The 461,373-nt window shown below is 70.4% G+C and carries 362 protein-coding genes, 1 tRNA gene, 24 pseudogenes and 1 riboswitch (1 of these 388 cut by a window edge); of the genes and pseudogenes, 234 read left to right on the plus strand and 153 right to left on the minus strand.

Going from position 1 to position 461,373, the window contains the following annotated elements:
- Nucleotides 1–115: 115 nt before the first annotated feature.
- Complete coding sequence (locus tag FHX80_RS26180; RefSeq protein WP_326590364.1) at nt 116–415, minus strand: STAS domain-containing protein; 300 nt, start codon at nt 413–415, stop codon at nt 116–118.
- Nucleotides 416–1,645: 1,230 nt separating this feature from the next.
- Here FHX80_RS26180 and FHX80_RS26190 point away from each other — a divergent pair.
- The 5 genes and pseudogenes from FHX80_RS26190 to FHX80_RS26215 all read left to right on the plus strand — a co-directional run bounded on the left by FHX80_RS26190 (nt 1,646) and on the right by FHX80_RS26215 (nt 5,552).
- Nucleotides 1,646–1,984, plus strand: a complete 339-nt coding sequence (locus tag FHX80_RS26190) for a MerR family transcriptional regulator (protein ID WP_145766081.1) — start codon at nt 1,646–1,648, stop codon at nt 1,982–1,984.
- Nucleotides 1,985–2,258: 274 nt separating this feature from the next.
- A pseudogene (locus tag FHX80_RS26200) lies at nt 2,259–2,755 on the plus strand (transposase family protein); the annotation flags it as partial.
- Nucleotides 2,756–2,771: 16 nt separating this feature from the next.
- Nucleotides 2,772–4,049, plus strand: a complete 1,278-nt coding sequence (pcaDC, locus tag FHX80_RS26205) for a bifunctional 3-oxoadipate enol-lactonase/4-carboxymuconolactone decarboxylase PcaDC (RefSeq protein WP_145766435.1) — start codon at nt 2,772–2,774, stop codon at nt 4,047–4,049.
- Between the two features lie 21 nt (nt 4,050–4,070).
- Nucleotides 4,071–4,724, plus strand: coding sequence for an MBL fold metallo-hydrolase (locus tag FHX80_RS26210; RefSeq protein ID WP_208764818.1), 654 nt, complete (start codon nt 4,071–4,073; stop codon nt 4,722–4,724).
- A gap of 48 nt (nt 4,725–4,772) precedes the next feature.
- Nucleotides 4,773–5,552 (plus strand): exodeoxyribonuclease III, encoded by a 780-nt coding sequence (locus FHX80_RS26215; protein ID WP_145766437.1) that lies wholly within the window; start codon nt 4,773–4,775, stop codon nt 5,550–5,552.
- Here FHX80_RS26215 and FHX80_RS26220 read toward each other — a convergent pair whose 3' ends face one another.
- Nucleotides 5,553–6,761 (minus strand): Cmx/CmrA family chloramphenicol efflux MFS transporter, encoded by a 1,209-nt coding sequence (locus tag FHX80_RS26220; RefSeq protein ID WP_145766438.1) that lies wholly within the window; start codon nt 6,759–6,761, stop codon nt 5,553–5,555.
- A gap of 485 nt (nt 6,762–7,246) precedes the next feature.
- Here FHX80_RS26220 and FHX80_RS26225 point away from each other — a divergent pair, with 485 nt between their 5' ends.
- The 6 genes from FHX80_RS26225 (at nt 7,247) to murJ (ending at nt 13,296) form a co-directional block, all read left to right on the plus strand.
- Complete coding sequence (locus FHX80_RS26225; protein ID WP_145766439.1) at nt 7,247–7,687, plus strand: DUF6278 family protein; 441 nt, start codon at nt 7,247–7,249, stop codon at nt 7,685–7,687.
- A gap of 171 nt (nt 7,688–7,858) precedes the next feature.
- The gene (locus FHX80_RS26230; RefSeq protein WP_145766440.1) at nt 7,859–8,602 is read left to right on the plus strand and encodes an amino acid ABC transporter ATP-binding protein; all 744 of its coding nucleotides are present in this window, start codon (nt 7,859–7,861) and stop codon (nt 8,600–8,602) included.
- 14 nt (nt 8,603–8,616) lie between these two features.
- Nucleotides 8,617–9,528: a glutamate ABC transporter substrate-binding protein gene (locus FHX80_RS26235; protein WP_145766441.1), complete on the plus strand. Its 912-nt coding sequence runs from the start codon at nt 8,617–8,619 to the stop codon at nt 9,526–9,528.
- Between the two features lie 16 nt (nt 9,529–9,544).
- The gene (locus FHX80_RS26240; RefSeq protein ID WP_145766442.1) at nt 9,545–10,189 is read left to right on the plus strand and encodes an amino acid ABC transporter permease; all 645 of its coding nucleotides are present in this window, start codon (nt 9,545–9,547) and stop codon (nt 10,187–10,189) included.
- Entirely contained in the window at nt 10,186–11,058 is an 873-nt protein-coding gene (locus tag FHX80_RS26245; RefSeq protein ID WP_145766443.1) for an amino acid ABC transporter permease, read from the plus strand. Before FHX80_RS26240 ends, FHX80_RS26245 begins: the two co-directional genes overlap by 4 nt.
- 528 nt (nt 11,059–11,586) lie before the next feature.
- Nucleotides 11,587–13,296, plus strand: coding sequence for a murein biosynthesis integral membrane protein MurJ (murJ, locus tag FHX80_RS26255; protein ID WP_411977569.1), 1,710 nt, complete (start codon nt 11,587–11,589; stop codon nt 13,294–13,296).
- A 51-nt stretch (nt 13,297–13,347) separates the two neighbouring features.
- Here murJ and FHX80_RS26260 read toward each other — a convergent pair whose 3' ends face one another.
- Nucleotides 13,348–14,091 (minus strand): hypothetical protein, encoded by a 744-nt coding sequence (locus FHX80_RS26260; RefSeq protein WP_145766445.1) that lies wholly within the window; start codon nt 14,089–14,091, stop codon nt 13,348–13,350.
- 104 nt (nt 14,092–14,195) lie between these two features.
- Between FHX80_RS26260 and ggt the strand changes: the two genes are divergently transcribed.
- The gene (gene ggt / locus FHX80_RS26265; RefSeq protein ID WP_145766446.1) at nt 14,196–16,004 is read left to right on the plus strand and encodes a gamma-glutamyltransferase; all 1,809 of its coding nucleotides are present in this window, start codon (nt 14,196–14,198) and stop codon (nt 16,002–16,004) included.
- A gap of 145 nt (nt 16,005–16,149) precedes the next feature.
- Nucleotides 16,150–16,851 carry a glycoside hydrolase family 75 protein gene (locus FHX80_RS26270; RefSeq protein WP_145766447.1) on the plus strand — a complete coding sequence of 234 codons (702 nt, stop codon included), beginning with the start codon at nt 16,150–16,152 and terminating at the stop codon, nt 16,849–16,851.
- A gap of 6 nt (nt 16,852–16,857) precedes the next feature.
- Here FHX80_RS26270 and map read toward each other — a convergent pair whose 3' ends face one another.
- The gene (gene map, locus FHX80_RS26275; protein ID WP_145766448.1) at nt 16,858–17,625 is read right to left on the minus strand and encodes a type I methionyl aminopeptidase; all 768 of its coding nucleotides are present in this window, start codon (nt 17,623–17,625) and stop codon (nt 16,858–16,860) included.
- 41 nt (nt 17,626–17,666) lie between these two features.
- On the opposite strand from map, the gene FHX80_RS26280 reads away from it, so the two are divergent.
- From FHX80_RS26280 to FHX80_RS26300, 5 genes are all read left to right on the plus strand, one after another.
- Nucleotides 17,667–17,936, plus strand: coding sequence for a helix-turn-helix domain-containing protein (locus tag FHX80_RS26280; protein WP_145766449.1), 270 nt, complete (start codon nt 17,667–17,669; stop codon nt 17,934–17,936).
- Nucleotides 17,937–18,018: 82 nt separating this feature from the next.
- Nucleotides 18,019–18,399 (plus strand): PPOX class F420-dependent oxidoreductase, encoded by a 381-nt coding sequence (locus FHX80_RS26285; RefSeq protein WP_145766450.1) that lies wholly within the window; start codon nt 18,019–18,021, stop codon nt 18,397–18,399.
- Between the two features lie 151 nt (nt 18,400–18,550).
- On the plus strand, nt 18,551–19,993 hold the full coding sequence (locus FHX80_RS26290) for a hypothetical protein (protein WP_208764729.1): 1,443 nt from the start codon (nt 18,551–18,553) through the stop codon (nt 19,991–19,993).
- A 197-nt stretch (nt 19,994–20,190) separates the two neighbouring features.
- Nucleotides 20,191–21,033: a nitrilase-related carbon-nitrogen hydrolase gene (locus FHX80_RS26295; protein ID WP_145766451.1), complete on the plus strand. Its 843-nt coding sequence runs from the start codon at nt 20,191–20,193 to the stop codon at nt 21,031–21,033.
- The gene (locus FHX80_RS26300; protein WP_145766452.1) at nt 21,030–22,313 is read left to right on the plus strand and encodes an aspartate aminotransferase family protein; all 1,284 of its coding nucleotides are present in this window, start codon (nt 21,030–21,032) and stop codon (nt 22,311–22,313) included. The genes FHX80_RS26295 and FHX80_RS26300 overlap by 4 nt, the downstream gene beginning before the upstream one ends.
- 95 nt (nt 22,314–22,408) lie before the next feature.
- Here FHX80_RS26300 and FHX80_RS26305 read toward each other — a convergent pair whose 3' ends face one another.
- Nucleotides 22,409–23,356 (minus strand): hypothetical protein, encoded by a 948-nt coding sequence (locus tag FHX80_RS26305; RefSeq protein ID WP_145766453.1) that lies wholly within the window; start codon nt 23,354–23,356, stop codon nt 22,409–22,411.
- A gap of 349 nt (nt 23,357–23,705) precedes the next feature.
- Between FHX80_RS26305 and hydA the strand changes: the two genes are divergently transcribed.
- Both hydA and FHX80_RS26315 read left to right on the plus strand, forming a co-directional pair.
- Nucleotides 23,706–25,106, plus strand: a complete 1,401-nt coding sequence (gene hydA, locus FHX80_RS26310) for a dihydropyrimidinase (protein WP_145766454.1) — start codon at nt 23,706–23,708, stop codon at nt 25,104–25,106.
- Nucleotides 25,107–25,117: 11 nt separating this feature from the next.
- The gene (locus tag FHX80_RS26315; RefSeq protein WP_145766455.1) at nt 25,118–26,131 is read left to right on the plus strand and encodes a TIGR03842 family LLM class F420-dependent oxidoreductase; all 1,014 of its coding nucleotides are present in this window, start codon (nt 25,118–25,120) and stop codon (nt 26,129–26,131) included.
- Nucleotides 26,132–26,678: 547 nt separating this feature from the next.
- Here the strand turns inward: FHX80_RS26315 and FHX80_RS26320 are convergent.
- Nucleotides 26,679–27,452 carry a hypothetical protein gene (locus tag FHX80_RS26320; RefSeq protein WP_145766456.1) on the minus strand — a complete coding sequence of 258 codons (774 nt, stop codon included), beginning with the start codon at nt 27,450–27,452 and terminating at the stop codon, nt 26,679–26,681.
- Nucleotides 27,453–27,651: 199 nt separating this feature from the next.
- Between FHX80_RS26320 and FHX80_RS26325 the strand changes: the two genes are divergently transcribed.
- A complete protein-coding gene (locus tag FHX80_RS26325; RefSeq protein ID WP_145766457.1) occupies nt 27,652–28,014 on the plus strand; it encodes a hypothetical protein in 363 nt (120 codons plus the stop codon).
- 265 nt (nt 28,015–28,279) lie between these two features.
- Nucleotides 28,280–29,731, plus strand: a complete 1,452-nt coding sequence (locus FHX80_RS26330; RefSeq protein ID WP_145766458.1) for an amidase — start codon at nt 28,280–28,282, stop codon at nt 29,729–29,731.
- Between the two features lie 200 nt (nt 29,732–29,931).
- Here FHX80_RS26330 and lplAB read toward each other — a convergent pair whose 3' ends face one another.
- The gene (lplAB, locus tag FHX80_RS26335) at nt 29,932–30,996 is read right to left on the minus strand and encodes a lipoate-protein ligase LplAB (RefSeq protein WP_145766459.1); all 1,065 of its coding nucleotides are present in this window, start codon (nt 30,994–30,996) and stop codon (nt 29,932–29,934) included.
- A 386-nt stretch (nt 30,997–31,382) separates the two neighbouring features.
- On the minus strand, nt 31,383–32,330 hold the full coding sequence (locus FHX80_RS26340) for a methionyl-tRNA formyltransferase (protein WP_145766460.1): 948 nt from the start codon (nt 32,328–32,330) through the stop codon (nt 31,383–31,385).
- Nucleotides 32,331–32,578: 248 nt separating this feature from the next.
- Here FHX80_RS26340 and FHX80_RS26345 point away from each other — a divergent pair, with 248 nt between their 5' ends.
- The 4 genes from FHX80_RS26345 (at nt 32,579) to FHX80_RS26360 (ending at nt 49,749) form a co-directional block, all read left to right on the plus strand.
- A complete protein-coding gene (locus FHX80_RS26345; RefSeq protein WP_145766461.1) occupies nt 32,579–33,928 on the plus strand; it encodes a lysine N(6)-hydroxylase/L-ornithine N(5)-oxygenase family protein in 1,350 nt (449 codons plus the stop codon).
- A gap of 120 nt (nt 33,929–34,048) precedes the next feature.
- The gene (locus FHX80_RS26350) at nt 34,049–35,092 is read left to right on the plus strand and encodes an iron-siderophore ABC transporter substrate-binding protein (protein ID WP_208764730.1); all 1,044 of its coding nucleotides are present in this window, start codon (nt 34,049–34,051) and stop codon (nt 35,090–35,092) included.
- A gap of 123 nt (nt 35,093–35,215) precedes the next feature.
- Nucleotides 35,216–49,543 carry a non-ribosomal peptide synthetase gene (locus FHX80_RS26355; protein WP_145766462.1) on the plus strand — a complete coding sequence of 4,776 codons (14,328 nt, stop codon included), beginning with the start codon at nt 35,216–35,218 and terminating at the stop codon, nt 49,541–49,543.
- A complete protein-coding gene (locus tag FHX80_RS26360; protein ID WP_145766463.1) occupies nt 49,540–49,749 on the plus strand; it encodes an MbtH family protein in 210 nt (69 codons plus the stop codon). Before FHX80_RS26355 ends, FHX80_RS26360 begins: the two co-directional genes overlap by 4 nt.
- A gap of 76 nt (nt 49,750–49,825) precedes the next feature.
- Here FHX80_RS26360 and FHX80_RS26365 read toward each other — a convergent pair whose 3' ends face one another.
- Together FHX80_RS26365 and FHX80_RS26370 are read right to left on the minus strand one after the other, a co-directional pair.
- The gene (locus tag FHX80_RS26365) at nt 49,826–51,679 is read right to left on the minus strand and encodes an ABC transporter ATP-binding protein (protein ID WP_375886831.1); all 1,854 of its coding nucleotides are present in this window, start codon (nt 51,677–51,679) and stop codon (nt 49,826–49,828) included.
- Nucleotides 51,676–53,373 (minus strand): ABC transporter ATP-binding protein, encoded by a 1,698-nt coding sequence (locus FHX80_RS26370; RefSeq protein WP_145766465.1) that lies wholly within the window; start codon nt 53,371–53,373, stop codon nt 51,676–51,678. The genes FHX80_RS26365 and FHX80_RS26370 overlap by 4 nt, the downstream gene beginning before the upstream one ends.
- A gap of 265 nt (nt 53,374–53,638) precedes the next feature.
- On the opposite strand from FHX80_RS26370, the gene FHX80_RS26375 reads away from it, so the two are divergent.
- From FHX80_RS26375 to FHX80_RS26385, 3 genes are all read left to right on the plus strand, one after another.
- Nucleotides 53,639–54,706 carry a FecCD family ABC transporter permease gene (locus FHX80_RS26375; protein WP_145766466.1) on the plus strand — a complete coding sequence of 356 codons (1,068 nt, stop codon included), beginning with the start codon at nt 53,639–53,641 and terminating at the stop codon, nt 54,704–54,706.
- Entirely contained in the window at nt 54,703–55,824 is a 1,122-nt protein-coding gene (locus tag FHX80_RS26380) for a FecCD family ABC transporter permease (RefSeq protein ID WP_145766467.1), read from the plus strand. Before FHX80_RS26375 ends, FHX80_RS26380 begins: the two co-directional genes overlap by 4 nt.
- An 80-nt stretch (nt 55,825–55,904) precedes the next feature.
- Nucleotides 55,905–56,804 (plus strand): ABC transporter ATP-binding protein, encoded by a 900-nt coding sequence (locus FHX80_RS26385; RefSeq protein WP_145767511.1) that lies wholly within the window; start codon nt 55,905–55,907, stop codon nt 56,802–56,804.
- Between the two features lie 264 nt (nt 56,805–57,068).
- Here the strand turns inward: FHX80_RS26385 and FHX80_RS26390 are convergent, their stop codons facing one another.
- Nucleotides 57,069–57,461 (minus strand): DUF4267 domain-containing protein, encoded by a 393-nt coding sequence (locus tag FHX80_RS26390; protein WP_145766468.1) that lies wholly within the window; start codon nt 57,459–57,461, stop codon nt 57,069–57,071.
- 324 nt (nt 57,462–57,785) lie between these two features.
- The gene (locus FHX80_RS26395) at nt 57,786–58,703 is read right to left on the minus strand and encodes an alcohol dehydrogenase catalytic domain-containing protein (protein ID WP_145766469.1); all 918 of its coding nucleotides are present in this window, start codon (nt 58,701–58,703) and stop codon (nt 57,786–57,788) included.
- Nucleotides 58,704–58,824: 121 nt separating this feature from the next.
- On the opposite strand from FHX80_RS26395, the gene FHX80_RS26400 reads away from it, so the two are divergent.
- The 3 genes from FHX80_RS26400 (at nt 58,825) to FHX80_RS35995 (ending at nt 60,474) form a co-directional block, all read left to right on the plus strand.
- A complete protein-coding gene (locus tag FHX80_RS26400) occupies nt 58,825–59,274 on the plus strand; it encodes a winged helix-turn-helix transcriptional regulator (protein ID WP_145766470.1) in 450 nt (149 codons plus the stop codon).
- A gap of 163 nt (nt 59,275–59,437) precedes the next feature.
- A complete protein-coding gene (locus FHX80_RS35990; RefSeq protein WP_244318447.1) occupies nt 59,438–59,680 on the plus strand; it encodes a hypothetical protein in 243 nt (80 codons plus the stop codon).
- 263 nt (nt 59,681–59,943) lie between these two features.
- Nucleotides 59,944–60,474: a GNAT family N-acetyltransferase gene (locus tag FHX80_RS35995; RefSeq protein WP_375886812.1), complete on the plus strand. Its 531-nt coding sequence runs from the start codon at nt 59,944–59,946 to the stop codon at nt 60,472–60,474.
- 141 nt (nt 60,475–60,615) lie between these two features.
- On the opposite strand, the gene argB is transcribed toward FHX80_RS35995, so the two are convergent.
- Together argB and FHX80_RS26415 are read right to left on the minus strand one after the other, a co-directional pair.
- Nucleotides 60,616–61,446: an acetylglutamate kinase gene (gene argB / locus FHX80_RS26410; protein WP_145766472.1), complete on the minus strand. Its 831-nt coding sequence runs from the start codon at nt 61,444–61,446 to the stop codon at nt 60,616–60,618.
- A 41-nt stretch (nt 61,447–61,487) separates the two neighbouring features.
- On the minus strand, nt 61,488–62,213 hold the full coding sequence (locus FHX80_RS26415) for a DUF2470 domain-containing protein (protein WP_244318448.1): 726 nt from the start codon (nt 62,211–62,213) through the stop codon (nt 61,488–61,490).
- A 268-nt stretch (nt 62,214–62,481) separates the two neighbouring features.
- Here FHX80_RS26415 and FHX80_RS26420 point away from each other — a divergent pair, with 268 nt between their 5' ends.
- The 8 genes from FHX80_RS26420 (at nt 62,482) to FHX80_RS26455 (ending at nt 73,522) form a co-directional block, all read left to right on the plus strand.
- Complete coding sequence (locus FHX80_RS26420) at nt 62,482–63,042, plus strand: GNAT family N-acetyltransferase (RefSeq protein ID WP_145766473.1); 561 nt, start codon at nt 62,482–62,484, stop codon at nt 63,040–63,042.
- Nucleotides 63,043–63,461: 419 nt separating this feature from the next.
- On the plus strand, nt 63,462–64,736 hold the full coding sequence (locus FHX80_RS26425; protein ID WP_145766474.1) for a glycoside hydrolase family 16 protein: 1,275 nt from the start codon (nt 63,462–63,464) through the stop codon (nt 64,734–64,736).
- Nucleotides 64,736–66,136 (plus strand): chitinase, encoded by a 1,401-nt coding sequence (locus FHX80_RS26430; protein WP_145766475.1) that lies wholly within the window; start codon nt 64,736–64,738, stop codon nt 66,134–66,136. The genes FHX80_RS26425 and FHX80_RS26430 overlap by 1 nt, the downstream gene beginning before the upstream one ends.
- Before the next feature lie 164 nt (nt 66,137–66,300).
- Nucleotides 66,301–68,457, plus strand: a complete 2,157-nt coding sequence (locus FHX80_RS26435) for an RICIN domain-containing protein (RefSeq protein ID WP_244318640.1) — start codon at nt 66,301–66,303, stop codon at nt 68,455–68,457.
- Nucleotides 68,458–68,549: 92 nt separating this feature from the next.
- Nucleotides 68,550–69,866 carry a ThuA domain-containing protein gene (locus FHX80_RS26440; protein WP_145766476.1) on the plus strand — a complete coding sequence of 439 codons (1,317 nt, stop codon included), beginning with the start codon at nt 68,550–68,552 and terminating at the stop codon, nt 69,864–69,866.
- A gap of 104 nt (nt 69,867–69,970) precedes the next feature.
- A complete protein-coding gene (locus FHX80_RS26445) occupies nt 69,971–70,546 on the plus strand; it encodes an ABC transporter substrate-binding protein (RefSeq protein ID WP_244318449.1) in 576 nt (191 codons plus the stop codon).
- Between the two features lie 104 nt (nt 70,547–70,650).
- Nucleotides 70,651–72,516 (plus strand): gamma-glutamyltransferase family protein, encoded by a 1,866-nt coding sequence (locus FHX80_RS26450; protein ID WP_145767514.1) that lies wholly within the window; start codon nt 70,651–70,653, stop codon nt 72,514–72,516.
- Nucleotides 72,517–72,694: 178 nt separating this feature from the next.
- Nucleotides 72,695–73,522 carry an inositol monophosphatase family protein gene (locus FHX80_RS26455; protein ID WP_145766477.1) on the plus strand — a complete coding sequence of 276 codons (828 nt, stop codon included), beginning with the start codon at nt 72,695–72,697 and terminating at the stop codon, nt 73,520–73,522.
- 120 nt (nt 73,523–73,642) lie between these two features.
- On the opposite strand, the gene FHX80_RS26460 is transcribed toward FHX80_RS26455, so the two are convergent.
- Both FHX80_RS26460 and FHX80_RS26465 read right to left on the minus strand, forming a co-directional pair.
- The gene (locus tag FHX80_RS26460) at nt 73,643–74,038 is read right to left on the minus strand and encodes a VOC family protein (protein WP_145766478.1); all 396 of its coding nucleotides are present in this window, start codon (nt 74,036–74,038) and stop codon (nt 73,643–73,645) included.
- A gap of 9 nt (nt 74,039–74,047) precedes the next feature.
- Complete coding sequence (locus tag FHX80_RS26465; protein WP_145767515.1) at nt 74,048–74,833, minus strand: nucleotidyltransferase domain-containing protein; 786 nt, start codon at nt 74,831–74,833, stop codon at nt 74,048–74,050.
- 185 nt (nt 74,834–75,018) lie between these two features.
- On the opposite strand from FHX80_RS26465, the gene FHX80_RS26470 reads away from it, so the two are divergent.
- Nucleotides 75,019–76,452, plus strand: coding sequence for a phytoene desaturase family protein (locus tag FHX80_RS26470; protein ID WP_145766479.1), 1,434 nt, complete (start codon nt 75,019–75,021; stop codon nt 76,450–76,452).
- 132 nt (nt 76,453–76,584) lie between these two features.
- Here the strand turns inward: FHX80_RS26470 and FHX80_RS26475 are convergent, their stop codons facing one another.
- A complete protein-coding gene (locus tag FHX80_RS26475) occupies nt 76,585–76,956 on the minus strand; it encodes a methyltransferase domain-containing protein (RefSeq protein ID WP_145766480.1) in 372 nt (123 codons plus the stop codon).
- A 49-nt stretch (nt 76,957–77,005) separates the two neighbouring features.
- Here FHX80_RS26475 and FHX80_RS26480 point away from each other — a divergent pair.
- The 3 genes and pseudogenes from FHX80_RS26480 to FHX80_RS26490 form a co-directional block, all read left to right on the plus strand.
- A pseudogene (locus FHX80_RS26480) lies at nt 77,006–77,335 on the plus strand (hypothetical protein); the annotation flags it as partial.
- 88 nt (nt 77,336–77,423) lie between these two features.
- Nucleotides 77,424–78,911 carry an AlkA N-terminal domain-containing protein gene (locus FHX80_RS26485; protein WP_145766481.1) on the plus strand — a complete coding sequence of 496 codons (1,488 nt, stop codon included), beginning with the start codon at nt 77,424–77,426 and terminating at the stop codon, nt 78,909–78,911.
- Complete coding sequence (locus FHX80_RS26490; RefSeq protein ID WP_145766482.1) at nt 78,908–79,435, plus strand: methylated-DNA--[protein]-cysteine S-methyltransferase; 528 nt, start codon at nt 78,908–78,910, stop codon at nt 79,433–79,435. Before FHX80_RS26485 ends, FHX80_RS26490 begins: the two co-directional genes overlap by 4 nt.
- Nucleotides 79,436–79,552: 117 nt before the next feature.
- Here FHX80_RS26490 and FHX80_RS26495 read toward each other — a convergent pair whose 3' ends face one another.
- The 3 genes from FHX80_RS26495 to FHX80_RS26505 all read right to left on the minus strand — a co-directional run bounded on the left by FHX80_RS26495 (nt 79,553) and on the right by FHX80_RS26505 (nt 81,792).
- Entirely contained in the window at nt 79,553–80,137 is a 585-nt protein-coding gene (locus FHX80_RS26495) for a TMEM165/GDT1 family protein (protein WP_145766483.1), read from the minus strand.
- Between the two features lie 312 nt (nt 80,138–80,449).
- Nucleotides 80,450–81,211, minus strand: coding sequence for a Sir2 family NAD-dependent protein deacetylase (locus FHX80_RS26500; protein WP_145766484.1), 762 nt, complete (start codon nt 81,209–81,211; stop codon nt 80,450–80,452).
- A gap of 89 nt (nt 81,212–81,300) precedes the next feature.
- Nucleotides 81,301–81,792: an NUDIX domain-containing protein gene (locus tag FHX80_RS26505; protein WP_145766485.1), complete on the minus strand. Its 492-nt coding sequence runs from the start codon at nt 81,790–81,792 to the stop codon at nt 81,301–81,303.
- A gap of 139 nt (nt 81,793–81,931) precedes the next feature.
- Here FHX80_RS26505 and FHX80_RS26510 point away from each other — a divergent pair, with 139 nt between their 5' ends.
- Nucleotides 81,932–83,047, plus strand: coding sequence for a glycerate kinase (locus tag FHX80_RS26510; protein WP_145767516.1), 1,116 nt, complete (start codon nt 81,932–81,934; stop codon nt 83,045–83,047).
- A gap of 211 nt (nt 83,048–83,258) precedes the next feature.
- On the opposite strand, the gene FHX80_RS26515 is transcribed toward FHX80_RS26510, so the two are convergent.
- From FHX80_RS26515 to FHX80_RS26575, 13 genes and pseudogenes are all read right to left on the minus strand, one after another.
- Nucleotides 83,259–83,711: a hypothetical protein gene (locus FHX80_RS26515; RefSeq protein WP_145766486.1), complete on the minus strand. Its 453-nt coding sequence runs from the start codon at nt 83,709–83,711 to the stop codon at nt 83,259–83,261.
- Between the two features lie 62 nt (nt 83,712–83,773).
- Nucleotides 83,774–84,109 (minus strand): annotated as a pseudogene (locus FHX80_RS26520) (helix-turn-helix domain-containing protein); the annotation flags it as partial.
- A gap of 122 nt (nt 84,110–84,231) precedes the next feature.
- Nucleotides 84,232–86,583: a discoidin domain-containing protein gene (locus tag FHX80_RS26525; protein WP_145766487.1), complete on the minus strand. Its 2,352-nt coding sequence runs from the start codon at nt 86,581–86,583 to the stop codon at nt 84,232–84,234.
- Between the two features lie 400 nt (nt 86,584–86,983).
- Nucleotides 86,984–87,838, minus strand: a complete 855-nt coding sequence (gene pssA, locus FHX80_RS26530; protein ID WP_208764731.1) for a CDP-diacylglycerol--serine O-phosphatidyltransferase — start codon at nt 87,836–87,838, stop codon at nt 86,984–86,986.
- Complete coding sequence (locus tag FHX80_RS26535) at nt 87,825–88,472, minus strand: phosphatidylserine decarboxylase (protein ID WP_145766489.1); 648 nt, start codon at nt 88,470–88,472, stop codon at nt 87,825–87,827. The genes pssA and FHX80_RS26535 overlap by 14 nt, the downstream gene beginning before the upstream one ends.
- Before the next feature lie 181 nt (nt 88,473–88,653).
- The gene (locus FHX80_RS26540) at nt 88,654–89,859 is read right to left on the minus strand and encodes an acyl-CoA dehydrogenase family protein (RefSeq protein WP_145766490.1); all 1,206 of its coding nucleotides are present in this window, start codon (nt 89,857–89,859) and stop codon (nt 88,654–88,656) included.
- Nucleotides 89,860–89,861: 2 nt separating this feature from the next.
- Nucleotides 89,862–90,389: a MaoC family dehydratase gene (locus FHX80_RS26545; protein ID WP_145766491.1), complete on the minus strand. Its 528-nt coding sequence runs from the start codon at nt 90,387–90,389 to the stop codon at nt 89,862–89,864.
- A gap of 1 nt (nt 90,390) precedes the next feature.
- Nucleotides 90,391–91,353: an HpcH/HpaI aldolase/citrate lyase family protein gene (locus FHX80_RS26550; RefSeq protein WP_145766492.1), complete on the minus strand. Its 963-nt coding sequence runs from the start codon at nt 91,351–91,353 to the stop codon at nt 90,391–90,393.
- Nucleotides 91,350–93,362 (minus strand): protein meaA, encoded by a 2,013-nt coding sequence (locus FHX80_RS26555; RefSeq protein WP_145766493.1) that lies wholly within the window; start codon nt 93,360–93,362, stop codon nt 91,350–91,352. Before FHX80_RS26555 ends, FHX80_RS26550 begins: the two co-directional genes overlap by 4 nt.
- 9 nt (nt 93,363–93,371) lie before the next feature.
- Nucleotides 93,372–94,709, minus strand: a complete 1,338-nt coding sequence (ccrA, locus tag FHX80_RS26560; RefSeq protein WP_145766494.1) for a crotonyl-CoA carboxylase/reductase — start codon at nt 94,707–94,709, stop codon at nt 93,372–93,374.
- A 415-nt stretch (nt 94,710–95,124) separates the two neighbouring features.
- On the minus strand, nt 95,125–95,934 hold the full coding sequence (locus tag FHX80_RS26565; protein ID WP_145766495.1) for a GNAT family N-acetyltransferase: 810 nt from the start codon (nt 95,932–95,934) through the stop codon (nt 95,125–95,127).
- 77 nt (nt 95,935–96,011) lie between these two features.
- Complete coding sequence (locus FHX80_RS26570) at nt 96,012–96,827, minus strand: TetR family transcriptional regulator (protein ID WP_145766496.1); 816 nt, start codon at nt 96,825–96,827, stop codon at nt 96,012–96,014.
- A gap of 91 nt (nt 96,828–96,918) precedes the next feature.
- Nucleotides 96,919–98,700 carry a 3-hydroxyacyl-CoA dehydrogenase family protein gene (locus FHX80_RS26575; RefSeq protein ID WP_145766497.1) on the minus strand — a complete coding sequence of 594 codons (1,782 nt, stop codon included), beginning with the start codon at nt 98,698–98,700 and terminating at the stop codon, nt 96,919–96,921.
- Between the two features lie 369 nt (nt 98,701–99,069).
- On the opposite strand from FHX80_RS26575, the gene FHX80_RS26580 reads away from it, so the two are divergent.
- Nucleotides 99,070–99,642, plus strand: a complete 573-nt coding sequence (locus tag FHX80_RS26580; protein ID WP_145766498.1) for an adenylosuccinate lyase — start codon at nt 99,070–99,072, stop codon at nt 99,640–99,642.
- A gap of 127 nt (nt 99,643–99,769) precedes the next feature.
- Here the strand turns inward: FHX80_RS26580 and FHX80_RS26585 are convergent, their stop codons facing one another.
- From FHX80_RS26585 to FHX80_RS26600, 4 genes and pseudogenes are all read right to left on the minus strand, one after another.
- Entirely contained in the window at nt 99,770–100,282 is a 513-nt protein-coding gene (locus FHX80_RS26585) for a GNAT family N-acetyltransferase (protein ID WP_145767517.1), read from the minus strand.
- Between the two features lie 98 nt (nt 100,283–100,380).
- Nucleotides 100,381–101,973: an alpha/beta hydrolase gene (locus FHX80_RS26590; protein ID WP_145766499.1), complete on the minus strand. Its 1,593-nt coding sequence runs from the start codon at nt 101,971–101,973 to the stop codon at nt 100,381–100,383.
- A 152-nt stretch (nt 101,974–102,125) separates the two neighbouring features.
- Nucleotides 102,126–103,010, minus strand: coding sequence for an amidase domain-containing protein (locus FHX80_RS26595; RefSeq protein ID WP_167523641.1), 885 nt, complete (start codon nt 103,008–103,010; stop codon nt 102,126–102,128).
- A gap of 581 nt (nt 103,011–103,591) precedes the next feature.
- Nucleotides 103,592–103,826, minus strand: a pseudogene (locus FHX80_RS26600) (Rv2578c family radical SAM protein); the annotation flags it as partial.
- A gap of 148 nt (nt 103,827–103,974) precedes the next feature.
- On the opposite strand from FHX80_RS26600, the gene FHX80_RS26605 reads away from it, so the two are divergent.
- From FHX80_RS26605 to FHX80_RS26620, 4 genes are all read left to right on the plus strand, one after another.
- Nucleotides 103,975–104,418 (plus strand): SRPBCC family protein, encoded by a 444-nt coding sequence (locus FHX80_RS26605; protein WP_145766501.1) that lies wholly within the window; start codon nt 103,975–103,977, stop codon nt 104,416–104,418.
- Between the two features lie 187 nt (nt 104,419–104,605).
- Nucleotides 104,606–107,050, plus strand: coding sequence for an MFS transporter (locus FHX80_RS26610; protein ID WP_145766502.1), 2,445 nt, complete (start codon nt 104,606–104,608; stop codon nt 107,048–107,050).
- Nucleotides 107,051–107,245: 195 nt separating this feature from the next.
- Entirely contained in the window at nt 107,246–109,693 is a 2,448-nt protein-coding gene (locus FHX80_RS26615) for a SpoIIE family protein phosphatase (RefSeq protein WP_145766503.1), read from the plus strand.
- Nucleotides 109,694–109,804: 111 nt separating this feature from the next.
- Nucleotides 109,805–110,524 carry a class I SAM-dependent methyltransferase gene (locus FHX80_RS26620; protein ID WP_145766504.1) on the plus strand — a complete coding sequence of 240 codons (720 nt, stop codon included), beginning with the start codon at nt 109,805–109,807 and terminating at the stop codon, nt 110,522–110,524.
- Nucleotides 110,525–110,713: 189 nt separating this feature from the next.
- Here FHX80_RS26620 and FHX80_RS26625 read toward each other — a convergent pair whose 3' ends face one another.
- Entirely contained in the window at nt 110,714–111,604 is an 891-nt protein-coding gene (locus FHX80_RS26625; protein WP_145766505.1) for a LysR family transcriptional regulator, read from the minus strand.
- A gap of 153 nt (nt 111,605–111,757) precedes the next feature.
- Here FHX80_RS26625 and FHX80_RS26630 point away from each other — a divergent pair, with 153 nt between their 5' ends.
- A complete protein-coding gene (locus tag FHX80_RS26630) occupies nt 111,758–112,759 on the plus strand; it encodes an aldo/keto reductase (protein WP_145767518.1) in 1,002 nt (333 codons plus the stop codon).
- A gap of 95 nt (nt 112,760–112,854) precedes the next feature.
- Here the strand turns inward: FHX80_RS26630 and FHX80_RS26635 are convergent, their stop codons facing one another.
- Entirely contained in the window at nt 112,855–113,295 is a 441-nt protein-coding gene (locus FHX80_RS26635; RefSeq protein WP_145766506.1) for a GNAT family N-acetyltransferase, read from the minus strand.
- 83 nt (nt 113,296–113,378) lie between these two features.
- On the opposite strand from FHX80_RS26635, the gene FHX80_RS26640 reads away from it, so the two are divergent.
- From FHX80_RS26640 to FHX80_RS26675, 8 genes and pseudogenes are all read left to right on the plus strand, one after another.
- Entirely contained in the window at nt 113,379–113,930 is a 552-nt protein-coding gene (locus FHX80_RS26640) for a DinB family protein (RefSeq protein ID WP_145766507.1), read from the plus strand.
- Nucleotides 113,931–114,072: 142 nt separating this feature from the next.
- Complete coding sequence (locus FHX80_RS26645) at nt 114,073–114,906, plus strand: M55 family metallopeptidase (protein WP_145766508.1); 834 nt, start codon at nt 114,073–114,075, stop codon at nt 114,904–114,906.
- Entirely contained in the window at nt 114,899–116,242 is a 1,344-nt protein-coding gene (locus tag FHX80_RS26650) for a M20/M25/M40 family metallo-hydrolase (protein ID WP_145766509.1), read from the plus strand. The genes FHX80_RS26645 and FHX80_RS26650 overlap by 8 nt, the downstream gene beginning before the upstream one ends.
- A 20-nt stretch (nt 116,243–116,262) precedes the next feature.
- Nucleotides 116,263–118,251, plus strand: a complete 1,989-nt coding sequence (locus tag FHX80_RS26655; protein ID WP_145766510.1) for a prolyl oligopeptidase family serine peptidase — start codon at nt 116,263–116,265, stop codon at nt 118,249–118,251.
- A complete protein-coding gene (locus FHX80_RS26660) occupies nt 118,248–119,192 on the plus strand; it encodes a S66 peptidase family protein (protein ID WP_145766511.1) in 945 nt (314 codons plus the stop codon). The genes FHX80_RS26655 and FHX80_RS26660 overlap by 4 nt, the downstream gene beginning before the upstream one ends.
- A gap of 514 nt (nt 119,193–119,706) precedes the next feature.
- Nucleotides 119,707–119,922, plus strand: a pseudogene (locus FHX80_RS26665) (peptidase S15); the annotation flags it as partial.
- 130 nt (nt 119,923–120,052) lie between these two features.
- Complete coding sequence (locus FHX80_RS26670) at nt 120,053–120,292, plus strand: LapA family protein (protein WP_145766512.1); 240 nt, start codon at nt 120,053–120,055, stop codon at nt 120,290–120,292.
- A gap of 42 nt (nt 120,293–120,334) precedes the next feature.
- Nucleotides 120,335–120,889, plus strand: coding sequence for a GNAT family N-acetyltransferase (locus FHX80_RS26675; RefSeq protein WP_145766513.1), 555 nt, complete (start codon nt 120,335–120,337; stop codon nt 120,887–120,889).
- A 160-nt stretch (nt 120,890–121,049) separates the two neighbouring features.
- On the opposite strand, the gene FHX80_RS26680 is transcribed toward FHX80_RS26675, so the two are convergent.
- Both FHX80_RS26680 and FHX80_RS26685 read right to left on the minus strand, forming a co-directional pair.
- The gene (locus FHX80_RS26680; RefSeq protein WP_145766514.1) at nt 121,050–121,469 is read right to left on the minus strand and encodes a (2Fe-2S) ferredoxin domain-containing protein; all 420 of its coding nucleotides are present in this window, start codon (nt 121,467–121,469) and stop codon (nt 121,050–121,052) included.
- Nucleotides 121,466–123,433, minus strand: a complete 1,968-nt coding sequence (locus FHX80_RS26685) for a heavy metal translocating P-type ATPase (protein WP_145766515.1) — start codon at nt 123,431–123,433, stop codon at nt 121,466–121,468. Before FHX80_RS26685 ends, FHX80_RS26680 begins: the two co-directional genes overlap by 4 nt.
- Nucleotides 123,434–123,526: 93 nt before the next feature.
- On the opposite strand from FHX80_RS26685, the gene FHX80_RS26690 reads away from it, so the two are divergent.
- Complete coding sequence (locus FHX80_RS26690; RefSeq protein ID WP_145766516.1) at nt 123,527–123,916, plus strand: ArsR/SmtB family transcription factor; 390 nt, start codon at nt 123,527–123,529, stop codon at nt 123,914–123,916.
- Nucleotides 123,917–124,263: 347 nt separating this feature from the next.
- On the opposite strand, the gene FHX80_RS26695 is transcribed toward FHX80_RS26690, so the two are convergent.
- On the minus strand, nt 124,264–124,881 hold the full coding sequence (locus FHX80_RS26695; RefSeq protein ID WP_145766517.1) for a GNAT family N-acetyltransferase: 618 nt from the start codon (nt 124,879–124,881) through the stop codon (nt 124,264–124,266).
- A 395-nt stretch (nt 124,882–125,276) separates the two neighbouring features.
- Nucleotides 125,277–125,882: a GOLPH3/VPS74 family protein gene (locus tag FHX80_RS26700; RefSeq protein ID WP_145766518.1), complete on the minus strand. Its 606-nt coding sequence runs from the start codon at nt 125,880–125,882 to the stop codon at nt 125,277–125,279.
- Between the two features lie 568 nt (nt 125,883–126,450).
- Here FHX80_RS26700 and FHX80_RS26705 point away from each other — a divergent pair.
- A complete protein-coding gene (locus FHX80_RS26705; RefSeq protein WP_280118762.1) occupies nt 126,451–129,459 on the plus strand; it encodes an AfsR/SARP family transcriptional regulator in 3,009 nt (1,002 codons plus the stop codon).
- Between the two features lie 128 nt (nt 129,460–129,587).
- Here FHX80_RS26705 and FHX80_RS26710 read toward each other — a convergent pair whose 3' ends face one another.
- Nucleotides 129,588–129,890 (minus strand): hypothetical protein, encoded by a 303-nt coding sequence (locus FHX80_RS26710; protein ID WP_145766520.1) that lies wholly within the window; start codon nt 129,888–129,890, stop codon nt 129,588–129,590.
- Between the two features lie 406 nt (nt 129,891–130,296).
- Here FHX80_RS26710 and FHX80_RS26720 point away from each other — a divergent pair, with 406 nt between their 5' ends.
- Nucleotides 130,297–131,871: a tryptophan 7-halogenase gene (locus tag FHX80_RS26720; RefSeq protein ID WP_145766522.1), complete on the plus strand. Its 1,575-nt coding sequence runs from the start codon at nt 130,297–130,299 to the stop codon at nt 131,869–131,871.
- 48 nt (nt 131,872–131,919) lie between these two features.
- Here the strand turns inward: FHX80_RS26720 and FHX80_RS26725 are convergent, their stop codons facing one another.
- Nucleotides 131,920–132,363 carry an FAS1-like dehydratase domain-containing protein gene (locus FHX80_RS26725; protein ID WP_145766523.1) on the minus strand — a complete coding sequence of 148 codons (444 nt, stop codon included), beginning with the start codon at nt 132,361–132,363 and terminating at the stop codon, nt 131,920–131,922.
- Between the two features lie 169 nt (nt 132,364–132,532).
- On the opposite strand from FHX80_RS26725, the gene sbnA reads away from it, so the two are divergent.
- The 3 genes and pseudogenes from sbnA to FHX80_RS36845 form a co-directional block, all read left to right on the plus strand.
- The gene (sbnA, locus tag FHX80_RS26730) at nt 132,533–133,555 is read left to right on the plus strand and encodes a 2,3-diaminopropionate biosynthesis protein SbnA (RefSeq protein ID WP_244318452.1); all 1,023 of its coding nucleotides are present in this window, start codon (nt 132,533–132,535) and stop codon (nt 133,553–133,555) included.
- The gene (gene sbnB, locus FHX80_RS26735) at nt 133,549–134,607 is read left to right on the plus strand and encodes a 2,3-diaminopropionate biosynthesis protein SbnB (RefSeq protein WP_145766525.1); all 1,059 of its coding nucleotides are present in this window, start codon (nt 133,549–133,551) and stop codon (nt 134,605–134,607) included. Before sbnA ends, sbnB begins: the two co-directional genes overlap by 7 nt.
- 510 nt (nt 134,608–135,117) lie before the next feature.
- Nucleotides 135,118–135,246 (plus strand): annotated as a pseudogene (locus FHX80_RS36845) (IS30 family transposase); the annotation flags it as partial.
- 85 nt (nt 135,247–135,331) lie between these two features.
- Here the strand turns inward: FHX80_RS36845 and FHX80_RS26740 are convergent.
- The gene (locus FHX80_RS26740; protein ID WP_145766526.1) at nt 135,332–136,327 is read right to left on the minus strand and encodes a TauD/TfdA family dioxygenase; all 996 of its coding nucleotides are present in this window, start codon (nt 136,325–136,327) and stop codon (nt 135,332–135,334) included.
- Nucleotides 136,328–136,524: 197 nt separating this feature from the next.
- Nucleotides 136,525–137,505: an acyl-ACP desaturase gene (locus FHX80_RS26745; protein ID WP_145766527.1), complete on the minus strand. Its 981-nt coding sequence runs from the start codon at nt 137,503–137,505 to the stop codon at nt 136,525–136,527.
- A gap of 148 nt (nt 137,506–137,653) precedes the next feature.
- On the opposite strand from FHX80_RS26745, the gene FHX80_RS26750 reads away from it, so the two are divergent.
- The 9 genes from FHX80_RS26750 (at nt 137,654) to FHX80_RS26790 (ending at nt 170,807) form a co-directional block, all read left to right on the plus strand.
- A complete protein-coding gene (locus FHX80_RS26750) occupies nt 137,654–139,141 on the plus strand; it encodes a class I adenylate-forming enzyme family protein (RefSeq protein WP_244318453.1) in 1,488 nt (495 codons plus the stop codon).
- Complete coding sequence (locus FHX80_RS26755; protein WP_145766529.1) at nt 139,138–140,385, plus strand: aldehyde dehydrogenase family protein; 1,248 nt, start codon at nt 139,138–139,140, stop codon at nt 140,383–140,385. The genes FHX80_RS26750 and FHX80_RS26755 overlap by 4 nt, the downstream gene beginning before the upstream one ends.
- Nucleotides 140,382–142,205, plus strand: coding sequence for a thiamine pyrophosphate-binding protein (locus FHX80_RS26760; protein ID WP_145766530.1), 1,824 nt, complete (start codon nt 140,382–140,384; stop codon nt 142,203–142,205). The genes FHX80_RS26755 and FHX80_RS26760 overlap by 4 nt, the downstream gene beginning before the upstream one ends.
- Entirely contained in the window at nt 142,205–143,470 is a 1,266-nt protein-coding gene (fabF, locus tag FHX80_RS26765; protein WP_145766531.1) for a beta-ketoacyl-ACP synthase II, read from the plus strand. The genes FHX80_RS26760 and fabF overlap by 1 nt, the downstream gene beginning before the upstream one ends.
- A gap of 81 nt (nt 143,471–143,551) precedes the next feature.
- The gene (locus tag FHX80_RS26770) at nt 143,552–154,597 is read left to right on the plus strand and encodes a non-ribosomal peptide synthetase (protein WP_167523645.1); all 11,046 of its coding nucleotides are present in this window, start codon (nt 143,552–143,554) and stop codon (nt 154,595–154,597) included.
- Nucleotides 154,598–154,656: 59 nt separating this feature from the next.
- Nucleotides 154,657–165,615 (plus strand): non-ribosomal peptide synthetase, encoded by a 10,959-nt coding sequence (locus FHX80_RS26775; RefSeq protein WP_145766533.1) that lies wholly within the window; start codon nt 154,657–154,659, stop codon nt 165,613–165,615.
- Between the two features lie 2 nt (nt 165,616–165,617).
- Entirely contained in the window at nt 165,618–169,745 is a 4,128-nt protein-coding gene (locus tag FHX80_RS26780; RefSeq protein ID WP_145766534.1) for a non-ribosomal peptide synthetase, read from the plus strand.
- A gap of 52 nt (nt 169,746–169,797) precedes the next feature.
- The gene (locus FHX80_RS26785) at nt 169,798–170,016 is read left to right on the plus strand and encodes an MbtH family protein (protein ID WP_145766535.1); all 219 of its coding nucleotides are present in this window, start codon (nt 169,798–169,800) and stop codon (nt 170,014–170,016) included.
- Complete coding sequence (locus tag FHX80_RS26790; protein WP_145766536.1) at nt 170,016–170,807, plus strand: thioesterase II family protein; 792 nt, start codon at nt 170,016–170,018, stop codon at nt 170,805–170,807. The genes FHX80_RS26785 and FHX80_RS26790 overlap by 1 nt, the downstream gene beginning before the upstream one ends.
- 11 nt (nt 170,808–170,818) lie before the next feature.
- Here the strand turns inward: FHX80_RS26790 and FHX80_RS26795 are convergent, their stop codons facing one another.
- A complete protein-coding gene (locus FHX80_RS26795) occupies nt 170,819–171,031 on the minus strand; it encodes a hypothetical protein (protein ID WP_145766537.1) in 213 nt (70 codons plus the stop codon).
- A 151-nt stretch (nt 171,032–171,182) separates the two neighbouring features.
- On the opposite strand from FHX80_RS26795, the gene fabI reads away from it, so the two are divergent.
- From fabI to FHX80_RS26810, 3 genes are all read left to right on the plus strand, one after another.
- A complete protein-coding gene (gene fabI / locus FHX80_RS26800) occupies nt 171,183–171,992 on the plus strand; it encodes an enoyl-ACP reductase FabI (protein WP_145766538.1) in 810 nt (269 codons plus the stop codon).
- Nucleotides 171,989–172,570, plus strand: coding sequence for a hypothetical protein (locus FHX80_RS26805; protein ID WP_145766539.1), 582 nt, complete (start codon nt 171,989–171,991; stop codon nt 172,568–172,570). Before fabI ends, FHX80_RS26805 begins: the two co-directional genes overlap by 4 nt.
- A 344-nt stretch (nt 172,571–172,914) precedes the next feature.
- Nucleotides 172,915–173,796, plus strand: a complete 882-nt coding sequence (locus tag FHX80_RS26810; protein ID WP_145766540.1) for a 4'-phosphopantetheinyl transferase family protein — start codon at nt 172,915–172,917, stop codon at nt 173,794–173,796.
- A gap of 84 nt (nt 173,797–173,880) precedes the next feature.
- On the opposite strand, the gene FHX80_RS26815 is transcribed toward FHX80_RS26810, so the two are convergent.
- The 6 genes from FHX80_RS26815 to FHX80_RS26835 form a co-directional block, all read right to left on the minus strand.
- Nucleotides 173,881–175,743, minus strand: coding sequence for an AfsR/SARP family transcriptional regulator (locus tag FHX80_RS26815; protein WP_145766541.1), 1,863 nt, complete (start codon nt 175,741–175,743; stop codon nt 173,881–173,883).
- Nucleotides 175,744–175,909: 166 nt separating this feature from the next.
- Complete coding sequence (gene gntA, locus FHX80_RS26820; RefSeq protein ID WP_145766542.1) at nt 175,910–176,668, minus strand: guanitoxin biosynthesis heme-dependent pre-guanitoxin N-hydroxylase GntA; 759 nt, start codon at nt 176,666–176,668, stop codon at nt 175,910–175,912.
- A gap of 62 nt (nt 176,669–176,730) precedes the next feature.
- A complete protein-coding gene (locus FHX80_RS26825) occupies nt 176,731–177,540 on the minus strand; it encodes an ABC transporter permease (protein WP_145766543.1) in 810 nt (269 codons plus the stop codon).
- Complete coding sequence (locus FHX80_RS26830; RefSeq protein WP_145766544.1) at nt 177,537–178,544, minus strand: ATP-binding cassette domain-containing protein; 1,008 nt, start codon at nt 178,542–178,544, stop codon at nt 177,537–177,539. Before FHX80_RS26830 ends, FHX80_RS26825 begins: the two co-directional genes overlap by 4 nt.
- 126 nt (nt 178,545–178,670) lie before the next feature.
- On the minus strand, nt 178,671–178,838 hold the full coding sequence (locus FHX80_RS34845; protein WP_167523647.1) for a hypothetical protein: 168 nt from the start codon (nt 178,836–178,838) through the stop codon (nt 178,671–178,673).
- A 61-nt stretch (nt 178,839–178,899) separates the two neighbouring features.
- Entirely contained in the window at nt 178,900–179,253 is a 354-nt protein-coding gene (locus tag FHX80_RS26835; RefSeq protein WP_145766545.1) for a DUF6204 family protein, read from the minus strand.
- Between the two features lie 321 nt (nt 179,254–179,574).
- On the opposite strand from FHX80_RS26835, the gene FHX80_RS26840 reads away from it, so the two are divergent.
- Nucleotides 179,575–181,545, plus strand: a complete 1,971-nt coding sequence (locus FHX80_RS26840; RefSeq protein WP_145766546.1) for a DUF5107 domain-containing protein — start codon at nt 179,575–179,577, stop codon at nt 181,543–181,545.
- Between the two features lie 62 nt (nt 181,546–181,607).
- Here the strand turns inward: FHX80_RS26840 and FHX80_RS26845 are convergent, their stop codons facing one another.
- The 3 genes from FHX80_RS26845 to FHX80_RS26855 all read right to left on the minus strand — a co-directional run bounded on the left by FHX80_RS26845 (nt 181,608) and on the right by FHX80_RS26855 (nt 184,622).
- Nucleotides 181,608–181,961, minus strand: a complete 354-nt coding sequence (locus FHX80_RS26845; protein WP_145766547.1) for a VOC family protein — start codon at nt 181,959–181,961, stop codon at nt 181,608–181,610.
- Nucleotides 181,962–182,077: 116 nt separating this feature from the next.
- The gene (locus FHX80_RS26850; RefSeq protein ID WP_145766548.1) at nt 182,078–182,887 is read right to left on the minus strand and encodes a methyltransferase domain-containing protein; all 810 of its coding nucleotides are present in this window, start codon (nt 182,885–182,887) and stop codon (nt 182,078–182,080) included.
- 229 nt (nt 182,888–183,116) lie between these two features.
- Nucleotides 183,117–184,622: a bifunctional phosphatase PAP2/diacylglycerol kinase family protein gene (locus FHX80_RS26855; RefSeq protein ID WP_145766549.1), complete on the minus strand. Its 1,506-nt coding sequence runs from the start codon at nt 184,620–184,622 to the stop codon at nt 183,117–183,119.
- A 261-nt stretch (nt 184,623–184,883) separates the two neighbouring features.
- Between FHX80_RS26855 and FHX80_RS26860 the strand changes: the two genes are divergently transcribed.
- On the plus strand, nt 184,884–185,657 hold the full coding sequence (locus FHX80_RS26860; protein WP_145766550.1) for an IclR family transcriptional regulator: 774 nt from the start codon (nt 184,884–184,886) through the stop codon (nt 185,655–185,657).
- A 323-nt stretch (nt 185,658–185,980) separates the two neighbouring features.
- Nucleotides 185,981–187,246: an aminotransferase class I/II-fold pyridoxal phosphate-dependent enzyme gene (locus FHX80_RS26865; RefSeq protein ID WP_145766551.1), complete on the plus strand. Its 1,266-nt coding sequence runs from the start codon at nt 185,981–185,983 to the stop codon at nt 187,244–187,246.
- Between the two features lie 169 nt (nt 187,247–187,415).
- Here FHX80_RS26865 and FHX80_RS26870 read toward each other — a convergent pair whose 3' ends face one another.
- Genes FHX80_RS26870 through FHX80_RS26880 form a run of 3 tightly spaced genes read right to left on the minus strand, consistent with a single transcriptional unit; the run spans nt 187,416 to nt 190,320 of the window.
- The gene (locus FHX80_RS26870) at nt 187,416–188,021 is read right to left on the minus strand and encodes a DedA family protein (protein WP_244318455.1); all 606 of its coding nucleotides are present in this window, start codon (nt 188,019–188,021) and stop codon (nt 187,416–187,418) included.
- Between the two features lie 11 nt (nt 188,022–188,032).
- A complete protein-coding gene (locus FHX80_RS26875; RefSeq protein ID WP_208764732.1) occupies nt 188,033–188,815 on the minus strand; it encodes an MBL fold metallo-hydrolase in 783 nt (260 codons plus the stop codon).
- Nucleotides 188,816–188,868: 53 nt separating this feature from the next.
- Nucleotides 188,869–190,320: a PucR family transcriptional regulator gene (locus tag FHX80_RS26880; RefSeq protein WP_145766553.1), complete on the minus strand. Its 1,452-nt coding sequence runs from the start codon at nt 190,318–190,320 to the stop codon at nt 188,869–188,871.
- 112 nt (nt 190,321–190,432) lie between these two features.
- Between FHX80_RS26880 and FHX80_RS26885 the strand changes: the two genes are divergently transcribed.
- The 5 genes from FHX80_RS26885 to FHX80_RS26905 all read left to right on the plus strand — a co-directional run bounded on the left by FHX80_RS26885 (nt 190,433) and on the right by FHX80_RS26905 (nt 196,749).
- Nucleotides 190,433–191,968 (plus strand): purine-cytosine permease family protein, encoded by a 1,536-nt coding sequence (locus FHX80_RS26885; RefSeq protein ID WP_145766554.1) that lies wholly within the window; start codon nt 190,433–190,435, stop codon nt 191,966–191,968.
- 64 nt (nt 191,969–192,032) lie between these two features.
- Complete coding sequence (locus FHX80_RS26890; RefSeq protein ID WP_145766555.1) at nt 192,033–192,449, plus strand: YybH family protein; 417 nt, start codon at nt 192,033–192,035, stop codon at nt 192,447–192,449.
- Between the two features lie 72 nt (nt 192,450–192,521).
- Entirely contained in the window at nt 192,522–193,967 is a 1,446-nt protein-coding gene (locus FHX80_RS26895; protein WP_145766556.1) for a gamma-aminobutyraldehyde dehydrogenase, read from the plus strand.
- Nucleotides 193,968–194,112: 145 nt separating this feature from the next.
- The gene (locus tag FHX80_RS26900) at nt 194,113–194,517 is read left to right on the plus strand and encodes a serine integrase family protein (protein ID WP_145766557.1); all 405 of its coding nucleotides are present in this window, start codon (nt 194,113–194,115) and stop codon (nt 194,515–194,517) included.
- Nucleotides 194,518–194,616: 99 nt separating this feature from the next.
- Nucleotides 194,617–196,749 carry a phage holin family protein gene (locus FHX80_RS26905; RefSeq protein WP_244318457.1) on the plus strand — a complete coding sequence of 711 codons (2,133 nt, stop codon included), beginning with the start codon at nt 194,617–194,619 and terminating at the stop codon, nt 196,747–196,749.
- A 25-nt stretch (nt 196,750–196,774) separates the two neighbouring features.
- Here FHX80_RS26905 and FHX80_RS26910 read toward each other — a convergent pair whose 3' ends face one another.
- The 3 genes from FHX80_RS26910 to FHX80_RS26920 all read right to left on the minus strand — a co-directional run bounded on the left by FHX80_RS26910 (nt 196,775) and on the right by FHX80_RS26920 (nt 199,553).
- The gene (locus FHX80_RS26910) at nt 196,775–197,827 is read right to left on the minus strand and encodes a LacI family DNA-binding transcriptional regulator (protein ID WP_145766558.1); all 1,053 of its coding nucleotides are present in this window, start codon (nt 197,825–197,827) and stop codon (nt 196,775–196,777) included.
- A gap of 72 nt (nt 197,828–197,899) precedes the next feature.
- Nucleotides 197,900–198,505: a DUF305 domain-containing protein gene (locus FHX80_RS26915; RefSeq protein ID WP_145766559.1), complete on the minus strand. Its 606-nt coding sequence runs from the start codon at nt 198,503–198,505 to the stop codon at nt 197,900–197,902.
- 97 nt (nt 198,506–198,602) lie between these two features.
- Entirely contained in the window at nt 198,603–199,553 is a 951-nt protein-coding gene (locus tag FHX80_RS26920; RefSeq protein ID WP_145766560.1) for a DUF1996 domain-containing protein, read from the minus strand.
- A gap of 494 nt (nt 199,554–200,047) precedes the next feature.
- Between FHX80_RS26920 and FHX80_RS26925 the strand changes: the two genes are divergently transcribed.
- Entirely contained in the window at nt 200,048–200,287 is a 240-nt protein-coding gene (locus tag FHX80_RS26925; protein ID WP_145766561.1) for a hypothetical protein, read from the plus strand.
- On the opposite strand, the pseudogene FHX80_RS26930 reads toward FHX80_RS26925, so the two are convergent.
- Nucleotides 200,288–200,545: pseudogene (locus FHX80_RS26930) on the minus strand (IS630 family transposase); the annotation flags it as partial. It lies immediately after the preceding gene.
- Nucleotides 200,546–200,849: 304 nt separating this feature from the next.
- Here FHX80_RS26930 and FHX80_RS34850 point away from each other — a divergent pair.
- The 6 genes and pseudogenes from FHX80_RS34850 (at nt 200,850) to FHX80_RS26960 (ending at nt 206,701) form a co-directional block, all read left to right on the plus strand.
- Nucleotides 200,850–201,272, plus strand: a complete 423-nt coding sequence (locus tag FHX80_RS34850; protein ID WP_167523649.1) for an RICIN domain-containing protein — start codon at nt 200,850–200,852, stop codon at nt 201,270–201,272.
- Between the two features lie 298 nt (nt 201,273–201,570).
- Nucleotides 201,571–201,866: pseudogene (locus FHX80_RS26940) on the plus strand (BRCT domain-containing protein); the annotation flags it as partial.
- A gap of 137 nt (nt 201,867–202,003) precedes the next feature.
- Complete coding sequence (locus FHX80_RS26945; protein ID WP_145766563.1) at nt 202,004–202,822, plus strand: rod shape-determining protein; 819 nt, start codon at nt 202,004–202,006, stop codon at nt 202,820–202,822.
- A complete protein-coding gene (locus FHX80_RS26950; protein WP_145766564.1) occupies nt 202,819–203,502 on the plus strand; it encodes a hypothetical protein in 684 nt (227 codons plus the stop codon). The genes FHX80_RS26945 and FHX80_RS26950 overlap by 4 nt, the downstream gene beginning before the upstream one ends.
- Nucleotides 203,503–203,533: 31 nt before the next feature.
- Nucleotides 203,534–205,834 (plus strand): protein translocase subunit SecD, encoded by a 2,301-nt coding sequence (secD, locus tag FHX80_RS26955; RefSeq protein ID WP_145766565.1) that lies wholly within the window; start codon nt 203,534–203,536, stop codon nt 205,832–205,834.
- 123 nt (nt 205,835–205,957) lie between these two features.
- Nucleotides 205,958–206,701, plus strand: a complete 744-nt coding sequence (locus tag FHX80_RS26960) for a YoaK family protein (RefSeq protein WP_145767521.1) — start codon at nt 205,958–205,960, stop codon at nt 206,699–206,701.
- 73 nt (nt 206,702–206,774) lie between these two features.
- Here FHX80_RS26960 and FHX80_RS26965 read toward each other — a convergent pair whose 3' ends face one another.
- Nucleotides 206,775–207,581 (minus strand): helix-turn-helix domain-containing protein, encoded by an 807-nt coding sequence (locus FHX80_RS26965; RefSeq protein WP_145766566.1) that lies wholly within the window; start codon nt 207,579–207,581, stop codon nt 206,775–206,777.
- Nucleotides 207,582–207,631: 50 nt separating this feature from the next.
- On the opposite strand from FHX80_RS26965, the gene FHX80_RS26970 reads away from it, so the two are divergent.
- Nucleotides 207,632–207,937, plus strand: coding sequence for a 4a-hydroxytetrahydrobiopterin dehydratase (locus FHX80_RS26970; RefSeq protein ID WP_145766567.1), 306 nt, complete (start codon nt 207,632–207,634; stop codon nt 207,935–207,937).
- A gap of 93 nt (nt 207,938–208,030) precedes the next feature.
- Nucleotides 208,031–208,960, plus strand: a complete 930-nt coding sequence (locus tag FHX80_RS26975) for a class I SAM-dependent methyltransferase (protein WP_145766568.1) — start codon at nt 208,031–208,033, stop codon at nt 208,958–208,960.
- A gap of 11 nt (nt 208,961–208,971) precedes the next feature.
- Here FHX80_RS26975 and FHX80_RS26980 read toward each other — a convergent pair whose 3' ends face one another.
- The 5 genes and pseudogenes from FHX80_RS26980 to fdhD all read right to left on the minus strand — a co-directional run bounded on the left by FHX80_RS26980 (nt 208,972) and on the right by fdhD (nt 213,902).
- Complete coding sequence (locus tag FHX80_RS26980; RefSeq protein WP_145766569.1) at nt 208,972–209,448, minus strand: RICIN domain-containing protein; 477 nt, start codon at nt 209,446–209,448, stop codon at nt 208,972–208,974.
- Between the two features lie 85 nt (nt 209,449–209,533).
- Entirely contained in the window at nt 209,534–210,370 is an 837-nt protein-coding gene (locus FHX80_RS26985; RefSeq protein WP_145766570.1) for an aldo/keto reductase, read from the minus strand.
- A gap of 200 nt (nt 210,371–210,570) precedes the next feature.
- Complete coding sequence (locus FHX80_RS26990; RefSeq protein WP_145766571.1) at nt 210,571–212,370, minus strand: AMP-dependent synthetase/ligase; 1,800 nt, start codon at nt 212,368–212,370, stop codon at nt 210,571–210,573.
- 346 nt (nt 212,371–212,716) lie between these two features.
- A pseudogene (locus FHX80_RS26995) lies at nt 212,717–212,971 on the minus strand (LysR family transcriptional regulator); the annotation flags it as partial.
- Between the two features lie 82 nt (nt 212,972–213,053).
- Nucleotides 213,054–213,902, minus strand: a complete 849-nt coding sequence (fdhD, locus tag FHX80_RS27000; protein ID WP_145766572.1) for a formate dehydrogenase accessory sulfurtransferase FdhD — start codon at nt 213,900–213,902, stop codon at nt 213,054–213,056.
- A gap of 335 nt (nt 213,903–214,237) precedes the next feature.
- Between fdhD and FHX80_RS27005 the strand changes: the two genes are divergently transcribed.
- The 17 genes from FHX80_RS27005 (at nt 214,238) to FHX80_RS27090 (ending at nt 236,289) form a co-directional block, all read left to right on the plus strand.
- Nucleotides 214,238–215,188 (plus strand): beta-ketoacyl-ACP synthase III, encoded by a 951-nt coding sequence (locus FHX80_RS27005; protein WP_145766573.1) that lies wholly within the window; start codon nt 214,238–214,240, stop codon nt 215,186–215,188.
- Nucleotides 215,189–215,257: 69 nt separating this feature from the next.
- On the plus strand, nt 215,258–215,932 hold the full coding sequence (locus FHX80_RS27010) for a GntR family transcriptional regulator (RefSeq protein WP_145766574.1): 675 nt from the start codon (nt 215,258–215,260) through the stop codon (nt 215,930–215,932).
- A gap of 220 nt (nt 215,933–216,152) precedes the next feature.
- Nucleotides 216,153–217,334 (plus strand): ROK family transcriptional regulator, encoded by a 1,182-nt coding sequence (locus FHX80_RS27015; protein WP_145766575.1) that lies wholly within the window; start codon nt 216,153–216,155, stop codon nt 217,332–217,334.
- A gap of 256 nt (nt 217,335–217,590) precedes the next feature.
- Complete coding sequence (locus FHX80_RS27020; RefSeq protein ID WP_145766576.1) at nt 217,591–219,117, plus strand: sugar ABC transporter ATP-binding protein; 1,527 nt, start codon at nt 217,591–217,593, stop codon at nt 219,115–219,117.
- Nucleotides 219,114–220,163 (plus strand): ABC transporter permease, encoded by a 1,050-nt coding sequence (locus FHX80_RS27025; protein WP_145766577.1) that lies wholly within the window; start codon nt 219,114–219,116, stop codon nt 220,161–220,163. Before FHX80_RS27020 ends, FHX80_RS27025 begins: the two co-directional genes overlap by 4 nt.
- A gap of 71 nt (nt 220,164–220,234) precedes the next feature.
- A complete protein-coding gene (locus tag FHX80_RS27030) occupies nt 220,235–221,275 on the plus strand; it encodes a substrate-binding domain-containing protein (protein ID WP_145766578.1) in 1,041 nt (346 codons plus the stop codon).
- A gap of 68 nt (nt 221,276–221,343) precedes the next feature.
- Nucleotides 221,344–222,594: a Gfo/Idh/MocA family protein gene (locus tag FHX80_RS27035; RefSeq protein WP_145766579.1), complete on the plus strand. Its 1,251-nt coding sequence runs from the start codon at nt 221,344–221,346 to the stop codon at nt 222,592–222,594.
- 12 nt (nt 222,595–222,606) lie between these two features.
- A complete protein-coding gene (locus FHX80_RS27040; protein ID WP_145766580.1) occupies nt 222,607–223,611 on the plus strand; it encodes a sugar phosphate isomerase/epimerase family protein in 1,005 nt (334 codons plus the stop codon).
- A gap of 381 nt (nt 223,612–223,992) precedes the next feature.
- On the plus strand, nt 223,993–227,709 hold the full coding sequence (locus tag FHX80_RS27045) for a ThuA domain-containing protein (protein ID WP_145766581.1): 3,717 nt from the start codon (nt 223,993–223,995) through the stop codon (nt 227,707–227,709).
- A 120-nt stretch (nt 227,710–227,829) separates the two neighbouring features.
- Nucleotides 227,830–228,948, plus strand: coding sequence for an inositol-3-phosphate synthase (locus FHX80_RS27050; RefSeq protein ID WP_145766582.1), 1,119 nt, complete (start codon nt 227,830–227,832; stop codon nt 228,946–228,948).
- Nucleotides 228,945–230,036: an SCO3242 family prenyltransferase gene (locus FHX80_RS27055; RefSeq protein WP_375886973.1), complete on the plus strand. Its 1,092-nt coding sequence runs from the start codon at nt 228,945–228,947 to the stop codon at nt 230,034–230,036. Before FHX80_RS27050 ends, FHX80_RS27055 begins: the two co-directional genes overlap by 4 nt.
- Nucleotides 230,033–230,890 carry a sugar phosphate isomerase/epimerase family protein gene (locus FHX80_RS27060; RefSeq protein WP_145766584.1) on the plus strand — a complete coding sequence of 286 codons (858 nt, stop codon included), beginning with the start codon at nt 230,033–230,035 and terminating at the stop codon, nt 230,888–230,890. The genes FHX80_RS27055 and FHX80_RS27060 overlap by 4 nt, the downstream gene beginning before the upstream one ends.
- 21 nt (nt 230,891–230,911) lie before the next feature.
- Nucleotides 230,912–231,706 (plus strand): EboA domain-containing protein, encoded by a 795-nt coding sequence (locus FHX80_RS27065; RefSeq protein ID WP_244318460.1) that lies wholly within the window; start codon nt 230,912–230,914, stop codon nt 231,704–231,706.
- On the plus strand, nt 231,706–232,554 hold the full coding sequence (locus FHX80_RS27075) for a TatD family hydrolase (RefSeq protein ID WP_145766585.1): 849 nt from the start codon (nt 231,706–231,708) through the stop codon (nt 232,552–232,554). Before FHX80_RS27065 ends, FHX80_RS27075 begins: the two co-directional genes overlap by 1 nt.
- Before the next feature lie 4 nt (nt 232,555–232,558).
- The gene (gene eboE / locus FHX80_RS27080; protein ID WP_145766586.1) at nt 232,559–233,734 is read left to right on the plus strand and encodes a metabolite traffic protein EboE; all 1,176 of its coding nucleotides are present in this window, start codon (nt 232,559–232,561) and stop codon (nt 233,732–233,734) included.
- A complete protein-coding gene (locus tag FHX80_RS27085; RefSeq protein WP_145766587.1) occupies nt 233,731–235,128 on the plus strand; it encodes an alkaline phosphatase family protein in 1,398 nt (465 codons plus the stop codon). Before eboE ends, FHX80_RS27085 begins: the two co-directional genes overlap by 4 nt.
- A gap of 102 nt (nt 235,129–235,230) precedes the next feature.
- Nucleotides 235,231–236,289, plus strand: coding sequence for a sugar phosphate isomerase/epimerase family protein (locus tag FHX80_RS27090; protein WP_145766588.1), 1,059 nt, complete (start codon nt 235,231–235,233; stop codon nt 236,287–236,289).
- Between the two features lie 82 nt (nt 236,290–236,371).
- On the opposite strand, the gene FHX80_RS27095 is transcribed toward FHX80_RS27090, so the two are convergent.
- Nucleotides 236,372–237,676 carry a DUF2254 domain-containing protein gene (locus tag FHX80_RS27095; protein ID WP_145766589.1) on the minus strand — a complete coding sequence of 435 codons (1,305 nt, stop codon included), beginning with the start codon at nt 237,674–237,676 and terminating at the stop codon, nt 236,372–236,374.
- Nucleotides 237,677–237,923: 247 nt separating this feature from the next.
- On the opposite strand from FHX80_RS27095, the gene FHX80_RS27100 reads away from it, so the two are divergent.
- Nucleotides 237,924–238,011: transfer RNA gene (locus tag FHX80_RS27100), tRNA-Leu, on the plus strand.
- Here the strand turns inward: FHX80_RS27100 and FHX80_RS27105 are convergent.
- Nucleotides 237,990–239,273 carry a hypothetical protein gene (locus tag FHX80_RS27105; RefSeq protein ID WP_145766590.1) on the minus strand — a complete coding sequence of 428 codons (1,284 nt, stop codon included), beginning with the start codon at nt 239,271–239,273 and terminating at the stop codon, nt 237,990–237,992. The genes FHX80_RS27100 and FHX80_RS27105 overlap by 22 nt on opposite strands.
- 205 nt (nt 239,274–239,478) lie before the next feature.
- On the opposite strand from FHX80_RS27105, the gene FHX80_RS27110 reads away from it, so the two are divergent.
- The gene (locus FHX80_RS27110) at nt 239,479–240,027 is read left to right on the plus strand and encodes a hypothetical protein (protein ID WP_145766591.1); all 549 of its coding nucleotides are present in this window, start codon (nt 239,479–239,481) and stop codon (nt 240,025–240,027) included.
- Here the strand turns inward: FHX80_RS27110 and FHX80_RS27115 are convergent.
- The 3 genes and pseudogenes from FHX80_RS27115 to FHX80_RS27125 form a co-directional block, all read right to left on the minus strand.
- A complete protein-coding gene (locus FHX80_RS27115; protein WP_145766592.1) occupies nt 239,970–240,869 on the minus strand; it encodes a hypothetical protein in 900 nt (299 codons plus the stop codon). The genes FHX80_RS27110 and FHX80_RS27115 overlap by 58 nt on opposite strands.
- A 144-nt stretch (nt 240,870–241,013) precedes the next feature.
- Nucleotides 241,014–241,181, minus strand: a pseudogene (locus FHX80_RS27120) (IS5/IS1182 family transposase); the annotation flags it as partial.
- Nucleotides 241,182–241,590: 409 nt separating this feature from the next.
- Nucleotides 241,591–242,889: a UDP-glucose dehydrogenase family protein gene (locus FHX80_RS27125; protein WP_244318462.1), complete on the minus strand. Its 1,299-nt coding sequence runs from the start codon at nt 242,887–242,889 to the stop codon at nt 241,591–241,593.
- Between the two features lie 902 nt (nt 242,890–243,791).
- Here FHX80_RS27125 and FHX80_RS36850 point away from each other — a divergent pair.
- Nucleotides 243,792–244,319: a group II intron maturase-specific domain-containing protein gene (locus FHX80_RS36850; RefSeq protein WP_145766593.1), complete on the plus strand. Its 528-nt coding sequence runs from the start codon at nt 243,792–243,794 to the stop codon at nt 244,317–244,319.
- Here FHX80_RS36850 and FHX80_RS27135 read toward each other — a convergent pair.
- Entirely contained in the window at nt 244,313–244,972 is a 660-nt protein-coding gene (locus FHX80_RS27135) for a sugar transferase (protein ID WP_145766594.1), read from the minus strand. The two genes, FHX80_RS36850 and FHX80_RS27135, sit on opposite strands and share 7 nt — an antisense overlap.
- A gap of 168 nt (nt 244,973–245,140) precedes the next feature.
- On the opposite strand from FHX80_RS27135, the gene FHX80_RS27140 reads away from it, so the two are divergent.
- The 12 genes from FHX80_RS27140 (at nt 245,141) to FHX80_RS27190 (ending at nt 257,396) form a co-directional block, all read left to right on the plus strand.
- The gene (locus FHX80_RS27140; protein WP_208764733.1) at nt 245,141–246,139 is read left to right on the plus strand and encodes a UDP-glucuronic acid decarboxylase family protein; all 999 of its coding nucleotides are present in this window, start codon (nt 245,141–245,143) and stop codon (nt 246,137–246,139) included.
- Between the two features lie 289 nt (nt 246,140–246,428).
- Nucleotides 246,429–247,706, plus strand: a complete 1,278-nt coding sequence (locus FHX80_RS27145) for a DUF1972 domain-containing protein (RefSeq protein ID WP_145766595.1) — start codon at nt 246,429–246,431, stop codon at nt 247,704–247,706.
- A gap of 65 nt (nt 247,707–247,771) precedes the next feature.
- Nucleotides 247,772–248,890, plus strand: a complete 1,119-nt coding sequence (locus FHX80_RS27150; protein WP_167523651.1) for a glycosyltransferase family 4 protein — start codon at nt 247,772–247,774, stop codon at nt 248,888–248,890.
- A gap of 31 nt (nt 248,891–248,921) precedes the next feature.
- Nucleotides 248,922–249,830 (plus strand): phosphotransferase, encoded by a 909-nt coding sequence (locus FHX80_RS27155; protein ID WP_145766597.1) that lies wholly within the window; start codon nt 248,922–248,924, stop codon nt 249,828–249,830.
- A gap of 52 nt (nt 249,831–249,882) precedes the next feature.
- Nucleotides 249,883–251,085, plus strand: coding sequence for a glycosyltransferase family 4 protein (locus FHX80_RS27160; protein ID WP_244318641.1), 1,203 nt, complete (start codon nt 249,883–249,885; stop codon nt 251,083–251,085).
- 1 nt (nt 251,086) lies between these two features.
- Complete coding sequence (locus FHX80_RS34855; protein WP_167523653.1) at nt 251,087–251,695, plus strand: nucleoside/nucleotide kinase family protein; 609 nt, start codon at nt 251,087–251,089, stop codon at nt 251,693–251,695.
- Nucleotides 251,692–252,939, plus strand: a complete 1,248-nt coding sequence (locus FHX80_RS27165; protein ID WP_167523654.1) for an O-antigen ligase family protein — start codon at nt 251,692–251,694, stop codon at nt 252,937–252,939. The genes FHX80_RS34855 and FHX80_RS27165 overlap by 4 nt, the downstream gene beginning before the upstream one ends.
- 12 nt (nt 252,940–252,951) lie before the next feature.
- Nucleotides 252,952–253,686, plus strand: a complete 735-nt coding sequence (locus FHX80_RS36005; protein WP_145766600.1) for an acyltransferase — start codon at nt 252,952–252,954, stop codon at nt 253,684–253,686.
- Nucleotides 253,683–254,498: a hypothetical protein gene (locus tag FHX80_RS27175; protein ID WP_145766601.1), complete on the plus strand. Its 816-nt coding sequence runs from the start codon at nt 253,683–253,685 to the stop codon at nt 254,496–254,498. Before FHX80_RS36005 ends, FHX80_RS27175 begins: the two co-directional genes overlap by 4 nt.
- Before the next feature lie 105 nt (nt 254,499–254,603).
- Nucleotides 254,604–255,533, plus strand: coding sequence for a glycosyltransferase (locus FHX80_RS27180; RefSeq protein WP_167523656.1), 930 nt, complete (start codon nt 254,604–254,606; stop codon nt 255,531–255,533).
- 41 nt (nt 255,534–255,574) lie between these two features.
- On the plus strand, nt 255,575–256,870 hold the full coding sequence (locus FHX80_RS27185; protein WP_145766603.1) for an MATE family efflux transporter: 1,296 nt from the start codon (nt 255,575–255,577) through the stop codon (nt 256,868–256,870).
- A 31-nt stretch (nt 256,871–256,901) separates the two neighbouring features.
- Nucleotides 256,902–257,396 (plus strand): LbetaH domain-containing protein, encoded by a 495-nt coding sequence (locus tag FHX80_RS27190; protein ID WP_145766604.1) that lies wholly within the window; start codon nt 256,902–256,904, stop codon nt 257,394–257,396.
- A gap of 39 nt (nt 257,397–257,435) precedes the next feature.
- Here FHX80_RS27190 and FHX80_RS27195 read toward each other — a convergent pair whose 3' ends face one another.
- From FHX80_RS27195 to FHX80_RS27210, 4 genes and pseudogenes are all read right to left on the minus strand, one after another.
- Nucleotides 257,436–258,005: a glutaminyl-peptide cyclotransferase gene (locus tag FHX80_RS27195; protein ID WP_244318464.1), complete on the minus strand. Its 570-nt coding sequence runs from the start codon at nt 258,003–258,005 to the stop codon at nt 257,436–257,438.
- Nucleotides 258,006–258,069: 64 nt separating this feature from the next.
- Nucleotides 258,070–258,444, minus strand: a pseudogene (locus FHX80_RS27200) (IS6 family transposase); the annotation flags it as partial.
- Between the two features lie 15 nt (nt 258,445–258,459).
- Complete coding sequence (locus tag FHX80_RS36010) at nt 258,460–259,074, minus strand: arsenate reductase/protein-tyrosine-phosphatase family protein (RefSeq protein ID WP_145766605.1); 615 nt, start codon at nt 259,072–259,074, stop codon at nt 258,460–258,462.
- Nucleotides 259,071–260,531, minus strand: coding sequence for a tyrosine-protein kinase domain-containing protein (locus FHX80_RS27210; RefSeq protein ID WP_167523658.1), 1,461 nt, complete (start codon nt 260,529–260,531; stop codon nt 259,071–259,073). The genes FHX80_RS36010 and FHX80_RS27210 overlap by 4 nt, the downstream gene beginning before the upstream one ends.
- 391 nt (nt 260,532–260,922) lie before the next feature.
- Between FHX80_RS27210 and FHX80_RS27215 the strand changes: the two genes are divergently transcribed.
- The 4 genes from FHX80_RS27215 (at nt 260,923) to FHX80_RS27230 (ending at nt 265,427) form a co-directional block, all read left to right on the plus strand.
- A complete protein-coding gene (locus FHX80_RS27215; RefSeq protein ID WP_145766607.1) occupies nt 260,923–261,528 on the plus strand; it encodes a hypothetical protein in 606 nt (201 codons plus the stop codon).
- A gap of 62 nt (nt 261,529–261,590) precedes the next feature.
- The gene (locus FHX80_RS27220; protein WP_167523660.1) at nt 261,591–263,414 is read left to right on the plus strand and encodes a DUF4012 domain-containing protein; all 1,824 of its coding nucleotides are present in this window, start codon (nt 261,591–261,593) and stop codon (nt 263,412–263,414) included.
- A gap of 10 nt (nt 263,415–263,424) precedes the next feature.
- Complete coding sequence (locus tag FHX80_RS27225; RefSeq protein WP_145766609.1) at nt 263,425–264,183, plus strand: IS6 family transposase; 759 nt, start codon at nt 263,425–263,427, stop codon at nt 264,181–264,183.
- Nucleotides 264,184–264,935: 752 nt separating this feature from the next.
- On the plus strand, nt 264,936–265,427 hold the full coding sequence (locus FHX80_RS27230; RefSeq protein ID WP_145766610.1) for a MarR family winged helix-turn-helix transcriptional regulator: 492 nt from the start codon (nt 264,936–264,938) through the stop codon (nt 265,425–265,427).
- Here the strand turns inward: FHX80_RS27230 and istB are convergent.
- Both istB and FHX80_RS36450 read right to left on the minus strand, forming a co-directional pair.
- Nucleotides 265,424–266,314, minus strand: a complete 891-nt coding sequence (istB, locus tag FHX80_RS27235) for an IS21-like element helper ATPase IstB (protein WP_280118763.1) — start codon at nt 266,312–266,314, stop codon at nt 265,424–265,426. The two genes, FHX80_RS27230 and istB, sit on opposite strands and share 4 nt — an antisense overlap.
- Nucleotides 266,315–266,385: 71 nt before the next feature.
- Nucleotides 266,386–266,508 carry a hypothetical protein gene (locus tag FHX80_RS36450; protein ID WP_280118764.1) on the minus strand — a complete coding sequence of 41 codons (123 nt, stop codon included), beginning with the start codon at nt 266,506–266,508 and terminating at the stop codon, nt 266,386–266,388.
- Between the two features lie 259 nt (nt 266,509–266,767).
- Between FHX80_RS36450 and FHX80_RS36015 the strand changes: the two genes are divergently transcribed.
- Nucleotides 266,768–267,040, plus strand: coding sequence for a hypothetical protein (locus FHX80_RS36015; RefSeq protein ID WP_244318466.1), 273 nt, complete (start codon nt 266,768–266,770; stop codon nt 267,038–267,040).
- Here the strand turns inward: FHX80_RS36015 and FHX80_RS36855 are convergent.
- Nucleotides 266,927–267,319: pseudogene (locus FHX80_RS36855) on the minus strand (IS21 family transposase); the annotation flags it as partial. The gene FHX80_RS36015 and the pseudogene FHX80_RS36855 overlap by 114 nt on opposite strands.
- Between FHX80_RS36855 and FHX80_RS36020 the strand changes: the two are divergent.
- Together FHX80_RS36020 and FHX80_RS36025 are read left to right on the plus strand one after the other, a co-directional pair.
- Nucleotides 267,217–267,612: pseudogene (locus tag FHX80_RS36020) on the plus strand (HAD domain-containing protein); the annotation flags it as partial. The pseudogenes FHX80_RS36855 and FHX80_RS36020 overlap by 103 nt on opposite strands.
- 382 nt (nt 267,613–267,994) lie before the next feature.
- Nucleotides 267,995–268,186: pseudogene (locus tag FHX80_RS36025) on the plus strand (hypothetical protein); the annotation flags it as partial.
- A gap of 60 nt (nt 268,187–268,246) precedes the next feature.
- On the opposite strand, the pseudogene FHX80_RS36030 reads toward FHX80_RS36025, so the two are convergent.
- The 3 genes and pseudogenes from FHX80_RS36030 to FHX80_RS27265 all read right to left on the minus strand — a co-directional run.
- Nucleotides 268,247–268,717: pseudogene (locus FHX80_RS36030) on the minus strand (transposase); the annotation flags it as partial.
- Nucleotides 268,666–269,058, minus strand: coding sequence for a transposase domain-containing protein (locus tag FHX80_RS27255; RefSeq protein WP_341874044.1), 393 nt, complete (start codon nt 269,056–269,058; stop codon nt 268,666–268,668). The gene FHX80_RS27255 and the pseudogene FHX80_RS36030, both read right to left, overlap by 52 nt.
- Nucleotides 269,059–269,568: 510 nt before the next feature.
- A complete protein-coding gene (locus tag FHX80_RS27265; RefSeq protein WP_244318643.1) occupies nt 269,569–269,958 on the minus strand; it encodes a MerR family transcriptional regulator in 390 nt (129 codons plus the stop codon).
- 589 nt (nt 269,959–270,547) lie between these two features.
- On the opposite strand from FHX80_RS27265, the gene FHX80_RS27270 reads away from it, so the two are divergent.
- Nucleotides 270,548–271,597: a polyprenyl synthetase family protein gene (locus FHX80_RS27270; protein ID WP_145766613.1), complete on the plus strand. Its 1,050-nt coding sequence runs from the start codon at nt 270,548–270,550 to the stop codon at nt 271,595–271,597.
- Here the strand turns inward: FHX80_RS27270 and FHX80_RS27275 are convergent.
- The 4 genes from FHX80_RS27275 to FHX80_RS27290 form a co-directional block, all read right to left on the minus strand.
- On the minus strand, nt 271,578–271,829 hold the full coding sequence (locus FHX80_RS27275) for a hypothetical protein (RefSeq protein ID WP_145766614.1): 252 nt from the start codon (nt 271,827–271,829) through the stop codon (nt 271,578–271,580). The genes FHX80_RS27270 and FHX80_RS27275 overlap by 20 nt on opposite strands.
- A gap of 175 nt (nt 271,830–272,004) precedes the next feature.
- Nucleotides 272,005–274,152: a UvrD-helicase domain-containing protein gene (locus FHX80_RS27280; protein ID WP_145766615.1), complete on the minus strand. Its 2,148-nt coding sequence runs from the start codon at nt 274,150–274,152 to the stop codon at nt 272,005–272,007.
- Nucleotides 274,153–274,226: 74 nt separating this feature from the next.
- Nucleotides 274,227–275,825: a serine/threonine-protein kinase gene (locus FHX80_RS27285; protein ID WP_145766616.1), complete on the minus strand. Its 1,599-nt coding sequence runs from the start codon at nt 275,823–275,825 to the stop codon at nt 274,227–274,229.
- A 174-nt stretch (nt 275,826–275,999) separates the two neighbouring features.
- Nucleotides 276,000–276,470 (minus strand): ATP-binding protein, encoded by a 471-nt coding sequence (locus FHX80_RS27290; RefSeq protein ID WP_145766617.1) that lies wholly within the window; start codon nt 276,468–276,470, stop codon nt 276,000–276,002.
- A gap of 392 nt (nt 276,471–276,862) precedes the next feature.
- Between FHX80_RS27290 and FHX80_RS27295 the strand changes: the two genes are divergently transcribed.
- Both FHX80_RS27295 and FHX80_RS27300 read left to right on the plus strand, forming a co-directional pair.
- Nucleotides 276,863–277,975, plus strand: a complete 1,113-nt coding sequence (locus tag FHX80_RS27295) for an EcsC family protein (RefSeq protein ID WP_145766618.1) — start codon at nt 276,863–276,865, stop codon at nt 277,973–277,975.
- Nucleotides 277,938–278,222, plus strand: a complete 285-nt coding sequence (locus FHX80_RS27300; protein ID WP_244318468.1) for a hypothetical protein — start codon at nt 277,938–277,940, stop codon at nt 278,220–278,222. The genes FHX80_RS27295 and FHX80_RS27300 overlap by 38 nt, the downstream gene beginning before the upstream one ends.
- A gap of 13 nt (nt 278,223–278,235) precedes the next feature.
- Here FHX80_RS27300 and FHX80_RS27305 read toward each other — a convergent pair whose 3' ends face one another.
- On the minus strand, nt 278,236–278,535 hold the full coding sequence (locus tag FHX80_RS27305; protein WP_145766619.1) for an NIPSNAP family protein: 300 nt from the start codon (nt 278,533–278,535) through the stop codon (nt 278,236–278,238).
- A 207-nt stretch (nt 278,536–278,742) separates the two neighbouring features.
- On the opposite strand from FHX80_RS27305, the gene FHX80_RS27310 reads away from it, so the two are divergent.
- Nucleotides 278,743–280,881: an AIPR family protein gene (locus tag FHX80_RS27310; protein ID WP_145766620.1), complete on the plus strand. Its 2,139-nt coding sequence runs from the start codon at nt 278,743–278,745 to the stop codon at nt 280,879–280,881.
- 338 nt (nt 280,882–281,219) lie between these two features.
- On the opposite strand, the gene FHX80_RS36035 is transcribed toward FHX80_RS27310, so the two are convergent.
- A complete protein-coding gene (locus FHX80_RS36035) occupies nt 281,220–281,534 on the minus strand; it encodes a hypothetical protein (RefSeq protein ID WP_244318470.1) in 315 nt (104 codons plus the stop codon).
- Between the two features lie 465 nt (nt 281,535–281,999).
- Between FHX80_RS36035 and FHX80_RS27320 the strand changes: the two genes are divergently transcribed.
- Complete coding sequence (locus FHX80_RS27320; RefSeq protein WP_145766621.1) at nt 282,000–282,866, plus strand: helix-turn-helix domain-containing protein; 867 nt, start codon at nt 282,000–282,002, stop codon at nt 282,864–282,866.
- A complete protein-coding gene (locus FHX80_RS27325; protein WP_145766622.1) occupies nt 282,863–283,123 on the plus strand; it encodes a DUF397 domain-containing protein in 261 nt (86 codons plus the stop codon). Before FHX80_RS27320 ends, FHX80_RS27325 begins: the two co-directional genes overlap by 4 nt.
- 74 nt (nt 283,124–283,197) lie before the next feature.
- Here the strand turns inward: FHX80_RS27325 and FHX80_RS27330 are convergent, their stop codons facing one another.
- The 4 genes from FHX80_RS27330 to FHX80_RS27345 form a co-directional block, all read right to left on the minus strand.
- Nucleotides 283,198–286,377: a type I restriction endonuclease subunit R gene (locus FHX80_RS27330; protein ID WP_145766623.1), complete on the minus strand. Its 3,180-nt coding sequence runs from the start codon at nt 286,375–286,377 to the stop codon at nt 283,198–283,200.
- Nucleotides 286,374–287,726: a restriction endonuclease subunit S gene (locus FHX80_RS27335; RefSeq protein WP_145766624.1), complete on the minus strand. Its 1,353-nt coding sequence runs from the start codon at nt 287,724–287,726 to the stop codon at nt 286,374–286,376. The genes FHX80_RS27330 and FHX80_RS27335 overlap by 4 nt, the downstream gene beginning before the upstream one ends.
- Nucleotides 287,723–289,840, minus strand: coding sequence for a type I restriction-modification system subunit M (locus tag FHX80_RS27340; RefSeq protein WP_145766625.1), 2,118 nt, complete (start codon nt 289,838–289,840; stop codon nt 287,723–287,725). The genes FHX80_RS27335 and FHX80_RS27340 overlap by 4 nt, the downstream gene beginning before the upstream one ends.
- An 86-nt stretch (nt 289,841–289,926) precedes the next feature.
- Entirely contained in the window at nt 289,927–292,098 is a 2,172-nt protein-coding gene (locus FHX80_RS27345) for an N-6 DNA methylase (RefSeq protein ID WP_244318472.1), read from the minus strand.
- 165 nt (nt 292,099–292,263) lie between these two features.
- On the opposite strand from FHX80_RS27345, the gene FHX80_RS27350 reads away from it, so the two are divergent.
- On the plus strand, nt 292,264–293,490 hold the full coding sequence (locus tag FHX80_RS27350; RefSeq protein WP_145766626.1) for a DNA sulfur modification protein DndB: 1,227 nt from the start codon (nt 292,264–292,266) through the stop codon (nt 293,488–293,490).
- A 105-nt stretch (nt 293,491–293,595) separates the two neighbouring features.
- Nucleotides 293,596–294,168 (plus strand): Rv1352/Rv1906c domain-containing protein, encoded by a 573-nt coding sequence (locus FHX80_RS27355; protein ID WP_145766627.1) that lies wholly within the window; start codon nt 293,596–293,598, stop codon nt 294,166–294,168.
- Nucleotides 294,169–294,241: 73 nt separating this feature from the next.
- Here FHX80_RS27355 and FHX80_RS27360 read toward each other — a convergent pair whose 3' ends face one another.
- From FHX80_RS27360 to FHX80_RS27375, 4 genes are all read right to left on the minus strand, one after another.
- Nucleotides 294,242–294,928 (minus strand): class F sortase, encoded by a 687-nt coding sequence (locus tag FHX80_RS27360; protein WP_145766628.1) that lies wholly within the window; start codon nt 294,926–294,928, stop codon nt 294,242–294,244.
- 90 nt (nt 294,929–295,018) lie between these two features.
- Nucleotides 295,019–295,366 (minus strand): hypothetical protein, encoded by a 348-nt coding sequence (locus FHX80_RS27365; RefSeq protein WP_145766629.1) that lies wholly within the window; start codon nt 295,364–295,366, stop codon nt 295,019–295,021.
- 125 nt (nt 295,367–295,491) lie between these two features.
- The gene (locus tag FHX80_RS27370; RefSeq protein ID WP_208764735.1) at nt 295,492–297,612 is read right to left on the minus strand and encodes an ATP-binding protein; all 2,121 of its coding nucleotides are present in this window, start codon (nt 297,610–297,612) and stop codon (nt 295,492–295,494) included.
- Nucleotides 297,613–297,679: 67 nt separating this feature from the next.
- Nucleotides 297,680–298,408: a response regulator transcription factor gene (locus FHX80_RS27375; RefSeq protein ID WP_244318474.1), complete on the minus strand. Its 729-nt coding sequence runs from the start codon at nt 298,406–298,408 to the stop codon at nt 297,680–297,682.
- 147 nt (nt 298,409–298,555) lie between these two features.
- Between FHX80_RS27375 and FHX80_RS27380 the strand changes: the two genes are divergently transcribed.
- Together FHX80_RS27380 and FHX80_RS27385 are read left to right on the plus strand one after the other, a co-directional pair.
- Entirely contained in the window at nt 298,556–299,377 is an 822-nt protein-coding gene (locus FHX80_RS27380) for a maleylpyruvate isomerase family mycothiol-dependent enzyme (RefSeq protein ID WP_244318475.1), read from the plus strand.
- Nucleotides 299,378–299,682: 305 nt separating this feature from the next.
- Nucleotides 299,683–300,099 carry a hypothetical protein gene (locus FHX80_RS27385; RefSeq protein WP_145766630.1) on the plus strand — a complete coding sequence of 139 codons (417 nt, stop codon included), beginning with the start codon at nt 299,683–299,685 and terminating at the stop codon, nt 300,097–300,099.
- Between the two features lie 6 nt (nt 300,100–300,105).
- Here FHX80_RS27385 and FHX80_RS27390 read toward each other — a convergent pair whose 3' ends face one another.
- Together FHX80_RS27390 and FHX80_RS27395 are read right to left on the minus strand one after the other, a co-directional pair.
- The gene (locus FHX80_RS27390) at nt 300,106–300,297 is read right to left on the minus strand and encodes a hypothetical protein (RefSeq protein WP_145766631.1); all 192 of its coding nucleotides are present in this window, start codon (nt 300,295–300,297) and stop codon (nt 300,106–300,108) included.
- A 23-nt stretch (nt 300,298–300,320) separates the two neighbouring features.
- Complete coding sequence (locus FHX80_RS27395; RefSeq protein ID WP_244318477.1) at nt 300,321–300,752, minus strand: GtrA domain-containing protein; 432 nt, start codon at nt 300,750–300,752, stop codon at nt 300,321–300,323.
- Between the two features lie 571 nt (nt 300,753–301,323).
- Here FHX80_RS27395 and FHX80_RS27400 point away from each other — a divergent pair.
- The 5 genes from FHX80_RS27400 (at nt 301,324) to FHX80_RS27420 (ending at nt 308,183) form a co-directional block, all read left to right on the plus strand.
- A complete protein-coding gene (locus FHX80_RS27400; RefSeq protein WP_145766633.1) occupies nt 301,324–303,390 on the plus strand; it encodes a phosphocholine-specific phospholipase C in 2,067 nt (688 codons plus the stop codon).
- A 79-nt stretch (nt 303,391–303,469) separates the two neighbouring features.
- Nucleotides 303,470–303,579: riboswitch (SAM riboswitch) on the plus strand.
- 49 nt (nt 303,580–303,628) lie between these two features.
- Nucleotides 303,629–304,021, plus strand: coding sequence for a hypothetical protein (locus tag FHX80_RS27405; protein ID WP_145766634.1), 393 nt, complete (start codon nt 303,629–303,631; stop codon nt 304,019–304,021).
- Between the two features lie 233 nt (nt 304,022–304,254).
- A complete protein-coding gene (locus FHX80_RS27410) occupies nt 304,255–305,550 on the plus strand; it encodes a cytochrome P450 (protein ID WP_145766635.1) in 1,296 nt (431 codons plus the stop codon).
- A complete protein-coding gene (locus tag FHX80_RS27415) occupies nt 305,547–306,803 on the plus strand; it encodes a cytochrome P450 family protein (RefSeq protein WP_145766636.1) in 1,257 nt (418 codons plus the stop codon). The genes FHX80_RS27410 and FHX80_RS27415 overlap by 4 nt, the downstream gene beginning before the upstream one ends.
- A gap of 372 nt (nt 306,804–307,175) precedes the next feature.
- Complete coding sequence (locus FHX80_RS27420) at nt 307,176–308,183, plus strand: LacI family DNA-binding transcriptional regulator (RefSeq protein WP_145766637.1); 1,008 nt, start codon at nt 307,176–307,178, stop codon at nt 308,181–308,183.
- Nucleotides 308,184–308,247: 64 nt separating this feature from the next.
- Here the strand turns inward: FHX80_RS27420 and FHX80_RS27425 are convergent, their stop codons facing one another.
- The 7 genes from FHX80_RS27425 to FHX80_RS27455 form a co-directional block, all read right to left on the minus strand.
- The gene (locus tag FHX80_RS27425) at nt 308,248–308,961 is read right to left on the minus strand and encodes a GH12 family glycosyl hydrolase domain-containing protein (RefSeq protein WP_145766638.1); all 714 of its coding nucleotides are present in this window, start codon (nt 308,959–308,961) and stop codon (nt 308,248–308,250) included.
- A gap of 40 nt (nt 308,962–309,001) precedes the next feature.
- Complete coding sequence (locus tag FHX80_RS27430) at nt 309,002–311,254, minus strand: glycosyl hydrolase family 95 catalytic domain-containing protein (RefSeq protein ID WP_145766639.1); 2,253 nt, start codon at nt 311,252–311,254, stop codon at nt 309,002–309,004.
- Nucleotides 311,251–313,227, minus strand: a complete 1,977-nt coding sequence (locus FHX80_RS27435; RefSeq protein ID WP_145766640.1) for a beta-galactosidase — start codon at nt 313,225–313,227, stop codon at nt 311,251–311,253. Before FHX80_RS27435 ends, FHX80_RS27430 begins: the two co-directional genes overlap by 4 nt.
- 30 nt (nt 313,228–313,257) lie before the next feature.
- Nucleotides 313,258–315,504 (minus strand): WD40/YVTN/BNR-like repeat-containing protein, encoded by a 2,247-nt coding sequence (locus FHX80_RS27440; RefSeq protein WP_145766641.1) that lies wholly within the window; start codon nt 315,502–315,504, stop codon nt 313,258–313,260.
- Between the two features lie 59 nt (nt 315,505–315,563).
- The gene (locus tag FHX80_RS27445) at nt 315,564–316,535 is read right to left on the minus strand and encodes a carbohydrate ABC transporter permease (RefSeq protein WP_145766642.1); all 972 of its coding nucleotides are present in this window, start codon (nt 316,533–316,535) and stop codon (nt 315,564–315,566) included.
- A complete protein-coding gene (locus FHX80_RS27450) occupies nt 316,532–317,653 on the minus strand; it encodes an ABC transporter permease (protein WP_145766643.1) in 1,122 nt (373 codons plus the stop codon). Before FHX80_RS27450 ends, FHX80_RS27445 begins: the two co-directional genes overlap by 4 nt.
- A gap of 99 nt (nt 317,654–317,752) precedes the next feature.
- Nucleotides 317,753–319,360: an extracellular solute-binding protein gene (locus FHX80_RS27455; protein WP_145767530.1), complete on the minus strand. Its 1,608-nt coding sequence runs from the start codon at nt 319,358–319,360 to the stop codon at nt 317,753–317,755.
- Between the two features lie 520 nt (nt 319,361–319,880).
- Between FHX80_RS27455 and FHX80_RS27460 the strand changes: the two genes are divergently transcribed.
- From FHX80_RS27460 to FHX80_RS27480, 5 genes are all read left to right on the plus strand, one after another.
- Nucleotides 319,881–322,796, plus strand: coding sequence for a glycoside hydrolase family 3 C-terminal domain-containing protein (locus FHX80_RS27460; protein WP_145766644.1), 2,916 nt, complete (start codon nt 319,881–319,883; stop codon nt 322,794–322,796).
- Nucleotides 322,797–322,857: 61 nt separating this feature from the next.
- Nucleotides 322,858–325,167, plus strand: a complete 2,310-nt coding sequence (gene yicI / locus FHX80_RS27465) for an alpha-xylosidase (RefSeq protein WP_145766645.1) — start codon at nt 322,858–322,860, stop codon at nt 325,165–325,167.
- 263 nt (nt 325,168–325,430) lie between these two features.
- A complete protein-coding gene (locus FHX80_RS27470; protein ID WP_145766646.1) occupies nt 325,431–326,000 on the plus strand; it encodes a TetR/AcrR family transcriptional regulator in 570 nt (189 codons plus the stop codon).
- A gap of 110 nt (nt 326,001–326,110) precedes the next feature.
- A complete protein-coding gene (locus FHX80_RS27475; RefSeq protein WP_145766647.1) occupies nt 326,111–327,298 on the plus strand; it encodes an SGNH/GDSL hydrolase family protein in 1,188 nt (395 codons plus the stop codon).
- Between the two features lie 100 nt (nt 327,299–327,398).
- Nucleotides 327,399–328,103 carry a ThuA domain-containing protein gene (locus FHX80_RS27480; RefSeq protein ID WP_145766648.1) on the plus strand — a complete coding sequence of 235 codons (705 nt, stop codon included), beginning with the start codon at nt 327,399–327,401 and terminating at the stop codon, nt 328,101–328,103.
- A 49-nt stretch (nt 328,104–328,152) separates the two neighbouring features.
- Here the strand turns inward: FHX80_RS27480 and FHX80_RS27485 are convergent, their stop codons facing one another.
- The 3 genes from FHX80_RS27485 to xylB form a co-directional block, all read right to left on the minus strand.
- The gene (locus tag FHX80_RS27485) at nt 328,153–328,983 is read right to left on the minus strand and encodes a hypothetical protein (RefSeq protein ID WP_145766649.1); all 831 of its coding nucleotides are present in this window, start codon (nt 328,981–328,983) and stop codon (nt 328,153–328,155) included.
- The gene (locus FHX80_RS27490) at nt 328,980–330,251 is read right to left on the minus strand and encodes a VWA domain-containing protein (protein WP_167523667.1); all 1,272 of its coding nucleotides are present in this window, start codon (nt 330,249–330,251) and stop codon (nt 328,980–328,982) included. Before FHX80_RS27490 ends, FHX80_RS27485 begins: the two co-directional genes overlap by 4 nt.
- A 277-nt stretch (nt 330,252–330,528) precedes the next feature.
- Entirely contained in the window at nt 330,529–332,022 is a 1,494-nt protein-coding gene (gene xylB / locus FHX80_RS27495; protein WP_145766650.1) for a xylulokinase, read from the minus strand.
- A gap of 260 nt (nt 332,023–332,282) precedes the next feature.
- On the opposite strand from xylB, the gene xylA reads away from it, so the two are divergent.
- Nucleotides 332,283–333,452 carry a xylose isomerase gene (gene xylA / locus FHX80_RS27500; protein ID WP_145766651.1) on the plus strand — a complete coding sequence of 390 codons (1,170 nt, stop codon included), beginning with the start codon at nt 332,283–332,285 and terminating at the stop codon, nt 333,450–333,452.
- Between the two features lie 216 nt (nt 333,453–333,668).
- On the opposite strand, the gene FHX80_RS27505 is transcribed toward xylA, so the two are convergent.
- The 4 genes from FHX80_RS27505 to FHX80_RS27520 all read right to left on the minus strand — a co-directional run bounded on the left by FHX80_RS27505 (nt 333,669) and on the right by FHX80_RS27520 (nt 336,949).
- Nucleotides 333,669–334,916 (minus strand): ROK family protein, encoded by a 1,248-nt coding sequence (locus tag FHX80_RS27505; protein ID WP_145766652.1) that lies wholly within the window; start codon nt 334,914–334,916, stop codon nt 333,669–333,671.
- Nucleotides 334,917–335,107: 191 nt separating this feature from the next.
- Complete coding sequence (locus tag FHX80_RS27510; RefSeq protein ID WP_145766653.1) at nt 335,108–335,752, minus strand: DUF305 domain-containing protein; 645 nt, start codon at nt 335,750–335,752, stop codon at nt 335,108–335,110.
- Nucleotides 335,749–336,399: a DUF3105 domain-containing protein gene (locus FHX80_RS27515; RefSeq protein ID WP_145766654.1), complete on the minus strand. Its 651-nt coding sequence runs from the start codon at nt 336,397–336,399 to the stop codon at nt 335,749–335,751. The genes FHX80_RS27510 and FHX80_RS27515 overlap by 4 nt, the downstream gene beginning before the upstream one ends.
- Nucleotides 336,400–336,481: 82 nt before the next feature.
- Nucleotides 336,482–336,949 (minus strand): hypothetical protein, encoded by a 468-nt coding sequence (locus FHX80_RS27520; RefSeq protein WP_145766655.1) that lies wholly within the window; start codon nt 336,947–336,949, stop codon nt 336,482–336,484.
- A 115-nt stretch (nt 336,950–337,064) separates the two neighbouring features.
- Between FHX80_RS27520 and FHX80_RS27525 the strand changes: the two genes are divergently transcribed.
- Nucleotides 337,065–337,952 carry an LURP-one-related family protein gene (locus tag FHX80_RS27525; RefSeq protein WP_145766656.1) on the plus strand — a complete coding sequence of 296 codons (888 nt, stop codon included), beginning with the start codon at nt 337,065–337,067 and terminating at the stop codon, nt 337,950–337,952.
- A 275-nt stretch (nt 337,953–338,227) separates the two neighbouring features.
- On the opposite strand, the gene FHX80_RS27535 is transcribed toward FHX80_RS27525, so the two are convergent.
- Nucleotides 338,228–339,007, minus strand: a complete 780-nt coding sequence (locus FHX80_RS27535; protein ID WP_145766658.1) for a VOC family protein — start codon at nt 339,005–339,007, stop codon at nt 338,228–338,230.
- Between the two features lie 138 nt (nt 339,008–339,145).
- Here FHX80_RS27535 and FHX80_RS27540 point away from each other — a divergent pair, with 138 nt between their 5' ends.
- The gene (locus FHX80_RS27540; RefSeq protein WP_145766659.1) at nt 339,146–340,858 is read left to right on the plus strand and encodes an FUSC family protein; all 1,713 of its coding nucleotides are present in this window, start codon (nt 339,146–339,148) and stop codon (nt 340,856–340,858) included.
- Nucleotides 340,855–341,361 carry a MarR family winged helix-turn-helix transcriptional regulator gene (locus tag FHX80_RS27545; RefSeq protein WP_145766660.1) on the plus strand — a complete coding sequence of 169 codons (507 nt, stop codon included), beginning with the start codon at nt 340,855–340,857 and terminating at the stop codon, nt 341,359–341,361. The genes FHX80_RS27540 and FHX80_RS27545 overlap by 4 nt, the downstream gene beginning before the upstream one ends.
- Before the next feature lie 36 nt (nt 341,362–341,397).
- Here FHX80_RS27545 and FHX80_RS27550 read toward each other — a convergent pair whose 3' ends face one another.
- Complete coding sequence (locus FHX80_RS27550) at nt 341,398–342,180, minus strand: IclR family transcriptional regulator (RefSeq protein ID WP_145766661.1); 783 nt, start codon at nt 342,178–342,180, stop codon at nt 341,398–341,400.
- Nucleotides 342,181–342,670: 490 nt separating this feature from the next.
- Here FHX80_RS27550 and FHX80_RS27555 point away from each other — a divergent pair, with 490 nt between their 5' ends.
- The 6 genes from FHX80_RS27555 (at nt 342,671) to FHX80_RS27580 (ending at nt 348,805) form a co-directional block, all read left to right on the plus strand.
- Complete coding sequence (locus tag FHX80_RS27555; protein WP_145766662.1) at nt 342,671–344,299, plus strand: sensor histidine kinase; 1,629 nt, start codon at nt 342,671–342,673, stop codon at nt 344,297–344,299.
- Nucleotides 344,296–344,703 (plus strand): roadblock/LC7 domain-containing protein, encoded by a 408-nt coding sequence (locus FHX80_RS27560; RefSeq protein WP_145766663.1) that lies wholly within the window; start codon nt 344,296–344,298, stop codon nt 344,701–344,703. The genes FHX80_RS27555 and FHX80_RS27560 overlap by 4 nt, the downstream gene beginning before the upstream one ends.
- Complete coding sequence (locus tag FHX80_RS27565) at nt 344,700–345,071, plus strand: DUF742 domain-containing protein (RefSeq protein ID WP_145766664.1); 372 nt, start codon at nt 344,700–344,702, stop codon at nt 345,069–345,071. The genes FHX80_RS27560 and FHX80_RS27565 overlap by 4 nt, the downstream gene beginning before the upstream one ends.
- Nucleotides 345,052–345,666 carry a GTP-binding protein gene (locus tag FHX80_RS27570; protein ID WP_145766665.1) on the plus strand — a complete coding sequence of 205 codons (615 nt, stop codon included), beginning with the start codon at nt 345,052–345,054 and terminating at the stop codon, nt 345,664–345,666. The genes FHX80_RS27565 and FHX80_RS27570 overlap by 20 nt, the downstream gene beginning before the upstream one ends.
- A 93-nt stretch (nt 345,667–345,759) precedes the next feature.
- Nucleotides 345,760–347,331, plus strand: coding sequence for a cytochrome P450 (locus tag FHX80_RS27575; RefSeq protein ID WP_145766666.1), 1,572 nt, complete (start codon nt 345,760–345,762; stop codon nt 347,329–347,331).
- Between the two features lie 133 nt (nt 347,332–347,464).
- Entirely contained in the window at nt 347,465–348,805 is a 1,341-nt protein-coding gene (locus FHX80_RS27580) for a 6-phospho-beta-glucosidase (protein WP_145766667.1), read from the plus strand.
- A gap of 163 nt (nt 348,806–348,968) precedes the next feature.
- Here the strand turns inward: FHX80_RS27580 and FHX80_RS27585 are convergent, their stop codons facing one another.
- Together FHX80_RS27585 and FHX80_RS27590 are read right to left on the minus strand one after the other, a co-directional pair.
- The gene (locus FHX80_RS27585; RefSeq protein WP_145766668.1) at nt 348,969–349,409 is read right to left on the minus strand and encodes a hypothetical protein; all 441 of its coding nucleotides are present in this window, start codon (nt 349,407–349,409) and stop codon (nt 348,969–348,971) included.
- Nucleotides 349,403–349,861: an ATP-binding protein gene (locus tag FHX80_RS27590; protein WP_145766669.1), complete on the minus strand. Its 459-nt coding sequence runs from the start codon at nt 349,859–349,861 to the stop codon at nt 349,403–349,405. Before FHX80_RS27590 ends, FHX80_RS27585 begins: the two co-directional genes overlap by 7 nt.
- A gap of 205 nt (nt 349,862–350,066) precedes the next feature.
- Between FHX80_RS27590 and FHX80_RS27595 the strand changes: the two genes are divergently transcribed.
- Together FHX80_RS27595 and FHX80_RS27600 are read left to right on the plus strand one after the other, a co-directional pair.
- Nucleotides 350,067–350,927, plus strand: coding sequence for a helix-turn-helix domain-containing protein (locus FHX80_RS27595; RefSeq protein ID WP_145766670.1), 861 nt, complete (start codon nt 350,067–350,069; stop codon nt 350,925–350,927).
- Nucleotides 350,927–351,163 (plus strand): DUF397 domain-containing protein, encoded by a 237-nt coding sequence (locus FHX80_RS27600; protein WP_123464329.1) that lies wholly within the window; start codon nt 350,927–350,929, stop codon nt 351,161–351,163. The genes FHX80_RS27595 and FHX80_RS27600 overlap by 1 nt, the downstream gene beginning before the upstream one ends.
- Nucleotides 351,164–351,327: 164 nt before the next feature.
- On the opposite strand, the gene FHX80_RS27605 is transcribed toward FHX80_RS27600, so the two are convergent.
- The gene (locus FHX80_RS27605; protein ID WP_208764736.1) at nt 351,328–351,537 is read right to left on the minus strand and encodes a hypothetical protein; all 210 of its coding nucleotides are present in this window, start codon (nt 351,535–351,537) and stop codon (nt 351,328–351,330) included.
- 105 nt (nt 351,538–351,642) lie between these two features.
- Here FHX80_RS27605 and FHX80_RS27610 point away from each other — a divergent pair, with 105 nt between their 5' ends.
- Nucleotides 351,643–352,113, plus strand: coding sequence for a GNAT family N-acetyltransferase (locus FHX80_RS27610; protein WP_145766671.1), 471 nt, complete (start codon nt 351,643–351,645; stop codon nt 352,111–352,113).
- Between the two features lie 84 nt (nt 352,114–352,197).
- Here FHX80_RS27610 and FHX80_RS27615 read toward each other — a convergent pair.
- The 3 genes and pseudogenes from FHX80_RS27615 to FHX80_RS27625 form a co-directional block, all read right to left on the minus strand.
- Nucleotides 352,198–353,389: pseudogene (locus tag FHX80_RS27615) on the minus strand (IS110 family RNA-guided transposase).
- Between the two features lie 305 nt (nt 353,390–353,694).
- Nucleotides 353,695–354,624: a GNAT family N-acetyltransferase gene (locus tag FHX80_RS27620; RefSeq protein WP_145766672.1), complete on the minus strand. Its 930-nt coding sequence runs from the start codon at nt 354,622–354,624 to the stop codon at nt 353,695–353,697.
- A gap of 259 nt (nt 354,625–354,883) precedes the next feature.
- Nucleotides 354,884–355,528, minus strand: a pseudogene (locus tag FHX80_RS27625) (IS110 family transposase); the annotation flags it as partial.
- Nucleotides 355,529–356,187: 659 nt separating this feature from the next.
- On the opposite strand from FHX80_RS27625, the gene FHX80_RS27630 reads away from it, so the two are divergent.
- Nucleotides 356,188–356,646: a YchJ family protein gene (locus FHX80_RS27630; protein WP_145766673.1), complete on the plus strand. Its 459-nt coding sequence runs from the start codon at nt 356,188–356,190 to the stop codon at nt 356,644–356,646.
- A gap of 63 nt (nt 356,647–356,709) precedes the next feature.
- Here FHX80_RS27630 and FHX80_RS27635 read toward each other — a convergent pair whose 3' ends face one another.
- Both FHX80_RS27635 and FHX80_RS27640 read right to left on the minus strand, forming a co-directional pair.
- Nucleotides 356,710–358,782 carry an MDR family MFS transporter gene (locus FHX80_RS27635; protein ID WP_145766674.1) on the minus strand — a complete coding sequence of 691 codons (2,073 nt, stop codon included), beginning with the start codon at nt 358,780–358,782 and terminating at the stop codon, nt 356,710–356,712.
- Nucleotides 358,783–358,837: 55 nt separating this feature from the next.
- On the minus strand, nt 358,838–359,677 hold the full coding sequence (locus FHX80_RS27640) for a hypothetical protein (RefSeq protein WP_145766675.1): 840 nt from the start codon (nt 359,675–359,677) through the stop codon (nt 358,838–358,840).
- A gap of 80 nt (nt 359,678–359,757) precedes the next feature.
- On the opposite strand from FHX80_RS27640, the pseudogene FHX80_RS36040 reads away from it, so the two are divergent.
- Nucleotides 359,758–360,105: pseudogene (locus FHX80_RS36040) on the plus strand (cytochrome P450); the annotation flags it as partial.
- Nucleotides 360,106–360,331: 226 nt separating this feature from the next.
- On the opposite strand, the pseudogene FHX80_RS36045 reads toward FHX80_RS36040, so the two are convergent.
- From FHX80_RS36045 to FHX80_RS27655, 3 genes and pseudogenes are all read right to left on the minus strand, one after another.
- Nucleotides 360,332–360,592: pseudogene (locus FHX80_RS36045) on the minus strand (SCP2 sterol-binding domain-containing protein); the annotation flags it as partial.
- Nucleotides 360,593–360,662: 70 nt separating this feature from the next.
- The gene (locus FHX80_RS27650) at nt 360,663–360,926 is read right to left on the minus strand and encodes a hypothetical protein (RefSeq protein ID WP_145766676.1); all 264 of its coding nucleotides are present in this window, start codon (nt 360,924–360,926) and stop codon (nt 360,663–360,665) included.
- Nucleotides 360,927–361,145: 219 nt separating this feature from the next.
- On the minus strand, nt 361,146–362,360 hold the full coding sequence (locus tag FHX80_RS27655) for a PucR-like N-terminal domain-containing protein (RefSeq protein WP_145766677.1): 1,215 nt from the start codon (nt 362,358–362,360) through the stop codon (nt 361,146–361,148).
- A gap of 1,121 nt (nt 362,361–363,481) precedes the next feature.
- On the opposite strand from FHX80_RS27655, the gene FHX80_RS27660 reads away from it, so the two are divergent.
- The 17 genes from FHX80_RS27660 to FHX80_RS27740 all read left to right on the plus strand — a co-directional run bounded on the left by FHX80_RS27660 (nt 363,482) and on the right by FHX80_RS27740 (nt 380,875).
- Nucleotides 363,482–364,129: a hypothetical protein gene (locus FHX80_RS27660; RefSeq protein WP_145766678.1), complete on the plus strand. Its 648-nt coding sequence runs from the start codon at nt 363,482–363,484 to the stop codon at nt 364,127–364,129.
- Nucleotides 364,130–364,261: 132 nt separating this feature from the next.
- On the plus strand, nt 364,262–365,731 hold the full coding sequence (locus tag FHX80_RS27665; protein ID WP_145766679.1) for a DUF6801 domain-containing protein: 1,470 nt from the start codon (nt 364,262–364,264) through the stop codon (nt 365,729–365,731).
- A 53-nt stretch (nt 365,732–365,784) separates the two neighbouring features.
- Entirely contained in the window at nt 365,785–366,744 is a 960-nt protein-coding gene (locus FHX80_RS27670) for a hypothetical protein (RefSeq protein ID WP_375885564.1), read from the plus strand.
- Between the two features lie 683 nt (nt 366,745–367,427).
- Nucleotides 367,428–368,423, plus strand: a complete 996-nt coding sequence (locus FHX80_RS27675) for an ABC transporter ATP-binding protein (protein ID WP_145766680.1) — start codon at nt 367,428–367,430, stop codon at nt 368,421–368,423.
- Complete coding sequence (locus tag FHX80_RS27680) at nt 368,420–369,280, plus strand: MlaE family ABC transporter permease (protein ID WP_145766681.1); 861 nt, start codon at nt 368,420–368,422, stop codon at nt 369,278–369,280. The genes FHX80_RS27675 and FHX80_RS27680 overlap by 4 nt, the downstream gene beginning before the upstream one ends.
- 3 nt (nt 369,281–369,283) lie before the next feature.
- On the plus strand, nt 369,284–370,087 hold the full coding sequence (locus FHX80_RS27685; protein ID WP_145766682.1) for an MlaE family ABC transporter permease: 804 nt from the start codon (nt 369,284–369,286) through the stop codon (nt 370,085–370,087).
- Nucleotides 370,087–371,397: an MCE family protein gene (locus FHX80_RS27690; RefSeq protein ID WP_145766683.1), complete on the plus strand. Its 1,311-nt coding sequence runs from the start codon at nt 370,087–370,089 to the stop codon at nt 371,395–371,397. Before FHX80_RS27685 ends, FHX80_RS27690 begins: the two co-directional genes overlap by 1 nt.
- On the plus strand, nt 371,394–372,425 hold the full coding sequence (locus FHX80_RS27695; protein ID WP_145766684.1) for an MCE family protein: 1,032 nt from the start codon (nt 371,394–371,396) through the stop codon (nt 372,423–372,425). The genes FHX80_RS27690 and FHX80_RS27695 overlap by 4 nt, the downstream gene beginning before the upstream one ends.
- Nucleotides 372,422–373,441, plus strand: coding sequence for an MCE family protein (locus FHX80_RS27700; protein WP_145766685.1), 1,020 nt, complete (start codon nt 372,422–372,424; stop codon nt 373,439–373,441). Before FHX80_RS27695 ends, FHX80_RS27700 begins: the two co-directional genes overlap by 4 nt.
- Before the next feature lies 1 nt (nt 373,442).
- Nucleotides 373,443–374,558, plus strand: a complete 1,116-nt coding sequence (locus tag FHX80_RS27705; RefSeq protein WP_145766686.1) for an MCE family protein — start codon at nt 373,443–373,445, stop codon at nt 374,556–374,558.
- Nucleotides 374,555–375,715 carry an MCE family protein gene (locus tag FHX80_RS27710; RefSeq protein ID WP_145766687.1) on the plus strand — a complete coding sequence of 387 codons (1,161 nt, stop codon included), beginning with the start codon at nt 374,555–374,557 and terminating at the stop codon, nt 375,713–375,715. Before FHX80_RS27705 ends, FHX80_RS27710 begins: the two co-directional genes overlap by 4 nt.
- Nucleotides 375,715–376,980: an MCE family protein gene (locus tag FHX80_RS27715; RefSeq protein ID WP_145766688.1), complete on the plus strand. Its 1,266-nt coding sequence runs from the start codon at nt 375,715–375,717 to the stop codon at nt 376,978–376,980. The genes FHX80_RS27710 and FHX80_RS27715 overlap by 1 nt, the downstream gene beginning before the upstream one ends.
- A complete protein-coding gene (locus FHX80_RS27720) occupies nt 376,977–377,498 on the plus strand; it encodes a hypothetical protein (protein WP_145766689.1) in 522 nt (173 codons plus the stop codon). The genes FHX80_RS27715 and FHX80_RS27720 overlap by 4 nt, the downstream gene beginning before the upstream one ends.
- On the plus strand, nt 377,495–378,208 hold the full coding sequence (locus tag FHX80_RS27725; RefSeq protein WP_167523670.1) for a hypothetical protein: 714 nt from the start codon (nt 377,495–377,497) through the stop codon (nt 378,206–378,208). The genes FHX80_RS27720 and FHX80_RS27725 overlap by 4 nt, the downstream gene beginning before the upstream one ends.
- 88 nt (nt 378,209–378,296) lie before the next feature.
- Complete coding sequence (locus FHX80_RS27730) at nt 378,297–378,827, plus strand: nuclear transport factor 2 family protein (protein WP_145766690.1); 531 nt, start codon at nt 378,297–378,299, stop codon at nt 378,825–378,827.
- A 40-nt stretch (nt 378,828–378,867) separates the two neighbouring features.
- Complete coding sequence (locus FHX80_RS27735) at nt 378,868–379,623, plus strand: hypothetical protein (protein ID WP_145766691.1); 756 nt, start codon at nt 378,868–378,870, stop codon at nt 379,621–379,623.
- A gap of 22 nt (nt 379,624–379,645) precedes the next feature.
- On the plus strand, nt 379,646–380,875 hold the full coding sequence (locus FHX80_RS27740; RefSeq protein WP_145766692.1) for a lytic transglycosylase domain-containing protein: 1,230 nt from the start codon (nt 379,646–379,648) through the stop codon (nt 380,873–380,875).
- Nucleotides 380,876–380,994: 119 nt separating this feature from the next.
- Here the strand turns inward: FHX80_RS27740 and FHX80_RS27745 are convergent, their stop codons facing one another.
- The gene (locus tag FHX80_RS27745; protein ID WP_145766693.1) at nt 380,995–382,059 is read right to left on the minus strand and encodes an ATP-dependent DNA ligase; all 1,065 of its coding nucleotides are present in this window, start codon (nt 382,057–382,059) and stop codon (nt 380,995–380,997) included.
- A 97-nt stretch (nt 382,060–382,156) separates the two neighbouring features.
- Between FHX80_RS27745 and ligD the strand changes: the two genes are divergently transcribed.
- Nucleotides 382,157–383,167: a non-homologous end-joining DNA ligase gene (gene ligD / locus FHX80_RS27750; protein WP_145767534.1), complete on the plus strand. Its 1,011-nt coding sequence runs from the start codon at nt 382,157–382,159 to the stop codon at nt 383,165–383,167.
- The gene (locus FHX80_RS27755) at nt 383,164–384,264 is read left to right on the plus strand and encodes an ABC transporter permease (protein ID WP_145766694.1); all 1,101 of its coding nucleotides are present in this window, start codon (nt 383,164–383,166) and stop codon (nt 384,262–384,264) included. The genes ligD and FHX80_RS27755 overlap by 4 nt, the downstream gene beginning before the upstream one ends.
- 21 nt (nt 384,265–384,285) lie before the next feature.
- Here FHX80_RS27755 and FHX80_RS27760 read toward each other — a convergent pair whose 3' ends face one another.
- Together FHX80_RS27760 and FHX80_RS27765 are read right to left on the minus strand one after the other, a co-directional pair.
- Entirely contained in the window at nt 384,286–386,523 is a 2,238-nt protein-coding gene (locus FHX80_RS27760; protein ID WP_145766695.1) for an OmpL47-type beta-barrel domain-containing protein, read from the minus strand.
- Nucleotides 386,520–389,012 (minus strand): ThuA domain-containing protein, encoded by a 2,493-nt coding sequence (locus FHX80_RS27765; RefSeq protein ID WP_145766696.1) that lies wholly within the window; start codon nt 389,010–389,012, stop codon nt 386,520–386,522. The genes FHX80_RS27760 and FHX80_RS27765 overlap by 4 nt, the downstream gene beginning before the upstream one ends.
- A 262-nt stretch (nt 389,013–389,274) precedes the next feature.
- Between FHX80_RS27765 and FHX80_RS27770 the strand changes: the two genes are divergently transcribed.
- Nucleotides 389,275–390,375: a multicopper oxidase domain-containing protein gene (locus FHX80_RS27770; protein WP_145766697.1), complete on the plus strand. Its 1,101-nt coding sequence runs from the start codon at nt 389,275–389,277 to the stop codon at nt 390,373–390,375.
- Here FHX80_RS27770 and FHX80_RS27775 read toward each other — a convergent pair.
- Entirely contained in the window at nt 390,372–392,591 is a 2,220-nt protein-coding gene (locus FHX80_RS27775) for a DEAD/DEAH box helicase (RefSeq protein WP_145766698.1), read from the minus strand. The two genes, FHX80_RS27770 and FHX80_RS27775, sit on opposite strands and share 4 nt — an antisense overlap.
- Nucleotides 392,592–392,867: 276 nt before the next feature.
- Here FHX80_RS27775 and FHX80_RS36660 point away from each other — a divergent pair, with 276 nt between their 5' ends.
- The 9 genes from FHX80_RS36660 (at nt 392,868) to FHX80_RS27815 (ending at nt 400,112) form a co-directional block, all read left to right on the plus strand.
- Nucleotides 392,868–392,978: a putative leader peptide gene (locus FHX80_RS36660; RefSeq protein WP_311309001.1), complete on the plus strand. Its 111-nt coding sequence runs from the start codon at nt 392,868–392,870 to the stop codon at nt 392,976–392,978.
- Nucleotides 392,979–393,132: 154 nt separating this feature from the next.
- On the plus strand, nt 393,133–394,137 hold the full coding sequence (locus FHX80_RS27780) for an ABC transporter substrate-binding protein (RefSeq protein WP_145766699.1): 1,005 nt from the start codon (nt 393,133–393,135) through the stop codon (nt 394,135–394,137).
- A 19-nt stretch (nt 394,138–394,156) separates the two neighbouring features.
- Nucleotides 394,157–395,197, plus strand: coding sequence for an NrtA/SsuA/CpmA family ABC transporter substrate-binding protein (locus FHX80_RS27785; RefSeq protein ID WP_145766700.1), 1,041 nt, complete (start codon nt 394,157–394,159; stop codon nt 395,195–395,197).
- On the plus strand, nt 395,194–396,090 hold the full coding sequence (locus FHX80_RS27790) for an ABC transporter permease (protein WP_145766701.1): 897 nt from the start codon (nt 395,194–395,196) through the stop codon (nt 396,088–396,090). Before FHX80_RS27785 ends, FHX80_RS27790 begins: the two co-directional genes overlap by 4 nt.
- Nucleotides 396,087–396,845, plus strand: coding sequence for an ABC transporter ATP-binding protein (locus tag FHX80_RS27795; protein ID WP_145766702.1), 759 nt, complete (start codon nt 396,087–396,089; stop codon nt 396,843–396,845). Before FHX80_RS27790 ends, FHX80_RS27795 begins: the two co-directional genes overlap by 4 nt.
- Complete coding sequence (locus tag FHX80_RS27800; RefSeq protein ID WP_145766703.1) at nt 396,846–397,733, plus strand: ABC transporter substrate-binding protein; 888 nt, start codon at nt 396,846–396,848, stop codon at nt 397,731–397,733.
- Nucleotides 397,734–397,737: 4 nt separating this feature from the next.
- Nucleotides 397,738–398,811 (plus strand): LLM class flavin-dependent oxidoreductase, encoded by a 1,074-nt coding sequence (locus FHX80_RS27805; RefSeq protein WP_145766704.1) that lies wholly within the window; start codon nt 397,738–397,740, stop codon nt 398,809–398,811.
- Nucleotides 398,812–398,984: 173 nt separating this feature from the next.
- On the plus strand, nt 398,985–399,782 hold the full coding sequence (locus FHX80_RS27810) for a VOC family protein (protein ID WP_145766705.1): 798 nt from the start codon (nt 398,985–398,987) through the stop codon (nt 399,780–399,782).
- Nucleotides 399,783–399,857: 75 nt separating this feature from the next.
- Nucleotides 399,858–400,112: a WhiB family transcriptional regulator gene (locus FHX80_RS27815; protein ID WP_145766706.1), complete on the plus strand. Its 255-nt coding sequence runs from the start codon at nt 399,858–399,860 to the stop codon at nt 400,110–400,112.
- Between the two features lie 73 nt (nt 400,113–400,185).
- Here the strand turns inward: FHX80_RS27815 and FHX80_RS27820 are convergent, their stop codons facing one another.
- From FHX80_RS27820 to ssgD, 4 genes are all read right to left on the minus strand, one after another.
- Nucleotides 400,186–401,097, minus strand: coding sequence for a chitosanase (locus FHX80_RS27820; protein WP_145767535.1), 912 nt, complete (start codon nt 401,095–401,097; stop codon nt 400,186–400,188).
- Nucleotides 401,098–401,216: 119 nt separating this feature from the next.
- A complete protein-coding gene (locus FHX80_RS27825) occupies nt 401,217–402,191 on the minus strand; it encodes an acyl-ACP desaturase (RefSeq protein ID WP_145766707.1) in 975 nt (324 codons plus the stop codon).
- Nucleotides 402,192–402,671: 480 nt separating this feature from the next.
- The gene (locus tag FHX80_RS27830) at nt 402,672–404,303 is read right to left on the minus strand and encodes an ABC-F family ATP-binding cassette domain-containing protein (protein ID WP_208764737.1); all 1,632 of its coding nucleotides are present in this window, start codon (nt 404,301–404,303) and stop codon (nt 402,672–402,674) included.
- A 321-nt stretch (nt 404,304–404,624) separates the two neighbouring features.
- A complete protein-coding gene (gene ssgD, locus FHX80_RS27835; protein WP_145766708.1) occupies nt 404,625–405,041 on the minus strand; it encodes a spore wall synthesis regulator SsgD in 417 nt (138 codons plus the stop codon).
- Between the two features lie 191 nt (nt 405,042–405,232).
- Here ssgD and FHX80_RS27840 point away from each other — a divergent pair, with 191 nt between their 5' ends.
- The 3 genes from FHX80_RS27840 (at nt 405,233) to mmpA (ending at nt 407,308) form a co-directional block, all read left to right on the plus strand.
- Nucleotides 405,233–406,339, plus strand: coding sequence for a WD40/YVTN/BNR-like repeat-containing protein (locus tag FHX80_RS27840; RefSeq protein WP_244318478.1), 1,107 nt, complete (start codon nt 405,233–405,235; stop codon nt 406,337–406,339).
- A gap of 56 nt (nt 406,340–406,395) precedes the next feature.
- Nucleotides 406,396–407,073 carry an endonuclease V gene (locus FHX80_RS27845; protein ID WP_145766709.1) on the plus strand — a complete coding sequence of 226 codons (678 nt, stop codon included), beginning with the start codon at nt 406,396–406,398 and terminating at the stop codon, nt 407,071–407,073.
- 91 nt (nt 407,074–407,164) lie between these two features.
- The gene (mmpA, locus tag FHX80_RS34870) at nt 407,165–407,308 is read left to right on the plus strand and encodes a morphogenic membrane protein MmpA (RefSeq protein ID WP_167523672.1); all 144 of its coding nucleotides are present in this window, start codon (nt 407,165–407,167) and stop codon (nt 407,306–407,308) included.
- A 39-nt stretch (nt 407,309–407,347) separates the two neighbouring features.
- Here the strand turns inward: mmpA and FHX80_RS27850 are convergent, their stop codons facing one another.
- A complete protein-coding gene (locus FHX80_RS27850; protein WP_145766710.1) occupies nt 407,348–408,538 on the minus strand; it encodes a saccharopine dehydrogenase family protein in 1,191 nt (396 codons plus the stop codon).
- Nucleotides 408,539–408,743: 205 nt separating this feature from the next.
- On the opposite strand from FHX80_RS27850, the gene FHX80_RS27855 reads away from it, so the two are divergent.
- The 4 genes from FHX80_RS27855 to FHX80_RS27870 all read left to right on the plus strand — a co-directional run bounded on the left by FHX80_RS27855 (nt 408,744) and on the right by FHX80_RS27870 (nt 414,648).
- Nucleotides 408,744–409,901, plus strand: coding sequence for a CaiB/BaiF CoA transferase family protein (locus FHX80_RS27855; protein ID WP_145766711.1), 1,158 nt, complete (start codon nt 408,744–408,746; stop codon nt 409,899–409,901).
- Nucleotides 409,901–411,043, plus strand: coding sequence for an acyl-CoA dehydrogenase family protein (locus FHX80_RS27860; RefSeq protein WP_145766712.1), 1,143 nt, complete (start codon nt 409,901–409,903; stop codon nt 411,041–411,043). Before FHX80_RS27855 ends, FHX80_RS27860 begins: the two co-directional genes overlap by 1 nt.
- A 150-nt stretch (nt 411,044–411,193) precedes the next feature.
- A complete protein-coding gene (locus FHX80_RS27865; protein WP_145766713.1) occupies nt 411,194–412,408 on the plus strand; it encodes an acetyl-CoA C-acetyltransferase in 1,215 nt (404 codons plus the stop codon).
- Nucleotides 412,409–412,446: 38 nt separating this feature from the next.
- Complete coding sequence (locus FHX80_RS27870) at nt 412,447–414,648, plus strand: 3-hydroxyacyl-CoA dehydrogenase NAD-binding domain-containing protein (RefSeq protein WP_145766714.1); 2,202 nt, start codon at nt 412,447–412,449, stop codon at nt 414,646–414,648.
- Between the two features lie 61 nt (nt 414,649–414,709).
- Here FHX80_RS27870 and FHX80_RS27875 read toward each other — a convergent pair whose 3' ends face one another.
- Nucleotides 414,710–415,441, minus strand: coding sequence for a MerR family transcriptional regulator (locus FHX80_RS27875; protein WP_145766715.1), 732 nt, complete (start codon nt 415,439–415,441; stop codon nt 414,710–414,712).
- A gap of 257 nt (nt 415,442–415,698) precedes the next feature.
- On the opposite strand from FHX80_RS27875, the pseudogene FHX80_RS36050 reads away from it, so the two are divergent.
- Nucleotides 415,699–416,126, plus strand: a pseudogene (locus tag FHX80_RS36050) (macro domain-containing protein).
- 157 nt (nt 416,127–416,283) lie between these two features.
- Here the strand turns inward: FHX80_RS36050 and FHX80_RS27885 are convergent.
- The 4 genes from FHX80_RS27885 to FHX80_RS27900 form a co-directional block, all read right to left on the minus strand.
- A complete protein-coding gene (locus FHX80_RS27885) occupies nt 416,284–416,799 on the minus strand; it encodes a DUF2231 domain-containing protein (protein WP_145766716.1) in 516 nt (171 codons plus the stop codon).
- Nucleotides 416,800–416,937: 138 nt separating this feature from the next.
- Nucleotides 416,938–417,705, minus strand: a complete 768-nt coding sequence (locus FHX80_RS27890) for an FAD:protein FMN transferase (RefSeq protein ID WP_145766717.1) — start codon at nt 417,703–417,705, stop codon at nt 416,938–416,940.
- The gene (locus FHX80_RS27895; RefSeq protein ID WP_145766718.1) at nt 417,698–418,132 is read right to left on the minus strand and encodes an FMN-binding protein; all 435 of its coding nucleotides are present in this window, start codon (nt 418,130–418,132) and stop codon (nt 417,698–417,700) included. Before FHX80_RS27895 ends, FHX80_RS27890 begins: the two co-directional genes overlap by 8 nt.
- Before the next feature lie 11 nt (nt 418,133–418,143).
- On the minus strand, nt 418,144–419,508 hold the full coding sequence (locus FHX80_RS27900) for a ferredoxin reductase family protein (protein ID WP_145766719.1): 1,365 nt from the start codon (nt 419,506–419,508) through the stop codon (nt 418,144–418,146).
- 170 nt (nt 419,509–419,678) lie between these two features.
- On the opposite strand from FHX80_RS27900, the gene FHX80_RS27905 reads away from it, so the two are divergent.
- From FHX80_RS27905 to FHX80_RS27930, 5 genes and pseudogenes are all read left to right on the plus strand, one after another.
- The gene (locus tag FHX80_RS27905; RefSeq protein ID WP_145766720.1) at nt 419,679–420,413 is read left to right on the plus strand and encodes a response regulator transcription factor; all 735 of its coding nucleotides are present in this window, start codon (nt 419,679–419,681) and stop codon (nt 420,411–420,413) included.
- Nucleotides 420,410–421,834 (plus strand): HAMP domain-containing sensor histidine kinase, encoded by a 1,425-nt coding sequence (locus tag FHX80_RS27910; RefSeq protein ID WP_145766721.1) that lies wholly within the window; start codon nt 420,410–420,412, stop codon nt 421,832–421,834. Before FHX80_RS27905 ends, FHX80_RS27910 begins: the two co-directional genes overlap by 4 nt.
- A 242-nt stretch (nt 421,835–422,076) precedes the next feature.
- Nucleotides 422,077–422,594, plus strand: a pseudogene (locus FHX80_RS36055) (transposase); the annotation flags it as partial.
- Between the two features lie 416 nt (nt 422,595–423,010).
- Nucleotides 423,011–423,154: pseudogene (locus tag FHX80_RS27925) on the plus strand (Appr-1-p processing protein); the annotation flags it as partial.
- 109 nt (nt 423,155–423,263) lie between these two features.
- The gene (locus FHX80_RS27930) at nt 423,264–423,896 is read left to right on the plus strand and encodes a TetR/AcrR family transcriptional regulator (RefSeq protein WP_145766724.1); all 633 of its coding nucleotides are present in this window, start codon (nt 423,264–423,266) and stop codon (nt 423,894–423,896) included.
- A 22-nt stretch (nt 423,897–423,918) separates the two neighbouring features.
- Here the strand turns inward: FHX80_RS27930 and FHX80_RS27935 are convergent, their stop codons facing one another.
- Entirely contained in the window at nt 423,919–424,845 is a 927-nt protein-coding gene (locus tag FHX80_RS27935; protein WP_145766725.1) for an oxygenase MpaB family protein, read from the minus strand.
- Between the two features lie 308 nt (nt 424,846–425,153).
- Nucleotides 425,154–426,197, minus strand: a complete 1,044-nt coding sequence (locus FHX80_RS27940; protein ID WP_145767538.1) for a LacI family DNA-binding transcriptional regulator — start codon at nt 426,195–426,197, stop codon at nt 425,154–425,156.
- A gap of 239 nt (nt 426,198–426,436) precedes the next feature.
- Here FHX80_RS27940 and FHX80_RS27945 point away from each other — a divergent pair, with 239 nt between their 5' ends.
- Nucleotides 426,437–427,759 (plus strand): M14 family metallopeptidase, encoded by a 1,323-nt coding sequence (locus tag FHX80_RS27945; RefSeq protein ID WP_145766726.1) that lies wholly within the window; start codon nt 426,437–426,439, stop codon nt 427,757–427,759.
- Between the two features lie 73 nt (nt 427,760–427,832).
- On the plus strand, nt 427,833–429,578 hold the full coding sequence (locus tag FHX80_RS27950) for a BCCT family transporter (protein ID WP_208764738.1): 1,746 nt from the start codon (nt 427,833–427,835) through the stop codon (nt 429,576–429,578).
- 68 nt (nt 429,579–429,646) lie between these two features.
- Here the strand turns inward: FHX80_RS27950 and FHX80_RS27955 are convergent, their stop codons facing one another.
- Nucleotides 429,647–430,588, minus strand: a complete 942-nt coding sequence (locus tag FHX80_RS27955; protein WP_145767540.1) for an FAD-dependent oxidoreductase — start codon at nt 430,586–430,588, stop codon at nt 429,647–429,649.
- A gap of 259 nt (nt 430,589–430,847) precedes the next feature.
- On the opposite strand from FHX80_RS27955, the gene FHX80_RS27960 reads away from it, so the two are divergent.
- On the plus strand, nt 430,848–432,485 hold the full coding sequence (locus FHX80_RS27960) for an ABC-F family ATP-binding cassette domain-containing protein (protein WP_145766727.1): 1,638 nt from the start codon (nt 430,848–430,850) through the stop codon (nt 432,483–432,485).
- 191 nt (nt 432,486–432,676) lie between these two features.
- Here the strand turns inward: FHX80_RS27960 and FHX80_RS27965 are convergent, their stop codons facing one another.
- A complete protein-coding gene (locus FHX80_RS27965; RefSeq protein WP_145766728.1) occupies nt 432,677–435,145 on the minus strand; it encodes a Tex family protein in 2,469 nt (822 codons plus the stop codon).
- Nucleotides 435,146–435,301: 156 nt separating this feature from the next.
- Nucleotides 435,302–436,159 (minus strand): SCO6745 family protein, encoded by an 858-nt coding sequence (locus FHX80_RS27970; RefSeq protein WP_145766729.1) that lies wholly within the window; start codon nt 436,157–436,159, stop codon nt 435,302–435,304.
- Between the two features lie 148 nt (nt 436,160–436,307).
- Between FHX80_RS27970 and FHX80_RS27975 the strand changes: the two are divergent.
- Nucleotides 436,308–436,718 (plus strand): annotated as a pseudogene (locus tag FHX80_RS27975) (helix-turn-helix domain-containing protein); the annotation flags it as partial.
- Nucleotides 436,719–436,739: 21 nt separating this feature from the next.
- Nucleotides 436,740–437,375 carry a DJ-1/PfpI family protein gene (locus tag FHX80_RS27980; protein WP_145766730.1) on the plus strand — a complete coding sequence of 212 codons (636 nt, stop codon included), beginning with the start codon at nt 436,740–436,742 and terminating at the stop codon, nt 437,373–437,375.
- A gap of 73 nt (nt 437,376–437,448) precedes the next feature.
- Here FHX80_RS27980 and FHX80_RS27985 read toward each other — a convergent pair whose 3' ends face one another.
- The gene (locus FHX80_RS27985; RefSeq protein WP_145766731.1) at nt 437,449–438,207 is read right to left on the minus strand and encodes an enoyl-CoA hydratase/isomerase family protein; all 759 of its coding nucleotides are present in this window, start codon (nt 438,205–438,207) and stop codon (nt 437,449–437,451) included.
- Nucleotides 438,208–438,287: 80 nt separating this feature from the next.
- Between FHX80_RS27985 and FHX80_RS36860 the strand changes: the two are divergent.
- A pseudogene (locus tag FHX80_RS36860) lies at nt 438,288–438,416 on the plus strand (HdeD family acid-resistance protein); the annotation flags it as partial.
- Between the two features lie 285 nt (nt 438,417–438,701).
- A complete protein-coding gene (locus FHX80_RS27995; protein ID WP_145767541.1) occupies nt 438,702–439,157 on the plus strand; it encodes an ATP-binding protein in 456 nt (151 codons plus the stop codon).
- Between the two features lie 34 nt (nt 439,158–439,191).
- Here FHX80_RS27995 and idi read toward each other — a convergent pair whose 3' ends face one another.
- From idi to FHX80_RS28015, 4 genes are all read right to left on the minus strand, one after another.
- Complete coding sequence (gene idi, locus FHX80_RS28000) at nt 439,192–439,785, minus strand: isopentenyl-diphosphate Delta-isomerase (RefSeq protein ID WP_145766732.1); 594 nt, start codon at nt 439,783–439,785, stop codon at nt 439,192–439,194.
- 149 nt (nt 439,786–439,934) lie between these two features.
- The gene (locus tag FHX80_RS28005; RefSeq protein WP_145766733.1) at nt 439,935–440,531 is read right to left on the minus strand and encodes a GNAT family N-acetyltransferase; all 597 of its coding nucleotides are present in this window, start codon (nt 440,529–440,531) and stop codon (nt 439,935–439,937) included.
- Nucleotides 440,532–440,758: 227 nt separating this feature from the next.
- On the minus strand, nt 440,759–441,700 hold the full coding sequence (locus tag FHX80_RS28010; RefSeq protein ID WP_145766734.1) for a cation diffusion facilitator family transporter: 942 nt from the start codon (nt 441,698–441,700) through the stop codon (nt 440,759–440,761).
- 168 nt (nt 441,701–441,868) lie between these two features.
- Nucleotides 441,869–442,528 (minus strand): NAD-dependent epimerase/dehydratase family protein, encoded by a 660-nt coding sequence (locus FHX80_RS28015; RefSeq protein WP_145766735.1) that lies wholly within the window; start codon nt 442,526–442,528, stop codon nt 441,869–441,871.
- A gap of 454 nt (nt 442,529–442,982) precedes the next feature.
- Here FHX80_RS28015 and FHX80_RS28020 point away from each other — a divergent pair, with 454 nt between their 5' ends.
- The 17 genes from FHX80_RS28020 to FHX80_RS28100 form a co-directional block, all read left to right on the plus strand.
- A complete protein-coding gene (locus FHX80_RS28020) occupies nt 442,983–444,578 on the plus strand; it encodes a DUF5941 domain-containing protein (protein WP_244318480.1) in 1,596 nt (531 codons plus the stop codon).
- Nucleotides 444,575–445,312 (plus strand): phosphocholine cytidylyltransferase family protein, encoded by a 738-nt coding sequence (locus FHX80_RS28025; protein WP_145766737.1) that lies wholly within the window; start codon nt 444,575–444,577, stop codon nt 445,310–445,312. Before FHX80_RS28020 ends, FHX80_RS28025 begins: the two co-directional genes overlap by 4 nt.
- The gene (locus tag FHX80_RS28030; RefSeq protein ID WP_145766738.1) at nt 445,300–446,361 is read left to right on the plus strand and encodes an iron-containing alcohol dehydrogenase family protein; all 1,062 of its coding nucleotides are present in this window, start codon (nt 445,300–445,302) and stop codon (nt 446,359–446,361) included. The genes FHX80_RS28025 and FHX80_RS28030 overlap by 13 nt, the downstream gene beginning before the upstream one ends.
- Nucleotides 446,339–447,118, plus strand: a complete 780-nt coding sequence (locus FHX80_RS28035) for a CDP-alcohol phosphatidyltransferase family protein (protein ID WP_145766739.1) — start codon at nt 446,339–446,341, stop codon at nt 447,116–447,118. Before FHX80_RS28030 ends, FHX80_RS28035 begins: the two co-directional genes overlap by 23 nt.
- 8 nt (nt 447,119–447,126) lie before the next feature.
- Nucleotides 447,127–447,999: a glycosyltransferase family 2 protein gene (locus tag FHX80_RS28040; RefSeq protein ID WP_208764824.1), complete on the plus strand. Its 873-nt coding sequence runs from the start codon at nt 447,127–447,129 to the stop codon at nt 447,997–447,999.
- Nucleotides 448,000–448,105: 106 nt separating this feature from the next.
- Nucleotides 448,106–449,035 carry an ABC transporter permease gene (locus FHX80_RS28045; RefSeq protein ID WP_145766741.1) on the plus strand — a complete coding sequence of 310 codons (930 nt, stop codon included), beginning with the start codon at nt 448,106–448,108 and terminating at the stop codon, nt 449,033–449,035.
- Nucleotides 449,028–449,813 carry an ABC transporter ATP-binding protein gene (locus FHX80_RS28050; RefSeq protein ID WP_145766742.1) on the plus strand — a complete coding sequence of 262 codons (786 nt, stop codon included), beginning with the start codon at nt 449,028–449,030 and terminating at the stop codon, nt 449,811–449,813. Before FHX80_RS28045 ends, FHX80_RS28050 begins: the two co-directional genes overlap by 8 nt.
- Before the next feature lie 447 nt (nt 449,814–450,260).
- The gene (hpnC, locus tag FHX80_RS28055) at nt 450,261–451,181 is read left to right on the plus strand and encodes a squalene synthase HpnC (RefSeq protein ID WP_145766743.1); all 921 of its coding nucleotides are present in this window, start codon (nt 450,261–450,263) and stop codon (nt 451,179–451,181) included.
- 29 nt (nt 451,182–451,210) lie between these two features.
- Nucleotides 451,211–452,131 carry a presqualene diphosphate synthase HpnD gene (hpnD, locus tag FHX80_RS28060; RefSeq protein WP_208764739.1) on the plus strand — a complete coding sequence of 307 codons (921 nt, stop codon included), beginning with the start codon at nt 451,211–451,213 and terminating at the stop codon, nt 452,129–452,131.
- A 119-nt stretch (nt 452,132–452,250) separates the two neighbouring features.
- Nucleotides 452,251–453,639, plus strand: a complete 1,389-nt coding sequence (hpnE, locus tag FHX80_RS28065; protein ID WP_145766745.1) for a hydroxysqualene dehydroxylase HpnE — start codon at nt 452,251–452,253, stop codon at nt 453,637–453,639.
- Nucleotides 453,636–454,739: a polyprenyl synthetase family protein gene (locus tag FHX80_RS28070; protein ID WP_167523673.1), complete on the plus strand. Its 1,104-nt coding sequence runs from the start codon at nt 453,636–453,638 to the stop codon at nt 454,737–454,739. The genes hpnE and FHX80_RS28070 overlap by 4 nt, the downstream gene beginning before the upstream one ends.
- A 107-nt stretch (nt 454,740–454,846) precedes the next feature.
- A complete protein-coding gene (gene shc / locus FHX80_RS28075) occupies nt 454,847–456,850 on the plus strand; it encodes a squalene--hopene cyclase (protein WP_145766746.1) in 2,004 nt (667 codons plus the stop codon).
- Complete coding sequence (locus tag FHX80_RS28080; protein ID WP_145766747.1) at nt 456,850–457,509, plus strand: phosphorylase family protein; 660 nt, start codon at nt 456,850–456,852, stop codon at nt 457,507–457,509. Before shc ends, FHX80_RS28080 begins: the two co-directional genes overlap by 1 nt.
- Nucleotides 457,510–457,514: 5 nt before the next feature.
- Complete coding sequence (hpnH, locus tag FHX80_RS28085; RefSeq protein WP_145766748.1) at nt 457,515–458,534, plus strand: adenosyl-hopene transferase HpnH; 1,020 nt, start codon at nt 457,515–457,517, stop codon at nt 458,532–458,534.
- A gap of 138 nt (nt 458,535–458,672) precedes the next feature.
- Nucleotides 458,673–458,864 (plus strand): hypothetical protein, encoded by a 192-nt coding sequence (locus tag FHX80_RS28090; protein ID WP_145766749.1) that lies wholly within the window; start codon nt 458,673–458,675, stop codon nt 458,862–458,864.
- A gap of 26 nt (nt 458,865–458,890) precedes the next feature.
- Nucleotides 458,891–460,846, plus strand: coding sequence for a 1-deoxy-D-xylulose-5-phosphate synthase (gene dxs / locus FHX80_RS28095; RefSeq protein ID WP_145766750.1), 1,956 nt, complete (start codon nt 458,891–458,893; stop codon nt 460,844–460,846).
- A protein-coding gene (locus tag FHX80_RS28100) for an aspartate aminotransferase family protein (RefSeq protein ID WP_145766751.1) crosses the window boundary here: on the plus strand, nt 460,843–461,373 show its 5' end (the start). The gene runs 864 nt beyond the window's last position; the window shows 531 of its 1,395 coding nt (coding positions 1–531); its start codon is at nt 460,843–460,845; the stop codon falls past the right edge of the window. The genes dxs and FHX80_RS28100 overlap by 4 nt, the downstream gene beginning before the upstream one ends.

Below are 461,373 nucleotides of genomic sequence, written 5' to 3' on the forward strand. Positions count from 1 at the left end.
CTCTGCGGCCGGCCTCGTATGGGTGAGGTCCCCGATCCACGAGATCGGGGACCTCACCTTTGCTACGGCCCGCAGAAGAAGATGCGAGAACGGCTGTGGGTGACAGTTCGGAGGGTCACCTCGGCGCAGGTCCTTTAGCGGCGCAGGCGCCCAGCTCTCTCAGACCGGAGTCCAGATCGCGGGCCTTGGTGATGTCGCCGAGTTCGACGCCGAGTTGGACCAGGGTCAGGGCGACGGCAGGGCGCATTCCGACCAGGACGGGGCGGGCGCCGAGTAGGTTCGCGACGGACGCGATCACGGAGAGTCGGCGGCCCACGAAGGTGTCGACGGGGTCCAGGGCGGTGACGTCGATGACGACAGCGTGGGCGGCCGTGTCGACGATGCGGGCGGACAGGTCTTCCTGGAGGCAGAGCACCGTCGTCTCGCCAGGTTCGCCTGAACGGTCACCGGGAGGATGCCTCCGATGCTCAGGACCGCGACGTGCTCACTCGTGATTCCTCGTTCTCCCCCGAGGGCGCCGACGGCAGGCTGTCCGGCCGAACTCACCCTTCGCCAGGAGAGCCACGGCCATTTCACGGGCACCTGCCCCGCACCTGGTCCGATACTCCCACGCCCCACCGAGGCGCCCTGGGCCGCTGTCGGGGCAGCTGGGCGCTCACTGTCTCACGGCGGTGCGGGTGCGGGTGAGGCTGTTGAGGAAGAGGCGGGCGCGCTTGCGTGCGTCGGCGAGGGTGGCCGTGGACCCGCCGGCTGGGACGTCGAGGGCCATCGTGTCATCAGGTCGCCCTCGTCTCTGATCGCCGAAGCCTGCCCACCCGGTGCTTCCGCCCCGCTCCGGGGCGGTCAAGCCGGGTGGAGCCCGCCGTGCGGCCTTCCCGACGGGGGGCGATTACCTCTCTACTGGACACGTAAAAATCTGCACTGGCCGCAGTAGACATTGGCCGTTGTTCTGGTTATGGTTTCTCTCGTAGCCAGAGAGACCGAAGGGCCCGGCAGAGACGAACTGCCAGGCAGCAGTACAGGTAGTCGCAGTACGCAGGACGGTGCGGTGGCGGAGTTTCGAAGCCAGAGCGGTTGCAGGACGGCGACGGGACTGGCGACCGGACCGGGTGGCCCGCAGTCATCAGGGGCCACCGACAGCAGTTGGCGCAGTGGCAGTACCCGGCAGTGAAGTGAGCAGCACCTCGGTGAAGGCGTCGGCTGCGGGCGCGCGCACCGGGAGGTTCGGCAGTGGGGTTCCAAGCCAGAGCAGACGCAGGACGGGCGACGGGGCTGGCTGCCGAAGGGTGGCGCTCGTACAGGTCACCGGTAGGTCGCATCACCGGCAGTACAAGCAGTTCGCGGTATCAGCAGTACGCAGTGCCCCGTTTGGTAAGGCAGTTCATTCAGAGGGAAGAACGGAGGAACCAGGCGCCATCAGGATCGCCCGGACGGATTGTCGAGTCCGGGTACCGCAGGACATCGATAGTGAGGTGGTCTCCGGTCAAGCAACCGCGATCCCCGCACCCCCGACAGCATCACGGTCGGGCAGGCGGAAACAGAAGGCCGGCGCAGTACCAGGGCCGGCAGATGGTGTAGCAGTTCCTTCGGGGCCCGGGCGCACGTAAGCGCCCGGGCCCCTCCACGCGTTCCACAGAGAGGTGACATGACAGCAGACGACTCCTTCGGACGTCTCGATGACGACGACTACCCCGCCTACACCATGGGCCGGGCCGCCGAGATGCTCGGCACCACTCAGGGCTTCCTGCGCGCCATCGGCGAAGCCCGCCTCATCACCCCGCTGCGCTCGGCCGGCGGCCACCGCCGCTACTCCCGCTACCAACTGCGCATCGCCGCCCGCGCCCGCGAGCTCGTCGACCAGGGCACCCCGATCGAGGCCGCCTGCCGCATCGTCATCCTCGAAGACCAGCTCGAAGAAGCCCAGCGCATCAACGCCGAACACCGCAACGCTGCCGGATCCTCGAACCCGACGACCGCCGTCTGAAACGGACGGAGCTCAACGATCACTCGGCGCCGGGTGGCAAGTCAGTCGACGACCCGCGGATCCCAGTTGTCCAGGGCGGCGGCCAAGTGGTTGAGCAGTATCAGCGGAACGTCGCTTTCCGGGCCGAACCGCCGGTAGGCGAAATCCACACCGTGAGCCCTTTCCAACCTGGCTGCGGTGTCGGGGTGTTCGAGGGCATGGGCTGTACGGAACGACGAAGCTCCTGGTAGACGGTTTCTCGACCAGGATTACCTGTGTCTGTCAGGAGCTTCGCGTGCTTGTCCACCCGTCGTCGATCGATCTGTCCAGCCGTACGCTGCGGCACCTGACGAGGCAACTGGCCGCTCACCGGAGGGAGATCGGCACGCGATGGCGGCGTCTGCCCGACCGCCGTCAGGCCCTGCTCGCCCTGGCCCACCTGCGATGCGGCGACACGTACGCTCAGCTCGCCGCAGGTTTCGAGATCGGCATCGCGACCGTCTACCACTACATACGAGAGGCCGCCCAGGCGCAGACCCTGGCCGAGGCAATGACGACCGTCCGGACGAAGGCGTACGTGATCCTGGACGGCACCCTCCTGCCCATCGACCGGCTCGCCGCCGACACGCCGTAGTACTCCGAAAACACAAGCGCCACGGCATGCACGTCCAGGTCATCACGGATCCCTTCGGCCGACTGCTGTGGGCTTCCGCGGCCCTGCCCGGCTCCAGCCACGACCTGACCGCCGCGCGCGAACACGGCATCATCGCAGTCGTGAGAGATTGTGAGATATGAGAGCGTGAGGCGGATGAGCGAGACGACGCAGCAGACCCTCCAATACCGCTTTGACGGGCCAAAAGACGCGCCTGTCCTGATCTTGAGCCCCTCTCTCGGTACCACATGGCACATGTGGGACCGGCAGATATCCGCGCTCATCCAGAACTGGAGAGTCTTCCGCTTCGACCTCCCGGGCCACGGCGGCGCACCCGCCCACCCGGCCACCGCCGTCGGCGACCTCACCGACCGGTTGCTCGCCACCCTCGACGGCCTCGGTGTCCAGCGCTTCGGCTACGCGGGCTGCTCCATCGGCGGTGCGATCGGCGCCGACCTCGCGCTGCGCCATCCGCACCGGGTCGCCTCGCTGGCCCTGGTGGCCTCCTCGGCCCGGTTCGGCAGCGCCGACGAATTCCGGCAGCGCGGGGTGATGGTCCGCACCAACGGACTGGAGCCGATGGCCCGCACCGCGCCGGAGCGGTGGTTCACCCCGGGGTTCGCCGCCGCCCAGCCCACCATTGTCGAGTGGGCCGTCCAGATGGTCCGCACCACCGACCCGGGCTGCTACATCGCGGCCTGCGAGGCCCTCGCGGCCTTCGACATCCGTACGGAACTGGGCCGGATCGGCGTCCCCACGCTCGTCCTGGTCGGTGCCGAGGACCAGGTCACCGGCCCCGGCGACGCCCGCACCCTGGTCGCCGGCATACCCGACGCCCGGCTCGCACTCGTCCCCGGCGCCTCCCACCTGGCCCCGGTCGAGCAGCCCGGAGCCGTCACCGACCTCCTGCTCACCCACTTCTCCGCCGCCTGGCAGGACACCCAGGCGGCCATCCCGGCGCCCGTCTTCGTCCCGCAGCCCTCCGCCCCCGTGCTGCCCGTCGCGGAGATCACCGCGGCCACCACACTGCCCGTGGCACCCTCCGAGGGGCGCGCCGACCCGTATCCGCCGGGCATGAGGATCCGCCGCGAGGTGCTCGGGGACGCCCATGTGGACGGCGTCATGGCCGCCTCCGACGACTTCACCGACGACTTCCAGGAACTCGTCACCCGCTACGCCTGGGGCGAGGTGTGGGCCAGGGAGGGGCTGGACCGGCGCATGCGCAGCACCGTCACGCTCACCGCGCTGGTCGCCTCCGGGCATCTGGAGAGCCTGGCCGCACACGTCAGCGCGGCCCTGCGCAACGGCCTGACCCCGGCCGAGATCCGGGAGGTCCTGCTGCAGACGGCCGTGTACTGCGGGATTCCGGCCGCGGGCGCCGCCTTCACGATCGCGCAGACGGTGATTCAGGCCGAAACGACGCCGCCCGCGTAGCAGGATGGGCACATGAACGCTGTGAACCCCGAGCCGTTCGCGCTCACGCTGACCAAGAAGTCCCACTCCTGCATCCGTCTGGAGAAGGCCGGGCGCACGCTCGTCATCGACCCGGGCGGCTTCTCGGAGCAGGATGCCGCGGTCGGCGCCGAGGCGATCCTGGTGACGCACGAGCACCCCGACCACTTCGACGAGGGGCGGCTGCGGGCCGGTCTGGAGGCCAACCCGGCCGCCGAGATCTGGACCCTGCGCAGCGTGGCCGGGCAACTCGCGGCGGCGTTCCCGGGACGCGTCCACACCGTCGGCCACGGCGACACCTTCACGGCCGCCGGGTTCGACATCCAGGTGCACGGCGAACTCCACGCGGTGATCCACCCGGACATCCCGCGGATCACCAACATCGGCTTCCTGGTGGACGACTCGCTCTTCCACCCCGGCGACGCACTCACCGTGCCCGACCGCCCGGTCGACACCCTGATGCTTCCGGTGATGGCTCCGTGGAACAAGATCTCCGAGGTCATCGACTACGTCCGCGAGGTCGGGCCGCGCCGCGCCATCGACATCCACGACGCGCTGCTCACCGATCTCGCCCGCCCGATCTACGACAACCAGATCGGAGCCCTCGGCGGCACCGACCACGGGCGCCTGGCACCGGGGGACACAACGGGCCTGTGAGGGGCGGCGCCCCGGCGGCTGTCAGTGGGAGCCGCTAGGTTTACGTCCATGCGCATCGCCACCTGGAACGTCAACTCGATCACCGCCCGCCTGCCGAGGCTGCTCGCCTGGCTGGAGAGCACCGGCACGGACGTGCTGTGCATCCAGGAGACCAAGTGCACCGCCGAGCAGTTCCCGGCGGAGGCGCTCCGTGAGCTCGGCTACGAGTCCGCGGTCAACGCCACCGGCCGGTGGAACGGGGTGGCGATCGTCTCCCGGGCCGGCCTGTCCGACGTCGTCACGGGGCTGCCCGACGGCCCCGAGTACGACGCCGTGCAGGAGCCCCGCGCGATCAGTGCGACCTGCGGTCCCGTCCGCGTCTGGTCGGTGTACGTGCCCAACGGCCGCGAGGTCGAGCACGAGCACTACGCGTACAAGCTGCGCTGGCTGGAGGCACTGCGGAAGGCGGTGGCGGCGGACGCCGCGCGGGCGCTGCCGTTCGCGGTCCTCGGTGACTTCAACGTGGCCCCGACCGACGAGGACGTCTGGGACCCGGCCCTCTTCGAGGGCGCTACCCACGTCACCCCGGCCGAGCGGGCCGCGCTCGCGGCGCTGCGCGAGGAGGGCCTCTCCGACGTCATGCCGCGCCCCCTGAAGTACGACCGCCCCTACACCTTCTGGGACTACCGGGAGCTGCGCTTCCCCAAGAACAAGGGCATGCGGATCGACCTCACCTACGGCAACGCCCCGTTCACCGCCGCCGTCAAGGACAGCTACGTGGACCGCGAGGAGCGCAAGGGCAAGGGCGCGTCCGACCACGCCCCGGTGGTCGTCGACCTCGACCTCTGATCACGGCCCGTGCTCAGGCGCCCGCCCTGGCCCCGGACGCAGCGCCGGGCCCGGGGCCGGTGCTGGTGCTGGGCGGCAGGCCCGAGCGGCGCCGGCGGTGCCGAGTGCCAGGATCATCAGCAGGGCGCTCACCCACAACGGTGAGCGGAAGCCGAACCCCGCATCGATCGCCCGCCCTCCGATCCAGGGGCCCAGCGCGCCGCCCACATTGAACGCCGCGGTGGCGAACGAACCGGACAGCGTCGGCGCACCGTCCGCCAGGCGGAACACCTGCGAGATCAGCGCGGTACCGGTGCCGAACGCCAGCATCCCCTGGACGAGAACGAGCGCGACCACCGCCACCGGGCTCACCGCCGTCCACGCGAACAGGGCCCAGCCGGCGGCGAGCGACACCAGACCGGCCGCGGTCAGCGCGTCCGGCCGGGAGTCGATGATCCGGCCGCAGACGGTGACCCCGATGAACGAGCCGACCCCGAACAGGGCGAGCAGGGCGGGCACCCACGCGGAGCCGAACCCGGTGACATGTGTGGCGATCGGTTCGAGGTACGAGAACGCGCAGAAGGTCGCGCCCTGGACGAGCGCGCTCGTCAGCAGTGTCAGCTGCAGCCCGCGCCCTGCCAGGCTCCGCAGTTCGGCGCGGGTGCCCGGCAGGGTGGCCGGGGGCCGCCCCGCCGGAATCGTCGCCGCGATCACGGCGATCGCCGGCAGCGAGACGAGGGCGACGGCCCAGAAGGCCGCCCGCCACCCCCACTGCCCGCCCAGCCACGCCCCGGCAGGCACCCCCGCCACACAGGCGACGGTGACGCCGCCGACCACCACGGAGGTGGCGCGGGCCCGGGCCCCGGGCCCGGCGAGGGCGACCGCGGTCACCAGGGCAACCGCCCAGAAACCGGCGTTGGCCAGCGCACCGACGACCCGCGTCGCGAGCAGCAGGCCATAACTGGAGGTGACCGCGCCCAGGACATGGACGGCGGCGAAGACGCAGAGGAAGAACAACAGGGAGCGCCGGCGTGGCCAGTTGCGCCCCAGGAGCGCCATCAGCGGCGCCCCGATCACGATGCCGACGGCGAACGCCGAGGTCAGCAGAGCTGCGGCGGGGATGGAGACGTGCAGGTCGTCGGAGATGCCCGAGAGCAGGCCGGACAACATGAACTCGGAAGTGCCCTGGGTGAAGACGGCGAGCCCGAGCGCGTAGACGGCAAATGGCATGAAGGAACCCCCATGGACGGCTGATGGACAGAAACGGTGGGGGATGCGGGCCGCACCCGCTCGCTTCACGAGCGCCAACGCGGCGGAACGGTCACTGCGATCGTGGCCGTGACACGGCACATCGACGGAACCGTGATCGTCGGGGATCTTCACCCTTGCGCATACGCCGAAGCGCAGCCCGCACCCCATGGGTCCGGGGTGGTAGCCGTGTACGACCGGACCGGACGGGGTCCGGCCGGTCCTGACGCCACCGGGGACCGGTGGCTAGCTTCTGTCCGACTCGGGGCTGCACATGATCGCGAACGTATCAGTGCGCGGCGGGACGTCACCACGCCATTTCCCTGCCGGTCCCCGATGTCACCGAGATCATCAATGTTGCCGAGTGTGCGCAGGTGGACGCGAGGGGTGCGTCAGGTGTTCAGTACTCGAACGGCGGGCCGCGCGTCCTGTGGTGCGGATCCGGGCCGGGATGCGACCCTGAGCGGATGAACATCCCCTTCTTGGACCACTGGCGTAAGCGTCACGACGGAACGCGGGAGGCGGGGCTCGCCGCGGCCGTCGACGCTGATCCGGAAGGCGTGGCCCAGCTCCTCGCCGAGTGTGACCTGCTCCGTGTCCGGGCCGGGGAGCGTGGGCTCGAACTCGACGACAGCCCGGCCTCGTTGGCGGAGCTGGACCAGTTGCCGCCGCGCTGGCGCGACGACCCGGAGGAGTTGCCCTGGCTGGGCAATGACGCGGGGCTCTATCTGGGCACGGTCCTGGTGCGCAACGTCCCCGGTGCGCTCTGGCACATCTGGCCGAGCGGCCAGCCCGTGGTGCGGCTCGCCTCCGGGCGCGAGATCGATGTGGTCGAGGCCGGTCTGGGCTGGGCGATGTCGGGAAGTCCCGAGCTGTCCCAGGTGTACTCGGAGTCGGCGGAGGGCTGAGGCGGGCGTTCGGGCCGGGTGGCTCCTGCTTTGTTCCGCAGTGCGACGAGTTCGCGGTGCGGCGAGATAAAACGCCTTATGCCCCATTTATGCGTGTCGGGTGTGAAGTCCCTTGCCGGGATGGATAGTTTGCGCTGACCTCGACCAAGCGATAAGTGGGTAGGGCAGCGTATGGCCGTCGATCCGTTGATCGAGCTGCGTGACGTCAATAAGTTCTACGGAAAGTTGCACGTACTGCAGGACATCAATCTCACCGTCGGCCGCGGGGAGGTGGTGGTGGTCATCGGCCCCTCCGGCTCCGGCAAGTCAACACTCTGCCGGACCATCAACCGGCTCGAAACGATCGAGTCGGGCCACATCACACTCGACGGCAAGCCCCTTCCCGAGGAGGGCAAGGGGCTGGCGCAGCTGAGAGCCGAAGTCGGCATGGTCTTCCAGTCGTTCAACCTCTTCGCGCACAAGACCGTACTGGCGAACGTCTCGCTCGCCCAGCTCAAGGTGCGCAAGCGGAAGAAGGACGAGGCCGACCAGCGGTCCCGGGAACTGCTGGAACGCGTGGGCCTCGCCTCGCAGGCCGACAAGTTCCCGGCCCAGCTCTCCGGCGGCCAGCAGCAGCGCGTGGCCATCGCCCGCGCCCTCGCCATGGACCCCAAGGCGCTCCTCTTCGACGAGCCCACCTCGGCACTCGACCCGGAGATGATCAACGAGGTGCTGGAAGTGATGCAGCAACTCGCCCGGGAGGGCATGACCATGGTCGTCGTCACGCACGAGATGGGATTCGCCCGGTCCGCTGCCAACCGGGTCGTCTTCATGGCCGACGGCCGCATCATCGAGGACCGCTCCCCGGAGGCCTTCTTCACCGCGCCGGCGAGCGACCGCGCCAAGGACTTCCTGTCCAAGATCCTCAAGCACTGACGGGAGTCCCTGTGTTGCGTACGAGGAAAGTACTGGCCGCCTGTGCCGGCCTGCTGCTGGCCGTCCTGGCCGCCGGCTGCGGCAAGGAGGGCAGCCCGCCGGTGAAGGGGCCGAAGGCCGGAGCGCTGCCGGTCTACCAGGTCGACACCGGCTTCCGCCTGCCGGACTCCAGCACCTGGACGAAGGCGAAGAGGCGCGGATACCTGCGGGTGGGCGCCAAGGAGGACCAGCCCTATCTGGGCGAGAAGGACCCGGCCACCGGGGTCTACTCCGGCTTCGACATCGAGATCGCCCGGATGATGTCGGCCGCGCTGGGCTTCGACCCGAAGACGATCCGGTTCACGACGATCGCCTCGGCCAACCGCGAGACGGCGTTGCAGAACGGGCAGATCGACTACTACGTCGGCACCTACACGATCAACGACATGCGCAAGAAGCTCGTCGGATTCGCCGGCCCCTACTACATGGCCGGGCAGGGGCTGCTGGTCCGCAGGGACGAGAACGACATCCACGGTCCGCAGGACCTGGCGGGCAGGACGGTCTGCTCGGCGGCGGGTTCGACCCCGTACCAGCGGATCGCTGCCGACTACCCGAAGGCGCATCTGGTCGCCTACGACACGTACTCGATCTGTGTCGACAACCTGCTGACCTATCAGGTCGACGTCGTCACCACCGACGACGCGATCCTGCTGGGCTTCGCCGCGAAGGCACCCAAGGAGATGAAGGTCGTCGGAAAGCCGTTCTCCCGGGAGCCGTACGGCATCGGCGTGCCGCGCAGCGACAACGCGCTGCGGTTCGCGCTCAACGACGCGCTGGAGGCCAACGAGAAGAACGGCAACTGGAAGAAGGCCTTCGAGGCCACACTCGGCCTCTCCGGGGCGCCCGCACCGACGCCGCCGCCCATCGACCGCTACCCGGCGACCTGAGAGGACGACCAGAACCATGGACGTACTCACCGAGAACTTCTCGCTCTACGGCAAGGGCTTCCTCGGAACCCTCGAACTCACCGTCTACGCCTCGATCCTGGCCATGGTCCTAGGGTTCGTGATGGCCTCCTGCCGGGTGGCGCCCGTCGGCTCGTTCCGGGTGCTCGGCACGGTATGGGTCACAGTGCTGCGCAACACCCCACTGACCCTGCTCTTCTTCGCCGTACTGCTCGGGCTGCCGCGCTTCGGCCTGGTGCTGCCGTTCAAGGTCTTCGCGGTCCTCGCGCTCGGCTGCTACACCTCCGCGTTCATCTGCGAGGTGCTGCGCTCCGGCATCAACACCGTGCCCAAGGGCCAGGGCGAGGCGGCACGCAGCCTCGGGATGACGTTCGGACAGACGCTCGGCAACGTGGTGCTTCCACAGGCGTTCCGTTCGGTGATCCCGCCGATCGGCTCGACGCTCATCGCGCTGGCCAAGAACTCGGCGATCGCCGGGGCGTTCAGCGTCACCGAACTGCTCGGCACCTACAAGACCCTCAACGAGCTGGGATACAGCATCATCTGGACCTTCGTCTGGATCGCCGTCGGGTACCTGATCATCACTCTGTCCATCAGCGCGCTCTTCAACGTGATGGAGAAGCGCTGGGGAGTCGCCCGATGACCACCCACTCCGCACCCTCCACCACCGCGCTCTACGACATCCCCGGACCGCTGACCCGCAAACGGCATCTCGTCTACGGAGTCGTCTCGACGATCCTGATCCTCGCCCTGGTCGGCTGGGTCATCTACCTGCTCTTCGACACCGACCAGTTCACCAGTGCCAAGTGGTCGCCCTTCGCGTACAAGGGCATCCAGGAACTGCTGCTGCGCGGCCTCGGCAACACCCTCAAGGCGTTCGCGTACGCCGCGGTGCTCTCGCTGGTACTCGGTGCCGTCCTCGCCGTCGGACGGCTCTCCGACCACCGGCCGGTGCGCTGGGTCGCCACGGTCCTCGTCGAGTTCTTCCGCGCCATGCCCGTACTGGTGATGATCTTCTTCATCTTCGTCGCGCTGAAGGTGCAGCCGCTGCCCGCGCTGGTCGCCGGGCTGACCCTGTACAACGGCTCGGTGCTCGCCGAGGTGTTCCGCACCGGCATCAACTCGGTGGAACGCGGCCAGCACGAGGCGGCGTTCGCCCTCGGTATGCGCAAGACACAGGTCATGACCTTCGTCCTGGCCCCGCAGGCCGTGCGCGCGATGCTGCCCACCATCATCAGCCAGCTGGTGGTGGCGCTGAAGGACACCTCGCTCGGATACCTGATCACGTACGAGGAATTCCTCCATGCGGGGAAGCTGATCGCCTCCAACCTCGACTACGATCTTCCCTTCATCCCCGTGGTGATGGTGATCTCGCCGATCTACATCGGGATGTGCATGCTGCTCTCCTGGTTCGCCACCTGGGTGGCCAAGCGGGAGCGGCGCAATCCGAAGACGGAGGCGGTGGACGTCGCACCCGCCGAACCGGGAACGCTCCTGCCGGGAGCGCAGTAGCCGGGGTCCGCCGCGAGGCGGTACCCGGGAGCGGTGCCCGCCCGGCAGCAGTCGGTGATCACTTCTCGTGCAACGGCGCGGACCCGATGACGGTCCGCGCCGGCGAGGGGAAGGTCAGCTGTGAGCCGGGCTGTGCTCGGTGTGCAACGGGCCGACGGCAACAGGCCGTCAGGGCGCGCCGGTGACCGGCCGGGACGCCGTGGAAACCGGAGAACATCTCCGGGCCCACGGGCAACGGCCGGCCCGGTGTCCGCCCGGAGCGCACTGGCGAGTCCACGGCCCGGAGCGCACTGGCGGTTCCACGGCCCGCTCAAGCACGCCGGGGCGGAACGGTACGCGCCACGTCCGGTATTCTTCCCCCTTCGATCCCGACGACCGCCCCCTCACGCCACCGCACCGACGCCCCTGCGCGCCGCAGGCCGGCACGGGTGCGCAGGTCGTGGAGACCCTCGGAGAGTGGGAGACATCGGTGACCGGAGCAGCCGGCAACACCTTGTACCGGGCGTTTCGGCCCTGCCCGGCCCGCCGGTGACGGCCGCGGACGCGACCACCGGCACGGTCGCCGAGCAGGAGCAGGAGCAGGAGCAGGAGCGCGAGCAGCAGGGCTCCGGCTCGGTGCTGCGCAGCGGCGCCGTCATGGCCGCCGGATCCGTCGTCTCGCGGGCGACGGGATTCATACGCTCGGCGGTCGTCGTGGCCGCGCTCGGCACCGGACTGAGGGCCGACGGCTACACGGTCGCCAACACCGTGCCCAACATCATCTACATGCTGCTGATCGGCGGCGCCCTGAACGCCGTCTTCGTCCCCGAACTGGTCCGGGCCGCCAAGGAACACACCGACGGCGGGGCCGCGTACACCGACCGGCTCCTCACCCTCTGCACGGCCGGGCTGCTCGTCCTCACCGCGCTCGCCGTCGCCGGCTCCCCGCTGATCATCTCCCTGTACGCCCCCACCTACGGCGGGGACCAGGCCGAACTCACCATCGCCCTGGCCCGCTACTGCCTGCCCCAGATCCTCTTCTACGGGCTCTTCACGCTCCTCGGGCAGGTGCTCAACGCCCGCAACAGGTTCGGGGCGATGATGTGGACCCCGGTCCTCAACAACGTCGTCATCATCGCGGTGTTCGGGCTCTACCTGTGGACCGCGGCGGGCTCGGACGGCAGCCTGACCTCCGCACAGGCCCAGTTGCTCGGCTGGGGGACCACGGCAGGGATCGTCGTGCAGACCCTGGCGCTCGTCCCCGCCCTGCGGGCCGCGAAGTTCCGCTGGCGGCCGCGGTTCGACTGGCGCGGCAGCGGTCTCGGCCGGCCGCTGCGCGCGGCCGGCTGGCTCGTCATGCTGGTGCTGACCAACCAGGCCGCCTACTGGGTGGTGACCCGGCTCTCCACCGCGACCGGCCAGCACGCCGTGGACCAGCATGTGGCGGGCGGGGCGGGCTACACCGCGTACAGCTACGCCTACCAGCTGTGGGTGGTTCCGCAGGGCATCGTGACCGTCAGTCTCGTCACGGCGCTGATGCCGCGGATGAGCAGGGCGGCGGCCGAGGGCGATCTGGGCGGGGTGCGGCGGGACGTCTCGTACGCGCTGCGGACTTCCGCGGCGGTGGTGATCCCGGCCGCCGCCGCCCTGCTCGCGCTCGCACCGTGGGTGATGGGGGCGGTGTTCGGTTACGGACGCACGGGCCAGGCGGACATCACCGTGATGGCGGGCATGATGGCGGCCTTCGCGCCGGGGCTCATCGCCTTCTCCGGGCAGTACGTGCTCTCCCGCGGGTTCTACGCGATGAGTGACACCCGTACGCCGTTCCTCCTGAACCTGGTCATCGCGGCGCTCAACGCCGGCCTCTCGGTCGCCGCCTATCTGCTGCTGCCCGCGCGCTGGGCGGTCACGGGCATGGCCGGGGCGTACTCCGTGGCGCTGTTCGCCGGGTTCGCCGTCACCGCGTACGTACTGCACCGAAAGCTGTCGGGGAGCGGTGCGGACCGCCCCTCGCTGGTGCGCTCGCCCGGAGTGCGGGCACATGCGCGGCTGGTGGCCGCCTGCGTGCCCGCGGGACTGCTCGCGTACGCGGCGGCCCGCGCCGTCGACACGGAGGGGTCCGGGCTCGGGGACTTCGGCGCGGCGGGCGCGGGCGTGACGGTCCTCCTCCTGGTGGTGGCGCTGCTGGCGCGTCCGCTGCGGCTGACCGAGGTCGGCACCGCGCTGGCGGCCGTCCGGAGCCGGCTGCGGCGGACCTGAGATCCGGCCCACCGCAGCGTCCGCGCGAGGAGCCCGTGGGCCGCGCGGGGCTCAGCCCGCGGCGCGGTGCGAGGTGCGCGGCGGGGGTACGGGGGCCTGCGCCGCCCGGGTCACGTCCGCCACCAGTTCCAGCACATCGGGGCCGTACGCCTGTGAGTTGACCACCTTCAGCAGCAGGCAGAAGCTGTTGTTGCCGTGCTTGCGGGACAGCCGCTCGAAATTGCGGGCCAGATACCGGGACGCCGCCTGGTTGGTGATCGCCTGCTGTCCGCAGAACAGGAAGACCGGGCGGGCCTCCTGACCTGCCGTCAGTCGGGCCAGCAGCACGTACTCGGCGACACCCTTCTCCGCCCGGTAGCGCTCCGAGCCGATCTGGAAGGCGCCCCGGTCCGGGCCGGGCTCGGCGTCGGTGTTCACTTTCACGCCGGGCAGCAGCGAATGCAGATGCGCGGCCATCCGGCGGTTGGAGACCGGTCCGCCGACGCAGAACTCGGTCCGCTCGCCGAACCCCTGCTGGGCGATGTCGTGGGACAGGATCTGGGCATGCGCCGAACAGTCCTTGATCAGCGCGGAGAGTTCGAGCAGGGCGAAGACGTCGTGCCGGTGGACGGCGCCGTCGCCGCCCGCGTCGCGGTTGACGACGAGCAGGCACTCCGAGTTCCCCGGCAGTCCGAAGAACGCCTGCTTGCGGCGGAGCTTGCGGCGCCAGAGGTAGGTGCGCGCGAGCCAGCCGAGGGTGGCGCTGATGCCGGCGGCTATCACGCCCAGCACGATGTTGCGTACGTCGTCAGTCATGGGCGGGCATGGTAGCGGGCATTCGGCCTCAAGTCCGAGGTGGACCTGACGGGGTGGCCGGGGCGGGGCTACCCTGCGCGGACGATCCTTCACTGGAGGTATGCATGCGACGCTCCGTCGTGCGGAACGTGTCGTTCTTAGGTGTTCTCGCCGCTGTGGTGTCGGTCGGGGCGGCTGCCCCGTCCTCGTCCGCGCCACCGGTCGCGCCGCCGGCCAAGTCCCCCGTCGCGGTGGGATACGGGGGAGCGGTCTCCAGCGTCGACGCCGACGCGACCGCCGCCGGCATCGAGGTGCTCCGCAAGGGCGGTAACGCGGTGGACGCGGCCGTGGCGACCGCGGCGGCGCTCGGGGTGACCGAGCCGTACTCGTCGGGGCTGGGCGGTGGTGGCTACTTCGTCCACTACGACGCCAGAACCCGTACCGTGCAGACCATCGACGGCCGTGAGACCGCACCGCGCAGCGCGGACTCCTCGCTCTTCGTGGAGAACGGGAAGCCGCTCGCCTTCGATGACGCGGTCACCAGCGGACTCGGCGTCGGCACGCCCGGCACCCCCGCCACCTGGAAGACCGCACTCGACACCTGGGGCAGCAAGTCGCTCCGGCAGGTGCTGAAGCCGGCCGAGCGCCTCGCCCGGGACGGCTTCGTCGTCGACAGCACGTTCCGGTCGCAGACGGAGGGCAACCAGGCCAGGTTCGCCGACTTCCCGGCGACCAGGAAGCTCTTCCTGCCCGGTGGTCAACTTCCCGTGGTCGGGTCGGTGTTCAAGAATCCCGACCTGGCGCGCACCTATGACGAGGTCGGCCGCAAGGGCCTCGACGAGATCTACCGGGGCAAGCTGGCCGAGGACGTCGTGCGGACCGTACGCAATCCGCCCGTCGACCCCACGTCATCCAGGGTGGTGCGGCCGGGCGACCTCACCACGAAGGACCTGCGTGCCTACCGGGCGTTGCGGCAGGCGCCGACGAAGACCGACTACCGCGGGCTCGACGTGTACGGCATGGCGCCGTCCTCCTCCGGTGGTACGACGGTGGGCGAGGCCCTCAACATCCTTGAGTCCACAGATCTTTCGAAGTCGAGCGAGGCGCAGTATCTGCATCGCTACATCGAGGCGAGCCGGATCGCGTTCGCCGACCGCGGGCGCTGGGTCGGCGACCCGAAGTTCGAGGACGTGCCGACCCAGGGGCTGCTCAGCCAGCGGTTCGCCGATTCGCGGGAGTGCCTGATCAAGGACGACGCGGTGCTGACCAGCCCGCTCGGCCCGGGGGACCCCCGCCACCCGGCCGACTGCGCCACCGGTGGGAAGGCCGCGCCGACGACGTACGAGGGGGAGAACACCACTCACCTGACGACCGCCGACAAGTGGGGCAACGTCGTCGCGTACACCCTGACGATCGAGCAGACGGGGGGCAGTGGCATCGCGGTGCCGGGGCGCGGCTTCCTGCTCAACAACGAGTTGACGGACTTCTCGTTCGCCCCCGCCGCCCCGGCCGTTCACGACCCGAACCTGCCGGGTCCGGGCAAGCGGCCGAGGTCCTCGATCTCGCCGACCATCGTGCTGAAGCACGGACAGCCCGTGCTGGCCCTGGGCTCGCCGGGCGGTGCCACGATCATCACGACCGTGCTGCAGTCACTGATCGGCACGCTCGACCGGGGGCTCCCGCTGGTGGACGCCATCGCGGCGCCCCGTGCCAGCCAGCGCAACGCCGCGGCGACGGAACTCGAACCGGGGTTGTGGAACAGCCCGGTGCGGGCACAACTCGAAGCCCGGGGGCATGTCTTCAAGCCGAACCCGGAGATCGGGGCGGCGACGGGTGTGCAGCGGCTGCCGGACGGGCGATGGCTCGCGGCTGCCGAGACGGAGCGGCGGGGCGGCGGTTCGGCGATGGTGGTGAAGCCGAGCGGCCGGTCCTGATGAGCCGTCAATAGCCTTGTGTGAGGGGCCGGTCATCCGCGGGGAAACCGCGAGGGCCGGCCCCGGGCTATTGACGTGGACATGCCTGTGAGGCACCGTGGTTTTCACGGTAAGGAAACTTTCCTAATAGAAGGGCACCCCCACAGTGCGTATGCGAACGCTTGCCCTCGTCGCAGCCTCCGGCGCCGCTCTGCTCGCGACCGGATCGCTGGCACAGGCCGCTCCGAGCGGCTCCGCCTCCCCCTCCGCAGACATCAGGGAAGGCTCCGTCAGCGCGGCCGACCTGCTGGCCAAGGTCACGTCCTGCTCGCAGATATCCAACGGCAAGTACCGTACGGACGAAGAGACTTCGGCCACGGTACCGGTCTGCGGAAAGAACGGTGCGGTGTTCTGGAAGGCCGACATGGACATCGACTGCGACGGACAGGTGACCACGGCCTGCAACGCGGACACCGACCCGTGGTTCCAGGACGACACCGCGTTCCACACCTCCGGCGGCAAGCCGCTGAGCGCGGAGAAACTGCCGTACGTCGTCGTGCCGAGCAGCAGCAGTATCTGGAACTACAGCGGCGCCGGGATCAAGGGCGGCGGAGTGGTCGCCGTCATCTACGGCGGCAAGGTCGAGTACGCCGTCGTCGGCGACACCGGCCCCAGCAAGATCATCGGTGAGGCCTCCTACGCCACGGCGAAGGCCCTCGGCATCGACCCCGATCCGGAGACCGGCGGTGCCGAATCCGGCGTCACGTACATCCTGTTCAAGAACTCCGTGGTGTCGCCGATCGAGAATCACGCCGCCGCCGTGACAGCCGGCGATGCCCTCGCCAAGCAGTTCCTGCTGAACAACTAGCGTCCGTCACAGCGCGGTCAGGATGCGGGGTCCGTCGTCCGTGATCGCCACCGTGTGCTCGGCGTGGGCGGCCCGGCTGCCGTCGGACGTGCGCAGCGTCCAGCCGTCCCGGTCGGTGTGGAACGCGTCCAGACCGCCGCCGAGCAGCATCGGTTCGATGGCCAGCACCATTCCGTGCCGCAACGGCATCCCGCGACCCGGTCGTCCCTCGTTGGGGACGCCCGGGTCCTCGTGCATGGACCGGCCCACCCCGTGGCCGCCGAACCCCTCCAGGATGCCGTAGCCGGCCGAGCGGCAGACCCGGCCGATCGCGTGCGCGATGTCACCGATCCGGTTGCCGACGACGGCCGCCGCGATGCCCGCGTCCAGTGCCGCGAACGCGGTCTCGATCAGCCGGGTGTCCGCGGGCCGGGCGCGGCCGACGGTGAAGCTGATCGCCGAGTCCCCGACCCAACCGCCCAGTGTCGCGCCCGCGTCGATGCTCACCAGGTCGCCGTCGCGCAGCCGCAGGTCCGTCGGGATTCCGTGCACGACTGCGTCGTTGACGGACGTGCAGATCACGCCGGGGAACGGGACCGGGGCGAAGTCCGGCCGGTAGTTCAGGAACGGTGATCCGGCGCCCGCCTCGCGCAGGACGCCGCGGGCCACCTCGTCGAGTTCGCGCAGCGAGACGCCGACCGCCGCCGCGGTCCGGGTGGCCGCCAGCACCTGTGCCACGACCCGGCCGGCCTCGCGCATGGCTTCGATGGATGTGTCTGTCTTGAGTTGCACCATGCCAATTACTATACCGGTTCAGGCGGTATTAGAATGACGGCATGGTACGAACGCCCCTGACCCCCGAAGAGCGCCTGCGCGGCGAACGGCTCGGCCGGCTGCTCCGCGAGGCGCGTGGCAGCCGCAGCATGGTCGACATCGCCCGCAACGCCGGAATCTCGGCCGAGACGCTGCGTAAGATCGAGACCGGCCGCGCCCCCACCCCGGCCTTCTTCACCGTCGCGGCACTGGCCGGCGCGCTCGGCCTCTCGATGGACGAACTGCTCCTGCGCTGCGCCCCGGAGCCGGATGCCGTTCCGCTGGCCGGATAGCGGTGGAGGGGCGGCAGGGGGTGCGCTCCGAGAGTCGTGCCTGCCCTGCGGGCCGCACCCGTGCGGTGCGTAGGGTTGCGCCATGAGCCTTCAGAAGTTCGCCCGAAGCGAGTACGTCAGCCTCACCACGTACCGGAAGGACGGCACACCCGTCGCCACACCGGTCTGGGCGGCCGTCGAGGGGGAAGAGCTGCTCGTCTGGACCAAGGCCGATTCGTGGAAGGTCAAGCGGCTGCGCAACGACAGCCGCGTCCTCGTCACCGTCTGCGACGTGCGCGGCCGGATCGCGCAGGGCGCCCCGAGCTCCGAGGGGACCGGCCGGCTGCTCGACGCAGAGGGCACGGCCGCCGTGCGCCGGGCCATCGGCCGCAAGTACACCTGGAAGTACTGGCTGCTCGACTACCCGGCGATGATCTTCCGGCTCGGCAAGCGACCGCACACCGGGATCGCCATCACCTTCTGAGTCCCGGACGTGCGCGCGACGGGGCGCACGTGGCTGTGCCCGTACGACGCCCGCACCAGGACCGAAAAGAGCGCGTAGTCGTCCCGTAACACACCTGCGGTCGAATGCCTGCGGACTGGAAGGTTCCAGCCGACGGCGGCCGGGGGACAAAATGACGGTGCATCAACCTACGGTGTCCATAGGCGAGTTCGCGCGCTATCTGCGGTACCTGACGCAGCTGCTCGATCCTGCTCGGGGCTGGTACGGCGTCTTTCGCAGACGCGACCCCGAGGGGATGCGGGCCTGCCTGGAAGGCGTCGAGATCCCGCCCTGGGATGTGATGGAGTCGCTCTTCGCGGATCTCGCGACGGCACGCGGCGCCGTGTTCGCCGAACTGGAGTCGGCGCGCGCGGCCGAGCTCCACGCCGCCTCGGCCGCGGCCCACGACCGCCGCCCCGGCGGGCGTCGGCAACTCGTGGAACGGCTGGAGCTGATGCTGCGGGAGCAGGCGCACGCCGCCCAGCGGCTGCGTACGGCCCGTGCGGGCGGCGAGGCGGGCGCGGCGGACGCCGAGTCGGCTGCCTGGGCCCGCGACGACCACGAACGCGCCGCGGCCCGCTGCACGGAGCTGCGCCGACGCCTCGCCGCGGTGGCGGCGCCCACGGGCCGGCTCCGCGATGGGCCGGAACCCGAAACCGGGGTGCTGGACCCCGGTCCGGGGCAGGCACGGGACCGGCGTCCGGGGTCGGCGCCGGACCCCGCCCCCCGAGTCGTGCCCGAACCGGCTGGTCCCGCCCCTGCCCCCGCCCCGCCCGCCCCCGGGTGGGCGCCGCCCACGGCACCAGCCCCGCCCGCCCCCGGGTGGGCACCGCCCGCGGCACCCGCCGCCCTCGCCCCGCCCGTGCGCCGACGGCCGAGGGGTGCCCGGTTCGCCGGGCTGGACGTGGATGAGGAGAGCCCCGGGTCCGTCGCGCCCGTCCCACCGGTCCCGCCGGCGGCGGCCACCGTGCCGCGCGGTGCCCGGTTCGGCGGTGCTCCGGGCGCGGACGGGGTCCCGGCCGGACGTGCTGCCGCCGCGCCGGATCCCGCGGCGCTGAAGTCCGCCCGGGACACCGTCGCGGCCCTGCACCGGCTGCGGGCGCAGGGCCGCAGCGGAGAGGCGCACGGGGTGCTCTGCGAGGCGGCCGGGCAGCCCGCGGACCGGCTGCCGGTGCTCGCGGCGGAACTCCAACGGGCGGGGCTCGACGCGGACTGGTCCACCCTGTTGTGGGAGGTCTCCTCGCTGTCCCCGGCGGCGCTCGCGGCAGCGGCGGCCGCGCTGGCCGAGGCGGGGCGGCCGGCGGACTGCGACCGGCTGCTGCGCCAGGGTGTGGCGCGGCCCGCCGCCGAGATCGCCGATGCCGTGGTCGCCCTGGACCGGGCCGGTCGCGGCCCCCAGGCGCAGGCGCTGCTCGGCGCCTTCGTCCGGGTCCGGACACCGCAGGACGCGGCCAGGATCGCGGAGAGCGATCCGCGCCATCTCGTACCGCAACTGCTGGCGGCGGCCCGGGAGGTGTCCCGGGCGCGGGAACGGGACGTGGTGCACGCGCTGAGGGTCGCGGGGATCGGCCGGTAGCGACACGCCACCGGCACCGAGGTCCGCTCCCGCTCCCGGGGATGGACCGCACGGGTGTGAAACATGATCGACTCCGCTGGTTCACGGCGATGGTCTTGCCCCGCTGTGTGACGGGGCTTACGTTCTCCTCTACGCACGTGTCTACGGGCGTAGAAAATGCCAACAGGCTCTCTGACGCCGCGTCGAAGGAGCAGCTCATGTCTCAAGTCGTACGCGCCGCACTCGTCCAGGCGACCTGGACCGGCGACACCGAATCCATGATCGCCAAGCATGAGGAGCATGCCCGCGAGGCCGCCCGGCAGGGGGCGAGGATCATCGGCTTCCAGGAGGTGTTCAACGCCCCCTACTTCTGCCAGGTGCAGGACCCTGAGCACTACCGCTGGGCGGAGGCCGTGCCCGACGGCCCGACCGTGCAGCGGATGCGGGAGCTCGCCCGGGAGACCGGCATGGTGATCGTCGTCCCGGTCTTCGAGGTCGAGCAGTCCGGCTTCTACTACAACACCGCCGCCGTGATCGATGCGGACGGCTCGTATCTCGGCAAGTACCGCAAGCACCACATCCCGCAGGTCAAGGGGTTCTGGGAGAAGTACTACTTCAAACCCGGCAACGTCGGCTGGCCGGTCTTCGACACGGCGGTGGGCAAGGTCGGCGTATACATCTGCTACGACCGGCACTTCCCCGAGGGTTGGCGTCAACTCGGTCTCAACGGGGCCCAGTTGGTGTACAACCCGTCGGCGACCTCGCGCGGCCTCTCCGGCTATCTCTGGCAGCTGGAGCAGCCGGCGTCCGCCGTCGCCAACGAGTACTTCATCGCCGCGATCAACCGCGTCGGCCAGGAGGAGTACGGCGACAACGACTTCTACGGCACCAGCTACTTCGTCGACCCGCGCGGCCGGTTCGTCGGTGACGTGGCCAGCGACAAGGAAGAGGAACTCCTCGTCCGCGACCTGGACTTCGCGCTCATCGACGAGGTCCGTCAGCAGTGGGCGTTCTACCGGGACCGCCGCCCCGACGCGTACGAGGGGCTGGTGGAGCCGTGAGCGGCCTGCACCATCGCCATCTCGCCGTCAGCCCGGACTGGCTGGCGCTCTACTACCGGCACCCGCTGGAGATCACCCATGGCGAGGGCCGGCACGTCTGGGACGCGGAGGGCAACCGCTATCTCGACTTCTTCGGCGGCATCCTCACGACCATGACCGCCCATGCCCTGCCCGAGGTCACCAAGGCGGTCGCCGAACAGGCCGGGCGGATCATCCACTCCTCCACGCTCTATCTGAACCGGCCGATGGTCGAGCTCGCCGAGCGCGTCGTCAGCCTCTCCGGCATCCCGGACGCCCGGGTCTTCTTCACCACCTCCGGCACCGAGGCGAACGACACGGCGTTGCTGCTCGCCACCACGTACCGCAGGTCGAACCAGATCCTCGCGATGCGCAACAGCTACCACGGCCGGTCCTTCTCCGCGGTCTCCATCACCGGCAACCAAGCCTGGTCGCCCACCAGCCTGTCACCGCTCCAGACGCTGTACGTGCACGGCGGCGTCCGCAGCCGCGGACCGTACGCGCACCTGAGCGACGGGGAGTTCATCGCGGCCTGCGTGGCGGACCTGGAGGACCTGCTCGGCCACACCCGGGACGCCGCCGCGCTGATCGCCGAACCCATCCAGGGCGTGGGCGGGTTCACCTCACCGCCCGACGGTCTGTACGCGGCGTTCCGCGAAGTCCTGGACCGGCACGGCATCCTGTGGATCTCCGACGAGGTGCAGACCGGCTGGGGGCGCACCGGCGAGCACTTCTGGGGCTGGCAGGCACACGGACGCAGCGGCCCGCCGGACATCGTCACGTTCGCCAAGGGCATCGGCAACGGCATGTCGATCGGGGGCGTCATCGCCCGCGCCGATGTCATGAACTGCCTTGACGCCAACTCCATTTCGACGTTCGGCGGCTCCCCGGTCACCATGGCCGCCGGCCTCGCCAACCTCTCGTACCTCCTCGAACACGATCTCCAGGGCAATGCCCGCCGGGTCGGCGGACTGCTCATCGAGCGGCTGCGGGCGATCGCCGCCGGATCGGAGTGTGTCCGGGAGGTGCGCGGTCGAGGCCTGATGATCGGCATCGAACTGGTGAAGCCCGGTACGGACGAGGCGAATCCCGAAGCGGCCGCGGCCGTGCTGGAAGCGGCCCGCGAGGGCGGCCTGCTCCTCGGCAAGGGCGGCGGCCACAACACGAGCGTGCTGCGTATCGCCCCGCCCCTCTCGCTCTCCATCCCGGAGGCGGAGGAGGGTGCGGCGATCCTCGCCGACGCGTTGCAAGCGGCGGGGTGAGGCCGCGCGGACGCGGCGCCCCCGGTTCTCGCGAGGGGGCGCCGCCGATGCGGCGCCCCGGTCGTGGCCGAACGGTTCCGGTTCCGCGCGGGCGGCTACCGTCCGACGCGGTCGAACTTCACGGAGCCCCCGTCGTTCTCGTCGTCGGTGCCCCAGATGGCGTGCCGGCCGGACAGGAAGGCGATGGCCTCGATCTTCCGGTTGTCCCGCTTGGTGAAGAGGTTCAGCGGGCTCAGTTCGCGCTCCGGCTTCAGGCGCAGCACCGCGTCGTGGGCCACGTTCACGGTGAGCCGGCCGGCATCGTAGACGGCGGAGGCGAACGGCCCGTCGCCCGCATGGGGGTCCGAGGCCGACGACACCATGACCGTGCCGTCCTGGAGGACCTTCAGGTCGCTGATGTGCCGTACCTCGTCCTGGTCCGGGAACGGCACGGTGAACTCCTGCCGCGCGCTGACGCTGCCGAACTCCACGTCGTACGTGCCGATGCGCACCGAGGAGGCGTACACGACAGCCGGCCGGTCGCCGCTGCCCCGCGTCGCCCACACGGCGAAGGTCCGGCCCGACCGGTCGCGGTGCAGCGCGAAGCCCTCGTAGTCGTCGCCGTCGCGCCGTCCCGGCAGCGCGACGGGATCGGCCTCGGCCGTTGCCCGGCCGTGCGCCACGACGACGTGGTAGGCGTCGCCCCTGCCGGTCACGGCGATGTAGTGGCCGGGGCTGCCGGGGACCGCGTCGAGCGCCTCCAGATCGGCGGGGACCACGCCGAACCACGCGAGTTCCCTGACGACCGGGTCCTGGCCGGGCCGCAGACTCACGGTCGCCACCCTGGCCTCGCGGTCCCCCTTGTTGTCGCGCACGACGACCGCGTCGGCCAGGCCGTGACCCACGGGCGCCCCCTCGACCAGCGCCATGCCGCTCACCCCGCCCAGGATGCCGGAGCCGACCCGCTGCCAGCCGTCGGACGGGCCGTCGGCACCGGCCGCCAGGGGAGCGGTGACAAGGGAGGCGCAGAGGAAGGCCGAGGCGAGGATTGCGTTTCTGATCATGGAGTGAAGCTAGGAGACCGCCCCCGGGATCCGGCGCGAACTGCCGCTCGCCGTCCGGACGGTTCCCCCGCACGGGCTCGCCCCACTCGCCCGACCGGCGCCAGTCCCACCAGCCGTTTCACCCGCCTGGGACCCGCCCCACCGGCGCATACGGCACGCCCCGGCCCCGCACTCGCGCGGCCGTACCGTGCCGCGCACTGGGCCGGTGGGGTGCCGGACCGATGAAACAGAAACGTCTTCAGCGGTTGGCCGCAGCGGTATTGCCACAGTGGGTAACCCACTTCTACGTTCTTCATCACGCACCGGGTCTACGTGCGTAGACCCATTCCGCCACTGTGAGGAGGGGTACATGAGCCGCACCGTCATCCACGGCGGCCTCGTCATCACCGCATCCGACGAGATCCATGCCGATGTACTCGTCGAGGGCGGCCGCATCGCCGCACTCGCCGAGCACGGCAGCGACGCCGCAGAGAGCTGGACCGCCGACCGGAGCATCGACGCCACCGGCAAATACGTCATCCCGGGGGGCGTCGACGCGCACACCCACATGGAGATGCCGTTCGGCGGAACCTTCGCCGCGGACACCTTCGAGACCGGTACCCGGGCGGCGGCCTGGGGGGGCACCACCACGATCGTCGACTTCGCCATCCAGTCCGTCGGGCGCTCCCTGCGCGAGGGGCTCGACGCCTGGTACGCGAAGGCGGACGGCAACTGCGCCATCGACTACGCGTTCCACATGATCCTCGCCGATGTGAACGAGTCCTCGCTCAAGGAGATGGACCTGCTGGTGGCGGAGGGCGTCACCTCCTTCAAGCTGTTCATGGCCTACCCCGGCGTCTTCTACAGCGACGACGGCCAGATCCTGCGGGCCATGCAACGGGCCGGTTCCAACGGCGGCCTGATCATGATGCACGCGGAGAACGGCATCGCCATCGACGTCCTGGTCGAGCAGGCGCTCGCCGAGGGCCGCACCGATCCGCGCTACCACGGAGACGTACGCAAGGTGGCGTTGGAGGCCGAGGCGACCCACCGCGCCATCCAGCTCGCCCGCGTCGCCGGCGCCCCGCTGTACGTGGTGCACGTCTCCGCCGACGAGGCCCTCGCCGAGATCGCGGCGGCCCGCCACAAGGGGCTGCCCGTCTTCGGGGAGACCTGCCCGCAGTACCTCTTCCTCTCCACCGACAACCTCGCCGAACCGGACTTCGAGGGCGCGAAGTACGTCTGCTCCACACCGCTGCGGCCCAGGGAGCACCAGGAAGCACTGTGGCGGGGCCTGCGGAACAACGAACTCCAGGTCGTCTCCACCGACCACTGCCCCTTCTGCTTCTCCGGGCAGAAGGAGATGGGCCGCGGCGACTTCTCGAAGATCCCCAACGGCATGCCGGGCGTCGAGAACCGGATGGACCTCCTCCACCAGGCGGTCGTCGACGGCCACATCTCCCGCCGCCGGTGGATCGAGATCGCCTGCGCCTCCCCGGCCAGGATGTTCGGCCTCTACCCGAAGAAGGGCACCATCGCCCCGGGCGCCGACGCCGACATCGTCGTCTACGACCCGACCGCCGAGCAGACGGTCTCCGCCGAGACCCACCACATGAACGTCGACTACTCGGCGTACGAGGGAAAGCGGCTCACCGGCCAGGTGGAGACCGTGCTCTCGCGCGGTGAGGTCGTCATCGACCGCCGTACGTTCACCGGCCACGCCGGACACGGCATGTACACCCCGCGCGCCACCTGTCAGTACCTGGACTAGGAGCACCTGGTATGGACTTCGGACTCGTCCTGCAGACCGACCCGCCCGCATCGGCCGTCGTCGACCTGATGCGCCGCGCCGAACACAACGGCTTCCGCTACGGCTGGACCTTCGACTCGGCGGTGCTCTGGCAGGAGCCCTTCGTCATCTACAGCCGCATCCTCGAACACACCGAACACCTCGTGGTCGGCCCCATGGTCACCAACCCGTCCACCCGCACCTGGGAGGTCACCGCCTCCACGTTCGCCACCCTCAACGAGATGTACGGCAACCGGACGGTCTGCGGCATCGGTCGCGGCGACTCGGCGATGCGGGTGGCCGGCCGCAGCCCCAACACCCTGGCCACGCTCGGCGAGGCCATCGACGCCATCCGCGACCTCGCCGAGGGGCGCGAGGCCGCGGTCGGCGGGCAGCCGATCAAGATCCCCTGGGTCAAGGACGGCCGGCTGCCCGTCTGGATGGGCGCGTACGGTCCCAAGGCGCTCGCGCTGGCCGGGCAGAAGGCCGACGGCTTCATCCTCCAGCTCGCCGACCCCTTCCTCACCGAATGGATGATCAAGGCGGTCCGCCAGGCGGCGGTGGAGGCGGGCCGCGATCCCGACTCCCTCACCATCTGTGTCGCTGCCCCCGCCTATGTCACCGCGGACGAATCGGCCGAGGCGCTGGCCCACGCACGCGAGCAGTGCCGCTGGTTCGGCGGCATGGTCGGCAACCATGTTGCCGACCTGGTCGCCAAGTACGGCGAGCACTCAGGGATGGTGCCGGACGAGCTCACCGCGTACATCAAGGACCGGCACGGCTACGACTACAGCCACCACGGCCGGGCCGCCAACCCGTCCACCGACTTCGTCCCCGACGAGATCGTCGACCGCTTCTGCCTCCTGGGCCCCGCCGAAACCCACATCGAGAAGCTGAAGCACCTGCGGGACCTGGGCGTCGACCAGTTCGCCGTCTACGACATGCACGACGCGAAGGAGGCCACCATCGACGCGTACGGCTCCACGGTCATCCCGGCACTGGCCTGAGTCCCACCGGCGACGCAGGGACGGAACGGCTTCGAGTGCGGGCCGTGCGCCACCGCGTGGCCGTGCGCCGGAGCCCGTCCGGCACACGGCCACGCGGGCACGCGGCCACGACGCCGTGCAGTCCACCTTGATCGGAGCCGCGGCGGCGTGCCGGTTGCCCGAGGTCTTGCCGCGGTTGTCGAGCACGACGGAGATCTTGCCCGTGCTCACCGGGAACGGCGTTGATCCACCGACCCAGGTGTGCGGTCTGGTTGATCTCGAACGTGTCGATCGCGGTGCTCGGCCTGGCGTCGAAGTACCGGTGGACGGCGTAGTGGGCAGGGTTGCCGCCCACATAACTGATGTCCTTGACGTTCGGGATGTAGACCGAGACCTTGCACGTTCCCTTGGTCTACTGGTGTGCCCATCATGCCTGTTATTGCAGGTCGACCGCCATGGTGGCAGACCCGACCGAGCGACATGAAGGCCCCTCCAGCGCGGTGCACAGCAATCGTGTCATGGCCGGGTCGGTCGGGCTGCCCGCCACCCGGTGCTCACCGGCCGGGCGTCACGCCGTCTGCGTCGTACGGCCCAGCAGGGCGTTGATGTCGAACGTTTCGTCCGGCGGGGGAGTGGACGTGGGCACCGGCTTGTCGAAGGCGGAGAAGTCCACGGTCGCGTCCGTCCCGTCGCCCCGAAGGGTGAGCCGCAGCGGATACGGCGTTCCGGTGGCCGCCACGTACAGGGTCAGCGTCGTGTTGTCCCGCATCCTGGTCAGCGGTACGACGGACGCCTTACCGAGCGTGGTCGTCGCGGCCTTGTTGAGCGTGCCGGCCTGGTTGTCCGCGTTGTCGCTGACCAGCTTCTGGACGGTGTCGAGATCGCAGGCCCTGGTCAGCGCGAGCAGTCGGGGGTCGGTGGCCGAGGCCCGCATGTAGCGGCCGTTCAGGATCGCGGCGAAGGCCGGGCCGCCGTCGGGGACCTGGTTCTTCCAGAAGTCCGCGTCCGGTTTGACCCAGACGTCGTTGCCGTGCTTGATGATCCGCGCCGATCCCTGGCTGTGGCCGAGGTCCACCGAGCCGTCGCAGTTGCCGCTGCGGTCCAGGGTGAGTTCCACGGACATCGGCGTGCTGCCCTTGTGGAGGTTCCCGCGCGCGCTGAGGTGCATGGAGTGCGCGTCGAGCAGGGCGTCGCGGGCGCGGTCGGCGATCTGCTGGGAGGTGAGAGTGCTGATGTCGTCGGCCTGTGCGACGCCGCTGCCGATGAGGCTGCTGCCGGTGACGGAGAGCGCGATCGCCGTGGCCCATGCGGCCGGGCGTGTGCCGAGGTGTGGACCGGTCACGTCGCCTCCTCGAAAGGTTCTGACGGAACTGTTCAGGTCTGTGGCCCGATCTTCCGAGCGTACGCCGGGGCAGCGGCGCACGCCCGGCGGAGGGACGGCGCGCGAACGCGTACGCGGCGTGACGTCCTGCGGGTTTTTCGGTTATGGGGGCGGGGGACGGTTGCCGGGGCATCCGGTTCGTCACGACCGAGAGGGAATCATGAAGAAGTCCATGCGGAGTCTGTCCGGTGCCGTGCTGCGGGGCGCCGCCGTCGCTGGGCTGACCGCGGCGTTCGCGGTCGCCGCCGGCCTGGCCACGGCGGTCTCGGCCGCCACCCCGACGGCGACACCGCCGGGGCTGTCCTGCGAGACCGGCAAGCACGCCGTCGACGACTACACCGGCTACGCGCTGTGCCGGAACAACGGGGGTGCGGCGCGGACCTTCTGGGTGCACCTGGTCTGCGGCTGGTCCCCGGACGTCGACGGCGAGCACGTCACGCTCAGCCCGGGTCAGTCAGGCCAGTCGACCGCCCACTGCGCAGGGCTCGGCACCGGGATCGGCGAGATCACCGTCCGGCCGTAGCCGTAGCCGTAGCCGTAGCCGTAGCCGTAGCCGTACTGCCGTAGGGCTGGGGGAGCCGTAGGGCTGGGGGAGCCGTAGGGCCGCGAGGAGTCGCGCGTGAGCGCTCTCGCGGGCCCCGCGCGCTCATTCGGCCTACACCTCCCGCCGAACGCTTGAGCGGACCACCCCGACTCGTTACCCTCCAGTAACGACCGCGGGCGAGGTCGTAGGTTCGTTCGGGCGGACAGGTGCGCGCACCTGACGGTACGAGGGAGGCGGGCAGCACATGTCCTCAGCGGATTCCATCGAAACGGACGTCGCGGCCCCGGCCGGACTTGCCGACAGCGCACGGGCGCTGGCGGACGGCCGCACCACCGCCACGGAGCTCGTCTCCGCCGCCCTCGCCCGGATCGAGGCGAGCCAGGGCACCCTCAACGCCTTCCGCCAACTGCGGGCCGAGGCCGCACTCGCCGAGGCCGCCGAGGCCGACCGGCGGCTGGCCGCGGGGGAGCGGCTGCCGCTGCTGGGAGTGCCCGTCGCGGTCAAGGACGACACCGATGTCGCCGGGATGCCCACCTACTTCGGCTGTGCGGGGGAGCTGCCCGCCGCCACCGCGGACAGCGAGGCCGTACGCAGACTGCGTGCCGCCGGGGCCGTGATCGTCGGCAAGACCAACTCCTGCGAACTGGGCCAGTGGCCGTTCACCGAGGGGCCCGCCTTCGGCGCCACCCGCAACCCGTGGAACACCGACCACACCCCCGGCGGTTCGTCCGGCGGTTCGGCGGCAGCCGTCGCGGCCGGGCTGGTGCCCGCCGCGCTCGGCTCCGACGGCGCCGGGTCCGTCCGCATCCCGGCGGCCTGGACCCATCTCGTCGGCATCAAACCGCAGCGCGGCCGGATCTCCGTGCACCCCCACAGCGACGCCTTCCAGGGCCTCACCGTCAACGGACCGCTGGCCAGGACCGTCGCCGACGCCGCCCTGCTCCTGGACGCCGTCGCGGGGGCGCACCCCGACGACCCGCACCGCCCGCCGCCCGTCGAGGCCCGCGCCGCCGCCCTCCGCGACCCGGGCCGGCTGCGCATCGCTGTCGCCTGGCGCCCCCCGCTCACCCTCACCGGGACCGCACCCCACCCGGAGGTACGGCGCGCCGTCACCGCGCTCGCCGAGGCCCTGGCCGCGCTCGGCCACCACGTCGAGGAGGCCCGGCCCCGCTACGGGCTGATCGGCCTCGGCTTCGTGCCCCGCGCCACCGCGGGGATCGCCGAACTCGCCGCGCTGCATCCCGAGCCCGCGCTCCTGGACGCGCGCACCCGCAGCGCCCTGCGCACCGGCACCCGGCTCGGCGGCCGGGTGGTGCGGGCGGCGAGGGACCGGGAGGTGCGCCAGCACCGTCGGATCGGCGCACTGTTCCACCCCTCCCGCGGCCGGGCCGGATCGGGGTTCGATGTGCTGCTCACCCCGACCACCGCCCTCCCGCCGCCCCGGATCGGCAGCTTCGACGGGCTGAGCGCCTGGCGCACCGACGTGGCGATCACCGAGGCCTGCCCGTACGCCTGGCCCTGGAACGTACTGGGCTGGCCCGGGATCAACGTCCCCGCCGGGTTCACCTCCGACGGCCTCCCCGTCGGCGCCCAGCTGCTCGGCCCCTCCCGCAGTGAGGAACGGCTGATCTCGCTGGCCGCCCAGCTGGAGGCCGACCGGCGCTGGTACGAACACCGCCCGCCGGCCGCCCCGTAGCGCGCACCGCGGACGGCGTGCCCTCCTCACTCCGGGCAACGGGCCCCGACCACCCGCACCCCCGCGCGGGCCGCGGGCTCGCGAGGGTACCCAACTCGCCGTGCTCCCCCACGAGTCGGGGATCGTCACGCCACGCGGACCCGGAGTCGGCGTCCCGCTTCCGACGAACCAGCAGGGCGGGAGATCTGGCCGGTGCCCGACTACGGCACCCGGGCGGTCCACTCCTCAGTGCCGAACTTGGTGCGGACGAGCTCCTCCGCACGGGCCAGCTCCCGCGCTGTGACTCCGCCGTTGGTCAGCCCGTAGCGGTTACGGAAGGAGGCGATCATGTTCTCGATCACCTGCTCCCGGGCGAGGCCCGTCTGGCGTCGGAGCGGGTCGACGCGCTTCTTGGCGCTCTTGGTGCCCTTGTCGGACATCTTCTCCTTGCCGATGCGCAGGACCTCGAGCATCTTGTCGGCGTCGATGTCGTACGACATGGTCACGTGGTGCAGGACGGCTCCAGGACCACCCTCCGTGCCGGCCATCCGCTTCTGGGCGGCACCGGCGATCTTGCCGGCGTCGGTGGCGATGTCGTTGAGGGGCTGGTACCAGGCCTTGATCCCCATGTCGCCGAGCGCGCCCAGGACCCAGTCGTCGAGGTAGGCGTAGCTGTCCGGGAAGGAGAGGCCCGACACCAGCGACTCCGGCACGGACAGCGAGTAGGTGATCGTGCTCATGGGCTCCACGAACATGGCCCCGCCACCGGAAATACGGCGGACCACGGTCATCCCGTGCTTCGCCGCACCGTCGGGATCCACCTCGTTGCGCAGCGACTGGAAGCTGCCGATGACCACAGCGGGCGACGCCCATTCCCAGACCCGCAGCGTGGGTGCCCGTCGCCCGGCGGCCACCTCGGCGGTGAGGACCTCGTCCAGCGCCATGTGCAGGGCCGGGTGCTGCGGTCCTGTGTGCACCAGCTGCCAGTCGTAGTCGCTCCACTCGGTCGCGTGGGCCAGGGCGCGCCGAACGGCGATGCCGACGCCCTCCGCGGTCAGCCCGAGCATGACGGCCGACTCCGGCAGCGCCGCCGTGATCCGGGCCGCCAGGCCTGCCGCGTCCGTCGAGGAGGGGGCGCCCTCCAGGGCCCCGTTGATCGACAGGATCGCCTCGTCGGGCTCCAGGAAGAAGTCCCCGGCGACGCGGACGTTGCGCAGTACGCCGTCCTCGACGTCCAGATCTACGACGACAAGCTTGCCGCCGGGCACCTTGTACTCGCCATGCACGGCTTCGTTCCCTTCCAGCGTGCGGTGTGGATCCTGAGCCTGCCGCTCCGAGATCCGGATAGACACGCACATACTTCGCATCGCACTTTAATGCCCGCTCGTGACGAGCGGCGACGCCGCCCCGATGCTGCCGGGGCGGCATCGGGAGTGCGACCGTCCCGGTCCGGGTGAGGCTGCGCCGGCCGCCCTGCCCGGCCGCAAGACCGGGCGGGGGCGGTCGCCGCTCCGGTGTCAGCGGTCCAGCGCTGTGGTGAGGCTGAACCCGTGCGACGGGCAGCCCGCGCCCGCACGGCCCCGCACCGATGACGGTGCGGGGCCGTGCGGGCGATGCTCGTTCCGGATGGCCTCCCGCACGCCGAATGCCGCGGCCGGGGCCTTTCCGGTGCTCAGGGGCCAGTGGTGAGGTATCCGCCCATCGAGGTGAAGTACTCGGTCGCGGGGAGTTCCCGGCCGTCCTCGGTCCGTACCCGGGTGATGGCGAGGCCGTGGTTGAGGCCCGTGCGCGCGTCGGAGCCGGCGACGATCACCACTGCCTCGCCCTCGCGGTAGAAGACGCGGCCGGGCGTTCCGCCGTAGCGGCCCTCGGACACGACGGCGGCCACCACCTCCAGCCGCCGGCCGCGGTGGAAGGTGAAGGCGTTCGGGTACGGCGACGTCTGGGCACGCACCAGGCGCTCCAACGCCTCGGCGGGCCAGTCCCAGTTGATGCGGATGTCCTCCTCGGCGCGCTTGTGGAAGAACGTCGCCTGCGAGCGGTCCTGCCGGGTGAACTCGGTCTGCCCGGAGGCGATCAGGTCCAGCGCGCCGATGGTGACCGGGGCGATCAGGTCGACGGTCTTGTGGAACAGGTCCACGGAGGTGTCGGTGGGCTCCACCTTCACCGCGCGCTGGTCCACGATGTCGCCGGCGTCGAGCACCTCGTCCATCATGTGGGCCGTGACGCCGACTTCGGTCTCGCCGTTGATGAGCGCCCAGATCAGCGGCGAGAAGCCGGCGTACTTCGGCAGCAGCGAGTCATGGACGTTCAGCGTGCCGTGCGGGGGCAGGTCGTAGATGCGCGGCGGGATCCAGGTGCGCCAGTTGTTCGCGACGATGATGTCCGGCGCGGCCTCCTCGAGCAGCCGGAACAACTCCTCGTCGTCGGGCCGGTTGCGGATGATCACCGGCACGCCGTGCTCCGCGGCCAGGTCCGCGACCGAGTCGCTCCAGATCTTCTCGTACGCGTGCTCGCTCTTCGGATGCGTCACGACCGTCACCACGTCGTGCTCGGAGTCCAGGAGGGCTTGCAGGGTGCGGTGGCCCCAGGTCTGGTAACCGAACATGGCGACCCGCATGAGTTCCTCCTCAGATGAGCGACCGATCGACGCCAAGTAAAGCAAGCCTTACCTAATGACGCAACGGGCCCTGGTTTCACGCGCGTTAGGTGGGGCGCTTGGTGATTGGTCCGATTTGCCTGGTCGACAGGCTTGCCTAAGTCAGGTTAGCTTTACCTAAGTTCGTCTGGCTGCCGCTCTCGGTGCGCCCACGTCCCGTTCATTTCGTCCACGCCTGACAGGCGGCTGTCCCGCACGATGGGAGTGACATGTCACAGGTCGATCCTGGCGACGCACCTCTGATCCACGACCTCATAGGAATCGGCTTCGGGCCGTCCAATGTGGCCTTGGCGATCGCGCTCAGCGAGCACAACGCGCGAGTCGGCAGGCAGGAGGCGGTGACGGCGCACTTCTTCGAGCGCCAGCCGGCGTTCGGCTGGCACCGCGGCATGCTGATCGACGACGCGACGATGCAGGTGTCGTTCCTCAAGGACCTGGTGACGCTGCGGGACCCGTCCAGCGAGTACACCTTCCTGCGCTATCTGCAGAGCCGCGGCCGGCTGGTCGACTTCGTCAACCACAAGAACCTCTTCCCGCTCCGCGTGGAGTTCCACGACTACTTCGAGTGGGCCGCGGCGAAGGTCGACGACATGGTCTCGTACGGCCACGAGGTGATCTCCGTCGAACCCGTCCTGCGTGACGGAGTCGTCGAGTACGTCGATGTGACGGCGCGTTCGGGCGCGGAGACGGTGGTCCACCGCGCCCGCAACCTCGTTGTCGGCACCGGGCTGCGCCCGTTGATGCCGGAGGGCGTCGAGCGCACGGACCGGGTCTGGCACAACTCCGACCTGCTGGCCAAGGTCGATGCCCTGGAGGGCACCGACCCCACCCGGTTCGTCGTGGTCGGCGCCGGGCAGAGCGCCGCCGAGAACGTCGCGTACCTCCACCGCCGCTTCCCGCGGGCCGAGGTCTGCGCCGTCTTCTCCCGCTACGGATACAGCCCGGCCGACGACAGCAGCTTCGCCAACCGGATCTTCGACCCGGAGGCGGTCGACGAGTACTTCACCGCCCCGGACGACATCAAGCGCAAGCTGATAGACTATCACGGCAACACCAACTACTCCGTGGTGGACATCGATCTGATCGACGACCTCTACCGCCAGGCGTACCAGGAGAAGGTGCTCGGCACCGAACGGCTGCACTTCATCAACATCTCCCGGCTGACCGGAGTCGAGGAGACCGGGGACAAGGTGCACGCCACCGTCACGTCCCTGGTCACCGGCGAGGAGAGCACGCTGGAGGCCGATGTCGTGGTCCTCGCCACCGGGTACAGCCCCGTCGAGCCCCTCGGCCTTCTCGGCGACGTGGCGCGGCACTGCCACCGTGACGAGGAGGGCCGCGTCCGGGTCGAGCGCGACTACCGCATCGCGACGGACGACGAACTGCGCTGCGGCATCTACCTCCAGGGCGGCACCGAGCACACCCACGGCATCACCTCGTCGCTGCTCTCCAACACCGCGATCAGGGTCGGCGAGATCCTTGACTCGATCGTCGAGCGCGGCCTGAAGAACACCACGGACGAGCCCCGCCCGCTCGCCGACGGCGTCGCCACGCCCTGATCAACCCCCCTTCTCCGGACCGTCATCGGTCCCGCCCCCGCACACCGCCTTGCCCGCCGGTCCTGCCGCTGCACGCGGCTGCCTCGGCAGCACAGTGAAAACCCCTTGAAAGGAACATCCGTGTCCACTGGTACACGCCCCGCGCTGACGCGGTTCGTCGGATTCGCTCCCCGAGTGGCTGTCGCGGCCGTCGCCGCCGTCGCTCTGGCCGCCTGTGGGGGCGGCAACGAGAAGGCCGGGTCCAGTGCCTCGGCCGGGACCGGCGGGAAAGCCGGCGCGTTCCCGGTGACGGTCCAGCACAAGTACGGCAGCACGACGATCGAGGCCGAGCCCAAGCGGATCGTCACCCTGGGCCTCTCCGACCAGGACGCGGTTCTCGCACTCGGCATCAAGCCCGTCGGCTCTGTGGACTGGTTCAAGGAGAAGCCGTACGGCAAGTGGCCCTGGACCAAGGAAAAGTGGGGATCCGCCACGCCGGACATCGTCGGTGAGCGCGACGAGTACAACATGGAGAAGATCGCCGCACTCAAGCCGGACCTGGTCATCGCCCAGTACTCGGGGATGAAGAAGGAGCAGTACGACACCCTCTCCAAGTTCACCAAGGTCGTCGCCCAGCCCAAGGACCTTCCCGACTACGGGGCTTCGTGGCAGGTGATGACCCGCCAGATCGGCGCGTCGCTCGGGAGGAAGACGCAGGCCGAGAAGCTGATCACCGGCATCGACGCCGACTTCGAGAAGGTCCGTGACGAGCACCCCGAGTTCGCGACGAAGACCCTCGCCGTGGCCGACAGCTTCGAGGCGGGAAAGTACTCCGCGTTCACGAAGACCGACCCCAAGTCGATGTTCTTCTCCGAGCTTGGCTTCAAGCTGAAGCCCGAGATCGACACGCTGGCCAAGCCGGGCTGGAACGCCGCGGAACTCAGCGCCGAGAAGCTGAACGTGCTGGACGTCGACCGGCTGGTCTGGGTGACCTCCAGCACCGACGCCAACGACCGGATCAAGGCCGAGCCGCTCTACAAGAACCTGAAGGTCAGCAAGGACAAGCACGACCTGTTCGTGCCCTACCAGGACCCGGACATCGGCGCCGCGTTCTCCTTCAACACGGTTCTCTCGATCCCTTACGCGATCGACGAGATCGTGCCGCTGCTGACGGCCGTCAAGTAGCACACCGCCCCATCCCAGCAGGACCGAACAGGACTGCTCGTCCGACGGTGTGCCGGCCCGGCTCACCGTCGGACGGGGCGTCCTCTCCTTGCCTACATCACCAGGGAAAGGCCATTTCGTACGATGTTTGACGCCGAGCCGGACCGGACGGACGCTGCCGGAACCCCCCTGACCGGTGGGCAGGCCGGGATCTGGCCGGCCCAGCAGATCGAGCCCGACAGCTCCGCCTACAACATCGCCTTCGCCCTGGACCTGTACGGCGACACCGACCTCGGCCGGCTCGCCGCAGCCGTCCGGCAGGCCGTCGGGGAGGCCGGCTGCCTGCACGTCGCGTTCACCCCCGGGGACGGCGGCCCGCGCCAGAGCCCCGCGGCCGTCTCCGTCGAGGTGCCCGTCGTCGACCTGCGCGACGCCCCGGACCCCGAGGCGGCCGCCGCCGACTGGATGGCCACCGAACGCGAACGGCCCGCCGACCTGGGCCGGGCACCACTGTTCGCCCAGGCGCTGCTCCGGCTCGCGGACGACCGGGTCCGCTGGTACCAGCGCTATCACCACATCGTTCTCGACGGCATGGGCGTGACACTCGTCAGCCGCCGGGCCGGCGAGCTCTACACCCTGGGCGCGCAGGCCCCCGCCCGCCCCGACTGGTCCCTCACCCGGCTCGTGGACGCCGACCGGGACTACCGCACCTCCGCACAGCACGAGGCGGATCGCGCCTGGTGGCAGCGGCACCTGGCCGGCCGCCCCGAACCCGTACGCCTCGTCGAACGCGCCCCGTCCCTGATGGCGCGGCGGCTGCGGCGCACCGTCGAACTCTCCCCGCAGGACGCCGAGCGGCTGCACACCGCCGCCGGCAACGCGGACGTCCGGCCGTCCCGGCTGCTGGTCGCCGCCGTCGCCGCCTATCTGCACCGGATCACGGGCGAACAGGACCTGGTCCTCGGCCTGCCCGTCACCGCCCGACAGGACACCGCGTCGGCCGCCGTCCCCGGCATGGTCTCCAACATCGTCCCGCTGCTGCTGACCGTCCGCCCCGGCACCACGGGCGCGGCCCTCGTCGCCGACGTGCGCCGGGAGATCTCCGAAGCGGTCGCGCACGGACGTTACCGCGCCGAGGACCTGGCCAGGGACCTCGGCCTGGTCGACGGCGTCCCGGAACTCGTCGGCCCCACCGTCAACATCCTGCCCAGGGGCGAGGGACTGGGCTTCGCCGGACCGGAGGCCGAACTCCGCCCGGAGTGGCTCGGCCCGGTCAGCGACCTGGCCTTCGGATTCGCCGAGACCCGCGGCGGCCACGGCATCGCCGTCCACCTCGACGCGGACGCGGACCTCTGCGACGCGGAGACCCTCCGCGACCACGAACGCCGCTTCCTCACCGTGCTGCGCGCCCTCACCGAGGACCCCGACCGGCCGGTGGGCCGGATCGAGCTCACCTCCGGCACCGAACGGGACCGGCTGCTGGGCGAGTTCGCCGTGGCGCCGCGCGAAACGGCCGAACTGTCGTGGCCCGCCGCCTTCGAGGCACAGGTGCGCCGCTCGCCCGAGGCCGTCGCGCTCGTGTACGAGGACCGTGAACTCACCTACACCGCGCTCAACGCCGCAGCCAACCGGGTGGCGAGGCTCCTCACCTCCCGCGGGGTGCGCGCCGCCGACGTCGTCGCCGTGGCCCTCCCGCGCTCCCCGGAACTGGTCGTGGCGCTCCTCGCGGTGATGAAGGCCGGCGCCGCCTACCTCCCGCTGGACGCCGACCACCCCCGGGACCGGACCGCCTACATGCTGTCCGACGCCGGGGCCACCACCGTCCTCACCGTGCGGGAACTCGCGGACGACCTCCCGGCGACGGACGCCGCCCACCTCCTGCTCGACGAACCCGCCACCGCGAACGCACTCGCCGCCCAGGACGACACCGACCCGGGCACCCCGGTCGCCCTCGACCAGGCCGCCTACGTCATCTACACCTCCGGCTCCACCGGCCGCCCCAAGGGCGTGATCGTCACCCACGACGGCGTCGGCAGCCTCATCGCCACGGCCACCGACCGGATCGGTGTCAACTTCCGCAGCCGTGTGGTGCAGTTCGCCTCAGTCAGCTTCGACGTGACGGTCTGGGACCTGATCATGTCGCTGTGCGTCGGCGGCCGGATCATCGTCGTCCCCGCCGAGCGGCGGGTCGCCGGCCCCGACCTCACCGACTACATCGCACACCACCGCGCCACCCATATGATCCTGCCCCCGTCGCTCGTCTCGGCACTGCCACAGGAATGCGAACTGCCCCAGGGCGCCGTCCTCGTCGTCGGCACCGAAGCGGTACCGGGGGAGCTGATCGCCCGCTGGTCCGGACGGCTCCAGGTCGTCGTCGCGTACGGACTGACCGAGGCAAGCGTCAACTCCACTTTGTGGCTAGCCCGTTCCGGGCGACCCGGACCCACCCCCATCGGCCGGCCCGACCCCAACACCCGCACCTACGTCCTCGACGCGGCACTGCGCCCGGTCCCGGTGGGCGTCGAGGGCGAGTTGTACGTCGCCGGGCGCGGCCTGGCCCGCGGCTACCTGGGCCGCCCCGCCCTGACCTCGGAGCGCTTCGTCGCCGACCCGTACGGGGAGCCCGGCACCCGGATGTACCGCACCGGCGACCGGGTCCGCTGGGGCGCCGACGGCAATCTGGAGTTCCTGGGCCGCGCCGACGGCCAGATCAAGATCCGCGGTCACCGGATCGAACCGGGCGAGATCGAGAGCGCCTTCATGGCCGGCCCCGGGATCGCCCAGGCCGCCGTCCTGGTCCGAGACGACCACCGGGGCGTCAAACGCCTCGTCGCCTATCTGGTCGGGGACGGCGACGCCGCCGCCACCGAGGCGGCCGTCACCGCCGCACGGGCCCAGGCGGCCGACGCCCTGCCGGACCACATGGTGCCGACCGCCGTCGTCGTGCTGGACGGTCCCCTTCCGCTCACGCCCAACGGCAAGCTCGACAGCCGCGCCCTGCCCGAACCCCGGTGGACCGCCATCGGCGGCACCGACGCACCCACCGGCCCCGCCGAGACCGTGCTCGCCGGGCTCTTCGCCGAGCTGCTCCGGCTGCCGGACGTGGGCGTCCGGAGCAGCTTCTTCGAGCTGGGCGGCGACAGCATCGCCGCGATCCAGCTGGTGAACCGGGCCCGCGACGCCGGTCTCGTGATCAGCCCGCGCGAGGTGTTCCGGCTCCGCACCGTCGCCGCCCTGGCCCGCGCCGCCGCAACGAGGCAGGCCCCCGCCCCGACCGCGACCGCGGTGGACGGGCTGGACGAGGACGCGCTGCCCGTCTCACCGCTCCAGGAGGGCTTCTTCTTCCACGCCGAGTACGACGCGGGCGCTGCGGACCTCTACCTGGTCCAGGAACTCCTCGGACTCGACGGGTTCGTCGACCCGGACCGGCTGCGTCGCGCCCTGCAACAGCTGCTGGACCGGCACCCGTTGCTGCGCGCCTCGTTCCGCCAGCTTCCCGGCGGAGAGGTCGTCCAGCGCCTCGCCACCCACGTCACCCTGCCCTGGCGGGAGACCGACACCGCCGACACCACCCTCGACGACGTGCTCCGTGCCGACAGGGCCGCACGCTTCGACCTGACCCGGCCACCGCTGCTGCGCGCCACCCTCGTCCGGGACGGCCACCGGCACCGGCTGCTGCTCACCCTGCACCACATCGTCGCCGACGGCTGGTCGGTCGCCGTCCTGCTGCGCGAACTCACCGCCGCCTACCGGGGCGACGAGCTCCCCGCAGCCGCCTCGCCCCACCCGTACCTGGCGTGGCTGGCCGCCCGGGACCGGGACACCGCACGGGAGGCCTGGCGGCAGGCGCTGTCCGGGCTGGAGGGGCCGACCCGGCTCTCCGCCCCGTCCACGACGGCGGACGACGCACTGGCCCCGGCCAGGCCGCAACAGGTCGACACCCGGCTGCCCGCGGAGCTCACCGCCGCCCTCACCGCGTACACCCGCACCCACGGGCTCACCCTGAGCACCGTCGTGCACGGCGTCTGGGCGCTGCTGCTCGGCGCGCTCACCGGCAGCAGCGACGTCGTCTTCGGCACCACCGTGTCCGGCCGCACCACCGAGGTGGCGGGCCTGGACTCCGTGGTGGGCCTCTTCGTCAACACCGTCCCCGCCCGGGTGGTCCTGCGCCCGGAGGAGTCGCTCACCGAACTGCTGCGCCGAGTCCAGGACGAGCACACGGCGCTCCTGGACCACCAGCACCTCGGTCTGGCCGACATCCAGCGGATCGCGGGTGGCGGCGAACTCTTCGACACGCTCGTGGTGTTCGAGAACCACCCGGCCGCCGAGCTGTCCGCCGCCCATGGACCGGAGGCGCTGCGCATCACCGGCACCGAGGTCACCGACGCGGTGCACTACCCCCTCGCGCTCGTCGTCGAGCCGGGCAGCGCCGGACTGCTGCTGCGGTTCAAGCACGACGCCGCCCGCTTCGACCAGGTGACCGTGGCCGTCCTCGCCAACCGGTTCACCGCACTGCTGCGCACCCTGGTCTCCGAGCCCGGCCGCACCGTGGCCCGGACCGGCCTGCTGTCCGAGCGGGAGCACGCACACCTCGACGGGCTCAACGCCACCGCCCGGCCCGTCCCCGAGGTCACGCTCGCCTCGCTGTTCGCCGCGCAGGCGGCCCGCACCCCCGATGCCACGGCCGTCGTCTTCGACGACACCACCCTGAGCTACGCGGAGCTCGACCGCCGGGCCGAGGCGCTGGCCCGGCGGCTGCGGTCGCGCGGCGCCGGCCCGGAGAGCTATGTGGCGGTGGCCGTGCCCCGGTCGGCCGAACTGATGGTCGCGCTGCTGGGCGTCCTCAAGTCCGGCGCCGGCTATCTGCCCGTCGATCTCGACTACCCCGCCGAGCGGGTCGCGTTCGTGCTCGGTGACTCCGGCGCGCGTACGGTCGTGACCACCGTGGATGCGGCCGGGCGGCTGCCCGATGTACCGGACCTCGACCGGCTTCTCGTCGGCCCGGACGAGAGCGGCCCGGACGGCCCCGAGACGGACGTCCGCGACGGGGCTGTCCCGGACGTCCCCGTACGGCCCGCCGGTCCCGACCACCCGGCCTATCTGATCTACACCTCAGGTTCCACCGGCCGCCCCAAGGGCGTCGCCGTCACCCACCGCGCCGTCGTCAACCGCCTTGCCTGGATGCAGGGGGAGTACGGACTCGGCGCGGACGACCGGGTCCTGCAGAAGACCCCGGCCGCCTTCGACGTCTCGGTGTGGGAGTTCTTCTGGCCCCTGGTGGAGGGCGCCACCGTCGTCCTCGCCCGCCCCGGGGGCCACCGTGACCCCGGCTACCTGGCCGGGCTGATCCGGGAGCGGCGGATCACCACGCTGCACTTCGTGCCGTCCATGCTGGCCGCGTTCACCCAGGCCCTGGAGACCGTCACCGACCACCCGGACTGGGCGGCGAGCCTGCGGCGGGTGTTCTGCAGCGGCGAGGCCCTCACCGGCGCCCAGGCCAGGGACTGGTCACAGCTGACGTCCCGTGCCGGGCGGTCTCCCGTGCCGCTGCACAACCTCTACGGGCCCACCGAGGCGGCCGTGGACGTCACCTTCTTCGCCCACTCCCACGTCCACGACGGTGACGCCGGACCCGCCGTCGCCATCGGCCGCCCGGTGTGGAACACCCGGCTGCACGTGCTGGACCCGTTCCTGCGCCAGGTACCCGACGGGGTGCCGGGGGAGCTCTACCTCGCCGGTGTGCAGCTGGCACGGGGATACCACGACCGGCCCGGTACGACCGCCGAACGCTTCGTCGCCGATCCGTTCGGCGGACCGGGCGAGCGCATGTACCGCACCGGTGACCTGGTGCGGCGCCGCACCGACGGTGCCGTCGAGTACCTGGGCCGCACCGACCGGCAGGTCAAGATCCGGGGCAACCGCGTCGAACTCGGCGAGATCGAGGCCGCCCTGGCCGCCCTGCCGGGAGTCGCCCGTGCCGCGGTGATCGTCAGGGACGGTGCACTCGCCGGGTACGTCGTGCCCGCCCCCGGCACCGTCCCGGACCCCGAGGCCCTGCGCGCCGTGCTCGCCGACGTGCTGCCCGCGCCCATGGTGCCGGGTGCCGTCCTGGTCCTGGACGGACTGCCGTTGACGCCCAGTGGCAAGCTCGACCAGAACGCCCTGCCGTCCGCCGGGCCCGCCCCCCGCACCGGAGGACGGGCACCTCGCGACGAGCGCGAGAGCGCCCTCTGCGAGATCTTCGCCGAGGTGCTCGGCGTACCGGGGACCGGCGCCGACGACGACTTCTTCGTCCTGGGCGGCGACAGCCTCAGCTCGATCACGGTCGCGACCCGGGCCCGCGCGCGCGGCCTGACGATCGGCCCCCGCGATGTGTTCGAGTGCCGGACCCCGGCCGCACTGGCAGTGTGCGCCGCGGCGCAGACCGCCCCTTCCGCGCCTTCTGCCGCTTCCACCCCCTCAGTCTCCGAACCGGCCGCCGATGCCGCCGACGCCGTGACCGTGCCCGCCGACGAGGCCGGACGGGCGGCTGCCGCCCTCCGGGCCGTGCTGGCCCTTCAGGAGCAGTCCGGCGCGGACACCGACCCCGCCCTACGGGCCCTGCTGGACCAGCTGACCTCCGCCGCGGGCACCCCGCCGGAGCCGGAGCAGCCCGCCCCGCTGGGCGGCCTGGTGCTCTCGCAGGCGGAGACCGACCGCGTCGCCGCCGCGGCAGCCGGACTCCCGGTCGCCGACATCTGGCCGCTCTCCCCACTCCAGGAGGGCATGTACTTCCACGCCACCTACGACTCGGGCGAAGCGCTCGACGTCTACCTGTCCCAGGAGACCCTCGACTTCGACCGCTGCGTCGACCCGGACCGGCTGCGCGCAGCCTGCCGGGCGCTGCTGGCCCGAAACACCGGTCTGCGGGCCGGGTTCACCGCCGACGGGCTGCCCCGCCCGGTCCAGTTCATCGTGGACGGCGCACAGATCCCGCTCGTCGAGGAGGACCTCTCCGGGCTGTCCGCCGCGCAGCAGCACAGCCGGACCCGGGAACTCCTGGCGGTCGACCGGCGCCGGCGCTTCGACCTGTCCTCGCCCCCGCTGTGCAGGCTGCTGCTCATCCGGCTCGGCGACGGCCGCGACCGGCTCGTGATCACCCATCACCTCATCCTGTGGGACGGCTGGTCCGCCTGGCTGTTCCTGGAGGAGTTGTTCACGCTCTACGAGCGCGCCGGCGACGACACCGGACTTCCGGTCCCCGGCTCGTACCGTGACTACCTCGGCTGGCTGGACGAGCAGGACACCGGCGCCGCGCTCGCCGCCTGGCGCCGGTCGCTGTCCGGCCTGGACGAGCCGACCCTGCTCGCCCCGTCCGGGCGCGACACCGGCCCGGTCATCCCGGCAGACTTCGACACCGTGCTGACGCCGCAGGCCAGTGAACTGCTGCGCGCCACCGCCCGTCGGCACGGACTCACCCTGAACACCGTGCTGAACGCGGCCTGGGGGCTGGTGCTCTCGGCGATGACCGGCCGCACCGACGTCGTCTTCGGCACCGCCGTCGCCGGGCGGCCCGCGGACGTGCCGGACGCGGCCGGAATCATCGGGATGTTCCTCAACACCATCCCGGCGCGTGTCGCGTTCACCCCGGACGAGCCGCTGCTCGGCCTGATGCGCCGGATGCAGTCCGAACGCGCGGCCGTGATGCCGTACGAGTTCGTCGGGCTCGGCGCCCTGCAACAGGAGACGGGCCACCGCCGGCTCTTCGACACCCTGTTCGTCCTCCGCTCGGCCGACGGCGAGGAACGTGCCGCCGCACTGCGGCGGCGGCACGGCATCACCGGCATGTCCAACGTGGACGGCACCCACTTCCCGCTCACCCTGATCGTCACGCCCGGCAATCGGCTGCGGATCACCCTGGCGGCCAGGCCCGACCTGTTCGACGCCGAGGCCGCGACCACGGTCCTCGACCGGTTCACGGCCGTGCTCGCCCGGCTCGCCGAAACCCTCGCAGACGCAGACGCGGCCGGGCTCGGGGCCCGGACCGCCGGGATCGACCTGCTGCTGCCCGCCGAGCGGGCCGCCACGGCCGCCGCGCAGCGCACCGGCCGCGAGCCGGTGCCCGACGAGACCGTCGCCGATCTGCTCGCCGCCCAGGTCGCCCGTACCCCGGAAGCGGTGGCGCTCGTCTTCGGTGAACAAGCTCTCACCTACGCCGAGTTGGACGCCCGCATCAACCGGATGGCCCGGCTGCTGCTCGCCCGGGGCGCCGGTCCGGAGAAGGTGGTGGCGCTCGCGCTGCCGCGCTCCATCGAGATGGTGGCCGCCCTCTTCGCCGTACTGCGCACCGGCGCCGCCTATCTGCCGCTCGACCTGGACCACCCCGCCGACCGGCTGCGCCTGATGGCGCGGGACACCGGACCGCTGTGCCTGGTGTCCACCACCGCCGTCGCCCCGTCCCTGCGCGACGAGGAGGGCCCCGTCGCCCCCGAACTCCTGCTGGACGACGCGGCCGTGGCCGCCGAGCTGGCCGCGCTGCCGGGCGACGAGATCACCGACGCCGAGCGGCCCGCGTTCGCGCACGGGCTGCCGGGCCGCCTCGACCACCCCGCATACATCATCTACACCTCGGGCTCGACCGGCCGCCCCAAGGGCGTCGTCACTCCGTACCGCGGGCTGACGAACATGCAGTTCAACCACCAGAAGGAGATCTTCGACCCGGCGATCGCCTCGGCCGGCGGACGGCGGCTGCGCATCGCGCACACCGTCTCCTTCGCCTTCGACATGTCCTGGGAGGAACTGCTCGGGCTCGTCGAGGGCCACGAGGTCCACGTCTGCGACGAGGAGCTGCGCCGCGACGCCGAGGCGCTGGTCGCGTACTGCGACAGCCATCGCGTCGACGTGGTCAATGTGACGCCCACCTACGCCCAACTGCTCATCGAGGAAGGCCTGCTCGACCGGGACGAGGCCGCCGGAAAGCACCGGCCCGCGCTCGTCCTGCTCGGCGGCGAGGCGGTCCCCGACACGGTCTGGACCCGGCTGCGCCGCACCGAGGGAACCTACGGCTACAACCTCTACGGGCCGACCGAGTACACCATCAACACGCTCGGCGGATCCACCGCCGACAGCGCGACCTCCACCGTCGGGATGCCGATCCGAGGCACCCGCGCCCATGTGCTGGACCCGATGCTGCGCCCCGTCCCACCGGGCAGCCCAGGCGAGCTGTACATCGCCGGTACCGGGCTGGCCCGCGGCTACCACGACCGGCCCGCGCTGACGGCCGAGCGGTTCGTCGCCGATCCGTTCGGCGAACCGGGCGAGCGCATGTACCGCACCGGCGACCTGGTACGCCAACGCCCCGACGGGCTCATCGACTTCCTCGGCCGCACCGACGACCAGGTGAAGATCCGCGGCTACCGCATCGAGCTCGGCGAGATCTCCACGGCCCTGTCCGCGCATCCCGAGGTGGCACACGCGGCGGTCGTCGTGTCGGAACGGGCCGGCACCAGGCGCCTGGTCGGCTATGTCGTCCCCGAGGAGGCTGCCGGGCCCGACGACGCGCTGGTCCGGCGACTGCGCGACCATCTGAAGGCCGGACTGCCGGACTACATGGTGCCCACCGCGTTCGTCACCGTCGACACACTGCCGCTGACCGTCAACGGCAAGCTGGACGTCAAGGCCCTGCCGGCCCCCGACCTCGCCGGTACGGGCACCGGCCGCTCCCCCCGCACCGCGCGGGAGGAGACACTCCGCGCCCTGTTCGCCGAGGTGCTCGGACTGCCCGCGGGCAGCGTGGGGATCGACAGCGACTTCTTCGACCTGGGCGGGCACTCACTGCTGGCCACCCGGCTGGTCAGCAGGGCCCGCACCGCACTCGACGCGGAACTGGCGATCCGGGACCTCTTCGAGGCCCCGACCGTCGCCGAACTGGTAGCGCGCGCGACCCGTGCCGACGGCCCCGCCCGACCGGTGCCGACCGCCGGTGAGCGACCGGCGCGACTGCCCCTGTCCCACGCCCAGCAGCGGCTGTGGGTCATCCAGCAGATCGAGTGCACCTCGGCCGCGTACAACTTCTCACTGGCCGTGCGGCTGCGCGGCCCGCTGGACGTGGCGGCCTGGCGTGCCGCGCTCGCCGACGTGACGGCACATCATGAAGCTCTGCGCACCGTGTTCTTCACCGCACCCGATGGTCAGGTGTTCCAGCGGGTGCTGCCCGCCGAGCAGGCGCACCCCCTGGTGGAGTGCGTCCGGGCCACCGAGGACGAGGTGGCGGGCATCATCGACACGGTCGTCAACCGGCCGTTCGACCTCGCCAGCGAACTGCTGCTGCGCGCAACGGTCGTGGAGCTGGCGCCCGAGGACCATGTCGTCGTGCTGCTGCTGCACCACATCACGACCGACGAGTGGTCGGACCGGCCGTTCCTGCGGGACCTGGCCACCGCCTACGCGGCCCGCCTCGACGGCGCGGCCCCCGACTGGGAGCCGCTGCCCGTCCAGTACGCCGACTACGCCCTGTGGCAGGACAGGCTGCTCGGCGACCCCGCCGACGAAGGCAGCCTGGCCGCCCTGCAGCTGGACCACTGGCGTACGGTCCTGGCCGGCGCCCCGGAAGAGCTGGAGCTGCCCACCGACCGGCCCAGGCCCGCCCGCCCGGCGTTCTCCGGAGCCGAGATCGACATCGCCTTCGACGCCCCGGTCCATGAAGCGCTGAAGCGGCTCGCCCGGGAATCCGGCGTGAGCATGTTCATGGTGGTGCACGCGGCCGTGGCCGCTCTGCTCCACCGGATGGGCGCCGGGACGGACATCCCGCTCGGTTCCCCCATCGCGGGGCGCGGTGACGAGGCGCTCGACGAGCTGGTCGGGTTCTTCGTCAACACCCTGGTGCTGCGTACCGATGTCAGTGGCGACCCGAGCTTCACCGAACTCCTGAGCAGGGTCCGCGACACCGACCTGGCGGCGTTCTCCCACGCCGACATCCCCTTCGAGTCGGTCGTGGAGGCCATCAACCCGACGCGCTCGCTCTCCCGCAACCCGCTCTTCCAGGTGATGGTCGGCTACCACGCCCGCACCGGCGAGGAACTCGAACTGCGCGGTTTGCAAGTGGAGTTCGTGCCGTTCCGGATCCGTTCCGCCAAGTTCGACCTGGTGTTCAGCTTCACCGAGCACACCGCGCCGGACGGCGGCCCCGGCTCGCTCGGCTGCCGGCTGGAGTTCGCGGACGAACTCTTCGACCGGGAGACCGTCGAACGGCTCGGCGAGCGGCTGCGCACGCTGGTCGCCGCGCTCGTCGCCGATCCCGGACAGCCGCTGTCCCGGGCCGAGATCCTCTCCGCACCGGAGCGGCAGTCGGTCCTGGAGGGCTTCAACTCCACGGCCCGGGCGGTCGACGAGGAGTCCCTGCCCGCGCTGTTCGCCCGGCGGCTCGCCGAACGGCCCGACGCCGTCGCCGTGGTGGACCGCTCCCGGTCGGTGACGTACGCCCAGCTCGACGACCGGGCCGGCCTTATCGCCCGGCTGCTCGCCGCACACGGAGTGGGCGCCGAGAGCGTGGTCGGGGTGGCCGTGCCCCGGTCCGTGGACATGGTCGCCACCGTGCTCGCCGTGCTGAAGCTGGGCGCCGCGTTCCTGCCGCTCGACATGGTCCATCCCGCGGACCGGCTCAGCTACATGATCAAGGACTCGGGGGCGGCCCTGGTGGTCGGCACCGAACCGGTCGCGGGGAAGATCCCCGGGGCGGCGGGCGTCCCCGTGCTCCTGCTGGACGCGCCGGGCACCGCCGCGGCACTGGACGAGCCGCCCCGCACGGACTTGCCGGGCGGGCCCGTCGGCCTGGACCAGGCCGCGTACGTGATCTACACCTCCGGTTCGACCGGCCGCCCCAAGGGCGTGGTCGTGCCCCACGAGGGAATCGCCTCCCTCGTGGCCACCGCCGTGGACCGCATGGGCCTGGAACGCGACAGCAGGGTGCTCCAGTTCGCCTCCACCGGCTTCGACGTCTTCGTCTTCGAGCTCTCCATGGCGCTGTGCCACGGCGGCCGCCTCGTGCTCATCACCGACGAGGCAGGCGTCGCGGGACCGGAACTGACCAACTTCCTCGCGGACCAGCGGATCACCCATATGATCCTGCCGCCGTCCCTGCTGTCGGCGCTCCCGCCCGGTTGCGAACTGCCCGAGGGGTCAACCGTCCTGGTGGGCACCGAGACGGTGCCGCCGGACCTGTTCGACCGCTTCGGCGCCACGGCCGACCTGATCTGCGCCTACGGGCTCACCGAGGCGACGGTCAACTCGACGCTGTGGCCCGCCCGTGAGCACGGCGGCAGCCCGTCCGGCCGGGTGCCCATCGGCCGGCCCGACCCCAACACCCTGGCCTACGTACTGGACGAGAGGCTGCGGCCCGTCCCGCCCGGTGTGGCGGGCGAGCTGTACGTCGCCGGGCGCGGGCTCGCCCGCGGCTACCTGGGCAAGGCGGCCCTCACCTCGGAGCGCTTCGTCGCCGACCCCTTCGGAGCACCGGGCAGCCGGATGTACCGCACCGGCGACCGGGCCCGTTGGCGCCGGGACGGCAACCTCGACTTCCTCGGCCGGGCCGACACCCAGGTGAAGGTGCGGGGCTTCCGCATCGAACTGGGCGAGATCGAGGCGGCCCTCGCCGGACACCCCGCGGTCGGCCAGGCAGCGGTGGTCCCCGACCGGGACGGCGACATCGTCCGGCTGGTCGCCTACGCGGTGCCCGGACCCGGCGAACGCGAACCGGACCCGCAGGAGCTGCGCGCCCATGTGGCCGGGCTGCTCCCCGAGTACATGGTGCCGGCCCTGGTGGTGCCCCTGGACGGTCCGCTGCCGCTCACGCCCAACGGCAAACTGGACCGCGCCGCGCTGCCCGCGCCCGACTGGTCCGCGATGACGGGCGACGCCCGGCCCGCGACCCGGACCCAGACCAGGATCGCGGCACTGTTCTGCGAGATCCTGAAGCTCGACGACGTCGGGGTGCACGACAGCTTCTTCGCACTCGGCGGCCACTCCATGGCGTCGATGCGGCTGCTGGGCCGCATCCGCGCCGAGTTCGGGTTCGAACTGAGCATCAGGGACGTCTTCGACGCGCTCACCGTCGCCGGTATCGCCGGAGCGCTGGAGGGCGCCGCCACCGCCCGCCCCGCGCTGCGCCCCGGCGGGACGCGGGCCGAGCCGACGAGGGCGGCGCCCGTCCAGGACTGGCAGTGGCAGTCCTGCCGCCGCGGCCGCGGAGTCGACCACGCGCTGGCGCTGCGTTCCACCGGCGGGCTCGACGCCGGGGTCCTCGCCGCCGCGCTCGCCGATGTGGTGGCCCGTCACGAGCCGCTGCGCACCGCGTTCACCGAACGGGACGGCATCCTGTACCAGCGGCCCGCCGAGGCCCCCGCACTGACCGTGGAGCGGTGCGCCGACCTGGACGCCCGGCTGGCCGAACTCGCCGGCCTGGCGCCGGACCCGGCAGCGGAGGCACCGCTCAGGGCGCACCTGCTCACCGGCCCCGACGGCGGCCAGGCACTGCTGCTCACCATGCATTACCTCGCCGTCGACGAGTGGTCCGTGGTCCCGCTGTTCCGCGACCTCGTCACGGCCCACGCGGCACGGGCCCGGGGCCTGGCACCCGGCTGGGAGCCGCTGCCGGTCGGCTACGCCGACTACGCCCACTGGGCGCACGAGGCCCTGGGCGACCTCGCCGACCCGGACAGCCGGGGCGGGCAGCAGCTCGCCCACTGGCGCCGGACGCTCGACGGCCTGCCGGGGCGGCTGGCCCTGCCGGCCGACGACCCGCACCGGGCCGCCCCGGACACGGCCACCCGGCCCGGCGACCACATCGGGTTCGTCCTCGACGAGGAGCTCCACGCCGCCGTCGGCCGGCTCGCCCGAACCACCGGCACCAGCATGTTCATGGTGCTCCACTCGGCCCTCGCGGCGCTGCTCACCGGGCACGGCGCGGGCACCGATCTGCCGATCGGCACGATGGTCGCGGGACGCACCGACGAGCAGCTCGCCGATCTGGTCGGCTGCTTCTTCAACACGGTGGTGCTGCGCACCGACACGGCGGGCGACCCGAGTTTCGCGGAACTGCTGACCCGGGTACGGGAGACGACACTGAGCGCCCTGGACCGGCAGGACGTCCCGTTCGACGCGGTCGTGCGGGCCACCGGACTGCCGCCCCAGGGCCCGCAGGTCATGGTGATCCACCACGAACAGGCCGACGCGGAACAGCTGGAGGGTGGCATCGGCTCCCTCGTGGCCGTGCCGACCGGCGTCACCCGGGCCGAGCTGACCCTCAGCTTCTACGAGCCGCGCGGCGACGGCCCGGTGCACTGCGCGCTGATTCACGCGACCGACCTGCTGAGCACCGGAGGGGCCCGCGAACTGGTCGACGCATACCTGGAGTTGCTGCACCGCGTGGCAGCTCATCCGGAACGGCCACTCTCCGAGTTGTTCACCGCACCGTCCAAGAGGAGTGACAACGCATGACGACCAACCCGTTCGAGGACCCCCAGGGCACCTTCCTGGTCCTGGTCAACGACGAGAACCAGCACTCGCTGTGGCCCGACTTCGCCGAGGTGCCGGCCGGCTGGCGGACCATCTTCGGCGCGGACACCCGGGAGGCGTGCCTCGCCCATGTGGAGGCCCACTGGACGGACCTGCGACCGGCGAGCCTCGCCGCCCTCCAGGAGTGACACCCGTACACACACAGCCGCCCCCGGTGAGACCTTCTCACCGGGGGCGGCTGTGTCTGTACGGGTCAGTGCGTGTTCACTGCGCGTCCACCGGCTCCCGGCGGCTGTCGGACCACGCCTCCCACAGCGCTGCGTACCGGCCGCCCGCCGCGACGAGTTCGTCATGGCTGCCGGTCTCCACGACCCTGCCCTCGTCGAGGACGACGACGCGGTCGGCGGTCGCCGCCTGGGGGAGCCGGTGCGCGACCATCAGCCCCGTACGCCCCTCCAGCGCCCGCAGAGCCGCCTCCTCCAGGACCCGCGCGCCCGCACTGCCCGCGTCGGCGGTGGCCTCGTCGAGGATCGCGATCGGCGGGTCCGCGAGGACCAGCCGGGCCAGCGCCAGATGCTGCGCCTGGGTCACCGTCAGCCGGTGGCCGCCCTCGCCCACGACCGTGTCCAGACCGTCCGCCAGCGCCTGGGCCCACTCCAGGGCGCCGACCCGGGACAGGGCCGCGCGCACCTCCTCGTCGGTGGCCTCAGGGCGGGCGAGGCGCAGGTCCTCGGCCAGCGGGCCCGCGAACACGTGCACCTCCTGGCTGATCAGCGTCACCGCACGCCGCACCCCCGCCGCGCCCAGTTCGGCCACATCGACCCCGCCGAGCGAGATGGTCCCGCCGTGCGGCTCGTGGACGCCCGCGATGACCTTGGCCAGCGTGGTCTTGCCGGCGCCACTGGCGCCCACCAGCGCCACCCGCTCCCCGTCGCGCACCTCCAGATCGACCTTCCGCAGCACCGGATCCCCCGCGCCGTAGGCGTAGCTGAGCGCGCTCACCTTCACCGAACCGTCCGCGGGGGCGCGGTCGCCCGGGGCGCTCTGTTCGGCCGGCAGTTTGGACAGGCCGACGAGCCGGGCGAAGCCGGCGCCCGCCGACTGCGCGTCGTCGATGAGGAACAGCGTGGCGTTGACCGGGTTGAAGAGGCTGTGGAAGTACAGCGCGGCGGCGGTGGCCGTACCGATGCTCACCGACCCGTTGTCCACCAGCAGGAAACCCGTGCCGAGCATGGTGGCCAGCCCGATGTACTCGGCCAGGTTCAGCCGCGAGAAGAAGCCGGTGACGATGTGGATGCCGCCCAGCGCGAGGTCCCGCGCCGACGCGGAGCGCTGCTCCAGCAGGGCGGTGTGCGCACGGTTCAGCCGGAAGGCACGTACCGTACGCACCCCGCCGACACTGTCGAGCAGCTGGTGCTGGAGCGCACCGGTCGCGATGCGGTGCTCGGCGTACACCGGGGCGGCCCGGCTCAGGTACCAGCGCACGGACAGCACCTGCACCGGCACCGCGAGCAGCGCCGCCATCAGGAACCGCCAGTCCAGCACGGCGAGTCCGACGAAGGTCAGCACGATGGTGAGCGCGGAGCGGGTGAACTCGGGCAGCGCCTGGCGCACCGACTTCGCGATCAGGGAGACATCGCTGGTGACCCGGGAGACCAGATCTCCCGAACCGGCCGCCTCGACGCGCTCCAGCGGCAGCCGCAGCGCCCGTTCGATGAACTGCTCGCGCACGGCGGCGAGTACGGTCTCGCCGAGCCGGGCCACGAGCGTACTGCCGGCCGCGGTGGCCGCGCCGCGCACCAGCGCCACCACGATGAGCAGCACCAGTGGTACCACCAGCGCCCGCGTCCCCCGCCGCTCCACCACCAGGTCGACGATGTGGCCGAGCAGGGGAGCGGTCAGCAGACCGATTCCGGTCCCGGCGACCAGGACGGTGACGGCGGCCGCGGTCAGCCGCCGGTGGCCGCGCAGCATGGTGCGCAGCGCCGCCAGGCTCTCCGCACCGCTCGCCGTCGGCAGCAGCGCGCGGTCCGCACCGGGTGTGCTCATGGCCGCATTCCCCTCTTCCTCTGCGCGCGGGTCCGTCTCTTCCGTGCGGTCTTCGTACGTGGATGTCATGCGAGCACCGCCGCCCGGTACCGCTCGTCACCGGCGACGAGTTCGCTGTGGTGGCCGTCCGCGGTCACGGTGCCCCCGTCGAGGACCACCACCCGGTCGGTGACCGCGAGGAGGGCGGGGCTGGTCGTGATCAGCACGGTGGTGCGCCCGTGGCGGACCTCCCGCAGCCTGGCGGCGATACGGGACTCGGTGACGGTGTCCACGGCGGTGGTCGGGTCGTGCAGCACCAGTACGGAGCTGTCGGCGGCGAGCGCCCGGGCGAGCGCGACGCGCTGGCGTTGCCCGCCGGAGAGGGACCGGCCGCGTTCGGCGAGCACGGTGTCGCCGCCTCCGGGCAGCAGCCGGGCGACCTCGTCCGCTGCCGACGCGGCCAGGGCCCGGTCGACCGGGGCCCCGTCGGCGCGGGCACCTGCCCGTACGTTGTCCAGCAGGCTGGTCTCGAACAGGTCGGCGTCGTGGTGGGCGACCAGGACGGCGCGGCGCAGCCCGTCGGGGGCGAGTTCGGTCAGCGGTACGCCGTCGAGCTCGATCAGCCCGTCGGCCGGGTCCCGCTCCCTGGCCAGGCAGAGCAGCAGATCGGCCGCGGCGGCCGGATCCGCGGTGACCACCGCGATCAGTTCGCCCGGCCGGATGTCGAGATCGACCCCGCGGAGCGAGCCGAGCCGGACTCCGCTCAGGCGCAGATGCCCGGCGGATGCGTCGGACACCGCCGACTCCCCGCCCTCGACGGCCACGGGTGACTCCAGCACCTCGGCGATCCGGCGTGCGGAGGCACGGCCCTGGGCGAACTCGGCGTTGACATAGGTGAGCAGCTGGAACGGACCGAGGAGGAACTGCGCCAGGCCCACCGCCGCGACCAGGTCGCCGATGCTGATGCTGCCGCGCATGGCGAGACAGGCGCCCACGATGCCGATGACCGCGATGAAGACGCCCGTCAGGGAGAGAACGGCGCCCTCGTGACCGGCCCGGCTGCGGGCCGCCCGCAGTGCCGCGGCGAGCGAGTCCTGGCTGGTGGTGCGGTAGCGGGCCACGGCGGCCGACTCGGCGCCCATGCCCTTGAGCACACGCAGTCCGGCGACCAGGTCGGCGGCGACACCCGAGGCGTGCGCGGCCCGTTCCTGCTCGGTCTCGCTGCGTCGTTCGAGCGGCCGGCTGATGCGGTGGCCGAGCCACAGCAGCGGCGGGATGCCCAGCAGGACGAGCAGTCCGAGCGGGACGGAGATCCTCAGCAGCGCCACCGAGCTGATCACCAGTGCGGAGGTCGCCGCGACCCCGTACGCCAGGACGGTCGCCACCGAACCCACCCGGCGGGCGTCATTGGTGGCGATGCTGGTGAGCGCGCCGGGCAGCCGGTTGGCGTCGGCGCCGCCGCGCGGATCGAGCACCCGGGCGCCGAGCTCCATCCGGAGCCGGTGCGCGGCGTGTTCCCCCGCACCCTCGGCGAGCCGGGCGCTCGTGCGGTAGCAGTTCGACAGCACCAGGAACAGCCCCGCGAGCACCAGGAGCCAACGCAGCAGCGCCTGGGAGGAGCCGGTGGCCACCGCCGTGTCGATGGCCGCGCCGATGACGACGGGCACCAGGGCCTCACAGCCCTGGTGCACCGTGCCGAGCAGGGACGCGGTGACGACTCGCCGCCGCTGCCCTCTGATCGCCCTGCGGAGGACGTGCCCCCCGGTCGGTCCTCCAACTGGCATGCGGGCCTCCGCGAAGAGTCTGAGAAAGTTAGGTAAGGCTACTCTAATTGGATGGTCTTGATAATCGGGTCGCCGCGGCGGGGTGCCCGCCGCCAGGCGACGCCTCCGATCGCGGTGGTGTGCGCCATTTCGTGGGCGGGGGAGGCTCGTTGACCGAGCGGAACTGTTCGGTTAGCCTCACCTAAGTTGGACTCCGGGTTCTGCGTCACGTTCCGGCGCCATATCGCTCGCGGTGCACCCGGACCGCTGTCAGGGGGAGTTGTCGTTGTCGGTCGAAACCCGGACGGCTCCCGAGGACCGGGCCGTCGAACCCGTCGTTCCCCGGCCGGGCCGGACCGCGAACACCCTGCGGGGCCTGGGGCTGCTCGCGTCGCTGGGCGCCCTGGTCCTGGTCGGACTGCTCAGCGTGTGGGTGGGCACCCGCGGCATCCCGTTCACCGCCACCTGGAGCGTGCTCTGGCACCCCGACGGCTCCGAGACCTCGATCATCATCCATGACTACCGCATCCCCAGGACGCTCCTGGGACTGCTCGTGGGCATGGCCCTCGGCCTGTCCGGCGCACTGATGCAGGCCCTGACCCGCAACCCGCTCGCCGACCCGGGAATCCTCGGCATCAGCCTGGGCGCCTCCGCCGGAGTCGTCGTGGCCGTCGCCTTCCTCGGAGTGGGCTCCGTCCTCGGCTACGTGTGGTTCGCCTTCCTCGGCGCGGCCGTCGCCGCGGTCGCCGTCTACCTGCTCGGCTCATCGGGCCGCACCCTGGCCACACCCGACCGGCTGGTCGTGGCCGGAGCGGCGATGACCGCGGTGCTGTACGCCTTCAACTCGGCCGTGCTGCTGCTCAACCCGCGCGCCTTCGACGAGTACCGCTTCTGGACGGTGGGTTCCCTGTCGGGCCGGTACTACGACGTCATCCACGTCATCCTGCCGTTCATCGCCGTGGGACTCCTGATCGCCCTCGGGCTCGCCCCCTCGCTCAACGCCCTCGCGATGGGCGACCAGCTCGGCCGCGCCCTCGGCCTGAACGTCGGCCGCACCCGGGTGCTGGGCGCCGTTGCCGTCATGCTGCTGTGCGGCGCCGCCACCGCGGCGGCCGGACCGATCGGCTTCGTCGGGCTGGCGGTGCCGCACGTCGCCCGGTTCGTCGTCGGCCCCGACCAGCGGTGGGTGCTGACGTACTCGATGCTGCTCGCCCCCGTCCTGCTGATCGGCGCCGACGTCCTCGGACGGGTGCTCGGGGCACCTGGCGAGGTCCAGGTCGGGATCATCACCGCGTTCCTCGGGGCACCGCTGTTCATCGCCCTGTGCCGCCGCCGAAAGCTGGTCATGCTGTGAGTGCCGTACGCGAGAAGGGCCCCTCCGGCGCCGGGAGTTACCCGGACCGGGCCGGTACGGGCACCGGGGGGCCGCGGGTCGTCGGCGGACTGGTGCTGCGCACCGGGAAGGGCGGGCTGTCCCTACGGGTCCAGGGGCGCGTCCTCGTGGTGACGGCCGTGATGCTCGTCGCGCTCGTCGCGGTCGCGCTCGTCACCCTCACCACCGGCGACTTCGAACTCTCCGTCGGCGAAGTCCTGCGCGCCCTGTTGGGCCACGGCTCCGGCGGCGCCGACTTCATCGTCAACACCCTTCGTATGCCACGCCTGTTGACCGCGATGTGCGTGGGCGCGGCCCTCGCGGTCAGCGGGGCCGTACTGCAGAGCCTGACCGGCAACTCCCTCGGCAGCCCGGACATCATCGGCTTCACCAACGGCTCGGCCGTCGGGGCGCTCCTCGTCATCATCGTGCTGCACGGCAGCATGACCCAGATCGCGGTGGGCGCGCTGATCGGCGGCCTCGCCACCGCCGCCGCCATGTACCTCCTCATGCTGGGCAGAGGACTCCAGGGCTTCCGGCTGGTCGTCGTCGGCATCGGTGTCAGCGCACTGCTGCTCGCCGTCAACTCGTACCTGATCACCCGGGCGACCTGGCAGGAGGCACTGGAGGCGCAGGCGTGGCTGATCGGCAGCCTCACCAACCGGGGCTGGCAGCAGGCGAACACCATCGGCATCGCCGTCCTGGTCCTGCTCCCGCCCGCCTTCTTCCTCGCCCGCCGGCTCTCCATGGTCGAGATGGGTGACGTCACGGCCATGGCGCTCGGCGTCGATGTGACGCGTACCCGGGCGCTGCTGCTCGTGATCGGCGTCGCGCTCGCCGCCTTCGCCACGGCCGTCACCGGACCCATCTGGTTCATCGCACTGGCGGCACCCCAGCTCGCCCGGCGGCTGACCCGGGCATCGGGCCCCGCACTGGCCCCCGCCGCACTCATGGGCGCCCTGCTGCTGGCCGCGAGCGACCTGCTGGCTCAGCGCCTCTTCGCCCCTTCGCTGCTCCCGGTGGGTACGGCGACCGGCACCATCGGGGGGCTGTACCTCATCTGGCTGCTGATCACCGAGTCGCGAAAGAGCCGCGCATGACCCGAATGACACCCCGCACGATTCGCAGGTCCGAGACGACCGACCCGACCGCGGACGCCGCGACTGCCGAGGGGGTTCACATGCCCGGGACACAGCCGACGGGGGCCGCGCGGCTGCGGGCCGAGGACCTGACACTGTCCTACGAGCAGCGGACCGTGGTCAGTTCGCTCGACGTGGAGATCCCCGACCGCTCCTTCACCGTGATCATCGGGCCGAACGCCTGCGGGAAGTCCACACTCCTCAAGGCGCTCGCCCGGATGCTCAAACCCCGCTCCGGGCAGGTGTATCTCGACGGCGCAGGCATCGCCGCATACCGCTCGCGCGAGGTCGCCCGCCGACTGGGCCTGCTCCCGCAGTCCTCGACCGCGCCCGGCGGCATCACCGTGGGGGACCTGGTGGCGCGGGGCCGCTATCCGCACCAGGGAATGCTGAAGCAGTGGTCCGCCGACGACGAGACGGCCGTTCTGGAGGCGATGCGGCAGACCGGTGTACTGGACCTCGCCGACCGCCCGGTCGACGACCTCTCCGGCGGCCAGCGCCAGCGGGTCTGGCTCTCCATGGTGCTGGCGCAGCAGACCTCCATCCTGCTCCTGGACGAGCCCACCACCTTCCTCGACATCGCCCACCAGGTCGAAGTCCTCGACCTCTGCGCCGACTTGCACGCCCGCAAGGGGCACACCGTCGTGGCGGTGCTGCACGACCTCAACCAGGCGTGCCGTTACGCCACCCACCTCATCGTGATGCGGCCCGGCGGCACGATCGCGGCCGAGGGCGACCCGGCCACCGTCATGACCGCCGAACTGGTCGAGGACGTGTTCGGGCTGCCTTGCCGGATCATCGACGACCCGGAGACCGGCACACCCCTGATGGTCCCGGCCGCGCCACAGCGGTACGTGCCCGAGGACCTCGCGGCCCGGAGCACGGGCCCCGGCGTTTCGGCCGGCTCCGTGATGGCCGAGTCCGGCCGGGGCGTGGGCTGAGCGACCCGGTTGCCCGGAGGATCCCGGGCCCGGCAAGTCGCGGAGGCGCGGTCGTACGCGACGGTAGCCCGCGCCGCGCGCCGCGCGGACCTCGACCTGCCCAGCGACCTGGTGACCACGCTCGCGGTGCCGGAGGGCAAGCGAGATCTCGGCGTTCAAGCCCGCCCGGCGACAACGGTTCCAGCACAGCCTGTCGACCCTCGGTCAGGATTCCCTGTCCCGTGCGACGGCCACGCCGGACCAGGGTCCACCTTCGTGCGGACCTCAAGCGGCTGCCGGCCGCTCGCGCAGCAGCAGGCCCGCGGTCACGGCGACCGCGGCCGCGGTCAGCCCGTGGACGCAGTACGCGGTCGCCGCCGGGCCCCCTTCGTTCAGCACGTTCACCATGTCGCCGACCGGGACGACGGTCATGGCCGCCATCGCCAGCCCGAGCGCCTTGCGCTGCCCGGCCAGCAGCAGCGCGAGTATCACCAGTCCGAAGCCGATGTCTCGCATGCCCTTGGCCACCAGGATTCCCTCCCCCTGGTCGTGCGGCCAGGCCGGCAGTCCGTAACCAACGACCGACGTCTGCGGGGTGAGGAGGAAGACGGCCCCGATGTAGAGGAGGAACAGGCCGCCGAGGGCGGCGAGGACGGTGGCGAGGCGGTTCTTGGTCATGACTGCTCTCCTGAAGTGTCTTACGGCGGGGCGGGGCGGAACGGAACGGATCGACGGCGGGCATCGCCTCGCCTCGCGAGGCATCGCGACCGCGTCACTGACAGCAGGGAGAGGGCTGCTTCGTCCTTCTCCGGACGTCTCGGCGTTGTCCCGATCGACGTCGTGATGGCTGGGGCTGCTGTAGCTCGCCGGATTCGGCGGTACCGCCGATGTCGTGGCCGGGCCGGCGGTCGGCTGCGCCGCAGGGACCGGCCCCTGCGTTCGAGGCTCCCGGCGGGCAGGGGCCGGTGAGCCCGGTCGGCGGCGCACTCGGCGCCGGGCTGGTCAGGGGCAGATGACGTAGCGGCCGCGGAGGCCGCCCTTGGCGGTGGCCCGGTGGGCTTCGGGGGCCCGGTCCAGGGAGACGACCGCGTGCACACGGACCGGCAGTTCGCCCGCGGCGGCGCGGGCGAGGAGGCCGGCCAGTCGTGTGCGGTCGAAAGCGGTGACCACGGAGGTGACCGAGATCCCACGCTCGGCCGGGGGTTCGAGGCCGGGCCGCAGGCCGACGTAGGCGCCGCCGTCGCGGACCAGCGCGATGGCCCGGTCATTGAGTTGTGCGGGGTCGACGACTGCGTCCCACGCCGGCTCGGCGTGCGTGGTGAAGTCGGCGCCGAGGCCGCGGACGAACTCCTCGTCGTCGGCGCGGGCGAGCCCGGTCACCCGCCAGCCGCGTTCCCTGGCGAGGACGGCGACGTTCGCTCCGACCGTACCCGCGGCGCCGGTCACCAGCAGCCGGGCGGCCCCGGCGGGCGCGTCGCCGAGCAGGTCGACGATCTGCGCGGCGGCCAGCCCGTTGAGGGGGACCGTGGCCGCGGCCAGTAGGTCCAGCCCGTCGGGGACCGGGGCGACGTCGGCCGCTGCGACCACGATCTGCTCGGCGTAAGTGCCGTAGTCGCGGTCGAAGCCGACCACCAGGCCGGCCACCCGGGTGCCGAGGGCCAGGTCGACGCCCGGCCCGGCCGCGTCCACGACGCCGGTGAACTCCCAACCCAGGCCGGTGTGTTCGGGCTGCTGGACCAGCCCGATCGTGTGGAAGAAGCCCGCTGCGACGCCGAGATCGGTGGGGTTGACCGTCGCAGCGGCGATGGCGACGCGGATCTGGTCGGGGCCGGGCTCGGCGACGGGCACGTCGATGATCTCGATCGAGTCGGGCCCGTTCGGGATGCGGACGACTGCGGTGCGGAAAGTAGCAGCACTCATGGCTTTGTTCCCTTGCGGAGGGGTAATGGCTTCCGGTCTCCATGCTGGTTTCGTTAACCTCGGGGCGGAAGAAGGCACTTGAAAGTAAGTAAGCCCCCATCGGGTGGGTAAGGAGCGGTCGATGTCGACACGGACGGCGGCCCAGCACCGGGCCGAGGCGAAGACGAGCTACAACGCGTTCATGGCGGGCTGCCCCAGCCGCCAGCTCCTCGACAGGATCTCCGACAAGTGGGTCGCGTTGATCCTCGCGGCGCTCGGCAGCGACGGCCCGCACCGTCCCGGGGTCGACCACGAGGACGGGCCCCGTTCGATGCGCTTCTCCGAACTGTCCCGTCGGCTCGCGGGCGCCAGCCAGAAGATGCTCACCCAGACCCTGCGCTCCCTGGAAGCCGACGGCCTGGTCACCCGTACCGTCACGCCCACCGTGCCCGTCACCGTCACCTACGAGCTCACCGAACTCGGTCTGTCCCTGAACAGCGTCATGGCCGACCTCAAGGACTGGGCCGAAACGCACATGTCCGACGTACTCGCCCACCGCGAGGAACACCACCGTGCCGCAGCCGAACAATGAGCCTGCTGTCTGAACCCGCGGTCAGACGAACCGGGGCGTCCGGCGGCGCTCCGTCAATCGAGTCCGCGTCGGCCTCTCAGCGCTGAAGCGGTCGCGCGTCGCCGGAACCGCGAGTCGCCGATGAACAGGGCCTCGGGCCCTCGGCCGCCGGACATGGCGGTTCGTGGACACCCAGGAGCGCGGCCGCCACGATCACCGCGTTCAGCCCGACGTGAACGCGTACGCGCCCAGCAAGAGCGCCAAGGCGAACTCCACCCCCGCCAACCGGCGCAGCACCGCGCACCGCGCGCTCACCTTGCGCCCGAACGACCCCAGCGCGATGTGCGGAACGCTCTCCACCACCACGATCAGACCCACCGCCGCGCCGCCGGAACGCTGCCACGCCGGCCGGGTCGGGCCCACGTGAACAGCCGGTCGCCGAACACGCTGTACGCCTCCGCCAACCACGACACCAGCATCCGGCGCCGCCGCAGCAAAGAGAGCCGGCCCACAGGCGGCCACCCTGCGAAGACGCCCCGCTTGCTTCCCCGGCGCCGGACCAACACCGTTGATGCAGAGCCGACTTGGCCAATCGAGCAAGGTAAGGCTAGCCTAACTTTCAATGGTTCACCGGGGCATGCGGCGATCCGGCCGCCCTTCGCACACGGTGGAACCCGAGGAAGGAACGCCTTGATCACGGCCACGCCGCGCCCCGCCGCCGCGCTGACGCACACCCCTCACGCACCCCGCCCCGACGTGCTCGGGGTGCGCCAGGCGCGCCCAGAGGACGCCGCCGCCCTCGTCGCACTCTCCGAGCCGTTCGTCCGCTCAGGGGCGCTGCGCGAACGGCCCTCCCACGTCTACGCTGCCCGCGCGGCCGACTTCCTGGTTGCGGAGGAACCCGATGGTGCCCTGAGCGGCTGTCTCGCACTGCGCGTCGACCCCGAAGCGGATGACGGCACAACGGGCGCAGGGGTCCTCTACAACTTCTGTGTCGCCCGGCAGCGACAGGGCAGCGGCCTGGGCGCGCGGCTGCTGGGTACGGCACTTGCCAGGGCTCGGGCGCAGTCGCTGGGGGCCCTGTTCACCGCGACGACCGGCAGCGGGCGGCTCTTCCTCCGCCATGGCTTCGCGCCGGTCCTCCCGGGTCTGGCTCCACGCGCCTGGGTGTGCACCCTGGACCCCCGGCGGGGTGCGCGCGTTCTCGCCCGCGCGCTGTGACGAGAGTGGCGCGCCCCGGGTACCGGTGCGCGCCACCGCCGAGCGACAGCTGCCAGGCGTCAGGCGTCAGGCGTCAGGCGTCAGGCGTCAGTCAGGCATAAGCCGCGTCAGGCATCGGTCACGTCAGGCGTCACGCGGCAGTCACGCATCCGGGACGACGGTGGTTCCGGGGCTCTTCTCGTCCAGGACAGCGCGCAGTACCGCGTGCGGCACCCGGCCGTCCAGGACCTGCGCCCGACCCACCCCGGCGCGGACCGCCCGCAGGCAGCCCTCCATCTTGGGGAGCATCCCGGACGCCAGCCCCGGCAGCAGGCCCTCCAGCTCCGCTGCCGTCAGGCGCGCGATGACCTCGGTGCTGCAGGGCCAGTCCGCGTACAGCCCCTCGACATCGGTGAGCATCACCAGCCGCTCCGCCCCGAGGGCGACCGCCAGGGCCGACGCCGCGAGATCGGCGTTGACGTTGTAGACCTGACCCTCGGTTCCGCGCGCGAGGGGTGACACCACCGGTATGCGGCCCAGTTCCAGCAGCGAACGGACGGTGTCCGGTGCCACGTCCACGACGTCGCCGACCAGGCCGATGTCCACCGGCAGCCCGTTCACCAGGCCCGGACGGCGCACCGCGGTCATGGTGTGGGCGTCCTCGCCCGACAGGCCCACGGCGAAGGGCCCATGTGCGTTGATCGCACCGACCAGCTCCCGCTGGACCCGTCCGGTCAGCACCATCCGCACCACGTCGAGGGTCTCCTCGGTGGTCACCCGCAGACCGGCCTCGAAGCGGACCTCCAGGCCGAGCCGGTCGAGCATCGCGCTGATCTGCGGGCCTCCGCCGTGCACCACCACAGGGTGCAGGCCGGCGTGCCACAGCTCCACGACGTCGCGCGCGAACATCTCCTGGAGGGGGGCGTCCACCATGGCGTTGCCGCCGAACTTGACCACCAGCACCCGGCGCTGTGGCTCCCTTGGCAGGGTCATCTTCTTCCGTCTCTCCTGAGGTGGGGGATGCCGTCGTGGTGTCAGGGGCGGGAGTGCTGGTGCTGTTGCTGGTGTGCACAGCTCCGGGGCGCGGTGAGGAGCTGCCGGATCTGCTCACCGGCGTCCGTGGCGTCGCGCGCGAGTGCCGGGAAGAGCAACTGGAGGTCGCAGTGGCCGGATTCGTACTCGCAGCGCAGGGTGATGCCGTGGCGGTCCAGGGCGAGGGGGAGCGACCGGATCATGCCGCGGGGCAGCCGGGAGCCCGCGAGCCCGAGCAGTTCGGTCATCAACTCCGCGTGGGAATCGGCCAGATGGGTCAGCATGGCGGCCTCCTCGGCGGCGAGCGGGTCGGGCTCGGCGAGGGCGATCTCGTCCAGTGGGACGTCCGCCGCACCCGCCGGGGTTCGCAGGGAAACCCGTGCCGTGTCGAGCCGCAGCGCTCCGTCGCCCGCCGGTGCCAGCCGGCCGGAGGCCGTCACCCTGGCGCGTACCCGGTCGCGCAGCGGGGTGGGGGCGATGTCGGTGAACTCCAGCAGCGCGGCCAGGCTGCCCATGGGTGCGGCGGCGGCCTCTTGGGCCAAGGGGCTGTCGGGGTGGGGGTGGAGGGTGATCTGCCCCTTGGTGCCGACCGAGTGCAGTCCGATCAGGTCGCAGGCCCGCCCGGTCGTGGTGAGGGACAGCGAGGTCGCGCGGGACAGCACCGTGCGGACCTGCTCCGCGTCGGTCGGCCCGGTCGAAATGGTGTCTGTGTCGGCGTCGGTGCTCAAGGGGACTCCCTGCGAAGCGGATTCTAGTTAGGTAAGCCTAACCTAATGGTTCGTGGTTGCGGGATTGCTCTCGGATATGGGTTACTCCCTGCCGCCTCTCGTTCCGCGAACGCGCGGAAGTTGCGCGGTCGGGGGTGGTGTTGTCGTGGACGTGCTGAGCGTGTTCGCCTTGCTTCCTCGTGGCGGCGCACTGCCGGCCATGCCGACCGGGCGAACCACAGTTCATGGGATGAGGGACGATCGGGTGAGTCGTCCGGGGAGGACTTTGATGAACGTCACCTTGCGGGTGGACGGGACGCCGTCCGCTGCCGCACTCTTCCTGCGCCCCTGGGGCTGCGGGGATATCGAGCCGCTGATCGAGGCGTTCCGCGATCCCATGCTGCGCCGTGGGGCGAGCGGCCCTCTGGAGAGCGTTGAGGATGTGCGGGGGTGGCTGGAACTTCAGAGGCGCGGCTGGGTCACCGGAGAGCGGCTGGGCTTTGCCGTATGTGAAGCCGGCCCCGGTGAAGGCCGACTGGTTGGCAGCGTGGTCATGAAGAGGGCCGGTTCCGGCCAGGAATCCGCAGAGGTCGGGTACTGGACGGCGGCGCACGCCCGAGGCCGGGGTGTGGCCTCCCGTGCGCTTGAAGTCCTTACCGGATGGGCCTTCGACGTCTTCGCGGCCGATGGCCTCGAACGGCTCGACCTGCTCCACCAGGTGGACAATCCCGCCTCGTGCCGGGTCGCGGAGAAGGCCCGATACGGGTTTCGCCGGGTCCTTCCGGCCCAGCCGCCTCAGTTCCCCAGGGATGGCCACTTGCATGTACGGCGGGCGGACGATCCGTCCTGACGGTCCGGCTTGATTCGAGCGAAGGTCGCAGCCCCGGATCGGGCGTTCCGCCTTTGACTCTTGTTCGCGCGGCGCCTGTTGCCGGTTCTCCGTGAGTGGCGGCGCGGACCCCGTAGGCGTATCGGCCCAAGCCGGACGGGGTGGGGTGTGGACGTGCACTGGTACAGACCAGGGTCTTGACAGTCCATTGTTTCACTTCTTAAATCACGTAGTGAATTAAGTCTCCGTGCGCAGCACCCCCACAGCGCCCCCACAGCAATCCCGCAACACGTGCCCGCACCCCCACCCGCACTCGCCCCACTCCCCAAACGGCACCCCGCCCCGGTCGGCGCAGCTTCGGCATGCCCCAATGCGCCCTGCGTCTGTTATGTCATATGCATGACAGACCCTTTTCCCCTCATGCACCGGAAGGGAGAGTCATGGACTCCCCACGTTTGTCGCGGCGTCTGCTGCGCTCCGTACTCTCGGCCGTGACCCTTGCCCTGGTCACGACCGCTCTCGCGGGCGGCGGCGCTCCCGCGCGGTCACCCGCCCTGTCGGGCGCCGCGGCCTCGGCCGCCATGACGTTCGACGAGGAGTTCGACGGTGCTGCCGGATCGGCGGTCAACGGCGCCAGATGGCAGACCGAGACCGGTGACAACGTCAACAACCACGAGCGGCAGTACTACACGGCGGGCAACAGCAATGCCGCACTGGACGGCCAGGGTCATCTGGTCATCACCGCGCGCAAGGAGAACCCGAAGAACTACCAGTGCTGGTACGGCACCTGCCAGTACACCTCGGCCCGGCTGAACACCTCCGGCAAGTTCACCCAGGCCTACGGCCATGTCGAGGCCCGGATGAAGATCCCGCGCGGCCAGGGCATGTGGCCCGCCTTCTGGATGCTCGGAGACGACATCGGACAGGTCGGCTGGCCCAACTCCGGCGAGATCGACATCATGGAGAACGTCGGCTTCGAACCCTCCACCGTCCACGGCACCCTGCACGGACCCGGCTACTCGGGCGCCGCCGGCATCGGCGCCGGATACACCCTCCCCGGCGGCCGCGCCTTCGCGGACGACTTCCACACCTTCGCCATCGACTGGGCGCCCAACTCCATCTCCTGGTCCGTCGACGGCAACGTCTACCAGCGCCGCACCCCCGCCGACACCGCCGGCAAGACCTGGGCCTTCAACAAGCCCTTCTTCCTCATCCTCAACCTCGCCGTCGGCGGCTACTGGCCCGGCGACCCCGACAACAACACCACCTTCCCCCAGCAACTCGTCGTCGACCACGTACGCGTCACCACCAGCGACAGCCAGCCCCCGGCCGGTTCGGGGACCATCACCGGTCTGGCCGGCAAGTGCGTCGACGTGGCCGGGGCGAGCAGCGCGAACGGCACTCCCGTCCAGCTCTACGACTGCAACGGCTCCTCCGCCCAGCGGTGGAGTGTCGGCGCCGACGGAACGATCAAGGCGCTGGGCAAGTGTCTTGACGTCGCGTCAGGTGGCACCGCGGACGGCACCGTGGTGCAGCTCTACGACTGCAACGGCTCGGCGGCGCAGCGCTGGGCGATCAGTGGCGCGCGCGACATCGTGAACCCGCAGGCGAACAAGTGCCTCGATGTCACGGGAAATAGTTCGGCCAACGGCACCCGGCTCCAGATCTGGACCTGCACCGGGGCCACCAACCAGAAGTGGACGGTGAACAGTTGATGCGTCGAGACCTGTTGCGCGGGCGTGCCCCCGCCGTACGGAGCGCCCTGGGGGTCGCGGCCGCCGCGGCCCTCCTCGCCGGACTGACCGGCTCGCCCGCACAGGGCGCTGCCACGGCCACCGGACAGATCACCGGCCTGGCCGGCAAGTGTGTCGACGTGGCCGGGGCGAGCAGCGCGAACGGCACTCCCGTCCAGCTCTACGACTGCAACGGCTCCTCCGCCCAGCAGTGGAGCCTGGGCAGTGACGGGACGGTCAAGGCGCTGGGCAAATGTCTGGACGTCGCGTCAGGCGGTACGGCGAACGGTACCGTGGTCCAGCTCTACGACTGCAACGGCTCGGCGGCACAGCGCTGGAGCGTGAGCGGCGCGCGCGACATCGTGAACCCGCAGGCGGACAAGTGTCTGGACGTCACGGGGAACAGTTCGGCCAACGGGACCCGGCTCCAGATCTGGACCTGCACCGGGGCCGCCAACCAGAAGTGGACCGCACCGGCCGTCGAGGGCGGCGGCGGAACTCCGGGCTCGCCCGGAGCCATGGCGGTCGCACCGTACCTCTACAACGGGTGGGGCAGCCCGCCCAGCCCGACCACGGTCATGAACGCCACCGGCGTCAAGTGGTTCACGCTCGCCTTCGTCCTCAGCAACGGCTACTGCAACCCGCAGTGGGACGGCGGCAGGCCGCTGACCGGCGGTGTCGACCAGCAGACGGTGAACACCGTCCGGGCCGCGGGCGGCGATGTCATCCCGTCCTTCGGCGGCTGGAGCGGCAACAAGCTGGAGAGCTCCTGCTCCAGCGCCGCCGAGCTGGCGGCCGCGTACCAGAAGGTGATCAACGCCTACGGCCTCAAGGCGATCGACATCGACATCGAGGCCGACGCGTACGCCAGTGCCACGGTGCAGCAGCGCACGGTCGACGCGCTGAAGACGGTGAAGGCCGCCAACCCGGGCATCAAGCTGTACGTCACGTTCGGTACCGGCCAGAGCGGACCCGACGACAGCCTCATCCGCAAGGCCTCGGCCTCCGGGCTGACCGTGGACAGCTGGACGATCATGCCGTTCGACTTCGGCGGGTCGGGCAAGAACATGGGCAACCTCACCGTCAGCGCGGCCGAAGGGTTGAAGAACGCGGTCAAGAACGCCTACGGATACACGGACGACCAGGCATACCGGCACACCGGGATCTCCTCGATGAACGGCATCACCGACGACAACGAGACGGTGACGGTCGCGGACTTCCGCACCATCCTGGCCTACGCCCAGCAGCGCCATCTGGCCCGGCTGACCTTCTGGTCCGTCAACCGGGACCGCCCGTGCACCGGCGGCGGCGCCGACACCTGCTCGGGCGTCTCCCAGCAGCCCTGGGACTTCACGAAGGTGTTCGCCCAGTACGCCGGCTGACCGCCCCGCCCATCGCACCGTCTCACCCGCACAGTCGCGCACAGGAGTAAACCGTGCTCAGATCTGCCCGAAGGCCCACCGAGGGCCGATCCGGCCCCTCGCCGACCCGCCGACGGCGGGCGCTGACCGCGGTGTTCGCGGTCGGCGCCCTCGCCGGGTCGGTCCTGGCCGCCACCCCCGCCCCGGCCGCGGTCCCGGGCGGGAGCGCCCCGCGCGCCGCCGCCGCGGCGGCCGCCGCACTGCCGACCGGCTGGGCGACCGTCGTCAACAGCGGCAGCGGCAAGTGCCTGGACGCCCGCTCCGCCGCGACCGTCAACGGCACCGCCGTCCAGCAGTACACGTGCAACAACTCCACCGCCCAGCAGTGGAGTCTGACCGCGACCAGCGGCGGCTACGTGCGCATCAACAACCGCAACGACGCCAACCAGGTCGTGGACGTCAGCAACGTGTCCACCGCCGACAACGCCGCCGTCCACCTCTGGGCGTACGGCGGCGGCACCAACCAGCAGTGGCAGCCCGTCGACGAGGGCGGCGGCGCCTACCACTTCGTCAACCGCAACAGCGGCAAGTGCCTGGACGTGCCCGCCGCCTCCACGGCCGACAGCGTCCAGCTCGTCCAGTACACCTGCAACAACTCCGCGGCCCAGCGGTTCCAGGTCACACCGGTCGCCACCGCGCCGGGCGATGTCGACCTCGGGCCGAACGTGGTGGTCTTCGACCCGTCGATGCCGTCGTCCACCATCCAGGGCCGGCTCGACACGATCTTCCGGCAGCAAGAGACCAACCAGTTCGGCAACCAGCGCTACGCGGTGATGTTCAAGCCGGGTACGTACAGCAACGACGTCAACGTGGGCTTCTACACCCAGGTCCTCGGACTCGGTCAGTCGCCCGACTCGGTGACGATCAACGGTGCCGTCCACGCCGAGGCGGACTGGTTCCCGCCGCAGAACGCCACCCAGAACTTCTGGCGCGGCGCCGAGAACCTCTCGGTGAACCCGACCGGCGGCACCGACCGCTGGGCCGTGTCCCAGGCGGCCCCGTACCGGCGCATGCATGTGCGCGGCAACCTGGCCCTGGACGACGGCGGCTGGGCCAGCGGCGGCTTCATGGCCGACACCAAGATCGACGGTCAGGTGCGGTCCGGTACACAGCAGCAGTGGATGACCCGTAACTCCACGCTCGGCAGCTGGACCGGCTCCAACTGGAACATGGTGTTCGTCGGCAGCCAGGGCGTACCGGCCACCAGCTTCCCCAACCCGCCCTACACCACGGTGAACCAGGCCCCCGTGATCCGGGAGAAGCCCTTCCTGTACGTGGGCGGCGGCGGCGCCTACCAGGTGTTCGTCCCGGCCCTCCGTAACAACGCCTCGGGCACCACATGGGCGGGCGGCAACGCCGCGGGCGCCTCGCTCTCCCTGGACAAGTTCTTCGTCGTGAAGGCGGGAGCCACGGCCGCGCAGATCAACGCCGCGCTGGCCGAGGGGAAGAACCTGCTGGTCACCCCCGGTGTCTACCACCTCGACCAGACCCTGAAGGTGACCAGGCCCGACACCGTCGTCCTGGGTCTCGGCCTCGCCACGTTCATTCCGGACAACGGGGTCACCGCGATGACGGTGGCGGACGTCGACGGGGTCAAGGTCGCGGGCATCCTCTTCGACGCCGGGACGACGAACTCGTCGACCCTGATGGAGGTCGGCCCGGCCGGCTCCTCGGCCGCGCACGCGGCGAATCCGACCTCGCTGCACGACGTCTTCTTCCGGGTCGGCGGCGCGGCCGTGGGCCGGGCGACCACCAGCCTGGTGGTCAACAGCGACAACGTCATCGGCGACCACATGTGGATCTGGCGCGGCGACCACGGCACCGGCATCGGCTGGAACAGCAACAAGGCGGACACCGGACTCGTCGTCAACGGCGACGACGTGACGATGTACGGACTGTTCGTCGAGCACTACCAGAAGCACCAGACGATCTGGAACGGCAACGGCGGGCGCACGTACTTCTACCAGAACGAGATGCCGTACGACGTGCCCGACCAGGCGTCCTGGATGAACGGCTCCACCCAGGGCTACGCCGCCTACAAGGTCGCGCCCTCGGTCACCAGCCATCAGGCGTACGGGCTCGGCAGCTACTGCTTCTTCAGCTCGAACCCGGGCGTGGCGGCCGAGCACGCCTTCGAGGTCCCGGACAACCCGAACGTGCGGTTCCAGAGCATGGTGACCGTCTCGCTCGGTGGGACGGGAACGATCCGCCACGTCATCAACGGTCGGGGCGGTCCCTCCAACTCCTCCTCGAACGTGGCCAATCTCGTCAGTCATCCCTGAGTTCCGCGACGTCCTCAGGACACCCCGGGCCGGACGCGACTCCCGTCGCGTCCGGCCCGGCCCCCCACCCGGTTCGCAAAGGACGGTTTCGTATGAACAGACCCAGGGCCGCTGTTCAAGGCCGCGGAGGCATCGGCCGGCTGTGCCGATGGCTGCTCCTGCTGCCGGCACTCCTGCTGGGGCTCGTCACGGCCCCCGCGCACGCCGCGCCGATGGCCCCGCAGGCACCCGACTTCAAGGTGATCGCCTTCTACAACGGCACCTGGGACGCGGCCCACATCAGCTTCGTCCAGGAAGCCAACCGGTGGTTCCCCGCAACCGCCGCGGCCAACAACTTCTCCTACACCTCCACCAACGACTGGGGGCGGCTGAGTACCATCACCCCCGACCAGTACCAGGTGGTGCTGTTCCTCGACGACGCCCCGCAGACCGCTGCTCAACGCGCCGGATTCGAGCGGTACATGCGCTCCGGCGGCGGCTGGATGGGCTTCCACGTCTCCGCGTTCACCACCGCAGCCCAGGAATGGCCCTGGTACTACGACCAGTTCCTCGGCAGCGGCAACTTCAAGTCGAACACCTGGGGACCGACCACCGCGGTGCTGCGCACCGAGAACCGGACGCACCCCTCCACCACGCGCCTGCCCGCCACCTTCACCTCGTCGGTCAGCGAGTGGTACTCGTGGCAGCGCAACCTCCGCACCAACCCGGACATCAAGGTGCTGGCATCCGTCGACCCGGTGAGCTTCCCGCTGGGCACGGACCCGAACCAGTCCTGGTACAGCGGCGACTACCCGGTCCTGTGGACCAACACCGGCTACCGGATGCTGTACGCGAACTTCGGCCACAACGCCATGGACTACGGCTCCGGAACCACCCTGTCCTCGACCTTCGCCAGTGAGACGCAGAACCGGTTCGTGGTGGACGGGCTGAAATGGCTGGGCGGTGGCGGGGGCGGCCCGGTGTCCGGGGACCCGATCTCCGAGACCTCGGCGTACACCCTGGTCGCCGCGTCGAACGGGAACTGCGTGGACGCGCGCGCCGCGGCCACTGCCAACGGCACCGCGATCCAGCAGTACACCTGCAACGGCACCGTGGCCCAGCGGTACCGGTTCACGGCCACGGACAACGGCCATGTGCGGATCAACGCGGACGGTGACGTCCGGCAGGTCATCGACGTGGCGAACGTGTCCACGGCCGACCAGGCCCCGCTCCAGCTGTGGACCTACGGGGGCGGCGCGAACCAGCAGTGGAATCCGGTACGGGAGACCTCGGGCGCCTACCACTTCATCGCCCGGCACAGCGGCAAGTGCCTGAGCGCACCGGCGTCCGCGGCCGCGGGCGTCCAGCTGGTCCAGCGCTCCTGCGACGGCTCGACCGCACAGAGTTTCCGGCTCGTCAGGCAGAGCTGACACCGGCGGGTGCGGACGGGCGCCCTCGTGCCCTCCGCACCCGCCGTTATCCGATCGTCGGTAAAAACCGTCCGCTATGCGGGCACACCTCTTGCTTGCGCTGTATGCGAAATACGGTCTGCCCGTACACGGTCCGGATCAGACTCAAGCAGCCCTACGTGCCCCTCACCGGCGTCCTCGCCGACCGGGCCGGGATGGTGACGTCACCGGCCGCGCTCAAGAAGTACGGCAAGAACTCCACCAGCCACCCCTCCTGCGTCGGGCCCTTCCGGTTCGTCGAGCGGGTCGGCGGCGACCGGATCGTCCTGAAGAAGGACCCCAACTACTACGACGCGGACAAGGTCCACCTCGACGGGGTCGTCTACAAACCCATCCCGGACGGAAACGTCCGGCTCGCCAACCTGCGCTCCGGCGACCTCCAGGTCGGCGACAGATGGGCCCCATCGACGTACGGAGCGCCCTCACCGAACCCAGGCTCCAGCTCTTCAACTCGCCCTCGCTCGGCTACCAGGGCATCGGCCTCAACGTGGGCCCGGCTGCCGCTTCCACACCCGCTGCCCGCTCGCCACCGAGCGGTGCCGCACCGAGGTGCCCGTCCTTCGCGAACCGCCCGGCGGCCGGCAGGTCTCCTGCCACCTCGTCGGCGACGACGGGGGACCGCGCCGGACGCGACCGCCTGACCCCCGTACGGGAGACCGGGCCCCGCACACCGGCCCCGGCCTCCCGTACGTACGATCCGCAACGAACCACAGAATCACGCACGCCGCAGCAAGGAGCCGCATCCGTGTTCACCACCAGGCCCACCCTCCAGGGCACCTTCGGGATGGTCTCCTCCACCCACTGGCTCGCCTCGCAGTCCGCGATGGCGGTCCTGGAGGACGGCGGCAACGCCTACGACGCCGCCGTCGCCGCCGGATTCGTCCTGCACGTCGTCGAACCGCACCTCAACGGGCCGGCCGGCGAGGTGCCGATGATCCTCGCGCCCGCGGACGGCGAGGTCCAGGTGCTGTGCGGCCAGGGCCCGGCCCCCGCCGGTGCCACCGCGGCCCACTACCGCTCGCTCGGCCTCGACCTGGTCCCCGGCACCGGACCGCTCGCTGCCGCAGTACCGGGCGCCTTCGACGCCTGGATGCTGCTGCTGCGCGACCACGGGACCAGGACCGTCGCCGAGGTGCTGCGGTACGCGATCGGCTACGCCGAGGACGGGCACGCGCCCGTGGACCGCGTCGGCCAGACCGTCGAGACCGTCCGCGAGCTCTTCGAGACCGAGTGGCCGACCTCCGCCGAGGTGTACCTGCCGGGCGGAAAGTCCCCGAAGCCGGGCGAGCTCTTCCGCAACCCCGCCCTCGCCGCGACCTGGCGCCGGCTCGTCGCCGAGGCCGAGAGGACCGGCGGCGACGACCGCACCGCGCAGATCGACGCCGCCCGCACGATCTGGCGCGAGGGTTTCATCGCCGACGCCCTGGTCCGCCAGGCCGCCGTCCCCACCATGGACACCAGTGGCGAACGCCACACCGGAACCCTCACCGCCGCCGACCTGGCCGGCTGGTCCGCGTCGTACGAGGCCCCGGCCACCTACGACTGGAACGGCTGGACACTCGCCAAGGCCGGCGGCTGGAGCCAGGGCCCCGCCTTCCTCCAGCAACTCGCGCTGCTCCCCGCCGAACTGCCCCGGTACGGCTCCGCCGAGTACGTGCACCTGCTCATCGAGGGCTGCAAGCTCGCCATGGCCGACCGCGAGGCCTGGTATGGCGACGCCGCCGAGGTCCCCCTCGACACCCTGCTCTCCGAGCCGTACAACGCCGCCCGCCGCGCCCTCGTCACCGACGAGGCCTCGCACGAGCTCCGCCCGGGCAGCCCCGACGGCCGCACCCCGGTCCTGAGCGAGCACGCCCACGCCGTCGCCTCCGGCGAGTCCGGCTTCGACGCGATGGGCATCCCGGCCGCGGGTGTCGGCGAGCCCACGGTCGCCAAGGGCGGCGTCGGGGAGCCCACGGTCACCGTGGACCGCGCGGGGGAGCCGGCGGTCGCCGCGGACGGTGCCACCCGCGGCGACACCTGCCACGTGGACGTCGTCGACCGCTGGGGCAACATGGTCTCCGCCACCCCCAGCGGCGGCTGGCTCCAGTCCAACCCGGTCGTCCCCGAGCTCGGCTTCCCGCTCGGCACCCGCCTCCAGATGGCCTGGCTGGACGAGGGGCTGCCGAACTCCCTCACCCCCGGCCGACGCCCCCGCACCACCCTGACCCCGTCCCTCGCCCTGCGCGACGGCGTCCCGGTGATGGCGTTCGGCACCCCCGGCGGCGACCAGCAGGACCAGTGGCAGCTGCACTTCTTCCTCGCCGTCGCCCTGCGCGCCGAGGTCCGCGGCGGCCTCGACCTCCAGGGCGCCATCGACGCCCCTAACTGGCACAACGACAGCTTCCCCGGCTCCTTCTTCCCGCGCGGGATGCGCCCCGGCAGCGTCACCGTCGAGGAGGGCATGGACCCGGAGGTCGTGTCCGAGCTGCGCCGCCGCGGCCATGACGTCACGGTCGGCGACCCGTGGTCCGAGGGCCGGATGTGCGCGGTCGCCCGTGACCCGAGGACCGGGGTGCTGTCCGCGGCCGCGAACCCGCGGGGAATGCAGGGGTACGCGGTCGGCCGCTGACCGCCACCCCTCCCGGCCATGACCGGGCTGCCGGGCGGCCGGACGCCGTCCGGCCACGGGGTGGTGACCGGCCCGACGCTCTCCGGCCACCGGTGGGTGGCCGGACCGACGTCGTCCGGCCACCCACCCGTCATGACCAGGTCGTCGGCGACCCGGCCCCGCGTGCTTAGCTGGGGGCATGATCGATGACTTCCTTGCCGGGGACCTGACCGAGGTCGAAGCGGCGGTCCGCGCAGCGGCCGCCGCCGAGATCATGCCGCGCTACCGGCAGCTCGCCGCACACGAGATCGTCGAGAAGAACGGCCCGCACGACCTCGTGACCACCGCGGACCGCCTCGCCGAACAACACCTCACCGCCGCCCTGAGCCGGCTCCTGCCCGGCTCGGTGGTCGTCGGCGAGGAGGCGGTCCACGCCGACCCGAAGGTGTACGAGGCGCTGGGCGGCCAGGAACCCGTCTGGATCGTCGACCCGGTCGACGGCACCCGGCAGTTCGTCCGAGGCGAACCCGGCTTCTGCACCCTGGTCGCCCTCGCCCACCACGGCGAGGTCCTGGCCTCCTGGACGTACGCCGCCGCCCTGGACGAGATGGCCGTGGCCGTCCGCGGCCGGGGGGCGACGCTCAACGGCGCACCCCTGCGGTCCGGCTCACCCGCGCCCGGCGCCGTCCTGCGCGTGGCGATGTCGCACCCCGACTACACGACCGACGACCAGAAACGCGCCCTGCTGGGGCTGCGCACCGAAGGCATCGACGCCCGCCCCTGCGGATCGGCCGGCCTCGAATACCTCGGCGTCGCCCGCGGCGACCTCGACGCGCTCGCCTTCAACTGGGAGTTCGCCTGGGACCACGCGGCGGGCCTCCTCCTGGTCACCGAGGCGGGCGGCGCCCAGGCCACACTGTCCGGTGCGCCGTTCCGTATCACCGGGGGCAACGACCTGCCCTTCACGGCCGCCCGCGACCACGCGACGGTCGAACGCATCCTGGCAGCGCTGCGCGCCGGAGGCTGAGCGGGCGCGGGGAACCCGTGGTCCCGGCGGCTTCTCGGGCCAGGAGTGTGCGGGCGCGAGGACGCCCCGCGCGGTCCGCTCGCCCGCCGCGGTACGGCCATCCAGCGCGACCGCGCTCCCTCAGGTCGCGCCCGTACCGTGCCTGACCAGGCAGAACGGATGCCCTGCCGGGTCCGCGTAGATACGCCACGGGCGGTCGGTCCCGGCGCCGTCGTCGAGTACGGCCGCGCCGGCCGCCACCACCTCGGACTCGGCCGCGTCCAGATCGGGGACCCCGAAGTCCAGATGGAACTGCTGCGGGTGCGCCGGATCGGGCCACCGCGGCGGCCGGTGGTCCGCCACCCGCTGGAAGGCGAGCACCAGCCCGGCGGCGGTGTGCAGTGTTGCCCAGCCGTCGTCGAGCGCCCAACGGCGATCCACCTTGTTCACGCGTCCGCCGAGCAGCGAGCGGTAGAACCCGGCCAGACGCACGGGATCGGGGCAGTCGAGCACCACGCACTGCAGTTCGGCGATCATGGCGGAATCCTAGGCCGATGTGCGGGCCAGGACCGCCCGTACATCGCTCACGACGTCCGCGGCCGTCTCCACCGCGGCGGCGTCCAGCCCCCGCAGCGCCTCACCGGCCCGGTCCGCGAAGTCCGCGGGCGTGTCCGGCAGCGCGGCGGCGGCCGCCAGCGCGCCCTTCTCGTTGAGGCACCAGGTGCGGTGATGGGCGTGCAGGGACTGGGTGAGGATGCCGAACGCCCGGGACAGGCAGAGCGACACATGGAGCCGGTCGCCGGAAGGGGCCGACTTGCGGGCCGCCGTCACCGAGAAGTCCGCCTCCCAGGCCGCGTCGGCCAGCGCCTTGCGCAGCGGCTCCGGGTAGTCGAGGACCTCGGACTGAAGCCTAGTCAGTTCCCGCTGGGGATCGGCGAGTACGCGCCCGAGGGCGACCTCGCCCGGATAGGCGGGGGACCAGAAGCCGAGCGGGTGGCCGGGCTGGACGCCCACCTCGTAGCGTCCCTGGCGGCAGTCGGACCAGACCGCCTCGACCCGGTCCAGATCGCGCAGGATCCAGTCCACCTGTGTGCCGTCCACCCGCAGCCAGGCCCCGCCGTTGACCCACGGCCCCCAGCCGCCCGGCCCGGCCACCTCGACCGGTGAGCCCTGCACCTCGCCGGCCAGCGCGGTCAGCGCGGCCATGTCCGGGGCGCCGCGGTAGTAGAGGCCCAGATCCCAGTCGGAGTCCGGGCGGTGGGTGCCCCGGGCCCGGCTGCCGCCCAGGACGACGGCCCGGATCCCGGGCACGGCGGCGAGCTGTCCGGCCATGGCATCGATCCGCCGACGCGTCCCGGAATCCTCCGGTGCCGCCTCCGGGGCGGGGAGCGGGTCCGGCTGCGGCGACCGTGCGGGGTTCGTCGTACTCATCGAGCGGGAACCCTACCCGTGCCCGCACCGCCGTCGCCTGTGAATATCCTGGGACTCCGACCGTCGGCTGACAAAGGAGTCCGAAGGTGCCGTCGATGCTCGATGCAGTCGTCGTGGGGGCAGGCCCCAACGGGCTGACCGCCGCAGCCGAACTGGCCCGCCGCGGCTACGCGGTGGAGGTCTTCGAAGCCGGCCGGACCGTCGGCGGCGGAGCCCGTACGGAGGAGCTCACGCTCCCCGGCTTCCGCCACGACCCCTGCTCGGCGGTCCACCCGCTGGGCATCGGCTCGCCCGCCTTCGACGCGATGCCGCTCGCCCGGCACGGCCTGGAATGGATCCAGCCCCGGCTGGCCCTCGCCCACCCGTTCCCGGACGGGTCCGCCGCCGTGCTGTCCGGCTCGGTGGGGGAGAGCGCCATGTCGCTCGGAGCGCACGACGCGGGGGCGTACCGCAGGCTCGTCGCGCCGTTCCTCGGCCACTGGGACACCCTCGCCCGGGACTTCCTGCGCACCCCGTGGGACGGGCTGCCGCGCGACCCGTACCGCTGGGCGCGGTTCGGGCTCGACGCCATCCAGCCCGCCACGCTCCTGTCCCGCCGCTTCGGCGGCGAGAAGGCGCGCGGCCTGTTCGCCGGACTGGCCGCCCACGCCATAGCCCCCACCAGCGGGTTCGCGACCGGCGGAATCGCCCTGCTCTTCGCGCTGGCCGCGCACGAGAAGGGCTGGCCGGTGCCGCGTGGCGGCTCCCAGGCCATCTCCGACGCCCTCGCCTCGTACCTGCGGGAACAGGGCGGTGTCATCCGCACCGGTACGGAGGTCAAGCGCCTGGACGAGCTGCCGCCCGCCCGCGCCTACATCTTCGACACCTCACCGACCGCGCTGGCCCGGATCGCCGGACTGGGCAACACCTACCGTGGTTACCGCTACGGGGCCTCCTGCTTCAAAATCGACTACGCGCTGTCGGGCCCCGTCCCCTGGACCGCCGAGGAGGCCCGCCTGGCCGGCACGGTCCACCTCGGCCCCACGGCCGGCGAGATCGACGCGGCCCTGCGCGCCGCGGTCACCGGCCGCGACCCCGAGGTGCCGTTCCTGATCACCTCCCAGCCCAGCCTCATCGACCCGACCCGCGCCCCCGAGGGCAAGCACGTGTTCTGGGTGTACGGGCATGTCCCGGCCGGCTGGGAGGGCGACGCCACCGAGGTCATCGAACGCCAACTGGAGCGCTTCGCCCCCGGCTTCCGCGATCTGGTGCTCGCCCGCGCGGTGACGGGACCGCCCCAACTCGCCGCGCGCAACGCGAACTACGTGGACGGCGACATCGGCTGCGGCGCCTTCGCGGGGCTGCAGACGGTGATCCGTCCCAAGCTCGCCCGGGTGCCGTACGCGACGGCGCATCCGGCGGTGTTCATCTGCTCGTCGGCGACCCCGCCCGGACCCGGCGTGCACGGCATGTCCGGACACCACGCGGCCAAGGCGGTATGGCGGCGGCTGCGCGAGTCGGGGCCGTCCCGCGGCAGATGACCCCCGCTCGAGCCTTCCGCTGAGGGGCGGGACGGGCAAGCATCCCGCTCAGGCGGAGGACGGGCGAGCTTTCCGTTCAGGGGCGGGACGGGCAAGCGTTCCGTTCAGGTGGGAGGCAGGCGAGCCTTCCGTTCAGGCTCGGGACAGGTCCGCGAGGGCGAGGAAGTGGGACTCGGCGTCGTCGTGCTCGACGAGGCGCCAGCCGGCCCGCCGCAGCGCGGGCTCCAGGTTCGGCCGGGCGAGCGGATCGTCGGGGCTCAGCGGGCGGCCGTGCCGGGCGGCGCGTTCCGCGCGGCCGGAGGGGTGGAAGAGCGCCAGGACGCCGTCCCGGGCGGTGACCCGGGCCCACTCCCGGAGCGCGGCGTCCGGGTCGTGCACATGGTCCAGCAGCCCCGCCCCGAAGATCCCGTGCACCGCCCCGGAGCGCAGCGGCAGGCTGTGGCAGTCCACGAGAAGGAGACGGGCGAGGCCGGCGCGTCCGGTGCGGGCCGCAGCGCCGAGCATCGCGTGCGTGACATCGACGCCCAGAACCTCGCCGTGGTCGCCCACCGCGCACCGTGCCACGGACTTCTACTACGAGGACGAGCTGGCGGCCTTCCTCGCCGACGGCACCCTCACCCGCCTGGACACCGCGTTCTCCCGCGACCAGCGCGCCAAGGTCTATGTGCAGGACCGGATGTGCGAACACGGCGCGAAGCGCTGGTCCTGGCTCCGGGACGGCGCCCACTTCCACGTCTGCGGCGATGCGGCGCGCACGGCCAAGGACGTCGACCGGGCGCTGCGCGACATCGCCGTCACACACGGCGGACTCGATCACGAGGGAGCGGCCCTGTACGTCACGCAGCTCGCCGCCGGCAAACGGTACCTCCGCGATGTCTACTGACCGCGGACCGGGAAAGGCTGCGGGCAGCTCAAGGCTGATGTCGGATTCTCGCCAGCCGCGGCCCTGCCGGGTACCCCATGCTTGAACCATGCACACCGACACAGAGCGCTGCGTGCGGGCCGTCCGGTCCAAGGACTCCCGCTTCGACGGCTGGTTCTTCACGGCGGTCCTGACCACCGGGATCTACTGCCGGCCGAGCTGCCCCGTCGTGCCTCCCAAGGTCGAGAACATGACCTTCTACCCGAGCTCCGCCGCCTGCCAGCAGGCCGGATTCCGGGCCTGCAAGCGGTGCCGGCCCGATACCAGCCCGGGTTCGCCCGAGTGGAACGCCCGTGCCGACTCCGTCGCCCGTGCGATGCGGCTCATCCGGGACGGGGTCGTCGACCGGGAAGGGGTACCGGGGCTTGCCACCCGGCTCGGCTACTCGGCCCGGCAGATCGAACGGCAGCTGCTCGCGGAGCTGGGGGCGGGGCCGCTTGCGTTGGCCAGGGCGCAGCGGGCGCAGACCGCGCGGGTGCTCATCGAGACCACCGGGCTGCCCATGGCCGAGGTGGCGTTCGCGGCCGGGTTCTCCTCGATCCGCACCTTCAACGACACCGTCCGTGAGGTCTTCGCCCTCGCCCCGGGGGAGCTGCGCAGCCGCGCCGCCCGGTCGGCGAAGCCTCCGGCCACGCCGGGCGTGATAGAGCTGCGGCTGCCGTACCGCGCACCGCTCAATCCCAGCAACCTCTTCGGACACCTCGCCGTGACGGCCGTCCCGGGCGTGGAGGAGTGGCGCGACGGCGCCTACCGCCGCACGCTCGATCTGCCGTACGGGCACGGCATCGTCGCCCTCACCCCGCACCCGGACCACATCGCCTGCCGGCTCTCGCTCACCGACCCGCGCGATCTCACCCTGGCCATCAGCCGCTGCCGCTGGCTGCTGGACCTCGACGCCGACCCGGTCGCCGTCGACGAACAGCTCCGCGCCGATCCGCTGCTCGCCCCGCTGGTCGACAAGGCGCCGGGCCGGCGGGTGCCGAGGACCGTCGACGGTGCGGAGTTCGCCGTCCGGGCCGTGCTCGGCCAGCAGGTGTCGACCGCCGCGGCCCGCACCCACGCGGCCCGGCTGGTCACCGCCCACGGCACACCCGTCGACGATCAGGAGGGCGGTCTCACCCACCTCTTCCCGGCACCCGAGGCGCTGGCCGGACTCGACCCCGAGCAGCTGGCCCTGCCGCGCAGCCGCCGCCGCACGCTCACCACACTCGTCGAGGCCCTGGCGGACGGTTCGCTGCGGCTCGGCACCGACACCGACTGGGAGCAGGCGCGGGCCGAACTGGCCGCGCTGCCCGGCTTCGGACCGTGGACCGTCGAGGTCATCGCCATGCGGGCACTCGGCGATCCGGACGCCTTCCTGCCGACGGATCTCGGCATCCGGCGATCCGCGCAGCACCTCGGTCTCCCCGCGACACCGGCCGCACTCACCGCCCGCGCGGCGGCCTGGCGACCCTGGCGGGCGTACGCGGTCCAGTATCTGTGGACCGTCGACGACCACCCCATCAACCACCTTCCCGCACAAGGAAGTCCATCGTGACCGCAGCAAGCACCACCCCGACCCGGTCCAGGCGGCATACCGTGATCGACAGCCCCTACGGCCCGCTGACCCTCGTCGCCACCGACGGGGTCCTCGCCGGCCTCTACATGACCGATCAGCGGCACCGGCCGCCCGAGGAGACCTTCGGCGAGCCCGATCCCGGCCCCTTCGCCGAGGTGATCCGGCAACTGGACGCCTACTTCGCCGGTGAACTGAGGGAGTTCACCCTGCCGCTGCACCTCGACGGCACCCCGTTCCAGCGCACCGTCTGGGCGCAACTCCAGCGGATTCCGTACGGCGAGACCCGTTCGTACGGCGAACTGGCCGAGATCCTCGGCAAGCCCGGGGCCTCACGTGCGGTGGGACTGGCCAACGGCAAGAACCCGGTCGGCATCATCGTGCCCTGTCACCGGGTGATCGGGGCGTCCGGGAGCCTCACCGGCTACGGCGGCGGGCTCGACCGCAAGCAGCAGCTGCTGGCCTTCGAGAACGGTACGCAGGACACCGTCCAGGCACTCTTCTAGCCGGTGCGGGTACCGGAAGGACTCTCGCAGCGCACGGGTGCGGGCCCGCCCGGACAGCCATCGGGCGGGCCCGCACCAGCACCCCGTGCCGCGTTCTGTGCGCCGGGGTCCTTCCCGTCAGCCGATGAAGATCTCGGTGACCGTCCAGATCGCCAGCCCCAGCATGCACAGTCCGCCGATGCGCTGGACCGTCTTCAGCGGTACGCGATTGGCGATGAAACGCCCGGCGAGCAGCGCCAGCGCCGATACGGACATCAGGGCGGCCGCGGACCCGATCGCGGTGGACCAGGCGCCGTTGCTCGCGGCCAGGTTGGCCGTCGTGATCTGGGTGAGGTCACCCCATTCGCTGATGAACACCGCCATGAACGCGGTCGAGTACACCGGCCAGAAACCGGTCACGGTCTTCGGGGCGCTCTCGTCCTCGTCGTCGCCCCCGCCGGTACGCAGGAGCATGAACGCCGCGAACGCGAAGAGGGACGCCGAGACGACCTTGACGATCCAGCCGGGCAGCAGACCGAGAAGGCCGCCGGCGCCGACCGCGATGGCGACATGGACGATGAACGCGGACGACGTACCGAACCAGACATAGAGCGGGCGCATGCGCGTGCCCATGGCCAGCGACGCGAACATCGTCTTGTCGGGGAGCTCCGCGAGGAAGATCAGCCCGAAAGCGGTGAGGATCGCCAGGGGGTCGAGATGCATTCCGGGTGGCTTTCTGTAAGAGCCGGGCCCCGGGTCTTCCGCGAAGTGCCACTCGGGCTGTTCGGAGGACCACTCGGCCCGGCATGACGGCGGCACCCACGGGACGCGGGTGTGTCATACCTGACCGAAGGTCTCGCCCGTCCGTGATGATCCACGAACCCGGCCACCGGGAACCCGGAGGTTCCAGTGTGTCGACGACCGGTTTGCAGGGCTACTCCCCTTCGCAGCCCTCAACATTACCGCACCCGGCAGCGGGGCAGTTCACCCGATCGAGCCGGGGGCGGGCCCCAGGGCCCCTCGTCCGGCTCGTGCTCAGACGTCGGCGGAGCCCGGGGCGCCCGATGCCGTACCGGCCTCCTCCGCCAGGCGGTCGAGCAGTACGGGCAGCGCGGTGCCGATCGGTTCCCGGATGGTCTCCTGAGCCAGTGCGTCGTACGGCGTCGGCTCGGCGTTCATCACGATCAGCCGCGCCCCGTGCTCCGCCGCGATCCCGGCCAGTGAGGCCGCGGGCTGTACCTGGAGGGACGTACCGACCGCGATGAACACCTCGCAGCCCTTGGCGATCGACATCGCGTCGCCCAGCACCACCGGGTCGAGCCGTTCGCCGAACATCACTGTCGCCGACTTGAGGATGCCGCCGCACCCCGTGCACGGCGGGTCCGGCTCCCCGGCCTCGACCCGCTCCAGCGCCTCGGCCATCGGCGAACGGGCGTGGCAGCGGGTGCACACCACCTGCCGCGCGGTGCCGTGCAGTTCCAGGACCTTGCGGGCGGAGAGGCCGGCCAGCTGGTGCAGACCGTCGACGTTCTGCGTGATCACCCGCACCGGGACCCCGGACCGCTCCAGGTCGGCCACCGCACGATGGGCCGTGTTCGGTTCGGCGTTCCAGGTCGCGCTGGTGCGCCGCATCTGCCAGGAGCGGCGGCGGATCTCCGGATCGGCCATGTACAGCTCGTAGCGGACGAGCTTCTCGGCCTCCGGGTCCTTGCGCCAGACGCCGTTCGGGCCGCGGTAGTCGGGGATGCCGGAGTCCGTGGAGATGCCGGCGCCGCTGAGGATCGCCACGAGTGTCATGCACCGAGCGTACGCAGCGACCGGCGTCCCGGGCGAGGCGATATCGGCCGGCCCCGGCCCGTGTCCCCTCGACCGACGTGCGCGTCCCGTCAACCGACGGGCAGGCCGTCCTCCAGCTCCGCCGCGCCCGCGCCCGAATCCAGGACGTCCAGTGCTGCCTTCACCCGCAGCCCCAGGCCGCGGGGCAGATGGCTGCCGAGCTCCGCCCGGTCGACCAGCTTCCAGGACAGCAGCTCGTCCTCCTGGATTCGCACCGCCTTCAGCTGTCGCTCGTCGAGTACGCCGCCGTCGTAGACATAGGCGACGATCGGCGGCCGCGCGGTGCCGCGCGCCCAGTCGACCGCGAGCAGCCGGCCCGGCTCCAGGTCGAGACCGATCTCCTCGGCCGACTCGCGCCGTGCCGCCTGCCGGGGGGTCTCGCCCCCGGCCGACTCGATCGTGCCGCCGGGCAGCGTCCAGTCGTCCCGGTAGTTCGGCTCCACGAGCAGCAGCCGTCCCTCCGCGTCGAGGAAGATGCAGGCCGCGCCCGCAATCACCTTGGGAAGTCCGTCGATATACGTGGCGTAGTCATCGGTGGTCACACGGGCAGCCTAGCGAGTCGCCGTCGCAGGTCCAGGGCACGGACACCCATGGGCAGGGAGCGGGTGGTCCGGATAGGGTCGGGGCGGCGCGACTGCCTGTTCGAAAGCAAAGGGAATCAAGGTGACGGACGGAGCAGTGATGAAGGCCGCACGCGTGCTCGTCGCGGCGGACAAGTTCAAGGGCTCGCTCACAGCCGTGCAGGTCGCGGAACGGGTCGCGGCCGGGCTGCGGCGCATCGCCCCCGAGGTGCAGGTCGAGACCCTGCCCGTGGCGGACGGCGGCGACGGCACGGTCGCGGCTGCGGTGGCCGCCGGGTTCGAGCGCCGCGAGGCACGGGTGACCGGGCCGCTGGGGGAGCCGGTGACGGCGGCGTACGCCCTGCGCGACACCACGGCGGTCGTGGAGATGGCCGAGGCCTCGGGCCTCCAGCACCTGCCCGCGGGCGTGTTCGCCCCGCTCACCGCGACCACCTACGGCTCCGGTGAACTGCTGCTCGCCGCGCTCGAAGCGGGTGCGCGGACCATTGTGTTCGGGGTCGGCGGCAGTGCGACCACGGACGGCGGGGCGGGCATGCTGGCCGCGCTCGGCGCCCGGTTCCTGGACCCGGACGGCAAGCTCGTGGGCCCCGGCGGCGGCGGGCTCGCCGATCTCGCCTCGGCCGATCTGTCCGGGCTCGACCCGCGGCTCGCCGCGGTCGACCTGATCCTCGCGAGCGATGTCGACAACCCGCTGACCGGGCCGACGGGCGCGCCGGAGGTGTACGGGCGCCAGAAGGGGGCGACCGAGGAGGACATCGCGATCCTCGACGCGGCGCTCGCCCACTACGCGTCCGTGCTGGGGCCGGACCACGCGGCACTGCCCGGGGCAGGGGCGGCGGGCGGTATCGGATACGGGGCGCTGGTCGCCCTCGGCGCTCGGTTCCGCCCGGGGATCGACGTGATGCTCGACGTGCTCGGCTTCGCTCCCGCCCTGGCCCGCGCCACGCTGGTGATCACCGGTGAGGGCTCGCTGGACGAGCAGACCCTGCACGGCAAGGCCCCTGCGGGGGTCGCCGCGGCGGCCCGCGCGGCAGGCATCGAGGTCGTCGCGGTCTGCGGCCGCCTCACCCTGGCGCCGGAAGCGCTCGGACGGGCCGGGATCCGCCGTGCGTACGCGCTCACCGCGCTGGAGCCGGATCCGGCGGTGTGCATGGCCGAGGCGGGGCCGCTGCTGGAACGGGCGGCGGAGTCCATCGCCCGGGACTTCCTGCGGTGAGCGGCTTTCCTCCGGTGAGCTGACGGGGGGCGGGGCGGCGGGGCGCAACTGCGATGGCGGACCGACCCGTGATGGACCGACCCGTGATGGACCGACCCGTGATGGGCGGACCCGCCCACCCGCCGCCTCCCGAACCGGGGCACCGCCCCGGACCCCGCGCCTCGAACGGTGCTGTCGGAGTCTCGCGCACCTGCCCGATGCGGCGACCGGCTCAGGGGCAGATCCAGCAGTAGAGGCGGGCGCCCCGCGTGACCGCGCGGCCGGCGAGTTCGGAGAGCTGTGCCAGGAAGCCGGCGAGGTCGTCGGGGTCGGCCGGGTAGGCGAACGAGCCCTCGGCGCCCGACCAGTTGGTGGCGACGTCGCGCAAGGACTCGGCGCCGCAAGTCGCGAGGGAGTCGCGAATGGTGTCCGTCAGGGTCACCACCACCAGTTCGCCGTCCCCCACCATGGCGACGAGGCTGCCGTGTCGCGGGTCGGACCGAACCGCGGCGGCGGACCGGCCTGTCACGAGTGCCTCGGCGGTCATCAACTCGACCACCGGGTCGATGCCCTTGACCACCAGTTGGTCGTAGCCGGTCCCGCTGGGCATCTCGTCGTCGCGGTCGACGGCTCGAACGGCGTCGTGGTCGTCGGAAGCGGCGAAGTAGCCGTAGAGAACACCCATCGGCAGATCATCGCATCCACGAACGAGGGTGTCAGATGGTGTCCGCATCACGGGGGATCACCTCAGTACCCGTCCCACCTCCGGCCGGCGGCCGAGCCGCAGATCCCCGGAGACGTGAGTCCCGTAGTCCCGGCGGGTGTTCCGCGGCCGGGCCATGCGATGTCGTCGACGGCGAGGAACCGCTCACCGGCCACGGTCGCGGGCGTTTCCCCGGTGTACGCCATGACGTCACGATGCAGGTGGGACTGGTCGGCGTAGCCGGCGTCGGCCGCGACCCGGGCCGCTCGGTCACCCGCGACCGGGCGGTGGGCGGCATGGTCGAAGCGGACCAGCTTCATGGCGCGCTTGGGCTGCACGCCGAGCTGCGACCGGAAGCGGGACCACAGGCGCTTACGCGCAGCGAATCCCCACACACTGAAGCAGCCGAAGCAACTGGAGTAGCCGAACCGGCTGAAACAGCGGCGACCGGTCGCCGGACGGACGCGTGGGGCGCGCCGTCCGGCGACCGGCCGTGGCAGGATCAGCTGGTGTACGCCTCCAGTTCGGAGAGCTGTGCCGCGGGCCACCCGGTGTTGCCGGTGAACGTCAGCCGCAGATAGCGGGCCGATGTGCCGGGCAGGGTGACGGTCGCCTTGTTGCCGCTCGACGGATCGAAGGTGTAACCCGCCGAGCCCTTGAGTGAGTTGAACGTGCTGTTGTCGGTGCTTCCCGACACGCTCAGGGTCTGCGTGCGGGTGGACCAGGCGGCCGCGGGCGGCAGTTTCAGGACCAGTCGCTTGACGGCCTTGGCCGCTCCGAGGTCGACGGTGATCGTCTGCGGGAAGGCCCGGTTGGTGCTCTCCCAGTAGGTGTTCGCGTTCCCGTCCACCGCGTTGGACGCGCTGTACACGTCCGCGTGGCCCGATTCGGTCACCGGACGGCCCTGGGCGAGGTTGCCCGTGTCGGTCGGCGGGTCCGTCGGCGGATCGGTGGGGGGATCGGTCGGACCGTTGCCGCCCTGCGGCACACCGCCGTTGGTCCACACCGGGTCCGGCCAGTTGCCGGTGCAGGCCGGCGGGTCCGCGTACCAGCCGGAGTTGCCGGTGCCCCGGGTGATCTGGAAGCCGCTGCCGACGCAGTTGTGGATCGGGTTGGGCTGCGCGATGTGCGTGGCCACGACGTTGGTGAACGTGGCCGTGCCCGGCGACTGGACCTGGAGCGCGTAGGTACCGGCGCCGTCGATCTTGATGTTGTTAAAGTTCAGCCCGTTGGTCGCGCCCTCGATGAGGTGGATCGCGGCGTAGGAGCTGTCCAGTATCTCCGTGTCGGAGATGTTGACGGTGGCGTTGATGGGCTCGTTGAGTCCGCTGAACCAGATCGCGCCGACACCGAAGCGCCAGTTGAAGTCGTTGTTCCCGGTCCGGATCAGGGTGTTGCGGGCCGCTGTGGTGGTGCCGGAAACGGCCGTTCCCTGACCGGAGTTGACCCCGGGGTAGCGGTTGGCGATGTGGAGTCCGCCACCGTTGGTGATGGTGTCCGACATGACGTTGTCGGAGATCGTGATGTCCTTGCCGCCGTACGTCACGATGTTGTTGGCGAGGATCGGCAGGATCACGGTGTTGAACGTGAACTTGTTCTTCACGTTCGGGACGTTCTCCGCCCACATCGCCAGTCCGTCGTCACCGGAGTTGCGGACGAAGGTGTTGGTGACGGTGGAGTTGGTGACGCCGTAGTGGAAGTTCACGCCGTCGGCGGTCTGGTCCAGGATGCGGCTGTTCTTGATGGTGAGGTTGTCCATCGGACCGTCCATCCAGGCGCCGCACTTGGTGTGCTGCATCCAGATGTTGTCGACCGTGGAGTTCGACAGGGCACCGCCGATGGCGTTGACCTGGTCGTCGTCCACCCGCTCCTGGATGTCGCCGATGATGGCGAAGTCCTTGAGCGTGACGTTGCTGCTTCCGCCGTTCGCGGCGTACTTGCCGTAGACGCCGACGGCCTTGCTCCGGTTCGAGGGATCGCGCCCGGTCAGTACGGAGTACCAGGGACCGGCACCGCGCAGTGTCACCTTGTCCACGATGATGTGGTCGCGGACCTGGAAGGTGCCCTGCGGGATGTAGACCTCCCGGCCCTGCGCCTTGCCCGCGTCCACGGCCGCCTGGATCTTGGCGGTCGAATCGGCGGCCCCGGTCGGGTCGGCACCGAAGTCACCGACCACGTCGAGAGCGCCCGACGGCTTGCCGGTCGGTGCGGCCACCTGCTCGAAGTCGGCCAGGTCGATGGTGAACGACGGTGACGCGGAGGTGGAGGAGACCTGCAGCCGGACCTTCGTACCGGCGGCGAGGGTCGACCCGAACATGGTCCGCGCCTCGTCGTAGAAGTGGTGCGGATTGGTGTCGCCCGGGTTGTTGTTGAAGGGATATCCGCCGTAGTACCAGCCGTACTTCGAGGTGACCGGCACCGCCTTCGGCGATCCGCCGTTCACCAGCACGTTGATCGAGGCGTCCCGGCCCGATCCGGCGGCGTTGTCCGGCAGCGAGTACCGGAAGGACATCGCGTTCGCCGGTGCGGTGAGCGTGAACTCCACGTACTCGCCGACGGCGTCCAGGGTCACGGCCTGCCGGCCCGATGCCTCGGAGGGCAGGGTGCCGTACAGCCGGTTCGGGCCGATCAGCGTGCCGTTGGTGGCCGCGTACTCGGCTTCCTGCTCCTTGAACGGAACGGTCGCACCGCGACCGGGAACCGCCATGGGGGAGGGGGCGGGGACCCCTGCGGCCCGGGCTGGCGGAGCACTGGAGAGGACCACGGCGGCAGCGGTGCCGAACGCGGCGAGTGCCAGCGAGAGAGAGGCGGATATGGAGCGTCTGAGCAACTGGCGCCTGGGAGGTGGAGTCACGTATCAGTCGTCCTTGCGGCTCGTGGGGGCTCTTCGGACGCCCCACAGGCTAGGAGCAGTCCCGCAAGGAAGTCCATGCCAATGTGCAAGATTCTGCTTTGGTTACTCAAATTCATGACTCAGGCCGGTGAAGTGTGAGCGATGTGGGCGCTATGTCGATCGACGGGCGAGGCCTGCGAGGCTCCGGACTCACTCGACAGTGTGCGCGATCCTTGTGAACAATGGGCTTCGACGGGCGTGGCCGCAACGACCTCGGCGATTGTGCAAAAGATCGGCATTCATACGTAAAAAACTGCTGCCGTCGAGGGTGTCGGGCGCCCTTGCCGTACCGCCCCCCGGACATGCACGAGGGCCCGGATGCTGGGGAGCATCCGGGCCCTCGTGCATGACGTGCGAGCCGTTACGGCAGTTGTGCTGCCCGTGCCTCGCGCCGGTTGTCACGGAAGGTGTTCACCCGGCGGGCGGTCGCGAAGAGCGGGATGACCGCTCCCAGGACCACCTGGAGCGCACAGCCGGTCTGGAGCAGCAGCTGACCGCCGGGGGCGTCGAACGCCCATGCGGCCAGGAGCCCCATCGCGGCCACGATCCAGCCGAGCATCGCCACCGCGAGGACGCCCCGCGGTTTGGGGTACTCGACCCGGCTGACCATCAGCCACGCCACTCCGACGATCGCGAGCAGCGTCGGCACGAAGGGCAGCTCCAGGAGCACGATCGAGATGACCGTGAGCGCTCCGAAGGGGCTCGGCATGCCCTGGAACATGCCGTCCTTCAAGGTCACGCAGGAGAATCTCGCAAGCCTGAGCACCACCGCCAGCAGCACGACGATCGCCGCGAGGGCGGAGACCCGCTGGTGTGCGTCGTCCGCGACCATGCCGTAGACGAGGACGAAGTACGCCGGGGCGAGCCCGAAGCTGACGAGGTCCGAGAGGTTGTCCAGCTCGGCACCCATCGGCGAGGAGCGCAGCTTGCGTGCCACGAGTCCGTCGAACAGGTCGAAGATCGCGGCCATGAGCATGAGGATCACGGCGGTGGCCGCGGAGTGCCGGGCCATGCCGCTCTCGTCGCTGCCCGTGAGGTGCGGGATGAGGATGCCCGTGGTGGTGAAGTACACCGCCATGAAACCGCACGTGGCGTTACCGAGAGTGAGGGTGTCCGCTATCGACAGCCGCATGGAGAGGGGCATGTCCTCGGCGTCGTCCTCGTCCTCCGCCTCGGGCGCCCAGCCTGTCTGTGTATCGGGATCAATCACGGTCAATTCGAGTCACCCCCGCGGTGGTGGCCTGGCCGACCTCGACCGCGACATCGATACCTTCCGGAAGGTAGATGTCGACCCGGGAGCCGAACCGGATCAGGCCGATCCGCTCGCCCTGGTCCACCTTCGTGCCCTGCGGGATGTACGGGACGATGCGGCGGGCAACGGCACCCGCGATCTGCACCATCTCGATGTCGCCGAGCTCGGTGTCGAAGTGCCAGACAACGCGCTCGTTGTTCTCGCTCTCCTTGTTGAACGCCGGAACGAAGCCACCGGGGATGTGCTCGACCGATGTCACCGTGCCGGCCAGTGGCGCGCGGTTGACGTGGACGTTCAGCGGGCTCATGAAGATCGCGACGCGAGTACGCCCGTCCTTCCACGGCATGATGCTCTGCACCACGCCGTCGGCCGGTGAGATGACGCGACCCTGGGTGATCTCGCGCTCGGGGTCGCGGAAGAACCACAACATGCCCGCCGCGAGCGCGGTGGTGGGCACGGCCACCGCCGCCCAGCGCCCGGACCTGCGGGCCCGGGTCAGACTGAGTGCGGCGGTGGCGACGGTCGGGAGGAGCCACGGCGAAGCTCCGCGTGCAAGGCGGACCCCGCCGCGTGGTGCAGAGGAATGGCTGTCGGGCATGGATGACCTTCGTAGCGGATGATGCCGCGCTGGCAACGGGGGACGGCGGCTATTCCGGCGATGTTATCGGTTGCGGACCGCAACTGGGCAAGCCAGCAGCCGAGTCGGACGTCTGGAAGGCACCGGATGAGGATGACAGGGTGTGATCTTCTTCGCGGCTAAATCGCCATGAAAGGTGCAATCAACCCTGGATTCGGTACTCCTCGAGGAGTCGGCGCCCGATGATCATTTTCTGGATCTCGGCGGTACCTTCACCGATCAGCAGCATCGGGGCCTCTCGGTAGAGGCGCTCGATCTCGTACTCCTTGGAGAAGCCGTAACCGCCGTGGATCCGGAAGGCGTCCTCGACGACTTCCTTGCAGTATTCGGAGGCGAGGTACTTCGCCATCCCTGCCTCCAGGTCGTTTCGCTCCCCGGAGTCCTTTTTGCGAGCTGCATTTACCATCATCGCATGAGCGGCCTCGACCTTGGTGGCCATTTCGGCCAACTTGAACTGGATCGCCTGGTGCTCGGCGATCGGTTTTCCGAAGGTGTGGCGCTGTTGTGCGTAGGAAACGCCCAGCTCGAACGCACGCTGCGCGACGCCGCAGCCACGCGCAGCGACATTTACCCGGCCGACCTCCACGCCGTCCATCATTTGGTAAAATCCTCGGCCGGTGGTGCCGCCGAGTACGCGATTGGCCGGAATGTGTAGTCCGTCCATGATGAGTTCGGTCGTGTCGACGCCCTTGTAGCCCATCTTGTCGATCTTCCCGGGGATGGTGAGACCGGGCCGGACCTCGCCGAATCCGGGTTCCTTCTCCACCAGGAACGTCGTCATCGACTTGTGGGGCGGCGTGCCCTCGGGGTGGCCTTCGTCACTCCGGCACAGGACGGCGACGAGATTGGACGTGCCGCCGTTCGTCAGCCACATCTTCTGGCCGTTCAGTACGTACTGGTCGCCCTCCCTGACGCCCTTGGAGCTGATCGCCGAGACGTCGGAGCCCAGCGCCGGCTCCGACATCGAGAACGCGCCGCGGACCTCGCCCAGTGCCATCCGGGGTAGGAACGTGTCCTTCTGCTCCTGGGTACCGTGCTGCTTGAGCATGTACGCCACGATGAAGTGCGTGTTGATGATTCCCGACACGCTCATCCAGCCGCGGGCGATTTCCTCCACGCACAGCGCATATGTGAGCAGGGACTCACCCAGCCCGCCGTACTCTTCGGGAATCATCAATCCGAAAAGGCCGAGTTCCTTGAGTCCCTCGACGATTTCGGTCGGATATTCGTCGCGATGCTCCAGTCGGGTCGCGACCGGAATGATTTCCTTGTCGACGAAATCCCGGACCGTGGAGAGGATTTCCTGCTGGACATCGCTGAGGCCGGCAGTCTGGGCGAGTCGGGGCATGGCTACTTCTCCACGTTCTTCTGCGCGGGCTGCTTCGGCTCCGGGCGGCCGGGCTGTTCTCCGCCCCGCTCCTTGATGTACGTCTCCGTGGGGACCATCACCTTGCGACGGAACACGCAGATCAGCGTGCCGTCCTGCTTGTACCCCCTGGTCTCCACATGGACGATTCCGCGGTCGCTCTTGGACCTCGACGGAGTCTTGTCCAGGACCGTCGTCTCGCCGTAGACCGTGTCGCCGTGGAAGGTCGGCGCGACGTGCTTCAGCGACTCGACCTCCAGATTGGCGATCGCCTTGCCGGAGACGTCCGGCACCGACATGCCGAGCAGAAGCGAGTAGACGTAGTTCCCGACGACGACGTTCTTGCCGAAGTCGGTCGCGCTCTCCGCGTAGTTGCTGTCCATGTGCAGCGGGTGATGGTTCATGGTCAACAGACAGAAGAGGTGGTCGTCATATTCGGTGACGGTCTTTCCTGGCCAGTGCTTGTAGATCGCACCGATCTCGAATTCCTCGTACGTGCGTCCGAACTGCATCTCAGGCCTCCGGAGCTTCGAACTTGGAGGTGCGCTCCATGCCTGCCGCCCGGCCCTTGCCCGCGATGACCAGGGCCATCTTGCGGCTGGCCTCGTCGATCATCTCGTCGCCGAGCATCGCCGAGCCCTTCCGGCCGCCCGCCTCGGAGGTGCACCAGTCGTAGGCGTCGAGGATCAGCTCGGCGTGGTCGTAGTCGTCCTGCGAGGGCGAGAACACCTCGTTGGCCGCGTCGACCTGGCCGGGGTGCAGCACCCACTTGCCGTCGAAACCGAGGGCCGCCGCACGACCCGCGACCTCGCGGTACGCGTCCACGTCACGGATCTGGAGGAACGGGCCGTCGATCGCCTGGAGGTCGTGCGTGCGGGCCGCCATCAGAATGCGCATCAGGATGTAGTGGTACGCGTCCGCGCCGTACCCGGGCGGCTGCTGGCCGACGACCAGGGTCTTCATGTTGATCGACGCCATGAAGTCCGCCGGGCCGAAGATCAGGGTCTCCAGCCGGGGCGAGGCGCCCGCGATGTCGTCGATGTTCACCAGGCCCTTGGCGTTCTCGATCTGCGCCTCGATGCCGATCTTCCCGACCTCGAAGCCCATCGTCTTCTCGATCTGGGTGAGCAGCAGGTCCAGGGCGACGACCTGCTGGGCGTCCTGGACCTTCGGCAGCATGATGCAGTCGAGGTTCGGGCCCGCGCCCTCGACGACCGTGATGACGTCGCGGTACGTCCAGTGCGTCGTCCAGTCGTTGACCCGCACGACCCGGGTCTTGCCCGTCCAGTCGCCGTTGTTCAGCGCGTCGACGATGTGATGGCGGGCGCCCTCCTTGGCGAGCGGCGCGCACGCGTCCTCCAGGTCCAGGAAGACCTGGTCCGCCGGGAGGCCCTGGGCCTTCTCCAGGAAGCGCGGGTTCGAGCCGGGCACGGCCAGACACGAGCGGCGCGGACGCAGGCGGTTTACGGCAGTCATGCGGGAACCTCCAGAGGGTCGAGCTTGTTCGCTTTCCGGATCTCGTCGACGATACGGCCGATGATCTCCGTGATGCCGAAGTCCTTCGGGGTGAACACGGCGGCGACACCGGCCCCGATCAGGGCCTCGGCGTCGGCCGGCGGGATGATTCCGCCCACGATCACCGGGATGTCGCCCGCGCCGGCCCGGCGGAGCCGGGTCAGCACGTCGGGCACCAGCGCGGCGTGCGAGCCGGACAGGATCGACAGGCCGACGCAGTGCACGTCCTCGGCGACGGCGGCCGAGACGATCTGCTCGGGTGTGAGGCGGATGCCCTGGTAGACGACCTCGAACCCGGCGTCGCGGGCGCGTACCGCGATCTGCTCGGCACCGTTGGAGTGCCCGTCCAGGCCGGGCTTGCCGACCAGCAGCCGCAGCCGTCCCGCGCCCAGGTCCGCGGCGGTCCGGGCAACCTTCTCGCGTACGAGGGCCAGCGGGGTGCCCTCCTCGGCCGTCACCGCGACCGGGGCGGACGACACCCCGGTCGGGGCGCGGAACTCGCCGAAGACATCCCGCAGCGCCCAGGACCACTCGCCCGTGGTGACGCCCGCGCGGGCGCACTCGACGGTGGCCTCCATCATGTTCTCGGTGCCCGCGGCGGCCTTCTTCAGGACGGCCAGCGCCTCCGTGGCGCGGGCCTCGTCGCGGTTGTCGCGCCACTCCTGGAGCGCCGCGACGACCTTGGCCTCGTTCGCCGGGTCCACCGTCATGATCGCGGCGTCGAGGTCGGCGGTGAGCGGACTGGGCTCGGTGCTCTCGTAGATGTTGACGCCGACGATCTTCTCGTCGCCGCCCTCGATCCGGGCCCGCCGGGCGGCGTGCGAGGAGACCAGCTCGGACTTGAGATAGCCGGATTCGACGGCCGCCATGGCGCCGCCCATCTGCTGGATCCGGTCGATCTCGGCGAGCGAGTCGGTGACCAGCTCGTCCACCTTGGCCTCGATGACGTGGGACCCGGCGAAGATGTCCTCGTACTCCAGCAGGTCGCTCTCATGGGCGAGTACCTGCTGGATACGGAGCGACCACTGCTGGTCCCACGGGCGCGGCAGCCCCAGTGCCTCGTTCCAGGCGGGCAGCTGCACCGCGCGGGCGCGGGCGTCCTTGGAGAGGGTGACGGCCAGCATCTCCAGCACGATGCGCTGGACGTTGTTCTCCGGCTGCGCCTCGGTCAGGCCGAGTGAGTTGACCTGGACGCCGTAACGGAAGCGACGCTGCTTGGCGTCGGTGATTCCGTAGCGCTCCCGGGTGACCCGGTCCCAGATCCGGCCGAAGGCGCGCATCTTGCACATCTCCTCGACGAACCGGACGCCCGCGTTCACGAAGAAGGAGATCCGGGCGACCACATCGCCGAACTTCTCCTCGGGCACCTGCCCGGATTCGCGCACCGCGTCGAGGACCGCGACGGCCGTCGACATGGCGTAGGCGATCTCCTGGACCGGGGTGGCCCCCGCCTCCTGGAGGTGGTAGCTGCAGATGTTGATCGGGTTCCACTTCGGGATGCGGTTGACCGTGTACGTGATCATGTCGGTGGTCAGCCGCAGCGAGGGGCCGGGCGGGAAGACGTGCGTCCCGCGCGAGAGGTACTCCTTGACGATGTCGTTCTGCGTGGTGCCCTGGAGCTTCCCCGCGTCGGCGCCCTGCTCCTCGGCGACCACCTGGTAGAGCGCCAGCAGCCACATCGCGGTGGCGTTGATCGTCATCGAGGTGTTCATCCGTTCCAGCGGGATGTCCTGGAACAGCCGGCGCATGTCGCCGAGGTGCGAGACGGGCACGCCGACCCGGCCGACCTCGCCGCGGGCGAGGATGTGGTCGGGGTCGTAACCCGTCTGGGTCGGCAGGTCGAAGGCGACCGACAGACCCGTCTGGCCCTTGGCGAGGTTGCGCCGGTAGAGCTCGTTGGACGCCTCGGCGGTCGAGTGACCCGCGTACGTCCGCATGAGCCACGGACGGTCCTTCTGACGTTCGGTCATCGTGGGACCTCAGACGTTCCGGAAGCGGTTGATGGCGTCGATGTGCTGTTCGCGCAGCTCCTCGTCGCGCACGCCCAGTCCCTCGCGCGGTGCCAGTGCCAGGACGCCGACCTTGCCCTGGTGCAGGTTGCGGTGCACGTCGTACGCGGCCTGGCCGGTGTCCTCCAGGGAGTAGACCTTCGACAGCGTCGGGTGGATCTTCCCCTTGGCGACCAGGCGGTTGGCCTCCCACGCCTCGCGGTAGTTGGCGAAGTGCGAGCCCACGATCTTCTTCAGCGACATCCACAGGTAGCGGTTGTCGTACTCGTGGGTGTAGCCCGAGGTCGAGGCGCAGGTGACGATCGTGCCGCCCTTGCGGGTCACGTACACACTCGCGCCGAACGTCTCGCGGCCCGGGTGCTCGAAGACGATGTCGACGTCCTCGCCGCCGGTCAGCTCGCGGATGCGCTTGCCGAACCGCTTCCACTCGCGCGGGTCCTGGTTGTGCTCGTCCTTCCAGAACTTGTAGCCCTCGGCGTTGCGGTCGATGATCGCCTCGGCGCCCATCTTCCGGCAGAGCTCGGCCTTCTGGTCGCTGGAGACGACACAGATCGGGTTGGCGCCGCCGGCCAGCGCGAACTGTGTCGCGTAGGAGCCGAGCCCGCCGCTGGCGCCCCAGATCAGCACGTTGTCGCCCTGCTTCATGCCCGCGCCGTTGCGCGAGACGAGCTGGCGGTACGCGGTGGAGTTGACCAGCCCGGGGGCCGCGGCCTCCTCCCAGCTGAGGTGGTCCGGCTTCGGCATCAGCTGGTTCGACTTCACCAGGGCGACCTCGGCCAGCCCGCCGAAGTTGGTCTCGAAGCCCCAGATCCGCTGCTCGGGGTCGAGCATCGTGTCGTTGTGGCCGTCCGAGGACTCCAGCTCGACCGAAAGGCAGTGCGCGACGACCTCGTCCCCGGGCTTCCAGGCGTTGACGCCGGGGCCGGTGCGCAGGACGACGCCGGCCAGGTCGGAGCCGATGACGTGGTACGGCAGGTCGTGGCGCCTGGTGAGCTCGCTGAGCCTTCCGTAGCGCTCCAGGAAGCCGAAGGTGGACATCGGCTCGAAGATCGAGGTCCAGACGGAGTTGTAGTTCACCGAACTGGCCATGACGGCGACCAGCGCCTCGCCGGGGCCGAGCTCGGGCACCGGCACCTCGTCGAGGTGCAGCGACTTGCGGGGGTCCTTGTCACGGGTGTCGAGCCCGGCGAACATCTCCGTCTCGTCCTTGTGCACGGTCACCGCGCGGTACGACTCGGGGATGGACAGTGCCGCGAAGTCCGCGGCCGTGCTGTCCTGCGATTGGATCGCGTCCAGGATTTCCTTCACGGTGTGCCTCCGGTGGAGCGGCGTCTGAGGGAACGCTTGAGGGAACGCTTGAGTCCTGCGGGGCAGGGGGAGCGGTGCTGCGTGGAGGTGTGCCGTCGGTTCGGCTGGTGATGCTTCGGCTGCTTGCTCTGTGGAGCAGAAGAGTTTGCCTGTGACGCAGGCGTCCGGGCGCGCAAGCACCTGGCTTGCGGGGACAGCCGGCGTACGTGAGGTCTCAGCACGCCGGCCGCCCGGACGACTTCAACGTATGGCACTCCGTGACAGCTGGCAAGGCACTGGGTGCCAGCAATTTCCCTCAATTGTCGTCCCGGTGCCACGCATGAGCAACACGAGGGGCGCTTTGGTGTGTTGTGCCCCGTCGTGGGAGGTCACAGGGCCAGGAAGTCAGGGGGTCGGGCGCTCAGGGGGCCTGCGGTCAGGATGTGGGGCGGTAGAGGTACGGGGTCGTCGTGCCCAGGACCGTGAATCCGAGCCGTTGCAGGATCGGGCGGCTCTGCTCGGTCGCGTCGACCTGGAGATACCGGAAGCCGCGCTCCGCGGCGATCCGTGCCCGGAAGGCGACCAGGGCCCGGTAGACGCCCCTGCCGCGCCACTCCTGGACCGTGCCGCCGCCCCACAGCCCGGCGAAGCCGGTGCCCCCGTACAGCTCCATCCGGGCGGAGCTCACCGGCTCGTCGCCCGCCATGGCCAGCACCCCCACGAAGTGGTCCGGGTCCTCCTTCAGCCGGGCCAGCACCTGGTGCCGCAGCCGCGTCCGGTCCGCGCCGAACGCCTGCTCATGGGCCAGGGCCATCAGCTCCACATCGGCCTCGTCACGCACCGTGCGCAGCCGGATCCCGTCGGGGAGCACGACCTCGGTGGGCAGGTCCGCGACCGGCGCGACCAGCAGGGTCTCCGGGTCCTCCGCCTCGAAACCGGCCGCCAGCAGCCGGGCCCCGAGGTCGGCCGGGCGGTCGTGCGCGTACAGCTTCCACTCGAACTCGTCGTACCCGCGCTCCACGCAGTGCGCCACCTGCGCGGCGATCGCCGCGTCGGCCCGTACGGCGTCCAGGTCCGGGGACGACCAGACGACCCCGTTCCAGTCGTGGGCCGCGCCGGCCTGCCGTACGACATCGCCGGTGCGCTCGACGCGGACGCCGGGGCCGTCGGGGCGGGCGTGCTCGCGCATCTCCCGGTCGAAGACGGCCAGCAGGGATTCATGGTTCTGCGGGGGCTGCTCGTTCATCGGCACACCACAGCAGCAGGCCGCGGCGACGGCAACCGGGTTTTCCGCCCCCGGCGCGCGCGGGCGTGCCGGGCGGCTCAGCGCTCCTTGAGCGCCTGCTGGATCGTACGCATCACTTCGTCCAGCGGCGCGTCCGTGCGCGCCACGGCGACCAGCACCTCGCCCTCCGAGCTCACCGAGGCGGCCGGCGGCTTCGCCGGCTCGCTGCCGACGATCCGGCCCGCGCCGATCCCGGTGCCGAAGGTGTCGCGGACGATGGCGAACGCGTGGTCCAGCTGCGCCTCCACATCGCCCTGGCCGTCCGCCCGCAGCCAGCGGCGCAGCACATGGTTGTGCGCGGTGACCACGGCGGACGCCGCCACCTCCGCCAGCAGCGGGTCGTCATTGCCGACATGGTGGTCGCGCTCGTCGAAGTGGCCCAGCAGATAGCGGGTGAACAGCCGCTCGTAGCGGGCCACCGAGGCGATCTCGGCCTCCCGCAGGGTGGGCACCTCGCGGGTCAGCTTGTAGCGGGCCACGGAGACCGCGGGCTTCGCCGCGTACATCTTCATGACTTCCTTGATGCCCCGGCAGACCGTGTCGAGCGGGTGCTCGTGCGCCGGTGCGGCGTTCAGGACCGCCTCGGCGCGTACGAGGGTGTCGTCGTGGTCCGGGAAGATGGCCTCTTCCTTGGAGCGGAAGTGCCGGAAGAACGTCCGCCGGGCGACGCCCGCGGCGCCCGCGATCTCGTCGACCGTCGTCGCCTCGTACCCCTTGGTGGCGAAGAGTTCCATCGCCGCCGCGGCCAGTTCACGGCGCATTTTCAGCCGTTGTGCGGCGGCACGTGTGCCCGCGGCACTTTCCGGGGCGTCGGGCGCGGCGGACACACGGGGGGACCTGGCGGGCTGGGACATGGTGTGAACGTACTGCATCGGTGCAGGAGAGTGCGCCTGTGGGGGCGGGCCGCCCGCAGGACCGAGCAGCCCGCCCCAACCGGCTCCCGTCTCAGCGGCGGGCATATTCGCGGAAGCCGCGCCCCGTCTTGCGGCCGAGGCAGCCGGCGGCCACCAGGTGCTCCAGGAGCGGGGCCGGGGCGAGGCCCGGATCGCGGAACTCGCTGTGCAGCACCTTCTCGATGGCGAGGGAGACATCGAGGCCCACGACGTCCAGGAGCTCGAAGGGGCCCATCGGATAACCGCCGCCCAGCTTCATCGCGGCGTCGATGTCGTCCAGGGTCGCGTAGTGCTCCTCGACCATCTTGATCGCGTTGTTGAGGTACGGGAACAGCAGCGCGTTCACGATGAACCCGGCCCGGTCCCCGCAGTCCACCGGGTGCTTGCGCACCTTCACGCAGACCTCGCGGACCGTGGCGTGCACCTCGTCCGCGGTGAGCACCGTACGGACCACCTCGACCAGCTTCATCGCGGGCGCCGGGTTGAAGAAGTGCATCCCGACGACGTCCTCCGGCCGTGCGGTGGCCCGGGCGATCGCCACCACCGGCAGTGAGGACGTGGTGGTGGCGAGCACCGCGCCCGGCCTGCACACCTTGTCCAGGGTGGCGAACAGCTGCTGCTTGACCAGCAGGTCCTCGGCCACGGCCTCGACGGCGAGGTCGACCTCGGCGAAGGAGTCCAGCGATCCCGACGCGGTGATCCGGGCCAGGGTCTCGTCCCGCGCCCCGGCCGTCAGCCGCCCCTTGGTGACAGACCGCTCCAGCGACTTCGCGATCCGGCCCTTCGCGGTGTCCGCCTTCTCCTGGCTCCGCGCGGCGAGCACCACGTCGTAACCGGCCTTCGCGAAGACCTCGGCGATCCCCGAAGCCATCGTCCCGGATCCCGCGACCCCCACCGAACGCACGGTGCGCCCGGCCCCCGCCCCGGCGTCCTGCGCGGGCGTCAGCGCGTCCGGCACCACGTTCGGGCTGCCCGGCTCCGCGTACGTGTAGAAACCCCGGCCCGTCTTGCGGCCGGTCAGCCCGGCCGCGCTGAGCTGGCCGAGAACGGGCGCGGGGGCGTGCAGCCGGTCGTGCGACGCGCGGTACATCGCCTCCAGGACGGTACGGGCGGTGTCGATGCCGATCAGGTCCAGCAGGGCGAGCGGACCCATCGGCAGGCCGCAGCCCAGCTTCATCGCCGCGTCGATGTCCTCACGGGAGGCGTAGTTCGCCTCGTACATCGCCGCGGCCTGGTTGAGGTAGCCGAACAGCAGCCCGTCGGCCACGAACCCCGGGCGGTCACCGACCGCGACCGGCTCCTTGCCCAGCTGGCGGGCGAGCTCCGTGACCGCCGCGACGGCCGGCGGCGCGGTGAGCACGGATGAGACCACCTCGACCAGCTTCATCACGGGCGCGGGGTTGAAGAAATGCAGGCCGAGCACGCGCTCCGGGTGCCGGGACTCGGCGGCCAGCCGGGTCACCGACAGGGCGTTGGTGCCCGTCGCGAGGATCGCGGTGGGGGAGACGACCGCGTCTAGCTCCCGGAAGACCTGCTGCTTGATCTCGTACGTCTCGGGCACGACCTCGATGACCAGCTCCGCGTCGGCGGCGGCCTGGAGGTCGGAGAAGGTACGGAACCGGGCGAGGACGTTCCGCCGCTCCTCCTCGGTGATCCGCTCGCGCCGCACGGCGCGTGCGGTGGAGGCCTCCAGGGCGGCGACGGCCTGGCGGGCGGCCGCGTCGTCGATGTCGATTCCGATGACCTCGCGGCCGGAGCGGGCGAGGACCTCGGCGATGCCGGTGCCCATCGTGCCGAGGCCGACGACGGCGATGGTGCTGAGCGGGATGTCCATCACGGGACTCCAGGGATGAGTGACGGCTGAGGGACGCACGGTGCGTGGCCGATGAGAGAGGGCCGGGGGCCCTGCCGGTGCACGGCGTGCGGAGTTGGCTGTCGTGGTGCTCGCGTCCGGGCGCGAGGGGCACGCCGGGACCGGGAAGGGACGGCGGACTCTGTCCCGGAGTCACGCCTCACAAAGCTGCCGAACCGACATGCACTCCGGGTGGCTGCGTCACCAGGCCACCGGAGCCGGCGGGGGAGTGTCCCGCTCACCTGAGGTTAACCGGCGAGTAACGAGCGCGCCAGCCCTGGACAGTTGTGCGCCCCCTCACATTCGCCGCACCTTTCGGCACGCTGTGTGTCCACCGATACGCTGACAGTCATGGACGAGGAGCTGCGGTCGCTGACGCACCGGCTGGCCGACGAGGCGGGGGAGTCGGCGGCATACCGCCGGCTGCTCGCCACCGATGACGACGAGGAACTGGCGCGGGTGCTCATCGAGCGCGAACGCCCGCTGTGGGCCCGCGAGATCGCGGCGTTCCGGCTGGGGTGCGGCGGAGACCGGCGGGCCTTCGAGCCCCTGGTGCTGCTGCTCAACCACCGCGACCCGGAACGCTGCGCAGGCGCCGCCCACGCCCTGGCCCGCCTCGGCGACCCGCGCACCCCCCGCGCCGCCGCCGCGCTCGCCACCAACTCCCTGCGCACGGCCTACGCGCTGTACCCGGTCCTTCTGCTCGGTGAACTGCGCGCCCCGGAGTCCGTGCCGGCCCTGATGAGCACCCTGCGCAGGCTGCTCGGCCCGGACGAACCGCACTGGCGGGTGGCGCTCGCCTGCGTCGAGGGGCTGGGCCGGCTCGGAGACCCACAGGCCCGTCCGGTGCTGGAGGCGGCCCTGCCGCACCCACGGCTGGGCGGCGCGGCGGGGGAGGCGCTCAGTCGGCTGCCGGTGGCGTGAGGGGGCGTGCGGTCGGCCCAGAGCGGCCCCCCGAGGCGTGGTCAGCCCACCGCGGGCCCCATGTGCGGTCAGCGCGCCGAGGGCCCCAGGTGCGGTCAGCCCACCGCGGTCCCCGAGGTGTGTGTGGTCAGCGTGCCGCGGGCCCCCCGAGCGAGCGCACGTAGCGCACCTCGGGCACCGGCATACCGTCCATCTCGAAGGGTTCCTCGGCGCCGTCCGGGCGGAATCCCGCGCGTGCGTAGAAGCGGCGGGCCGACGCGTTCTCCTTGAGCACCCAGAGGGCGAGGTCCGGGTGACCCGCCGCGGCGGCGCGCGCCAGCACCTCGGCCATCAGGGCCCGGCCCACCCCTGTCCCCGTCCGCTCCGGCAGCACATAGATCGCGTACAGCTCACCGCGCGCGAGTCGCCTGCCGTTTTCGCGGTACGGCCCGTACGCCGCCCAGCCGATGACGCCGAGACCCGCCCGCTCGGCCACCACGTTGACGACCTCGTTGCCCTCGGCGAAGAAGCCGCGCCGCCGCTCCGCGTCCTCGGCGATGTCCATCGCGTCCAGGTGCGCCTGCGGCATGAGCCCGGTGTACGCGCTCTGCCAGCCACGCACCCGGACCGCCGCCACCGCCTCGCAGTCGTCGATGGTCATGTCCCGGACCAGGAGTTCGGGGGCGTGCGCCTGAGCGGGTCGTGTGGTCACCCGCTCATCTTCGCGCACGCCCCCGAAGAGAACGCGATCCCTGCCCGTCAGTTCCGGAAGCCGAGCATTCCATGCAGCGCGCTGCCCCGGCTCTCCGCGCCCGTACGGGACGCCGCCTTCCCGGCCTTGCCGGTCGCGGGCTTCGGGTCCGGCGTCTTCGCGCAGACCGCGTCCACGTCCGCACCCTTCCCGCGCGGCACGGTGCCCTTGGCGAGATAGTCCGTCAGGAACTTGTCCAGGCAGGCGTTGCCGCCCAGCGTGACGCCGTGATTGCCGCCGCCCTGTTCGACGACCAGGCTGGAACCGCGGAGTTCGCGGTGTAGCGTGACCCCTCCTTCGTACGGTGTGGCCCCGTCGTCCGTGGCCTGGAAGAGCAGCACCGGCGGCAGGCCGTGGTTGGCGACCCGGACCGGATTCAGCGGCTCCACCGGCCAGTCGGCGCACGGCGCGTTGTACCAGGTGTTGCTCCAGGCCATGAGGGGAGCCTTGTCGTGCACCCTCCAGGCGTCGCTGCGCCAGACGTTCCAGTCGCGCGGCCACTGGGCGTCCCGGCACTGCACGGCCGTGTAGACCGAGTAACCGTTGTCGCCCTCCGCGTCGACGGCGCCGAACCGCTCGTACGCCTTGACCAGCGCCTTCTCGTCCTTGTGGTTCACATAACCGGCGAACGCCTCGGCCAGGACCGGCCAGTAGCCGTTGTAGTAGCCGCCCGGCAGGAACGTGTCGTCCAGTTCGCTCGCGCCGACCTTCTTGCCCGCGGGATGCTTCCTGACCGCGTCACGCATCCGGTACCAGGCCGCCTCGACCTTCGCCGGATCGCTGCCCAGTCCGTACGTGCCGTGGTACTTCGCGACCCAGGCGGCGAACGCCTTGTGACGGGTGTCGAACGCGTAGTCCTGGCTGATGTTGTCGTCGTACCAGATGCCGGTCGGGTCGACGTTGGAGTCGAGGACGAGGCGCCGGACGCGGTCCGGGAACAGCTTGGCGTACACCGAGCCCAGATAGGTGCCGTAGGAGTACCCCAGGTAGTTGAGCTTCGGTGCGCCGGCCGCCCGGCGGATCACATCAAGGTCCTTGGCCGCGCTGACCGTGTCCATGTACGGCAGCAGATCCGGGTACTTCCTGCCGCAGGCGGCCGCGAAGGACCGGGCGCGGTTCCGGTTGACCTGCTCGTCCCGGAGGGAGCGCGGCACCGAATCGGGCCGTACCGGAGCGGAGTACTTCGGCACGCAGTCCAGTGCCGGCCGGCTCTTGCCCACGCCGCGCGGGTCGAAGCCGATCACGTCGTACTGTGCGGCCACAGTCTTCGGCAGCGAGGCGGCGACGAAACCGGCCATCGACAGCCCGCTGCCACCGGGACCGCCCGGATTGACCAGCAGCGGGCCCTGGAACGTCTTCGAGGTGTGCGGCACCCGGGTCAGGGCGAGGCTGATCTCACGGCCTGACGGGTTGTCATGGTCGAGCGGCGTACGCACCGACGAGCACTGGAGCGTCGGGGACGACTTGGTGGCGCAGTCGGTCCACTTCAGCGATACGGCGCGCTGCGCGCCGGTGTCGGCGGTCGCCGGGGACGGCGCGGCGGTCACCAGACCGGCGACCGTCGCCCCGACGGCGAACAGAATGCCTGAACGTTTCGTCATATGGCCTCCCGTGGTGGGGGGAACGCGGCTGCGCGTGGCGGCAGCCCCCGCCGCATGCTCCCCGCATTCGGAGCCGGAAGGACCTGTTCTGCCAAGAGATGACCCGTTTGCCCCTGCGGGGTGCCGGGCGCGCCGGTTCCGCGGCGGCCCGGTCAGTTGATGTCACCGACCTTGGCCGAGCTAGCCTTCGAGATGGTCCGCGAGTGGCGGTACTTGGTGACGTGGCGGCGCAGATTCTCTGCCGCGGACCAGGTGTAGGTCTTGTTCTTGATCGTGCCGAAGAGGTAGTACTCCTGCCACCAGGAGTGGTCAGCCTTGCGGCCACCATTCCGGAACTTCATGTGGCCACCGTAGTAGAGGGCCTTGGAGACGAAGTTGGTGCAGTCCTGCTTGTACTCCCACTTGGTACCACGGTTCTTGTAGGCCCAGTTCGCGGTTCCGTTCCCGTCGACGGCGTTGGCAAGAGTGGTGACCAGCGGTACGCCGTCGTTGACCGGGAACCCGTCGTCGTCCAGGTCCAGGGCGTCGCCGTCGTCAGCTGGCAGGTCGGCGTCTTCCGACCCCTCTGACTCCACCTGGGCCTCGGCGGCGGCGGTCGGGGACAGCGTCAGACCGGCGGAGGCATCATCGGCTTCCGTGAGCAGCACCACGGCACCGTTCTTGACGGTGAAGGTGAACCGCTTGTCGTTGCGGGCCTCGGTTTCGTCGTCGACGCTGTCTGTGCGTATCGTCTCCAACTCCTTCACGGTCGCGTGCACGACCACCTCGGCGGTGCTCTCGCCACGGCGCACCAGTACATCGCTCAGTTCGGCGGACGCCGAGCGGTAGCTCTGGCCACGCTTCTCCAGGGCCTCTCGTGCGCCGACGAGACCTTCCTCCTGGGCCTCGAGAAGCTCACGGAAGACTCCGCCGTGAGCGGACTCGGAAGCGGCGTCTCCGGCCGTGAGGCTTCCGCCGGTCGTAATCCGCCCGCGTGCCAGGGATGGGCTGACCCTGCCGCCGACGCCGACGTATCTGCAGGTGGGAGGGTCGGTCACCCGGCTCCACCAATATGATGACCCGTCAGGACGGCAGCTCAGGTGCAACTTCCGAGGAGCATCCTCCGCGGTCATGTGTAGCGAGGGCCCCGGGGGCGACCGACGGCCACTCGCAGTCGGCGAAGAGCGCGACGACACAGGCGGCCTACGCTGACCTGAGCGTCCACACGGAGACGCCGCGGTGAGCATCACGGGCGTCGCAGGGGCTGTCCGGGGCTCGCGGGGCGATGGTCCGCGGATTGGTTCCGCGGCGGCCTGTACTGGCCGGCGGTGGACTGCCTCGCCGGCGTCTTGGGTGCCTGTCGCGTTCCTGAAGTGTGGCTGCTGCTGGTGTGTCGGTTACAGGCGCTTCGCTGTGCGGTCGCGCAGCAGTAGCCACTGACTCGCGTCGGCGCCGCCTGGGTGCGCAGCCGGTTCATGCAGCAGCACGGCGTAAGCCGTCCTCTCCGCCTTGCCCGGGGCGGCATGCGGGCCTGGCGCCTCCGGGGTCGGGAATGACCTCGTCATGCCTTTCCAGGCCTTGTCCGCGTTCGGAGTGCTGAGCATCGGCCCTCCCGGGCTCAATAGGGTCATGCAGTGAAGTGTGCGCAGGCGTGCGAACAGCCGCGGTAGGGGTTCACCGTCCACTCGAAGGGCATCCGGGACGCGCCCGGCACCCGGTTCACGATCGAGCGGGCCCGGATCTCATGGAAGGTGATGCCCCGGAACTCGGGGGGTGTCGAAGGTGCGCGTCGTCACCGCGTCCGCGGCGAAGAGCGCGCCGTCCCCGGTTTTGGTGGTATTGGCGGGATTCTCGGTCAGATTGTCCCAGTGCATGGACGCCTCCTCGGTAGCACTGACCCGAGAATAGAACACTTGTTCCCTTGATCGTTTTCTCCCCTTCGTCCCCGACCGGATTTTGAGCGGGGTGCCGGAGGTGGTTGGCTCAGCACACCCCGAACAACCGAGTGCTGGAGGAACAGCCATGGCGCAGGTCGAGGCCACGACAGAGCGGATCATCGCGGCGGACCCGGAAGCGGTGTTCGACGCGCTGGCCGACTACAAGGACGTCCGCGGCAAGTTGCTGCCCGGCCACTTCAGCGAGTACGAGGTGCGCGAGGGCGGCGACGGCGAGGGCACCCTCGTCCACTGGAAGCTCCAGGCCACCAGCAAGCGGGTGCGCGACTGCCTGCTGGAGGTCAGCGAGCCCAGCGACGGGCGGCTCGTGGAGAAGGACCGCAACTCCTCGATGGTCACCACCTGGACCGTCACTCCGGCCGGTGAGGGGAAGTCCAAGGCGGTCGTCTCGACCGTCTGGAACGGTGCCGGCGGCATCGGGGGATTCTTCGAGAGGACCTTCGCGCCCAAGGGGCTCGGGCGCATCTACGACGAACTCCTGCAGAATCTCGCCACCGAGGTCGAGAAGTAGCTCCCGGTCCCGCTTTCCGGCCTCACCGGTTCGGGTGGTCTTTCCGCCCGGATGGTTGTGCGCCGTAGCGGCTCCCACCGGGGGCTAAGCCTTCCGAGTGCGCCGTCAGCGCCCCCCGTCGCGTTTGCCCTCCCTTGTATCGCAATGCGAGAAATGGGCGGCGCAGATGCGACGAGGGGAGCGGCACGTGGTGGGTGGGATCACTCTGGTGAAGGAAGAGCCCGACGGTACGGGCCACACCGGAACGGTGCAGACGTCCGAACCGCCCCCGCCGCCGGCCGCGACGGAACCGGCCGCTCCGTTCCTGCCCCCGGGCCCCGAGACGGACCCCCGCCGGATCCGGCTGATCTTCATCGGGCTGATGCTCACGCTGCTGCTCGCGGCGCTCGACCAGATGATCGTCGCCACCGCGCTTCCCAAGATCGTCGGTGAGCTGCACGGCCTGGAGAAGATGTCCTGGGCGGTCACCGCCTATCTGCTCGCTTCGACCATCGGGCTCCCGGTCTACGGCAAGCTCGGCGACCTCTTCGGCCGCAAGGGCGTCTTCCAGTTCGCGATCGTCGTCTTCGTCATCGGCTCCGCACTGGCCGGCTGGTCGCGCACCATGGACGAACTGATCGCCTTCCGCGCCCTCCAGGGCGTCGGCGGCGGCGGGCTGATGATCGGCGTCCAGGCGATCATCGCGGATGTCGTACCGCCCCGGGAGCGCGGCCGGTTCATGGGGCTCATCGGCGCGGCCTTCGGACTCGCCTCCGTGGCGGGTCCGCTGCTCGGCGGCTTCTTCACCGACCATGCCTCCTGGCGCTGGTGCTTCTACATCAACATCCCGTTCGGTCTGGTCACCTTCGCCGTCATCACCGTCGTGCTGAAGCTCCCGAAGCCCACCGTCCGGCCCCGGCTCGACATCCTCGGCGCCCTGCTGCTGGCTGCCGCCTCCACCTGTCTGGTGCTGCTGACCAGTTGGGGCGGTACGGAGTACGCCTGGGGCTCGCGCACCATCCTGGGACTGGCCGCCGGGGCTGCCGGAACGACTCTGCTCTTCATCGCCGTCGAGCACCGCGCACCCGAACCGATCATTCCGCTGCGGCTGTTCCGCGACTCGATCTTCAACGTCAGCGCGCTCGTCGGCGCGGTCGTGGGCGTCGCCCTGTTCGGCGCCGCCAGCTATCTGCCGACCTTCCTCCAGATGGTCGACGGGGCCACCGCCACCGAGTCCGGGCTGCTGATGCTCCCGATGATGGGCGGCATCGTCGCCGCCTCCGTCATCTCCGGCCAGCTGATCTCACGTACCGGCAAATACCGTGTCTACCCGATCGCCGGCAGCGCTCTCGCGGCGCTGGGCATGTGGCTGCTGTCCCGGCTCGAGACCGACACCCCCCGGCTGGAGTACAGCATCTCGCAGGCGGTGCTCGGTCTCGGGATCGGGCTCATCATGCCGGTGCTGGTGCTCGCCGTGCAGAACTCCGTACGGCCCGCCGACCTCGGCACCGCCACCAGTGCCAACAACTACTTCCGGCAGATCGGCGGCAGCGTCGGCGCGGCCGTGTTCGGCACGCTCTTCGCCGGGCGGCTGGCCGACGCGCTCGCGGTGCGACTGCCGTCCGGAGCCGGTCTGCCCGACCCCGAGTCGATCACCCCGCAACTGGTCCACGCCATGGAACCCGCGCTGCGCGACAGCTACATCCAGGCATACGCCGACGCGATGCCCCGGATCTTCCTCTACCTCGTGCCGGTCCTCGTGCTCGGCCTGTTCCTCGCCTTCTTCCTCAAGGAGAAACCGCTGGTGTCCCACCACAGCCCCGAAACCGCAGCCGAGCCCACGACGATTCCCTCCGCCCGCATCGATCCGGGCACCCAGCCCGCCGGACACCTCTCGGGAGTGCCCGTCTGCGGCAGCGTCCAGCACCCCGACGGCACGAAGGTCCCGCGTGCCGCCCTCACCCTCATCGACGTCCAGGGAAAGCAGGTCGGCAGGGGCGCCAGCGGTGACGAGGGGCGGTACGCGCTCAGCGTCCCCGGCGCCGGTTCGTACGTCCTCATCGCCGCCGCCGGGGGGCATCAGCCTCAGGCCGTCAGCATCACCGTGGGCGAGCGGCCCGTCGAACTCGACGTGGTGCTCGGCGGTGCCGGCCGGCTGGCGGGGACCGTCGTGACGGCGGACGGCGTTCCGGTGCGGGACGCGGCCGTCACCCTGACCGACGTACGCGGCGAGGTGGTCTCCTCCACCCGCAGCGGCCGCGAGGGCGGCTATGTGATCTCGGAACTGGTCGCGGGGGAGTACACGCTCGCCGCCAGCGCCCCCGCGTTCCGGCCCGCCGCGCTGCCGGTCAGTGTGCAGGCGGCCCGTGAGACCCGGCAGGACATCGAACTGGCCGGCGGCGCCGTGCTGCGCGGCGTCGTACGCGCCAGCGGCGGGCGGCTCGTCGAAGACGCCCGGGTCACGCTCCTGGACGCGGCCGGCAATGTGGTCGACACCCTGACCACCGGGCCCGACGGGGCCTTCCGGTTCGTCGATCTGTCCACCGGCGAGTACACCGTGATCGCCGCCGGCTACCCGCCGGTGGCCACGGTCCTCCAGGTCGCGGGCGGCGGGCGAACCGAACGGGACCTCCAGCTGGGCCACGAGGACTGAGCGTGCGCCGGCCCGTCGCACACCGACGGGCCGGCGCACGGGAACCGGCCGCGGTGAACGAAGTGCGCCCCCGAGTGCGCGGGGCGCACCACCTTCAGGGGCGATTCCGCCGATGACCGGCGGGTGCCGGTCACGGACCCGTACGGTGGAGTCACGTACCGCAGAACCTTGCGGTGGGGAAGGAGCCTTCCGCCCATGGACCTCGGTGTGCCGCAGCAGAAAACTCCACGACCGCGAGACGCCGCGGCGGGCCGCGTGCAGCTCGCCGTGGTCGTCGTCGACGCGGACGGACTCGTGTCGCACTGGTCGACCGGTGCCAGAAAGCTCTTCGGCGTCGCCAGGGAGGACGCGATCGGCTGCTCGGCCGGTGAACTGCTCCCGGTCGCCGGGGCGTTACGGGACCACGGCGAGCCGTCGCGGGACGGGATGTACGCCGAGTTCGGCCCCGAGCTCGACAGCTCCCTCAGCGGCGTCGTCGCCTACCCGACAGCGGGCCGGGCCCGGGTGGACCAGCGGGACCGCGGCCGGATCGAGGTCCTGTGGTGGGCCTATCCGCTCGTCGGCCCCGGGCCCGAGCGGCTGCTCGTGCTCGCCGCGGACTCCGCGCAACTGCGCGGCGGCGAGGGGGCGGAGGGCCGGAACGCCGAGACGATCGCACCCGGATTCGCCCTGCACACCGACTTCCCCGGCTATCTGAAGCTGTCCGGGCGGCTGTCCGAGATCCTGCCCAGCATGAGCGTCCAGGAGGCCACCAGGATCGTCTCCCAGGTACTCGAACTCGGCTATCCCGTTCTGGAGTTCAGTCACCACGACCGGATCCCGGTGACGCCCGACTGGGGAGTGCCGCAGCGTTCCGGACACCGGACCTCCGAGGACGCGCGGCGTATCGCCGACGGACAGCTCGCGCCCCGCGCGGTGCCCCGCCCGGAGCTGGACCTCGAATACGCGGCGGTCCGCGAACGGCTGGAATTCCTCAACGAGGTCAGCGGCCGCATCGGTACCTCCCTCGACCTGGAACGCACCATCCGCGAGGTCACCAGTGCCGCGGTGCCCCGCTTCACGGACTTCGCCGGTACGCATCTGCGCGCCGCGGTCCTCGCGGGCGAGGGCTTCCCGGACGGCCCGCCGGACGTCACGACGGTCTGGCACCGGGTCTGGGTCGAGCACAACGATGAACCCGGCCGCTGGGACGACACCGTGCCGGTCGGCGAGCCCATAGCCTTCCCGGAACACACCCCGTTCTTCCAGTGCATGGTCACCGGCGAACCGGTCATCATCCCTTATGTCAGCGAGGAGTTGAGCAACCAGATCTCGGGCGAGTTCGAGAAACGCGACCTGCGTCCGCTGATCACCCACCGCTCCCTGCTCATCGTGCCGCTCAAGGCCCGTGACGTGGTGCTCGGCTTCATGGTCCTGATGCGGCGCCCCGGCCGGGAGCCCTTCGACGACATGGACCGCACCACCGGCGCCGAACTCGCCGCCAGGGCCGGGCTCGTCCTCGACAACGCCCGCATGTACACCTACCAGGAGAACGTCGCCGAGACCCTTCAGGACAGCATGCTGCCCCAGGTCGAGCCGCGCATGGCGGGCTGCGACATCGCCACCCGCTATCTGCCCGGCGCCCTGCTCGGCAGAGTCGGCGGCGACTGGTTCGACTCGGTGAAGCTCCCCGGCTCCCGGACCGCGCTCGTCGTCGGCGACGTGATGGGACACGGTCTCAACTCAGCTGCGATGATGGGCCAGTTGCGTACAGCGGTACTGACGATGGCCACGATGGAGATGCCGCCCGCCCAGCTGCTGCGCAACCTGGACGACCTGGCCCAGCGCCTCGGCGAGCAGTATCTGGCCACCTGCCTCTACGCGGTGTACGACCCGATCCGATCCGAGCTCCAGATCGCCAACGCCGGGCACATCCCGCCGGTACTGGTCCGTGCCGAGGACGGCCGGGCCGAGCTGCTCGACCTGCCGACCGGCGCCCCGATCGGAGTCGGCGGCGTCGCCTTCGCGACCGCGACCGTACGGGTCCTGCCGGGCGACCGCCTGGTGCTCTGCACCGACGGCCTGGTCGAGGTGCGGGGCCAGGACATCGGGGCCGGTCTCGCCGCACTCTGCGCCTCCGCCGCGCACCCCGCCGCGTCCATGGACGACGCCTGCGACACGATCATCCGCGCCCTGAATCCCAGCGGCGGCCGCAAGGACGACGTCGCGCTGCTGATGGCCCGGCTCAACGGCATCCCCGACGACGACGTCGGCGAGTGGCAACTCGCCCTGGACCCGCGCGAGGTGGCCCGCTCCCGTCGGCTGGTCCGGGGCAAGCTGCTCGACTGGGAGCTGCCGGACGCCGTGGAGGCGGCCGAGCTGATGGTCAGCGAGCTCGTCACCAACGCCGTGAAGCACGGACGCACCCATCACATCGGGCTCCGGCTGGTCCGTACCGGCGCCCTGCTCTGCGAGGTCAGTGACGACGAGCCCGCTCCCGCCTCGCTCCTCGACGCCACCGCGGACGACGAGTTCGGCCGCGGACTCGTCCTGGTGAGCAGCCTCGCCCGGGAGTGGGGCAGCAGCACCACGGCCCGCGGCAAGACCGTCTGGTTCGAACTGGCGCTCTCCCGACTGCCCGGCCCCCGGCGCAACGACTGGTAAAAGAGGCCGCTCCCGGCCAACGGTCCTGTGCGCGCCCTTGCCCCGATCAGCGGGGGACGGTAGTCCCTTGCTGTGCAAGGTGCCTCAGTGTGACGGGACTTGGGAGTGCGCATGGATGTTTCACAGGGATACCGCGAGGCATGGGAAGGTTTCTGGGCAGCGACATCGGACGCGCCGGGCGAGGCGATCTGGGACGCCGACCCTTCGCTGAGCGCTGTACCGCACAGCGAACTGCTCCTGCCGTACGCCGATGCCTCACTGCCGGTCGTCGACCTCGGCTGCGGCAACGGCACCCAGACCCGTTACCTCGCCACCCGGTTCGCCCGCGCCATCGGCGTTGACCTCTCGCACGCCGCGATCGGCCACGCCCGCCGGGCGGACACCGAGGGCGTCGCCGAGTTCGCCCAGCTCGACCTGGCCGACGGCGACGCGGTACGCGCCCTGCATGAGCGGATCGGGGACGCCAATGTCTATATGCGAGCGGTGATCCACCAGAGCGAGGCCGAGGCCAGGCCGGCTGTGGCCGCAGCCGTGGCGACGCTGCTGGGGGCGCGCGGCCGGGCCTTCGTCGCCGAGCTGACCCCGGCCTCCAGGACCGTGCTCCAGCAGGCGTCGCAGGGGCCGGACGGGCCGCCCAAGAAGCTGCGCCGGGTCTACGACCACGGGCTCAAACCGGCGGGTGCCACCGAGGAGGAGGTGCCCGAGCTCCTGAGGGCGGCCGGCCTGACCACTCTGGACAGCGGGGACACCGCACTGCCGCAGACCGAGCAGCTGCCCGACGGGACCCGGATCGACCTGCCCGCGAGGTGGTTCGTGCTGGCCGCCGCCTGATCCGCCGCGCGCGGGCCGGCCCCGGCCCCGGACACGGAAACCGGATGCTGCCGGTTGATCCGGGGCCTGCCCGCTTCGCCCCGTCGACCGTTCGGCCGGCGGGGCGAAGCGCTGTGAAGCGGCGGGTGCGCTGCGGGCGGGGCGCTCGTGAAGGCGCTCAGCGGTTGGGCCGCCGCGCCCCGGGAAATCTCAGCGTTCGGCCTCGTCCCGCACCAGCGCCATGAACGCCCGCGCTCCCGGGCTCATGGCCCGCGCGTCCGGCAGCACCACGACGCTCTCGTAGTACGGCTGGTCCGGCCCGTCGAGCCGGACCGCCACCAGGTCCCGTGCCTCGGGCTTGCGCGAGAAGTGGTGCGGCACCACCGCGATGCCGAGTCCCTCGTGCACCAGCTCCAGCAGGCTGTGCACGTCGTTCACCTCAAGCGCCACCGTGCGGCGCACCCGCGCTGTCGCGAACGCCTCGTCGGCCGCTCGGCGCGGACCCCAGTCCGGATGGAAGTCGATGAACGGCTCGCCCGGCAGCTCGTCCCACCCGACCAGGTCCGTCGTGGCCAGCCGGTGGCTGGCGGCGCACAGCAGAACCATCGGCTCACGGGCCAGCGGGACCAGCTCACCGCGCCACTCCCCGGGGCTGACCGTGGCGGCGAAGGCGATGTCGAGCCGCCCGCCGGCCACCCCGTCCACCAGGCTCGTCGTCCCCTCCTGACGGAGCCGGATCTCCATGTGCGGATGCTCACGGTGGAAGGCGGCGAGCAGCCGTGGCAGGCTCACCCCGGCCACGCACTGCTCGACCCCCACCGACAGGGTGCCGCGCAGCAGCCCCCGTACGGCGTCCACGGCATCCTTCGCCGCCCGCGCGCCCGCCAGGGTGCGCTCGGCCTCCACCAGCAGCGCGCGTCCGGCCTCGGTCAGCCGCACGCTGCGGGTGGTCCGGCTGAACAGCGGGGTCCGCAGCTCCTGCTCCAGCGCCCGGACGGAGGCGGAGAGACCGGACTGCGACACGGCGAGCCGCTCGGCGGCCCGGGTGAAGTGGTGTTCCTCGGCGACCGCGACGAAATGTTCCAGCTGGCGCAACTCCATGATTGAGAAATATAAGCGCTGAATCCAAGCGGAATCTCCTGTTGGACTGCTGGATCGATGTGGGCGAGCCTGGACGCTGCACACCGCCGGGCCGAATCCGCACAACACCTCGTCCCCCGGCGGACCGGAACGATCTCTCCCGTGGAGCCCCGCATGTACATCCCGTCCGCCGACCGCTACCAGGACATGCCCTACCGGCGCACCGGGCGCAGTGGTCTGAAGCTGCCGGCCCTGTCGCTCGGCCTGTGGCACAACTTCGGCGGGGACCGGACGCCGGAGACCCAGGGGCAGATCCTCCGCAGGGCGTTCGACCTCGGCATCACCCACTTCGACCTGGCGAACAACTACGGCCCGCCGCCCGGTTCCGCCGAGACGGCGATGGGCCGCGCGCTGAAGACGGACTTCGCCCGGCACCGGGACGAGATCATCGTCTCCACCAAGGCCGGCTATCTGATGTGGGACGGCCCGTACGGCGAGTGGGGCTCGCGCAAGAACCTGCTGTCCTCGCTCGACCAGAGCCTCGGCCGCCTCGGGCTCGACTACGTCGACATCTTCTACTCCCACCGGCCCGACCCCGAGACCCCGCTCGAAGAGACGATGGGCGCCCTCCACTCGGCGGTGCGGCAGGGCAAGGCGCTCTACGTGGGTGTCTCCAACTACTCGGCCGAGCAGACCCGTGAGGCCGCCCGGATCCTGAAGGACCTCGGCACCCCCCTGCTCATCCACCAGCCGCGCTACTCGATGCTGGACCGCTGGGTCGAGGACGGCCTGCTCACCGCCCTCGACGAGCTGGGCACCGGTTCCATCGCGTACTCGCCGCTGGAGCAGGGCATCCTCTCCGACCGCTATCTCCGCGGCATCCCGGAGGGTTCACGGGCGGCGGGCAGCAGCCCGTTCCTGTCGGCCGACTCGGTCACCCCGGAGCTGGTCGGCCGGCTCCGCGAGCTCGACCAACTGGCTTCCGAGCGCGGCCAGTCGCTGGCCCAGCTGGCGCTGGCCTGGGTGCTGCGCGGCGGCCGGGTCACCTCCGCCGTCGTCGGGGCGAGCAGCGTCGCCCAGCTGGAGAACAGCGTCCAGGCGGTCCGCAACCTGGAGTTCAGCGACAAGGAACTGGCCCGGATTGAAAAGCTGTTGAAGGGCGCCGGGCGCCGCTGAGGCAGGAGAACGGGCGACCTCCGGGCGGGGCCTGCGCTCAGGACAGCGCAGGCTCTGCCGCCGACTCGGCAAGCACCGCCCCAGCGGCAGGAACCCTACGGGATGTAGCGGCGGAAGCCCTCTGCCAGGGCTTTGAAACCGCACGCCTCGTAGAAGGTGTGGACGTACTCGTCATCCGCCGCCAGCAGCTGGACCTTGTAACAGTCGGCCGACGCACCCAGTTGAACGGCGGCCTCCATCAGCCGGCGGCCGACACCGCGCCGCTGGAAGGAGCCGGCCACCACGACGTTCTCCACGAACAGGATGGCCCGGCCACCGCGCGTGAGGTTCGGCAGGACGATGCAATCCGCCGTTCCGGCCACGGTGCCGCCGGCATCAGCCACCAGCACCGTCCGCCCCTGCTGCCTGGACATGGCAGCCCAGATCGCATCCGCGGACGCCTGAGGCAACGGCGCATCGTCAGGATTCAACTCGCCGTAGAGAGTCAGCAACGCTGACAGGTCCGCCTCGGCCGCTGACCGCACATTGATCTTCATGCGCTGAGCCTAGAACGGGCGCGGCCGCACCCGTCCCAGCAGTAAGGCCCCCCGCCCGGACCCGGGCTGTGACGATGGCTGCCATGACATGGACGGCACCCCACATCACCCGTACGACCGCCGGCGACCTCCAGCTCGCTCTCGGCACCGCGGACGAGCGGACCATGCTGGCCGGCTGGCTCCAGTGGCACCGCGAGACGCTTCTGGTCAAATGCGCCGGGCTCGACCAGGAGCAGCTGGCCCGCACCACCGCCGAACCCTCCGGACTCACCCTGCTCGGCCTGGTGCGGCACCTGGCCGAGATCGAACGCTGGTGGTTCCGGCGCAGCTTCGCGGCCGAGCCGCTCGGTGACGTGTTCACCGGGCCCGACGACGGCGACGAAGGTCTCAGGGGCGTGGACGCGGCCCGCGCGGAACACGACCACGCCGCCTATCTGGACGAGGTCGAGGCAGCCGGGGCGGCAGTCGCGGGGCGGACCCTGGACGAGACGTTCGTGACGACGCGCGGCGGCAGGACGTGCAGCCTGCGCTGGGTCTATCTGGCCATGATCCAGGAGTACGCCCGGCACAACGGCCACGCGGATCTGCTGCGCGAGCGCACCGACGGCGCTACCGGGGACCACCCGCGAAGCTGACAGGGCCGGCGGCCGGCAGGGGAAGGACCCCGATGGCGGAAAGGCCCTCTTCCGGCGGAACGGACCTCCTTCAGTGGAGTGGACCACTGGAGGTCCGGACAGCTCTGGCCTGCCCGTTCCGCGACGCGTACCGTGTGGCCGCATGAAGATCCTCGTCAGCGCCGACATGGAAGGCGCCACCGGCGTGACCTGGCCGGCCGATGTGCTGCCCGGCACACCTCAGTGGGAGCGGTGCCGTTCCCTGTTCACCTCCGATGTCAACGCCGCGGCCCTCGGCTTCTTCGACGGGGGCGCCGACGAGGTGCTCATCAACGAGGCCCACTGGACCATGCGCAACCTGCTGCTGGAACGGCTCGACGACCGGGTCCAGATGCTCACCGGCAAACACAAGTCGCTCAGCATGGTCGAGGGCATCCAGCACGGGGACGTCGACGCGGTCGCCTTCATCGGCTACCACACGGGCGCCGGCACGGAAGGCGTCCTGGCCCATACCTATCTGGCCAACTCCATCACCGGGGTCTGGCTCAACGGGGCCAGGGCCAGTGAGGGGCTGCTCAACGCGCATGTCGCCGCCGAGTACGGGGTCCCCGTCGTCCTTGTCACCGGGGACGATCTGACCTGTGTGGACGCGCGGGGATACGCACCCGACGCCCGTACGGTCGCGGTCAAGGACTACGTCTCGCGCTACGCCGCGGTCTGCCGCACCCCCGCCCGTACCGCCGCCGACATCCGTGCGGCGGCCAAGGACGCGACGGCACTCGCCGGACGGTACCCGGCGGTCGACGGCGGACCGTTCACCGTGGAGCTGGAGTTCGACGCCGAGCACCTGGCCGCGGCGGCCACCGTCGTGCCCGGCGTGGCGGTCTCCGGCGAGAGGCGTGTCGCCTACACGAGCGAGACGATGTACGAAGGTATCCGCACGTTCAAGGCGGTGACGACCATCGTGTCGTCCGCCGTGGAGGAACAGTATGGCTGAGGTGACCCACCCCAAGAACCGCGTCGACGACCTCGCGCTCGACGAATCGGTGACGTTCACCTCCGAACTGATCCGCATCGACACCACCAACCGGGGCGGCGGCGACTGCCGCGAACGGCCGGCGGCCGAGTACGTCGCCGAGCGGCTGGCCGCCGCCGGACTCGAACCCACGCTCCTGGAACGGACCCCCGGGCGTACCAACGTGGTCGCCAGGATCGCGGGCACCGACCCGTCCGCCGACGCGCTCCTGGTCCACGGGCACCTGGACGTGGTGCCCGCGGAGGCCGACGACTGGACCGTGCATCCCTTCTCCGGCGAGATCCGCGACGGTGTCGTCTGGGGCCGCGGCGCCATCGACATGAAGAACATGGACGCGATGGTCCTCGCCGTCGTCCGGTTCTGGGCCAGGGCCGGCATCCGGCCCCGCCGCGACATCGTCATCGCGTACACCGCCGACGAGGAGGCCAGCGCCGACGACGGCTCGGGCTTCCTCGCCGACCAGCACCCCGGACTCTTCGAGGGCTGCACGGAGGGCATCAGCGAATCCGGCGCCTTCACCTTCCACGCCGGACCGAACATGCCCCTCTACCCCATCGCGGCGGGCGAACGCGGCACCGGATGGCTCAAGCTCACCGCACACGGCAAGGCCGGGCACGGCTCCAAGGTCAACAAGGCGAACGCGGTCAGCACACTGGCCGCCGCCGTCGCCCGGATCGGCGCGCACGAATGGCCGGTGCGCCTCACCCCGACGGTCCGCGCCGCGCTCACCGAGATCGCCGCACTGCACGGCATCCACCCCGACCTGGACGCCCCCGGCGTCGACGTGGACGAACTGCTGGGCAAGCTCGGACCGGCCGCCGCCCTCGTCGAGCCGACCGTCCGCAACAGCACCAACCCGACGATGCTGGACGCCGGTTACAAGGTCAACGTGATCCCGGGCCATGCCACCGCCTTCATCGACGGCCGGATGGTGCCCGGCGGCGAGGACGAGTTCCAGGCGACCATGGACCGGCTGACCGGCCCCTCCGTCGACTGGGAGTTCCACCACCGCGAGGTCCCCCTGCAGGCCCCGGTCGACTCGCCCACGTTCGCCAAACTCCGGTCCGCCGTCGAGCGGTTCGACCCGGACGGCCATGTCGTCCCGTACTGCATGTCCGGCGGCACCGACGCCAAGCAGTTCTCCCGGCTCGGCATCACCGGCTACGGCTTCTCGCCACTGAAGCTGCCTGTCGGCTTCGACTACCAGGCCCTCTTCCACGGCGTGGACGAACGCGTCCCCGTCGAGGCGCTGCACTTCGGCGTCCGGGTCCTGGACCACTATCTGCGCACCGCCTGACCCACTCGGGGGAATCGAACATGGTAACCACAGCGGCTTACGGAAGCTGGCCGTCACCGATCGACGCCGCGCTGGCCGCCTCGCGGGACGGCCGGCCGGAGTACGTCGAGGCGGTCGGCGAAGAGCTGTGGTGGACGGAGCCGCGCCCGGCCCAGGCCGGCCGGCGCGCACTCGTCCGCCGGCTGCCCGACGGGACCACCGCGGAGCTGCCCGCCCCCTGGAACGTCCGCAGCCGCGTCATCGAGTACGGCGGACGGCCCTGGACCGGTACGGAACGCGCCGAGGGCGGCCCGCTGATCGTCTTCGTCCACTTCGACGACCAGCGGCTGTACGCCTACGAACCGGACGGGCCCGGCGAACCGTGGCCGCTCACCCCCGTCTCGCCGGTCGGCGGCGGACTGCGCTGGGTCGATCCGCAACTGCACCCGGACCGGGGGGCGTCGGGCGAGGTCTGGTGCGTCCTGGAGGAGTTCACCGGCGAGGGCCCCACCGAACTGCGTCGGCTGATCGCCGCCGTTCCGCTCGACGGCTCGGCGGCCGGCGACAGGTCGGCGGTACGCGAACTCTCCGACGACCGGCACCGGTTCGTCACCGGTCCGGAGCTCTCGCCCGACGGGCGGCGGGCGGCCTGGATCGCCTGGGACCATCCACGGATGCCATGGGACGGCACCGAGGTGATCCTCGCGGACATCAGCGACGACGGTGTGTTCCACGCCCCCCGGACCCTCCTGGGCGGTCCTGAGGAGTCGGTGCCGCAGATCCAGTGGACCGCGGATGGACAACTGCTTCTCGCCAGTGACCGCAGCGGGTGGTGGAATCTCTACCGCGCCGATCCGGACGGCGGTGTCGCGGTGGAACTCTGCCCCAGGGAGGAGGAGTTCGCCGGACCCTTGTGGAAGATCGGCCTCAGCTGGTTCCGGCCGCTGGAGAACGGGCTGGTCGCCACCCTGCACGGCAAGGGGTCCACCACGCTCGGCATCCTCGACCCGGAGACCGGCACTCTCGTCGACATCGCGGGGCCCTGGACCGACTGGGCCGGGACGCTCGCCGTGCAGGGCAGCAGAGTCATCGGCATCGCCGCGAGTCCGCACAGCGCGTACGAGATCGTGGAGCTGGACACCTCGACCGGGCACACCCGGATCATCGGAGCACCGCACGAGGACGCGGTCGACCCCGCGTACTACCCCGAGCCCGCCGACCGCACCTTCACCGGTCCCGGCGGCCGGGAGATCCACGCCCACATCTACCCGCCGCACAGCCCCGACCGGACCGGTCCGGCAGACGAACTGCCGCCCTACGTCGTGTGGGCGCACGGCGGCCCCACCAGCCACGCAGCCCTCGTGCTCGACCTGGAGATCGCCTACTTCACCACGCGCGGCATCGGCGTGGCCGAGGTCAACTACGGTGGCTCGACCGGTTACGGACGGACCTACCGCAACCGGCTGCGCGAACAGTGGGGCGTCGTCGACGTGGAGGACTGCGCGGCCGTCGCCGCGGCGCTCGCCGCCGAGGGCACCGCGGACCCGCACCGGCTCGCCGTCCGCGGCGGCAGCGCCGGCGGGTGGACCACCGCCGCCTCGCTGACCGGCACCGACGTCTACGCCTGCGGCACGATCATCTACCCCATCCTCGATCTGACCGGCTGGGGTAGCGGCGAGACCCACGACTTCGAGTCGCAGTACCTGGAGTCGCTGGTGGGCCCGCTCGCCGAGGTCCCCGACCGCTACCGGGAACGGTCGCCGATCACCCGCACCGACCGGCTCACCACGCCGTTCCTGCTGCTCCAGGGCGAGGACGACCCCATCTGCCCGCCCGTGCAGTGCGAACGCTTCCTGGCCGCAGTGGAGGGGCGCGGTATCCCGCACGCCTACCTCACCTACGCGGGCGAGGGCCACGGCTTCCGCCGCGCCGACACCATGATCAGTGCGCTGGAGGCCGAACTCTCCCTCTACGCGCAGACCTTCGGCATCGAGAGGCCCGACGTGCCGCGGCTGGAGCTGCGGAAGTGACCCTCGCACCCCTGACCCGCCCCGCCCGGCTGCGCGCGGGCGCCAGGGTCGCCGTCGCCTCCCCGAGCGGACCGGTGCCCGCCGACCGGCTGGAGCCCGGCCTCGACGTCCTGCGCGGCTGGGGTCTCGATCCCGTGACGATGCCTCATGTCCTGGACGTGCACCCGGAGCTGGACTATCTCGGCGGCACGGACGAGGTACGCGCCCGGGACCTCCAGGACGCCTGGTGCGATCCGTCGGTCGACGCGGTGATCTGTGCCCGGGGCGGGTACGGGGCGCACCGCATGGTCGATCTGCTGGACTGGGCGGCGATGCGGGCCGCCGGGCCCAAGGTGTTCGTCGGCTACAGCGACATCACCGTGCTCCACGAGGCGTTCGCGCTCCGGACGGGGCTCGCCACCCTGCACGGCCCGATGGTCGGGACGGAGACCTTCCTCAAGGACCCGCGCACCCAGGAGTCCCTGCGGGCCACCCTGTTCGAGCCCGAGACGGTACGGACGCTGGGGCTCGACGGGGCGGGCGTGCTGGTGCCCGGCCGGGCCCGGGGGATCACCTACGGTGGCTGCGTGAGCCTGCTGGCCGCCGATCTGGGCACCCCGCACGCCCGGACGTCGGCCCGTGGCGGGTTGCTGGTCATCGAGGACACCACGGAGGACCCGTACAGCATCGACCGCATCCTCACCCAGCTGCTGCGGGCCGGGGCGCTCGACGGCGTCGCCGGGGTGGCCTGCGGCTCCTGGGCGGGCTGCGGGCCGTACGCCAAGGTGCGGGCGGTGCTCGCCGACCGGCTCGGCGGCCTCGGCATCCCTGTGGTCGAGGAGCTCGGCTTCGGCCACGGTCCCACCGCGCTGACGATTCCGCTCGGGGTGCCGGCCGTGCTGGACGCGCCCGCGGACGGGAGCCCGGCCACCCTCACGGTCGAGGTATCGGCGCTGGTCTGAGCGGTGCGGACGGGCTCCGTGCGCCGAACGGGACCGCGCGGCGAAGAAGTTGAACAGCCTTCAGGAAAGGCCGAGCGGGGCGTTGACACCACTATGACCTGTGTCACAGCATGGGCGCGGCCCAGTGCCTACTGGCCGGTATGACACCCTCGGTGTGGAGGTCCTGGTGTCGCGTCCTGTTCCCGGCTCCCGTTTCCGGTCCCGGTCCGTGTCCCGGTCGGTGTCACTGGCCCGTAGATCGTTCCCGTTCGTCGCCGGGGCGGCGCTCGCGGGTCCGCTCGCACTCGCCGGCGCCGCACACGTGGGAACGGCCGCGGGTTAGACGATCCTCGACGCAAGTCTGGACCCGTCCCGGTTCGGCGGCCCGACCTGCCTCCACTTCGCGCCCAAGGCCTGCGACACAAGTCCGGCTGCTCAACTCGGACCGCTACCCGGCCGAGAAGACCGCCGCCGTGCTCGACTACACGCGCAGCGTCTCCCCGGTCTCGTACCTGAGCCGGGTCAAGGCTCCGACACTCCGGTACGGGTGCCGGACGTGACCAGGCCGTTCACCGTGCGGCTGCCCGGTATCGTCCACCGGTACGCGGCGGGGCACCGGCTGGAATTCGTGATCGCGGCCAGCGACACCGCGTACTTCGGGAACAGCGGTGTCAAGCCGGTCACCGTCGTCAGCGCGCCTCAGGACACCGGGGTGCTGGAGCTGCCCGTGGTCGGCTCCACGGTGAACTGATGCGGTGAGCGCCCGCCCTCGCACCGCCGTCACCCGAATGGGTGTACAGGACCGCCCCCCGCCACCCGGACGGAGTCATTCTGATGCTCCGGGGGCGGTGGCGCACCAGGAGCAGGGAAGGGGCAGGTTCATGAGCCCGAAGGATGTGTCGAGCAGCGGAAAGGGCGGCACGGGGGCATTCAGCCCGGCCCGCATTCTGGTCCTCGTCCTCGCGGTCCTGTCGGTCGTCTTCATCGCCGAGAACACCGGCGACGTCACGGTCCGACTCCTGATCCCGGTGGTGACCATACCGCTCTACGTGGCGCTGATCGTGATGTTCCTGGCCGGGATGGCCTGCGGCGCCTACGTCTTCCGCAGGCGGCGAAAGTAGTACCGGCCGGTCCGTCCGGGGTGCAGCGCCTACGCTGTGCCGATGTCCGACACCTCCTACCTGGCCGAGGGGCCGCGCACGGCGATCCGCCCCTTCGCCCTCGCGGATGCCGACGAGTTCACCGCGCGGGCCCGTGAGAGCCGGGAACTGCACCGGCCCTGGCTGTTCCCGCCCGCCGACCCGGACACGTACGCCGCGTACGCGACCGCACTCATCGAGGACCCCACGAGGGCGGGCTTCCTCGTGTGCGAACGGAACGGCGGCGAGGACGCGGCCGGTGGTGCGATCGCGGGCTTCATCAACATCAACAACATCGTCATCGGCGGCTTCCGCTGCGGCGCGCTCGGATACGGTGCCTTCGCCCACGCGACCGGGCGCGGACTGATGGGCGAGGGGCTCGACCTGGTGCTGCGACACGCCTTCGGACCACTCGGCCTGCACCGCCTGGAAGCCAACGTTCAGCCGGCCAACGAGGCCTCGCTCGCCCTGGTGCGCAGGGCCGGCTTCCGGCTGGAGGGCTTCTCGCCGGACTTCCTCCTCATCGACGGCGCCTGGCGCGACCATGAGCGCTGGGCGATCACCGCCGACATGCGCTGATGCCGCGGGAACGGCGAGTCGTTCCGGGGCGGCTCCTGGCTCATGTGGCGGTGAGCTGTTCCTCCGGCGCGAGCAGCAGGGCGAGGCCGGGGCGTGACCCGGAGTCGATGGGGGTCGAGGACGGCGAGCCGGAATGGGGTTCGCCCGTCCCGGGGACCGGTCACTCCTCGAGTTCGTGCCGGACGCGCCGTGAGGGCTGGAAGGTGTAGAGGTCCAGGACGCCGGGGGGCTCGGCCAGGCCGGGACCGCCGCCTTCGACCCACGCGGTGATGTCGGCGGCGGCGCCCGGGTCGTTGACCGCGCCGAGCCAGACCGGCCGCCCGCCTGCCTTGCGGCCCTCGGCGGAGGGCTGGATGACGACGACGTTGGCGCGCTCGCACGCGTCGAGGCAGTCGGTCCGCCGGACCATGGCCACTCCGGCCAGTGCGGTGCGCAGGTCGGTGAGTTGGGCTTCATGGTCGAGGCGGGGGACCTTGGCCGGAGTGCCGCAGCAGCATCCCCGGCAGACGGTCACGGTACAGCGGGCACCGGCCGCCCCCGCGGGAACGGCCGTGCGGTCGCGGCGGGCGCGCTTGTTCACGCTGTGTCCTTGGCAGGGCGGGGCCAGGCGGTCTCCCGCAGGAGGCGCAGGCCGTTGAGGCCGACGATGATGGTGGATCCTTCGTGTCCGGCGACGCCGAGCGGCAGCGGGAGGGTGGCGATCAGGTCCCAGGCCACCAGCGCCGCGATGAAGACTCCGGCGATGGCGAGGTTCTGCAGGACCAGGCGGCGGGCCTTGCGGGATAGGGCCACGACAGCGGGGACGGCGGAGAGTTCGTTGCGGACCACGACGGCGTCGGCGGTTTCCAGGGCGAGGTCGGAGCCGGCCATGGCGATACCGGTGTGCGCGGCGGCCAGGGCGGGGGCGTCGTTGACACCGTCGCCGACCACCAGCACCCGACGTCCCTCGGCCTCCCACTCCCGTACGGCGGCGACCTTGTCCTGCGGCAGCAGTCCGGCACGGACGTCCGTGATACCGACCTCGGCGGCCAGATGGCGGGCGGCGCGCTCGTTGTCGCCGGTCAGCAGGCCCGGGGTCCGGCCGGTCAGTTCGGTGAGCGCGGTCACGGTGGCCCTGGCGTCGGGGCGGAGCCGGTCGGCGATGCCCAGCACCCCGGCCGGTACTCCGTCGCGCAGCACGAGGACCACGGTGCGGCCCTCGTCCTCGAGTTCCCGTACCACGCGGCTGGTTCCGGGGCCGACGGTGGAGGCCAGGCGGGCCGGGGAGCCGACCTGTACGGTACGGCCGCCGATGGCCGCGGTGACGCCCTGTCCGGGGGCGGAGGTGAAGCCGGTCGCCTCGGCGAGGTTGAGGCCGCGGTCGTGTGCGGCCCGGACGACGGCGCGGGCGAGCGGGTGCTCGCTGGGGTGCTCGGCCGCCGCTGCCAGCGCCAGCAGTTCGTCCTCGTCGAGGCCGTGACCGGGCAGGGGGCGGATGTCGGTGACGCGAGGGGTGCCCTCGGTCAGGGTGCCGGTCTTGTCCAGGGCGACCATGTCGACCTGGCCCAGGCGCTCCATCACGACGGCGGACTTGGCCAGCACGCCGTGGCGGCCCGCGTTGGCGATGGCGGAGAGCAGGGGCGGCATGGTGGAGAGCACCACCGCGCACGGCGAGGCGACGATCATGAAGGTCATCGCGCGAAGGAGGGCCGGCTGGAGGGCGGAGCCGAAGGCGAGCGGGACCGCGAAGACGGCGAGGGTCGCGATCACCATGCCGATCGAGTACCGCTGTTCGATCTTCTCGATGAACAGCTGGGTCGGGGCCTTGGTCTCGGAGGCTTCCTCGACCATCTTCACGATCCGCGCGATCACTGAGTCCGCCGGCTCGCGCTCCACCCGGACGCGGAGGGCGCCGGTGCCGTTGACGGTGCCGCCGAACACCTCGTCCCCGGGCTGCTTGGTCACCGGGAGGGGCTCGCCGGTGATGGTGGCCTGGTCGACGTCGCTCGCCCCGTCGATCACCCGGCCGTCGGCGCCGACCCGCTCGCCGGGCCGCACCAGGACGATGTCCCCGATGCTCAGGGAGTCCGCTGCCACGCTCTCCTCCCCACCGCCGGTCAGGAGCCGGGTGGCCGTGGTCGGTGCGAGGTCGAGGAGGCCGCGTACGGAATCCGCGGTGCGGGCGGTCGCCACGGCCTCCAGCGCGCCGGACGTGGCGAAGATGATGATCAGCAGTGCCCCGTCGAGTACCTGCCCGATGGCGGCGGCGCCGAGGGCGGCCACCACCATCAGCAGATCCACGTCCAGGGTCTTGTCCTTCAGGGCCTTCAGGCCCTCCCACCCCGGTTCCCAGCCGCCTGTGACGTAAGTGGCGGCGAACAGCGGCGCCCACGCCCACACCGGGGCGTCGAGCAGCTTGAGCGGGAGGGCGGTCAGGAACAGGACCAGCGCGGCCAGCGCCCACCGGGCCTCCGGCAGAGCCAGAACCCGTGTACGCCGCCGGGGCGGTGCCGGGCGCAACCCGTCGGCAGCCGGGGCAGGCCGCTGGTCGAGAACGGACGACATGACAGAACAACCCTTCACGGGCGGATGAGACAACACCTACACCATACAGGAACGTATGAACAGGTCTTCAGGTGTCGTCGGTATGATGGCCACATGGGCCACGGAACGGACAACGCCAGCAGCGCCACCACCCGCGAGCGCCTCGACGCGGTCGGCGCCGCCGATGTCGCCGCGACCCTCCAGGCCCTGGCCACGCCCTCCCGGCTGCACATCCTGGCTCGACTCCAGGAAGGGCCCTGCTCGGTCAGCGACCTCGCCGAGGCTGTGGGCATGGAAGCCTCCGCCTGTTCCCACCAGCTGCGCCTGCTGCGCAACCTCGGACTGGTCACCGGCGAACGCCACGGCCGCTCGATCATCTACGCCCTCTACGACAACCACGTCGCCGAACTCCTCGACCAGGCGCTGTACCACGTCGAACACCTGCGCATGGGAATCCGCGACACCGCCGTGGCCGTGACCGAAGGGGAGCCGGCCGGTCCTTAGCCGACAGGGCGCCGCGCCCCTCGCGAACGACCACTGCCGTGGGCCGTCGTTGGTGGCTGGCGAGAGGGCGATCTGCCCAGGCCGGTTCTCGCGGAACCCCTCGTTCTACGGCCGAGTTCTGCGGGGCCGTTCCGCGAGTGGCTGACTGAAGGGGCACCGACTGCGGAAACCGGCGCAGCGAAGCTGAGCAGATCCTGAACCCACTGCGTTGAGGCCGCCCGCTCTCACCGACGGCGCCGACCCCTGCCACAACTCAGTGCTGAGCCGCAGCCGCTCAGCGGCCCCGGCGTGACGCGCCGCCTCGGCCACCCGCGCGAGCCGGCCCTCCGCGGGACCCGGTGAGCTGATCAGCTCCCCGTGCCCGGCGCGACTGGTTGCTCATCGACCACGGCCGTAACATCCGGGCTGTTGCCGCTGGAACGGGGCAGGGTGGTCGCGGACCACACGCCGAACCACTGCTCGGCGCCGTACTCCTCGAACCGCGCCACCTCGATGAACCCCAGTCTCGCCGTGAGGCGCATCGAGCGGGCGTTCGCGGTCTGGGTACAGAGCACCACCGGCTCGCCGGGAAGCGCGTCGGTAAACCATTCGAGTGCCGCTGCGCACGCCTCGGCGGCGTACCCGCGTCCCCACGCCCCCGGCATGAACATGTAGCCGAGCTCGGCCTCCGCGCCATCCGGACGGACATGGCCCGGACGTGACGCATCGCGCTGATCGAGTGTGATCATGCCGATCATCGCTCCGTCGAGATCGATCACGAAAAGGCCAGGGCGCCGCCCGGGTACCTCGGGCACCGCGCGCTCGAGCTCGTCAAGTGGTCGAGGGCCGCCGAGGTAGGTGCCCACCTCCGGCGAGGCGAACAGCTCGATGAACGCCGCACGGTCCCGGGCCTCGGACTCGCGGAGCACGAGCCGCGCGGTCCTGATCGGGGCAGGCGGCCAGGCGACGGGGCCGAGCTCAGTCATGGCGGGCAACCTATCGCACGCCCGCCGGGCAGGAGCTTCGGGCGACCGATCGCGGCGGAGCTTCTGCCGCGTCGGCCCGATCCGGATCGGCGCCAAGGACGCATGGTGGTCCATCAGTACCGGGTGCCAACCCGGACCGGAGCGGGCGTACACAATCACGCTGCCGCTGCTGCGGAAGGACGCACACCAGCCGTGGCCATCGTCTCCAGCTCTGCGGTGCCTCATGAGACACCGTGATCGGACCGTGGGCCCGGGCGCCCACCCTGTTTCCAGGTGCAGGCCGTACGACCCCGACCGGAACCGGTCCATGGACACGCCATCGGCGCCGCCCGGCGGCGTGGCGACCGTTCACCCCCGCCGTCGGACTCGACCGCGCACCCGGACCCGCACGCGACTCACGGTCCGCGCCAGAGGTTGGCGAAGGCCGCGTTCTCGATGGACCGCCGCTGGCGTACGGCCTCCAACTCCATCACCGCGTCGTGGACAACGGCCACCACGGTCGTCACCGCCTCGTCGTCGAGGCCGGGCTCGTCGTCTGATCGTTCGCCGTCGATACCCACGGCCGAGGCGAGGGCGACCAGAACGGGCTCCTTCTCCTTCCAGCGATCGGCCGCCCGGCGGTGGGCGGGCGTATCGACCGGTTCCACGTGTTCCGAGCCGAAGGACAACCGGCCGCTTCGCTTCCGCGTCAGCTCACCGTCCTCCTCCAGAGCGGCCTGGTACGTGGCCGAGAGGTCGCGGCCCCGGCGCCACAGCCAGTCCTCGATGCGCTCGTACGGCGCTTGCCGAGTGAGCGCTGCGGCAGCCTCCGCCATGAGCCGATCGTCCGGCGCCGGCGGTTCACCCGGCACGATGCGGTCACCGTCCACGGCGACCGCCCCCGCACCGATGAGATCGATCAGCTCGGCCCCCGCGAGTGCGAGCGACAGGTCACCCTGCCCCACAGAGTCCTTCGACCTCGGGTCCATGGCGATGGTGAACAGGTCTTTCGCCGTGGTCATGAGTGGCTCCCCTCGGAGACATCGACAAAGGTGCGTCCCAGCCGACCCGGCCCGCGTCCGGGACCGGACCGGCGGCGGGGGCGACTGTCACGATCAGTATCGCTCCCACCCGGCGCCAGGAGGAGGAGCGGCGGCACCTCGATCGAGAAAAGCGGCCGGTTCCCGGCGTCGTACGGGACCAGACCGCCGACGAGATCCTGAACTCGCCGGCCGGTGGCCTCGAAAAGATCAACACACCAAGAGAAGTGAAACGAACTTCAACTCGCTATTCGAGGTGTAAGGCACCAGGCGTTACGTACGTAACTCTGAGATGAAAACCACCTATGTGTGTTCGCCATGTGGTGGGAGCCGACCCGGCTGCGACGTCACGGTCAGGGATTGCAGGGTCGCTGTACAGACTCGAACCCACCAAAAAAGCGTGCAGGAACTTGCAAACTGTTGGGAACGTTGTGACCAAAGTGGTCTGATCTTGACCAGGTGCGGTGGCGAGTCCGTCGGACACGGTGAAGAGACGGCGGCAACGGGTGCGTTGTGGCCATGGGGAAAGGTGGGGGCGACGTTGCTTCAGATGACGTTCCGAATCCTGGGGCCGTTAGAAATCGAGGTGGATGGCAGGCCGGTGCCGCTTCAGGGGGCCAGGCAGCGCACCCTCATGTCGATGCTTCTGCTCGCCCCCGACCGGGTGGTCTCGGTCGACACCCTTGCCGAGGCGGTGTGGCGCGGCAGCCCGCCCGCGACCGCCCGCAACCAACTCGCCATCTGTGTGTCCGCGCTGCGCAAGACCTTCAAGGCGGTGGCGGGTCTCGACGACGTCCTCGTCACCAGCCACCCGGGCTACATGCTGTTCTCCGGTGAACACAGCATCGACGCAGTCGAGTTCGAGCGCAGTGCCGCGCTTGGCCGGGAGGCCGCCAGAGGCGGCCGGGCCGAGGAGGCGTGTGCCCGCTTCGAGGACGCCCTCGCGATGTGGCGCGGCCCCGCTCTGGAGGGCATCACGGCCGAACGGGTCGAGGCGGAGGTGAGCAGGCTCGACGAGATGAGGCTCGATGTGTACGAGGAGTACACCGGGCTGCGCATCGGGCTGGGGCAGCATCGCGAGCTGCTCGGCGAGCTGAACGCGTTCACCCGGGCGCATCCGCTGCGCGAGCAGGCCACCGCGCACCTGATGCTCGCTCAGTACCGCTCGGGCCGACGCGCGGAGGCTCTGGAGACGTACCGTTCGGGGCGGCTGCACCTCGCCGGTGAACTGGGCATCGATCCCGGCCCCGTACTGCAGGAGCTGCACGAGTCGATCCTCGCCGACGCGCCGGCGCTGAGCGCACCGGCCCTGGCGGTCACCGTCGCCGCGCGCGCCGTCGTCCCCGCCCAACTACCCTCCGACATCGCATCCTTCACCGGGCGCAGCAACGAACTGGCCGTACTGGACGGACTGCTGGGAAGGGTCGGTCGTGGTGCGCTGCCCGTGGGGTCGGTCGCGGGCATCGGGGGCGTGGGCAAGACCGCGCTCGCCGTGCACTGGGGGCACCAGGTCGCCGCCCGTTTCCCCGACGGCCAGCTCTTCGCCGACCTGCGCGGATATGACGAGGACGAGGCGCCGCGCCGCCCCGGCACCGTTCTCGACAGCTTTCTGCGCGCGCTGGGGGTCGCCGCGCCCCAGATACCCGCCGACCAGAACGAACGCGCCGACCTCTTCCGCAGCGTCCTGGACGGCCGACGGGTCCTGATCGTCCTCGACAACGCTCGCTCCTTCGCCCAGATCCGTCCCCTGCTGCCCGGCACCGGACACTGCTGCGTGCTGGTCACCGGCCGCGACGCGATGGGCGGCGCGCTCGCCGGCGACTACGCCTTCGAGTCGCTGAACCTCGGAGCGCTCGACGAATACGAGGCGAGCGCCCTGCTGGGCCGGGTCGCCGGGGACGACCGGCTCGTCGCCGACCCTGTGGGCGCCGCCAGGCTCGGCGCGTTGTGCGACCGGCTGCCGCTCGCCCTGCGGATAGCGGCCGCCCGGCTCGCCGCCAAACCCCACTGGTCGGTACGCACCTTGGTCCTGCGGCTGGAGGACCAGCGCCGAAGACTCGACGAGCTGAGCCCGGACGAGCGTGGTGTACGTGCGGGCCTGCGACTCAGCTACCGGGACCTGGCTCCGGGCGCCGCCCTGATGTTCCGCCTCCTGGGCCTGCTCACCGTGCCCGACTTCGCCGCCTGGTTCGGGGCCGCCCTGCTGGACATCGACCTCGTGGACGCCGAGGACCTCATCGAGGAACTGGTCGATGCCCAGCTCCTGGAGCCGCTCAGCGCGGGCGCCGACGGCCAGGTCCGCTACCGCTTCCAGGAACTGCTGCGGCTGTTCGCCCGCGAGCGCGCGTACGCGGAGGAGAGCGACAGCAACCGCAGGGATGCCGTGCAGCGGGCCTACAAGGGCTGGCTGGGCCTCGCGCACGAGGCGCACCGGCGCGTCTACGGGGGCGACTTCACCCTGGTGCGCAACCCCGCCGCGCCGCATCCGCTGCCCGCGCACCTGGTCGAGGTCCTGCTCGACAGCCCGATGGGCTGGTTCGAGACCGAACGTGCCGCGATCATCAGCCTGGTCGAGCAGGCGGCTCAGGACGAAAGGGCGGCGGCGTACGCGTGGGGGCTCACGGCGGTGAGCGTGACCCTTTTCCAGAGCCGTAACTACCTCGAGGACTGGCGGCATTGCGCGGAGCTGTCCCTGGGAGCGGTGCGGCAGGCGGGGGACCCGCTGGGGGAGGCGGCGATGCTGCACTCGCTGGGCACCCTGGAAATCGTCCAGTGGGACTACGACAGTGCGCACGAGCGCCTCGGCCTCGCCCTGCGGCTCTTCGAGGAGCAGGGCGAGGAACAGGGCTGCGCGCTGGTGCTGCGCAACATGGCGCTGTGCGAACGCTACCGGGGCGAGCTGGACCGGGCGGCGGTGCGGGGCCGCGAGTCCCTGGAGATGTTCCGGGCGGCCGGCGACCGGTACGGGGAGGCGTACGTACTTGGCTTGCTCGCGCAGATCGAACTGGAGCGCGGCGAGGCGGCCACCAGTCTGGAGCTGTCTGCCGAGGCCATCGCCCGGGGCCGGTCGCTGGGCACCGGACGAGGCGAGGCGCAGAGTTCGGTGCGGCTGGCGGAGGCTCTGACCTGGCTGGGTGAGGGCACACGGGCTGAGGAGGCGTGCCGTCGGGCCCTTGAGCTGGTGCGGGGAACGGGCGATCGCCGGGGTGAGGCACACGCGCTGCGGGCGCTGGGGGAGGCCCTCTGGAGCCAGAACCGGATGGCCGAGGCGGAAACGGTGCTCAGGGAGGGGCTCTCGGCGGCCCGCGAGGTACCGGACCGCTTCCTGGAGGGGCGAGCGGCAGCCGTCCTGGGGTGCCTGCTGGCACTCCGCGGCGACCGGCCCGCGGCCGTGGACGGCATCCGCGACGCGGCAGGCCTCTTCGCGGAGATCGGGGCGGCGCCGAGATGGCGGGAGAGGGCGGAGCGGTTGCTGGTGGCGGTGAGCGGGGACGGGACGGCCGGGAGCGCGGGTGGGGAACCGAGTCCCGAGAGCCTCTTCGCCCTGATCAAGCCGTAGGGGCGATTCGCTCGGGATGCGATCCGGGCCACTTGCTCCGGCGGCCCGGACCGCCCCAATCGTCCAGTCGATCTGCCCGGATCTCATCGTGCACCCGTCCGAGCGGCATGGTTGTCCAAGACGATCGGTCAGGTGGAGAGTGACCCGAGCGGGGGGTACGCAACGTCCTGGCCCGAGGCGGTCCACGGGTCGTCCTTCGGCATGGCGGCGGCCATGGAGGACCAGGAGCCCTCGCCCCGGGCCGAGTTCGGGGAGGAGTGAGTCCAGGGGGCGCCGCTGACGGACTCGGGGTGCGGCGCGGTCCATGGGTCGTCGCCGGGGGTCGTGATGGTGACGCCGAGCGCACCGGTCGCAGCGAGGAGCAGCGCTGCGCCCGCCAACAGGCCGCTGAAAGGAGCGAGGAGCTTCGTCTGGAGAGTGGTGCCCTTCAAGTGATCCCCCTGGATGTGGTGAGTGTGCGGGCCGCCGTCGGCAATGCCTCACGGGGCTGGACACTAGGGAGAGCCGGTTTCCGGGCTCTTTCGAAATTCTTTCGCCGCGAGGAACACGGGAAGACCGAGGCCGCCGTGATACGGCCGATCCGAATACGAGAACCGGCCTGGGAGACATGAGCGCCGGACGGTCTTGGGGTGCGTGCGCGCCGGTGGGAGATCGCGGTGCGTTCGGTGGTCGGGGTGGGGCACGGCACAGCAGGCGAGGTGGGCGGCCGTGGGGTATCCGGTGCCCTCGCCGACGGTGATCCAGAGGACGGCGGTGGTCCTGGCGCCGGCTCGGGGAGTCGAGGTCAGGACCGGGGAAAGAGAGATTCCCTGTAGGCCTCGGGGTTGACATCGAGGAATGGAAAGCCGCATCAGAAACATCGTCGTCGTGGGCGGCACCACGGCCGGCTGGCTCAGTGCCGCCTACCTTGCCGGAATCTTCCGGGGGGCGGTACAGGTCACCGTCCTCGAAGCCCCCGCGGGGGAGCAACGGGCCGATACCGGGATGACCGGAGGTGTGCAGGCCTTGCCTGCCGAGATGCAGAGCGAGTTCTTCGACCCGCTCGGAATTCAGGAGTCCGATTGGATGCGGGCCTGTGACGCCTCCTTTCGGATGGCCGCCCGCTATACGAATTGGCGCACCGGAGGCTCCGCGCAGTGGGTGGCCAGGGAACTCCCGAACGGTATTCCCGACTACTTCTATGACCCTGTCGGCGGAACCGGAACCGGAACCGGAACCGGAACCGGAACCGAGAATTCGGAATTCGCGCTTCCGTATCACTGGGCCTGGCGGAGGAGCGCGGGGGAGACCCTGGAACCCCTCGACCGCAGCTGTTTCCGAGCGCCCCCACTGCTCGACGCGAAGAAGTCTCCGCGCTGGCTGGACGGCAGGGCCGCGCTGCCTTACGGCTGGCACGTCGACGAAGGGCTGTTCACCGCGTACCTGCGCCGCGTGGCGACCGGCGCGTGGGATGTCCGTACGGCGCAGGGGGTGCTGCGGGGCGTGGACCGTGACTCCCAGGGGTACGTCAGGGCAGTCGTCACGACGGGCGGGCTGCGCATCCCGGGGGGCTTCTTCCTCGACTGCAGCGGAGCCCGTGCCGCCCTGCTCGCCGGGGCCCTCGGCGAGCCCCGCATCGCTGACGCCGGCCGGCTGCTGTGCGACAGCACCGTCACGCTGACCTCGCCCGCCGACCCGGACGCGGGCATCGCCCCGTACACGAGCCTGACCGCGGCGCCCGACGGCTGGCTGTGGCGGATGCCGTTGCCGGGGCGCACGGGTGTCGGGCGGGCCTTCTCGACGGTGCTTGCCCGACCCGAGGACGCCGGCCGGGAACTCGCGGTGCTGTGCGGCCTCGACCCCGAGGCGGCGGACGTGCGCCACCATGCTCTGTCATCGGGGCGAATCCGTCGAGCCTGGGTCAAAAACTGTGTGGCGATGGGAAGTTCGGCCTCCGTCGTGGAGCCGATCGGCACTGCGGGGACGGACGGTGTACTGCACGCACTGCGCCAGTTCGTACGGCACTTCCCGTCGGCCGTCGCGCGGGAGGCCCCCGCGCCCCGCTTCAACCGCGAGGCCGAACGCCGTTACGAGGCGGACCGGGACCACGTGCAGTTGCACTACGCGTCCGCGCCCCGCCGGGACAGCCCCTTCTGGCGTGCGCAGTCCGCCCGGCCGGTGCCGGCCGCACTGCAGGATCTGAGATCGGCATATCGGGGTGGATTCCCGTTGTCCGGGGCCGACTTGAGAAGTCTCACCGTGCTGGCTTCACTGGACACCGGACCGCCTCTGGCGCCGCCCGTCCTCGCTCACCTGGACCGCGAACGCGCAGAGGCGGCGAAGCAGTTCGCGTGGATCGCACGGCAGCAGCGCATCCTGGCCGAGACGCTGCCCCCGGCCAGTGAGTACCTGGCCCGCCTGCACGGGAAGTGAGAGACGGGTGGCCGGCGCTCAGGGGGCGCGGGATGCCGGAGCAGATGCTCAAGAGGCGCGGGACACCAGCGACATGAACACCGTCGCCACCGGACCGCCCGCCGCGTCCTCCGTCTCCGCACGCAGTTCGAGCAGGTCATTGCCCGCGAGGGACTTCACCGCGTCTATGTGCATGACCATCCGCAGCACGTCTCCGGCGTACACCGGCCGGACGAAGACGAACCGCTGGTCGCGGTGGACCACCCGTGTGTAGTCCAGTCCGAGTTCGGGATCGAGCACCACCGGGTCGGACGCCCGCTGCATCAATGCGGCGAGGAAGGTCGGCGGCGCCATCACGTCCCGGTGGCCGAGCGCCCTGGCCGCCCGCGGGTCGTGGTGCACCGGGTGCTCCGCGCCGACAGCGGCCGCGAACTCCCTGATCTTCTCGCGGCCCACCTCGTACGGAGCGGTGGGTGGGTAGACGCGGCCGGCGAAGGCGGGATCCAGGGGCATGAGAGCTCCAAGTCACAGAGTGCGAAAGGTGGTTCGGCAACCCTATGTCCCGGGCGCAGAGGCTTATAGATCGCCCATAGCGGGGTTGGACACGCTCGCCACTCCCAACGCATCGCTGTTTCACGAAGGGAGAGCCGTGTCCGCAGGGCTCAAGGGTATTCTCTCGACGGTGGGCAGGACGCCGCTCATTGAACTGGAGCGGCTGGTTCCCGGCTTCTCCTCGCGTGTGTACGCCAAGGTCGAGCGGTTCAATCCGGGCGGTAGCATCAAGGACCGGTCCGCGCTCAGCATGCTTCTCGGCCGGATCAGGTCGGGGCAGCTGGTGCCCGGCCGCTCGACGGTCATCGAGTCGAGCTCCGGCAACCTCGCCATCGGACTCGCGCAGCTGTGCCGGTACTTCAGACTGCGCTTCATCTGCGTCGTGGATACCCGCACCACCGCGCAGAACATCGCGATCCTGCGGGCGTACGGTGCCGATGTACGCATCGTCTCCGAACCGGACCCTGTCACCGGTGAGTTGCTGCCGCAGCGGTTGAAGCTGATCGCCAGGCTGCTGGCCGAGATCCCCGGCGCGTACAACCCCGACCAGTACTCCAACCCGCTCAACCCGCAGGCGCATCTGGCCACCATGGCCGAGATCGACGAGGCGTTGGACGGTGAAGTCGACTATCTGGTGCTGTCCGTCGGCACCTCGGGGACGCTGGGTGGCTGCGCCGAGTACATCCGCGGCAACGGGCTGCGTACGAAGATCATCGCGGTGGACGCGGTCGGCAGCGTGCTCTTCGACTCGACCTCCACATGCAGCCGGATCATCCCCGGTCACGGGGCCTCCGTACGTCCCGCTGTCCTCAACCGGAGCGACGCACACCGGGTCGTGCACGTCGGTGACCTGGAGTGCGTGGTGGGCTGCCGCCGGTTGGTGGACCGGGAGGCCGTGCTGGCCGGTGGCTCGTCGGGGGCGGTGGTCTCCGCACTGGAGCTGATCGCGCCGGAGGTACCGGCGGGCTCCACCTGTGTGCTGGTGCTTCCCGACAGCGGCGAGCGGTACCTGGACACCATCTATGACGACGCCTGGGTGCGCCGCCAGTTCGGCGAGGTCTCCCATCTGTGGAAGCACCCCGTCGAACTGCTGACCGGGCAGAGCGACACCAACAGCGACAGACAGAAGAAGAGAGAGGTCATGCCGTGCTGATCGTCGGACACCGCGAGGTGCGCAACCTGCTGGACGGGCACGACAAGGAGGTGCTCGAACTCGTAGCGGACGCCTACCGGTTGCACGACGAGGGGCGCACCGCCCTGCCCCACTCGGTCTTCCTGCGTTTCCCCGAGGAAGACCGCAACCGCATCATCGGACTGCCGGCGTACCTGGGCGGCGACCATGCGGTGGCCGGGATGAAGTGGATCGCCAGCTTCCCCGGCAACGTGGCGTACGGCACCGAGCGGGCCAGCGCCTCCATCGTCCTGAACTCGATGGCCGACGGCCGCCCGGAGGCGTTCATCGAGGCCTCCGTGATCTCCGCCCGCAGGACCGGGGCCTCGGCCGCGCTCGCCGCTGGACTGTTCACCGAGGATCCGGTGGGGATGGGCCTGGTCGGGCTCGGGCCGATCAACCTGGAGGTGTTGCGCTTCTGCGCCGCGCGGCTGCCGTCGCTGCGGGAGGCGCTGGTGTACGACCTGGACCGCGGCCGTGCGGAGGCGTTCGCGGACCTGGCCGGGAGCGTCGTACCGGGGGTGGAGGTGCGCGTGGCGGACGATGCGGCGCAGGCACTGAGCGCGTACGGGCTCGTGTCGTTGGCGACCACGGCAGGGACTCCGCACATGGATCTGTCCGGCTGCCGGGAGGACGCCACGGTGCTGCACGTGTCACTGCGCGACCTGACGGTGGAGGCGGTGCTCGGCGCGCAGAACATCGTCGACGACACCCATCACGTCTGCCGTGAGCGGACCTCTCTGCATCTGGCGGAACAGCGCACCGGGGGACGGGAGTTCGTGGACGCGGAGATCGGGGCGCTGCTGCGCGGCGGCTCCGGGTTCCGGCGCGAACCGGGCCGCCGGGTGGTGTTCTCGCCCTTCGGGCTCGGGGTGCTCGACCTGGCACTGGCCCGCTGGGTGCGGGACCGGGCGGGCGTGGAGGGCGTCGGCGTGCGGGTGGAGGGCTTCCTGCCGGGGCCGGGGCCGGACCAGGAGCCGCAGTCGCGGACGCGGTCGGAGCCCGAGTCGGAGCAGGCCACCGCCGCGGTGTGACGGGCGGCCGTACGCACCGGGCCGTACGCACCGGGCCGTACGAACCGGGCCGTACGAACCGGGCCGTACGCACCGGGCCGTACGCACCGGGCCGTACGCACCGGGCCGTACGAACCGGGCCGTACGAACCGGGCCGTACGCACCGGGCCGTACGAACCGGGCCGTACGAACCGGGCCGTACGCACCGGGCCGTACGAACCGGGCCGTACGCACCGGGCCGTACGAACCGGGCCGTACGCACCGGGCCGTACGAACCGGGCCGTACGAACCGGGCCGTACGCACCGGGCCGTACGAACCGGGCCGTACGCACCGGGCCGTACGAACCGGGCCGTACGAACCGGGCCGTACGAAGGGGCCCCGCGCACGCGAGGACCGAGGGCCCCAGGGGCGAAGGAAGCCGACCCGTGAGCGGGCGGCATGCTTCCAGCTCACACGGCAGGGCTGCGGCAGCAGGGAAGCCTGCCGGATCGTCGGCACCGATGTGCGGACGGGCAGGCGCCGGTACCGGTCGGGGCACCAGCCTCATGGGCCACGGCCGCGAGCGCCTCGATGCCGACGCCGCCGAACTCAACGGCGGCCCGCGCGAAACGCTCGGCTGGGAATCCCCAGCCGAGCGCCCGCACCAACTGTTCGCGGCCCGAACAGCGGACCACGTGGTGCAACGACCCCTCGAATCCGCCGCCGACGCCCGGGGCCCCTTTCGTCGTAGCGGCGAGGAAGCGGTCAGCCGAGTACGGCGCCGGCCGCGTGCCGCAGCGGGCGGGTGCGGCGGTTGTCCAGCGACGCGTACACCCGGTGCAGCCAGCGGTCGGTGCCGTCGTAGCGCGGCGAGAACGAGGAACGGCCGTGCACCGCCAGGCGGTTGTCCACCACCGCGAGGTCGCCGGGGGTCAGCGCCAGCGCGGACGTGACGCGGATGAGGACGTCGCGCAGTTCCGCCATCGCCTCCCGGGCCTCGTTGTCCAGTGGGTGGGTGGCGTGGAAGTCGACCAGGACATTCGGGTCCTCCGGGGCCCCGGGCAGGATCGCGTGCGCGGGTGCGGCTCCCTCGCGGATCTCGAAGGACGGCGGTGCCTCGGTGAGGAAGCGGTCCTCGGAGAGCACCCGGCGGGCCCGCTCGGACAGCAGCGGCAGCGCGCGGCGGACCGAAGCGGTGCACAGGCGCGCTTCCCCCGACGGGTCCTCGCGTACGCACAACAGTCCGATGTAGTCGGGGCGGTTGTTGTGGAACGCGTTCTCGGTGTGCATTTCGAGGAGCTCGGAGCCGGCGTTGGACTGCTGGCTCTCCTGGCCGGGCACGGGCACCACGTTCTGCACGAGCGCGCCGGACTTCTCGTTGCGATAGGCGATCACCTCGCCGAGCTGGAGCATCGCGGCGGTGACGACCGCGGCCGCCGTGGACGCGGTGCGCTCCACGGACCCCGCGTGCGAGGGCGTCGACGGCAGCCGGGTTCCGTCGGCGGGGGCGACGGGCAGGTTGCGGATCAGGAGTACTCCGTCGGGTCCTGCGTCATGGCGGAAGGCACGCAGTTCGGCGAGCAGCCGCCGCGGCAGCCCGGCCGACGCGTTGCGCACCGCGCGTATCCAGTCCAGGTCGTCGGTCGCGGCGGGTCCGGTCTTCGCGAGGTGGTCGGCGAGCTCGCCGACCACCTCACGCTCGGGGCCGGTGAGAACCAGGGCGGCTGGGGACAGCGTGGTCTCCACAGAGGTCTGAGTCATGAACGTGCCTTAGCTGTAGGTGAGTCGGGGCCGTGTGCCAGTACGAGGCCGGCGGACTCGGCCAGTCTCTTCGGGGCCGCTATATCGCCCCTATTCGTGCCGGTGCGTCCCCGGGGGCCGGTGCGGGCGCCGGCGGCCGCGGCCTCCACCGGTGCTCGTACGGTCCGGGCTTCCGCCGTCGCGCACGGTGTGCGGCCCTACACTGCTGCCGCCGCGCGGCGGGCGAGCCGTACGCGGCGATCCTCGCGGCGGGCGGTGAACCGGGAGGCCTGCTGCTCCAGGCCTTCCAGGAAGGAGGCCAGTTCCTCGCGGGCCTGCTCGCCGACCGGGCCGAAGCCGGTGCGCTCGAAGACGCGCAGGTGGCGCAGGACGGGCATGACGACCTTCTCGTGGTGCAGCTGCAGGTCGTAGATTCCGGCCATCGCGATCATCATGGAGAAGCGGGCGAAGTCGGGCTGGTTCTCGCCCGGCATCCGGAAGTCGAGCAGCATGTCGCGGATGGCGACCATGGCGTCGTCGGGTGCCCGGTCCAGGGCCGCATCCAGCAGGTTCCGGTAGAAGAGCATGTGCAGGTTCTCGTCGGCCGCGATCCGCGCGAGCAGCCGCTCGGCGATCGGACAGCCGGTCGCGCTGCCGGTGTTGCGGTGCGAGACCCGGGTGGCCAGCTCCTGGAAGGTGACGTACGCGAGCGTCTCCAGGACGCCGCCGGGGGAGCCGCCGCTACCCGCCGCCATGTGCGCCAGGCGGCGCCGCTCCAGGTCGACGGGGTCGACGGCGCGCGTCACCACGAGGTAGTCGCGCAGAGCGATGCCGTGCCTGGCCTCCTCGGCGGTCCAGCGGTTGGTCCACTCGCCCCAGGCGGCGTCCCGGCCCAGTGTGCCGGCGAAGTCGCCGTGGTAGCCGGGGAGGTTGTCCTCGGTGAGCAGGTTGACGACGAGCGAGGCCTGGACGGCGGGGTCGAGGACGGTGTCCTCGGGCGTCCAGTCCTCGCCTCCGAGGAGGGCGTAGTCGCGGCCCCGGCTCCAGGGCACGTAGTCGTGCGGATTCCAGTCCCTCACGGCTTTCAGATGCCGGTCGATGTTCTGCGCGACGATCGGCTCCAGCTCGTGGAGCAGCGCCAACTCTTGTTTCGGATGCGGTTGCCGGGGTGCGGTGGTGCTGCTCTCCCTGGGTGTCATGGTCTCCCCCTCGACGGTTCGGATTCTCGACCGTAGACCAAGAATGACCACTTCCAGGCGACTCGTGGCAAATATAGATCACCTGTAGTCAGGTTCGTAGCATCGTGTTCGAACTAATCGAATGTCGGGCCGGGGGTGTGCTGGGCGGATGCTCATCAATGCGGAAGGCAGGCGAATATCGTCCGCCGGTGTGGACGGTGCCTGTAGGGCTGTCGCACGGGAACTGCGCGGGCGGGGGATAAACGAGCGGAGCAGGGTTCTGCTGACAGGTGAGAATACTCAGGAATTCATTCTCGTCCTGTTCGCGCTGATGGAGTGCGGGGCCTCGGTCGCGCTCGCCGACCGGCGGATTCCCGCCGACCAGCAGGCGGCACTGGCCGTCGACGCCGGGGTCGACCGGATCCTCACCGACAACGCGCTTCCGGAGCGGGCCGGGGGGATCGGCCAGGAACTTCTGGCCGATCTGGTCGGCGGCGCGATGGCCGGGTGCGAACCGTCCGGCGGCGCGGCCGAGGCGGCCGAAGAGGGACCGCTCGGCTTCGACCGCTGGTTCGCCCGCGAGGACGCGCTGATCGTCTGGAGCTCGGGAAGCACCGGGGCCCCCAAGGGGATCGTGCGCTCCGGAGCCGCGGTCCGCGCCAACATCGCCCGGACCGCGGCCCGTATGGCGTATCGCGCGGACGACGTGCTGCTGCCGCTGCTGCCCTTCACTCATCAGTACGGGTTGTCCATGCTGCTGCTGTGGATGCAGACCGGCGCGACGCTGGTGCTCCAGACCAGCAGCCAGCGGGTGGACCGGGCGCTGGAGGCGATCGCGGCGTACGGCGTGACCGTCGTCGACGCGGTCCCGGCCATGTACTCCACCCTCCTCAACCTGGTGGACGGCGCACGGGCGGGGACGAACATGATCGGCTCGGTCCGCATGTGGTGCGTCGGCGGCGAGCCGCTCGGCCGGGAACTCGGTGAACGCTTCGTCCGTACGGTCGGAAGTCCGCTGCTCGACGGCTACGGCAGCAGCGAAGCGGGCAACATCGCTCTCGCCGTGCACCCCGACCCCCGGGGCTGCGGCCGGCCGCTGGACGGTATCGAGGTCCTGGTGCTCGACGACGCGGGACGCGAGGTCCCCGTGGGGGAGACCGGCCAAGTCGTCGTCCGCACCCCGGACTACATGACCGGCGTGCTCGGCCCCGCGGGCACACTGCTCCGGGTGGAGCGGGACGCGTACCGGACGGACGACATCGGCTGTCTGGACGGAGCGGGCAACCTGACCGTCCTGGGCCGCAGGGACGCCGTGCACCGCAATGGGCACACTCTCTACCCGGACGCGATCGCCGCCCGGGCCGGCGCCTGCGGTGCCCCCGTCCGGGTGGTGCCCGTGCAGGGCGGCCGGGACGACCGGGTGCACCTGGTGTTCTTCGTCGCCGACGCGGCCGGGCAGCCTGCCGCCAAGTGGCGCCGGGAGCTCGCGCAGTGCGTGGCGGAACACGAACTGCCCAACCGAGTGGTCGTACTCCAGGAATTCCCGTTGAACAACACCGGGAAGATCGACCGCCGGGCACTGCGTGAAATGGCACTGCGGGAGATATCACCGCGTGAAATGGCACCGCGTGAATCCATGAGAGGCGTACTGCAATGATTGAGGTAGTGGCCAGGGAAGGCACCGAACTCCCTGCGGAGTACGAAATTCCTTGCGGGGATCGGCGCAAGGCCCTGCACGATGTGGCGAGCCTGCTCCGCACTCGGCGCGAGGAAGTCCTCCAGGTGCTCTTCGAGACGTGCAACTACCGCACCGCGTGCGGGGAGATAGACGTCTCCATCGAGGCGCTGGAGGGCGCATACGACGAGGTGATGCGATTCAAGCCGCCGCGCGTGAAGCAGATCGGCGTGCTCATGCCGTCGAACATCCCGCTCTACAGCTACATCCTGTACCTGCTGATCCCCAGCCTCTACAGCGAACGCGTGGCGTTCCGCCCCTCGGGTCGCATCAGCGGCCAGACCGAGAAGCTGCACAAGTTGCTCGGCACCGCGCACGACCTGCCCGTCGAGATGTGCCTGACCGGCCAGCGCGACTTCCTCGCGGTGGAGGCGGCCCGCTCCGAAGTGCTGGTGTTCACCGGCACCTTCGACAACGCGGAGAAGATCCGCGGGCAACTCCGCAAGGACCAGCTGTTCCTGTACTTCGGGCAGGGCGTCAACCCGTTCGTGGTCGGCCCGGACGCCGACCTCAGCAGCGCGGTCAACGGCGCACTGCACGCCCGCATGATGAACTCGGGACAGGACTGCTTCGGCCCCGACGTCTACTTCGTGCACACCTCGCTCAGCTCGCAGTTCTGCAACCTCCTGGCCCGCCGCGTGAGCTCGCTCAAGCACGGCCGCAACGAGGACGCGGCCGCCGACTACGGCTCCATGTACTACCTGGACGCCTTCGAGTCGGCGCTGAGTCACCTCGTCGACAACCGTGTCTTCATCGCGGCCGGCGGCCGGGCCGACCTCACCGAGGGACACCTCGCCCCGACCGTCCTGGTCCGGCCTGTCGAGTCGGCGGTGCGCCCCCCGGAGATGTTCGCGCCGATCTTCAACGTGGTGCCGTACACCAGCCGCGAGTGGCTGAGCTCGATGCTCACCCACCAGTACTTCGAGGAGCGGGCGATGGCCGCCACCGTCTACGGCACCGACCCCGACCTCGTCGAACTGCTCGGCCGCCGCCACACCGTCAGCGTCAACAGCACCCTCATCGACATCGAGAACGGCAACGCCCCCTTCGGCGGTACCGGCGTCCGCGCCAACTACGCCGCCATCAGGGGAGAGCGGCACACCGAACCGCTGCTCATCTCCAAGGCGGTCGCCGACCACGCGATACCCGCCGGAGGCCCGCGATGAGCGTCGCTCCCGCGCCGGACGACGACACGCCCACGGTGACCGGCTCCTGGAATGTCGTCGTCCAGGTCCTCGAACAGGCCGGTGTGCAGGACGCGTTCGGCCTCCCCGCCGACGACCTCGACCTCCTCGGCGCCCTCGACACCACCGGCATCCGCCTGGTGCTCTGCCGCGACCAGCGCAACGCCCTCTTCATGGCCACCGGTTACGCCCTCCAGTCCGGGCGGACCGGCATCGCCTTCACCGGAAAGGGCCCCGCCGTCACCAACGCCCTCACCGGCCTCCTGGAGGCCAAGTCGTCGGCAGCGCCCCTGGTGCTGCTCTCGGCGGGCACGTCCGCCAACAGGCGTGGGGCCGGAGCATTCCAGGAACTCGATCAACTCGCCGTCGTGGCGCCACTGGTGAAGTGGGCCGCCCGCATCGACGATCCGGCCCGCCTGGTCCCCATGCTGCGGCGCGCCCTGCTGATCGCCCGAGAAGGCGTCCCCGGGCCGGTCTACCTGGAACTCCCCGACCACCTGCTGACCGCCGAGATCCCCTACGCGGGCGTCGAGGCGGACGAGTACGAGGCGTTGCGCCCCCGCACCGTGCAGCTCGCCGAGGACTCGACGGCGGTACGCACCCTGAAGTCCGCCGAACGGCCCGTGCTGCTCGTCGGCGGCGGGATGCGCCACCACAACGCCGACCGGACGCTGGAACGGCTCGCCGACCACATGGGCGCCGCCGTGTTCTGCACCGCCAGCGGGCGCGGCGCCTTCGACGAGAGCCACCCCCGGTTCTGCGGCCTCGCGGGGCTCTACCTGCCGGAGGCGGCAGGGGAGCTGTGGCTGGACACCGACTGTGTCGTCACCCTCGGCAGCCGACTGGAGGAGACCGCCACCTTCGGCTGGCCGTGCCGCATCGGCACCGAGGTGCCGGTCGTCCAGGTCAACGTGGAGGCCGCCGAATTCCACACCGACTTCGCCGGGCCCAAGGTCCTCGCGGACGCCGCGGCCCTGATCGCGGGACAACTCGCCCGCGAGTCGGTGTGTGCGCCCTCCCCCGACTGGAGACGGCGCACCGCCGCCATCCACGAGAGCCTGCACACGGCGCACCGCGCCCACCTCGCCGAACTGGCCGAGAAGCCCGAACTGCACATCGCGGAAGTGCTGGCGGCGCTCTCCGACGTGCTCCCCGACGACCTCGTGCTGGTGCAGGAGAACGGGCTCCAGGACATGTGGTCCTACAGCTACCCGGTGCACCACGCGGCCCCGGCCGGCGGGTCGGTGGTCCCCTCCGAGCAGACCAGCCTCGGGTTCGGCGCGGCGGCCGCGGCCGGTGTGAAGGCGGCAGCGCCGGGCCGTCCCGTCGTCGCCCTCGTCGGCGACGGAGCCTTCGGGCTCTTCGAGTCCGACCTGGTGACGGTCGCCGAGCAGCAGCTCGCAGTGCTGTACGTCGTCCTGGACAACGGCGGGTACGGCTGGCTGCAGAGCCAGCTCGACCAGCGGGAGAAGCCGCTGCCCCGCTACCGGTTCACCGACCCGGCGGGACCCCGGCCCGGCGGCCGTGAAGTACCGGGAGTGCAACGCCAGTTGCTCGCCGACAAGGCGACCCTTCGGGCGGACGTCGCGCAGGCGTGGAAGTACTGCGAGTCGGGAAGGCCGGTCGTCCTGCACGTGCCCGTCGCGATGACGGACTCGCTGTTCGGGGCGGTGGCGGGCGGCGGGGACTTCCCGCTGCTGCCCGCGCCGGACCACATACAGGACACACAGGAGCACGCCGCGGACGCACAGGACACGCGCGGCGCGAACGGTACGAACAACTCGACCGAGGGGAGCCCGTGATGGCGACGGACCGCACGACGAACAGAGACCGCACCAGGGTCGTCATCACCGGCTGGGGCATGGTTACTCCGCTCGGTCTGGACGCCACGACCACCTGGGAGGGACTTCTCGCAGGACGCAGCGGCATCGGACCCATCACCCAGGTCGAGGCCGGCGACCTGCCCGTGCAGATCGCCGGCGAGGTCAAGGGGTTCGACGCCGCCCAGCACCTCCCGTACAAGGTGGTCCGCCGCACCGACCCGTACGCCCGCTACGCGCTGGTCGCCGCGCAGGAGGCCTTGAAGCACTCCAAGCTCGTCATCGACGAGTCCAACGCCGACCGGGTGGGCGTCCTGATGGGCAGCGGCTACGGCCCGATGAAGTCCATCGCCGACCACGTCCGCGACCTCGACGCCAAGGGCCCCCGCGCGGTCTCGCCCCTGGCGGCCGTCACCGGTGCCATCGACAGCGCCCCCGGCGAGATCAGCATGGCCACCGGCGCCCGGGGACCGTCCCGGGCCGTCAGCAGCGCGTGCGCGTCGGGCACCGACGCCATCGGCGAGGCCACCCGCTGGATCCGCACCGGGGCGAGCGACGTCGTCATCGCGGGCGGCGCGGACGACATCGTCACCCGCGTCGACATCGCGGGTAGCGGCAACGCCCGCGCACTGTCCGGACGGCCGGGCGACCCCACGGAGGCGTCGCGGCCCTTCGACGAGGACCGGGCCGGCTTCGTGATGGCCGCCGGGTCGGGCGTGGTGATCCTGGAGTCGGCCGAGCACGCCCTGGCGCGTGGCGCGCAGATCCTCGCCGAGGTCGTCGGATACGGCGCGAGCTCGGACGCGTACCACTGGACGGCCCCCCACCCGGAGGGCGTCTCCGCGCGTCGTGCCATGCGGGAGGCCCTGCACGACGCGGGCCTCGCCCCGGGCGACGTCGGCTACGTCAACGCGCACGGCACCGGCACCCAGCTCAACGACAAGAGTGAACTCAACTCGCTGCGGGCCGTGTTCGGCACGCATATCGAGTCCATCCCGGTCAGCTCCACCAAGTCGATGACCGGCCACATGATCGGCGCAGCGGGCGCGGTCGAGGCCATCATCGGGGCCCTCGTCATCAACGAGGGATCGGTTCCGCCCACCGTCAACTGCGAACGCCCGATCGACCCCTCGGTCAACTTCGTCGCGCACACCGCGCAGGCGCACGACGTCGACGTGGTCATGAGCAACTCGTTCGGCTTCGGCGGCCACAACGCGGTCATCGTGATCCGCCGCTGGGCCGCTTAGCCGCCCCTGGCCATCCGTGGCGTCCTCAGCACCCGCACCACCGGCAGCAGCCAACTCATGCAGTCCTCGGGGAGATTCGACATGACCACGTCCGCGTCCACGTCCATGGATCCGGCCACGACCGCGTCCGTGGACGCGCGTCGGCCACTCACTGCCGCGCAGCAGGGAGTCTGGTACGCGCAGCAGCTGAACCCGGACAACGCGTTCCTGGTCAGCGAGTACCTGGAGATCCACGGCCCGATCGATGTGGGTCTCTTCGACCGGGCGCTCACCCTCACCCTCGACGAACTGGAGACCGTACGGGTCAAGTTCGTCGAGGACGAGGAGGGTCTGTGGCAGTGCTTCGACCCCATCGTGATCCGGCTGGAGTACATCGACCTCGGCGGCCGCCCCGACGGCCGCGAGGAAGCGCTGCGGATCATGAAGGGCAGGCTCACCGAACCCCTCGACATGACGGTCGGGCCGCACTTCATCGACGTCTTGTTCAAGATCTCCGAGGACTGCTTCTTCTACTACCAGCGCAACCACCACATCATCGGCGACGGCATGGGCGGCCGGCTCTACTCCCAGCGGCTCGCCGAGGTCTACACCGCGCTCGCCGACGGTACCGACTTCAGCCCGCGCACCTTCGCCACCCTGGATGAGTTCATCGCCCAGGACACCGAGTACCGGGCGTCCGAGAAGTTCACCAAGGACCAGGAGTTCTGGCGCTCCCGGATGGCCCGCAGACCCGAGGCGGTGTCGCTGACCGCCCGCACCGCGCCCGCCACCGCGGCCTTCCGACGCAGCTCAGCCCCCCTGCCGCCGCAGCTCATGGAGGACCTCAAGCGGGTCTCCCGGGACAGCAGAGCGCCCTGGCCGATCGGCCTGCTGGCCGCAGTCGGCGGCTATCTGCACACCGTCACCGGCGCGCGTACCCTGCCGCTCGGCTTCCCCCTCCAGGCCCGCACCACCCCGGTACTGCGTACCACCCCCGGCCTCACCGCGAACATCCTGCCCCTCGTCCTGGACATCACCCCGGCGACGACCTTCGCCGAACTCGTGCGCCAGTGCGCGGTGGAGGCGCGCTCCGTCGTACGCCACCAGCGCTACCGGCAGGAGGACATCGCCCGCGACCTCCAGGCGGCAGGCGGCGGCAGCCGCACCGCCGGAGTGGTCGTCAACGTGATGCCGTTCGACTACGACCTCACCTACGCGGGCCATCCGGTCACCGCGCACAACCTCTCCAACGGCGTCGTCGACGACATCGAGATCAGCGCCTACGACCGCAACGACGGCCGGGAGGTACTGCTCAACTTCGACGGCAACGGCGACCTCTACACGGATGCCGAGATCGCCACCCACCACGAGCGGCTGGTGCGCTTCGTGACCGGGGTCCTCGCCCACCCGGACACCCCGATCGGCCGCATCGACGTCCTGGACGACGCCGAACGCGCCCTGCTCGACGACTGGAACAACACCGCTGCCGCCACCGACGGCGGGCTGCGGCACATCGTCCGCCGCGTCCAGGAGCACGCCGAGGCCCGCCCGGACGCCGTCGCCGTCATCGACACCGACCGCACCCCCGTCTCGTACACCGCGCTCGCCGCCCGCACCGCCGCCCTCACCCGCGACCTGCGTGCGGCGGGCACCGGCAGGGGTGACGTGGTCGGGCTGCTGGCCGTGCCGGGCGCCGGGTTCATCGCGTCCGTCCTCGCGGTGATGGCCGCCGGAGCCGCGTACGTCCCCCTGGACCCGGCGGCACCCGCGGCGCGGAACGCCTCGCTGCTGGAGAGGTGCGGGGCCAAGGTGCTCGTCGCCCCCTGGGAACTCAACGCTCTCGCAGCAGAACTGACCGCCGTCTCCACCGCCGACGCCGTACGGGTCGTGGTGCCGAGCGGAGCCGGCTGCGCGTGGGAGCCGCCCGTCGGAGGCGGCGACGACCTCGCCTACATCATCTTCACCTCGGGCTCGACCGGTGCCCCCAAGGGCGCCATGGTCCACCACCGGGGCATGAACAACCACCTCCTCGCCAAGGTCGACGACTGTGCCCTCACCGCCGTCGACACCGTCGTCCAGAACGCCCCGCTCACCTTCGACATCTCCGTCTGGCAGATGCTCGCCCCGCTCGTCGCCGGCGGCACCGTGCGCGTCGTCGACCGGGACACCGCGTCCGACCCGTGGAAGCTCTTCGCCCTCACCGCGGGCGAGCGCGTCCCCGTACTGGAAGTCGTCCCTTCGCTGCTGCGTGCCGCCCTCGACAGCTGGTCGTCCGCGCACACCGCACCGCCCGCGCTCCCCGACCTGCGGCTGCTGATGGTCACCGGCGAGGCCCTGCCGCGTGACGTGTGCGCACGCTGGCTCCAGGCATACCCGGCGATCCCGCTGATCAACGCGTTCGGCCCCACCGAATGCTCCGACGACGTCACGCACGCCGTACTCGACGCCGCCGCCCTCGACGGCATCGACGAGGGGGCGCCCGTCCCGATCGGCCGCCCTGTCCGCAACACCCGGCTGTACGTCCTCGACGACCGGCTCCGCCCCGTCCCGGCGGGCACCCCCGGTGAGCTGTACGCGGCGGGCTCCGGTGTGGGGCGTGGCTACCTCGCCGACCCGGCGCGCACGGCGTCCGTGTTCGTCGCCGACCCGTTCTCGGACGAGTCCGGCGCCCGCATGTACCGCACCGGCGACTACGTCCGCCACGACACCGAGGGCCGCCTGGTCTTCCTGGAACGCCGCGACCACCAGGTCAAGATCCGCGGCTACCGCATCGAACTCGGCGAGATCGAGTCGGTGCTTGCCGCCCACCCCCGGGTCGGACAGGCCGTCGTCATGGTCCGAGAGGACACCCCCGGGCGGCCGCAACTCGTCGGGTACGTCACTGGTGAGGAGGCGCGAACAGACGGCGTGGAGCCGGGGGCACCGGTCCGGGAGCCGGGCGTGGAGGCCTGGGAGCTCAAGGAACACCTCGCGGGCCGGCTGCCCGCGTACATGGTGCCGACCGCGATCGTCGCGGTGGACGTCTTCCCGCTCACCCCCAACGGCAAGCTCGACCGCAAGGCGCTCCCGGCCCCCGAGTCCACGGCAGGGGAGGGGCGCGCACCGCGCACCGCGCGGGAGGAAACCCTGTGCGCCCTCTTCGCCGACGTACTGGGCATCCCCAAGGTCGCCCTCGACGACAACTTCTTCGAACTCGGCGGGCACTCCCTGCTCGCCACCCGCCTCGCAGGCCGCGCCCGCGCCGCACTCGGCGCGGAGGTCTCGGTCCGCGACATCTTCGACGCCCCCACGGTGGCGGCACTCGGAGCACGCCTCGGGGACAGCTCCTCCCCGGCCGGGGCTCCGGCGGTGACTCCGGTGCTGGGTGTGCGGGAGCGGCCGGCGGAGTTGCCGCTGTCGTTCGCGCAGCAGCGGCTGTGGTTCCTGGACCGGCTGGACGCGGTGGGCGGTACGTACAACATTCCGCTGGCGATCCGCCTCGAAGGGGCTTTGGATGTCGTGGCGTTGAGGTCGGCGCTGGATGCGGTGGTGGCCCGGCACGAGTCACTGCGCACCGTCTTCCCGGTCACGGAGGGCGAGCCCCGGCAAGTCATCCTGCCGCACGCGACGACACCCCTGCCGGTGCGCGAGACCGCGCCGGACGAACTGAGCGGCCTGCTGGCCGCTTCGGCCGGACGCCCCTTCGACCTGTCGACCGAACTGCCCCTGCGAGCAGAGCTGTTCACAGTGTCGGACGAATCCCATGTGCTGCTGGTGGTCCTGCACCACATCGCGGGCGACGGCTGGTCACTGGCCCCGTTGATGCGGGACCTGGAGGCGGCGTATGTGGGTCGCGAGCTCGCGCCGTTGCCGGTGCAGTACGCGGATTATGCGTTGTGGCAGCGGGAGGTGCTGGGTTCGGAGGGGGACCCGGGGAGTGTCGCGTTCCGGCAGCTTGCTTACTGGAAGGAGCGGTTGGCTGGTCTGCCGGAGGTTCTTGAGCTTCCGGTGGACCGGGTGCGGCCCGCGGTGGCTTCGTATCGGGGTGGGCGGGTTGGCTGGGGTCTGGGTGCGGAGGCGCATGGTGCGTTGGTGGAGTTGGCGCGGTTGTCGGGGGCGAGCGTGTTCATGGTGCTCCAGGCGGCGGTTGCTGCGCTGTTCTCGCGGCTCGGTGCGGGTACCGACATTGTGCTGGGTACGGCGGTGGCCGGCCGGTCGGACGAGGCGCTGGACGACTTGGTCGGTTTCTTCGTCAATACGTTGGTGTTGCGGACGGATGTGTCGGGGGACCCGACGTTCCGGGAGCTGGTCGGTCGTGTGAGGGAGTCGGACCTTTCTGCCTTCGCGCATCAGGATGTGCCGTTCGAGCGGTTGGTGGAGGTGCTCAACCCGGAGCGTTCGCTCGCGCGGCACCCGTTGTTCCAGGTGATGCTGATCCTTCAGAACACGCCGGAGCCCGACCTCGCACTGCCCGGCCTCACCCCCTCTCTGGAGGGCATCGCAGGTGGCGTCGCGAAGTTCGACCTGACGCTGGATCTCCGCGAGACCTTCGACGAGGACGGCTTCCCGGCCGGCATCGAGGGCGAAGTGGAATACGCCCACGACCTCTTCGATCTGCCGACCGTGCAATCCCTGTGCCTACGGCTGGGCCGCATACTCAACCAGATCTGCGAGCGCCCCGAATTGCGGGTGGGGGATTTGGAGTTGGTGGGTGCGGTGGAGCGTGGGTTGGTGGTGGGGGAGTGGGGTCGGGGTGAGGTGGTTGGTTCGGGTGTGTCTTTGGTGGAGGGTTTTGCGCGGTGGGTGGTGGAGGCGCCGGGTGCGGTGGCTGTGGTGTGTGGGGGGGAGTCGTTGACGTATGGGGAGTTGGATGCTCGGGTGGAGCGGTTGGCGCGGGTGTTGGTGGGTCGGGGTGTGGGTCCTGATCGGTTGGTTGCGGTGGCGTTGGAGCGGTCGGTTGATTTGGTGGTGGCGTTGTGGGCGGTGGTGAGGGCGGGTGCGGCGTTTGTGCCGGTGGATCCTGCGTTGCCGTCGGAGCGGGTGGCGTTCATTTTGGAGGATGCGGGTCCGGAGTGCGTGATTACTTCGGCGGAGGTCGCGGAGCGGCTCCCGGTGCGTGAGGGGCTGTTGATCCTTGATGGCCTTGATGGGGATTGTGTTGAGGGGGATGTGCTGGGGGTGGAGTTCGCTTCGGTGTCGGCGGATTGTTTGGCGTATGTCCTTTATACGTCGGGTTCGACGGGGCGTCCGAAGGGTGTGGGGGTGACTCGGGGTGGTCTGGAGAATGTGCTGGCGGATATGGGCGCGCGGTTTGCTGTGACTTCGGATGACCGGTTCGTTGCGGTGACGACGTTTGGTTTCGATATCTCGAATGTGGAGATTTTCGTGCCGTTGCTGGCGGGTGCCCGGTTGGTTTTGGTTGAGCGTGATGTGGTGTTGGATCCGGTGCGGTTGGGGGCTTTGGTTGTTGAGTCGGGTGCGACGTTCATGCAGGCGACTCCTACGTTTTGGGAGACGTTGGTGGGTGAGGTGCCGGGTGCGTTGGGTGGGTTGCGTATTTTGATGGGTGGGGAGGCGGTTTCTGGTTCGTTGGTGGCGCGGTTGGGTGCGGTTGTGGGTGAGGTGACGAATGGGTATGGGCCGACGGAGACGGCTGTGTATTCGGTGGTGGGGCGTGTTGATGGGGTTTCTGTTCCTGGTATTGGGCGTCCGGTTGCGGGTACTGAGGTGTTTGTGCTGGATGAGCGGTTGAGGGTGGTGCCGGTTGGTGTTCCGGGTGAGTTGTATGTGGCGGGTGCTGGTGTGGCGCGTGGGTATGTGGGTCGGGTGGGGTTGACTGCTGAGCGTTTTGTGGCGAGTCCGTTTGGTGGTTCGGGGTGTCGGATGTATCGGACGGGGGATGTGGTGCGGTGGTGTGGGGATGGCACGTTGGAGTTTGTCGGGCGTGCTGATGATCAGGTGAAGATTCGTGGTTTTCGTATTGAGCCGGGTGAGGTTGAGGCGGTGTTGTCTTCCCGGCCGGGTGTTTCGAAGGCTGCTGTGGTGGTTCGTGAGGACCGTCCGGGGGAGAAGCGGTTGGTTGCGTATGTGGTCGGGGATCTGGATGGTCTTCGTGATCATGCGGTGTCGGCTCTTCCCGCGTATATGGTTCCGGCGGCGTTTGTGGTTCTGGATGAGCTTCCGTTGACGGCGAGTGGGAAGCTGGATCGTCGTGCGCTTCCTGCTCCTGATTTTGTTGATGTGGGGCGGAGTCGTGCTCCGCGGAATGTGCGGGAGGAGGTTTTGTGTGGGATCTTCGCGGATTTGCTGGGGTTGGAGGTGGTGGGTATTGATGATGGTTTCTTTGATCTGGGTGGGCATTCGCTTCTTGCGACTCGTCTGGTGAGTCGTGTTCGTTCGGTGATGGATGTGGAGTTGGCGATTCGGTCGGTGTTCGAGTTTCCGACGGTGGCGGGGCTGGCCCGGTTGGTTGCCGGCGCGGGGGCTGCCCGCTCGCGGGTGCGGGCGGTGGAGCGGCCGGAGGTGTTGCCGTTGTCGTTCGCGCAGCAGCGGCTGTGGTTCCTGGACCGGCTCGACCACGACGGCGGGATGTACAACATTCCGCTCGCCATCCGCCTCGAAGGAGCCCTGGACATAACGGCGTTGAAATCGGCCCTCAACACGGTGGTGGCCCGGCACGAGTCGCTACGCACCGTCTTCCCGGTCACGGAGGGCAAGCCCCGGCAGGTCATCCTGCCGCACGCGACGGTTCCCCTTTCGGTGCGCGAGACCACGCCGGACGAACTGAGCGGCCTGCTGGCCGCGTCGGCGGGACGTTCCTTCGACCTGTCGACCGAACTACCGCTGCGAGCAGCACTGTTCACAGTGTCGGACGAATCCCAGGTGCTGCTGATCGTTCTGCATCACATCGCGGGTGACGGTTGGTCGATGGCTCCGTTGATGCGGGACCTGGAGGCGGCGTATGTGGGTCGCGAGCTCGCGCCGCTGCCCGTCCAGTACGCCGACTACGCACTCTGGCAGCGCGACACCCTCGGCTCAGAGAGCGACCCGGAGAGCATCAGCGCCAAACAGCTGAGCTACTGGAAGGAGCAGTTGGCGGGTCTTCCCGAGGTGCTGGAGCTGCCTGCCGATCGTCCTCGTCCCGCTGTCGCCTCCCACCGTGGCGGCAGGATCGACTGGCAGCTCGACGCCGGCACGCACGCCGCGCTCGGTGAGCTGGCGCGGGAGTCGGGGGCGAGCCTGTTCATGGTGCTTCAGGCCGGTCTTGCCGCGCTGTTCGCCCGTCTGGGAGCCGGAACGGACATTCCCCTCGGTACGGCGGTCGCGGGCCGTACCGACGATGCGCTCGACGAGCTGGTCGGGTTCTTCGTCAACACCCTGGTGCTGCGCACCGATGTTTCGGGGGATCCCACGTTCCGTGCGCTGGTCGAGCGGGTCAGGGAGTCGGACCTGGCTGCCTTCGCGCATCAGGACGTGCCCTTCGACCGGCTCGTGGAGGTCCTGAACCCTGAGCGTTCGCTCGCCAGACACCCGCTCTTCCAGGTCATGCTCGCCCTCCAGAACACCCCCGAGCCCGACCTCGACCTGCCAGGCATCACGCCGTCACTGATGCCCGCCGGTACAGCCCCGGTCAAGTTCGACCTGCTCATCGACCTGCGGGAAGCCTTCGACGAGGACGGCATGCCGGCCGGGATCACAGGCGAGATCGAGTACGCCCAGGACCTCTTCGACCCGGAGACCGTACGGACACTGTGCGCCCGCCTCGGCCGCGTACTCGCCGAAGTCGCCGCGAACCCGGCCCGCCGCGTCGGCGAACTGACCCTTCTCACCCCGGGCGAGCGCACCCTTCTGCTCGACACCTGGGGCGGCACCGGAGAGCCGGCGCCGCAGCTCTCACTCGTGGAGCTCTTCGAGCAGCAGGTGATGGAGACCCCCGACGCGGTCGCCGTCGCCGCCGACGAGGAAGAGCTTACGTATGCCGAGCTGGATGCGCGGTCTCATCAGTGGGCGCGTTTTCTTCGTGGTCGGGGGGTGGTTTCGGGGACGGCGGTGGCGTTGCTGCTTGACCGGTCGGTGGATTTGCTGGTTGCGGAGCTGGCTGTGGTGAAGGCGGGCGGTCATTATGTGCCGTTGCATGATGCGTATCCGGTGGAGCGGCTGAATTGGATTGTCCGGGATGCGGGTGCCGCGTTGGTGCTGACGGACCGGGCGGAGTTGCCGGTGGGGCTGGCGGAGGCGGCCCGTTGTGTGGTCGTCGGTGAAGTTGCCGAGGAGGTCGCGGCGATGCCGGCCGCGGCTCTGCTCGACGGTGACTTCCCGGCGGGGCAGGTCGCGTATGTGATGTACACCTCGGGTACGACGGGTCTGCCCAAGGGTGTGGTTGTCAGTCATGGCAATGTGGCCGGTCTTGCTCTGGATCCGTGTTTCGACGGGGCGGCGCATGCCCGGGTGCTGATGCACTCCTCGCACGCTTTTGACGCCTCCACCTACGAGATGTGGGCGCCGCTGCTGCGCGGGGGGTGTGTCGTCGTGGCTCCGGGCGGCCGGCTCGGCCCCGACGAACTGCGCACCGCCGTCACCCGGCACGGCGTCACCGCGACCTTCATGACGGCGGCCCTGTTCAACGTCCTGGTACGGGAGGCCTCCGAGTCCCTCGCCGGAATGCGCGAGATCTGGTTCGGCGGCGAGAAGGCGGACGTCGAAGCTGTGGACCTCGCCCTCGCCCGCTGCCCCGGCCTGCGCCTCGTCAACGGATACGGGCCGACGGAGACCACCACGTTCGCGACTGCCTGGCGGGTCCCTGCCGACAAGGTGCCCGGTGCGTGTGTTCCGATCGGTGGTCCGCTTGCCGGGATGCGTGCCTACGTGCTCGATGAGGGGTTGCGTCTGGTCCCGCAGGGAGTCTCCGGCGAGCTGTACCTCGCGGGGACTGGTCTTGCCCATGGTTATCTGGGCCGCCCGGGACTGTCCGCCGGGCGTTTCCCCGCTGATCCGTTCGGTGTGCCGGGCGCTCGTATGTACCGGACGGGCGACTTGGTGCGCTGGACCGGTGACGGTGTCCTCGACTACGTGGGCCGGGCCGACGACCAGGTGAAGATCCGGGGCTTCCGTATCGAGCCCGCCGAGATCGAGGCGGTACTCGCCGGGCACCCCGGTGTGGCGCAGATCGCTGTCGTGGTCCGCGAGGACCGCCCGGGAGACAAGCAGCTCGTCGGCTATGTGGTGGGTGCTCCCGACCAGCTGCGCGAGTACGCCACGTCGCGGTTGCCCTCGTACATGGTGCCTTCCGCGTTCGTCACCCTCGATGCGCTGCCGCTGACGGTCAACGGCAAGCTCGACAGGAAGGCCCTGCCGGCGCCGCAGGCAGCCACCACCGCGCTGACTGGCGTCGTCAGCCTGCCGGGGACAGCGGCCGAGGAACTGCTGTGTGAGGTGTTCGCCGGGGTTCTGGGTCTGGAGTCGGTGGGTGTCGAGGACGGGTTCTTCGATCTCGGTGGGGACTCCATTGCCTCGATTCAGCTGGTCAGTCGGGCCCGCAGGGTGGGGCTTGTCCTGACGGCCCGGGATGTTTTCGAGCGTCGTACGGTTCGGGAGCTGGCGGCGGTTGCCAGGGTCGCGGGCCATGAGGTCGCCACGGGCCGTGAGGGCGTCGGGGCAGTTCCGGTGACGCCGATCATGGAGTGGTTCAGGGCGGGTGGCGGCCCGGTCCGGGAGTTCAATCAGTCGTATGTGGTGCCGGTTCCGGCCGGCCTGACTCTTGGTGATCTTCGTGCGGCGTTCTCGGTGGTGGTGGATCACCATGACGTGTTGCGGATGCGGCTGGCCAGGGGTGATGGTGACCGGTGGTCGCTGGAGGTGCCCGCGGCGGGCGCGGTGGAGGCTGCGGGGTGGGTGCGGCGTGTGGAGGTGGCGCACCTGGATGAGGAGGCTGCTGCAGCGGTGCTCGTGCGGGAGGCCGGTGCGGCCCGTGCCGGGCTCGACCCGGAGCGGGGTGTGATGGCACAGCTCGTCTGGCTCGACGCGGGCGATGCCCGGGACGGACAACTCCTCCTCGTCATTCATCACTTGGTGGTCGACGGGGTGTCCTGGCGGTTGTTGCTGCCGGATCTGGCCGCCGCCCACCGTGCGGTCGTCGCCGGGCAGCCGGTCGCGCTGGAGCCGGTCGGCACCTCCTTCCGGGGCTGGGCCAGCGCCCTCGCCGAAGCCGCCGCACAGGAACGATGGACCGATCAACTCGCCTACTGGGAAGAGGTGCTGGCGGCAGGCGCCGGATCCTTCGGGGCCCGCCCGCTGGACCCGGCGCGGGACACCGTCGCCACCGCCGAATCCTTCTCGCTCACCCTCCCGGTGGGCGAGACGGAGAAGCTCCTCACCGCGGTGCCGGCCGCCTTCCGGGCCGGGGTGAACGATGTTCTCCTGACGGGTCTCGCGCTGGCGATGCGGCAGTGGGCCCCGGCCTACGCGGCGGGTGGTGTGCTGCTGGACGTGGAGGGCCACGGGCGGTACGAGGACGTGCTCGGAGCGGGTCATGACCTGTCGCGTACGGTCGGCTGGTTCACCAGCATGTACCCGGTCCGCGTCGATCCCGGTGCGCTTGGCTGGGCCGAGGTCACGGCGGCGGGCCCGGAGGTCGGCGGGGCGCTCAAGCAGGTGAAGGAACAGCTGCGGTCGGTCCCCGACCAGGGGCTCGGCTTCGGACTCCTGCGTCACCTCAACCCGGACACCGCGCAGGTCCTCGCGGGTGCGGCGTCGCCGCTCGTCGGGTTCAACTACCTCGGCCGGTTCGCCACCGACACCGGCGACGGCACCGCCGAGCACTGGACCTCCGTCAGTGACAGTGACATCGGCGGCGGTGTCGGCGAGGACGAACTGCCCTTCGCGCACGCCCTGGAGATCAACGCCGCCACCCAGGACACGACGGCCGGGCCACGCTTGCGGGTCACCCTCTCCTGGCCCACCGCCCTCTTCACCCCCCACGAGATCAAGATCCTCGCCGACCTGTGGCACCAGGCCCTCCAGTGCCTCGCCGCGCACGCCGAGAACCCCGACGCCGGCGGCCTCACCCCCTCGGACCTCACCCTCGTCCCGCTCACCCAGCACCACATCGACCTCCTCGAAGAAGAGGAAGCCGAGTACGACGACGCGTACGAAGACGACGACGACTCGTGAACCACCGACAACCGCACCCGAACCCCCGCACCCCGCACCCGCACCGGAAAGGCATGGCCATGAGTAGGTCTGCGAAGTCGTCGGAGCCGAAGTCCGCGATCGAGGACGTGCTGCCCCTCTCGTCCCTCCAGGAAGGGCTGCTGTTCCACGCGCTGTACGACGACGAGGGCCCGGACCTCTACACCGTCCAGCTCGCCGTCGAGATGTCGGGCCCCCTCGACGTGGCCCGGCTGCGCACCGCCGCCGAGGCCCTGCTCGCCCGCCACCCCAACCTGCGGGCCGGCTTCCGCTCCAAAGGCCTCGACAAGCCTCTCCAGGTGGTCCGCCGCAAGGTCCGTACCCCCTTCAAGCAGGTCGACCTCAGCGACCTGGCCGACGCCGAAACCGCCGAGGCCGCGTACCGTGCGCTCGCCGACGAGGAGCGCTCCCGCCGCTTCGACATGGCCCGCCCGCCGCTGGTCCGCTTCACGCTCGCCGCACTGCCCGGCGGCCGGCACCGGCTGCTGGTCACGGTCCACCACATCCTGCTCGACGGCTGGTCGGTGCCCGTCCTGCTCGACGACCTCTTCGAACTGTACGAGCGCGAGGGCGACGAGAGCGGCATGCGCCGGGTGCCGCCGTACCGCGACTACCTCGCCTGGCTCGCCCGCCAGGACCGCCCGGCCGCCCTCGCCGCCTGGGCGCGCGAACTGGACGGGCTCACCGAGCCCACCCTGCTCGGCGCGGGCCACCGCCCCGGCGGGGCCGTCGTCCCGCACAGCACCTCCGTCGAGCTGACCCGTGACGAGACGCTGGCCCTCACCGCCCTCGGCCGCAGCCGCGGCTGGACCCTCAACACGCTCGTCCAAGGCGCCTGGGGACTCGTGCTCGGCCGTCTCCTGGGCCGCGACGACGTCGTCTTCGGCGGTACGGTCTCCGGCCGCCCGCCCGAGCTGCCGGGCGTCGAGACCATGGTGGGCCTGCTCATCAACACCCTCCCGGTGCGGGTGAGCTGGCAGAACGGCGACCGGCTCGCCGACCTCCTCACCGGCCTCCAGGACCGTCAGTCGGCGCTCACCTCACACCAGTTCGTTCAGCTCGGCGACATCCAGCTCCAGTCCGGTCACTCCGAACTGTTCGACACCACCACCGTTTTCGAGAACTACCCGCTCGGCGCGGAGCAGGCGCCCCCACTCTCCGGTGGCCTGGAGATCACCGACGTCGACGCACGCGACGCCACCCACTACGCGATCAGCCTCGTCGGCCTGCCGGGCGACGCACTGACCTTCCGCATCGACTACCGCCCCGACCTTCTCGACGCCGCCACCGCGGACCGCGTCGCCGCCTGGCTGCGCGGCCTGCTCACTGCGGCCGCCGCCGACCCGGACGTCACCCTCGCCAGCCTCGACCTGCTGGACGGCGACGAGTACGACCGCATCGTCGGCGAGTGGAACGACACCGACCGCGCCGTCCCCGACACCACCCTCACCGCGCTCCTCGAAGAGGCCGCCACCGCGCACCCCGACGCGGCAGCCGTCGGACACGGCGACACCCGGCTCACGTACCGCCAACTTCACACCCGGGCCAACCGGCTGGCCCGCCTGCTCGTCGCCCGGGGTGCGGGACCCGAGCGGATGGTGGCCGTCGCGCTGCCGCAGCGGCCCGACCTCGTCGTCGCCGTTCTCGCCGTGCTCAAGTCCGGCGCCGGATACCTCCCGCTGGACCCCGGCCACCCCGCCGACCGCATCGCCGGAATGTTCGAGGAGACCGGCCCGGTCTGCGTCCTCACCACCGCCGGCCTCGCGGACCGCATCCCCGCCACCGGTGACGACGTGGCCGTCCTCCTGCTCGACGACCCCATCCTCCAGGACCACCTGGCCGCCCTGCCCGCCACCCCCCTCACCGACGCCGACCGCAGCTCCCCGCTGCTGCCCGCCCACCCCGCGTACGTCATCTACACGTCCGGCTCCACCGGACGCCCCAAGGGCGTCCTCGTCGAGCACAGGTCCGTCGTCAACTACCTGCTGTGGGCGCTCGACCTGTACCCGTCGGCCGGCCGCAGCACCCTGCTCCACTCGCCGGTCTCCTTCGACCTCACCGTTACCGGCCTGTACGCACCGCTGATCCGGGGCGGCAGCGTCCACCTGACCCGGTTCTCCGGTGGCGGACCCGACCCCGAGGCGCCGGTACCCGCGGGTGGAGTCGCCTTCCTCAAGGGCACGCCCAGCCACCTCGCGCTCCTCGAAGAGCTGCCCGCCGACTACTCCCCGACGGCCGAACTCGTCCTCGGCGGCGAACCCCTCTCCGGCGCCCACCTCGACCACTGGCGCGCCCAGCACCCCGGCGTGCGCGTCATCAACGAGTACGGCCCGACCGAGACCACCGTCGGCTGCACCGCGCTGACCGTGGAGGCCGACGACGAGGTTCCCGCCGAGATCCTCTCTCTCGGCAGGCCCATGTGGAACACGCAGGTGTACGTCCTGGACACCGCCCTGCGCCCGGTCTCGCCCGGTGTCGTCGGAGAGCTGTACGTGGCCGGAACCTGCGTGGCGCGCGGCTACGTGGGCCGCCCGGCGCTCACCGCGGGCCGCTTCGTCGCCCATCCTTTCGGGGAGCCGGGCACTCGCATGTACCGCACCGGCGACATGGTCCGCTGGCGCTCCGACGGCACCCTGGAATTCGCGGGCCGCGTCGACGACCAGGTGAAGATCCGCGGTTACCGCGTCGAGCTCGGCGAGATCGAGTCCGTGCTCGCCGACCGCACGGGCAGTGCCCAGGTGGCTGTCGTGGTCCGCGAGGACCGCCCCGGGGACCAGCAGCTCGTCGCGTACGTCGTCGCCGACGACACCGACGGAATGCGCGAGTACGCGGCGGCCCGGCTGCCCGACTACATGGTGCCCTCCGCGTTCGTCACCCTGGACGCGCTGCCGGTCACCGGCAACGGCAAGCTCGACAAGAAGGCACTGCCCGCACCGCGGTTCGACGAGAGCGCCGCGGGGACGGGGGGCACCACCGGCCGCCGGCCGCGCACCCCGCAGGAGGAGATCCTCTGCCAGGTCTTCGCCGACGTGCTGGGCGCCCCGAAGGTCACCGTCGACGACAGCTTCTTCGAGCTGGGCGGGCACTCCCTCCTGGCCACCCGCCTGGTCAGCCGCATCCGCACCGCACTCGACGTGGAACTCGCCATCCGCACCGTCTTCGAGCACCCGACTGTCGCCGGTCTGGCCCGCGCGCTGAGGGACGCGGACACGGCCCGGGCGGTGCTGGGTGTGCGGGAGCGGCCGGCGGAGTTGCCGCTGTCGTTCGCGCAGCAGCGGCTGTGGTTCCTGGACCGGCTGGACGCGGTGGGCGGTACGTACAACATTCCGCTGGCGATCCGCCTCGAAGGGGCTTTGGATGTCGTGGCGTTGAGGTCGGCGCTGGATGCGGTGGTGGCCCGGCACGAGTCGCTGCGCACCGTCTTCCCCGAGGTGGATGGCGAGCCCCGGCAGCAGGTGCTGGACGCGGCCGGGGTTCCCTTCGCCGTTCAAGAGGTGATGGAGGGTGACGCGCTGCGGGAGGCACTGGTGGCGGAGGCCTCGAGCCGCTTCGACCTGGTTTCCGAACTCCCCGTGCGCGCACGACTGTTTGTCCTGGGTGAGGGTGTCCATGTGTTGCTGGTGGTCCTGCATCACATCGCGGGTGACGGCTGGTCGATGGCTCCGTTGATGCGGGACCTGGAGGCGGCGTATGTGGGTCGCGAGCTCGCGCCGTTGCCGGTGCAGTACGCGGATTATGCGTTGTGGCAGCGGGAGGTGCTGGGTTCGGAGGGGGACCCGGGGAGTGTCGCGTTCCGGCAGCTTGCTTACTGGAAGGAGCGGTTGGCTGGTCTGCCGGAGGTTCTTGAGCTTCCGGTGGACCGGGTGCGGCCCGCGGTGGCTTCGTATCGGGGTGGGCGGGTTGGCTGGGGTCTGGGTGCGGAGGCGCATGGTGCGTTGGTGGAGTTGGCGCGGTTGTCGGGGGCGAGCGTGTTCATGGTGCTCCAGGCGGCGGTTGCTGCGCTGTTCTCGCGGCTCGGTGCGGGTACCGACATTGTGCTGGGTACGGCGGTGGCCGGCCGGTCGGACGAGGCGCTGGACGACTTGGTCGGTTTCTTCGTCAATACGTTGGTGTTGCGGACGGATGTGTCGGGGGACCCGACGTTCCGGGAGCTGGTCGGTCGTGTGAGGGAGTCGGACCTTTCTGCCTTCGCGCATCAGGATGTGCCGTTCGAGCGGTTGGTGGAGGTGCTCAACCCGGAGCGTTCGCTCGCGCGGCACCCGTTGTTCCAGGTGATGCTGATCCTTCAGAACACGCCGGAGCCCGACCTCGCACTGCCCGGCCTCACCCCCTCTCTGGAGGGCATCGCAGGTGGCGTCGCGAAGTTCGACCTGACGCTGGATCTCCGCGAGACCTTCGACGAGGACGGCTTCCCGGCCGGCATCGAGGGCGAAGTGGAATACGCCCTCGACCTCTTCGACCAGGAGACGGTCGCCGCCCTCTGCGGCCGACTGGCCAGAACCCTCGAACTCTTCGCACAACGCCCCGAATTGCGGGTGGGGGATTTGGAGTTGGTGGGTGCGGTGGAGCGTGGGTTGGTGGTGGGGGAGTGGGGTCGGGGTGAGGTGGTTGGTTCGGGTGTGTCTTTGGTGGAGGGTTTTGCGCTGCGGGTGGTGGAGGCGCCGGGTGCGGTGGCTGTGGTGTGTGGGGGGGAGTCGTTGACGTATGGGGAGTTGGATGCTCGGGTGGAGCGGTTGGCGCGGGTGTTGGTGGGTCGGGGTGTGGGTCCTGATCGGTTGGTTGCGGTGGCGTTGGAGCGGTCGGTTGATTTGGTGGTGGCGTTGTGGGCGGTGGTGAGGGCGGGTGCGGCGTTTGTGCCGGTGGATCCTGCGTTGCCGTCGGAGCGGGTGGCGTTCATTTTGGAGGATGCGGGTCCGGAGTGCGTGATTACTTCGGCGGAGGTCGCGGAGCGGCTCCCGGTGCGTGAGGGGCTGTTGATCCTTGATGGCCTTGATGGCCTTGATGGCCTTGATGGGGATTGTGTTGAGGGGGATGTGCTGGGGGTGGAGTTCGCTTCGGTGTCGGCGGATTGTTTGGCGTATGTCCTTTATACGTCGGGTTCGACGGGGCGTCCGAAGGGTGTGGGGGTGACTCGGGGTGGTTTGGAGAATGTGCTGGCGGATATGGGTGCGCGGTTTGCTGTGACTTCGGATGACCGGTTCGTGGCGGTGACGACGTTTGGTTTCGATATCTCGAATGTGGAGATTTTCGTGCCGTTGCTGGCTGGTGCCCGGTTGGTTTTGGTTGAGCGTGATGTGGTGTTGGATCCGGTGCGGTTGGGGGCTTTGGTTGTTGAGTCGGGTGCGACGTTCATGCAGGCGACTCCTACGTTTTGGGAGACGTTGGTGGGTGAGGTGCCGGGTGCGTTGGGTGGGTTGCGTATTTTGATGGGTGGGGAGGCGGTTTCTGGTTCGTTGGTGGCGCGGTTGGGTGCGGTTGTGGGTGAGGTGACGAATGGGTATGGGCCGACGGAGACGGCTGTGTATTCGGTGGTGGGGCGTGTTGATGGGGTTTCTGTTCCTGGTATTGGGCGTCCGGTTGCGGGTACTGAGGTGTTTGTGCTGGATGAGCGGTTGAGGGTGGTGCCGGTTGGTGTTCCGGGTGAGTTGTATGTGGCGGGTGCTGGTGTGGCGCGTGGGTATGTGGGTCGGGTGGGGTTGACTGCTGAGCGTTTTGTGGCGAGTCCGTTTGGTGGTTCAGGGTGTCGGATGTATCGGACGGGGGATGTGGTGCGGTGGTGTGGGGATGGCACGTTGGAGTTTGTCGGGCGTGCTGATGATCAGGTGAAGATTCGTGGTTTTCGTATTGAGCCGGGTGAGGTTGAGGCGGTGTTGTCTTCCCGGCCGGGTGTTTCGAAGGCTGCTGTGGTGGTTCGTGAGGACCGTCCGGGGGAGAAGCGGTTGGTTGCGTATGTGGTCGGGGATTTGGATGGTCTTCGTGATCATGCGGTGTCGGCTCTTCCCGCGTATATGGTTCCGGCGGCGTTTGTGGTGCTGGATGAGCTTCCGTTGACGGCGAGTGGGAAGCTGGATCGTCGTGCGCTTCCTGCTCCTGATTTTGTTGATGTGGGGCGGAGTCGTGCTCCGCGGAATGTGCGGGAGGAGGTTTTGTGTGGGATCTTCGCGGATTTGCTGGGGTTGGAGGTGGTGGGTATTGATGATGGTTTCTTTGATCTGGGTGGGCATTCGCTTCTTGCGACTCGTCTGGTGAGTCGTGTTCGTTCGGTGATGGATGTGGAGTTGGCGATTCGGTCGGTGTTCGAGTTTCCGACGGTGGCGGGGCTGGCCCGGTTGGTTGCCGGCGCGGGGGCTGCCCGCTCGCGGGTGCGGGCGGTGGAGCGGCCGGAGGTGTTGCCGTTGTCGTTCGCGCAGCAGCGGCTGTGGTTCCTGGACCGGCTCGACCACGACGGCGGGATGTACAACATTCCGCTCGCCATCCGCCTCGAAGGAGCCCTGGACATAACGGCGTTGAAATCGGCCCTCGACACGGTGGTGGCCCGGCACGAGTCGCTACGCACCGTCTTCCCGGAGACCGATGGAGGTCCCCGTCAGCTTGTGCTCGACACTGCCGAAGTCCCACTTCCCGTGCGGGAGGTGGGTGTTTCGGAGCTGCCTGCGGTGCTGGCCGCTTCGGCGGGTCGCCGCTTCGACCTGGCATCCGAAATCCCTCTGCACGCTGAGCTGTTCACCACCGGTCCGCAGGATCATGTGCTGCTGATCGTTCTGCATCACATCGCGGGTGACGGTTGGTCGATGGCTCCGTTGATGCGGGACCTGGAGGCGGCGTATGTGGGTCGCGAGCTTGCGCCGCTGCCCGTCCAGTACTCCGACTACGCCCTCTGGCAGCGCGACACCCTCGGCTCAGAGAACGATCCGGAGAGCATCAGCGCCAAACAGCTGAGCTATTGGAAGGAGCAGTTGGCGGGGCTCCCTGAGGTGCTGGAGCTGCCTGCCGATCGTCCTCGTCCCGCTGTTGCCTCCCACCGTGGCGGCCGGGTCGACTGGCAGCTCGACGCCGGCACGCACGCCGCGCTCGGTGAGCTGGCGCGGGAGTCGGGGGCGAGCCTGTTCATGGTGCTTCAGGCCGGTCTTGCCGCGCTGTTCGCCCGTCTGGGAGCCGGAACGGACATTCCCCTCGGTACGGCGGTCGCGGGCCGTACCGACGATGCGCTCGACGAGCTGGTCGGGTTCTTCGTCAACACCCTGGTGCTGCGCACCGATGTTTCGGGGGATCCCACGTTCCGTGCGCTGGTCGAGCGGGTCAGGGAGTCGGACCTGGCTGCCTTCGCGCATCAGGACGTGCCCTTCGACCGGCTCGTGGAGGTCCTGAACCCTGAGCGTTCGCTCGCCAGACACCCGCTCTTCCAGGTCATGCTCGCCCTCCAGAACACCCCCGAGCCCGACCTTGACCTGCCAGGCATCACCCCCTCGGTCGAAGAGGTGAGCAGCGCGGTGGCCAAGTTCGACCTGGCCTTCGGGCTGACTGAGACCTTCGACGACGAGGGCCGCCCGGCCGGCCTGACCGGCGAGGTGGAGTACGCCCAGGACCTGTTCGACGCGGAGACGGTCGCCGCGCTCGGCGCCCGCTTCGGCCGGGTGCTCGCCCAGGTGGCCGCCGACCCGGCCCGCCACGTCGGGGCGCTGGAGATGATCGACGAAGCGGAGACTGCCGTCCAGTTCGAGCAGTGGGGGGCGGGCGCGCACACCGGTCCGCATCCCTCCCTGCCGGCACTCCTCGCCCGCCAGGCGGCAGCAACTCCGCATGCTGTCGCTGTGGTTGGAGAGTCTGAAGAGCTGACGTATGCCGAGCTGGATGCGCGGTCTCATCAGTGGGCGCGTTTTCTTCGTGGTCGGGGGGTGGTTTCGGGGACGGCGGTGGCGTTGCTGCTTGACCGGTCGGTGGATTTGCTGGTTGCGGAGCTGGCTGTGGTGAAGGCGGGCGGTCATTATGTGCCGTTGCATGATGCGTATCCGGTGGAGCGGCTGAATTGGATCGTCCGGGATGCGGGTGCCGCGTTGGTGCTGACGGACCGGGCGGAGTTGCCGGTGGGGCTGGCGGAGGCGGCCCGTTGTGTGGTCGTCGGTGAGGTTGCCGAGGAGGTCGCGGCGATGCCGGCCGCGGCTGTGCCCGGCGGTGACTTCCCGGCGGGGCAGGTCGCGTACGTGATGTACACCTCGGGTACGACGGGTCTGCCCAAGGGTGTGGTCGTCAGTCATGGCAATGTGGCCGGTCTTGCTCTGGATCCGTGTTTCGACGGGGCGGCGCATGCCCGGGTGCTGATGCACTCCTCGCACGCTTTTGACGCCTCCACCTACGAGATGTGGGCGCCGCTGCTGCGCGGGGGGTGTGTCGTCGTGGCTCCGGGCGGCCGGCTCGGCCCCGACGAACTGCGCACCGCCGTCACCCGGCACGGCGTCACCGGCGTCTTCCTCACCACCGCACTCTTCAACGCGATCGCCCTGGAGGAGCCCGAGGCGTTCCACGGGCTGCACGAGGTGTGGTTCGGCGGTGAGAAGGTCACCGTCGAGGCCGTCGACCGGGCGGGTGACCGGTGCCCCGAAATCCAGTTCGTGCACTGCTACGGGCCGACGGAGACCACCACGTTCGCGACTGCCTGGCGGGTCCCTGCCGACAAGGTGCCCGGTGCGTGTGTCCCGATCGGTGGTCCGCTTGCCGGGATGCGTGCCTACGTGCTCGATGAGGGGTTGCGTCTGGTCCCGCAGGGAGTCCCCGGTGAGCTGTACCTCGCGGGGACTGGTCTTGCCCATGGTTATCTGGGCCGCCCGGGACTGTCCGCCGGGCGTTTCCCCGCTGATCCGTTCGGTGTGCCGGGCGCTCGTATGTACCGGACGGGCGACTTGGTGCGCTGGACCGGTGACGGTGTCCTCGACTACGTGGGCCGGGCCGACGACCAGGTGAAGATCCGGGGCTTCCGTATCGAGCCCGCCGAGATCGAGGCGGTACTCGCCGGGCACCCCGGTGTGGCGCAGATCGCTGTCGTGGTCCGCGAGGACCGTCCGGGAGACAAGCAGCTCGTCGGCTATGTGGTGGGTGCTCCCGACCAGCTGCGCGAGTACGCCACCACCCGACTGCCCTCGTACATGGTCCCTTCCGCGTTCGTCACCCTCGATGCGCTGCCGCTGACAGTCAACGGCAAGCTCGACAGGAAGGCGCTACCCGCACCCCAACTGCCCACTGTTTTCACCGAGTCGGAAAGAATCGCTCCAGGTACAGCCCGTGAGGCGGCCCTCTGTGAGGTGTTCGCCGGGGTTCTGGGTCTGGAGTCGGTGGGTGTCGAGGACGGGTTCTTCGATCTCGGTGGGGACTCCATTGCTTCGATTCAGCTGGTCAGTCGGGCCCGCAGGGTGGGGCTTGTCCTGACGGCCCGGGATGTTTTCGAGCGTCGTACGGTTCGGGAGCTGGCGGCGGTTGCCAGGGTTGCGGGCCATGAGGTCGCCGCGGGCCGTGAGGGCGTCGGGGTGGTTCCGGTGACGCCGATCATGGAGTGGTTCAGGGCGGGTGGCGGTCCGGTCCGGGAGTTCAATCAGTCGTATGTGGTGCCGGTTCCGGCCGGCCTGACTCTTGGTGATCTTCGTGCGGCGTTCTCGGTGGTGGTGGATCACCATGACGTGCTGCGGATGCGGCTGGCCAGGGGTGATGGTGACCGGTGGTCGCTGGAGGTGCCCGCGGCGGGCGCGGTGGAGGCTGCGGGGTGGGTGCGGCGTGTGGAGGTGGCGCACCTGGATGAGGAGGCTGCTGCAGCGGTGCTCGTGCGGGAGGCCGGTGCGGCCCGTGCCGGGATCGACCCGGAGCGGGGTGTGATGGCACAGCTCGTCTGGCTCGACGCGGGCGATGCCCGGGACGGACAACTCCTCCTCGTCATTCATCACTTGGTGGTCGACGGGGTGTCCTGGCGGGTGCTGTTGCCGGATCTGGCCGCCGCCCACCGTGCGGTCGTCGCCGGGCAGCCGGTCGCGCTGGAGCCGGTCGGCACCTCCTTCCGGGGCTGGGCCACCGCCCTCGCCGAAGCCGCCGCCCAGGAACGATGGACCGATCAACTCGCCTACTGGGAAGAGGTGCTGGCGGCAGGCGCCGGATCCTTCGGGGCCCGCCCGCTGGACCCGGCGCGGGACACCGTCGCCACCGCCGAATCCTTCTCGCTCACCCTCCCGGTGGGCGAGACGGAGAAGCTCCTCACCGCGGTGCCGGCCGCCTTCCGGGCCGGGGTGAACGATGTTCTCCTGACGGGTCTCGCGCTGGCGATGCGGCAGTGGGCCCCGGCCTACGCGGCGGGTGGTGTGCTGCTGGACGTGGAGGGCCACGGGCGGTACGAGGACGTGCTCGGAGCGGGTCATGACCTGTCGCGTACGGTCGGCTGGTTCACCAGCATGTACCCGGTCCGCGTCGATCCCGGTGCGCTTGGCTGGGCCGAGGTCACGGCGGCGGGCCCGGAGGTCGGCGGGGCGCTCAAGCAGGTGAAGGAACAGCTGCGGTCGGTCCCCGACCAGGGGCTCGGCTTCGGACTCCTGCGTCACCTCAACCCGGACACCGCGCAGGTCCTCGCGGGTGCGGCGTCGCCGCTCGTCGGGTTCAACTACCTCGGCCGGTTCGCCACCGACACGGGCGATGGCACCGCCGAGCACTGGACCTCCGTCAGTGACAGTGACATCGGCGGCGGTGTCGGCGAGGACGAACTGCCCTTCGCGCACGCCCTGGAGATCAACGCCGCAACCCAGGACACGACGGCCGGGCCACGCCTGCGGGCCACCCTCTCCTGGCCCACCGCCCTCTTCACCCCCCACGAGATCAAGATCCTTGCCGACCTGTGGCACCAGGCCCTCCAGTGCCTCGCCGCGCACGCCGAGAACCCCGACGCCGGCGGCCTCACCCCCTCGGACCTCACCCTCGTCCCGCTCACCCAGCACCACATCGACCTGCTCGAAGCGAAGCTGAGGAAGTAACGATGACCCAGAGTCAGATAGAGGACGTCCTGCCTCTCGCGTCGTTGCAGGCAGGGCTGCTGTTCCACGCGCTGTACGACGACGAGGGCCCGGACCTCTACACCGTCCAGCTCGCCGTCGAGATGTCGGGTCCCCTCGACGCGGGCCGGCTGCGCACCGCCGCCGAGGCCCTGCTCGCCCGCCACCCCAACCTGCGGGCACTCTTCATCCACGAGGGCTTGGAGCAGCCGGTCCAGGTCATCCGCAGAAAAGTCGAACTCCCGTGGACCGAGGCCGATTTCAGTGAAGCCCCGGAAGCCTCCTTCGATGCGCTCCGGGATGCCGAGCGCGCCCGGCGCTTCGTACTCGACGAGGACGTCCTGCTGCGCTTCGTCCTCGCCCGGATGCCCGACGGCTCCCACCGGCTGCTGATCACCCTGCACCACATCCTGCTCGACGGCTGGTCGGTGCCCGTCCTGCTCGACGACCTCTTCGAACTGTACGAACGCGCCGGCGACGAGTCGGGCATGCGCAGGGCCACCCCCTATCGGGACTATCTCGCCTGGCTCGCCCGCCAGGACCGCCCCGCCGCCCTCGCCGCCTGGGCGCGCGAGCTGGACGGGCTCAACGAGCCCACCCTGCTCGGCACGGGCCGCGGCGTCCCCGGTGCGTCCACCGTCCCCGAAACCCTGAACATCGAGCTGACCCGCGATGAGACACAGGCCCTCACCGCCCTCGGCCGCAGCCGTGGCTGGACCCTCAACACGCTCGTCCAGGGCGCCTGGGGCCTCGTACTCGGGCAACTCGTCGGCCGCGACGACGTCGTCTTCGGCGGTACGGTCTCCGGCCGCCCGCCCGAACTGCCGGGCGTCGAGACCATGGTGGGCCTGCTCATCAACACCCTCCCGGTGCGGGTGACGTGGCGGCCCGAGGACAGGCTGGCGGATCTGCTCACCGGCCTCCAGGGCCGGCAGTCGGCACTCATTTCACACCAGTTCGTCCAACTCGCCCACATCCAGGGGCAGTCAGGACACCAGGAGCTCTTCGACACCACCACCGTCTTCGAGAACTACCCCGTCAACGCCGACGGCGCCCCCCAGCTCGCGGGCGGCGTCGAGATCACCGACATGGACGCCAGGGACGCCACCCACTACGCGGTCACCCTCCTCGGCCTCCCCGGCGAACAGCTCCGCTTCCGGCTCGACCACCGCCCCGACCTCCTCGACGCCGCAGCCGCCGGCCGCCTCGGCGACCGGCTCCGCCGCGTCCTGGCAGCCGTCGTCGCCGACCCCGACGTCGCCGTACGAGACCTCGACCTGCTCGATGAGAACGACCGGCACCAGGTGCTCACCGCCTGGAACGCCACCGCGCACCCCGCCCCCGACACCACTCTCACCGCCCTGTTGGAGGAGACCGCGCTGCGCTCGGCGGACGCCACCGCGCTCGTGCATCACGTACAGGACCGGGCAGGAGCACCGGACCTGGGGGAATCACCGGACCGGGCAGGAGCACCGGAGCGGTCGGATGGGCCGGACCGGTCGGGCGTCCGGGACGCGGATTGGGCGGAGACCACGTACGCCGATCTGCACGCCGACGCCAACCGGCTCGCCCGGTTCCTCGTCGGCCGCGGCGCGGGCCCCGACCGGCCGGTGGCCGTCGCCCTGCACCGGGGCCGGGTCCTTGTCGTCACCCTCCTCGCCGTGCTCAAGGCGGGCTCCGCCTACCTGCCGGTCGACCCCGAACTGCCGGCCGACCGTGTCGAGTCGATGCTGCGCACGGCCGACCCCGTCTGCCTGGTGACCGACCTGGCCACGGCGGCCGACCGGCCCGCGGTCGGCACCGGGGCCGCCGCCTGCGACGTCAGGACGGTCGTCCTCGACGACCCCGCGACCGCCGACGAAATCGTCGCCCGCCCGCGCCATGCCCTCACCGACGCGGACCGCACCGCACCGCTGCGCCCCGAGCACCTCGCCTACGTCATCTTCACCTCGGGTTCCACCGGTACCCCCAAAGGCGTCGGGGTCCCGCACTCCGGCATCGTCAACCGGCTGCTGTGGACCCAGGACCGGTACGGGCTCGGCGCCGACGACCGGGTCCTGCAGAAGACCCCGTTCGGGTTCGACGTCTCCGTGTGGGAGTTCTTCTGGCCGCTGCTGACCGGCTCCGGCCTGGTCGTCGCCAAGCCGGGCGGCCACCGCGACCCCGCGTACCTGGCCGAGACGATCGTCGCCCACGGGGTCAGCACCGTCCACTTCGTCCCCTCCATGCTGGACGCCTTCCTCCAGGATCCCGCCGCCGCCCGCACCGCCGGCGTACTGCGCCGCATCCTGTGCAGTGGCGAAGCCCTCCGCGGGGCGACCGCCGATCTGGCGGCGGAGATGACCGGCGCGACCGTGCACAACCTCTACGGGCCCACCGAGGCGTCCGTCGACGTCACCCACTGGGACTGCGTGCCGGGCGAGGGCCCGACACCCATCGGCCGCCCCGTCCGGAACACCCGGCTGTACGTGCTGGACGGTGCGCTGCGCCCGGTGCCGCCGGGGGTCGTGGGCGAACTCCACCTGGCGGGGGTGCAGTTGGCGCGCGGCTACCTCGGTCGTGCGGCGCTCACCGCGGAACGCTTCGTGGCCGATCCCTTCGTGGGCACATCGGACGGCTCTCCCGACAGTGCCCCGGGCGGCCCCGAGCGCAGCTCCGTGGGCGGTTCACCGGCAGGCGGCGCCGCAAGGCAGGGGGCCAGGATGTACCGCACCGGGGACCTCGTGCGGTGGCGGGAGGACGGTGCGCTGGAGTACCTCGGCCGTACCGACGACCAGGTCAAGATCCGCGGGCTGCGCATGGAACTCGGTGAGGTCGAGGCGGTGCTGGCCGCCGCCCCCGGGGCCGCCCACGCACGCGTCGTCGTCACGGGGGACGGCGAACGCCTGGTCGCCTACGTCGTCCCCGCGGACCCCGCGAACCCGCCGACGGCCCCGGCGCTCCGGGAGCGGGCCGCTGCCGCGCTGCCTGCGTACATGGTCCCTTCGGCCTTCGTGACCCTCGGCGAACTGCCGCTCACCGCCAACGGCAAGCTCGACCGGCGGGCCCTTCCCGCGCCCGAGTTCGGCGCCCCCGCCGGTGGCCGGGAAGCGAGCACCGCCACCGAGCGGGCCCTGTGCGCCGCCTTCGCGGAGGTTCTCGGCCTGGCGAGGGTCGGCGTCGACGACAGCTTCTTCGACCTCGGCGGCCACTCCCTGACCGCGACCCGCCTCGTCAACCGGGTCCGTGCCGCGCTCGGCTCCGACCTCGGCATCCGCTCGGTGTTCGCGGCCCCGACACCGGCGGCGCTCGCCACCCTGCTGGCCGGCCGCGACCTGGAACGAGGCGGCCTCGAACCCGTACTGGAGCTACGCACCACAGGCAGTCTGCCGCCCCTGTTCTGCCTGCCCCCCGGGGCCGGACTGAGCTGGTGCTACGCGGGCCTGCTCGGCGGCCTCGACCCCCAGCAGCCGGTGTACGGCCTCCAGTCGCCGAGCCTCACCGGTGCGGCCGCACCGGACGAGACCCTCGGCGCGCTCGCCGCCCGCTACGTCGAGCACATCATCGGCATCCGTCCGCACGGCCCCTACCGACTGCTCGGCTGGTCCGTCGGAGGACACCTCGCGCATGAGGTCGCCGTACGTCTCCAGGAACGTGGCGAGAAGGTCGAACGACTCGTGGTGCTGGACTCCTATCCGGCACAACTGGACGCCGAAGGCGGCGGATCGGTGAGCCGGGAGACCGTCTTCGCCGAAGCCTTCGGGGACGCGCTTCCCGATCCGCAGGCCCCGGACGCCCGGAAGCGGGCCCTGGGCCTCGTACGGGAAGAGCTCGGCGAGGGTGCTCCGGGGCGGATCGACGACGACACGGCGGCAGCCGTCCTGGAGACGTATCTCCTCAATACCCGGGCGATGCTGAATTATCGGCACCGCCTGTATGAAGGCGACCTGGTGTTCTTCCGGGCCGCCGACTGGACCGTGGACACGGACCGGCGTGACGTGACGCGCTGGGCGCCTCACGTGAGCGGCGAAATAGTTATTCATGAACTCGGCGCGAAGCATGAAGAAATAGCCTTGCCGACAATTCTCGCAGAAGTCGGGAACGCTATTGCGGGAATGAATTCGGTTGGCTAGTCTCGTGTCGTCTCAGCGGGATCGTAGAGAACACAGAGAAAAGGAAAAGACGATGGTGAACCCCTTCGAGGACAACGACGCCGCCTTCTACGTGCTGGTCAACGCAGAGGGCCAGCACTCGCTGTGGCCGGCCTTCGCCGAGGTCCCGGCCGGCTGGAACCAGGCCTTCGGGCCCGGCGCCCGGCAGGACGCACTGGAGTACGTGGAGCGCGAGTGGACCGACCTGCGGCCCGCGAGCCTGATCCGTGAGATGGACGGGGCGAACGCCTGATGGGGGCCGTCGGCAGCGCGGACACGGGATCGCTCCCGGCGGCGGCAGCGGGTGTCCGCTGGACGCGCAACTGGCGTCCGCGCCCCGGTGCCGCGGTCAACCTCCTGTGCCTGCCGCACGCCGGCGGCTCTGCCGGCTTCTATCGGAGCTGGGTCGACCTGCTGCCGGCGGAGGTCGACTTCCACGCGGTGCAGTACCCCGGCCGCGAGGACCGCATCACAGAGGCGCCGGTCTCCTGCATGACGGAACTGGCCGACGCGATCACCGAGGCGATCCGCCCACTGTTCGAGAAGGACGTGATCCTCTTCGGGCACAGCATGGGTGCCTCCGTCGCCTATGAGGTCACCCGCAGGTGCGAGGCCGAAGGGCTCTCGCCCCGGCTGCTGCTGGTGTCGGGGCGTGCCGCCCCACGGTGGCCGCACGGTGCGCCGCCCCGCCGCCCCCGTACCGACGACGAGATCGTGCACGAGATCCGGGGCTTCTCCACCGCGGGATCGACCGCCCTCGACGACCCCGACCTGCGGGAACTGCTGCTCCCGATGATCAGGGCGGACTACCGGCTGGTCGAGGGGTACCGGCCGGATCGGCCGGGCCCCGTCCGGGCCCCGATCGCCGTGCTCAGGGGGCGCGACGACGTCAAGGTCACCCCGGAAGGGGCCGCCGCCTGGCGGGAATTCAGCACGACGCACTGCACCGAGCACGTCTTCGACGGCGGCCATTTCTATCTCCGGGCAAACGAACGACCGGTACTGGGCGCCCTTGCCGAACTGATAGCACGGGCGCTCCGCTGACACCGTCCGGCTCAGCTCTTGCGGCTGCGGCGAATGCGGACGGCTGCGCCGAGCAGCAGAATTCCGCCGACGAGGAGCACCGCACTCACCAGCCCCTGGTTGTCCGGAAAAGAATTCACGATGAAGAAGCTCTCCTCCGGGTCCTTCCCGCTCATCCGCTGAATGAGCGGGGCGCCCCCTTGGAGGAGCATGAGAACACCGGCGATCTCAAGAATCAGAAGCATTGATTTCTTCCCTTCCCTGCACGAAAGTTATTGGTCTAAAGTTCTTGTAGGCATTGTAAGGGCGTCCCGGGTTCTTGGGGCGCCTTCTTCGCGAATATTGGCCGAATGCAGAACTTTGATAGATCCCCTATGGATTCGGAGAGTAAATAATATGGACCTGCTCAAGGGCAAGACGGTGTTGGTCTCCGGAGTCCTCACCCAGAACTCCATCGCCTTCCACACGGCCCGCCTCGCCCAGGAGCAGGGCGCCAAGGTCCTGCTCACCGGGTACGGCCGGATGAGCCTGGTCGAACGGGTCTCGCGCAGACTCCCGGAGCCGCCGCCCGTTCTCGAACTGGATGTTACCGACAAGGCCCAACTTGCCAGCCTCAGCGACCGGTTGGGTGAGTACACCGACCGTGTCGACGGAGTCCTCCACTCGGTGGCGGGAGCCCCGGCCGGCGCCCTCGGCGGCAACTTCATGACCACCGAGTGGGAGGACGTCGCCCGCGCGGTGCACGTCTCGACGTACTCCCTCCAGTCCCTCACCCGCGCCGTCCTGCCCCTGTTCGGCGAGCGCGCCAGCGTCGTCGGCCTCGACTTCGAAGCCACGCGCGCCTGGGCGGAGTACGACTGGATGGGTGTCGCCAAGGCCGGCCTGGAGTCCTGTGCCCGCTATCTCGCCTCCTACCTCGGGGCGAGCGGAGTCCGCGTCAACCTGGTGGCCGCGGGTCCGCTCCGTACCACCGCGGCCGTCAACATCGGCTCCGCGGACGGCTTCGACGAGGCCACCGAGTGGGGGCGCAGGGCGCCGCTGGGCTGGGACGCCGAACACTTCGACCCGGTGGCGCGGGCCTGCGTGGCGCTGCTCTCCGACTGGTTCCCGGCGACCACCGGTGAGATCATCCACGTCGATGGCGGCGCGCACGCGGTCGGCGACCGGCCTGGTGCGCACCGCCCTGCGACAGAAGTTCCCGCATGAGTGCTGCCGCACCCTTCGCTCAACTCGCCCAAGGGGACGAGGCGGTGATTGCGGCGATCGTCGCCTGTGAGATCGCTTTCTGGGCCTTCCTGGTACTGGGGCTGCTCGCCCGGTACGCCCTGCGCGCCCGCCGGCTCGGCGGGACGCTGCTGGTGTGCGTGCCCCTCGCCGACCTCGCGCTCGTCGTCTTCTCCGTCGCCGACCTGCGCTCCGGTGGAACCGCCGGCGCCACGCACGGGCTCGCCGCCGTCTACCTCGGCGTATCGATCGGCTTCGGCCCCGAGATCGTGCGCCGGGCCGACGCGTGGTTCGCCCGTCGTGTCACCGGTGCCCCGGCCTCCGCGAAGCCGCCGGTGGCCGGGCCCGAACGGGTGCGCAACGAATGGAGGTTGTGGCTGCGCTGCGCCGCGGCATGCACGGTGGCCGCCGCGCTCACCCTTCTGATGTCGGCCCTTGCTGCGCCGGGCGCCCAGGCGTCCGGACTGTGGAACCTGGTCGCCCAGTTCGCCGTGCTGACCGTCATCTGGCTGATCGCGGGTCCACTGCGGTATCGGTACTTCCCGCCCGCACCACGGTGAATCGAGGCTCTTCGGCCGGTCGCGGGCAGCATCCAGGACCGTCCGGAGACAGGCCGTCCGGAGAAAGGCCGCCCGGTGACAGGGCCGCCCGGTGCGACCGGGGTGATCGATCGTCACGTCCGGATCCATGGCTTGCTTCAACCAGCCGCCACGAACCCGCGTTCGCCGCGCGTCCAGTGTGCGGGGAAGGCGGTATATAGCACCGTTAAAGCTGTGAGGGGCAGGGTCGGCGTAGGGGGAGCGAGCCCGACCAGCACACGAATCCCCGAGGGGGCACAGTGACGACCACCCCGGCCGGAACCGCCGGCATGACCACCGGCGGAGACAGCCGTACGAGCAGGTGCGTGAGCACGAGAGCCGGAACGAGTACGTACGTGTCCGTCGACGGGGGCGGTCTCGCGCCGACCGTCCAAGCGACCGCGACCGCGACCGCGGGCGGAGGCGACCCGGCGCCGGCCGACGCCCTGGGGCGTAGCGGCGACGTCCACGTCTGGGGCTGGCGCACCGGCAGCGCCCCCGACGCCGAGGACCTCGCGCTCCTCGACGAGGCCGAGCTCCGCCGCGTGTACCGCTGCCACCATCCCCGGGACGCCGCCGCGCTCGCCTGCACCCGGGCGGGCGCCCGACGGGTCATCGGTGGACTGCTGGGCGTGCCGGCCACGGGCGTCGGTCTGGGCCACCGCCCTTGCCCGGGCTGCGGGGCCCGGCAGCATGGACCGCCGGTCCTGCTGCACCCGCCGCTGCCGAATCCCCTGGCCGTCAGTCTGTCCCGCACCGAGGGGTACGGGATGCTGGCCGTCTGTGCGGACACGGCCGTCGGCATCGACGTTGAGGCGCTCCGCCCGGTCGCCGTGGAGGGGCTCGCCGACGTCGTCTTCACCGAACGCGAGCGCGCCCACGTACTCGGCGTCCCGGAGGGGCCCGTCCGTGCGTCATGGCACTTCCGCTGCTGGACCCGCAAGGAGGCCGTCGTCAAGGCAGCCGGGACCGGGCTGCTGGGCGCCGAACTGACCCGGCTGGAGGTCTACCCGGAGAAACCGGGCCCGGTGCGGGTCGAGTTCCGCGACCGGGGCGGTGCGCCCACCTGGTGGCAGGTCCACGATGTGCCGCTCGACGGCCCGTGGAGTGCGGCGGTGGCCCGCCCGGCGAACGTCCGGGACGGACCGGGACCGGTATACGGTCCGGGCCGAGTCGTCCTGCACACGACTGTCCCGCAGTCGGGCTGACGGGCGGGGGAGCAGGAGCCCGGTGGGCCGTCGGGGCGTTCCGTGCGTTCCGCCGGCCCACGGTGGGCCGGCGGAACGCACGGGCTACACCCCCCGGGTCGGCTCCTGCACCCTTGCCCCGCGATCCTGTGCCTGTGCCTGCCCCCATCCCTGTTCCTGCTCCTGGGCGAACAGCCGGACCAGCGAGGGAAGCCGGTACACCAGCCGGTGGTCCACCCCGACCCCCGTCACATCGATCAGCCGGGCGTCCGCCAACACCTCCAGGGCCTCCTCCGCCCCCCACTCACCGGCGCCCGGCAGCTCCGTGTCCGCCGCCGAGAAGTCGCTCCGGGGCAGTACGGTCAGCCGGTGCAGTGTCTGCCGGGACGCGGTCGGCAGCGTCGCGTAACTGGAGCGCAGACCGGCCCGTACGTCCAGGCCGCCGTGCCGCAGTTCGTCGAGGCGTCGTTCGGCCGGCAGCAGCCGGGACAGCAGCTCCGCAACCCGCATACCCGGCTCCTCCGCCAGCCGCGACGCGCAGATCCGCAGCGCGAGCGGCGAACGGTCGCACAGCTCCGCCAGCGAGTCCGCCGCGGCTGGTTCGGACGCGACGCGCTCGGGTCCCGCCACCGCGGACAGCAGTGCCAACGCCTCGCCCGTGCTCAACGGATGCAGCCTGATCAGCCGGAACGCACCGTCCAGGACGGTCGGTGTGCGACTGGTCAGGATGGCCCGTGAGCGGGCACCCGTCGGCAGCAGCGGGGCGACCTGTGCCGCGTCCACCACGTCGTCGAGCACGACCAGGACCCGTCGGTCGGTGAGCAGCCCCCGGTAGAGCTGCACCCGCTCCGCGACGGAGCCCGGCACCGCGTGCGCGGGCACCCCCAGTACGTGCAGGAAGTCCTGCAGGACGGCGTGCGGGTCGCGCCGGGAGCCGTCCGCCCGGCCCAGGTCCGCGTACAGCTGACCGTCGGCGAACTGTCCGCGCAGCAGGTGCGCGGCCCGGACCGCCAGCGCGGACTTGCCGGACCCCGGCATCCCGGTGATCACCACCGGGTGCTGCTGCCCCGAGTGCCGGAGATGGGCCGCGCCCCGCAGCTCGTACACCACCTCGGACAGCGGCAGCGCATGTCCGGTGAAGTGGGAGACGTCGGGCGGGAGCATGGTGGCCGCGGCGCCGACGGTGACTCCGGACACCGGTCCAGGTTGCGTGCGCGGCCACCGCTGAAGGCCTAACTCCGAGCTACCGTCGAGAACTTGCCGATGCACCTCCCGTAGTGCCGGCCCGGGGTCGATGCCCAGTTCCTCGCGCAGCACCGAGCGGCCCTGCCGGTAGACGGACAGCGCGTCGCCCTGCCGGGACGCCCGGTACAGGGCGGTCATCAGCTGGGCGCGCAGCCTTTCGTTGAGGGGGTGTTCGGCCACGAGCCGGGTCAGTTCGGCGATCAGCTCGTGGTGCCGGCCCAGCGCCAGATCGGCCTCGATGCGGCAGCCCAGTGTCGTCGACCAGGCCTCCTCCCACTGCGGGACCACCGTCTCGCACAGGAACTCGGTCGTGCTGGCGAACGGTGTACCCCGCCACAGTTCCAGCGCCGCCGCCAGCAGCGTGCTCGCCTTCTCGAAGTGCCGCGCCTCCAGGGCCTCGCGGCCCAGCCGGTCCAGCCGGTCGTACTCGACGCTGTCGATCCAGGACGCGCCCGCGTCGAGTGCGTAGCCGGGCTGACAGCGTGCGATGTCGATACCGTCGCCGAACTGCTTGCGCAGCCGTGAGATGTACGTGTAGATCTGCGCGTTCATCGTCGTCGGCGGGGACCAGCCCCACAGGAACTCGCTGAGTCTGCTGTCCGAGACCACTCGCCCCCTGGCGAGCAGCAGTGCGGTCAGCACCGTGTGGATCTTTGCCCCGGCGAGTGGCAGTACCGTGCCGTCGTGGCGGGCCTCGACCGGCCCGAGGATGCGGAACTCCATGGCGTACCCCGTTAGCGTCTAGCGTCGATTTCAAGCCGAGCCCGGACGCTAGCGACGGGCCCTGTCGTACGGCTGTCGCCGCGATTTCGTCGTCGGATGTCTGACGAAATCGCGGCGACAGAGTGGCGTGCGTGCGGCGCATACCGCTGCTCGGGCGCCCGGCTCCTCAGGAGGAAGCCGCAGGCCCGGATGGTGTGGCGCCCGAAATCTCCGGGTCCCCGGAGGCCGCTGGGGCCTGCACGGTCTGCGCGGGCCCGTCTCCTGGCCGGAACGGACACCCCCACTCCCGCTCCGTCATCCGTCCGCCGTAGTGCCGCGCCTCCTCCTTGTACGTGAGGAAACTCGGGTTGGCCGCACCATGGAAAGCCCTCTCCCGTTTGCGTATTTTCATGCGCAGCTTGAAGAAGTTGACGCCCAGCGCGTTGAACTGTTCGTGCGAGTTGAAGACCAGCGTCGGCTGCGAGAACCTGCGGCTCGGCCGGGATGCCCCCGGGTGCAGTCCCACCACGAAGAAGGGGTGGCATCCGATCGAGTAGGCGAAGTTCCTGGACCCGGGATCGCTGTCGTAGGCCTCGGTCCAGCCGTACCGTGTCCTGTCCAGCTCGTGCATTGTCTGAAGGTGTTCCCACAACGCGCTTTCGAACGCCTCCTCCGTGAGGAGCGGACCGGGTCCCTCGAACGTGGCGACGAACGAGGTGAAGCTGCGTGCGCTCGGCTCAAAAGTAGACAAGAAGCTGTACAAGTCGTCCAGTTGGGCAGCGGCCGCCTCCGCCGACCCCAGTTCCCCGCTGTAGTGGTGGTGCTCGATCGCGTCGCGTCGCAGAGCGGCCCGCGCTCCGAGACAGACGAAGTCCTCCTCCCCGATGAAGGAGGCCAACGACGAATACACCTCCTGCGCCGCCCCCACCGGCGTCTCCTCTCCCATGATGACCCCTCCCGTGAACTCCGCCCCTGTGGCTCCCGCGTCCGTGGTGTGCACCCGCGCCCTCACCGATCGGAACGGCCGAAGAGGGAGACCGCCGTGGGCACGGCCAGCAGCATGATGCCGACGGACCAGCCGACCGTCGTCAGAACCGTCCCGGCCGGCACGGAGCCGGTGTTGATCAGCAGTCGGCAGGCGTCCGCCAGGTTCGACAGGGGATTGAGGTCGGTGAACGCGCGCAGCCAGCCGGGCATGGTGGACGTCGGCGCGAAGATCGAGCTGCCGAACTGCAACGGCAGTACGGCGATCATTCCCAGGCCCTGCACGGCCTGCGGGCTCTTCAATGCCAGCCCCAGCAGCACCGACACCCACAGCAGTGCCATTCCGAACAGCCCCGTGAGCCCCACCGCCGCCAGCAACCCCGGCACCCCGCCCGGGACCCGCATCCCGAGCAGGAACGCCACGCCCAGCAGCACCACGGTCGCGGCTGCCATCCGCCCGCACTCGACGACCACCTTGGCGGTCAGGACGGACACCCGGTGGATCGGCAGCGTACGGAACCGGTCCATCACCCCCGTCTTGAAGTCGGAGTTGATCCCGATCCCGGCGGTCATGGCGATGTTGACCGCAATCATCGACATCAGACCCGGCATCACGTACTGGACGTACTCCTCCTGGCTGCCGGCCACCGCGCCGCCGAAGACGTACACGAACAGCACGGTGTAGATCACCGGCATCAGCAGGATGTCGAACAGCGAGTCCGGATCGGCCTTGATCTGCAACAGATTCCGCCGGGTCAGTGCGCTCACGTGCCCGAGCCCGCTCCGCACGTACATGCTCGCGCCGCTCCCGGGAGCTGCCCCCGCCGCGCTCATACGAGAGCCACCTCCTTCTCGTCCCGCACCGCGTCGGGGCTCTCGCCCTTTCCGGTCAGCGTCAGGAACACCTCGTCCAGGCTGGGCAGATGAGTTTCGATTCCGGCCAGCGCGAAGCCGCGCGCGCCCAACACCCCTACCACAGCGGTGAGATGTTCGCCCCCGAGCAGGGGCACCCGCAGCGCCCCCTCCATCTCCTGCCGGCCGCTCTTCAGCAACCCCGCCTCGGTGAGGGCCTCCGCCATCGCGCCGAGATCTCCGGCCAGCTCCGGCCTGATGCGCAACTCCCGCACTCCGACGAGCGCCTTCAGGTCGTCCACGGGCCCGTTCGCGATCACCCGCCCGCGGTCGATGACGGTGAGCTCGTCCGCGAGCTGCTCGGCCTCCTCCATGTACTGGGTGGTCAGCAGCACCGTTGTGCCGTTGTCGGCGAGCCTCCTGACCTCCGCCCAGACCTCGTTACGGGTACGGGGATCGAGCCCGGTCGTCGGCTCGTCGAGGAACAGCACGCTGGGCCGCCCCATCACGCTCGCGGCCAGATCGAGCCGCCGCCGCATGCCGCCGGAGTACGTGGCCGCCTGCCGGCCGGCCGCCTCGGTCAGCGAGAACCGCTCCAGCAGCGCGTCGCTGCGGAGCCGGGCCTCCTTGCGCGGCATGTCCAACAGTCGCCCGATCAGATACAGGTTCTCCCGTCCCGAGAGCTTCCCGTCGACCGAGGCGTACTGCCCGGTGAGCCCGATGCTGCGGCGCACGTCCCGTGGACTGCGCGTCACGTCGAAGCCGTCCACCGACGCACTGCCCGCGTCCTGCCGTGCAAGGGTCGAAAGGATCCGCACGAGAGTCGTTTTGCCGGCCCCATTGGGCCCGAGCACCCCAAGGACGGTCCCGCGCCGCACAGCCAGATCCACTCCGTCGAGAGCGGTCACCTCCGACTGCCCGCCGTAGCGTTTGACCAACCCTTGAACGACGACCGCCGTGGTGTCCGTCCGTAGTAGTGGTGTCATGCCCCCATTGCATAAATCCCCCCTACGCAATCCCCATACTCGACCCCGGACAGCTGATGCACGTCCTTGTTGTCCGGCGAGCGAAGCGCGTGTTCCACGTGGCGCCGGGGACTTCGCGGGGACGATTCACCCGTGGTCCGCCTTCGAGCCACGACGGGAGGCGACGGCGCCGCCCGGCACCCCACCCGTGCCGACGAGCGCGATCAGGACGCCGATGCTGCGCGCGTCGAGGCCGGCCGTGCGGCTCAGGAAGACGATGGACAGGGATTGCGTGCCGGCGAGAGAGAGGTTCATTCCGGCGTCGCGCAGCAGGATCGTACGGAGAAGGGGGTCCCGGACAGGCGCCGGCCCGCCGTCACACCGTCCCTGACGTCCGCCGCCCCTTGTAGTTGATCTTCATGGTGTCCATGTCCGTCGCCGTGGAGCGCAGCTCACCGTGTCCGTACCCGCGCGCGCGCAGTTCCGTCTCCACCCGGTCCTCGGCGATCGCACCCGCCATCTCCTCGCCGTCCTCGGCGTCCGACACCACCACGTACCGGAAGCTGAAGTGCTTGAGCACCCGGTCGTAGGTGAGTGAGCCCTCCTCGCTGAACTGCATGGCCGCCAGACCGTGCTGCTCCACCTCGGCCAGCAGCCGCTCCCGCGCCACGTCCGTCAGCCCCTCCCAGGTGCCACGCACAATCACTCGGTAGGTGTGCTGCGTGCTCATCGTGATCCACCGTCTCTGTCGCGTCCCGCAACCGCTTGAGCAGCAAGCCTACGGTCCGGAGGACGGGGCGCACACGGAATATTGTCGCGCTCGACGCCCCCGCCGACCTGGGGCAACGGACCCGGCGGCTTCTGTGCGCGCCCGGACGCCGACGTCCTCGACCCGGACGGTACGGCGGTGCGCTGCTCACCTACCCGGTGGGCGGGGCATTTTTCCGAAGACTGACGGCTGAGCCCCTGGCCCGGGCGGCCTTCAGCGTGTTCCATGGTCATCGGGGGGCGCCCGGACCTGCGGCGGCCCGCGCGAGGGAGCGAGGTTGCCTTGGCCACCACCGTACGACGTGCCGTACTGACCCTGCCCGCAGCGGCGACGGGACCGGAGAATCCGCTGCCCGCGCTGCGGCCACTCGACGAGATGCATGTCGTCGACGACCGCGACCGGGCCGGTCTGCCGCGTGACATGGCCCGCCAGATCGGCCACGAGCCGCTGGCCACCGTCCTGCCCGTGGCCGTCCTCGACGGGTACGGACGCGAGCGCACCCCCACCGACCTCGATGTGATCGTGATCGAGAACGACCGGCTGCGGGCCACCGTGCTGCCCGGATTCGGCGGCCGCGTCCACTCGCTCTTCCACAAACCCACCGGCCGGGATCTCGTCTACACCAACCCCGTGCTCCAGCCCGCCGACTTCGCGCTCAACGGTGCCTGGTTCTCCGGCGGCATCGAGTGGAACATCGGCGCGACGGGTCACACCACCCTGTCCTGCGCCCCGGTGCACGCCGCCCGGGTCCCGGCGCCCGACGGCGGCGAGATGGTCCGGCTCTGGGAGTGGGAGAGGCTGCGCGACCTGCCGTTCCAGGTCGACCTGTGGCTGCCCGACGACTCCGACTTCCTCCACGTCGGCGTACGGATACGCAACCCGCACGAGCACCCCGCCCCGGTCTACTGGTGGTCCAACATCGCCGTGCCCGAGGGCGAGCGCACCCGGGTGCTGGCCCCCGCCGATGAGGCCTGGCACTTCGGCTACCAACGGACGCTGACCCGGGTCCCGGTCCCCGAGAGCGGCTCGGTCGACCGGACGTACCCGCTGCGCAGCGACTTCCCCGCCGACTACTTCTACGAGGTGCCCGACGGCGCCCGCCGCTGGATCGCCTCCCTCGACGAGGACGGCCACGGGCTCGTCCAGACCTCCACCGACCTGCTGCGCGGCCGAAAGCTCTTCCTCTGGGGCAGCGGACCCGGCGGCCGCCGCTGGCAGGAATGGCTCACCGAGCCCGGCACCGTCGGCTACGCCGAGATCCAGGCCGGACTCGCCCGTACCCAGCTGGAACACGTGCCGCTCGAGCCCGGCGGCGAGTTCAGCTGGCTGGAGTCCTACGGGCCCCTGTCGGCGGACCCCGCCGCCGTGCACGGCGACGACTGGTCCGCGGCCCGCGCGGAGACCGAGCAGCGGCTCGCCGCCACCCTGCCGCGCGCCGATGTGGACGCCGCGTACGAGGCCTGGCGGCGCTGCGCCGACACCGAACCGGGCGAGATCCTCGCCACCGGGTCCGGCTGGGGCGCGCTCGAAGTGCGGCGCGCCGGACACAAGCTGCCCGGCACCCCCTTCGCCGAGTCCACGCTCGGCGAACAACAGGCGTCCTGGCTGGAGTTGCTGGAGCAGGGGACCTTCCCGGAGCCGCGCAGGGTGGCACCGCCCGGACCCTCCCTGGTCTCCACGCACTGGCGCGACATGCTGGAGACGGCCTCCGCCGAACCGCTCACCGAATACCACCTGGGCATCGCCCAGTGGCACGCCGGTGACCGCGCCCAGGCGGTCCGCAGCTGGGAACGCGGACTGGCCCTGGCCCCGTCCCGCTGGCCGCTGCTGCGCTGCCTCGCCGTCGCCGCCGAGGAGGGCGGCCAGCCGGAGCGGGCGGCCGACCACTACGCGGAGGCGTTCGACAACCTGTGCGCCGAGCGCCTGGACGACGGCGACACCTGGACGGCGGCCACCGCGGCCCTCGGCCGGGAGGCGATCGAGGCGCTGCTGGCGGCGGGCCGGTCCGGCCCGGCCCGCACCGTCTGGGACGGGCTGTCCGCGGAGATCCGCCGCCGCGGCCGGTTCCGTCTGCTGGAGGCCCGGCTGCTGATCGCGGAGGGTGACCGCGCCGCCGCCCGCGCACTGTTCGACGAGGGCTTCGAGGTCGCCGATCTGCGCGAGGGCGCGGAGATCCTGGACGAGGTGTGGGCCGAGCTCACGGACGAGCCGCTGCCGGACGCGTACAACTACCGGATGCGCCCGCGTACCTGACGATCAGCTGCCGGGCGGACAACCACCACCGAACAGGTCGTGCCTGACGGCTGCTCAAGCCGTCAGGCCGAAAGGTTCCGGTCGACGTACTCGAAGACCGAGCCGTCCGGATGCAGGGCGATCAGATTGCGGCCGACGGGCGTGTGGACGGGGCCCGCGACGATCCGGGCGCCCACCCGGGTCAGCGAGGCGTTGGCCTCGTCGACGTCCTTGACCGCGATCGTCGCCGTCACCTTGCGCAGGATCTCCAGCTCGGCCTCGGGGCCGCTCATCAGCAGGAAGCAGCTGATGGCGGCCACGGAGACCCCGCCGCGCTCGAAGCGCAGGGCCGAACTGCCCGTGAGGTTCTCGTAGAAGGCCACCGCGGCCTCCAGGTCGTCGACGCAGATACGCAGCGTGGTTCCCAGGATTTCCATGCCGGACAGGGTAGTTGGCCGGTCAGCGCTGCGTGATCGATTCAGCCGACGGGGCCGCCCCGGGGCCCGTGACCGGGCCACCGGCCGCGGGCGGCGGGCCCGGGGCGGCGGCGCGCTCAGGCGCGGCAGAGGACTTCGCCGTGCGGGACCATGAACCAGCCGTCCTCGTGCTCGCCCCAGGTGCGCCAAGCCTCGGCGATCGCGGTCAGCTCCTCGGACGTCGCGTGCCCGCCGTCGACCGCCAGCTTCGCGTACACCGAGCCGACGGTCCGGTCCGCCCACAGGCCGCTCCACCAGTCCCGGCTCTCCGGGGTGCCGAAACACCAGGCGGCGGCTGTCGGCGTGATGTCGGTGAAGCCGGCCCGCCGGGCCCAGGAGAGCAGGCGCCGCCCGGCGTCCGGTTCGCCGCCGTTGGCGCGGGCCACCCGGCCGTACAGCTCCAGCCAGGCGTCCATGACCGGCACCTCGGGGAACCAGGTCATCGCCGCGTAATCGCTGTCGCGGGCCGCGACGATGCCGCCGGGGCGGCAGACCCGTCGCATCTCGCGCAGCGCCTGCACCGGGTCTCCGACATGCTGGAGCACCTGGTGGGCGTGGACCACGTCGAAGCTGTCGTCGGCGAAGTCCAGGGCGTGCACATCGGCGGTGGCGAACTCCAGGTTGTCCAGGCCGCGTTCCGCCGCCGCCTCGGCCGCCCGGTCCAGGATCTCCTGGGTGGTGTCGACGGCGGTCACCCGGCCGGGGGCGACCAGCGCGGCCAGATCGGCGGTGATGGTGCCGGGGCCGCAGCCGACGTCCAGCACGCTCATGCCGGGGCGCAGTTCACCGATGAGGTAGCCCGCGGAATTGGCGGCGGTGCGCCAGCGGTGCGAGCGCAGCACCGACTCGTGGTGGCCGTGGGTGTAGACGGCGGTCTCCTTCGGCATGACCGTGCATCCTCTCTCGAAACGCGAACGGTGAACGACGTGCTGCGTGCTGCGAACGGCGCAGCATGAGCCGCGAAGCTCTGATCGGTACGGCCACGGTACGCCCGCATGCCGAATGATGAGACAGGAATCTTGCGATGTGGACATCCTCGGTCTGGGGTGCGGGTGCGCGCCAAGGGGCGGCCGACTCGGCGTCGGCCGCCCCCTGTTCGCCCGGTCCGGGTCGGTCTCACACCTGCATCGGGCAGTACACCGTCAGCGCCTCCGGCAGCTTGTCGATCATCAACTCGTGCTGACTGTGCGCCACTTCGCCGTCGTACGCATACGGCGTCCCGGGCTTCAGGCCGGAGATCCGCACCCGGTGACGCCGGACGGCCGCATGCATCGGGGAGCGGCTCAGTGGCCCCGCGACGGCGGCTGCCAGCAGCCTCAGCGCCGGGGTCCGTCCGCCGTGCACCACCCGTACGTCCAGCAGGCCGTCCGCGAGGTTGTGCCGTCGGCCGGGTGCCGGGCCGACCCGCTGGAACAGGCCGTTGCCGATGAACAGCAGCCACAGCGGCCTCCGCCGGCCCTGGAGTTCGGCCTCCAGCGGCCGCTCGCCGCGCAGCACCTCGAAGGCGGCGAGCACCCCGGCCGGCCAGCCTCCGATCCTGGGCGCCCAGCGCTCGCGCGTCCTCACCAACTCGGGATAGACACCCAGGCTGAAGGCGTTCAGGAAGTAGCCGTGGGCACCCCCGGGCCCCTCGGGGCCCGGCCGGAAGCGGCCCAGGTCCACCCGGACCGCATCGCCCGCGGCGAGCGCGGCACAGGCGTCGGCCACGGTCTCGATGCCCAGGTCGTACGCGAAGTGGTTCAGCGTCCCGCCGGGGAACACGGCCAGCGGCAGACCGTGCACGGCGGCCACCGCCGCCGCCTGGTTGACCGTGCCGTCACCGCCGCAGACGCCCAGTGCCCGGCCCCGTTCCGCGGCCTTCTCCAGCTCGTCGGACAACTCCTCGGGGCGGCACTCCACCACCTCGGCGTTCGGCAGCGCGTCCCGGACCAGCGAGGCCGTGGCCGTGGCCGTCCCGGACGCCTGGTTCACCACGACGACCAGGTCCTGGCCATCGGGCAGCGCGGGCGCGTGGGCGGGGGGCCTTCCCGGTGCGGGCAACTGCCCGCGGGTGGGCACGACGCCGCGCAGCGCGAACGCCGCCCCTATGCCCAGCGCCGCACCGGCCAGCACATCGGTCGGATAGTGGACACCGGTGTAGATGCGGGAGGCGGCCACGGACAGCGCGACGGGCGCCACGACCGCTCCCCAGCCCTTCGACTCGAGGGCCACCCCGGTGGCGAAGGCGGCAGCCGATGCGGCGTGCCCGGACGGAAAGGACGTGGTGAACGGCTGGCGCTTGAGCCGCCGTATCACCGGCACGGCGTCCAGTATCGGTCGCTCCCTGCGGACCGCGCCTTTGCCGACGGTGTTGATCGCGGCCGAGGCCACCGCCAGCGAGGCGATCCCGCGCAGCGCGGCCCGCCGGGCCCGCGCGCTGCCGCCGAACGCGGCCATGCCCGCCGCGGCACCGAGCCACAGCAGCCCGTGGTTGGCGCTGCGGCTGAGCCGCGGCAGCACGGGTGCGGCGGCGGGCCAGTGCCGTTGGGCCAGGTTCTGGAAGACGGCGAGATCGCATCGGTGCAGCAGGCTCCGCAGCCCGGCGGAGCTCGGCAGGTGTGAGGGGTTGCTCGGTGACGGCATGGGACAGCGAATACCCTGCCCGGCCGCGCCGAATCAGCAGGCGCGCCCGGATGGCACCGTTCGGCCGGGGTGGCCGGGACGCCGGGTGGCTCCGCCCATCCGCCATTCGGTGGCATACCGGGAGAAGTCGTTCGAAATCGTGCATGACCAGGGTGTCGGACATCACCGCGTCATTGCCCGGACGAGCGCGCCGCACTTAGCCTGCGTTCGTGATGCCGGTCACCGGCCGGAATGTCGAACGCGGGAGGGTGGTGCACGGCCATGGGGCGACTTGTCCCGGCGGTGACCAGGGCGCTGGACGTACTCGAACTCTTCCTCGACGGCGACGGTACGCTCTCCGCGCCCGAGGTCACCCGCAAGCTCCAGCTCCCCCGCACCACCGTCCATGAGCTGCTCACCACGCTGGCCGCCCGCTCCTACCTGGTCACGACCCCGGACCGGCCCGGCCGCTACCGCCTCGGCGTGCGCACCTACCAGCTCGGCAGCCGGTACGCCGATCAGCTCGACCTCGCAGCCGAGGGCCGGCAGGTGGCCCAGCAGGTCGCCGAGACGTGCGGGGAGACCGTCCATGTGGCGATCCTGGAGGAGACCGACATCATCTACATCGCCAACGCGGACTCCACCCACGCGGTCCGGATGGTCTCGGCGGCGGGCCGCAGACTGCCCGCCCACTGCACGTCCGTCGGCAAGATGCTGCTCGCGGCTCTGCCCGACCGGGACCTCGACGCACGCCTCGGCGGCCTCGAACTCACCGGCATGACCCCGAACAGCATCACCGACGAAGGGGAGCTGCGGGCCGCGCTCGCCGCTGTCCGGGAGCGGGGCATCGCGGTGGAACACCGGGAGTCCGACCCCGATGTGAGCTGTGTGGCCGCGCCGGTACGGGACCGGACGGGCCGGGTCGTCGCCGCGCTCTCCATCTCCGCACCCATGATCCGCTGGAGCGAGGAGCGCGAACAGGAGCTGGCCGGTCTCGCCGCCGACGGCGCCGGGTCGCTCTCCGGCCGGCTCGGACACCACGGGGGGCGTAAGTGAGTCGCGGGCTGACGGTCACGGATCGCCGACAGCGTCTCGCCGGGCGGGGCCGGGCGACCCCGCCCGGCGCCGGCTCACTGCGTCGGGAAGGAGTTCGGGAAGGAGATATGGGGAGGCGCCGGGCCCGAGGCCGAACCGGGTCTGCCGCCGGGCCGTCACCGCAGGGTGGTTCCCGGCCCGCCGTGCGCCCCCGTCCGGACCGTGGTACGGCCCCGTGGTGGCTTCGCGGTAGCGCAGGCGCCCCGCTCCATTCCCTCGTATAAAGGGGCGGACACGGCCTGGGCGACGGGCCGGGTGACCGAGCGGCGGCGAAGGAGGCCCGGATGGGCCGGGAGCGGACCGGGCGTCAGGAGCGCGGGCAGGCTGGGTACGGCACACCCGGAGTCCGGGAGGACCGCGGGCCCGTGCGCTACGGACCGCCCGCGCCCGCCTCCGGTCTGCCGGTCCTGCCCGAACTGGCCGAGGTGCTGGCGACGGCCGCAGGCAGCGGCGTACCCGAGCCGGCCGGCGGCTCGGCGGCGCTGCGCGATGCGGCCCGCGCCTACTGGGACCGGCGCGGACTGCACGGCGGCTCCGAACACGTCGCCGCCGCGCCGGGCACCTCCTCGTTGCTGCTCGCCCTGATCGCCGCGCACGGCGGCGACGTGCTGATGCCGCGTCCCTGTCCCGCCGCCTGGATCCCGCAGGCCCGGCTGCTGGGCAGACCCGCCTACCACGTGCCGACCCCCGCCGAGTGCGGCGGCGTGCCCGATCCGTACGCGCTGCTGGAGACCGTGCGCAGGGTGCGTGCCGAGGGCGGCCGGCCCCGGCTGCTGCTGATCTCCGTCGTCGACGACCCCACCGCGACCGTCGCCCCGCCGGAACTCGTGCGCGAGGCCTGCGAGGCCGCCGTCGCCGAGGGGCTGCACATCGTCAGCGACGAGACCTGGCGCGACACCCTGCACCGGCCGCACGACACGGTGCTGCTGAGCCCGGCCGAGATGTGCCCCGACGATGTGACGGTGATCTCCGACCTGTCCGGTGCGCTGACCCCGTCCGCCTGGCCGGTCGCGGTCGCCCGGTTCCCGGACACCGGCCGGGCGGCCGTCCGCCACGCCCGTACGCTCGACATCCTCACCGCACTCGGCGCCTTCGTGGCGGGCCCGGTGGCGGCGGCCGCCGCCCACGCGCTGCGCGAACCGGACGCCGTCACGGAGCGGGCCCGCCGGGCCGCCGCCATGCAGGCCAGGGTCGCCGCCGCGGCCCACCGGGCGGTCCTCGCCTCGGGCGCGCTGGCCCGGCCCCCGCAGGCCGGCCGTCATCTGTACGCGGACCTCGGCCCGCTCAGGTCCCGGCTCGCCGCCCGCGGGGTCACGGACTCGCTGGAGCTGGAGGAGTACCTGACGGAACGGCTCGGCACACCGGTCCCCGGCGGCCACCGGTTCGGCGACGAACTCGGGGCACTGCGGGTGCGACTGGGCACCGGGCCGCTGCTCGGGTCCACCCCGCGACAGCAGATGGAGTCCCTCACCGCGGCGGAGCCCCTCGAACTGCCCCATGTCGTGGCAGCCCTGAACAATTTCCGCGCAGCCCTCGACGAACTCCGCTGACGTCCCCAACGGCCGGACCCCGCCCGTCCGGCCCCGGACACTCGAACGGCCGGACCACCGGCGCATGCGGTCCGCGACGTCCGCAACGGCCGGACCACCCACGCATGCGGCCGCCGGACGCGCGAACAGCTCCCCGACGCTCGCGGCACCGCCCCCGAACCCCGCCCGGTCAGCGGCTGAACCGCACCCGCAGCCGGCGCCAACCCGCGGGCGCCGCGCTGATCAGCAGCGTCAGACCGACCGCGGCCACCACGCCCTGCCACGGCTCGGGGAAGAGCGAACCGCCCAGAATGCCGATCAGCTGATACGTGGCGGCCCAGGCCAGACACGCCGGCACATCCCCACGGGCGAACCGCCGCATCGGCATCCGGCCCAGCAGACACGCCAGCATCACCGGTATCCGCCCGGCCGGCACCAGCCGGGACAGCACCAGCACCATCGCGCCGTGCTCCTCAAGCTTCTGCTGCGCCTGCGCGAGCCGCTCCGGAGCGGCCCGGTCACTGATCACCCGCAGCCACTTGGACCCGCTCCTGGACCGAACCCCGCGCTGACCCAGCCAGTACAGGCAGATGTCCCCGAGGAACGCGGCGGCCGACGCGACCAGGAAGACCACCAGCAGCGCGAACGGCGACGACTGGTGGAACGCCACCACCGCCGCCGAGCTCACCAGCGCACCCGTCGGCACCACCGGCACCAGGGCACCCAGCGCCACCAGCAGGAACAGGGACGGATAGCCGACCGCCTGCTGCGTCGACTCGGGAGGCAGCCGGCTCACGACCTCGAATATCACCCGCAGCCCTCCGGCCGCACATGTTCGCCGTGCGCCAGCCGGTGCACCGCCACCTGCGGCGCCAGGAGCGCCGCCTGGCGGACGAACTCGTCACCCGGCGAATGGAACTCGTGCGGCCGGATCCCGTCCATCCCGATCGGCCAGTACGTGCCGTAGTGCACCGGCACGGCCGAGCTCGGCGACAGCCGGGCCAGCGCCTCGGCGGCGCGCCCCGCGTCGAGATGGCTGTGGCCCAGATAGGGCCCCCAGCCGCCGACCGGCAGCAGCGCCACGTCCACCGGGCCGACCGCCCGCGCCATGTCGTCGAACAGACCGGTGTCCCCGGCGAAGTAGGTGCGCGACGCGCCCTCGACGACGTAACCCAGCGCGGGGGAGCGGTGCGGGCCCACCGGCAGGCGCCGTCCGTCGTGCAGTGCCGGAACCGCCCGGATCAGCACCTCGCCGACCCGCACCTCGTCGCCGGGCGCGACCTCGGTGATCCGCAGCCCGCGCACCCGGCGCAGCAGCCGCAGCCCCGGGACCGCCCGGACCGCCCCCAGCGGCACGATCAGCCGGCCGCCCGGGGCGACACGGGCCAGGGACGGCAGATGCAGATGGTCGGAGTGCAGATGCGAGATGAGGACGACATCGGCGACGGTGGCCGCCGGGCCGGGCAGCTCGCCGCGGCGGCGGCGCAGATGCGCGAGGCGCCGCACGAAGAGGGGGTCGGTCAGCACCCGCACCCCGGAGTCCTCGATCGTGCAGGTGGCATGACCCCACCAGGTGACTTCCACCGGCACGTGCCGCCTCCTGTTCCCGGACCTGTCGTCGAGCCTACGGGCAGTCGCCGCGCTCAGTCCGTGAGCCCCAGCGTGCCCGCCGCCTGGATGGCGAGCCAGACCTCGGCCAGCGCTCCCGTCGATCCCAGATCCCGGTCGGCCAGCGTACCGAAGCGCCGCAGCCGGTACGTGAGGGTGTTCGGGTGGATGTGGAGGGCGGCCGCCGCCGTCTCCGTGCGGCGGTTGCGCTCCATCCAGGTGCGGACCGAGACCAGCAACTGCGAGTCGTGGGCGGCGTCGTACCGCAGCACCTCACCGAGCACGTGCTCGACCAGCGCCGTCAGCACCGCCGGGTCGTCCGGCAGCCAGCGGCCCGTCGAGTCGTCGCCGTAGCGGACCACGGGCCGGCCGGACTCGACGGCCTTCGACACCGCCCAGAGCGCCTCCCGCTGCGCCACCCGCAGCGCGGCGCCCGGCAGGAACGGACGGCTCATGCCCGCCGCCACGTCGGACAGCCCGCCGATCTCCACGGCCAGCTCCGGCGAACCCAGCACATAGCGGTCCTCGCCCCAGGTCAGCAGCAGATGCGGATGGTCCTGCAGACAGCGCAGCAGCGCCTCGTCCGTGGCGCCGCGGACGACGATCAGCACCGTGTCGCCCTCGATCGCGTGCCGTGCCAGCCTGCGCCGGGCCGCCTCCGGGTCGAGCACCTCCTGCAACAGTTCGGCCAGCGTCTCCGCGCCCTCGCGCCGCAGTGTCTCGCGCTCGGTGCGCACCATCGCGACCCGCAGCGCCGCCACCGTGGCGATGTGCTGGACGACGGCGAGTCCCGCGGGCTGGGCGCCCTCCCGCTCGTACGCCACCAGGAACCCCGCCGGACCGCCCGGCGCCGGCACCGGCAGCACGAAACCGCCCGGAATGGTCGGCGGCGCGTCCGCCGAGGCGGGCAGCACCCCCGGATCGGGCACCGGCACCCCGGGCAGCAGCGGGCGCCCCTGCGGAGTGCAGAGATAGACGTCGTACCCCGACAGGCGCTCCAGACGGCGCAGCAGCGTGGGGGTGTCCAGATCCTCGGCGACCAGCCAGCGCAGCGAACCGAAGACCTGCAACTGGGCGCCCAGCCGGTGGCGGGCGTCCTCCTGCACCGAGGCGGCCACCTCCTGGGAGACGGCGATGAAGGGCACCGCGAGCGGCACCTCCAGCACCGGGAAGCCCCGCTCCTCGGCCGCCCGGAAGAACGCGTCGTGCAGCGGCGGCATGTGCAACTGCGCGGAGAGGGCGAGCGCGGAGACACCGGCGTCGTCCAGCCGCTCCAGATAGGCACGCTGGCCCGCGGCGGTCCGCGGCACCGCGAGGCCCGTCGTCATGATCACCTCGGCGCCGAGCAGCCACGGTGTCGGATCGGCGAGTTCACTGGCATGCGCCCAGGAGACGGACCGGCCGAGACCGCTGCCACCCGCCCGCACGGTGAGCTGAAGTGCGGGGAACGAGAGCAGATCCTCGACCGTCAGTTTGTTGTTGGCCACAGATGTCAGCGTATCCCTTTGTGACTTTCACAATTGCCCACGGTGGCCGGTACATCCACACTGAGGGGCCAGTCCCCGCGCATGAACAGCACGAACAGCAGGTGGAACGCCCATGACTACCTCGATCACCGAAGTCGAGACCAATGGCGTGGAGCGGATTCCCGACGCGGACCGCACCGCCCGTCCCATCGACCTCTTCCGGCTCGCCTTCGGCGGTGCCAACACTTTCGCGACCTGTGTACTGGGAGCCTTCCCGATCCTGTTCGGCCTCTCCTTCTGGCAGGGCCTCGCCGCGACCGTCCTCGGCCTCCTCGTCGGTGCGCTGCTGCTCGCGCCCATGTCGTTGTTCGGCCCGCGCAACGGCACCAACAACGCCGTCTCCTCCTCCGCCCACCTCGGTGTGCACGGCAGGGTCGTCGGTTCGTTCCTCTCGCTGCTCACCGCGGTCGCGTTCTTCTCGATCTCGGTCTGGTCGTCGGGCGACGCGCTCGTCGGCGGCGCGCACCGGCTCGCGAACGTTCCCGAGTCCGACATCACGTACGGCATCGCCTACGCGATCTTCGCCGCACTCGTCCTGGTGGTCTGCGTCTACGGCTTCCGCTTCATGCTGCTGGTCAACAAGATCGCGGTGGTGGCGGCCTCGGCGCTGTTCGTCCTCGGGGCCTTCGCCTTCGCCGGGGACTTCGACGCCGGGTACGCGGGCTCGTTCGCCTCGACCGCCGACCCGCTGTTCTGGCCGTCCTTCGTCGGCGCCGCGCTGATCGTGTTGTCCAACCCGGTCTCGTTCGGCGCCTTCCTCGGCGACTGGTCGCGCTACATCCCGGCCGACACCCCGCGCCGCCGCGTCATGGGCGCGGCGTTCCTCGCCCAGATCGCCACGCTGCTGCCGTTCGTCTTCGGTCTCGCCACCGCGTCGATCATCGCCACGAAGGCCGCGAAGTACGTCGACCCGGACGCCCCCAACTACGTCGGCGGACTGCTCGCCATCTCGCCCGGCTGGTACTTCCTGCCGCTCTGCCTGATCGCCCTGATCGGCGGCCTCTCCACCGGTACGACCGCGCTGTACGGCACCGGGCTCGACGTCTCCAGCGTGTTCACCCGCTTCAGCCGCGTGCAGTCGACGTTCTTCATCGGCGCCCTGTCGATCGCCTTCATCTTCGTCGGCCGGTTCGCACTCAACCTCACGACGTCCATCTCCACCTTCGCGACCCTGATCATCACCTGCACCGCCCCGTGGATGATCGTCATGATCCTGGGCTACGTGATCCGGCGCGGCTGGTACGACACGGACGCGCTCCAGGTCTTCAACCGCAGGCAGGTCGGCGGCCGCTACTGGTTCAACCACGGCTGGAACTGGCGCGGCCTGTCCACCTGGCTGCTCTCCGCCTCGGTGGCGCTGCTCTTCACCAACCTGCCCGGCCAGTTCGTCGGCCCGTTCGGCAACCTCGCGAACGGCACGGACATCTCGCTGCCGGTCGGCCTGGCCCTCGCGGCGGTGCTCTACCTCGGCCTGCTGACCGTGTTCCCCGAACCGCGTGCGGTGTACGGGCCGGACGGACCCCGGTTCGTCCGCGCCTCGGACACCCCGGTCCCGCCGATCACCAGCACCGACGAGGAGCCCGCCCCCGCACCGGCCGCGGCGCTCTGACCACCGCTTCCGCCCCGAACCGGCCCTCGCCCCCGCCCCCGCCCCCCGCATCCAGGAGCCGTCCATGACCACGCCGAGTACGCCCGTCCGGGACACCGAGCAGATCCGCGCCGCCGCCGACGCGCTCGTCGCCGCCTTCTCCGAGGGCCGCCTCGACGACTACTTCGGCGCCTTCGCCCCTGACGCGACCTTCGTCTTCCACTCCACCCCGCGGCGGCTCGGCTCCACCGCCGAGTACCGCGCGCTCTGGCAGGAGTGGGTGGACCAGGACGACTTCCGGATCCTCGGCTGCACCTCGACCGGGCAGCTGATCCAGCACTTCGGGTCCACCGCCGTCTTCAGCCACGACGTGGAGACCACGATCTCCACCCGGGAAGGCCAGGAGACGGTCCACGAGCGGGAGACGATCGTCTTCGCCCGCGCCGACGACGGCGGCTGGCCCGCCGTCCACGAGCACCTGTCCGCCCGTACGGCCGGCTGACCCGCGCGGCAACGCCGCCCGCGTCCCGCACCGTAACGCCGCCCGACCACCAGAGAGACCGGTTTCCCCCGCATGACCATCACGTTCCGCAACTTCATCGACGGTGTCCCCGCGGATGCCTCGGACGGCCGCACACTCGATGTCGTGGACCCGGCGACCGGTGAGGTCTACGCGACCTCCCCGCTCTCCGGAGCGGCCGACGTGGACGCGGCGATGGCCGCCGCCGCTGCCGCCTTCCCCGTCTGGCGCGACACCACCCCCGCCGTGCGCCAGCTGGCCCTCCTGAGGATCGCGGACGCCATGGAGGCGCGGGCCGACGACCTGGTGGCCGCCGAGAGCCGGGACACCGGCAAGCCGCTGCACCTCACCCGCAGCGAGGAACTGGCGCCCGCCATCGACCAGATCCGCTTCTTCGCGGGAGCCGCCCGGCTGCTGGAGGGCCGCTCGGCCGGCGAGTACATGGACGGCATGACCTCGATCATCCGCCGTGAGCCGGTCGGTGTCTGCGCACAGGTCGCCCCGTGGAACTACCCCCTCCTGATGGCCGTCTGGAAGTTCGCCCCGGCGCTCGCCGCGGGCAACGCGGTGGTCCTCAAGCCGTCCGACACCACCCCGGCGTCGACCGCCCTGATCGCCGGGATCATCGGCGAGGTCCTGGACTCGCTGGAGCTGCCGCGCGGGATCTTCAACGTGGTCTGCGGCGACCGCGAGACCGGCCGGCTGATGGTGGAGCACCCGACCCCGGCGATGGCCTCCATCACCGGTTCGGTACGGGCCGGCATCCAGGTCGCCCAGAGCGCCGCCATCGACGTCAAGCGGGTCCACCTGGAGCTCGGCGGCAAGGCGCCCGCCGTCGTCTTCGAGGACGCGGACCTGGCGAAGGCGGTCGACGACCTGATCGTCGGCGGCTTCTTCAACGCCGGGCAGGACTGCACCGCCGCGACCCGGATCCTGGTCCACGAGTCCGTCCACGACGAGTTCGTCACGGCGCTGGCCAAGGCCGCCGCCGACACCAAGACCGGGCAGCCGGACGACGAGGACGTGCTCTACGGCCCGCTCAACAACGCCGGACAGCTCGCCCAGGTCAGCGGCTTCATCGAGCGGCTCCCCGAGCACGCCACGGTCGAGGCGGGCGGCCACCGGGTCGGCGAGAAGGGCTACTTCTACGCCCCGACCGTCGTCTCCGGCCTCGAGCAGGACGACGAGATCGTCCAGAACGAGGTCTTCGGGCCCGTGATGACCGTCCAGTCGTTCACGGACGAGGCCCAGGCCGTCGCGTACGCCAACGGCGTCGACTACGCCCTGGCCTCCTCGGTGTGGACCAAGGACCATGGCCGCGCCATGCGGATGTCCAGGAACCTCGACTTCGGCTGTGTGTGGATCAACACCCACATGGCACTGGTCGCCGAGATGCCGCACGGCGGGTTCAAGAAGTCCGGCTACGGCAAGGACCTCTCCGCCTACGGCTTCGAGGACTACACCCGGATCAAGCACGTCATGACCTCGCTCGACGGCTGACCCCCACCGGCAACCGCGCCGGCCGCCCCACCCCGGGCGGCCGGCGCCTCTGCTTCCGTGCGCCCCCTTCCCGCCCTGACGAGCGCCCTCCCGGGCGGGAACCGGGGGAGTAGGGTCGCAGAACGCCTAGCACGGGAGAGCGGCCATGGGGGACGTACGGGTGGCGGCCATCGCCAGTCTCACACCGCTGGAGGAACTCGACAGCGACCCGTTCCTCGTGGACACCCGCAGCCAGCACGACATGTGCGCCCGCTGGGCCGCCGGCAAGGGCTACGTCGTCACCCGGCAGCTGCGCCTCTACGGATTGCGTCCCGACCACCAGGCGCTCTGGGCCGATGTCGAGGACGGCGAGGTCGAACTCTTCGTCGCGCCCAACGACCGGGTGCTCGCGCGGGCCGTCGCGTCGGTGCCGCGCTTCACCGAGGAGTGCGAGCGGCGCGGCGTACGCCTGGAGATCGCCGGTCTCGACGAGCCGCTCTACAGCTCCCGGACGAAAGCGGGCGTGCACCGCAGGCTCACCATGCCCACCGCGGGCTACGACGGCTGCTGACCGGCCTGTCCGGAGCTCGTCGGCGAAGCCAGCCCTCCCGCTGTGAAAAACTGGGGCAGGGTCCGGAACGGCGGGGCCCGGACGTGAGGTGGCACAGGCGTGGGTGACGGGCGATGGCGAACAGCCGGCAGCGCCCTGATGCGAGTGATTGTGGTGTGGGCGGTCTCGACGCTCACGATGCTTGTTCTCGCCGGGATTCTGCCGGACTTCCAGCTCCAGTCGGACGACGGCGACAGCGTCACCAAGACCGCGTTCACCGCGGCCTGGGGTGCGGGCGCGTTCGGTCTGCTCTCCGCACTGGTCTGGCCGGTGCTGGTACGGGCCCTGCTCATCGTGCCGGCCCTGGTCCTCGGGATGCTGGTCTTCTTCCTCAACGGCTCGCTGCTGCTGATCGCGCTGCGGCTCATCCCGGACGGGCGCGGCGCGGCCGACCCGCAGACGGCCGTCGTCGTCGCGGCCGTGATGTCCGCCGTCGCGTCGGCGACCTCCACCGCGCTCGCCGTCCGTGACGACAACGCCTACCGCCGCCGCCTGTCACGCCTCGCGGACCGGCGCCGCCGCCGCAGCGGCAGGGACGGCGCCGCGGACGGGGGGACGCCCGGCACGGTCTTCATCCAGCTCGACGGAGTCGGCCACGACGTCCTCGCGCAGGCCGCCGCCGACGGACTGATGCCGACCGTCGCGCACTGGCTGGCCGACGGAACCGGCCACCGGCTCACCCCGTGGCGCACCGACTGGTCCAGCCAGACCGGCGCCAGCCAGCTCGGCATCCTGCACGGAAGCAACTTCGACGTCCCGGCCTTCCGCTGGTACGAGAAGGAGACCGGCGACGTCATGGTCTCCAGCCGGCCGGCGAGCGCCCTCGAAATGCAGCGCCGGGCCGTCGCGCGCACCCACGACGGCGGACTGCTCGTGCTCGACGGAGCCGGCCGCGGCAACCTCTTCAGCGGCGGCGCCGACCAGCTCGCACTCGTCCTGTCGATGGCCGCCAGACGAGGCAAGGGACGCCGTTCCCGGGCCGGGTACTTCGCCTACTTCGCCGACCCGGCCAACGCCGTCCGTACCGCGCTGTCCTTCGTCGCCGAGGTCGGCAGGGAGATCGGCCAGTCGACCCGCGCGCGCCTCCGCAAGGACACGCCCCGGATCAAGCGCGGCGGGCTCTACCCCTTCATCCGGGCCTTCGCGACCGTCGTCGAACGCGATGTGGTGGTCGCCGCCGTCATGGGCGACATGTTCGCCGGACGGACCGCGGTCTACGCCGACCTGGTCGCGTACGACGAGGTGGCCCATCACTCGGGACCGCGCAGCCGGGACGCGGAGAAGGTCCTCGCCCGGCTGGACCGCTCGCTCGCCCTGATCGCCAAGGTCGCCGAACACACCCCGCGCACGTACCGGATCGTGCTTCTGTCCGACCACGGCCAGAGCCCGGGGGAGACCTTCGCGGGCGCGTACGGGCTGACGCTGAAGAACCTCGTGAGGGCGGGCAGCGGACTGCCGGTGCCCCGCCGGGCGCAGCGCACCAGCAGCGGTTCCGAGGCGCGTGACGCGGTACGGATCGCGCTCCACCGGCCGGTCGACGGGGACGAGCAGGAGAGCCTGGCGCACCCCTCGGACCCGGTCGTTCTCGCCTCCGGCAACCTCGGCCTGATCTCCTTCCCCGACATAGCGGGACGCGCCTCGCTGGAGCAGCTCGACCGCCGCCACCCCGCGCTGCTCAGCACGCTCGCCAACCACCCCGGCATCGGCTTCCTGCTGGTACGCAGCGAGAGCCACGGCTCGGTGGTGCTGGGGCCCGGCGGCGCCCGGATACCCGTGGCGGAACTGCGGGACGGCGAGGGACCGCTGGCTCCCTTCGGCGCGGGCACGGCGGCCGCGGTCCGGCGCACCGACACCTTCCCGCACGTCGCCGATGTGATGGTCAACTCGATGTACGACCCGGAAACGGGCACCGTGCACGCCTTCGAGGAGCAGATCGGTTCGCACGGCGGTCTGGGCGGTGAACAGTCCCGGCCCTTCCTGCTCTGGCCGCGCGGCATGACGGACCCGCTGGACGCGGCAGCCGCCGAGGGCGAGGCGCGGCCCGCCGAACTGGTCGGCGCCGAGACGGTGCACCGGGTCCTGAGACGCTGGCTGAGCGACGTCTCGGGACCGCAGGTGCCCGTGGGACAGGTGCCCGTAGGACAGGTGGACGGGGCGGGCGGCGCGGCCCCGGGAGCAGGCGCCCGAAGCTGACGTCCGCGACGGCCGGCCCGCGGCGTCAGGTCGATTTCCGCCGCACCAGCGTCGGATGGAAGATCACCGACGGCATCGGCTCACCGGGCCTGCCGATCTGCTTCAACAGCAGCCGGGCCATCTCCGCGGACATCTCCTCCACCGGCTGCCGCACCGTCGTCAGCGGCGGATCACAGGCCGTGGCCGCACTGCTGTCGTCGAACCCGACGAGAGCGACATCCTCGGGAATCTCCTTGCCCGCCCGCAGCAGCACCGGGAGCGCGCCCAGCGCCATCAGGTCCGACGCGACGAACACCGCGTCCAGGTCCGGACGGTCACCGAGCAGTCGCTTCATCGCCGCCGCGCCGCCCGCGTGCGTGAAGTCGCCCTCGGCCGCCGCCACGTCCCGGATGCCGTGCACCGCGAGCGCGTCCAGGAAACCCGTGAGCCGCGCCTGACCGGCCGGCATGTCCTGCGGGCCCGACACCGTGCCGATCCGGCGCCGGCCCAGTGAGGCCAGATGGTCGGCGGCCAGCTGTGCCCCCGCCCGCTGGTCGGCCTCGACATAGGTGAGCGGGGTGGGCCGACGGGGCTGCCCCGCGAGCACGGCGGGCAGCCGGGTGCCGTGCAGCAGCCCCGGCAGCGGGTCGTCCGCGTGCGAGGAGATGAGCACCACCCCGTCGACATGGCCGTGACGCAGATAGGAAAGCAACTGGGTCCGGGACGCCTGGTCGTCGGCCAGCATCAGCACCAGCTGGATGCCGGCCGGGCGCAGCACTTCGAGCAGTCCGCTGATCACCCGCCCGAAGTACGGATCGGAGAACATCCGGCCGATGAAGGGTTCGGAGACCGGGCGCCGCTCCTGTTCCGAGACAACGAGCGCGACCGAGTCGGTGCGCCGGGTCACCAGCGAGCGGGCCGCGCGGTTGGGCACGTACCCGGTGGCGTCAACGGCCTCTTCGACCACCCGGCGCAGCGCCGGGTCCACGGTCGTCGAGCCGTTGATGACCCGGGAGACCGTGGCCCGGGACACTCCCGCCACACCGGCTACGTCCTCCAGGGTGGCGGGGCGCGCGGGCAGTGGTGCGTCGGCAGTCATGCAGCCTTTATACCGGGCGGTACGACCGGCCCGGAATCAGGTGCGGAGCCCCGGGCCGCGGGCGACGGGGCATCAGCCGGTGCCCCCGGACGCGCCCGGAAGCAGGCCGACTTCGGCGAGTTCGCCCTCGCGCGCCGACACCAGGTCGGTGGCGAGCCGCTTGGCATCGGGCCTGGTTCCGGACTCCGTCTCGGAGCGGGACACCTGGGCGGTCTGGCGCAGATGATCACGAATCCGCGCGGTGAGGAGGCGGTCGAACGCGCGGCCCTTGACGGAGGCGGCCCGTTCGAGGTCGCGTTCCGACACCATCCCCGGCATGTCGTGTCCCTCGTGCACGTTGGTGTCAGGCAGTCCCATCCGGGCCAGCAGCGGTCGCAACCGGGCGAGTTCGGCGTTCTGCGCGGTACGGAGTCCGGCCGCCCAGCGCCGTACCCGGGGATCACCCGCGTGCTGACCGGCGAGTGACAGCAGCGCCACGGCCTGCTCGTTCATCGGGGTCATCAGCTGGGCCCAGGCGGCATCCGTCGGATCGGCCGGGGCCCGGCCCGTGGTGGAGGGAAGTGTGGTCGCGGAGACCGGGGGAACCGGTGCGGCCGGGCGCTCGGTGTCGGCCGGGGCCGCGCACCCGGCCAGGAGGAGGAGCAGGGACAGCGCTTGGGTGCTGCGGGCCGCCTTCATGACGAGGTCCTCGGGGGTACGGGCCCGTCCGGGGCTCGGGCCCCGGACGGGCTGTCGGACGGGCTGCGGCCGCGCTCTCCGGCGGGGCGGTGGCCGGTCAGGGGGTGCCGTTGGCCCCGCACTTCACGATGGCGTTGATGCAGTCGCGGACGCGCTGGGCCATCTCGGCCTCGGGCCACACGTTGAAGAAGTCACCGTGCATGGTGTAGCCGGGGCCGGACGCCAGGCGGAAACGGGCCGGGTCGCCGTTGACCGGATAGCGCAGTACCTGGCGGAGCTTGGGCACCGGAACCGGGTGGGTCGAGGGGCAGTCGCCGTTGACCGGATACGCCATGTGGCTCTTGTGGTCGGCGGAGTCGAGGTCCCTGCCGTTCCAGCACTGCGGGAAGTCCAGGTAGGACTCCAGCATCGCGTCCGCAGGGCAGTTCACGAAGTTGTGCGAGGGGTTGACCTCGCCGTGGTGGAGGCACGACCAGCGCGAGATCGTGTTGTCGTCGGGGCCGGTCGCCTTCGCGTTGCCCGCGACGATGCGCAGTCCGCGCGGGAAGGGCTTGATCCGCTTGATGACATCGTCCCGGACACCTTCGCCCAGGTAGTAGAACGTGGTGCCGGTGGGTTTGACCTCCTTGTTGCCGTCGTACAGGGTGGGCACCCAGTAGGACGACAGGTCCGTCGCGGGTGCGCAACTGCTGCCGGCCCGCTCCAGCGAGGCCAGGTCGGAGTTGCCGTTCGTCGATGTGTTGCCGAAGAAGCTGTGCATGTGCGAGGCACCGGGCAGGCCCGGGAAGACGATCGGGTCGTCGGGCGCCCGGTGGGTGTACGGGCATTCGGCGAGGAATTCGGCCACCCGGACCACATCGGCGGCCGCCTTGGGAGCCGGTGAGGCGTTCGTGCGCCCGTCCGGATCGGCGGACGCGTTGCCGGTGGTGGCCTGGAGGAAGGACAGGGCGAGCGCGGCGGCGACGAGCCCCGCGATGCGGTACCGCCGGGGCGGCAGGGTTCTGCGGCGGCTGGGTTCGCCGGTGCGTCGATGACTGAAGAAGAGCACGGCACTCCTGTTCGGAGGAAGTGGGGGATTCCTTGATCGTGCGAGAGAGCGCTCTCTCAAAGGAACGTAAAATGACGTCCTGGGCATGTCAATAGAACACGCAAGGCGATAACTCGCTTCCGTTTGAAGCTAGTTGGAACTCCTCTGGTGGAATGGAAGCGAGGGAGCGCTCTCTCGGCGCGCTTCCACGGCAGCCCTCCCGTGCGGGACGGGGGCGGTCCGAGGGTGCTGCCCGGCGCCGCCCTCCCGCTGCCGGGACGTTGTCGGTCAGCGGCTGAGCCACGACCGCCCGAAGCCGCTCACGCGTATCACTGTCAGTGGTGGGCGGCAGGATGGAGGGCGTGACGAACCCACCTGTTGTGCTCGCCGACACCGCTGCCTACGCCGTCGTGGTCGAAGAGGCGTCACAGGCCGCCGCCGCCTACTACGCCACGGGCGAGAGCACGCGAGTGCCGTGACCGGTATGGTTCGCCGGGTCGGAGGGGAGGAACGCGATGTTCGTTGAGATCGCCTTTGCCGGTCTACCCATCGACCGAGATGAGGTCGAGGAAGCGTTGGACGCCGCGTTTGGTCCCGACGGGGAGATCACGGGCGCGGGCAGCGGGATGGAACGTTGTCATCTCGACCTGGAGATCGAGGGAAGCCTCGATCGCGGGGTGGCACTGGAACGGGTTCGTTCCGTGCTGGCCGGGCTCGGCGTGCAGGAGTGCACGACGTTGAACGTCAGCGACTGATCACGCGGCGAACGATCGTCCGCCCCAACGGATGCCCTTCTCGCTGCGGGTGTGAGTACGCTCCTTCCGCTGGGCAGCGAGGACGTCGGGGTGGCGGGCGTTCTTGTTGCGCCATCGCAGGTAGGCGTGCAGGCCCCGGGTCTGGGCGGTGTGGTTGCGGTGGTTGCAGTTGGCGACGGTGAACTGTCGAAGCGGCCCGAAGTGGGCCTCAATCGGCTTGGCCCAGGACGCGTAGGTCGGCGCGAAGCACAGCTTCAACGAGATCGGCCTGGCCTGCTTGGACCCTCGGTGGGATCGAGTGCGAGGTCGGGCAAGGGGCGCGGTTGTGCCGCCGGCCGTCACCGATCTTCGAAGGTGGCCACCGTCTCCACTCCGCGCTTCCGGCTGTGCGAACTCTATAAAAACCCCTGTGTCGTGGCTCACAGTCTGGCATGCTTGGCGCGCGCCAGTTGTTCTATCCGCGTCGATCAGGAGGAACGTAACTGTGGCAAGAAACCGTCAAAGAGCCAGCGTTGCCGCCGCAGCGGCAGCCGTCATCGGTGGTTTGTTCTTCTTCGCACCCGTGAGCCAGGCACAGGCGGCGACCGGCTCGTTTCTGTACAACCTCAACAGCGGAAAGTGCCTCAGTCCCGCCGGCGGGGCCGTAGGCAACAACACGGGCACCGTCATCTACAACTGCGACACCGACCCGTCCCGCCTTTGGTACGCGGTCTACAAGGGGAACAACAACTACCAGCTCCTGAATCTCAACAGCGGAAAGTGCCTCAGTCCGGCCGGTGGAGCCGGAGCCAACAACACGGCTACTGTCATCTACACGTGTGACAATGACTCGTCGCGACTGTGGTACTTCAGCGGAAATCTGGTAGTGAACTACAGCAGTGGCAAGTGCCTTACACCTGCCGGTGGAGCCGTAGGCAACAACACGGCCACCGTCATCTACAACTGTGACACCCACCCCTCCCGTACGTGGCAGTTGACGTCGTAAGGGCGATCTCGTCCAAGGGCTGCTATCGGAGGGCGTGAACCCGCCTCCGATAGGGCCTGCGCGAACGAACCATGCGCACTCCAGTCCCGATGATCACGAACGGATCCTGGCGAGCGCAGTGCGACGAGGACTGGACGGCCCGTTGTTCTGGGCATCCGGGCTTCGGTCTGCCACCGTCTGTCTGGTCGAATCGCCTGTCCGTGAGCACGCGTCCGCACGGACGCCGACCGGGCGCTTGGCGGGCCAGGCCGATCCGCGCCGCCGCAGGCGGCGACCACATCTGAACCTCATCGGCGAACCCGGCGCAGCGGACGGCGAGGCGGGTGCGGCCGGGCGGCCGCTGGACGCGATGACGGTGGTGGTCACCGGGGCCATGACGGGCGCGCTGGAGAAGCTCTCGCGCAGCGAGATGAACGAGCTGATCGAGCGGGCCGGCGGGAAGGCCTCCTCCAGCGTCTCCAGCGCACCACGCTGCGGGTGGTCGGTGAGAAGGCCGGGTCCAAGCACACCAAGGCGCGGGACCTGGGTATCCGGATCACCGCCCCCGAGGAGTTCGCCGAACTGATCGAGGAGTACCTGCCGTCCGAGGTATGAGGCCACACCCCTTCGATTTTGCGCGGGAGTAGCTTTCTTTGCCTACCTATTGCATAGTGAGGGCTCGGTCATGCCTCGCTATCAGCGGGTCGATGGGTGTGTGAACGGCTGCGACAGCAGACCGGGGGTGAGGGGCGATGCGTTCTTTGCGCGACGGACAGCGACACGTTCGCTCCGTTCACCGGCAGCACCGGGGAGTGACCCGGGGGCTCGCGATCGACCTCGGCAGCTCCCGGACCCGCGCCTGGATCCCCGGGCAGGGCGTCGTCGCCGACACCGGAAACGGCCCCGGCGGTGAGTACGGCCAGGGCGGTCCGGTCCGGCGCGGACGCATCGTCGACACCGAGTCCTGCGGCCGGATGCTCGGCCGCATCGCCGACTCGGCACTGGGCGCCGACCGCAGCGACACGGTGATCGTCCTCAGCCACCCCGTACTCGCGGGCCCCGAGCACCGCGCAGCCGCCCGGGAGGTCCTTGCCGCGCTCGGCCCTTCGAGCGTCATCGTCCTGGACAGTGCCAGGGCCGCCGCCGCATGCGCCGGCCCGCAGGACGGCGGCCCGCTGCTCGTCGTCGACATCGGTGCCGAACTGACCGAGGCGACGCTCCTGGTGGACGGCAGGGTCCGCGACGCGCGGCTGGCCGAGACCGGGCTCAGCGACCTGGAGCCCGACGATCCGCCCACCGCCGTCGTCCGGGCGGTGCTGGACATGGTCATGGCGATGTGGCAGCAGGACCGTCATGGCGCGGTGCTCGGAGCCCTGCGCAAGGGCCCGCTGCTCGCCGGAGGCGGCGCGTTGCGCCCGGACGTCACGGACGGGATCGCGGTCCGCCTCGGCGCCCCGGTCCGTCTCTCGGACGACCCGGCGACCACGGTCGTGCGCGGGGCCGGGCTGTTCCTCAGCTCCGTGCTCCGTCAGGCCACCGTCGCACCGGCCCTGCCCGGCCGAGCCGGGTGACCCCCCTCCCGGGGTCGGCCCGGGGCAGCGAGCACCCGCGGAACCGGCCGGACACCACGGCGCACCGCCGACGTGCGGCTTCGGCGCGGCAGCTCCTCGCCGCGCTGCTCCTCGCCGTCCTCACCGTCGCCGGAGGCGCGCCCGCGGCAGCCGGAGCCGGACTCCCCGCCCGGTTCGCGGCCCATCCCGTGTCCGTCGCGGGTCAGCCGACCGGAACCCAGCCGGCCGACCGGCCCCTCGACCGCACGGATCGCGCGAACCACACGGACCGCACGGACCGGACCGTGCGGACGGACCGGACCGTGCGGACGGACCGGACGGTGCGGACGGACCGGACCGGCCGGGCGCCCGGTACCCACGACATCCCCCGTCCCCGCATCCGCGCCGCCGCCGAGAGCCTCCGGCCGGGGCCGGGGACCGCGCCCCAGCCGTGGATCGCCGCCGAACACCCCCGTGCCCCTCAGCACCTCCCGCCGCCCGGCCCGGGCTCCCCGCTCCCGAGCCCGCCCGGCCTTCCGCTGCCGCACCCCGTCCCCGGATGCACCCTTGCCGGACCTCCGGCCGCCGCCGACCGTTTCGGCGCCGCGCTGCCCGGTGTGCGCGGGCCTCCGGGTACGGCCGTTCACCGGCCATGGGACCTGTCACCGGTCCCGTCCCGTACACCTGCCGTGGCGCCCTGACCGAGGGGCCCGGCGCCCCCGGAGGAACTCCATGACTCGCGCCACCATGGTGCGGGCAGTTCTGGCTGCGGCCGTTCTGCTCGTCGCCGTGCTCATCACGCTGACCATGTCCCCCAGACTTGGCCTCGATCTCCAGGGCGGCACCAGAATGGTGCTGCAGGCCAAGGACTCCGGCACCGCGAAGGCGGACCGGGAGAGCACCGACCGCACCCTGGAGGTACTGCGCAAGCGCATCGACTCGCTCGGCGTCGCGGAACCGACGCTGACCCGCTCCGGCGAGGACCGGATCATCGTCGAGCTCCCGGACGTCCAGGACCCGCGCAAGGCCGCCGAAGTCATCGGCAGAACCGCCCAGCTGACCTTCCACGCGGTACAGGGCCCCGGAACACCCGACGCCCCCGGGACCGAGGACGGGCTGACGCTCCCCGACGAGCAGGGCCGCCACCTCGCTCTCGGCCCCGCCGCGCTCTCCGGCGCGGGCGTCAAGGACGCCTCCGCCGCGTTCGACGCCCAGCAGGGCGCCGGCTGGTCCGTCTCCCTCGACTTCCACAAGGACGCCGGCCGGGACTGGACCCGGCTGACCGGGGAGGCCGCCTGTCACCCCGTCGAGGACGAGCGGCGCCGGGTCGCCATCGTCCTGGACAAGCAGGTGATCTCCTCGCCGCAGGTCTCCCCGACCGTCGGCTGCAACACCGGCCTGCCCTCCGGCTCCACCCAGATCACCGGTTCCTTCAGCGCCGACGAGGCCCGCGAACTCGCCCTGCTGATCCAGGGCGGCGCGCTGCCGGTGCCCGTCGAGATCGTCGAGCAGCGGACCGTCGGCCCGACGCTCGGCGCCGCCGCCATCGACGCCAGCGCCCGCGCCGCCCTCATCGGTGCCGCGGCCACGGCACTGTTCATCACCATCGTCTACCGGCTCTTCGGCGCGCTCGCCGCCGTCGCCCTCGGCGCCTACGGAGTGATCTCCTACGCGGCGCTCGTCGCGCTCGGCGTCACGCTCACCCTGCCCGGACTCGCCGGATTCGTGCTGGCCATCGGCATGGCGGTCGATGCCAACGTGCTGGTCTTCGAACGGGCCAGGGAGGAACACGCCCAATATCCAGGCCGGTCCCTGCGCACCTCCCTGACCGCCGGGTTCCGGCACGCCTGGAGCGCCGTCGCCGACTCCAACGTGACGACACTGATCGCGGCCGGGCTGCTCTTCTTCCTCGGCTCCGGCCCGGTCAAGGGCTTCGGCATCACGCTCGGCATCGGTGTCCTCGCGTCGATGTTCTCCGCACTGGTCATCGCCCGCGCCCTCACCGAGACCGCCGCGGGCTCCAAGTTCGTCGGCGACTACCGGGCCATCAACGGCATCGCCAGCCCGGGCCGGGTACGGACCTGGCTGAACCGCCGCGATCCGCAGCTGATGCGGTACCCGCGCCGCTGGCTGATGATCTCCGCGGTGCTGATCGCCGTGGCGGTGACCGGCATCCTGGTACGCGGCGTCAACCTCGGCGTCGAATTCACCGGGGGCCGCCTCGTCGAGTACTCGACCAGCCGCCCCGTCGACGTCGAGACGGCCCGTACCGCGCTGGCCGGCGCGGGCTTCGCCGACGCCGAGGTCACCACGGCGGGCGCGGGCGACATCTCGGTGCGCACCGGTGAGCTCGACAACGCCGGCGAACACGCGCTGCGCGCCGCCCTGGCCGAGGAGGGCGGCGAGACCACCAAGGTCCGGGACGAACTCATCGGCCCCAGCCTGGGCGACGAACTGCGGCGCAACGCCCTGATCGCGCTGGGCATCGCCGTCCTCGTCCAACTGGTCTATCTGGCGGTCCGGTTCCGCTGGACGTTCGCGGTGGCCTCGGTCGGGGCGCTGGTCCACGACGTGATCATTCTGGTCGGCGCCTTCGCCTGGCTGGGACGCACCGTGGACGGCATCTTCCTGGCGGCGCTCCTCACCGTCATCGGGTACTCCGTCAACGACTCGGTGGTGGTCTTCGACCGGGTCAGGGAACTGTGGGCAAAGGCCCGCAGGGAGCCTCTCGAGCACGTGGCGAACCGGGCCGTTCTGCAGACGGTTCCCAGAACCGTCAACACCGGGATGGGCGCCTTGTTCATCCTCGTCGCGCTGGCCGTACTGGGTGGTGACTCGCTCGCGGACTTCGCCCTGGCCCTGCTGATCGGCATCGTCGTCGGAACGTACTCCTCGGTCATGACCGCGGTACCGGCCGCACTCCTCCTGGAGCGCAGCAGCAAGGCCCCGCCGCCGCCCGCCCGGAAGCGCGCCCCGAGCGGCAGGTCCGGTGCCGGGCGCCGGGACCCGCTCGACAACGGGGCCCGCGTATAGCCCCGTCGCCACTCCGTCGCCCCCGTGCCGCCCCAGCGGCGCGGGGGCGACGCGCGTCGGTCGTGGTATTCGCCGGGCGCAACGGCACAATCCTGATCAAACACCCTTGATCGGAGCGTGCCTGTGCCCGTCGTGCTGCGTGAGGCATGGACCACCCTCGTACCGGACATGAACGACCGGCACGGGCCGCTGCCGCCGCTGATGCTCGCCCTGACCGTTGTCACCGGGCTGGTCGACGCCGTCAGCTATCTGCAACTGGGCCGGGTCTTCGTCGCGAACATGACCGGCAATGTGGTCTTCTCCGGTTTCGCGTTCGCCGGAGCCCCCGGGTTCTCCCTGGCCGCCTCGCTCGTCGCCCTCGGCGCGTTCGCGGCCGGGGCGCTGGCCGGCGGCCTGATCGTCCACCACTCCCACGCCCACCGCGGCCGCATGCTGCTGCACGCGCTGTACGTCGAGACCCTGTGCGTACTGGCCGCGCTGATCGTCACGCTGATCTCCGGCAGCCCGTACGACGGCGGCGTGCGGTTCGCCCTCATCGTGCTGCTCGCCCTGGGCCTGGGCATGCAGAACGCCGTCTCGCGGGCGCTCGCCGTGCCCGACCTCACCACCACCGTGCTGACCCTGACCATCACCGGCATCGCCTCCGACGGCCGGCTCGCCGGAGGCGGTGGCAGCAGGGCCGGGCGCAGGACCCTCTCGGCCGCCGCCATGCTGGTCGGCGCCCTCGTCGGAGCCGTGGCCGTGCTGCACGGACATCCGACCCTGCCCCTGATCCTGGCCGTGGCGATCCTCGCGGTGGTGTGCCTGGCCGCGCAGGTCCTGGCGCGGGCGGTCGGTCCGTGGACCCTGCCCGTCGTCAAGAAGTGAGGGACCACTGGTCAGGTGGCCGAGCGAGCGGGCGTGCATCCCGCCGGAAGTGAGGAAGGGCAGACACACCTCGTCAGGAGGCGAGCGAGCGCAGATGGGCGGCGGTTTCCGCGTCGGCGGGCAGGAACGTCTCGATGGCCAGTTCCGCGACCGTCACGTCCATCGGTGTGTTGAACGTGGCGATGGACGCGATGAAGGAGAGCAGCCGGCCGTCCTGCTCGATCAGCAGCGGCAGCGCGAACGGCGCCGAGGACGAGGGCTCGTCCCACTCCTGAGGGTCGGTCCGCGGCTCCACCGGATAGCCGGCGACCTCCTCGTACAGCTCACGCAGCTCCGCCGAACGGACCAGGGCGATCTGACGCTCCATCTGCGCCAGCAGATCGGCCCGCCACTCCGGCAGATTGCGGATCCGCGGGGCCAGCCCCTCCGGGTGCAGGGTGAGTCGCATCGCGTTCAGCGGCGGCGCGAGCAGATGCTCCGCCACTCCGGCCGTCAGCCGGGCGATCCCCTGATTGGCCGCCACCACGTTGTACATCCCGTCGACGACGAGCGCCGGATACGGGTCGTACCCCTGAAGCAGCCGGTCCATCCCCTCGCGCAGCGCGCCCATGGCGGGGTCGTCGAGTGCGGTCTCCGTGTAGCGGGGGGCGTAACCGGCGACCACCAGCAGGGCGTTGCGTTCCCGAACGGGAACGTTCAGCTGCTCCGCCAGCCGCAGGAGCATCTCCTCGCTGGGGCGGGAGCGGCCCGTTTCGATGAAGGAGATGTGCCGTGCCGAGGAGTCGGCCCGCAGTGCCAGTTCCAGCTGGCTGATCCGGCTCCGCTCCCGCCAGCTGCGCAGCAGCGGCCCTACCCCCGTGTCAAGCGCGACAGTTGTCATACCGAGACCGTAACGTCACCGGCACCGGCCACGAATGAGGGAGCCCCCGTATGCCCGCCGCACCACTGCCACGGAACGAGATCGAGAACCGGCTGAGCGAACTGCCCGGCTGGACTCTGGAGGAGGACCGGATCACCCGCACCTACCGCCTCCCGTCGCACTTCGCCGCCGCCGGGTTCACCGTTCATGTCGCCCAGATCCAGGACGAGCTGAACCACCACTCCGATCTGACGCTCGGGTACAACACCGTCGCGCTCTCGGTGAACACCCACGACGCGGGCGGGAAGGTCACCGAGAGCGACCTGGCCCTCGCCGCCAGGGTGATGGCCGTCGCGCCGGGCCACGGGGCGCGGTAGGCCCGGCCGGCGAACCGTCAGGGCACGGCGCCGAAGGGTGGGTGCGCCGCCAGCCAGCGCTTGCAGCTGTCGCTGCGCGGTGAAGGTGTTCCCATGAGCAACGACACCCGTCACGGTCATCACCACGACAGCAGCCACGGCCACCGGCACGACGGCGGGCATGCCCACCACCACGACCCCGCCGATCTCGACTGGGACGCCATCGGCCCGCTGCTGGAGCAGAACGCCGAACTCAGCACCGGGCAGTACACGGAGGCGGCCCGCTGGATCGCCGGTCTGCCCGACGCCCCGAAGGTCCGCCGGGTCCTGGACGTCGGCAGCGGACCGGGCGTCATCGCCTGTCTGCTCGCCGAGGTGTTCCCGGAGGCGGAGGTCGTCGCCGTCGACGGCACCCCGGCCCTGCTGGAGCGCACCCGCGACCGAGCCCGGCGGCTCGGGCTCGGCGACCGCGTCACCACCCTGCACGCCGACCTTCCCGGCGACCTGGGACGCGCGGGGGAGGCGGACCTCATCTGGGCGGGCAACTCCCTGCACCACATGGGCGACCAGCGCGCCGCACTGGCCGGGTTCGCCGGGCTGCTGCGCCCGGGTGGCACCGTCGCGCTCGTCGAGGGCGGGCTGCAGCCGCGTCATCTCCCGCGCGACATCGGCTTCGGCCGGCCCGGTCTGGAGGAGCGGCTCGACGTGATCCATGCCGAGGTCTTCGGGCAGATGCGGGCGGATCTGCCCGACTCCAAGCGGGAGACCGAGAACTGGGCCGCCCTGTTCACCGCGGTGGACCTCGCCCCGCAGGGCACCCGCAGCTTCCTGCTCGACCTGCCCGCACCCCTCACCGCCGTGGCGCGGGACCATCTCATCGCCGAGTTCGCCCGCCGCCGCGACGGCCTCGCCGAGCGGCTCGACGCCGAGGACAACGCGATGATCGACCGGCTGCTCGATCCCGAGGACCCGGCCGGACTGCTCCGGCGCACCGACACCTTCCTGCTGATGGCCCGCACCGTTCACCTCGGCCGGAAGGCTTGAGCACGGCCGCCCTACGCCGCGCGGGACACCGGCTCCAGCCGCCACCACTGGCCGGGGGAGTCGGTGTCCTCCCACTGCTGGACGGACGCGCCCTTCGCCGTGCTGCCGTCGGCGACCTCGAGGACCAGGCCGCTCACGAAGCTGACCAGGGTGACCGTGCCCGGTGCCTCCAGATGCCGCTCGACCAGCCATTCCTGGGCGCCGAAGTTATTGGCCCGCCACTGCTGGACCACCGCGCCGTTCTCCGTCGAAGCGCCCCGCACGTCCAGACGTTTACCGCTGTGCGCGTTGACCACGTGGTGGAGCGCGGCGCCCTCGTGGACCGGGGTGAACTCCCATTGCTGGGCCGCCGTCCCGTTCTCCTCGTTCTGCTGCACCGGTGCGCCCCCGCCCTTCGCGGCGTCGCGCACCTCCAGCACCAGCCCGCTGCCGACATTGCGCAGCCGGTACGTCCCCGCCCCGACGACGGGCGCGGTGTCCCCGGTCATGGCCCGGTCCCTTCGTACGGCGAACCGCCGCCCGGCCGGCGGCCGGGCGGCGGTAACGGGTGGATCAGCGGTGAAACGTCACGGCTCAGGCGCCGACGTTGAACTCACCCGGGTTCGGGCCCAGACGCTTGCCCTCGTCCAGCGCCGCGAACGCGGCCAGGTCGTCGTCGTCCAGCTCGAAGCCGAACACATCGAGGTTCTCCACGATCCGCGACGGGGTCACGGACTTGGGGATCACCACATGGCCGGTCTGCAGGTGCCAGCGGAGCACCGCCTGAGCCGGTGTGCGGCCGTGCTTCTGCGCGACCGCGACGACCGTCGGGACCTCCAGGAGGCCCTTGCCCGATCCCAGCGGCGACCAGGCCTCGGTCGCGATGCCGTGCTTGGCGTGCAGTGCGCGCGACTCGGCCTGCTGGAGCTGCGGGTGCAGCTCGATCTGGTTGACCGCCGGGACCACGGAGGTCTCGCCGAGCAGACGCTCCAGGTGCTCGGGGAGGAAGTTCGAGACGCCGATGGCCTTCGCGCGGCCTTCGGCGTAGATCTTCTCGAACGCCCGGTACGAGTCCAGGTACGCGTCCTTCGCCGGAACCGGCCAGTGGATCAGATACAGGTCGACGTAGTCGAGGCCGAGCTTGTCCAGCGAGGCGTCGAAGGCGCGCAGCGTCGAGTCGTAACCCTGCTCGGTGTTCCACAGCTTCGTGGTCACGAAGAGCTCTTCGCGGGCGACACCGGAGGAGGCGATGGCCTTGCCGGTGCCCTCCTCGTTCTGGTAGATCGCGGCGGTGTCGATGCTGCGGTAACCGGACTCGATGGCTGTGGCGACCGCCTTCGCGGCCTCGTCGTCCGGCACCTGCCAGACTCCGAAACCGAGCTGGGGCATCTCGACGCCGTTGTTGAGGGTGAGGGAGGGGACCTGGCTCACGAGCGGTCGATCCTTACGTTGATGGGTGGGACTCGAAACGTCGCGGATGGGACTCGAAACGTTGCGGGTGGAACGCGAGCTTCAACGATCAAGACGGCCCGCGCATTCCCGTCTCCGGGCCGGTTCTCCCGGAACGGTACTCCCGGCGGGATCCACGAGGTGGGCAATCCGGGCGAGCCGACCCGGTCCCCTGCGCACGCTCAGCGGTACAGCGCGTTCACCTCGGCCGCGTACGCGGTCTCGATCGCCTTGCGCTTCAGCTTCAGCGACGGTGTCAGCAGGCCGTGCTCCTCGGTGAACTGATGCGCCAGAATCCGGAACGTGCGGATCGACTCGGCCTGGGACACAGCCGTGTTCGCGGCCACCACCGCACGCCGGACCTCCATCTCCAGATCCGGGTCCCGCACCAGTTCACCCGGCGACATCCGCTGCCGTCCCTGCATGGCGAGCCAGTGCTCCACGCCCTCCTGGTCCACGGTGACCAGGGCCGCGATGTAGGGCCGGTCGTTGCCGACCACGATGCACTGCGCCACCAGCGGATGCGCCCGCACACGCTCCTCAAGACCGCCCGGCGAGACGCTCTTGCCGCCGGACGTCACCAGGATCTCCTTCTTCCGCCCGGTGATCGTCAGATAGCCGTCCTCGTCCAGCGCCCCCAGGTCCCCGGTGGCCAGCCAGCCGTCGTTCAGCACCGCGTCGGTGGACTTCGGGTCGCCCAGATACCCGGAGAACACATTGCCGCCGTGCACCCAGATCTCACCGTCCTCGGCGATGTGCACCGTGGTGCCGGGGATCGGCTGCCCGACCGTGCCGTACCGGGTGCGCTCCGGCGGATTGGCGGTGGCCGCAGCGGTCGACTCGGTCAGCCCGTACCCCTCGTACACCGTGACACCGGCACCCGCGAAGAACAGCCCGAGCTGCCGCGCCATCCCCGAGCCGCCGGACATGGCGTGCCGGATCCGGCCCCCCATCGCCTCGCGCACCTTCCTGTACACGACCTTCTCGAAGAACTGGTGCTGCATCCGCAGCCCGGCGGACGGGCCGGGACCCGTTCCGAACGCCCGCGCCTCCATTGCCTCGGCGTACTTCACCGCGATGTCCACGGCCTTGTCGAACGGCCCCGACCTGCCCTCCGCCTCGGCCTTGCGGCGGGCCCCGTTGAAGACCTTCTCGAAGATGTACGGCACCGCCAGGATGAACGTGGGGCGGAAGGTCACCAGGTCCGGCATCAGCGCCTTCGCGGACAGCTCCGGCTGGTGGCCCAGCTTCACCCGGCCGCGGATCGCCGCGACCTCCACCATCCGCCCGAACACGTGCGCCAGCGGCAGGAAGAGCAGGGTCGAGGCCGCGTCGCCCGGCCGGGAGTGGAAGACCGACTCCCAGCGTGATGCCATCGTGTCCGTCTCGAACATGAAGTTGGCGTGCGTGATCACACAGCCCTTGGGCCGCCCCGTCGTGCCCGAGGTGTAGATGACGGTCGCCACCGAGTCGGGCGTCACGGCACGCCGGTGCCGGTGCACCACCTCGTCGTCGATATGGGTGCCCGCGTCGGCCAGCTCGGCCAGGGCGTCGGCGTCCAGCTGCCACAGCCGCTTCAGCCGGGGCAGCTTGTCGATGACCGACGCGACCGTCATCGCGTGGTCCTCGTGCTCGACCACCACAGCGCAGACATCGGCGTCATGGAGCATCCAGAGGACCTGCTCGGCCGAGGACGTCGGATAGACCGGCACGGACTGCGCGCCGACCGCCCACAGGGCGAAGTCGAAGAGGGTCCACTCGTAGCGGGTGCGCGACATCAGGGCGACCCGGTCGCCGAACCGCACGCCGTGCGCGATCAGTCCCTTGGCCAGTGCGAGCACCTCGTCGCGGAACGTCGCAGAGGTGACATCAAGCCATCGTCCGGACGCGTCCTTGCGACCGAGGGCGATCCGGTGCGGATCCTCCTCCGCATAGTCGAAAACGACATCCGCGAGCCCGCCCACGTGGGGCGCGGCAGCCATGGGTGGGACAGTGAACTCGCGCAATGACCTGCTCCTCGTGGCGCTCCGCACAGCGCCGTGACGCTACCCCACCGAGCGCCTTCGCGGGAGAGTCCGAAGGCGCCGGTACAACGTGGCATCTGCACTGGTCAGCGGCTGAAATCCGGCCAGATGGGCAAGGCTCGGGCGCGCTTCCGACCAAGGAGTAAGTGGCTCGCGCGGGAATCTCCACCGAATCTGTACGCCGCGATCACTGCCGTTCCGGACGGTTACGGGGGATTGATCCGCACCTGCCCGGCCTGACCGGGTTGGGCCGCCCGGGCCGGGACCGCCGCGTACCGTCCATTCTCCCCCTCGCCCGCACGCGTCATGCGCCGTCCCGCCCACCGATCGCGCCGAGCCCGCCCGGCGGGCGGATCAGCCGGTCGCCGCCCGCCAGGATCGCCGCCGCGAGCGCGTCCGCGGCCTGCTGCGCACCGTCCCGGCGGCGGCCGTGCAGCAGGACGAAGTCCACCTCGCCGAGCTCCGGCAGTCCCGCCCTGGCCGCCACCGGGGCCAGACCGGGCGGGACCAGACCCCGGCTGTGCGCCATCACGCCGAGCCCCGCATGGGCGGCCGCGAGCCGTCGTCGTGGGCGGCGACCGGTCGGGGCGGGGGCGCAACCCGTCGGCCGGGCCCAGGACCGGTGCGGCGGGCGGGACGCCTCAGCTCCGGACGGTCGTCGCCTCCAGGGCGATGCGGTGCTCACCCGCGTACACGTTCATGGAAGGGCCCCGCAGGAAGCCGACCAGGGTCAGGCCGGTCTCGGCCGCCAGGTCGACGGCGAGGGACGACGGCGCTGACACGGCCGCCAGCATCGGGATGCCGGCCATCACCGCCTTCTGCGCCAGCTCGAAGGAGGCCCGCCCCGAGACCAGCAGGATCGACCGGGACAACGGCAGCCGGTTGTCGGTGAGGGCCCGGCCGACCAGTTTGTCGACCGCGTTGTGCCGGCCCACGTCCTCCCGTATGTCCATCAGCTCGCCCGTTTCGGAGAACAGCGCCGCCGCGTGCAGCCCCCCGGTCCGGTCGAACACCTGCTGCGAGGCGCGCAGCCGGTCGGGGAGGGCGGCCAGCAGCGCCGGCTCGACCCGGATGGGGGGAGTGTCGGCGACGGGGTGCCGGGTCGTGGTGCGGACCGCGTCCAGGCTGGCCTTGCCGCACAGCCCGCAGGAGGACGTCGTGTAGACGTTGCGCTCCAGCGTGATGTCCGGGACCACGACGCCGGGCGCGAGCCGCACGTCCACCACGTTGTACGTGTTGACGCCGTCGGCCGTCGCCCCGGCGCAGTACACGATCGACTGCACCTCGTGGCCCTCGACGAGCACGCCCTCGCTCACCAGGAAGCCCGCCGCCAGCGCGAAGTCGTCGCCCGGGGTGCGCATCGTGATGGCGAGCGGCTTCCCGTTCAGCCTGATTTCCAGGGGTTCCTCGGCGACGAGGGTGTCGGGGCGGGTGGAGACGGCCCCGTCCCGGATGCGGATGGTGCGGCGGCTCTCGGTGACCCGTCCCATGACCGTTGGACCCGATTCTGTGCGTGTCGGAAGCCGAAGCGGCTCTTGATGCGGTGGTTGCCGTGGGTCGCCGGGTTGTGGTGCGGCGAGGCGACCTCGGCCGTCTCATTGTCCTGCACATGGAGCGATGCGGTAGCGGTGCAACGGTGCGAGGAGTAGTTGGGGACACGCCGAGTCGACAGAATATTGTCCACAATGTGTCGGAAGGGCGGTCGAGGCTGTCGTCAAGCCTCCAATCGTCGGCCGGGAATCCTGTGGGATCACGTGCCTCTGTACCCGGCGGTAGCGACCAAGACTGGATGGTTCCTGCCATATGTAGCGAGGGGAACCTGAATATGACCGGCACACGTGTCGTGGCGCTCGGCCACTATCAGCCCGCCAAGGTGCTCACCAACCATGACCTGGCGGCCATGGTCGACACCAGTGACGAGTGGATCACCAGCCGCGTCGGCATCAAGACCCGTCACCTCGGTGGCCCCGACGAGCCGGTGGACGAGCTGGCCGCGCACGCGGCGGCCAAGGCGCTCGCCGCCGCCGGTCTGCAGCCCGTGGACATCGACCTGGTCCTGGTCGCCACCTCCACGGCGATCGACCGGTCGCCGAGCATGTCGGCCAGGGTCGCCGCCCGCCTCGGCATGACGTCGCCCGCGGTGATGGACATCAACGTGGTCTGTTCCGGTTTCACTCACGCCCTCGCCACCGCCGACCACGCCGTGCGCGCGGGCGCGGCCACCCGTGCGCTGGTGATCGGCGCCGACAAGATGGGCGACATCGTCGACTGGACCGACCGCTCCAGCTGTGTGCTGATGGGTGACGGCGCCGGTGCGGCCGTCGTGGTCGCCGACTCCGGCATGGCCGGCCGGCCCGGGATCGGGCCGGTGCTGTGGGGTTCCGTGCCCGGTATGGGGGACGCGGTACGGATCGAGGGGACGCCGCCGCGCTTCGCCCAGGAGGGGCAGTCGGTCTACCGCTGGGCCACCACCCAGCTGCCGCCCATCGCCCGCAAGGTGTGCGAGAAGGCCGGAATCACCCCCGAGGATCTCGCCGCGGTGGTGCTGCACCAGGCCAACCTGAGGATCATCGAACCGGTCGCCAGGAAGATCGGCGCGGTCAACGCCGTCATCGCCCGGGATGTCGTGGATTCCGGCAACACCTCGGCCGCCTCGATCCCGATGGCCCTGTCCAAGCTGGTGGAACGCGGCGAGGTCGCCAGCGGTGCTCCGGCGCTGCTGTTCGGCTTCGGCGGAAATCTCAGCTACGCGGGTCAGGTGATCCGCTGTCCCTGAGGGGGCCTTGCGCTCGGTAGACTGTAGACGATAAGCAATTGCTCGTCGTTTCGGAGGGGGACCGCGACCTTGTCCACAGGACTGCCGCAGGGGGCTGTACCGAAGCTGGAACGGCCCGGTCCACTGCGCGAGCGTGTCTACGAGGCGCTGCTCGAACTCATCACCACGCGTGCGCTGCGCCCCGGCCAGCACCTGGTGGAGAGCGAGCTGGCCGGTCACCTCGGGGTGTCCCGGCAGCCGGTGCGCGAGGCGCTGCAGCGGCTCAACACCGAGGGCTGGGTCGATCTGCGGCCCGCCCAGGGCGCGTTCGTCCATGAACCCACCGAGCAGGAGGCGGACCAGCTGCTATCGGTCCGCATGCTCCTGGAGGCCGAGGCCGCCCGGCTCGCCGCCGCCAACGCCGGTACGGCGGGCATCGCCGCCCTGGAGGAGCTGTGCGTCAGGGGTGAGCGGGCCGTCGCCGACGACGACGTGGACCTGGCAGTCGCGACCAACGCGGCCTTCCACGCCAAGGTCATGGAGCTCGCGGGCAACGTCGTACTCGCCGAGCTGGCCGGCCAGGTGGACCGCCGGGTCCGCTGGTACTACACCCCGGTCGCCCGCCGGCGCGGCACCCGGTCCTGGATCGAGCACCGCTCCCTGATCGCCGCGATCTCCTCGCACGACGAACAGCAGGCCACGGCGATCATGCGGGCCCACACGGAACACACCCGCCGGAGCTACCACCAGCGCGAAGAGAGCTGATCCCGCGCCCGTCCATGCCCTCGAAAGCCGGCTGAGGAGTCGACCCGCCCGGCGATCGGGGGCATCTTCGTGCCCGCCGCCCACACCCCTTTGTCCTCAGGGTGGAGAAAGTTGTGGTGGATTCCTGCGCAACTTCTTCCCACTCCGGTCAAGCGCTGCTACGTTCCCCTCCAAAGCCCGACGGACAGGCCGATGTGGCGGGGAGGGGCGCGTGAGACGTATGACGGCACGACCCGCGAATGCACATCAGGCGCGACTGCTCCGGCTGTTGCGCGACGGCGGGCCCAACTCACGGGCGCAGCTGGGGGATCAGGTCGATCTCTCCCGCTCCAAGCTCGCCGTCGAGGTGGACAGACTGCTGGAGACCGGCCTTGTCGTGGCCGACGGACTCGCCGCATCCCGCGGCGGGCGTCGCTCGCACAACATCCGGCTCGCCCCGGCACTGCGCTTCCTCGGCGTCGACATCGGCGCCACATCGGTCGATGTGGCGGTCACCAACGCGGAGCTGGAGGTTCTGGGTCACCTCAACCACCCCATGGACGTACGCGAAGGACCCGTCGCCATCTTCGAGCAGGTGCTGTCCATGGCGGCCAAGCTCCGGGCCTCCGGGCTCGCCGAAGGGTTCGACGGCGCGGGCATCGGCGTACCGGGACCGGTCCGCTTCCCCGAGGGGATCCCGGTCGCACCGCCGATCATGCCGGGCTGGGACGGCTTCCCGGTCCGCGAGGCGCTCAGCCAGGAGCTGGGCTGCCCCGTGATGGTCGACAACGATGTGAACCTGATGGCGATGGGGGAGCAGCACGCGGGCGTCGCCCGCTCCGTGGGCGACTTCCTCTGCGTCAAGATCGGTACCGGCATAGGCTGCGGCATCGTCGTCGGCGGAGAGGTCCACCGCGGTACGACGGGCAGTGCGGGCGACATCGGCCACATCCAGGTCGAACCGGACGGGCGCCCCTGCGCCTGTGGCAACCGGGGCTGCCTGGAAGCACACTTCAGCGGCGCCGCACTGGCCCGCGACGCCGAGGACGCGGCCCGTGCCGGACAGTCCACGGAGCTCGCGGCCCGGCTCGCGGCGGCCGGGAAACTCACCGCCGCCGATGTGGCCGCCGCGGCGGCCGCGGGCGACGCCACCTCGCTCGACCTGATACGCGAAGGCGGCAACCGGGTCGGTCAGGTCATCGCGGGACTCGTCAGCTTCTTCAACCCCGGTCTGGTGGTGATCGGCGGCGGGGTGACCGGACTGGGTCACACCCTGCTGGCCAGCGTCCGGACCCAGGTCTACCGGCAGTCACTGCCGCTGGCCACCGGCAACCTTCCCATCGTGCTGGGCGAGTTGGGACCCGCCGCCGGAGTGATCGGCGCGGCCAGGCTCATCAGCGACCACCTCTTCTCACCGGCCTGACCCCGCACCACCGGCCCGCTCACCGGGCCACAGCACCGTGCAAGAGCCGCGCACCACGCATCTGATCGTTCTCCCGTCCGATCCTCTTCCCGCCGGACCGATCCTCGGCCGGCCGGCAACACAGCACTGCCCCGAGCCAGCGGCCGGGGTCCGGGCACACCCCGGGACTGCACTGCGCCCTGCCCGCTCACCGGCCCTCCCGGAACTCTCGGCACCGTCCGAGCACGGGAGACCCCATTCGCCGAGGGGATTTGTCATGGCTCCAGAACCACCCCTGCTCACCATGTCCGGCATCACGAAGTCCTTCCCCGGCGTGCGCGCCCTGGACGGAGTCGACCTGGAGGTCCAGGCCGGCGAGGTCCACTGTCTGCTCGGCCAGAACGGGGCCGGCAAATCCACCCTCATCAAGGTGCTCGCCGGAGCCCACCAGCCCGACGACGGCGAGATCACCTGGCGCGGCTCACCGGCCGTGCTCAGGTCACCCATCACCGCCATGCGGCTCGGGATCGCCACCATCTACCAGGAACTCGACCTGGTGGAGGGGCTGTCGGTCGCCGAGAACGTCTTCCTCGGCCATGAGCCCACCAGCGCCGGCTTCGTCGTCCGCACCCGCGAAGGCCGCACCGCGGCCGCCGCGCTGCTGAAGCGTCTCGGCCACCCGGAGATCGACCCGGCCCGCCCGGTCGGTGAACTCTCCGCGGCCCAGCAGCAGATCGTCTCGATGGCCCGGGCACTCTCGCACGACGTACGGCTCATCGTGATGGACGAGCCGTCCGCGGCCCTCGACCCCGATGAAGTAGCCAACCTCTTCCGGATCGTCGCCTCGCTGACCGCCGACGGGGTCGCCGTCGTCTACATCTCCCACCGGCTGGAGGAGATCCGCCGGATCGGCGACCGGGTGACCGTACTCAAGGACGGCCGGGCCGTCGCGGTCGGCCTCCCCGCCGAATCCACACCTACACGCGACATCGTCGCCATGATGACCGGCCGCAATGTCGAGTACGTCTTTCCGCCGAAGCCCGACGCCGTCCCCGCGAGCCCCGGCACCGAGCCCGTGCTCAAGGTCGAAGGCCTCACCAGAAAGGGCGAGTTCGCCCCCGTCGACCTGGAACTCAGGCCCGGCGAGATCGTCGGCCTCGCCGGACTGGTCGGCTCCGGGCGCTCCGAGATCCTGGAGACCATCTACGGCGCCCGCCGCCCCACCGCCGGGCGGGTCACCGTCGCAGGCCGGACGCTGCGGCCCGGCAGCGTCCGCGCCGCCGTCGCCGCCGGCATCGGCCTCGCCCCCGAGGAACGCAAGGCGCAGGCCCTGCTGATGCTCGAATCCGTCACCCGCAACGTCTCCGTATCCTCCATGTCCCGCTTCTCCAGGGGCGGTTGGCTCGACCGGGGCGCCGAGCGCAAGGCGGCCCGCGCCGCCACCCGCGAACTCTCGCTGCGCCCCGACAACCCGGACACCCCCGTCCGCACCCTCTCCGGCGGCAACCAGCAGAAGGCGGTCCTGGCCCGCTGGCTGCTGCGCGGCTGCCGGGTGCTGCTGCTCGACGAACCGACCCGCGGGGTGGACGTCGGCGCCCGCGCCGAGCTCTACGCCGTGATCCGCCGGCTGGCCGACGAAGGCCTGGCCGTTCTGCTCGTCTCCAGCGAAGTGCCCGAAGTACTGGGCCTCGCCGACCGGGTGCTGGTCCTCCGCGAAGGCCACGTCGTCCATACGGCGGACGCCAGGGAGCTGGACGAGCACCGAGTACTCGACCTCGTGATGGAAGGGAGCCCGACGTCATGACGCAGCCCGTCTCCTCGGCACAGCAGAGCGGGCCGGACAAGGGCGCCGCGCCCGTATCCGTCCCCGCGTCCCCGAAGAACGACAGAACCCCGCGAGCCCTCGGGCTGCGCGTGGACCTCCGCAACCTCTCGCTGCTCGGTGTCCTCGTCGCACTGATCGTCGTCGGCGGCATCACCGAACCCGACGCCTTCCTGGACACCGGGAACCTTCAGCTGATCCTGACCCAGGCGTCCGTCATCGGCGTCGTGACCGTCGGCATGACCTTCGTCATCACCAGCGGCGGCATCGATCTGTCGGTCGGCGCCATGGTCGCCCTCGCCTCGGTCTGGGCGACCACGCTCGCCACCCAGGAGTACGGATTCGCGGGCATCCTGTTCACCGCGATGCTCGTCGGCCTCGGTGCCGGACTGGTCAACGGGATGCTCATCGCGTACGGCCGGATAGTGCCGTTCATCGCGACGCTGGCGATGCTCGCCTCCGCCCGCGGCTTGGCACTCCAGATCACCGACGGCAAGACCCAGATCGTCACGGTCAAGTCCGTCCTCGACCTGGGCCTGCCCGACTCCTACGTCCTCGGAATCCCGCCGCTGGTGCTGATGTTCGCCGCGGTCACCGTCGTCGGCTGGCTGGTGCTGAACCGTACGACCTTCGGCCGTCGCACGGTCGCCGTCGGCGGCAACGCGGAAGCGGCCCGGCTGGCAGGCATCGACGTACGGCGCCAGCGCCTCTACCTCTACCTGCTGTCCGGACTGTGCTGCGGCATCGCCGCCTTCATGCTGATCATCCTGTCCGGCTCGGGACAGAACACCAACGGCAATCTGTACGAGCTCGACGCCATCGCCGCCGCGATCATCGGCGGCACCCTGCTCACCGGCGGCCGCGGCACCATCGTCGGCTCCGTGCTGGGCGTCCTCGTCTTCACCACGATCACCAACATCTTCGCGCTCAACAACCTGCAGAGCGATGTCCAGCAGATCGCCAAGGGCGCGATCATCGTCGCCGCCGTCCTGGTCCAGCGCCGCACCCCGGCGCACGGGGAAACCTGACCTCCGGTCACCTCCCGTTCTGCTCCTGCTTGTTCCGTATGCCCAAGCACCGGATGAAGGGTTTGACAGTCATGCCAGAAACCAGTCGTAGAGGACTGCTCTTCGGTACCGCAGCAGTCTCCGCGGGCGCCTTCCTGACCGCCTGCACCAGCAACGACCCGAAGGAGAAGAACACCGCGGCGCAGAGCAACGCGCCCGCTGCCGACAACAAGCCGGGAAAGCCGGTCACCATCGGCTTCGCGGGCCCGCAGGCCGACCACGGCTGGCTCAACGCGATCAACGAGAACGCCAAGTCGCAGGCGGGGAAGTACTCCGAGGTGACCCTGGAGATCACCGAGGGCTCCAACGACACCGCCGCCCAGATCGGCCAGGTCAAGACCCTCATCAACAAGAAGGTCGACGTCCTCGTCATCCTGCCGGCCGACGGCAAGGCGCTCACCCAGGTGGGTCTGGAGGCGATGCGGGCGGGTATTCCCGTCATCAACCTGGACCGCATCTTCGCCTCCCCGCAGGCATACCGCTGCTGGGTCGGCGGCGACAACTACGGGATGGGCCTCAACGCCGGTACGTACATCGGCGAACAGCTCAAGGGCAAGTCGAACGCCAAGGTCGTCGAGCTGGCGGGAATCGACAACCTGGAGCTCACCAAGCAGCGCAGCCAGGGCTTCGCCGACGCGCTGAAGAACTACTCCAACATCGAGCTGGTGGCCCGTCAGGCCGCCGACTTCACCGTCGAGTCGGGCCAGGCGAAGATGGCCCAGCTCCTCCAGGCGCAGAAGAAGTTCGACGCCATGTGGAACCATGACGACGACCAGGGTGTGGGCGCGCTGCGCGCCATCCAGCAGGCCGGCCGGGACGAGTTCGTGATGGTCGGCGGGGCCGGGGCCAAGTCCGCGATGGACGCCATCAAGGCCGACAACAGCGTGCTGAAGGCCACCGTTCTGTACCCGCCGACCATGGCCGCCTCGGCCATCGACCTGGCCCGCGCGCTCGGTCAGAGCAAGGGCGTGACCGGCCTCTCCGAGCTGGAGATCCCGACCAACCTCACGCTCTACTCGGCTGTGGTCACCAAGGAGAACATCGAGCAGTACCTGCCGACGGGCTTCAACTGAGAGGCCCCGCAGGGGGGTGCTGTCCCTCCTGCCGCACCCACCGAACCACCGATGAGGAGGAAGTCCGGATGGCCCGTAGGGAAGAGACGGAGCAGGAGGCGGCTGCTCCGCCGACGTACCGGCCGATGACGAGCGCACCGACGCTCGGGGTCGGCATGGTCGGATACGCGTTCATGGGCGCCGCCCACTCGCAGGGGTGGCGCACCGCCGGCCACGTCTTCGAGCTGCCGATGAGGCCGGCTCTCGCCGCGATCTGCGGGCGCGACCGTACGGCGGTCGAGGCCGCCGCCGACCGGCACGGCTGGGCGGCGGCGGAGACCGACTGGCGTGCCCTGATCGCCCGGGACGACGTGCAGCTCGTCGACATCTGCACCCCTGGCGACAGCCATGCGGAGATCGCCATCGCGGCACTGGAGGCGGGCAAGCACGTGCTGTGCGAGAAGCCGCTCGCCAACACGGTCGCGGAGGCGGAGGCCATGACCGAGGCGGCGGAGCGCGCCGCCGCCCGCGGTCAGGTGGCGCTGGTCGGCTTCAACTACCGCAAGGTGCCCGCCATCACCTACGCCCGGAAGCTGATCGCCGAGGGCCGGCTCGGCCCCCTGCGGCACATCCGCGCCACCTACCTCCAGGACTGGCTGGTGGATCCCGGATCACCGCTCACCTGGCGGCTGGAGCGGGAACACGCGGGCTCGGGCGCCCTCGGCGACCTCGGGGCGCACATCGTGGACCTCGCCCAGTTCCTGGCGGGGGAGCTGCTGGTCGGCGTGTCGGCGGTGACCGAGACGTTCGTACGTGAACGGCCCCTGCGGTCGGGCCCGTCGGCGGGCCTGAGCGGGGTGGCGGCCACCGGTGCGCGGGGGGCCGTGACGGTGGACGACGCGGCGCTGTTCACCGGCCGGCTCGCCTCCGGAGCGCTGGCCTCCTTCGAGGCGACGCGGATGGCGGCCGGACGCAAGAACGCGTTGCGGCTGGAGATCAACGGGGAGCGCGGCTCGCTCGCCTTCGACCTCGAACGGCTCAACGAACTGTCCTTCCACGACCACACCGAGCCCGCCACCACGGCCGGCTTCCGGCGCATCCTGGTCACCGAGCCCGAGCATCCGTACCTGGAGGCCTGGTGGCCGCCGGGGCACGCCCTCGGCTACGAGCACACCTTCATCCACCAGGCCCGGGACGTGGTCCGCACGATCGCCGAAGGGACCGCGCCGACACCGTCGTTCGCGGACGGGCTACAGGTGCAGCGGGTCCTGGCGGCGGTGGAGGAGAGCGCCGCGAAGAGCTCCGTGCACACCCCCGTCCACATCCCCGCACAGCTTTAGGAGGTCCTGCGCATGCCCCGTCCCTTCACCCTCTTCACCGGTCAGTGGGCCGACCTGCCACTGGAGGAAGTCTGCAAATACGCCCGCGACTTCGGGTACGACGGACTCGAACTCGCCTGCTGGGGAGACCACTTCGAGGTGGACAAGGCACTCGCCGACCCGGGGTACCTGGACGGGCGCCGTCAACTGCTCGACAAGTACGGGCTGAAGTGCTGGGCGATCTCCAACCACCTGGTCGGACAGGCCGTCTGCGACAACCCGATCGACGAGCGCCACCAGGGCATCCTGCCCGCCCGGATCTGGGGCGACGGGGAGCCCGAGGGGGTGCGCCGGCGGGCCGCGGAGGAGATGAAGAACACCGCGCGGGCGGCCGCCGCCTTCGGGGTGCGTACGGTCATCGGGTTCACCGGGTCGTCGATCTGGCACCTGGTGGCGATGTTCCCGCCCGTTCCGCCGCACATGATCGAGCGGGGGTACGAGGACTTCGCCGAGCGCTGGAACCCGATCCTGGACGTGTTCGACGAGGAGGGGGTGCGTTTCGCCCACGAGGTGCATCCGAGCGAGATCGCGTACGACTACTGGACCACGCACCGCGCGCTGGAGGCCGTCGGCCACCGGCCCGCGTTCGGGCTGAACTTCGACCCGAGCCACTTCGTCTGGCAGGACCTGGACCCGGTCGGCTTCCTGTACGACTTCCGGGACCGGATCTACCACGTGGACTGCAAGGAGGCCCGCAAGCGCCTGGACGGCCGCAACGGCCGGCTCGGCTCCCACCTGCCGTGGGGCGACCCGCGGCGCGGCTGGGACTTCGTCTCGGCGGGGCACGGCGATGTGCCGTGGGAGGACGTGTTCCGGATGCTGCGGTCCATCGACTACGACGGGCCGGTCTCCGTGGAGTGGGAGGACGCGGGCATGGACCGCCTGGCGGGCGCGCCGGAAGCGCTGACGTCGCTGAAGCGGTTCGATTTCGACCCGCCGAGCGCGTCGTTCGACGCGGCGTTCGGCGGCAACGGCTGAGCCCCCCGGGGGCGCGGGCCCTCCCGGGGGCTCCGCCCCCGCATCCGCGCTCCTCAGTCACCCGAGGGGCTTGAAAGGTCCAGGTCCAGGAAGGGGCGGGCAGGGGGAAGAGCCCCCCGCCCGGCGGCACGCGGTACGCCGTCGGGCGGCTCCCCCTGCCCTCAACCCCCTTTGTCCTGACCAAGGGAAAAGTTCAACAACACCGCTGCACAAGGGCTTTCCGTCCCGGACGAACAGGTCTACCGTCCAGAACATGTACACGACATAACTTTTGTCACTGGAGCCCCACCGGCCCCGACTGACCTGCGCGGCAGTCCCCGCGCGGAACGGCACGGCAGCACCCGCACCCGCCCGTACAACCGGCACTTCCGGAGGACACTCGTGCACAGAACCCGAAGCAGGACCAGATCCGGACTACGCGTCCGCAAATCCCTCGCCCTGTTCACCGGCGCACTGCTCGCCGCCGCCACCCTCACCCTGGGTGCCACACCCGGCACCGCCGCCGCCCACGAGGAACCCGCACCCGCCCCGGCCGCCGAGGACTTCCAGCAGGTCACCCTCGCCAAGGGCGCCGCCGAGACCGGCGAGCCCATGACGCTCGCCGTGCTCCCCGACCTCAGCGTGCTGCACACCTCGCGCAGCGGCGAGCTGCGTCTCACCGACAGTGCGGGCAACACCAGCGTCGCCGGCGTCGTCCCCGTCTACTCGCACGACGAGGAAGGCCTCCAGGGCATCGGCGTAGACCCGGACTTCACCGAGAACCGGGCGATCTACCTCTACTACGCACCGCCGCTGGACACCCCCGACGGCGACGCACCCGAGACGGGCACGGCCGCCGACTTCGCCAAGTTCGACGGCGTCAACCGGCTCTCCCGCTTCGTCCTCAAGGAGGACGGCACGCTCGACCTGGGCAGCGAGAAGAAGGTCCTCGACGTCAAGACGTCCCGCGGCATCTGCTGCCACGTGGGCGGCGACATCGACTTCGACGCCGACGGCAACCTGTACCTGTCGACCGGCGACGACTCCAACCCCTTCGCCTCCGACGGCTACAGCCCCCTCGACGCCCGCCCCGACCGCAACCCGGCGTTCGACGCCCGGCGCTCCGCCGGCAACAGCAACGACCTGCGCGGCAAGATCCTCCGGATCAAGGTCGCCGACGACGGCTCGTACACCGTCCCGGAGGGCAACCTCTTCGCCCCGGGTACGGACAAGACCCGCCCCGAGATCTACGCCATGGGCTTCCGCAACCCGTTCCGCTTCTCCGTCGACAAGCCCACCGGCATCGTCTACGTCGGCGACTACGGGCCCGACGCGGGTGCCGCCGACCCCAAGCGCGGACCGGCCGGACAGGTCGAGTTCGCCCGGGTCACCAAGGCCGGCAACTTCGGCTGGCCGTACTGCACGGGCGACAACGACCCGTACATCGAGTACGACTTCGCCACCAAGACCTCCGGCGCCGCCTTCGACTGCGCGGCCCCGAAGAACACCTCGCCGCACAACACCGGCATCGTCGACCTGCCCCCGTCGCAGCCCGCCTGGATCGCGTACGACGGCGGTTCCGTACCGGAGTTCGGCAGCGGATCCGAGTCCCCGATGGGCGGACCGGTCTACCACTACGACGCCAACCTCGACTCGCCCGTGAAGTTCCCGGAGGCGTACGACGGCGACTTCTTCGCCGGTGAGTTCGGCCGGCAGTGGATCAAGCGCATCGAGCAGGACGCCGACGGCACCGTGCAGTCCATCAACGACATCCCGTGGTCCGGCACCCAGGTGATGGACATGGCCTTCGGACCCGACGGGGCGCTCTACGTCCTGGACTACGGACTCTCCTGGTTCGGCGGCGACGAGCACTCCGCGCTCTACCGCATCGAGAACGCCACCGGCGGGCGTTCCCCGATCGCGGAGGCCGCGGTCGACAAGACCTCGGGCACCGCGCCCCTGAAGGTGAAGTTCTCCTCGGCCGGCACCTCGGACGGCGACGGTGACGAGCTCACGTACGCCTGGGACTTCGGCGACGGAGGAACCTCCACGGCCGCGAACCCCACGTACACGTACAAGAAGAACGGCACCTACATCGCGACCGTCACCGCTCAGGACCCCTCCGGACGGACCGGCTCGGCGAGCGTCCATGTGACCGTCGGCAACACGGCCCCGATCGTGGAACTCGAACTCCCCGGTGACGGGCAGCTGTTCACCTTCGGTGACGCGATCCCGTTCAAGGTGAAGGTGACCGATCCCGAGGACGGCCCGGTCGACTGCTCCAAGATCGAGGTCCGCTTCGTCCTCGGCCACGACAGCCACGGCCACCCGATCACCACGGAACACGGCTGCACCGGCACCATCAAGACCGACATGGACGGCGGGCACGACCCCAACGCCAACATCTTCGGAGTCATCGACGCCTCGTACACCGACGGCGGGGGCGGCGGCCAGGCCGCACTGACCGGCCACGACCAGTCGCAGCTCCAGCCGCGCCACCGCCAGGCCGAGCACTTCAGCAACTCGTCCGGCATCAAGACGTACGACAAGGCGAACGCCGAGGGCGGCAAGACCGTCGGCGACATCGACAACGACGACTGGATCTCCTTCAAGCCGTACATCCTCGGCGACTCCACCAAGCTCACCGCCCGGATCTCCTCCGGCGGCGCGGGCGGCTTCCTCGAAGTACGGTCCGGCTCGGCGACCGGCAAGATCCTCGGCTCCGCACCGGTCCCGGTGACGGGCGGCTGGGAGACCTTCCAGGAGATCGACGTACCGCTGCGCGGCGTCCCGAAGAAGGCCACCGAGCTGTTCCTGGTCTTCAAGGGAGGCGAGGGAGCGCTCTACGACATCGACGACTTCGAGCTCTCCAACACCCCGCCCGACAAGACCGCCAAGCGCGTCCTGGTCTTCTCCAAGACAGCCGGCTTCCGCCACGACGCGATACCCGAGGGCATCGCCGCGCTGAAGGAACTCGGCAAGGACACCAACATCACGGTCGACGCCACGGAGGAGGCAGGCCAGTTCACCACCGCCAACCTGGCCCGCTACGACGCCGTCGTCTTCATGTCGACAACGGGTGACGTACTCAACGCCGACCAGCAGAAGGCGTTCGAGAACTACGTGAACACCGGCGGCGGCTACGTCGGCGTGCACGCCGCGGCGGACACCGAGTACGACTGGCCGTTCTACGGCGGACTCGTCGGCGCGTACTTCTCCGGCCACCCCGCCATCCAGCCCGTCACCGTCCGCGTCGAGGACCACAAGCACCCGGCGACCGCACACCTGGGCGACGCCTGGGACCGCACCGACGAGCTGTACAACTACCGCACCAACCCGCGGGACAACGTCAAGGTCCTCGCCACCCTCGACGAGACGACCTACACCGGCGGCACCATGAAGGGCGACCACCCGATCACCTGGTGCCAGACGTACCAGGGCGGCCGCTCCTTCTACACCGGCCTCGGCCACACCAAGGAGTCGTACGCCGACCCGGACTTCCGCAAGCTCCTCCTGGGCGGGATGCGGTACGCCGCCGGCCAGGTGAAGGCCGACTGCAAGCCGGACACCGGCTACCGGTCGATCTTCAACGGCAAGACGCTCGAAGGCTGGAAGCAGGCGGGCCCCGGCAAGTTCAACGTCGTCGACGGCGAGCTGCGCTCCGAAGGCGGCATGGGCCTGCTCACCTACCAGGCCAAGGAGCTGAAGGCGTACTCGCTGAAGCTCGACTGGAAGCTGGCGGGTGACGACAACTCCGGAGTCTTCGTCGGCTTCCCGAAGTCCGACGACCCCTGGTCCGCGGTGAACAACGGCTACGAGGTCCAGATCGACGCCTCCGACGCCGCCGACCGCACCACCGGCGCCGTCTACACCTTCAAGTCGGCCAACATCAAGGCCCGTGACCAGGTCCTCAGGCCGCCCGGCCAGTGGAACAGCTACGAGATCAAGGTCCAGGGTGAACGGCTCCAGATCTTCCTCAACGGAGTGAAGATCAACGACTTCACCAACACCGATCCGGCCCGCAGTCTCAAGGACGGCTACATCGGCCTCCAGAACCACGGCGCCGACGACCAGGTGTCCTTCCGCAACATCCAGCTGAAGGAACTGCCCTCCGCATAGGGCCACCGCCCGGACGGCGGGCGGGGCAGCACGTCCCCGCCCGCCGCCCGCGGCCCCTTCCCCTCCTGTACAGCGCCACCAGTTCTGCCCAGCAAGGACCCTCAGCCAGGGAGGCAGCCCGTGTCAGCACACACCGTTCGTACCGGAGTCTGGTTCATCGGGGCGCGCGGCTCCGTCGCCACCACCGCCACGGCGGGGTGCGCAGCGGTCGCGGCGGGCCTCCATCCGGCCGCCGGCATGGTCACCGAGACCGCGCCGTTCGCCGAAAGCGGTCTGCCACCCGTGGCCTCGCTCGTCTTCGGCGGCCACGACACCCTGGACTGCCCTCTCCCCAAACGGGCCGAGGCACTCGCCGCCGGGGGAGTGATGCCGCACGGCCTCCCCTCGGCCGTACGGTCCGAACTCGCCGCGGCCGACGCGGAGATCCGCCCCGGCGGACCGCTCCCCGGAGACACCCGCACGGACGAGGAACTCATCACCGCGTTCGCCGCCGACCTCACCGACTTCGGCCGCCGCAACGGCCTCGCCAGGACCGTCGTCGTGAACGTCGCCTCCACCGAGCCGGCACCCGCCCCCGGCGCGCAGCGGCTGCCCGCCAGCTCGCTCTACGCCGCGGCGGCGATCCGGGCCGGCTGCCCGTACGTCAACTTCACCCCCTCCACCGGGCTGCGCACACCCGCCCTCCAGGCCGCCGTCGCGGCCGGCGCACTTCCTCACGCGGGCCGCGACGGCAAGACCGGCCAGACCCTGCTCCGCTCCGTGCTCGCCCCGATGTTCGTGCAGCGGGCCCTGCCGGTACGGGCCTGGTCCGGGACCAATCTGCTGGGCGGCGGCGACGGGGCGGCACTGGCCGACCCGGCCGCGGCCGCCGCGAAGAACGCCGGCAAGGAACGCGTCCTGACCGACACGCTCGGCTCCGCCCCCGAGGGCGAGGTCCACATCGACGACGTCCCGGCACTCGGCGACTGGAAGACGGCCTGGGACCACATAGCGTTCGACGGCTTCCTCGGCGCCCGCATGGTGCTCCAGACGACCTGGCAGGGGTGCGACTCGGCACTCGCCGCACCCCTGGTGCTGGACCTGGCACGGCTGCTGGCCCGCGCCCATGAAAGGGGACTGAGCGGCCCGCGCCCCGAACTCGGCTTCTACTTCAAGGACCCGGACGGCGGACCGGCCGCCCTGTCCGATCAGTATCTGGCGCTGCTCGCCTTCGCGGAGCGGCTGCGGGGGGAGAAGTGACGGTGCGCGCCTGGGCGGAGCTGCTCAGGGTCTCCGCACTCTTCACCGTGCCGGGCGACGCACTCGCGGGCGCGGCGGCCGTCGGACGCCGCCCCAACCGCTCCACCGCCCTCGCCGTCGGCGCCTCGCTCTGCCTGTACGAGGCGGGCATGGCCCTCAACGACTGGGCCGACCGCGACGAGGACGCCGTCGACCGCCCGCACCGCCCGATCCCGTCGGGCCGGATCACGCCCCGTGCGGCGCTCACCGCGGCCGGTGCGCTGACCGCGGCGGGCCTGGCCCTGGCCGCCCGCGCGGGCCGCCCGGCCCTGACCGTCGCCACCGGCCTCGCGGCGACGGTCTGGGCGTACGACCTCCACCTGAAGCACACCCCGGCGGGCCCGGCGGCGATGGCGGCGGCCCGGGGCCTGGACCTGCTCCTGGGCGCCACGGCGACGGCGACGGCGCCGGTGGCCTCGGTTTCGGCCGAGGCGCCGGTGGCGGCGGTGTCGGCCGGGGCTTCGGCGTCGGCCGGGGCTTCGGCCCGTGCCGTGCTGCCGGCCGCCCTGCCCGCCGCCGCGATGCTGACGGCACACACCTACGCGGTCACCGCCGTCTCGCGCCATGAGGCGCAGGGCGGTTCCACCACCGCCCCCCTCGCCGCCCTCGGTGCGGTCGTCGCGCTCGGCGGCGCCGCGCTGCGGGAACGGCAGGGGAAGGCCGGCGGGTCCCCGTACCCCGGACGGGGCGGCGCCGGCGCCCCCGGCAGCCGCGCCGGAGCAACCGCCCCCGCCGGAGCCCGCACGGGAAGCGGCGGGGCCGGGGCAACCGCCCCCGCCGGAGCCCGCACCGGGCCAACCGCCCCCGCCCGGCTCCTCCTCACCGCGCTCACCGGTGCCTACCTCCGTACCGCCGCCCGCCCCCTCGGCCACGCCGTGCTCAACCCGTCGCCGCCGCTCACCCAGCGCGCCGTCGGCAGCGGCATCCGGGCGATGATCCCGCTCCAGGCGGCCCTCGCCGCCCGTGCCGGAGCACCCGGGACCGCGCTGGCCGTCATGGGCCTCGTCCCGCTCGCCCGCAGCCTCGCCCGGAAGGTGAGCCCCACATGACGATCCGCCTCGGCTACGGCACCAACGGACTCACCGACCTCCGCCTCGGCGATGCCCTCGGCCTCCTCGCGGACCTCGGCTACGACGGGGTCGGGCTGACCCTCGACCACATGCACCTCGACCCGATGGGCCCGGACCTTCCCGCCCGCACCCGCCAGGTCGCCGCCAGGCTCCAGGAGCTCGGCCTCGGTGTCACCGTGGAGACCGGGGCCCGCTACGTCCTGGACCCGCGCCGCAAGCACGGCCCCTCGCTGCTCGACCCGGACCCGGAGGCCCGCGCCGCCCGGACCCGGCTGCTCGTCCGGGCCGTGGACATCGCCGCCGAGCTCGGCGCCCACGCCGTGCACTGCTTCAGCGGCATCACGCCACCGGACACCGCCCCCGACACCGCCTGGCAGCGGCTCACCGAGGCCCTGGCCCCGGTCCTGGACGCGGCGCAGAACGCGGGCGTGCCGCTGGCGATCGAGCCCGAGCCCGGACACCTCCTCGCCAACCTCGCCGACTTCCACCACCTCCGCGTCCTGTGCGGAGACCCGGAACCGCTCGGACTCACCCTCGACATCGGCCACTGCCAGTGCCTGGAGCCGGCCCTGCCCGTCGACTGCGTGCGCGACGCCGCACCCTGGCTGCGCCACGTACAGATCGAGGACATGCGCCGAGGCGTCCACGAGCACCTCCCGTTCGGTGACGGCGAGATCGACTTCCCGCCTGTGCTCGCCGCACTCGACGCCCTCGGCGACAGCGGATACGCCGGACTGACCGTCGTCGAGCTGCCCCGTCACTCCCACGCGGGCCCCGAACTCGCCCGTACCTCCATCGAGTTCCTCCGTAAGCACGGACCGTCGCGCCACTAGACCGCCGAAGGGAGCAACGCCATGCCGATGACCTCGCCGGACGCCCCGCTGCTGACCCGTAAGGAGCTCGACGCCCAGCTCGGCGGAGCCGCACGCGCCTGGCTCGACGAAGCCTTCGCCGAAGCCGCTCACGCCGCCGCCCACCCGGACCCCGGACCCTCCGGCAACACGTACGCCGCACCCCCGTGGGAACTGCGGTACGCCGCCGCCGGCCGGCAGTGCGGACTCGAACACGCCGACTCCGTACGCGCCCTGCTGCTCATCGAGGCCCGTGCCGGGCTGGCCGCCGTGACCCGGCTCTACGAGCAGGGCACCGCCGCCGAACGGCGCGCGGTCCTGCTCACGCTGCCCGCGCTGGACCTCGGCGCCACCGCCGTGGCCCTCGTCGAGGACGCCCTGCGCGCCAACGACACCACACTGATCGCCGCCGCCGTCGGCCCGTACGCCGGCGACCGTCTCGATCCGCACAACTGGCGCCACGCCGTCCTCAAGTGCCTCTTCACCGGTGTCCCCGTCGACGCCGTCGCCCAGCTGGCCCGGCGATCCCGCGGCGATGCGGAACTCGCCCGGATGCTGGGCGACTACGCGGCCGAGCGCATCGCGGCAGGCCGCCCCGTCCCCGCCGACCTGCACCGCGTACTCGCCCTGACGGCCCCCGGACCGGACGCCCCCGGACCGGACGCCCCCGGACCGGACGCCCCCGGACCGGACGCCCCCGGACCGGACGCCCCCGGCACTGAGACCACCGCCACCGGTTCCGCTGCCCACGGTCCCGCCGCCCCCACGGCCTCAACGGCCCCATCGGAGGAATCCTGATGCGCATCTTCGACCCGCATATCCACATGACCTCCCGCACCACGGACGACTATCAGGCGATGTACGACGCCGGGGTCCGGGCCCTCGTCGAACCGTCCTTCTGGCTGGGCCAGCCCCGTACCTCGCCCGCCAGCTTCTTCGACTACTTCGACGCCCTGCTCGGCTGGGAGCCTTTCCGCGCCGCCCAGTACGGCATCGCGCACCACTGCACGCTCGCCCTCAACCCCAAAGAGGCGAACGACCCGCGCTGCACCCCCGTCCTGGACGCCCTGCCGCGCTATCTGGTCAAGGACTCCGTCGTCGCCGTCGGCGAGATCGGCTACGACTCCATGACCCCGGCCGAGGACACCGCGCTGGCCGCCCAGCTCCAGCTCGCCGCCGACCACGGGCTGCCCGCACTCGTCCACACCCCGCACCGCGACAAGCTCGCCGGCCTGCGCCGCACCATCGACGTCGTCCGGGAGTCGAACCTCGCCCCGGAGTTCGTCGTGCTCGACCACCTCAACGAGACGACGGTGAAGGACGCCCTGGACAGCGGCTGCTGGGCCGGCTTCTCCATCTACCCGGACACCAAGATGGACGAGGACCGCATGGTCGCCGTCCTCAAACTCCACGGCACCGAGAAGATCCTCGTCAACTCGGCCGCCGACTGGGGCAGGAGCGACCCGCTGAAGACCCGCGGTGTCGGTGACGCGATGCTCGCCGCCGGCTTCACCGAGGACGACGTCGACCAGGTCCTCTGGCGCAACCCCGTCGCCTTCTACGGCCAGAGCGGCCGCCTCCACCTCGACACCGCCACCCCCGACCCGCTCCACGAGGGCAACTCCATCCTCCGCGGCGGGGAGTGAGCCGATGCGCTTCCGTCACCCCGACGGCACCACCGTCCACCTCGCGTACTGCACCAACGTCCACCCGGCCGAAAACCTCGAAGGAGTCCGCGCCCAACTGCGCGACCACTGCGAACCGGTACGCAAACGGCTCGGCCGCGACCGCCTCGGCATCGGCCTCTGGCTCGCCAGGGACGCCGCCCGCACCCTGGTCAACGACCCCTCGCAACTGCGCTCCCTGCGCGCCGAACTCGACCACCGGGGACTCGAAGTCGTCACGCTCAACGGCTTCCCGTACGAGGGATTCGGCGCCGAAGAAGTCAAGTACCGGGTGTACAAGCCGGACTGGACGGACCCCGAACGGCTCGCCCATACCACCGACCTCGCCCGGCTCCTCGCCACCCTCCTCCCCGACGACGTCACCGACGGCACCATCTCCACCCTCCCCATCGCCTGGCGCACCCCGTACACGGGCGACCCCGAGGCGGCCCGCACCGCACTCGCCGCCCTCACCACCCTCGGCGAACGCCTCGACGCGCTGGCCGAACTCACCGGGAAGTCCATCCGGATCGGCCTCGAACCCGAACCCGGCTGCACCGTCGAAACCACCGCCGACGCCATCGCCCCCCTCACCGCCATCGGCCACGAACGCATCGGCGTCTGCGTCGACACCTGCCATCTCGCCACCTCCTTCGAGGACCCGGACGGCGCACTCGACGCGCTCGACGCCGCCGGCATCCCCGTCGTCAAGGCACAGCTCTCCGCCGCCCTGCACGCCGAGCACCCCCACCTCCCCGAAGTGCGCACCGCACTCGCCGCCTTCGCCGAGCCCCGCTTCCTCCACCAGACCCGCATCTCCACCGCCGCGGGGCTGCGCGGCACCGACGACCTCGACGAGGCGGTCACCGGCGACACCCTGCCCGACAGCGCCCCGTGGCGCGCCCACTTCCACGTCCCCCTGCACGCACCTCCCGCACCACCGCTCACCTCCACCCTCCCCGTGCTCCGGTCCACGCTGACCCGTCTCGTCGGCGGTACGCAGCCGCTCACCCGGCACCTGGAGGTCGAGACGTACACCTGGCAGGCGCTCCCGGCCGAGCTGCGCCCCCGGACCCGCGCCCAGCTCGCCGACGGCATCGCCGCCGAACTCACCCTCGCCCGCGACCTCCTGGTCGACCTCGGTCTCAAGGAGCTGCCATGACCACTGCCGGGACCACCGACTCACCCACACCGCTCCTGGTCCTCGACGTCGTGGGGCTCACCCCCCGACTCCTCGACCACATGCCGCACCTCAAGGCCCTCGGACAGGACGGCACCCACGCCCCGCTCGGCACCGTTCTCCCCGCCGTGACGTGCGCCGCCCAGTCCACCTTCCTCACCGGCACCACTCCCGCCGAACACGGCATCGTCGCCAACGGCTGGTACTTCCGCGAACTCGGTGACGTCCTCCTGTGGCGTCAGCACAACGGACTGGTCGAGGGCGACAAGCTCTGGGACGCCGCCCGCCGCGCCCACCCCGGCTACACCGTCGCCAACATCTGCTGGTGGTACGCGATGGGCGCCGACACCGACTTCACCGTCACCCCGCGACCCGTCTACTACGCCGACGGCCGCAAGGAACCCGACTGCTACACCCGCCCGCCGGCCCTCCATGACGAACTCACCGCGAAACTCGGCACCTTCCCCCTCTTCCACTTCTGGGGGCCCGGCGCCGACCTCGTCTCCTCCCAGTGGATCATCGACGCGACCCGGCACATCCTCGACACCCGCCACCCCGACCTCGCCCTCTGTTACCTCCCGCACCTCGACTACGACCTCCAGCGCTACGGCCCGGACGATCCGCGCGCCTTCAAGGCCGCGGCCGACCTCGACCGGGCCGTCGCCCCGCTGCTCGACGACGCCCGCCGCGAGGGCCGCACCGTCGTGGCCCTCTCCGAGTACGGCATCACCCGCGTCGAGCGGCCCGTCGACATCAACCGCGCCCTGCGCCGCGCCGGCCTGCTGGAGGTCCACACCCAGGACGGCATGGAGTACCTGGACCCGATGACCTCCCGGGCCTTCGCCGTCGCCGACCACCAGATCGCGCACATCTACGTACGCCGCCCCGAGGACCTCGAAGCGACCCGCGAAGCCCTGGCGGACCTCCCGGGCATCGAGCAGCTCCTGGACGACGAGGGCAAGAAGGCACACGGACTCGACCATCCCCGCTCCGGCGAGCTGGTCGCCGTCGCGGACCCGGACGCCTGGTTCACGTACTACTACTGGCTCGACGACGACCGCGCGCCCGACTTCGCGCAGCTTGTCGAGATCCACCGCAAACCCGGCTACGACCCCGTCGAGCTCTTCCTGGACCCCCAGGACCCCTACGTCCGGGTCAGGGCGGCCACGGCCGTCGCCCGCAAGAAGCTCGGCATGCGTTACCGCATGGCGGTCGTCCCCCTGGACCCGTCACCTATTCGAGGCAGCCACGGCCGCCTCCCCCTGAGCGACGACGAAGGTCCGCTCATCCTCTGCTCCACCCCCCACGCGTTCACCGGCCCGGTCCGGGCCACCGAAGTGAAGTCCCTGCTCCTCCAGCTTGCCGGACTGCACTGACAACACGAACCCCCGCGCCCCGCACCCGCCGATTCCCGCGGCCACGTTCCCTTAGGCCCGTTCCCGCAGCCTCGTTCCTGTATGACCAGAAGGAGTCCCCCCATGAGCCGCCGCCGCACCCCCGTGGACGCCGAACTCGCCCGCAAGCTCAGCCGACGTTCCATGCTCGGCGTCGCCGCCGGAGCCACCGCCGCCGCACTCGTGGGAGCCGCGGCCCCCACCGCCAGTGCCCACGACAAGCCTCACGGCAAGCCGAACGGGAAGCCCCACGGCGCCCCCCTGCTGCCGCCCGGCCGTCTCGGAATCCAGCTCTACACCCTCCGGGACAAGGTCTCGACCCTCGGCTTCGACAAGGTCTTCGCCGAGCTGGAGGCATTCGGGTACGACGAGGTCGAGTACGCCGGTTACACCCAGGGCTCGGCCGGTGACATCACACTCGCGCAGCTCAAGCGGCTCACCCGGGACCACGGGCTGAAGGGCATAGGCAGCCACGTCGGTTACTCCGACGACAACAACCCCAACGCCTACACCTTCGCGCAGAACCTCACCAAGGTCCTCGACGACGCCCAGGCACTCGACCTCAAGCACATCGGCACCGCGTCCGGCCCGTTCCGCTACGGCTCGACGGTCGACGCCTGGAAGCGGGCCGCCGACGACTTCAACACCTACGGAGCCGCGGCCAGGAAGCGCGGCATGAAGTTCTACCAGCACAACCACGCCGAGGAGTTCTCCTTCGCCACCGACCAGCCGGACGTCCGCCTCTACGACGTGCTGCTCGCCGAGACCGACCCCGACCTGGTCTACCTGGAGATGGACATCTACTGGGCGTACGTCGGCCAGTTCCGCTTCGGCAAGCGGGTGGACGGCACGCCCGACTCCTTCGACCCGCTGCACTACGTGCTGAAGCACCCCGACCGCTACCCGCTCTTCCACGTCAAGGACGGCGAGGAGGACGTGGCCGCCCGCGACGGCTACCGGATGGTGGACGTCGGCGACGGCGACATCGACTACGCCCGTTTCCTGACCGCCGTCAACAAGACCAGGGGCGGCCGCCGCGACCACCACTGGCAGGTGGAGCACGACCAGCCGATCGTCGACTCCTTCACCACGGCCCGGCGCTCCGCCGCCTATCTGCACACCCTGCGGCAGAAGGGCTGCTGATCCGCCGACCGCGTACCACGGCCCTCCCCGCACCGCGCGGGGAGGGCCGTGGCCGTTCGTCGTGCCGTCGAGTGCGCCGGGTTCACCCGATCCCCTGTCGGTCGGGAAGCAGCGCGAACTCCCGCTCGGCCGCGTCCGGCACCGTGCGCTCGACCGCCTGAACCAGCAGTGCACGGTGCCTGATCAGCGGCTTCTGCCGATCGGGCGCCGCGAGCAGCGCGAGATCGTCGATCCCGGCCAGCAGCCGCCGGGTCACCTGCGGACTGTTCACGGCACACCGCCTGATCTCCTCGAATCCGAGATCCACCAGATCCGCCCATCCCGGCACGTCCTGCACCAGCCGCACGGCTCCCTCGCGGTCCCGGTGGTGGACGGCGCCGAGGGGAAGGTCCACGAGGGCCGTGAGGAACTGCACGATCCGGTCCAGGCACTGCACGGCGGTGGTCGGGTCGTTCACGGCCGGCGAGACGGCCCGCAGCGCGATGTCCGACAGCTGGCGCAGCCCGAACGCCAGATCCTGGTGCAGGGTGCGCTCGACGCCGACGGACACCGTGTACCGCAGCGCGCGCCGGGGCGGCGCGCTCCCGCCGTGGACCGCGAGCACCGGTGTCCCCGGCACGACGAAGTCCCCGATCCGCGGGATCAGTCGCAGAACGACGCCCTGTTGCCGCGCGGCCCGCACCAGCCGCGCCACGTTCACATCCCGCAGCACCCCGGCCCGCCCCTCGTGCACGAACTGCCCGGTCTCGGCCGTGATCGGTCCCTCCTGGGGCAGGCCGCTTGGCATCCGCCCCAGTACCCGGAAGGAATCCCGGGTGATGCGGTCGACGACGGGGCCGACCTGCATGAGACGCAGCGTGGAGCTCACATAGGCGATGAAGAGCAGCAGACTGAGCCCGACGAGCACGGCGGTCAGCACACTCTGCACAAACGGCACGGACGTGACGAGGCGCGGATCCGTCTCGCTCTCGTACGAGCTCAGGACCAGCAGCGAGAACACGAACGTCGCCAGGAACACCGACAGCGTGAGCTTGCTGATCCGGCTCCGTACGAAGATCCGCACCACTCGGGGTGTGAGCTGCCCGCTCGCCATCTGCACGGCCACCAGCGAAATACTGAAGACCACACCGATGAAGGTCATCATCGCCGAGCTGATCGTGACGACGATCGTCTGGGTGTCCTCGGCGATCGAGAGCAGGTCCTTGATCTCGTCGTACGCCTGCTCGTTCTGGAGGTAGACGATGAGCTGCTTGTCGATCTCCGAGGCGACGAACCAGAGCACGATGGCGCAGACCAGCGTCAGAGCCGGAGCGAACCAGAAGGTTTCGCGCAGATGCTCACGCAACGGTGACAGCACGCGGGGTGGCCGATAGCCGCGATCACTCATGCAGGCGAACGTAACCCGCCCCGCACTCACTCCCGTGGACCCCGCCGCCGACCCTCCGGACACACTGTGCGTACGCGATCGGGGACAGAGCGTACGCAAAGGCGGGGGTGCGCCGTCATGAGTGCCTCCCCGATGGGCGCGCACCCCGCCGACCAGCGCACTGACCACCGGAAATGCAGGTGAGAGGGACCCCAAACCCCTGGTATTGTTTTCTTTGTCGCCGCGGGAGACCGCGGATGACCACCCAGTCCGGGTGGCGGAATGGCAGACGCGCTAGCTTGAGGTGCTAGTGCCCTTTATCGGGCGTGGGGGTTCAAGTCCCCCCTCGGACACCAAGGTCAACCGACCAAATCAAGCCGGTCAAAGCGACACTTTGTCGCATTGACCGGCTTTGTTGTTGTGGTGGACGTGATCTGGCCCTCTGCGGGTTCGCAGAGGGCCAGATGTGTTTGTGCTGTTCAGGTGGGGTGTGGGGGGCGGGGTGGGTCAGGTTTCCAAAGGTTTCCGGGGTGGTGTCGGGGAGGTATCCGTTGGGGGTCCAGCGGTGGGGGTTCTTGAGTTTGTGGCGGTTGGAGGGGCGGCGGCGGGCGGGTTGGTTGTTGGTCTGGAGGGTGTCGAGCCAGCTGGCGAGTTTGCGGTGGTTGGCGTGGGCGATCTGGAAGGCGAGGAGGAGGGACTGGGCGGCGATCCCGCAGATGCGGCGAGTGCGGGAGCGTTCGATGGCTTCGTGGTCCTTGGCGTAGCCGTTGAAGTGCTCGACGCGGTTGCGGAGGCGGAAGTAGTGGTGGACCCAGGGAGCGCGGCCGTGGTCGAGTTCCTGCCAGTGGCGGATGCCGATGTCGCGGGTGAAGGTGAGTGACTCGCGGCGGCAGATTTCGGGGTGTCCTGCCGGGGCGGGGACGATGTCGATGAGGGGCAGGCGGGGGTCACGGCCGAGGCTGCGGTATTTGACCGGGCAGGCGACGGTGGGGTGGGTGCCTGCTACGGGGCAGAGCATGCGTCGGGCACCGCGGTGGTCGGGGGCGGCTTTGGGGCGCAGGCGGTAGGAGGCGCGGGCGTCGATGCGGGCGCGCCAGGTGTTCCTGTCGATCTTTTTGTTGAGGAGGTCGGCGGTGGTGGTGGTGAGGGCTTCGGGGAGGTTGGGGCAGTACCAGGTGCCGTCGATGAGGAGGGCGCCGGCGTGGGTGCCCTGGATGCCGAGCTGGTCGATGCGGTATTCCCAGATGGGGCGGTAGCCGAGGTCGCGGACGGGGATGTGGAGATTTTCGGGCAGGGCGGCGTTGTAGGCGCGGTCGGCGGCGAGCCAGCCGGTGGGGTAGTTGCGGCGCCGCATGTCCCGGAGCGCGGTGATGGCGTTGCCGGCGGGGTCGTGTCCGGGTTTGTGGACGGTGAAGGCGAGCACGAGGGCGGGCAGGTGCTGGCTGTGGTCGCGGGCGGCTGCCGAGGGGCTGCCGGGCGGGCCGGCGGATGTGTCGCCGGTGACGACGAGGGTGGCTTCGAAGCCGAAGAGGTAGCGCTTGGCCTTGCGGGTCTTCCCCCCCGCTGCGGGTGTTGCATTCCTGCGGGGCGGTTGCGGGGTCACGGTGGTTGCTCTCACGGACGTACCAGGCGGCGTCGGGGTCGGTGGCGGTGTCCGGGCCGGTGGCGCTGACGCCACGTGAGAAGGTCCGGATCGGAGTGGCGTCAACGGCGGCCGAGCCGTCCCAGAATTCTTCGATGACGGCTCTGGCAGGGGCGAGGGAGGCTTCGACGATGCGGTTGGTGACCTCGACGAGCAGTTGGCGGCGTGCGGCGAGCTGCTCTTGGTCGGCCTGCTGCTCCAGACGCAGGGCATCGGCGCGCGGGAGGCGGCGCTTGGGGAGCGGGGAGGGGTCCATGACCGCCTCGGCGGCGTGGAAGGCGCGCCGCACAGCCAGGTAGGCGGACTCGAAGCCGTCGGCGTTGTCGGGCCATGCGGGCAGGGCGAGTTGGGCGCGTGCGGCAGGGGTGAGCTGATGGGCGAGGATGTCGGCGACCTCGGCCAGGACGACGCGTCCGTGGTTGCGCCAGGAGTCCAGGGTCATGGCGATGAACAGGGCCTTCAGGCTGACGGTGCGGGTGCGTCCGGCGTTGGATTTGCGGGCGCGCTGCTGTGCTTGGTGGAGCAGGGGGATGATGCCGGAGCGTTCGACGAGCTGGCGGGCGCGGGTGAAGTCGGCGGCTTTGACGTTCTGGCGGCGTTCTCGCAGCTGGTACAGCCATGGGGGTGTGCCGGTGTGGTCGTGCGGGAGTGGGCGGGGGTTGTGGGTGGGGGTCACGGCATCTCCCTGAGGATGGTGTGGGCCTGCTCGGCGCCGGTGCCTTGGAGGTAGGGCAGGAGGCGGGAGAGGGCGTGGAGCGAGTCGAGTCCGGCCGCGGCGAGCAGGACGGGCAGTGGGATGGGGATGTTCATGCGCTCGACCAGCCAGGTGGCGCGGCAGCGGCCCAGGACCAGGTGCGGTACGCGCGGGTCGCGGACGGCGCGGTAGATGAGGTCGGTGACGGTGTTGCTGGACCGGGCGAAGCAGGCAGGCCGGAAGAGGTAGCCGGTGCCTGCGTGCCCGGCGGCCTGGGCCAGGGTGCGTTCGTAGGGGCGTGAGCAGATGATCAGGCGGGTGCGGTTTCCGCGGACCGCGAGGACGCAGGAGCCGTCTTCCAGGACGCGTACGTCGGGGCCGCGCAAAGGGATGACTTCGGTGGTGTCCAGGCCGCAGCCCAGGCCGAGTGCCAGCAGCAGCCGCAGTCCGCGCCGGAGTTCGGCGGTGGACTGGCCGCCGGCCCAGGCCCAAAGACCGGGCTTGTCGTTCGGGCTGTAGGGCTGGGAGGCGTCGGACGAGGAGAGCGGGACGGGGCGTCCGCCGGGCAGGTCGGGCCCGAAGACGGCGGTCCTGAGGGCGGTGAGGCAGGCGCGGTAGTTCGCGCGGGTGGCCTGGGTGACCTCCGGGCAGCCTGCCGCTGCGAACTGCTCGACCATCGCGGGGGCCAGCCACAGGCGGGCGTCGGCCCGGTGGCCCTGCTGGTCGGCGAAGACGGCGATCCGCGTCAGGGCGGTGAGGAGGTCCCGGGCGCGATGGGTGGTTGTGGGGGTGGCGCGGGCGACGGTGGTGCGGACCTCGTCGGCAACGCGTTCCCAGGCAGGTGGTCTGTAGACAGCTACATCTGTCGCGGTCTGCACTACGACTCGTCCAGCGGCATCAGCCTCCGCTTCGGCTGGAACGGCCTGGAAAATGGTGACGCCTACCCCGAAGAGGGCGAGTCCCACCCAGCATGAACTCCACCCACGCATCACACTTCGAGGTCTCGTGGATTAGGCGCGAGGTCATGGTCGACGGCTCGGGCGTTCCTCCCAGCGGTGAGTCGTCCATGCCCGTCGGACCAGACTGCGCACGGTGGTGATCGTGTCGGCGAGGTCGAAGAAGACGTCGACGACGGTGGCACGTCGTTCGTAGCAGCGGGCGAGACGTTGGAAGGCGTTCTGCCAGGCGTGGAGTGCCTGCTGTCGGCATCCTGAGTCAGAGGAACGCATGAGCGGTTCCTGGTGGGGTTCTGCCGTGGGGCAGCGCCAGCACGGTGACTTCCATGGCAGCCGGTGGAGGGAGCGGCGTTTGCGGGTGACGCTGGTGGCGGTGCTGGATGCATTGTTTACCCAGTCGACGGTTGGCCTGGCCCTGCTGGACAGCGAACTGCAGGTCAACACCGCCACGCCCGCCATGCAGGGGATGCGGGAAGAAGTAGTCGTGGGCGCAGGTTCCCCGGCTCGCATTATGTGGTCGAGGCCGAGGCGCTGGTACGCGAGGTGCTGGAGAGCGGTGTTCCGCTGCGGGAGCGGCTGTTGCGGGCGCGCCCCAACACGCCAGCTTCACCCCAGGTTCTCCCCCTGGGGCCCGCCGTCTCGCTCAGATCACCGCCGTCCCGCGCCCTACGCTCAAGTACGTGAAGCCGAGCTTGCTCATTGCCTGCGGGTCGAGCAGGTTCCGGCCGTCGAACAGGACCGGACGGGCCATGCCTGCAAGGGCCTCGCCCCACGGAACCTCGCGCAACTCGGGCCACTCAGTGACGATCATCGCGGCGTCCGCTCCGGCCATCGCCTCGACCGGCGTCGCGCGGCGCTCTGTCGACGACCATGGCTCCTCGTCGCGCGGCTGCGCCAGCGGATCCCAGCAGCGCACCTGAGCGCCCTCGGCGAGCAGCCGCGACGCGACGGTAGTGCTCGGCGCCTCGCGCATGTCGTCCGTACCCGCCTTGAAAGTCATGCCGAGCAGCGCGATCCGCTTTCCCCGAAGACCTTCCAGTCTGGTCTTAAGGCGCTGGATTGCTCGTCGTGGCTGGAGTTCGTTGACATCGATCACTGCGGTGATGAGCTGGAAGGGGTAACCAGCGTTGCCGGCCATGGCCCGCAGCGCGCGGCTGTCCTTCGGGAAGCACGAGCCGCCGTAGCCAAGTCCGGCGTTCATGAAGTGCGGGCCGAGGCGGTGGTCCATCCCGATCGCCTTGGTCACCTGGGTGATGTCGGCGCCGGTGGCCTCACACATGGTCGCGATCTCGTTCGTGAAGCTGATCTTCGTCGCGAGGAGCGCGTTCGCCGCCATCTTCACCATCTCGGCCGAGGCGACATCCATCACCTCTACCGGGCCGTCCACACCCGCGTGCAGCTCCGTGAGCAGGGCGGCAGTGGCGTCGTCCGCTGTGCCGACGACCACACGGTCGGGGCGCATGAAGTCCTGCACCGCCTTGCCCTCGGCGGTGAACTCGGGGTTCGAGGCGTAGCCGACGTGCTCCAGGCCGGCCGCGTCCAGGGCCGCGCGGATCCGTGTGCCAGTGCCGACCGGCACGGTGCTCTTGACGACGACTGCGGACAGGCGGGCGGACTCCTTCAACGCGTTTACGACGGCCCACACGCGGGATAAGTCAGCGTCGCCCGACGCCATCGGCGGGGTGTTCACGCACACGTACACCACCTCGGCGTCGCGCACCGCCTCGCCCGCGTCGAGGGTGAACGAGAGCCGCTCCTTGTTGCGACTGATCATGTCGCCGAGGCCGGGCTCAAAGATAGGGATGTCGCCCGCACACAGGATCCGGATGCGCTCCGGCTGGATGTCGCGCACCGTCACCGTGTGCCCCAGCTCAGCAAGGCAGGCGCTCGTCACCAGGCCGATGTAGCCGGCGCCGAAGACTGCGACATTGCGTTTCGGCATGTGAACCATCATGTTCCTGCTCTCGAAAGAGGACCTGCTCGCGGCGCTCAAGCGCGCCGAAGCGAACCGTGGAGCTCCGGCATCGATGGGATGACCACGGAGGAACCGTGGATTTCCCGGAAACTGGCCCGAGGTGTGGACTGAACTCGACGCGGGAACGTACAAGCCCGCTCCTGCCCGTTAGGGTAACCATCCCTAAGCCCTAATGGGGTGAGCAAGTGTCGGCGTTCCGGGTGTTTTGGATCGTCTGATCCAGCAAGCTATCGCGCAGGTATTTGTGCCCGTATTCCCCATTTCTCAGATTGTCGCTCGGATTCCGCCCAGGACGTTCGGCGCACCAGGCCGTAAGAGCTGGTCGCCGAGCAATCCAGGATGGTAACCGCTGGGCCGTGGACCTGGATCTGGGTCTGGATAAGTTCCTCGACAGGGTAAGCCGCGACGCCCTCATAGCACGAGTGCCCGCCGAGTGAAGGACAAGAAGGTCCTGAAGCTGATTCGCCGATAAGTTGAGGCCGGAATTATGCCGAACGGGTGGTCTTGCATCGGAGTAAGGGACGCCACGACTCCCCCTTTCCCCTCTGCTCCAATATCATGCTGGACGGCCTAGACCGCGAACTCTTTAAGTGCGGACACCGGTTCGTGAGGTATGCCGACGACGCCATGATCTTCGTCGGCTCCAAGCGGGCGGTGGAACGAACCCTCGCCTCGGTTACGGGCTTCATGGAGAAGAGCCTGAAGCTGAGGTCAACAAGGAGAAGTCCAAGGCGTGCCCCATCTGGTGGATGTCCCTCCTGGGGGGGGGGGGGGGGGGGGAGGTGAAGATCCAGGTTGACCAGAAGGCGATCAAACGCACGAAGGCCAAGGACCGGCAGTTCACCTCCTGAAAAACGTGGGGTGTCTCCATGGAGCACAGGCTGGACAAGATCAACCGGTTCATTACCGAATGGGCGGCCTACTTCAGCCTCGCGGACTCCCCCAGGGCGTTCGAGGGGATTGACCATTGGACCCAACCCGTCGCAGGCTCCGTCAGGCGCAGATGGTGTAGTGGAAGACTTGCGAACGTAAGCGCTGCTGGCGTCAATCGGGACTCCGCGCCCGTCCATCGCCATCGACAACGCCTACTGGGCGAGCAAGGGATACCGGCCCTTCAAGGAATTGTGGACCCGCTCGCGCTCTCGCACTACCTGAGATCAGCTACGCGAACCGCCGGATGCGGGCCCGCATGTCCGGTGGTGGGGGGGAGGGGCCGGGACAACCGGCCCTTCTACCCGATAACTGGCCCCGCTCAACGCTGTGCGGTGGCAGTGGCATACGCGGCGCACCGCCACAAGTGTCGGGAATACCGTGCCATCTCCCTGGTTGTTCCACCAATCGTCCAGGCTCGGGCACTCTGGGTGCCGCCCGTTCCGTCGGAGCCTGCGCCTCAGTAGGCACCGTCGCCGCGCAGCACGGCAGGCAGGGTCCGGAAGAGAATCGCCAGGTCGAGCCTGAGCGACCAGGTGTCGACATAGTGCAGGTCCAGGCGCAGGGCGTCCTCCCAGGCTAGGTCGGATCGGCCACTGATCTGCCAGAGGCCGGTGAGTCCCGGCCGCATCCGCAGGCGATGGCGTGCCTTCCCGGCGAACGCCGAGTCTTCGACTGGCAGCGGTCGAGGACCGACCAGGGACATCTGCCCCTTCAGTACGTTGACCAACTGCGGCAGCTCATCCAGGGAGTAGCGGCGCAACCAGCGTCCCGCCGCGGTCACACGCGGGTCGTCACGGATCTTGAACAGGTGTCCGTCCGACTCGTTGCGAGCCGCCATGGCCTCCTTCAACGTCTCGGACCCGACTCGCATGGTGCGCAGCTTGAGGACCTGGAACTCCGCGCCCCGCCAGCCCGTTCGCCGTTGACGGAAGATCAGGGGGCCTGCGGTGTCGACCCGCACGGCAACAGCGGCCGCCAGGAGGACCGGCGCCAACAGCAGGAGCAGGGCGGCGGCCCCCACCAGATCGATGGCACGTTTGGCCGCTCGGCCTGTCCAGCGCGCGTGCCCGAACGGGGCCGCATGATGGCGAGCCGCCTCTTCAATGAATACCGACATATCATACCCCTTTTCGTGACATTGAACAGAACAGGTGAAATACCTCTATCCGATGGCATGTCAACCAACGCGATGTCTCAATTGACCCATAACTGAGTACTGATCTCCGGCAATGACACTGCAACTTGCTCCCGCCATGCCTGGCGCGGGGCGACCGAGAGGACCTGCATGCGTGCAGTAGTGACGGGTGGGGCCGGCTTCATCGGGTCCCACCTGTGTGAGCGGCTGATCCATGAGAGCCACGACGTGGTCTGTGTGGACAACTTCGTGACCTCCGAGCCTGGCAACGTGGAACACCTCACGGACGACCCCCACTTCCAGTTGGTGCGCCGGGACATCACCCAGGGTCTGGACGTGCCCGGCGACGTGGACGCCGTGTTCCACCTGGCCTCTCCCGCCTCGCCCGCCGACTATCTGAGACTGCCCCTGGAGACGCTTCGTGTGGGGTCGGCCGGCACCTGGCGCGCCCTGGACCTGGCCGCCGCGAAGGGCGCACGCTTTCTGCTGGCCTCCACTTCGGAGTCGTACGGCGACCCGCTGGTTCACCCCCAGCCGGAGAGCTACTGGGGGCATGTCAACCCCGTCGGTCCCCGCTCGGTGTATGACGAGGCAAAACGCTTCGGTGAGGCACTGACCATGGCCTACCGCAGGCACTACGGTGTGGATGCCAAGATCGTGCGCATCTTCAACACCTTCGGCCCGCGGATGCGCGCAGACGACGGGCGCGCCATTCCCACCTTCATCGACCAGGCACTGCGCGGAGAGCCGATCACGGTGACCGGTGACGGCAGCCAGACCAGGTCGCTTTGTTATGTGGACGACTTGGTCGACGGGTTGCTGCGCATGCTGGCGAGCGACCACGGCGGTCCCGTCAATCTGGGCAACCCCCATGAGGTCACCATGCTCGAGCTGGCGCAGTGGATCAACAAGCTGACCAGGGCTACCTCTGAGATCACGCTGATCCCGCGTCCCCAGGACGACCCGGAACGTCGCCGCCCGGACATCACCATGGCCCGCGAGGTACTGGGCTGGGAGCCCGTGACTCCGGTGGAACACGGCCTGTGCGACACCATCACCGATTTCCGACGCCGCCTGACCTCCGTGAACTTCACCGAACGCAGGATTGTGGCCGTACCGTCGCCGCTGACCGCCTCGGCTTGCTCATGACCGCCCGGACGAGCACCCAGTCAGCAAGGAAGGCTCAGACCGCTTCTGCGGTCGAGTATCCGGGGGTGCCCGTCACGGCTCACGCACGCGAGTGCGCGACTCACCATGTCCTGCGGCTCACCCCACGGGAACCGCATAGCGCGCCAGGTTCCGGCCGACGTTCCGGATGCCCTCTCCAACCCTTTGCGGCAGAGGCGTTGGCGGACCCGAAGGGTCCCGCGCCCCGCTTCCCCCACGGCACTGACCATCGCATGTTGAGAGAATTCGGCCAGCCTGTTCAAGGAGCATCATGCACGGCCCAGCGCATCACATCACTGCCGCGACGGCGCCGGACACCGGGAACGGACTTTATGAGATGCGCAATGTCCAGGTCCCTGAACACCTCGATCTGGGCGTGTTCGGAGCGAGGGGAATCCCGTCGACCTACAGCGGCTACGAGACGTTTCTGACGGTGCTCCTGCCCGAACTGGCAGCGCGCGGACATCAGGTCACGATGTATTGCCGCTCGGGCGAAGTCGAGGAGACTCCTTCGTACCAGGGCGTGAAGAAGGTGTTTCTGCCCGCCATCGCCTCGAAGCAGCTCAGCACGCTTTCCCATGGTGCGCTTGCCGCTCTTGCCACACGTCGTGCCCAGCACGACGTCGTCCTGGTGGTGAACGTGGCCAATGCCGCCTTCTGCCTTCTCACCCGGCTTGCCGGGCAGCGCATCGCCCTCAACACGGACGGCCAGGAGTGGCTTCGTGGCAAATGGGGCCGCGCGGCTCGTGCCTACTTCCGAGGATCAGCGCATATCGCCCGCTGGAGCGCCTCGGCTCTCATCGCTGATGGGATCGGCATGCGTGACGTCTACAAGCAGCAGTTCAAGGCTGAGTCGACCGTGATCCCATACTGTTGGACGCAGATCGACCACGACGAGCGTCTGGAAGCGCTCGACTCACTTGGTGTGTCTCCCTACGGCTACTTCCTCATCGCGGGCCGGCTGATCCCCGAGAACAACATTCACCGCGTTGCCTGCAGCTACCTCGCCAGCGGTGCGCGCACGCCGTTGGTCGTTCTTGGTGCCGCGAACTACGACTCGCCCGTCACCCGGGAACTCCGTGAGCTTGCCGAGAAGGATTCACGCCTGATTCTCGGTGGTCACATCACCGACCGAGCCGCCTACGCCACGACGGTCCGACTGGCCCGCGCCTACTTCCACACCCACTCGGTCGGTGGGATCAACCCCTCCCTCCTTGAAGCCATGGGGTGTGGTGCACGCATCATTGCCCTGGATACTGTGTTCAACCGGGAGGCTCTCGGGGAGGCTGGCGAGTACTTCTGCGACTTCGACCACACGCTACCTGCCTTGATGCGCCGCCTTGATAGTACGAGCGGCGTCGATGACGAGCTTCGGGCCCTCGCCGTCAAGCGAGCCAACGGCCGATTCAGCCTCGAGCAGGTCGCGGATTCCTACGAACGACTGCTCATGACGGTGGCTCGCAGCCCTCGTTGGCGACGGACCGCGCTTGAGACGCAGTGGGCGGAGAAGGAAGCCGGCCGCGAGACGATCCTGGAACCGGGTCGGTGACCGGGGTGAGTGGCCGACGAGTCCTGGCGGTCAACCCGTCGGCGGACCTGTACGGATCCGACCGGGTGTTCCTCGACGCGATCCGATCGCTGCGTGGGGCCGGTGCCTCGGTGGAGGTGATCCTCCCTCGGCACGGAAGGCTGGCAGAGCGCCTGGAGAGCGACTTCGTTCCGGTCCACACCGCGGACTTCCCTATCCTGCGCCGCTCACTGCTCTCTGTCCGGCCGCTGGGCGCGCTTGCCGCCCAGGCCTGGCCGACGGTGCGTGGGCTGGCCGCGTCCATCCGCTCCCTGGCTCCGGACGTCGTCTACGTCAACACCATCACGCTGCCGCACTGGATGGCCGCCGGTCGGAAGGCCGGGGTGGGAGTGATCTGCCATGTCCACGAACTCGACCAGCTTCCCGGCCCGCTGGCGTCCGTCCTCCTCAGCCCGCTTTTGCTGGCCGACCGCCTGGTCGTCAACTCGCAGGCGACGCAACGCTACGTTCGGAGCCGGCTGCCGCGCGTTGGACCCCGAGTGTCGCTTGTCTACAACGGATTCGACATGCCCGCGGCGCTGCCGTCGCCTCCGGCTTTCGGTCGCACACGCCGTCTGCTGCTCGTGGGGCGCCTCAGCCCCCGCAAGGGTCAGGATCTGGCCATCGAGGCGCTGTCGCTGCTCGTTCAGTGGGGTCATGATGTCGTACTGGAACTCGTCGGGGACACGTTCGATGGTTACGAGTGGTACGAGGAGGCCCTGAGAAGGCAGGCCGCCTCGCTCGGATTGACCGATCGCGTTGAGTTCGGCGGCTACCAGATCGACACCTCGTCCGCCTACGCCAGGTCCGATGTGGTCCTCGTCCCCTCCACCCTCGAGTCGTTCGGCAACGTGGCGGTTGAGGGTCTGGCTGCCGGGAGACCGGTCCTGGCCACCGCTGTCGGCGGCCTTCCCGAGATCGTGGAGAACGGTGTCAACGGCTTCCTCTTCCCACCCGGCGATGCGGCCACGTTGGCGGCCGGGGCCGCCCGCCTTCTCTCGAACCCGGCGAAGGCGACGGACATGGGCGCCCAAGGTGCCCGGGCGGTGCGCGCTCGTTTCGGGAAGGACCGATTCGCCCAGGGAGTGTTTGGAGCGGTCGCCTCGGTGAGCCGCCTGACAGTCCCGGAAGTTGCTCCTCAAGTGCTGTCGCCGACGCGCCGATAAGTCCGGGACAACTGATTTGAGGCTTCCAGGCATGAAGCAGTTCTCCTTGCGTTCTCGCGTCGTGGGACATCCTTCCTCCAAGGCAGTGGCGCGTCAGATGGTCGCGATGTGCCCGGCCAACGGGCGTCGAGGTCTGGCCCTCCAGCGGATGGCCTACCGCATCGTCCGGGCCGTTCCGTCGCTTGGACTCCGGTCTGCCGGGTCGTGGCCGCTGCCGATTTCCCCCGAGAGCTGGGCGGCGATCGAGGCCCGCATCCGTGACGTTCGCGGGCCGGCCGCCGGTGCGGTGCTCTGGCACCTCCCGCCGGCCGACCAACCCCAAGTGAAGTTCGGCGCCTTGTTTCTCGACTCTGCCGACCTTCCTCTGGCTTTCGCCCGAGTGCTCCTGACCCGGGACGTCCCGCGGTTGGCTCCCCGAGTGGCCGAAGGAGGCCGAACGGGCATCCGTTGGCCGATGCGACTCGAGGAGTTCTGCCATGACGGTCTCTCGGTGGAGCTGTCCACCGCCACGCCAGCCGGTCTTCACGTTCCGGTCCACTTGGGCCTCCGCGCCGTGACGGATCTCTGCGCCGACATCGACGACGCGTTCGGGGTTCTGGAACGTCACGCCTATGTGCCGGACAATTGGACCCCCATGCACGGTGACCTTGCCCATTGGAACCTCCGGCGCTATCGCACGGGGGACATCCACCTGCTGGACTGGGAAGGCAGCGACTGGGCTCCCCCCCACGCCGATCTCGCCCGCTTCATCATGACGGCACCGAACGGCCGGCAGTTGGCTGCTGGCCTTCCCAAGGCGTTGGGTCCCGAGCTCGAAGAGGCGGCGCTCTTCTGGTTGGACCGTGGTGCAAAGGCGGCTGAGGGAGAAGTCCCGGCGTGGGTGGAACGCAAACACGCCGACCAAGCCGCCGTCCTCTCCGACTTGCTGGCCGCGACGTGAGCGTGCTCTCCGCAGCTCCAGGAAATCGGAACGATCGAGGGGATCCTTCGTGATGAAGATTGTGATGTCAGCTTATGCCTGCGACCCGGACGAGTCGTCCGAGCGCGGCATCGGGTGGTGGTGGGCTTCCGCCGCCGCCGAGCGGCACGAGGTTTGGCTCCTCACGCGCCACCGCAGCCGACCGGCCATCGAGCGCGCCCTCAAGACAGATCCGCGGCCCAACCTGCATCCCGTCTATGTCGATGCCCCTCGTTGGGTCCGTTCGCTGAAGCGAGGAGCCTGGACGCTGTACCCGTACTATGCGATCTGGCAGGCGGTGGCCCGCGCCGAGGCCCGTCGTCTCCACCGAGACGTTCGATTCGACGTCGCCCATCACATGACGTTCTCGATCGACTGGCTGCCATCGGGCATGGCGTTCATCCGCGGGCTCCCCTCAGTGTGGGGGCCGGTCGGGCCCGGCGTCACTTCATTCCCGTTCCGGATGTGGAAGACGTACGGGCCTCGGTGGGCATCCTCCGAGTTGCTCCGGTCCATCGTCACGACAGTGGGCTCGCGCACGTTCGGCTCGTGGACGGCTAAGCACGCCACTGTGATCATCGCTCAGAACAACGACGTGGCCAAGCGGTTCAAGGGCCACCCCAACCTCGTCGTCGAGCAGAATTCCGTGGTCGATCTGCCGCCGGATCTCGTCGGGCCCTCGGCGTCGTTCGGTGACAAGACCCGGCGAGCCATCTTCATCGGCCGTCTGATCCCGTCGAAGGGCCTTCGGGCCGCGGTTGGCGCCCTGGCACAGCCGGCCGCCTCCGACTGGACCCTCGACGTGTACGGCCGAGGTCCCGAGCGCGAGCCCAGCCTGGCTCTCGCTCGCAAGCTCGGCGTCGACGACCGCATCACGCTCCACGGTGCCGCGGACCGGTCCGAGGTCTTCAAGGCGCTCCACCAGGCCGACGCGCTGCTGTTTCCCAGCAGTCGGGAATCGGCCCCGGGGGCGGTTGCCGAAGCCGTCACCTCCGGTTGTCCCGTGATTTGCCTCGACACCAGCGGCCCCGGAACGGTGGTGCAGCCGGGACAGGGAATCAAGCTCGCGCCGTCGGCCGATGTCTGCCGGTCGCTCGCCCAGGCGCTGAACCAGGTCGGTCCCCGGCACGCTGGTGATGACCGCTGGACCGCCCGACGGATCCCCTATCTGCTTGACCGGTGGTACGCCATGGCTGTCGGTGCCTCCTCCTCGGTTCTCGCCGGAAGGGCGGTCTGAGGTGTTCGTCGCTCTCGTCGGCCCCGACGGGGTCGGAAAGACGACCGTGGCTGGCGCCCTCGAGCGGGCGGCGCGGGCCCGCGGGCGCCGCTTCGCCTATGTCCACTGGATCCCGACGACGGTCGCACCACCCGTGTCCATGCCATGCACCACCGTCCCCCCGCCACCGAAGCGGACCGGGCTGGCTCCAGCCGGCCTCTCGCACCGCGTGCTGTCCGTGGGCCGGCTGTGCAGAAACCTCGTCCGGTTCTGGGCCGGCTACGTCATGGGCATGCGCCGTCATGTGGCCGGTCTACGGGGGCCCGATGTCCTCGTGGTCGCCGACCGTTGGATGTACAACTACATCGCCCAGCCGGTCAGCGTGGCTTACCACGGTCCCCCGACACTTGCTCGTCTGGCGGTCTGGCTGGCACCCCGCCCGGACCTGACCATCGTGCTCGACGCCCCCGCCGATGTGATCGTGGCCCGGAAGCAGGAACTCACGCTCGACGAAGCGGAATCCGAGCTGGGCCGGTGGCGTCAGCTCTCCCCTCCGAACGCCGTGGCTCACCTCGACGCAACCCTCTCGCCGGACGTTCTGGCCAAACAGATTCTGGACGTGATTGCGTGAGCACTGGTCTCGCTGTGGCGGGCATGCGGCGGGCGCACTGCGCGGATGCCGCCGTAGAAGGCCAGGCGTCGACGAAATGCCTGACCCTGGCATGGGTGATCGCCATCGCCACCAGCATGCCGTGGTCCGGGCCTGCCGCCGCCGAAGGCGGTGCGGCAGCCTTGTTGAAGTTTTCGTTGCTGGCGCTCGCGGCCCTGCTCGCTTATGCAGGACGCAAGCGGACGGCCTGGCCGAGATCCGTGAAGGCGCTGCTGGTTTACTGCGCCATCGCCGCGGCCGGTGGTCTCCTCGGCCCGGACTTCGATGTCTCGTTCGTCCGCTCGGCTCGGTTCTCGGGGCTCCTAGTCGTGAGCGCCTGGGTCATCGCCGGGATGGACTCCCGGCGCCTCCTCGTGATCTACGCACGGGTTGGGACCGTGTTCGTCGGCGTTTCCCTGCTGGCGATGCTGTTGGGCTTCAACCCTCTGAGATCGGGCCGGTTGTACGGGTTTCTACCGCCGACCCATCCGAACAACGTCGGCGCGATCGCCGGCCTGGCGCTGATCACGCTGTTCGTTCCATGGGCAAGAGGCGACAAGCTCGCGCGGTGGCAGGGCGTCAGCCTCCTGCTGCTCACGGCCGGTGTGATCGTGAGCGGATCCCGCACGAGCATCCTGGCCACCGCATTCGGTTTGTGCGTGGCGCTGGTCCAAAGGAGCACTCGGGGCAGGGGAGTGCCGGTCCTTTACTGCTGTGTGCTCCTCATCACGCTCAACTCCCTTCTCGGGAACCCTCTGCACTCGCTCTACATCCGGGAGAGTGCCCGCGGTACTGAGTTTGTCGACATCACGTTCACCGGGCGTTCCGAACGCTGGGAGACTGCTATCGAAGTGGAACGAACAGTCCCGCAGACCCTGTTCGGAAAGGGGATGGCGGTCAAGAGCGTGCCGAGCCCGCATGCCTTCACCGCCGCAGAGCCGCTGGACGGCTCGTGGGTCTCGGCCTTCGTGCAGGCCGGTCTGCTGGGGTTCGCTGCTCTTCTGGTCGGGTTCGTACTGTTTCTCACCGCCGGCCGGGGCAAACTTCGACGGCTCCGTGACCCGGTGCTGCTCGGAGTCGTTGGCTTTGTCGTCCCACACTCGATCTTCGAGAGCAGCCTGAACGACGTCTCGGTGGTGCTTCCTGCTCTGGTCGCCCTTGGCGCAACCCGGCCGAGCACCCGGGCGGATGACGCGCTCGCCCCAAGCGTTCCCAGGCTGGCTTAGGAGAGTTCTGACATGAGCGGTCTTGACGCTGGGATCCGCAAGGCGGCTGAGTACGCCGCCAGCCGGATCAAAAGGACCGAGTACCGGCTCGATCCCGACCTGCCGGTGGCTTCGGTCGTCGGAATCAGCGGCCGCCGCTCCTTGGGCATCCTGCGCGGCCTCGTTCGGGGCGTCGGCCTGCGCAAGTCGCTCTGGAGCGCGCTGTGCGTCGGCCGAGGTGTCAGCTTCCGCAACCGCCGCCTGATCAAGGTCGGGAAGGGAGTGACCGCCGGGCGCGGAGCCGTGCTCGACGGTCTGTCGCGCCGGGGGCTGGTGCTCGGGGACAACGTCACCATCGGGCCGTACTCGATCATCGAGACGAGCGGAATCATCACCAACCTCGGGGAGGGCTGTGTGATGGGCGCCAGGTCGGCCATCGGCTCCCACTCGTTCATCGGTGCCGCCGGCGGCGTGTGGATCGGGGAAGACGTGATCATGGGGAACCGGGTCAGCTTCCATTCGGAGAACCATGTCTTCAAGGACACCAGTCGGCCGATCCGTGACCAGGGTCTGACCCGTGAGGGGATCACGATCGATGACGACTGCTGGGTCGGCGCCAACGTCACCTTCCTCGACGGGGCGCGAGTGGGGCGAGGCTGTGTCATCGCCGCCGGAAGCGTTGTCCGTGGTGAGATCCCGCCGATGAGCGTCATTGCCGGAGTCCCCGCGAAGGTCATGAAAATGCGAGAAAAGGGCGGAACCCTATGAATCTCCAACCCGAGGCGCTGCCGTGGGAGTCGTTGCTGGCGGAGTTGACGGACAGTGTTCCGAACTGGACGGTCTTCAAGCACCTGGACCGCGCCCTGAGCGGACGGGGTGATCTCGACGCCGCGGCCCCCCGCCACTCCTGGCCCGGCGTCACCGATACGGTTGCCGACTGGTTTCTCGGGTCACGGCCGGACGCGGTGGTCGTTCCTTGCGACCACGTGTCCGACGTCCGCGTCCTCCTGCTAGTCGATCCGGACCGCCTGCCGGTCGTGGACGAGGTCGACCTCCTGTCAGTCAGCAGCCTCAGGGGCGCACCGTGGGCAAGAGCGGAGGACCTGGCGGCGCTGAGCTCGGTGGGCCCTTACGGCCGGACCCTTCGGCCAGGAGCGCAGACGGTGGTCCTGGCTCTGATGTACGGTCTTGACTACAAGGGCAATGTGCGCATTCCCGACCGGGAGCTGGCCGCCGTCCGTCGTGGGGCATATGAGGATCCGGAAGGCGTGGATCTCGCCGTTCGGGTACTCCTTCCCAAGATCGCCGGTCGGTGGGCCGGTCGGGTGGCCGCGGACGTCCGCTCGGAGGCATGCGAAGTGCGCCGGTCCAGAGCCCTTGTCGCGGCGCTCCTGGCCTCCGCCCTGATGCACCCCGTCCACTTGGTCTCGCGTCTCGAGTTCAGGTCGCGCCGCCCGTGTCCCGTGGCCGAGCTCGCTCTCCACCGAGGCCGTCGCCTCCCGCCGGACGATCTCGATCGGTTCCTGACGGACGTCTCGGCGGCGCATCGAGTGATCAGGACGGTGTCGGTGCCTCGCTGATCTCCCCTGCCCCCGTGGCCTTCCCCGGAGCTCAAGAGAACGGCCGAATCGGCCGACATTGTGGGCACCTGTGCTGATCTTAGAGAGGCGACCATGCTTGTATCAGTGATCATCCCTCTGTACAACACAGAGAAATACATCGGAGCCTGTCTCGCGTCCGTCCTCGGCCAGACGCATCAGGAGTTCGAAGTCATCGTGGTGGACGACGGGTCCACCGACGGCGGTGCGGTGATCGCCGAGAACATCGGTGACGAGCGTATTCGTGTCGACCGAGGCGCGAACCGGGGAGTGGCAGCCGCCCGCAATCGCGGTCTCGCCCTCGCCAGGGGCGAGATGGTGGCTTTCCTCGACGCTGATGACCTCTGGTATCCGGCGAAGCTGTCCGAGCAGATCAGCCTCCTGCAGAATGACCGCGGTCTCGTCGCGGTGGGCGCGGTCTTCCAGTATCTGTCCGGGAACGGCCGCGTACTTGGCCGGATGGGTCAGGAAGTTCGGGATGCCGACTCTCGAGAGCGTCTGCAGCGGGGTCGGTTGATGCCGTTCCCGATCTCTTCCCTGATCGCTCGGACCGACATCGTGCGGGCCGCGGGAGGGTTCGACGAGTCACTTCCGCCCGTCGAGGATCTCGACCTCATGACGCGACTGGCGTTGGCGGGATCGGTTGCCACGGTCATGCGGCCGCTCGGCGCCTATCGCGTTCACAGCAACTCCGCATCAGCACGCCAGCACGTCAAGATGAAGATGCTCACGCGCTTCGTCGAGAAGCGGGCTGAGGCCCGGCTCGAAGGCCGGCCCGCCCCAACCCTGGAATCGTTCGTGTCCTCGTATCGCCTCACGAGGGCGCAGCGGCGGCGGGATGGTGCGGCGCGACGATTTCGTGACGCCGGCCTGCTGGTGATGGAAGGACGGTACGTCAGGGCGAGCGCGCTGTGCGCTGCCGCCCTGGTAGCCCGGCCCTCGTATACGCTCCGCCGGATCGCGATGCGCCTTCCGGTTCGTCGTACGCCGAGTGCCGTTGCCCACGCCGGAAACTGAGTCCCCAAGGCCGCTTTCACCACCCGGCGAAGGAAACCCCTATGAAGAAAGCCGCCTCGGCTCGTGCAGCTTGGGGACTCATTGACCAAGTGCTCTCCAGCGCGAGCAATTTCTTTGTCAGCGGCTTGGCCGCTCACTCGTTGGCGCCAGGAGAGTTCGGCGCTTTCGCACTGGCCTTCGCGGTATATCTGCTCCTGCTCGGCGTGTCTCGATCTCTCTGCACGGAACCGCTCGCCATCCGATATACGGCCCAGGAGCAGGCCGTGTTCGACGCCGGAGCACGACGGGCTGTGGGGTCCGTCACCGTGCTGAGCTTGTTGCTCGGTGGTGTCTGTCTCGCGGCTGGCTTGCTCATCGGCGGCTCTGTCGGCGGGGCTCTGGTGGCGCTGGGCGTCGTGACTCCCGCACTTCTCGTGCAAGATGCCTGGCGATACGTCTTCTTCGCTTCAGGGCGAGTGCGATCAGCGGTTCTGAACGACTTCGTATGGGTTCTCGCTCAGGTCGGACTGTTCGGGCTGATGGCGGGGGGCGCGTTGCCCAGGTCGGGTCCGATCATGATTGTCGTCTGGGGGGTCGGTGCGGGACTGGGCGCCGTCCTCGGTCTCCGCCAGTCCCGACTCGTTCCGGCCTGGTCCGGTCTTCCTGGTTGGCTACGCGAGCACTCCGACCTCGGCGGGCGCTTCGCTGGCGAGTTCATTGCCGCCGCCGGTGCCGTGCATCTTGTCAGCTTCGGCATCGGGGCCACGGCAGGTCTGGCGGCGGCTGGCAGCATTCGGGGCGCACTCCTGGTGTTCGGGCCGCTCAGCGTGATCCTCATGGCCGCTGGTGTCGTTCTGCTTCCCGAGTTCGTTCGAAACACCCGCCTCTCGGTGGACGCCCTGGCGAGAAACGCGCGCGCGGCAAGTTGGGTCCTTCTCGCGTTGAGCGTCGTCTGGGGATTGGTTTGTCTGGCGACGCCGGCTTCCATCGGCCAGCGCCTTCTCGGTCAGAACTGGCCTGGCGTACGGTCGGTCCTGCCGCAGATCGCCCTGATGATGTGCGGGACCGGCGTGTCCGTAGGAGCGACACTCGGCCTCCGAGCGTTGGGCGCGGCCCGTCGCAGTCTTCGGGCTCGGCTCAGCATCATCCCGGTCACGATCGTCGGCGGCGTCCTGGGCGCGGCTCTGTGGGATGCGGCCGGAGCGGCCACGGGCTTCGCTGTCGCGAGCATCGCCGGCGGATTCATCTGGTGGCGGCACTTTCGCGCCGCTGTCGCGGAGTGGCACCTGACCGCCGAAATTCAGTCGATGAACCCGGCTGATATTGACACGCCACAGGTCGAGTCGCCGACGCCGTAATCCTTTTTCAGGATCTGAAGGAGTTCGTCCCATGGCATGGATCAAACTTATTTTCTTTCTGCGGCGGCTCCGCTTTGTGCCCAAGCGATTCGTCTATGAAATGCTCTTCTGGTATGGCGCCGACATCCCGTGGACGGTGAAGTTCGGCGACAACGTGAAGATTCATCATCGTGGGATCGGAGTCGTCATCCATCCTCGGACGACCATCGGAAATCGGGTCCAGATCTGGCATGGAGTCACGCTCGGCCGGGCCGACGTCTTCCGTTCTCCGCATGATTCGGACTTTGGGGGTTTCGTGGTCGAGGACGACGCCTTGCTCTGCGCAGGCGCCAAGGTTCTCGGAGGCAGTGGAACGACGAGGGTTGGTCGAGGGACGATCATCGCCGCCAACGCGGTGCTGCTGGAATCGACCGGTGATTGGGAAGTCTGGGCCGGGATCCCGGCTCGTAAGGTCGCCGACCGAAAGGACGTCACGAGGCCGGGACGAACACCACGCGGAACGTTCGGGGCCAGAACTTCCCTGTGACCAGGAACTGGTCCGTTCCGGGGATGGCTGCGATCCCGTTCAACGTCGCCCCCGGGACGACTTCGTCGGCGGCCAGCAGGCCCAGGCATCGATGGTCGCAGTGATCGCGCTGGTGGCGGGATCAATACGCACGATCCGGTCGGTGGGGAGCACGTTGGCGTATACGGTGGGGCCGACGCACTCCAGTTCGTTCAGTCCCTTCACCGGCCGGCCCCCCTCGGTAACGGTGACCTCACCCGTCTTCGCGAGTGTTGCGGGGGCACGGAACGTCAGCCGTGCCGAGCCGTCGCTGGTCACGAGCCGCTGCGCCGACTGCTGGAAGCACATGCCCCAACCGTCGTCCGGGTACGGCACGCGGCGCAGTTCCGCGAGCGTCGTCGCGTCGCGCTCGATGGCGATTCGGTTCCGCCAGGTGAGTTGCCACAGGGTCCGGCCGATCACAGTGACCCCTTCACCGAACAAGGGCGCGGGCAGCGCCACGCGGGTCTTCGGCGGTTTGCCCGTCGGCCCGGCCCGTACCGAGGAGGCTCCGGACAGGCCGGTGCTTTCGTAGAGCACGTTGCCGGCCATCTCCAGGCCCTCGGTGAGCGCCTGCGAGGGCGCTGTCACGTTGTTGAGTGTGTGAGTGCCTGATGGTGTGTCGGTGCGGTGGGACCGGGTTCCGACTCCGTGTTCAGGCCGTGGCAGGTAGGCCGACGACGCCGGTGACCTGGTCCCAGACCGCGAAGCGGGTGGTCATCTCGGCGCGGTATTCGGTGGCGGTCATCAGGTGGCGGCGGGGCCGGAAGTGGGGTGAGATGCCGCTGAACGCGGCCAGGTACCGCTGGGCTCCGCCGACGGAGCGGAAGCCTTTCATGGCGCGTTCGCGTTGCCGGGTGGGCTGATGACTGTTCTCCGCCCGATTGTTCAGGCCCTTGTGCGAGCGGTGCTCGACCGAGGGCATGACCTCGCGGTGGGCCGCGCCGTAGGAGCGCAGCGTGTCGGTGACGATCACCCGTGGCACCGTGCGGGTCTTCTTCAGCAGTCTGCGGAAGAAGCGCTGGGCTGCGGCCTTGACCTCGATTCAGACGCTTGCCCGGCCGCCCAGCAGCAGGGCAAGCGTGCTCACCGCCCCATCGATCTCGCAGGCGCACCCGTACAACACAGAGTCGGGCTTGCCCCACGGGTCTGCGACGTCGTCCTCAGCCGGCGGAAGCGGGGGAGCGACGCCCCGACGAGTGGCTGCGGCCGCGACTACGACGTCCAAACCGGCCACGACCCGCGGGCGTTCCTTGTCCGGTACGCCGTCATGCGCGGTCGCCGTACCTTCCCCGCCCTGTGCTTCGTTGACTCCCCCCATAGCTAGACGCACGAACTCCTTCAGGGTGAAGCAGCGTCGCATCGCCGACGGCGCGAGCCGCACGGCCGCTTCCCGGTGCTCGATGGCGAGCCCGAGGACCAGCGCCGCTCCCTCGACGAGCTGCGCGGTGAGCGGGCGGGCCGCGAAACCGGAGCCGTCACCGCCCAGCTTCTCCAGCACCGCTCTGGTGGAGCTCTCCATGCCTGGCCGGCGCCACGCCTCCGTGCCGGCGCTCTCCGGCCGCACGGCCGAGCCGGACGGAAGCCTCGCGGCCAGCAGCCGCTCGGCGAGCACCGAGCGGTGCACGTTGCCCGTGCAGACGAACAGGACTCTGGTCATTTCACGCCCGCGCGGCGCGTCCCCGCGGGTGTGACGGCTTCCTTCTGCAAAGAAGCCGACGCACGGGGAGCGGGCAGCTCGCCGTACTGTCCGTAGGTGCCGTAGCGGCCGCCCTTGGGGGCCGGGGCCATGCTGAAGACGGTGCCGAGGACGCGGACGCCCACGCAGTCCAGCGATTCCGCGGCGGCACGGACCTGGTCCCGGCTGGTCTTCGAGGCGCGGACGACGAGCAGCGCTCCCTGGGCCAGAGAGGCGAGTCCGACCGTGTCAGCGACCGGCAATAGCGGTGCGGTGTCGAGGATTACGACCTCGTAGGTGTCCGCCAGCTCGCGCAGAACCTCTTCCATGCGTGCAGAGGCGAGCAGTTCGGTGGGATTGGGCGGTACGGCGCCGCTGGCGAGGACCGAGAGCTGGCCGCCGACCTTCTGCATCACGTCCTTGATGCTGGCCTGTCCGATGAGTACCGTGGTCAGACCGGCGTCCTGGACGAGGCCGAAGGCCGGGGCCACGCACGGACGGCGCAGGTCGCCGTCGACCAGACAGGTGGAGACGCCTGCTTCAGCGAGCGACAGGGCGAGGTTCACCGCCGTGTCGGTCTTACCCTCCCCGGGCACGGAACTCGTCACCACGATAATCCGGGGCCGGTCATCGACTTGTGAGAACTGCAGGTTGGTGCGCAGCTTGCGGAAGGCCTCGGCGCGCTTGGAGTGTCCCTCGGCGCTGACGAGCGGCTGCCGGGGGGCGTTCTTGTCGAACGGGATGGTGCCGAGACCCGGCAGCGCGGTGAACTCGCCCAGAGCCTCGCTTGTCTTGAGCGTGGTGTCGAGGGTCTCGCGCAGGGCGACGATTCCGGCACCGAGCAGCAGGCCGCTGAGTGCTCCTGCGGCCAGGTTCAGCAGCGGGCGGGGCGAGACCGGACCGGCGGGGGCTACGGCCTCCTGGGTGACGCCCAGGGAGACGGGCGAGACACCGTCGTCTGTGTGGCGGCTTCGGGACCGTTCCGAACCGGACGCGTGGCTGGGCGACTCCAGTCGCTCGACGGCTGCGCTGAACTGCTCGGCCACGGCGTTGGCAATGCGTGCCGCACGCGCGGGCTTGGCGTCCCGGACGGTGATGTCAATGAGCACGGTGTTGAGCGGGGCAACGGCGGTGATCCGGGACGCCAGTTCCTCCGGGGTGGTGCGCAGTCGCAGCTCTTTCACCACGGGCTGGGTCACCTGGCGGGTGGTCACGATCGCGGCGTAGGACTGCACACGCGCCTGCGAGAAGCTTTGCCCCTGGTTCAGCTGGGTGGTGTCTTCACCGGTTCGGGTGGCGACGAAAAGCTGGGTCCTCGCCTCGTAGACGGGTGTGCTCAAGCTTGTCACGGCGAGCGCCGCGCCGACCGCGAGAACCAGACAGACCACGACGGTCGGCCAGCGTCTGGCAAGAGCCTTCAGAAATCCGTGGAGATCCAAGCTGCACCCCTCATGAGACCAAGGGAACCACCACCCGAAAAGGGATGTTCTGTTCCCTGTGTACGCAGCCGACGATAGGGACTTGCGCGCCCTGACTGGGGGAGCCACCCCTGTGTCGGCCCGCCGAACGACCCGGGCGACGCACACCGCCCCGCCGGGGTGACGGCGTGGGCCATCAGGAAGCAAGCGCTACACCATCGGGTGACTCCTGGGCGGCGCCACGCCAATCGGTGCCATATGTCTCATTTATTCGATGTATCCAGATGTTGGTAACCAGATCTTGCTTACGGCCGACGTTGCGGCGTGGCCCGGACTGAAGTCGAGGAGAGTGAAGAAGATGATGACATCGCCCAGGTGGCGGGTTGCTCTGGCATCGGCAGCATCAGCTGCCGTGCTCGTCGCCGCACCGCTGGTGGGGGCACATACCGCCCACGCACAGCCGCCTTCCCCATCGTGCTTCGCCTACCCGCCGGTGCCCCCGCAGCTCACCCTCAGCAGAACCGTGGTGCCCGCCGGGGGCACGCTGACGTTCAGCGGCAATTGCTTCGCCCCCTTCGAACTGGTGGTGGCGGAACTGCACTCGCATGAGGTCGTCCTGGGTAAGTTCAGGGCGAACGCAAAGGGCGTTGTCACGGGCAGGGTGACCATCCCGCGGAAGACCAAGCCAGGGTTCCACACCTTTGAGCTGGAGGGCCGCAAGACCGGTCGGGAGCTCACCGCGCGTATCAAGGTGCTGCACGCGAAGCACGAGCACGAGCACGGTCACAGCGGGCCCGAGCAATCAAACTGGTCCGGCGGATCGAACGGATCCGACCATTTTGACGGGCAGGGTGGCCCCGGTCCGCACGACTCCGACAGACAGGGGAGCTTCGATCACGGCACGGCCCTGGTTGCCACCGGCAGCGAGCACACCCTGGCAGTGAGCGGCATCGCGGCCGGGCTGGTTACGGCGGGCGGGGGCACAATGCTGGCCGTGCGCCGTCGCCGCAGTTCATGACGGAGCAAGACCTCGACTCAACGGAACCACGGCGCCCCGGCCCCGGCCGAGACGCCTTCCGCATGCGCAGGCCCGGTCGCTCCCGCGAGGGGGCACCGGGCCGCCGTCGCGTTCTCAAGAACACCCTGCTGGCGGCCGCGGCGCTGCCGCTGGCCGGCGTCACCTGGATCGGTGTCACAGGGCTGCTCGCCCGTTCCGAGCTGATCGCGGCCCAACGGGACCTCGACGCACTGCGGCAGTCGGTGGCACCCATGTCCGGCTCAGCCTCCGGAGCGGCGCCCGCATCCGCACAGGAACGAAAGCGGACGGCGTATTCCGCAGCCGCCCACGCCGCACGGGCGCATCGCCTCACCACCGGCCCGGCCTGGTACCCCGCCACCGCCCTGCCCTTCCTCGGTGGCCCGGTCAGGACCGTGCGCGGGGCCGCGTACGCGGCCGACCGGCTGGCCGGCGACGTGCTGTCCCCGCTGGTGAGAGCCCTGCCACCACTCGCACCGGATAACCGCGGTGACGGTATGTCCGAGGCCCTGGCAACCTTGCAGAAGCACGCGCCGGAACTCGTCCGGGCCGCCCGCGTCGCGGACGAGGTGCAGGCCGACGTGCACGCTCTTCCCCTGTCCACCTGGCTGCCGACGGCCGACGGGGCCCGTGCCGCGCTGCAACAGCAGCTCGACCGCCTCACCCCGGTGATGACCGACGTCTCCCTGGCGGCCCGCGTCCTGCCGCCCATACTCGGCACGCAAGGACAACGGCGTTACTTCCTCGCGTTCCAGAACATCGCCGAGGCGCGTGGCACGGGAGGTCTTCCGGGCGCCTTCGCCGTGCTGCGGGCCGACCGGGGCCGGCTGTCCTTTGAGCGATTCGGTAACAACACGGAGATGGAAAGGGCGAAGCCGGACATCGACCTCGGACCCGAGTTCAACGCTCGTTACGCGGGCAGCAACCCTACCCAGGTGTGGCCCAACTCCAACATGAGCCCACACTTCCCCTACGCGGCCCGCATCTGGGCAGAGGCATGGCGCAAGCACACCGGCGAACGCGTGGACGGCGCGCTCGCCGTCGACCCGGTCACGTTGAGCCGTCTCCTGCGGGTCACCGGCCCGGCCCGCATGGCCGACGGCACCGAGCTCACCGCCGACAACGTCGTGGACCTCACCGAACGGGCCAGCTACGCCAAGTACGACGACATCGGCCGGCGCAAGGCGTTCTTCGTCGACGCCGCCCGCGCAGCCGCTGCACGGCTGATGGGGGCGCTCGACGACTCGCGCCGACTGCCCGCACTGCTCGCCGCCGTGAACGACGTCCAGCAGGACGGACGGCTGAAGGTATGGAGCGCCCACACGGCGGAGCAGCGCCTCCTGGAGTCCCGCCCCTACTCGGGCACACTTCCAAATGCCCCCGGCCCGTTCGCGGGGCTGGTGGTGAACAACGCGGCCGGCGGCAAGCTGGACTACTACCTTGACCGGAGCCTGACCTGGGAAGCGGGCACCTGCTCCGGCGGCGCCCGCCCGGTCACCGTGACCATGACCCTGAGCAACCGGGCGCCGGCCTCCGGCCTCCCCGACTACGTGACCATGAGGGGGGACTCCCCTCCCTATCGCACCCGGCCGGGTGACAACCGCCTCCTGGTGTCGTACTACGCCGGGGTCGGAGCCGCCCTCACCGACGCAACCCTGGGTGGCCGCCCCACGCTGCTCGCGTCCGGCGTCGAACGCGGCCACTCCGTGTTCACGCTGGACCTTGAACTGCCTGCTGGCTCCAGCCGCACCCTGGTGCTGCATCTTCTGGAGCCGCACGCGGACGGCGTCCCGACGCTGCTGCGGCAGTCTCTGGTGACGCCGCTGCGGACCACGCTCAAGTCAGGAGGGCGTTGTCACGTTAGTTGACCGGCCTGGGATGATCTTGGAGTTGATCGTGCTGGGGAGGGGTTCACTCGTGTCGTCCGCGCCGCCGTCGTACAAGGGGCACCGGTACCCGGTGGAGATCATCTCCCACTGCGTGTGGCTGTACTTCCGCTTCCCGCTGTCGTTCCGCGAGGTCGAGGAGTTGATGCTCGAGCGCGGCGTGCTCGTCTCCTATGAGACGGTCCGCCGCTGGTGCGCCAAGTTCGGGCAGGCCTACGCCGGGGCGCTGCGCCGCCGGGGGCCCCGGCCCGGGGACAAGTGGCACCTGGACGAGGTCTTCGTGAAGATCAACGGAGAGCAGAAGTACCTGTGGCGGGCCGTCGACGCCGACGGCACCGTGCTCGACATCCTCGTACAGTCCCGCCGGGACAAGGCCGCAGCCCAGCGCTTCTTCCGCAGACTGCTGAAGAAGACCCGCACGGTGCCACGGGTGATCGTCACCGACACGCTGCGCTCCTACGGCGCGGCCCACCGCGAGGTCATGCCCTCGGTCGAGCACCGCTCGCACAAGGGCCTGAACAATCGGGCGGAGAACAGTCATCAGCCCACCCGGCAACGCGAACGCGCCATGAAAGGCTTCCGCTCCGTCGGCGGAGCCCAGCGGTACCTGGCCGCGTTCAGCGGCATCTCACCCCACTTCCGGCCCCGCCGCCACCTGATGACCGCCACCGAATACCGCGCCGAGATGACCACCCGCTTCGCGGTCTGGGACCAGGTCACCGGCGTCGTCGGCCTACCTGCCACGGCCTGAACACGGAGTCGGAACCCGGTCCCACCGCACCGACACACCATCAGGCACTCACACACTCAACAACGTGACAGCGCCATCCGGCGGCCTTCACCAAGCGTCCCTCACCGCGGGTTTCAGGCTAAGCAGATGCTGCTCCGCTCACTTCACACCGCTCGGGTCTCGTTATTCAATCGAGGCCGACGATCCACCTGGGTCGCTGACGATAGCCCGTGGAGGGTGAGGTATGAGCCAACAAGGAGAGCAGGTGTGCCAGAAGGTCTGGTCGGCAACCGGAAGACAGACATCCCCGATGCCGGTGGTGTCCACGGACAGTGGGACATCCGGAGGACTTCCCATGCGCTTACCTGATCACCGCGGCCACCTCGGTCCGCCTGGCCCTCACGCGCTCTGTCCCCGAATCGGCCACGTCAGCCCGGGACGACACTTCGGCCGGGGAGCCGTACTTCTCGCTACGGAGTTCGCCCCGCATCCGAGCAAAACTGGTCCGCTCCGGCGCGCTCGGCCCAGACGGCCTCAAGGCTTCTTCCACGGTCGGACTCCACAGAGAGTTCGCGCACACACCTGCGATGGCAGCCGCTCCGTGTCGGCCGCTCCGTAGGGAGAGAGTGAGGGGGCTGTCAACGGACAGCGGGCCGTCCGGGTGAGCGGACATCTCAGGTCCTTGTGCGCGGACAGTTGACCTCCCTGCCCGGTACGACTATTCGTCCCTCGGATGGGGGTGTGTGAGCGTTGGGGGATATAGCGTCGCGGTCATGGGACCGCTGACTGACATCACCACCGACCAGGCGCCGGCTGATCCGGCCGCCACCGACGACATGCTGGCCACCCAGCCCATTGGCTACTGGAGTGGCCTCGCCCACGTAGCCGTCACCCGGCATCTGCGTGACGCTATGGCCAGGATCGACGTCACGCAGCCGCAGTACTGGGTGCTCAACCGGGTAAACGGCGGCCCCGCGGCGCCGAGTCGCGAGGAGGTCGTCATCCAGCTGACGCCCCTCGCGGACGGGCCGCATGAGATCGCTCGTGTCATCGACCAGCTGTTCCACCGCGGCTGGCTCCGGATCGACGCCGGGCAGCGCCTGCAGCTTACCGATGCCGGGGAGGCTGCCAGGGTGCGGCTGCGCGAGCTGGTGACCGAGCTGCGCGCCGTGGTCCACGAGGGCATCAGCGATGAAGAGTACGTGGCCGCGCTCAAGGTGCTGCGCAGGATGGTCGCCAACGTCGAGGAGGCCGGGGAATCCTAGGTTCTGTCTCTTTGGTCAGCCGACGAACCCATCAAAGACGCGCTCTGGCCTGGCTGGTTCAGCGGGACGACGCCCTGGCCGGTTGTGGCCTGGGTCAGCCGCAGGCTGGAGCCTTCGGTGAGGACGATGTGGGCGTGGTGCAGGAGCCGGTCGACGGCGGCGGTGGCCAGGGTCTTGGGCATGATCGAGTCGAAGCCTGAGGGGTGCAGGTTCGAGGTGACGATCACGGACCGGCGTTCGTAGGCGGCGTCGATGACGCGGTAGAACGCTTCGGCGGCGGCCTGTCCGGAGGGCAGCATGCCGATGTCGTCGATGATGATGAGGTCGCATCGGGTGATCTTCGCGACGGCCTTGGAGACGGTGTTGTCGACGGTCGCCCGGCCCAGGTGGGCGGTGAGCGATTCGAGGGTGAACCAGGAGACCTTCAGCCCCTCGTCGATGGCCTTGTTCGCCAGGGCCTCGGCGAGATGGCTTTTGCCCGTGCCGGAGGGCCCGGCGACAGCCAGATTTTCCGCGCGGCCGATCCATTCCAGCGTCATCAGGGCCTGCTGGGTCGGGGCCGGGATGGAGGAGTCGGCCTCGCGCCAGGAGTCGAAGGTCTTGCCCGACGGGAGCTGGGCCTGCTGGCGGTGGTTGCGGCGGGTCGCCTCGTCCCGGCCCTTGATCTCTTCCTCCAGCAGGATTCGGATTACTTCGGCAGGGTCCCAGCGTTGAGATCGGGCGGTGGCGAGGACTTCGGGGGCCGCCCGGCGCAAGTACGGAAACCGCATCCGCTTCAGGACGGCCTCCAGCTCGATGGGGATCGGCGGCGGTGCCGGAGACGGCGGGACCGGGGACGGGGCCGGAACCACTTCGGGTGGATCAGCAACAGCGGTGGTGTTCATCATCGACTGCCTTTCTGCGGCGGACTGTTCGGGCTTGCCGGTCCCGGGCCGCGAAGCGGCCCGGGACCGGTGGATCAGGAAGGCCGACGGCCGAAGTCGGCCCAGGCGGAAGTGCCTGGCTGGACGGAGTGGGACTCGTCGGCGACGACCAGGTCGGCGGTGCGGGTGCCGTTCTGGCGGTGCTGGACGATGGACATCAGGTCGTCCTCGGCGAACCGTCCCGCGGTCGCCGCGAGACCGAGGCCGAGGTCGACTTCGGCGGCACCGATGAGGGCAGCGAGCTTCGACGGCGGCGGCCATCTTCACCCGGATCCGGGTGGTGCCCGCGGCGCCGGCCTCGATCAGCCAGGACTTCGCCCCGGGGCCAAGCGCGAGGAAGGCTGCCTCGGCGTCGTTGGCGGGCTTGGGTTTGGGCTGGCGCGGGGAGCCGTCCATCTCCTGCGGATGGTTGGGATAGTGCGCCAGGTCGATGACGGGCCGTCCGGGCAGGGACAGGGGATGCCGGGCGACTTCCGTCAGCCCGGCCGGGCCCTGCATCCATTCCGGTCGGTGCGCGAGCCGGGACAGATCCACCACGATGACGAGTTCCTCGCCATCGGCGCGGACCCAGGCTTCCTGGCCGACCAGGCCCGGCGGGGTCGAGTAGCGGACCGAGCCGAAGCGGACGGTCTGGTCCCGCAGCACCTGGCGGGACCCGCCGAGCGCGAGGGTGTGAGGTGCTGCGGGTAGTGGGTGCAGGCGGGTGCGTTCGACGTCCAGTGCGGAGGCCGGGGTCTTGCCGGTCTCGCGGTGGACGCGGGTATTGACCTGCTGGCAGAAGATCGCGCAGGCCCCGCGGAGTTCGGTGAAGCTGCCGTACTTCTCCCGCAGGTTCGCGGTGGTGGGGCACCGCGACAGATTCGCACCTGACGCGGCTCGACCCGCGCGTCGGGCCCCGCCTCGCGGCACTGCCGTGCGAGCTGGTCTGGGCCACCACCTGGCAGGAGGCGGCAAACACCGACATAGCACCGCGGCTCGGCCTGCCGCCCCTGCCGCCCCTGCCGGTCGTGCACTGGCCGGAACCCTCCGACGCGCATGAACGCGAGGACCAGTGGTACGGGCTCCACTGGAAGACCCGAACCCTGGCGGCATGGGCGGACGGACGCCCGTTCGTCTGGGTCGACGACGAGATCACCGACGCCGATCGGGACTGGGTGTCCACCCACCACCCCACCCCGGCCTTCCTCCACCGCGTCGCGTCGTCCCGCGGCCTCACCACCGAAGACTTCGCAGTCCTCGATCAATGGCTGCGGGCCACTTGAGGCTCCCCACGGTGATCCACAGGAATTGACAATTGCTCCTCACCAGTTGACGTCGGCTGAGCACGAACGGGCGGCGAGGGCTATAGGGCCGGGAGCGACGATCGGTTGAGGGGCCGCGTCCGTTGCCCCGCTACCGCACCCGTCCGCTCAGCCGGCGCGAACACCTCCTGGCTCAAGGATGCGACAGCGCGGTCGCGGTCGCGCAAGGGCTCGAAAGCCGCCATGTCCGCCCGCTTCGTGTTTTTACGAGCTGGTGCGTGATAACGGGTGATCTGTTCTTGCTGGTGGGTGGCACGATCCGGATGTGGCGATCATGCTCAGTCGGACGGTTCTCGCGCATCAGGCGTTCACAGGGCACTGTCACGTTGACTGGCCGGGTGGGATGATCTTCTCGTTGGTCGTGCCGGGGAGGGATACGTTCGTGTCGTCCGCGTCGCCGTCGTACAAGGGCCACCGGTACCCGGTGGAGGTGATCGCGCACGCGGTCTGGCTGTACTTCCGCTTCCCGCTGTCCTTCCGCGAGGTCGAGGAGCTGATGCTCGAGCGCGGCGTCATCGTCTCCTGCGAGACCATGGTGATAGAGACCCACCAGCGCGGCGGCGGGGTAACGGCGGGCGTCGGTCAGGGTGGTGACCAGTCGGTAGGACCCGGTGAAGGACGTGCCGTCCGCGCAGGTCACGGCGATCTGTGCGTCGATGATCCGTACTTTCACGGTGCCGATCACCGACAGGTAGGAGCCGTCAGCGAGGCGAGTGAGGACCGGCGTGCGCCGGTTGCTGCGGAGCCGGCCCAGGACCTGGGCGTCGGTGTCGGTGACCTGCGCGAGGAAGGCGTTACTGTCGAATCCTTTGTCCCACAGCACCAGCATGTCCGGCCGCAGCAGATGCAGCAGCCGGCGGGCGTAGCTCGTCTCGCCCTCGGCGGTGGGGCCGAACACCGCCCCGGCCAGGGCCCGGGTGCCGGTCTCGACCAGCGTCATCAACTCCAGCGTCGGATAGCCATGATGCGAAGTCCTGCCCAACCAGGCCCGGTTCCGTTCGGAATCGGGCACCCTCAGCGAGCTGCAGCCGTCGAACGACACCGTCCGGTACGGACCGAAACGCACTCCTGGCGTCGTCGGCCGGGCCAGCAACCCGGCAGTACCTCGAACAACGCCCGCACCGGCGCGCTGCCGATCCGCTGGCGCAGGTCACGCAACGCCTCCGCCGACGGACAGACCACGGGCATCCCGGACAGACCCGCGGTCAGCTTGTCCCAGACGAGGCGATAGCCGACCTCAGGGAACAGGCACATCGCCAGCAAGAAGTAGACCCCGACCCGCGACGGAAGATCACGCAGCCGCTGCTGCACGGTCCTTGTCTCCGCAAGGACCGCGTCCACCAGCGCAAACGGCGCGACCGCCGTCAGTTCCCCCAGGTGCCCGGGAGCGAACCGGCCCCCGGCCACGGTGACCGTTCGGGTGATGGCCGTCAGCGCAGACGGCAGGACACAACGACGGGGCAACGGAGCTCCTTCGGGACAAGCTGTCTTGGTCGACTGCCTGTACCAACGAGCTCCGTTGCTCTGCGTCAAGAATCCTTCAAATCACTTGCGTGACCTGCGAAAACGCTAACTACCCGGCCCCCCGGCATCTCCCGGATCGGACTTTCCTCAGCGCTGATGGTACGGCACCGATGGAAGTGGAAGGACGTCCGCCGATGGCTGACCACCCCCTCCGGGCGGTGGAAGCCCATCACGGCAGACGGGATCGAACTGTTCGACCTGGCGCGGGTGCCCGTCACCCGATACTGCTACTGAGGCAGCAAGATTCCCACTCCCTGGCCGTTGGCCTGCAAGAACACAGCCTGACGGCAGATTCCGTGGAGAGCCCGTTGCGGTGTGAGCCGCACGGCGGGTTCGGAGAGCGGCCTGAGGAAACGGACCAGGAGCAATCCCGGCACCGCGCCTCAGGTCGACTCACCGGGGGAGGCCCCCTCCGGAAGCAGTCTGCTCACTTGCCACCCGAGCTCGGACATCCGCATTCATCCGGTCACGCAGCATGGCGGCAAGCCCTCGGCCATCGCCAGTCGCGCGCAGGGTCTCGCACCGCGCGTCGGCCACCTTGCGGTACGCGTCAAGTCGCTCACGAAGTCGCTCGCGCTCCAGAGGCGCGGGCGGATCATCCTGGGCGCCGAGCCGGTCAGTGATCTCCAGCAGGTCACGCATCTCCGCGAGGGAGAAATCCAGCGGCTTCATGCGCCGAATCACCATGAGCCGACTGACGTCGGCCTCTGCGTAGAGACGGAAGCCGCCCTTGCTGCGGGCGGAGGGGACGATGAGGCCGACCACGGTGAGCTGGGAAACGATCTTGAAGTGCCTGGGAACGCTGCCCCAGCTAGCGGTATTAAAGCCCAGGCCAGGCCAATTATGTCGGTTGGCCACCAAGGTCAATCGACCAAATGAAGCCGGTCAAAGCGACACAACGTCGCCTTGACCGGCTTTGTCGTCGTTGCGGTGAACGCCGGCCCGGACCACCGGGAGTCCGCGCGGGGCGGTGAGGGCCGCGAAGGTCGCAGCGCGCCGACCGGCGATGGTCGGTGCGGCCGGGCGATTTCGCAGAGCCGATGACCGGTCCCGGAGCGTCAATCCCGCGGAGTCTCCTCGCGGTGGTAAACCTGAGCCGGGATGTCGTCGTGCGGCTGGTGCGCGCGCAGGGCTCCGCACCCGGGCGTTGGGGCCACGCCTGCGCGGCTACCACGAGTGGGAACAGAGCACCCCGCGCCACCCGTGCACCCGGGCCTCCGTCACACGTCGCGGACCGACCGAGACCCAGTCGAGCCAGACCGGCCGACCCCGCCCCGGCCCACGCACGACGCTCGTCCACCCACAACGAGGGTCTGCCCGGCGAGGGCACCACCCGTCGCACCACAGTGCAACGACCGAACAGGGGACGCGTATGGATGTACGGGACGCAGGTGACCGTACCGACACGGTGTACGCGGTCCTCGCGCAGGCACGGCAGCGGGTGCTGCCCGCCGTGCGCGAGGCGGTGGACGGCCTGCCCGGGGCGATCCGCCACCTGGTGGGCGTGCACTACGGATGGTGGGACGAGGCGGGCACGCCGCTCGCCAACGCCGATACCGGCGCCGGCAAGGGGCTACGGCCGGCGCTCGTGCTGCTGGCCGGTGACGCGGTCGGCGGCGACCGCACGGCCGCGGTCCCGGCGGCGGTCGCGGTCGACCTGGCACACAACGCCTCGCTGCTGCACGACGACGTCATCGACCGGGACGCGACGCGGCGCCACCGGCCCGCCATCTGGTCCTCGTTCGGGATCGCGGCCGCGATCCTGGCGGGCGATGCCCTGCTCATCCTGGCCAACCAGGTCCTGGCCCGGGCGCCCGTACCCCTCTGTGACCGGGGCCTGTCCCACTTCAACGCCTCCGGCCAGCAGCTGATCGACGGCGAATACGCCGACGCCCGGTCCGAGCGGTGCGACGAGGCCGTCCTGGAGGAGTGCGTCGCGATGGCCGCCGCGAAGACCGGTGCGCTGCTGGCGGCGTCCTGCGCGCTCGGCGCGATCGCCGGCGGCGCCCAGGCGGACCGGGTGGAACACCTGCGCGCCTTCGGCGAGGACCTCGGCCTCGCCCTCCAACTCGTCGACGACCTGCTCAGCATCTGGGGCACCCAGCGAAACACCGGCAAGCCCCACCTGTCGGACCTGCGCGCCCGTAGGAAGACCCTGCCCGTCGCGGCTGCCCTCGCCCACGGCGGCACCGCATCCCGCCGCCTGGCCGACCTCTACAGAAGCCGGACTCCACTCACCCATGCTGACCTGCGCGAGGTGACCGACCTGATCGAAGCCGCCGGAGGCCGCGCCTGGGCACAGGGCGAAGCCGAACGCCGACACACCCTGGCCCTGGCCCATCTCGCCCTCGCCCGGCCCCAACCCGCAGCCCGGCACGCGCTCACCGCCGTCGCCGACCTGATCATCCACCGCCACCACTGACCCGGGCCGGCTGCCGAGGGACATCCACGTCAGGAGGAAGGCTGCCCGCTGCCGTCGGTCTCCGCAGACCGGCCTCGATCCGGTCCGCTACGTCACGCGCCTCGTCGAGCACGGTGAGGTCGACCTTCCGGACCTCGGGGAAGCCCGGCGCCGCGAAGTACACGCCCATCGAACAGCCGATCAGCACCAGGCCAAGTGCCAGCACCCACCGGAACACAGGCGTGTGCCTCATCCGGGCCCCCTCGCATCGCAACAGCAGTTCCCCTGCCCGGCCAGCTTGCGCCGCCGCCGGGCCGGACATCAAGAAGCGAGACCGGCAGGCAGCGGGGCCCCGGGGCTGCCTGATCCCGGCAAAGCAGCGGGGACGAGAAACGGGGCGAGGACCGCACGAGACAGGCGGGTGCGGGCTACGAGTCCCGGCCCACTCCGGCGTCCACCAGGAACTCACTGGGCGCGCCGGACCACGAGACGTACAGTCCGTCGCGTGCCCGCGTGCAGGCGACGAACAGCAGGCAGCGTTCCGCCATCAGGTCCGACGCATGCTGTACGCGGTCGACGTCGAGGGGAGTCACCGCCCGTGGATACGGCAGCGCGCCCTCGTTCACCCCGAGGACCGCGACGCACCGGAACTCCAGCCCCTTGAAAGCGTGCATCGTGCCCACCTGTACGGCGTCCGGCGAGGCCGGCACGTCACCCCGCAGACGGGCTGCGAGGATTCCGGCGGTCCGGAGCCGGTCCACGGCCTTGTCGCAGTTCTTGTTGAACCGGGCGCTCACTCCGATCTCGCCCGGTGCGACACCGCTGTCGATCCAGGCACGGACACGCGCGAGAACGGCATCGAGTTCCGCTTCCTCCGAATCCGCCCCGTACACCTCGGGTCCGTTGCCGTGCAGGGCCGAGCGGTAGCCGAGCAGCGTCTCGTGGCGGGCGTCGTCCGCCAGTTGCTCGAAGGGGCGGCCGACGAGGAGGGCGGTGGACCAGCTGAGGATCTCGTGCGTGGAGCGGTAGTTCTTGCGCATCTTGGCCGACCGGCCCGCGACCTTGATCCCGACCGCCTTGAGCGACACCTTCGAGTCGTAGATGCGCTGATGCGGGTCCCCGGCGATGAACAGGTCGTCGGGGCGGGCCGGGGCCGCCGCCCGCAGCAGCCGCCACTGAGCGGGGTGCAGATCCTGTGCCTCGTCGACCACCACATGCCGGTACCGGGGACCCTCGGCCGCCAACAGGTCGGCGGCCTCCGCACAGGTGCCCAGGTAGGTGCGCAACCCGTCCGAAGCGAGCCGGCCGGTGAACTCCTCCACCGTGCGCCACACGAGCGGCCGGGCCGACGCCGAAAGCCTGCTGCCGCGTCCGGGGCGCTCGCAGTCCACGTACTCCTGCTCCGTCCGCACGTTCTGCGCCAGGATCACGTGCCGGTACTCCTGTCCCAGGAACTGCGTGCTGCCGGTGAACCCGGTGGCGGTCGCCGCCTGCGCCCACCGCGTCTCCTCCTCCCCACCGCGAAGCGGCCGCCGTGAGGTGGACAGGACACGGCCCGCGAACGCGTCGACGGTCATGATGTCCACCCGGTCGCGCAGCGCCTCGTCCTCGACGAGGGAGGCCAGTCCCGCCCGCAGGGCCCCCACCAGGGCGTTGGTGTACGTGGTGAGCAGGATGCGCTCACCGTCCCTCAGGTACCCCAGCAGATGGCGCACGCGGTGCAGGGCGACGACGGTCTTTCCGGTGCCGGGACCCCCGGTTACCTGGGCGGGGCCGGAGTACGAGGCACGGTAGGCGACCTTGTGCTGAGAAGGGTGCAGAAAGACGCGCCAGGCGGCGAACGGCTTGTCGAGGATGTCCCGCAGCTCCTCGGACCCGGTGACGTGCGCGATACGGGTACGGGTGCGGTGGATGGCGGTCGCGAAGTCCTCGGTGTCCACCGGTGCGTCGTCCCCGGGCGCGGCGGCCAGCGCGACGGACACGACCTCCCGCCACACGTCCTCCACGGTGAATCCCGCGGCGAGGTACTCGAGGACCTCACGCTGGTCCTGGGGGAAGTACGGAGCGAAGACCTCCAGTTGCTCGGGATCGGTCAGTGCGCGCGCTTGGCGGAGCGTGGTCCCGTCGATCCCGAGGGCGGCCAGATCCCCGTCGGACACCTTGGCGAAGAGCCGCCGCTCGGGCGCGGGGGCGATGCGCTCGTACGCGGGCGTGAGCTCGTCGAGCATCGCGATGTCCCGCACCTCCACGGCACGGGTGACCGTGTTGATGCTGGCCTTCTGTTTCACGGCCCAGTCGATGGCCTTGTCGTGCGGCATCACCCGAAGCAGCACGTACGTGTCCCCGCTGTCGGGCGCGAGGACGACCCCCCGCGTCCCCTGATCGATCCGGATGGTCCGGATATGCGGATCACGGGCCCGCTTCAGCGTTTCGAGCTTCAGCCCGGGGTCCTTGAACAGCTGGTCCAGGGTGAGCCGCTCGAACTTCTCCCACGCGTCGAACACCCCCTGCTTGACCGTGCCTTGCAGCTTGCTGAGCTGGGCGCAGAAACCGATGTCGAACGCGAGATGAGGCATGTGCGGACTCTCCGGGGGAGGAGCGGGTGTGACGGGTCGGGCATACGGTGCGGCAGAGGCGTGTGGAAGGTGGATCAGGCGTCGGGCCCGTCGAGCCCCAGGCGGATCAGAGCCAGTGCCTCGGCGACCTCCTCGGACATCTCGTCACCGGGTCCGAAGACCACACACAGGTCGTCGTGCAGCGGCCGCAGAATCCGGTCCGCCTCGGCCGCCTGTCCCTGCGCGAGCAGCAGCATCCCGATGTCGCGGCGCAGCTCGACGGCTTCCTCACTCAGGTCGCTGTCAACGGTCCGCACGACCTCCAGGAGGCCGCGCAGCGCGATGAGCGCGTCGGTGGCCTGACCGAGTTCGGCACGGCAGCGAGCGGCCTGGGCGCGGCAGGCGCGCGCCGATGCGCCGGTCGGACCGTCGGTACGGGCGTACGCGTCGGCCAGGGCGTCGAACTCGGGCAGCGCCGCCCGGTAGTCCCCACCGAGCAGCTGGATAGCCGCCCGGTTCTTCCGCAAGGCCAGTACCTTCTTGCTCTCCGCACCCAGGACACGTGCGGCGGGTTCGACGACCTCGCCGAGCACCTCGGCGGCCTGCGCGAACCGCTCCTCCTCCAGCAGCGCTTCGGAGTGCGCGTAGGCCTCGTCGATCTCCTCCCGCAGCTGTGCCGGAACGGGTACGGGGACGGGCGCGGGCGGGCCGGTCCGCGGGTCGATCGTCGTGCCGGCTGCGCGGCGTGCGCCCGCCCGGGCCCGCGGCGCGTACGGGTCGCGGAAGATCCCCGTCGGATCGGGCACGCCCGCAGGCCCGGTGTCCCCCGGCGCGGGACTCTCACCCGGCGGCGGCAGGAATGGCCGCAGCCGTTCGTACACCTCCTGCACATCGGCCGGCCTGGCCTCCGGTGACTTGAGCAGCAGGTGAAGGACGAGGTCCTCCAGGGCCTTCGGCACCTCGGGACGCAGCACGCGCAGCGGGGTGGGGGCCGCGTTCACGTGCTGGTACATCACCATGTACTCGCTGTCCGCACTGAACAGCACCCGTCCGCCCAGCAGTTCGTGCAGCACACACCCCAGGGCGTACAGGTCGGTCTGCGGGGAGATCCGCCCGCCGCGCACCTGCTCGGGGGCCATGTACTGGTACGTGCCGACGGGGCTGCCGGTCGCGGTCAGCTTGGTCACGTCGGTCCGCAGTATGGCGGCGATCCCGAAGTCGAGGACCTTCACCGTCCCGTCGCGAGCGACCAGAACATTGCTCGGTTTCAGATCGCGGTGGACCACCGGCACTTCGTGCGCGTGCGACAGCACGGTGGCGACCTGCGCCGCCACAGCCACAGCCCAGCTGACCGGCAGCATGCGATCCGGGCGTATGTACGCGGACAGCGGCATGCCGTCGACCAGTTCCATCACGAGGAACAGCCGTTCGTAGCTGTCGTCGAGCACCGCGTCGTACACCTGGGGCACGCCAGGGTGCTGGATCCGCGCCGTGATCCGGGCCTCACGGCGGAATCGTTTGACGAACTCCTCGGCCAGTTGGGGCGAGTCGGCCACGGCCTGCGGCCTGATCCGCTTCACCGCGACCGGCCGGTCCAGCACGGTGTCGTACCCACGCCACACATCGCCCATGCCACCGTTGGCGAGCGGTTCGAGGAGGTCGTACCGACCGGCGATCGACTGCTGCTGCGGCACATTGCCCCCGGGTGTGCGTGAGTGCGGGTGCGGGGCCGGTGGGTGCGGACGGCCCTGGCTCCGGCATCGTCGGGAGCAAGTCTCTCCGGAACAGTGATCTCCGGTCCAGCCGTGGTGGGGCCGGCCGTATCGGAGGGCTGATTTCCGGTCACGGGGCGGGTGCCGGGCGGTCGCCTATGTGGATGGCATCTCCACGACGGCCCAGACCGTCTTGCCCGGTCCGTCCGTGCACGGGAACCAGCCCCAGCGGTCTGCCAGTTCCGACACCAGAAGCAAGCCCCTGCCCCCGTCGAGTTCGGCATCCGGCGGTCCGGCGGGTCGAACGGGGATCCGCTCGCCCCGAGTGTCGGTGACCTCGACGCGCACAGCCGTGCCCTCGGCGGACAGGCACGGGAGGAAGTCCCTCCCCGGAACGTGCCCGTGGCGCACGGCGTTCGCGCTCAGCTCGGCGACGATCAGCGTCACCACGTCGTGCGCGTCGCTGCCGTACGGAGTGCCCCACGCGTCGAGACGTTCCCCGGCCAGACGACGGGCCAGCCGGACGCCGCGGGGCGTGGAACTGAACCGCATCGCGAAGTGATGCCAGGGGAAGCGGGGTGGGGTGGGTTGGGTGGTGCGCACGGGGAGTTGCGGGTTACTGGTCATGACCCCACGCTCTCGCGCCATCGCTCACCGTGACCATGGGTGACGCGCGGTCGCCATCTGCCTGTACGCGGTGGGCGTCCGGCTGTACGCGCGTGGGGGCGGGTCGTGGCGGAGCCGCGTCCAGGTGGGAACCGGATGGTACGCGGAGTCCGTGGCTCCTGGCGTACATTCGTCCCCATGCGGATGAGCAATTGCTCATGTTTTTGTATCAGTTCGCCTCTACCCTCTGCCCGGCACGGACGAGGCAGGAGCAGGTGGTGCCGCGTGGGCTGGTGGCGAGGCCGAGCAGCATCCGCGACCCGCGCTCTCCGCAGCACGCAGCCCTGTTGTGTACATGAATCGGTGGCGGGAATCCGGCTCTGCGCAGAGGTCTTGGCCGCTACGATCGCGAAATGGCAGATCCCTCGGAGTACGAGCTCGTGGCATGGCGTGACATCCAGCGGTTCAAGGACCGCGCACTGTCACGCATGATGAAAAACGCCAGCGAGCAAGTGGCTATAGGCACTGCGGCACTTGGCAAGCGTGCCGCGAAGCGTCTGGAGAAACACCCACGGGCCCAGTCGGCGGTTTCACGTGGGCAGGAACTCGTTGCCAAGGGGACTGACAAGGTGGGGGCCAAGGCTCGCGGAGCCGCCGACGCCCTCCCGGACTGGAGCGGCACTGCGTTGCAGTCCATGCGGCAGACGGTGGGACGGGCCTCGCGAGCAGGACTCTCCTCCAAACGGGTGGTGGCGCTCCACAAGAAGCGCGGGCACGACGTTGCGTCGCTGTCCGACCTGCACCGCCTCGACCTCCAGGAGATCGACGCTGTCCGTGGACGAGCGGCGAGCTGGTACTACCCTGCCGTCGCGGCGCTTTCGGGAGCGGGCGCGGGGCTTGTGATCTCCGGAGGACAACTCGTCACCGCCGCGTCCGCCGGCGCGGCGGCAGCGCCTTCGGGAGGCGCAATCGTCGGCGCTTTCGCTGCCGATACCGCAGTCGTCCTCGGACTCGCATCCCGCTGTGTCGGCCAGGTCTCGCTGCTCTACGGCTACGACCCCGAAGAGCCTGCCGAGAAGCTCTTCGTGATGTCTGTCGTCAACGCTGGGACAGCATCCTCGGCCACGGCCAAGACCGCTGCGATGGCCGACATCTCGCGGCTCACCCAAGCACTCGTCCGCGGCAAGACATGGAACGTCCTGAACGATGCAGTAATCACCAAGGTCTCCGTGAAGTTCGCGAAGGCGTTCGGCTTCCGTCTTACCAAGAAGGGACTCGGTAAAGCGGTACCCGCGTTCGGGATACTCGTTGGCGGCACCCTGAACTGGACCACTTTGGAGTCGATTGTTGACGCCGCCGACGTGGCGTACCGGCGGCGGTTCCTCCTTGAGAAGTACCCACATCTCGGCGACGAGGAGGCATCCGGATCGTTTCCTGATGCCGGCCCGGACGTCCCGGACGACGCCGATGTGACGATCAGCTTGCTTGGTGAGCTCGCCGAGGCGGGCGGCCCCGACCTCAGCTGAACCGGTCTGGCACGCCGACACCTTCGAGGAGGCCGCCGTCGTCGGCGTCCACCAGGACAAGGTCTCGTCGGTCGCCTGGTCCCGGGACAGCACCCGCCTGCTCACCGCCTCCTTCGACGGAACGGCTCGCATCTGGTCCGCCGCCCCCGACTACGACCGGCTCGAAGCCCACGCCCGAGGACGCGTCTTCCGGACCCCCGACGAGGACGAACGGCGACAGCATCTGCTGCCACTGGCGGGTGCATAGACGGGCCGCCGACTCAGTACCGCTCTTCCACCGTCCGATCGTCGGTGCTCACGAGGTAGTCGTCCGGGTCGAGGCCCATCGCCTTGCGGGCGGGCGAGGCCCAGTACATCGCGTTGCGCTCCGCGAACGTCTCGGGGCCTTCGTAGGAGGTCATCCAGACGAACTGGTTGCGCTCCCGGTCGACCCAGGCCCCACCGATCGCGAACCCCAACTCCAGTCGCAGCGGCACGATGTCGGCCTTCCACCGCTCCACCCACTCGTCCAGCAGGCCGTCGCGGACGGTGTAGGTGCGGAGCTGGGTGGTCTTGGCCATGGGGGAGGTGCTCCTGGCTCGACTGGTCGGGGTTGCCCATCCCCATGGCGGCGAGGCCTTCCAAGCTGGTGTTCGCGCTGCCGAGAGGGGATGCAGGGAGGCCCAAGCGTAAGGGGCCCTCCCCGGCATTCGGGATGTTATTCGAGCAGTGGAACGGAGTCACTACTATGTGTCAACACAACAGCTGGGCGGTTCCGGGGGTATGACATGGACGACGCAGAACGCAGGAATGCTACGACTCCGATCCGGCGGCACCAGATCCGGACTGCGTTGCTTGAGCAGTATGCCGGTCTCGTCTACGACGACGATCTGAAGGCGTACGACCGGAATGGCTTCGAGCAGCGCTTCCTGTCCCGCGCACTGACGGCTGCGGCGATCCGGGTCGTCACCGGATGCGACCACAAGACGGCCGGCCTGTCGGTCATCGACGGGGAACTCGACCAGGGCATTGACGGCGTGGCGGTGACCGAAGGCACGCAGGAGGTCTGGCTCGCCCAAGCGAAGTGGAGTGACGAGGGAAAGGGCAAGTTCAACACTGACGCGGCTCACAAGTTCATACACGGTCTTCGTCTCATCGAGCAGCGTAGTTACGACCGTTTCAACGACCGCCTCGACCCGATCGTGGCCCGAGTGAACTCCGCCATGCACGACGCCCGGCTGAAGGTCACCCTGGTGATCGCCGTGATGGGCACGGGGGTTCTCAGCGATGAGGTGGTCGCAGTCCTTGAAGACGCCCGGAAGGAGTTCAACGGGCTCGGCCCGGTCCTGGACTACCGTGTGGTCAACGCGGCGCACGTGCTGCGGCAGGTCCAGGAAGACCTCGCTCCCGAGCCGGTGCGTGTCACCGTACGGATGACGAACTGGCTCAAGCGGAACACCCCTCTTGTCGCCTACCAGGGTACCGTTCCAGCCAGCAACATCGCTGAGTGGTACGGGGACCACGAGGACCGCCTGTACTCCCAGAACCTGCGGCAGAACCTGGGCACCACGCGGGTCAACTCCGGCATGCTCGGCACACTCGCGAAGGAGCCGGAGAACTTCTGGCTCTTCAACAACGGTGTGACTGTGCTGTGTGACGGCCTGGAGGAGGACTGGCCTGGACGGCGCAGGCCTGACGAACCGGTGCATCTACGGCTCAGCGGCGTCAGCGTGGTCAACGGAGCGCAGACCGTCAGTGCGGCGCACAGGGCGATGCAGTCGTCCCCTGAGGCAGTCGAGGACGCCGAGGTCACGGTGAAGGTCATCGTTGTCGACGAGAACATGCCGGATTTCGCGCGACGGATCACGGAGACGACCAACACCCAGAACCACGTGGAGCAACGGGATTTCATTGCCTTGGACGAAGTCCAGGCGATGATCCGGGAGGACTTCGCCTTGTCGCTGCAGAAGTCCTATGTGTACAAGCGTGGCGAGTCGGACCCCGCACCGGAGGAAGGGTGCTCGATGGTCCATGCCGCCACGGCCCTGGCCTGTGCACACCACGGCACCGAACTCACCGTGCGCGCCAAGCGGGACACCGATCTGCTCTGGGAGCGAGGAAGCGGCGGCGCGTACCCGCGGCTGTTCGGGGAGCGGCCGAGCGCCTTCCAGATCTGGCGGGCGGTGTTGGTTCACCGAGCTGTCGGAGCGGCTCTCAACGAGGAGCGCAAGAAATTCCAGAAGCGTGCAGCAGATGTCGCCCAGCGTGGCGACCTGCTGATCACGCATCTCGTCTTCCAGCTCATCGAGCAGGACCGGATCGACGATCCCGACTTCGACTGGGACACTGTTCTCGTGGATGTGCCTGAGCTGACCACTCGGGTGCTGTCGTGGGTGATTCACCACATCGACAGTGAATTTGGGCCGACATCGTTCCTGAGTGGCACTCTGACGGACGTGGCTCGTTGCAAGCAGCTCGCGGCCTTGGTGCTCCGTGACGCGAAGCGTGCAGGCGTCATCCCTGATCTGCCGACCGAGTACCGGCCCTCCAGCGTGGTCCAGCGGAAGAGTCGGCGTCCTAACGCGGTACCCACGCTCGTGGATCACCGAACGATCTTGGACGGCGCCCCACTGCGTCTTCGGTTGGGAAACAAGCCTGAGATCAAAGCCGTTGAACCATGGCTTGCCCAAGATCCTCGGCGGAGCGTGGCGACCTGGGTCAACGACCGTTCGAAGTGTCTCCTGTGGGCGGTGGACAACCACGCCTATTCGCCTACGCGTCTGGTTCTGCACATGTACGAACTCGCAGGTTGGGAGGACGCCCCCGTGGCCGTCCAGGGGCCTGCCCGGTGGACCCTCGAGGGAGGAAACCTGACCCTCTCGGACATGGCGCGAGTGTTGTTGGACGAACAGGCCGAGCAGGAGTGAGCAGCGGTCGTCAGGCTGTGGGTGAAGTGCCTGCGGCTGCGTGGGCCGTAAGCGTTGGGCTTGGCACCAGCCGAACGGCTTGTGTGTGGGGGACCGTCGCCGCCGCCTGTGGAGCTGACGCGAACACGTGAGCGCCGCCGCCGGACGGAGTCCTGCCGGGGGCGGCGCGGGGGCGGTGCTGTGGCGCTTGGTGGTTAGTGGAAGTTCAGGGAGGCGGAGCCTGCGGCGGCGGAGAACGAGCCCGGGCAGAGGAAGCTACCGGAGCTCTTTGACGCGGTGAATGCCTGGTTGAGATAGGTGCGGGTGGAGCCGTCGCGGGTCCACCCGACGTTCGTGGCTCAGTAGCGGCAGGAGACGATGCTCTGCTTCACCGTGATGTCGATGAGGTCGGAGGTCGCGGTGCCCGCCACGTCATCGAAGGTGGCCGTCGGGTTGTTGTTGAGGATAGCGCTCGCACCGCTGCTGCAGCCCAGGCCGGCGTTGACGGTGGAACGGTCGATGGTCAGGTCGGCGGGCGGGCCCGCGCTGGCGGTGGCGTCGGTCCAGGTACAGGTGACGCCCGCGGCCGCGATCACGCCGTCGACCCGTTGCGAGGCCTGGGGGCCCAGCGCGCTTGCAGCGGTGGGCCCGCCGGCGATGACCGCGGCGACCATGGCGGTGACACACGAGAGTTTCGGTGTGAGCCTCAGGTCACTCCTTCTTGCCGCGTCCTTGTGGGGATGAGCTGCACAACCTGCCCGCGTACGCGGCGGGGGCGCGGACGGGCGGCTGTCAGGGACCGTCCCATAACAAGGCGAACTGACAGGTGCGCGTCAATCGGTGCGGAATGGTGTCCTCTGGCCCGTAGGTCGGCAGGGCGTGACAGCAACTTCGGCGACATCCCCGGGGAATGCCTAGCGCTGGCCACCTGGCAACCCCTGCCACTGTTCCGCGGCGGCCACTCTTTGGAGGGAACCACTTGCGAACGTGGTGCAGGCGGATCGGTGGGTGATTACGGTGCCCGAGCAGGACGAGTCAAGGCGGGCGCTGCGGTAGAGAGGCACGATCGTGGTTGATGTCGTCCCGAGTTGGGGGCCAGACGTGGGGCGTGTACGGACGTGGGACAGGCGGTGGTGACGATGACGCTGGATGAGGCAGAAGCCGGGGCGGACGAGGCTGCGGAGGCCGGGAAGCGGCCCGAGGGCGAGCCCGGTTCGGGGGTGATGATCGCGTTCGGACGGCAGTTGAAGCTGCTACGTCTGCGGGCGGGGCTGGACCGGACGGAGTTCGGGAAGCGGGTGGGGTACGCGGCGCAGTCGATCGCTTCGTTCGAGCAGGGGCGGCGCATCCCGCAGCCGGCGTTCATCGACAAGGCGGATGTGGTGCTGGATGCCGGGGGGTTGTTGCTGGCGTTGAAGGAGGAGTTGGCTCGGGCGCAGTATCCGGCGTTCTTCCGGGACATGGCGCGGTTGGAGGCGGAGGCAGTCACCCTCCACGTGTACGCGACGCTGGCCGTGCCGGGCTTGCTGCAGACTGAGGATTACGCACGCTCGGTGTTCGCGATGCGGCGGCCGCTCCTGGACGAGGAGACGATCGAGCAGAGGGTGGCGGCTCGGATGGCGCGCCAGGTAATTTTCGCCCGGAAGCCCATGCCGACTCTGAGCTTCGTCATCGAGGAATCGGTGCTGCAAAGGCCGGTTGGCGGCCGGTCAGTACTCCATCGCCAGTTGGAGCAGATCGTCGAACAAGGACAGCGGCGGAATGTGGAAGTCCAGGTAATGCCTACTGACCGGACGGAGCATTGCGGTCTCGCTGGTCCGTTCACCTTGATCGAGAAGCGCGACGGACGGAGGATGGCCTACGTTGAGGTTCAGCGAGACAGCCGTCTGCACACGGACTGGGCTGTGGTGCGGGATGTTGAGGAGCAGCACGGGATCATCCGAGCTCAAGCCCTGACTCCGCTTGAATCGGTGGACGTCGTCATGGGACTTCTGGGAGAGAAATGATCAGCCGGGTGGATTTGCCGACGGCCGTGCCTGAATCGGCCTGGTTCAAGAGCAGCTACAGCAGTGGCGAAGGCGGCGAGTGCGTGGAAGTCGCCTGGCGGAAGAGCAGCTACAGCGGTGCTGAAGGCGGCCAGTGCCTGGAGTTCGCGGCTGCCGCCACCCGCGTGCACGTCCGCGACTCGAAGCAGACCAGCGGTCCCGTGCTGACTGTCGGGCCGGGCGCGTGGATGGGGTTCGTCGGGCTCGTCACGAGCTGAGCCACGCTTACGCGGGAGGGGCCCACCGTACTGCCGAACCGGCATCGCGGTGGGACCCTCCCGTGCGTGTGGGGCTACTCGTCCACGCCCTCGTCCCGGCGGATCATCCGCCATGCCGCCCGGCGGGCGCTGCGGTCGAGGTTGGACCGGAAGCTCTTGTCGGGGCCGAAGTACTGGCGTCCTATGCCGGCCGTCGCCTCGATGTGGTCGGCCATGTTGTCGGCGAAGGCGCGGTCGAAGACCTTGCCGAAGTTCGCCTCGTCGTTGACGACGGCTGCCGCCCGGACCTTGGGGTCGTCCGTCGTCTTGTTGAACGGCTTGCGGACGTCGTCCTCGGTGAACTCCGTTCCGAACTTGGCGTTGAACGCCTCGATCAGCTCTGACAGCAGCGACTTCTCCGCCTCTGCCGCACCGCCCGTGCCGTCGCCGAAGCCTGGGAGCTCGGTCGCTCCCTCGGGCGCGAGGGATACGTTGTACTCGCCGGTCTTCTCCACCCGCAGGTGGCTGAGGTCGATCTCGCCTATGTCGACCCCGCCGTCCGCACGGCGGGGGAGGCGGTTGAGGAGGTAGCGGCCGTAGAGGTGCAGCCGCTCCAGCTCGGGGTCGCGGTAGGGGACGATCTGAGCGAGGAAGCCGTACTTCCGCACGTAGTCGTTGAGGTTCGCGCGGAAGTCCTCGGCCGTTTCCACGTCGTCGTCCTCCTCGCTCTCCAGGAGGGGCGTGAAGCGGGCGACTGCGGGGGAGAGGAGTCGGTACAGCTCGGCGTGCAGCTTCTCCCACTTCGCCTGCGAGCCGGCAGCCTTCTCCTTCGCCGCGAAGTACGCGGCGGCGAACTCGTCCATCTCCGACTCGGAGATAATCGGCGCCGACATGACCCGGCTCTGCGCGGTGTAGAGGAGATTCGGGTCGGAGGGGAGGGTGTTGGCCTCCTCGAAGTACGGGCGGAACGCGCCCTGGATGTCCTCCGCGTCGTTCACGAAGTCCAGGACCGCCAGGTCCGCCTGTGTCTTGCGGTCGGCCGTGCGGTTGAGGCGGGAGAGAGTCTGGACGGCGGAGATGCCGGTCAGCGTCTTGTTGACGTACATGGTCGTCAGCAGCGGCTGGTCGAAGCCGGTCTGGTACTTCTCCGCGACCACCAGGATCTTGTACTCCTGCTGACCTCGTCCCCCCGCGCTGACAGCCTTGTCATCGGCCCGGGTGTACGCGAACGCCTTCGGCAGCGCGCTCTCCGCGATGCCGCCGTTCTCCTTCGACTCGGTCGTCTCGTCCTTGCCGATCGTGAGCGAGCCGGAGAACGCCACCAGGACGCCCAGGTCCGGGTACTTGGTGTCGTACTCGCGGTCCTGGATGTAGCTCTTGATTGCCCGCGCCGTCTCCATGGCGGACTCCCGCGAGGCCGTCACCACCATGGACTTGGCCCGCCCGCCCAACCGGCCGCGGGAGTGCGTCAGGAAGTGCTCGACGATCACCTGGGCATGCTGGGAGACGGTGTACTCGTGGGTGAGCGCGTACCGGGCGAGCAGGGTGTTGGCCTTGGAGGGGTCCACCTCGCGCTCGTCCGGGTTCTCGTTCACCAGCTTCCAGTACGTGTTGTACGTGACGTAGTTCCGCAGCGGGTCGAGGATGAACCCTTCCTCGATCGCCTGCCGCATGGAGTACGTATGGAAGGGGCGGTAGGCCGCCTCGCCGTCCACGGTGTCTTCCGTGCCGAAGAGTTCGAGGGTCTTGGCCTTCGGGGTGGCGGTGAAGGCGAAGTAGGAGAGGTTCGCGGCCTGTGAGCGTTCCGCGGCCTTCTTCTTCAGCTTCTCGTCGAGTGTGACGGCTGTTGCGCCCTGATCCTCCGAGTCGGAGTCCAGGCCGAGGTCGCGAAGGGCCGCGCGTACCGCGGTGGCGGCGTCGCCGGACTGGGAGGAGTGGGCCTCGTCCACGATGATGGCGAAGCTGGTGCCGCTGATCTCGGTCGGATTGCGCTGGATGTAGTCCAGCAGCGCCGGGAACGAGTGCAAGGTGACCGTCACGATCTTGCCCGTGTCACGGGACAGCGCGCGGGCGAGCTGTTCGCTCTTCGAACCGTGCTTCTCGTCCACCTTCACGACCAGGCCCTCGGTCTGCGAGAAGCTGCCGACCGTCTCGCGGAGTTGGGCGTCGAGATTGCGGCGGTCCGTGATGACGATGACCTTGTCGAACACCGGTGAGCCCGGCTTGATCCGGCCGGCCGCCAGGGCATCGGGGTCGAGCGTGCGGGGATCGGTGTCGGCGTGCAGGTCGCTCAGCCGGTGGGCGAGCCAGCCGATGGTGTTCGACTTGCCGGAACCGGCGGAAGCCATGACGAGGTAGTTCTGGCCCACGCCGTGGATGGAGGCGTGGGTCGTCAGCTTCTTGACGACGTCCCACTGGTGGAAGCGCGGGAAGATCGTCGACTTCGTGGTCCCGCCGCCGGGGGTCTTCGTCTTCTGCTGGTGCACGTAACGCTGAAGCAGGTCCAGCCAGTTGTCCCGCGCCCAGACCTGCTCCCACAGGTAGGAGGTGGCGTACGTGCCGTACGCGGTCGGGTCGGGGTTTCCGGCGCCACCGGGCAGGCCGGCGCCGTTGGAGCCGGTGTTGAAGGGCAGGAAGCGGGTGTTCTCGCCCCGGAGTTGAGTGGCGACAAAGACGAGATCAGGGTCGACGGCGAAGTTCGCGATGACACGACGGGTGAAGATCAGCTCGGTGGGGTCGCGGTCGGTGCGGTACTGCTCCTTGGCGTCCTCGACGCCCTGCCGGGTGAGGGGGTTCTTCAACTCGGCGGTGGCGACGGGGATGCCGTTCAGGAACAGCGTCAGGTCGAGCTTGTTGCCCCAGTCGGCCTGTTTGGTGGCGTAGACGAGTTCGCGTACGACGGTGAGGCGGTTGGCACGGTAGCCGTCGAGCACGGAGTCGTCAGCGACGAGATTCGGCTTGAAGTAGGCCACGCGCAGGCGGACGCCCCGGTCCTTGACGCCATTGCGGAGGACTTTGAGCAGACCGTCCTCGCTGATGGCCTTGTCCAGGCGCTGGGCGAAGCCGCGCTGGGCTGCGTTGACGTCGTTGCCGTAGACGGCGACGAGTTCGTCCCACTCGCGGATCTGGCTCTCGCCGAGGAAGGTGAACAGCTCGTTGGTGTCGAGGCCGAGGTCGGCCTGGTAGTCCTCGGGACGCGCCTCGCGCCAGCCGCGCTCGGTCATGGACGCGACGATGGCGTTCCCGAAGGCGGACTCGCTGTGGATGGGGCTCATGATGCCGGGACTCCGTCCGTTACGTTGCGGCCGCTGGCGGTGGACACGTCGAATTGGCCGGTTACGGCGGCGGTGATGAGGGCTTGGCGGCGTTCGACGAGTACGGCGCTCTGGTGCTTCAGGAGTCGACTTGTAGCCTCGATTGCATTGAGTGCATTCTGAGCCTGCTTGGCAAGTTCGCGCTGAGCGGCAACATTTGGGAGGGGGATTGGGAAGCTGAGGATTTTGCTGCTGTTCGTGGAAGCCAGGTTGGTTGTCTTGGTTCCCGTGCTTTCAAAATAGCATCGACCGTGGAGGGTGCTGGTCATGAGGGCCAGGTAATTGCCGTCCAGTCGATCTAGTTCCGGCCGCAACGCAAACACGTGGTTTTGGTGGAGACACTCAGGCAGTTCCCCCTGCCAGACAGTTCCTCGCCCGAGTTTATCCAGGTCGCCGCCTTCCGTCATCAGGACGTCGCCGGGACGGAGTGTGCTTCGGGCGGCGATATCACGCGGAACAGTAATTTCGGTGACTGTGTCAAGAGCCACGCTCCCTGCCTGCACATTGGCAACGCGCAGGTAGGGGCGTGTCAATACATCGCCGGAAAGGTCACGCTTGCCATCGACGGTTAGTCCGTTCTGCAAACGACACACGTAACCGAGGCGGACGAGTGGGCGGTCATCCATCGCCCTAGGCAGCCATGCCCACGGCCAGTGACCCGACGGATTGCTCAGGATTCCGGGCAGCAGAATCTCAGATACGGAGGCGTAGGCCCTCTCTGCCAGACCTACTTCCTGGGCATTCCGACGGCCAACGAGCTGGTCGATGCGGGCGGTCTCGGCGTCGAGGAAATCGGCGATGCGGCGCTGCTCTTCCACAGGGGGAAGTGGAACTCTGAGTTGTTCAATGTCAGGCATGTAGATTGTCTTGTGCGTCGATCCTGTTGCTACGCGCTTAAGATCTGGAGCCATTCCTCGCAACGTATGAAGCAGGTAGCGTGAGTCCAACCTTGGGCCGCAGGTCCAGGTCACGAAGTCCTGGCTCGTGGCCATCTCGTGGCCCATAATCGCAGAAAATCCAACCGACGCTGTACGAGAAAGAATTACAGTGCCGGCAGGGCGAAGAGTGGCTGAGGAGTTAGCCAAACCCAGGGGGCTAATTTTCTCTTTCGTGGCAGTGATAACAGTCGTCTGTCCGCTTCGGATCTGCCAGACATCGGCCAGTGTGATCCATGGCTTAGTGCAGTTCTCCCAGTATTCTGGCTTGCTGCGACTGGGGGTATGTCCAGATCCCAAACGGGCAACCAGACGAATGGGTACTGTCGGCCATCTTGACTCAACGAGCCAGGGGGCGACTCGATCCGAACTCATTCGGTCACCTCGCTCAGCAGCGCCTGAATGTCCGCCTCAAGAGCCTTCAACTCCGCGTCGATCTCCGCCAACGGCCGCGGCGGCTCGTACACGTAGAAGTGCCGTGTGAACGGGATCTCGTACCCCACCTTCGTCTTCGTATGGTCGATCCAAGCATCCGGCACGTGCGGGTGCACCTCCCGCTTCAGGTACTCCTCGACGTCCTCACCCAGCGGCACGTTCTCGTAGTCCCGCAGATCCGCATCCGGCTCCGACTGCCCTCCCTTGAGGACCTGGACCTCCCCCTCCGCGTCCCGCACCCCCACCGCATCCCGAAACGACTTGGCGAACGGCGCCCCGGCCGGCCCCTGCACACCGGCCTCCGCCATCGCGTTCCGAACCGCCACCTGAGCCTCAGACTTGGTCGCCCACTCCCCGCCGAGAAGCGGACTCAACGCATCCCCCAGCACCCGCGCCTCAGCATCGGCCAGCTTCCGGAACTGGGCCTCCTCGTCCTCCGTCAGCTTCCGCCGGGCCTTCGCCTTCGCGGCCAGCTCCGGTTCACGCGGCAGGAACCGCTCCTCCGCCCACTTCTGCACCGGCTTCGACGCGAGCAGGGCGGCCAGGGTCTCCTCCGTCAGCTCGAACCGCAGCTTCAACGGCCGCTCCACCGTGATCCGCTGGTAGCCGAACGCCGTGTTGTCGAAGACCTTCACCTTGGCGTGCAGCGGGTGATCCACGTCCGCCGCCGCGGCCACCGCGTCCCCGTACAGGCGGGTGATGTCGCCGATGTGGTTCGGCCTGCCGTTCTTCCCGTCGCCCAGTTCCTTGCGCTTGTCGCCGAGCGACTTCCGCATCTTCACCCACTGGTCGCGCGCGTCCAGCAACACGACCTTGCCCTTGTGCTGGGCGTCCTTGCGGTTCGTCAGGATCCAGAAGTACGTGGAGATCCCGGTGTTGTAGAAGAGCTGGTCCGGCAGGGCGACGATCGCCTCCAGCCAGTCGTTCTCCAGGATCCAGCGGCGGATCTCCGACTCGCCCGAGCCTGCCGCACCCGTGAACAGCGGCGAGCCGTTGAAGACGATCGCGATGCGCGAACCGCCCTTGCCGTTCACGTCCACCGGCTTCATCTTCGAGATCATGTGCTGGAGGAAGAGCAGCGAGCCGTCGTTGATGCGGGGCAGTCCCGCGCCGAAGCGGCCGGAGTCGCCGAGGTTCGTGTGTTCGTACTCGACCTCGTCCTTGACCTTCTTCCATTCCACGCCGAACGGCGGGTTGGCCAGCAGGTAGTCGAACTTCTCCCGCGCGTGACCGTCGTCCGAGAAGGAGTTGCCGAATGCGATGTTCTCCGGATCCTGCTCCTTGATCATCAGGTCGGACCGGCAGATCGCCCAGGACTCAGGGTTGAGCTCCTGCCCGTACACCTCTACCGTGGCGTCCTCGTTGTACGCCTTGATGTGCTCCTCGGCCGCGCTGAGCATCCCGCCCGTGCCGCAGGCCGGGTCCATGACCGTGCGTACGACGCCCGGAAGGCTGAGCGCGTCGCCGTCCGGGGCGATCAGTAGGTTGACCATGAGCTTGATGACTTCGCGCGGGGTGAAGTGCTCACCCGCGGTCTCATTGGACTGCTCGGAGAAGCGGCGGATCAGCTCCTCGAAGATGTAGCCCATGTTGTGGTTGGGCACGGTCGCCGGGCGCAGGTCCAGGTCGGTGAACCTCCCGATGACCAGGTACAGCAGGTTCGCGCTGTCGAGTTTGCGGATCTGCTGCGCGAAGTCGTACTTCTCCAGCACCTCGCGTGCGTTGTCCGAGAACGCGCCAACGTACACCTGAAGGTTCGCGGCGGCGTTCTCCGGGTCACCGGCGATCGACTTCAGGGTCAGGCTGCTCGTGTTGTAGAAGGAGTGGCCCGATGCCCGGGGCAGGAAGTAGTCCGGGTCGAGTTCCTGCTCCTTGCACCGGACGACCGCTTCCGCGACCGCGTCCCGCGTCGGCTCAAGTACGCACTCCAGGCGGCGCAGCACCGTGAACGGGAGGATCACCTTCCCGTAGTCCGACTGCTTGTAATCGCCGCGCAGAAGGTCGGCGACGGACCAGGCGTGGTTCGCCAGTTCCGTGTGCTTGCTGCTGTTCAAGGGGTTCCCCGGTTCCATGTCGACCCCCGCTCTACCGGAGCGGGTACGGGCAAGTGTGGTGGTTACGTGCAGGGCGTGGTGCTGGTTCAGGCCGATCCGATGCCCGGCTCCTTGTCGTCCGTGGCCGGAGGTGGTGACGGGATCAGGCCGCCGCCGGTGAGGCCGCCCGCCAGCAACCGGGCCGTTTCGTCGGCCAGTTCCGTGGCTCGTGCGGCCTCCGCTCGCAGCGTGTGCACGCGGCGGAACGCCTCGCCGTACCGCCGCTGTTCCTCCAGCGGCAGCAGCGGAACCCGCAGCCGGCCCGGGCTGACGTGCACGATGGTGCTGCCCGTCGACGCGGCGGCGATGTTCTCCGCCGAGCCCAGGAAGCCCGCGAGGAACCACGGGTCGAGGCGGGCCGGGTCGGGGCGGAAGAGGTGGATCTGGGGGCCGAGCAGGGCCCCCTCGTCCGCCGCGTTCGCCACCCGGGCCATCGCACCGCTGCCGCCGGCGATCGCCCGTACGACGACGTCGCCGGACGCGATCAGCGGAGCCGAGTCCGTACGCAGGCTGCCCGGAGCGCCGGAGGGGGCCGTGCCCCGCGCGATGTCCGGGCCGGTGAGTACGGGAAGGGTTGCCGTCGACGCGTCGCCCCCGGACTCCCGTGACTCCGGTGCCGTACGCAACAGCGTGAGCGCACCGCCCCGGGCCAGGTCCGCCGCGGTGGCCGTGCGCCACTCGCGGGGTGAGGGGCCGGCCGCGCTCCAGTCGGTGTAGCGCGCGGCCTCGCCGAGCGACGCGGCGCCGGCGATCAGTCGGAGGCGGACCTCGTCCGTCTCACGGGCCAGGTCCGCCGGGGCGATGTCCGTACGGGAAGCGCGGACATGGCGGGCGGGCGTGAGGTCCACGACGTCGTCCAGGAGCTCGACCACCGGCACCGCGCGCGCTGTCCCCGGTTCGTCCGTGAACGCGTCCGGGGACTCGGTGAACGCCGACCACTGATCCAGGGCGGCCTCGGCGAGCGAGGGCCAGTCCAGGGCGGACCGGGTGCCACGCGCTCCGGTCGCCGTCGCCGCTGAGGCGGCCGTGGCCCGGTCACCGCCGCCCGCTGCCTCCGTCGTGTCGACGAACAGCACCGACTTCCGCTCGGGGCCGGCTGGTTCGGGGCGTTGCAGCACCCAGATCTGGAGCCCCACATGGAGGGGTGCCGCCGCCCCGGGGGGAAGCGCGATGACTGCGCGGACGGCTCCGCTGCGTACCAGGTCCATCCGTACGCGACGGCCCGAGGCGCGGGACGCGGCGGCCGGTGGGAGGACCATCACGGCGTGGCCGCCCGGCACCAGGTGGGCCAGTGCGTGCTGGACCCAGGCCAGTTCGGACTCGGCGCGCGGCGGGACGCCGTACGCCCAGCGCGAGTCGTACGCCAACTCGTCGTGGCCCCAGTCGCGGTCGCCGTACGGCGGGTTGCACAGGACGGCATCAACGGTGAGCTCCGCGAAGGCGTCGCAGCGGAGGCTGTCGCCCACGCGCACCGTGATATCGGCCTCGGGCGCGGCCAGCAACAGGCTCACCGTGGTGCGCTGGGCCTGCACCGGAACGGCGTCCTGGCCGCACAGCACACGGGCCCCCCGCCGGGCCGCCGCCGCGAGCAGCGCCCCGCTTCCGCACGCCGGGTCGAGCACCCGCTCGTACGGGCCCGGAACCAGCTGGGCGATCAGGTCGGCGAGGGGTACGGGGGTGCGGTAGGTGCCGCCGACCGAACTGTCCTCCAACTCGCGCTCCGCCAGTACGGTCAGCGCCGTCTCGCCGGTGCCGTCGCCCTGTACGCAGTGCAGCAGTGCCCGCAGGACGTCGATGTCGGGGCCGGTGAAGCGGACGGCCTCTGCTCCGGGGACCAGGCCGGCGAGATCGGCCGCCGCCCTGTCCGCGTAGGCGATGAGGCCGGTGTCCGACAGGCCGGCCAGCTCGCGGCGCTCCTCGGGTGTGCGCCGGGCGGCGGCCAGCACCAGAGGGAGCAGGCTGCCCGTCAGGCCGGTGGCCCGAGGGTGCAGCCGCAGGGCGGTGCGCAGCTCCTCCGCCGGGTCGGCCGTCGCCGAATGGCCGCGGGCGCCGAGCCATGCCCGTACGTCCACGAGGTCGTACAGCGGGCTGGACTCCGTGCCTCCCGACGGAGTCGGGAAGTCGTCGTGCCTGCGACGCCAGTTGCTGACGGTGGCCCGCGTGACTCCTGCGATACGCGAGATCTCGGCGGCGGTCACCTGGGCTGATGGCTGTGGCATGGCGGGAGTCCTGAACCTCTCGGTAGTGAACAGCTCACAACTTACACCACTCATCAAACTCGTGAACATGATTGACAATGCTTTCACGTTCCTGCTTCTCTGGTGTTGCTTCCGGGTGAAAGTGCCCCGGAGGCGCTCTTCGGACCCGTGGGGGGAAGTATCGCCATGCGCATCACCATGCCGACCGCAGTCATCGAGGGAACCCAGCTCACCGTCATGCCGTTCCGGGCGGACGCGGTGATCGGGACCATGTCCGTACCGACACTCGTCCAGCTCGTCCCGTCGCCCCGCCGCGAGGAGGACACGAAGACGCTGAACGCGGCCTCCGGCGCGGTGCGTCGTCACGCCGAACTGCGAGCGCTGGTACAGCGGGCGCTGAAGTCCACGCAGAAGGGGAAGAACGTCGGCTCGTACGCCGAGTACATCGCCGACGGAGTCAACGGCGAACTCGGCGCCGGCTGGTCCACCCCGCCGATCACCTTCTGGCACGCCGGTCCGCTCGCGGCACTCAGCGACGAACTGCTGCCCGGCACCGGGCTGCGGACCGTGACCATCACACCCGGCACGTCGGTCGTCGCCATCGACGGCGAAACGCAGACGACGGCGTGGCACGAGCTGTACGACGATCCGGAGCGCTTCGGGCTCACGTATGCCGAACTCGCCCAAGTGCGGGTGCCGTTCGAGCTGTACGTCGACCTGAGCGTCGCCGACGCGCGGCAGATCTTCTACGACCGCAACGTGCAGGGCGTCGCCGTCGCGAAGAACCTGGCGATGTCCATGGACCAGAGAGACTTCGCCACCCGCCTCGCCCACCGCGTCGCGGAGGCAGTCAAGATGGACATCGACGGCAGGCTCGTCCCGTTCACCAAGTTCGTCAACGCCAGCAAGCGGCAGGTCGGCAAGGCGGAACCCGAAGTCGTCACCCTGTCCGCGATGCGGGCCCTGGTCATCACGGCGATCTACGGCAAGGGCGGGCTGTCCCGATCGGCGGAGACCGTCCACGAGGACGAGTTGCCGGCGGCGACGACGTCCGAGCAGGTGGAACGGTGCGTCGTGCCGGTGCTGGCCCGCCTGATCGCCGAGCACAGCGCACACTTCCTCTCCCGCAGCGCCCTCACCGCACCGGCCGTGCTGGCCGGCCTCGGCATCGCCGTACACCACACCACTCCGTGGGCCGACCCCTCGAACGCGCTGAGCGCCGACGCGCTGGACCGGCTTCTCGCCGGCATCCGATGGGAGCGCGAGGCCCGCTACTGGGACGGCGTGGCGGCGAAGGCCGGGGTGTCCGGGCGCCTCAACTTCAGCGGCGGCGTGAAGGACTCCGGAGGCCGCGTCGCGGACGCGCTGCTGTACCCGGGCACGGAGGCGGGTCGCCGGATCCGGGGGCAGTGAAGCCGGAGCGGCCTTGGCCGCACCCGCCTGCCCCCGGTTCCGCGCATGCCCGCACGGTCGTGAGCCGATCAACCATCCGCAATCCATCAGCACCTGGAGCACACGATGAGCACTCCCAACTACCAGAACCCCGGCCCGTACCAGGCACCCCACCCCGGCGCTGCGGTCCCGCCCGCGCTTCCGCCCCGGAAGCCCTCCCGGGCCAAGTCGTGGCTCACCCACGGAGCGGCGGCCTTCGTGGCACTGTTCATCGGAGTGGGAATCGGTGCGAGCGGCGGGTCCGGCACCGAGCAGGGTGACGCGAAGGCGAGCGGGTCGGCGAAGCCGGGGCCGACCGTGACGGTAACCGGGGCGGACAAGGCCCGCCCGGCGCCGACCGTCACCAAGACGGTGACGGCGAAGCCCAAGCCCCCGAAGAAGACCCAGGACCCCGGCCCGGCCACCGTCTTCGACGGCGACGGCGAGTACCTGGTGGGCGAGGACATCCAGGCGGGGACGTACAGGACGGCCGGGGCCGACGGCTCGTTCGGCTGCTACTGGGAGCGCGCCAAGAATGCGAGCGGCGAGTTCGACTCCATCATCGCCAACAACAACCTCAAGGGCCCGGGCCGGGTGACGCTCAACAAGGGTGAGTACTTCAAGACGAACCGGTGCCAGGAGTGGAAGCGCACCAGCTGATCGACCACCCCGCCGGCTTCGCGTGCTTGGCCCCTCCGCGGCTGCCGCAGGCGTCCGTACAGGTCGCCCGTCCTCACTTCCTCTCGGCGTACACGATGAGGTTGTCCACGGGGTGCCCAGCGGCGTCGAACGAACCGTCGCAGGTGATCAGCCGCAGCGCACGGGTGTCGGTGGGTCCGTAGACCCGTGCGGTCGGGAAGGCCTTCTTGCTCGCGGTCTCGCGGTCGGTGACCTCGAAGTGGATCTCGGTGCCCCGCTCGTCGCGGACGGCGATGTCCGCACCCTTGGCGATCTTCTTGAGGTCGTGGAAGACGGCCCGGCCGTAGCGGGTGTCGTTGTGGCCGATCAGTACGGCGGGGCCCGGTTGACCGGGTACGGAGCCGCCGGTGTACCAGCCGACCGTCATGCCCTTGTCCGCGGGCGGTACCTCGACCGTGCGGTCGGGGTTGAGCCCGAGGCGCATGACCGCGCTGTTGATCCCGAGGGAGGGGATGGAGACATGGACGGGCGGCGCGCTGGACTTCGCGGACGCGGATCCGGACGCGGATGCCGAAGCGGTTCCGGGGCCGGATGCGGGAGTTCGGGGCGTCGTGGTGGCCGGCTCCGTGCCCCGGGCCGCGGCCGGGGGCGTCGACGGGGAAGCGTCGGAGCAGCCGGTCAGCGCGGTCAGCGCGGTCAGCGTGAGGCAGGCGTACACCGGCAGTGCGGTGCGCCGGAGGAGGTGAGGTGCGCGGGACTTGAAGCGGGGCGTGCGGGACATGAAGAGAGACTCCAGAAGTGGTCGGCCGACGGCAGCGGCGCCGTCCCGGTGCGGGACGGCGCCACTGTCGGCCTGTCGGCTGAGAGGTGGTCAGCCGTCGCGGCGGCCGGTGGAACGGCGGCGCAGGACGACCGTTCCTGCGCCCGCGACCAGGAGGGCCGCCACGGCGGAACCCGTAACGGCGGCGGTGTTGTCACCGGACGTGCCGGCCGGGCGCTCGCCCGCCGCGACTCCGCCGCGCGGCGCCTCTGACGGTACGGCGGACGGTACGACGGAGGGGGCGGTGGAGGGGGCGTCAGAGGGCCTGGCGCTCTGCGTCGGCCGCGCGGGCGAGGGGGTGGGGGAGGAGTCGGCGAAGGCCGAGGTGGCGGGGACACATACCGCGCCGGCCGCGACAGCGGCAAGGACGACGGTACGCAAGGACAAGCGCAGGGACATGGATATGGCTCCGTTCCAGGTCGGCCTCGACGGCACCGCGATGCGGAATCGCACCGCGGCGCGAGGCGTGCCGACAGGCTGTCCCGAAGTTGTGAGGAAGCTGTCAGAGCGCTGTGGTCATCGCATCAGGGCTGCTCGGAGCCGCGACCCGAGCTGTCCAGGTCCCGCGACGCCGAGCGGCCGTCGGCCGAGCGGTCATGGGCCGAGCCGTCCCGGTCCTTGTCCGAGAGGTCGTCGGTTGAGCCGACCGCCGTTGAGCCGACCGCCGTTGAGCCGCCCTCCGTTGAGCCGGCCTCCGTCGAACCGTCTCCGGACGAGCCCTCGGGGTCGGCCGGGAGGCGCAGGGTGAACACCGACCCCTGTCCCGGCACGCTCACCGCCGTGACCGTTCCGTCGTGCGCCTCCGCGAGCTTCCGCACGATCGCCAGGCCCAGCCCGCTGCCTCCCGTACGGCGACTGCGGGACTTCTCGCCGCGCCAGAAGCGGTCGAATACATGGCCGAGGTCCTCGGGCGGAATGCCGCTGCCCGTGTCGGTGACGTCCACCAGCACCGCTCCCCCGGTCTCGGAGCCGTACGGACGCAGGGTGACCTTCCCGCCGGACGGGGTGTGGCGGACCGCGTTCGAGACCAGGTTGCCGACGGCCTGGCGCAGCCGGACCGGATCGGCCGTCAGCCCCGGGAGCGGGCGGTCCGGCGGCGCGGGCCGCACCGTCAGCGCGACCCCGGCCGTCTCGGCGCGGGCCTGGTGTGCGGCGGCGACCTGGCCCAGCAGTTCCTCGATCCGCACCGGCTCGGCGTGCAGTCGCAGCGCACCCGCGTCGGCCTGGGCCAGGTCCTGGAGGTCGTCGATGATGTGCTGCAACTGCACCGCCTCCTCGTGCAGCGAGGCGATGAACGCCGGGTCCGGGTCGGCCACCCCGTCCTGCGCCGCCTCCAGCCAGCCGCGGATATTGCTGAGCGGGGTGCGCAGTTCATGGGCGACATCGCTGACCATGGCCTTGCGCTGGGTCTCCAGCCGTGCGCGGTGGGCGGACATGTCGTTGAAGGTGGCGGCGAGCCGCCCGATCTCGTTGTCCGCGGTGACCAGCACGGGCACGCTGTCCTCGCCGTCCCGCATGCGCTGTGCGGCACCCGTCAGCGCGCGCAACGGGCGTACGAGCCGTGCGCCCACGAGCACCGATGCGCCGACGGTGAGAGCGAGGACGAGAGCCGCCGTGCCCGCGATCCTGGCGGTGTTGGCCGGTGAGAGATCGAAACCGGGCACCGTGGTGCCGCCGGTGTCGCTGATGAACAGCAGCGCGGGCGAGGCGACGTACGAACCGAGCTGTTCACGACGGGCCGTGCCGACACAGGAGGCGATGGCCCGGTCGTCCTCCCCGTTGGCGACGGCCGCCGAGGGGCGGGGGTCCGGTGAGACGCTCTGCATCTCGGTGGGCGCGGAGGTGGGCACCTGACTGGGCACCGGGCTCGGCAGCGCGCTGGGAGCCGCTACCGCCGGCCGGGGCTCCGGCGCCTGCCCCCAGGACAGATCGAGCTGAAGCTGTACGCCGCTGCGGCCCTGGCGCGTCAGACAGGCATCCGCCAGCTGGTTGAGGGACTTCAGCGCCTTCTTCTCGGTCGCCGTGGGACTGTCCAGGGCATCGGTGGTGCAGCTGGAACCCTGGACACGGTCGGGGTCATTGCCCACCACCTGGATCCGAGGGCGCCCGCTCGCGCTCCGGACCACGTCCGACGCGATCCCGGACGCGCTGAGGCAGGCCACGATCCGGTCCGCGATCCCTTGCAACTCCGTACGTTCCGAAGCGGGCAGCCGGAACGGCCCGACCGCCCGCGGATCGACCCGGTCGGCCGGAGCACCGGACGCGCCCGCGTTCTCGGCCGCCAGCGCGGTGTCCACCGACAGAGGGTCGACGATCGCCGAGGCCTGGGCCGGCAACGCGGCCGACGACGCAGGGTCGGCCGAGTCGGCGAGCGGCGCGCGCCGCTCCGTCGTCAGAGCGATCCGCCGGCCGGACTGCTTGGCCAGGTCACGTACGGTCTTCCCGACGCCGTCCCAGGTGGGATGAGCCGCCGCGTAACCGAGCAGGCTGTGGTAGATCCGGGCATCGGCGGTGAGATTCTGCCCCTGTTCCTGCCGGATCGCGCCGGACGTCGTCTGCACGGCGAGCCAGGCGGTGGCAGCCACCGAACACGCCGCCACCAGGGCCGATACGGCCAACAGCCGGGCGAAGAGGCTCTTGCGCAACGGCAGACGCGTCCGCCGCCCGGAGTCCGGGGAGGCGCTGTGCGTCCGGTCGTGCGGACGTCCTCCGCTACGACGACGCACGCGCCGTCGCCGCCTTCGCCGGGTCCGTCAGCTTGTATCCGACGCCGAAGACGGTCAGCAGCCGGGCCGGCCGGCGCGGGGCGGACTCTATCTTCTTGCGCAGGTTCATGACGTGAACATCGACCGTTCGATCGCTGATGTACCGGTCGAAGCCGTGGAGTTCCGCGAGCAGTTGCTGCCGGGAGAAGACCCGGTCGGGCTCGGCCGCGAGCGCGGCAAGGATCCTGAACTCGCCCGGGGTGCATTCCACGGCCTCGCCGCCGACCGACACCACATGCCGGGCCGGATCGATGACGAGCGCACCGACCGTCAGCAGTGAGGCATCGGCCGGATCGGCGCCCGCCGCACGCCGGCTGCGGCGCAGCAGCGTACGCACCCGGGCCATCAGCTCACGCGGACTGTACGGCTTGGTCACGTAGTCGTCCGCACCCAGATCCAGCCCGAGCAGCAGATCGTCCTCGGTCGTGCGGGCCGTCAGCATCAGCACCGGCAACTCCCGGCACTCGGCGCGCAGGACCCGCACCACATCCAGGCCGTCGGCCCGAGGCATCATCACATCGAGGATCAGCAGGTCCGGCTCCCGGTGCCTGACCAGGTCGAGGGCGGCGAGACCGTCGCCGACGAGTGTGACGGAGTGCCCTTCCCGTTCGAGGTATCGGCGGAGGAGTTCGGCCTGCTTCTCGTCGTCTTCAGCGACGATCACGTTTGCGCACACGTGCTCGATCGTAGAGGGGTTCGAACCGGGGGTGCCGAGCTCTTGCCCGCCCTGCCCATGAACTGGTGTTGTATACCCGCAGGTAACCGGTCCGAGCACCGGACAGGCGTACGCGACAGGCACGGCGTTCACGAGGGCGGTAGCAGGGTGGAACAGGCGGCGGGGCGCGACATTCAGGGCAGACTGCCCGAAGGACTGGCCGATGCGATACGGGCGACGGCCGAGGAGATCGCGGCACTGCTGCGCGACGCCCCCGACACCGGCTTGCCGGTCCCCAGGTCGGAGTGGACCGTGGGGGAGGCGGCGGCGCATCTCGCGCAGGCCAACGAGCTGATGGCCGACGTGGCCGCCGGACGCCCGCGCGACTACGGGGACGGCACCCCGCAGGGCCTGGCCGCGGCCAACGAGCGGGCCCTCGCGGCGTTCGGCGAGCGCGCGGGGGCGCCGCTGGCCGCGATGATCGTGGCGCAGGCCGACGCGTTCCTCGACGCGGTGGCCGAGTACCCCGTGGACGAGACGCTGATGACGCCGATGGGCCCGATGAACCGCGCGGTCTTCGGCTCGTACCTCCTGACGCACATGCTGGGCCACGGCTACGACCTGGCGCGGGCACTGAGGCGCCCGCACATGGTCGACCGGCACCGGGCCGGGCTGACCCTGCCCTTCCTCGTCGAGGCCATGCCCCGGGTGACCGACGCCGGGACCACCGCGGGTCTCACCGCCCGCTACACGGTCCGGCTGTGGGGCGGCGGCCGCTTCGGCGTGACGTTCACCGACGGCGAGGTGACGGTGGGCCACCGGCCGCCGGACCGGCCGGACTGCACGATCTCCATCGAGCCGGTCACGTTCCTGCTGATGGCACTGGGCCGCATCGCCCCGGCGGGCGCCATGGCCAGGGGGCGGGTCCTCGCCTGGGGGCGCAAGCCGTGGATCGGGCCGCGCTTCCCGGAGTACTTCAAGGCGCCGTGAGGCCAGGGCCGGGCGGGGCCTTCAAAGCGCCGGGCGGGGCGCGGTCGGCCGGCCGGCCGCCGATAGGTGTCCCCGTGCCGCATCAGCAGCATCGCCTGATTCCAGGCCTGTTCGGCCTTCCTGACCGCCCCCGGCTCGCGGCAGCACCCTGCACGTGTCTCTCCCCCTCGACGGGTGCGCAGCTCGCGCCGCGACCCGCACGGCCCGCCGTGATCACCTGGAACGGTCGTCAGGATAGCCAACCCGGCTGTGTCGCGCGGTGCGCGCACGGGGCGCCGTCCCACTCGGTAGATTGCATCCGCACGGTGGCAGCGGCGGTGCCGGGGAGGGCGCATCGCGCGGAACACCGGGAACGACGAGGCGGACGCCATCCTGGTCACGATGCGGCCTCAGGACGAGGGAACCGCCGACGTCCCCCGCGCACGCGCCCTGCTGGAACGCCACCGGGGCCGTGCCCAGCGCGGCCTCGGCAGGTTGAGGAGTCCCGGGACCGGCTGGGGGCGGCGCTGCGGTACTTCCGGGCGAACGGCGACACGTACAACACGGCCCGGACCCTGACCGACCTGGCCGAGACCTGGCTGGACGCGTCGGACACCGCCGCCGCACGCCCTCTGATCGAGGCGGCGATCACGACGCTGAGCGGCCAGGGCGCCGAGTACCACGTCGCCCATCTGCGGGGCATGCGCGAGTGCTGCCTGGCCGAGGAGCGCGGCACCGGCTGAACCGCATCACCCGGCGGGAAGAGCGACGACACGCACACGCACACTCAGGGCCCCGACGCGGACCGCGAACCCGCCGTCATCCACCAGGTTCGCGAGCCGCTTCGTCACGGCGTCACCCCCGGCGTCCCCGGCCCTCAGCAGCGCATGGAGGGCGGAGACACCGGCGGCGGGGTCGACCGCGGCCTCCGGCGCGGACACCGGCCGAGCCCTCCGTCCCTCCGTCAGGCGGCCATGGCCACGGAAGTCCTGCCGAGCACCCCGTCACGTGCCCTGGCGGCCTTCCGCTCCCCGAAGACCACCACCCGCAGCAGCGCGAACCGCCCGACCCCGGCGAGTGCCGACGCCGACAGGTACACACTCTGCTGGACCAGCGCCGAGGGCTCGGACCGGACCGCGTACAGGCAGAGCAGCGCCCCGGTCGTGAAGGCGTAACTCACGGCTACCGTCAGCCCGGACTGAAGGTGCACACCCCATCCGCGGCGCCCGCTCCGGAACGACACCCGGCTGTGCAGCTCCGTGGCTATCACGGTGGACACCACAGTCACCAGAGCGTTCGCCACGGCCAACGGCATCCGGTCGTGGAGCAGGACCAGCACCCCGCTGGAGGCGACCCCGACCCCACCGCCGCAGACCACGAAGCGCACGAAGGCCACGACAAGCGCGTGAGGTGCGCGCGTCGGCTGAAGGGTTGGGGCGGTCACGAAGTGCCTCCGGAGGCTGTGTGGGGCGGTACGAAGATCTCACCCCAGAACCTACGGACCCGGCGTCCTCCACACGACCCACTTTCTTCCCGGACTTCCTGGGGGTTGTCCCCCAGGGGACCCCGGAGGTACCTGCCGTGAAGGAGCGGGATCAGCCAGGAAGCGCACACCTCATGGAGCATGCCCGGTTGGAACGTATCGTGCTGGTGGCCCGCTTCAGGGATGAGCCATCCCGGCTCGTGGCGACCACAGATGACGGTCTCCTGTCCGAGATCGGTGCGCAACGCCGGGTACGCACCGGTGATCGGGCGGGCGGAACGGCGGTCCGGTGGGGCGGTATTGGTCCCGTGAGCAGCCCCAATTCCTGTTGCGGCGGGCGGCGAGTCCCCCCCCGTTCCGTCGCCGACCGTTCGGCCGAAAGCCACCGCGTGCACACTGCACGGGTCTTCCACCGGGCCGCCGGTTCTGGAACACTCCAGTCGATTTCGCCCGCATGTTCCCTCACCCCACAGAGGCCCCACCCATGGCAGAACTCAACCGTCGCCGCCTCCTGCAACTCGCCGGAGGCGCAGTCGCCTTCACTGCGTTGTCGAGCAGCATCGCCCGTGCCGCGTCACTGCCCGCGAAGGGCCGTACGGGCACGCTCCAGGACGTCGAGCACATCGTCGTACTGATGCAGGAGAATCGATCCTTCGATCACTACTTCGGCACCATGAAGGGTGTGCGCGGATTCGGTGACCCGCGTCCGGTCACGCTGCCCAGCGGAATGCCGGTCTGGCACCAGAAGGGCATCTTCGGCAAGGAGGTACTGCCGTTCCGGCCGCCGACCGACGATCTCGGGCTGCAGTTCCTCCAGGACCTGAACCACGACTGGTCAGGCGGCCATTGGGCGTTCAACAAGGGCGCGTACGACCAGTGGGTGCCCGCCAAGACCGCTACGACGATGGCTCACCTCACCCGTGAGGACATCCCGTTCCACTACGCGCTCGCGGACGCGTTCACCGTCTGCGACGCGTACCACTGCTCGTTCCTCGGCTCGACCGACCCGAACCGCTACTACCTGTGGAGCGGGTACACCGGCAACGACGGGACCGGTGGCGGACCCGTGCTGGGCAACGACGAGGCGGGGTACGGCTGGACGACCTACCCCGAGCGGCTGGAGAAGGCCGGGGTGTCGTGGAAGATCTACCAGGACATCGGCGACGGGCTCGACGCCGCCGGTTCCTGGGGGTGGATCAACGATGCCTATCGCGGAACGTACGGCGACAACTCGCTTCTCTATTTCAACAGTTACCGCAATGCCAAGCCCGGCGAACCCCTCTTCGACAAGGCTCGCACCGGCACCGACGTCAAGAACGGTGACGGGCTCCTCGACGACCTGAAGGCCGATGTCCGGGCCGGGACGCTCCCGAAGATCTCGTGGATCGTCGCTCCGGAGGCCTACAGCGAGCACCCCAACTGGCCCGCGAATTACGGTGCCTGGTACATCTCGCAGGTGCTGGACGCCCTGACCTCCGATCCCGAGGTGTGGGGCCGGACCGCCCTCTTCATCACCTACGACGAGAACGACGGCTTCTTCGACCACGTCGTGCCGCCGTTCGTGCCGTCCGGGGCCGCGCAGGGGCTGTCCACCGTGGACACCTCCGCCGACCACTTCCCCGGCGACATCCGGTACCTGGCCGGGCCGTACGGGCTCGGCCAGCGCGTGCCCATGACGGTCGTGTCCCCGTGGAGCACCGGTGGGTTCTCGTGTTCGGAGGTCTTCGACCACACCTCCGTCATCCGGTTCATGGAGCAGCGCTTCGGTGTGCACGAGCCCAACATCTCGCCCTGGCGGCGGGCCGTCTGCGGTGATCTCACCTCCGCCTTCGACTTCCGCAGTACGCACACCGCACCGGTCTCGTTGCCCTCCACGGACGGGTACGCACCGCCCGACGGCGGCCGGCACCCCGACTACGTACCGATACCGCCGGCCTCCGGCAGTGTGCCGACGCAGGAGCCGGGCTCGCGGCCCACCCGGCCACTGCGGTACGCGCCCCTCGTGGACGGGGCCGCCGACCCTGCCTCCGGGAAGTTCCAGCTCACCTTCAGCGGCGGCGCCGCGGCGGGCGCGCAGTTCCTGGTGATGTCCGCGAACCGCACGGACGGGCCCTGGACCTACACCACCGAGGCGGGCAAGTCGCTCTCCGACAAGTGGAACACGGCCTACTCCAAGCAGGTGACCGACCTCACCGTGCACGGTCCGAACGGATTCCTGCGCGCCTTCCGAGGGCCCGGCAAGACGGCAGGGCCCGAGGTGACGGCGCGTCACAACCCCGCGAACGGGGCGCTCGAACTGGCGCTCACCCATGCCGGTGCGGGGACCGTCCAGCTGACCGTGCGCAACGCGGGCGCCTACGGGGGCGAGGTGCAGACATTCGCGGTGCGTGCCGGCGCGACCGTGAAGCACACCGTTGACCTGCGGAGAAGCAACCGCTGGTACGACATCACGGTGGTCGCGGACGCGGACGCCACGTTCCTCCGGAGGTTCGCCGGACACGTCGAGACGGGCGAGCCCGGTACGAGTGACCCGGGCTTCGTCACCGGCTGATCGGGGCGGCGCTCGGAGCAGGGGGTGCGTGGGGGCCGGTCAGGCCCCCACGCACCCCGGTGCGTTAGGGTTTTCGTCGGGTCATGAGTTCCAGCGCGCAGCCCCGGCCGGCTGGACGGCACCCCGCTCCGCTGCGGGTGCTCCGGGTGACGACCTGCCCCGTGCGCGAGGTGCGGGGAACAGCGGACCGGGGTGCAGAGCGCTCGGGGTCCATCGGCCCCGGAAGGCGGGACTCACCATGCTGCGTCATCTCACCGAGAACGGCTCCGTGCGGAGCGACGGCTGCGCCCGGTACGCCGCAGGCCATCAGGTGCACTGGATCCATGCCAAGAAGTGCCGTCAGGAGCCCGGTCAGGCCGTCGAGATCCTGCTGACCGCCGGTGATGTCCGGGACGACGGGTGGGTCGAACTGCGTGCCGCGTTCGACTACGCGGGTGACCTTCCAGGGGTGTGGACGCACGCTCCGGACGTGCTCCGGAAGACGCTCGCCGGTCACCGAGGACATGTGTACTGGCTGTCTCGGTGGCATGCGCTGAAGCTCGTCGACGGCGAGGGCCGGGTCACCGTGCTTGTCAACGTCGCCTTCGACGGCGCGGAGTTGTGCGGTGTCACGGGGGCAGGGCAGCCGTAGGCAGGGCACGAACCCGGGCGGCAGGCGCGGCGGCGGCGGTTGCGGCGGACCGGGCCGGTCGGGGCCGTACTTCGGGATGTTGGCCAATTGAACTGAGATGTCGGCCTGTTGCTTCACTTGGTTTACATATTTGATCGCCGTTGACCGCCGTGGCGTCACTTAAACTCCTTATAGTGACCGTGCGTTGATCATCTGATCGTGACGCGTGAAGTTCCGCCACAGGAGTCAGCAAGATGACGCGCCCACCCTCCGCAGCGCCCTCACCCGTCCCGCCCCCTTCGCCGTGCCCCGCGCACACGGGGCGGGCGGCGGTGCCGCTCAGCGGGCCCTCGTTCCAGACCGAACCGCAGGCCGTCTATCGCGCCATGCGACGTGATCACGGGCCGGTCGTCCCCGTGGAGCTGCTGGGAGGGTTCCCCGCCTGGCTGGTCATCGGGTACCGCGAACTGCATCACGTCACCAGTGACGGCGAGTTGTTCCCGCGTGATGTCGGCCTGTGGAACCAGTGGGAGCACATCCCCGAGGACTGGCCGCTGCTGCCCATGGTCGGGCGGCCCATGCCGTCCATCTACTTCAGCGCGGGGGCCGAGCACCGGCGGCACGTCCGGATGGTCGGACCCGCACTCGAAGGGGCAGACCCGTTCCAGATCCGCAGCCACTGCGAGCAGTTGGCCGACCGGTTGATCGACGCCGTGTGCAGCCGGGGCACCGCCGATCTCGTCGCCGACTTCTGCGAGCCTCTTCCCGTACTCGTCCTCGCGCGGCTGGTCGGATTCCCCGATGACGAAGGCGCCGACATCGCCCAGGTACTGAAGGACCTGGCCGACGGCGGTCCGGGGGCGCAGGAGGCCCACCTGCGCTTCGGGGAGCACATGCAGCGGCTGGTCGCCGCCAAGCGTGCCGAGCCCGGGGACGACGTCACCTCCCGGATGCTCGCGTTCCCCGAGGCCTTCACCGACGAGGAGTACGTGCTCGACCTCATGGCCGTCACGGCCGCCGGGCACCTCACCACCGCCGACTGGATCAGCAACTCGCTGCGACTGATGCTCACCGAGTCCGAGTTCGCCGATTCCATGGCGGGCGGCCGGCGCAGCGTGGCCGAGGCCATGAACGAGGTGCTCTGGGAGGACGCGCCGACGCAGATCCTCGCCGGACGCTGGGCCTCCCGGGACACCCAGCTCGGCGGACAGCGGATCAAGGCCGGGGACATGCTGCTGCTCGGCCTCGGCGCCGCCAACACCGATCCGCTGATCCGGCAGAACCTGTCCGGCGGCAGCGCCTCCGCCCAGGGAGGCAACGGTGCGCATCTCGCCTTCAGCCATGGCGAGTACCGGTGCCCGTTCCCCGCTCAGGAGATCGCCGAGATCATCGCCCGTACCGGTATCGAGGTGCTGCTCGACCGGTTGCCCGACCTCGAGCTCGGTGTCGCCGTCGAGGACCTCGTACGACGGCCCTCCGCGTTTCTGCGCGGGAGCACCTCGCTCCCCGTCCGGTTCACCCCCGTTCGCACGACAGGAGACCCCTCGTGAACTGCCCTCACGCCGCCGCGCACACAGCCGCCCCCGATGGTGGGACCGTCGTCATCGACCCCATGGTCCAGGACCTTGACGGCGAGACGGCGCGACTGCGCGACGCCGGGCGGCTCGCCCGGATCGAGCTGCTCGGCGTACCCGCCTGGACCATCACCCGGTACGCCGACGCCCGTCAACTCCTCGTCGACCCGCGGCTGGTGAAGGACATCGACGCCTGGGGGCTGTGGCAGAGCGGAGAGGTGACGCACGCCTGGCCGCTCATCGGGATGATCGACGCCGGGCGGTCCATGTTCACCGTGGACGGCGCCGAGCACCGGCGGCTGCGGACCAAGACCTCCCAGGCGCTCACACCCCGCCGGCTGGAGATCATCAGGCCCGACATCGAGAAGTTCACCGAGGAGCTGTTGGACGCCCTCGCCGAAGGCGGCAGGGACGGGGCGGTCGTCGACCTCAAGTCGGTGTTCGCGCAGCCGCTGCCGATGCGGGTCGTCGGCATGCTGATGGGCGTGGACCCCTCCGAGAACGCCATGCTGACCAGGCAGTACAAGGCCTTCTTCTCGATGCTCACCCCGCAGGACGAACGGCTGGCCCTGCTGGCCGAGTTGGACGTCTTCTACGCCGGGCTCGTGCGCGAGAAGACGGCTCGGCCCACCGACGACCTGACCTCCGCGCTGATCCTCGCCGACGAGGGCGGCGAGCCGCTCACCGAGGAAGAGGTGGTGGGCAACCTCAAGGCGATGGTCGCGGCCGGGCACGAGACCACCATCGGGCTCATCCTCAATGCCGTACGGGCCCTGCTGTCCCACCCGGAGCAGTTGCGGATGGTCCTCGACGGAGAGGTCTCCTGGGAGACCGTGATCGAGGAGACGCTGCGGTGGGACACCCCGACCACGCATCTGCTGATGCGGTTCGCCACTGAGGACATCCAGGTGGGTGACGAGGTCATCGCCAAGGGTGAGGGCGTGGTCATCTCGTACCGGGTGATCGGCCGGGACTTGGAGCACCACGGCGCCGACGCGGACGCGTTCGACATCACCCGCGCCACCCCCATCCGGCACATGACCTTCGGCCACGGTCCGCACATCTGCCCCGGGGCGGCGCTGTCCCGGATCGAGGCGGGGATAGCCCTGCCCGCGCTCTTCGCACGCTTCCCCGGCTTGCGGCTCGCAGTGCCGGACGGGGACCTCCGCAAGCTTCCGGTGATGACCCAGAACGACATGGAGGCCTTCCCCGTTCTGCTCGACGCCTGAATCCGGGCGGCGACCGGCCGCAGCTCACGGACGTCCGGGCAGCGGATCACCGACCGCCCGGGCGACCGGACTCCCGCGGCCTCCCGAGCCGCGAACGCACCGGTCCCACTGATGTCCCGAGCCGGCTGTCCGGCATATCGTGGAGGTGGCCGTACGGGCGGCCGCGGCAGTGGGCGGTTGCCCGTAAGAGTGAGTCGAAGCGCTTCGACTGAAGTATGGACACGCTGCGTGTGCGGGTCTAGGCTCGCACCGTCCGCGCATGTCACAGGCAGATGACAGGAAGTCGAAGCGCTTCGCCACATCTGACCGAAGCTGCCGGTGCAGGCCGGTATGCGCGCCGGCGCCCGACGTCGTCCTGTGATGGAGAGCTGAATGGTCACCCTTGCCGAGGTCGCACAGCACGCCGGAGTCTCCGCGAGCACGGTGAGCTACGTCCTCAGCGGGAAGCGGTCCATCTCGGTACCCACCCGGGAGCGGGTGGAAGAGAGCATCAAGCAGCTCGGCTACCACCCGAACGCGGGCGCGCGGGCGCTCGCCAGCAGCCGGTCGAACATCATCGCGCTCATGGTGCCCCTGCGCACCGACATGTATGTCCCCGTGATGATGGAGATCGCCATCGCGGTCGCCACCACGGCCCGCACCCACGGATACGACGTCCTGCTGCTGACCGGTGAGGAGGGCCCCGCCGCGGTGCGCCGGATCGCCGGCAGTTCGCTCGCCGACGCCATGATCCTGATGGACGTCGAACTGCACGACGAACGGCTGCCGCTGCTCCGTGAGACCGACCGCGCGGCCGTACTCATCGGACTGCCCGCCGCCACCGACGGACTCACCTGTGTGGACCTGGACTTCGAGGCGACCGGGGCGCTCTGTGTGGAACACCTCGCCGGCCTCGGGCACCGCGAGGTCGCGGTGATCGGCGAAGCGGCCGCGGTGTACGAGCGGCACACCGGATTCGCCGAGCGGACCGTCGACGGAGTGCGGGCCAAGGCGCGGGAGACCGGGGTGCGGGTCCTGCACCGGCCCTGTGAGGGCGGCTATCCGGCGATGGCCCAGACCCTGTCGCGGATATTCGACGAGCGCCCCGGCACCACCGGGTTCATCGTGCAGAACGAGTCGGCGGTGGAGCCGCTGCTCAATCTCCTGCGTCAGCAGGGCCGGGCCGTGCCCGAGGACGTGTCGGTGGTCGCGATCTGCCCCGAGCAGGTGGCCGCCCAGGCATCGGTGCGGCTGACCTCGGTGGCCATTCCCGCGCACGAGATGGGACGCCGCTCGGTCGAGCAGGTCGTCGCCAAGCTCTCCGGCAGCGGAACGGACGAAGTGGAACTGCTGGCGCCGGAGTTGACGGTACGGGAGAGCACCGGACCCGCCCCGAGGTGACAGCGGGCGGCAGCATGCGCACGAGCCGGCCCCCTCGCGGGGGCCGGCTCCCTGTGCGTACCGCTCACTTGGCGGAGACACCGAACCCGTTCGTCCTGAAGTCCAGGCCGCCCGGCGACGAGGTGATCTCGTAGCCGAACTGGACGTCACCGATGGTCTCGTTGCCCCACCAGCCCTTGGTGTCCTTGATCCACTTCAGGATGGGCAGGATGTTCACCGAACCCGAGGTGGAGTCCGAGGTGCGCAGGAACGAGAAGACCTGGTTGGCCCCGTTGTTACCCTTGTAGACGGTCCAGGAGTGACCGCCGAGCGTCACCGTGCCCTGTGACGTGCCGAGCGGACCCACGGCACCGTTGTGGTTGACCCAGAGCATGACCTCGTAGTCGTAGTCGGTGTCCCAGATGTCGTACGAGGTGTTGTAGGCGCCGGACGACGGGACGGTGACGTTGTAGTTGCTGGTGAGCGACGACAGCGAGGTGATGGACTTGCCGACGACCTTCTTGGCGTTGGGGTACGACTTGATGCCGCCGGTGTTCGGGTGGTTGGCCCAGACGCCCCAGTTGCCGGACGAGTTGGCCCAGATCGACTGCGAACCCGCGCCGGAACCCCAGATGTTGTTGTACAGGGTGTAGCCGTCGGAGGTGGTGTAGTTGCCCCACTGGTCCGACGAGGACCAGATCGCGGCCTGGGCGGGGGCGGCGGCGAAGCCGATCAGAGCGGCCACTGCGGTTGCCGGGGCCAGTACGAACCGGCTGAGCGTGCGGGTGCGTGTTGCCATGGTTGTCCCTTCCATGGTGGGGGGATGGGTGGGGGGAGTGCTACCGCCGCCTCAGGTCGAGGACGCGGTCCACGCCGGCCGTCAGCTCCAGCGGAGCCGCGATGCTTCCGGCGGAGGAATCGGTGAGGGCGCTGCCCTCTCCCGTGCGGACATCGACACGGGCGTCACGGGTGGGGTGCAGGACCGCGGTCGCGGTGCCGTCGGCGAACCAGCGCAGATCCAGACCCGCGCCGAACCTGGTCCGTATGCCGCGCAGTTCACCGCTCGGACAGCCGGAGAGCGCTGCGGGCAGCAGGACCAGCCGGTGCGGAGTCGACTGGACGAGCGACTCGATCACCGCCGCGGGCAGCGCATGGGCGGCGTCCGCGTTGTAGACGTTGCGGGACGGATAGTGCGCGCTCATCAGGGAGTCGTGGAAGAAGTCGCCCGCCAGCACGGAACCCAGCGCCGCGGAGGCCCGCCCACCGTCCCGCAGCCGTGCGGCGATCAGCGCGTGGTGCAGATGGCCATGGGCGGAGTCGTTCTCCGAACCACGCAGCTCCAGCGCGCGATGCGCGGCGGCCGACAGTTCCGGGGTGTCGTACGGGTTGATCGCGTCCAGCGGCCACACCGGGTAGAGATGGCTGAGATGGCGGTGGTCGTAGCTCTCCTCCAGGCCCGGCCACGCCCATTCGGCGAGCGCGCCGTCCCCGTTGACGAAGAAGTCCGTGAGCCGGCCCGCCAGTGCGCGCCGGCGGGCGGAAGCCGGGTCGGTGGGGGAGAGGTCGGCCGACGCGGTCAGCGCGTGACGGGCCGCCGCGAGGTCCATCGTCGCGTTGACCGTGCCCCAGCTCGCGTTGGCGGGCCGGTTCTCCGGCGAGTACGAGGGCACGACGGCGACCGTTCCGTCCGCCGCGGTCCGGGTCAGGAAGTCCTCGTAGAACAGGGCGGCCTCATGCAGCGCGCCGATCAGCCGCGGGTCCGTCACCCCGCTGGTCTCGGCGTGTTCGAGCAGCGGCTCCAGGAGCCAGTCCGCACCGGCCGTCCACAGATGCAGCGGATACGCGCGCTGGAAGTGACGGGTGTGGCCGGACTCGCCGTCGGTGTGGGACGGGGCGACGATCCCCCGCGCCCCGAAGATCGCCCGCGCGTTGTCCCGCCAGTCGCCGAGCTGGCCGTACACCAGGGCGGCATGGGCCAGGGACACCTCCGGCAGCGCAGCGGCCGCCGCCGAGGCGATCTGGAGGTTGAGATTGGCGTTGGTGGTGAACGCCCCCGACCAGGCGGTGTCCCAGTCGCCCGTCCACAGCCCCGTCAGCCGGGGCGGCAGCACACCGGACGACGAGAGCAGGTGGTACCGCCCGGCCGCGAACAGCCGCTCCAGCAGCGCGGGACTGCCGGTGAGCCTGAGCAACTCGCTGCCTGGAAGCGCGCGTTCGGCCGGATCGGCATCCAGCGTCAGGGAGGCCCGCTCGAAGGCCGACCGGTGCCGCGCAAGGTGCCGGGCGAGCAGCGCCGGGTAGTCGTCGCACGGCAGCGCGGCGCACTCCGCCGCGAGGTCGAGGTCGCCCGCATGGCGCCGCACCCGGGTGAGCAGCAGCAGACTCCGGGCCCCCTCGACCCGGATGCCCTCACCGGACACCGACACCCTGCCGCCGTCCGCCCGGACGACGGTCACCCCGGTGTAAGCGAGTTCACTGTCCGGGTAGCCCACCCGCAGCGCCAGCCGGCCGCCGCCCGGGGTCAGCACGGTGCTGCGCCCGATGGCCAGCCGCGGTGGCGCTCCGGGCAGGGCGTGGTCCAGGGTCAGGTCCACCGCGAGCCCGGGTCCGGTCACGGACTGGACGATCACGTCGTCCGCGCGGGAGACGAACACCTTGCTGCGCCGGCCCTCGCTGACGGCCCGGATCTCACCCGTGGCGAAGTCGACCGAACGCCGGTAGCCGGAGAGGGGCGAGCCGGAGCCGGGGGCGGGTACCGAGGCGGGGGTGGGGCGGATCCGGGTCTGGAACGCCGGATGGAAGGGCTGCACCCAGGCCAACGGCCGCCCCGCCCCGAACCGTTCGGCGGCCGTGGTGTCCCCGGCCAGCAGGGAGTCCCGCAGCCGGTCCAGCCGGTCCGCGAGCTCGGGCGGACGGGTGTGCTCGCTGCCGTTGGGCCGGACCAGGGTGTGGTGGTTGACGATGACCCGGTCGTCGACCGGATCCCCGTACACCATGGCGCCGTGCCGGCCGTTGCCGCCGAGGAAGGCGTCCTCCCAGCGGGCGGCGGGGCGCGGCTCCCAGGTGCCGTCGATCCGCGCGCGGCCCGTCACGGCGCGGCGCTTCGCAGTACGGCCACGCCGTGGCGGCCCAGCTCCACGGGTCCCTGCACCGGCTTCCCGGTCAGCACGTCCTCCCGGTCGCCGGGCACGGCCACGGTGACCGCGGTCCGCCCGTGGTTGAGCAGGAAGAGCAGCTCGCCGCGGCGGACCGCCTCCACACCGTCGGGCAGCCCCGCCAGCACCGGCTCCACACCGGCCTCCCGCACCACCCCGCCGAGCAGCGCGCGCAGTGCCTCGGGTTCGGGCAGCGTCGACAGGTACCAGGCCCGGCCCCTGCGCAGCACCGCGGGCAGCCCGGCCAGTTCGCCGTCGCGATAGGCGGCCACCACCTCGGTGCCCGCCGCCACCTCCAGTTCCTCGGACCAGAGCCCGCCCCGGAAGCCGTCGCACTGCACGGCCGAGCCCGCGTCCAGCGGCCACCACTCGTGCAGGGTCCGGATGCCGAACAGCTCACGCAGCCGCACGTCCATGCCGCCCGGCCTGATCCGGTCGTCCACGTCCGCGACCCCGCTGAAGAAGCCGCAGACCAGCCTCCCGCCGCCGCGCACATACGCCACGAGGTTGTCGATCGCGGCGTCCGTCAGCAGATACAGGTGCGGTACGGCCACCGTCTTGAACCGGCTCAGATCGGCGTCGGGCCGGGCGAACTCCGTGATGACACCGTTCTCCCACAGGGCCCGGTGCCAGCTCTGCACCACCTCGGTGTAGTCCAGCAGCGAGGACGGCCTGCCCTCCTGCGTGCCCGCCCACCAGGAGTCCCAGTCGTGCAGGATCGCCACCTCGGCGGGTACGTCGCTGCCGCCGACGGCCGGGCCGATCAACGCCAGTTCCGCCCCGAGGCGCTTGATCTCGCGGAAGGTGCGCCCCTGTTCGCCGGCGTGGGTGAGCATCCCGGAGTGGAACTTCTCCGAGCCCTGCCGGGACTGGCGCCACTGGAAGTAGCAGACGGCGTCCGCACCCCGCGCGACCGCCTGGAGCGACCAGAGCCGGTTCAGCCCATCGGGCTTGGGATGGTTGACGCCCCGCCAGTTGACCGGGCCCGCCGCCTGCTCCATCAGCATCCACGGCCCGGCGGCCTGCGAACGCGTCATGTCGGCGAGCATCGCGTTGTACTGACCGCCCCGCGGGTCCCGGGGGTCCGGATAGATGTCGACGGAGACGATGTCCTCCTGGGCCGACCACGCCCAGGCGTCCTGCCCCGACCACAGGGGCATGAAGTTGGTCGTCACCGGGATGTGCGGGGTGTGCCGGGCGACGATGTCGCGCTCGGCGACGTAGCACTCCATCAACGCGTCGGAGGTGAACCGCTTGAAGTCCAGCACCTGCGCCGGGTTCTTCATGTACTGCGCTTTGCGCGGCGGCAGGATCTCCGTCCAGGAGTCGTAGCGCTGGCTCCAGAACGCCGTGCCCCAGGCTTCGTTGAGTGCGTCCGCGGTGCCGTACCGGCTGCGCAGCCAGCGGCGGAAGTGGGCGGCAGTCTCGTCGCACCAGCAGTGGGTGCAGTACTCGTTGTTGATGTGCCACACGGTGAGCGCCGGGTGGTTCGCGTACCGCGCCGCGAGGTCCTCGGTGAGGGCGGCGGCATAGCGCCGGTAGACCGGGGAGCTCGCGCAGAACTGCTGGCGCGACCCGTACCAGACGATCGAACCGTCCTCCGTACGCGGCAGGGTCTCGGGATGCCGTGCCCCCATCCAGGGCGGCGGGGAGGCGGTCGGGGTGGCGAGTACGACGCCGATGCCGTTCGCGTGCATCAGGTCCATCAGCCGGTCCAGCCAGCCGAACTCCCGTGCACCAGGGCGTGGTTCGATTTTCGCCCAGGAGAAGACGCCGAGGGTGACGGAGTTGACCCCGGCCTCCTTCATCAGCCGGGCGTCGTCCTCCCACACCTCCTCGGGCCACTGCTCGGGGTTGTAGTCGCCTCCGAAGAGGATGCGGCCACGGGCCGCGTCGCGCAGGGACGGCATGGCGTCTCTCGTTCCTTGGACCGACCGGTCCTATTCGGGTTCTGCGTACTGGATGCCGCGGCCGTTGGTGCCCAGGTGGATCCGGCCGTGGACGCGGGGGTCACCGGTGATCACTTCGCCGGTCCAGCCCCACTGGTGGGTGTCGTCGTTGATCCGGACCCAGGTGGCGCCCGCGTCGTCCGAGCGCAGCACCGCCACACCGTCGAACGTCGCGGAGACCCTGCCGGTCTGGAAGACGGCCGGGTAGCCGGCGCCGGGCCGTTCGCGGTTTCTCACCGGTGCGGCTCTGCCGAAGCCCAGGGCGTGCGAGGCCTGGCAGCCGGCCACCGCCGCGAACGTCACGCCGCCGTCCGTCGAGCGGAACAGGCCGTTGTCCTTCGCGGACAGCCACAGATCACCGCTGCGGTCCGGGGCGGCCGCCACCTTGAACTGCACGTCGCCGGAGGGGAGTCCGGTCGCGCCCCGGGTGAACGTCGCCCCCGCGTCCCGGGAACGGAAGACCGCTCCGGTGTCGGTGTCGTAGACGTAGAAGCGCCGCGGGTCGAGCGGATCGGCGACCGGAGTACCGCCCTTGGGGAAGGTCGCGACCTCGGTCCAGGTCGCACCGCCGTCCGTGGAGCGGTGGGCCGGATACTTCGTGCCGTCCCAGTGGATGAAGGACCAGAGCAGCGTCGCCCCGTCCGCCGAGACCGCGACGGGGCCCGGGGCGGAGGCCGCGATCTCCGGCTGGGCGGCGAACGGCTGCCAGCTCCTGCCGCCGTCGTACGAGAAGGCTCCGGCGGCGTTCGATCCGGACGGCCAGCCCGTCCGCACGACGTACGAGGGCCGACGCGCGGCCAGGGCGAGACCGGTGGCCGTGCCGAAGACCGGGTTCGACGCCATGCCGCGGGACGGGGAGGCGGTGAGCGAGTCGTGGTACATCACCCCGATGTCGCCCAGCCCGCTGAGGAGCCTGGCGCCCGTCCCGGGCGGGGCGATGAGGAATCTCACCGCCGACTCCTCGAGACCGCGGACCTCTGGTGCCCAGTGGACGAGGTCGCGGGTCCCGAAGACCGTCGCGCCGGTCCCGAACACGATGTGCTTCGAGTCGAAGGGATCGACCGCGACGGACTGGATCCACCAGCCGAACTTGGCCTTCGCCTCGCCCCAGCGCAGATACGGCGTCTCCGAGACGTCGAGGACCGCGGCGTCCTTGAGTGAGGTCCAGGAGGCGCCGCCGTCGGTGGAACGGAACACGGTGTCGACCTGCGACCAGCGGTTGTTCGTGGTGACGACGAGGGTGCCGGCGCGGCGTGCGTCGACCGCGACACCGCCGTAGCCGAAGCCGTCCCCGGCCGCGGCGTCCGGCTTCACCGGAGTGACCTCGCTCCAGGTGCCGGTCACCGTGTCCAGCCGGTGCACCGCGCCGTCCGACTGGCCGTTGGGGCCCGGGGCGTCCGCGTAGGTGACGTACAGCGCCCGGCCGCGGGCGTCGTACGCGGCCCGGACCGGCACCTTCGTCGCCGCGCTCCCCGACGGCCCGCCCGGCACCGCCTCCCAGCCGCCGGACGCGTCCGTGCGGTAGAGCGAGGTGGGGCCGTCACCCCAGCCCGCGTACACCGTCCGGCCCGCGGCGGCGAGGAACACGACGCCCTGGCCGCCCGCCGACGGCGTGGCCGGGAAGGCGGCGGGGGCCCAGGTGGCACCCCGGTCGGTGGAGCGCAGCAGTCCGTCGTGCCGGGTGCCGAGCCACAGCGTCCCGCTGTCCCGCGGGTCCACCAGCAACCGCTCACCGGCGCCCCGCCCGTCCTCGTTGGCACCGAGCCGCACGGTCAGGTCGGCCCGCTTCCAGGTCGCGCCCCGGTCCTCGGACCGGAGCACGGCGCCGGGACTCGCCCAGTCCTGGGCATACGTACCGCAGGCCAGGTAGAGGCGGTCCGGGTGCGCCGGGTCGACGGCCAGGGCCTCGACGCCGAGCAGGTTCCAGTCGTCCCAGCCGATGTGGTCGGTGAGCGCGGTCCAGCGGGCCTTCGCCGCGTCCCAACGGTAGGCGCCGCCGATGTCGGTACGGGCGTACGCCAGCCCCTTCACGGCCGGGTGGAACAGCAGCCCGGTGACGAATCCGGTGCCGCCGATCGCGGCGGTCCGCCAGCGGTGCGGCTGGTGCCTCTCGTCGTGCCGGTGCGTCGGGGCGGCAGCGGCGGGGGCCGCGACCGGCAGGGCCGTGGCCGCCGCGGCGACGGCCGCTCCGGCGAGCACGGTACGGCGGCTGGGCGTGGGCGCGGACGAAGCGCGCATGGCGAACACCTTCCGGACGGGGGAGGGGAGGGAGGCCGGGCGGGGCCGGTGCCGGGGGATCAGCCCTTCACGGCGCCGGTGAGCATGCCCTTCTGGAAGTGCTTCTGGACGAACGGGGACAGCACCGCGACCGGGATCAGCGCGAGGATCATGACCGCCATCTGCACGGCGAGGCTGTTGATCGCCCCGCTGCTGACCGCCGCGCCCATGGCGCCCGGAGGTACCTGGTGCTGGAGGACCAGCTGGCGAAGGATCATCTGCAGCGGGTACTTGTCGCTGTCCTGGATGTAGAGCATCGCGTTGAACCACTGGCTCCAGTAGCCGACCGCGTAGAACAGCGAGATCACGGCGATCACCGCACGCGACAGCGGCATGATGATCTGGAGCAGGATCCGCCACTCGCCGGCGCCGTCGATCCGGGCCGCGTCGATGAGTTCGGGCGCGGTGTCCATGAAGAAGCCGCGCAGGACGAGCACGTTGAAGACGCTGATCGCGCTGGGCAGGATCATCGACCAGTAGCTGTCACTCAGCCCGATGCCCGTGACCAGCAGATACGTGGGGATGAGACCGGCGCCGAAGAACATCGTCGCCATCAGGGTCATCAGCAGTGGACGGTGGGCGTACGAATCGCGGCGGCTCAGCCCGTACGCGCACAGGATCGAGACCACCATGCTGACCACCGTGCCGACGACGGTGAGGCCCACGCTCACGGCGGCCGCGCGGGTCACCGCGCCCCCGCTGAGCAGTTCCTTGTAGGCGATGAAGGTGATGTGCTCGGGCCAGACGACCAGTCCGCCGGCCTTGTTGATCGTCTTGGTGTCGGAGAGGCTGGTGACGAGCACCACCCAGATCGGGACGATCACGATCGCGCAGATCGCGACGAGACCGACGCCCTTGAAGGCGAGACCCGCCTTGGTGGGCTCCTCCTCCCACACGGGGCGGGGTTCCATGCGCAGGGCGCGCTGGAGCGGCGTCTCCGTGCGGGGCGCGGGTCCGGCCGGATCCCTCTCATGTTCCAGGAGCGTTGTCATTTCTTGGAGTACACCCCCTGCTCACCCAGCATGTGGGCGACCTTGTTGGCGCCCAGCACCATGGCGACGCTGAACAGCCCCTTGAAGATCCCGGCGGCGGCCGCGTAGCCGAAGTCGCCGGTCTTGATGCCCGTCCACCAGATGTAGGTGTCGAGGATTTCCGAAGCTCCGGCACCGACCTGGTCGCGCTGGAGCAGAATCTGCTCGAAGTCGAGGTTGAGCGCGCTGCCCACCCGCAGGACGAGCAGCAGTGCGATGACCGGGCGCAGCGCGGGCAGCGTGACGTGCCACATGCGGTGCCAGCGGCCCGCGCCGTCCACGGCGGCTGCCTCGTAGAGGTCGGTGTTGACGGCGGCGAGCGCGGCGAGGAAGACGATCACGCCCCAGCCCGCGTCCTTCCATACGGCCTGGGCGGAGACCAGGAACTTGAAGAAGCCCGGGTTGGTCATCAGGTCGAAGCCCTCGTGACCGTGGTCGCGCAGCCACTGGGCGACCAGGCCGGCGCCGCCGAACATCTGCTGGAAGACGGTGACGACCAGCACCCAGGAGAAGAAGTGCGGCAGGTAGACGACCGCCTGGACCCAGGCCCGCACCCGTGCGCTCATGATCGTGTTGAGCAGCAGCGCGATCGCGATCGGGATGGGGAAGAAGAGGACGAGCTGGGTGACGAAGATGACCAGGGTGTTGACGAGGACTTCCCAGAAGCGGTAGTCCTCGAAGATCCGGGTGAAGTTGTCGAAGCCGACGAAGGGGCTGCCGGTGATGCCCAGGTCGTAGACGTCGTAGTCCTGGAAGGCCACGATGTTCCCGAGCAGCGGGATGTAGTTGAACAGCAGCAGCAGGGCGATGGCCGGCAGGGTCATCAGTACCAGGGTGCGGTCGCGCCGCAGGCGTTGGCGCCAGGTGATGCCACCCGTCCGCGGTCCGGAGCCGGCAAGCCCGTTCTTCGCCGGTCCGCTCCTCGCCGTACGGCTGCGGCGGATGCCGATCGCCCGGGACCTGCCCGTACGTCCGCCGCTGCTGTCCTGGCCGTCACCGCTCCCGCTGCCACCGGCGGGGGCGCTGGCCCCGTCGTGGGTGCGGTCCGGGTCGGTCGCGACCGTGGCCCGTGGCTTCACCGTGTGCTCCCCATTCGTGCTCTTGGCCCCGGCCGCCGGGCTTCGTGCGCCCGGCGGCCCTCGTGCTGTGCTGCGTACGGTCGGTGCGCGTCGTACGCGTCAGTTGCCGGAGCCGTTCTTGTCGAGGATGTCCTGGTACCAGGCGCGCAGCTTCTCGCCGCCGCTCTTCTTCCAGGTGTTCACCGCTTCGTCGATGTCGCTGACCTTCTTGCGGCCGCGGCGGATGTCCTTCTGCAGGTCGTCGAACGGTGTGTACAGGGAGGCGTACCGCTGCGGTTCGACGACCTGCATGCCGAAGAAGAGGGGCTTCTTGATGTTCGGGGCCTGGCGCGCCATCCAGCCCGCGTAGTCCTTCGCCAGCTGCGGCTGGTCCGGGTAGGCGATGGAGGTCGGGGGCGAGGCGAGGAACAGGAAGGTGGAGGGCTGGGCCTCCTCGACACCCTGCGGAGTGTAGGTGGGGGCCCCGTCCTTGAGCGTGTAGTGGGTGCCCTTCACGCCGTAGTTGGTGAGCATGAACTCCTCGGTGCCGTACGGCGCGGCCGCGTAGTCGGCTATCGCGAGGAACTCCTCGATCTGCGCCTTGGAGAGCTTCTTGCTGAGGAAGGTGAAGATGCCCGCCGGGTCGTCCTGCCACAGCACCGGCTTGCCGCCGTCGTGGCTGAAGAAGTCGAGCGCCTGCATGTCGAACTTGGCGTTGGCGGTCGCCTGCTCGGTGACCATGCCCTTCCAGCCGCCGGTGCCGTCGTTGTACATCACGACGTGTCCGCTGGTGAAGCGGATCTTGGAGTCGGCGTCCTTGTTGGCCTCGGCGTCCGGGTGGACGTATCCGCCGTCGTGGAGCTTGCGGGCGAAGGCGAGCGCCTCGCGGTACTCCTTCGTCTCGATCTTGTGGACCAGCTTGCCGTTCTCCAGCTGCCAGTAGTGCGGCGCGTCGGGCAGCAGACCGTAGATCTTCTGGATGCAGGTCCAGAGGTCGTCGAAGGCCCAGACCTTCTTTCTGGGGGCGGTGTACTCCTTGCCGAACGCCAGCAGGTCGTCCGCGCTCGCCGGGACCGCGCCCGAGCCGATCAGGTCCTTGCGGTAGAAGATCGCGTTGCCGATGACCGGCGTCGGCATGGGAAGCCCGCGCAGCTTGCCGCCGAAGACGGAGTACTGCCAGGCGCCCGTCGGGATGTTCGCCAGGTTCGGGTACTTCTTGACCGCGTCGCCCGCCAGGTAGGGGCTCAGATCGGCGAACTTGGCGGAGATCGCGTTGCGGATCTGCCCCTGCATGTTCCAGCCGGGGATCGTCATGACATCGGGGATGTCCGAGCCGGCGAGCACCGCGCCGATCTTGTCCTGGTAGGTGTTGCCGTCCTGCGGGTCGAAGTTCAGGGTGGCGCCGACGGCCTTGTTCACCGCCGCGTAGTACGCGTTGTCCTTCTTCGGGACGGTGCCCCACAGCGGAGTCATGACGCGGAACTTCGAGCCCTTGCCCGGGACCGACTTCACCGAGGCGACCAGCGGGTCCGGCAGCTTGGTGAAGCCGGGGCTCGAACCGTTGGCGCCCGGGACATCCGGCTCGACCAGGTTCAGCTGGGAGTACGTCGGCACGACCTTCTTGAGCGCCTTGCCCGTCGTCGTGCCCTCCTTGGTCCCGGAACCGGAACCTGATCCGCCGCACGCGGCGAGCAGCGGAACCCCGCCGGCCACGGCGACAGCGGCCACCGCGCCGGTGGCGAGGAAGCTTCTCCGGCTCGGAGCCGTGGAGGAGGGGGAGGAATTCGGCGTCATTGCGTCAACCCTTCGAGGCGCACCAGGACGACACGTGGCGGGTGACCGCCGTTCGGTTCCTGTGTCTGAGGCGGAGCGTTGCTGACTGAGCCGGTGTGGCCGGCCGCAGGTGAAGCGGTTCAACAGGGAGGCGGCAGAAGCTGTCACCGTCCCGGGAGATCAAGGGCGCCGGGCGCCCGGTCGAAGCTCTGTCGAAGCGCTTCGATGTTGCTGCGAGGTTAAGTGAAGGGTTCCGGCCGCACAAGACTCCGTTTCCAGATTCCTCCGACCTGTTTCCGAACCGTTTCCTGGCTCAACTGGAGCTGTCGTGCATGGAGCTCGAGGGCGAGGTCTTGACACTGGCGGGGTCGGCCACGGAGCATCGAAGCGCTTCGAAAGATCTTCTGGGGCTCCTCGGGGGCCCGCACGAGGCCCACGCACCGACAACCTCCCACCTCTCCAAGGGGACCCGCACGTGACGGAACAACCGCAGCCCTTCCGCGACCCGCGGCTGCCCTTCGCCAGGCGCATCGACGATCTGCTTCAGCGGCTCACGCTCGACGAGCGGATCGCGATGCTGCACCAGTTCGCGCCGGCGGTCGACCGGCTCGGGCTCGATGCCTTCAGGACCGGTCAGGAGGCCCTGCACGGCGTTGCCTGGATGGGACCGGCGACGGTCTTCCCGCAGGCCGTCGGGCTCGGTGCCACCTGGAACGACGAACTGGTCCGCCGGGTCGGCGAGGCGGTCGGCAACGAGGTCCGCGCCAAGCGGGCCGAGGACGACCGGGTCGGGCTCAACGTCTGGGCCCCGACAGTGAACCTGCTGCGCAACCCGCTGTGGGGACGCGGCGAGGAGGGGTACTCCGAGGACGCCGCTCTCACCTCCGCCATCGCGGTCGCGTACACCCGGGGACTGCGCGGCGACCATCCGCACTACTGGCGGACCGCCCCGGTCCTCAAGCACTGGCTCGCCCACAACAACGAGACCGACCGCGACACCGCCTCCTCCTCGGTCCGCCCGCGGGTCCTGCACGAGTACGACCTCAAGGCCTTCCGTGACGCCGTCCGCGCAGGCGCGGTGGCCGGCGTCATGCCCGCGTACAACCTGGTCAACGGGCGGCCCAACCATGTGTCGCCGCTCCTGTCCCAGCAGTTGCGCAGCTGGGCCGACCGGTCGCTGGTGGTCTGCTCCGACGCGGGCGCGCCGTCCAACCTCGTCGACTCCGAGCACTACTTCGACACCCACGAGGAGGCAACGGCCGCCTCCCTGCGGGCCGGTGTCGACAGCTTCACCGACCACGGCCAGGACTCCGCGGTCATGACCGGCCGCATCCGAGGCGCCCTGGAACGCGGACTGCTCGACGAGCACGACATCGACACCGCCGCCCGCAGGCTCCTCGAACTGCGTTTCTCGCTCGGCGAGTTCGACCCCGGCCTCGACCCGTACGCGAACACCGCCGACTTCGACACCGCGGACCACCGGGCACTCGCCCAGGAGGCCGCAGAGCAGGCCGTCGTCCTGCTCAAGAACGACGGGCTGCTGCCGCTGGACCCCGCCGCCGGGAAGACCGTCGCGGTCGTCGGGCTGCTCGCGGACGCCTGCAAGCTCGACTGGTACAGCGGCACCCTGATCCACCGCTCCACTCCCCTCGACGGCCTCCGGGAACGCTTCGGCGCCGAGCACATCGTCTTCGCGGAGGGCGCCGACCTGGTCCGGCTGAAGTGCGCCGACGGCTGGCTCCAGGTGCCGGCCGCCGGCACCGGCCAGGACCCGGTACGCGGCGCGGAGGGCGCCCTCGACCCGGCGCTCATCGCGGGCCGCACCGACCTGCCCCCGCTGACCTGCGGCGACACCCCGTCCGAGCTGGCGCTCGTGGACTGGGGCAACGGCGTGATCACCCTGCGGGAACCGGACGGCCGCTATCTGTCGGTGGCCGAGGACGGCTATGTGCGCGCCTCCGCGGACGAGCCAGGCGGCTGGATCGTCCAGGAGACGTTCCGCCTGGAGGCGGTGGAGGGTCATGCGGGCGGTCACCGCCTTCTGCACATCGGAACGGGTAGGTATGTCTCTGTCGCCGCCGACGGCGTAAAGGTTGCCGCCCCCGGCGAAGAACTTTCCGGATCGGGTGAAGCGGCTTCCGCCACCGGCGCAGAGGCCTCCAAACCCGCGAACGCCCTCGGAACGGTCTTCGAGACCGAGGTGACCGAACGCGGCGAGAACGCCGTGGCGCGCGCCGCCGCCGCGGCCGACACCGTGATCGTCGTGGCCGGCAACGACCCCCACATCAACGGGCGTGAGACCGAGGACCGCACCACCCTCGACCTGCCCGCCCAGCAGGAACGCCTCTGGCGCGCCGCCCACGCCGCCAACCCGCGCACGGTTCTGGCGGTCACCTCCGCCTACCCGTACGCCCTCACCGACGCGGCGGCCGCACTCCCCGCCCTCCTGTGGACCGCGCACGGCGGCCAGGCCGCCGGAACGGCGCTCGCCCGGGTGCTCGCGGGCGACGTCTCCCCGGCCGGCCGGCTGCCACAGACCTGGTACGCCTCCGACGCCGAACTGCCCGGCCTGCTGGACTACGACATCATCGGCTCCCGTCAGACCTACCTCTACTACGAGGGCACACCCCTCTACCCGTTCGGGCACGGCCTCTCGTACAGCGACTTCACCTACAGTTCGCTGACCGCCGAGCGCGAGGGCGAGCTGCTGCGCGTGTCGCTGACCGTCACCAACACCGGGGCCGTCGCCGCCGACGAGGTCGCCCAGCTGTACGTACGGGCGGTGGCGCCGTCCGTCGTGCGGCCGCTGCGCCAGCTGGCCGCCCATCGCCGGCTGCACCTGGCCCCCGGCGCCGGGGAGCGCGCCGACTTCACGGTCCCGGTCGCCGAGCTGGGCCACTGGGACGTGGCGCACGGCCGCTGGACCGTCGACCCCGGCGCGTACGAGATCCAGGCCGGTGCCTCCAGTACGGACATCCGGAGCGTCGCCGTCGTCACCATGGGCGGCGAACCGGCCGGCCCCCGGCCGGTCCTGGCGCGCGGTCTGGAGGGGGCCGACTACGACGAGCAACTGGCCACCGAGATCACCGACCGGACCAAGACGGACGGCGACGCGGTGACCGCCGTCGCCGAGAACAACGAACTCCTCTACCAGCGCTGCGACTTCGGAGCCGGAGTGCGAGGCGTCGCGGTATCGGCGTCGGGGGAGGGGGCCGTACGGATCACCGTGGACGGCGCCACGGCTCTCGTCCCCGTGCCCGCCACCGACGGACCGTACGACTACCGCACCCGGGCTGCCGGCATCTCCGCCTCGGGCGTCCGCGACCTGCGCGTCACCCTGGAGGGCACCGTACGCCTCGCCCGGATCACCTTCACCGGGGACAGTGAATGAACCGGACCGACCCGTCAAACCCCTTCCCCCTCCCGACAGTTGCCCCCGGCAAGGAGTCCTCATGAAGTTCACCGACGGCTTCTGGCTCATGCGTGAGGGCGTACGCGCCTGCTACGCGACCGAGATCCGCGATCTGCTCGTCAAGGCAGACCGGTTCACCGCCTACGCGGCGGTCAAGCGCGTCGCCGAACGCGGTGACACCCTCAACACCCCGCTGATCACCGTGGAATGCTTCTCCCCGGCCGAGGGAATCATCGGCGTGCGCGCCACCCACCACGCCGGGACGGTGAACCGCGGACCCGACTTCGCCCTCCCGGGCCTGGACCCGGAAGCCGCCGGGGCCCGGACCCGACGGGACGGCGCGGTCACCGAACTGACCAGCGGACCGCTCACCCTGCGCATGGACGGCGACGGGCCGTGGGGCCTCACCTTCCTCGACGCCGACGGCCGCCGTCTCACCGGCGTCGACGCCAAGGGCACCGCCTTCGCGACCGCCCCGGACGGCAGCCACCACATGATCGGCCGGCTCGCCCTGGACATCGGTGAGAACGTCTACGGTCTCGGCGAACGCTTCACCCCGTACGTGAAGAACGGCCAGAGCATCGACATCTGGCAGGCCGACGGCGGCACGAGCAGCGAACTGGCCTACAAGAACATCCCGTTCTACCTCTCGTCCCGCGGCTACGGCGTCTTCGTCAACCACCCCGGAAGGGTCTCCTTCGAGATCGGCTCGGAGTCGGTCGGCCAGGTGCAGTTCAGCGTCGAGGACCAGTCGCTGGAGTACTACATCGTCGCCGGCCCGACCCCCAAGGAGGTGCTGGCCCGCTACACCGCGCTCACCGGCCGCCCCGCGCTGCCGCCGGCCTGGTCCTTCGGCCTCTGGCTGACCACGTCGTTCTGCACCTCGTACGACGAGGAGACCGTCACCTCGTTCGTCGACGGCATGGCGAGTCGCGAGATCCCGCTCTCCGTCTTCCACTTCGACTGCTTCTGGATGCGCGAGTACCAGTGGTCGGACTTCCTGTGGGACCCGGACGTCTTCCCCGATCCGGAGGGCATGCTGGCCCGGCTCAAGGAGCGCGGCCTGCGGATCAGCATGTGGATCAACCCGTACATCGCCCAGAAGTCCTCGCTGTTCGCCGAGGGCGCGGAGCACGGCTACCTGGTGTGCCGGCCGGGCGGCGACATCTGGCAGTGGGACCTGTGGCAGCCCGGCATGGCTCTGGTCGACTTCACCAACCCGGCGGCCCGCGACTGGTACAACAGCAAGCTCCAGGTCCTGCTCGACCAGGGCGTCGACTGCTTCAAGACGGACTTCGGCGAGCGTGTGCCCACCGACGTGGTGTGGCACGACGGCTCCGACCCGGAGCGGATGCACAACTACTACGCACAGATCTACAACCGCACGGTCTTCGAACTCCTGGAGAAGGAACGCGGCCACGGCGAGGCGGTGCTGTTCGCCCGCTCGGCGACGGCGGGCGGCCAGCAGTTCCCGGTGCACTGGGGCGGTGACTGCTTCGCCTCGTTCACCGCGATGGCCGAGTCGCTGCGCGGCGGACTGTCCCTGTCGCTGTCCGGCTTCGGCTTCTGGAGCCATGACATCGGCGGCTTCGAGGGCACCCCCGACCCGGCGGTCTTCAAGCGCTGGCTCGCCTTCGGCCTGATGTCCTCGCACAGCAGACTGCACGGCAACGTGTCGTACCGGGTGCCGTGGGCGTTCGGCGAGGAGGCGGTGGACGTCACCCGGAAGTTCACCCTGCTCAAGCACCACCTGATGCCGTACCTGTACGGGGCCGCGGCCACCGCCCACCGGACGGGCGTCCCGATGATGCGTCCCATGCTGCTGGAGTTCCCGGGGGACCCGACGGCCCGGATGCTGGACCGCCAGTACATGCTCGGACCGGATCTGCTGGTCGCGCCGGTCTTCACGGAGGACGGACAGGTCGAGTACTACGTCCCCGAGGGCACCTGGACGTCACTGCTGACCGGCGAGACGATCACCGGACCGGTCTGGCGCCACGAGACCCACGGCTTCGACAGCCTGCCGATCCTGGTGCGGCCCGGTGCGGTGCTCCCCTGGGGCGCCGACGACCAGCGCCCGGACAGCGACTGGCTGGACGGGCTCACCCTGCGGGTCTTCGGCCCGGCGTCCACCCCCGCCGGGACTCCGGTCACGGTGCCGGACGAGACGCTGGTCACGGTGCCGGACCTGACGGGCGCGACCGCCGCCACGTTCCGGGCCGTACGGGACGGGGACGTCCTGAGCGTCACCGCCCGGGGCACGGACCGGCCCTTCCGCGTGGTCGCCGAGGAGACCGGAGCCACGGGGGAGGGGACGGGCACGGTGACGGTGCGGGGCGCCTTCGCCTGAGACATGCGCCTTCACCTGAGGCACATGGGTTCGCCCGAGACGCGCGGGGCGGGGGTGACCGATCGGGCCGGAGCCCACGGTCGCCCCCGCCCGGTTTCGCCCAGCGCGTCCGGTCGGCCGGGGCCGACCGTGCCCGGATCCACCTCCGGTTCGACCATGGGCACCGGCTCGATCGTCTGCGAGGGGCCTTCGAGGCGATGCACCCATTTGCCTATAGGTATTAGGCATCTGCATAATGGGTGACGGTTGACGAAGGGAAGATCATGGTGCGTGCAGGGCTGACCGCGGAACGCCTGACCCAGGCCGGAGCGGAGCTGGCCGACGAGGTCGGCTTCGATCAGGTGACCGTCTCGGCGCTCGCCCGGCGGTTCGACGTCAAGGTCGCGAGCCTCTACTCGCATCTGAGGAATTCCCATGACCTCAAGACCAGAATCGCCCTCCTCGCCCTGGAGGAGCTCGCAGACAGGGGCGCAGCCGCACTGGCCGGGCGGGCGGGCAAGGACGCACTCAGGGCCTTCGCGGACGTCTACCGCGACTACGCCCGGGAGCATCCCGGCCGTTACGCCGCGGCCCAGCTGAGGCTCGACCCGGAGGCGGCGGCCGCGAGCGCCGGTGGCAGGCACTCGCAGATGACACGGGCCATCCTGCGTGGCTACGACCTGACCGAGCCCGATCAGACGCACGCCGTCCGGCTGCTGGGCAGTGTCTTCCACGGCTACGTCAGCCTGGAGTTGCAGGGTGGGTTCAGCCACAGCGCCCCCGACTCGCAGGAGAGCTGGACACGGGTGCTGGACGCCCTCGACGCCCTGCTGCGGAACTGGCCCGCGCCCTGACAGGCGGTTCCGCACCGGCGTTCCGCACCGGCCGGCGGTAGCTGCCGTCTCCGGTGACTACCGCCCCGGTGAGACCGAACACTTCGACGTTCTGAACAACAGGTAGAGACATGCACACCGAGCCCAACTGGATCACCACACCGATCACCGCCGGCCTCCTGCGCGGCGCGCTGGACCTGGAGCGCACCGAGCACGGGGTGCGCCCGCACCGGCTGCCCGCCCGGGCCCGCGCGCAGTGCGCCGACGGACAACTGGCCATGGCGGAGGCCCAGCCCTCCGGTGTACGGCTGGTGTTCCGTACCGGAGCCACCGCGATCGAGCTGGACGCACTCCGTACCAAGACGGCCTACCAGGGCGCCCCGCCCCGTCCCGACGGCGTGTACGACCTGCTTGTCGACGGCCGCCTCGCGGGGCAGCGGAGCGTGACCGGCGGCAACGTCCTCATGGTCGACATGACCACCGGGTCCGCGGAGACCCGCCCCGGCCCGGTCGGCACCGTACGGTTCCCCGGACTGCCCGAAGGCGTCAAGGACGTCGAGATCTGGCTGCCGTACAACGAGACGACCGAACTCGTCGCCCTGCGCACCGACGCCCCCGTCGAGCCCGCACCGGACCGGGGCCGCAAGGTGTGGCTGCACCACGGCAGTTCGATCAGCCACGGCTCCGACGCCGCGAGCCCCACCACGACCTGGCCCGCACTCGCCGCCTCACTCGGCGGCGTGGAACTGATCAATCTGGGCCTGGGCGGCAGCGCGCTGCTCGACCCGTTCACCGCCCGTGCGATGCGCGACACCTCCGCGGACCTGATCAGCGTCAAGATCGGCATCAACCTCGTCAACACCGACCTGATGCGTCTGCGGGCCTTCACCCCCGCGGTGCACGGATTCCTCGACACCATCCGCGAGGGCCACCCCACCACACCGCTCCTGGTCGTCTCGTCCGTCCTGTGCCCCATTCACGAGGACACCCCGGGCCCGAGCGCCCCGGACTTCAGCAACCTCGGCGAGGGAAGGCTCCAGTTCAAGGCCGCGGGCGACCCCGCGGAACGGGCCGGCGGAAAGCTGACGCTCAACGTCATCCGGGACGCCCTGAGCGGCCTCGTCGAGCAGCGCTCGGCCGACGACCCGAACCTGTACTACCTCGACGGCCGCAGCCTTTACGGCGAGCAGGACTGCGCCGAACTGCCGCTGCCGGACCGGATCCACCCGGACGCCGCCACCCACCGCCGCATGGGCGACCGCTTCGCCGCGCTCGCCTTCGCCCCCGGCGGCCCGTTCAGCGCCGACCGCGCTTCCTGACCGGACAGTCGGCCACGGGCGGGGGCGGCGGCATCAGCCCTGCCCCCGCCCGTCCACCCGGGGCCCACCCCGGCCCACCCCAGCGCACCCGGAGCAACCGATGCCGCCGCACATCTCTCCCCGGACCCTCGTCTTCACCCGCACCACGGACTACCGGCACGACTCGATCCCCGACGGCATCGCCGCGTTCCGCGCACTCGGTGCGGAGCACGGCTTCGCGGTCGACGCGACGGAGGACCCCGCGGTGTTCGAGGACGGGCTGCACGACTACGCGGCCGTGGTCTTCCTCTCCACCAGCGGGGAGGTCCTCACACCCGCCGGACGCACCGGCCTCCGGGCGTACTGCACGGCGGGCGGCGGCTTCATGGGAGTCCACGCGGCGGCCTGCACCGAGTACGACTGGCCGTTCTACGGAGAGCTGCTGGGCGCCCGGTTCGACCGGCACCCCGCGTTCCAGCCGGGCACCCTCGTCATCGAGGACCACGACCACCCGGCCACCGCCCACCTGGGCGACACCTGGGACCTCGCCGACGAGTGGTACGACTTCCGGGACGACCCGCGCGGCCGGGTGCGAGTGCTCGCCTCCGCCGACGCGTCCTCGTACGAGGGCGGCACAGGAGTCGACCACCCCCTGGTCTGGACCCGTGAACACGACGGGGCCCGGGTCTTCTACACCGCGCTCGGACACGCCCCGCAGGCCTACACGGACCCGGTCTTCCGCGCCCATCTCCTCGGCGGACTCCGCCATGTGATGCACCGGACCCGGGTGTCCCCCGCTTCCCCGACTCCGCCCGAGCTGCCGTAATCCGCGCCGTCAGCCGGGCCGGGTGCCCGGTCCGGCTGACGACCCGTCCTCAGAAGCCCGGCGGGACCCGGGAGGGGCGGCCGCGGCCGCGGGTCAGCGAGTAGCCGAAGACGGCCGCGAGCGCGCCCAGCACCCCGCCGCCGACGGTCCACAGCCAGCGGTCGGTCCACCAGCCGGAGGCCCAGCCGTCGTCGGGTTCACCGGCGAGCGGGACCGGGGCGGCCGACGAACCGTCGGCGGCCTGCTCCACGGAGGAAACACCGGGCACCAGCGGCTTGGCGAGCGTGCCGCCGACGTCCACGGCACCGCCCTTCTCGGCCGACGTGACCTCGACCTCGGTCCGCACCGGCAGACCGAGATCCGCCGAGGGCAGATCGAGGACCGTGAGGCGGACGTAGTAGCTGCCGGGCAGCGGGTCGTTGGCCCACGGCTCGGACCAGGCCCTGACGGTGCGCAGGACACAGGTGAGCTCGACCGTCGCGGCGTCGGCCGCGGCCGTGCCGGTCTGCTTGCCGTACATGCAGGCCTGGCGGCGGCGCAGCCCGTCGTACACGTCGACCTGCCAGGTCGAGGCGCCGTGCCGGGTGGCGGTCTCGGGCAGGGTGACCTTCGCCTTGACGGTGGCCCGCTGGCCCGCGTCGGCCGGGAACACCCAGTACAGGTAGTCGCCCGTGGAGCCCCCGGCGGTGGCGATCTGGTTCTGCTGGATCGCGGTGGCGGTACGGAAGGCGGTGCCCGCCTCCGTGGGGCCTGAGCCGTCGCCGGAGGCGCTGGGGCTCGGGCTCGCCGACGGGTCGTCCGCGACGGCGGCTCCCGCACCGGTCAGCAGGGCGAGGCCGGTCAGCAGGGCGCCCGCGAGTACACGTGTCGTACGGATCATCGGTTGGTCCTCCATACGGCGATGCGCCAGCGCGAGATCCAGCCGGTCAGCAGGCCCGCGACCAGTCCGGTGAGGACGAGGACGCCGAGCAGCCACCAGCCGCGGCCGAGGCCGAACGCGGCGACGTCCGCCGCGTTGTCGGGGCCGTCCACCAGGTCGACGGTCAGCTCGACCGGCATACCGGGAGAGGTCTTCACCGAGGCGGGGGCCGAGAAGGAGTTGCTGACCTGGAGGCACACGGTCTCCGGGGTCTGCTCGTCGTCCGTGTCCAGTTCGGCCTTCGGGTAGCGCAGTCCGGACGAGATGGCGTCGGTGCGCCCGGTGCCGGACTCGGAACCCCTGACGATCTCCCGGCCGTGCACGGTCACCGCTCGCAGCAGCATCCCGTAGTCGTTGTTGACGGCGCGGTCCGCGAAGACACTGACCGAGGCGCGCAGCTCCTGGCCGGGCAGCACGTCCACCCGGTACCAGCGGTGCTCGCCGAACGTCTCGCGGTCGGTGTAGAGGCCGGCCTTGAGCTGGGGGGCGTCGGTGCAGCTGTCCGCGCCCTTGGTCGCCACCGGGGTGACGACGGGCTCTGCCGCTCGGTCGACCAACTGCTTTACGCGCCCGGAGAGTTCATCGGCGTGTTGCACGGCGGTGTAGGTGCCGCCGGTGGCCTCAGCGATGCAGGTCAGCTGCTTGCGGATCTTCTCGTTCGGCACCAGGCCGAGGGTGTCGATGACCAGGTGGATGCCGCGCGCGGCGATGTCGCGGGCCACTTCGCACGGGTCGAGCGGGCCGCAGGTGTCCTCGCCGTCGCTGATCAGCACGATCCGGCGGGTGGAGTCGCCGCCCTCCAGATCGTCGGCGGCGCCCAGCAGGGCGGGTCCGATCGGGGTCCAGCCGGTGGGGGCAAGGGTGGCGACCGCGGTCTTGGCCTCGGTGCGGTCGAGCGGGCCGACCGGGTAGAGCTGCTTGGTGTCCTTGCAGCCGACCTTCCGGTCGTCGCCCGGGTAGTCGGCGCCGAGGGTGCGGATGCCGAGCTGCACCTGCTCGGGCACCGCGTCCAGGACCTCGTTGAACGCCTGCTTCGCCGCGGTCATCCGGGACTGGCCGTCGATGTCTCGGGTCCGCATGGAGCCGCTGACATCGAGCACCAGCTCGACCTTGGGGGACGCTGTGGTGGGCGGTTCATCGGCTGCGGCGGGGAGGGCCGAGCCGAGCCCGGCGGTCAGGGTGGCGAGCAGAATGCCCACCCCGACCGTCAGCCTTCTTCTTATGATCATCGCCGGATAGTAGTGAACATCAGTTCCCTATCCCAAACCGGTGTGCTGGCCGTCACGCCCGCTTGTACGGTACGCACGACGGATTGTGACAACCGGTCAGCCCTCTCGGCCCCCTCGGTCCCTCGGCCGCGTCAGCCCTCTCGGCCCCCTCGGCCGCGTCGGCCCTGCCTCCAGGCTTTGTCGCCTGGTTCTGCCTTCGGCCTTGCTTTCCGGTTCTGTCTTCCGGTTCTGTCTCCGGGCATTGCCTCCTGGCCCCGGCGGCTCCAGGCCCTTGCGCTCAGCCCGTCGTCCGGTCCGCGCTCAGCAGCGGTCCCGTCGCCCGGTCCAGTACCGAGCCGATCCGCGCCCAGGTGGTCAGGTCCCTTTCGACCGCCTCCAGTTGCAGGTCCTCGCCGGTCTTCCAGCCGGTGGCGACCGTGACCGGATCCGTACCCGTGGCGGCCGACGCCGCGAGCGCGGCCGCGCCCACGGCGACGAGTTCGCCGCTCGCCGGCACGGTCACCGGCCGCCCGGACAGCCGCCGGACGGTCTCCACCCACCGGTGCCCCTGGGCGCCGCCGCCGATCAGCAGCAGCGGCCGGGCCGCCACCTCGGGATCTGCCGGGTCGAGCCCGCAGGCCCGGAGCAGTTCGTCGAGCGCGCGCAGCACGGTGAAGACCGCGCCCTCGTAGGCGGCGCCCAGAAGCTGCTGGGGGGTGGTGTCGTGCCTCAGCCCGGTGAGGAGGCCGGAGGCGGTGGGCAGGTCGGGGGTGCGTTCGCCGTCCAGATAGGGCAGGAGCACGGCCTCCCCGCCGGGGGCGGCGTCGGCGCGGTCCAGACCGAGCAGCGCGGCGACCTTGTCCACCGCGAGCGTGCAGTTGAGGGTGCAGGCCAGCGGGAGGTACGTGCCGTCGGCCGCGGCGAAGCCGGAGAGCGCGGGCGAGGCGGGTCGGGTCCGGGATGCGGCGAAGACCGTGCCCGAGGTGCCGAGGCTGAGGACCGGGTGGTCGAGAAGTCCGGCGCCGCCGAGCCCGAGGCCGACGGCGGCGCTCATGTTGTCACCGGTGCCCGCCGCGACGGCGATACCGGCGGGCAGGCCGAGCGCCCCGGCCGCCCCGGCGGTCAGTGACCCGATGCGGGCCGCCCCGCTCGAAGCCACCTCCGGCAGCAACGCGGGCTCGATGGCGAGGAGTTCGAGCACCTCGGGGTCGTAGGCGCCGGTCGCGGTGGAGTACCAGGAGGTGCCGGACGCATCGCCCGGATCGGTGACGGCGTGGCCGGACAGCCGCTCGGTCAGGAAGTCGTGGGGCAGGCGGATCGCCGCGGTCGCCGCGGCGGTCTCCGGTTCGTTCTCCCGCAGCCACTGCCACTTCGACGCCGTCATCGCGGCCACCGGCACCGATCCGGTGCGCGCGGTCCAGGCGTCGGCCCCGCCCAGCGCGGCGGTCAGGGCTGCGGCCTGCGGGGCGGAGCGGGTGTCGTTCCACAGGAGTGCCGGGCGCAGCGGACCGCCGTCCGCGTCCAGCACGACCAGGCCGTGCTGCTGTCCGGCGACGGCGATCCCGGTGACGGCCGTGGCGGGGACGCCGGACTCCTTGAGCCCGGCGGCGACCGCGTCGCGCAGCGCCTGCCACCACACCTCGGGGTCCGTCTCGCGGGCCCCTCCCTCACCGGTGACGACATGCGGGGCGCGGCCGACGGCGAGCAGCCGGCCGGTCGAGACGTCGACGAACGCCGCTTTGGTGGACTGGGTGGAGCTGTCCACACCGATGACGACGGTATGCGGCGGCATGGCTGACCTCATTCTCTGGCCTCAGGGTTCCGGGTTCCGGGCTTCGGGCTTCGGGCTTCGGGTTCACGCCCTGCGGGTATTTGATCGTACGGAGAACAAATTAGGTGATCGAACCTGCGGAAAACAGAGGGTGGAGTGGATTTGCGGCGAGGGGGTTACGTCGCCAGGGTGGTCCGTGCATGATTAGTCATGACACTGAACAAATTGAGGTTCGGCCGCCCGACCGGCTGCGGACCCTTGGCACCGAAGGCGGATGGACCATGACCGAACGCTTCACCCCCACCCCGCAGGACAAGTTCACCTTCGGCCTGTGGACCGTGGGGTGGCAGGGGCGCGACCCGTTCGGCGACGCGACCCGGGCGGCGATCGACCCGGTCGACTCCGTCCAGCGGCTCGCGGAGCTCGGTGCCTACGGTGTCACGTTCCACGACGACGACCTGATCCCGTTCGGCTCGACGGACTCCGAGCGCGAAGGCATCGTGAAGCGGTTCCGGCAGTCGCTGGACGCCGCCGGTCTCAAGGTCCCCATGGCGACGACGAACCTGTTCACGCACCCCGTCTTCAAGGACGGCGGCTTCACGGCCAACGACCGTGACGTCCGCCGGTTCGCGCTGCGGAAGGTCATCCGCAACATCGACCTCGCCGTCGAGCTGGGCGCCGAGACGTACGTGGCCTGGGGCGGCCGCGAGGGTGCGGAGTCCGGCGGCGCCAAGGACGTGCGGGTCGCGCTGGACCGGATGAAGGAGGCGTTCGACCTGCTCGGCGAGTACGTCGTCGACCAGGGCTACGACCTCCGGTTCGCCATCGAGCCCAAGCCGAACGAGCCGCGCGGCGACATTCTCCTGCCGACCGTCGGCCACGCCCTGGCCTTCATCGAGCGCCTGGAGCGCCCGGAGCTGTACGGCGTGAACCCGGAGGTCGGTCACGAGCAGATGGCCGGACTGAACTTCGCGCACGGCATCGCGCAGGCGATCTGGGCGGGCAAGCTCTTCCACATCGACCTCAACGGCCAGTCCGGCATCAAGTACGACCAGGACCTCCGCTTCGGCGCCGGCGACCTGCGCCAGGCCTTCTGGCTCGTCGACCTCCTGGAGACGGCCGGCTACGCGGGCCCGCGCCACTTCGACTTCAAGCCGCCGCGGACCGAGGACTACGACGGCGTCTGGGCCTCGGCCGCGGGCTGTATGCGCAACTACCTGATCCTCAAGGAGCGTGCCGCCGCCTTCCGCGCCGACCCGGCCGTGCAGGAGGCGCTGCGCGCGTCCCGGCTGGACGAGCTGGCGCAGCCCACCGCCGCCGACGGCGTGGCCGCACTGCTGGCCGACCGCACCGCCTACGAGGACTTCGACGTGACGGCCGCGGCGGAGCGCGGCATGGCGTTCGAGGCTCTGGACCAGCTGGCGATGGACCACCTGCTCGGGGTGCGCTGACCTTCACCGCACCGGTTGAGGCTGTGACAGAGGGGACGGACGCGTGCGGCGCGTCCGTCCCCTCTGTCCACCACGGCTCAACTCCGTCGGCCGCGACCTCACCGTGTCCGCGACGGTTCAGGTCCGCGGCCGCGACCTCACCGTGTCCGCGACGGTTCAGGTCCGTCGGCCTCGATCTCACCCTGTGCGCGACGGTTCGACTCTCTCCGTCCCGGCTCAACGGGCCGCGGTCCGCCCCGCGTACGCCACCGGGTCGGCGAGCACCTCCGTCATGACGAGTGCCGCCGCACCCCGTGCCGCATCACCCGCGACGGACGAGGCACGCAGCCGGCCGCTGCCCGGGGACCACAGCCCGGACACGACCCGGTCCGTCAGCTCCTGGTCGATGGGCGGCGACAGCCACGGCATCAGATTCCGGTAGACCCCACCGAGCACCACGGCGTCGGGGTCCAGCAGATTCACCGCCCCGGACAGCACCCGCCCCAGCATCCGGCCCGCCCCGGCGACCGCGGCCACCGCCCGCTCGTCGCCCGCCCGGGCCCGCCGCTCCAGTTCGGCGACCCCGATGCCGCTGCCGGTCTCCTCGATACCGGCGGCCCGCAGCAGCGCCGCCTGTCCCGCGTACTGCTCCAGGCAGCCACGCGAACCGCACCGGCACTGCGGCCCCTCCGGGTCCACCACCACATGCCCGATCTCGCCGGCGAACCCGTGCGCCCCGCGCAGCAGTTCGCCGTTGATGACCAGGGCGCCGCCGACGCCGATCTCACCGGTCAGATACAGGAAGCTCCGGACCCGTTCCAGCCCGCCGAACCACAGCTCGGCCAGCGCCGCCAGATTGGCCTCGTTCTCCGAAGTCACCTTCAGTGCCTTGTGGCCGGGCCGCTCGGCACCCAGTGAGGCGGCGAACAGCTCCTGCGCCGGGACCTGGTTCCAGCCCAGGTTCGGGGCCTGGCGCACCGCGCCGCCCGAGACCAGACCGGGCAGGGCCAACGTGACACCGACGGGGAACAACTCCTGTTCACGCGCCGACTCCAGGGTGCGTGCGGCGATCCGGGCCGCCCGCGCCAGCACCTCGGCGGGCGGCGCACCCCGGTTGTCGAGGTGTTCGGTGAGCCGGACCCGTCCGGTGCCGGCCAGGTCGACGACGCACACCGACACATAGTCGATGTTGACCTCGACGCCGAGTCCGGCCGGCCCGGTGCGGGCCGTCTTGAGCGCGGTGCCGGGCCTGCCCGCCTGCCCGCTGAACGTCTTGCCGGACTCGGTGAGGAACCCGCTGTCGAGCAGCTGCTCGACGAGCGAGGACACGGCGGCCCGCGTCAGCCCGACCCGCGCGGCGACCCCGGCCCGGGTCGCCTCGCCCTCGCTCTCGTCGCGGACGGCCCGCAGTACGAGGCTGAGGTTGCTGCGCCGGACGGTGTCCTTGTCGGCCTTGGGCCCCAGCGGCGGGAGGTTGCTCTTCATATCGGTGCCGAGCCTATGTGATCCCGTACGTCAGTACGGTCGGGATGCGGGCACAGCGGGCCCGGCCACGCCCCGCTCAAGAGTGGTGGCCGGTCAAGAGGCGTGACCGGTCGGGGGAGCGTGGCCGGGCCCGTGCGCTCAGGCCGTGGCGAGGCGTGACCGGTCGGGGGAGCGTGGCCGGGCCCGTGCGCTCAGGCCGTGGCTCCGCGCTCCTTGAGCATGTCCGCCATGAGCGCGGTCTCCGACCGCTGGCCCAGCACCATGCCCGATGCCAGGTTCCTGATCTCGGCGGTGCCCGCCGCGGTCGCGGCGGCCTGTGCCATGTCCGCACCGGCCAGGTGGTGCGCGGTCATCAGCCGCAGGAACCGCACCTCGGCGTCCCTGCCCTTCGCCGCCCGCAACGCGTCGAGTTCGGCGTCGGTCGCCATGCCGGGCATCAGCGCCCCGTCGCCGCGCGGGGTGACGGTGTGGCCCATCCACTCCATGGGCGGGCCGGGCGAGCTCTTCGCGCGGCCCCACATCTCCAGCCAGCCCAGCATCATGCCGCGCTGGTTGGCCTGGGTGTTGATGAGGTCGAACGCGAGCCGGCGCACCGCCACATCGGTGGTGCGGTCCCGGACGATGAACGACATCTCGACCGCCTGCTGGTGGTGGACCGCCATGTCGCGGGCGAACCCCACGTCGGCCGAGGTCTCGGCGGGAGCGGACGCCGACGCGGTCGTGGCCGGGGCCGCGGAGGGGCGTACCAGCATGAGCGCGACCAGGGCCAGCGCCAGCAGCAGCAACGCACCGCCGGCCAGCACCAGCGGGCGGGACACCCGTGTCGTGGCGGTCACTTGGAGATCCCGCCACTGCACGCGGCGCCCGGCTCAGGGGTCTGCGGGCCCTGGACGTACTTCGTGAAGAACTGAGCCACCCGGGCATCGGCGGCGCTCTTCACGGTCAGCTGCTTTCCCCAGGCACTGAGCATCAGCGGGGCGGCCTGGTCCTCGACGGGGCTCATCAGGGAGTAGGGGGTGGCCGAGACCCGTTCGCCGAGCTTTTTGACGTCGGCCGGCTTCGCCTCCCCGCTGTACGTGACCCAGACGGCGCCGTGCTCCAGCGAGTGGACCGCGTTCTCCTTCGGTATCGCCTCCGTGTAGACATCGGCGTCGCAGTTCATCCAGACCGGGTTGTGGTCGCCACCGACCGGCGGGTTCATCGGGTAGTCGACCTTCTTGTCGACGTGCTCCTGCGAGAGCTTGTCCCAGCTCTTCTCGCCCTGGACGGGCGAGGACTTGGCGGCCGTCTCGGCCTTGTCCTGATCGTCGGCGGCGTTCATCAGGTAGCCGCCGCCCACGACGAGGCCGGCCACGACGGCGACGGCGGCGGTGATCGTGATGATGCGGCTGCGGCGCTCGCGGGCCCGTTCCTTGCGGCGGGCCTCGTCCAGCTTGGCGCGGCGGGCGGTGGCAGGCGTGTGTTGCTTCTTGGCGGAAGCCATGAGGGGTCCTCGGGTTCGGTGAGCCGGACGGTTTGCGGGCAGGTGGATGCGTCCCCGGGGGATCGGGGGACGGGTCCTGCCGCTAGATCCGTTGAACCTGGAGGCGCAGATGGTCGACGTCGTCGACGGCGTCGTTGGAGGGTCCCCGGATACCGGTGGCGCCGGTGAGGGAGCCCACCGGGATGACGACCGGGGCGGAGGGGAGCGCCGCCGGTGCGGGTGGGGCGGGCAGTACGACCGGCGTCGCGTGCTCGGACGCGACGTGGCAGGAACTCCCGATGCCCCGGTCTCCCGGAGCGTCGGCCACCACGGTCCGTGCAGCGGACACCGGAGTGAAGGACCGGGAAGCACCGGGAGCGAAGGACCGGGAGATATCGGGAGTGAAGGCCCAGGAAGTACCGAGGGAGGCGGCGCCGTGATGCGCGTCCGCCGACTTCGCGGAGGCGAGCGAACAGCACGACACCATGGCCAGCAGGACCAGCATCCAGCCGAGCACCACCGAGGCGCGGGCGCCGCGCATCCGGTCGGTCCGTTCGCTCAGCCTGTTCATCCCGGACATCGTACGTGGTGCGTGAAGTTTCAACGAGTGCGGGATGCCGGATCGGGAAGCTGTGGATGTGACCGGAGGGGGTTCCGTCGAAGGCGTGGCGGGATAGTGTGCCCCGGTGACAACGCACTCGAACGTATCTGCGGGCTGGTATCCGGATCCGCACGGCGCGCCCCAGCTGCTGCGCTACTGGGACGGATCCCGGTGGACCGAGCACACCAACCCGGCAGACGGGCAGGCGCAGGCCCAGGGTCAGGCCCCCGCACAGGCGCAGATGCCGCCGCAGCAGCCGGTCCAGCAGCAGGCGGCTCCGCAGCAGCACTACCAGCAGCAGTCGGCCGCCCAGCAGCCGACCGGGGTGCCGCAGCAGGGTGTTCACCCTCAGCAGAGTGGTGCCCCGGGTGCGGGTTCGCTCTTCAATCAGCAGGTCCTGGTGGTGAACCAGAAGGCCAAGCTGATCGAGGTGACGAACGAGTACAGCGTCTTCGACCAGCACGGCAACACCGTCGGCTCGGTCGTCCAGGTCGGTCAGGGCGTGTTCCGCAAGGTCCTGCGGTTCCTCACCAGCATCGACCAGTACCTGACCCACCGTCTCGAGATCCGTGACGCCCACGGTCAGCCGCAGCTCCTGCTGACCCGCCCGGCGAAGTTCATCAAGTCCCGGGTGATCGTGCAGCGGCCGGACGGCGGACAGGTCGGCGAGATCGTCCAGCAGAACGCCATCGGCAAGATCAACTTCGCGATCATGGTCGACGGGCAGCAGGTCGGCGCGATCAAGGCCGAGAACTGGCGCGCCTGGAACTTCGCGATCGTCGACCACAACGACGCCGAGATAGCCAGGATCACCAAGACCTGGGAAGGCCTCGCGAAGACGCTGTTCACCACCGCGGACAACTACGTGCTGCAGATCCACTACCAGCTGCCCGAGCCGCTGCTGAGCCTGGTGGTCGCGACGGCGCTGACCGTGGACACCGCACTCAAGCAGGACGCCCGCGGCCTCAGCTGAGCCCAGGCGCCGCGCACGAAACCGCCCGTGCCCCCTCACGCCATGGTGTGAGGGGGCACGGGCGGTTTGGCGGCGTACTCAGCCCGCCGCAACGTCCTTCTCCCTCCGGCCTGCCATCGGGCGGTCCCAGTTTGGCGAACACCGCCGCGAGGATCGCCGCGGCCAGTGCCCCGGCAGCCACTCCGCTGCCGAAGACCGTCCGGACCCACACCGACAGCCCCGCGGTTTTTGAGCGTCCGACCAGCTCTTGGACGTGGCTGGATGGCATCCCGTGGCTACCGAGCGTCCAACCGTGCCTGCCCGTCCGTCCGGTGAATGCCGAACACGGCACCCTGCGGGTCCCGGATCACGGCGATCCGAAGCCCCTGCGGGATGCTCGTGGGCGGCATCAGCAGCTCGCCGCCGTTCCCCTGCGCCGTGGCGGCCGTCGCGTCGACGTCCGTGACGACGAAGTACGGCAGCCAGTGCGGCGGCGCCTCGGGCGGGAACTTCTCGCCCATCGTCAGTACACCGCCGAAGTCCGCCCCGTCGATGCCCCACTGCGGGTACGTCTCCGAGGCGCTGACCGTCCAGCCGAGGACGGCGGGGTAGAAGGCGAGCGCCGGTTCGGTCGCGCGGGTGACGAGCTCGGCCCAGCCCAGTGCGCCCGGAGCGTTGAACAGGTCGGCGCCCGCGAACGCGCGGCCCTGCCACAGCGAGAACAACGCCCCGGACGGGTCCGCGACCACGGCGAACCTGCCCTGGTCGAAGATGTCCATCGGGCCGACCCGCACCGAACCGCCCGCCGCCGTCACCTTCGCGGCCAACGCGTCCGCGTCCTCGGTGGCGAAGGAGACCGTCCAGGCCGGCGGCTGCCCCGGCTGGTAGACGGGGCTGAGCGCGGCGACGCGGGCCTCCCCGAGGTGCGCCACGGTGTAGCCGCCCGCTTCCTCGCGAGGATCGGTCTCGCACTTCCAGCCGAAGAGCGCCGCGTAGAACTGCTTGGCCGCCCGGACGTCGGAGGTGCTCAGCTCGATCCAGCAGGGACCACCGGGCACCGGTGCGGTGAGCTTCATTCGATTCCTCCGTGCATCTGGCGGTCCGGGCGTCTCTCCTGCGTATGCGAACGCTATGGCCGTGCGCGGCGGCGGGCCATCGGGACGGAGATCTCGATCGATGTGTTTTATATGTGTAATATCTGCTAATATATTTAGGTGAGTGATACAACTACGCGTTCCCGTCGGTGGCCTTCCGTCCGAAGGCTCCCGCTGACAGGCCCGCTGCGCCTGGTCCGGCCCTCGGACATGTGGCTCAAACCGGCGTCCAGCGTGGTGGTGGCCACGGCGATACCGAACCTGGTGCTGTTCTCCATCGACCGCCTCGACCTCGTGATGTACACGATGGCCGGTTCGCTCTGTGCGCTGTACGGCCACAGCCTGCCGTACGCGCGACGCGCCCGGACCGTCGTCGGGGTCGTCCTCGGGATGTTCGCCGGACTGGCGGTATCCCTGGTCACGGCCTCGCTGACCGATTCGGCCGCCGTCCTGATCGCTGTCGGCGCGCTTCTCGCCGCCGGGCAGAAACTGCTCTGCGACGCCACCCGGATCGGGCCCCCCGGACCGCTGATCCTCACGTTCGTCAGCTCCGCCGCCGTGTTCTCCCCGCAGCAGCTCGGCCAGGTGCCCGGTCACCTCGCCCTCACCCTCGGCGCGGGTGCCGTCTCCTGGCTGGTCACCGTCGCCGGTCCCGCGCTGATCCACCGCGAAGGACCCGAGCGCCTTGCGACGGCCCGCGCCCTGAACACCGCCGCGGCCTACGCCGACGAGCCCGGCGACCGCACCCGGCGCGCCGCGGTCGCCGCCGTGCACGCGGCCTGGCAGACCCTTCTCGCCGCCGGACGACCCACCCCGGTACGCCGCGCACTCGAACGCCTCGTCGTCCACGCGGAGGCCGTGCTCGCCACGGATGCGTCGGCCGCGGCCGGGGGAGTGACCGCCGCCGACCCCGCCCTGCTGCGTGACTGGGCCGCGCGGACCCGGGCCCGCGGACCGGTGCCCACCCCGCCTGCCGCCGCCGGAACGGCCGCCGAACTCTTCGGCATCGACGCCGAACGCGCCGTCCTCACCCCCACCGCCCCCGGCGAAGCCCGCCGCGCGCTGCTCCGCCGCCTTGGCCCCGGATCCCCGCTGCTGCCGGTCGCGGCCCGCGCCCTCGTCGGCTGCGCCCTGGCCGGCTACGTCTCGTCGGCCGTCGGCGTCGGCCGCCCCTACTGGGCGATCGTCACCGCCGCCTCCCTCTACCAGGCCAACATCACGCTCTCCTGGAACCGGACCCTCCAGCGCACCCTCGGCAACCTCCTCGGTGTCCTGGTCTTCGCCGCCGTGCTCCCGGTCACCCGGACCGGCCCACTGGCCCTGATCGGCTTCTGTCTCTTCTTCAACTTCGCCGCCGAGGCCCTGATCACCCGCAACTACTGGCTCGGCTCCGTCGCCGTGACCCCGATGGCCCTGCTGGTCCTGGAGTACGCCGGCAGCCAACCGGCCGGTGAACTCATCGGCGACCGGATCCTGGACACCGTGATCGGCGCCGCCGTCGGACTCCTCGCCGCGATGCTCGTCACCAACCGCCGCGCCACCAGCCGGGTGGAGACGGCACTCGCCGCCACCGAACTGGCCCGCGCCCACGCCGTACAGACGCTCGCCGCACCCGGCCCCGGCCCCGCCGCCCTCGAAGCCGCCCGCCGCGGACTCACCGGATCGCTGGTCGAACTGCGCGAGGCGAACGACACGGCGGCCGGCGAATGGTGGCAGCGCGACCTGCCCCAGGAGAAGGTACTCGCCGCCGAGCGGGCCGGACACCGTACGCTCACGGCGACAGCAACACGGCAGGGGCTGATCGTCCCGGCCCCGGAGAACGGAGCGGTGTGACCGACGACATCGTTGCCTCGGTGGTACGGCAGTGGCGGGCAGTGAACCCGGAGCTCGACACCGGCCCCATGGAGCTCATCGGCCGGATCAACCGCTGCTCCGCCCTGCTCCAGCAGGCCGAGGACGCCCCGCTGCGGGCGGCCGGACTGACCCGTGCCGAGTTCGACCTGCTCGGCACCGTGCGCCGAACCGACCGTGAACTCACCCCCGGTGAACTGTCCAGGGAGACGTTCTCCTCCGGCGCGGCCGTCACCAAGCGCCTGCGGGTCCTCCAGGAGCGCGGCCTCATCGACCGCCGCAGCGACGCCCGGGACCGCAGGGTCGCGTACGTCCGGCTCACCGACGAGGGGCGGGAGCTCGTCGACGGACTGCTGCCGCAGCAACTGGCGTACGAACGCGCGGTGCTCTCCGGCCTCGACGCGGAGTCCCGCGACCGGCTCAGCGCCCAGCTCAGCGAGCTGCTGGTCCAGCTGGAGGGACGCATCGGCGGCGCCCGCCGCTGACCGCCCCAAGCGCCGCCGGTGCGCGGCGCGCCTTCGTCAGGAGTCGCTCGACGCGGGCGGCCGCCCGGCTGCGGAAAGCGGCGCGGCGGACCGCCGAAGCTCCTCGGCGCGGCGCACCAGCGCGGCATCGTCACCTCGATGGGCGGGCACGCAGGCCATCAGCGCGAGCCGGTCCCGCCAACTGGAACCGGCCAGCGGCACGGCGACCGTGTTCATGCCCGGCACCGACTCGTCGCGGCCGAGCGCGTATCCGCACTCACGGATGACCGCCAGCTCCGCGAGCAGCGCCGACCGCGAGCCGAGCGCGCGCGGGCCGTCCTCGTCCAGCCGCTCCCGCGGATACAGGGCGCAGACCTGGTCCGCGGTCATCCGGGAGAGCAGCATCCTGCCGCCCGACGTGGCGTGCGCGGGGTGCGTACGGGCCGTCTCCAGCACCACCCGCACCGGGTGCGGTGACTCGCGGCCGTCGGTGACGATGATCCGGTCGCCGATGAGCGCGACGCTCTGCACGGTCTCGCCGGTGCGCCGCACCGCGTCATCCAGCACTGCACCGACCTGTTCGCGGACGGCGGTACCGAACCCGGCGGGGCGGCCCAGCCGGACGAGTTCGGGGCCGGCCGAGTAACCGCGGCCCGAGGAGTCCCGGATCGCGAAGCCGCGCCCCTCCAGGGTGCTGAGCACACGGTGGGCGGTGGAGCGGCCGACGGCGAGCCGCACGGCCGCCTCGGAGACGGTGAGCGAGTCATGCGTCAGGAACAGCCGCATCAGGCGGAGTCCGGTGTCGAGTGACTCGATGGTGTAGCCCGCAGTCGGTCCCATGGGATGTCCGTTCCCCTGTTCGTTCGTACGGCGACCGTGCGCTCCACTCGTACGTCGGTCATGAATCCGCTCCTTTCGATCCGCTTCGATCACATGTGCCACTGTCCCGAAGCGCGGAACGGAATGGACCGCTCAGGAGCCGATTTGCTCGCCAGATGCCCCATGCACCTTACTGCTCAGGGGTATTGAGGATGCACTGATGGGTCGAGGGTCGGACTGTTCGTCCCGCAAGGCGGGACGCAGAGGGGTGATTCTTCCGAAATCTTCCTCTCCGTCACTCCCTGCACACGTTCGGAGGCGGTGCGTGCAAAACCCGCGAGTGTATTACCGCTGGAGTGCTCGCGCAGGGGGTTGGGTGAATGTGCCGAAGCACTGTTTCGATCTGGCTAAGCTCACGCGCAGTGAAGTCGAGTTGATGTGAATTCGAGTGCTTGTTCCCAACTGCCCTGTAAGTGTGTATACCTACCGAGTCAACCGCCAGAGGTTTTAGATGGTTCGTGTTGAATCACCGCCGATCGACCGAGAAACACCCGTCGTCCGTGCCGTGTTGCTGCCCGTTGTCGCCATGGCGGGAGCGACTGCCACCGCCGTGACGCTGGTTGCCGAGACCGCCCGGATGCCAGTCGTCTGGTGCGGCGCATTCGCCACCGTCGTGGTCGCCGTGCTCGCCGCCGAACTCGCCCGCCGCGGACGTACGATCCGCCGGCAGCGTGCCGAGCACGAGCAGCGCTGCACCGCCCTGGAACGGCGTCTCGCCAACCATGACGAAGAGACCGTACGGATCAGCAAGGAGCTCCTGCCTGCCGCGATCCACCGGCTGCGGGTGGGCAACTCCCCGGACGAGGTGCTCCGGGACGTCGTGGACGCCGACCCGGTCTACCGGCATCTCCCCGACGCCCAGCGCTCCCTCGTCTACACGGTGCTGGACATCATCGACAACGAGGAGGCGACGCGTGACTCCGCGCAGCGCGCCTTCGTCAACGTCGCCCGCCGCGTCCAGGCGATCGTCCACCGGCAGGCCAGTGAACTGCGGGAGATGGAGGAGCACCACGGGCGCAACCCCGACGTCTTCGACGACCTGCTCCGCCTCGACCACGGCACCGCGCTGATCGGCCGGCTCGCCGACTCCATCGCCGTGCTCGGCGGTGCCCGCCCCAGCCGCCAGTGGCCCAAGCCCGTACCGCTGTTCAGCGTGCTGCGCGGTGCCATGTCGCGGATCCTGGAGTACCCGCGCGTCGATCTGCACTCGATCGCCAAGGTCGCCATCATCGGCACCGCGGTCGAACCGCTCATCCACGCCTGCGCCGAACTCCTCGACAACGCCACCCGGTACTCGCCGCCGCAGACCCGCGTGCACGTCACCGCCGTCGAGGTGCAGACCGGCATCGCCATCGAGATCGAGGACGGCGGCGTCAGCCTCAGCGAGGAGGCCCGCGCACGGGCCGAGAACATGCTCGCCAGGGCCCAGGCCGGCTCCAGCATGAACGACCTCGGCGAGTCCCCGCGGCTCGGCATGGCGGTCGTCGGCCGGCTGTCACGCATGTACGACCTGCAGGTCTCGCTGCGGCAGTCCGCCTACGGCGGTGTCCGCGCGGTGCTCGTCGTGCCCCGCTCCATGATCACCACCGGTCCCGCTCCCGGCATCGCCCACGGCATCGGCGCCACGTCGCGGCCCACCAGCGACATCGACATCGAGGACATGAAGCACGTCGTCCCCGCACGCAGCACCCACCGCAAGCCGAGCCCGCCGGCCGTCCGTCCGGCCACCGGTCCGGTGGCGCCCGTCACCCGCTCGGCCGCCCCCGCCATCGCCATGGAGGACGAGCTCCCCGTGGTGACGGAGTGGACCGCGGGCGGACTCCCGCAACGCCGCAGCCGCGGCCGCGCACCGCTGGGTTCGCACAACTTCCCCGCCCAGCCGGCGGACTCCACCGCGGGCCGGACCAACGGTTACGCGATCGGCAACGGAAACGGCCATCGAAACGGCCACGACAACGGCAAGGAACCGCCTCCCGGGATCTGGCTGGAGGCGTTCACCAAGGCCGCCAACGGCGTTCCCCAGGAGCCCAGGGCCGACGAAGACTCCGATGACGCGTGGGACAAGGGAGACCTGAAGTGATCCAGCAACGGGGCAACATGGACTGGATGCTCAAAGAGCTGGCCGACGACGTTCCGGACATTCACCAGATCGTGGTGCTCTCCGCGGACGGTCTGCGCATCGCCCGGCACGGCGGAGACCCGGATGTCGCCGACCGGCTCGCGGCGGCCTGCGCCGGCCTGCAGAGCCTGGCCGCCGCCGTCGCCTCGGAAATCCCGTACAGCGACGGCCGGATGCGCCTCGTCGTCATCGAAGTCACCGGCGGGTTCTTCTACTTGATGGCCGCGGGGGCCGGTGCGTATCTCGCCGTGCTCGCCGGTGAGACGGTGGACGCCGGGCACGTCGGATCGCGGATGCGCGACATGGTCGTACGGATCGGCGCCCATCTGACGAGCCCGCCCCGGCACGACGGGCAGGCCGGATGAGTTCTATCCGACGAGAACACCGCACGGTCGATCCGGCGCTGAGCGATCCGGAACGGCTCTATGTGATCACCGGCGATCCCGACGGCAGCGAGCGGGCAGCACTCGACCTGGTCACGATGGTGGTCTCGAAGGCGCAGCCGACGCCGACGGTCCAGCCCGAGCAGGCCGTGATCCTGCGGCTCTGTCAGGCCCCGCTGTCCGTCGCCGAGATCTCCGCCTACCTCAGCCTGCCGTTCAGCGTGGTGACCTCGCTCCTCACCGATCTCCTCGCGACCGAACTGATCGAATCGCGAGCGCCGATCATCCGCGCAACCCTCCCGGACAGGTCCCTCCTCGAAGCGGTGATGCATGGACTTCAGAAACTCTGACACGATCACGGGCCCCCGGAGCGAGGACGTCCTTCCCACCACGGCAACCGCCGCGGTGAAGGTCGTGATCGTCGGCGGGTTCGGGGTCGGCAAGACCACGATGGTCGGATCGGTCAGCGAGATCCGGCCGCTGACCACCGAAGAGACCATGACCCAGGCCGGCGTCGGCGTGGACGACAACTACGGCGTGGAGAGCAAGACCGCCACCACCGTAGCCATGGACTTCGGCCGGATCAGCATCAGTGAGGAGCTGGTCCTCTATCTGTTCGGCACCCCCGGCCAGGAACGCTTCTGGTTCCTGTGGAACGGCCTGTTCGAAGGGGCACTCGGCGCCGTCGTCCTCATCGACACCCGCCGGCTGGAGGTCAGCTTCGACGTCATCGGACGACTGGAGGAACGCGGCGTCCCGTTCGTCGTCGCCGTCAACACCTTCCCCGACGCGCCGAAGCACCCCGTCGAGGCGCTGCGCAGCGCCCTGGACCTGCCGGACGAGGTCCCGATGATCGACTGCGACGCCCGGCTGCGCGTCTCCAGCCGAGATGTGCTGATGACCCTGATGCGGTATCTGCACAGTGCGGCCGTGTCGCTCGGCTGACGGCTCCCGCACGCGTTCCGCGCACATGTTCCACGCGCCCCCACCGCGTACCTCATTCGTCCGGCCCTTGGGGGCCTGATCCCTGGAGCGATCGTGACAACCTCATTCCACTACGAGCCCGGAGCGGCCACGGGGCCTGTTCCGCCCCCCGAATGCCCGGCCCACGGCCTGGGCATCGGCCCAGGCGGCCTGCGACGGCTCTACGGCCCCGAGGCCGAACAGGATCCGCACGGTCTGTACGAGAAGCTGCGCACCGAACACGGCACGGTGGCGCCCGTGCTGCTGCACGGTGACGTACCGGCCTGGCTGGTCCTCGGGCACAGCGAGAACCTGCACATGACCCGTACCCCTTCGCAGTTCTCCCGCGACTCCCGCCGCTGGCGAGCCCTGCAGGACGGCAGCGTGGCGCCCGACCACCCGCTGGCCCCGATCTTCACCTGGCAGCCGGTATGCGTCTTCGCCGACGGTGCCACGCACGAGCGCCAGCGCGGCGCTGTCACCGACTCCATGGGCCGGATCGACACCCGCGGCGTCCGCCGCCACGTCAACCGTTACAGCAACCGGCTCGTCAACGACTTCTGCCGGGAGGGCCGCACCGACCTGGTCAGCGAGTTCGCCGAGCGGCTGCCCATGATGGTGATGTGCGCGATCCTCGGCATGCCCGAGGAGTACAACGACCAGATGGTGCAGGCCGCCCGCGACATGACCCGGGGCACGGCCACCGCCGTCCAGAGCAACTCCTATGTGCTCGCCGCGCTGAGCCGTCTCGTCGAGCGGCGCCGCCGCGAACCCGCGGACGACTTCGCCACCTGGCTCGTCGAGCACCCCGCGGCCATGAACGACCAGGAGGTCGCCGAGCATCTGCGGCTCATCCTGATCGCCTCCTACGAGGCGACCACCAACCTGATCGCCAACGTGCTCCGCATGGTCCTCACCGACCCGCGGTTCCGGGCCAGGCTCAGCGGCGGCCACATGACCGTCCCGGAGGCGGTCGAGCAGACCCTGTGGGACGAGCCGCCGTTCACCGCGGTCTTCGGCCGCTGGGCGGTCGGCGACACGGAGCTGGGCGGGCAGCGCATCAAGGCGGGCGACGCGATGATCGTCGGCATCGCCCCGGCCAACACCGACCCGGTGGTACGGCCCGACCTCGACACCAACATGGAGGGCAACCGCGCCCACCTCGCGTTCAGCGGCGGCCCGCACGAATGCCCGGGGCAGGACATCGGGCGCGCCATCGCGGACGTCGGCGTCGACGCGCTGCTGCTGCGGCTGCCCGACCTCGAACTCGCCGTCGAGGAGAGTGAGCTCCAATGGGTCGGCAACTTCATGAGCCGTCATCTGCTCTCCCTTCCGGCCGAGTTCGCGTCGCGCCCCCCGCAGGACGACCGGGAGCCGCCGTCCATGGGCAAGCCGAACCCCACGCGCCAGGAATGGGAGGTGCAGTCGGCGGTCCGCCACACCGCCCCGATCCCCGTCCGCGTCCCCGTACCGCCGGAACCGGACAACGCGTCGGCGGACTCCGGCCCCACGGGAGCGACCGCCGCGGTCAACGGCTCGGCGGCAGCACCGGGCGAGGCGGCGGCGGGCCTGATCCCGCACCAGCGCAGGCCAGCGGCCCCGGCCCGGCTGTGGAGCGTCGTGACCCGCTGGTGGAGCGGCTACTGACCGGCAGCGGATGACGGCGACGGCCCGGTGGAGGCGGATCAGGACTTCCGCTTCCACCGGGCCGTCGTCCGCCCGGCGGCACCGGCCCGTCGCGCTGACCCCTTCGCGGTACCCCCACGTACCATGCGGAAGCGTGAAGCTGACAATTCTGGGTGGCGGCGGGTTCCGGGTTCCTCTGGTGTACGGGGCGCTGCTCGCCGACCATGCCGAGGGGCGGGTCCGCACCGTCACCCTCTACGACACGGACACGGACCGGCTCACCGCCGTCGCCAGGGTGCTCACCGAACAGGCCGCGGGCATGCCGGACGCGCCGACCGTCGTCGCCACCAGTGAGCTCGACGAGGCCTTGCGCGGCGCCGACTTCGTCTTCTCGGCGATCCGGGTCGGCGGGCTCGCGGGCCGGGCCGCCGACGAGCGGGTGGCCCTCGACGAGGGCGTGCTCGGCCAGGAGACCGTCGGGGCGGGCGGAATCGCCTACGGACTGCGCACCGTGCCGGTCGCCGTCGACCTGGCCCGGCGCATCGCCCGGCTCGCCCCGCACGCCTGGGTCATCAACTTCACCAACCCCGCAGGCCTGGTCACCGAGGCCATGTCCCGGTATCTCGGCGACCGCGTCATCGGCATCTGCGACTCGCCGGTCGGCCTAGGGCGCCGTATCGCCCGGGTGCTCGGCGCGGACCCCGACCGGGCCCGCGTCGACTACGTCGGGCTCAACCACCTCGGCTGGGTGCGCGGGCTGTACGTCGAGGGCCGGGACGAACTCCCGCGCCTGTTCGCCGACCCGGAGCTGCTCGGCTCGTTCGAGGAGGGCAGGCTCTTCGGCACCGACTGGCTGCGGTCCCTGGGCGCGGTCCCCAACGAGTACCTGCACTACTACTACTTCAACCGCGAGGCGGTCCGCGCCTACCAGGAGGCGGAGCAGACCCGGGGAGCCTTCCTCCGCGAACAGCAGGAGGGCTTCTACGGCCGGATGAAGGACCCGGGCACTCCCGCGCTGGCCACCTGGGACCGGACCCGCGCCGAGCGCGAGGCCACCTACATGTCGGAGAACCGGGATGTCGCCGGGGCCGGTGAGCGCGACGAGAGCGATCTCGGCTCCGGCGGCTACGAGCAGGTCGCGCTGGCCCTCATGCGGGCCGTCGCCCGGAACGAGAGGACCTCCCTGATCCTCAACGTCCGTAACCGCACCACCCTTTCGGTGCTCGACGCGGACGCCGTCATCGAGGTGCCCTGCCTCGTGGACGCGAACGGCGCCCATCCCGTCGCCGTCGATCCGCTCCCGTACCACGCCGTCGGCCTGGTCACCTCGGTGAAGGCCGTCGAGCGCGCGGTGCTGGACGCGGCGGCGAGCGGTTCGCGCGCCGACGCGGTCCGGGCATTCGCCCTGCACCCACTGGTCGACTCGGTCTCGGTCGCCCGTCGACTGGTCGACGGCTATACCCGGGCGCACCCGGGACTCGCCTATCTGGAGTAGCACCCCGGATCACCCTCACCGCTCCGGGCGACACCGAGTGGGGTGAGGGTGGTCTCCGGCCGTACGCGGACGGGCCGGAAGGCTGAACAGGGCCCCCACTTCCTGGGCGCCATCCGGGCATCGCCCGATGTCCCGGGCCCCCGCCCTTACGTCTGTCCGCCGGTCAGGGGGTGGAGGGGACGTACGGGCCGCCCGCGGACGCCCACGACGGCGTCACCCCGGCCACCTGGCAGACCATCAGGTACAGCGGGATCGGCGGTGTGTACGGCGTACGGCTGTCGGGTTGGTGGATCAACCGGGGCCGCACCGCGCGGACGTAGGCCTCCCGCGCGTACGCCGTCTGCGCGGGCCAGTTCAGATCGAGGTCGGAGCCCGACGGGACGATCCACCACCAGCGCTCCCCGTCGTCGAAGACGCAGCCGGTGCGCGGCAGATGCGACATCAGCCGGAAGCCGTACCGCGCCGGAACCCCCACCGCGTCGTAGCCCAGGCTCGCCGAAAAGGCCGAGGGGAGTGGGAGTTGAACGCGTCCGCCGTCACCGGGGCAGCCCGGCCCACGGGACCGGCGGACTCCGAGGAAATGGGACATGGCGTTCTTCAGCATGAGCGCTCCGAGCCGTGCGGCAGTTCTGCCCAGACGATGCGGCCCGAGCCGTTCCCGGCGTCGCGGGACCCCCAGGCACTGCACATCGCGTCGACGAGCAGCAGGCCGCGCCCGTGCTCGTCGTCGGCGCTGCGGCACAACCGCGGCCCGCCGGGCTGGTGTCCTTGGTCCTGTACGGCTATGCGCAGCCGGTTGTCGAGGCAGCGCAGCTCGCACACGACGCGAGAGCTGGCGGTGTGCACCACCGCGTTGGTGACCAGTTCGGACACGATGAGGATCGCCGCGTCGTGTGCGTCGTCGTCCAGCCGCCACTCATCCAGCCGGGCCCGCGTCATCTGCCGGGCAACAGCCACGGACTCAGGGCGCGCCGGCAGCGCGAAGCAGTACCGGAGCGCTTCCGTCCCGGGGCTGAGATCCATGAGCCGGGGGATGAGCGCACTGCCAGGTGCCACGACCGAATCCTCACAGTGGGGGCTGCGTCACGCTTCGCGATCCTCCGGAATGGGAGCGGGCGCGACTGGTGAACTGGTTCACTCACCAACTCTCCCCCTGTCGTGAACACTTGGCAAGGGGCACTCTGAAAATTCCAGAGTGGCTGTGTCCTTGGTGGCACGCGCATGGCACACTGCTGGCAAACAGTGCATGGGGAGGTCTGAAGTGAGTGAACCGCGGTCCGCCCCGACCGTGGGTCAGGTCGTTCTCGGCAAGCGCCTGCAGGATCTGCGGGAACGTGTCGGCCTGAGCCGGGATCAGGCTGCCAAAGTGCTGCGCGTCGCACCAGCGACGATACGCAGGCTGGAGACGGCCGAGGTTGCTCTCAAGATCGCCTATGTGCAACTGCTCCTGAAGGCCTACGGCATCGCCGAGGACGAGGCCGACGCCTTCGTCGTCCTCGCCGAGGAGGCCAACAAGCCGGGCTGGTGGCAGCGCTTCCACGACGTGCTGCCCGACTGGTTCAGCATGTACGTCAGCCTGGAGGGCGCCGCGAGCCTCCTGCGCATGTACGAGCCGCACTTCGTGCCCGGGCTGTTGCAGACCGAGGACTACGCGCGCTCGGTGATGCGCACCGGAGCGGTCGGCCAGACCAGGCCGGAGGACATCGAGCGCCATGTGGCGCTGCGGATGCAGCGGCAGTCCCTGCTCACCCAGCCGGACGCCCCGCGGCTGTGGGTGGTGATGGACGAGACGGTGCTGCGCCGCCCGGTGGGCAGCCCGCAGTCCATGCGCGCCCAGATCGACCAGCTGCTGGAAGCGACCGCGATGCCCAACGTGACCCTCCAGATAGCCGAGTTCTCGACCGGCCATCACGCGGGTACCTACGGACCCTTCGTGCTCTTCCGGTTCGGTGTCCCGGAGCTCCCCGACATGGTCTACAGCGAGTACCTGACCGGGGCCGTCTACTTCGACGCGCGCCCCGAGGTGGCCTCCTACCTCGAGGTCATGGACCGCATGGCGGCCCAGGCCGCGACTGCACAACGCACGAAGGAAATCCTCCGGGGCTTCCGCAAGGAGCTGTGATGACACCCATATACAACGGCATGCCGGCCGCCGAACTCGGCTCCGAGGGCTGGTACAAGCCGTGGAGCGGTGGCAACGGCGGCAACTGCGTCGAGGCCATGAAGCTCTCCGACGGAAGAATCGCCATGCGCCAGTCCGCGGACCCCGACGGCCCCGCCCTGATCTACAGCCACCGCGAGATCGCTGCCTTCATCCAGGGAGCCAAGGCCGGTCAGGCGGATTTCCTGCTGACCTGACCTGACCTGACCCGACCTGACCTGACCGGCGGCGGGCCGGGGGGATCACGCTCGTGGACGGCCTTGACGCACTGGTTCCGGACGCGGGCCACCGTGCGTTCGGGGCCGATGTGCTCGAAAGTGCCTGGACAGCCTCCGTGGCAGCGCCCGCCGGTGGGCGCCCCTCACGGCCGGCCGACGGAACGGGTGATACCCGCGGCGATCGTCGTCGCGAGCAGCCACCCCGTGACGATCAGCAGGTACGACAGCCACTGGTGCCGGCCCTGCGGGTCGAACGCCTTCTCCTGGCCGAAATCGACGAGGGGGGTGCCCCTATCTCTTTCGTCAAGTGTCGGGTCGGGGTGTTCGGCCCAAAGTCGTGCTTCGTGGACCACGGCGTGGAGCCGAGGGGAGGTTGGCGGTGCCGCCGTCTGCGGGAGGTGTGCAGCGCCGGGAAGATCACTTGATCCGCCCCGCCGCCGCTGGCTTACGGTTCCCGCATGACGACTACGCTCCGCCTGGAAACGGTCACTGCCGCCAACGTCGACGTCGCGATCGGCCTGAAGGTCCGCCCCGACCAGGAGCACCTGGTCGTGCCGGTCGTGAAGTCCCTCGCCGAGGCGTACGTGTACCCAGGCATCGCTTGGCCTCGCATCATCTTCGACGGCGACCGGCCCGTCGGCTTCCTCATGGCCTTCCTCGATATCGACTTCGCGGGCGACGGCAGGGGCACCGACATCCGCTCGGGCCTGTGGCGGCTTGATATCGCGGCCGGCGAACAGGGCCGCGGCTATGGCCGCTTCGCGGTCGAGTCCGTGGCCGCTGAAATCCGCCGCCGCGGCGGCACCCGCCTGACCACCACCTGGCACCCGGGCGAGGACGGCCCCGAGGGGTTTTGCCTGGGGCTCGGGTTCCGGCCGACGGGGGAGATGAGCGGGGATCAGAAGGTCGCGGAGTTGGCGTTGGGCTAGGTAGATCCGCCGGACGTTGCGCTCCGCATGCCCGCGTGTGCAGGAGCCCTCCCCGGCAGGGGCTCACTGGCCTTGCGTTCCAGGTCAGGCGGCCGCTGCGGGTCGTGATTCGTAGAAGGTGCCGTCGCGGAGCATGGCGAACAGCACGTCGACGCGGCGTCGGGCGAGGCAGAGGAGAGCTTGGGTGTGGGTTTTGCCCTGGGCGCGTTTGCGGTCGTAGTAGGTGCGGGAGGCCGGGTCGGCGAGGGAGGCGAACGCGGCGAGGAAGAAGGCGCGTTTGAGCTGCTTGTTCCCGCGTCTGGACGGTTGTTCGCCGCGGATGGAGGAACCGGAGATACGGGAGGCGGGGGCCAGCCCGGCGTAGGCCGCGAGGTGGCCGGAGGTGGCGAAGGTGCTGGCGTCCGCCGACGTCGATGAGGATGCGCGTGCCGGTCCTGACGCCTATCCCCGGCATCGACGTCAGGAGCTTCGAAAGAGGGTGGGCCTCCAGAAGGTCGGCGATCTGCCGTTCCAGGGCGGCGCGTTGCGTGAGGTGGGCGCGCAGCTGGGTGGCGAGGCCGGGCACGATGGTGGTGCCCGCGACGACGACGGTCTGCTCGTCGAGGGCGGTGAAGATGTCCTCGATCAGGCGCTCTGCCATTCTCGGTGCCTGGGGCCGGATCAGAGTGATCAGGCGGCGACGTCCGGCTTTGCGGATCAGGGCCGGGGAGCCGTATCGCTCCAGGATGGTGAGGACGGCCGGGTGCTGGATGCGCGGGCCCAGGACCCGTTCCAGCGAGGGGTGGATCTGGGTGAGCAGGCCGCGCAGCCGGTTGGCGGTGCGGGTGACTTCGCCGGCGAGGTCGTCGTCGTATCCGGCGAGCATGTCGAGCTCGGCGATGGTCTCGTCGGTGGCGGCCAGGGCGCGCAGGGTGTGGGGCATGGTGCGGGCGGCGTCGGCGATGATGAACGCGTCGCGGGCGTCGGTCTTGGCCTCGCCGGGGTAGAGGTCGGCGATCCGGCGCATAGTCAGGCCGGGCAGGTAAGCGACCAGGCAGCCCGCGTCGCGGGCGACGGCCAGCGGCAGAGCGCCGATGTTGGCGGGCTGGTCGACGATCACCAGGACGGTGCCGTACTTCGCACTCAGTTTGTCGAACAGGGCCCGCAGCTTGGGTTCGCTGTTGGGCAGCCGCTTGTCGAAGACGGTCTTGCCGGCCGGGGTCAGGCCCCGCCCTTGGTGCTCGCCCTTGCCGACGTCCAGGCCGAGGAAGACGGCCACCTCACCGATCTCGATCACGTACAGCCTCCGCTGATGCGCTTGCGTCCCCGGCCTCACCTACGGCACCAGATGCCGGCATCCACGTCACGAAGGCCTGCCGTACCCGTCGCCGGGTCGGCGGTCGTGCCCCTAATCAGCGGTCTACCGGTGCCTCCGGTGCCCGGTGACACCACCCCCCGGATCATGCGTACGACAGGGGGACACAGTCATGCCGGGCCCGGAGGCCGGGAGCCCCATTTCGGGGCCACGAAAAAGACATCCGATGCAGTTGATCTGTCAAGCCGTGCCGGAGTTCCCCAGGGGGTCGGCGGTTCCGCCGTGCCTCAGGCCGCTGAGCCGGAGTCGGCTGTGCGGGGAAGGCCGATGGAACGGTTCTCCTCCATGACCCGGTAGCCGGCGCTTGTGTACAGGTTCATGGCCACCTCGTTGCCGCCCCACACGGTGAACATCAGCGCCGAGTCGCCGGCCGCGAGCGTGGCCTGCTCGCCGGCCGCCATCGCGGCCCGCCCGTACCCCTTGCCGCGGTGCTGCTCGTGGACGTGCAGCGCGTAGCCGTAAGTGACGTCGGGGAGGAAGCCGTGCTTCAACCAGCCGGTGCCGATCTGCTCGCCCGCTGCCTCGAGCACCAGGAACGTGTTGTCGGGCGTCGCCAGGCCCTCGGGGATCAGCTCCGCGAAGTCGCGGTCGGACTTGCGTACGGCCTCCTCGGGGCTCAGGGTGCCCGCCCGGACGATGTCGCCGACGTAGGCGACCTTCTCGGAGGCGAGCCACTGGGGATATTCGGCCTCGGTCATCGGCCGTGCCGTGACGCCGTCGAGGGGTTCCGGCGGGGAAGTGATGAGGCGCATCCTGGTCTGGCCCCGGACGGAGTAGCCGTCGAACAGCTCTTCCGCGGGTTCGATGAGCCGTACGTCCAGCCGGCGTGCGCCGCGCTCCGCGCACCAGACCTCGGCCCAGGCGCGGGCGGCCTGCTCATGCCCCCGGTCGGCCTGGGGCGCGTCGACCCGGAGATCGCCGATACGGCCTGCGAGCGTGCCGTTGTCGTCGGCCACAGCCACGGCGACGTATCCCACCCGGGTCCCGGCGTCCGTGATTTCGGCGACGGTCCAGTCGCCGATGCCATCGCGTACGCCCTTGAGCTTACGCTCCGCCGCAGCCGCACCGAGCCCTGCGGCAGCGTACGAGGCGCGAAGCCGCCGCTCGAAGTCCTTCTGCCATTCCGTGCTGTCACCAAGGGCGCTGAATTCCGTCACCTGATCACACTAACCACGTGTCATGGACCTGGGCTTGTGTTTTCGGTGTTGATACACCCCCATAATTCGCTTAGCACCCAAAGGACTTGCGGGAAGCGGCCGAATGCGTGTCGGGACAAGTCGATGCGGTCCACTGGCCTCTCGCGTCCCGACCCGTACCGGCAACTGACCGACCTGCCCGATCCGATTCGGTTGATCTGTCAAGCGGCGACAGGTAGGCGGGCGGTCTCGGGCGGTGGGAAGGCGGTTGCTTCGTCTCTTCGATGCCGCGCTTGCGGCCGGCTTTCCTCAGCAGTGACCGCAACTGGGGGCGGGTGAGTCTGGCGGCCTGGGCCCGGGTGGGGGCGGCGGCCAGGATGACGCGGGCGGCGGGTAGGCACAGCCCTTCGCGGGTGTCCTGGAAGGCTCCGAGGAAGCCGGGGAAGTACTCCCGCAGGTGGGAGCGGAGCTTGTTGCTGGCCTGGGTGCGGTCCCAGACCGCGTCCTGCTGAGCCCGGGCGAGCACCGCGATGGCCTGGACGAGTTCGCTGTCGGCTGGCAGTTGCCGGGGGACGGCCATGTCCGTGCGGAGGATGTTCGCCAGGACCATGGCGTCGAGGTGGTCGGACTTCTTGCGGGCGACCGCGTGACGCTCCCGGTACCGGGCAGCGGCCATCGGATTGATCGCGTGGACGGGCCGTCCAGTTGCCCGCAGGCAGGCGACCAGCAGCCCGCGGGAGGTCTCGATGGCCACCGGGATCGGCGTGTCCGCGGTGTCGCCGTGGGCGGTGAGGAGGTCGAGGAACTGTTGCAGGCCCGTGGCGTCGTCGTCGATCCGGGCCCGGCCTAACAGGGTTCCTTCGTGGTCGACCAGGGCGATGTCGTGGTGGTCGCTGGCCCAGTCGATGCCGCAGAACACTTTCATCGTGTGGTTCAGGTCCTCTCGATCGGGGGCGGGTTGCTGCTGGTCGCAGCCGTGCGGGGGCACGCGTCTCCCTAATGGAAGGGCTCGATGGCCCTGCATCCGATTAGCCGTTCGTGACCCCAGCGGTCCGCAGGGCCCTCGGTCTGTGAGGGAGCTCGTGCGGCTCCTGGCTCTTTGAGAGGTGACCCCTGCGAACGGCTCGGACCACGGACTTCAACGATCTGATCATCGGACTGGATACGGCATGCTCGTTGTGGTGGTAGCGGACGGGGCCGGGGGCCGGCTCTTGTCCAAGGGCTCAAGTCCCGGGGGTCTGCTGGCGACTTCCCCGGCACCGACCGCTACCACCACAACGCATGAGATGAGAAGCCGGAGGCCGCAGTCTTTTTCCAGACCTCGTGGGGCCGGGTAACGGGTAGCGATCCACCGGCTTCATGGCCCATTAGGTAACGGGGAGCAGGTCCAGGGTGCAGAAGAATGTGCTGAACGGCGGAGCCTCGTCCGCCTTCGGCCGGCTCGGTGATCTCCATCGGCGGGACTCCTACCCGTACGCTCGTTGGGTGTCAACCCCGTCCCTGCGCCCGGCTGTTCGTCCTTCGCGGCGCGGCTGACGGTCACCGGCGCGCGGTTGCGGTCCTGTCACAGGCCACAATGGACCCATGTCCCGACGCACCTCACGCCCCCGGCGGCCTTCCGCCGCGAGCGCCCGTACCACTTCCGCGGCCGAGATCACCGCGGCCTCGCCATGTCCGTGCGGGATGCCCGCCGAGTACGGCGCGTGCTGCGGGCGGCTGCATGCCGGGGCCGCCGCGCCGACCTGCGAGGCGCTGATGCGTTCGCGGTACTCCGCCTTCGTCGTCCATGACGCCGCCTATCTGCTGCGCACCTGGCACCCCGATTCCCGGCCGGAGGTCCTCGACCTCGATGACCCGGGGATGCGCTGGGAGCGTCTGGAGATCCTGGGGGCGACGGAGGGCAGCGCCTTCCACACCACGGGCACGGTCACCTTCCGGGCGCACTTCACGCACAACGGCCGCGCCGGCTCACTCCATGAGAAGAGCCGCTTCGTCCGGTACGAGGGCGCCTGGGTCTACGAGTCGGCGCTCTTCACCGACTGAGAAGCACGGCTCCGGCCGCCGCGCGAGTTCGGACCACCCCCCGTGCCGGACCGGTGCACCGGGTCACACCGGTGCGCCGGCCCGGGCTGCCGGGGACAGCTCCTGAGCCAGGTCCTCCGCCAGCAGCCGCTTCGCGATGACATCGACCGCGGCGCGCAGCCGGGCGTCGTCCGGGCGCTCGCCGGCATGGTCCAGCTGGTCGTTGAGCCATGCCGCCCAGGCGTTGGTGATGGTCGCCGCCTCCCTGTTGCCCGCCTCGGTGTGCGCGAAGAGGCGGCCGTCCCCGGTGATATAGCCCTCCTCGATCATCCGGTCGAATACGGGCACCAGTACCTCCGGCGGAATCCGGTGCCGGGCCGCGATCAGCCCGAGCCCCGCGTGGCCGACCATCCGGGTGAACAGCTCGACCTGCATCACCGCCCAGGCGCCCGCGATGTCGAGCCGGGTGTCCGATTCGGCGATGATCCGCCGGGCCGTGTCCGGATCCACCCGCTGGAGGACCTTGGCCACCGAGAATTCGAGCAGCCGGGCCGAGTCGCCGGCGCTCGGTGAGGCGAAGCCCTCACCCATGTCGGTCGAGCCGGCCCGTACCGTGTCGCGCAGCGGCACCTGCTTCAGGAACAACGCCACGACGAATCCGAGCAGCGCGACCGGCACCGTCCACAGGAACACCGTGTGCAGGGTGTCGGCGTACGCCTGGGCCAGCGGCGCCGACTGGGCGCCGGGCAGCGAGTGCAGCCCCTCCGGGCTTTGCGACGCCTTCACCAGCACCGCCGGATTCCCGCCCGCCCGCGCCGCCGCCGCGATCCCGTCCTTGAGGTTCGGGCCGAGCGTGTTGGCGTAGATCGTGCCGAACACCGCGGTGCCGAAGGCGCTGCCGAGCGTGCGGAAGAACGTCACGCCGGAGGTCGCCGTGCCCAGGTCCGAGTAGTCGACGGTGTTCTGCACCGCGATCGTCAGCACCTGCATGGACAGGCCGATGCCGACCCCGAGAACCAGCATGTACAGCGACTCCAGCCACGTCCCGGTGTGCGGCCCCATCCGGGAGAGCAGGAACAGACCGACCGCCATGACCAGCGAGCCCACGATGGGGAAGATCCGGTAGTGGCCGGTCTTGCTGACCACGTTGCCGCTGAAGATTGACGCGGCCAGCAGACCGAGGACCATCGGCAGCGTCCGGACGCCCGAAAGGGTCGCCGAGTCCCCGTCCACGTACTGCAGATACGTCGGGAGGAAGATCATCGCGCCGAGCATCGCGAACCCGACGATGAAGCTGAGGATCGAGCAGACCGTGAAGACCGGGTTCCCGAACAGCCGCATCGGCAGCATCGGTTCCTTCGCCCCGAACTCGACGAAGCAGAAGATCGCGAGCGCGGCCAGCCCGAGGGCGAACAGGCCGATGATGACGGGGGAGCCCCAGGCGTACTGGTTGCCGCCCCAGCTCGTCGCCAGGATCAGGGAGCTCGCCCCGACCGTGACCATCGCGATGCCCGGATAGTCGATGACCGGGCGCCCCGCCGCCTTCACGGACGGAATGGTGCGGGCCGCGGCGATGACCACCGCGATCGCGATCGGCACGTTGACGTAGAACGCCCAGCGCCAGCTCAGATGGTCGGTGAAGAGGCCGCCCAGCAGCGGCCCGATCACCGTGGAGACACCGAAGACGGCGCCGATCGCACCCTGGTACTTGCCGCGGTCGCGCAGCGGGATCACATCGGCGATCAACGCCATCGAGGTGACCATGAGCCCGCCCGCGCCGATGCCCTGGAGACCACGCCACACGATCAGCAGCGTCATGTTCGTCGCGAGACCGCAGAGGAACGAACCGGTGATGAAGATGATCGCCGAGAGCTGGAAGATGACCTTCCGGCCGAACAGGTCGCCGAACTTTCCGACCAGGACCGTCGCCACCGTCTCGGCGAGGAGGTACGCCGTGACCACCCACGACATATGGGCGGCGCCCCCGAGGTCCGAGACGATCGTGGGCAGCGCGGTACCCACGATCGTCTGGTCCAGCGCCGCCAGCAGAATGCCCAGCACGATCGTGGCGAAGACGATGTTGCGGCGGCGCGGATCGAGCAGCGGCGGCGCGGCGGCACTCTGCGCGGCCGGGGCGGTCTCGCTGGCAGTGGTCACGTTTGCACCCTCACACCCCGCCCTGTTACCCGCATGCGGGGGACGCCCGGACGTGTCAGGCCGGCAGATCCCGCAGCGACGCCTTCATCCGGGTCACGAACGCCGCCCGCACCGGCTCCGCCACCCGGTCCAGCGAGAGATACGGATTGAGGTCCTCCAGCTCGACGAGCAACAGCTCGCCGTCCGCCGTCCGGCACGCGTCCACCCGCTGGATGCCGTGGTCGAGGGTGTTCCAGTCCACGAAGGACCGGGCGAACTCCAGATCCGCCGCACTCGCCGCGTACGGCTCCAACACCCAGCGCCGTTCCGGGTGCGGCGCGTGCAGCGCGTACTGGAAGTCGCGGTCGACGAAGTAGAAGGACACCTCGTAGCGGAAGTCGATCCGCGGCTGGATCAGCTGGGTGCCGTCCGCCTCGGAAGACAGCTCGGAGGACAGCTCGGAGGTCCGTACGAAACGCAGCCCGACCGAGTCCGCGCCCAGCTTCGGCTTGATCACGTAACCGTCGGCCTCGGGCAGCAGGCCCAGGTCCGCCGCCCGGTCAACGGTGGGAATCACCGGGTACCCGGCGCGGCTCAGATCGACCAGGTACTGCTTGCCCGCCATGTCGCCCCGCCCGGTCAGCGGGTTGTAGACCCGTGCGCCCAGTTCCTGGGCCCGTGCGCGGAACGCGTCGTACGCCTCCTGGTAATGGAGCACCGGGCCGCTGTTGCGTATGACGGCCATGTCGAAACCGTCCAGCAGCGCGGCGGCGTCACGCGGATGGCAGAGCGCCGTGTCGAAGTCCTCGCGCAGGCGGGACGTCAGAAAGATGTCCTCGTCGCAGTAGCGGCGCCCGCGGGCCTCGTAGGCGAGGTCGGTGACGAAGAGGAGGGACTGGCGGGGGCCTGCGGCCATGGTGTTTCCCCAAAGGGTGGGTGAGCGGACGGGTCGTCAATAACCTTGGCGGCGTTGCCCGTCAACGACCCTGGAGCGTCATGACGTCTGCCCCGAAAGAGTCGCTCACCTCGCAAGAGCCGCCCGTACCCGACATTCTCTCGCCCGCCTTCGCCGCCGATCCCTACGGGGCCTACCGGATCATGCGCGAGAGCGCCCCGCTGATCAGGCACGACGCCACGAACAGCTACATCATCTCCCGCTACGAGGACGTGGAACGGGTCTTCAAGGACAAGGCGGGGGAATTCACCACCGACAGTTACGACTGGCAGATCGAACCCGTCCACGGCAGGACCATCCTCCAGCTCAGCGGCCGTGAGCACGCAGTGCGCCGGGCCCTGGTCGCCCCGGCCTTCCGGGGCACGGACTTCCAGGAGAAGTTCCTCCCGGGCCGCCGCCCCGTCCGAGTGGGCAGCCGATACGGGCAGGAGGGTTGTCCGTGGACCGGTGGATCATGTGCGGCGTCTTGCACCCGGCGTCCATCGGTGCGTCGAACGGGGCGGCCGGCCTCGAACGTCCCTGCCGCCGCCTGCCCCGTGCAGCCCCCGGCGGCGCGGGCCGGTCGGGCGTCCGGTTTCCGGTCGGTGAAGCCGTGCATCCCATGGTCGGTCGCCCTCAGGTCTTCGGGATGCCGACGCAGCGGGTGGGGCCCCAGGCGAGACCGACGTCGCCGGCCACCGTCAGCTTGCGCGTCATGAACGCCCTCACGGGATTGCCGTAGCCGGAAACCGGCCTCAGGAACATGGCGTCCCATGTCACCGGGGTCGTGCGCGGTTCGGCATCGGAGCGGCCCGCGTGGATGGTGCGGGTGCCGTCCGCGATCGGGGTCTCGAAGTCCGCGTCGGTGCCCCCGGCGCTCTTCCAGCGGATCAGCGCCTTCTGAGGAAGACAGGCGTCGCACTTCCTCCTCGCAGGGCGGTGCGGCGCAGGTGCGACAGCGGGGGAGTCACCAGGAGCTGCCGGGGCGCACCGCCAGCAGGGGATGGTGGGCGGCCAGTGTCTTGTTGGCGCGGGCCAGCTCCGACAGGGCCTGTTCGCGGTCGGCCTGGTCCTCGATGCCGAGCCGCGGACCGCGGAACCTGCGGACCTCGCGCGCGGCGCACTCGGCGTCGAACTCCGCCGCCAGGATGTGTGGCGGGATGCAGGACCCGATCAGTGCGGCGACCCGGTCGGGGATCGGCACGGGGACGAGCAGGTGCGAGGCGGTCATGGGGGTTCCCTCTCGAATGGTGGCCAGGAGGTCGGTCGGGTGCGGCCGCCGGGTGGGCGGCCGACTCCTCCATGTGTACGGGACGCAGTTCCGGGTTTCTCGTTGAGAACGTCTCCGTGTGGCAACCGTTTGGGAGTGACCGGGTATTTCGCCTTACCCACAAGTAAGTTGACGCGCCGTGAAGGCCGTGATCCGGCTCGAAACCGTTCTGCGGGACTGCTACAGGGCGGATTCCTGACTCCGGGACTGCAACTGCAGCGCTCGTAGTACCGCCTCGGTGGAGAACCTGCTCTCGGGGTCGATCAGTTGCTCGCCGAAGATGGACTCGAGGTTGCGCATGCGGTAGCGGACGGTCTGCGGGTGCACGTCCAGCAGTTCGCCCATGTGGGCCGCGGTGCCGCGGGTGTCGAGCCAGATGCGCAGGGTCTCGACCAGCCGCTCCCGGCGGGTGGCGCTGATTCCGGCGATGGGTGCGAGTTCCCGCTGGGCGAGCTGGTCCACTAGGACCGGGTCGGAGAGCAGCCACAGGGTGATGAGGTGGTCCTCGCAGAGGATGAACGGCGCGTCGTCGATGACGCCCGCGTCGACGAGTTCGAGGATTCTCCTGGCCCAGCGGATCGAGTCCGAGGCCAGGGCGATGGGGACGGTCAGCCCGATCGCGGCGTGAGCGTCGAGGAGCGACAGGTCGAGCATGCTTCTTCGCGCGTCGTCGAGTGGCCCCGGGATGAGTAAGTGCGGCTGTGGATCACTGAGATCGGCCAGGACATCGCGGTCGGCACTGACCCGGTCCAATCCGGCGGGAGCACGCACCGCGACAAGAGTGACCTCCTCGGGCAGCGCCCATCCGGTCTGCTCGCACAGCTCGGCGATGGCGGAACGGGGGACGGGGCGCCCGGCCAGGATCAGATGCAGCAGGCGCCGGCGCATGGCCTCGCCCTGCTCACCCGTCTGCGACTGGACCTCCAGGAAGCCCTCGCGGGAGAGCGATTCGAGCTCGTCGATATAGGTGAAGAGCGCGTCGGCGAAACTGAGCATCAGGGTCGGCGAGAAGTTGTAGCTCCGGCCCACCTTCTTCGCCCGTCGCAGTGCGACACGGGCGCCGAGCCGGTAGGCGCCCTGAAGCGTTTCCATGGTGCGGCCTTCATAGGCCTCAAAACGTCCGAACCGACGGCACATGTCGTCGCGCAGCGAAGTCGATGTGGACGGTTCGGCGACCAGGTCCACGAACGAGGAGAGGCTCTGTTCGACACCGACGCGAATGGCCTGGCCGTTGGGCCCGCTGAGCAGGCGTGCGTACTCCGGATAGGCCCGGGTTACCTCGACGCCGATCTCCTTGATGAGGCTCGGCAGTTCGGGCCGCATGATCGTGGCGAACTCTTGGGGGAGCGGCCCCAGCGGATCTCCCGTGTCCAATGGCGAAATGACTTTTGGCATGGCTGTCCCCTTGCTCTCCGGCGCCCGGTGGGGGTGAGGCAGTGGGGGAAAGCACTCCCACGAACCGACAGGTGCGTACCAAGTACGCGATGAAGATAGTCCAAGCCAGCGACTGTGCACATCACTTACGCAAGATCGAAGTGCATGGGGCACACATCTCGGCCCCGTTGTGGCGCTCCGGTGCAGGTGGGGCGCCACTGCTCACTTCCGGACAATGTTTTTCGGACATTTACTCTCGACGGAACAAGGAAGTAACCGTCGGTAATGCGGACGCGTGTGTCACGAGGGGGCGTGGAACGGGGGATTCCGGCCGCCCCGCGGGTGACCTGGGTGCCCCGGGCGAACCGGAGCGCCCTGGGGCCGGCCGGGCGGCCCGGGGTGTTGCGTCGCGTCGCCTTCATGGGCCGGCCGGTATGCGGGTCCAGGACGCTTGCTGGTGCGAGGCGAATGAAAGCGAAGGGAAATTCCTCGCGCTCATCAAATTTATCCAGCAGGACTTGGCCGTGCATTTGAGAGTCGTGGGACGGGCGGATATCCGGTCGGGTGGCCGTGCGCTCGTGCGCTCGTGCGCTCATTGGCTCCCGGGTACCGGGGCGGAGTGCCGGGCGCCGGGGGTGCCGAGTGGTCCACTCGCGTGCCGCGCCGGAGCCCCGTGGGTGCGGGATGCCGGTTCCGTCTGTCTCCGTGCAGTTCAGCGCTGCTGCGACCGAACGCATCCGGCCCGCACCCGGTGTCGAGATCGTCGATCTTACCGGCGAGTACGCGAGTGGGCGGCGCCGCACGCGGCGACAGTGACTGTGCCCCAGGTGAGTGTGTGGGGGCGTCGTGGGGCGGCGCCCCCCGCGCAACTACTCACTTTCGTATAGAAAATCGCGGCGATCTGCTGAGTTATCGCTAAGACGGAATGCGTTTATCGAGAGGTGCAGGGAATTTCTGCGCCGGGTATTGCAGCGTTGGGCTACTGGCTCGTAACGTTCGATCCGCACGGAGTTCGATCACGCAGTCGAGTCCTTCGACTTCTGCGTTCCACGAAGTGAGCCGCCCTCGTACCGAGCCCATTACCGGGTGCGGTGCGAGGTATTCGGGCACGTCCAACTCCACCCCCACCGGAGGTTAGTTCCGTGAGAACGATCACCAAGCGCTCCCTGTTCGCCACCGCCGTCGCAGCCGCCGCTCTCGGCCTCACCGTCACCTCTGCCTCGGCCACCGCTCAGGCCACGTTTACCATCGTCAACCCGAACGCGAACGGGTCGTTCACGGCCTCGCTCAAGTCGGGGACGACGGCGGACCTGCTGGACACCGTCACCAACCAGTCCGTGACCTGCTACTCCGCGACCGCGACCGGAACGGCCACCAACGGCGTGCACGCGAACGGGACCAACCTGGTGCAGATCGCCACGGCCACCTTCGGCAACGCGGTCTCCGACCCCTGTGACGGGCCGCTCGGTTCCTCGTTCAGCGCCGTGTCGACGTCCGCGATCAATCTCAACGCCACCAGCTACGCCGGCGGGATCACCTCGGGCTCGCTGTCGAACGTGCACGTGACCCTCACCGGAGACACCCTCTTCGGCGTGTGCACGGCCAAGATCTCCGGTACCGCGAGCAACGCCAAGTACAACAACGCCACGGGTGAGCTGTCCATCACCAACGGCGCCGGTCTCACCGTCTCAGGCGTGAGCAACTGCGCCTCGCTGATGAACAACGGTGACGCCGCCAAGTTCTCGGCCGTCTACAAGGTGGCCAAGCCCCTCACCGTCACCTCCCCGTGATCCGGTAGTCGTCCCGATGGCCGCGGGCTGCGTGCCGGAGTCGTCTCCTCCGGCGCGCAGCCCCCGTCCGGATCGGGACGCGTGCGTTTTCCCAGATGACCAGTCAGCTCCGATACGACGGCAGGTTCCGAGATGATCTTCAGGGCGCTCCGCACCCGGCGTACGGCGCAGGCCGGCGCGGTCGGTGTCGTGGCACTTCTGGCCGGACTCATGCCTGGATCGGGGGTGGCGAGTGACACCCGTGTGATCGACGCCGACATCGGGTACACCTGCGCATTCGGCTCCGGGGCCCGGCAGGTCGCGGTGAACGTCTCCGCTGAGTTCCCGACGAGTTCCCCGGTCGGCACCGCGGTCCGGCCCGAACAGGTGCGGCTCGGCCTCACCCTCCCGCACGCGGCACTGACGGAGCTACCCGCCGACGGCACCGCGCAGGTGTCGGGTTCCGCCCGGCTGGCGACGGCGGTGACGCAGAACGGGACCCCGACCGATGTGATGTGGCAGCAACTCGCCGTCGAGGAGGTCTCCGCGGCCCCCGACGAGGACGTGGTGATCGAGGCGGCCGGCGAGGTGCCGACCGTGACCCCGCGTTCCGCGGGTGACATGGTCTTCACCGCCGGAGCTCTGGATCTCGATCTGGTGCTGCGGTCCGGCGACACGACGGCGCCGGACCCCGTGGTCGTCTCGCTCTCCTGCACCGTCGACCCCGACCAGCAGCCGGAACTGGGCACGGTCAGGGTGCCGGCCCCGATCGGCGAGGCACCGGACCCGCTGGCCACGCCGGGCGGACCGGGACCGGCCGTACGCGAGCGCGCCGCGGCGCCCGTTGACCCGTCGGTCGCCGGGGCGGGGGACTACGACCCGCCGGTGCCCGCGGACTGCACCCTCATCTACGGTCCCGTCGAGACCCCGGCGCGTGGGGCCCACGGCTATATGGCCGGGTACTCCAACGTGAACAAGCAGAAGGCCGCCATGGTCTTCAAGGATCCGGGCCACCTGAGACTCCAGCTGAACTCTGCCACCGCCGCGTACATGTGTCCCGAAGGCAAGAGCCTGACATGGCTCAAGTCCGAGGCGACACTCGACTACGACGGCAAGCCCCAGATGCCTCCGGCCACGTCCACGTTTCTGACCTTCGGCTTCATGCCGACCACGGCCACGCTCGAACTCGAACTCACCGAGCCCGCCCGTATCGACACCCTCGCCGAAGGGCCGGACCCGGTCACCAGGCGGCGCCCCGAAACCACCACCTCGACGCAGGAGATGAACCTGCGGCTGTACGACGTGAAGGTGAACGGGACCCCGCTGGACGTCGGCCCGGCGTGCCGCACCGTCCGGCCCGTGAAGCTCGTCCTGACCGGAAAGGGCTCCACGGGAAGGAATCCGGCGACGGAGGGCTACACCGTCAAGACCGGTGGTGCCCTCACCGGATTCGCGGACATCCCCGCATTCTCCGGCTGTGGGGCCACGGAGGACCTGGACAACGTCTTCACCGCTGCCGTCTCCGGAAAAGGCAACTTCACCAAGATGATGCAGGGCGCCCTGTGCGTGGACGAGGTACCGCTCAACTGCCCCGAGCCCCCCAGGCCCCTTCCGGAACGCTGAACCGACCGAACCACCCGCCCGTTTCACCACCCTCAAGAAAGGCCGGACGTTCAATGAGCGCTGCCCCGAAACTCTTCAGACCCGCTCTTCTCGGCGCGCTGGTGGCCGTGGCCGTCGGCATTCCGCTGAGCACCTCGCCCGCGAGTGCCGCCTCCGCCCAGGCGATGAACGGCAACTGGGCGCCCTTCAACCGGTGCCCGGTCGACGACCCGGCCATGCTGGCAGCGGACGGCTCGGTGAACATCGCGATCTGTGTGGCCTCGCACTCCGCGAGCGGGGCCATCAAGCTCGGCAACACCGAGGCGACGACCGGTGCGAACGATCTCCAGTTCGGCGTGGTCCGCAACGCGCAGACGGGTGAGTCCAAGATCGTGGCGCCCGCCGGCGGGGCGATCGTCGGAGACCCGGCGGACATCCCCGGCGGCCTGCTCGGGCTCATGTGCCCCAGCGGCGTGCCCGTGGTCTCCGGAATCTGCAACCAGTTGGCGGACAACACCCTCAACCGGGTAATCGCCACGGTCGAGTCGGCGGGCACTCCTGCCAACTTCGATCTGACCGCGGGCATGCAGAGCGGCAAGACGATCGTGGACATTCCGGTCCGGATCCATCTGCAGAACCCGTTCCTCGGCTCCAAGTGCTACATCGGCACCACCTCCAACCCGGTCGTGCTGCGTCCGCAGAACGTCACGGTGCCGGCGTTCGGCAACCAGCGCTTCGACGCCAACGGCGCCGCGAACACCCGGGGTGCGCTGAACCGGGTCGCGCTGACCGGTAACTCCCAGGGGGACAGCGCCTTCGCCGTCCCCGGGGTGAGCGGCTGCGGTCCCCTGACGCTCGGCGAGCTGAACTGGGCGGTCAACCTGAAGACGTCGCTGCCGTCGGCGGCCGGGAAGAACCACCTGGTGCTGAACGACACCGCCACCTACACGGCGGGCCTGGCGACTCCGGGCAGTTCCGCGCCCCACGCCGGCCAGGCGCTGTCGGACAACTGGCACCTGGGTGTGGCCCAGTAGGTCCAGCGGTGACACCCGTGTCCGTTCAGTGAAGTGTGCTCATTCCTCCGCCCCGCCCGGATCTTCTTCTCCGGGCGGGGCGGATGTACGCGTAAGTGAGTAGCGCGCAGGCCGAGGAACATGCCGCAAGGGCTCACTTTTCGATAGCCGCCGCTGTCCTCCTGCTCACTTCTCTACAAATTGAGCTCGGCTGTCGATTGCTGATAAAAAAGTTCAGGAAACGCTATTGCGGAGGCAGGTTACCGAGCCGTAGCGTCCCGGGTGAGCAGCATGGAAACGCGTCCGTAACTGCTCGTGCGACGCACGTGGAGTCCAGGTCGCGCCCCCCTTGGACTGGATTCCGCACCGGGAATGCCGCAGCCCCGAAGCCCCTGTCCAGGGGTGGCGCTCCCGCTGTCGGGGCCCTTCGGCTCCGGCCCCCATGGAGCGGGGGGACCCCGGCTCGCACGCCGGAGATCTTGCGCAGATTCCGACAAAGCCCGGGAGCGGCTTTGTCACTCGGTGACAAGTGATCCACGCCGAGCACCTGGTTCGTCGATTTCCGCTGTTCAACGGCTTGTCCTGGCGGTTTCGGCGGACATAACGTGCGCCTCCTGGTGCATGTGTGACGAGCCGCCATTGGATTTCTCAGAGCCGGAGCGCTGACAGATGACTTCGTTCACCGACACGTCGAGGGAGGGCCGATGGGAATCGAAGTAGTGGTTGAAGGCCTTACGAAATCCTTCGGTAAGCAGAACATCTGGCAGGACGTCAGCCTCACCCTGCCCGCCGGCGAAGTGAGCGTGATGCTCGGTCCTTCCGGCACCGGAAAGACCGTCTTCCTGAAATCCCTCATCGGTCTGCTCAAGCCGGAGCAGGGGCGCGTGCTCATCAACGGCGTCGACATGGTGAACAGCTCCGAGCGAAAGATCATGGAGACCCGGAAGCTCTTCGGTCTCATGTTCCAGGACGGTGCGCTCTTCGGATCGATGTCCCTCTTCGACAACATCGCTTTTCCCTTGCGTGAACACACCCGCAAGAAGGAATCGGAAATCCGCCGGATCGTCATGGAGCGGATCGATATCGTCGGCCTTCTCGGTGACGAGGACAAACTGCCCGGCGAGATATCCGGCGGTATGCGCAAACGGGCCGGCCTGGCCCGCGCGCTCGTCCTGGACCCGCAGATCATTCTCTGCGACGAGCCGGACTCCGGACTCGACCCGGTCCGCACCGCCTACATCTCCCAGCTGCTCATCGATCTCAACGCGCAGATCGACGCGACGATGCTGATCGTCACCCACAACCTCGACATCGCGGCCACCGTCCCGGACAACATGGGCATGCTCTTCTGCCGCAACCTCGTCACCTTCGGGCCGCGCGAGGTGCTGCTGACCAGTGATCTGCCTGTCGTCTCCCAGTTCCTCTCCGGCCGCCGCGAAGGACCCATCGGCATGTCCGAGGAGAAGGACGCCGCCACACTCGCCGCCGAGGAGGTCAACGGCTACGGGCAGGGCATCAGTTCCGCCAACGCCGTGCGCACCGTCGTACCGCAGCTGGAGCCCTCGCCGGGCCTGCCCGTACGCCAGGGCGCGCTGCGCCGCCGGGAGCGGGTCATGTCGATGATGGGGCAGCTGCCGGAGGCCGCCCGTACGGCCATCCTGAACAGCTACAGCCCGGCCGCCGGCGGTGGACGCCCGTGACCGCCCCCATGCCGGTGCGGCCCCCCGATCCGCCGATGGACCGGGTGCCGGAGAAGGCGCCCGAGAAGGCGCCCGAACAGAGACGCCCGACCCGGCTGCTCGCCCCGCTGCGCGAGACGGGAAGGCTCTTCACCCTCGCCGGGACCGTGTGCCGCGAGACCTTCCGTCGGCCCTTCCAGGTACGGGAGTTCATCGAACAGTTCTGGTTCGTCGCCAGCGTCACCATCCTGCCCGCCGCCCTCGTCTCCATCCCGTTCGGCGCGGTCATCGCCCTCCAGGTCGGCTCCCTCACCCAGCAGCTCGGCGCCCAGTCGTTCACCGGCGGCGCCAGCGTCCTCGCCGTCATCCAGCAGGCCAGCCCGATCATCGTGGCGCTGCTGGTCTCCGGGGCCGCCGGCTCGGCCATCTGTGCCGACCTCGGATCGCGCAAGATCCGTGAGGAACTCGACGCGATGGAGGTCATGGGCGTCTCGCCCGTCCAGCGCCTCGTCGTCCCGCGGGTGCTGGCCACCATGCTGGTAGCCGTCCTGCTGAACGGACTGGTCTCCGTCGTCGGCACCCTCGGCGGCTACTTCTTCAACGTGATCCTCCAGCACGGCACCCCCGGCGCCTATCTGTCCAGCTTCTCCGCGCTGGCCCAGCTGCCCGACCTGTACATCAGCGAGATCAAGGCCCTGATCTTCGGCTTCATCGCGGGCATCGTCGCCGCCTACCGCGGCCTCAACCCGCGCGGCGGACCGAAGGGCGTCGGGGACGCGGTCAACCAGTCCGTCGTCATCACCTTCATGCTGCTGTTCTTCGTGAACATGATCCTCACGGCGATCTACCTCCAGATCGTCCCCGCGAAGGGGAGCTGACCGATGTCGATGCTCAGCTGGCTCGACCGATCCGGTGACCAACTCACCTTCTACGTACGGGCATTGTTCTGGATCCCCAGGACCCTGCGCCGCTATCTCAGGGAAGTGCAGCGGCTCCTCGCCGAAGTCGCCTTCGGCAGCGGCGGCCTCGGTGTCGTCGGCGGCACCATCGGCGTCATGATCGCGATGACGCTGGCCACCGGCACGGTCGTCGGCCTCCAGGGGTACGCGGCGCTCAACCAGATCGGCACCGCCGCCTTCACCGGGTTCATCTCCGCCTACTTCAACACCCGGGAGATCGCCCCGCTCGTCGCCGGACTCGCGCTCTCCGCGACCGTGGGAGCGGGCTTCACCGCCCAGCTCGGCGCCATGCGGATCAACGAGGAGATCGACGGCCTCGAGGCGATGGGCGTGCGGTCCATGCCCTACCTCGTCACCACCCGCATCATCGCCGGGGTCGTCGCCATCATCCCGCTCTACGCGATCGGGCTGCTCTCCTCGTACGTCTCCTCCCGTTACGTCACCGTCCTGTTCAACGGGCAGTCGGCCGGCACCTACGACCACTACTTCAACCTCTTCCTGTCCCCGCAGGACGTGCTGCTGTCGGTGCTCAAAGTGCTGATCTTCAGCGTGATGGTGATCCTCGCGCACTGCTACTACGGCTTCCACGCCACCGGCGGACCCGCCGGCGTGGGGGTGGCGGTCGGCCGGTCGGTGCGCAACGCGATCGTGCTGATCAGCGTCACCGACTTCTTCCTCTCGCTCGCCATCTGGGGCGCCACGACGACGGTGAAGGTGGCCGGCTGATGAATACCCGGACCACGACCACCCGCCGCAGACTCGCCGGAGTGGCCCTCCTGCTCGTGCCCGCCGTACTCATCTGGGTGTCGGTAGCCGTGTACAACAAGGACTTCACCGACGACGCGACCGTGACGGTACGGACCGGAAGCGTCGGCAACGAGATGCACGACAACGCCGACGTGAAGCTGCGCGGAGTCGTCATCGGGCAGGTCCGCGGCATCGCGGCCGACGGCGAGGGAGCCCGCCTCACCCTCGCGATCAAGCCCGGCCAGCTCGACCGCATCCCGGCCGACGTCACCGCCCAGATGCTGCCCACCACCCTGTTCGGCGAACGGTTCGTGGCACTCGTACCGCCCGCGGTGCCCTCCGCGCGGACGCTGCGGGCCGGAGCCGTCATCCCGCAGGACCGCTCCAGCAACGCCATCGAGCTGGAAGAGGTCCTCGACAACGTCCTGCCACTGCTGACCGCCGTGCAGCCGGAGAAGCTCTCCGCCACCCTCAACGCGGTCTCCCAGGCACTCCAGGGGCGCGGCGAGAAGCTCGGCGACACCCTCGTCAGGCTCGACGCGCACCTCCAGAAGTTCAACCCCCAACTCCCCACGCTCAACGCCGACATCAAGGAACTCGTCAAGGTGAGCAGGGTGTACGGGGACGCCGCACCGGACGTCCTGGACGCGCTCACCGACTTCACCACCACCAGCGGCACCCTCGCCGACCAGCAGGCGGAACTCGCCGACCTCTACGGCTCCACGACCGCTTCCGCGCAGGACCTCACGACGTTCCTCCAGGAGAACAAGGACAACCTGATCCGGCTCTCCGCCACGGGCAGGCCGACGCTGGAACTCCTCGCGAAGTACTCCGACGAATTCCCCTGCACGCTGCGGACGGTGACCGGATTCGTCCGGGCGATGGACAAGGCGCTCGGCAAGGGCACCGGACAGCCGGGTCTCCACGTCACCGTCAAGTCGGTGAAGTCCAAGGGCAAGTACGTGCCCGGCAAGGACACCCCGGTCTACGACGCGACCGGCGGACCGCACTGCTACTCCGTGCCCTACGTCGGTACGGACGCGCCGACGGCCGCCGGACGCGTTTCCGCGTTGCCGCCGCTCGGCGACGAGGCGGAAGCCGACCAGCAGGCCGGCACCGGTCCCGAGGCCACGGACACCTCCCTCGGCATGCCCAACTCCCCGCAGGAGAGCCGGCTCGTCAACGAGCTGGTCGCTCCCTCACTGAAAGTCCAGCCGCAGACCCTGCCCGACTGGAGCAGCGTGCTCATCGGTCCGGCCTTCCGCGGTGCGGAGGTGAAGCTCAAGTGAAGCGCCGCTCCCTCGCGGGACCGCTCGCGAAATCGATCGTCTTCATCCTGGTGACCGTCCTGGCCACCACCGTCCTGGGGCTGTCCATCGCCAACACCGGGGTGGGTGACACCACCACCTACAAGGCGAGGTTCACCGACGCCACCGGGCTGATCGTCGGCGACAGCGTACGGATCGCCGGCGTCAAGGTCGGCCAGGTCGAGTCCATCAAGGTGGCCGACAAGCGTCTCGCCGAGGTCGGCTTCGCCGTCCGCAAGGGACGCAGCCTCCCCGCCTCGGTGACCGCCTCGATCAAGTACCTCAACATGGTCGGCCAGCGCTACATCGATCTCGACCAGGGCACCGGACCGGTCGGCAGGAGCTTCGACGCCGGAGCGACCATACCGCTCTCGCGCACCACACCGGCGCTCGACCTGACCCAGCTCTTCAACGGCTTCCAGCCGCTCTTCGAAGGGCTGTCACCGCCCGACGTCAACCAGCTCGCCGGCTCCATCGTCCAGGTGCTCCAGGGCGAGGGCGGCACCGTCGACAGCATCCTCCAGCACGTCGGCTCACTGACCACCACGGTCGCGGCCAAGGACAAGGTGATCGGTGAGGTGATCAAGAACCTCAACACGGTCCTCAAGACCGTGAACGACCGGGAGGCCGGCTTCAACGACCTCGTCGACACGCTCCAGAAGCTCGTCACGGGCTTCTCCGGCGACCGCAAACCGCTCGGACAGGCGGTCACCGCGATGGGCGCGCTCACCACCGTCACCGCCGATCTGCTCCAGGACGGCCGCAAGCCCCTCAAGGACGACATCAAGCAACTCGGGCGCCTCTCGGACCAGTTGGGCAAGGGCACCCCGCAGATCGAGAACTTCCTGAAGAAGACCCCCGCCAAGATGGAAGCGATCGGCCGCCTCGCCTCGTACGGCTCCTGGCTCAACCTCTACCTCTGCGAGGCCAAGGTCAGCGGTGTGAGCACCGAGGACGGCAGCACGCCGCCCACCGGCATCGCGATCACCCAGCCGAGGTGCCTGGCATGAGAATCAAACCCCTGCGGGAACGCAACCCCGTCGCCATCGGCATCGCCGGACTCCTCGTCCTGGCCCTCCTCGGCCTCGGCGCCTACCGCGCCGACTCGCTGCCCTTCATCGGCGGCGGCACCACCTACACCGCCGACTTCACCGAGTCGGCCGGACTCGACGACGGCGACGAGGTAAGGATCGCCGGCGTCAAGGTCGGCGAGGTCACCGGAGTCTCGCTCGACGGCGCCCAGGTGAAGGTCAGCTTCCGGGTCAAGGACGCCTGGATCGGCGACTCCTCCACCGTGGGCATCGCCATCAAGACACTCCTGGGCGACAAGTACCTCGCCGTCGACCCGCTCGGCACCGGGCCCCAGGACCCGGACCGGCGCATCACCGCGAGCCGCACCACCTCCCCGTACGACGTCACCCAGGCGTTCAACGGACTCGGCGAGACCATCGGCGAGATCGACACCAAGCAGCTCGCCAAGAGCTTCGAGACGATCTCCGCCACCTTCAAGGACTCGCCGCCCGACGTGAAGAGCGCCGCCGACGGACTCTCCGCACTCTCCAGGACCGTCTCCCAACGGGACGCCCAACTGGCCACGCTCCTCAAGGGCAGCAAGCAGCTCACCAAGACCCTCGCCCACAAGAAGAGCAGCTTCGAGACCCTGCTGGAGGACGGCAACCTGCTCCTCGGCGAGATCCAGGCCCGCCGCGACTCCATCCATCTGCTGCTCACCGGCACCCGGGACCTCGGCACCCAGCTCACCGGCCTGGTCGCGGACAACGACAAGCAGCTGAAGCCCACCCTGGAATCGCTCGGCCGGGTCACCGCCGTCCTGGTGAAGAACCGCAAGAGCCTCGACAAGGTGCTGTCACTGGCCGGCTCCTACAACCGGCTCGTCGGCAACACGATCGGCAACGGCCGCTGGCTCGACAACTACGTCTGCGGGGTCGTCCCGAGGGACTACCTCCCCGCCGGCACGCCCCCGGCGACCGGATGCATGCCACCCAAGCAGCAAGGCGGCCGCTGACATGAGACTCACGCGCATCGTCGGCATCGGCGCCGGGCTCGTCGTCGTGGCCGTCGCGGCCACCTCCGGTGTGATGGCCATGGACGACGAGGGGAAGACGACCGTCACCGCCTACTTCGACCAGGCCACCGGGGTGTACGCCGGATCGGACCTGCGGATACTCGGAGTGAAGGTCGGCACGGTCGAGTCGGTGCGGCCGAAGGGCAAGGAGGTCGAGGTCAGGCTCCGCGTCGACAAGGGCGTCAAGGTGCCCAAGGACGCGCATGCCGTCGTCGTCGCCCCCAGCCTGGTCGCCGACCGCTACGTCCAGCTCGCCCCCGCGTACAACGGGGGACCGGTGCTCGCGGACGAAGCCCAACTGCCCGCGTCGCACAACGCGACCCCGGTCGAGGTCGATCAGCTGTACGCCTCCATCACGGAGCTCTCCACCGCGCTCGGCCCCGACGGCGCCAACGCCGACGGCGCGCTGGCCAAGCTCCTGGACACCGGCGCGAAGAACCTCGACGGCAACGGAAAGGCGATCGGGGACTCCATCGAGCAGTTCGGCAAGGCGACGAAGACCCTCGACAAGAGCAGCGGGAACCTCTTCGACACCCTGTCCTACCTGCAGACCTTCACCACCATGCTGAAGGACAACGACGGCAACGTCCGCGCGGCCGAACAGCAGCTCAACTCGGTCACCGGATTCCTCGCCGACGACAAGTCGAACCTCAGCGCAGCCCTGAAGGAACTGGGCACCGCCCTCGGCCAGGTCAAGACCTTCATCAAGGAGAACCGCGGCGTCCTGAAGGCGAACGTGGACGCCCTGGTGCCGATCACCCAGACCCTGGTCGACCAGCGGGCCTCGCTCGCCGAGTCGATGGACACGCTGCCGCTCGCCGCGGACAACGTGATCAAGGCCTACGACCCGCTGAACCGCACCATCAACGGCCGCACCAACCTCAACGAACTCTCCATGGGCGGACCGCTCATGGACGAGTCCGCCGGCCTGACCGGACTCTCACCCGTGGACACCGACCGCCAGAAGGCGCTGCCCGCGCTGCCGCTGCCCGCCGTGGGCACCGTCTACGGCACCCCCGAGAAGACCACCACGCAGAAGAAGGGGGCGAAGCGATGAGCCGCGTCCTGCGCCGACCCGGCGCCCGCGCGACCGGCGTCGCCGCCGTGCTCGCGGTGGGCATCGGCCTGGCCCTGGTCGTCACCACGGTCGACCTGCCGACGTTCACCGGCATCGACCAGGTGCCGCTGCCCGGCGGCGCGGACCTCGGCGACCACCCGTACGAGATCACCGCCGAGTTCGGGGACGTGCTCAGCCTCGCCCCGCAGTCCTCGGTGAAGGTCAACGACGTGGCCGTCGGCCGCGTCACCAAGATCGCGCTGGCCTCGGGCAGTTGGAACGCCAAGGTCACCATGCGGGTCAACGGGAAGATCAGACTCCCCGCGAACGCGTACGCACACCTGGAACAGTCCAGCCTGCTCGGCGAGAAGTACATCCAGCTCTCGCCCCCCGCTTCCGGCACCGCCAAGGGCGCCCTCGCCGACGGGGACCGCATCCCGCTCACCCGCACCAACCGCAACCCGGAGGTCGAGGAGGTGTTCGGCGCACTGTCGATGCTCCTCAACGGCGGTGGCATCAACCAGCTCAAGACCATCAACGCCGAGCTCAACAAGGCACTGGCCGGACAGGAACCCCAGATCCGCTCCATGCTCAGCCGGGTCAACACCCTCGTCACCGACCTGGACGACCACAGGGGGGACATCACCGACGCCCTCGACAGCGTCAACCGGCTGTCCGCCACCCTCGCCACCCGTGAACAGGACGTCGGCACGGTCCTCACCAAGCTCAGCCCCGGTATGAAGGTCCTGGAGAAGCAGCGCGGCGCGCTCATGACCATGCTGCGCTCGCTCGACACGCTCTCCACCGTCGCCGTCGACACGGTGAACAAGAGCAAGGCCGACACGGTCGCCGACCTCAAGGCCCTCGCCCCCACCCTCAAGGCCCTCGCCGACTCCGGCCAGGACCTGCCCGACTCCCTCCAGGTGCTGCTGACCTACCCGTTCACCGACGAGGTGCTGCGCGGCGTGAAGGGCGACTACCTCAACGTCTACCTGGATGTGACGGCCATGCCCGGCACCCAGATCATCCCGCCGCTCGACCCGGCCGGCGGCACCACACCCCCGGTCGTCCAGGGCAGCACCGCCCAGAAGTCCGGCGCGGCACTGCCGCTGCCGCTTCCCTCGGTCACGGGGCCGGCCACGAAGGGGAGCAACTGATGATCACCCTGGCCATCCGGCTCAAGAACATCGCCTTCCTGATCATCGCGGTGCTCGTCCTCGGCTACCTCGGGGTGCGCTACGCCGACCTCGGCCACTACATCGGCATGCGCAGCTACTACACCGTCAAGGTCCAGCTCCCGCAGACGGGCGGCCTGTTCACCCACTCCAACGTCACGTACCGGGGCGTGTCCGTGGGCCGGGTCGGGCCGATCGAGCTCACCGACGACGGGGTGGAGGCCGAACTCCGCATCGAGAAGGACTCCCCGCCCATACCGGACGCCCTGAAGGCCGTCGTCGCCAACCTCTCGTCGGTCGGCGAGCAGTACATCGATCTGCGGCCGACCCGCACCGAGGGCCCGTACCTGGCTAACGGCTCCGTCATCGACCAGGCCGACACCACGATCCCCGCCCCCGTCACCGACGTACTCACCAGCGTCGACGACCTCGCCGGCTCCGTCGACCTGGAGTCCCTGCGCACGGTCGTCGACGAATTCGGCACCGCCTTCGAGGGACGCGGCGACGACCTCCAGGTACTGCTGGACACCGGCAGCGACTTCGTCCAGGCGGCCGACGACGCACTGCCCGTCAACACCCGGCTGATGATCGACGGCGAGACCGTGCTGCGCACCCAGGCGGAACAGGGCGACGCGCTCAAGGGCTTCGCCTCCGGCGCCAAGGAACTGGCAGCGGAACTCAAGGGCTCCGACACCGATCTGCGCAAACTGATCGCGGTCGCCCCCGACGCCACCGGCCAGATCAGCGGACTGCTGCGGGACCTCGACCCGAGCTTCGGTGTCGTCGTCGCCAACCTCCTCACCACCTCGGACGTCGCCGTCACCCGGCAGCGCGGACTGGAGGAACTGCTGGTGAAGGTCCCGGCCGTCGTGGCCGCGGGCTCCAGCGCCGTCGACGAGAACGGTGCCAGGTTCGGCATGTCCGTCACCTTCTTCGAGCCGCTGCCCTGCACCTCGGGCTACGGCGGCACGACGTACCGCAACGGGCTCGATCTCACGGCCGGCCCCAAGCTCAACACCAAGGCCCGCTGCGCCTCGTCGCCCGGGACGGGCATCAACGTCCGGGGCAGTGCGAACGCGCCGAAGGGCGGGGCCCTGCCCCCGCCGGCCAAACCCGGCTCGATGCTCCTCGGCGACGAGAGGACAACGGACCGGCTTCCCGGGGCGCTCGGTGTCACCCCCGACGCGGCCCCGGCAACCGACGGCATGGCCGGCCTGCTGGGTCTCGGCCAGGAAGGCGGCTCATGACATCGCGTACGAGGACATCGATGGGCTGGGCCGCACTGCTCGCCGCCGTACTGATCTGCGCACTCGGCGGCTGGTCGTACGCCCAGGCGCGCGGCGACGACGACCTGGCGTACGCCAAGAGCCGGGACACCGCGCTGGCTGACGGGAGACAGCACCTCGCCCGGCTCAACACCCTGGTCGGCAAGGACGCCAAGAGCGTGGACGCCGGTCTCGGCGACTGGCTCGACTCCTCGACCGGCCCCCTGCACGAACAGCTGAAGCGCACCCGGACCAAGGACGCGAGCGAGCTGACGAAGTCCGGGTCCACGGCGCGCGGGAAGGTCACTGATGCCGCGCTCACCGCGCTCGACGAGCGGACCGGTACGGCACAGATGATCGCGACCGTCGATGTCCAGGTCACCCCGCGCACCGGAAAGGGCGGCACCGAACGCAAGCGTTTCGAGGCCACCCTCGCCCGGACCGCGGACGGCTGGAAGGTCAAGGCGCTGACGGCGATACCGGTCGGGAGTGGCACATGAAGCGGCAGGGAGGGGCGACGGTCGTGACCACGGGGACGGATGTGGAGGACGTCGGGGAGCTCGGGGCGACCGCGGACGAGGAACGCCCGGACGGCATGGACGAGCCCGCAACGGACGAGCCCGCGAGGAGTGAAGCCGGGAGGAGCGAGCCCGGGAAGAGGGGGGCCGCGGAGAGTGAGACCGCTACGGACGAGCCCGCATCGGGCGCGGGCCCCCGCAGGCTGCGCTTCGTGGCAGGGGTACTGATCGTGGCGCTGCTCGCGGCAGGCGGCGGACTCTTCGTCATGGGCCGTCAGCTGCGTGACACCCCCGCCACCTCCAACGCGGCGCTCACCGACAGCGAGGCGACCACCCGGGTGGCGGGGGATGTCACCAACGCGCTCGGCAAGGTCTTCTCCTACAGCCCCTCGGCCACCGCCGTCACCAAGGAGTCCGCGAAGCAACTCCTGGCGGGCAAGGCGCTCCAGCAGTACGCGGCGCTGTTCGGCCAGGTCGAGAAGCAGGCCGCCGACCAGAAGCTCACCCTGACCACCCATGTCGTACGCGCCGGAGTGACCCGGCTGACCCACGACAGTGCCCATCTGCTCGTCTTCCTCGACCAGGTCTACGAGCGCCAGGGCAAGGCCGCCAGCACGGCGGCGGCGCAGCTCTCCGTCACCGCCCAACTGCGGGACGGACGCTGGACGATCGTCGAGATCACCTCCAGATAGCGCAGTACGGAGGTACGGCAGCAGCGGAACACAGCACCGCACGACAGCACCGCACGACACAGCACAGGGCCGGCAGGGAGAGGCAGCAATGGCACGGGTACGGATGACGAGGAATCCGCTGGTGGCGGCAGCGATCGTGCTGACGGTGGCGGCGGCCGGTGCGGCGGGCTGGGGCGGAGTGTCCCGGTACCAGGCATCGCACGACGACTCGGCGGCGTATGCGCAGACCCGCGACGACGCGCTCGCCGCGGGCGAGCAGGCCGTGCAGAACATGAACACGCTCGACCACCAGGAACTGGCCAAGGGACTGGACAGCTGGGAGGACTCCACCACCGGCGACCTGCACCAGCAACTCGTCGACGGACGCGATGCGTTCGTGAAGCAGATCCGGGAGGCGCAGACGGTCAGTACGGCCAAGGTGCTGTCCGGCGCGGTCACCGAGCTCGACGACCGGGCGGGCAGGGCCGGGGTCATGGTGGCGCTGCGGGTGACCGTGACCGCACCGAAGGGCAAGCCCGCGGTGAAGGAGAGCCGGATGCTCGGGCAGCTCACCCGCACCTCCGAGGGGTGGAAGCTCAGCGCCCTGGGCCAGGCGCCCGTCGGCAACACGGCCGGCTGACGCCACCGACTCCCACCCCGCACCGAGAGGACCCCCGGACATGTCGACGACCCGTCATCTCGTCAACCGGCAGCGCCGCCTGGCCACCGTCGCCGCAACAGAACGCACCGCCACGACCACCACCGCGCCCAGGCCCGTGGAGCCGGAGAGCGAGCCCGGCGAGGCCGGGGAGGGAAGTCTCACCGCAGCCGGCGGCCCCGGCCCCGACCCCGGCGCCGAGGCCGAACCGGAGGGGAAGCCGGAGCCGGACAAGGAGGCATCACGGTCCGGGCAGCCACTCCGTCTCCGGCTCTCGCTGCCCGCCCTCCTGTGTGTCCTGACCGTGCTCCTCGGTTCCTTCGCCGCATGGGCGTTCACCTCGGCGGGCAGCCTGCGCGACGAACCCGGCCGGCAGAACACCGCCCTCACCGACATCAGCCGCACCAGCGAGGTGAAGGGGCAGATCACCGAGGCGGTGGGCGCGGTGTTCTCGTACGACTACGCTTCGCCGGCCAAGGCCGACACCGCGGTGAAGACCTATCTGGTGGGCAAGGCGGTCCAGCAGCACAAGGACATGCTCGCCGAGGTACGGGCGCTGGCGCCCAAGCAGAAGCTCGTCCTCACCACGACCGTCACCGAGAGCGGTGTGCAACTGCTCGACGGCGACCGGGCCCGGCTGCTGATCTTCGCCGACCAGAGCAACACCCGTACCGGTAAGTCGCAGGAAACGACCTACGCCGCGGCGATGTTCGCCGTGGACGCGGTTCGCCGGGGCGGCACCTGGCGGATATCGGCCATCGACACGTTCTCCCGGTGACCCGGGGGAGAGGAGAGCACGCGTGAGGTTCAACGGCACCATGCGCCGCGGACTCGGCGGCACCGCAGCCGCCGTCGCCGCGATGGCAGCGCTCACCGCCTCCCAGGCACCGGGGCTCGTCGCGCAGCAGGAGACGCGTGAACAGCACCAGGAGACCGACGAGGTCACGTGGTCGCAGGCACCCAACGACGACTCGTACCACACCGAACTGCCGCCGCTGAAAAGCCCCGAGCCCCCGAAGCCGGGCGTCAAGCAGAGCCCGGTCGTCGCCGCGTCGTGGGCCGAGGCGGGGATCCCGGCCACCGTGCTCGCCGCCTACCGCAAGGCAGAGGGTGCACTGGGACGCAGCGACCCGGGCTGCGGGCTGCCGTGGCAGTTACTGGCGGCCATCGGCAAGGTCGAGTCCGGACACGCGGCCGGGGGCAGGGTCGACGCCCACGGCACGACGCTCTCCCCGATCCTCGGACCGGTGCTCAACGGCGCGGGATTCGCCAACATCCCGGACACCGACGGCGGGGCGTACGACGGGGACAAGACCTTCGACCGGGCGGTCGGCCCGATGCAGTTCATCCCCTCGACCTGGGCGCACTGGGGGAGGGACGGCAACGGCGACGGGCGCAGCGACCCGAGCAACGTCTACGACGCGGCCCTGGCCGCCGGTGCCTATCTCTGCGCCGGACCGCGCGATCTGAGGGTACGGGCCGACCTCGACCGGGCGATCCTGAGCTACAACCACTCGGACACCTATCTGCGCACCGTGCTGTCCTGGCTGGAGTTCTACCGCAAGGGCACCCACCCGGTCACCGACGGCACGGGGCCGGTGCCGGACAGCCCCGGCGCCGGAAGCCCGAACGAGCCCAAGCACCCCGTGGGCGGCTCCGGCGGCGGCATCGAGGTCGGCCCGCAGCCCGGCCACACCAAGGCCCCGACCTCACCGGGTTCCCCGGACCCCGGCACGGAACCCTCGCCCGGCGCCTCGGGTTCCCCGGACCCCGGCGGTTCCACCGACCCGGGCTCCTCGCCCGATCCGACCGACAGTGGATCCGCCACCCCCGATCCCGGCACCAGCCCCGACCCGACGACCAGCCCGGACCCCGAACCGAGCACCACGAAGCCCGATCCGGGCTGCGCGACGGACTCCCCGTCGCCGGACCCTGGCGACACCGCGGGGGCCACGGAGTCACCGGCACCCGATCCCACCACGACCCCAGAGCCCTGCACCACGCCCACCGTGCCGCCGTCCGCCAACTGATCCCGGCCGTCCGTTCAGCCGTTCCGTCCCTCCGGCCGATCGAGTCCGTTCAGCCGACCCGTCCCTCCGGCCGATCGAGTCCGTTCAGCCGACCCGTCCCTCCGGCTGATCGCGCTCGTTCAGCTGCCCGCCGACAGCACCTCGGCCAGGTCGTACCGCACCACCTCTTCCAGCTGCGCGTAGGTGCAGCTGTCGGGGGTGCGGTCCGGCCGCCACCGGCGGAACTGGGCCGTGTGCCGGAACCGGTCACCCTCCATGTGGTCGTACGCCACCTCGCAGACCCGCTCCGGACGCACCGGCACCCACGACAGGTCCTTCTTGCCGGACCACCGGCTCGGGGTGCCGGGCAGCCGGGCGCGCTCGTGCGCCTCGGCGTCCTCCCAGGCGCCCCAGGGGTGGCCGGGGAAGTCCGTGAGCAGCGGCTCCAGTTCGGTGACGAGCTCCGCGCGGCGCTTCATCGGGAACGCCGCGCAGACCCCCACGTGCTGGAGGACGCCCGCCCCGTCGTACAGACCGAGCAGCAGCGAGCCGACGACCGGGCCGCTCTTGTGGTGGCGGTAGCCCGCCACCACGCAGTCGGCGGTCCGCTCATGCTTGATCTTGTACATCACGCGGGTGTCCGGCCGGTAGGGCAGATCGAGCGGTTTCGCGACGACCCCGTCGAGACCGGCACCCTCGTACCGCTCGAACCACTCCTGGGCGACGGCCGGGTCGGTGCTCGCCGGAGCGAGGTGAACCGGTGCCGAGGCGCCGGACAGCGCGGCCTCCAGGACCGCCCGCCGTTCCGACTGCCGTGTGCCCAGGAGTGAGTCGTCGCCCACCGCGAGGACGTCGAAGGCGACCAGACTGGCCGGGGTCTGCTCGGCGAGCAGCCGCACCCGGGAGTCGGCGGGGTGGATGCGCTCGCTGAGCCGGTCGAAGTCGAGCCGCCCCTCGTACGCGATCACGATCTCGCCGTCGATCACACAGCGCGCCGGGAGGTTGTCCCGGACCGCGGTGACCAGCTCGGGGAAGTAGCGGGTGAGCGGCTTCCCGGTACGGCTGCCGATCACCACCTCGTCGCCGTCCCGGTGCACGATCGCCCGGAAGCCGTCCCACTTGGCCTCGTACTGCATGCCCGGCGGGATCCGGGACACGGACTTGGCGAGCATCGGCTTCACGGGCGGCATCACCGGCAGATCCATGCCCCGATTGTGGACCGTCCGGCGACCGGAGTCTCCCGATATGCGGCATATGTGCGCCCGGCCTACCGTGGCCGACATGGCAGCAGCGGGCAAAGCGGTGGAGCTGGACGCGGGCGGACGGGCCGTCCGCCTGTCCAGCCCGGACAAGGTCTACTTCCCGGAGAAGGGCTACACCAAGAGGGACGTGGCCGAGTACTTCCTGGCCGTGGGCCCCGGCATCACCCGCGCCCTGCGCGACCGGCCCACCACCCTCCAGCGCTTCGTGGACGGGGTCGAGGGCGAGTTCTTCTACCAGAAGCGGGCCCCGAAGAACCTGCCCGAATGGATCCCCACGGCCCGGATCGCCTTCCCCAGCGGCCGCCTCGCCGACGAGATCTGCCCCACCGAGCCGGCCGCCGTCATCTGGGCCGCCAACCTCGGCACGCTCACCTTCCACCCGTGGCCCGTCCGGGGCGGTGACACCGACCATCCCGACGAGCTGCGCATCGACCTCGACCCCCAGCCCGGCACCGACTACGCCGACGCGGTACGGGCCGCCCACGAGCTGCGCTCCGTACTGGACGACCACGGCCTGCGCGGCTGGCCCAAGACCTCCGGCGGCCGCGGCATCCATGTCTTCGTCCCGATCGAGGCCCACTGGACGTTCACCGAGGTCCGGCGGGCGACCATCGCGGCGGGCCGCGAACTGGAACGCCGGATGCCGGACCGGGTGACCACCGCCTGGTGGAAGGAGGAACGCGGCGAGCGGATCTTCGTCGACTACAACCAGACCGCCCGGGACCGCACGATCGCCTCCGCCTACTCCGTACGCCCCCGCCCGCACGCCCCGGTCTCGGCACCCCTGCGCTGGGAGGAGATCGACGACGCCGAACCGCGCGACTTCGACATCCGGACCATGCCGGCGCGGTACGCGGAAGCGGGCGATGTGCACGCGGACATGGACGAGCACGCCTTCCGGCTCGACCAGCTGCTGGAGCTCGCCGACCGCGACGAGAAGGAGCGCGGGCTGGGCGACATGCCGTACCCGCCGGAGTACCCGAAGATGCCCGGCGAACCGAAACGGGTCCAGCCGAGCCGCGCCCGGCACGACGAGGACGGCGATGTATGAGCGACCCCGCCCCCGACCCGGCTCCGCCCGGATCCGAGCCCACCCCGCCGCACGGAGCGCACGGCCGGCCGCTGAGCCGACGCCAGAAGTGGGTGTCGTACAAGGATTCCCCCTACTTCCCGGCGACCGTCCTGCTCCTCATCCTCGCGGCCGCCGCCGGGCTCTTCGCCGGCTCGTACACGTACGCGATGGCCAACCCGACCCCGCACCAGATCCCGACCGCCGTGGTCAGCCTCCAGGAGACGGCCCGCGGCAGGGCGTTCGTCACCGCGATGGACGAGGCGCTCGACACCTCTCTGCACGTCCACCGGTACGACACCGGCGTCCAGGCGCGCGAGGCACTGGAGGAACAGGAGGTCTTCGCGATCGTGCGGCTCCACGGGGCGGGGGTGTCACTCGATGTGGCCGGCGCCTCCGGAGCCGCCGTCGCCCAGCTGCTCACCGAGTCCGCGGTGAAGGTGGGGGACAGGCTCGGCGTCCCCGTCTCCGTCACGGACGTCAAACCGCTCCAGAAGGGCGACCCGCGCGGACTCGCGCTCTTCTACATCTCGCTCGCCGCCGTCATCGTCGGCTTCGTAGGCTCCATCCAGCTGAGCGTGCACGCCCGCGCGCTGACCCCGCTGGAACGGATCGTGTTCACGATCGCCTACTCGATGCTCGGCGCGTTCTCCATCGCCGCGGTGGTGGACTGGTGGCTGGGCGCCGTCGATCTGCCGTTCCTCGAGTCCTGGCTGATCCTGGCGTTCACGATGTTCACCTCGGGCATGGTCTTCACCATGTTCAACACCCTGATGGGGCGCTGGGCCATGCTCCCGACCTGGGGACTGATGGTGCTCCTGGGGAACCCGTCCTCCGGCGGAGCCGTGTCCTGGCCGCTGCTGCCCTCGCTGCTGGGACACATCGGGCGCTGGCTGCCCCCGGGTGCCTCCGTCAACGCCCAGCACACCGCCGTCTACTACCAGGGGCATCAGCGGATCTTCCCGTTCCTGGTGCTCGCGGCGTGGTCGCTGGTCTCCTGCACCGTCTTCTGGGTATGGCGCCACCGGCACCCGGGAGGCCGCGACCACATGCCTCAGCATGCGGCCGCGGCCACCTGAACCACTCCCGGAACGTCGTGACTACAGCTCCTGGATCCGGATGTCCCGGTAGGAGATCACGTCCGAGGTGCTGTGGACCTGGAGCCCGATGTAGCCGGAGGCGTACCGCCGGCCGTCGGTGCCCGGGTCGTCGTCCCGCGGCGGCTCGAAGAGCTGACCGCCGTTGTTGTCGAACTCATTGAGCAGAACACCGTTGCGGTAGATCGAGTAGTGCTGGTCCACCACCCGGATCTCGTAGTCGTTCCAGGTGCCCTTGGGGGTGACCCCGGCGCCGCCGAGACCCACCCGGTCGAATCCGTAGACCGAACCGGTCTTGTACATGTCGCCGTCCGGCCGGTCGTTGATCTGGATCTCATGGCCGTACTTGATGGCGACCCACTCCGGACTCGACTCCTCCGGATTGTCGTGGACGTTCGGGAACCGCACGAACACACCGCCGTTGGCGTTGCCCGTACCGGGGGCGTCGTCCCGCCACTGGAGCTTCAGCGAGAAGTCCCCGTACTGCCGGCCCGGGAACCAGAGCATGCCCATGCCGTCCACCGTGGTGGAGCTGGTGATCGAACCGTCCGCCTCGTTCAGCGCGAACTGCCCGCCACCGACCTGCTGCCACTTGGCGAGCGACGCGGCCGTGCCGTCGAAGAGCTTGCGATAGCCCTCGTCCTGGCCCGGCTTGCCGATCCCCGACTGCTTGGCGGCCTTGTAGATCTTCTTCTGCTCGCGGGCGTCGACCACCCCGGCGGTGAACAGCTGGTCGAGAACCTTGTCGACGTGCTTCAGGAACAGCGCGTGCGACGACCAGTCCTTCTCGTCCTCGATCAGCTCATTGATCGTGCAGCGGTTGCCGGTGATGCGGTTGGGGACCCCGGTGTCGACGGTGCCCACGATGACGGTGAGCCGCTCGTCGAACTCCGGGCAGTTCGGCGCCGGTACGCCGCCGCTCTGCGCGACGGTGAACGCCACCCGCTTCGCCTCGGAGGTGTTGCCCGCCTTGTCCGTGGCCCGGTGGGCGACGGTGTGGTAGCCGACGCGGTCGACGATGACCGTGCCGGAGTAGGCGAGGTAGGGGCCGCCGTCGAGGGAGTACTCGATCTTGTCCACCCCGCTGCCGGCGTCGGTCGCGGTGACCGTCACCTTCGCGCTGGTCAGGTAGGCGCCGTCCGAGTTCTTGTCGCCCGCGACCTTCGCGGAGGTCTCCGGCGGCGTCGTGTCCTGCGTCGGCGGCTCGACGACGGTGAAGTCCACCGCCTTCTCCGCGGCGGCGTTGCCCGCCTTGTCGGCGGCGCGGTAGCGGACCTTCTGGGCCCCCACCTCGTGGACCATCACCGGCCCGGTGTACGACTGCCAGGCACCGTCGGCTCCGAGCGCGTACTCGATGGTGTTGACGCCGGACCCGGTGTCGGAGGCGGTCACGGTGACCGTCGCCATGCCCAGGAACCGCCCCTGAACGTCCTTCTCACCGGAGACGGTCGCCGAGGTCTCCGGCGGCGTCGTGTCGTCCGTCGGCGGTGCGGCGACGGTGAACTCCACCGTCTTCCCGGCGGCGGCGTTGCCCGCCTTGTCGGTGGCGCGGTAGCGGATGGCGTGCGCGCCGACCTCGTTCACGACGACGGGCGCGGTGTACGGCTGCCAGGCACCGTCGGCCCCGACGGCGTACTCGACGGTGTCGATGCCCGAGCCCTCGTCGGTGGCCGCGACGGTGACCGTCGCCTGACCGATGTACGCGCCGTCGGCGTTCTTGTCGCCGTCGACCTTCGCCGACGTCTCGGGAGCGGTGGTGTCCTCGGTGCCGCCCCCGTCGGTCACGGTCAGGATGCCCTGCATCGCCTCGTGCCCCGGCATGGTGCAGTGGTAGAAGTACCGGCCGGGGGTGAGCGTGACCTCCGCGGTCTGCTTGCCGCCCCGGTCGTCGCCCGGGTTGGCCAGCAGGTTCAGGGGTACGTCGTTGTTGAACTCCGGGTCCGAGACGCTGAAGGTCAGCGTGTGCGGCATACCGGAGGTGTTCCCGGTCCCCACACTGTTCTCGAAGACGATGGTCGCCTTGCCGGCCACCGCCGTCTTCGGCGCGGACAGATAGTGGTCGATGGGGTTGCCCGCCGTCCAGGTGAGCACCTGGTCGGCCGCCGCCTCGACCGGGGCCGCGGTACGCCCGTAGGCCGCCGTCGAGGTCAGTCCCAGCACCATCAGGAACGACCCCAGCAGGGCGAGTAACAGCCGGGCGGGCCGCGACCGCCTTCGGAAGAAGATCGAACGGTGTCTCACTGCACTGCCGCCTTCCTGGCCAGGTCCTTGACGGCCGGGGTCGGTGCGCCGCCCTTGTACGTCACGCGCCACAGCGCGGACTTGGAGTCGGAGGTGAAGAAGCCGCGCCCGTAGTCCAGGACGTACAGCGAACCGTCCGGGGCGAACTTCCAGTCCATCAGGTTGCGGATGCCGTCCGCGCCGACCGGGATGATCTTCTTGAGGGACTCGGCGTGCGTGGGCAGTCCGCCCTTGCCGGCCGTCTTCGGGTCGGTGAGCACGGCGTGCCGCGGCTGGGTGTCGTCGTAGAAGTCGCCGACGAACCACTTGCCGTCCCAGTAGGAGGGCCATTTGCCGGCGCTGGTGCTCGCCGGGTCGTACCGGTAGACCGGGCCGTTCATCGTGGCCTGGCCGCCGCCCCTGAGCCAGGGCAGGAGCTCCTTCTGCTCCTCCACCTTGTAGCTCGGGATGCCCTTCGCGTCGCGCGGGTAGTCCACGCCGCCGCCCTGCGGGGAGTACCAGATGGTGTTGGAGGTGATCGGCGGCAGGTTCACCAGACCGTCGTTGTTGGGCGACTCGTTCTTGGGGTGGTCGCAGTCGTACCAGCCGAGCGGCTTGCCCGGATCGGGCAGATTACGGTCCCGGTAGGGCTGCTTGTTGCCCATGCAGTACGGCCAGCCGTGGTTGCCCGCCTTGGTGATCGCGGCGAACGTGTCGTACTTGGCCGGGCCCCAGGTGGTGCTCGGGGCGCCCGCGTCGGGGCCGACCCAGCCCGCGTAGAGCGTGTCGGTCGACTTGTCGACCGAAATCCTCGCCGGGTTGCGCACACCCATCACATAGATCTCGCCACGGGTCTTGCCGCCGCCCTCGTCCGGCTCCTTGCCGGTGAAGAGATTGCCCTCCGGCAGGGTGTAGGTGCCGTCGTCCTGGGGGTGGATCCGCAGGATCTTGCCGTTGAGGTTGTTCGTGTTGCCCGCGGTGCGCCGGGCATCGGCGAACGAGACGCCCTTGTAGTTCGGCGCCGGGTTGTTGCCCGAGTACCCGTCGCTGAAGCCGGAGGAGTTGTTGTCACCGGCCGCGATGTACAGGTTGCCCTTGGAGTCCCAGGCCATGCCGCCGCCCGCGTGGCAGCAGCTGTGGATCTGGACCGGCCAGTGCAGCAGCACCTTCTCGGAGGAGAGGTCCAGCTTGTTCGTGGCCAGGTCCATGGTGAACCTGGAGACCTGACGGACCGCCATCTGCTTGTCGCGGTCGATCTTTTCGTGGGGTGTGTAGTGCAGGTACACCCAGCCGTTCTTCCCGAAGTCCGGGTCCAGTTCGATGCCGAGCAGACCCTCCTCGACCTTGACCAGTTCGTCGCCGCCGCCCTTGTTGCCGAACACCGTCAGCTCTCCGGCGAGGGTGACCTTCTTGGTCTTCGGGTCGTAGACATGGATCTGGCCCAGGCCCTTGCCGACGTTCGGGTCGGCCCAGTCGGTGACGACCGGCACACTGCTGTCGGCGCCGCCGCGGCCGATGTACAGCACACGTCCGTCGGGGGCGGTCACCAGCCCGTGCGGTTCGCCGATCTGGTCGTTCGTACCCGGCTGGTTGGGCTGAGTGACTCGCTCCGCCTTGTAGTTGGAGGTGATCGTCGCCTTGCAGTCGGCCTGGGAGATCCGGGTCGTCCAGTCGAGCGCGCCGCGCAGGTGGTCACGGAAGTCGGCCTCCGCGAAGCTGTCGACCGTACCGCCCATCGCGGTGTAGAAGGACCGGCCGCCGTCGTAGTCACGGCACCAGGAGACCGGGTGGTCCCAGCCGTTGGCGCTCGCCCCGGGCTGGTAGGTGATCTCCCGGACCCGAGCCACGGTGTGCACGTCGCCGGACGGATTCTGCTTCCAGTTCAGCCACTTGTCGGGACGCTTCCACTCCAGCGGGAGGTTCTTGGTGGCCGGATGCTGCCGGTCGCCGATCTCCACCGTCGCACGTTGCACGGAGGTGGGGCTGCCGGCCGCCGGGCGCGCACCTACCAGTCCGGTGAACCAGTCCGAGTACGGCTCGGTGCGCGCCGCGTCATGGATGCCGAGGAAGCCGCCCCCGGCCTCCATGTACGCCTCCAGACCGGCCTCCTGCTCCGGGTCCAGGACATCGCCGCCGCCCGTCAGGAAGACGACGGCGTTGTACTTTCCGAGCTGCTTGCCGTTGGTGAAGACGGCGGGGTCGTCGCTGGCCACGGTCTTGAAGCGGCCCGCCTCCGGCCCGGTGAGCCCGATCTTCTCGATCGCCGCGATTCCGGCGTCGACCGGCGGGGACTCCTCGGTCGCGGAGGCATGGAAGACCAGTACCTTCACGTTGGCGCCGCCGGGCGGCGACGGCAGGGACAACGTTGTCGCCATGGACTCCTGCGGTCCGGGATACGGCCTGGCACTGGCGGCATTGCCGCCGAGCAGGGACGCGGTCAGCGCGCCGGCCGCTAAGGCCGCCGCGAGTCCGCTTCGTGATCTGGACCTGTGATGTGGTGTGCGCTGCATGTGGTCACCCACCCCTCTTTGGTCACTGCAACAGCGCATGAAGCTAGACCTCTTTTCGCGACTCGCCAATAGCTATGGCAGTAATGAAACGAACTTTGTCCTTAGTGTGGATAAACAAAGATCCCCGGGCTACGGTATGCCCCGTCCCCGAGCTCACCTGTGCCCGACGGCGTCGACCACCGTGACCTGCGCAGCGCTGCGCCGTGTGCCGCAGTTGTCTTGGGTTTCTCCGCAACACCCGTCTGAAAGTGGGGAGTTCGACATGGACCGAAGGAACTTCAACCGGCGGATTCTGCTGGGCGGCGGGGTGGTGGCGGCGACCGGCGTGACATCGTTGTCCCTCGGTGCGATCGAGGCCACCTCGGCCGAGAACCCTCCCCGGACGGCACCGGCGGGAGGTGTGGTCCGCCATCTCAAGATGTACGCGGAGAAGCTGCCGGACGGTCAGATGGGATATGGGCTGGAGAAAGGCAAGCCCTCGATCCCCGGCCCGCTCATCGAGATCAACGAGGGCGACACCCTGCACATCGAGTTCGAGAACACGATGGACGTGGCGGCCAGTCTCCATGCGCACGGCGTCGACTACGACATCGCGAGCGACGGCACACGGATGAACAAGAGCATCGTCGAACCGGGCGACACCCGTACGTACACCTGGCGCACCCATGCCCCGGGCCGGCGCAAGGACGGCACCTGGCAGCCGGGCAGTGCGGGTTACTGGCACTACCACGACCATGTCGTCGGCACCGACCACGGCACGGGCGGCATCCGCAAGGGGCTGTACGGGCCGGTGATCGTCCGGCGCAAGGGCGACATCCTGCCGGACAAGACGATCACGATCGTCTTCAACGACATGATGATCAACAACAAGTCTGCCGGAAAGGGCCCCGACTTCAAGGCCACGGTGGGGGACCGGCTCGAAGTCGTCATGATCACGCACGGCGATTACTACCACACGTTCCACATCCACGGTCATCGCTGGGCGGACAACCGTACGGGCCTGCTCACCGGCCCCGACGACCCGTCCAAGGTCATCGACACGAAGATCGTCGGACCTGCGAACTCCTTCGGCTTCCAGATCATCGCGGGCGAACACGTGGGCGCCGGCGCGTGGATGTACCACTGCCATGTGCAGAGCCATTCCGACATGGGCATGGCTGGGATGCTGCTGGTCGCCAAGCCTGACGGGACGGTGCCGGGACACGAGGCGCACGCCATGACATCGCCCTCCGCTTCAACACCCGGTGCGAAGACCCCGGACACGAAGGCATCGGGCTCCAGGGCATCCGGCGCCAAGCCCCCGGAGCCGAGGACCTCGGACGCCAGGACATCGGACAGGGCCGCGGCGCACGACGGCCACTAGCTCTCCGTCCCCGGGGCCGGCGCCCCGGCCGGTCCCGCCTCCGCGGCAAGGCGCTGCTGCTCCTCCTCGACGATGCGGCGGGCCAGCGACCCGTCCGACACGTCCACGGCGTCCGGCGTCGTCTCGGCGACGTCGCTGCGCCGTGCGTACGCGTCGAACAGCCGCTCCTTGCGGGCCAGGATGTCGAGCATGCGCTGGTCGACGCTGTCCGCGGCGAGCAGCCGGTGCACCTGGACCGTGCGTATCTGGCCCATCCGGTGGGCGCGGGCCACCGCCTGGTGCTCCATCGTCGGCTTGATCTGCGGCTCGCAGAGAATGACGACCGAGGCGGCCTGCATGTTGAGCCCGATCCCGCCGGCCTGGATCTGGCTCAGCAGGACCGCATGGCCGACCGCCGCCGAGAAGCCGTCGATCAGCTCCTGGCGCCGGGCCGCCGCCAGACTCCCCGACAGCGGGCCGAACACCTCCTCGCCCAGGGCCTGCCGGACCGTCTCCAGCACCTCACGGAAGTACGAGAACACCACGACCTTCAGTCCGTTGCCCGCGGCCTCCGCGACCAGCTCGCGCAGCCGGTTCAGCTTCGCGGAAGTGCCCGGACAGGCGTACGCGGCCCGGCGCATCCGCATGAACTGCCCGGCGCTCACCGCCTCGCGGTAGGCCAGCAGATCTGCCGCACTGAACTCCTCCCACTCGTCGACCTGTACCAGCGCGGGGAGTTCGGTGAGGACGTCCTGCTGATTGCGGCGCAGATACGCGGGAGAGACGGCCCGGCGGAACGCCTGCGAACCGGCGGCGCCGTGGCTGCTGCTGATCGACGGGGCCAGTTCGGGCTGGAGCTGACGGACGAGGCTGCGGAACTCCTCCACCCGGTTCTCCATCGGCGTACCGGTCAGGAACAGCACCCGCTCGGTCCGCTGCGACCAGCCGGACACCGCGCGGGAGCGGCGGGTGGCGGGATTCTTGACGTAGTGGGCCTCGTCGACCACGAGCATGCCGGGCCGTATGCCGCAGTCGCCCGCGACGGGCAGGGTGTGCAGGGCGTCGAACGTGGTGAGGGCCACCCCACCGCTCTCGCGCCACTGCGCGAACGCGTTCTGCCGGTCCGGACCGTGCACGGGCAGCGCGTGCAGCGTGGAACGGGCCCGGACCTCCCGCGTCCAGTTGATCAGCACGCTCGCCGGACAGACCACCAGGAAATGAGTCTCCCCCCGGGCCGCGAGATGGGCCAGCGCGGCGATGGCCTGGACGGTCTTGCCGAGCCCCATCTCGTCGCCGAGGATCACCCGCTTCTGGGCGAGCGCGAAGCGGGCACCGAACGACTGGTAGCCGCGCAGCGACACCCGCAGCCGGGCGTCGTCCAGCCGAAGCCCGCGGACCCGGTCGGCGATCCCGGACGGCAGGAACCCCTCCGCCGCGTCCCGGTCGGGACCGGTGCCGGACATCTCGGCGAGCAGGCTGTAGTACTCGGCGGACCGCACCTCGAAGTCGACCCAGGCCGCGACCTCGGAGTCCGGGGAGCGCAGCAGATCCACCGACACCTGGCCGAACAGCAGCGGGAGTTCACGCTCCGCCGCATCGGCCATCACCGCCTGGACACCGGCGACGGCGGCCAGCGCCCGCAGCCGGTCCGGCCGCCCGGTGAAGAGCATCCGCAGCCGCCCCCTCGCGGGCGCCGCACCGGCCAGCAGCGGATCCAGCCGCTCGGTCAGCCGACGGGCCGCGTCCACGGCCCGCCGCACATCCGGTCCGGCCTCGACCAGCCGGTACAACGCGGTGACCAGGGCGGTCGTGGCGTCGTCCGGGGTGTCCACAGCTATCCGCACCGTGACCGTGTCCCGTACCGCGTGGGCGATCTGGCCCGCCGCGGCGAGCGCCTGGTCGGCGGTCTGCGCGCCGACTCCGGGGATCTGGCGGAGCTCGTAGCGGTTCGCCCCGTGCACCTGCCCGACGGTCGTGAAACCGGCCTGCTCGACCGCGCCGATGCGCAGCCGGCCCTCGGTGACGTCCTTGAGCCGGGACACCGGGATGGCCGACAGCTCGCCGTGGACGAGGGCGTCCAGCAGGGGATCCAGGGCCTCCCGCACGGCGTCGACGGCGCGGCCGTGATCGCCCAGCACCTCGCGCGCCGCGCCCAGCAGCCCGTCGGCCCGCGCCAGCAGTTCCCTGGCCGCCCGCCCGGTCGGCGTCCCACTCTCCGTGGACCCGGCCTCAGTCATGTACGTACCTCTGTCCCCCGCAGTCTCACCGCCGCTCCGTCCGGCAGCCGGCCGGAGCGACTCATATCGTCCCATGCGCCGCTGACAACCGGGACGGGCGCGGCAGCTCAGGGGGCGGGCGGCCGCCGCATCACGGGAGGTCCACAGGCGTCGGACGGCGCCAGGAAACACCGTGTTCATGTCCGGTCCCACATCATGGGAAGCGAGTTGTGGGCCGGATCCGGTCCGTGGCAGGCTGCAGCCCGTCACCACCGACGAGCTGAAGGGAGCAGTGCCATGGCCGGCCGCCGAACCGCGACCCCCGCCCACGCCGCTCCGGTCCCGCTCGCCCTCACGCTGCGCCGTCACATAGACCTGGCCCGCGTGTCCAGCGCCGCCTGTCGCTGACCTCTCCGCCCCTTCCGCACCGCTCTACCCCCTCCGGCCGCCCGTCTCCCGCGTCGCCCCGACGCGGCACGGGCCCCTTGCGGTACGCGCTGCCCGGATCCGGGACGTACGCGCCATACCCACCCCCCGCTTCGCCGATCCTCGGGAAGACTCCATGACGCATGCCGTCCTGCCCCGGACGCTCTGGTTCACCCGCTGTCCCGTACCCACCGCCACCGGCATCGCCGCCGACCGGCATTGGCTCACCGACGAGTTCGCCGCCGACGGCATCGCCGTGCGCTCCCTCCAGGAGGCCGCCCCGGACGCCGACCGCGCCACGCACTACACCCACGCCCTGCCAGGACTCTTCCGGGAGGGCGGCAACGTCCCCGCCCTGTGGGCCCGTTCGCGCGGCGAGCGGACCCGGCTGGTCGGGCTCACCTGGATCGAGGAACGGCAGACGGTACTGGTCGCGCCCGGCTCCGGAATCCGCGGCGCCGACGCACTGCGCGGGCTGCGGCTCGCCGTGCCGGAGCACGACATCGCCATCGACTTCTGGCGGGCCATGGCGCTGCGCGGCTTCGAGGGCGCGCTCGCCTCCGCCGGTCTCTCGCTCGACGACGCGGTGCTCGTCGACGTACCGGCCGCCGGACACGAGGGCCAGTGGGCGGCCGGACTGGCCGCCCTGCGGCGCGGTGACGTCGACGCCGTGTACGTGAAGGGCGCCCTGGCCGTCGAGGCCGCGCGTCGGGCCGGCGCCGAGGTGGCCGTCGAGCTCGATGAACTGCCCGACCGCCGGTTCCGCGTCAACAACGGCACCCCGCGCCCCATCACCGTTCACCAGCAGCTCCTCGACGACCGTCCCGACCTCGTCGACCGCTTCCTCGCCGTGCTGCTGAGGGCCGCCGACTGGGCCGCCGGACAGCCCGCCGAGGTCGACCGCATCCTCGGCGCGGAGACCGGGGCGGGGGCCGACGGTGTCGCCGGGGCCTACCGGCCCGGCACCCACCTCACCCTCCACCCCGACCTGTCGGCCGAACGCCTCGCCCTGCTCGCCGAGCAGGAGACCGGGCTGCGTACCCACGGATTCCTGCCCGAGCCCGTGGACGTCGCGGCCTGGGCCGACCCCGGGCCGCTGCGGCGCGCGACCGCACTGGCCCGCCGAACCTCCGCACCATGAGCCCAGAGGACCCCTCATCATGAATCTCCCCGGATCACTGCGTACGAAGATCGCTCCGGCGCTCCTCACGGTCACCGCGCTCGTCGCCCTCACCGCCTGCGGGGCCTCCGGGTCCTCCGGGTCCTCGGGGGCCGACAGTGCCGGCAAGGGCCCCGGCGGCGGTTCCACCGTGACCGTCCGCATCCCCGACCCCGGCAACTCGGGTGTGCTCGCCCTCGGCAAGAAGGACGGCAGCCTGGACAAGGCCCTGTCCGAGGTGGGCGCCCAGGTGCGGTGGACCGGCAGTGCCGGTCCCTTCGCCCCGGCCGCCCAGGCGATGAACGCCGACCAGCTGGACATCGCCACCGGCTCCATCACCTCCGGCATCACCTCGCTCGCCCAGCGGCCCGGCTTCAAGTTCTTCACCGCCGTCGCGCCGGACGCGGCGGGGGAGGGCATCCTCGTCAGGAACGGCTCGGGGATCGGCTCGGTCGCGGATCTGGTCGGCAGGAAGGTCGCCGTCAACCAGGGCGGCACGGGTGAGTACCTGCTGCTGAAGGCTCTCGCCAAGGCCGGCATCCCGGCCGACAAGGTCACCCGGGTCTATCTGCGGCCCGATCAGACCGCGGCGGTCTTCAACGCCGGAAACGTCGACGCCTGGGCCGTCTGGGCCACCTACGCGGTCGCCGAGATCGGCAGCGGGAAGGCGCACTTCGTCGCCGACGGTGCGGCGATCGGCTCCGACAACTACAGCCTCAACGCGGTGCGGACGGGCTTCGCCGAGCAGCACCCGAAGGTCGTGAAGGCCCTCTACCGGTACCTCCACGAGGCCAGCGCCAAGGAGAAGCGGAACCCGGCCGCGTACCTCAATGTCTTCACGGACGCCGGCCCGACCGCCGTCACCGGAAAGGCCAAGGCGGTCCAGACGGAGTTCACCGCCAAGGGCGGCACGGTCGAGCCCATCGGCGCGCAGGACACGAAGCGCTTCAAGGACGTCGCCGCGTTCTACGCGGAGCAGAAGGTCACCAAGGCCGAGGTCGATGTCGCCGCGCACCTCCTCGACACCGGGAAACTGACATGAGCGACACCACCACCACCACCACCGCGGCGCCGCCCGCACCCGTCCGGCCACGTGCCGAGCCGAGCGCCGTCGAGGCCCCGCCCACAGGGCTCGTCGTACCGCGCCCCCAGCTCCGCAGGGCCCGCGGCCGGGGCTACGCGCTCGCCGTCCGCACCATCGGCCCGGTGGCACTGCTGGCCCTGTGGTGGGTGGCCTCCGCGACCGGACTCCTCACCCCCGACGTACTGGCATCTCCTACCGAAGTGCTGCGTGCTGTAGGGGAGTTGTGGAGCAACGGGCAGTTGCCGGACGCCCTCACCACCTCCCTCACCCGCTCCGGACTCGGCCTTCTCATCGGTCTCGCCGCCGGTCTGACCCTCGGCATCACCACCGGCTTCACCCGGCTCGGCGACGAACTCCTCGACTCCTCGCTCCAGACCCTGCGCACGATCCCCTTCCTCTCCCTGGTACCGCTGTTCATGGTCTGGTTCGGGATCAACGAGACGGCGAAGGTCCTGCTCATCGCCGTCGCCACCACCTTCCCGATGTACGTGTCGACATCGAGCGGGGTGCGCAACACCGACCCGAAACTCATCGAGGCCATGCGGAGCTTCGGCATGGGCCGGTTCGCCCTCGTGCGCGAGGTGGTCCTGCCCGGCGCGCTGCCCTCCCTGCTCGCCGGGCTGCGGCTCTCCACGACACTCAGCGTCATCGCGCTGATCGCCGCGGAGGAGATCAACGCCACCGCCGGCATCGGCTATCTGATGTCCCAGGCCCAGAGTTACGCCCGCACCGACATCCTCGCCGTCTGCATCCTCGTCTACGGGCTCCTCGGACTGGCCGCCGACATCCTCGTACGGCTGCTGGAACGCGTACTGATGCCGTGGCGCACCCCGCAGGGAGTGGCCCGATGACCGCCGACGCGACCGCCGCTCCCGCCGTACGGGTACGGGGCCTGCGCCGCGTCTTCGGAGACCGGGCCGTCCTCGACGGGCTGCGACTCGACATAGCCCGGGGGGAGTTCGTCGCCCTGCTCGGCGCCAGCGGCAGCGGGAAGACCACACTCCTGCGGATCCTCGGAGCCCTCGACGGCGCCGACGGGGGAGAGGTGCTCGTTCCGGAGGCCCGCACCATCGTCTTCCAGGAGCCCCGCCTCGTACCGTCGAAGACGGTCCTCGCCAATGTGACGGTCGCGCTGCCGCGCAGCCGTTCCGCACACGGGCTCCGGGCACTTGCCGAGGTCGGTCTGGAACGTCACGCCGAGGCCTGGCCGGCCACTCTCTCCGGTGGCGAGGCCCAGCGCGTCGCACTGGCCCGGGCCCTGGTACGTAAGCCCGAACTCCTGCTGCTCGACGAGCCGTTCGCCGCACTCGACGCCCTGACCCGGCTGAAGATGCAGGACCTGGTCGGTCAGCTGTGCAGCAGACACCGGCCGGCCGTTCTGCTGGTCACCCATGACGTCGACGAGGCCGTACGGCTGGCCGACCGGGTCGCCGTCCTGCGCGACGGGCGGCTCGTCACCGACGAGAGCGTCGATGTCGCCCGGCCGCGCGACCCCGGCGATCCGGCGTTCGCGGCGCTGCGCCGCCGCCTGCTGGACGACCTCGGGGTCGAGACCGCCCCGAAACCCACCCCCTACCCCGACCGTGCCGAAGCCGGAGTGATCTGAATGACCCTGACCATAGGTGTCCACAGCAGCAACCCGTCCCTCTACCACCTGTACCACCTCTCCCGTCTGGGCTTCGCCCAGGAGGAGCTGGCCCCGCTCGGCGAGACCGTCGTCTTCCACCCGTACACCAACGGAGCGCGTACCGGTGAGCTCCTGACCAGCGGTGTCATCGACTTCGGCGGTACCGGATCGACCCCGCCGATCACCGCCCAGGCAGCCGGCCACGACATCGTCTACACCGCGGTCTCCGCCCCACGCCCCGAACACGGCGCCCTCCTCGTCCCCGAGGAGAGCCCGGTGCGAACGGTCGCCGACCTCAAGGGCTCGACCGTGCACCTCGCGATCGGCTCCTGGCAGACCCATCTGATAGCCAAGGCCCTCGACGACGCAGGGCTCTCCTACGCCGCCGACATCACCGCCGTCCGCAGCACCGACGACAGCGAACGACTGGTGCGCACCGGCGAGATCGCCGCCTGGGTCGCCCAGGGCGAACGGCTGGCCGCCGCCCGGCGTACCGGCGGTCTGCGGACCCTGATCCGCACCGGTGACGTCATCAGCGACCGCTCGGTCTTCTTCACCCGCCGCGACCTCGCCGAGTCCCGGCCCGACGTCATCGAGGCACTGACCCGGGCACTGCGGCGCGCCGACGAATGGGCGGCGGCCCACCCCCGGCGGGCGGCCGAGATCGCCTCCGCCGACCTGGGCGGATCGGCGGACGACTGGGAGACAGCGCTCGAAACCCTGCCCTGGACGATCGAGCCGGTCACGGACGCGTTCATCGCGGAGCAGCAGGAGGCCGCCGACATCTTCCACCGCACCGGCTTCATCGACCGGCCGGTCACCGTGGACCACGCGCGTGCCCGTAAGGCCGCGGATCAGGCGGTATGACGCGATGGCGACCGAAGTCCTCTGGTACATCATCCCGCGCGAGGGCGCCTATCCCTGGGAGCCGGAGGGGCGGCGCCCGGTCGACCTGGGCTACCTCGCCCAGCTGGCCGGAACGGTTGAGCGGCTCGGCTACAGCGGTGCGCTGCTCGCCACCGACCTGTACGACGTCTGGCCGCTCGGCAGCGCGCTCGCGGCCTCCACCAGCACCCGCTTCAAGCCCCTGCTCGCCGTCCACCCCGGACTCATCTCACCGACCCTGCTGGCCAAGATGGCGCTCAGCTTCGACACCCTCTTCGGGGGCCGGCTGCGCTTCAACGTGGTCAACGGTTCAACCAAGTCGCTGCAGGAGTACGGCCTCCATGTGGAGCACGACGAACGGTACGAGCTGAGCGCCGAGTACTGGTCGATCGTGAAGCGGCTGACGGCCGGTGAGGTCTTCGACCACAAGGGCCGCTTCTACGACCTGAAGAACGCCGGCGCCTCCTTCCGCGAGCTGAAGCCGGTGCAGGACTCCCACATCCCGCTCTGGTTCGGCGGCTCGTCCGACCCCGGCATCGAGATGGCGGCCGAACACGTCGACGTGTTCCTGACCTGGGGCGAGCCCCAGCACCTGCTGAAGGAGAAGCTGGTGAAGGTCCGGATGCGGGCCGCCGCGTACGGCCGCACGCTCCGGGTCGGGCTGCGGCTGCACCTCATCGTCCGGGACACGGAGGACGAGGCATGGGCCGCGGCCGACCGGCTCCTCGACGTCACGAGCGACGCCACGTACGCGCGCCGGCTCGGTGACGGGGCGGGCGAGGACGGGGTGGGCTGGCAGAGGCAGTTCCGCCAGCACGGCGGGAAGGTTCCCGCGCGCGCCCGGGAACTGGAGGTGCACCCGAACCTGTGGCCGGGCATGAGCCTCTTCCGCCCCGGTCCCGGAACGGCCGTGGTGGGATCCACCGCGCAGGTCGTCGAACGGCTCGAGGAGTTCGCGGAGCTGGGCGTGGACACCTTCATCCTCTCCGGCAATCCGCTGCTGGAGGAGGCCCACCGGGTGGCCGAGACGGTGCTCCCCGCCCTGGGCATCACCCGCTGAACGGCGGTCGGCCGCCTCCTGCGGTGTACGGCAAAGGTGTGCGGCAACGGTGTACGGCAGCGCGGTCCACAGCGGTGCGGACCGCGCTGCGGTTGTCCGTACCCGGTGCAAGACTCGGACGCACCAGGAAGAACCTGATGTGTCCGAGAACGGGACCACCGAAGGAGCGCACCATGCTCACCACCCGTTTTGTCGACGGAGCCCCCAACTGGATGGATCTCGGCACCCCGGATCTCGATGGGGCCACGGCCTTCTACACCGCCCTCTTCGGCTGGGAGTACGAGGCCGGAGGTCCCGAGACCGGTGGCTACGGGATGTTCTCGCTGGCCGGGAAGACGGTCGCGGGTGCGATGACGGTCACCGAGGAGCAGGCGAAGTCCTCGTGGTCGGTGTACTTCCAGTCGGGGGACGCCGATGCCACCGCGCAGCTCGTGGAGCAGTCCGGCGGGACGGTGCCGTTCGCTCCCATGGACGTGCTGGAGTTCGGCCGGATGGGCGGATTCACCGACCGGGGCGGGGCGTACTTCGGTATCTGGCAGCCGAAGCAGCTTCCGGGACTCGGGGTCGTCGGGGACACCGGCAGCCTGTGCTGGGTGGAGCTGTACACCCCGGACGTCCCGGCCGCCGCGGCGTTCTACGGTGCTGTCCTCGGGTGGGAGAGCAGCCAGATGCCCTATCCGGGCGGCGGTGGCTCGTACACCATGGTCCGGACGGCAGGCGGCGACGAGAGCGGCTTCGGCGGGCTCGTCCCGCTCGGGGCCGTACCGGTACGGGCGGTCGTGGGGCCGCACTGGCTGCCGTACATCGAGGTCGACGACTGCGACGCCACGGTGGCGGAGGCCGAGCGGCTGGGTGGCAAGCTGACGCTGGAACCGCTGGAGATGGAGGGCGTGGGCAGGTTCGCCAACGTCACCGATCCCCACGGTGCGCCGTTCGCCGTGATCAAGAGCGCCGAGACGCCCGCCGGCTGACCCGGCGAAGGCCCGCGGCCGATGGTTGATGGATCGTTGATCAGTCGTTTATCGCGGCACGGCACTGTGTGCGTCATGCTGATCAACACCCCGACCGACCCCGCTCTCGCCTGGCAGGAGACAGCGCTGTGCGCGCAAGCGGGGCCCGAGTTCTTCTTCCCCGCCCCCGGCAGCTCCACCCGGGAGGCCAAGCAGCTCTGCAACGCCTGCGAAGGGCGTCTGGCCTGCCTGGAGTACGCCCTCGACAACGACGAGCGCTTCGGCGTGTGGGGCGGTCTCTCCGAGAAGGAGCGGGACCGGCTGCGCAGAGTCGGGCGCGAACAGGCGTGAGCGCGCCCTGCGCGTGCAACCAGGGGACCGAGGTGGCGGCCTGAGCCGGGCGCTGAGTCGGCGGCCGCTCGCGTCAGGACTCGACGTGGAACGTCTCGCCGTACATCTTCCAGGTCAGCGGCGGCTTCATCCCCAGGTTGCCGTCGTACAGGAACTCCCGCTGCGCCGTGTCGATGCGCGAGGTGTCGTGCTGGGTCTTCTTCGACTTCATCACGACACGCGCGGCGTCCAGGAAGGCGTCCAGGTAGACCTTCTCGTCGCCGCCCTCGTCGACCGTGTCGGCCTCGGCCAGCGCGGTCTTCCGGATTCCGTAGAAGGCGTCCGGGGCCGTTCCGGGGCCGTGCAGCACCATGGCGTCGAAGTAGATGAACTGGCCCAGGGTGCCGAGCCCGTCCAGTTTGGCCAGCCGGACGGCCGGCCCGAAGTACTGCTTGTCCCTGATCCGGTCCTGCGCGGCGCGGAACGCCGGGTCGGCGGCCGACTTCTTCCATGCGGCGGTGAAGCCGGGGTCGAGACCCTTGTGCGAGGCGGTGCCGTCGACCTTGCGCAGGGCCGGGACGAAGTGCGTCAGCGGGCTGTCCGGGTGGTCCTTGGTGAACGCCTCGACGAACGTGAGCATGTCGTGCGTACCGGAACAGAATCCGACGATCCCGGCCGTGTAGCCGGTGCCGTCGTTGTTGTCGCGGATCGTGGCGTACTGACTGCGCCAGTCCAGCGTCGAACTCTCCGAGGTCGCCAGCAGTTTCCAGGCGAGCTCACGCATCGCCGGCGCGTCCAGTCCGGCCGGCATCGCCTCGACGCGCTCGTCCAGCTGCCGGCGTTCCTCTTCGTTCGCGGCGGCGTACGGGTCGGGGCCCACGGACGAGTCGGCAGGGTCCGCCGCCGTCGGGGATTTCTCGGGCAGTTCGGGATCGCCGCCTCCACTGTTGAAGAGTATGGAGGCGGCGATGGCTATCGGCGCGGCGAACAGAACGAAACGCGTCACAGGTTTCACGGGCACAGAGTACGGTCCCCGCGCCCGCGGTGAGGGGGCACCCCACCTGCACATCCGCGGGGGCGGGCTGCCAGCGGCCCGGCCCCGCGGGGGACACGCGGTGCGGGCCGTCAGGCCTGGGCGCGGGCCGCCATCCGCACCTTGCGGGCGGCCAGCTTCGCGTCGAACTTCGAGGCCTCGGCGTCCAGTCCGTTCATGTACAGACCGAGCTCCTCCTGGGCCTTCAGGCCCTCCGGGCCCAGACCGTCGATGTCCAGCACCTTCAGGTACCGCAGCACCGGCTGGATGACGTCGTCGTGGTGGATCCGCATGTTGTAGATCTCGCCGATCGCCATCTGCGCGGCGGCCCGCTCGAAGCCGGGCATGCCGTGGCCGGGCATCCGGAAGTTCACGACGACATCGCGCACGGACTGCATGGTCAGGTCGGGTGCGAGCTCGAAGGCCGCGCCGAGGAGGTTGCGGTAGAAGACCATGTGCAGGTTCTCGTCGGTGGCGATCCGCGCCAGCATCCGGTCGCAGACCGGGTCGCCCGACTGGTGGCCGGTGTTCCGGTGGGACACCCTGGTCGCCAGCTCCTGGAAGGCCACGTAGGCCACGGAGTGCAGCATCGAATGCCGGTTGTCGGACTCGAAGCCCTCCGCCATGTGCGCCATCCGGAACTGCTCCAGCTTGTCCGGGTCCACGGCACGCGACGTGAGCAGGTAGTCGCGCATCACGATCCCGTGCCGGCCCTCCTCGGCCGTCCAGCGGTGCACCCAGGTGCCCCAGGCGCCGTCGCGGCCGAAGAGCGAGGCGATCTCGTGGTGGTAGCTGGGGAGGTTGTCCTCCGTCAGCAGGTTCACGACCAGCGCGATCTTGCCGATGTCGGTGACCTTGGACTGCTCGGACTCCCACGCCTCGCCGTCCTCGAAGACGCCGGGGAAGTTCCGGCCGTCGGAGAACGGCACGTACTCGTGGGGCATCCAGTCCTTGGCGACCTTGAGATGGCGGTTGAGTTCCTTCTCCACCACCTCTTCCAGCGCGTACAGCAGTTGGGCGTCGGTCCACGCCTGCGAACTGCCGAGGTGGGGAGAGGTGATCGTCACGGGTGGCTCCTGGGGACGGGAGAATTACCTACGGCTTCGTAGGTTACGAGACCGTAGGTTAAAACGGCGGTAAGGCCGGAGCCAACCTCGTCTGGGTAATGATCGGTTACGCAATGCCATATATGCAGGTCAGGCGCATATGTGGAATGTCAGGTCGAGTGTGGGGAAGGCGCTCGGAAGGAGGAAAAGCCGGGCCCGGCCCCCGGCGGCGGTGGGCTCCGAACAGTCGGCGTACTCGGAGCGCACGCGCACAGGGGGCTCGGCCGAGAGCCGGGCCATCAGGTCGGGGCTCGGCAGCCGGGGAGCGCCGCAGCGCCGACGTGTGGCTGCCGGCCGCCGCGGTCGACGCGCAGGGCGGGGACTGGGGGCTCGCCCCCCGCTGACGGCATCCGGTGGCTCCAAGACGTGGGCATTACTGCACCCACAGCCCCCACGCCGCCGCCCACGTGCGCTTCCCCTGTAGTTCCCCCGTCCCGCAGCTCACATCCCCGCGCGCACCTCCTCGGCCGTGGTGTCCCGGAGTTCGCCGTCGAGCAGCAGCCAGCGCGTGATTCCGAGTGATTCCAGGAACGGCACGTCATGGCTCGCCACGATGAGCGCTCCCTCGTACGAATCCAGTGCCGCCGTCAGCCGGCGCACGCTCGCCAGATCCAGATTGTTCGTCGGTTCGTCCAGCATGAGCAGCTGAGGCGCCGGTTCGGACAGCAGCAGTGCGGCCAGAGCCGCACGGAACCGCTCCCCGCCCGACAGGGTGCCCGCGGGCCGGTCCGCCCGTGCCCCCTTGAACAGAAATCGGGCCAGCCTCGCCCTGATCGCGTTGTCCGTGGTAGCCGGTGCGAACCGTGCCACGTTCTGCACCACGCTCAGCCCGTCGTCGAGCACGTCCAGCCGCTGCGGCAGAAACCGGGTCGGGAGCTGTACCGCCGCCTCGCCGGACACCGGTTCCAGCTCACCGACCAGCGTCCGCAGCAGCGTGGTCTTGCCCGCTCCGTTCCGTCCCACCAGCGCGATGCGCTCCGGACCGCGCACCTCGAACGAGCCCCGGACCCTTGCCCCGTAAGCCAGTTCCAGATCGCGCAGCACCAGTACACCGCGGCCCGGATGGACCTTGGTGTGCGGGAGCTCGACCCGGATCTCGTCGTCGACGCGCACCGCTTCCACGGCGTCGTCCAGGCGCTCCTTCGCCTCGGCCAGCCTGTCGGCGTGCATGATGCGGTGCTTGCCCGCCGACTCCTGCGCGGCGCGTTTGCGGGCGCCCATGACGATCTTCGGTTCGCGCTTCTCGTCGCTCATCCTCTGTCCGTAGCGCTTGCGCCGGGCCAGCTTGACCTGTGCCTCGGCGAGTTCGCGCTTCTGCCGGTGCACATCCGCCTCCGCGACCCGCACCATGCGCTCGGCCGCCTCCTGCTCCACGGCGAGCGCCTCCTCGTACGCCGAGAGGTTCCCCCCGTACCAGGTGACCTCGCAGCCCCGCAGATCGGCGATCTGGTCGACGCGCTCCAGGAGTTCCCGGTCGTGACTGACGACGACCAGGACCCCGTTCCACGCGTCGACCGCGGAGTACAGCCGCTCACGTGCGTACAGGTCCAGGTTGTTCGTCGGCTCGTCGAGCAGCAGCACGTCCGGCCGGGCCAGCAGCAGCGCGGCCAGCCGCAGCAGCACGCACTCCCCGCCGGACATCTCGCCGATGGTGCGGTCGAGCCCGAGGTGCCCGAGACCGAGCTGGTCGAGCGTGGCGCGGGCCCGCTCCTCCACATCCCAGTCGTCGCCGACGGCCGCGAACCGCTCCTCGGTGACGTCGCCCGCCTCGATGGCGTGCAGCGCCTCACGGGTCGCGGCGATACCCAGGGCCGCGTCGACCCGCAGCGCGGTGTCCAGGACCAGGTTCTGCGGCAGGTAGCCGATCTCGCCCGCGGCCTTGACATGGCCCCCGGCAGGGGTGAGGTCACCGGCGATCAGCCGCAGCAGGGTGGACTTGCCGGCGCCGTTGACACCGATGAGACCCGTACGGCCGGGCCCCACCGTGAGATGGAAGTCGTCGAACACCTCGCTGCCGTCGGGCCAGGCGAAGGAGAGGGACGAGCAGGTGATGTGTGTGAGTGGAGCTGACAAAACGGAATCTCCCGGTTGCGAGGAAGGTCAGGGGCAACGGGATGAGACACCGGTCACTGGCATTCCACGGAAGGATTCCGGAGGGTGTGGAGGAAGGCCCTGGTCACGGAGGACGGCTCGAAGAGCTGAGGTCACACTCGGGCACGCGGACATGTGAAGACATGAACCGGCGCGCAACACGGTGTCTCAAGACCTCAGACGAGCAACGTCCTACTCCGATCGACGACGACAAGGACATGGTGAACGCTACGCCGGGCCCCGGCGCGGGGCAAACGAATTAACGGGATCCGGTCCCGCGGCGCCGCGCCCACAGGGGCCGGGTCAGCGGGAGCCGCCGAGCAGATCCGTCAGACTCCGGTCCAGGTCCAGGAACCGGTGCTCGGCACCGACGGGCACCAACTGCTGCGTCCGCCGCAGGAATCGGCGCAGGTCGGCCGTGCGGACGTGCACCATCGCGATGCCCTCGGGGGCGTGGAACTCCAGCACCGTACGGTCGTACCCGAAGGGCCTGATCCGTACGTCACCCACACCCGCCCGTTTGTCCATTCCCGCCGTGAGCAGTTCCCGGGAGAACTCCCAGGACACCTCGGTGCCCTCCAGTGTCGCGGGTGCGGGGAAAGCCATCCGGATGGCGAAGGGATCGGTGCGGTCGTACTGCAGGACAGCGGGAAGCGTCTCCATCTGCGGCGCGGATGCCACCATGCGGGCCTGAACGGACTGCTCGATAACGATGGACAAGACCTGCTCCCTTTCGCGACCGGATGAACGGGTTCCCGGCACTGATACAGACGACGGAAGTCGCCCATCCGTGCACCCGGGGGACACGTGAGCTGCGTCACCGCGCACCGTCCCCCACTGCCTGATCATGTGCCCGCGTCCGGTCGGCGCACCCTGGACGGCGCGCGGTCCTTCGGTTAGCTTCCAGCGCCATGAGGGCCAAGGGAAAGACGACGCGCCGACTGATGTCACTGGGACTGTGCGGGGCGGCCCTGGCCGCCGCGCTGGCCGCACCGGCGGCTCACGCGGCACCCGGGGAACGGCACCGGCCCGGTGACCGGCCAGTCTGGACGCCCACCGCCACCGGAACCGACGCCCGCTTCCGCGGCCTCGCCGCCGTGAGCAGCCGCACCGCGTGGCTCGCCGGCACGAAGGGCACGGTGCTGCGCACCTCCGACGGGGGCCGGCACTGGCGCGACGTCTCCCCGCCCGGCGCGGCCGAGGCCGGGCTGGAGTTCCGGGACATCGAGGCCTTCGACGCCAGGCGCGCGGTGGCACTGTCCATCGGCGAGGGCGAGGCGTCCCGGGTGCTGCGCACCGACGACGGGGGAGCGACCTGGACCGAGTCGTTCCGCAACGGCGACGCCCGCGCCTTCTACGACTGCCTCACCTTCTTCGACAGCCGGCACGGGCTGGCCATGAGCGACCCGGTGGACGGCCGGTTCCGCATCCTGTCCACCGCGGACGGCGGCCGCAGCTGGGACGTGCTGCCCGGTACGGGCATGCCCCCGGCCCAGGACGGTGAGGCGGGGTTCGCGGCCAGTGGTCAGTGCCTGGTCAGCTCGGGGCCCGGAGACGTCTGGCTGGCGACCGGCGGGGCGGCCACCGCCCGCGTCCTGCACTCCGGTGACCGCGGGCTCACCTGGACGGCGGCCGAAACGACCCTCCCGGCCGCTGACCCGGCCCGCGGGGTCTTCGGACTGGCGTTCCGCGACCGGACCCACGGCATCGCGGTCGGCGGCGACTACCGCCCCGACCAGGAATCGCCTCGCGCCTCGGCCGTCACCGACGACGGCGGCCGAAGCTGGCGCCGGTCGGCCGCCGCACCCGCCGCCTACCGCTCGGGCGTCGCATGGCTGCCGCACAGCCGGTCGTCCGCGCTCGCCGTCGGCCCGGCAGGCACGGACCTCACCACGGACGGCGGGCGCACCTGGCGGACGGTCGGCGCCGGCTCGTACGACACGGTCGACTGCACCGCGGACGGCGGCTGCTGGGCAGCCGGTGAACAGGGACGTGCGGCCCGGCTGACCGGTTTCTGACGGTGCATGGTCACAGCTGCCAGGGGTGACGGGACAGCCTTAGGCTGGTTGGCACCATGACAACGCTTGAGATGCCGTCCGACGAGGCCGGGGCGCGCGCCGTCCAGGACTCCCTGCGCGCCCGGGTGGTGCTCGACGAGCCGGGGCCGCCGCCCGGCACCGGCCGGGTGACAGGTGTCGACGTCGCCTACGACGACGAGCGCGATGTCGTCGTGGCGGCGGCCGTCGTGCTCGACGCGGCCACCCTGGACGTGGTGGCCGAGTCCACCGCCGTCGGCCGGGTCACCTTCCCGTACGTCCCCGGGCTCCTGGCCTTCCGCGAGATCCCCACCGTGCTGGCCGCGCTGGAGTCCCTGCCGGTCGACCCGGGGCTCGTCGTCTGCGACGGATACGGGCGGGCGCACCCGCGCCGCTTCGGGCTCGCCAGCCATCTGGGGGTGCTCACCGGGCTGCCGGTCATCGGCGTCGCGAAGAACCCGTTCACCTTCTCGTACGAACAGCCCGGCCCCCGTCGCGGTGACTGCTCGCCGCTGCTCGACGGGGACGAGGAGGTAGGCCGGGCGCTGCGTACCCAGGACGGCACCAAACCGGTGTTCGTCTCCGTCGGCCACCGCACCGGCCTCGACAACGCCTGTGCGCACACCCTGCTGTTGGCCCGTGACTTCCGTCAGCCCGAGACCACCCGACGGGCGGACGCGCTCTGCCGGCGGGCGCTGCGCGAGGCGACCGCCTGAGGACGCTGCGGGCGGGGGCGGTCACCGGCGTCCGGACGTCTGAGTCTCCGTACGGATAGCGTCTGCCGATCATGATCGGCACTCTGGACACATGAACGCACCTCGCACACCCGCCCGAACCGCACCTCTGCACCCTGCCCAGCGTCGCGCCGCCGCGGGCATGCTGATCGGGGGTGCGGCGGCGTTCGTCTGGGCCGGGGCGATGCTCTACACCCTGGCCTCGTGGATTCTCTAGGCGACCGGTGCACGGCCCGGGACACGGCCGAGCGGCGCGTCAGCGGACCGCGGCCACCCGGAAGCCCAGCCCGGCCGCGCGCAGCCGTCCACCCAGCGCATCGCCCATCGCGACGGCCGTGGTCACCTGCCCCGACACCGTCGGCAGCTCGTCCAGCGCCAGGCACAGCGCGGACTCCGCGAGCATCTTCGCCGTCTCGTCGTAGCCCGGATCGCCGCCCGACACCTCGGTGAACACCCGGCGGCCGCCGCCCTCGCCGACGAACCGGACCGTGAACCAGCTGCGGTGCCTCCGCTCCGCGTCCGGGCCCGATCCGGGCTCGTACCGGTCCATCAGCCACGCCCGCGCGGCCGGCAGCTGTGCCGCGCCGATCAGGGCACCCAGCGCCGCCGTGCCGCCCAGCGCCACCGGCAGGTGCTTGACCGAGGCGTAGTGCCGGTAGCGGAAGTCGGGGCCGTAGCGGGGCAGCGCGCGGGCCGAGCGCTCCACTGTCCGGGCGTCCAGCGTAGGCAGCGGAAGCGCCCAGGTGCCGGTCTCCGCACTGAAGTGCGGTGCGCCGAGCGGGGCGCGGGCGCGGCGGCCGACCAGGCGCGGCTCGTGCAGCCGGCGCTCCTTCGCGGCGCGCAGCATCTGCGGTCCGCGGCCCATCGCGGTGAGCGCGGAGGCGAACGTACCGCCCGAGAAGACGGCATTGCTGCGGACGAAGCCGTCGATGCGCAGGGGTACGTCCTCGGGCAGCTGCTGGACCGTGAAGTAGACCCCGAGATCGTGCGGTACGGAGTCGAAACCGCATGCGTGCACGATCCGGGCACCGGTCTCGCGCGCCCGCGCGTCGTGCTCCAGAAACATCCGGTCGGCGAACTCCGGCTCGCCGGAGAGGTCCGCGTAGTCCGTCCCGGCCTCGGCGCAGGCGGCGACCAGCTGCTCCCCGTACCAGACGTACGGGCCGACCGTCGTGGCGACCACATGGGCGGATTCGGCGAGTTCGCGCAGCGATCCGGCGTCGTCGGCGTCGGCGTGCAGCAGGGGGAGGTCCGCGCAGCGTGGATCGGTGGCGGTGAGGTGATTGCGCAGCTGCTCCAGTTTGGCGCGGTTGCGGCCGGCCAGGGCCCAGCGGCAGCCGTCCGGCGCGTGTGACGCCAGATACGCGGCCGTGAGGGCTCCCACGAACCCGGTGGCGCCGAAGAGGACTACGTCATAAGGGCGTTGTGCCCCGTTCTGCCTGTTCACAAGTGCCTCCGCACGGGCCGGCGCCGATGTAGCAGGCAGAGGTTAGCGGAGGCGGTCGTGGCGGTGTACGGCCGGGAGGACTTCGTGGGGGAGGATCGACGAGAAAGGAACTAAGCGCTTGCTCGGCCCAAGGGGTTGTGCGGGGCACGGTACGTTCTTAGCATCATCGGTGTTACATCGGTTGTGTCATACCGCTGGGGGCTCGATGGCAACGACAGGGAACGGCGGGCACGGCCCGCGAGGCCCGCTCGCCGGGGTGCGGGTGGTGGAACTGGCGGGCATCGGCCCCGGCCCGTTCGCCGCGATGCTCCTGGCCGATCTGGGCGCCGACGTGGTGCGGGTCGACCGGCCCGGCGGCGCCGGGCTCGGCATCGACCCGGCCCGCGACCTCACCAACCGCAACAAGCGCTCTGTCCTCGTCGACCTCAAGGCCGAGCACGGCCCGGCCACGGTCCTGGACCTCGCCACGCGCGCCGACATCCTGATCGAGGGGTACCGCCCGGGCGTCGCCGAGCGCCTGGGGGTCGGCCCCGAGGCCTGTCTGGCCCGTAACCCACTCCTCGTCTACGGGCGGATGACCGGCTGGGGCCAGGACGGGCCGCTCGCCGATCGGGCCGGGCACGACATCGCCTACATCGCCCTCACCGGCACCCTCTCCATGATCGGGAAGCCGGACGAGCCGCCCACCGTCCCGGCCAACCTGCTCGGCGACTACGCGGGCGGCTCGCTCTACCTCGTCGTCGGCGTCCTCGCCGCCCTCCAGCACGCTCGCACCCCCGGCGGCTCCGGCCAGGTCGTGGACGCGGCGATCGTCGACGGCACCGCCCATCTCGCCATGATGATCCACGGGATGCTGGCGGCCGGCGGCTGGCAGGACCGGCGCGGCTCCAACCTGCTGGACGGCGGCTGCCCGTTCTACGGCTCGTACGAGACCGCCGACGGCCAGTACATGGCGGTCGGCCCGCTGGAGCAGCGGTTCTACGCCGAGTTCACCGAGCTCCTCGGCATCGGGGAAACGGCCCCCGACCGGGGCGACATCTCCCGCTGGGACGAACTGCGCGCGGTCGTCGCCGCCCGGTTCCGCACCCGGACCCGTGCCGAGTGGACCGAGGTGTTCACCGGATCGGACGCCTGCGTGGCGCCCGTCCTCTCGCTCCGCGAGGCCCCGCACCACCCGCACCTCGCCGCCCGCGCCACTTTCGTCGAACACGGCGGACTCACCCAGCCCGCGCCCGCGCCCCGGTTCTCGGCCACGCCCGCCTCGGTGCACAGCGGCCCGGCGCAGCCGGGCGCGGACACCGCTGCCGTCGCCGCCGACTGGGACGTACCGGGCCTGCGGACCACCCGGAAGGACACCGACTGATGCAGCGGCAGATCTTCACCGAAGAGCACGACGCGTTCCGCGAGGCCGTCCGCACCTTCCTCGCCAAGGAGGTCCTCCCGCACTACGAGCAGTGGGAGAAGGACGGCATCGTCTCGCGCGAGGCCTGGCTCGCGGCCGGCCGGCAGGGGCTGCTCGGCCTCGCCGTGCCCGAGGAGTACGGGGGCGGCGGCAACGCCGACTTCCGCTACAGCGCCGTCCTCGCCGAGGAGTTCACCCGGGCGGGCGCCCCGGGGCTCGCGCTCGGCCTGCACAACGACATCATCGGCCCCTACCTCACCGGTCTCGGCACCGACGAGCAGAAGCGGCGCTGGCTGCCCGGCTTCTGCAGCGGCGAGATCATCACCGCCATCGCGATGACCGAACCCGGTGCCGGTTCCGACCTCCAGGGCATTCGCACCACGGCCGAGGACAAGGGCGACCACTGGCTGGTCAACGGCTCCAAGACGTTCATCTCGAACGGCATCCTCGCCGACCTGGTCGTCGTCGTGGTGAAGACCACCCCCGACGGCGGCGCGAAGGGGCTCTCGCTCATAGTCGTCGAGCGCGGTGCGGAGGGCTTCGAGCGGGGCCGCAACCTCGACAAGATCGGCCAGAAGTCCCAGGACACCGCCGAACTCTTCTTCAACGACGTCCGCGTGCCCAAGGAGAACCTCCTCGGCGAACTGGACGGCGCCTTCATCCACCTGATGACCAACCTGGCTCAGGAGCGGATGGGCATCGCCGTCGCCGGGATCGCCGCCGCCGAGTACCTGCTGGAGATCACCACCGAGTACGTCAAGGAGCGCGAGGCCTTCGGGCGGCCGCTCTCCAAGCTCCAGCACATCCGGTTCGAGATCGCCGAGATGGCCACCGAGTGCGCCGTCACGCGTGCCTTCCTCGACCGGTGCATCGTCGACCACTCGGAGGGGACGCTCGACGCCGTGCACGCCTCGATGGCCAAGTGGTGGGCCACCGAACTGCAAAAGCGCGTCGCCGACCGCTGCCTCCAACTCCACGGCGGATACGGCTATATGACGGAGTACCGGGTGGCCAAGGCGTTCACCGACGGCCGCATACAGACCATCTACGGCGGAACGACCGAGATCATGAAGGAGATCATCGGCCGCTCCCTGCTCGCCTGACCCCCGCTCGCCCGCTCCCTGCTCGCCCGGCCCCTGCTGGGCCACCACCCCTCGCTGTGCCATACCGCCCGCTGTGCCCATCCCGTGGGCCGCCGTTCCCTCGCTGTGCCACACCCCCTGTTGTGCCACCACCCTCGAAAGGCAGCTGTCTTGAGCACCGAAGCGTTCGTCTACGACGCGATCCGCACCCCGCGCGGCCGCGGCAAGGCCAATGGGGCCCTGCACGGCACCAAACCGATCGACCTCGTCGTCGGCCTGATCCACGAGCTCCGCGGCCGCTTCCCGGGCCTGGACCCCGCGGCCATCGACGACATCGTCCTCGGCGTGGTCAGCCCGCTCGGTGACCAGGGCTCCGACATCGCCCGCATCGCCGCCATCGCGGCCGGCCTCCCGGACACGGTCGCGGGCGTCCAGGAGAACCGCTTCTGTGCCTCGGGCCTGGAAGCCGTCAACCTGGCTGCCGCCAAGGTCCGTTCGGGCTGGGAGGACCTCATCCTCGCGGGCGGCGTCGAGTCGATGTCCCGGGTGCCGATGGGCTCGGACGGCGGCGCCTGGGCGATGGACCCGATGACCAACTACGAGACGGGCTTCGCCCCGCAGGGCATCGGCGCCGACCTCATCGCGACGATCGAGGGCTTCTCGCGCCGCGACGTCGACGAGTTCGCCGCGCTGTCGCAGGAGCGGGCCGCCGAGGCGTGGAAGGACAACCGCTTCGCGCGCTCCGTCGTCCCCGTCAAGGACCGCAACGGCCTCGTCGTCCTCGACCACGACGAGCACATGCGGCCCGGCACCACGGCCGACTCCCTGGCCGCGCTCAAGCCGTCGTTCGCGGCGGTCGGCGAGATGGGCGGCTTCGACGCGGTGGCACTGCAGAAGTACCACTGGGTGGAGAAGATCGACCACGTCCACCACGCCGGCAACTCCTCCGGCATCGTCGACGGAGCGGCCCTGGTCGCGATCGGCTCGAAGGAGATCGGGGAACGGTACGGTCTCACGCCGCGCGCCCGGATCGTCTCCGCCGCCGTCTCCGGCTCCGAGCCCACCATCATGCTCACCGGCCCTGCACCCGCCACCCGCAAGGCGCTCGCCAAGGCCGGGCTGACCATCGACGACATCGACCTCGTCGAGATCAACGAGGCCTTCGCCGGCGTCGTCCTGCGCTTCGCCAGGGACATGGGGCTCTCCCTCGACAAGATCAATGTCAACGGCGGCGCCATCGCGCTCGGCCACCCGCTCGGCGCCACCGGCGCGATGATCCTCGGCACGCTCATCGACGAGCTGGAGCGACAGGACAAGCGCTACGGCCTCGCCACCCTCTGCGTCGGCGGCGGCATGGGCGTCGCCACCGTCATCGAGCGTCTCTGACCGTCCCCGGCCATCCCTGCTAACGGAGAAGAAGAGCAATGACCGAGAGCATGACCATCCGCTGGGAACAGGACAAGACCGGCGTCGTCACCCTCGTACTCGACGACCCCAACCAGTCCGCCAACACGATGAACCAGGCCTTCATGGACTCGATCGCGGCCGTCGCCGACCGCGCCGAGGCCGAGAAGGACTCCATCCGCGGCATCATCTACACCTCCGCCAAGAAGACCTTCTTCGCCGGCGGAGACCTCAAGGACATGATCAAGGCCGGCCCCGAGAACGCGCAGGCCGCCTTCGACACCGGCACCGCGATCAAGCGCTCGCTGCGCCGCATCGAGACCCTCGGCAAGCCCGTCGTCGCCGCCATCAACGGGGCCGCCCTCGGCGGGGGTTACGAGATCGCCCTCGCCTCCCACCACCGCGTCGCCCTCGACGCGCCCGGCTCCCGGATCGGCCTGCCCGAGGTCACCCTCGGCCTGCTGCCCGCGGGCGGTGGCGTCACCCGCACCGTACGGCTCATGGGCATCGCCGACGCGCTGCTGAAGGTGCTGCTCCAGGGCACCCAGTACACCCCGCGGCGCGCCCTGGAGAACGGTCTGGTCCACGAGGTCGCCGCCACCCGCGAGGAGATGCTCGACCGGGCCCGCGCCTTCATCGACGCCAACCCCGAGTCGCAGCAGCCCTGGGACGTCAAGGGCTACCGGATCCCCGGCGGAACCCCGTCGAACCCCAAGTTCGCCGCCAACCTGCCGGCCTTCCCGGCCAACCTGAAGAAGCAGCTCGCCGGTGCACCCATGCCCGCGCCGCGCAACATCCTGGCCGCCGCCGTCGAGGGCTCGCAGGTCGACTTCGAGACCGCGCTCACCATCGAGGCCCGCTACTTCACCGAGCTGGTCACCGGCCAGGTCTCGAAGAACATGATCCAGGCGTTCTTCTTCGACCTCCAGGCCGTCAACTCCGGCGCCAGCCGCCCCAAGGGCATCGAGGAGCGCCGCGTACGCAAGGTAGCCGTCCTCGGCGCCGGGATGATGGGCGCGGGCATCGCCTACTCCTGCGCCCGCGCCGGTATCGAGGTCGTCCTCAAGGACATCTCCGCGGAGGCCGCCGCCAAGGGCAAGGCCTACAGCGCGAAGCTGCTCGACAAGGCGCTCTCCCGGGGCCGTACGACCGAGGCGAAGCGCGACGAGCTGCTCGCCCGCATCACCCCGACCGGCGACCCTGCGGACCTCGCCGGCTGCGACGCCGTCATCGAGGCCGTCTTCGAGGACTCCGCGCTCAAGCACAAGGTGTTCCAGGAGATCCAGGACATCGTCGAGCCCGACGCGCTGCTCTGCTCCAACACCTCCACCCTGCCCATCACGGCCCTGGCCGCAGGGGTCTCGCGCCCCGCCGACTTCATCGGGCTGCACTTCTTCTCGCCCGTCGACAAGATGCCGCTCGTCGAGATCATCAAGGGCGAGAAGACCGGTGACGAGGCCCTGGCCCGCGCCTTCGACCTGGTCCGCCGGATCAAGAAGACGCCGATCGTCGTCAACGACTCGCGCGGCTTCTTCACCTCGCGCGTCATCGGCCAGTTCATCAACGAGGGCGTCGCGATGGTCGGCGAGGGCATCGAGCCCGCCTCTGTCGAGCAGGCTGCCGCCCAGGCCGGATACCCGGCCAAGGTGCTCTCCCTGATGGACGAACTGACACTCACCCTGCCCCGTAAGATCCGCGACGAGACCAGGCGGGCCGTCGAGGAGGCGGGCGGCAACTGGGCCGGCCACCCGGCGGACTCGGTCATCGACCGGATGGTCGACGAGTTCGGACGCCCCGGACGCAGAGGCGGCGCGGGCTTCTACGAGTACGACGAGAACGGCAGGCGCACCCGCCTGTGGCCCGGTCTGCGCGAGCATTTCGGGGACTCCGGGGGTCGTCCCCCGGGCGGTCACAGCACGAGGCCGGACGTCTCGTTCACCGACATGCAGGAGCGGATGCTCTTCTCCGAGGCCCTGGACAGTGTCCGGTGCCTGGAGGAGAACGTGCTGATCACCGTCGCCGACGCCAACATCGGCTCCATCATGGGCATCGGCTTCCCGCCGTGGACCGGCGGCGTGCTCCAGTACATCAACGGCTACGAGGGCGGCCTGCCCGGCTTCGTGGCCCGTGCCCGGGAACTCGCCGAGCGGTACGGCGACCGCTTCCTGCCGCCCGCGCTCCTCGTGTCGAAGGCGGAACAGGGCGAGACCTTCCACGACTGACGCCGGGCGCCGCGGGCCGTACTCACCTCCGAGCAGAGGCGGGTGCGGCCCGCGACGCCGCTCACTCAGCGGTGAACGCGGCCCGCAGCTCCTCCTTCAGCGACCGCTGGAAGGCGGTCACCAGTGCCTGGAGCACCATCGGCTGCATATGCGCCGACAGTGACTTCATCGCCCTGACGTGCTCCGGATCCGCCTCCCGCTCCCGGTACGGGTTCCACACCTCGTCCCGGAACAGCCGGGTCAGCTCTTGGGCGGCCGAGCGGGTGTGCTCGAGCAGGACCGTCCGGGCGGCCAGAATCGTCTCGTGCGCGATCGGCACGTCGAGCAGCTCCACACCGAGCCGCAGCAGCCCCGGATCCACCCGGTAGACGCCGTCGCCCGGATCGGCCCGTTCCAGCACACCCATCGCGGCCAGCCGGTCGATGTCCTCCTCCGCCAGCGTCCGCCCCGCGCGGCGTTCCAGCTCCGCCCGGGTCGCGTCCTGCGCCGAGTCCGGTGCCCAGGCAGCCACCAGCGCCCGGTGGATCGCCAGATCCTGCGCGCTCAGATCGGGCGGCAGCTGCTCCAGATAGCGTTCGATCGCGGCGAGCGTCATGCCCTGGTGCTGAAGTTCCTCGATCAGTGCGAGCCGGGAGAGATGGCCGTTCCCGTAGTGCCCCACCCGGCGCGGCCCGATCACCGGCGGCGGCAGCAGCCCCCGGGTGCTGTAGAAGCGCACCGTGCGCACGGTCACCCCGGCGCGCGCCGCCAACTCGTCGACGGTGAGCGTCGGCTCCTCGGTTCCGGTCGCCATGTCTGCTCCTCGTGTCCGACCCCGCGGCTGAACTGCCGGGCGCGTGCGTCAATCAGGTTCAACAGTATTGCTGTCTCACCATTGTTGTGAAAGTGTCCGGCAGCGACGAGGCGCAGTCCACCCCGGGTGCGGGCCCGCCCGGTCCGGCCGAAGGCGAAAGCAGGACAGCCCAGCAGGACGTCGCCCGGCGCCCGAGCCACGGCCACCGCAACCCACTCACGAGTATCGGTGTCAGTACCCGCTCGTACGCTGGTGCGATGACGAAGATCGTTTACGTGCGGGGGGACGCCACCGCCCCGCAGGGCAAGGGCGTCAAGCTGATCGCCCATGTCTGCAACGACCTGGGCGGCTGGGGCAAGGGCTTCGGCCTCGCACTCTCGCGCCGCTGGCCCGAGCCGGAGGCCCGGTACCGCACCTGGCACCGCGAACGGGCGGCCAACGACTCCGGCCTCGGCGCCGTTCAGTTCGTACAGGTGAGTCCGTACATCTGGGTGGCGAACATGGTGGGCCGGCGGGGGATGCGCACCGGCAGCAAGGGCGTGCCGGTGCGCTACGACGCCATCGATACGGCACTGGGCGAGTGGCCGGCCGGGCAGCCGAGCTGTCGTCTGCCACGGCAGGCAAGGTCAGTCGTTCTGCCACGGGAAGTGTCAGTGGGGCTGGAGTTCGGTGGGGAGGTCGCTGATCCGCTGCTGGCTCTCCTGCCGGATGGGACGGGCTGTGACATCGGGCCCGGCCCCTCCGCTTGCCGTGCTCGCTGCGTGGCGGGAAGAAGGGCCGATGCTGCGTGGGTTGTCACCGGGCGCGGACCTGGGCTTGGGACGCGTCGCGGCAGGTGCTTGTCAGCCGCGCTTGGGGTGGGCGGTGGCGGAGTAGGCATCGTGCCAGGTTGCCTTGGCACCGGAGTCGCCGATTCGGTAGACCTGTACGCCCGCACCGACTCCGACGGCGAGGGCCAGCACCGTAGCGGCGATGCGCATCGGCGTGCCTACTGTGCTGGTGGATGCTCCCGCCTTGGGGGTGCTGCGGGCGTCGCGGCGGTAGAACCACCACACCGCCGCCGACACGAGGAAGAGCCCAATGACCCAGGGGAGCAGTTCGTCCCCGAGTTCGGCGTGTTTACGCACCAGAGGATTGCGGTCCACGTGCCGTTCTAGCCACTCGCCGGCGTTGGTCGTCAGCGGCACGCTGATCAGGGACACCAGGGCGAGGGCTGGCAGTGCGAGCCCGAAACGGCGCATGACGGTGGGGAGGGCGGCGCACAGGATCAGGGCGAGGGCGGTGAGGGGTACCAGGATCACGACGACGTGCACGAACAGGACGTGCGCGGGAATGCCGTTGATCAGGTCGAGACCCACAGGGGGGCTCCTTCGGGGGATGGTGTTCAACGTGGACAAGGGACAAGCCGGGCTGCTGCGGCGGCTTCGGTACCAAGGCCGCCGCCTGCATGGGGAGGTGCCCGCTCCCTGCGTGCGGGGACGAGTCTGTGTCGCGCCTCATGCCCCATAGCGGCTGAATCCTGAGGTGCGCCATTCCTTGCCGTCGGGCAGGACGGCCAAGGCTTCGTAGCCGTCCAGTGCCTCAATCCAGTTCCGAGCGCCGCTGCCTCTGGCGAACGCTGCGGTGGCGTAGGTGTCGGTCATCGTGAGGCGGGCGCCGATGAGGGTGAGGGAGGCGAACGTGGTGGCGGGCGTGCCGAGGTGGGGGTTGAGGATGTGGCTGCCGCGTTCGGCGGTGCCGGAGGTGGCGATGGCCAGGTCGTGCGGGGCGGTGATGGCGGTGGCCAGCTCGCCGGGTCGCAGGGGGTGGGTGATGCCGATGCGCCATGGGGTTCCTGGGGCTGCCTGGCCGCGGAGTTGGAGGTCGCCGCCGCCGTTGACGCAGGTGTGGTGGGCGCCGGCCTCGTAGAGGAGTTGGGATACGGCTTCGGTGGCCCAGCCCTTGACGAGGCCGGAGGGGTCGAGGCTGCCTGCGGGGACGTTGCTGAACCAGCCGTCGCTGTCGTGGGCGGCCCGGGCGCAGAGCGAGAGGACTTCGTGGACTTCGGGTGGGCAGTCCTGGAGGCGGATCTCTCCCCGGTCGAGGCGGCTGATGTGGCTGTCGGGGCGGTAGGTGGAGAAGATGGCATCGACCCGGTGGAGGTGGCGCAGCGCTTCGGCGAGGGCTTGGTGGATGGCGGTGGTGGGCTCGTCGCGGATGTCGAAGGAGAAGACGGTGCCCATGACGTGCTCGACGTGGCGCAGCCCGCGTGCGGTGTCAGGCATGGGCTTGGTCCAGTGCGCTCTGGAGGGACTGGATGTAGCCCTGGCTGGTGTAGCTGGCGCCGGAGACGGCGTCGATGTGCGCGCTCTGCGCGCCGAGTGCCTCCTGGGTGAGGCGGGGCAGGGAGTAGGAGGCGATTTCCTGGTCGCGGCCGTTCTGGTCCGGGGCCTGGAGGACCTTGATCGCGGTGATTTTTCCGTTGTCGAGGGTGGCGGCGACCTGCACGGTTCCGTACTGGGTGTCGATGGGGTCCCCGGTGAACGTGCCTGTCCCGGGGGATGCGCCCGGCGAGGCGCTCGCGGGGGTCTGCGAGGTCGTCGGGGAGCGGGGCGTGACTCCGGCCAGTGCGGGGAGTTGGTGGGGTTTGAGGGCGAGCAGCGCGACGATCAGGGCGCTGATCCCGGTGGTGGCGAGGACGGCACGGCGCATGACGGTTCTCCTCAGAACGCGAACGACTCGTGGTGGATGCGCCGTGCCGGGACGCCGGCTTCGCGCAGGGCGGTGATCGCGGCCTGTGCCATGCCTGGCGGACCGCAGAGGAAGACGTCGTGCGCGGCCAGGTCCGGCACCAGGCTGCTCAGTCCCTGTGCGGTGAGCGGGGAGGAGTAGGCGCCGGGTTCGTCGAGGACGTAGTGCACGGTGGACCTGCGGCGGGCGGCTATCGCGTCGAGTTCACCGCGCAGGGCCAGGTCGACGGCTCGGCGGGCGCGGTAGACGAGAGTCACCTCGCCCGGCAGGCTCTCGAACAGGGCGCGCAGGGGAGTGATGCCGACGCCGCCGGCCAGGAGCAGGACCCGCGGGGCGGTGCGGCGGTTGGCGGTGAAGGAGCCGTAGGGGCCCTCGGCCCAGACCCGGGTACCGGGACGCAGACGCGCGAGTGCGGCGCTGTGGCCGCCGGCGGTCTTCACGGTGATGCGCAGGTGGCCGGTGTGCGCGGGGGCGGAGAGGGAGTAGGGGTTCGCGGTCCACCACAGTCCGCGGGCCAGGAAGCGCCAGCGCAGGAACTGCCCCGGCGCACCGCCCAGTTCCTCCAGGTGCGCGCCGGTGAGGTGGACGGAGACCACGCCCGGCGCCTCGGGGTGGATCGCGGCCACGCGCAGGCGGTGGCGCAGTCCGCGCCGTACTGGGACGGCGAACCGGTACCAGGCGACCAGCGCCGCGACAGTGATGAACAGGGTGTACCAGGCCACCTGCGCGGTGCGGTTGCCAACGAAGTCCGCCCCATTGGACAGCTGGTGGCCGAACGTGAGGAAGACCGCCAGGTAGGTGGCGAAGTGCAGGTAGTGCCAGGTCTCGTAGCTCATCCTGCGCCGGGCCGCCCGGGCCGAGAGGATTCCGGTGGCCAGGAACAGCAGGAACCCGACCGTGCCTTTGAGGAGATCGGGGTAGTGGAACACGAGCGTGCCCGTCTGGCTCACCAGGCCCGTGTGCGAGGTCAGTGAGTAGCCCCAGATGATCAGCAGAGTGTGGGCGAGCGCCAGGGAAACGGTGCAGCGGCCGCCCCAGGCGTGCCAGCGTGCCAGCCGGTCGGTGCCGACGGTGTGGTCAAGGAGCGGCACACGGGCCATCAGCGCCAGCAGCACCGCGCAGGCGTAACCGGCGAGCAGACCGGTGATGCGCCCCGCGCCGGTCAGCCAGGCGGCCGGGCCGACCACCGAGGTGGTGTCGGACCACCACAGGGCCAGCACCCCTGCGGCGCCCGCCCAGATCAGCAGTGGCGCCAGGAACGGGACGACGCTGCGGCGGGGGCGCCGGTGGCGCATCCCGCGGCTCGCGTACGTGGTGGTCGTGAACGTGGTGGTCACGGGGCTCCTCCGGATGGGACGTGCTCCGGTGATGGGCGGCCAGCCTCACAGCCCAACCTCTGTGAACCCTCTGAAACCGCGCCTGAGGCCCGTCCCGGCACCGATTCAGAGGAAACTCAGAGACTCGGCTCCCTCTGACACGGCCTGCGCCGGGGGAAGCTGGAGGAACCATGGAAGAGCCTTCTGCGACATCACTTCTGCACCGCCCCGACGGACAGCCCGTACGGGTCCTGGTCGTCGACGACGAACCCGACGTCACCGACGTCCTGTCCGGAGTCATGACCGCAGAGGGCTGGCAGGTGCGCACCGCCGCCGACGGCGCGACCGCACTCGCGACAGCCCGCGCGTTCCGGCCCGACGCGGTGGTCCTGGACTGGATGCTCCCCGACCTGGACGGCATGCAGGTCCTGCGCGCCCTGCGCCGCGAGTCTCCCGGCGTGTGCGTACTGTTCCTCACCGCCCGCGACGCGGTCGAAGACCGCATCGCGGGAATCACCGCGGGCGGCGACGACTACGTCACCAAGCCCTACAGCCTCGAAGAGGTCCTGGCCCGGCTGCGCGGACTCCTGCGACGGGCCGGCATGACCGCCGAGCCGGGCACGAACTGGCTCACCGTCGGAGACCTCGCCATGGACGAGGAAGCCAGAGAGGTCAAACGCGGCGGCACCACAGTGGAGCTGTCCCGTACCGAGTTCGAACTCCTGCGTTTCCTCATGCGCAACCCGCGCCGCGTGCTCTCCAAGGACCAGATCCTCGACCGGGTCTGGGCCTACGACTTCGGCGGGCGCGCCCACATCGTTGAGCTCTACATCAGCTATCTTCGCAAGAAGATCGACGCCGGACGCACCCCGATGATCCACACGGTCCGCGGTGTCGGCTACATCCTCAAGCCGGAAACCTCGTGAGACGCCTTGGGCCCCGCACCCTGCGCGGCCAGCTCACCGCCGGACTCGTCACCCTTCTCGCCCTCGCCTGCCTCGCCGTCGGCATCACCACCGCCCTCGCCCTGCGCGGATTCCTCATGGGACGACTCGACGAACAGCTCGCCGCCTCCGGCGGCCGGTTCGCCGAAAGCCTGGAACACGAAGCACGACCCGACGCCGACAACCGTCCCGACACCCGCGGCCAGGCCGAATCGACCTTCGGCGCCCGCCTCCTCGACGGCGCCGTCACGCAAGCCGCCGCGGTCGACGAGTCGAGCGACCGCCCCGTTCAGCTCACCGCCGGAGACCGCCACACTCTGGCCGACGTCCCCGTGGACGGCAACGGGCACAGCATCCGCCTCTCCGCTCTGGGGAAGTACCGCGTCACAGCCGTCCAGGGCGACGACCAGGACACCCTGATCACCGGCTTGCCCCTGCACCCCGTCGAAGAGACCGTCCACCGCCTCGAAGCGGTCGAAACCATCGTCTTCGGCGCCGCCCTGCTCGCCACCGGCGTCGCCGGAGCCCTGTGGGTACGAATCTCCCTGCGCCCCCTCCAGCGCGTCACCGCCCACGCGGCCGAGGTGGCCGCCCTGCCCCTCGCCAGTGGTGAGATCGCCATGCCCGGACCGCTCCCCGACACCGACCCACGCACCGAAGTCGGCCAGGTCGGCACCGCCCTCAACCACATGCTCGGACACGTCGAGGACGCCCTCACCCGCCGCCAGGCCAGCGAGGAACGCCTCCGCCACTTCGCCGCCGACGCCAGCCACGAACTGCGCACCCCCGTCGCCAACATCCGCGGCCACGCCGAACTGGCCCTGCGCCACGAGAGCCCCGTACCCGCCGCAGTCCACCACGCCCTGGAACGCATCGACAGCGAGTCGATGCGCATGAGCCGTCTCGTCGACGACCTGCTGCTCCTCGCCCGCCTCGACGCCGGGCGCCCCCTCGAACAGGAGCCGGTGGACCTGACCCTGCTGATCCTGAACGCGACGGACGACGCACGTGCCGCGGGCCCCGACCACCACTGGCTCCTAGACCTCCCCGAAGAACCCGTCACCATCACCGGCGACGCACACCGCCTCCAGCAGGCCGTCGGCAACCTCCTCGCCAACGCCCGCACCCACACTCCGCCCGGCACCGACGTGACCGTCACCCTCGCCATCGATCAGATTGGCGTCACGGTGGAGGTGAGCGACAACGGCCCCGGCATCCCCCGAGAGCTCCAGCCCGAGGTCTTCGGCCGCTTCGTCCGCGCCGACCACGCCCGCTCCCGCAGCACCGGAAGCACCGGACTGGGCCTCGCCATCGTCCACGCCGTCATCACCGCCCACGGCGGAACCGCGACCCTCACCAGCAGACCGGGACACACCACCTTCCGCCTCGCACTCCCCAACTGAACCGGGCGCCCTGCCAGTACACCTCGGCGGCAGCACTCTGGAACCTGTCGCAGAACTCTTAGCAACGTTCATTTGGGAGAGGTTGGCTGCAGAAGCTGACCTCGGCCGCTCAACCCCACGCCGCCCTCGTCGTGTCCTGGGCTGGCGCCGATCAGGTCCGCCAGGAAGGCATGGAATCACCGATGCGGCTCTCCGAGCTCGTTGGGGGTGCGGGAGGCCCGTAGTTCCTTGAGGTCGGGGATGTGGTTGTAGAGAGTGCCTCGCCTGAGTTCCGGGCTGATGCCGTCGCGCTGTACCACGCCAGCCCGGGTGGGACGTACGCGTCGGTGGCCAAGGACCTGGGCGTCAACCACGAGACGCTCCGCACCTGGGTGCGGGATGCCGAGCAGGCCGCCCGGCCCGGCGCCGGCGAGGCCAGCGCGATGGAGAAGGAGAACCGGCAGCTGCGGGCGCGAGTGAAGGAACTCGAGCTCGAGCGGGAGATCCTGCGGAGGGCCGCGAAGTATTTTGCGGCGGAGACCAGCTGGTGAGCAGCCGCTTCCAGTTCGTTGACGATCATCGTGGCGCCTTCGGCGTCAAGCGGCTGTGCCGGATCCTGGCCGTCTCGCGGTCCGGGTTCTACCGGTGGATCGCCGGCGCGGACGCGCGGGCCGGGCGGGTCAGGGCGGATGCCGACCTCGCCGAGCGGATCACCGCCATCCACGCCGAGTCCGACGGGACTTACGGCGCCCCGCGGGTCACCGCCGAGCTTCGCGACGCAACCCGACTCGGACCTGCAACTCGATCGAAAGCCTCGGCCGCTCCCGCCGCAACGGCGGCCGCCTCCCGCAACTGGGTCCACCCCGCCAACCACACCGAGCCGTGGCGCCACCCGAGCGATGCGGACTACCGGCCCCTCCAGCGCGACGTCCTGAGCAGCCAGGACGCGGCCGTGCTCTTCCAAGCGTCGTACGAGGGCTCCGTCTCCACCGACCCCGAGGAGCCGACCGCGGCCACCGTCGTGGGCCTGCTCGACGCCGGGCTCCTGGTCCGCGTCGACGACGGCACCGCCGTCCTGGCCGACGACGTCCGGTACGGACTCCGCCTCACCGACGCCGACGACGTCAGCACCTACTGACACACCTCATGGCAGAACCACTGACATCCAGTGGCAGACTCCGCTGACATCCCGATGGCAGACGACACGAGCTGGAGGCCTCGGTGCACATGCCGCGCATCGGCTGCGGACTGGCCGGCGGCACGTGGTCACGGATCGAACCACTCCTGGAACAACGGCTGTCGATCCAGGGGATCGGCATCACGGTGTACGACCACGACTGACCATCACACCCTTCCCCTCGCGGGGGCGAGGTCACAGAGAGACGGACACGGTCTCTTTGTTGCGGCGCCGCTAGGGTGGACCGGAACCGGCGGAGAACGGGGAGGGCCCATGGCCGCACGGAGTACGGACGAAACGCTGCTGGCCCGGGCGCTCGGCCGGACGCCGCCCTCTGATGCGCTGAGCGAGCAGATTCTCGACGCCGCGCGTGAGCAGTTCATGACCTTCGGGCTGCGCCGTTCCACCGTCGACGACGTCGCCAAACGGGCCAGGGTCTCGCGCGTGACCGTCTACCGACGGATCGGCAACAAGGACAGCCTGGTGTCCGCCTGCCTGTTGCGTGAGTACCGGCGCTTCGTCGTCGAGGTGGATCAGGCCGTCGCCGCACTGCCCACCACCGAGGACCGGATCGTCGAGGGGTTCGTGGCCGTCCTCGGCCATATCCGCGAACACCCTTTGGTCGGCGGCCTGTTGAGGCTGGAGCCGGAGATCATGCTCCCGTTCCTGACCGTGGAGAGCGGGCCGGCTCTCGTCGCCATGCGCGGCTACGTGGCCGGCCGGCTGCGCGAGGCCAGGCGTGCGGAGGGACGGCCGGAGGCCGATCCGACACCCGTCGCCGAGCTCATGGTGCGGATCACGGTCTCCTTCCTCCTCAACCCCGTCAGCTGCTTCGAACTCGACGACGACGAGCAGCTGCGGGCCTTCGCCCGCCGCTACCTGGTGCCGCTGATCGCCGTTGCCTAGGACGGGACTTCGCGGACGGGCCCTACGTGTGCTGACCCGCACGCCCGTTCAGCGGCGCCCCGCATGGTGAGGCCCGGCGCTCGTCGGGAAGCGGCTCCAGGGGCCGGCTGCCCGCCCAGTGCGGGCCCAGGTCGTCGAGCCGCCAGCCGAACGGGTAGGAACGCGGCTGCGGTCGTGAGGGCAGCCACCGGGGCCGGGCCGGCAGCAGGCGCACACACCGCGAGCGGGTCCGCAGCGTACCCGCGGCGGCCGACCGGACCCAGCGGGGCTGCGCCCGGAACCCCAGGGCCCGCAGCAGCGGTTCGTCCAGCAGTGCGAGCGAGAACCGCGCGATCACCGGACGCAGCGGGCGCGGGTACCAGCTCGCCATGATCCGGAACGTGGCGTTGGCCACCCGCCGGTTCGCCGGGTCGTACGCGAACATCCGCTCCTCGTAGGAGTCCAGCAGCCGCTCGAATCCCTCGTAGGTGTCCGGCGCGCCCTCGATGTCCATCATCGCCGCCATTTTCCGGCCCACCTCGGTCAGAGCCTCGGTCTCCACCGGGCACAGGGGTCGCCAGCCGAACCGGTCGATCCAGCGCTTCGGGCCGACGACCGTGGTCGCCAGGACATACAGGAAGTCCTCGTTGGGGATCCGGTACTTGCCGTGGATCCGGTTGAGATGACGGGCCGCCGCACGCCCGCGCTCCGAGTCGAAGCCGTCGGCGGCCATCTCGTACCCGATCAGCACCGTGTCGTCGTAGCGCTTCTGGCCGGACCGCTCGAACTCCTGCGTACGGTCCAGGAGTACGGAGATGCGGGGGACCCCGTAGTCCCGGAGGAACGCGATGCTCACACCCTGCCGGTAGTCCCAGGGGAACTCGTACTGCGAGATCAGCCGGAGGATCTCGGCGCAGTCGCGGACGGGGTCCATCCGGCGTATCTCGCGAAGTCGGCTGTAGCGGCCCATGGTGCGCCCTCCTGTCGGGTGGTGCGCGCGGCTTCTGCGGTCCAACTCCCGTGTCCTGAAGAAGATCTGACGGACACTTCGAACAGAGAATCAATGTTACAAATATTATCGACTTGTTGCATCAGTCGCGTCAACACCGCCGGTGCCGATCGAGCCGTTGCTGTTGCCTGCGGCCAGGGAAACCGCGGGCAGGGGGCCACAGGCAGGCCGCGGGCAGCCCACCGGGTGGCGGCGGCGTCGGGTCGACGCCCTGCCGCCGAGTGCCGGTCGGGCCGATGAGGGGCACCGGGCTCACGCCGGTGCGCGCGTCATGCCGAAGCGCGGTGGATGAGCTCCGTCGGGGTGATCACCGAAGACGGTTCGGCGGTCGCGTCGTTCAGCCGCTCCATCAGGATCCTGACCATCAACCTGCCCATGCCCACCACATCCTGACGGACCGTCGTCAGCGGCGGGTCGGTCGCCTCGGCCACCGAGTCCATGTCGTCGAAGCCGACCAGGGCCACATCCTGCGGCACCCGACGGCCGCGCTCGCGCAGCACCCGCAGGGCGCCCGAGGCCATCAGGTCGTTGGCGGCGAAGACGGCGTCCAGGTCCGGCCGTCTCTCCAGCAGTCCGGCCATGGCGCGGGCGCCGCCCTCCGCGGTGAAGTCGCCGTCCGCGACCAGCGCGGGATCGCCGTCGGGCAGTACGTCGAAGTAGCCGTCGATCCGGTCGAGCGCCGAGGTCTGGTCGCGCGGGCCCGCGATGTGCGCGATGTGCCGGCGGCCGAGCGAGACCAGATGGCGCACGGCCTCGCGGGCGCCGCCGCGGTTGTCGCAGTCGACATAGGGGACCGCGAGCTCGGAGGCGGTGTCCGGCCGCCCGGGGCGCCCGCCGTAGACCGTCGGAACCCGGAACCGGCGGATGACCGCGGGCAGTTCGTCGTCCGTGTGCAGCGAGAAGGCCAGCACCCCGTCCACATGGCCACCGGCCAGATAGCGGGTGACCCGGTCGAAATCCCCGCTCCCCTCCACCAGGAGCAGGACCAACTGGGAGTCGTACAGATTGAGTTCACGGCTGATTCCCCGGATGTGCTGGGAGAAGAAGGGGTCGGAGAAGATCCGGACCTCGGGTTCGTCGATGATCACGGCGACGGCCCCGTTGCGCCGGGTCACCAGCGTCCGGGCGGCGTGGTTCGGTATGTAGCCGAGCTCCTCGACCGCCTTGCGGACCTGCTCCACGAGCGGTTTCCGCACCCCGGCACCGCCGTTGACCACCCGGGAGGCCGTCGCCCGGGACACCCCGGCGCGGGCCGCCACGGCTTCCAGTGTGGGGCGTGCGTCGTGCGGGGCATCGGGGGTCGGACGCGGCAAGGGACGCTCCTCAAAGGCGCGGGAGGGGGCCGGAATCGGCCGGGGCCCGGCCGCACAGCACGAACCTCGCCAGCCTAGCGGCCACCGCGAATCGGTGATCCGGGTACCTGTCGCGCGGGCGCCGGCCGGGGTACCTTCCGCCCATGCCGACACGTGTGCGGGGCGCCCGCCTGACGTACAGACCGCCCGTCCCGGCCCCCGCCGGTGGTCCGCGCGGCCAGGGGGCTGGCCGGCTCCCGATGACGGCCTCCGCGCCGAGGGGCGGCGACCGGCGGGCCGGCCGTCGCCGGGTCCGTAACCTCGTGCTGACGGCCGTCGCCACCGCGCTGGCCGTCGTGCTGGTCACGGTGTCCGCCGAGGCCGCACGGATCCAGCCGCGTACCGGATTCGAATCCGCCGGCGGGGCACGCTGGACCGGCCCGGCCGAGGAACGCTCCCTGCTCGCGGCCGTCGACCGGCACAGCGACCGCGTCTCCGTGGAGCGCATCGGTACGACGAAGCAGGGGCGCCCGCTGCGGCTCGTCCGGATCGGCAGCCGGCACCCCACCGCGCTCACCGTGCTGCTCGTGTGCAGTCAGCACGGTGACGAACCCGCCGCCCGCGAGGCCTGTCTGACGGCGATCCGTGACCTCGGATACGCCAAGGACCGGGCGACCCGTGACTTTCTCGCCCGTACCGAGATCCTCGTCATTCCCACCGCCAACCCCGACGGTCACGCTGCCGGCACCCGGGGCAACTCCGACGGCATGGACATCAACCGCGACCACATCGCGCTGCGGACCGCCGAGGGCCGCGCCATCGCGGCGGCCGTCCGGGACCATCGGCCCGAGGTGATCTACGACCTGCACGAGTACGGCGCGACCCCGCCGTACTACGACAAGGACCTGACCGTCCTGTGGCCCCGCAATCCCAATGTCCACGACCGGGTGCACGACGAATCGAAGCTCCTGGCCGAGCACCAGGTGCGCCGGGCCGCCCGGGAAGCCGGATACGACAGCGGGCTCTACGGCCTCTGGACCGACCCCGTCACCGGCCGACCGGTCAAGCGGACCGCGGGCGACGGACAGGAGCGCATCCTGCGCAACGCGGCAGGCATCAAGCATGCGGTGGCCCTGCTCGTCGAGTCCCGCGCGGACCCGCTCACCGACGCCGAGCGGGCCGACCCCGCACGCAACAACCGACGCCGGGTGCAATCCCAACTGGCCGGACTCAAAGGTCTGTTCGCCTACGTCGAGGAGCGCCGCGGTGAGATCGGCGCCGCCACCGCCCGCTCCCGGGCACAGGGGTTCACCGACCGGGGCCCGATCCGCCTCGCAGGGGCCGACAACGAGCCGGCGGGGCCCGGCGCGACCCTCGCGCACCCGCCCTGCGGATACCGGCTGACGGCAGCCCAGTTCGCCCGGGTCTGGGACGAACTCGCCCTGCACGGCGTCACCTCCCGGCGTGACCGTGACGGTGTGTACGTACCGCTGGCGCAGTCCGCCCGGAAGCTGATCCCGCTCCTGCTCGACGAACACGCGAAATATCGCCTGACAAATGGTCGAGCCGACACCGCTTGCTGATCCCCGGGCGGGTGGGTTGCGTGTGGTAATGCCTACGGAGAGTGAAACTCCAGTTCCCCGAAAGGTGCCATTCGTGTCGCAGGACGATCAGAGAGCGGGCGGCAGGGGGCATCTGTCGGTGACGGCGGATCTGCCCGGCGACCCGACCCGGAGCCGGCGCCCCACGACCGACCGAGTGGTGTTCGGCGTCACCGCGCTGTTCACCCTCGCCTTCGTGATCTGGGGGGCCACTGCCACCGCATCGCTGAAGGGCGTCTCCAGCCTCTTGCTCAACGGCCTCGTGCACGACGGTGGTTGGGCCTTCATGCTGGCAGCCTCCGGATTCGTGGTCTTCGTGCTCTGGCTCGCCGTCAGCCGTTACGGAAAGATCTGCCTCGGCCAGGAAGGGGAGGAGCCGGAGTTCCGGACCGTGTCCTGGGTCGCGATGATGTTCAGCGCCGGTATGGGCATCGGCCTGATGTTCTACGGAGTCAGCGAGCCCCTGGCGCACTTCGTCCACCCGCCGCCCGGCACCCACCCCGCCGACGCCGCGGACGCGATGCAGACGGCGATGGCCACCACCCTCTTCCACTGGACGCTCCACCCCTGGGCGATCTACGCGGTGGTCGGTCTCGCCATCGCGTACAGCACCTTCCGGCGCCGCAGGGGGCAGACGATCAGTGCCGTCTTCGAACCGCTCATCGGCGCCCGGCACGCCCACGGCGGCGTCGGCCGGCTGATCGACATCCTCGCCGTCTTCGCCACGCTCTTCGGCTCGGCCGCCTCGCTGGGCCTGGGCGCCCTCCAGATCGGCAGCGGATTCCACGAGCTGAACTGGATGGAGAAGACCGGCACCGGGCTGCTCGTCCTGATCATCGCCGTGCTGACCGTGGCCTTCGTCGCCTCGGCGGTCTCCGGTGTGCAGAAGGGCATCCAGTGGCTGTCCAACATCAATATGGTGCTCGCCCTGATCCTCGCCGTCTTCGTGTTCATCGCCGGACCCACCATCGTCGTGCTCGACCTGCTGCCCACCTCGATCGCCGCCTACATCGGTGATCTGCCCCAGCTGGCCGGCCGTACCGAGGCGACCGGCAAGGGCGAGGTCGCCGACTGGCTCAGCAGCTGGACCGTCTTCTACTGGGCCTGGTGGATCTCCTGGACCCCGTTCGTCGGCATGTTCATCGCCAGGATCAGCCGCGGCCGGACGATCCGCCAGTTCATCGGCGGAGTCATCCTGGTTCCCAGCACGGTCAGCCTGATCTGGTTCGTGATCTTCGGCGGTACCGCCATCAAGCTTCAGGAGGCCGGGAAGCTGAACGGTGCCGAAACCCAGGAGGCCCAGCTCTTCGGCGTACTCCAGCAGCTCCCCGTCCCCACGGTGATGAGTCTGCTGGTGATGATCCTGGTCGGGATCTTCTTCGTGTCGGGCGCGGACGCCGCCTCGGTCGTGATGGGGACCCTGTCCCAGAAGGGCATCCTCGAACCGGCCAAGTGGGTCGTCGTCTTCTGGGGCGTCGTCACCGGTGCGGTGGGGGCGATCATGCTGCTGATCGGGAACGGGACGGGCGATGCGTTGACCGGCCTGCAGAACCTGACCATTCTGGTGGCCGCACCCTTCACGATCGTCATGATCGGCATGTGCGTGGCCCTGGTACGGGACCTGCGCGAGGACCCGCTCATCGTGCGCCGCGAGGTCGGGGTGGAGGCCGTCGAGTCCGCGGTCATCGAGGGCCACGCGAAGTACGACGGTGACTTCGAGCTCCGGATCGGCCCCGGCGGCAACCGGATCACCACCGAACACGGGGACAAGCCGGGCGGTTCGAGCCCCGCGGCCGACTGAGGGGCTAGCGGCCGAGAAGACCGGGGGCCGCGGACCTCCGGCCCCTCCCGTGCCCCGCGCGCGGCGGTTCAGCCCACCAGCCGGGCCGCCGCCTCCGCGCAGCCCAGGGCCACGGTCACCCCCGCGCCCCCGTGCCCGTAGTTGTGCACCAGGCGCCCGCCGCCGGGCAGTGGCTCGGCCTCGATGCGGACCCCCGCGTCCCGGGCCGGCCGAAGCCCCACCCGGTGTCCGATGATCCGCGCTCCGGCGATCTCCGGCCGGACCCGGGCACACCGCGCCACGATCTCCTCGGCCGTGCGGGGATCGGGCACGGTGCTCCAGTCGTCCGCCCCGGCGGTCCCGCCGAGCACCAGCCGGCCCGGCTGCGGGAAGAAGTACGTCGTCGCGCTCGACGCGGGGTCCGCCTCGGTGAACCACTCCTCGATCCCCGGGTTCTCCACCAGGACCAGCTGACCGCGAACCGGCCGCATCCCGGTGTCGGGGACCAGTTCGCGGGCGCCGAGCCCCGTGCAGTTGACCACCGTCGCCGCCTCCGCCGCCGCCTCGTCGAACGACGTGACCGTACGCCGCTCGACCGAGCCCCCGGCGGCCCTGATCCGCCCCTCCAGCCAGTCCAGATGGGCCGGCATGTCGAGCAGCGGCAGCCGGCACCGCAACCCCTCCGCGGTCTCCACCACATCCTTCAGCTCCCCGGCCCACGCCCCGAGCGCCGCGAGCCGCTCGCCCCGGTGCACACCGTCGACCAGCCGTACTCCGGTCTCCTGCGGACGGGCGGCCAGCTCCTCGTACCAGCGCAGCGAAGTCAGCGACCAGTCACCCACCCACTCCCGCGGCTCGATCCGGTAGGGCCACCACAGGGCGCCCGCCACCGCCGACGTCGTGGCCTCCGCGGGCTGCCGGGACCAGACCCGCACCCGGTGACCGCGCCCGGCCAGCACCACCGCCGTGGTGAGGCCACTGACCCCACCGCCCACCACGATCACTTCCGACACTGCCGCACCGCCGCTCATCTCTGCCCGGACCCCGTTCATGCCCGGACGCCAAGGACTCTCGCCCGGATCAGGACGGGCCCGCTCCACTTGATCCGGTCGATCCAGAGGAAGGACCCTAGCCGAGGCGCACGGGGAGGGCGATGCTCCGGGCGGCCGGTACGTGTGACGAGAAGGAGCGTGCCGGCGCACCGCCGACCGCCTCACCCGCGGCTCCCGTGCCCCGGCCCGGAACCACCTGCGCGAGGAGCTCCCGCCGCCGATTAGGATCGGCACCCTGATGACTGCCACCCTCGTCGCCAAGGACCTCGCCGCCGGACACGGCGACCGCACTCTCTTCGCCGAACTCGACCTCGTGGTCGCTCCCGGTGATGTGATCGGTCTCGTCGGAGTCAACGGCGCCGGAAAATCGTCGCTCCTGCGGCTGCTCGCCGGGCTCGACCAGCCGGAGGAGGGCGAGCTGCGGCTCTCCCCTCCCACCGCCACCGTCGGCCATCTGCCGCAGGAGCCGGAGCGGCGCCCCGACGAGACCGTACGGGAGTTCCTGGCCCGCCGGACGGGTGTCGCCGAGGCCCAGGCGACGATGGACACCGCCACCCAGGCCCTCGTCGACGGGGCGCCCGGATCCGACGACGCGTACTCCGAGTCACTGGAACGCTGGCTCGCCCTCGGCGGCGCCGACCTGGACGAACGGGCCGAGGAAGTCGCGGCCGACCTCGGTCTGACCGTCGGTCTCGACCTGCCGATGACCACGCTCTCCGGTGGCCAGGCGGCCCGCGTGGGCCTCGCCTCGCTGCTGCTGTCCCGCTACGACATCTTCCTGCTCGACGAACCCACCAACGACCTCGACCTCGACGGCCTGGAACGGCTGGAGCGGTACGTCTCCGGGCTGCGCGCCGGCACGGTCGTCATCAGCCACGACCGCGAATTCCTGATGCGCACGGTCACCAAGGTCCTCGAACTCGACCTCGCCCAGCAGCAGATCAACCTCTACGGCGGTGGCTACGCGGCCTACCTGGAGGAGCGCGAGCGGGCCCGCAGGCACGCGCGCGAGGAGTTCGAGGAGTTCGCCGACAAGCGGTCCGCGCTCGAGGGCCGCGCCCTGATGCAGCGCTCCTGGATGGACAAGGGCGTCAGGAACGCGCGCCGCAAGGCCGGTGACTCCGACAAGATGGCCCGCAAGTTCCGGAGTGAATCGAGTGAGAAGCAGGCCGCGAAGGCCCGCCAGACCCAGCGCATGATCGAGCGCCTCGATGTCGTGGACGAGCCGCGCAAGGAGTGGGAGCTGCGGATGGAGATCGCCTCAGCCCCCCGCTCAGGTTCCGTCGTGGCGACCTTGCGCGAGGCGCAGGTCGTCCGCGGGGACTTCGGGTTCGGCCCGGTCTCGCTCCAGGTCGACTGGGCGGACCGGATCGCCATCACCGGTGCCAACGGCGCGGGGAAGTCGACCCTGCTCGCCGCTCTGCTCGGCCGCCTCCCGCTGGATTCGGGGCACGCGAGCCTGGGTTCGGGTGTGGTCGTCGGCGAGGTGGACCAGGCGCGGAAGCTGTTCCACGGCACGGAATCCCTGCTGGAGGCGTTCTGTGCGGCCGTCCCGGACACGGAACCGGCCGATGTCCGCACCCTGCTCGCCAAATTCGGGCTGCGCGCCGACCATGTGATGCGCCCCGCGACCACCCTCTCCCCGGGCGAGCGGACCCGGGCGGCACTCGCCCTGCTCCAGGGCCGAGGCGTCAACCTCCTGGTCCTGGACGAGCCCACGAACCACTTGGACCTGCCGGCGATCGAGCAGTTGGAGTCGGCGCTCGACTCGTACACGGGGACGCTGCTGCTGGTCACGCACGACCGCCGGATGCTGGAGGCGGTCCGTACGACGCGCCGGGTCGAGGTGGCGGCCGGCCGGCTCACGGAGATCTGACAAGCCCGACTCCCGAGCCTGCCCCAGCTGCGTGGATCCCATCTCCGGGATCCTCCTGGCCCTCCCGCCCCGCCCCTCCGGCGTCTGAGGAGCGGGGCGGAGCCCCGGTCACGGGAAGGGGCGGGGTGGGGAGAAGGCCCGCCGCAGCCGGCCCCCTCCCCACCCCGCCCCGATGCCCGGGCGGGCTGCCGCTACCGCTTCTTGCCGCCCTGCTTCGGATCCAGCAGCCCCGCCCGTCGAAGCGCGTCGGCCATCGCCCCGTTGGCCGGAGCCGCAGTCGGCGCCTGGCGACCGCCACCGCCATTGCCCCCGCCGCCGCCGCGCCGGTCACGCCCCTGACCGCCCTGGCCGCCTTGACCGCCCTGGCCACCACGCGGCCCCGCACCGCCCTGGCCCTGCCGCTGCCGCGGCGGACGCCCGCCCCGGTCGCCGCCGGAGCCGCCGGAGCCGTCGGACCCGGCCCCCGCCCCGGAACTCACCGCGGTACCCGCCTCGTCATCCAGTCGCAGCGTCAACGAGATCCGCTTCCGCGGGATGTCGACCTCCATGACCTTGACCTTGACGATGTCACCCGGCTTCACGACATCACGGGGATCCTTCACGAACGTCCGCGACATCGCCGACACATGCACCAGGCCGTCCTGGTGCACTCCGATGTCGACGAACGCGCCGAACGCCGCGACATTCGTCACGACTCCCTCCAGCACCATCCCGGACGCCAGATCGCCGATCTTCTCGACGCCCTCCTTGAAGGTGGCGGTCTTGAAGGCCGGACGAGGGTCGCGCCCGGGCTTCTCCAGCTCCTTGAGGATGTCCGTGACGGTCGGCAGCCCGAACTTCTCGTCCACGAAGTCATCGGCCCGAAGGGACCGCAGCACACCGGTGTTGCCCACCAGTGAGGCGACGTCGCTGCCCGTCCGCTTCACCATCGCCCGCACCACGGGGTACGCCTCCGGGTGCACGCTGGACGCGTCCAGCGGGTCGTCACCCCGGATACGCAGGAAGCCCGCGCACTGCTCGTACGCCTTCGGGCCAAGCCGGGCCACGTCCTTGAGCCCCTTGCGGGAACGGAACGGGCCGTTGGCGTCGCGGTGCGCGACGATGTTCTCCGCGAGCCCTGAGCCGATGCCGGAGACCCGTGAAAGCAACGGCGCCGAAGCGGTGTTGACGTCGACCCCAACCCCGTTCACACAGTCCTCGACGACCGCGTCCAGCGAGCGCGACAGCTTCACCTCGGACAGATCGTGCTGGTACTGCCCGACCCCGATCGACTTCGGGTCGATCTTCACCAGCTCCGCGAGGGGGTCCTGGAGCCGACGCGCGATCGAGACGGCGCCACGCAACGACACGTCCATGTCCGGGAGTTCCTGCGAGGCGAAGGCGGACGCCGAGTACACGGAGGCGCCGGCCTCCGAAACCATTACCTTGGTGAGCTTCAACTCCGGGTGCTTGTCGCACAGCTCACCCGCGAGCTTGTCCGTCTCGCGCGATGCCGTGCCGTTGCCGATCGCGATCAGATCGACATCGTGCGCCCTCGCCAGCTGCTCCAGTTTCGCCAGCGACTGGTCCCACTTGTTGGCCGGGACGTGCGGGTGGATGACATCGGTCGCGACGACCTTGCCGGTCGCGTCGACGACGGCGACCTTCACCCCGGTACGGAACCCCGGGTCGAGCCCCAGCGTGGCCCGCGTCCCGGCCGGCGCGGCCAGCAGCAGATCGCGCAGGTTCGACGCGAAGACGCGTACCGCCTCGTCCTCCGCCGCCGTGCGCAGCCGCAGCCGCAGGTCGATGCCGAGGTGGACCAGGAGCCTGGTGCGCCAGGCCCAGCGCACGGTGTCGGCCAGCCACTTGTCCCCGGGACGCCCGCGGTCGTTCACCCCGAAGCGCCGGGCGACCATGTTCTCGTACGACGAGGGACCGGGCTCCCCGGACGGCTCCTCCGGCTCCAGAACGAGGTCGAGGACGTCCTCCTTCTCGCCCCGGAGCATCGCGAGCACCCGGTGCGAGGGCAGCGCGGTGAACGGCTCGGTGAAGTCGAAGTAGTCCGCGAACTTGGCGCCCTCCTCCTCCTTGCCGTCGCGCACCTTCGCCACCAGCCGGCCCCGCGTCCACATGCGCTCACGCAGCTCGCCGGTCAGATCGGCGTCCTCCGAGAACCGCTCGGTGAGGATGGAGCGGGCGCCGTCGAGAGCCGCCGCCGGGTCCGCGACCCCCTTGTCCGCGTCGACGAAGGCCGAGGCCGCGACGAGCGGATCCACCGACGGATCGTCCAGCAGGCCCGAGGCGAGCGGTTCGAGCCCGGCCTCCCGGGCGATCTGCGCCTTCGTCCGCCGCTTCGGCTTGAACGGCAGATAGATGTCCTCAAGGCGCGCCTTCGTGTCGGCGGCCCGGATCTGCGCCTCCAGCGCGCTGTCGAGCTTGCCCTGTTCCCGTACGGATTCGAGGATCGCCGCACGGCGGCCCTCCAGCTCCCGCAGATACCGCAACCGCTCCTCGAGCGTGCGCAGTTGCGCGTCGTCGAGCATCTCGGTCGCTTCCTTGCGGTAGCGCGCGATGAACGGCACGGTCGATCCGCCGTCGAGCAGCTCGACGGCCGCCTTCACCTGTCGCTCGCGTACGCCGAGCTCCTCGGCGATCCTGCCTTCGATGGACGTCGTCACGGTTTTACCGACTCGCCTTCTCGTACTGGCTGTGCTGGTCGGGCCCCGGGGTCCGCAGTTCGGACCGGCCCGGGGCCACTCGCCTGCATTCTGCCGGGTGGTCGGGCGTCGTGTCGCCCGACCACCCCGGATACCGGCCGTCGTCCGCCCGGACCGCTAGCCGTTCAGATCGGCCGGGAACGCACCCGCCGCCAGCGCCGTGCCGAGGAACCCGCGCCCCAGCTCGGTCAGACGGGCCACGCCCGCGCCGCCGAGATGCTCGTACGGAGCCAGGTCCATCCGGTCCGTGGCCTCCTCCAGGCCGGTCCGCAGCGCGATGCCCGCCTCCGTCAACTTGTCCTCGGCGGTGAGCAGTCCGCGATCGCGCAGCCGTGCGGAGGCGTCCTCCCAGTCGCCGCGGCACCATCCACGGGTGGCCAGGATCAGGCGCGGCGACATGCCCTTGCCGGTGGCGGTGTGGCTGACCAGGGCCTCGACCGGGTCGAGACCGGCCGCCAGGAGCGCGGCGAGGTGGGCGTCACCGCGGTGCTCACGCAGCAGCGTCGCGGCATGCCAGTACGCCAGGTGCGGCTGCTCGGGCACCGGGAGATCGGCGTGCGCCGCGTACAACGGCCGGGCGTGTCGCGTGCAGCCCTCGGCCGCGCGCAGTGCCAGCCGTGCGGCCTCGGCCAGTTCGGGGGAGGCGATGGTCTCCTCGCCGAGGAGCCGGCGCAGCGTCGAGTCGGCGGCACGCAGCCGCGCCGCCAGCACGGCCTCGGGTGTGGCGATGTCCCAGACGGCGGGCAGGTGCGCGGCCACGAGTGCGTGGTTGAAGTTGTAGAAGGTCGCGGTGACCGTTCCCGGGCCGACGGCACCCAGAGCGGCCGCACGTGCGACGAAGTACGCGGCGGAGGAGTCGGTGATCCCGATCCCCGCGAGTTCCTTGCCGAGGTCGGGGGAGAAGTAGATCGTGGAGTGCAACGGGTTGAGGGCGTTGTGGCAGCGGCGTCCGGCACGGGGCGGCAGAGTACTCATACCCGCACGCTACCGACTGGTCGGTACGGGCCGGAACTCCGGGCAACAGTGAAGTGCGTCGCAGCCCGCCCTGGCAGAAATGGTGGGGAACCCGTCATTGCGGCCATCCTGGCGGCGGCCCAGGATGGCAGGCATGAAGCTGCGATCCACTCGCCGTGAACCGTTGCGCGAGGTTCAGCACTGGATCACCGAGCACCCCGGCGACGATCTGTCCGTCGAGGCACTCGCCGCCCGCGCCCGGCTCTCGCCGCGCCACTTCGCCCGCGCGTTCCGGGCCGAGACCGGTATGACACCCGGCCGGTACGTCGACCTCGTCCGTCTCGAACAGGCCCGCAGGCTCCTGGAGAACACCTCCGACGGTGTCTCCGGTATCTCGCGGGCGTGCGGCTACGGAACGCCGGAGGCGATGCGCCGCGCGTTCGTCAGGGCGCTGGGCACCGCGCCCGCCGAGTACCGCAGACGGTTCAGCCACCGGCCGACGGGCGAACCCGCCGGCCTGCGTGCGGGCGAGTCCGTGGCCCGCCTCTGCTCCACCGAACCCGCCACCATCAGTCACTGACCCGAAGGCAGGCAGCCACTCATGCAGATCGCCATCGTCCTCTTCGACCGCTTCACCGCGCTCGACGCCGTCGGACCGTACGAGATCCTGTCCCGCGCCCCCGGCGCCGAGACCGTCTTCGTCGCCGAACGGACAGGTCCCGTGCGCAACGACTCCGGCAGCCTGTCACTGGTCGCCGACCGGACGCTCGACGACGTCCCGGTACCCGATCTGGTGATCGTTCCCGGCGGCCCGGGGCAGAGCGCCCAGATGGAGAACGAGACACTGCTCGGCTGGCTGCGCAACGCCGATGCCACCAGCACCTGGACGACCTCCGTCTGCACCGGCTCGCTGCTGCTCGCGGCCGCCGGACTCCTGAAGGGGCGGCGAGGCACCTCGCACTGGCTCGCCCTCGAGACACTGAAGGACTACGGGGTCGAGCCGACCGGTGAACGTGTCGTCATCGACGGCAAGTACGTCACGGCCGCAGGCGTCTCGTCCGGCATCGACATGGGCCTCACCCTGCTCGGCCGGATCGCGGGCGACCGGCACGCCCAGTCGGTTCAACTGCTGACCGAGTACGACCCGCAGCCGCCGTACGACGCCGGATCCCCCGAGAAGGCGCCGGCCGACATGGTCGAGGAGTGGCGCGCCAAGAGCCGCTTCATCCTGCGATAGCGGTCGGGCCCGGGGCGGCCGGACGAAACGGGAAGCGGTCACGCCGGGAACGGCCAGGTGAAACGGGAAGCGCTCACGCCTGGGACGGCCAGGTGAAGCTTGGCGCGCGCCGTTCCAGGAAAGCGGCGACCCCCTCCGCGGTGTCGCCGCTGCGGCGCGCCTGGTCCGCCCAATGGGCGTCCCGGTCCTCGCGCCCCGCGGCGAACTCCTTCGCGGCCGCCTGGGTCAACTGCGAACGGGACACCAGGACCCGTACATACGCCTCGACCCGCTTGTCCAGCTCGCCGGCGGGCAGCACCTCATCGACCAGACCGGTCCGCAGCGCCCGGTCCGTACCGATCAGCTCGCCGGAGAACAGCAGGTGCTTCGCCGTCGCCGGCCCCGTCAGCGCGACCAGCCGACGGGTCGACGACGCGGCGTAGACGATCCCGAGCTTGGCCGGTGTCACGCCGAACGACGCGCCCTCCTCGGCGAACCGCAGATCGCAGGCGGCCGCCAACTGGCTTCCCCCGCCCACGCAGTAGCCGCGCACCGCGGCGAGCGTCGGCCGGGGGAAGGCGGCCAGCGCCTCCTCGGCCGCCACCGCCAGACCCTGCGGGGCACCCGCGGGGTCGCCGAGCGAGGAGATGTCCGCACCGGCGCAGAAGGTGTCCCCGGCGCCCGTCAGTACCAGCGCACGCACCGAGGAGTCGGCGGCCAGCGCTTCGAGCAGCACGGGCAGCGACTGCCACATCGCGGCCGTCAGCGCGTTGCGCTTGGCGGGGTTGCTGATCACGACGGTGGCGACGCCGCCCGCGACGGTGTGCTCCAGCCGGGGTTCCGTACGGTCCATGCGCCGGATGCTATCCCTACCGTTCGAACCTATGATCAAGAAGGGGTCGCGAAGCAGGCACGCATCCCGAGGAGCTTCTGGTGGCCGATCCCGAACAAGAAGGCAGGAGGCTCAGCCGCAGTTTCAGCGGTCTCGCACTGCTCGGCGCTCTCCTGGTCGTCGCCGGTCTGGTCGGTCTCGTCTACACCGGCGTCGCGACGCTCACCTCTCGGACTCATCGCGATCGGTGTGGGAGGCCGCCGGATCGTCTCGATGGTCTCGGACCGAATGGCGCCCGCGGGAGGGGCGGCCCGGGGCGAGCGGGACCGGTCTTCAGGAGACGAGTCTTCAGGAGACGAGCAGAATCGGTCCGACAGCTGACGCACCCACAGTTATCCGGTCAAGTTCCGTCGATAGAAGTCGACTTCTGCTCAGTGGTACGGACCGGACCAACTACGCCCCGCACCCTGTACTCGACGTGCAGTCACCATCGAGTGGAGAGCGGGTACCGGTCTATGGAGAGCCGCGGGAGTGTCCCCGCCAGGCCCGTGTCGTACGAAGGGGTCTGGCGGTTCACCGCCCCGGCCACGGACGTCTCCGTACCCCAGGCCCGGCACGCCGTACGCGATCTGCTGGACCGCCAGGGCGTACCGCTGGACGAAGACATCGCCCAGGGGCTGCTGCTCATCGTCTCCGAGCTGGTCACCAACGCCGTGAAGCATGCGGCTCTGCTCTCCCCGGAGCTCGCCGTGGAGGTGGCTGTGGGTGCCGAATGGATCAGGGTGTCCGTCGAGGACAACCATCCCTACCGCCCGACGGCGCTGGAGACCGACTACGCGCAGACGGGCGGGCGCGGACTGTTGCTGGTCCGGGAAATCACCCGGGAGGCGGGCGGGGCCTGCGACGTGGCGCACACCGCAGGCGGCGGAAAGGTCATCTGGGCGGCGCTTCCGCTCACCGTGGGCCCCTGACCCCTCCGCCGCGCTTCCGCGCCGACGGCTGTTGCTACCAGCCCGCAGCCGGGCCGGTCAGCTCGCGGATCGCGGGCCGGGCGGCATCCAGTACCGTCATGAACCAGGCCGAGAACGGCGCCCTGGCATGCCGTTCGGCCAGCTCCTCCGCCGATACGAAGGCCGTCTCGCCCACCTCCTCCGGATCCGGCCGCAGCTGCTCCTGCGCCATGCCCACGAAGAGATGGTTGAACTCCTGCTCCACCAGACCCGATGCGGGGTCCGGGTGGTTGTACCGGACGGTGCCCGCCTCGGCCAGCAGCGAGGGGGAGATGCCCAGTTCCTCGTGCGTCCGCCGGGCGGCGGCGGCGAAGGGCGCCTCGCCCGGATACGGGTGACCGCAACAGGTGTTGGACCAGACGCCGGGGGAGTGGTACTTGCCCAGGGCGCGCCGCTGCAGCAGCAGCCGGCCCTGCTCGTCGAACAGGAACACCGAGAAGGCCCGGTGCAGTTGACCGGGTGCCTGGTGGGCGGCGAGCTTCTCCGCCGTGCCGATGGTGGTGCCGTTCTCGTCGACCAGTTCGAGCATGATCGCGTCTGCTGAGCCGTCCGACGAGGTGTTCGCCGCGGTGGCTGGTGTGGTCGGCATACCCATCCTTCGCTGTGGTCCCGGCCCCGTGCGCCGGTCCCGTCGAGTCTGCTCAAGTCTGCCGTACAAAAGCGGCTTGTCCGCACTTCGGGTCCTGGCATGTCCGGTCCTGCCGGGCCACGCGGGCGCGGCAGGACCGGACGGGCGCGTCAGACCCCGAACGCGGCCGGGTACTGAATCGTGCCCCGGGGAACCGGCCCGGAATCATCGAGGACCAGCGCCATCATCGCCTCGTCCGGCACCTCGAAGCCCGGCCGGATTCCGTACCGCGACGCGGGCACGAAGCCGAACCTCGGGTAGTACTCGGGATGGCCGAGCACCAGGACCAGTGGCTCCGGGCGCAGTCGCGCCGCATCGAGCAGGGCCCGCACGACGGCCTGCCCAGCGCCCCGGCGTTGGTGCTCCGGAGCCGTGGCCACCGGGGCCAGTGCCAGCGCCGGTGCGCCCCCGACCAGGCAGCGGGTCAGCAAGGCGTGGGCGGCCACGGATCCGTCGGCCGCCTCGGCGACGTAGGAGAGCCCGGGCAGCCATGCCTGGGGATCGTCGCGCAACGCGTCGACCAGACGGGCCTCCGCGTCCGTCGGGAACGCCGCGGCGTTGACCGCGTACACCGCGCCGGTGTCCGCCGCCGTCTCGGGACGGGTCGTCCAGCGGGTGGTGCCGTCACCGGAAAGGGGCTGCTCCGGCTCGCGGTCGTGCGGGGAGCGGGACGGTTCCTCGTGCTTGGATTCTTTGCTGTCGGTCAACGTGGGAAACCCTTGGGTGCATGGGCTCCGGCCGACGTGCCGACTCGGTGAGAGCCGGGGAGCGCTAGCCGGGGACCCTGGAGTCGGAACCGGACCGGATGGTGCGCCGGGCAGGCGCCGTCTCGGCGGTCATCAGCCCCAGCTCCTCTCTCGGACACAACACTCACGCGGGCAGAGGCTCGTACGCCTCCGCGAAAACCCTACACCGCCGGATATCTCGCCCCAGGTCAGCGGCAGAGTCTCGCCTCGTGCTCGGCATGCCCGCTGGGCTCCAGCTGGAAGGTGCAGTGCTCGACATCGAAGTGGTCGCCGAGACAGCCCTGCAGTTCGTGGAGGAGCTTCTCGTGCCCGATCGAGTCGAGCAGTTCCTGGTGCACCACGACATGGGCGGAGAGCACCGGCATGCCGGAGGTGATCGTCCAGGCGTGGAGGTCATGGACGTCCAGCACCCCGGGCAGGGCCGTGATGTGGTCGCGCACCTCACCCATGTCGACCCCCTTGGGCGCCGACTCCAGCAGAACGTTCAGGGTCTCCCTGAGCAGCCTCACCGTACGCGGAACGATCATGAGCCCGATGAGCAGCGAGGCGATCGGGTCCGCAGCCTGCCAGCCGGTGGCCAGGATGATGCCCGCCGAGACCAGCACGGTCATCGAACCGAGGGTGTCCGCGAGCACCTCCAGATAGGCGCCCCGCACATTGAGGCTGTCCTTCTGCCCGCGCATCAGCAGCGACAGCGACACCATGTTCGCCACCAGGCCGACCAGGGCGAAGGCGATCGTCAGCCCGCCCCTGGTCTCGGCCGGGTTGACGAAGCGATCCACCGCCTCGAACAGGAGATAGCCGCCGACCCCGAGCAGCAGCAGACAGTTGGCGAGTGCGGCGAGGATCTCGGCGCGGGCGTAGCCGAAGGTCCGGTTCGGTCCGGCCGGCTTGTTGGCGAAGTGGATCGCCAGCAGGGCCATGCCGAGGCCCAGCGAGTCGGTCGCCATATGGGCCGCGTCGGCGATCAGCGCGAGGGAGCCGGACAGCAGCCCCCCGACGATCTCCGTGACCGTCACGGCCAGCGTGATGCCCAGCGCGATCCGCAACCGCCCCTGGTACGCGGCGGCCGCGGTACCGGTGGGTGCGGGTCCGCCGTGCGTATGTCCGTGATCGTGCCCAGCCCCCATGGGGACGCCTCCCGGTCGTCTCGCGGACTCGGGCGCGATCGGCCCGAGCAATGCCAGTGAACTACGGGTGGGGGGTATCGGGCAACACGGTACTGAACACCGTTGCCAACTGCTCTGACCTGCGGAAATGACCGCAGGTCAGAGCAGTGGACCGGTCGGAGGGGCGGCTCATCGGGCGGACTCGGCGGGGTGGCGACGCAGTCGGCCCTGCCAGGCCGACGCGACCATCTCGCGCACCCCGCGCCGGGCCGCCCAGCCCAGTTCCCCGGAGATCCGGTCACAGGAGTCCGACAGTTCCGGCTCGGCCGCGCCCGCCACGTTGAAGTACCGCAGGCAGCCGGTGGACAGCCCGTGTGCCTGCCCGGCCGCCCGCACCAGCCACTCCCCGGCGAGCTTGGTCTCCCCGTACGGGTTGATCGGGACGCAGGGAGCCTCCTCGGTGATCAACTCCGCCTCCGGTACGCCGTACACCGCGGCCGAGGAGGAGAACAGGAAGCTCCGCACCCCGGCGGCCGCGACGGCCTCCAGGGGGACGGTCAGCCCGCCGATGTTCTCCCGGTAGTACAGGAGCGGCTTTTCGACGGATTCGCCGACCTGCTTCTTCGCCGCGAGATGGATCACACCGGTCACCGCGTGCCCCGCCAGCACCCGGTCCAGCAGTGCGCGGTCGGCCGTCGAGCCCCGGACCAGCGGGACCCCGGCCGGCAGCCGGTCCGGGTCGCCCGTCGAAAGGTCGTCGAGCACGACCACCCGCTCCCCGGCCCCCTCCATGGCCCGCACCACATGTGCCCCGATATATCCCGCTCCGCCTGTGATCAGCCAAGTCATGCGGGTCGGACTAGGTCCATCCCGCCGCGTTTTGTCAGGCGAGGCGGCCATCGACGATGATGATCGCGGGCGGCGCCGCATGATCCCGGTCCGCCCGGAACGGAGCATAAACGGGCAGTGAACTCCCGCTTCCGTTCATCCGATAGCCTCTGCCGACATGCCGCCGGCCCGCATCGGGCCGTGCCGTCGCGCGCCGACCCGTGTCAGCACCAAGGAGTGAGTTCGTCTGTCGACCGCCATTCTCACAGGTGCTCCGGTACCCGGATCGTCCATCGAGGCCGCTCTGCGGTCACTGGGCTTCGACGTACAGACCGCCGCCGATGTCAGCGAGGCCGGGCGGCTGCTGTCCGCCGTCCCCGCCGACCGCCGGGTCGCGCTCGTCGACCCCCGCTTCGTCGGCCATGTCCACGCCCTGCGGCTCGGACTGACCGACCCCCGTTTCCCCGCCGCCACCGTGCCCGGCGCGCTCACCGTGCAGCCCGAGGCGCGACCCGCGCTGGTCCGCGCCCTGAGCAGCACCGGCCAGGCCGTCGGTGAGGGCGCACCCACCGGCCCGCCTGACGCCGCCGCCGCGGTCGCCGACCGCACCGTGCCCGGCCGGCTCGCCGCCACGATGGGCGCCGAGGTGCAGCACCCGGAGCTCGGCTCGCTCGTCGCGGCCGTACCGGAGGACGAGGACGCACGCGCCACCGCGCTCTCCGCGGTCGCCGCCGTCGACGACGAGGCGGTCCGGCTGCGCAGCGCCGTGAAGGCCCGCGACGGCTTCTTCACCACGTACTGCATCAGCCCGTACTCGCGCTACCTCGCCCGCTGGTGCGCGCGCCGCGGGCTCACCCCGAACCAGGTCACCACGGCGTCACTGCTGACCGCCCTGGTCGCGGCCGGCTGCGCGGCCACCGGTACCCGCGGCGGGTACGTCGCCGCCGGCCTGCTGCTGCTCTTCTCCTTCGTCCTGGACTGCACCGACGGGCAGCTCGCCCGCTACTCGCTCCAGTACTCGACGATGGGCGCCTGGCTCGACGCCACCTTCGACCGCGCCAAGGAGTACGCCTACTACGCGGGCCTCGCACTCGGCGCCGCCCGCGGTGGCGACGACGTCTGGGCACTGGCGCTCGGCGCGATGGTGCTCCAGTCCTGCCGTCATGTCATCGACTTCTCGTTCAACGAGGCGAACCACGACGCGGTGGCGAACTCCAGCCCCACGGCCGCCCTCTCCGACAAGCTCGACAGCGTCGGCTGGACGGTCTGGCTGCGCCGGATGATCGTGCTCCCGATCGGTGAGCGCTGGGCGATGATCGCCGTACTGACGGCGCTCACCACCCCCCGGATCGTCTTCTACGCACTGCTCGTCGGCTGCGCCTTCGCCGCCTGCTACACCACCGCGGGCCGGCTGCTGCGTTCCCTGACCCGCAAGGCCCGCCGCACCGACCGGGCCGCCCAGGCCCTCGCGGACCTCGCCGACTCCGGCCCGCTCGCCCAGTTCGTGGCGGCCCGCGGCCCCCGGATCCCGGGCGCCTGGACCGCCCCGGTGGTGGCGGTCGTCGGCGCCGGGGCGCTCATCGCCGCCGCGCTGCAGCAGCCGTTCGGCAGCCGGCAGATGATCGTCGCCGCGGTCTTCTACGCGATCTGCTCCGGCATAGCCGTGGCCGGCCCCCTCGAGGGCGCGCTCGACTGGCTCGTTCCCCCGGTCTTCCGGGCGGCCGAGTACTGCACGATCCTCGCCCTGGCAGCCCGCAGCGACATCGACGGAGCGCTTCCCGCGGCCTTCGGACTCATATCGGCCGTCGCCTACCATCACTACGACACGGTGTACCGCATTCGAGGCGGCACCGGTGCGCCGCCCCAGTGGCTCGTGCGCACGATCGGCGGGCACGAGGGCCGGACCCTGGTGGTGACCGTCCTGGCAGCCGTGTTCACCGGAGCCTCGGGCTTCACCGTGGCCCTCACCGCTCTCGCGGTGGCCGTGGCACTGGTCGCGCTGGTGGAGTCCATCCGCTTCTGGGTGTCCTCCGGGGCACCCGCCGTTCACGACGAAGGAGAACCCGCATGATCGGCCTCGTACTGGCAGCCGGCGCAGGACGGCGCCTGCGCCCCTACACCGACACGCTTCCCAAGGCGCTCGTGCCGGTGGACGGCGAGAAGACGGTCCTCGATCTCACGCTGGCCAACTTCGCCGAGATCGGGCTCACCGAGGTCGCGATCGTCGTCGGCTACCGCAAGGAGGCCGTCTACGACCGCAAGGAGGAGCTGGAGGCGAAGTACGGCCTCAAGATCGTCCTCGTGGACAACGACAAGGCCGAGGAGTGGAACAACGCCTACTCCCTGTGGTGTGCCCGTGAGGTCCTCAAGCGTGGCGTGATCCTCGCCAACGGCGACACCGTGCACCCGGTCTCCGTCGAGCGGACCCTGCTGGAGGCACGCGGCAAGGGTCAGAAGATCATCCTCGCCCTCGACACGGTGAAGAACCTCGCCGACGAGGAGATGAAGGTCGTCGCCGACCCCGCGAAGGGTGTTCAGCGCATCACCAAGCTGATGGACCCGGCCGACGCCACCGGCGAGTACATCGGGGTCACCCTCATCGAGGCCGAGGCCGCCGAGGAGCTTGCCGACGCCCTGAAGGCGACGTTCGAGCGGGACCCGGACCTGTACTACGAGGACGGCTACCAGGAGCTCGTCAACCGCGGCTTCACCGTCGACGTGGCCCCCATCGGCGAGGTCACCTGGGTCGAGATCGACAACCACGACGACCTCGCGAAGGGCCGGGAGATCGCGTGCCAGTACTGACCCGACTCATCCCGTCCCCGGTCTTCGTCGACATCAGCCGCGGTGCGATGGACGACCTGGCCGGCCTCCTCGCCGACCAGCGGATCTCCGCCTCCGGGAAGCTCGCCATCGCGATCAGCGGCGGCTCCGGACAGGCCCTGCGGGAGAAGCTCGCACCGGCCCTGCCGGGTGCCGACTGGTACAGCGTCGCGGGCGGCAACATCGACGCCGCCGTGCAGCTGGCCGACGACATCAAGGGCAAGCGGTACGACGCCGTGGTCGGCCTCGGCGGCGGCAAGATCATCGACGTGGCGAAGTACGCCGCGGCCCGGGTCGGCCTGCCGCTGGTCTCGGTCGCCACGAACCTCGCCCACGACGGCCTCTGCTCACCCGTCGCGACCCTGGACAACGACAACGGACGCGGCTCGTACGGCGTCCCGATGCCGATCGCCATGGTCATCGACCTCTCGGTGATCCGGGAGGCCCCGGACCGCTTCGTTCGCTCCGGTGTCGGCGACGCGATCTCCAACATCTCCGCGATCGCCGACTGGGAGCTCTCGCACCAGGTCAACAACGAGCAGATCGACGGGCTGGCCGCCGCCATGGCCCGTACCGCGGGCGAAGCCGTACTGCGTCACCCCGGCACCGTCGCCGACGACGAGTTCCTCACCGTCCTCGCCGAGTCGCTGGTGCTCTCCGGCATCGCCATCTCGATCAGCGGCGACACCCGCCCCTCGTCCGGCGCCTGCCACGAGATCAGTCACGCCTTCGACCTGCTCTTCCCCAAGCGGGCCGCCAGCCACGGCGAGCAGGTCGGCCTCGGCGCCGCCTTCGCCATGTACCTGCGCGGAGCCCACGAGGAGTCGGGGCTCTTCGCCGAGGTCCTGCGCCGGCACGGCCTGCCGGTCCTGCCCGGGGAGATCGGCTTCACCGCCGAGGAGTTCGTCCAGGCCGTCGAGTACGCCCCGCAGACCCGTCCGGGACGCTTCACGGTCCTGGAACACCTCAGCCTGTCCACCGACCAGATCAGGGACGCGTACGCCGACTATGCCAAGACCATCAGTAGCTGAACTTCGCCCGGTCGTTCACCCCCCGGGCGTCAAGGACCGGCGCAGCGGCGAACACTGGGCGGGCCGGATCTACATGCGCGAGGTCTCGCTGCGCGTGGACCGGTACCTGGTGAACACCAAGGTCACGCCCAACCAGCTGACCTACCTGATGACCGTCGCGGGTGTGCTCGCCGCTCCGGCCCTGCTCGTTCCGGGCATCACCGGTGCGCTGCTCGGCGTCCTCATGGTGCAGCTGTATCTGCTGCTCGACTGCGTCGACGGTGAGCTGGCCCGCTGGAAGAAGCAGTTCTCGCTGGGCGGGGTCTACCTGGACCGGGTCGGCGCCTACCTCTGCGACGCGGCCGTGCTGGTCGGTTTCGGCCTGCGCGCCGCCGACCTGTGGGGCAGCGGACGGATCGACTGGCTGTGGGCCTTCCTGGGCACCCTCGCGGCCCTGGGCGCCATCCTGATCAAGGCCGAGACCGACCTCGTCGGCGTCGCACGCCACCAGGGCGGGCTGCCGCCGGTCAAGGAGGCGGCGTCCGAGCCGCGCTCGTCCGGCATGGCGTTCGCCCGAAGGGCCGCCGGTGCGCTCAAGTTCCACCGGCTGATCCTCTGCGTCGAGGCGTCACTGGTGATCCTGGTCGCGGCCGTCCTGGACGCGGTCAGGGACGACCTCTACTTCAGCCGCCTCGCGGTCGCGGTGCTGGCCGGCATCGCCCTGCTGCAGACCCTCCTCCACCTCGTGTCGGTCCTGGCATCGAGCAGGCTGAAGTGAGCACCCCCATGAAACTCGGCGCGGTCATCATCACGATGGGCAACCGCCCGGCCGAGCTGCGCGCCCTGCTCGATTCGGTCGCCGAGCAGGACGGCGACCGGATCGAGGTGGTCGTCGTCGGCAACGGCTCTCCCGTACCGGACGTCCCCGCGGGCGTGCGCACCGTCGAGCTGCCCGAGAACCTGGGGATCCCCGGCGGCCGCAATGTCGGCATCGAGGCCTTCGGGCCGTCCGGTGCCGACGTGGACGCCCTGCTCTTCCTGGACGACGACGGGCTGCTGCCCCTCACGGACACCGCCGAGCTGTGCCGGCAGGCGTTCGGGGCCGACCCCAAGCTCGGCATCATCAGCTTCCGCATCGCCGACCCGGACACCGGGGTCACCCAGCGCCGCCACGTGCCGCGGCTGCGGGCCGCCGACCCGCTGCGCTCGTCGCGGGTGACGACGTTCCTCGGTGGCGCCAACGCCGTACGCACCCGGGTCATCGCCGAGGTCGGCCCGCTGCCCGGCGACTTCTTCTACGCGCACGAGGAGACCGATCTGGCCTGGCGGGCGCTGGACGCCGGCTGGCTGATCGACTACCGCGCCGACATGGTTCTCAACCACCCCACCACCGCCCCGTCCCGGCACGCCGTCTACCACCGTATGGTGGCCCGCAACCGGGTCTGGCTGGCCCGTCGCAACCTGCCGGCGCCCCTGGTCCCCGTGTACCTCGGCGTGTGGCTGCTGCTGACCCTTCTGCGCAAGCCGTCCGGCCCGGCGCTGAAGGCGTGGTTCGCGGGCTTCCGGGAAGGGTGGTCGACACCGTGCGGACCGCGACGTCCGATGAAGTGGCGTACGGTGTGGCGGCTGACCAGACTCGGCCGCCCTCCGATCATCTGAGACGCTCGCCTCTGGAAGCATGAGGCGTATTTTTCTTGTCGGGACCTGTCCGCCCTGAGCCGCGCCCGCGACTGGCTGCGCATTTTGAATACGAGAGTTTCATCTGGTGAGTGACACAACCCATGATGGTGCGGTCGCGCTGAGCACCCCGCCATCGGCCGACGACGGTCTCAGCTCGGCCGAGCTGGCTGCCAAGTACGGCCTGACGGTGAGCGGAGCCCGGCCGGGGCTCTTCGAGTACGTGCGCCAGCTCCGCGGGCGACGCCACTTCATCATGGCGTTCTCCCGGGCGAAGCTGACCGCCCAGTACAGCCAGGCCAAGCTGGGCCAGCTGTGGCAGGTGGCCACCCCGCTCCTGAACGCCGCGGTCTACTTCATCATCTTCGGCCTGATCCTCGGCACGAAGAAGGGGATTCCCCAGGACGTCTTCATCCCGTTCCTGGTGACCGGGGTCTTCGTCTTCACCTTCACCCAGAGTTCCGTGATGGCGGGCGTCCGGGCCATCTCCGGCAACCTCGGTCTGGTCCGCGCACTGCACTTCCCGCGAGCCTCGCTGCCGATCTCCTTCTCGCTCCAGCAGCTTCAGCAGCTGCTGTACTCGATGATCGTGCTGGTCGCGGTGACCGTCGCGTTCGGCAGCTATCCGCGGCTGTCCTGGCTGCTGGTGGTGCCCGCCCTGGTGATGCAGTTCTTCTTCAACACCGGACTGGCGCTGATCATGGCGCGGCTCGGCTCCAAGACCCCTGACCTGGCGCAGCTGATGCCGTTCGTCATGCGGACCTGGATGTACGCGTCGGGCGTCATGTTCTCCATCCCGGTGATGCTCGCGGACAAGCCGTCGTGGATCGCCGATGTGCTGCAGTACAACCCGGCGGCCATCTACATGGACCTGGTCCGGTTCGCGATGATCGACGGTTACGGCTCCGAGAACCTGCCGTCGCACGTCTGGGTGGTCGGGCTCGCCTGGGCGCTCCTGGTGGGCGTCGCGGGCTTTGTGTACTTCTGGAAGGCAGAGGAACGGTACGGCCGTGGCTGAGGACACCACCGCGGGGCGCGTCCCCACCGTGATCGCCGACGATGTGCACATCGTGTACCGCGTCAACGGCGGTGGCGGTGGCAAGGGCGGCGCCACCGCGGCACTGAGCCGGATACTGCGCCGCGGCAAGGCCGAGGAGCGCGGGGTCCGCAAGGTGCACGCCGTCCGCGGCGTGACCTTCACCTCCTACCGGGGCGAGGCGATCGGTCTCATCGGGACCAACGGTTCCGGCAAGTCGACCCTGCTGCGGGCCATCGCCGGTCTGCTCCCGACCGAGAGCGGCAAGGTCTACACCGACGGCCAGCCCTCGCTGCTCGGGGTGAACGCGGCGCTGATGAGCGATCTGACCGGCGAGCGCAATGTCGTCCTGGGCGGGCTCGCCATGGGGATGAGCCGCGAGGAGATCCGGGAGCGGTACCAGGACATCGTCGACTTCTCCGGCATCAACGAGAAGGGTGACTTCATCACCCTGCCGATGCGGACCTACTCCTCCGGCATGGCCGCCCGGCTGCGGTTCTCGATCGCCGCCGCCAAGAACCACGACGTCCTCATGATCGACGAGGCGCTGGCGACCGGTGACCGGAAGTTCCAGATCCGCTCCGAGGCACGTATCCGGGAGCTCCGCAAGGAGGCCGGCACCGTCTTCCTGGTCAGCCACAGCAACAAGTCGATCAGGGACACCTGCGACCGGGTGCTGTGGCTGGAGAAGGGCGAGTTGCTGATGGACGGCCCGACCGAAGAGGTCCTCAAGGCGTACGAGCGGGAGACCGGCAAGTAGCGCCTCGCGGGCTTCCGCGCAGCAGCGGCCTTTGCCGGAGCACTCCGGCAAAGGCCGCTGCTGCGCGTGTCCGGACCGCGGCGCTGACCCGGGACGTCCACGGTTCGTCGTATGCCTCCCGGCAAGATCTCCTCCCGCCGGATGACGTCAATCTACTTGCGCACGGGGAAAGTTGGCACGGCAGAGCGTGCACTTGGTATGCCTCCCGCACCCCGGCGTATCGATGAGCGTTGTACAACGTAAGCTGTACCGGTGCTGATTCGTTGCAAGTAGGGCGATACCGCCTGGGTGGAAGGCCGATAGGGGTCCTCCGTACTGGGGAGGACGGGCGGCGTGTCCGGAATGGGTTGTTTTGGGTTGGCAGTGTAGAACGGGAGATGTGACGGCTATGACGGATGATCTCCAGCTCCGAGGTGCTCACGCCGTCCCCGCGCAGGGCGGTCCGCAGTGACGCGTGCCCGCCGGACGCGGCTTGATTCCGCTGTACCCGGAACCCTTGACAAGGCCGCCGACGAGAATTTCCCGGTGGCTCCGTTCTTTCTGCCGCGAGCCTGGCGCGACGACCTGATGGCCGTCTACGGCTACGCCCGGCTCGTCGACGACATCGGCGACGGTGATCTCGCCCCCGGCGGCAACGACGCCCGCCACCTCGGCCTCGACCCCGAACAGGGCGAGGACCGGCTCGCGATGCTCGACGCACTCGAAACCGACCTGCGTCGGATCTTCGCCACCACCGGCGCGACCCCGCACCACCCCCTGCTGCAGGCACTGCGCCCCACCGTGCGGCGCTGCTCGCTGACCCCCGAACCCTTCCTCGGCCTCATCGAGGCCAACCGGCAGGACCAGAAGATCCGCCGCTACGGGACGTACGAGGAACTGCTCGCCTACTGCGAGCTCTCCGCCAACCCCGTCGGCCGCCTGGTCCTCCAGCTCACCGGGACGGCGAGCCCCGAACGGATCCGCCGCTCGGACGCCGTCTGCACCGCACTGCAGATCGTCGAGCACCTCCAGGACGTCACCGAGGACCTCGGCCGGGACCGGATCTACCTGCCGGCCGACGACATGGCAAGGTTCCATGTGGCCGAATCCGATCTTGCGGCGGGCTCCGGGAGCGCGTCGGTGCGGGCGCTGGTCGCGTACGAGGCGGAACGCGCCGGGGATCTGCTGAATGAAGGCACCCCCCTGGTGGGTAGCGTCCACGGCAGGCTCAAGCTGCTTCTCGCCGGATTCGTGGGAGGGGGGCGTGCCGCCCTCACCGCGATCGCGGCCGCCGGGTTCGATGTACTGCCGGGACCGCCCAAGCCCACCAAGCCCAGCCTGCTGCGCGAGGTGGGAGTTGTCTTGCGAAGAGCGCGTAGAGAGGGGTGAGCCGGACCGTGGAGGGACAGACGACGTACATGTCGGCACCGGTACAGGCCGCATACAGTTACTGCGAGGCGGTCACCGGACAGCAGGCGCGAAACTTCGCGTACGGCATCAGGCTGCTGCCGGCCGAGAAGCGACAGGCCATGTCGGCGTTGTACGCCTTCTCCCGTCGTGTCGACGACATCGGTGACGGCGAGCTGGAACCGGAGACCAAGCGCGTCCGCCTGGAGGGCACCCGCACACTCCTGGACCGGGTACGCGACGGCGCGGTCGACGACGACGACACCGATCCGGTGGCCGTCGCGCTCGCCGACGCCGCCCGCAGGTTCCCGCTGCCGCTGGAGGGGCTCGACGAGCTGATCGACGGTGTCCTGATGGACGTGCGCGGCGCGACCTACGAGACCTGGGACGACCTCAAGACCTACTGTCGGTGCGTCGCGGGCTCCATCGGCCGTCTCAGCCTGGGCGTCTTCGGTACGGAGCCGGGCGCACCCGGCGTCGAACGCGCCGCGGAGTACGCCGACACGCTCGGCCTCGCGCTCCAGCTGACCAACATCCTGCGCGACGTCCGCGAGGACGCGGGCAACGGGCGCACCTATCTGCCCGCCGACGACCTCGCCAAGTTCGGTTGTTCCGAGGGCTTCCACCGGGCCACCCCGCCGCCCGGCTCGGACTTCGCGGGACTCGTCCACTTCGAGGTCCGGCGCGCCCGCGCCCTGTTCGCCGAGGGCTACCGGCTGCTGCCGATGCTGGACCGGCGCAGCGGCGCGTGTGTGGCGGCCATGGCCGGTATCTACCGCAGGCTCCTCGACCGGATCGAGCGCGATCCCGAGGCGGTGCTGCGCGGCCGGGTCTCGCTGCCGGGCCACGAGAAGGCGTATGTGGCGGTGCGCGGCCTGTCGGGTCTCGACGCCCGCTACATCTCCCGCCGGACGGCCAGAGGGCGTGTCTGAATGCGCCTCACGGACATCTCACGCACCATGAGCACCATGGATGATCAGTCCGGACGGCGGGCAACCCCCGGCCGCGGCGCTGCGTCCCAGACTGGAAAGACCTGGCGAGAGGGGGATTCATGACGGACGACAGCCTGCGTTCCTCCCGGGCGGTGGTGATCGGCGGCGGGCTCGCCGGCATCACGTCGGCCCTGCGCCTGGCCGACGCCGGGCTTGACGTGACCCTGCTCGAAGGCCGGCCCCGGCTCGGCGGCCTCGCCTTCTCCTTCCGGCGCGGTGAACTGACGGTCGACAACGGCCAGCACGTCTACCTGCGTTGCTGCACCGCGTACCGCTGGTTCCTCGACCGCGTCGACGGAACCCGGCTGTCACCCCTGCAAAACCGTTTGGACGTGCCCGTCCTCGATGTCGGACGGCCCTCGGGCCCCCGGCTCGGACGGCTGCGCCGCAATGGGCTGCCGGTCCCGTTCCACCTCGCCGCCGGACTCGCCGGATACCGGCACCTCTCGCTCGCCGAGCGGGCGGGCGTCGGGCGCGCCGCGCTGGCCCTGGGCCGGCTCGACCCGGACGATCCCGCGCTGGACGACATCGACTTCGGCAGCTGGCTCGCCCGGCACGGCCAGTCCCCGCGCACCATCGAGGCGCTCTGGGACCTGGTCGGCGTCGCCACGCTCAACGCCACCGCGCCGAACTCCTCGCTCGCGCTCGCCGCGAAGGTCTTCAAGACCGGCCTGCTCTCCGACCGGGGCGCCGCCGACATCGGCTGGGCCTCCGTACCGCTGGGCGACGTCCACGACACGCTGAGCCGCAAGGCCCTGGACTCCGCCGGTGTCCGCACCGAACTGCGGACGAAGGCCGGCGCGCTCACCCGTACCGACGACGGACGCTGGGTGGTCGACACCGGGGCCGAGCGGATCGAGGCGGACACCGTCGTGCTGGCCGTGCCGCAGCGCGAGACCCACGACCTGCTGCCCGCCGGCGCGCTCCACGCACCGGAGCGGCTGCTGGAGATCGGCAGCTCGCCGATCCTCAACGTGCACGTGGTCTACGACCGCAAGGTGCTGCGGCAGCCGTTCTTCACCGCGATCGGCTCACCGGTCCAGTGGGTCTTCGACCGTACCGAGGCCTCCGGACTCACCGGCCCCGGGCAGTACCTCGCCGTCTCCCAGTCCGCGGCCGGCGAGGAGATCGACCTGCCCGTCGCCGAACTGCGCGCGCGCTACCTGCCGGAGCTGGAGCGGCTGCTCCCCGCCGCCCGCGGGGCCGGCATCAGGGACTTCTTCGTCACCCGGGAGCGGACGGCGACCTTCGCGCCGGCCCCCGGAGTCGGCCGGCTGCGGCCCGGGACGCGCACCCGCGCCCCCGGCCTCTTCCTGGCCGGAGCATGGACCGCCACCGGCTGGCCCGCCACGATGGAGGGTGCCGTCCGCAGCGGTGCCGGCGCAGCGGACGCCGCACTCCAGGCGCTGGGCCGCACCCACGAACATCCGCTGCAGGAGGCGGCATGAGCAGTACCACCGGAACAAGAGGAGAGTCAGTGACCCCGGCGAATCCGGCTTCCGACACCGTGGCGGACACCACGGACGTCACCGCGCTTCTGGAGCGCGGACGGGCCCTTGCCACGCCGGTGCTCCGGGCTGCCGTTGACCGGCTCGCACCGCCCATGGACACCGTGGCCGCCTACCACTTCGGCTGGATCGATGCCCAGGGCAGGCCCTCCGACGGCGACGGCGGCAAGGCCGTGCGCCCGGCGCTGGCCCTGCTGTCCGCGGAGGCGGCCGGCGCCGCCGCGGAGGCCGGCATCCCCGGCGCCGTGGCCGTCGAACTCGTGCACAACTTCTCGCTGCTGCACGACGACCTGATGGACGGCGACGAGCAGCGGCGCCACCGCGACACGGTGTGGAAGGTGCACGGCCCCGCCCAGGCGATCCTGGTCGGCGACGCGCTCTTCGCGCTGGCCAACGAGATCCTGCTGGAGCTCGGGACGGCCGAGGCGGGCCGTGCGGCCCGGCGGCTGACCTCGGCCACCCGCAAGCTCATCGACGGGCAGGCCCAGGACATCTCCTACGAGCACCGCGAGCGGGTCACCGTCGAGGAGTGCCTGGAGATGGAGGGCAACAAGACGGGCGCCCTGCTCGCCTGCGCCTGCTCCATCGGCGCGGTGCTCGGCGGCGCCGACGACCGTACCGCCGACGTCCTGGAGGCGTACGGCTACCACCTGGGCCTCGCCTTCCAGGCGGTCGACGACCTGCTCGGGATCTGGGGCGACCCGGAGTCCACCGGTAAGCAGACCTGGAGCGATCTGCGCCAGCGCAAGAAGTCCCTGCCGGTCGTCGCCGCGCTCGCGGCGGGCGGACCGGCCTCGGAGCGTCTGGGCGAGCTGCTCTCCGCCGACGCGAAGAGCAGCGACTTCGACAGCTTCTCCGAAGAGGAGTTCGCCGCCCGTGCGGCACTCATCGAGGAGGCGGGCGGCCGCGAATGGACCGCTCAGGAGGCGCGTCGTCAGCATGCGGTCGCCATCGAGGCGCTGCACGGTGTCGACATGCCGGAAACCGTGCGGGCGCAGCTCACCGCGCTCGCGGACTTCGTCGTTGTACGAAAGAGATGATGAACATCTGGTCCATATGACTCGCAGTCGCCGGCCGGTGCTCGTTACGGGCGCCGGCCGACGGAGACCCCAGCACAGCAGAGGACCAACTGCACGAAGGGGAAGCCATGACAGCGACGACCGACGGAAGCACCGGGGCTGTGGATCCCCGCGCAGCCTCGGCCAGTAGACCGACAACCGAATCAACCATCGCCGCGGACGACGTACTGGCCGCCGCGCGGCTGGCCGCGGAACGCTCGGTGGAGCATCTCCTCGGCCGACAGGACGAGCAGGGCTGGTGGAAGGGAGACCTCGCCACCAACGTCACCATGGACGCCGAGGACCTCCTGCTCCGCCAGTTCCTCGGAATTCAGGATTCCGCCACGGTCCGGGCGGCCGGCCGCTTCATCCGCGGCGAACAGCTCGGTGACGGTACCTGGGCCACCTTCCACGGCGGCCCCGGAGATCTCTCCGCCACCATCGAGGCGTACGTGGCACTGCGGCTGGCCGGTGACCGGCCGGAGGACCCGCACATGGTCCGTGCCGCGGGGTGGGTCAGGGAGCAGGGCGGGATCGCGGCGAGCCGGGTGTTCACCCGGATCTGGCTGGCCCTCTTCGGCTGGTGGAAATGGGACGACCTCCCCGAACTTCCACCCGAACTGATGTTCTTTCCCAAGTGGGTCCCGCTCAATATCTACGACTTCGGCTGCTGGGCCCGCCAGACCATCGTGCCCCTCACGGTCGTCTCCGCCAAGCGTCCCGTCCGGCCGGCCCCCTTCGCACTGGACGAGCTGCACGCCGACCCGGGCGAACCGAACCCACCCAGGCGCCCTGCTCCGGCGGCCAGTTGGGACGGTGTCTTCCAGCGCCTCGACAAGGCGCTGCACCTCTATCACCGGATCGCCCCGCGCAGAGTGCGCCGGCTCGCCATGAACGCGGCCGCCCGCTGGATCATCGAACGCCAGGAGAACGACGGCTGCTGGGGCGGGATCCAGCCACCCGCCGTCTACTCCGTCATCGCGCTGCATCTGCTGGGCTACGACCTCGACCACCCGGTGATGCGGGCCGGACTCGCCTCGCTCGACCGGTTCGCGGTCTGGCGCGAGGACGGCGCCCGCATGATCGAGGCCTGTCAGTCCCCGGTCTGGGACACCTGCCTCGCCACCATCGCGCTCGCCGACGCCGGAGTGAGCCCCGACCACCCGGCGCTCGTGAAGGCGGCGGACTGGATGCTCGGCGAGGAGATCGCCCGGCCCGGCGACTGGTCGGTGCGCAGGCCCCAACTCCCCCCGGGCGGATGGGCGTTCGAGTTCCACAACGACAACTACCCCGATATCGACGACACCGCGGAAGTGGTCCTCGCGCTGCGCCGGGTCCGTCACCCGGAGCCGGCACGGATCGAGGCCGCCATCGAACGGGGGGTGCGCTGGAACGTCGGCATGCAGTCCCGCAACGGCGCCTGGGGCGCGTTCGACGCCGACAACACCAGCCCGTTCCCCAACCGGCTGCCCTTCTGCGACTTCGGCGAGGTCATCGACCCGCCGTCCGCGGACGTCACCGGACACGTGGTGGAGATGCTCGCCATCGAGGGTCATGCCACGAACCCCGTCACCCGGCGCGGCATCGAGTGGCTGCTCGCCGAACAGGACGCGGCCGGCGGCTGGTTCGGCCGTTGGGGGGTCAACTACGTATACGGGACCGGGTCGGTGGTGCCCGCTCTGATCGCCGCCGGACTGCCCGCGGCGCACCCCTCGATCCGGCGCGCGGTCGGCTGGCTGGAGTCCGTCCAGAACGACGACGGCGGCTGGGGCGAGGACCTGCGCTCGTACAGCGAGGACAAGTGGATCGGCCACGGAGCCTCGACCGCGTCCCAGACCGCCTGGGCGCTGCTCGCACTCCTTGCCGCGGGCCGACGGGACACCGCCTCCGTGGCACGCGGGATCGCCTGGCTCACCGATACCCAGCAGGACGACGGCTCCTGGGACGAGCCGTACTTCACCGGAACCGGCTTCCCCTGGGACTTCTCCATCAACTACCACCTCTACCGACAGGTCTTCCCGCTGACCGCACTCGGGCGGTACGTGCACGGCGACCCCTTCGCCGGCCGCACGAGCATCCGTGAGGGGGCCTGATGGGGGAACCCGCGGGGCCGCCCGGTCCCGCCGCCCCGCTGCTGATCGCCTGCGCGCTCGGCATCGAACAGCTCGCCCTGCGCACCGGCAGGAGCAGGACGGACAAGGCCCCGGGTGCGGTGACCGTACTGCGTACGGGCATGGGGCCCAAGGCCGCCGAAACCGCCGTGGCGCGGGCGCTCGGCGAGGGCCGGGCGTTCGGAGCCGCGGTCATCGCCTCGGGGTTCTGTGCCGGGCTGACGCCCGGCATGCACCCCGGAGATCTGGTGGTGGCCGACGAGACCCGGTTCGCCGGGGAGTCGGCCGCCTGCACCGGCACCGAACTGCTTGCCGACGCACTGGCCAGAGCAGTACCGGGACGCACCGTCCACACCGGTCCGCTGACCGGCTCCGACCATGTCGTACGCGGGCATGAGCGGGCCGGGCTGCGGACCACGGGAGCGATCGCGGTGGACATGGAGTCCGCCGCCACTCTGCGCACCGCCCTGTGCTCCGGGCCACGCCCGGTTGCGGCCGTACGGGTGGTCGTGGACGCCCCGGAGCATGAGCTCGTCCGCATCGGCACGGTCCGCGGTGGAATATCGGCATTCCGCGTTCTTCGTGCCGTCCTACCGGCTTTCTATGAATGGCACCGATCTTTGCTGCTCCCCAGGAGGTGAGCTAGATGGCCATGCCGCTCCGTCAGACCATCAAGATTGCGACGTACCTCGCTGAACAGAAGCTCCGCAGACGGGAAAAGTTCCCGCTGATTGTCGAGCTGGAGCCTCTGTTCGCCTGCAACCTCGCCTGTGAGGGCTGCGGGAAGATCCAGCATCCGGCCGGAGTTCTCAAGCAGCGCATGCCGGTGGCGCAGGCCGTCGGCGCGGTGCTCGAATCGGGCGCCCCGATGGTTTCCATCGCGGGCGGCGAGCCGCTGATGCATCCGCAGATCGACGAAATCGTCCGACAGCTGGTGGCGAAGAGGAAGTACGTCTTCCTCTGCACCAACGCGATGCTGCTGCGGAAGAAGATCGAGAAATTCACGCCGTCGCCCTACTTCGCGTTCGCCGTGCACATCGACGGGCTGCGCGAGCGGCACGACGAATCGGTAGCCAAGGAAGGAGTGTTCGACGAGGCGGTGGCCGCGATCAAGGAGGCCAAGCGCCGCGGCTTCCGGGTCACCACCAATTCCACCTTCTTCAACACCGATACCCCGCAGACCATCATCGAGGTCCTCAACTACCTCAATGACGATCTGAAGGTCGACGAGATGATGATCTCGCCCGCCTACGCATACGAGAAGGCACCCGACCAGGAGCACTTCCTGGGGGTCGAGCAGACCCGCGAGCTGTTCAAGAAGACCTTCGCGGGCGGCAACCGGGCCAAGTGGCGGCTGAACCACTCGCCGCTCTTCCTGGACTTCCTTGAGGGCAAGGCCGACTTCCCGTGCACGGCGTGGGCCATTCCCAACTATTCGCTCTTCGGCTGGCAGCGCCCCTGCTATCTGATGAGCGACGGCTACGTGCCGACGTACCGGGAACTCATCGAGGAGACCGACTGGGACAAGTACGGCCGCGGCAAGGACCCGCGCTGCGCCAACTGTATGGCGCACTGCGGCTACGAGCCCACCGCCGTACTCGCCACCATGGGGTCGCTGAAGGAATCCCTGCGTGCCGCACGGGAGACCATCGGCGGGAACCGGTGAGGTGATGACCGCCGGAGAACCAGTCGTACTGGATCTCCCCGAGCCGCCGGCCCGGCCGCTCGCGATGCGCCGCCACGCGCGGCGCATCCAGGCCGGGTCGGTGGCGGTCGGCGGGAAGCGCCGGTTCCGGTGCCGTCGATGACGATGTCGATGACGACGACGCGTACGTCGGACATCGGTGCGGCTCCGCGGCGGATCGCGGACCGGGTCAGCGCCGGCCTGCCCGAGTCGAGGATCGGCGAGACCCTCATCGAGGAAGTTCTGAAGATCGCTGAGGTCATGGACGACGCACGGACGCCATCGGGGGTCCCCGCCGTCACCGTGAGCTGAAACAGGACCAGAGAGGGGGCCCGGGCATGACGCTTCTGCAGAGCATCCGGGGGCCGCACGACCTCAAGAAGCTGAACGAACCACAACTTGGCGAACTCGCCGATGACGTAAGACAGTTCCTGGTTCAGGCGGTGGCCAGGACCGGCGGTCATCTGGGGCCCAACCTCGGCGTGGTGGAGCTCTCCATCGCCTTGCACCGGGTCTTCGACTCGCCCGCGGACCGCATCCTGTGGGACACCGGCCACCAGAGCTACGTACACAAACTCCTCACCGGGCGGCAGGACTTCTCCAAGCTGCGCGGCAAGGGAGGCCTCTCCGGCTACCCCTCTCGCGAGGAGTCCGAGCACGACGTCATAGAGAACTCGCACGCCTCCACGGTGCTCGGCTGGGCCGACGGCCTCGCCAAGGCCAACCAGCTGCTCGGCCGCCCGGACCACGTCGTCGCGGTCATCGGTGACGGGGCGCTCACCGGCGGCATGGCCTGGGAGGCGCTGAACAACATCGCCGCCGCCAGGGCCCGGCCACTGATCATCGTCGTCAACGACAACGAGCGCTCCTACGCGCCGACGATCGGCGGCATGGCCAACCACCTCGCCACACTCCGCACCACCGACGGCTACGAACGCTTCCTCTCCTGGGGCAAGGGCGTCCTCCAGCAGACCCCCGTCATCGGGCAGCCGCTCTACGAATCGCTGCACGGCGCCAAGAAGGGGTTCAAGGACGCCTTCGCCCCGCAGGGCATGTTCGAGGACCTCGGCCTGAAGTACGTCGGACCCATAGACGGGCACGACACCGCCGCCGTAGAATCCGCGCTGCACCGAGCGAAGCGCTTCCACGGGCCGGTGCTCGTGCACTGCCTCACCGAGAAGGGCCGCGGCTATCAGCCCGCCCTCCATGACGAGGCCGACCGCTTCCACACCGTCGGCGCGATGGACCCGCTGACCTGCGCTCCGCTCGCCCCGGCCGCCGGCCCCTCCTGGACCTCGGTGTTCGGGGACGAGATCGCCGCGATCGGGGCGGAGCGGCCGGACGTCGTCGCCATCACGGCCGCGATGCTCCACCCGGTGGGGCTGACGAAGTTCGCCGAGGCGTTCCCCGACCGGGTCTGGGACGTCGGGATCGCCGAACAGCACGCGACGGTCTCCGCGGCGGGGCTGGCGACCGGCGGGCTGCACCCCGTCGTCGCCGTCTACGCCACTTTCCTCAACCGGGCCTTCGACCAGCTGCTGATGGATGTCGCGCTGCACCGCTGCGCAGTGACCTTCGTCCTCGACCGGGCCGGGGTCACCGGGCCGGACGGGGCGTCCCACAACGGCATGTGGGACATGTCCCTGCTCCAGGTCGTGCCGGGGCTCCGGATCGCGGCACCGCGCGACGCCGGCCAGTTGCGGGCCCAGCTGCGGGAGGCCGTCGCCGTCGACGACGCACCGACCATGATCCGGTTCCCCAAGGAGTCGGTGGGGGAGGCGGTCCCCGCCATCGGCCGGATCGGCGGCATGGACGTACTGCGCCGCGCCCCGGACGCCGACGTGCTGCTGGTCGCGGTCGGTGTCATGGCTCCCGTCTGCCTCAAGGCCGCCGGTCTGCTCGCGGGCGGCGGCATCCGCTGCACCGTGGTCGACCCCCGCTGGGTCAAGCCGGTCGACGAAGAGCTGGCCCCGCTCGCCGCGCGGCACCGGCTCGTCGCGGTCGTCGAGGACAACAGCCGGGCGGGAGGCGTCGGCTCGGCGGTCGGGCAGGCGCTGCGGGACGCCGGCACCGACGTACCGCTGCGGACGTTCGGGATCCCCGAGCAGTTCCTCGCGCACGGGAAGCGCGCCGAGGTACTGGCCGACATCGGACTCACACCGGTCGAGATCGCGGGCCGGATCAGCGCCACGCTGGCCGCGCGGAAAACAGCCGACGGACACGGAATCGCCGTCGGCGACGGGTACGACGAGCGCAACGCCCTGGGCAACGGACACAAGGAGAGCGGGGCATGAAGGACGACGGGCCCAAGGGCTTCGATCTGGCGCGGCTCCTCGCGGAGCGCGGCGCCGAACGCTACGAACTGCACACGAAGTACCTCAACCACCAGCTCCCGCGCATGCTGCGCACCATCGGCTTCGACAAGGTCTACGAACGGGCCGAGGGCGCGCACTTCTGGGACGCGGAGGGCAACGACTACCTGGACATGCTGGCCGGCTTCGGGGTGATGGGGCTCGGCCGGCACCACCCCGTCGTACGCAAGGCGCTGCACGACGTCCTGGACGCCTCGCTCGCCGACCTCACCCGTTTCGACTGCCAGCCGCTGCCGGGACTGCTGGCCGAGAAGCTGCTCGCACACAGCCCGCACCTGGACCGGGTGTTCTTCGGCAACAGCGGTACGGAGGCCGTCGAGACGGCGCTCAAATTCGCCCGGTACGCGACCGGGAAGCCGAGGATCCTGTACTGCACGCATGCCTTCCACGGACTGACCACCGGCGCGCTCTCGGTCAACGGCGAGGCCGGGTTCCGGGACGGCTTCGCC

Source organism: Streptomyces brevispora (assembly GCF_007829885.1).
Lineage (GTDB): Bacteria > Actinomycetota > Actinomycetes > Streptomycetales > Streptomycetaceae > Streptomyces > Streptomyces brevispora.

What these genes read in the sequence shown, in the direction of transcription:
- FHX80_RS27955 (WP_145767540.1), bottom strand. Translation starts at nt 430,588, where the DNA reads ATGAGCGGCGGTGCGGCAGTGTCGGAAGTGATCGTGGTGGGCGGTGGG.
- FHX80_RS27290 (WP_145766617.1), bottom strand. Translation starts at nt 276,470, where the DNA reads ATGACCAGTAACCCGCAACTCCCCGTGCGCACCACCCAACCCACCCCA.
- FHX80_RS27400 (WP_145766633.1), top strand. Translation starts at nt 301,324, where the DNA reads ATGGCAGAACTCAACCGTCGCCGCCTCCTGCAACTCGCCGGAGGCGCA.
- FHX80_RS27600 (WP_123464329.1), top strand. Translation starts at nt 350,927, where the DNA reads ATGACACCCATATACAACGGCATGCCGGCCGCCGAACTCGGCTCCGAG.
- FHX80_RS27555 (WP_145766662.1), top strand. Translation starts at nt 342,671, where the DNA reads ATGGTTCGTGTTGAATCACCGCCGATCGACCGAGAAACACCCGTCGTC.
- FHX80_RS27960 (WP_145766727.1), top strand. Translation starts at nt 430,848, where the DNA reads ATGACTGCCACCCTCGTCGCCAAGGACCTCGCCGCCGGACACGGCGAC.
- FHX80_RS26645 (WP_145766508.1), top strand. Translation starts at nt 114,073, where the DNA reads ATGAAGATCCTCGTCAGCGCCGACATGGAAGGCGCCACCGGCGTGACC.
- istB (WP_280118763.1), bottom strand. Translation starts at nt 266,314, where the DNA reads ATGATGAACACCACCGCTGTTGCTGATCCACCCGAAGTGGTTCCGGCC.
- FHX80_RS27485 (WP_145766649.1), bottom strand. Translation starts at nt 328,983, where the DNA reads ATGATCCGTACGACACGTGTACTCGCGGGCGCCCTGCTGACCGGCCTC.
- FHX80_RS27410 (WP_145766635.1), top strand. Translation starts at nt 304,255, where the DNA reads ATGACGCGCCCACCCTCCGCAGCGCCCTCACCCGTCCCGCCCCCTTCG.
- FHX80_RS27945 (WP_145766726.1), top strand. Translation starts at nt 426,437, where the DNA reads ATGACGGCCTCCGCGCCGAGGGGCGGCGACCGGCGGGCCGGCCGTCGC.
- FHX80_RS27185 (WP_145766603.1), top strand. Translation starts at nt 255,575, where the DNA reads ATGAAGAAAGCCGCCTCGGCTCGTGCAGCTTGGGGACTCATTGACCAA.
- FHX80_RS26895 (WP_145766556.1), top strand. Translation starts at nt 192,522, where the DNA reads ATGACCATCACGTTCCGCAACTTCATCGACGGTGTCCCCGCGGATGCC.
- hpnD (WP_208764739.1), top strand. Translation starts at nt 451,211, where the DNA reads ATGTCGGCACCGGTACAGGCCGCATACAGTTACTGCGAGGCGGTCACC.
- FHX80_RS27470 (WP_145766646.1), top strand. Translation starts at nt 325,431, where the DNA reads ATGGTGCGTGCAGGGCTGACCGCGGAACGCCTGACCCAGGCCGGAGCG.
- FHX80_RS27565 (WP_145766664.1), top strand. Translation starts at nt 344,700, where the DNA reads ATGAGTTCTATCCGACGAGAACACCGCACGGTCGATCCGGCGCTGAGC.
- FHX80_RS26340 (WP_145766460.1), bottom strand. Translation starts at nt 32,330, where the DNA reads ATGCGGGTCGCCATGTTCGGTTACCAGACCTGGGGCCACCGCACCCTG.
- FHX80_RS26655 (WP_145766510.1), top strand. Translation starts at nt 116,263, where the DNA reads ATGGTAACCACAGCGGCTTACGGAAGCTGGCCGTCACCGATCGACGCC.
- FHX80_RS27305 (WP_145766619.1), bottom strand. Translation starts at nt 278,535, where the DNA reads ATGGCCAAGACCACCCAGCTCCGCACCTACACCGTCCGCGACGGCCTG.
- FHX80_RS27420 (WP_145766637.1), top strand. Translation starts at nt 307,176, where the DNA reads ATGGTCACCCTTGCCGAGGTCGCACAGCACGCCGGAGTCTCCGCGAGC.
- FHX80_RS28010 (WP_145766734.1), bottom strand. Translation starts at nt 441,700, where the DNA reads ATGGGGGCTGGGCACGATCACGGACATACGCACGGCGGACCCGCACCC.
- FHX80_RS26900 (WP_145766557.1), top strand. Translation starts at nt 194,113, where the DNA reads ATGGGGGACGTACGGGTGGCGGCCATCGCCAGTCTCACACCGCTGGAG.
- FHX80_RS27610 (WP_145766671.1), top strand. Translation starts at nt 351,643, where the DNA reads ATGACGACTACGCTCCGCCTGGAAACGGTCACTGCCGCCAACGTCGAC.
- FHX80_RS27475 (WP_145766647.1), top strand. Translation starts at nt 326,111, where the DNA reads ATGCACACCGAGCCCAACTGGATCACCACACCGATCACCGCCGGCCTC.
- FHX80_RS26365 (WP_375886831.1), bottom strand. Translation starts at nt 51,679, where the DNA reads ATGACATCCACGTACGAAGACCGCACGGAAGAGACGGACCCGCGCGCA.
- FHX80_RS26440 (WP_145766476.1), top strand. Translation starts at nt 68,550, where the DNA reads ATGAACAGACCCAGGGCCGCTGTTCAAGGCCGCGGAGGCATCGGCCGG.
- FHX80_RS26620 (WP_145766504.1), top strand. Translation starts at nt 109,805, where the DNA reads ATGGATGTTTCACAGGGATACCGCGAGGCATGGGAAGGTTTCTGGGCA.
- FHX80_RS27155 (WP_145766597.1), top strand. Translation starts at nt 248,922, where the DNA reads ATGAAGCAGTTCTCCTTGCGTTCTCGCGTCGTGGGACATCCTTCCTCC.
- FHX80_RS27980 (WP_145766730.1), top strand. Translation starts at nt 436,740, where the DNA reads ATGCAGATCGCCATCGTCCTCTTCGACCGCTTCACCGCGCTCGACGCC.
- FHX80_RS27790 (WP_145766701.1), top strand. Translation starts at nt 395,194, where the DNA reads ATGAGCGACACCACCACCACCACCACCGCGGCGCCGCCCGCACCCGTC.
- FHX80_RS26190 (WP_145766081.1), top strand. Translation starts at nt 1,646, where the DNA reads ATGACAGCAGACGACTCCTTCGGACGTCTCGATGACGACGACTACCCC.
- FHX80_RS26755 (WP_145766529.1), top strand. Translation starts at nt 139,138, where the DNA reads ATGATTGAGGTAGTGGCCAGGGAAGGCACCGAACTCCCTGCGGAGTAC.
- FHX80_RS27135 (WP_145766594.1), bottom strand. Translation starts at nt 244,972, where the DNA reads ATGTCGGTATTCATTGAAGAGGCGGCTCGCCATCATGCGGCCCCGTTC.
- FHX80_RS27275 (WP_145766614.1), bottom strand. Translation starts at nt 271,829, where the DNA reads ATGAGGCACACGCCTGTGTTCCGGTGGGTGCTGGCACTTGGCCTGGTG.
- eboE (WP_145766586.1), top strand. Translation starts at nt 232,559, where the DNA reads ATGCGCTTCCGTCACCCCGACGGCACCACCGTCCACCTCGCGTACTGC.
- FHX80_RS26650 (WP_145766509.1), top strand. Translation starts at nt 114,899, where the DNA reads ATGGCTGAGGTGACCCACCCCAAGAACCGCGTCGACGACCTCGCGCTC.
- FHX80_RS27730 (WP_145766690.1), top strand. Translation starts at nt 378,297, where the DNA reads ATGGCACGGGTACGGATGACGAGGAATCCGCTGGTGGCGGCAGCGATC.
- FHX80_RS27190 (WP_145766604.1), top strand. Translation starts at nt 256,902, where the DNA reads ATGGCATGGATCAAACTTATTTTCTTTCTGCGGCGGCTCCGCTTTGTG.
- FHX80_RS27715 (WP_145766688.1), top strand. Translation starts at nt 375,715, where the DNA reads ATGATCACCCTGGCCATCCGGCTCAAGAACATCGCCTTCCTGATCATC.
- FHX80_RS26815 (WP_145766541.1), bottom strand. Translation starts at nt 175,743, where the DNA reads ATGGAGTTCCGCATCCTCGGGCCGGTCGAGGCCCGCCACGACGGCACG.
- FHX80_RS27035 (WP_145766579.1), top strand. Translation starts at nt 221,344, where the DNA reads ATGGCCCGTAGGGAAGAGACGGAGCAGGAGGCGGCTGCTCCGCCGACG.
- FHX80_RS27795 (WP_145766702.1), top strand. Translation starts at nt 396,087, where the DNA reads ATGACCGCCGACGCGACCGCCGCTCCCGCCGTACGGGTACGGGGCCTG.
- FHX80_RS26670 (WP_145766512.1), top strand. Translation starts at nt 120,053, where the DNA reads ATGAGCCCGAAGGATGTGTCGAGCAGCGGAAAGGGCGGCACGGGGGCA.
- FHX80_RS26550 (WP_145766492.1), bottom strand. Translation starts at nt 91,353, where the DNA reads ATGACTGCCGTAAACCGCCTGCGTCCGCGCCGCTCGTGTCTGGCCGTG.
- FHX80_RS26225 (WP_145766439.1), top strand. Translation starts at nt 7,247, where the DNA reads ATGAACATCCCCTTCTTGGACCACTGGCGTAAGCGTCACGACGGAACG.
- FHX80_RS26745 (WP_145766527.1), bottom strand. Translation starts at nt 137,505, where the DNA reads ATGACACCCAGGGAGAGCAGCACCACCGCACCCCGGCAACCGCATCCG.
- FHX80_RS27935 (WP_145766725.1), bottom strand. Translation starts at nt 424,845, where the DNA reads ATGGGCCGCTACAGCCGACTTCGCGAGATACGCCGGATGGACCCCGTC.
- FHX80_RS26780 (WP_145766534.1), top strand. Translation starts at nt 165,618, where the DNA reads ATGACCCAGAGTCAGATAGAGGACGTCCTGCCTCTCGCGTCGTTGCAG.
- FHX80_RS26695 (WP_145766517.1), bottom strand. Translation starts at nt 124,881, where the DNA reads ATGACTGAGCTCGGCCCCGTCGCCTGGCCGCCTGCCCCGATCAGGACC.
- FHX80_RS26465 (WP_145767515.1), bottom strand. Translation starts at nt 74,833, where the DNA reads ATGGCCGGACAGCTCGCCGCCGTGCCCGGGATCCGGGCCGTCGTCCTG.
- FHX80_RS26760 (WP_145766530.1), top strand. Translation starts at nt 140,382, where the DNA reads ATGAGCGTCGCTCCCGCGCCGGACGACGACACGCCCACGGTGACCGGC.
- FHX80_RS26775 (WP_145766533.1), top strand. Translation starts at nt 154,657, where the DNA reads ATGAGTAGGTCTGCGAAGTCGTCGGAGCCGAAGTCCGCGATCGAGGAC.
- FHX80_RS27705 (WP_145766686.1), top strand. Translation starts at nt 373,443, where the DNA reads ATGAGACTCACGCGCATCGTCGGCATCGGCGCCGGGCTCGTCGTCGTG.
- FHX80_RS27655 (WP_145766677.1), bottom strand. Translation starts at nt 362,360, where the DNA reads ATGCCAAAAGTCATTTCGCCATTGGACACGGGAGATCCGCTGGGGCCG.
- FHX80_RS27690 (WP_145766683.1), top strand. Translation starts at nt 370,087, where the DNA reads ATGAATACCCGGACCACGACCACCCGCCGCAGACTCGCCGGAGTGGCC.
- FHX80_RS27775 (WP_145766698.1), bottom strand. Translation starts at nt 392,591, where the DNA reads ATGACTGAGGCCGGGTCCACGGAGAGTGGGACGCCGACCGGGCGGGCG.
- FHX80_RS27770 (WP_145766697.1), top strand. Translation starts at nt 389,275, where the DNA reads ATGGACCGAAGGAACTTCAACCGGCGGATTCTGCTGGGCGGCGGGGTG.
- FHX80_RS27720 (WP_145766689.1), top strand. Translation starts at nt 376,977, where the DNA reads ATGACATCGCGTACGAGGACATCGATGGGCTGGGCCGCACTGCTCGCC.
- FHX80_RS27295 (WP_145766618.1), top strand. Translation starts at nt 276,863, where the DNA reads ATGGCAGATCCCTCGGAGTACGAGCTCGTGGCATGGCGTGACATCCAG.
- secD (WP_145766565.1), top strand. Translation starts at nt 203,534, where the DNA reads ATGACTCGCGCCACCATGGTGCGGGCAGTTCTGGCTGCGGCCGTTCTG.
- FHX80_RS27630 (WP_145766673.1), top strand. Translation starts at nt 356,188, where the DNA reads ATGTCCCGACGCACCTCACGCCCCCGGCGGCCTTCCGCCGCGAGCGCC.
- FHX80_RS26835 (WP_145766545.1), bottom strand. Translation starts at nt 179,253, where the DNA reads ATGAGCACGCAGCACACCTACCGAGTGATTGTGCGTGGCACCTGGGAG.
- FHX80_RS26635 (WP_145766506.1), bottom strand. Translation starts at nt 113,295, where the DNA reads ATGAAGATCAATGTGCGGTCAGCGGCCGAGGCGGACCTGTCAGCGTTG.
- FHX80_RS26970 (WP_145766567.1), top strand. Translation starts at nt 207,632, where the DNA reads ATGCCCGCCGCACCACTGCCACGGAACGAGATCGAGAACCGGCTGAGC.
- FHX80_RS27325 (WP_145766622.1), top strand. Translation starts at nt 282,863, where the DNA reads ATGATCAGCCGGGTGGATTTGCCGACGGCCGTGCCTGAATCGGCCTGG.
- FHX80_RS26240 (WP_145766442.1), top strand. Translation starts at nt 9,545, where the DNA reads ATGGACGTACTCACCGAGAACTTCTCGCTCTACGGCAAGGGCTTCCTC.
- FHX80_RS27085 (WP_145766587.1), top strand. Translation starts at nt 233,731, where the DNA reads ATGACCACTGCCGGGACCACCGACTCACCCACACCGCTCCTGGTCCTC.
- FHX80_RS27030 (WP_145766578.1), top strand. Translation starts at nt 220,235, where the DNA reads ATGCCAGAAACCAGTCGTAGAGGACTGCTCTTCGGTACCGCAGCAGTC.
- FHX80_RS26795 (WP_145766537.1), bottom strand. Translation starts at nt 171,031, where the DNA reads ATGCTTCTGATTCTTGAGATCGCCGGTGTTCTCATGCTCCTCCAAGGG.
- FHX80_RS27550 (WP_145766661.1), bottom strand. Translation starts at nt 342,180, where the DNA reads ATGGGACCGACTGCGGGCTACACCATCGAGTCACTCGACACCGGACTC.
- fabF (WP_145766531.1), top strand. Translation starts at nt 142,205, where the DNA reads ATGGCGACGGACCGCACGACGAACAGAGACCGCACCAGGGTCGTCATC.
- FHX80_RS28080 (WP_145766747.1), top strand. Translation starts at nt 456,850, where the DNA reads ATGGGGGAACCCGCGGGGCCGCCCGGTCCCGCCGCCCCGCTGCTGATC.
- hydA (WP_145766454.1), top strand. Translation starts at nt 23,706, where the DNA reads ATGAGCCGCACCGTCATCCACGGCGGCCTCGTCATCACCGCATCCGAC.
- FHX80_RS27310 (WP_145766620.1), top strand. Translation starts at nt 278,743, where the DNA reads ATGGACGACGCAGAACGCAGGAATGCTACGACTCCGATCCGGCGGCAC.
- FHX80_RS26460 (WP_145766478.1), bottom strand. Translation starts at nt 74,038, where the DNA reads ATGATCGCCGAACTGCAGTGCGTGGTGCTCGACTGCCCCGATCCCGTG.
- FHX80_RS27845 (WP_145766709.1), top strand. Translation starts at nt 406,396, where the DNA reads ATGACAACGCTTGAGATGCCGTCCGACGAGGCCGGGGCGCGCGCCGTC.
- FHX80_RS26910 (WP_145766558.1), bottom strand. Translation starts at nt 197,827, where the DNA reads ATGACTGCCGACGCACCACTGCCCGCGCGCCCCGCCACCCTGGAGGAC.
- FHX80_RS27040 (WP_145766580.1), top strand. Translation starts at nt 222,607, where the DNA reads ATGCCCCGTCCCTTCACCCTCTTCACCGGTCAGTGGGCCGACCTGCCA.
- FHX80_RS27425 (WP_145766638.1), bottom strand. Translation starts at nt 308,961, where the DNA reads ATGGCAACACGCACCCGCACGCTCAGCCGGTTCGTACTGGCCCCGGCA.
- FHX80_RS27685 (WP_145766682.1), top strand. Translation starts at nt 369,284, where the DNA reads ATGTCGATGCTCAGCTGGCTCGACCGATCCGGTGACCAACTCACCTTC.
- FHX80_RS26445 (WP_244318449.1), top strand. Translation starts at nt 69,971, where the DNA reads ATGCGAAATACGGTCTGCCCGTACACGGTCCGGATCAGACTCAAGCAG.
- FHX80_RS27675 (WP_145766680.1), top strand. Translation starts at nt 367,428, where the DNA reads ATGGGAATCGAAGTAGTGGTTGAAGGCCTTACGAAATCCTTCGGTAAG.
- FHX80_RS28015 (WP_145766735.1), bottom strand. Translation starts at nt 442,528, where the DNA reads ATGACTTGGCTGATCACAGGCGGAGCGGGATATATCGGGGCACATGTG.
- FHX80_RS36850 (WP_145766593.1), top strand. Translation starts at nt 243,792, where the DNA reads ATGGAGCACAGGCTGGACAAGATCAACCGGTTCATTACCGAATGGGCG.
- argB (WP_145766472.1), bottom strand. Translation starts at nt 61,446, where the DNA reads ATGACCCTGCCAAGGGAGCCACAGCGCCGGGTGCTGGTGGTCAAGTTC.
- FHX80_RS27025 (WP_145766577.1), top strand. Translation starts at nt 219,114, where the DNA reads ATGACGCAGCCCGTCTCCTCGGCACAGCAGAGCGGGCCGGACAAGGGC.
- ggt (WP_145766446.1), top strand. Translation starts at nt 14,196, where the DNA reads ATGCGACGCTCCGTCGTGCGGAACGTGTCGTTCTTAGGTGTTCTCGCC.
- FHX80_RS26925 (WP_145766561.1), top strand. Translation starts at nt 200,048, where the DNA reads ATGTTCGTTGAGATCGCCTTTGCCGGTCTACCCATCGACCGAGATGAG.
- FHX80_RS26330 (WP_145766458.1), top strand. Translation starts at nt 28,280, where the DNA reads ATGTCCTCAGCGGATTCCATCGAAACGGACGTCGCGGCCCCGGCCGGA.
- FHX80_RS27320 (WP_145766621.1), top strand. Translation starts at nt 282,000, where the DNA reads ATGACGCTGGATGAGGCAGAAGCCGGGGCGGACGAGGCTGCGGAGGCC.
- FHX80_RS26400 (WP_145766470.1), top strand. Translation starts at nt 58,825, where the DNA reads ATGTCGACACGGACGGCGGCCCAGCACCGGGCCGAGGCGAAGACGAGC.
- FHX80_RS27335 (WP_145766624.1), bottom strand. Translation starts at nt 287,726, where the DNA reads ATGAGTTCGGATCGAGTCGCCCCCTGGCTCGTTGAGTCAAGATGGCCG.
- FHX80_RS26980 (WP_145766569.1), bottom strand. Translation starts at nt 209,448, where the DNA reads ATGACCGGGGACACCGCGCCCGTCGTCGGGGCGGGGACGTACCGGCTG.
- FHX80_RS26805 (WP_145766539.1), top strand. Translation starts at nt 171,989, where the DNA reads ATGAGTGCTGCCGCACCCTTCGCTCAACTCGCCCAAGGGGACGAGGCG.
- FHX80_RS26540 (WP_145766490.1), bottom strand. Translation starts at nt 89,859, where the DNA reads ATGCCCCGACTCGCCCAGACTGCCGGCCTCAGCGATGTCCAGCAGGAA.
- FHX80_RS27640 (WP_145766675.1), bottom strand. Translation starts at nt 359,677, where the DNA reads ATGGCCGCAGGCCCCCGCCAGTCCCTCCTCTTCGTCACCGACCTCGCC.
- FHX80_RS26915 (WP_145766559.1), bottom strand. Translation starts at nt 198,505, where the DNA reads ATGAAGGCGGCCCGCAGCACCCAAGCGCTGTCCCTGCTCCTCCTCCTG.
- FHX80_RS26535 (WP_145766489.1), bottom strand. Translation starts at nt 88,472, where the DNA reads ATGCCCGACAGCCATTCCTCTGCACCACGCGGCGGGGTCCGCCTTGCA.
- FHX80_RS27800 (WP_145766703.1), top strand. Translation starts at nt 396,846, where the DNA reads ATGACCCTGACCATAGGTGTCCACAGCAGCAACCCGTCCCTCTACCAC.
- FHX80_RS26770 (WP_167523645.1), top strand. Translation starts at nt 143,552, where the DNA reads ATGACCACGTCCGCGTCCACGTCCATGGATCCGGCCACGACCGCGTCC.
- FHX80_RS27065 (WP_244318460.1), top strand. Translation starts at nt 230,912, where the DNA reads ATGCCGATGACCTCGCCGGACGCCCCGCTGCTGACCCGTAAGGAGCTC.
- FHX80_RS27995 (WP_145767541.1), top strand. Translation starts at nt 438,702, where the DNA reads ATGGAGAGCCGCGGGAGTGTCCCCGCCAGGCCCGTGTCGTACGAAGGG.
- FHX80_RS27785 (WP_145766700.1), top strand. Translation starts at nt 394,157, where the DNA reads ATGAATCTCCCCGGATCACTGCGTACGAAGATCGCTCCGGCGCTCCTC.
- FHX80_RS26625 (WP_145766505.1), bottom strand. Translation starts at nt 111,604, where the DNA reads ATGGAGTTGCGCCAGCTGGAACATTTCGTCGCGGTCGCCGAGGAACAC.
- FHX80_RS27005 (WP_145766573.1), top strand. Translation starts at nt 214,238, where the DNA reads ATGACCGGCACACGTGTCGTGGCGCTCGGCCACTATCAGCCCGCCAAG.
- FHX80_RS26725 (WP_145766523.1), bottom strand. Translation starts at nt 132,363, where the DNA reads ATGCCCCTGGATCCCGCCTTCGCCGGCCGCGTCTACCCACCCACCGCT.
- FHX80_RS27670 (WP_375885564.1), top strand. Translation starts at nt 365,785, where the DNA reads ATGAGCGCTGCCCCGAAACTCTTCAGACCCGCTCTTCTCGGCGCGCTG.
- FHX80_RS26630 (WP_145767518.1), top strand. Translation starts at nt 111,758, where the DNA reads ATGTACATCCCGTCCGCCGACCGCTACCAGGACATGCCCTACCGGCGC.
- mmpA (WP_167523672.1), top strand. Translation starts at nt 407,165, where the DNA reads ATGAACGCACCTCGCACACCCGCCCGAACCGCACCTCTGCACCCTGCC.
- FHX80_RS28035 (WP_145766739.1), top strand. Translation starts at nt 446,339, where the DNA reads ATGCCAAGACCATCAGTAGCTGAACTTCGCCCGGTCGTTCACCCCCCG.
- FHX80_RS27220 (WP_167523660.1), top strand. Translation starts at nt 261,591, where the DNA reads ATGCGCAGGCCCGGTCGCTCCCGCGAGGGGGCACCGGGCCGCCGTCGC.
- FHX80_RS26975 (WP_145766568.1), top strand. Translation starts at nt 208,031, where the DNA reads ATGAGCAACGACACCCGTCACGGTCATCACCACGACAGCAGCCACGGC.
- FHX80_RS26690 (WP_145766516.1), top strand. Translation starts at nt 123,527, where the DNA reads ATGGGCCACGGAACGGACAACGCCAGCAGCGCCACCACCCGCGAGCGC.
- FHX80_RS26860 (WP_145766550.1), top strand. Translation starts at nt 184,884, where the DNA reads ATGGGGCGACTTGTCCCGGCGGTGACCAGGGCGCTGGACGTACTCGAA.
- FHX80_RS26420 (WP_145766473.1), top strand. Translation starts at nt 62,482, where the DNA reads ATGAACGTCACCTTGCGGGTGGACGGGACGCCGTCCGCTGCCGCACTC.
- FHX80_RS27930 (WP_145766724.1), top strand. Translation starts at nt 423,264, where the DNA reads ATGGCCGCACGGAGTACGGACGAAACGCTGCTGGCCCGGGCGCTCGGC.
- FHX80_RS28070 (WP_167523673.1), top strand. Translation starts at nt 453,636, where the DNA reads ATGAGCAGTACCACCGGAACAAGAGGAGAGTCAGTGACCCCGGCGAAT.
- map (WP_145766448.1), bottom strand. Translation starts at nt 17,625, where the DNA reads ATGGTGCAACTCAAGACAGACACATCCATCGAAGCCATGCGCGAGGCC.
- FHX80_RS27445 (WP_145766642.1), bottom strand. Translation starts at nt 316,535, where the DNA reads ATGACAACGCTCCTGGAACATGAGAGGGATCCGGCCGGACCCGCGCCC.
- FHX80_RS26370 (WP_145766465.1), bottom strand. Translation starts at nt 53,373, where the DNA reads ATGCCAGTTGGAGGACCGACCGGGGGGCACGTCCTCCGCAGGGCGATC.
- FHX80_RS27490 (WP_167523667.1), bottom strand. Translation starts at nt 330,251, where the DNA reads ATGATCATAAGAAGAAGGCTGACGGTCGGGGTGGGCATTCTGCTCGCC.
- FHX80_RS27405 (WP_145766634.1), top strand. Translation starts at nt 303,629, where the DNA reads ATGCTGCGTCATCTCACCGAGAACGGCTCCGTGCGGAGCGACGGCTGC.
- FHX80_RS27515 (WP_145766654.1), bottom strand. Translation starts at nt 336,399, where the DNA reads ATGGCTTCCGCCAAGAAGCAACACACGCCTGCCACCGCCCGCCGCGCC.
- FHX80_RS27270 (WP_145766613.1), top strand. Translation starts at nt 270,548, where the DNA reads ATGGATGTACGGGACGCAGGTGACCGTACCGACACGGTGTACGCGGTC.
- FHX80_RS26555 (WP_145766493.1), bottom strand. Translation starts at nt 93,362, where the DNA reads ATGACCGAACGTCAGAAGGACCGTCCGTGGCTCATGCGGACGTACGCG.
- FHX80_RS27060 (WP_145766584.1), top strand. Translation starts at nt 230,033, where the DNA reads ATGACGATCCGCCTCGGCTACGGCACCAACGGACTCACCGACCTCCGC.
- FHX80_RS27145 (WP_145766595.1), top strand. Translation starts at nt 246,429, where the DNA reads ATGCACGGCCCAGCGCATCACATCACTGCCGCGACGGCGCCGGACACC.
- FHX80_RS26590 (WP_145766499.1), bottom strand. Translation starts at nt 101,973, where the DNA reads ATGACGAAACGTTCAGGCATTCTGTTCGCCGTCGGGGCGACGGTCGCC.
- FHX80_RS27230 (WP_145766610.1), top strand. Translation starts at nt 264,936, where the DNA reads ATGGGACCGCTGACTGACATCACCACCGACCAGGCGCCGGCTGATCCG.
- FHX80_RS27435 (WP_145766640.1), bottom strand. Translation starts at nt 313,227, where the DNA reads ATGCCGTCCCTGCGCGACGCGGCCCGTGGCCGCATCCTCTTCGGAGGC.
- FHX80_RS28025 (WP_145766737.1), top strand. Translation starts at nt 444,575, where the DNA reads ATGATCGGCCTCGTACTGGCAGCCGGCGCAGGACGGCGCCTGCGCCCC.
- FHX80_RS27330 (WP_145766623.1), bottom strand. Translation starts at nt 286,377, where the DNA reads ATGAGCCCCATCCACAGCGAGTCCGCCTTCGGGAACGCCATCGTCGCG.
- FHX80_RS27970 (WP_145766729.1), bottom strand. Translation starts at nt 436,159, where the DNA reads ATGAGTACTCTGCCGCCCCGTGCCGGACGCCGCTGCCACAACGCCCTC.
- FHX80_RS36035 (WP_244318470.1), bottom strand. Translation starts at nt 281,534, where the DNA reads ATGGTCGCCGCGGTCATCGCCGGCGGGCCCACCGCTGCAAGCGCGCTG.
- FHX80_RS27780 (WP_145766699.1), top strand. Translation starts at nt 393,133, where the DNA reads ATGACGCATGCCGTCCTGCCCCGGACGCTCTGGTTCACCCGCTGTCCC.
- yicI (WP_145766645.1), top strand. Translation starts at nt 322,858, where the DNA reads ATGAAGTTCACCGACGGCTTCTGGCTCATGCGTGAGGGCGTACGCGCC.
- FHX80_RS27870 (WP_145766714.1), top strand. Translation starts at nt 412,447, where the DNA reads ATGACCGAGAGCATGACCATCCGCTGGGAACAGGACAAGACCGGCGTC.
- FHX80_RS27815 (WP_145766706.1), top strand. Translation starts at nt 399,858, where the DNA reads ATGCTGATCAACACCCCGACCGACCCCGCTCTCGCCTGGCAGGAGACA.
- FHX80_RS27505 (WP_145766652.1), bottom strand. Translation starts at nt 334,916, where the DNA reads ATGAAGAGCAACCTCCCGCCGCTGGGGCCCAAGGCCGACAAGGACACC.
- FHX80_RS27745 (WP_145766693.1), bottom strand. Translation starts at nt 382,059, where the DNA reads ATGGATCTGCCGGTGATGCCGCCCGTGAAGCCGATGCTCGCCAAGTCC.
- FHX80_RS27175 (WP_145766601.1), top strand. Translation starts at nt 253,683, where the DNA reads ATGAATCTCCAACCCGAGGCGCTGCCGTGGGAGTCGTTGCTGGCGGAG.
- FHX80_RS27755 (WP_145766694.1), top strand. Translation starts at nt 383,164, where the DNA reads ATGAGCGACCCCGCCCCCGACCCGGCTCCGCCCGGATCCGAGCCCACC.
- FHX80_RS36005 (WP_145766600.1), top strand. Translation starts at nt 252,952, where the DNA reads ATGAGCGGTCTTGACGCTGGGATCCGCAAGGCGGCTGAGTACGCCGCC.
- FHX80_RS26865 (WP_145766551.1), top strand. Translation starts at nt 185,981, where the DNA reads ATGGGCCGGGAGCGGACCGGGCGTCAGGAGCGCGGGCAGGCTGGGTAC.
- FHX80_RS26615 (WP_145766503.1), top strand. Translation starts at nt 107,246, where the DNA reads ATGGACCTCGGTGTGCCGCAGCAGAAAACTCCACGACCGCGAGACGCC.
- FHX80_RS26850 (WP_145766548.1), bottom strand. Translation starts at nt 182,887, where the DNA reads ATGCCGAAGGAGACCGCCGTCTACACCCACGGCCACCACGAGTCGGTG.
- FHX80_RS27650 (WP_145766676.1), bottom strand. Translation starts at nt 360,926, where the DNA reads ATGACCGCCTCGCACCTGCTCGTCCCCGTGCCGATCCCCGACCGGGTC.
- FHX80_RS27020 (WP_145766576.1), top strand. Translation starts at nt 217,591, where the DNA reads ATGGCTCCAGAACCACCCCTGCTCACCATGTCCGGCATCACGAAGTCC.
- FHX80_RS27735 (WP_145766691.1), top strand. Translation starts at nt 378,868, where the DNA reads ATGTCGACGACCCGTCATCTCGTCAACCGGCAGCGCCGCCTGGCCACC.
- FHX80_RS27280 (WP_145766615.1), bottom strand. Translation starts at nt 274,152, where the DNA reads ATGCCTCATCTCGCGTTCGACATCGGTTTCTGCGCCCAGCTCAGCAAG.
- hpnH (WP_145766748.1), top strand. Translation starts at nt 457,515, where the DNA reads ATGGCCATGCCGCTCCGTCAGACCATCAAGATTGCGACGTACCTCGCT.
- FHX80_RS26290 (WP_208764729.1), top strand. Translation starts at nt 18,551, where the DNA reads ATGACGGTGCATCAACCTACGGTGTCCATAGGCGAGTTCGCGCGCTAT.
- FHX80_RS26305 (WP_145766453.1), bottom strand. Translation starts at nt 23,356, where the DNA reads ATGATCAGAAACGCAATCCTCGCCTCGGCCTTCCTCTGCGCCTCCCTT.
- FHX80_RS27015 (WP_145766575.1), top strand. Translation starts at nt 216,153, where the DNA reads ATGACGGCACGACCCGCGAATGCACATCAGGCGCGACTGCTCCGGCTG.
- FHX80_RS26455 (WP_145766477.1), top strand. Translation starts at nt 72,695, where the DNA reads ATGATCGATGACTTCCTTGCCGGGGACCTGACCGAGGTCGAAGCGGCG.
- FHX80_RS28040 (WP_208764824.1), top strand. Translation starts at nt 447,127, where the DNA reads ATGAAACTCGGCGCGGTCATCATCACGATGGGCAACCGCCCGGCCGAG.
- FHX80_RS26355 (WP_145766462.1), top strand. Translation starts at nt 35,216, where the DNA reads ATGTTTGACGCCGAGCCGGACCGGACGGACGCTGCCGGAACCCCCCTG.
- FHX80_RS27350 (WP_145766626.1), top strand. Translation starts at nt 292,264, where the DNA reads ATGCGCATCACCATGCCGACCGCAGTCATCGAGGGAACCCAGCTCACC.
- FHX80_RS26425 (WP_145766474.1), top strand. Translation starts at nt 63,462, where the DNA reads ATGGACTCCCCACGTTTGTCGCGGCGTCTGCTGCGCTCCGTACTCTCG.
- FHX80_RS26855 (WP_145766549.1), bottom strand. Translation starts at nt 184,622, where the DNA reads ATGCCGTCACCGAGCAACCCCTCACACCTGCCGAGCTCCGCCGGGCTG.
- FHX80_RS27360 (WP_145766628.1), bottom strand. Translation starts at nt 294,928, where the DNA reads ATGTCCCGCACGCCCCGCTTCAAGTCCCGCGCACCTCACCTCCTCCGG.
- FHX80_RS26565 (WP_145766495.1), bottom strand. Translation starts at nt 95,934, where the DNA reads ATGAACGAGCAGCCCCCGCAGAACCATGAATCCCTGCTGGCCGTCTTC.
- FHX80_RS26605 (WP_145766501.1), top strand. Translation starts at nt 103,975, where the DNA reads ATGGCGCAGGTCGAGGCCACGACAGAGCGGATCATCGCGGCGGACCCG.
- FHX80_RS27160 (WP_244318641.1), top strand. Translation starts at nt 249,883, where the DNA reads ATGAAGATTGTGATGTCAGCTTATGCCTGCGACCCGGACGAGTCGTCC.
- FHX80_RS27535 (WP_145766658.1), bottom strand. Translation starts at nt 339,007, where the DNA reads ATGAAGCTCACCGCACCGGTGCCCGGTGGTCCCTGCTGGATCGAGCTG.
- FHX80_RS36660 (WP_311309001.1), top strand. Translation starts at nt 392,868, where the DNA reads ATGGCCGGCCGCCGAACCGCGACCCCCGCCCACGCCGCTCCGGTCCCG.
- FHX80_RS27480 (WP_145766648.1), top strand. Translation starts at nt 327,399, where the DNA reads ATGCCGCCGCACATCTCTCCCCGGACCCTCGTCTTCACCCGCACCACG.
- FHX80_RS26475 (WP_145766480.1), bottom strand. Translation starts at nt 76,956, where the DNA reads ATGCTCGGCGCTGCGGCCCGCACCGGACGCGCCGGCCTCGCCCGTCTC.
- FHX80_RS27440 (WP_145766641.1), bottom strand. Translation starts at nt 315,504, where the DNA reads ATGCGCGCTTCGTCCGCGCCCACGCCCAGCCGCCGTACCGTGCTCGCC.
- FHX80_RS26945 (WP_145766563.1), top strand. Translation starts at nt 202,004, where the DNA reads ATGCGTTCTTTGCGCGACGGACAGCGACACGTTCGCTCCGTTCACCGG.
- FHX80_RS26230 (WP_145766440.1), top strand. Translation starts at nt 7,859, where the DNA reads ATGGCCGTCGATCCGTTGATCGAGCTGCGTGACGTCAATAAGTTCTAC.
- FHX80_RS26390 (WP_145766468.1), bottom strand. Translation starts at nt 57,461, where the DNA reads ATGACCAAGAACCGCCTCGCCACCGTCCTCGCCGCCCTCGGCGGCCTG.
- FHX80_RS26280 (WP_145766449.1), top strand. Translation starts at nt 17,667, where the DNA reads ATGGTACGAACGCCCCTGACCCCCGAAGAGCGCCTGCGCGGCGAACGG.
- FHX80_RS26220 (WP_145766438.1), bottom strand. Translation starts at nt 6,761, where the DNA reads ATGCCATTTGCCGTCTACGCGCTCGGGCTCGCCGTCTTCACCCAGGGC.
- FHX80_RS26245 (WP_145766443.1), top strand. Translation starts at nt 10,186, where the DNA reads ATGACCACCCACTCCGCACCCTCCACCACCGCGCTCTACGACATCCCC.
- FHX80_RS27365 (WP_145766629.1), bottom strand. Translation starts at nt 295,366, where the DNA reads ATGTCCCTGCGCTTGTCCTTGCGTACCGTCGTCCTTGCCGCTGTCGCG.
- FHX80_RS26675 (WP_145766513.1), top strand. Translation starts at nt 120,335, where the DNA reads ATGTCCGACACCTCCTACCTGGCCGAGGGGCCGCGCACGGCGATCCGC.
- FHX80_RS26685 (WP_145766515.1), bottom strand. Translation starts at nt 123,433, where the DNA reads ATGTCGTCCGTTCTCGACCAGCGGCCTGCCCCGGCTGCCGACGGGTTG.
- FHX80_RS36450 (WP_280118764.1), bottom strand. Translation starts at nt 266,508, where the DNA reads ATGTCCATCGTCCAGCACCGCCAGAACGGCACCCGCACCGCCGACCTG.
- FHX80_RS26825 (WP_145766543.1), bottom strand. Translation starts at nt 177,540, where the DNA reads ATGAGCGCGGCGGGGGCAGCTCCCGGGAGCGGCGCGAGCATGTACGTG.
- gntA (WP_145766542.1), bottom strand. Translation starts at nt 176,668, where the DNA reads ATGGGAGAGGAGACGCCGGTGGGGGCGGCGCAGGAGGTGTATTCGTCG.
- FHX80_RS26395 (WP_145766469.1), bottom strand. Translation starts at nt 58,703, where the DNA reads ATGAGTGCTGCTACTTTCCGCACCGCAGTCGTCCGCATCCCGAACGGG.
- fdhD (WP_145766572.1), bottom strand. Translation starts at nt 213,902, where the DNA reads ATGGGACGGGTCACCGAGAGCCGCCGCACCATCCGCATCCGGGACGGG.
- FHX80_RS27905 (WP_145766720.1), top strand. Translation starts at nt 419,679, where the DNA reads ATGGAAGAGCCTTCTGCGACATCACTTCTGCACCGCCCCGACGGACAG.
- FHX80_RS26885 (WP_145766554.1), top strand. Translation starts at nt 190,433, where the DNA reads ATGACTACCTCGATCACCGAAGTCGAGACCAATGGCGTGGAGCGGATT.
- FHX80_RS26740 (WP_145766526.1), bottom strand. Translation starts at nt 136,327, where the DNA reads ATGACTCAGACCTCTGTGGAGACCACGCTGTCCCCAGCCGCCCTGGTT.
- FHX80_RS26260 (WP_145766445.1), bottom strand. Translation starts at nt 14,091, where the DNA reads ATGACTGACGACGTACGCAACATCGTGCTGGGCGTGATAGCCGCCGGC.
- idi (WP_145766732.1), bottom strand. Translation starts at nt 439,785, where the DNA reads ATGCCGACCACACCAGCCACCGCGGCGAACACCTCGTCGGACGGCTCA.
- FHX80_RS26295 (WP_145766451.1), top strand. Translation starts at nt 20,191, where the DNA reads ATGTCTCAAGTCGTACGCGCCGCACTCGTCCAGGCGACCTGGACCGGC.
- FHX80_RS26215 (WP_145766437.1), top strand. Translation starts at nt 4,773, where the DNA reads ATGCGCATCGCCACCTGGAACGTCAACTCGATCACCGCCCGCCTGCCG.
- FHX80_RS27585 (WP_145766668.1), bottom strand. Translation starts at nt 349,409, where the DNA reads ATGCTGAAGAACGCCATGTCCCATTTCCTCGGAGTCCGCCGGTCCCGT.
- FHX80_RS26790 (WP_145766536.1), top strand. Translation starts at nt 170,016, where the DNA reads ATGGGGGCCGTCGGCAGCGCGGACACGGGATCGCTCCCGGCGGCGGCA.
- FHX80_RS27095 (WP_145766589.1), bottom strand. Translation starts at nt 237,676, where the DNA reads ATGAGTGATCGCGGCTATCGGCCACCCCGCGTGCTGTCACCGTTGCGT.
- FHX80_RS27075 (WP_145766585.1), top strand. Translation starts at nt 231,706, where the DNA reads ATGCGCATCTTCGACCCGCATATCCACATGACCTCCCGCACCACGGAC.
- FHX80_RS26360 (WP_145766463.1), top strand. Translation starts at nt 49,540, where the DNA reads ATGACGACCAACCCGTTCGAGGACCCCCAGGGCACCTTCCTGGTCCTG.
- FHX80_RS27805 (WP_145766704.1), top strand. Translation starts at nt 397,738, where the DNA reads ATGGCGACCGAAGTCCTCTGGTACATCATCCCGCGCGAGGGCGCCTAT.
- FHX80_RS27520 (WP_145766655.1), bottom strand. Translation starts at nt 336,949, where the DNA reads ATGAACAGGCTGAGCGAACGGACCGACCGGATGCGCGGCGCCCGCGCC.
- hpnE (WP_145766745.1), top strand. Translation starts at nt 452,251, where the DNA reads ATGACGGACGACAGCCTGCGTTCCTCCCGGGCGGTGGTGATCGGCGGC.
- FHX80_RS27700 (WP_145766685.1), top strand. Translation starts at nt 372,422, where the DNA reads ATGAGAATCAAACCCCTGCGGGAACGCAACCCCGTCGCCATCGGCATC.
- FHX80_RS26345 (WP_145766461.1), top strand. Translation starts at nt 32,579, where the DNA reads ATGTCACAGGTCGATCCTGGCGACGCACCTCTGATCCACGACCTCATA.
- FHX80_RS26720 (WP_145766522.1), top strand. Translation starts at nt 130,297, where the DNA reads ATGGAAAGCCGCATCAGAAACATCGTCGTCGTGGGCGGCACCACGGCC.
- FHX80_RS26570 (WP_145766496.1), bottom strand. Translation starts at nt 96,827, where the DNA reads ATGTCCCAGCCCGCCAGGTCCCCCCGTGTGTCCGCCGCGCCCGACGCC.
- FHX80_RS26500 (WP_145766484.1), bottom strand. Translation starts at nt 81,211, where the DNA reads ATGACACTCGTGGCGATCCTCAGCGGCGCCGGCATCTCCACGGACTCC.
- FHX80_RS26585 (WP_145767517.1), bottom strand. Translation starts at nt 100,282, where the DNA reads ATGACCATCGACGACTGCGAGGCGGTGGCGGCGGTCCGGGTGCGTGGC.
- FHX80_RS27090 (WP_145766588.1), top strand. Translation starts at nt 235,231, where the DNA reads ATGAGCCGCCGCCGCACCCCCGTGGACGCCGAACTCGCCCGCAAGCTC.
- xylB (WP_145766650.1), bottom strand. Translation starts at nt 332,022, where the DNA reads ATGCCGCCGCATACCGTCGTCATCGGTGTGGACAGCTCCACCCAGTCC.
- FHX80_RS26580 (WP_145766498.1), top strand. Translation starts at nt 99,070, where the DNA reads ATGGACGAGGAGCTGCGGTCGCTGACGCACCGGCTGGCCGACGAGGCG.
- FHX80_RS27895 (WP_145766718.1), bottom strand. Translation starts at nt 418,132, where the DNA reads ATGCGCCGTGCCGTCCTCGCCACCACCGGGATCAGCGCCCTGATCGTC.
- FHX80_RS27985 (WP_145766731.1), bottom strand. Translation starts at nt 438,207, where the DNA reads ATGGACCGTACGGAACCCCGGCTGGAGCACACCGTCGCGGGCGGCGTC.
- FHX80_RS27890 (WP_145766717.1), bottom strand. Translation starts at nt 417,705, where the DNA reads ATGCCTGACACCGCACGCGGGCTGCGCCACGTCGAGCACGTCATGGGC.
- FHX80_RS27225 (WP_145766609.1), top strand. Translation starts at nt 263,425, where the DNA reads ATGATCTTGGAGTTGATCGTGCTGGGGAGGGGTTCACTCGTGTCGTCC.
- FHX80_RS27840 (WP_244318478.1), top strand. Translation starts at nt 405,233, where the DNA reads ATGAGGGCCAAGGGAAAGACGACGCGCCGACTGATGTCACTGGGACTG.
- FHX80_RS27725 (WP_167523670.1), top strand. Translation starts at nt 377,495, where the DNA reads ATGAAGCGGCAGGGAGGGGCGACGGTCGTGACCACGGGGACGGATGTG.
- FHX80_RS26785 (WP_145766535.1), top strand. Translation starts at nt 169,798, where the DNA reads ATGGTGAACCCCTTCGAGGACAACGACGCCGCCTTCTACGTGCTGGTC.
- FHX80_RS26705 (WP_280118762.1), top strand. Translation starts at nt 126,451, where the DNA reads ATGACGTTCCGAATCCTGGGGCCGTTAGAAATCGAGGTGGATGGCAGG.
- FHX80_RS26965 (WP_145766566.1), bottom strand. Translation starts at nt 207,581, where the DNA reads ATGACAACTGTCGCGCTTGACACGGGGGTAGGGCCGCTGCTGCGCAGC.
- FHX80_RS26515 (WP_145766486.1), bottom strand. Translation starts at nt 83,711, where the DNA reads ATGGGTGTTCTCTACGGCTACTTCGCCGCTTCCGACGACCACGACGCC.
- FHX80_RS27855 (WP_145766711.1), top strand. Translation starts at nt 408,744, where the DNA reads ATGGCAACGACAGGGAACGGCGGGCACGGCCCGCGAGGCCCGCTCGCC.
- FHX80_RS36010 (WP_145766605.1), bottom strand. Translation starts at nt 259,074, where the DNA reads ATGACCAGAGTCCTGTTCGTCTGCACGGGCAACGTGCACCGCTCGGTG.
- pcaDC (WP_145766435.1), top strand. Translation starts at nt 2,772, where the DNA reads ATGAGCGAGACGACGCAGCAGACCCTCCAATACCGCTTTGACGGGCCA.
- FHX80_RS26890 (WP_145766555.1), top strand. Translation starts at nt 192,033, where the DNA reads ATGACCACGCCGAGTACGCCCGTCCGGGACACCGAGCAGATCCGCGCC.
- FHX80_RS26510 (WP_145767516.1), top strand. Translation starts at nt 81,932, where the DNA reads ATGAAGGCCGCACGCGTGCTCGTCGCGGCGGACAAGTTCAAGGGCTCG.
- FHX80_RS26750 (WP_244318453.1), top strand. Translation starts at nt 137,654, where the DNA reads ATGCTCATCAATGCGGAAGGCAGGCGAATATCGTCCGCCGGTGTGGAC.
- FHX80_RS27860 (WP_145766712.1), top strand. Translation starts at nt 409,901, where the DNA reads ATGCAGCGGCAGATCTTCACCGAAGAGCACGACGCGTTCCGCGAGGCC.
- FHX80_RS26495 (WP_145766483.1), bottom strand. Translation starts at nt 80,137, where the DNA reads ATGCATCTCGACCCCCTGGCGATCCTCACCGCTTTCGGGCTGATCTTC.
- FHX80_RS26830 (WP_145766544.1), bottom strand. Translation starts at nt 178,544, where the DNA reads ATGACACCACTACTACGGACGGACACCACGGCGGTCGTCGTTCAAGGG.
- FHX80_RS26325 (WP_145766457.1), top strand. Translation starts at nt 27,652, where the DNA reads ATGAAGAAGTCCATGCGGAGTCTGTCCGGTGCCGTGCTGCGGGGCGCC.
- FHX80_RS27570 (WP_145766665.1), top strand. Translation starts at nt 345,052, where the DNA reads ATGGACTTCAGAAACTCTGACACGATCACGGGCCCCCGGAGCGAGGAC.
- FHX80_RS27875 (WP_145766715.1), bottom strand. Translation starts at nt 415,441, where the DNA reads ATGGCGACCGGAACCGAGGAGCCGACGCTCACCGTCGACGAGTTGGCG.
- FHX80_RS34845 (WP_167523647.1), bottom strand. Translation starts at nt 178,838, where the DNA reads ATGAACCTCTCTCTCGCCGGCACGCAATCCCTGTCCATCGTCTTCCTG.
- shc (WP_145766746.1), top strand. Translation starts at nt 454,847, where the DNA reads ATGACAGCGACGACCGACGGAAGCACCGGGGCTGTGGATCCCCGCGCA.
- FHX80_RS26430 (WP_145766475.1), top strand. Translation starts at nt 64,736, where the DNA reads ATGCGTCGAGACCTGTTGCGCGGGCGTGCCCCCGCCGTACGGAGCGCC.
- FHX80_RS26640 (WP_145766507.1), top strand. Translation starts at nt 113,379, where the DNA reads ATGACATGGACGGCACCCCACATCACCCGTACGACCGCCGGCGACCTC.
- FHX80_RS27125 (WP_244318462.1), bottom strand. Translation starts at nt 242,889, where the DNA reads ATGCCGAAACGCAATGTCGCAGTCTTCGGCGCCGGCTACATCGGCCTG.
- FHX80_RS26845 (WP_145766547.1), bottom strand. Translation starts at nt 181,961, where the DNA reads ATGGAAATCCTGGGAACCACGCTGCGTATCTGCGTCGACGACCTGGAG.
- FHX80_RS26700 (WP_145766518.1), bottom strand. Translation starts at nt 125,882, where the DNA reads ATGACCACGGCGAAAGACCTGTTCACCATCGCCATGGACCCGAGGTCG.
- FHX80_RS28090 (WP_145766749.1), top strand. Translation starts at nt 458,673, where the DNA reads ATGACGATGTCGATGACGACGACGCGTACGTCGGACATCGGTGCGGCT.
- FHX80_RS26385 (WP_145767511.1), top strand. Translation starts at nt 55,905, where the DNA reads ATGCCCGGGACACAGCCGACGGGGGCCGCGCGGCTGCGGGCCGAGGAC.
- FHX80_RS27710 (WP_145766687.1), top strand. Translation starts at nt 374,555, where the DNA reads ATGAGCCGCGTCCTGCGCCGACCCGGCGCCCGCGCGACCGGCGTCGCC.
- xylA (WP_145766651.1), top strand. Translation starts at nt 332,283, where the DNA reads ATGACCGAACGCTTCACCCCCACCCCGCAGGACAAGTTCACCTTCGGC.
- FHX80_RS27345 (WP_244318472.1), bottom strand. Translation starts at nt 292,098, where the DNA reads ATGCCACAGCCATCAGCCCAGGTGACCGCCGCCGAGATCTCGCGTATC.
- FHX80_RS26990 (WP_145766571.1), bottom strand. Translation starts at nt 212,370, where the DNA reads ATGGCTGCCGCGCCCCACGTGGGCGGGCTCGCGGATGTCGTTTTCGAC.
- FHX80_RS27810 (WP_145766705.1), top strand. Translation starts at nt 398,985, where the DNA reads ATGCTCACCACCCGTTTTGTCGACGGAGCCCCCAACTGGATGGATCTC.
- fabI (WP_145766538.1), top strand. Translation starts at nt 171,183, where the DNA reads ATGGACCTGCTCAAGGGCAAGACGGTGTTGGTCTCCGGAGTCCTCACC.
- dxs (WP_145766750.1), top strand. Translation starts at nt 458,891, where the DNA reads ATGACGCTTCTGCAGAGCATCCGGGGGCCGCACGACCTCAAGAAGCTG.
- FHX80_RS26575 (WP_145766497.1), bottom strand. Translation starts at nt 98,700, where the DNA reads ATGGACATCCCGCTCAGCACCATCGCCGTCGTCGGCCTCGGCACGATG.
- FHX80_RS26315 (WP_145766455.1), top strand. Translation starts at nt 25,118, where the DNA reads ATGGACTTCGGACTCGTCCTGCAGACCGACCCGCCCGCATCGGCCGTC.
- FHX80_RS26285 (WP_145766450.1), top strand. Translation starts at nt 18,019, where the DNA reads ATGAGCCTTCAGAAGTTCGCCCGAAGCGAGTACGTCAGCCTCACCACG.
- FHX80_RS26485 (WP_145766481.1), top strand. Translation starts at nt 77,424, where the DNA reads ATGCACACCGACACAGAGCGCTGCGTGCGGGCCGTCCGGTCCAAGGAC.
- FHX80_RS26545 (WP_145766491.1), bottom strand. Translation starts at nt 90,389, where the DNA reads ATGCAGTTCGGACGCACGTACGAGGAATTCGAGATCGGTGCGATCTAC.
- FHX80_RS27665 (WP_145766679.1), top strand. Translation starts at nt 364,262, where the DNA reads ATGATCTTCAGGGCGCTCCGCACCCGGCGTACGGCGCAGGCCGGCGCG.
- FHX80_RS27140 (WP_208764733.1), top strand. Translation starts at nt 245,141, where the DNA reads ATGCGTGCAGTAGTGACGGGTGGGGCCGGCTTCATCGGGTCCCACCTG.
- FHX80_RS27355 (WP_145766627.1), top strand. Translation starts at nt 293,596, where the DNA reads ATGAGCACTCCCAACTACCAGAACCCCGGCCCGTACCAGGCACCCCAC.
- FHX80_RS27765 (WP_145766696.1), bottom strand. Translation starts at nt 389,012, where the DNA reads ATGCAGCGCACACCACATCACAGGTCCAGATCACGAAGCGGACTCGCG.